Origin of the sequence: Halobellus inordinatus (genome assembly GCF_024498335.1) — an archaeon.
Lineage (GTDB): Archaea > Halobacteriota > Halobacteria > Halobacteriales > Haloferacaceae > Haloquadratum > Haloquadratum inordinatus.
Genome location: NZ_CP101825.1, coordinates 1231822 through 1675866, shown reverse-complemented (window position 1 = coordinate 1675866; position 444045 = coordinate 1231822). Strand labels below are relative to the sequence as shown.

General features: G+C 65.6%; 469 protein-coding genes, 5 tRNA genes, 1 other RNA gene and 4 pseudogenes (2 of these 479 cut by a window edge). 223 read left to right on the top strand and 256 right to left on the bottom strand.

From position 1 onward, the window contains the following. The 5 genes from glpK to trxA all read left to right on the top strand — a co-directional run. Positions 1 to 491, top strand: the 3' portion of a protein-coding gene (gene glpK / locus NO362_RS08670) for a glycerol kinase GlpK (RefSeq protein WP_256544912.1). The gene continues 1042 nt to the left of window position 1, outside the view; 491 of the gene's 1533 nt are visible here — the last part of the coding sequence; the start codon falls outside the window, past its left edge; the stop codon is at positions 489 to 491. Positions 492 to 497: 6 nt separating this feature from the next. Next, positions 498 to 1571 (top strand): DUF7973 family transport facilitator, encoded by a 1074-nt coding sequence (locus NO362_RS08665; RefSeq protein ID WP_256544911.1) that lies wholly within the window; start codon positions 498 to 500, stop codon positions 1569 to 1571. Positions 1572 to 1701: 130 nt separating this feature from the next. Continuing rightward, positions 1702 to 2076, top strand: coding sequence for a helix-turn-helix domain-containing protein (locus NO362_RS08660; RefSeq protein ID WP_121568394.1), 375 nt, complete (start codon positions 1702 to 1704; stop codon positions 2074 to 2076). Next, entirely contained in the window at positions 2076 to 2369 is a 294-nt protein-coding gene (locus NO362_RS08655) for a DUF7521 family protein (protein ID WP_256288386.1), read from the top strand. The genes NO362_RS08660 and NO362_RS08655 overlap by 1 nt, the downstream gene beginning before the upstream one ends. Positions 2370 to 2450: 81 nt before the next feature. Further along, a complete protein-coding gene (gene trxA / locus NO362_RS08650; protein ID WP_256288385.1) occupies positions 2451 to 2888 on the top strand; it encodes a thioredoxin in 438 nt (145 codons plus the stop codon). 171 nt (positions 2889 to 3059) lie between these two features. Here trxA and NO362_RS08645 read toward each other — a convergent pair whose 3' ends face one another. Next, positions 3060 to 3242: a hypothetical protein gene (locus tag NO362_RS08645; RefSeq protein ID WP_256544910.1), complete on the bottom strand. Its 183-nt coding sequence runs from the start codon at positions 3240 to 3242 to the stop codon at positions 3060 to 3062. On the opposite strand from NO362_RS08645, the gene NO362_RS08640 reads away from it, so the two are divergent. Further along, the gene (locus tag NO362_RS08640; RefSeq protein WP_256544909.1) at positions 3227 to 4195 is read left to right on the top strand and encodes a ribose 1,5-bisphosphate isomerase; all 969 of its coding nucleotides are present in this window, start codon (positions 3227 to 3229) and stop codon (positions 4193 to 4195) included. The two genes, NO362_RS08645 and NO362_RS08640, sit on opposite strands and share 16 nt — an antisense overlap. Before the next feature lie 61 nt (positions 4196 to 4256). After that, entirely contained in the window at positions 4257 to 4850 is a 594-nt protein-coding gene (locus NO362_RS08635; RefSeq protein ID WP_256544908.1) for a DUF2238 domain-containing protein, read from the top strand. A gap of 28 nt (positions 4851 to 4878) precedes the next feature. On the opposite strand, the gene rbcL is transcribed toward NO362_RS08635, so the two are convergent. From rbcL to ribH, 4 genes are all read right to left on the bottom strand, one after another. Continuing rightward, positions 4879 to 6138 carry a type III ribulose-bisphosphate carboxylase gene (rbcL, locus tag NO362_RS08630; RefSeq protein ID WP_256544907.1) on the bottom strand — a complete coding sequence of 420 codons (1260 nt, stop codon included), beginning with the start codon at positions 6136 to 6138 and terminating at the stop codon, positions 4879 to 4881. A 120-nt stretch (positions 6139 to 6258) separates the two neighbouring features. Beyond that, a complete protein-coding gene (locus NO362_RS08625) occupies positions 6259 to 8301 on the bottom strand; it encodes a DEAD/DEAH box helicase (RefSeq protein WP_256544905.1) in 2043 nt (680 codons plus the stop codon). Between the two features lie 103 nt (positions 8302 to 8404). Then, entirely contained in the window at positions 8405 to 9553 is a 1149-nt protein-coding gene (locus tag NO362_RS08620; RefSeq protein ID WP_256544904.1) for a pyridoxal phosphate-dependent aminotransferase, read from the bottom strand. Next, positions 9550 to 9954 (bottom strand): 6,7-dimethyl-8-ribityllumazine synthase, encoded by a 405-nt coding sequence (ribH, locus tag NO362_RS08615; RefSeq protein ID WP_256544903.1) that lies wholly within the window; start codon positions 9952 to 9954, stop codon positions 9550 to 9552. The genes NO362_RS08620 and ribH overlap by 4 nt, the downstream gene beginning before the upstream one ends. A 113-nt stretch (positions 9955 to 10067) precedes the next feature. Between ribH and NO362_RS08610 the strand changes: the two genes are divergently transcribed. The 16 genes from NO362_RS08610 to NO362_RS08535 all read left to right on the top strand — a co-directional run bounded on the left by NO362_RS08610 (position 10068) and on the right by NO362_RS08535 (position 26835). Beyond that, entirely contained in the window at positions 10068 to 11957 is a 1890-nt protein-coding gene (locus NO362_RS08610) for a flippase activity-associated protein Agl23 (protein ID WP_256544902.1), read from the top strand. 68 nt (positions 11958 to 12025) lie between these two features. Beyond that, complete coding sequence (locus NO362_RS08605) at positions 12026 to 13195, top strand: 5-(carboxyamino)imidazole ribonucleotide synthase (RefSeq protein WP_256544901.1); 1170 nt, start codon at positions 12026 to 12028, stop codon at positions 13193 to 13195. A gap of 30 nt (positions 13196 to 13225) precedes the next feature. Further along, positions 13226 to 13876 (top strand): 5-(carboxyamino)imidazole ribonucleotide mutase, encoded by a 651-nt coding sequence (gene purE / locus NO362_RS08600; RefSeq protein ID WP_256544900.1) that lies wholly within the window; start codon positions 13226 to 13228, stop codon positions 13874 to 13876. A 164-nt stretch (positions 13877 to 14040) separates the two neighbouring features. Beyond that, positions 14041 to 14454 carry an NADH-quinone oxidoreductase subunit A gene (locus NO362_RS08595; protein WP_256544899.1) on the top strand — a complete coding sequence of 138 codons (414 nt, stop codon included), beginning with the start codon at positions 14041 to 14043 and terminating at the stop codon, positions 14452 to 14454. After that, positions 14451 to 15161 (top strand): NADH-quinone oxidoreductase subunit B, encoded by a 711-nt coding sequence (locus tag NO362_RS08590; RefSeq protein WP_121568381.1) that lies wholly within the window; start codon positions 14451 to 14453, stop codon positions 15159 to 15161. The genes NO362_RS08595 and NO362_RS08590 overlap by 4 nt, the downstream gene beginning before the upstream one ends. Further along, positions 15158 to 16828 (top strand): NADH-quinone oxidoreductase subunit D, encoded by a 1671-nt coding sequence (locus tag NO362_RS08585; RefSeq protein WP_256544898.1) that lies wholly within the window; start codon positions 15158 to 15160, stop codon positions 16826 to 16828. The genes NO362_RS08590 and NO362_RS08585 overlap by 4 nt, the downstream gene beginning before the upstream one ends. Next, a complete protein-coding gene (locus NO362_RS08580; protein WP_256288374.1) occupies positions 16828 to 17886 on the top strand; it encodes a complex I subunit 1/NuoH family protein in 1059 nt (352 codons plus the stop codon). The genes NO362_RS08585 and NO362_RS08580 overlap by 1 nt, the downstream gene beginning before the upstream one ends. Beyond that, positions 17883 to 18344: a NuoI/complex I 23 kDa subunit family protein gene (locus tag NO362_RS08575; protein ID WP_121568378.1), complete on the top strand. Its 462-nt coding sequence runs from the start codon at positions 17883 to 17885 to the stop codon at positions 18342 to 18344. The genes NO362_RS08580 and NO362_RS08575 overlap by 4 nt, the downstream gene beginning before the upstream one ends. Before the next feature lie 113 nt (positions 18345 to 18457). Then, entirely contained in the window at positions 18458 to 18718 is a 261-nt protein-coding gene (locus NO362_RS08570) for an NADH-quinone oxidoreductase subunit J (RefSeq protein ID WP_089768442.1), read from the top strand. Continuing rightward, complete coding sequence (locus tag NO362_RS08565) at positions 18715 to 19074, top strand: proton-conducting membrane transporter (protein ID WP_256544897.1); 360 nt, start codon at positions 18715 to 18717, stop codon at positions 19072 to 19074. Before NO362_RS08570 ends, NO362_RS08565 begins: the two co-directional genes overlap by 4 nt. Beyond that, positions 19074 to 19376, top strand: coding sequence for an NADH-quinone oxidoreductase subunit NuoK (gene nuoK, locus NO362_RS08560; RefSeq protein WP_121568376.1), 303 nt, complete (start codon positions 19074 to 19076; stop codon positions 19374 to 19376). Before NO362_RS08565 ends, nuoK begins: the two co-directional genes overlap by 1 nt. 1 nt (position 19377) lies before the next feature. Then, positions 19378 to 21396, top strand: a complete 2019-nt coding sequence (gene nuoL, locus NO362_RS08555) for an NADH-quinone oxidoreductase subunit L (protein ID WP_256288372.1) — start codon at positions 19378 to 19380, stop codon at positions 21394 to 21396. Continuing rightward, on the top strand, positions 21393 to 22919 hold the full coding sequence (locus NO362_RS08550; RefSeq protein WP_121568374.1) for a complex I subunit 4 family protein: 1527 nt from the start codon (positions 21393 to 21395) through the stop codon (positions 22917 to 22919). The genes nuoL and NO362_RS08550 overlap by 4 nt, the downstream gene beginning before the upstream one ends. Next, on the top strand, positions 22919 to 24430 hold the full coding sequence (locus tag NO362_RS08545) for an NADH-quinone oxidoreductase subunit N (RefSeq protein ID WP_256544896.1): 1512 nt from the start codon (positions 22919 to 22921) through the stop codon (positions 24428 to 24430). The genes NO362_RS08550 and NO362_RS08545 overlap by 1 nt, the downstream gene beginning before the upstream one ends. Positions 24431 to 24532: 102 nt before the next feature. Further along, on the top strand, positions 24533 to 26008 hold the full coding sequence (locus NO362_RS08540) for a DHH family phosphoesterase (RefSeq protein WP_256544895.1): 1476 nt from the start codon (positions 24533 to 24535) through the stop codon (positions 26006 to 26008). Positions 26009 to 26049: 41 nt separating this feature from the next. Continuing rightward, on the top strand, positions 26050 to 26835 hold the full coding sequence (locus NO362_RS08535) for a CBS domain-containing protein (RefSeq protein ID WP_256544894.1): 786 nt from the start codon (positions 26050 to 26052) through the stop codon (positions 26833 to 26835). 24 nt (positions 26836 to 26859) lie between these two features. On the opposite strand, the gene NO362_RS08530 is transcribed toward NO362_RS08535, so the two are convergent. Continuing rightward, positions 26860 to 27093, bottom strand: coding sequence for a DUF7543 family protein (locus tag NO362_RS08530; protein WP_256544893.1), 234 nt, complete (start codon positions 27091 to 27093; stop codon positions 26860 to 26862). Between the two features lie 62 nt (positions 27094 to 27155). Beyond that, the gene (locus tag NO362_RS08525; protein ID WP_199722988.1) at positions 27156 to 27332 is read right to left on the bottom strand and encodes a hypothetical protein; all 177 of its coding nucleotides are present in this window, start codon (positions 27330 to 27332) and stop codon (positions 27156 to 27158) included. Between the two features lie 128 nt (positions 27333 to 27460). Between NO362_RS08525 and NO362_RS08520 the strand changes: the two genes are divergently transcribed. Continuing rightward, positions 27461 to 28570, top strand: a complete 1110-nt coding sequence (locus NO362_RS08520) for a M24 family metallopeptidase (protein ID WP_256544892.1) — start codon at positions 27461 to 27463, stop codon at positions 28568 to 28570. A 38-nt stretch (positions 28571 to 28608) separates the two neighbouring features. On the opposite strand, the gene NO362_RS08515 is transcribed toward NO362_RS08520, so the two are convergent. From NO362_RS08515 to NO362_RS08505, 3 genes are all read right to left on the bottom strand, one after another. Continuing rightward, positions 28609 to 29769, bottom strand: a complete 1161-nt coding sequence (locus NO362_RS08515) for a phosphotransacetylase family protein (protein ID WP_256544891.1) — start codon at positions 29767 to 29769, stop codon at positions 28609 to 28611. Between the two features lie 12 nt (positions 29770 to 29781). Continuing rightward, positions 29782 to 31875, bottom strand: coding sequence for an acetate--CoA ligase family protein (locus NO362_RS08510; protein ID WP_256544890.1), 2094 nt, complete (start codon positions 31873 to 31875; stop codon positions 29782 to 29784). Between the two features lie 118 nt (positions 31876 to 31993). Then, on the bottom strand, positions 31994 to 32314 hold the full coding sequence (locus tag NO362_RS08505; RefSeq protein ID WP_256544889.1) for a DUF7967 family protein: 321 nt from the start codon (positions 32312 to 32314) through the stop codon (positions 31994 to 31996). Between the two features lie 226 nt (positions 32315 to 32540). On the opposite strand from NO362_RS08505, the gene NO362_RS08500 reads away from it, so the two are divergent. Continuing rightward, a complete protein-coding gene (locus NO362_RS08500; protein WP_256544888.1) occupies positions 32541 to 33569 on the top strand; it encodes a sensor histidine kinase in 1029 nt (342 codons plus the stop codon). 15 nt (positions 33570 to 33584) lie between these two features. Here NO362_RS08500 and NO362_RS08495 read toward each other — a convergent pair whose 3' ends face one another. Beyond that, on the bottom strand, positions 33585 to 34049 hold the full coding sequence (locus NO362_RS08495; RefSeq protein ID WP_256544887.1) for a YbaK/EbsC family protein: 465 nt from the start codon (positions 34047 to 34049) through the stop codon (positions 33585 to 33587). A gap of 98 nt (positions 34050 to 34147) precedes the next feature. Then, entirely contained in the window at positions 34148 to 34456 is a 309-nt protein-coding gene (locus tag NO362_RS08490) for a MazG-like family protein (RefSeq protein ID WP_256544886.1), read from the bottom strand. A gap of 154 nt (positions 34457 to 34610) precedes the next feature. Between NO362_RS08490 and NO362_RS08485 the strand changes: the two genes are divergently transcribed. After that, the gene (locus NO362_RS08485) at positions 34611 to 35456 is read left to right on the top strand and encodes a ZIP family metal transporter (RefSeq protein ID WP_121568363.1); all 846 of its coding nucleotides are present in this window, start codon (positions 34611 to 34613) and stop codon (positions 35454 to 35456) included. A gap of 38 nt (positions 35457 to 35494) precedes the next feature. Here NO362_RS08485 and NO362_RS08480 read toward each other — a convergent pair whose 3' ends face one another. The 4 genes from NO362_RS08480 to NO362_RS08465 form a co-directional block, all read right to left on the bottom strand. Beyond that, positions 35495 to 35779: a DUF7545 family protein gene (locus tag NO362_RS08480; protein WP_121568362.1), complete on the bottom strand. Its 285-nt coding sequence runs from the start codon at positions 35777 to 35779 to the stop codon at positions 35495 to 35497. Positions 35780 to 35934: 155 nt separating this feature from the next. Then, positions 35935 to 37539, bottom strand: a complete 1605-nt coding sequence (locus NO362_RS08475; RefSeq protein ID WP_256288359.1) for a BCCT family transporter — start codon at positions 37537 to 37539, stop codon at positions 35935 to 35937. Between the two features lie 139 nt (positions 37540 to 37678). Further along, positions 37679 to 39103 (bottom strand): MATE family efflux transporter, encoded by a 1425-nt coding sequence (locus NO362_RS08470; RefSeq protein WP_256544885.1) that lies wholly within the window; start codon positions 39101 to 39103, stop codon positions 37679 to 37681. Between the two features lie 210 nt (positions 39104 to 39313). Continuing rightward, the gene (locus NO362_RS08465) at positions 39314 to 40381 is read right to left on the bottom strand and encodes an NAD(P)/FAD-dependent oxidoreductase (protein ID WP_256288357.1); all 1068 of its coding nucleotides are present in this window, start codon (positions 40379 to 40381) and stop codon (positions 39314 to 39316) included. Between the two features lie 130 nt (positions 40382 to 40511). On the opposite strand from NO362_RS08465, the gene NO362_RS08460 reads away from it, so the two are divergent. Next, on the top strand, positions 40512 to 40799 hold the full coding sequence (locus tag NO362_RS08460; RefSeq protein ID WP_256544884.1) for a DUF357 domain-containing protein: 288 nt from the start codon (positions 40512 to 40514) through the stop codon (positions 40797 to 40799). A 45-nt stretch (positions 40800 to 40844) separates the two neighbouring features. Here the strand turns inward: NO362_RS08460 and cysS are convergent, their stop codons facing one another. Then, on the bottom strand, positions 40845 to 42335 hold the full coding sequence (cysS, locus tag NO362_RS08455; protein ID WP_256544883.1) for a cysteine--tRNA ligase: 1491 nt from the start codon (positions 42333 to 42335) through the stop codon (positions 40845 to 40847). Between the two features lie 52 nt (positions 42336 to 42387). Next, positions 42388 to 42918: a DUF7523 family protein gene (locus NO362_RS08450; protein WP_256544882.1), complete on the bottom strand. Its 531-nt coding sequence runs from the start codon at positions 42916 to 42918 to the stop codon at positions 42388 to 42390. Positions 42919 to 43102: 184 nt separating this feature from the next. Between NO362_RS08450 and NO362_RS08445 the strand changes: the two genes are divergently transcribed. Both NO362_RS08445 and NO362_RS08440 read left to right on the top strand, forming a co-directional pair. Continuing rightward, positions 43103 to 43978, top strand: a complete 876-nt coding sequence (locus NO362_RS08445; RefSeq protein ID WP_256544881.1) for a CbiX/SirB N-terminal domain-containing protein — start codon at positions 43103 to 43105, stop codon at positions 43976 to 43978. After that, on the top strand, positions 43971 to 45137 hold the full coding sequence (locus tag NO362_RS08440; RefSeq protein WP_256544880.1) for a DR2241 family protein: 1167 nt from the start codon (positions 43971 to 43973) through the stop codon (positions 45135 to 45137). The genes NO362_RS08445 and NO362_RS08440 overlap by 8 nt, the downstream gene beginning before the upstream one ends. A 36-nt stretch (positions 45138 to 45173) precedes the next feature. Here NO362_RS08440 and NO362_RS08435 read toward each other — a convergent pair whose 3' ends face one another. The 3 genes from NO362_RS08435 to NO362_RS08425 form a co-directional block, all read right to left on the bottom strand. Continuing rightward, positions 45174 to 45404, bottom strand: a complete 231-nt coding sequence (locus tag NO362_RS08435) for a DUF7508 domain-containing protein (RefSeq protein ID WP_256288351.1) — start codon at positions 45402 to 45404, stop codon at positions 45174 to 45176. A 5-nt stretch (positions 45405 to 45409) separates the two neighbouring features. Next, on the bottom strand, positions 45410 to 45904 hold the full coding sequence (locus NO362_RS08430; RefSeq protein ID WP_256544879.1) for a DUF5796 family protein: 495 nt from the start codon (positions 45902 to 45904) through the stop codon (positions 45410 to 45412). Between the two features lie 108 nt (positions 45905 to 46012). Then, the gene (locus NO362_RS08425; protein ID WP_256544878.1) at positions 46013 to 47434 is read right to left on the bottom strand and encodes an outer membrane protein assembly factor BamB family protein; all 1422 of its coding nucleotides are present in this window, start codon (positions 47432 to 47434) and stop codon (positions 46013 to 46015) included. Positions 47435 to 47545: 111 nt separating this feature from the next. On the opposite strand from NO362_RS08425, the gene NO362_RS08420 reads away from it, so the two are divergent. The 6 genes from NO362_RS08420 to NO362_RS08395 all read left to right on the top strand — a co-directional run bounded on the left by NO362_RS08420 (position 47546) and on the right by NO362_RS08395 (position 50777). Then, positions 47546 to 48112 (top strand): MaoC/PaaZ C-terminal domain-containing protein, encoded by a 567-nt coding sequence (locus NO362_RS08420; RefSeq protein ID WP_256544877.1) that lies wholly within the window; start codon positions 47546 to 47548, stop codon positions 48110 to 48112. 49 nt (positions 48113 to 48161) lie between these two features. After that, entirely contained in the window at positions 48162 to 49013 is an 852-nt protein-coding gene (locus NO362_RS08415) for a shikimate kinase (protein ID WP_256544876.1), read from the top strand. Next, positions 49010 to 49309 (top strand): chorismate mutase, encoded by a 300-nt coding sequence (locus NO362_RS08410; RefSeq protein ID WP_256288346.1) that lies wholly within the window; start codon positions 49010 to 49012, stop codon positions 49307 to 49309. The genes NO362_RS08415 and NO362_RS08410 overlap by 4 nt, the downstream gene beginning before the upstream one ends. 177 nt (positions 49310 to 49486) lie before the next feature. Continuing rightward, positions 49487 to 49807: a hypothetical protein gene (locus NO362_RS08405; RefSeq protein WP_256544875.1), complete on the top strand. Its 321-nt coding sequence runs from the start codon at positions 49487 to 49489 to the stop codon at positions 49805 to 49807. Beyond that, on the top strand, positions 49808 to 50347 hold the full coding sequence (locus NO362_RS08400; RefSeq protein ID WP_256544874.1) for a PIN domain-containing protein: 540 nt from the start codon (positions 49808 to 49810) through the stop codon (positions 50345 to 50347). 355 nt (positions 50348 to 50702) lie between these two features. After that, a tRNA-Arg gene (locus NO362_RS08395) sits at positions 50703 to 50777 on the top strand. A gap of 81 nt (positions 50778 to 50858) precedes the next feature. On the opposite strand, the pseudogene NO362_RS14655 reads toward NO362_RS08395, so the two are convergent. Further along, positions 50859 to 51005, bottom strand: a pseudogene (locus NO362_RS14655) (hypothetical protein); the annotation flags it as partial. Between the two features lie 304 nt (positions 51006 to 51309). Here NO362_RS14655 and NO362_RS08390 point away from each other — a divergent pair. From NO362_RS08390 to NO362_RS08375, 4 genes are all read left to right on the top strand, one after another. Then, positions 51310 to 51966, top strand: coding sequence for a hypothetical protein (locus tag NO362_RS08390; protein ID WP_256544873.1), 657 nt, complete (start codon positions 51310 to 51312; stop codon positions 51964 to 51966). A 118-nt stretch (positions 51967 to 52084) separates the two neighbouring features. Next, entirely contained in the window at positions 52085 to 52549 is a 465-nt protein-coding gene (locus NO362_RS08385; RefSeq protein WP_256288272.1) for a hypothetical protein, read from the top strand. After that, the gene (locus NO362_RS08380) at positions 52546 to 53949 is read left to right on the top strand and encodes a GumC domain-containing protein (protein ID WP_256544872.1); all 1404 of its coding nucleotides are present in this window, start codon (positions 52546 to 52548) and stop codon (positions 53947 to 53949) included. Before NO362_RS08385 ends, NO362_RS08380 begins: the two co-directional genes overlap by 4 nt. A 59-nt stretch (positions 53950 to 54008) precedes the next feature. Continuing rightward, positions 54009 to 54566, top strand: a complete 558-nt coding sequence (locus NO362_RS08375) for a DUF7344 domain-containing protein (RefSeq protein WP_256544871.1) — start codon at positions 54009 to 54011, stop codon at positions 54564 to 54566. Positions 54567 to 54980: 414 nt separating this feature from the next. Here NO362_RS08375 and NO362_RS08365 read toward each other — a convergent pair whose 3' ends face one another. Then, the gene (locus tag NO362_RS08365; RefSeq protein WP_256288271.1) at positions 54981 to 55451 is read right to left on the bottom strand and encodes a Zn-ribbon domain-containing OB-fold protein; all 471 of its coding nucleotides are present in this window, start codon (positions 55449 to 55451) and stop codon (positions 54981 to 54983) included. 20 nt (positions 55452 to 55471) lie between these two features. Continuing rightward, complete coding sequence (locus NO362_RS08360) at positions 55472 to 56638, bottom strand: thiolase C-terminal domain-containing protein (RefSeq protein ID WP_256544870.1); 1167 nt, start codon at positions 56636 to 56638, stop codon at positions 55472 to 55474. A gap of 157 nt (positions 56639 to 56795) precedes the next feature. On the opposite strand from NO362_RS08360, the gene NO362_RS08355 reads away from it, so the two are divergent. Then, positions 56796 to 58364, top strand: a complete 1569-nt coding sequence (locus tag NO362_RS08355; protein WP_256544869.1) for a long-chain-fatty-acid--CoA ligase — start codon at positions 56796 to 56798, stop codon at positions 58362 to 58364. Between the two features lie 81 nt (positions 58365 to 58445). Here the strand turns inward: NO362_RS08355 and NO362_RS08350 are convergent, their stop codons facing one another. The 4 genes from NO362_RS08350 to NO362_RS08335 form a co-directional block, all read right to left on the bottom strand. Beyond that, on the bottom strand, positions 58446 to 58667 hold the full coding sequence (locus NO362_RS08350) for a DUF2202 domain-containing protein (RefSeq protein ID WP_256544868.1): 222 nt from the start codon (positions 58665 to 58667) through the stop codon (positions 58446 to 58448). A 76-nt stretch (positions 58668 to 58743) separates the two neighbouring features. Beyond that, positions 58744 to 59034 (bottom strand): amphi-Trp domain-containing protein, encoded by a 291-nt coding sequence (locus NO362_RS08345; protein ID WP_256544867.1) that lies wholly within the window; start codon positions 59032 to 59034, stop codon positions 58744 to 58746. 158 nt (positions 59035 to 59192) lie between these two features. Beyond that, positions 59193 to 59618 carry a DUF2267 domain-containing protein gene (locus NO362_RS08340; RefSeq protein ID WP_256544866.1) on the bottom strand — a complete coding sequence of 142 codons (426 nt, stop codon included), beginning with the start codon at positions 59616 to 59618 and terminating at the stop codon, positions 59193 to 59195. A 149-nt stretch (positions 59619 to 59767) separates the two neighbouring features. Then, positions 59768 to 60109 carry a DsrE family protein gene (locus NO362_RS08335; RefSeq protein WP_121568339.1) on the bottom strand — a complete coding sequence of 114 codons (342 nt, stop codon included), beginning with the start codon at positions 60107 to 60109 and terminating at the stop codon, positions 59768 to 59770. A 116-nt stretch (positions 60110 to 60225) separates the two neighbouring features. Between NO362_RS08335 and NO362_RS08330 the strand changes: the two genes are divergently transcribed. The 4 genes from NO362_RS08330 (at position 60226) to NO362_RS08315 (ending at position 65565) form a co-directional block, all read left to right on the top strand. Further along, positions 60226 to 60813, top strand: coding sequence for a thymidine kinase (locus tag NO362_RS08330; RefSeq protein ID WP_256544865.1), 588 nt, complete (start codon positions 60226 to 60228; stop codon positions 60811 to 60813). An 18-nt stretch (positions 60814 to 60831) separates the two neighbouring features. Then, entirely contained in the window at positions 60832 to 61434 is a 603-nt protein-coding gene (locus NO362_RS08325) for a YIP1 family protein (protein WP_256544864.1), read from the top strand. Positions 61435 to 61623: 189 nt separating this feature from the next. Further along, entirely contained in the window at positions 61624 to 63750 is a 2127-nt protein-coding gene (locus tag NO362_RS08320) for an OB-fold nucleic acid binding domain-containing protein (RefSeq protein ID WP_256544863.1), read from the top strand. 147 nt (positions 63751 to 63897) lie between these two features. Next, positions 63898 to 65565, top strand: a complete 1668-nt coding sequence (locus tag NO362_RS08315; protein ID WP_256544862.1) for a tRNA uridine(34) 5-carboxymethylaminomethyl modification radical SAM/GNAT enzyme Elp3 — start codon at positions 63898 to 63900, stop codon at positions 65563 to 65565. Between the two features lie 243 nt (positions 65566 to 65808). Here the strand turns inward: NO362_RS08315 and NO362_RS08310 are convergent, their stop codons facing one another. The 3 genes from NO362_RS08310 to sod all read right to left on the bottom strand — a co-directional run bounded on the left by NO362_RS08310 (position 65809) and on the right by sod (position 67487). Next, on the bottom strand, positions 65809 to 66378 hold the full coding sequence (locus NO362_RS08310; RefSeq protein ID WP_256544861.1) for a GNAT family N-acetyltransferase: 570 nt from the start codon (positions 66376 to 66378) through the stop codon (positions 65809 to 65811). A gap of 176 nt (positions 66379 to 66554) precedes the next feature. Beyond that, a complete protein-coding gene (locus NO362_RS08305; RefSeq protein WP_049984818.1) occupies positions 66555 to 66749 on the bottom strand; it encodes a cold-shock protein in 195 nt (64 codons plus the stop codon). Between the two features lie 138 nt (positions 66750 to 66887). Next, positions 66888 to 67487 (bottom strand): superoxide dismutase [Mn], encoded by a 600-nt coding sequence (gene sod / locus NO362_RS08300; RefSeq protein WP_256288258.1) that lies wholly within the window; start codon positions 67485 to 67487, stop codon positions 66888 to 66890. Positions 67488 to 67880: 393 nt separating this feature from the next. On the opposite strand from sod, the gene tsaA reads away from it, so the two are divergent. Then, entirely contained in the window at positions 67881 to 68312 is a 432-nt protein-coding gene (gene tsaA / locus NO362_RS08295; protein ID WP_256544860.1) for a tRNA (N6-threonylcarbamoyladenosine(37)-N6)-methyltransferase TrmO, read from the top strand. 131 nt (positions 68313 to 68443) lie between these two features. Here the strand turns inward: tsaA and NO362_RS08290 are convergent, their stop codons facing one another. The 3 genes from NO362_RS08290 to folP all read right to left on the bottom strand — a co-directional run bounded on the left by NO362_RS08290 (position 68444) and on the right by folP (position 72059). Then, the gene (locus NO362_RS08290) at positions 68444 to 69871 is read right to left on the bottom strand and encodes a cryptochrome/photolyase family protein (protein ID WP_256544859.1); all 1428 of its coding nucleotides are present in this window, start codon (positions 69869 to 69871) and stop codon (positions 68444 to 68446) included. 72 nt (positions 69872 to 69943) lie between these two features. After that, the gene (locus tag NO362_RS08285; protein WP_256544858.1) at positions 69944 to 70627 is read right to left on the bottom strand and encodes a 6-hydroxymethylpterin diphosphokinase MptE-like protein; all 684 of its coding nucleotides are present in this window, start codon (positions 70625 to 70627) and stop codon (positions 69944 to 69946) included. Between the two features lie 202 nt (positions 70628 to 70829). Then, positions 70830 to 72059 carry a dihydropteroate synthase gene (gene folP / locus NO362_RS08280; protein WP_256544857.1) on the bottom strand — a complete coding sequence of 410 codons (1230 nt, stop codon included), beginning with the start codon at positions 72057 to 72059 and terminating at the stop codon, positions 70830 to 70832. An 86-nt stretch (positions 72060 to 72145) separates the two neighbouring features. On the opposite strand from folP, the gene NO362_RS08275 reads away from it, so the two are divergent. After that, a complete protein-coding gene (locus NO362_RS08275; protein ID WP_256544856.1) occupies positions 72146 to 72451 on the top strand; it encodes a DUF5827 family protein in 306 nt (101 codons plus the stop codon). A 39-nt stretch (positions 72452 to 72490) separates the two neighbouring features. On the opposite strand, the gene NO362_RS08270 is transcribed toward NO362_RS08275, so the two are convergent. Continuing rightward, the gene (locus NO362_RS08270; protein ID WP_256544855.1) at positions 72491 to 73066 is read right to left on the bottom strand and encodes an MBL fold metallo-hydrolase; all 576 of its coding nucleotides are present in this window, start codon (positions 73064 to 73066) and stop codon (positions 72491 to 72493) included. Positions 73067 to 73204: 138 nt separating this feature from the next. On the opposite strand from NO362_RS08270, the pseudogene NO362_RS08265 reads away from it, so the two are divergent. Both NO362_RS08265 and NO362_RS08260 read left to right on the top strand, forming a co-directional pair. Continuing rightward, positions 73205 to 73718: pseudogene (locus NO362_RS08265) on the top strand (metal-dependent hydrolase). 104 nt (positions 73719 to 73822) lie between these two features. Continuing rightward, complete coding sequence (locus tag NO362_RS08260) at positions 73823 to 74017, top strand: cold-shock protein (RefSeq protein WP_121558331.1); 195 nt, start codon at positions 73823 to 73825, stop codon at positions 74015 to 74017. A gap of 102 nt (positions 74018 to 74119) precedes the next feature. Here the strand turns inward: NO362_RS08260 and NO362_RS08255 are convergent, their stop codons facing one another. After that, on the bottom strand, positions 74120 to 75625 hold the full coding sequence (locus NO362_RS08255) for a cryptochrome/photolyase family protein (protein ID WP_256544854.1): 1506 nt from the start codon (positions 75623 to 75625) through the stop codon (positions 74120 to 74122). 220 nt (positions 75626 to 75845) lie between these two features. Between NO362_RS08255 and NO362_RS08250 the strand changes: the two genes are divergently transcribed. Beyond that, positions 75846 to 76478: a response regulator transcription factor gene (locus NO362_RS08250; RefSeq protein ID WP_121568325.1), complete on the top strand. Its 633-nt coding sequence runs from the start codon at positions 75846 to 75848 to the stop codon at positions 76476 to 76478. Positions 76479 to 76592: 114 nt separating this feature from the next. On the opposite strand, the gene NO362_RS08245 is transcribed toward NO362_RS08250, so the two are convergent. Next, positions 76593 to 77396 (bottom strand): creatininase family protein, encoded by an 804-nt coding sequence (locus tag NO362_RS08245; protein WP_256544853.1) that lies wholly within the window; start codon positions 77394 to 77396, stop codon positions 76593 to 76595. A 116-nt stretch (positions 77397 to 77512) separates the two neighbouring features. Continuing rightward, the gene (locus tag NO362_RS08240; RefSeq protein WP_256544852.1) at positions 77513 to 78646 is read right to left on the bottom strand and encodes a bactofilin family protein; all 1134 of its coding nucleotides are present in this window, start codon (positions 78644 to 78646) and stop codon (positions 77513 to 77515) included. 137 nt (positions 78647 to 78783) lie between these two features. On the opposite strand from NO362_RS08240, the gene NO362_RS08235 reads away from it, so the two are divergent. Further along, positions 78784 to 79761, top strand: coding sequence for an aldo/keto reductase (locus tag NO362_RS08235; RefSeq protein ID WP_256544851.1), 978 nt, complete (start codon positions 78784 to 78786; stop codon positions 79759 to 79761). Between the two features lies 1 nt (position 79762). Here the strand turns inward: NO362_RS08235 and NO362_RS08230 are convergent, their stop codons facing one another. Further along, complete coding sequence (locus NO362_RS08230) at positions 79763 to 80977, bottom strand: MFS transporter (protein ID WP_256544850.1); 1215 nt, start codon at positions 80975 to 80977, stop codon at positions 79763 to 79765. 132 nt (positions 80978 to 81109) lie between these two features. On the opposite strand from NO362_RS08230, the gene NO362_RS08225 reads away from it, so the two are divergent. Beyond that, positions 81110 to 82411 carry a DUF7405 family protein gene (locus NO362_RS08225; RefSeq protein WP_256544849.1) on the top strand — a complete coding sequence of 434 codons (1302 nt, stop codon included), beginning with the start codon at positions 81110 to 81112 and terminating at the stop codon, positions 82409 to 82411. A 26-nt stretch (positions 82412 to 82437) separates the two neighbouring features. Here the strand turns inward: NO362_RS08225 and NO362_RS08220 are convergent, their stop codons facing one another. Next, entirely contained in the window at positions 82438 to 83097 is a 660-nt protein-coding gene (locus tag NO362_RS08220) for a DsbA family protein (RefSeq protein WP_256288244.1), read from the bottom strand. 128 nt (positions 83098 to 83225) lie between these two features. Between NO362_RS08220 and NO362_RS08215 the strand changes: the two genes are divergently transcribed. Both NO362_RS08215 and NO362_RS08210 read left to right on the top strand, forming a co-directional pair. Continuing rightward, a complete protein-coding gene (locus NO362_RS08215; protein ID WP_121568318.1) occupies positions 83226 to 83417 on the top strand; it encodes a DUF1918 domain-containing protein in 192 nt (63 codons plus the stop codon). A 37-nt stretch (positions 83418 to 83454) separates the two neighbouring features. Further along, positions 83455 to 83892 carry an RNA-binding protein gene (locus NO362_RS08210; protein WP_256544848.1) on the top strand — a complete coding sequence of 146 codons (438 nt, stop codon included), beginning with the start codon at positions 83455 to 83457 and terminating at the stop codon, positions 83890 to 83892. Between the two features lie 162 nt (positions 83893 to 84054). Here the strand turns inward: NO362_RS08210 and NO362_RS08205 are convergent, their stop codons facing one another. The 9 genes from NO362_RS08205 to NO362_RS08165 all read right to left on the bottom strand — a co-directional run bounded on the left by NO362_RS08205 (position 84055) and on the right by NO362_RS08165 (position 94164). Then, positions 84055 to 84618 (bottom strand): thioredoxin family protein, encoded by a 564-nt coding sequence (locus NO362_RS08205; protein WP_256544847.1) that lies wholly within the window; start codon positions 84616 to 84618, stop codon positions 84055 to 84057. Positions 84619 to 84696: 78 nt separating this feature from the next. Next, positions 84697 to 85122, bottom strand: coding sequence for an EamA family transporter (locus NO362_RS08200; RefSeq protein WP_256544846.1), 426 nt, complete (start codon positions 85120 to 85122; stop codon positions 84697 to 84699). Positions 85123 to 85266: 144 nt separating this feature from the next. After that, positions 85267 to 86520, bottom strand: a complete 1254-nt coding sequence (locus NO362_RS08195; protein WP_256544845.1) for an MFS transporter — start codon at positions 86518 to 86520, stop codon at positions 85267 to 85269. Positions 86521 to 86630: 110 nt separating this feature from the next. Beyond that, positions 86631 to 87524: a DUF58 domain-containing protein gene (locus NO362_RS08190; RefSeq protein ID WP_256544844.1), complete on the bottom strand. Its 894-nt coding sequence runs from the start codon at positions 87522 to 87524 to the stop codon at positions 86631 to 86633. Positions 87525 to 87526: 2 nt separating this feature from the next. Next, positions 87527 to 88468 carry an AAA family ATPase gene (locus NO362_RS08185; RefSeq protein WP_256544843.1) on the bottom strand — a complete coding sequence of 314 codons (942 nt, stop codon included), beginning with the start codon at positions 88466 to 88468 and terminating at the stop codon, positions 87527 to 87529. A gap of 15 nt (positions 88469 to 88483) precedes the next feature. Then, entirely contained in the window at positions 88484 to 89584 is a 1101-nt protein-coding gene (locus tag NO362_RS08180; RefSeq protein WP_256544842.1) for a DUF7502 family protein, read from the bottom strand. After that, positions 89577 to 89933, bottom strand: coding sequence for a coiled-coil domain-containing protein (locus NO362_RS08175; RefSeq protein WP_256544841.1), 357 nt, complete (start codon positions 89931 to 89933; stop codon positions 89577 to 89579). The genes NO362_RS08180 and NO362_RS08175 overlap by 8 nt, the downstream gene beginning before the upstream one ends. Then, positions 89930 to 92353 carry a VWA domain-containing protein gene (locus tag NO362_RS08170; RefSeq protein ID WP_256544840.1) on the bottom strand — a complete coding sequence of 808 codons (2424 nt, stop codon included), beginning with the start codon at positions 92351 to 92353 and terminating at the stop codon, positions 89930 to 89932. Before NO362_RS08170 ends, NO362_RS08175 begins: the two co-directional genes overlap by 4 nt. After that, positions 92353 to 94164 (bottom strand): vWA domain-containing protein, encoded by a 1812-nt coding sequence (locus NO362_RS08165; RefSeq protein WP_256544839.1) that lies wholly within the window; start codon positions 94162 to 94164, stop codon positions 92353 to 92355. Before NO362_RS08165 ends, NO362_RS08170 begins: the two co-directional genes overlap by 1 nt. A gap of 156 nt (positions 94165 to 94320) precedes the next feature. Here NO362_RS08165 and NO362_RS08160 point away from each other — a divergent pair, with 156 nt between their 5' ends. The 4 genes from NO362_RS08160 (at position 94321) to NO362_RS08145 (ending at position 99212) form a co-directional block, all read left to right on the top strand. Next, complete coding sequence (locus NO362_RS08160; RefSeq protein WP_121568308.1) at positions 94321 to 94809, top strand: Lrp/AsnC family transcriptional regulator; 489 nt, start codon at positions 94321 to 94323, stop codon at positions 94807 to 94809. Further along, on the top strand, positions 94806 to 95972 hold the full coding sequence (locus NO362_RS08155; RefSeq protein WP_256544838.1) for a pyridoxal phosphate-dependent aminotransferase: 1167 nt from the start codon (positions 94806 to 94808) through the stop codon (positions 95970 to 95972). Before NO362_RS08160 ends, NO362_RS08155 begins: the two co-directional genes overlap by 4 nt. A 140-nt stretch (positions 95973 to 96112) precedes the next feature. After that, positions 96113 to 96934: a DUF7504 family protein gene (locus tag NO362_RS08150; RefSeq protein WP_256544837.1), complete on the top strand. Its 822-nt coding sequence runs from the start codon at positions 96113 to 96115 to the stop codon at positions 96932 to 96934. An 85-nt stretch (positions 96935 to 97019) separates the two neighbouring features. Then, positions 97020 to 99212, top strand: a complete 2193-nt coding sequence (locus NO362_RS08145; RefSeq protein ID WP_256544836.1) for a hypothetical protein — start codon at positions 97020 to 97022, stop codon at positions 99210 to 99212. Here the strand turns inward: NO362_RS08145 and NO362_RS08140 are convergent, their stop codons facing one another. From NO362_RS08140 to guaB, 3 genes are all read right to left on the bottom strand, one after another. After that, the gene (locus tag NO362_RS08140; RefSeq protein ID WP_256288231.1) at positions 99213 to 99359 is read right to left on the bottom strand and encodes a DUF7503 family protein; all 147 of its coding nucleotides are present in this window, start codon (positions 99357 to 99359) and stop codon (positions 99213 to 99215) included. A 185-nt stretch (positions 99360 to 99544) separates the two neighbouring features. After that, positions 99545 to 100159 carry a response regulator transcription factor gene (locus NO362_RS08135; RefSeq protein ID WP_256288230.1) on the bottom strand — a complete coding sequence of 205 codons (615 nt, stop codon included), beginning with the start codon at positions 100157 to 100159 and terminating at the stop codon, positions 99545 to 99547. A gap of 159 nt (positions 100160 to 100318) precedes the next feature. Then, positions 100319 to 101818: an IMP dehydrogenase gene (gene guaB / locus NO362_RS08130; RefSeq protein WP_256288229.1), complete on the bottom strand. Its 1500-nt coding sequence runs from the start codon at positions 101816 to 101818 to the stop codon at positions 100319 to 100321. 295 nt (positions 101819 to 102113) lie between these two features. On the opposite strand from guaB, the gene NO362_RS14690 reads away from it, so the two are divergent. The 4 genes from NO362_RS14690 (at position 102114) to NO362_RS08115 (ending at position 103946) form a co-directional block, all read left to right on the top strand. Next, positions 102114 to 102401, top strand: coding sequence for a DUF8099 family protein (locus tag NO362_RS14690; protein WP_500683702.1), 288 nt, complete (start codon positions 102114 to 102116; stop codon positions 102399 to 102401). Between the two features lie 6 nt (positions 102402 to 102407). Beyond that, a complete protein-coding gene (locus tag NO362_RS08125; protein ID WP_256544835.1) occupies positions 102408 to 103379 on the top strand; it encodes a DUF5794 domain-containing protein in 972 nt (323 codons plus the stop codon). 83 nt (positions 103380 to 103462) lie between these two features. Next, positions 103463 to 103684, top strand: coding sequence for a DUF5795 family protein (locus tag NO362_RS08120; RefSeq protein ID WP_121568301.1), 222 nt, complete (start codon positions 103463 to 103465; stop codon positions 103682 to 103684). Between the two features lie 82 nt (positions 103685 to 103766). Next, positions 103767 to 103946, top strand: a tRNA-Trp gene (locus NO362_RS08115). A 438-nt stretch (positions 103947 to 104384) separates the two neighbouring features. Here NO362_RS08115 and NO362_RS08110 read toward each other — a convergent pair. Together NO362_RS08110 and NO362_RS08105 are read right to left on the bottom strand one after the other, a co-directional pair. Further along, a complete protein-coding gene (locus NO362_RS08110) occupies positions 104385 to 105215 on the bottom strand; it encodes an IS5 family transposase (RefSeq protein ID WP_256544834.1) in 831 nt (276 codons plus the stop codon). A gap of 66 nt (positions 105216 to 105281) precedes the next feature. Then, positions 105282 to 105884: an FkbM family methyltransferase gene (locus NO362_RS08105; protein ID WP_256544833.1), complete on the bottom strand. Its 603-nt coding sequence runs from the start codon at positions 105882 to 105884 to the stop codon at positions 105282 to 105284. Between the two features lie 355 nt (positions 105885 to 106239). Between NO362_RS08105 and NO362_RS08100 the strand changes: the two genes are divergently transcribed. After that, on the top strand, positions 106240 to 107157 hold the full coding sequence (locus tag NO362_RS08100) for a DMT family transporter (protein ID WP_256544832.1): 918 nt from the start codon (positions 106240 to 106242) through the stop codon (positions 107155 to 107157). Positions 107158 to 107269: 112 nt separating this feature from the next. Here the strand turns inward: NO362_RS08100 and NO362_RS08095 are convergent, their stop codons facing one another. From NO362_RS08095 to NO362_RS08085, 3 genes are all read right to left on the bottom strand, one after another. Beyond that, a complete protein-coding gene (locus NO362_RS08095) occupies positions 107270 to 107701 on the bottom strand; it encodes a pyridoxamine 5'-phosphate oxidase family protein (protein ID WP_256546619.1) in 432 nt (143 codons plus the stop codon). Between the two features lie 121 nt (positions 107702 to 107822). After that, positions 107823 to 107978 carry a rubrerythrin-like domain-containing protein gene (locus tag NO362_RS08090; RefSeq protein ID WP_256288216.1) on the bottom strand — a complete coding sequence of 52 codons (156 nt, stop codon included), beginning with the start codon at positions 107976 to 107978 and terminating at the stop codon, positions 107823 to 107825. Positions 107979 to 108764: 786 nt separating this feature from the next. Continuing rightward, entirely contained in the window at positions 108765 to 109157 is a 393-nt protein-coding gene (locus tag NO362_RS08085; RefSeq protein WP_256544831.1) for a hypothetical protein, read from the bottom strand. 186 nt (positions 109158 to 109343) lie between these two features. Here NO362_RS08085 and NO362_RS08080 point away from each other — a divergent pair, with 186 nt between their 5' ends. Together NO362_RS08080 and NO362_RS08075 are read left to right on the top strand one after the other, a co-directional pair. Continuing rightward, a complete protein-coding gene (locus NO362_RS08080; protein ID WP_256544830.1) occupies positions 109344 to 109742 on the top strand; it encodes an HNH endonuclease in 399 nt (132 codons plus the stop codon). Beyond that, positions 109739 to 110014, top strand: a complete 276-nt coding sequence (locus NO362_RS08075; RefSeq protein ID WP_256544829.1) for a C2H2-type zinc finger protein — start codon at positions 109739 to 109741, stop codon at positions 110012 to 110014. Before NO362_RS08080 ends, NO362_RS08075 begins: the two co-directional genes overlap by 4 nt. A gap of 50 nt (positions 110015 to 110064) precedes the next feature. On the opposite strand, the gene NO362_RS14600 is transcribed toward NO362_RS08075, so the two are convergent. Then, positions 110065 to 110397, bottom strand: coding sequence for an AN1-type zinc finger domain-containing protein (locus NO362_RS14600; RefSeq protein WP_369335083.1), 333 nt, complete (start codon positions 110395 to 110397; stop codon positions 110065 to 110067). A gap of 58 nt (positions 110398 to 110455) precedes the next feature. On the opposite strand from NO362_RS14600, the gene NO362_RS08070 reads away from it, so the two are divergent. Continuing rightward, positions 110456 to 111100 carry a M48 family metalloprotease gene (locus NO362_RS08070; RefSeq protein ID WP_256544828.1) on the top strand — a complete coding sequence of 215 codons (645 nt, stop codon included), beginning with the start codon at positions 110456 to 110458 and terminating at the stop codon, positions 111098 to 111100. Between the two features lie 1094 nt (positions 111101 to 112194). On the opposite strand, the gene NO362_RS08065 is transcribed toward NO362_RS08070, so the two are convergent. The 10 genes from NO362_RS08065 to thyA form a co-directional block, all read right to left on the bottom strand. Continuing rightward, positions 112195 to 112710 (bottom strand): hypothetical protein, encoded by a 516-nt coding sequence (locus NO362_RS08065; protein WP_256544827.1) that lies wholly within the window; start codon positions 112708 to 112710, stop codon positions 112195 to 112197. 68 nt (positions 112711 to 112778) lie between these two features. Continuing rightward, positions 112779 to 113420 (bottom strand): hypothetical protein, encoded by a 642-nt coding sequence (locus tag NO362_RS08060; protein WP_256544826.1) that lies wholly within the window; start codon positions 113418 to 113420, stop codon positions 112779 to 112781. A gap of 218 nt (positions 113421 to 113638) precedes the next feature. Then, positions 113639 to 114448, bottom strand: a complete 810-nt coding sequence (locus NO362_RS08055; RefSeq protein ID WP_256544825.1) for a hypothetical protein — start codon at positions 114446 to 114448, stop codon at positions 113639 to 113641. A 299-nt stretch (positions 114449 to 114747) separates the two neighbouring features. Beyond that, on the bottom strand, positions 114748 to 115335 hold the full coding sequence (locus NO362_RS08050; protein WP_256544824.1) for a hypothetical protein: 588 nt from the start codon (positions 115333 to 115335) through the stop codon (positions 114748 to 114750). 496 nt (positions 115336 to 115831) lie between these two features. Next, positions 115832 to 116962, bottom strand: a complete 1131-nt coding sequence (locus NO362_RS08045) for a tyrosine-type recombinase/integrase (protein ID WP_256544823.1) — start codon at positions 116960 to 116962, stop codon at positions 115832 to 115834. A 163-nt stretch (positions 116963 to 117125) separates the two neighbouring features. Beyond that, a tRNA-Glu gene (locus NO362_RS08040) sits at positions 117126 to 117200 on the bottom strand. Positions 117201 to 117312: 112 nt separating this feature from the next. Beyond that, positions 117313 to 118071: an archaeal proteasome endopeptidase complex subunit alpha gene (gene psmA, locus NO362_RS08035; RefSeq protein WP_256288212.1), complete on the bottom strand. Its 759-nt coding sequence runs from the start codon at positions 118069 to 118071 to the stop codon at positions 117313 to 117315. 111 nt (positions 118072 to 118182) lie between these two features. Further along, a complete protein-coding gene (locus NO362_RS08030) occupies positions 118183 to 118365 on the bottom strand; it encodes an HVO_2922 family protein (RefSeq protein WP_121568286.1) in 183 nt (60 codons plus the stop codon). A gap of 103 nt (positions 118366 to 118468) precedes the next feature. After that, positions 118469 to 118975: a dihydrofolate reductase gene (locus tag NO362_RS08025; RefSeq protein ID WP_256544822.1), complete on the bottom strand. Its 507-nt coding sequence runs from the start codon at positions 118973 to 118975 to the stop codon at positions 118469 to 118471. Further along, complete coding sequence (gene thyA / locus NO362_RS08020) at positions 118975 to 119973, bottom strand: thymidylate synthase (protein WP_256544821.1); 999 nt, start codon at positions 119971 to 119973, stop codon at positions 118975 to 118977. The genes NO362_RS08025 and thyA overlap by 1 nt, the downstream gene beginning before the upstream one ends. A gap of 160 nt (positions 119974 to 120133) precedes the next feature. On the opposite strand from thyA, the gene NO362_RS08015 reads away from it, so the two are divergent. After that, entirely contained in the window at positions 120134 to 121477 is a 1344-nt protein-coding gene (locus NO362_RS08015; RefSeq protein ID WP_256544820.1) for an MFS transporter, read from the top strand. Positions 121478 to 121498: 21 nt separating this feature from the next. Here the strand turns inward: NO362_RS08015 and NO362_RS08010 are convergent, their stop codons facing one another. Further along, positions 121499 to 121984, bottom strand: coding sequence for a chemotaxis protein CheW (locus tag NO362_RS08010; protein WP_256288207.1), 486 nt, complete (start codon positions 121982 to 121984; stop codon positions 121499 to 121501). 309 nt (positions 121985 to 122293) lie between these two features. On the opposite strand from NO362_RS08010, the gene cheB reads away from it, so the two are divergent. From cheB to NO362_RS07990, 4 genes are read left to right on the top strand one after another with little or no spacing between them, the layout of a single operon-like run. Then, positions 122294 to 123580 (top strand): chemotaxis-specific protein-glutamate methyltransferase CheB, encoded by a 1287-nt coding sequence (gene cheB, locus NO362_RS08005; RefSeq protein ID WP_256544819.1) that lies wholly within the window; start codon positions 122294 to 122296, stop codon positions 123578 to 123580. Between the two features lie 3 nt (positions 123581 to 123583). Continuing rightward, positions 123584 to 126205: a chemotaxis protein CheA gene (locus NO362_RS08000; protein ID WP_256544818.1), complete on the top strand. Its 2622-nt coding sequence runs from the start codon at positions 123584 to 123586 to the stop codon at positions 126203 to 126205. Next, the gene (locus tag NO362_RS07995; protein WP_256544817.1) at positions 126205 to 127074 is read left to right on the top strand and encodes a CheR family methyltransferase; all 870 of its coding nucleotides are present in this window, start codon (positions 126205 to 126207) and stop codon (positions 127072 to 127074) included. The genes NO362_RS08000 and NO362_RS07995 overlap by 1 nt, the downstream gene beginning before the upstream one ends. Before the next feature lie 6 nt (positions 127075 to 127080). Beyond that, on the top strand, positions 127081 to 127965 hold the full coding sequence (locus tag NO362_RS07990; protein ID WP_256544816.1) for a CheF family chemotaxis protein: 885 nt from the start codon (positions 127081 to 127083) through the stop codon (positions 127963 to 127965). Between the two features lie 45 nt (positions 127966 to 128010). On the opposite strand, the gene NO362_RS07985 is transcribed toward NO362_RS07990, so the two are convergent. From NO362_RS07985 to NO362_RS14650, 3 genes are all read right to left on the bottom strand, one after another. Next, complete coding sequence (locus tag NO362_RS07985) at positions 128011 to 128388, bottom strand: hypothetical protein (protein WP_256544815.1); 378 nt, start codon at positions 128386 to 128388, stop codon at positions 128011 to 128013. Positions 128389 to 128438: 50 nt separating this feature from the next. Further along, positions 128439 to 130199: a MutS-related protein gene (locus NO362_RS07980; protein ID WP_256544814.1), complete on the bottom strand. Its 1761-nt coding sequence runs from the start codon at positions 130197 to 130199 to the stop codon at positions 128439 to 128441. Positions 130200 to 130434: 235 nt separating this feature from the next. Then, positions 130435 to 130602, bottom strand: a complete 168-nt coding sequence (locus NO362_RS14650; RefSeq protein ID WP_425492334.1) for a DUF7563 family protein — start codon at positions 130600 to 130602, stop codon at positions 130435 to 130437. A gap of 158 nt (positions 130603 to 130760) precedes the next feature. Here NO362_RS14650 and NO362_RS07975 point away from each other — a divergent pair, with 158 nt between their 5' ends. Further along, entirely contained in the window at positions 130761 to 132647 is a 1887-nt protein-coding gene (locus NO362_RS07975) for a bacterio-opsin activator domain-containing protein (protein ID WP_256544813.1), read from the top strand. A gap of 297 nt (positions 132648 to 132944) precedes the next feature. On the opposite strand, the gene NO362_RS07970 is transcribed toward NO362_RS07975, so the two are convergent. From NO362_RS07970 to NO362_RS07950, 5 genes are all read right to left on the bottom strand, one after another. Further along, positions 132945 to 133145: a DUF7835 family putative zinc beta-ribbon protein gene (locus NO362_RS07970; protein WP_121568275.1), complete on the bottom strand. Its 201-nt coding sequence runs from the start codon at positions 133143 to 133145 to the stop codon at positions 132945 to 132947. A gap of 185 nt (positions 133146 to 133330) precedes the next feature. Further along, positions 133331 to 134482 carry an acyl-CoA dehydrogenase family protein gene (locus tag NO362_RS07965; protein ID WP_121568274.1) on the bottom strand — a complete coding sequence of 384 codons (1152 nt, stop codon included), beginning with the start codon at positions 134480 to 134482 and terminating at the stop codon, positions 133331 to 133333. 76 nt (positions 134483 to 134558) lie between these two features. Next, entirely contained in the window at positions 134559 to 136292 is a 1734-nt protein-coding gene (locus tag NO362_RS07960) for a class I adenylate-forming enzyme family protein (protein ID WP_256544812.1), read from the bottom strand. A gap of 61 nt (positions 136293 to 136353) precedes the next feature. Next, positions 136354 to 136749 (bottom strand): methylmalonyl-CoA epimerase, encoded by a 396-nt coding sequence (mce, locus tag NO362_RS07955; RefSeq protein WP_256546618.1) that lies wholly within the window; start codon positions 136747 to 136749, stop codon positions 136354 to 136356. A 47-nt stretch (positions 136750 to 136796) separates the two neighbouring features. Further along, positions 136797 to 138473: an acyl-CoA mutase large subunit family protein gene (locus tag NO362_RS07950; protein ID WP_256544811.1), complete on the bottom strand. Its 1677-nt coding sequence runs from the start codon at positions 138471 to 138473 to the stop codon at positions 136797 to 136799. A gap of 110 nt (positions 138474 to 138583) precedes the next feature. Between NO362_RS07950 and NO362_RS07945 the strand changes: the two genes are divergently transcribed. The 3 genes from NO362_RS07945 (at position 138584) to NO362_RS07935 (ending at position 140277) form a co-directional block, all read left to right on the top strand. After that, complete coding sequence (locus tag NO362_RS07945) at positions 138584 to 139063, top strand: pyridoxamine 5'-phosphate oxidase family protein (protein WP_256544810.1); 480 nt, start codon at positions 138584 to 138586, stop codon at positions 139061 to 139063. Positions 139064 to 139162: 99 nt separating this feature from the next. Next, the gene (locus NO362_RS07940; RefSeq protein ID WP_121568268.1) at positions 139163 to 139546 is read left to right on the top strand and encodes a nascent polypeptide-associated complex protein; all 384 of its coding nucleotides are present in this window, start codon (positions 139163 to 139165) and stop codon (positions 139544 to 139546) included. Next, the gene (locus NO362_RS07935; protein ID WP_256544809.1) at positions 139543 to 140277 is read left to right on the top strand and encodes a tRNA (adenine-N1)-methyltransferase; all 735 of its coding nucleotides are present in this window, start codon (positions 139543 to 139545) and stop codon (positions 140275 to 140277) included. Before NO362_RS07940 ends, NO362_RS07935 begins: the two co-directional genes overlap by 4 nt. Before the next feature lie 24 nt (positions 140278 to 140301). On the opposite strand, the gene NO362_RS07930 is transcribed toward NO362_RS07935, so the two are convergent. Further along, positions 140302 to 140862, bottom strand: a complete 561-nt coding sequence (locus NO362_RS07930; protein WP_256544808.1) for a DUF6517 family protein — start codon at positions 140860 to 140862, stop codon at positions 140302 to 140304. A gap of 223 nt (positions 140863 to 141085) precedes the next feature. Further along, positions 141086 to 141409, bottom strand: coding sequence for a transcription factor S (locus NO362_RS07925; protein WP_121568266.1), 324 nt, complete (start codon positions 141407 to 141409; stop codon positions 141086 to 141088). A gap of 102 nt (positions 141410 to 141511) precedes the next feature. Here NO362_RS07925 and NO362_RS07920 point away from each other — a divergent pair, with 102 nt between their 5' ends. Further along, positions 141512 to 142033 (top strand): DUF5797 family protein, encoded by a 522-nt coding sequence (locus tag NO362_RS07920; RefSeq protein ID WP_256544807.1) that lies wholly within the window; start codon positions 141512 to 141514, stop codon positions 142031 to 142033. Between the two features lie 69 nt (positions 142034 to 142102). On the opposite strand, the gene NO362_RS07915 is transcribed toward NO362_RS07920, so the two are convergent. Then, complete coding sequence (locus NO362_RS07915) at positions 142103 to 143137, bottom strand: DUF5787 family protein (RefSeq protein ID WP_256544805.1); 1035 nt, start codon at positions 143135 to 143137, stop codon at positions 142103 to 142105. Positions 143138 to 143155: 18 nt separating this feature from the next. Beyond that, the gene (locus NO362_RS07910; protein ID WP_256544804.1) at positions 143156 to 143617 is read right to left on the bottom strand and encodes a bis(5'-nucleosyl)-tetraphosphatase; all 462 of its coding nucleotides are present in this window, start codon (positions 143615 to 143617) and stop codon (positions 143156 to 143158) included. Between the two features lie 186 nt (positions 143618 to 143803). Between NO362_RS07910 and NO362_RS07905 the strand changes: the two genes are divergently transcribed. Next, positions 143804 to 144136 carry an uS10/mL48 family ribosomal protein gene (locus tag NO362_RS07905; RefSeq protein ID WP_121568262.1) on the top strand — a complete coding sequence of 111 codons (333 nt, stop codon included), beginning with the start codon at positions 143804 to 143806 and terminating at the stop codon, positions 144134 to 144136. An 18-nt stretch (positions 144137 to 144154) separates the two neighbouring features. Here the strand turns inward: NO362_RS07905 and NO362_RS07900 are convergent, their stop codons facing one another. Beyond that, a complete protein-coding gene (locus tag NO362_RS07900) occupies positions 144155 to 144418 on the bottom strand; it encodes a DUF7513 family protein (protein ID WP_256288192.1) in 264 nt (87 codons plus the stop codon). Further along, the gene (locus NO362_RS07895; RefSeq protein ID WP_256544803.1) at positions 144415 to 145935 is read right to left on the bottom strand and encodes a Na+/H+ antiporter NhaC family protein; all 1521 of its coding nucleotides are present in this window, start codon (positions 145933 to 145935) and stop codon (positions 144415 to 144417) included. The genes NO362_RS07900 and NO362_RS07895 overlap by 4 nt, the downstream gene beginning before the upstream one ends. 113 nt (positions 145936 to 146048) lie before the next feature. On the opposite strand from NO362_RS07895, the gene NO362_RS07890 reads away from it, so the two are divergent. After that, positions 146049 to 147317 carry an amidohydrolase gene (locus NO362_RS07890; protein ID WP_256544802.1) on the top strand — a complete coding sequence of 423 codons (1269 nt, stop codon included), beginning with the start codon at positions 146049 to 146051 and terminating at the stop codon, positions 147315 to 147317. Between the two features lie 39 nt (positions 147318 to 147356). On the opposite strand, the gene NO362_RS07885 is transcribed toward NO362_RS07890, so the two are convergent. Then, positions 147357 to 149003 (bottom strand): potassium channel family protein, encoded by a 1647-nt coding sequence (locus NO362_RS07885; protein WP_256544801.1) that lies wholly within the window; start codon positions 149001 to 149003, stop codon positions 147357 to 147359. 205 nt (positions 149004 to 149208) lie between these two features. Here NO362_RS07885 and NO362_RS07880 point away from each other — a divergent pair, with 205 nt between their 5' ends. Further along, positions 149209 to 151545, top strand: coding sequence for a DUF7527 domain-containing protein (locus NO362_RS07880; protein ID WP_256544799.1), 2337 nt, complete (start codon positions 149209 to 149211; stop codon positions 151543 to 151545). A 44-nt stretch (positions 151546 to 151589) separates the two neighbouring features. Here the strand turns inward: NO362_RS07880 and NO362_RS07875 are convergent, their stop codons facing one another. Next, positions 151590 to 151895 carry a hypothetical protein gene (locus NO362_RS07875; RefSeq protein ID WP_049985358.1) on the bottom strand — a complete coding sequence of 102 codons (306 nt, stop codon included), beginning with the start codon at positions 151893 to 151895 and terminating at the stop codon, positions 151590 to 151592. Positions 151896 to 152191: 296 nt separating this feature from the next. On the opposite strand from NO362_RS07875, the gene NO362_RS07870 reads away from it, so the two are divergent. Then, entirely contained in the window at positions 152192 to 153517 is a 1326-nt protein-coding gene (locus NO362_RS07870) for an adenylosuccinate synthase (protein WP_256544798.1), read from the top strand. 78 nt (positions 153518 to 153595) lie between these two features. Further along, entirely contained in the window at positions 153596 to 153784 is a 189-nt protein-coding gene (locus NO362_RS07865) for a methytransferase partner Trm112 (RefSeq protein WP_199722983.1), read from the top strand. A 39-nt stretch (positions 153785 to 153823) separates the two neighbouring features. Here NO362_RS07865 and NO362_RS07860 read toward each other — a convergent pair whose 3' ends face one another. From NO362_RS07860 to NO362_RS07850, 3 genes are all read right to left on the bottom strand, one after another. Beyond that, positions 153824 to 155437: a COG1361 S-layer family protein gene (locus NO362_RS07860; RefSeq protein ID WP_256544797.1), complete on the bottom strand. Its 1614-nt coding sequence runs from the start codon at positions 155435 to 155437 to the stop codon at positions 153824 to 153826. A 142-nt stretch (positions 155438 to 155579) separates the two neighbouring features. After that, positions 155580 to 156371, bottom strand: coding sequence for an ABC transporter permease (locus tag NO362_RS07855; RefSeq protein ID WP_256544796.1), 792 nt, complete (start codon positions 156369 to 156371; stop codon positions 155580 to 155582). Then, positions 156361 to 157269 carry an ABC transporter ATP-binding protein gene (locus NO362_RS07850; protein WP_256544795.1) on the bottom strand — a complete coding sequence of 303 codons (909 nt, stop codon included), beginning with the start codon at positions 157267 to 157269 and terminating at the stop codon, positions 156361 to 156363. The genes NO362_RS07855 and NO362_RS07850 overlap by 11 nt, the downstream gene beginning before the upstream one ends. 137 nt (positions 157270 to 157406) lie before the next feature. Here NO362_RS07850 and NO362_RS07845 point away from each other — a divergent pair, with 137 nt between their 5' ends. Further along, positions 157407 to 158312, top strand: coding sequence for a DUF7524 family protein (locus tag NO362_RS07845; protein WP_256544794.1), 906 nt, complete (start codon positions 157407 to 157409; stop codon positions 158310 to 158312). A gap of 76 nt (positions 158313 to 158388) precedes the next feature. Here NO362_RS07845 and NO362_RS07840 read toward each other — a convergent pair whose 3' ends face one another. Further along, positions 158389 to 158523 carry a DUF7128 family protein gene (locus NO362_RS07840; RefSeq protein WP_255410140.1) on the bottom strand — a complete coding sequence of 45 codons (135 nt, stop codon included), beginning with the start codon at positions 158521 to 158523 and terminating at the stop codon, positions 158389 to 158391. A 94-nt stretch (positions 158524 to 158617) separates the two neighbouring features. Between NO362_RS07840 and NO362_RS07835 the strand changes: the two genes are divergently transcribed. Further along, entirely contained in the window at positions 158618 to 160816 is a 2199-nt protein-coding gene (locus NO362_RS07835) for an AAA family ATPase (protein ID WP_256544793.1), read from the top strand. A gap of 40 nt (positions 160817 to 160856) precedes the next feature. Here NO362_RS07835 and NO362_RS07830 read toward each other — a convergent pair whose 3' ends face one another. Together NO362_RS07830 and NO362_RS07825 are read right to left on the bottom strand one after the other, a co-directional pair. Then, positions 160857 to 163715, bottom strand: coding sequence for a DEAD/DEAH box helicase (locus NO362_RS07830; protein ID WP_256544792.1), 2859 nt, complete (start codon positions 163713 to 163715; stop codon positions 160857 to 160859). 232 nt (positions 163716 to 163947) lie between these two features. Continuing rightward, on the bottom strand, positions 163948 to 164073 hold the full coding sequence (locus tag NO362_RS07825) for a hypothetical protein (RefSeq protein WP_256544791.1): 126 nt from the start codon (positions 164071 to 164073) through the stop codon (positions 163948 to 163950). Between the two features lie 126 nt (positions 164074 to 164199). Between NO362_RS07825 and NO362_RS07820 the strand changes: the two genes are divergently transcribed. Beyond that, positions 164200 to 164460: a hypothetical protein gene (locus NO362_RS07820; RefSeq protein ID WP_256544790.1), complete on the top strand. Its 261-nt coding sequence runs from the start codon at positions 164200 to 164202 to the stop codon at positions 164458 to 164460. Between the two features lie 32 nt (positions 164461 to 164492). Here the strand turns inward: NO362_RS07820 and NO362_RS07815 are convergent, their stop codons facing one another. From NO362_RS07815 to NO362_RS07785, 7 genes are all read right to left on the bottom strand, one after another. Next, positions 164493 to 165254 carry a metallophosphoesterase gene (locus NO362_RS07815; protein WP_256546617.1) on the bottom strand — a complete coding sequence of 254 codons (762 nt, stop codon included), beginning with the start codon at positions 165252 to 165254 and terminating at the stop codon, positions 164493 to 164495. A 156-nt stretch (positions 165255 to 165410) separates the two neighbouring features. Further along, on the bottom strand, positions 165411 to 167294 hold the full coding sequence (locus NO362_RS07810; protein ID WP_256544789.1) for a hypothetical protein: 1884 nt from the start codon (positions 167292 to 167294) through the stop codon (positions 165411 to 165413). After that, positions 167291 to 168562, bottom strand: a complete 1272-nt coding sequence (locus tag NO362_RS07805) for a Single-stranded DNA binding protein (RefSeq protein WP_256544788.1) — start codon at positions 168560 to 168562, stop codon at positions 167291 to 167293. The genes NO362_RS07810 and NO362_RS07805 overlap by 4 nt, the downstream gene beginning before the upstream one ends. Positions 168563 to 168655: 93 nt before the next feature. Further along, complete coding sequence (locus NO362_RS07800) at positions 168656 to 168946, bottom strand: DUF7520 family protein (protein ID WP_256546616.1); 291 nt, start codon at positions 168944 to 168946, stop codon at positions 168656 to 168658. 336 nt (positions 168947 to 169282) lie between these two features. Then, the gene (locus tag NO362_RS07795; RefSeq protein WP_256546615.1) at positions 169283 to 171034 is read right to left on the bottom strand and encodes a cbb3-type cytochrome c oxidase subunit I; all 1752 of its coding nucleotides are present in this window, start codon (positions 171032 to 171034) and stop codon (positions 169283 to 169285) included. 162 nt (positions 171035 to 171196) lie between these two features. Further along, positions 171197 to 171580, bottom strand: a complete 384-nt coding sequence (locus tag NO362_RS07790; RefSeq protein WP_115821743.1) for a DUF6684 family protein — start codon at positions 171578 to 171580, stop codon at positions 171197 to 171199. 113 nt (positions 171581 to 171693) lie between these two features. Continuing rightward, positions 171694 to 172062 carry a DUF7541 family protein gene (locus NO362_RS07785; protein ID WP_256288176.1) on the bottom strand — a complete coding sequence of 123 codons (369 nt, stop codon included), beginning with the start codon at positions 172060 to 172062 and terminating at the stop codon, positions 171694 to 171696. A gap of 118 nt (positions 172063 to 172180) precedes the next feature. Here NO362_RS07785 and NO362_RS07780 point away from each other — a divergent pair, with 118 nt between their 5' ends. The 5 genes and pseudogenes from NO362_RS07780 to artA all read left to right on the top strand — a co-directional run bounded on the left by NO362_RS07780 (position 172181) and on the right by artA (position 176476). Further along, positions 172181 to 173293 carry an OBG GTPase family GTP-binding protein gene (locus NO362_RS07780; RefSeq protein ID WP_256288175.1) on the top strand — a complete coding sequence of 371 codons (1113 nt, stop codon included), beginning with the start codon at positions 172181 to 172183 and terminating at the stop codon, positions 173291 to 173293. Between the two features lie 32 nt (positions 173294 to 173325). Then, a complete protein-coding gene (locus tag NO362_RS07775; protein WP_256544787.1) occupies positions 173326 to 174114 on the top strand; it encodes a hypothetical protein in 789 nt (262 codons plus the stop codon). Between the two features lie 45 nt (positions 174115 to 174159). Continuing rightward, a pseudogene (locus tag NO362_RS07770) lies at positions 174160 to 174621 on the top strand (TIGR04206 family protein); the annotation flags it as partial. 89 nt (positions 174622 to 174710) lie between these two features. After that, positions 174711 to 175478 (top strand): VOC family protein, encoded by a 768-nt coding sequence (locus NO362_RS07765; protein WP_256544786.1) that lies wholly within the window; start codon positions 174711 to 174713, stop codon positions 175476 to 175478. Positions 175479 to 175552: 74 nt separating this feature from the next. Next, positions 175553 to 176476, top strand: a complete 924-nt coding sequence (gene artA / locus NO362_RS07760) for an archaeosortase A (RefSeq protein WP_256544785.1) — start codon at positions 175553 to 175555, stop codon at positions 176474 to 176476. 31 nt (positions 176477 to 176507) lie between these two features. Here artA and dph5 read toward each other — a convergent pair whose 3' ends face one another. The 7 genes from dph5 to NO362_RS07725 form a co-directional block, all read right to left on the bottom strand. Beyond that, complete coding sequence (dph5, locus tag NO362_RS07755) at positions 176508 to 177287, bottom strand: diphthine synthase (protein ID WP_256288170.1); 780 nt, start codon at positions 177285 to 177287, stop codon at positions 176508 to 176510. A 239-nt stretch (positions 177288 to 177526) separates the two neighbouring features. Beyond that, positions 177527 to 177742 carry a DUF8149 family protein gene (locus tag NO362_RS07750; protein WP_121568240.1) on the bottom strand — a complete coding sequence of 72 codons (216 nt, stop codon included), beginning with the start codon at positions 177740 to 177742 and terminating at the stop codon, positions 177527 to 177529. Between the two features lie 63 nt (positions 177743 to 177805). Beyond that, positions 177806 to 178375 (bottom strand): DUF998 domain-containing protein, encoded by a 570-nt coding sequence (locus NO362_RS07745; protein ID WP_256544784.1) that lies wholly within the window; start codon positions 178373 to 178375, stop codon positions 177806 to 177808. An 87-nt stretch (positions 178376 to 178462) separates the two neighbouring features. Continuing rightward, positions 178463 to 179323, bottom strand: coding sequence for a cytochrome c oxidase subunit 3 (locus NO362_RS07740; RefSeq protein WP_121568238.1), 861 nt, complete (start codon positions 179321 to 179323; stop codon positions 178463 to 178465). A 162-nt stretch (positions 179324 to 179485) separates the two neighbouring features. Next, complete coding sequence (locus NO362_RS07735; RefSeq protein ID WP_256544783.1) at positions 179486 to 180562, bottom strand: phytoene/squalene synthase family protein; 1077 nt, start codon at positions 180560 to 180562, stop codon at positions 179486 to 179488. 207 nt (positions 180563 to 180769) lie between these two features. Next, positions 180770 to 182305 carry an ATPase domain-containing protein gene (locus NO362_RS07730; RefSeq protein WP_256544782.1) on the bottom strand — a complete coding sequence of 512 codons (1536 nt, stop codon included), beginning with the start codon at positions 182303 to 182305 and terminating at the stop codon, positions 180770 to 180772. A 33-nt stretch (positions 182306 to 182338) separates the two neighbouring features. After that, positions 182339 to 182653 (bottom strand): PadR family transcriptional regulator, encoded by a 315-nt coding sequence (locus NO362_RS07725; protein ID WP_256288165.1) that lies wholly within the window; start codon positions 182651 to 182653, stop codon positions 182339 to 182341. 152 nt (positions 182654 to 182805) lie between these two features. Between NO362_RS07725 and NO362_RS07720 the strand changes: the two genes are divergently transcribed. Then, entirely contained in the window at positions 182806 to 183081 is a 276-nt protein-coding gene (locus NO362_RS07720; protein ID WP_121568234.1) for a DUF7111 family protein, read from the top strand. Between the two features lie 34 nt (positions 183082 to 183115). Here NO362_RS07720 and NO362_RS07715 read toward each other — a convergent pair whose 3' ends face one another. Continuing rightward, a complete protein-coding gene (locus tag NO362_RS07715) occupies positions 183116 to 183817 on the bottom strand; it encodes a protein sorting system archaetidylserine synthase (RefSeq protein WP_121568233.1) in 702 nt (233 codons plus the stop codon). 142 nt (positions 183818 to 183959) lie between these two features. On the opposite strand from NO362_RS07715, the gene NO362_RS07710 reads away from it, so the two are divergent. Then, on the top strand, positions 183960 to 184403 hold the full coding sequence (locus NO362_RS07710; RefSeq protein ID WP_256288163.1) for a cupredoxin domain-containing protein: 444 nt from the start codon (positions 183960 to 183962) through the stop codon (positions 184401 to 184403). Between the two features lie 90 nt (positions 184404 to 184493). On the opposite strand, the gene NO362_RS07705 is transcribed toward NO362_RS07710, so the two are convergent. From NO362_RS07705 to NO362_RS07690, 4 genes are read right to left on the bottom strand one after another with little or no spacing between them, the layout of a single operon-like run. Further along, complete coding sequence (locus tag NO362_RS07705; RefSeq protein ID WP_121568231.1) at positions 184494 to 185135, bottom strand: 30S ribosomal protein S3ae; 642 nt, start codon at positions 185133 to 185135, stop codon at positions 184494 to 184496. Beyond that, entirely contained in the window at positions 185128 to 185397 is a 270-nt protein-coding gene (locus NO362_RS07700; protein WP_256288162.1) for a KEOPS complex subunit Pcc1, read from the bottom strand. Before NO362_RS07700 ends, NO362_RS07705 begins: the two co-directional genes overlap by 8 nt. A gap of 37 nt (positions 185398 to 185434) precedes the next feature. Then, a complete protein-coding gene (locus NO362_RS07695) occupies positions 185435 to 186661 on the bottom strand; it encodes a hypothetical protein (protein ID WP_256544781.1) in 1227 nt (408 codons plus the stop codon). An 18-nt stretch (positions 186662 to 186679) separates the two neighbouring features. Next, the gene (locus tag NO362_RS07690) at positions 186680 to 187147 is read right to left on the bottom strand and encodes a 30S ribosomal protein S15 (RefSeq protein ID WP_121568228.1); all 468 of its coding nucleotides are present in this window, start codon (positions 187145 to 187147) and stop codon (positions 186680 to 186682) included. Positions 187148 to 187385: 238 nt separating this feature from the next. Between NO362_RS07690 and NO362_RS07685 the strand changes: the two genes are divergently transcribed. The 4 genes from NO362_RS07685 to NO362_RS07670 all read left to right on the top strand — a co-directional run bounded on the left by NO362_RS07685 (position 187386) and on the right by NO362_RS07670 (position 189713). Beyond that, positions 187386 to 187457 (top strand) — tRNA-Ala (locus NO362_RS07685). 127 nt (positions 187458 to 187584) lie between these two features. Continuing rightward, a complete protein-coding gene (locus NO362_RS07680) occupies positions 187585 to 188634 on the top strand; it encodes a hypothetical protein (protein WP_256544780.1) in 1050 nt (349 codons plus the stop codon). Between the two features lie 98 nt (positions 188635 to 188732). After that, entirely contained in the window at positions 188733 to 189221 is a 489-nt protein-coding gene (locus tag NO362_RS07675) for a hypothetical protein (protein ID WP_256544779.1), read from the top strand. 168 nt (positions 189222 to 189389) lie between these two features. Then, positions 189390 to 189713, top strand: a complete 324-nt coding sequence (locus tag NO362_RS07670) for a HalOD1 output domain-containing protein (RefSeq protein WP_256544778.1) — start codon at positions 189390 to 189392, stop codon at positions 189711 to 189713. 73 nt (positions 189714 to 189786) lie between these two features. Here the strand turns inward: NO362_RS07670 and NO362_RS07665 are convergent, their stop codons facing one another. After that, positions 189787 to 189993 carry a hypothetical protein gene (locus tag NO362_RS07665; RefSeq protein WP_121568224.1) on the bottom strand — a complete coding sequence of 69 codons (207 nt, stop codon included), beginning with the start codon at positions 189991 to 189993 and terminating at the stop codon, positions 189787 to 189789. Between the two features lie 158 nt (positions 189994 to 190151). Between NO362_RS07665 and NO362_RS07660 the strand changes: the two genes are divergently transcribed. Continuing rightward, entirely contained in the window at positions 190152 to 191093 is a 942-nt protein-coding gene (locus tag NO362_RS07660) for a calcium/sodium antiporter (RefSeq protein WP_256544777.1), read from the top strand. A gap of 35 nt (positions 191094 to 191128) precedes the next feature. Here the strand turns inward: NO362_RS07660 and NO362_RS07655 are convergent, their stop codons facing one another. From NO362_RS07655 to NO362_RS07645, 3 genes are all read right to left on the bottom strand, one after another. After that, positions 191129 to 191308 (bottom strand): hypothetical protein, encoded by a 180-nt coding sequence (locus tag NO362_RS07655; protein ID WP_256288156.1) that lies wholly within the window; start codon positions 191306 to 191308, stop codon positions 191129 to 191131. Between the two features lie 81 nt (positions 191309 to 191389). Further along, the gene (locus tag NO362_RS07650; RefSeq protein ID WP_256544776.1) at positions 191390 to 192526 is read right to left on the bottom strand and encodes a cobalamin-independent methionine synthase II family protein; all 1137 of its coding nucleotides are present in this window, start codon (positions 192524 to 192526) and stop codon (positions 191390 to 191392) included. 91 nt (positions 192527 to 192617) lie between these two features. Continuing rightward, positions 192618 to 192800, bottom strand: coding sequence for a hypothetical protein (locus NO362_RS07645; protein ID WP_121568221.1), 183 nt, complete (start codon positions 192798 to 192800; stop codon positions 192618 to 192620). A gap of 146 nt (positions 192801 to 192946) precedes the next feature. Between NO362_RS07645 and trpB (NO362_RS07640) the strand changes: the two genes are divergently transcribed. The 3 genes from trpB (NO362_RS07640) to NO362_RS07630 all read left to right on the top strand — a co-directional run bounded on the left by trpB (NO362_RS07640) (position 192947) and on the right by NO362_RS07630 (position 194795). Then, complete coding sequence (trpB, locus tag NO362_RS07640; RefSeq protein ID WP_256544775.1) at positions 192947 to 194098, top strand: tryptophan synthase subunit beta; 1152 nt, start codon at positions 192947 to 192949, stop codon at positions 194096 to 194098. Positions 194099 to 194210: 112 nt separating this feature from the next. Beyond that, complete coding sequence (locus tag NO362_RS07635; RefSeq protein WP_256544774.1) at positions 194211 to 194498, top strand: hypothetical protein; 288 nt, start codon at positions 194211 to 194213, stop codon at positions 194496 to 194498. A 138-nt stretch (positions 194499 to 194636) separates the two neighbouring features. Next, positions 194637 to 194795 (top strand): AbrB/MazE/SpoVT family DNA-binding domain-containing protein, encoded by a 159-nt coding sequence (locus NO362_RS07630; RefSeq protein WP_121568218.1) that lies wholly within the window; start codon positions 194637 to 194639, stop codon positions 194793 to 194795. A 19-nt stretch (positions 194796 to 194814) separates the two neighbouring features. Here NO362_RS07630 and NO362_RS07625 read toward each other — a convergent pair whose 3' ends face one another. Together NO362_RS07625 and NO362_RS07620 are read right to left on the bottom strand one after the other, a co-directional pair. Continuing rightward, the gene (locus NO362_RS07625) at positions 194815 to 195546 is read right to left on the bottom strand and encodes a nucleotidyltransferase family protein (protein ID WP_256544773.1); all 732 of its coding nucleotides are present in this window, start codon (positions 195544 to 195546) and stop codon (positions 194815 to 194817) included. Next, positions 195546 to 196772: a molybdopterin molybdotransferase MoeA gene (locus NO362_RS07620; protein WP_256544772.1), complete on the bottom strand. Its 1227-nt coding sequence runs from the start codon at positions 196770 to 196772 to the stop codon at positions 195546 to 195548. Before NO362_RS07620 ends, NO362_RS07625 begins: the two co-directional genes overlap by 1 nt. Positions 196773 to 196947: 175 nt before the next feature. Here NO362_RS07620 and NO362_RS07615 point away from each other — a divergent pair, with 175 nt between their 5' ends. From NO362_RS07615 to NO362_RS07575, 9 genes are read left to right on the top strand one after another with little or no spacing between them, the layout of a single operon-like run. Beyond that, a complete protein-coding gene (locus NO362_RS07615; protein WP_256544771.1) occupies positions 196948 to 197544 on the top strand; it encodes an SRPBCC family protein in 597 nt (198 codons plus the stop codon). Continuing rightward, positions 197541 to 198428 (top strand): FAD binding domain-containing protein, encoded by an 888-nt coding sequence (locus NO362_RS07610; protein ID WP_256544770.1) that lies wholly within the window; start codon positions 197541 to 197543, stop codon positions 198426 to 198428. The genes NO362_RS07615 and NO362_RS07610 overlap by 4 nt, the downstream gene beginning before the upstream one ends. Then, positions 198425 to 199078, top strand: a complete 654-nt coding sequence (locus NO362_RS07605) for a (2Fe-2S)-binding protein (protein ID WP_305881657.1) — start codon at positions 198425 to 198427, stop codon at positions 199076 to 199078. The genes NO362_RS07610 and NO362_RS07605 overlap by 4 nt, the downstream gene beginning before the upstream one ends. Then, the gene (locus NO362_RS07600; protein WP_256544769.1) at positions 199075 to 201576 is read left to right on the top strand and encodes an aerobic carbon-monoxide dehydrogenase large subunit; all 2502 of its coding nucleotides are present in this window, start codon (positions 199075 to 199077) and stop codon (positions 201574 to 201576) included. Before NO362_RS07605 ends, NO362_RS07600 begins: the two co-directional genes overlap by 4 nt. Positions 201577 to 201636: 60 nt before the next feature. Beyond that, the gene (locus NO362_RS07595; RefSeq protein WP_256544768.1) at positions 201637 to 202749 is read left to right on the top strand and encodes an XdhC family protein; all 1113 of its coding nucleotides are present in this window, start codon (positions 201637 to 201639) and stop codon (positions 202747 to 202749) included. Then, positions 202746 to 203693, top strand: a complete 948-nt coding sequence (locus tag NO362_RS07590) for an AAA family ATPase (RefSeq protein ID WP_256544767.1) — start codon at positions 202746 to 202748, stop codon at positions 203691 to 203693. The genes NO362_RS07595 and NO362_RS07590 overlap by 4 nt, the downstream gene beginning before the upstream one ends. 5 nt (positions 203694 to 203698) lie before the next feature. Next, complete coding sequence (locus NO362_RS07585; protein ID WP_256544766.1) at positions 203699 to 205093, top strand: VWA domain-containing protein; 1395 nt, start codon at positions 203699 to 203701, stop codon at positions 205091 to 205093. Beyond that, positions 205090 to 205908, top strand: a complete 819-nt coding sequence (locus NO362_RS07580; protein WP_256544765.1) for a Rossmann-like domain-containing protein — start codon at positions 205090 to 205092, stop codon at positions 205906 to 205908. Before NO362_RS07585 ends, NO362_RS07580 begins: the two co-directional genes overlap by 4 nt. Next, on the top strand, positions 205905 to 207077 hold the full coding sequence (locus NO362_RS07575) for an XdhC family protein (RefSeq protein ID WP_256544764.1): 1173 nt from the start codon (positions 205905 to 205907) through the stop codon (positions 207075 to 207077). The genes NO362_RS07580 and NO362_RS07575 overlap by 4 nt, the downstream gene beginning before the upstream one ends. Before the next feature lie 6 nt (positions 207078 to 207083). Here the strand turns inward: NO362_RS07575 and NO362_RS07570 are convergent, their stop codons facing one another. Beyond that, positions 207084 to 208055 (bottom strand): phosphoadenosine phosphosulfate reductase family protein, encoded by a 972-nt coding sequence (locus NO362_RS07570; protein ID WP_256544763.1) that lies wholly within the window; start codon positions 208053 to 208055, stop codon positions 207084 to 207086. A gap of 203 nt (positions 208056 to 208258) precedes the next feature. Between NO362_RS07570 and NO362_RS07565 the strand changes: the two genes are divergently transcribed. Continuing rightward, positions 208259 to 209269 (top strand): 2-hydroxyacid dehydrogenase, encoded by a 1011-nt coding sequence (locus NO362_RS07565; RefSeq protein WP_256544762.1) that lies wholly within the window; start codon positions 208259 to 208261, stop codon positions 209267 to 209269. A gap of 30 nt (positions 209270 to 209299) precedes the next feature. Here the strand turns inward: NO362_RS07565 and NO362_RS07560 are convergent, their stop codons facing one another. Continuing rightward, entirely contained in the window at positions 209300 to 210631 is a 1332-nt protein-coding gene (locus NO362_RS07560; RefSeq protein ID WP_256544761.1) for a glycerate kinase type-2 family protein, read from the bottom strand. Between the two features lie 124 nt (positions 210632 to 210755). On the opposite strand from NO362_RS07560, the gene NO362_RS07555 reads away from it, so the two are divergent. Continuing rightward, positions 210756 to 211499: a type I 3-dehydroquinate dehydratase gene (locus NO362_RS07555; RefSeq protein WP_121568203.1), complete on the top strand. Its 744-nt coding sequence runs from the start codon at positions 210756 to 210758 to the stop codon at positions 211497 to 211499. A 141-nt stretch (positions 211500 to 211640) separates the two neighbouring features. Here NO362_RS07555 and NO362_RS07550 read toward each other — a convergent pair whose 3' ends face one another. After that, positions 211641 to 212174, bottom strand: a complete 534-nt coding sequence (locus NO362_RS07550) for an amino acid-binding protein (RefSeq protein WP_121568202.1) — start codon at positions 212172 to 212174, stop codon at positions 211641 to 211643. A 197-nt stretch (positions 212175 to 212371) separates the two neighbouring features. On the opposite strand from NO362_RS07550, the gene NO362_RS07545 reads away from it, so the two are divergent. After that, positions 212372 to 213709 carry a hypothetical protein gene (locus NO362_RS07545; RefSeq protein ID WP_256544760.1) on the top strand — a complete coding sequence of 446 codons (1338 nt, stop codon included), beginning with the start codon at positions 212372 to 212374 and terminating at the stop codon, positions 213707 to 213709. A gap of 105 nt (positions 213710 to 213814) precedes the next feature. Here the strand turns inward: NO362_RS07545 and NO362_RS07540 are convergent, their stop codons facing one another. From NO362_RS07540 to purB, 5 genes are all read right to left on the bottom strand, one after another. Continuing rightward, positions 213815 to 214381 carry a DUF7110 family protein gene (locus NO362_RS07540; protein ID WP_121568200.1) on the bottom strand — a complete coding sequence of 189 codons (567 nt, stop codon included), beginning with the start codon at positions 214379 to 214381 and terminating at the stop codon, positions 213815 to 213817. A gap of 233 nt (positions 214382 to 214614) precedes the next feature. Beyond that, positions 214615 to 214956, bottom strand: coding sequence for a glutaredoxin family protein (locus NO362_RS07535; RefSeq protein WP_121568199.1), 342 nt, complete (start codon positions 214954 to 214956; stop codon positions 214615 to 214617). Positions 214957 to 215091: 135 nt separating this feature from the next. Beyond that, entirely contained in the window at positions 215092 to 215736 is a 645-nt protein-coding gene (gfcR, locus tag NO362_RS07530) for a transcriptional regulator GfcR (RefSeq protein WP_121568198.1), read from the bottom strand. After that, positions 215720 to 216799, bottom strand: a complete 1080-nt coding sequence (locus NO362_RS07525; RefSeq protein ID WP_256544759.1) for a glucose 1-dehydrogenase — start codon at positions 216797 to 216799, stop codon at positions 215720 to 215722. Before NO362_RS07525 ends, gfcR begins: the two co-directional genes overlap by 17 nt. A gap of 48 nt (positions 216800 to 216847) precedes the next feature. Then, on the bottom strand, positions 216848 to 218257 hold the full coding sequence (gene purB / locus NO362_RS07520) for an adenylosuccinate lyase (RefSeq protein WP_256544758.1): 1410 nt from the start codon (positions 218255 to 218257) through the stop codon (positions 216848 to 216850). Positions 218258 to 218424: 167 nt separating this feature from the next. On the opposite strand from purB, the gene purH reads away from it, so the two are divergent. Next, on the top strand, positions 218425 to 220014 hold the full coding sequence (gene purH, locus NO362_RS07515; RefSeq protein WP_256544757.1) for a bifunctional phosphoribosylaminoimidazolecarboxamide formyltransferase/IMP cyclohydrolase: 1590 nt from the start codon (positions 218425 to 218427) through the stop codon (positions 220012 to 220014). A gap of 199 nt (positions 220015 to 220213) precedes the next feature. On the opposite strand, the gene NO362_RS07510 is transcribed toward purH, so the two are convergent. Continuing rightward, positions 220214 to 220651 (bottom strand): universal stress protein, encoded by a 438-nt coding sequence (locus NO362_RS07510; RefSeq protein ID WP_256544756.1) that lies wholly within the window; start codon positions 220649 to 220651, stop codon positions 220214 to 220216. A 137-nt stretch (positions 220652 to 220788) separates the two neighbouring features. Between NO362_RS07510 and NO362_RS07505 the strand changes: the two genes are divergently transcribed. Then, positions 220789 to 221550, top strand: a complete 762-nt coding sequence (locus tag NO362_RS07505) for an NRDE family protein (protein ID WP_256544755.1) — start codon at positions 220789 to 220791, stop codon at positions 221548 to 221550. Between the two features lie 25 nt (positions 221551 to 221575). After that, positions 221576 to 221926: a helix-turn-helix transcriptional regulator gene (locus NO362_RS07500; RefSeq protein WP_121568192.1), complete on the top strand. Its 351-nt coding sequence runs from the start codon at positions 221576 to 221578 to the stop codon at positions 221924 to 221926. A 192-nt stretch (positions 221927 to 222118) separates the two neighbouring features. Here NO362_RS07500 and psmA (NO362_RS07495) read toward each other — a convergent pair whose 3' ends face one another. From psmA (NO362_RS07495) to dapA, 11 genes are all read right to left on the bottom strand, one after another. Beyond that, complete coding sequence (gene psmA / locus NO362_RS07495; RefSeq protein ID WP_256544754.1) at positions 222119 to 222883, bottom strand: archaeal proteasome endopeptidase complex subunit alpha; 765 nt, start codon at positions 222881 to 222883, stop codon at positions 222119 to 222121. Positions 222884 to 222887: 4 nt separating this feature from the next. Beyond that, entirely contained in the window at positions 222888 to 223367 is a 480-nt protein-coding gene (locus NO362_RS07490; protein ID WP_121568190.1) for an Rpp14/Pop5 family protein, read from the bottom strand. A 7-nt stretch (positions 223368 to 223374) separates the two neighbouring features. After that, positions 223375 to 224040 carry a class I SAM-dependent methyltransferase gene (locus NO362_RS07485; protein ID WP_256544753.1) on the bottom strand — a complete coding sequence of 222 codons (666 nt, stop codon included), beginning with the start codon at positions 224038 to 224040 and terminating at the stop codon, positions 223375 to 223377. Beyond that, positions 224024 to 224734 (bottom strand): RNase P subunit p30 family protein, encoded by a 711-nt coding sequence (locus NO362_RS07480; protein ID WP_256544752.1) that lies wholly within the window; start codon positions 224732 to 224734, stop codon positions 224024 to 224026. The genes NO362_RS07485 and NO362_RS07480 overlap by 17 nt, the downstream gene beginning before the upstream one ends. A 71-nt stretch (positions 224735 to 224805) precedes the next feature. Further along, positions 224806 to 225360 (bottom strand): BGTF surface domain-containing protein, encoded by a 555-nt coding sequence (locus NO362_RS07475; RefSeq protein ID WP_256544751.1) that lies wholly within the window; start codon positions 225358 to 225360, stop codon positions 224806 to 224808. 112 nt (positions 225361 to 225472) lie between these two features. Further along, positions 225473 to 226585 (bottom strand): M20 family metallopeptidase, encoded by a 1113-nt coding sequence (locus tag NO362_RS07470; protein WP_256544750.1) that lies wholly within the window; start codon positions 226583 to 226585, stop codon positions 225473 to 225475. After that, the gene (gene dapF / locus NO362_RS07465) at positions 226586 to 227467 is read right to left on the bottom strand and encodes a diaminopimelate epimerase (protein WP_256544749.1); all 882 of its coding nucleotides are present in this window, start codon (positions 227465 to 227467) and stop codon (positions 226586 to 226588) included. It lies immediately after the preceding gene. Next, the gene (gene lysA / locus NO362_RS07460; RefSeq protein ID WP_256544748.1) at positions 227464 to 228711 is read right to left on the bottom strand and encodes a diaminopimelate decarboxylase; all 1248 of its coding nucleotides are present in this window, start codon (positions 228709 to 228711) and stop codon (positions 227464 to 227466) included. Before lysA ends, dapF begins: the two co-directional genes overlap by 4 nt. Then, complete coding sequence (locus NO362_RS07455) at positions 228708 to 229553, bottom strand: 2,3,4,5-tetrahydropyridine-2,6-dicarboxylate N-succinyltransferase (RefSeq protein WP_256288125.1); 846 nt, start codon at positions 229551 to 229553, stop codon at positions 228708 to 228710. The genes lysA and NO362_RS07455 overlap by 4 nt, the downstream gene beginning before the upstream one ends. Positions 229554 to 229555: 2 nt before the next feature. Beyond that, positions 229556 to 230374 carry a 4-hydroxy-tetrahydrodipicolinate reductase gene (gene dapB / locus NO362_RS07450; protein WP_256544747.1) on the bottom strand — a complete coding sequence of 273 codons (819 nt, stop codon included), beginning with the start codon at positions 230372 to 230374 and terminating at the stop codon, positions 229556 to 229558. Next, the gene (dapA, locus tag NO362_RS07445) at positions 230375 to 231292 is read right to left on the bottom strand and encodes a 4-hydroxy-tetrahydrodipicolinate synthase (protein WP_256544746.1); all 918 of its coding nucleotides are present in this window, start codon (positions 231290 to 231292) and stop codon (positions 230375 to 230377) included. A 327-nt stretch (positions 231293 to 231619) separates the two neighbouring features. Here dapA and NO362_RS07440 point away from each other — a divergent pair, with 327 nt between their 5' ends. Beyond that, positions 231620 to 232117 carry a LabA-like NYN domain-containing protein gene (locus NO362_RS07440; protein WP_121568180.1) on the top strand — a complete coding sequence of 166 codons (498 nt, stop codon included), beginning with the start codon at positions 231620 to 231622 and terminating at the stop codon, positions 232115 to 232117. Positions 232118 to 232159: 42 nt separating this feature from the next. Here the strand turns inward: NO362_RS07440 and NO362_RS07435 are convergent, their stop codons facing one another. Beyond that, on the bottom strand, positions 232160 to 232336 hold the full coding sequence (locus NO362_RS07435) for a hypothetical protein (RefSeq protein ID WP_256544745.1): 177 nt from the start codon (positions 232334 to 232336) through the stop codon (positions 232160 to 232162). A 314-nt stretch (positions 232337 to 232650) separates the two neighbouring features. On the opposite strand from NO362_RS07435, the gene NO362_RS07430 reads away from it, so the two are divergent. After that, a complete protein-coding gene (locus NO362_RS07430) occupies positions 232651 to 233151 on the top strand; it encodes a PUA domain-containing protein (protein ID WP_256288121.1) in 501 nt (166 codons plus the stop codon). A 20-nt stretch (positions 233152 to 233171) separates the two neighbouring features. On the opposite strand, the gene NO362_RS07425 is transcribed toward NO362_RS07430, so the two are convergent. The 3 genes from NO362_RS07425 to srp19 all read right to left on the bottom strand — a co-directional run bounded on the left by NO362_RS07425 (position 233172) and on the right by srp19 (position 234817). Next, positions 233172 to 234236 carry a presenilin family intramembrane aspartyl protease PSH gene (locus NO362_RS07425; RefSeq protein ID WP_256544744.1) on the bottom strand — a complete coding sequence of 355 codons (1065 nt, stop codon included), beginning with the start codon at positions 234234 to 234236 and terminating at the stop codon, positions 233172 to 233174. Between the two features lie 70 nt (positions 234237 to 234306). Beyond that, positions 234307 to 234534, bottom strand: a complete 228-nt coding sequence (locus tag NO362_RS07420; RefSeq protein ID WP_256544743.1) for an H/ACA ribonucleoprotein complex subunit GAR1 — start codon at positions 234532 to 234534, stop codon at positions 234307 to 234309. Between the two features lies 1 nt (position 234535). Then, positions 234536 to 234817 carry a signal recognition particle subunit SRP19 gene (gene srp19, locus NO362_RS07415; protein WP_256544742.1) on the bottom strand — a complete coding sequence of 94 codons (282 nt, stop codon included), beginning with the start codon at positions 234815 to 234817 and terminating at the stop codon, positions 234536 to 234538. A gap of 147 nt (positions 234818 to 234964) precedes the next feature. On the opposite strand from srp19, the gene NO362_RS07410 reads away from it, so the two are divergent. After that, positions 234965 to 236176, top strand: a complete 1212-nt coding sequence (locus tag NO362_RS07410) for a M24 family metallopeptidase (RefSeq protein ID WP_256544741.1) — start codon at positions 234965 to 234967, stop codon at positions 236174 to 236176. Between the two features lie 34 nt (positions 236177 to 236210). On the opposite strand, the gene NO362_RS07405 is transcribed toward NO362_RS07410, so the two are convergent. Beyond that, positions 236211 to 236714: a hypothetical protein gene (locus NO362_RS07405; RefSeq protein WP_121568174.1), complete on the bottom strand. Its 504-nt coding sequence runs from the start codon at positions 236712 to 236714 to the stop codon at positions 236211 to 236213. Between the two features lie 297 nt (positions 236715 to 237011). Between NO362_RS07405 and NO362_RS07400 the strand changes: the two genes are divergently transcribed. The 3 genes from NO362_RS07400 to surE all read left to right on the top strand — a co-directional run bounded on the left by NO362_RS07400 (position 237012) and on the right by surE (position 240201). Next, positions 237012 to 237794 carry a prephenate dehydrogenase/arogenate dehydrogenase family protein gene (locus NO362_RS07400; RefSeq protein WP_256544740.1) on the top strand — a complete coding sequence of 261 codons (783 nt, stop codon included), beginning with the start codon at positions 237012 to 237014 and terminating at the stop codon, positions 237792 to 237794. After that, positions 237791 to 239287, top strand: a complete 1497-nt coding sequence (locus NO362_RS07395; protein WP_256544739.1) for a small ribosomal subunit Rsm22 family protein — start codon at positions 237791 to 237793, stop codon at positions 239285 to 239287. The genes NO362_RS07400 and NO362_RS07395 overlap by 4 nt, the downstream gene beginning before the upstream one ends. Positions 239288 to 239397: 110 nt before the next feature. After that, positions 239398 to 240201 (top strand): 5'/3'-nucleotidase SurE, encoded by an 804-nt coding sequence (surE, locus tag NO362_RS07390; RefSeq protein WP_256544738.1) that lies wholly within the window; start codon positions 239398 to 239400, stop codon positions 240199 to 240201. Positions 240202 to 240241: 40 nt separating this feature from the next. Here surE and NO362_RS07385 read toward each other — a convergent pair whose 3' ends face one another. Beyond that, entirely contained in the window at positions 240242 to 241081 is an 840-nt protein-coding gene (locus NO362_RS07385) for a class I SAM-dependent methyltransferase (protein WP_256544737.1), read from the bottom strand. Positions 241082 to 241178: 97 nt separating this feature from the next. On the opposite strand from NO362_RS07385, the gene NO362_RS07380 reads away from it, so the two are divergent. Further along, positions 241179 to 242495 (top strand): HEAT repeat domain-containing protein, encoded by a 1317-nt coding sequence (locus tag NO362_RS07380; protein ID WP_256544736.1) that lies wholly within the window; start codon positions 241179 to 241181, stop codon positions 242493 to 242495. Between the two features lie 69 nt (positions 242496 to 242564). Next, on the top strand, positions 242565 to 244313 hold the full coding sequence (locus NO362_RS07375; protein ID WP_256544735.1) for a phospholipase D-like domain-containing protein: 1749 nt from the start codon (positions 242565 to 242567) through the stop codon (positions 244311 to 244313). Between the two features lie 36 nt (positions 244314 to 244349). On the opposite strand, the gene han is transcribed toward NO362_RS07375, so the two are convergent. Continuing rightward, complete coding sequence (gene han, locus NO362_RS07370) at positions 244350 to 246275, bottom strand: Hef-associated nuclease (RefSeq protein ID WP_256544734.1); 1926 nt, start codon at positions 246273 to 246275, stop codon at positions 244350 to 244352. A 150-nt stretch (positions 246276 to 246425) separates the two neighbouring features. Between han and NO362_RS07365 the strand changes: the two genes are divergently transcribed. Together NO362_RS07365 and NO362_RS07360 are read left to right on the top strand one after the other, a co-directional pair. Further along, complete coding sequence (locus tag NO362_RS07365) at positions 246426 to 246950, top strand: Mov34/MPN/PAD-1 family protein (protein WP_256288110.1); 525 nt, start codon at positions 246426 to 246428, stop codon at positions 246948 to 246950. Further along, the gene (locus tag NO362_RS07360) at positions 246947 to 247432 is read left to right on the top strand and encodes an FAD synthase family protein (protein WP_256544733.1); all 486 of its coding nucleotides are present in this window, start codon (positions 246947 to 246949) and stop codon (positions 247430 to 247432) included. Before NO362_RS07365 ends, NO362_RS07360 begins: the two co-directional genes overlap by 4 nt. A gap of 111 nt (positions 247433 to 247543) precedes the next feature. Here the strand turns inward: NO362_RS07360 and coxB (NO362_RS07355) are convergent, their stop codons facing one another. Then, on the bottom strand, positions 247544 to 248254 hold the full coding sequence (coxB, locus tag NO362_RS07355; protein ID WP_256544732.1) for a cytochrome c oxidase subunit II: 711 nt from the start codon (positions 248252 to 248254) through the stop codon (positions 247544 to 247546). A 220-nt stretch (positions 248255 to 248474) separates the two neighbouring features. On the opposite strand from coxB (NO362_RS07355), the gene cyoE reads away from it, so the two are divergent. Both cyoE and NO362_RS07345 read left to right on the top strand, forming a co-directional pair. Then, positions 248475 to 249881, top strand: a complete 1407-nt coding sequence (cyoE, locus tag NO362_RS07350; protein ID WP_256544731.1) for a heme o synthase — start codon at positions 248475 to 248477, stop codon at positions 249879 to 249881. After that, a complete protein-coding gene (locus NO362_RS07345) occupies positions 249881 to 250549 on the top strand; it encodes a DUF7546 family protein (RefSeq protein WP_256544730.1) in 669 nt (222 codons plus the stop codon). The genes cyoE and NO362_RS07345 overlap by 1 nt, the downstream gene beginning before the upstream one ends. Before the next feature lie 76 nt (positions 250550 to 250625). On the opposite strand, the gene NO362_RS07340 is transcribed toward NO362_RS07345, so the two are convergent. Further along, on the bottom strand, positions 250626 to 250799 hold the full coding sequence (locus tag NO362_RS07340; protein ID WP_256544729.1) for a hypothetical protein: 174 nt from the start codon (positions 250797 to 250799) through the stop codon (positions 250626 to 250628). A 103-nt stretch (positions 250800 to 250902) separates the two neighbouring features. Between NO362_RS07340 and NO362_RS07335 the strand changes: the two genes are divergently transcribed. Beyond that, positions 250903 to 251133: a SelT/SelW/SelH family protein gene (locus tag NO362_RS07335; RefSeq protein WP_256288106.1), complete on the top strand. Its 231-nt coding sequence runs from the start codon at positions 250903 to 250905 to the stop codon at positions 251131 to 251133. 1 nt (position 251134) lies between these two features. Here NO362_RS07335 and NO362_RS07330 read toward each other — a convergent pair whose 3' ends face one another. Both NO362_RS07330 and NO362_RS07325 read right to left on the bottom strand, forming a co-directional pair. Continuing rightward, positions 251135 to 251530, bottom strand: coding sequence for an OB-fold domain-containing protein (locus tag NO362_RS07330; RefSeq protein WP_256544728.1), 396 nt, complete (start codon positions 251528 to 251530; stop codon positions 251135 to 251137). Beyond that, the gene (locus tag NO362_RS07325) at positions 251527 to 252681 is read right to left on the bottom strand and encodes a thiolase family protein (protein ID WP_256544727.1); all 1155 of its coding nucleotides are present in this window, start codon (positions 252679 to 252681) and stop codon (positions 251527 to 251529) included. Before NO362_RS07325 ends, NO362_RS07330 begins: the two co-directional genes overlap by 4 nt. A 124-nt stretch (positions 252682 to 252805) precedes the next feature. On the opposite strand from NO362_RS07325, the gene NO362_RS07320 reads away from it, so the two are divergent. The 3 genes from NO362_RS07320 (at position 252806) to NO362_RS07310 (ending at position 255087) form a co-directional block, all read left to right on the top strand. Then, on the top strand, positions 252806 to 253222 hold the full coding sequence (locus NO362_RS07320; protein WP_256544726.1) for a DUF7548 family protein: 417 nt from the start codon (positions 252806 to 252808) through the stop codon (positions 253220 to 253222). A 101-nt stretch (positions 253223 to 253323) separates the two neighbouring features. Further along, positions 253324 to 253634, top strand: an RNA gene (gene ffs, locus NO362_RS07315) — signal recognition particle sRNA. Between the two features lie 157 nt (positions 253635 to 253791). Continuing rightward, entirely contained in the window at positions 253792 to 255087 is a 1296-nt protein-coding gene (locus tag NO362_RS07310) for an MFS transporter (protein WP_256544725.1), read from the top strand. A 158-nt stretch (positions 255088 to 255245) separates the two neighbouring features. On the opposite strand, the gene NO362_RS07305 is transcribed toward NO362_RS07310, so the two are convergent. The 3 genes from NO362_RS07305 to NO362_RS07295 all read right to left on the bottom strand — a co-directional run bounded on the left by NO362_RS07305 (position 255246) and on the right by NO362_RS07295 (position 258383). Next, on the bottom strand, positions 255246 to 256439 hold the full coding sequence (locus NO362_RS07305; RefSeq protein ID WP_256544724.1) for a DUF4382 domain-containing protein: 1194 nt from the start codon (positions 256437 to 256439) through the stop codon (positions 255246 to 255248). A 132-nt stretch (positions 256440 to 256571) separates the two neighbouring features. After that, positions 256572 to 257348, bottom strand: a complete 777-nt coding sequence (locus NO362_RS07300; RefSeq protein WP_256544723.1) for a DUF2797 domain-containing protein — start codon at positions 257346 to 257348, stop codon at positions 256572 to 256574. 90 nt (positions 257349 to 257438) lie between these two features. Next, positions 257439 to 258383: an NAD-dependent epimerase/dehydratase family protein gene (locus tag NO362_RS07295; RefSeq protein WP_256544722.1), complete on the bottom strand. Its 945-nt coding sequence runs from the start codon at positions 258381 to 258383 to the stop codon at positions 257439 to 257441. Positions 258384 to 258513: 130 nt separating this feature from the next. Here NO362_RS07295 and NO362_RS07290 point away from each other — a divergent pair, with 130 nt between their 5' ends. The 10 genes from NO362_RS07290 to NO362_RS07245 all read left to right on the top strand — a co-directional run bounded on the left by NO362_RS07290 (position 258514) and on the right by NO362_RS07245 (position 266007). After that, complete coding sequence (locus tag NO362_RS07290) at positions 258514 to 259068, top strand: tRNA (cytidine(56)-2'-O)-methyltransferase (protein WP_256544721.1); 555 nt, start codon at positions 258514 to 258516, stop codon at positions 259066 to 259068. A gap of 581 nt (positions 259069 to 259649) precedes the next feature. Further along, positions 259650 to 260180, top strand: coding sequence for a transcription factor (locus NO362_RS07285; RefSeq protein WP_121568152.1), 531 nt, complete (start codon positions 259650 to 259652; stop codon positions 260178 to 260180). Further along, positions 260180 to 260857 (top strand): DUF2110 family protein, encoded by a 678-nt coding sequence (locus tag NO362_RS07280; RefSeq protein WP_256544720.1) that lies wholly within the window; start codon positions 260180 to 260182, stop codon positions 260855 to 260857. The genes NO362_RS07285 and NO362_RS07280 overlap by 1 nt, the downstream gene beginning before the upstream one ends. 42 nt (positions 260858 to 260899) lie before the next feature. Next, positions 260900 to 261700: a DUF5803 family protein gene (locus NO362_RS07275; protein ID WP_256544719.1), complete on the top strand. Its 801-nt coding sequence runs from the start codon at positions 260900 to 260902 to the stop codon at positions 261698 to 261700. 53 nt (positions 261701 to 261753) lie between these two features. Continuing rightward, a complete protein-coding gene (locus NO362_RS07270; protein ID WP_256544718.1) occupies positions 261754 to 262467 on the top strand; it encodes a competence/damage-inducible protein A in 714 nt (237 codons plus the stop codon). A gap of 241 nt (positions 262468 to 262708) precedes the next feature. Further along, entirely contained in the window at positions 262709 to 263779 is a 1071-nt protein-coding gene (locus NO362_RS07265; RefSeq protein WP_256544717.1) for an ATP-NAD kinase family protein, read from the top strand. 122 nt (positions 263780 to 263901) lie between these two features. Then, a complete protein-coding gene (locus tag NO362_RS07260) occupies positions 263902 to 264933 on the top strand; it encodes a phosphate signaling complex PhoU family protein (protein ID WP_121568147.1) in 1032 nt (343 codons plus the stop codon). Between the two features lie 76 nt (positions 264934 to 265009). After that, complete coding sequence (locus tag NO362_RS07255) at positions 265010 to 265201, top strand: DUF7525 family protein (RefSeq protein WP_121568146.1); 192 nt, start codon at positions 265010 to 265012, stop codon at positions 265199 to 265201. Positions 265202 to 265269: 68 nt separating this feature from the next. Continuing rightward, positions 265270 to 265494: a DUF7123 family protein gene (locus tag NO362_RS07250; RefSeq protein WP_121568145.1), complete on the top strand. Its 225-nt coding sequence runs from the start codon at positions 265270 to 265272 to the stop codon at positions 265492 to 265494. 81 nt (positions 265495 to 265575) lie between these two features. Further along, on the top strand, positions 265576 to 266007 hold the full coding sequence (locus tag NO362_RS07245) for an SRPBCC family protein (protein ID WP_256544716.1): 432 nt from the start codon (positions 265576 to 265578) through the stop codon (positions 266005 to 266007). Positions 266008 to 266400: 393 nt separating this feature from the next. Here NO362_RS07245 and NO362_RS07240 read toward each other — a convergent pair whose 3' ends face one another. The 8 genes from NO362_RS07240 to NO362_RS07205 all read right to left on the bottom strand — a co-directional run bounded on the left by NO362_RS07240 (position 266401) and on the right by NO362_RS07205 (position 273329). Then, positions 266401 to 267204, bottom strand: coding sequence for an RIO1 family regulatory kinase/ATPase domain-containing protein (locus NO362_RS07240; protein ID WP_256544715.1), 804 nt, complete (start codon positions 267202 to 267204; stop codon positions 266401 to 266403). A 205-nt stretch (positions 267205 to 267409) separates the two neighbouring features. Next, the gene (locus tag NO362_RS07235) at positions 267410 to 267871 is read right to left on the bottom strand and encodes a universal stress protein (RefSeq protein WP_256544714.1); all 462 of its coding nucleotides are present in this window, start codon (positions 267869 to 267871) and stop codon (positions 267410 to 267412) included. A gap of 87 nt (positions 267872 to 267958) precedes the next feature. After that, positions 267959 to 269023, bottom strand: coding sequence for an actin-like salactin (locus tag NO362_RS07230; RefSeq protein ID WP_256544713.1), 1065 nt, complete (start codon positions 269021 to 269023; stop codon positions 267959 to 267961). 74 nt (positions 269024 to 269097) lie between these two features. Further along, positions 269098 to 269637: a FlaD/FlaE family flagellar protein gene (locus NO362_RS07225; protein ID WP_256546614.1), complete on the bottom strand. Its 540-nt coding sequence runs from the start codon at positions 269635 to 269637 to the stop codon at positions 269098 to 269100. Between the two features lie 795 nt (positions 269638 to 270432). Then, on the bottom strand, positions 270433 to 270999 hold the full coding sequence (locus tag NO362_RS07220) for a chemotaxis protein CheD (protein WP_256544712.1): 567 nt from the start codon (positions 270997 to 270999) through the stop codon (positions 270433 to 270435). 100 nt (positions 271000 to 271099) lie between these two features. Then, positions 271100 to 272341, bottom strand: coding sequence for a chemotaxis protein CheC (locus tag NO362_RS07215; RefSeq protein WP_256544711.1), 1242 nt, complete (start codon positions 272339 to 272341; stop codon positions 271100 to 271102). Further along, a complete protein-coding gene (cheY, locus tag NO362_RS07210) occupies positions 272338 to 272706 on the bottom strand; it encodes a chemotaxis protein CheY (protein ID WP_121568137.1) in 369 nt (122 codons plus the stop codon). Before cheY ends, NO362_RS07215 begins: the two co-directional genes overlap by 4 nt. Before the next feature lie 71 nt (positions 272707 to 272777). Next, entirely contained in the window at positions 272778 to 273329 is a 552-nt protein-coding gene (locus NO362_RS07205; RefSeq protein ID WP_256288087.1) for a DUF7500 family protein, read from the bottom strand. Positions 273330 to 273487: 158 nt separating this feature from the next. Between NO362_RS07205 and NO362_RS07200 the strand changes: the two genes are divergently transcribed. From NO362_RS07200 to NO362_RS07190, 3 genes are all read left to right on the top strand, one after another. Beyond that, positions 273488 to 273826, top strand: coding sequence for an ArsR/SmtB family transcription factor (locus NO362_RS07200; RefSeq protein WP_121568135.1), 339 nt, complete (start codon positions 273488 to 273490; stop codon positions 273824 to 273826). A gap of 338 nt (positions 273827 to 274164) precedes the next feature. Next, positions 274165 to 274800, top strand: a complete 636-nt coding sequence (locus tag NO362_RS07195) for a flagellin (RefSeq protein WP_256544710.1) — start codon at positions 274165 to 274167, stop codon at positions 274798 to 274800. Positions 274801 to 274811: 11 nt separating this feature from the next. Then, a complete protein-coding gene (locus NO362_RS07190; RefSeq protein ID WP_256544709.1) occupies positions 274812 to 275420 on the top strand; it encodes a flagellin in 609 nt (202 codons plus the stop codon). A gap of 134 nt (positions 275421 to 275554) precedes the next feature. Here the strand turns inward: NO362_RS07190 and NO362_RS07185 are convergent, their stop codons facing one another. Beyond that, positions 275555 to 276304: an RAD55 family ATPase gene (locus tag NO362_RS07185; protein ID WP_256544708.1), complete on the bottom strand. Its 750-nt coding sequence runs from the start codon at positions 276302 to 276304 to the stop codon at positions 275555 to 275557. 332 nt (positions 276305 to 276636) lie between these two features. On the opposite strand from NO362_RS07185, the gene NO362_RS07180 reads away from it, so the two are divergent. The 7 genes from NO362_RS07180 (at position 276637) to NO362_RS07150 (ending at position 284268) form a co-directional block, all read left to right on the top strand. Continuing rightward, positions 276637 to 278046 (top strand): flagella accessory protein C, encoded by a 1410-nt coding sequence (locus NO362_RS07180; RefSeq protein WP_256546613.1) that lies wholly within the window; start codon positions 276637 to 276639, stop codon positions 278044 to 278046. Continuing rightward, complete coding sequence (arlF, locus tag NO362_RS07175) at positions 278030 to 278482, top strand: archaellum stator protein ArlF (RefSeq protein ID WP_256544707.1); 453 nt, start codon at positions 278030 to 278032, stop codon at positions 278480 to 278482. The genes NO362_RS07180 and arlF overlap by 17 nt, the downstream gene beginning before the upstream one ends. Continuing rightward, the gene (gene arlG, locus NO362_RS07170) at positions 278483 to 278941 is read left to right on the top strand and encodes an archaellum stator protein ArlG (RefSeq protein ID WP_256544706.1); all 459 of its coding nucleotides are present in this window, start codon (positions 278483 to 278485) and stop codon (positions 278939 to 278941) included. A 2-nt stretch (positions 278942 to 278943) separates the two neighbouring features. Further along, positions 278944 to 279696, top strand: a complete 753-nt coding sequence (gene arlH, locus NO362_RS07165; RefSeq protein ID WP_256288081.1) for an archaellum protein ArlH — start codon at positions 278944 to 278946, stop codon at positions 279694 to 279696. Next, entirely contained in the window at positions 279696 to 281363 is a 1668-nt protein-coding gene (gene flaI, locus NO362_RS07160; RefSeq protein ID WP_256544705.1) for an archaellum flagellar ATPase motor FlaI, read from the top strand. Before arlH ends, flaI begins: the two co-directional genes overlap by 1 nt. 62 nt (positions 281364 to 281425) lie before the next feature. Continuing rightward, positions 281426 to 283183, top strand: a complete 1758-nt coding sequence (gene arlJ, locus NO362_RS07155) for an archaellar assembly protein ArlJ/FlaJ (RefSeq protein WP_256544704.1) — start codon at positions 281426 to 281428, stop codon at positions 283181 to 283183. Further along, positions 283180 to 284268 carry a CheF family chemotaxis protein gene (locus NO362_RS07150; protein ID WP_256544703.1) on the top strand — a complete coding sequence of 363 codons (1089 nt, stop codon included), beginning with the start codon at positions 283180 to 283182 and terminating at the stop codon, positions 284266 to 284268. The genes arlJ and NO362_RS07150 overlap by 4 nt, the downstream gene beginning before the upstream one ends. Before the next feature lie 85 nt (positions 284269 to 284353). Here NO362_RS07150 and NO362_RS07145 read toward each other — a convergent pair whose 3' ends face one another. Next, positions 284354 to 284581: a DUF7511 domain-containing protein gene (locus NO362_RS07145; protein WP_121568125.1), complete on the bottom strand. Its 228-nt coding sequence runs from the start codon at positions 284579 to 284581 to the stop codon at positions 284354 to 284356. Positions 284582 to 284694: 113 nt separating this feature from the next. On the opposite strand from NO362_RS07145, the gene NO362_RS07140 reads away from it, so the two are divergent. Continuing rightward, positions 284695 to 284877, top strand: a complete 183-nt coding sequence (locus NO362_RS07140) for a DUF7576 family protein (RefSeq protein WP_256546612.1) — start codon at positions 284695 to 284697, stop codon at positions 284875 to 284877. A gap of 19 nt (positions 284878 to 284896) precedes the next feature. Here the strand turns inward: NO362_RS07140 and NO362_RS07135 are convergent, their stop codons facing one another. Together NO362_RS07135 and NO362_RS07130 are read right to left on the bottom strand one after the other, a co-directional pair. Further along, a complete protein-coding gene (locus tag NO362_RS07135; protein ID WP_256544702.1) occupies positions 284897 to 287293 on the bottom strand; it encodes an ATP-dependent DNA helicase in 2397 nt (798 codons plus the stop codon). A gap of 94 nt (positions 287294 to 287387) precedes the next feature. Then, positions 287388 to 287759 (bottom strand): ArsR/SmtB family transcription factor, encoded by a 372-nt coding sequence (locus tag NO362_RS07130; protein ID WP_256544701.1) that lies wholly within the window; start codon positions 287757 to 287759, stop codon positions 287388 to 287390. Between the two features lie 171 nt (positions 287760 to 287930). Here NO362_RS07130 and NO362_RS07125 point away from each other — a divergent pair, with 171 nt between their 5' ends. Together NO362_RS07125 and moaC are read left to right on the top strand one after the other, a co-directional pair. Next, positions 287931 to 289373, top strand: coding sequence for an NAD(P)H-hydrate dehydratase (locus tag NO362_RS07125; protein WP_256544700.1), 1443 nt, complete (start codon positions 287931 to 287933; stop codon positions 289371 to 289373). After that, positions 289370 to 289915, top strand: coding sequence for a cyclic pyranopterin monophosphate synthase MoaC (gene moaC / locus NO362_RS07120; RefSeq protein WP_256544699.1), 546 nt, complete (start codon positions 289370 to 289372; stop codon positions 289913 to 289915). Before NO362_RS07125 ends, moaC begins: the two co-directional genes overlap by 4 nt. 48 nt (positions 289916 to 289963) lie before the next feature. Here moaC and hflX read toward each other — a convergent pair whose 3' ends face one another. After that, positions 289964 to 291319 carry a GTPase HflX gene (hflX, locus tag NO362_RS07115; protein ID WP_256288074.1) on the bottom strand — a complete coding sequence of 452 codons (1356 nt, stop codon included), beginning with the start codon at positions 291317 to 291319 and terminating at the stop codon, positions 289964 to 289966. 327 nt (positions 291320 to 291646) lie between these two features. Between hflX and NO362_RS07110 the strand changes: the two genes are divergently transcribed. After that, positions 291647 to 292720, top strand: coding sequence for a DMT family transporter (locus tag NO362_RS07110; RefSeq protein WP_343218078.1), 1074 nt, complete (start codon positions 291647 to 291649; stop codon positions 292718 to 292720). A 93-nt stretch (positions 292721 to 292813) separates the two neighbouring features. Here the strand turns inward: NO362_RS07110 and thrS are convergent, their stop codons facing one another. The 7 genes from thrS to NO362_RS07075 form a co-directional block, all read right to left on the bottom strand. Then, a complete protein-coding gene (gene thrS, locus NO362_RS07105) occupies positions 292814 to 294739 on the bottom strand; it encodes a threonine--tRNA ligase (protein ID WP_256544698.1) in 1926 nt (641 codons plus the stop codon). A gap of 101 nt (positions 294740 to 294840) precedes the next feature. After that, positions 294841 to 295296 (bottom strand): hypothetical protein, encoded by a 456-nt coding sequence (locus NO362_RS07100; protein WP_256544697.1) that lies wholly within the window; start codon positions 295294 to 295296, stop codon positions 294841 to 294843. A gap of 110 nt (positions 295297 to 295406) precedes the next feature. Further along, on the bottom strand, positions 295407 to 296189 hold the full coding sequence (locus NO362_RS07095; protein WP_256544696.1) for an endonuclease V: 783 nt from the start codon (positions 296187 to 296189) through the stop codon (positions 295407 to 295409). A 4-nt stretch (positions 296190 to 296193) separates the two neighbouring features. Continuing rightward, positions 296194 to 297141, bottom strand: coding sequence for a rhomboid family intramembrane serine protease (locus NO362_RS07090; protein ID WP_256544695.1), 948 nt, complete (start codon positions 297139 to 297141; stop codon positions 296194 to 296196). A gap of 182 nt (positions 297142 to 297323) precedes the next feature. After that, positions 297324 to 297608, bottom strand: coding sequence for a YgaP family membrane protein (locus NO362_RS07085; protein ID WP_256288069.1), 285 nt, complete (start codon positions 297606 to 297608; stop codon positions 297324 to 297326). 119 nt (positions 297609 to 297727) lie between these two features. Continuing rightward, complete coding sequence (locus NO362_RS07080; protein WP_256288068.1) at positions 297728 to 297862, bottom strand: hypothetical protein; 135 nt, start codon at positions 297860 to 297862, stop codon at positions 297728 to 297730. 151 nt (positions 297863 to 298013) lie between these two features. Further along, complete coding sequence (locus tag NO362_RS07075; protein ID WP_256544694.1) at positions 298014 to 298547, bottom strand: inorganic diphosphatase; 534 nt, start codon at positions 298545 to 298547, stop codon at positions 298014 to 298016. A gap of 293 nt (positions 298548 to 298840) precedes the next feature. Here NO362_RS07075 and NO362_RS07070 point away from each other — a divergent pair, with 293 nt between their 5' ends. Further along, the gene (locus NO362_RS07070) at positions 298841 to 299200 is read left to right on the top strand and encodes a PadR family transcriptional regulator (protein ID WP_256288066.1); all 360 of its coding nucleotides are present in this window, start codon (positions 298841 to 298843) and stop codon (positions 299198 to 299200) included. Positions 299201 to 299291: 91 nt separating this feature from the next. Here the strand turns inward: NO362_RS07070 and NO362_RS07065 are convergent, their stop codons facing one another. Continuing rightward, complete coding sequence (locus tag NO362_RS07065; RefSeq protein WP_256544693.1) at positions 299292 to 299948, bottom strand: DUF7108 domain-containing protein; 657 nt, start codon at positions 299946 to 299948, stop codon at positions 299292 to 299294. Then, positions 299941 to 300537, bottom strand: coding sequence for a ribonuclease HI (rnhA, locus tag NO362_RS07060; RefSeq protein ID WP_256544692.1), 597 nt, complete (start codon positions 300535 to 300537; stop codon positions 299941 to 299943). Before rnhA ends, NO362_RS07065 begins: the two co-directional genes overlap by 8 nt. Positions 300538 to 300828: 291 nt before the next feature. Between rnhA and NO362_RS07055 the strand changes: the two genes are divergently transcribed. Next, a complete protein-coding gene (locus NO362_RS07055) occupies positions 300829 to 301704 on the top strand; it encodes a transcription initiation factor IIB (RefSeq protein ID WP_394337702.1) in 876 nt (291 codons plus the stop codon). Here the strand turns inward: NO362_RS07055 and NO362_RS07050 are convergent. Next, entirely contained in the window at positions 301701 to 301826 is a 126-nt protein-coding gene (locus tag NO362_RS07050) for a hypothetical protein (RefSeq protein WP_256544691.1), read from the bottom strand. The genes NO362_RS07055 and NO362_RS07050 overlap by 4 nt on opposite strands. 347 nt (positions 301827 to 302173) lie before the next feature. On the opposite strand from NO362_RS07050, the gene nreA reads away from it, so the two are divergent. Together nreA and NO362_RS07040 are read left to right on the top strand one after the other, a co-directional pair. Further along, entirely contained in the window at positions 302174 to 303436 is a 1263-nt protein-coding gene (gene nreA, locus NO362_RS07045; RefSeq protein WP_256288063.1) for a DNA repair protein NreA, read from the top strand. A 106-nt stretch (positions 303437 to 303542) separates the two neighbouring features. Continuing rightward, on the top strand, positions 303543 to 303941 hold the full coding sequence (locus tag NO362_RS07040) for a TRAM domain-containing protein (RefSeq protein ID WP_121568106.1): 399 nt from the start codon (positions 303543 to 303545) through the stop codon (positions 303939 to 303941). 8 nt (positions 303942 to 303949) lie between these two features. Here the strand turns inward: NO362_RS07040 and NO362_RS07035 are convergent, their stop codons facing one another. Beyond that, positions 303950 to 305683, bottom strand: coding sequence for a radical SAM protein (locus NO362_RS07035; protein WP_256544690.1), 1734 nt, complete (start codon positions 305681 to 305683; stop codon positions 303950 to 303952). Positions 305684 to 305806: 123 nt separating this feature from the next. On the opposite strand from NO362_RS07035, the gene NO362_RS07030 reads away from it, so the two are divergent. Both NO362_RS07030 and NO362_RS07025 read left to right on the top strand, forming a co-directional pair. Further along, positions 305807 to 306463, top strand: coding sequence for a GNAT family N-acetyltransferase (locus tag NO362_RS07030; RefSeq protein ID WP_256544689.1), 657 nt, complete (start codon positions 305807 to 305809; stop codon positions 306461 to 306463). A gap of 81 nt (positions 306464 to 306544) precedes the next feature. Further along, entirely contained in the window at positions 306545 to 307741 is a 1197-nt protein-coding gene (locus tag NO362_RS07025) for a 3-dehydroquinate synthase II (protein WP_256544688.1), read from the top strand. Between the two features lie 99 nt (positions 307742 to 307840). On the opposite strand, the gene NO362_RS07020 is transcribed toward NO362_RS07025, so the two are convergent. Then, entirely contained in the window at positions 307841 to 308293 is a 453-nt protein-coding gene (locus tag NO362_RS07020) for a zinc ribbon domain-containing protein (protein ID WP_256288059.1), read from the bottom strand. A gap of 173 nt (positions 308294 to 308466) precedes the next feature. Next, positions 308467 to 309519, bottom strand: coding sequence for a transcription initiation factor IIB (locus NO362_RS07015; RefSeq protein WP_199722982.1), 1053 nt, complete (start codon positions 309517 to 309519; stop codon positions 308467 to 308469). Between the two features lie 255 nt (positions 309520 to 309774). Here NO362_RS07015 and NO362_RS07010 point away from each other — a divergent pair, with 255 nt between their 5' ends. Next, positions 309775 to 310578, top strand: coding sequence for a cobalamin-binding protein (locus NO362_RS07010; RefSeq protein ID WP_256544687.1), 804 nt, complete (start codon positions 309775 to 309777; stop codon positions 310576 to 310578). Between the two features lie 59 nt (positions 310579 to 310637). Beyond that, positions 310638 to 311216, top strand: a complete 579-nt coding sequence (locus NO362_RS07005) for a DUF84 family protein (RefSeq protein ID WP_256544686.1) — start codon at positions 310638 to 310640, stop codon at positions 311214 to 311216. A gap of 5 nt (positions 311217 to 311221) precedes the next feature. Here the strand turns inward: NO362_RS07005 and NO362_RS07000 are convergent, their stop codons facing one another. After that, entirely contained in the window at positions 311222 to 313090 is a 1869-nt protein-coding gene (locus NO362_RS07000; protein ID WP_256544685.1) for a flippase-like domain-containing protein, read from the bottom strand. A gap of 193 nt (positions 313091 to 313283) precedes the next feature. Here NO362_RS07000 and NO362_RS06995 point away from each other — a divergent pair, with 193 nt between their 5' ends. Continuing rightward, positions 313284 to 313529, top strand: coding sequence for a DUF7123 family protein (locus tag NO362_RS06995; RefSeq protein ID WP_121568098.1), 246 nt, complete (start codon positions 313284 to 313286; stop codon positions 313527 to 313529). Between the two features lie 48 nt (positions 313530 to 313577). Here NO362_RS06995 and NO362_RS06990 read toward each other — a convergent pair whose 3' ends face one another. The 11 genes from NO362_RS06990 to ppsA all read right to left on the bottom strand — a co-directional run bounded on the left by NO362_RS06990 (position 313578) and on the right by ppsA (position 328071). After that, on the bottom strand, positions 313578 to 314219 hold the full coding sequence (locus NO362_RS06990) for a winged helix-turn-helix transcriptional regulator (protein WP_256544684.1): 642 nt from the start codon (positions 314217 to 314219) through the stop codon (positions 313578 to 313580). A 117-nt stretch (positions 314220 to 314336) separates the two neighbouring features. Beyond that, positions 314337 to 315572, bottom strand: a complete 1236-nt coding sequence (locus NO362_RS06985) for an SPFH domain-containing protein (RefSeq protein WP_256544683.1) — start codon at positions 315570 to 315572, stop codon at positions 314337 to 314339. A 183-nt stretch (positions 315573 to 315755) separates the two neighbouring features. Further along, positions 315756 to 316361 carry an NfeD family protein gene (locus NO362_RS06980; RefSeq protein ID WP_256544682.1) on the bottom strand — a complete coding sequence of 202 codons (606 nt, stop codon included), beginning with the start codon at positions 316359 to 316361 and terminating at the stop codon, positions 315756 to 315758. A gap of 158 nt (positions 316362 to 316519) precedes the next feature. Beyond that, the gene (locus NO362_RS06975) at positions 316520 to 317683 is read right to left on the bottom strand and encodes a restriction endonuclease (protein WP_256544681.1); all 1164 of its coding nucleotides are present in this window, start codon (positions 317681 to 317683) and stop codon (positions 316520 to 316522) included. Further along, the gene (locus NO362_RS06970) at positions 317680 to 319503 is read right to left on the bottom strand and encodes a DUF7282 domain-containing protein (RefSeq protein ID WP_256544680.1); all 1824 of its coding nucleotides are present in this window, start codon (positions 319501 to 319503) and stop codon (positions 317680 to 317682) included. Before NO362_RS06970 ends, NO362_RS06975 begins: the two co-directional genes overlap by 4 nt. A 119-nt stretch (positions 319504 to 319622) precedes the next feature. Then, a complete protein-coding gene (locus NO362_RS06965; RefSeq protein ID WP_256544679.1) occupies positions 319623 to 319856 on the bottom strand; it encodes a DUF7312 domain-containing protein in 234 nt (77 codons plus the stop codon). A gap of 47 nt (positions 319857 to 319903) precedes the next feature. Next, positions 319904 to 321670 (bottom strand): pyruvate kinase, encoded by a 1767-nt coding sequence (gene pyk, locus NO362_RS06960; RefSeq protein WP_256544678.1) that lies wholly within the window; start codon positions 321668 to 321670, stop codon positions 319904 to 319906. A 64-nt stretch (positions 321671 to 321734) separates the two neighbouring features. Further along, positions 321735 to 323837, bottom strand: coding sequence for a methionine--tRNA ligase (metG, locus tag NO362_RS06955; protein WP_256544677.1), 2103 nt, complete (start codon positions 323835 to 323837; stop codon positions 321735 to 321737). Positions 323838 to 323922: 85 nt separating this feature from the next. Beyond that, complete coding sequence (locus NO362_RS06950) at positions 323923 to 324444, bottom strand: YqaA family protein (protein WP_256546611.1); 522 nt, start codon at positions 324442 to 324444, stop codon at positions 323923 to 323925. A 158-nt stretch (positions 324445 to 324602) separates the two neighbouring features. Beyond that, the gene (gene mfnA / locus NO362_RS06945; RefSeq protein WP_256288047.1) at positions 324603 to 325715 is read right to left on the bottom strand and encodes a tyrosine decarboxylase MfnA; all 1113 of its coding nucleotides are present in this window, start codon (positions 325713 to 325715) and stop codon (positions 324603 to 324605) included. A gap of 67 nt (positions 325716 to 325782) precedes the next feature. Then, positions 325783 to 328071 carry a phosphoenolpyruvate synthase gene (ppsA, locus tag NO362_RS06940; RefSeq protein WP_256544676.1) on the bottom strand — a complete coding sequence of 763 codons (2289 nt, stop codon included), beginning with the start codon at positions 328069 to 328071 and terminating at the stop codon, positions 325783 to 325785. A 184-nt stretch (positions 328072 to 328255) separates the two neighbouring features. Between ppsA and NO362_RS06935 the strand changes: the two genes are divergently transcribed. Then, entirely contained in the window at positions 328256 to 328861 is a 606-nt protein-coding gene (locus tag NO362_RS06935; RefSeq protein ID WP_256544675.1) for a J domain-containing protein, read from the top strand. A 205-nt stretch (positions 328862 to 329066) separates the two neighbouring features. On the opposite strand, the gene NO362_RS06930 is transcribed toward NO362_RS06935, so the two are convergent. Continuing rightward, on the bottom strand, positions 329067 to 329930 hold the full coding sequence (locus NO362_RS06930; protein ID WP_256544674.1) for a DUF7839 domain-containing protein: 864 nt from the start codon (positions 329928 to 329930) through the stop codon (positions 329067 to 329069). 179 nt (positions 329931 to 330109) lie between these two features. On the opposite strand from NO362_RS06930, the gene NO362_RS06925 reads away from it, so the two are divergent. Next, complete coding sequence (locus NO362_RS06925; RefSeq protein ID WP_256544673.1) at positions 330110 to 330805, top strand: metallophosphoesterase; 696 nt, start codon at positions 330110 to 330112, stop codon at positions 330803 to 330805. Between the two features lie 30 nt (positions 330806 to 330835). On the opposite strand, the gene NO362_RS06920 is transcribed toward NO362_RS06925, so the two are convergent. Beyond that, on the bottom strand, positions 330836 to 332110 hold the full coding sequence (locus NO362_RS06920) for an NAD(P)/FAD-dependent oxidoreductase (protein ID WP_256544672.1): 1275 nt from the start codon (positions 332108 to 332110) through the stop codon (positions 330836 to 330838). 93 nt (positions 332111 to 332203) lie between these two features. Here NO362_RS06920 and NO362_RS06915 point away from each other — a divergent pair, with 93 nt between their 5' ends. The 9 genes from NO362_RS06915 to NO362_RS06875 all read left to right on the top strand — a co-directional run bounded on the left by NO362_RS06915 (position 332204) and on the right by NO362_RS06875 (position 339330). Further along, entirely contained in the window at positions 332204 to 333376 is a 1173-nt protein-coding gene (locus tag NO362_RS06915; RefSeq protein ID WP_256544671.1) for a pyridoxal-phosphate dependent enzyme, read from the top strand. Between the two features lie 67 nt (positions 333377 to 333443). After that, a complete protein-coding gene (locus NO362_RS06910; protein ID WP_256544670.1) occupies positions 333444 to 334148 on the top strand; it encodes a metal-dependent transcriptional regulator in 705 nt (234 codons plus the stop codon). Next, entirely contained in the window at positions 334145 to 334855 is a 711-nt protein-coding gene (locus tag NO362_RS06905) for a TMEM165/GDT1 family protein (RefSeq protein WP_256544669.1), read from the top strand. The genes NO362_RS06910 and NO362_RS06905 overlap by 4 nt, the downstream gene beginning before the upstream one ends. A gap of 109 nt (positions 334856 to 334964) precedes the next feature. Then, positions 334965 to 335660 carry a LysE family translocator gene (locus tag NO362_RS06900; protein WP_256544668.1) on the top strand — a complete coding sequence of 232 codons (696 nt, stop codon included), beginning with the start codon at positions 334965 to 334967 and terminating at the stop codon, positions 335658 to 335660. 110 nt (positions 335661 to 335770) lie between these two features. Then, positions 335771 to 335986, top strand: coding sequence for a hypothetical protein (locus NO362_RS06895; RefSeq protein WP_256288037.1), 216 nt, complete (start codon positions 335771 to 335773; stop codon positions 335984 to 335986). Then, the gene (locus NO362_RS06890) at positions 335979 to 336356 is read left to right on the top strand and encodes a hypothetical protein (RefSeq protein WP_256544667.1); all 378 of its coding nucleotides are present in this window, start codon (positions 335979 to 335981) and stop codon (positions 336354 to 336356) included. Before NO362_RS06895 ends, NO362_RS06890 begins: the two co-directional genes overlap by 8 nt. 55 nt (positions 336357 to 336411) lie before the next feature. Next, positions 336412 to 337458, top strand: coding sequence for an NAD(P)-dependent glycerol-1-phosphate dehydrogenase (locus tag NO362_RS06885; RefSeq protein WP_256544666.1), 1047 nt, complete (start codon positions 336412 to 336414; stop codon positions 337456 to 337458). Positions 337459 to 337550: 92 nt separating this feature from the next. Beyond that, positions 337551 to 338171: a DUF420 domain-containing protein gene (locus NO362_RS06880; protein ID WP_256544665.1), complete on the top strand. Its 621-nt coding sequence runs from the start codon at positions 337551 to 337553 to the stop codon at positions 338169 to 338171. Between the two features lie 100 nt (positions 338172 to 338271). Continuing rightward, the gene (locus NO362_RS06875; RefSeq protein WP_256544664.1) at positions 338272 to 339330 is read left to right on the top strand and encodes a glycosyltransferase family 4 protein; all 1059 of its coding nucleotides are present in this window, start codon (positions 338272 to 338274) and stop codon (positions 339328 to 339330) included. A gap of 142 nt (positions 339331 to 339472) precedes the next feature. Here the strand turns inward: NO362_RS06875 and NO362_RS06870 are convergent, their stop codons facing one another. Together NO362_RS06870 and NO362_RS14595 are read right to left on the bottom strand one after the other, a co-directional pair. Continuing rightward, entirely contained in the window at positions 339473 to 340027 is a 555-nt protein-coding gene (locus NO362_RS06870) for a plastocyanin/azurin family copper-binding protein (RefSeq protein ID WP_256288032.1), read from the bottom strand. A gap of 179 nt (positions 340028 to 340206) precedes the next feature. Next, positions 340207 to 340548 (bottom strand): pyridoxamine 5'-phosphate oxidase family protein, encoded by a 342-nt coding sequence (locus NO362_RS14595; RefSeq protein WP_369335100.1) that lies wholly within the window; start codon positions 340546 to 340548, stop codon positions 340207 to 340209. On the opposite strand from NO362_RS14595, the gene NO362_RS06860 reads away from it, so the two are divergent. The 9 genes from NO362_RS06860 (at position 340492) to NO362_RS06820 (ending at position 349114) form a co-directional block, all read left to right on the top strand. Further along, positions 340492 to 340647, top strand: a complete 156-nt coding sequence (locus tag NO362_RS06860) for a hypothetical protein (RefSeq protein WP_256544662.1) — start codon at positions 340492 to 340494, stop codon at positions 340645 to 340647. The genes NO362_RS14595 and NO362_RS06860 overlap by 57 nt on opposite strands. A 125-nt stretch (positions 340648 to 340772) precedes the next feature. Beyond that, on the top strand, positions 340773 to 341030 hold the full coding sequence (locus NO362_RS06855) for an MTH865 family protein (RefSeq protein WP_121568072.1): 258 nt from the start codon (positions 340773 to 340775) through the stop codon (positions 341028 to 341030). An 18-nt stretch (positions 341031 to 341048) separates the two neighbouring features. Continuing rightward, a complete protein-coding gene (locus NO362_RS06850) occupies positions 341049 to 341465 on the top strand; it encodes a hypothetical protein (RefSeq protein WP_256544661.1) in 417 nt (138 codons plus the stop codon). A gap of 416 nt (positions 341466 to 341881) precedes the next feature. After that, positions 341882 to 343687, top strand: coding sequence for a S9 family peptidase (locus NO362_RS06845; protein WP_256544660.1), 1806 nt, complete (start codon positions 341882 to 341884; stop codon positions 343685 to 343687). A 257-nt stretch (positions 343688 to 343944) separates the two neighbouring features. Continuing rightward, positions 343945 to 345372: a GAF domain-containing protein gene (locus NO362_RS06840; protein ID WP_256544659.1), complete on the top strand. Its 1428-nt coding sequence runs from the start codon at positions 343945 to 343947 to the stop codon at positions 345370 to 345372. Between the two features lie 171 nt (positions 345373 to 345543). Continuing rightward, positions 345544 to 345975: a cobalamin B12-binding domain-containing protein gene (locus NO362_RS06835; protein ID WP_121568069.1), complete on the top strand. Its 432-nt coding sequence runs from the start codon at positions 345544 to 345546 to the stop codon at positions 345973 to 345975. After that, entirely contained in the window at positions 345975 to 347210 is a 1236-nt protein-coding gene (gene meaB / locus NO362_RS06830; protein WP_256544658.1) for a methylmalonyl Co-A mutase-associated GTPase MeaB, read from the top strand. The genes NO362_RS06835 and meaB overlap by 1 nt, the downstream gene beginning before the upstream one ends. Positions 347211 to 347283: 73 nt before the next feature. After that, on the top strand, positions 347284 to 348207 hold the full coding sequence (locus NO362_RS06825) for an alpha/beta fold hydrolase (RefSeq protein ID WP_256544657.1): 924 nt from the start codon (positions 347284 to 347286) through the stop codon (positions 348205 to 348207). 163 nt (positions 348208 to 348370) lie between these two features. Then, a complete protein-coding gene (locus NO362_RS06820; RefSeq protein WP_256544656.1) occupies positions 348371 to 349114 on the top strand; it encodes an NAD(+)/NADH kinase in 744 nt (247 codons plus the stop codon). 105 nt (positions 349115 to 349219) lie between these two features. Here NO362_RS06820 and NO362_RS06815 read toward each other — a convergent pair whose 3' ends face one another. The 8 genes from NO362_RS06815 to NO362_RS06780 all read right to left on the bottom strand — a co-directional run bounded on the left by NO362_RS06815 (position 349220) and on the right by NO362_RS06780 (position 354328). Next, on the bottom strand, positions 349220 to 349669 hold the full coding sequence (locus NO362_RS06815; protein ID WP_256544655.1) for a DUF7313 family protein: 450 nt from the start codon (positions 349667 to 349669) through the stop codon (positions 349220 to 349222). 144 nt (positions 349670 to 349813) lie between these two features. Further along, positions 349814 to 350089, bottom strand: coding sequence for a DUF7314 family protein (locus tag NO362_RS06810; protein WP_121568064.1), 276 nt, complete (start codon positions 350087 to 350089; stop codon positions 349814 to 349816). After that, positions 350082 to 350495 (bottom strand): DUF7315 family membrane protein, encoded by a 414-nt coding sequence (locus NO362_RS06805; protein WP_425492333.1) that lies wholly within the window; start codon positions 350493 to 350495, stop codon positions 350082 to 350084. Before NO362_RS06805 ends, NO362_RS06810 begins: the two co-directional genes overlap by 8 nt. A 134-nt stretch (positions 350496 to 350629) precedes the next feature. Continuing rightward, positions 350630 to 351394, bottom strand: a complete 765-nt coding sequence (locus NO362_RS06800; RefSeq protein ID WP_256288024.1) for a cytochrome b family protein — start codon at positions 351392 to 351394, stop codon at positions 350630 to 350632. 4 nt (positions 351395 to 351398) lie between these two features. After that, a complete protein-coding gene (locus tag NO362_RS06795; RefSeq protein WP_121568061.1) occupies positions 351399 to 352205 on the bottom strand; it encodes a cytochrome b in 807 nt (268 codons plus the stop codon). Positions 352206 to 352207: 2 nt separating this feature from the next. Further along, a complete protein-coding gene (locus NO362_RS06790) occupies positions 352208 to 352594 on the bottom strand; it encodes a DUF7318 family protein (protein WP_121568060.1) in 387 nt (128 codons plus the stop codon). Between the two features lie 2 nt (positions 352595 to 352596). Next, positions 352597 to 353262 carry a plastocyanin/azurin family copper-binding protein gene (locus NO362_RS06785; protein ID WP_256544654.1) on the bottom strand — a complete coding sequence of 222 codons (666 nt, stop codon included), beginning with the start codon at positions 353260 to 353262 and terminating at the stop codon, positions 352597 to 352599. A 61-nt stretch (positions 353263 to 353323) separates the two neighbouring features. Further along, positions 353324 to 354328: a DUF7319 domain-containing protein gene (locus NO362_RS06780; RefSeq protein ID WP_256544653.1), complete on the bottom strand. Its 1005-nt coding sequence runs from the start codon at positions 354326 to 354328 to the stop codon at positions 353324 to 353326. Between the two features lie 135 nt (positions 354329 to 354463). Between NO362_RS06780 and NO362_RS06775 the strand changes: the two genes are divergently transcribed. Next, on the top strand, positions 354464 to 354946 hold the full coding sequence (locus NO362_RS06775) for a DUF7321 family protein (RefSeq protein WP_256544652.1): 483 nt from the start codon (positions 354464 to 354466) through the stop codon (positions 354944 to 354946). A 15-nt stretch (positions 354947 to 354961) separates the two neighbouring features. Here the strand turns inward: NO362_RS06775 and nth are convergent, their stop codons facing one another. The 5 genes from nth to NO362_RS06750 all read right to left on the bottom strand — a co-directional run bounded on the left by nth (position 354962) and on the right by NO362_RS06750 (position 360803). Further along, positions 354962 to 355648, bottom strand: a complete 687-nt coding sequence (nth, locus tag NO362_RS06770; protein WP_256544651.1) for an endonuclease III — start codon at positions 355646 to 355648, stop codon at positions 354962 to 354964. Positions 355649 to 355771: 123 nt separating this feature from the next. Then, entirely contained in the window at positions 355772 to 358471 is a 2700-nt protein-coding gene (rad50, locus tag NO362_RS06765; protein WP_256544650.1) for a DNA double-strand break repair ATPase Rad50, read from the bottom strand. Beyond that, complete coding sequence (gene mre11 / locus NO362_RS06760) at positions 358472 to 359929, bottom strand: DNA double-strand break repair protein Mre11 (RefSeq protein ID WP_256544649.1); 1458 nt, start codon at positions 359927 to 359929, stop codon at positions 358472 to 358474. Next, a complete protein-coding gene (locus NO362_RS06755; RefSeq protein ID WP_256544648.1) occupies positions 359926 to 360414 on the bottom strand; it encodes a DUF7966 family protein in 489 nt (162 codons plus the stop codon). The genes mre11 and NO362_RS06755 overlap by 4 nt, the downstream gene beginning before the upstream one ends. 125 nt (positions 360415 to 360539) lie before the next feature. Further along, the gene (locus tag NO362_RS06750) at positions 360540 to 360803 is read right to left on the bottom strand and encodes a helix-turn-helix domain-containing protein (protein WP_256288016.1); all 264 of its coding nucleotides are present in this window, start codon (positions 360801 to 360803) and stop codon (positions 360540 to 360542) included. Between the two features lie 277 nt (positions 360804 to 361080). Between NO362_RS06750 and pan1 the strand changes: the two genes are divergently transcribed. Next, entirely contained in the window at positions 361081 to 362298 is a 1218-nt protein-coding gene (pan1, locus tag NO362_RS06745; RefSeq protein ID WP_256288015.1) for a proteasome-activating nucleotidase Pan1, read from the top strand. 95 nt (positions 362299 to 362393) lie between these two features. On the opposite strand, the gene NO362_RS06740 is transcribed toward pan1, so the two are convergent. From NO362_RS06740 to NO362_RS06730, 3 genes are all read right to left on the bottom strand, one after another. Beyond that, entirely contained in the window at positions 362394 to 362837 is a 444-nt protein-coding gene (locus NO362_RS06740; RefSeq protein ID WP_256288014.1) for a DUF7346 family protein, read from the bottom strand. Positions 362838 to 362887: 50 nt separating this feature from the next. Beyond that, positions 362888 to 363361 carry a DUF7322 domain-containing protein gene (locus NO362_RS06735; RefSeq protein ID WP_256544647.1) on the bottom strand — a complete coding sequence of 158 codons (474 nt, stop codon included), beginning with the start codon at positions 363359 to 363361 and terminating at the stop codon, positions 362888 to 362890. Positions 363362 to 363425: 64 nt separating this feature from the next. Next, positions 363426 to 363614, bottom strand: coding sequence for a DUF7331 family protein (locus NO362_RS06730; protein ID WP_256288012.1), 189 nt, complete (start codon positions 363612 to 363614; stop codon positions 363426 to 363428). Positions 363615 to 363915: 301 nt separating this feature from the next. On the opposite strand from NO362_RS06730, the gene NO362_RS06725 reads away from it, so the two are divergent. The 4 genes from NO362_RS06725 (at position 363916) to sufD (ending at position 370410) form a co-directional block, all read left to right on the top strand. Further along, positions 363916 to 366660: a DNA-directed DNA polymerase gene (locus NO362_RS06725; protein ID WP_256544646.1), complete on the top strand. Its 2745-nt coding sequence runs from the start codon at positions 363916 to 363918 to the stop codon at positions 366658 to 366660. 158 nt (positions 366661 to 366818) lie between these two features. Then, a complete protein-coding gene (locus NO362_RS06720; protein ID WP_256544645.1) occupies positions 366819 to 367733 on the top strand; it encodes an ABC transporter ATP-binding protein in 915 nt (304 codons plus the stop codon). Positions 367734 to 367766: 33 nt separating this feature from the next. After that, a complete protein-coding gene (gene sufB, locus NO362_RS06715; RefSeq protein WP_121568047.1) occupies positions 367767 to 369197 on the top strand; it encodes a Fe-S cluster assembly protein SufB in 1431 nt (476 codons plus the stop codon). Position 369198: 1 nt separating this feature from the next. Then, on the top strand, positions 369199 to 370410 hold the full coding sequence (gene sufD / locus NO362_RS06710) for a Fe-S cluster assembly protein SufD (RefSeq protein ID WP_256546593.1): 1212 nt from the start codon (positions 369199 to 369201) through the stop codon (positions 370408 to 370410). A gap of 47 nt (positions 370411 to 370457) precedes the next feature. Here sufD and NO362_RS06705 read toward each other — a convergent pair whose 3' ends face one another. From NO362_RS06705 to NO362_RS06670, 8 genes are all read right to left on the bottom strand, one after another. After that, positions 370458 to 373514: a DUF7286 family protein gene (locus NO362_RS06705; RefSeq protein WP_256546592.1), complete on the bottom strand. Its 3057-nt coding sequence runs from the start codon at positions 373512 to 373514 to the stop codon at positions 370458 to 370460. After that, positions 373514 to 374419, bottom strand: a complete 906-nt coding sequence (locus NO362_RS06700) for a DUF7284 family protein (RefSeq protein WP_256546591.1) — start codon at positions 374417 to 374419, stop codon at positions 373514 to 373516. The genes NO362_RS06705 and NO362_RS06700 overlap by 1 nt, the downstream gene beginning before the upstream one ends. Continuing rightward, entirely contained in the window at positions 374416 to 374826 is a 411-nt protein-coding gene (locus NO362_RS06695; RefSeq protein ID WP_256546590.1) for a DUF7285 family protein, read from the bottom strand. Before NO362_RS06695 ends, NO362_RS06700 begins: the two co-directional genes overlap by 4 nt. Further along, positions 374819 to 375298, bottom strand: coding sequence for a DUF7283 family protein (locus NO362_RS06690; RefSeq protein ID WP_256546589.1), 480 nt, complete (start codon positions 375296 to 375298; stop codon positions 374819 to 374821). Before NO362_RS06690 ends, NO362_RS06695 begins: the two co-directional genes overlap by 8 nt. An 81-nt stretch (positions 375299 to 375379) precedes the next feature. Next, positions 375380 to 377164, bottom strand: coding sequence for a type II secretion system protein (locus NO362_RS06685; RefSeq protein WP_256546588.1), 1785 nt, complete (start codon positions 377162 to 377164; stop codon positions 375380 to 375382). Then, positions 377164 to 379263 carry an ATPase, T2SS/T4P/T4SS family gene (locus tag NO362_RS06680; RefSeq protein WP_256546587.1) on the bottom strand — a complete coding sequence of 700 codons (2100 nt, stop codon included), beginning with the start codon at positions 379261 to 379263 and terminating at the stop codon, positions 377164 to 377166. The genes NO362_RS06685 and NO362_RS06680 overlap by 1 nt, the downstream gene beginning before the upstream one ends. A 45-nt stretch (positions 379264 to 379308) precedes the next feature. Beyond that, complete coding sequence (locus NO362_RS06675; RefSeq protein WP_256546586.1) at positions 379309 to 379800, bottom strand: DUF7311 family protein; 492 nt, start codon at positions 379798 to 379800, stop codon at positions 379309 to 379311. After that, positions 379797 to 380486 carry a DUF7310 family coiled-coil domain-containing protein gene (locus NO362_RS06670; RefSeq protein WP_256546585.1) on the bottom strand — a complete coding sequence of 230 codons (690 nt, stop codon included), beginning with the start codon at positions 380484 to 380486 and terminating at the stop codon, positions 379797 to 379799. The genes NO362_RS06675 and NO362_RS06670 overlap by 4 nt, the downstream gene beginning before the upstream one ends. Before the next feature lie 106 nt (positions 380487 to 380592). Between NO362_RS06670 and NO362_RS06665 the strand changes: the two genes are divergently transcribed. Beyond that, positions 380593 to 381684, top strand: a complete 1092-nt coding sequence (locus NO362_RS06665) for a tubulin/FtsZ family protein (protein WP_256546584.1) — start codon at positions 380593 to 380595, stop codon at positions 381682 to 381684. A 102-nt stretch (positions 381685 to 381786) separates the two neighbouring features. Here NO362_RS06665 and NO362_RS06660 read toward each other — a convergent pair whose 3' ends face one another. Then, complete coding sequence (locus tag NO362_RS06660) at positions 381787 to 383136, bottom strand: alkaline phosphatase family protein (RefSeq protein WP_256546583.1); 1350 nt, start codon at positions 383134 to 383136, stop codon at positions 381787 to 381789. 115 nt (positions 383137 to 383251) lie between these two features. Here NO362_RS06660 and NO362_RS06655 point away from each other — a divergent pair, with 115 nt between their 5' ends. The 3 genes from NO362_RS06655 to NO362_RS06645 are packed head-to-tail and all read left to right on the top strand — an operon-like array spanning position 383252 to position 385946. Further along, positions 383252 to 383695, top strand: a complete 444-nt coding sequence (locus NO362_RS06655) for a DUF5788 family protein (protein ID WP_256546582.1) — start codon at positions 383252 to 383254, stop codon at positions 383693 to 383695. Beyond that, positions 383692 to 385446, top strand: a complete 1755-nt coding sequence (gene polX, locus NO362_RS06650; RefSeq protein ID WP_256546581.1) for a DNA polymerase/3'-5' exonuclease PolX — start codon at positions 383692 to 383694, stop codon at positions 385444 to 385446. The genes NO362_RS06655 and polX overlap by 4 nt, the downstream gene beginning before the upstream one ends. An 8-nt stretch (positions 385447 to 385454) precedes the next feature. Next, positions 385455 to 385946 (top strand): Mut7-C RNAse domain-containing protein, encoded by a 492-nt coding sequence (locus NO362_RS06645; protein ID WP_256546580.1) that lies wholly within the window; start codon positions 385455 to 385457, stop codon positions 385944 to 385946. Between the two features lie 9 nt (positions 385947 to 385955). Here the strand turns inward: NO362_RS06645 and NO362_RS06640 are convergent, their stop codons facing one another. Further along, the gene (locus tag NO362_RS06640) at positions 385956 to 386948 is read right to left on the bottom strand and encodes a cell division protein CdpA domain-containing protein (RefSeq protein ID WP_256546579.1); all 993 of its coding nucleotides are present in this window, start codon (positions 386946 to 386948) and stop codon (positions 385956 to 385958) included. A gap of 330 nt (positions 386949 to 387278) precedes the next feature. Between NO362_RS06640 and NO362_RS06635 the strand changes: the two genes are divergently transcribed. The 4 genes from NO362_RS06635 to NO362_RS06620 all read left to right on the top strand — a co-directional run bounded on the left by NO362_RS06635 (position 387279) and on the right by NO362_RS06620 (position 390081). Then, positions 387279 to 387560 carry a DUF5789 family protein gene (locus tag NO362_RS06635; RefSeq protein ID WP_256287993.1) on the top strand — a complete coding sequence of 94 codons (282 nt, stop codon included), beginning with the start codon at positions 387279 to 387281 and terminating at the stop codon, positions 387558 to 387560. A gap of 33 nt (positions 387561 to 387593) precedes the next feature. Beyond that, positions 387594 to 388265: a CPBP family glutamic-type intramembrane protease gene (locus tag NO362_RS06630; protein ID WP_425492340.1), complete on the top strand. Its 672-nt coding sequence runs from the start codon at positions 387594 to 387596 to the stop codon at positions 388263 to 388265. Between the two features lie 84 nt (positions 388266 to 388349). Then, positions 388350 to 388799 carry a DUF302 domain-containing protein gene (locus NO362_RS06625; protein ID WP_256287992.1) on the top strand — a complete coding sequence of 150 codons (450 nt, stop codon included), beginning with the start codon at positions 388350 to 388352 and terminating at the stop codon, positions 388797 to 388799. 448 nt (positions 388800 to 389247) lie between these two features. Next, on the top strand, positions 389248 to 390081 hold the full coding sequence (locus tag NO362_RS06620; RefSeq protein WP_256546578.1) for an MBL fold metallo-hydrolase: 834 nt from the start codon (positions 389248 to 389250) through the stop codon (positions 390079 to 390081). A 235-nt stretch (positions 390082 to 390316) separates the two neighbouring features. Here NO362_RS06620 and NO362_RS06615 read toward each other — a convergent pair. The 4 genes from NO362_RS06615 to NO362_RS06600 all read right to left on the bottom strand — a co-directional run bounded on the left by NO362_RS06615 (position 390317) and on the right by NO362_RS06600 (position 392356). After that, positions 390317 to 390390, bottom strand: a tRNA-Arg gene (locus tag NO362_RS06615). Positions 390391 to 390420: 30 nt separating this feature from the next. Then, entirely contained in the window at positions 390421 to 391710 is a 1290-nt protein-coding gene (locus NO362_RS06610; RefSeq protein ID WP_256546577.1) for an RNA-guided endonuclease InsQ/TnpB family protein, read from the bottom strand. Beyond that, positions 391711 to 391836 (bottom strand): hypothetical protein, encoded by a 126-nt coding sequence (locus NO362_RS06605; protein WP_256287989.1) that lies wholly within the window; start codon positions 391834 to 391836, stop codon positions 391711 to 391713. A 268-nt stretch (positions 391837 to 392104) separates the two neighbouring features. Continuing rightward, positions 392105 to 392356, bottom strand: a complete 252-nt coding sequence (locus NO362_RS06600; protein WP_256287988.1) for a Sec-independent protein translocase subunit TatA/TatB — start codon at positions 392354 to 392356, stop codon at positions 392105 to 392107. 427 nt (positions 392357 to 392783) lie between these two features. On the opposite strand from NO362_RS06600, the gene NO362_RS06595 reads away from it, so the two are divergent. Beyond that, on the top strand, positions 392784 to 392984 hold the full coding sequence (locus NO362_RS06595; RefSeq protein ID WP_256546576.1) for a hypothetical protein: 201 nt from the start codon (positions 392784 to 392786) through the stop codon (positions 392982 to 392984). Between the two features lie 91 nt (positions 392985 to 393075). Here NO362_RS06595 and NO362_RS06590 read toward each other — a convergent pair whose 3' ends face one another. After that, a complete protein-coding gene (locus tag NO362_RS06590) occupies positions 393076 to 394170 on the bottom strand; it encodes a PGF-pre-PGF domain-containing protein (protein ID WP_256546575.1) in 1095 nt (364 codons plus the stop codon). A gap of 51 nt (positions 394171 to 394221) precedes the next feature. Further along, positions 394222 to 398019, bottom strand: a complete 3798-nt coding sequence (locus NO362_RS06585; RefSeq protein ID WP_256546574.1) for a beta strand repeat-containing protein — start codon at positions 398017 to 398019, stop codon at positions 394222 to 394224. Positions 398020 to 398335: 316 nt separating this feature from the next. Between NO362_RS06585 and NO362_RS06580 the strand changes: the two genes are divergently transcribed. After that, on the top strand, positions 398336 to 398593 hold the full coding sequence (locus NO362_RS06580; RefSeq protein ID WP_256546573.1) for a hypothetical protein: 258 nt from the start codon (positions 398336 to 398338) through the stop codon (positions 398591 to 398593). 272 nt (positions 398594 to 398865) lie between these two features. Here the strand turns inward: NO362_RS06580 and NO362_RS14590 are convergent. The 3 genes and pseudogenes from NO362_RS14590 to NO362_RS06570 form a co-directional block, all read right to left on the bottom strand. Then, positions 398866 to 398961, bottom strand: a pseudogene (locus NO362_RS14590) (surface glycoprotein); the annotation flags it as partial. Positions 398962 to 399048: 87 nt separating this feature from the next. Next, positions 399049 to 399210, bottom strand: coding sequence for a hypothetical protein (locus tag NO362_RS06575; RefSeq protein ID WP_256287984.1), 162 nt, complete (start codon positions 399208 to 399210; stop codon positions 399049 to 399051). A gap of 333 nt (positions 399211 to 399543) precedes the next feature. After that, positions 399544 to 399837 (bottom strand): ArsR family transcriptional regulator, encoded by a 294-nt coding sequence (locus tag NO362_RS06570; protein WP_256546572.1) that lies wholly within the window; start codon positions 399835 to 399837, stop codon positions 399544 to 399546. A 171-nt stretch (positions 399838 to 400008) separates the two neighbouring features. Between NO362_RS06570 and NO362_RS06565 the strand changes: the two genes are divergently transcribed. Together NO362_RS06565 and NO362_RS06560 are read left to right on the top strand one after the other, a co-directional pair. Next, the gene (locus NO362_RS06565; RefSeq protein WP_121568028.1) at positions 400009 to 400488 is read left to right on the top strand and encodes a redoxin domain-containing protein; all 480 of its coding nucleotides are present in this window, start codon (positions 400009 to 400011) and stop codon (positions 400486 to 400488) included. Between the two features lie 167 nt (positions 400489 to 400655). Continuing rightward, entirely contained in the window at positions 400656 to 401468 is an 813-nt protein-coding gene (locus NO362_RS06560; protein ID WP_256546571.1) for an HD domain-containing protein, read from the top strand. A 43-nt stretch (positions 401469 to 401511) separates the two neighbouring features. Here the strand turns inward: NO362_RS06560 and NO362_RS06555 are convergent, their stop codons facing one another. From NO362_RS06555 to NO362_RS06545, 3 genes are all read right to left on the bottom strand, one after another. Beyond that, positions 401512 to 402426, bottom strand: a complete 915-nt coding sequence (locus NO362_RS06555; protein WP_256546570.1) for a mechanosensitive ion channel family protein — start codon at positions 402424 to 402426, stop codon at positions 401512 to 401514. Then, entirely contained in the window at positions 402423 to 402671 is a 249-nt protein-coding gene (locus tag NO362_RS06550) for a YhbY family RNA-binding protein (RefSeq protein WP_115821811.1), read from the bottom strand. Before NO362_RS06550 ends, NO362_RS06555 begins: the two co-directional genes overlap by 4 nt. A gap of 261 nt (positions 402672 to 402932) precedes the next feature. Continuing rightward, positions 402933 to 403217 (bottom strand): ribonuclease P protein component 4, encoded by a 285-nt coding sequence (locus NO362_RS06545; protein WP_256287979.1) that lies wholly within the window; start codon positions 403215 to 403217, stop codon positions 402933 to 402935. Positions 403218 to 403344: 127 nt separating this feature from the next. On the opposite strand from NO362_RS06545, the gene NO362_RS06540 reads away from it, so the two are divergent. The 3 genes from NO362_RS06540 to NO362_RS06530 all read left to right on the top strand — a co-directional run bounded on the left by NO362_RS06540 (position 403345) and on the right by NO362_RS06530 (position 406593). Beyond that, positions 403345 to 404187 carry a universal stress protein gene (locus NO362_RS06540; protein WP_256546569.1) on the top strand — a complete coding sequence of 281 codons (843 nt, stop codon included), beginning with the start codon at positions 403345 to 403347 and terminating at the stop codon, positions 404185 to 404187. Positions 404188 to 404317: 130 nt separating this feature from the next. Continuing rightward, complete coding sequence (locus NO362_RS06535) at positions 404318 to 405412, top strand: glycosyltransferase family 4 protein (protein WP_256546568.1); 1095 nt, start codon at positions 404318 to 404320, stop codon at positions 405410 to 405412. A 59-nt stretch (positions 405413 to 405471) separates the two neighbouring features. Beyond that, positions 405472 to 406593, top strand: a complete 1122-nt coding sequence (locus NO362_RS06530; protein WP_256546567.1) for a glycosyltransferase — start codon at positions 405472 to 405474, stop codon at positions 406591 to 406593. A gap of 34 nt (positions 406594 to 406627) precedes the next feature. Here NO362_RS06530 and NO362_RS06525 read toward each other — a convergent pair whose 3' ends face one another. The 7 genes from NO362_RS06525 to cyaB all read right to left on the bottom strand — a co-directional run bounded on the left by NO362_RS06525 (position 406628) and on the right by cyaB (position 412112). After that, on the bottom strand, positions 406628 to 407056 hold the full coding sequence (locus NO362_RS06525; protein ID WP_121568021.1) for a hypothetical protein: 429 nt from the start codon (positions 407054 to 407056) through the stop codon (positions 406628 to 406630). Positions 407057 to 407217: 161 nt separating this feature from the next. After that, positions 407218 to 407532 carry a PRC-barrel domain-containing protein gene (locus NO362_RS06520; RefSeq protein ID WP_121568020.1) on the bottom strand — a complete coding sequence of 105 codons (315 nt, stop codon included), beginning with the start codon at positions 407530 to 407532 and terminating at the stop codon, positions 407218 to 407220. A gap of 134 nt (positions 407533 to 407666) precedes the next feature. After that, positions 407667 to 408125 (bottom strand): DUF5804 family protein, encoded by a 459-nt coding sequence (locus NO362_RS06515; RefSeq protein ID WP_256287974.1) that lies wholly within the window; start codon positions 408123 to 408125, stop codon positions 407667 to 407669. Between the two features lie 443 nt (positions 408126 to 408568). Next, complete coding sequence (locus NO362_RS06510) at positions 408569 to 408838, bottom strand: hypothetical protein (protein ID WP_256287973.1); 270 nt, start codon at positions 408836 to 408838, stop codon at positions 408569 to 408571. Between the two features lie 126 nt (positions 408839 to 408964). Beyond that, positions 408965 to 410158 (bottom strand): tRNA sulfurtransferase, encoded by a 1194-nt coding sequence (locus NO362_RS06505; RefSeq protein WP_256546566.1) that lies wholly within the window; start codon positions 410156 to 410158, stop codon positions 408965 to 408967. A 65-nt stretch (positions 410159 to 410223) separates the two neighbouring features. Next, positions 410224 to 411429, bottom strand: coding sequence for a methionine adenosyltransferase (locus tag NO362_RS06500; RefSeq protein WP_256287971.1), 1206 nt, complete (start codon positions 411427 to 411429; stop codon positions 410224 to 410226). 74 nt (positions 411430 to 411503) lie between these two features. Next, positions 411504 to 412112, bottom strand: coding sequence for a class IV adenylate cyclase (cyaB, locus tag NO362_RS06495; protein ID WP_256546565.1), 609 nt, complete (start codon positions 412110 to 412112; stop codon positions 411504 to 411506). A gap of 117 nt (positions 412113 to 412229) precedes the next feature. Between cyaB and NO362_RS06490 the strand changes: the two genes are divergently transcribed. The 6 genes from NO362_RS06490 (at position 412230) to NO362_RS06465 (ending at position 416924) form a co-directional block, all read left to right on the top strand. Continuing rightward, positions 412230 to 412748 carry a DUF6789 family protein gene (locus NO362_RS06490; protein WP_256546564.1) on the top strand — a complete coding sequence of 173 codons (519 nt, stop codon included), beginning with the start codon at positions 412230 to 412232 and terminating at the stop codon, positions 412746 to 412748. A 71-nt stretch (positions 412749 to 412819) separates the two neighbouring features. Beyond that, positions 412820 to 413518: a cytochrome c oxidase subunit II gene (gene coxB / locus NO362_RS06485; protein ID WP_256546610.1), complete on the top strand. Its 699-nt coding sequence runs from the start codon at positions 412820 to 412822 to the stop codon at positions 413516 to 413518. Beyond that, positions 413518 to 416067, top strand: coding sequence for a cbb3-type cytochrome c oxidase subunit I (locus tag NO362_RS06480; protein ID WP_256546563.1), 2550 nt, complete (start codon positions 413518 to 413520; stop codon positions 416065 to 416067). Before coxB (NO362_RS06485) ends, NO362_RS06480 begins: the two co-directional genes overlap by 1 nt. A gap of 8 nt (positions 416068 to 416075) precedes the next feature. Continuing rightward, the gene (locus NO362_RS06475) at positions 416076 to 416336 is read left to right on the top strand and encodes a cytochrome C oxidase subunit IV family protein (RefSeq protein ID WP_256546562.1); all 261 of its coding nucleotides are present in this window, start codon (positions 416076 to 416078) and stop codon (positions 416334 to 416336) included. Next, entirely contained in the window at positions 416333 to 416575 is a 243-nt protein-coding gene (locus tag NO362_RS06470) for a hypothetical protein (protein ID WP_439331167.1), read from the top strand. Before NO362_RS06475 ends, NO362_RS06470 begins: the two co-directional genes overlap by 4 nt. Positions 416576 to 416720: 145 nt before the next feature. Beyond that, the gene (locus NO362_RS06465) at positions 416721 to 416924 is read left to right on the top strand and encodes a hypothetical protein (RefSeq protein ID WP_256546561.1); all 204 of its coding nucleotides are present in this window, start codon (positions 416721 to 416723) and stop codon (positions 416922 to 416924) included. A gap of 64 nt (positions 416925 to 416988) precedes the next feature. On the opposite strand, the gene NO362_RS06460 is transcribed toward NO362_RS06465, so the two are convergent. Genes NO362_RS06460 through NO362_RS06450 form a run of 3 tightly spaced genes read right to left on the bottom strand, consistent with a single transcriptional unit; the run spans position 416989 to position 419102 of the window. After that, entirely contained in the window at positions 416989 to 417273 is a 285-nt protein-coding gene (locus NO362_RS06460) for a DUF7410 domain-containing protein (protein ID WP_256546560.1), read from the bottom strand. A gap of 2 nt (positions 417274 to 417275) precedes the next feature. After that, positions 417276 to 418664, bottom strand: coding sequence for a hypothetical protein (locus NO362_RS06455; protein WP_256546559.1), 1389 nt, complete (start codon positions 418662 to 418664; stop codon positions 417276 to 417278). A 3-nt stretch (positions 418665 to 418667) separates the two neighbouring features. Further along, positions 418668 to 419102 carry a hypothetical protein gene (locus NO362_RS06450; RefSeq protein ID WP_256546558.1) on the bottom strand — a complete coding sequence of 145 codons (435 nt, stop codon included), beginning with the start codon at positions 419100 to 419102 and terminating at the stop codon, positions 418668 to 418670. Between the two features lie 169 nt (positions 419103 to 419271). Here NO362_RS06450 and NO362_RS06445 point away from each other — a divergent pair, with 169 nt between their 5' ends. Continuing rightward, positions 419272 to 420228: an FKBP-type peptidyl-prolyl cis-trans isomerase gene (locus tag NO362_RS06445; protein WP_121568014.1), complete on the top strand. Its 957-nt coding sequence runs from the start codon at positions 419272 to 419274 to the stop codon at positions 420226 to 420228. An 81-nt stretch (positions 420229 to 420309) separates the two neighbouring features. Then, positions 420310 to 420600 (top strand): DUF8049 family protein, encoded by a 291-nt coding sequence (locus tag NO362_RS06440; protein ID WP_256546557.1) that lies wholly within the window; start codon positions 420310 to 420312, stop codon positions 420598 to 420600. Positions 420601 to 420667: 67 nt separating this feature from the next. Here the strand turns inward: NO362_RS06440 and NO362_RS06435 are convergent, their stop codons facing one another. From NO362_RS06435 to NO362_RS06425, 3 genes are all read right to left on the bottom strand, one after another. After that, positions 420668 to 421294, bottom strand: coding sequence for an RAD55 family ATPase (locus NO362_RS06435; RefSeq protein ID WP_256546556.1), 627 nt, complete (start codon positions 421292 to 421294; stop codon positions 420668 to 420670). A 25-nt stretch (positions 421295 to 421319) separates the two neighbouring features. Beyond that, positions 421320 to 421928: a MinD/ParA family ATP-binding protein gene (locus NO362_RS06430; protein ID WP_256546555.1), complete on the bottom strand. Its 609-nt coding sequence runs from the start codon at positions 421926 to 421928 to the stop codon at positions 421320 to 421322. Between the two features lie 77 nt (positions 421929 to 422005). Then, positions 422006 to 422380 (bottom strand): YlbF/YmcA family competence regulator, encoded by a 375-nt coding sequence (locus NO362_RS06425; protein WP_256287964.1) that lies wholly within the window; start codon positions 422378 to 422380, stop codon positions 422006 to 422008. Between the two features lie 149 nt (positions 422381 to 422529). On the opposite strand from NO362_RS06425, the gene dph2 reads away from it, so the two are divergent. Next, on the top strand, positions 422530 to 423564 hold the full coding sequence (gene dph2 / locus NO362_RS06420) for a diphthamide biosynthesis enzyme Dph2 (protein WP_256287963.1): 1035 nt from the start codon (positions 422530 to 422532) through the stop codon (positions 423562 to 423564). Positions 423565 to 423665: 101 nt separating this feature from the next. Here the strand turns inward: dph2 and NO362_RS06415 are convergent, their stop codons facing one another. The 5 genes from NO362_RS06415 to NO362_RS06395 form a co-directional block, all read right to left on the bottom strand. Further along, entirely contained in the window at positions 423666 to 424139 is a 474-nt protein-coding gene (locus NO362_RS06415) for a TIGR00725 family protein (protein ID WP_256546554.1), read from the bottom strand. 37 nt (positions 424140 to 424176) lie between these two features. Then, positions 424177 to 424566 (bottom strand): hypothetical protein, encoded by a 390-nt coding sequence (locus NO362_RS06410; RefSeq protein WP_256546553.1) that lies wholly within the window; start codon positions 424564 to 424566, stop codon positions 424177 to 424179. Positions 424567 to 424622: 56 nt separating this feature from the next. After that, entirely contained in the window at positions 424623 to 425432 is an 810-nt protein-coding gene (locus NO362_RS06405) for a YkgJ family cysteine cluster protein (protein ID WP_256546552.1), read from the bottom strand. Positions 425433 to 425498: 66 nt separating this feature from the next. Further along, positions 425499 to 426302, bottom strand: coding sequence for an MBL fold metallo-hydrolase (locus NO362_RS06400; RefSeq protein ID WP_256546551.1), 804 nt, complete (start codon positions 426300 to 426302; stop codon positions 425499 to 425501). A gap of 110 nt (positions 426303 to 426412) precedes the next feature. Next, a complete protein-coding gene (locus tag NO362_RS06395) occupies positions 426413 to 426685 on the bottom strand; it encodes a MarR family transcriptional regulator (RefSeq protein WP_256546550.1) in 273 nt (90 codons plus the stop codon). A gap of 201 nt (positions 426686 to 426886) precedes the next feature. On the opposite strand from NO362_RS06395, the gene NO362_RS06390 reads away from it, so the two are divergent. Next, a complete protein-coding gene (locus NO362_RS06390; RefSeq protein WP_256546549.1) occupies positions 426887 to 427609 on the top strand; it encodes a class I SAM-dependent methyltransferase in 723 nt (240 codons plus the stop codon). A gap of 123 nt (positions 427610 to 427732) precedes the next feature. Next, positions 427733 to 428635 carry a glycosyltransferase family 2 protein gene (locus NO362_RS06385; protein WP_256546548.1) on the top strand — a complete coding sequence of 301 codons (903 nt, stop codon included), beginning with the start codon at positions 427733 to 427735 and terminating at the stop codon, positions 428633 to 428635. Between the two features lie 102 nt (positions 428636 to 428737). On the opposite strand, the gene NO362_RS06380 is transcribed toward NO362_RS06385, so the two are convergent. Further along, complete coding sequence (locus NO362_RS06380) at positions 428738 to 429568, bottom strand: amidohydrolase family protein (RefSeq protein ID WP_256546547.1); 831 nt, start codon at positions 429566 to 429568, stop codon at positions 428738 to 428740. Between the two features lie 248 nt (positions 429569 to 429816). On the opposite strand from NO362_RS06380, the gene thsA reads away from it, so the two are divergent. Beyond that, positions 429817 to 431385 carry a thermosome subunit alpha gene (thsA, locus tag NO362_RS06375; RefSeq protein ID WP_256546546.1) on the top strand — a complete coding sequence of 523 codons (1569 nt, stop codon included), beginning with the start codon at positions 429817 to 429819 and terminating at the stop codon, positions 431383 to 431385. A 46-nt stretch (positions 431386 to 431431) separates the two neighbouring features. Here thsA and NO362_RS06370 read toward each other — a convergent pair whose 3' ends face one another. Continuing rightward, entirely contained in the window at positions 431432 to 432238 is an 807-nt protein-coding gene (locus NO362_RS06370) for an SAM hydrolase/SAM-dependent halogenase family protein (RefSeq protein ID WP_256546545.1), read from the bottom strand. A gap of 7 nt (positions 432239 to 432245) precedes the next feature. Continuing rightward, positions 432246 to 432779 carry a nicotinamide-nucleotide adenylyltransferase gene (locus NO362_RS06365; RefSeq protein ID WP_256546544.1) on the bottom strand — a complete coding sequence of 178 codons (534 nt, stop codon included), beginning with the start codon at positions 432777 to 432779 and terminating at the stop codon, positions 432246 to 432248. Positions 432780 to 432945: 166 nt separating this feature from the next. On the opposite strand from NO362_RS06365, the gene lonB reads away from it, so the two are divergent. After that, complete coding sequence (gene lonB / locus NO362_RS06360) at positions 432946 to 435105, top strand: ATP-dependent protease LonB (RefSeq protein ID WP_256546543.1); 2160 nt, start codon at positions 432946 to 432948, stop codon at positions 435103 to 435105. Between the two features lie 5 nt (positions 435106 to 435110). Then, positions 435111 to 436085, top strand: coding sequence for a CPBP family intramembrane glutamic endopeptidase (locus tag NO362_RS06355; RefSeq protein ID WP_256546542.1), 975 nt, complete (start codon positions 435111 to 435113; stop codon positions 436083 to 436085). Between the two features lie 34 nt (positions 436086 to 436119). Here the strand turns inward: NO362_RS06355 and NO362_RS06350 are convergent, their stop codons facing one another. After that, complete coding sequence (locus NO362_RS06350) at positions 436120 to 436572, bottom strand: MGMT family protein (RefSeq protein ID WP_256546541.1); 453 nt, start codon at positions 436570 to 436572, stop codon at positions 436120 to 436122. A 131-nt stretch (positions 436573 to 436703) separates the two neighbouring features. Between NO362_RS06350 and trpC the strand changes: the two genes are divergently transcribed. The 6 genes from trpC (at position 436704) to NO362_RS06320 (ending at position 441231) form a co-directional block, all read left to right on the top strand. After that, entirely contained in the window at positions 436704 to 437582 is an 879-nt protein-coding gene (gene trpC, locus NO362_RS06345) for an indole-3-glycerol phosphate synthase (RefSeq protein ID WP_256546540.1), read from the top strand. Beyond that, positions 437579 to 438826, top strand: coding sequence for a tryptophan synthase subunit beta (gene trpB, locus NO362_RS06340; RefSeq protein WP_256546539.1), 1248 nt, complete (start codon positions 437579 to 437581; stop codon positions 438824 to 438826). The genes trpC and trpB (NO362_RS06340) overlap by 4 nt, the downstream gene beginning before the upstream one ends. Position 438827: 1 nt before the next feature. Beyond that, positions 438828 to 439667 (top strand): tryptophan synthase subunit alpha, encoded by an 840-nt coding sequence (trpA, locus tag NO362_RS06335; RefSeq protein ID WP_256546538.1) that lies wholly within the window; start codon positions 438828 to 438830, stop codon positions 439665 to 439667. Positions 439668 to 439694: 27 nt separating this feature from the next. Continuing rightward, positions 439695 to 440489: a 2-amino-3,7-dideoxy-D-threo-hept-6-ulosonate synthase gene (locus tag NO362_RS06330; RefSeq protein WP_256546537.1), complete on the top strand. Its 795-nt coding sequence runs from the start codon at positions 439695 to 439697 to the stop codon at positions 440487 to 440489. A 161-nt stretch (positions 440490 to 440650) separates the two neighbouring features. Further along, complete coding sequence (locus tag NO362_RS06325) at positions 440651 to 440809, top strand: DUF7559 family protein (protein WP_199722980.1); 159 nt, start codon at positions 440651 to 440653, stop codon at positions 440807 to 440809. Then, on the top strand, positions 440806 to 441231 hold the full coding sequence (locus NO362_RS06320) for an Hsp20/alpha crystallin family protein (RefSeq protein ID WP_256546536.1): 426 nt from the start codon (positions 440806 to 440808) through the stop codon (positions 441229 to 441231). Before NO362_RS06325 ends, NO362_RS06320 begins: the two co-directional genes overlap by 4 nt. Before the next feature lie 34 nt (positions 441232 to 441265). Here the strand turns inward: NO362_RS06320 and NO362_RS06315 are convergent, their stop codons facing one another. The 4 genes from NO362_RS06315 to NO362_RS06300 form a co-directional block, all read right to left on the bottom strand. After that, positions 441266 to 441865, bottom strand: coding sequence for an NUDIX hydrolase (locus NO362_RS06315; RefSeq protein ID WP_256546535.1), 600 nt, complete (start codon positions 441863 to 441865; stop codon positions 441266 to 441268). Between the two features lie 62 nt (positions 441866 to 441927). Beyond that, positions 441928 to 442425: a DUF7109 family protein gene (locus NO362_RS06310; RefSeq protein ID WP_256546534.1), complete on the bottom strand. Its 498-nt coding sequence runs from the start codon at positions 442423 to 442425 to the stop codon at positions 441928 to 441930. Continuing rightward, positions 442422 to 443564 carry a glycosyltransferase family protein gene (locus NO362_RS06305; protein WP_256546533.1) on the bottom strand — a complete coding sequence of 381 codons (1143 nt, stop codon included), beginning with the start codon at positions 443562 to 443564 and terminating at the stop codon, positions 442422 to 442424. Before NO362_RS06305 ends, NO362_RS06310 begins: the two co-directional genes overlap by 4 nt. Before the next feature lie 72 nt (positions 443565 to 443636). After that, positions 443637 to 444045: the final stretch of an MFS transporter gene (locus NO362_RS06300; RefSeq protein WP_256546608.1), read on the bottom strand. Its footprint extends 719 nt past the window's final position; only the last 409 of its 1128 coding nucleotides appear in the window; the start codon falls outside the window, past its right edge — the gene reads right to left on this strand; it ends in the stop codon at positions 443637 to 443639.

Genomic DNA, 444045 nt, shown 5'->3' with positions numbered 1-444045 from the left:
CGACGGACGGCGTGTACCTCGTGCCGGCGTTCACAGGTCTCGGGGCTCCACACTGGGACGGCCGAGCCCGCGGGACCATCGTCGGAATGACGCGGGGGACGCGTCGGGAGCACCTCGTCCGTGCGACGCTGGAATCGATCACGTACCAGACCCGTGACGTCGCCGAAGCGATGGAGGCCGACTCGGGCATCGAGACCAAATCGCTCCGGGTCGACGGCGGCGCGGTGAAGAACACGTTCCTCTGTCAGTTGCAGTCGGACGTCCTCCAGACCGAAATCGTCCGCCCCGAAGTCGACGAGACGACTGCGCTGGGTTCGGCGTACGCTGCCGGGCTTGCGGTCGGCTACTGGGACACCAAAGAAGAACTCAGAGCGAACTGGCAGATCGACCGCGAGTTCACACCGCAAGAGGACCCCGAGACGATCGACCAGCGGTACGAGCGCTGGGGCGAGGCCGTGCAGCGCTCACTGGACTGGGCCCGGGACGAGTGAGGAGCGATGACGGATTTCCTCCTTCAGATACCGGTCTTGGGGCTGGAGTTCGACCGGCTCGTGGTGTTACTGATCGCGGCCTTCGCGGGGGGCGCGTTCGGTGCGGCGATCGGTGCCCTGCCGGCGTTCATCTTCACTGGCTTCGTCGTCTTCCTCGGGGAGGGACTCGCCATCCTGCAGCGCGAAGTCTCGGGGCTGGACCTCGTCCCCCAGGGTGAGCTGGCGACGGGCGTGACCGGCGTCATCGGGTTCGGAGCGGTGACTGGTCCGCACATCAGCTTCGCGGGTGGCGTCGCTGCGGCGGCGTATGCGGCAAAGCGGTATCCCGAGATGGAACCGGACGGCTGGGCCTATCACTTCGGAAAGAACATCGGATTCGCGCTCGGCCCGAAATCGGACATCTTGGCTGTCGGGGGCCTCTTCGGTGTCCTCGGGCTCTTGGTGACGCGACTCGTGGGTGGCCTCGGTCTCCCGACGGACGGAATTGCGGTATCGGTCTTCGTGACGGCCATCGTCGCGCGCGTCGCCTTCGGGTACTCGATCCTCGGCCAGGTCGGCGGCACGGGTCTGTTCGATATGTCGCCCTTCGAACGGGAAGAACCACGTGTTGCACCCGACGGGGGGACGATCGAGAGCCGTTTGGCGACGGAGCCGTGGCTTCCACACCAGTACGAGTGGAGCGGCGTTGCTGCACTCGGCGTGGTCGCCGGGGTCCTCAGCGGGTACATCTGGCTCGAAACCGGGAGCGTGTTTATGGGCTATGCGATCTCCGCGATCAGCCTGCTGTTCCTCAACCTCGGCGTCGATCGGATTCCCGTCACGCACCATATGACGCTTCTTGGGTCCGTCGGGGCGATTCTCGTGATGCCCGCACTCGGGAGCGAACCGGCGGCGTTGCTCGCTGCGGGCGCGCTCGGTGGGATCACCGGAGTCGTCGCGGAAGTGAGCCAGCGGGTGTTCTACTCCCACGGCGAAACGCACGTCGACCCGCCGGCGATTTCGATCGCCGTCGTGATGCTGGCCGTGGGCGTCCTGTATCTCCTCGGGCTGCTTCCCAACGCCGGCTACCTCGGCCTGTAGCTACTATCGAAACCGTCGGTTTCGGCGCTGCTTTTTCACGTTTGCGGCCGAAGCCGCGCCCGCCGTCGTGCGTGTTGCCGCCGTCGCGGATCCCAGGGCATTAATAACGTCGCTTGCCGAGGGTTCGATAATGGCGCGCGAGCCGTCCGCAGAGGAGCCAGCGGACCTTCAGTCAGTACTCGATGCGCTCGACGACGTTGACGCCAGAGCCATCATCAAGGCGCTGGACGAACCGCGGACGGCGAGTGAACTCTCCGAGGACTGTGACATTCCGCTGTCGACGACGTATCGAAAGCTCGACTTACTGACGGAGGCGGAACTCCTCGAAGAGGGCACCGAGATACGGTCGGACGGACACCACACGACCACGTACGCCGTCGCGTTCGACGAGGTCCGCATCGCTCTCACGGAGTCACGAGAACTCGACGTCCAGATCGCCTACTCCGAGCAGGGCCCCGAAGAACGACTCGCGGATATCTGGACCGCAGTACGGGAGGAAACATAATGGCACACACGACCGCATCGACAAGCATCGCAACGGGAATCGTCGTCGTGAAGACGGGCATCCTCATCCTCGGCGGGCTCATCACGTACTTTTCGCTGAAGGCCTACCGAAAGACGGGCGCGCGACCGCTCCGCGCGTTCTCGCTCGGATTCGGAGTCATCACCCTCGGTTCGCTGCTGGGTGGGACCTTCGACTTCATCCTCGGCGTCGACCTCGCGACCGGCATCCTCATCGACGCGACGTTGACGTTCGTCGGCTTTGCCGTCATCACGTATTCGTTGTACGCCGACTGACCGTCGGACGCTGAGTGACGCGGTGTGTATTGTCTTTCGCTTGCAAAACTGTTTTATTTTAGGCCTCCCTACGGAAGGTCGATGAGCGAGTCACAAGGAACAGACGACGAACTCGACGAGATCCGCGCCCAGAAGCGCGAAGAACTGGCCTCGAAAGTAAACGACGACGAGCCGGCTGAAGACGACGAGAGCGCGACGGTCCCGTCCGAGCCGGTCCACGTACACGGGTCCTCGGAGCTTCAGGACGCTGTCTCGAAGTACGACGTCGTCCTCGTCGACTTCTACGCGGACTGGTGCGGACCGTGCAAGATGCTCGAACCGACGGTCAAATCGCTGGCACAGTCCACAGACGCCGCTGTCGCGAAGGTCGACATCGACCAGAACCAACAGCTCGCACAGCAGTATCAGGTCCGAGGCGTCCCCACGCTGATGCTGTTCAGCGACGGCGAGGCCGTCGAACAGGTCGTCGGCGTCCGCGACGAGTCGACGCTCCGGTCGCTGATCGAGCAGTACCAGTAAGGACTAGTCGCGCCCGGTAGCGCTCCCCTAACCCCCGATCCCCGACCCCTAACTCCCGATCCCCAACCACCGTAGTCTCCCCCCGTCATTTCCGCTCGCCCCGAACGACGCTGCGGCGAGGCCCACGTCGCCGACGTTGCCGGCCCTGGCACCCCGCCGGTGAGTCGACGGTCAGGCGCTCCCACCCCCCGTTCCCAGGCCCCACCGCAACGCGAGTACGCCGTTGTCAGAGCAGGCTCGCACGCGATCGGCGACGCCGTCGACACCGGCCATCGCGTCGTCGGTGAGAGTGCTGGGGTCGGGAGCGCGCTTTTCACGCGCCCCTGCGAAGAGCCTGTATGAGCGATCCCGCACCAGATGTCGAGGTCGCGGAGGCGGTCCACCGGACGGCCGAGGACATCGGCTCGATGGAGATCCGCGGTGCGGCCACGATCGCTGCCGCCGCCGCCGAAGCACTCGGCGCGCAGGCAGACGCGAGCGACGCGGACTCGCCGGCAGCGTTCCGCGCCGAACTCCGCGCGGCCGCTCGAATCCTCTACGACACCCGGCCGACGGCGGTGAGCCTCCCGAACGCCCTCCGGTACGTCTTTCGCGACGTGGACGGGCGAACGGTCGAGGATCTCCGCGAGAGCGTTCACACGAGCGTCGCCGAGTTCTGCGACCGCCTGGACACGGCCCAGAGCGACCTCGGTCGAATGGGGGCGAACCGCCTCCGCGACGGCGACACGGTTATGACGCACTGTCACTCCACGGACGTCCTCGCCTGTGTCGAGACCGCGGTCGAACAGGGCAAGTCGCTGTCGGCGTACGTCAAGGAGACGCGGCCGCGGAACCAGGGCCACATCACGGCGGAGGCACTCTCCGAGATGGGCGTCGACGTGACGCTCATCGTCGACTCCGCGGCACGCCGCTACCTCAACGACGTCGATCACGTCCTCGTCGGCGCAGACAGCATCGCGGCCGACGGCTCCGTCATCAACAAGATCGGGACGAGCGGGCTCGCCGTCAACGCCCGCGACCGGGGAACACCAATCGTCTGTGCGGCTCAGACGATCAAACTGCACCCCGACACGCTCACCGGCCACACCGTCGACATCGAGATGCGGGCCGAAGAGGAAGTCGTCGACGAGGAGACGGCCGCCGACATCGGCGATCCGACGGTGCTGAATCCGGCCTTCGACGTGACGCCGCCGCGGTACGTCGACGCGATCGTGACCGAGCGCGGGCAGTACCCACCCGAGAGCATCGTCACGCTGATGCGCGACCTGTTCGGCGAGAGCACTAGCGACCCCTGGGCGGAACCGTAACGCTACCGCACCGCCACCAACCACAGAAGAGTTTTACCGGCGCACCGGCCATCTCGCGTCGATGGCGACTCCCCCGCATCTCTCTCCAAAGCTCGTCGTCGGAGTCGGTTCCGTGGCCCTCGCGCTCGTCGCGGCGTGGGCGACGATGGCGACGTCGGGCTACCCCACGAATCACGCCCTCCGATCGTGGCCGGCCGTCCTGGTCGGACGCCTGCGACGAGAACTCCCCCGCGGCGATCACCTGACCGCCGCGTGGGCTGCGATCGCGATCTGGTCGGTCCTCGTTTCGGGGCTGCACTTCGGCGGCATCTATTACAACGTCTACACGGTACTGCCGTGGTGGGACCTGCTCACGCACGCGATGGGTGGACTCGGCGTCGCCGCGCTGCTCGGCGCCACCTTCCGCGGACCGACGCTCCGCTCGCCGTTCTGGGTCGTCCCCGCCGTCCTCGCGATCGGAGCCGGATTCGAGGTCTACGAGTTCGTCTTCAAGACGTTCTGGCACCACTGGACGCTCGGCTTCTACGTGGTCGATACGATCATCGACCTCGTCGTAAACACGAGCGGCGCCGGTCTGTTCGCGGTCGCCGCGACGCTGTATCGTCGTCGCAGCGCGGTCGACGAGCGCGGATCGGTCGGCGCGCGGTCGGATTGAACGCGTTTCTCGGCTCGGACGCGGGTGACTATCGCGGCGTCTCGGTGCCCCACTTGTCGATCGCCGTCCGGAGCGCGGGGCTCTCGTCGGCTTTCGACTCCAGCGAGCGGTCCTCGGCGTAGGCGTCGACGGCCGCGCGGAGCGCCTTCGCGCCCTCGTGGGTGCCGTCGGGATGACCGTGGATGCCGCCGCCGGCCTGCACGCAGACGTTCGTCCCCGTCGCGTCCAGCAGATCCGGGACCAGTCCGGGGTGGAGGCCGCCCGAGGCGACCGGCAACACGTCGTTGAGGCCGTAGAGATCGTCGCGGAGCCACGCGTTGATGCCGACGGTGTCCTCGTTCGCGAGTTTCCCGAGGCCGGCGGTGCCGGTGTGGAGCTGGTCGACGCCGACGAGGCGAGCGATCTGTGCGAGGACGCGCATCGAGACGCCGTGGTTCGGCAGGCGGTCGAACGCGGCGTGCATCGCCCGGTGGGCGTGGATCGCGAGTCCGAGTTCCTCACAGCGCTCGCGCACTGACTGGACGGCCGCCCAGCCGGTGGTGATCACGTCGACCATCACGTACTCACAGCCCTCCGCGGCGACCTGGTCGACGCGTTCGAGCATCTCGTTGGTGTCGGCGGTGACGTTGATGAGGTAGGACTTCTTCTCGCCGGTTTCGTCTTCGGCGCGGTCCCGCTGGGCGAGACTCTCGACGAGGCGGTCGTGGAAGGGATTGAACGCCTGGTCGGTGAGGTTCTCGTCGTCTTTCAGGAGGTCGACGCCGCCCGTCCACGCCTCGTAGCCGACCTCGGCGTGCTTCTCCGTCGAGAGCCCGACCTTCGGCTTGGGGACCGTCGCGAGGATCGGCCGGTCGTCGACGCCGAAGATATCCTGGCGCACTGACGAGCCGAACTGCGGTCCCGCAAACGACGTCGCGAGGCCTTCGGGCCACTCGCAGTCGAGGAGGCGGATCGTCTCGACCGCCTTCATCCCCATAATGTTGCCCGCGATGCACGAGAGGATCTGCGGCATACTCCCGGGCTCGAAGAGCCCCTCGGGGTAGGCCACTTTGATCTCGGCGTCGCCGTCGCCAGTCTCGATGTCGAACGCGGTCGCGCCCATATCGGTGAAGCCCTCGCCCGTCGGGAGCGCGGCCCACGTTCCGTTGGAGGACTCCGAGGCGACGCGGGAGGCGGCGTCTTCGACGGACATCCCCTCGGCGGGGTCGATCCGGAACGTACAGACCAGATCCGCGTCGGCGGGGTCGTACGACAGGTCGATGAAATCCTCGTAGGTGATTCCAGCCATAGGGGACCGATTCACGCCCTGGACTGATAAATTTCGTCGCCGAATCGCGTACGGGCAGGCGAATCCAGCGGACTGCGTGGGGTTCACTGTCTGGACTCCGAGCCGACCACCCGGCCCTCGTTACGGTCGGCTTCGGTCGGGGTTCTCGGCGTCGTCTCCGGACTCTCCGAGCTCGTGTCGCACGCGCTCGAAGACGTCGACATCCGCTTCGAGCGTCCGCGCCACGGCGTCGGCGGCCCCGAGGAGCCACGTCGCGCGTTCGACGTGGGACTCGACGTCGCCCGGTCCGATCCGGTACCGCTCGACGAGCGTCTCGATCGTCGCGCCTTCGCTCCACTCCAAGAGGATACGCGCCAGTTTGACCGCACAGAGCCACGCCTCGAAGTCGTCGGCCTCGTCGGGCGCGGTCGTGAACTCCGCGGCGTGCCGCGTCGCGTACCGATAGATGTCGGCGCGTTCGCGGTTCCCGAGGTACGTCCCGCGCATATCCGGCGTCGCGCAGACGGCCCCGAGCGCGGTTTTGGCGGTAACGTCGGCGGCGGCCATCGACTCGATCGCCCGCACGGCCGCGACGAGTCGCGCGCCGGTCTCGGGGCGGACGTACTGGCGCGACACCGTCGCACCGAGGTCGGTCGCAGCGAGGGCGTCGCCGTCGCGCTCGCTGGGTGGGCTGGCATCCGCGGCGCCGACGTCGAGTAGGTCCATCGCGGCCAACTCGTCGGCGACGTCGTCGAGAAGGCCGGAGAGGTCGACGTCGGGCGACTGGTGCGCGAAGAACGTCGCATCGAGTAAGTCGAGCACGCCGGGCTTCGAGTCGGCGAACCCCGAGGCGACCACCGAGAGGACGTGGGTGCGGAGCGCCTCGCGCGCGGTCAGTTGGGACTCGACCGCTTCGGGGCCGGCGTCGACGTAGCGGTCCCAGAGCCGGTCCGCCGTGCGCTCGTCGCCGACGAGGACCGCTTCACCGTACGGATCCAGGTGCGGGCGGCCGGCGCGGCCGCACATCTGGTGGACTTCGAGGACCGGCAGCGGACTCATCTCCTCGCCGGTGTAGCGTTCGAGGTCGCGGACGACGACGCGGCGCGCGGGGACGTTCACGCCCGCCGCCAGCGTCGGCGTCGCACAGATCACGCCGAGCGTCCGATCTCGGAACGCGGACTCGACAAGCGCGCGGTGCTCGCTCACGAGCCCCGCGTGGTGGAATCCCACGCCGGATTCGACCGCCGCAGCCAGTCGCCGGCCCGTCTCGGTGGCGCCGCTGTCGCGGATGTCGTCCGCGAGGTCCGCTGCCGACGTAGCTCCCGACGCGGCACCGTCCAACGTCGTCTGGGCTGATCCGGGCGCGACGAGGTCTTCCTGCGCCAATCGCGTCGCGAGCGCCTCCGCTTCCCGGCGTGAGCGAACGAACGCGAGACACTGGCCGCCGTCGTCGATCGCGTCGGCGACGAGTGCCGCCGTCACTTCGGTGTCGTGATCGTCGCGTTCGTCGTCGGCGTCGACGTCGACCGCGAGCGTGCTGTCGTCGTCGAAGGCGACCGAGCCGTCGGCGTAGACGCCCGTGCGGAGGGAGACGGGCCGCCACGTCGACTCGACGAGTTCGGCGTCGAGCCAGTCCGCCACGTCGTCGGGGTTGTCGATGGTCGCCGAGAGCGCGACGATCTGGACGCCCGGCGCGCGCCGCTGCAGCGTCGCGAGCGTCACTTCGAGCGTCGGGCCGCGGCGCGGGCGACCCAGGAGGTGGACCTCGTCGACGACGACGCAGGCGAGGTCTTCGACCCACGACGCGCCGTTGCGGATCGCGGAGTCGACCTTCTCGGCGGTCGCGACGACGATGTCCTCGTCGCCGAGTTCCTCGGCCGGCGAGTCGAAGTCGCCCGTGGAGATACCGACGCTGACGCCGGGGAGTTCCGCGAACGACTCGTACTTCTCGCGGGCGAGCGCGCGCAGCGGGACGACGTACAGCGCCGGACCGTCGGCGGTCAGCATCGCCAACTCCGCGATCAGCGTCTTTCCCGACGCCGTCGGAATCGCGGCGACCACGTTCGCGCCCTCGGTGATGCCGGCGTCGACAGCGGCGGCTTGCGGCGGGTACAGTTCGTCGATCCCCGAGTCGCGGTAGTGCCCGCGGACGGCCGCGGAGACGGGGAGATCCCGGACGTGCACGTCTACGAGTGGCGTCGGTATCGTATAAAAATTCGCGGGCGGAGCGAAGCGGCTACCCGCTCACAATACGCGTCGTGGTGGGCAGATTGCCAGCGTTCGCCGCTCAGATGTAGTCGTGCTCGGCGAGTCGCTCGACGGCCTCGCGGAGTCGCTCCTCGCTTGCGGCGTAGGAGATCCGGGCGTAGCCGGGCGAGCCGAACGCCGAGCCGGGGACGGTCGCCACGTGGGCGTCCTCGATCGCGCCGGCGCACCACTCTTGGTCGTCGTCGTCGACGGGCAGCATCATATAGAACGCGCCGTCGCCGATCGGGACGTCGACGCCGTGCTCCTCGAAGAGGCCGGCGAGCATATCACGACGCTCGCGGAAGGCGTCGCGCATCTCCACGACGGCCTCGTCGGTGTTCTCGATGGCTTCCAGTCCGGCGTGCTGGACGAAGTTGACCGCACACGACACCGAGTGCGAGTGCAGTTTCGCCGCCTGCGAGATGAGCGATTCGGGCGCGTGAACGTAGCCGAGCCGCCAGCCGGTCATCGAGTACGCCTTCGAGAAGCCGTTGATAGTAACCGTCCGGTCGCTCATTCCGTCGAGCGAGCCGAGGCTCGTGGGCTCGACACCGTAGGTGATCTCCTGGTAGATCTCGTCGGAGATGACGGTGACGTCGTGCTCGACCGCGAGGTCGCGGACGCCTTCGAGCGCCGCGTCGGAGTAGACCGCGCCGGTCGGGTTCGACGGGGAGTTGACGACGAGCAGTTCGGTGTCGTCGGAAACCGCTTCCGAGAGGTCGTCGAGCGCGGGTTCGAGCTGGAAGTCGTAGGGCGCGAGGTCGACGCGGCTGAGCGAGCCGCCCGAGAGCTTCGCCATCGCCTCGTAGGAGACCCACGCGGGGTCGAGGAGGACGACCTCGTCTCCGTCGTCGATGAGAGTCTGGAACGTCTCATAGAGCGCTTGCTTGCCGCCGGGCGTGACGATTACCTCCTCCGATACGGCGTCGATGCCGTCGTTCCGGAGTTTTTCGGCAATCGCCGCACGGAGGTCCGGGATGCCGTTCGAGGGCGTGTATCCGGTGTGTCCGGCGTCCATCGCGTCCTTGCCGGCCTCCACGATGTTCTCCGGCGTGGGGAAATCGGGTTCGCCGACCGAGAGGTCGACGACGTCGACGCCGTCTGCTTCCAGTTCGCTCGCCTTGTTGCTGATTGCCAGCGTCGCGCTCGGTTCGACCCGTTCGACGCGGGCTGCGAAGTCGAAACTCATACCAACGTCTCCACCATATCGACCGCGGCGTTTACCGCTTCCGCACCTTTGTCGACGCGCTCCCGCGCTTCGGCCCCGCTTTGGCCCGGACCAGAGACGCCGAACGTGACCGGCACGTCCCGATCGAGACTGACGTCAGTCAGCGACTGGGCTGCCGCGTCGGCGATCACCTGATCGTGGTCCGTGTCTCCCGTGACGATCGCGCCGACGACGGCCACCGCGTCGATGTCGTCACGCCGCGCGAGCCGATCGGCTGCCAGCGGCGAGTCGTACACTCCGGGAATCTGGAGCGTCTCCGCGATCGTCGCGTCCCGTTCGTCGGCCGCCTCGCGCGCGGCCGCCGCCATCTGTTCGGTGACCGAGGAGTTGAACTCGGTCACCACCAATCCCAGCGTTGTCATACTCTTTCGGATCCACGGTGGCGTCAAAGAGGTATCGGCACGGTCGCGCGCGGCGGTCCTCCAGAAAGCGGCAAACACAAGAGTTGTAACCGCGTGGGAATCAGGAAGTGACAATGAGTCCCGACGAGGTGTCGGGCGGGACCGCCGACGCGACGATCGGTGGAGAGCCGACGGGCGAGGCTCCCACGGACGTCTCCTCGCAGTCCCGCGCGGACCATCAGTTCGATCGCCGCCGCGCCCTCCTCGGTGTCGTCGGATTCACCGCCGTCGCGCTCGTCCTCCGTCTGGTCGCTCTCGGCGGCCGGATCTTCCACTGGGACGAGGGCCGCGTCGGCTACTGGATCCTCCGGTACCACGAGACGGGCGTCCACACGTACCGTCCCATCGTTCACGGCCCGTTCCTCCCGGTCGTCAACGACTGGCTGTTCGCCCTGCTGCCGGTCTCGGACTTCCTCGCGCGGTTTCCCGTCGCCGTCGTCGGCGGTCTGCTCCCGCTGGCCGCGTGGCTGTTCCGCGAGCGACTCCGGAACGTCGAACTCGTCGCGTTCGCCGCGCTGCTCGCGCTGAATCCGCTCGCCGTCTACTACTCGCGGTTTATGCGCAACGACGTCCTCGTGGCGGCGTTCGCCGTCTTCGCGCTCGGGTTCGTCGTCCGCGGGTTCGACACCGGGCGACTCCGCTATGCGTTCCCGGCGGCCGCGTCGCTCGGCCTCGCGTTCACGACGAAGGAGAACGCTATCCTCTACGTCCTCTGTTTCCTCGGAGCGGGGGCGCTGCTGGCGGATCACCGACTGCTCGCGGCGCGCGCACGAGAGGAATCCACCCGAGCGGTCTTCGCCCGCTGGCGAGCGGCGACGGTCGATCGGCTCCTCGCGCACGGACCGAACTCCCGAGCGTCGCTCGCCCGCGTTCTCGGTACGGCGGTCGTCGCCCTCGTCATCTTCTTCGGAGTCGTGCTGTTCTTCTACGCGCCGCGCCCGGATCTGTGGCAGGCGTTCGGGGATCCGGCGCGGATTCCGAGCGTCGCCGACGCCGGCACGGTCGGCGCGGCCGAGAAGTTCGTCGACACGTGGGCTTCGGGGAGCCACCAGGATCACGCGTACCTGCCGTTCCTCTACGATCTGGTCGAGACGCTCGTCTACGGGGCGCCGGCGCTGCTCGCGTTCGGCCTCCTCGGAATCGTCGTCGATCGGTACGGAATTCGTGGTGAGGGCCCACGCGAGTTCGTCACGTTCGCGACGTACTGGGCCGCCGCGTCGCTGTTCGGCTACCCGATCGCGACCGACATCCAGGCCCCGTGGGCGGCGATCCACGTCCTCGTCCCGCTCGCCGTCCCCGCTGCCGTCGGACTCGGATTCATCGTCGACTCCGCACGCGAGGCGCTCGCCGCTCGCGACGCCGTGAGTGTCGGCCTCGCAGCGCTCGTCGTGCTCGCGGCCTTCAGCGGTGCCGCCGCGGCCAACGCCGAGTACTTCAACTCCGCCTCCGAGGAGGACAAGAAAGTCCTCCAGTGGGCACAGCCCGAGAACTCGCTGAAGCCCACAATGGAGATCGTCGACGACGTTTCGGCCGCGAACGACGGCACTGACGTCCTGTTCGTCGGATCGCGACCGCCGGGTAACGACGGCGAGGTGTTCTACGTCCGCAACGAGTCCTCGCTCGCGACGGCGCCGCCGGGCGGCCCCGCGTGGCACGATCGCCTGCCGCTGCCGTGGTATCTGGAACGGTACGGCGCGAACGTCACGAGTTCGCCGCCCGACGCAGACGTCGCGACGACGCTCTCGGACGCCCCGCCGGTCGTCATCGCGAAGGGGTACGACCGCGACGAGGTCGCCACAGAACTACCCGGCTACACCGCCTTCGAGCACAAATTCCGACTCTGGAACGACGACGTCGTCGTGTTCATCGAAGACGAGTCGCTCCAGCGTGTCGCCCCGGAGCGCATCGAGGAGACGAGTGGGGACGGCGCGGACAACGCGGACAGCGTGGGCAGCGGCGAATAACCACGTCCGTGCACATATCGTCGTGAGATTCGGCAAGGTTTATTCAGTATCCTCCAGTACCGTCGCCCGTGAACGTCACCGTACCCGGCCCCACGCTCGGCGTCGTCGGCGGCGGCCAACTCGGACGGATGCTCGCCGAGGCGGCCGCCCCGCTCGGCGTCGATGTGATCGTCCTCGACCCGACGCCGGACTGCCCCGCAGCGCCGGTCGCCCGCGAACAGATCGTCGGTGACTTCGACGACCCCGAAGCGTTCCGCGAACTCGCCTCGCGCGTCGACGCGCTGACGTTCGAGATCGAACTCGCCGACGCGGCGTTACTCGACCGCGTCGCCGACGAGTTCGACCTCTCGGTTCACCCCGCACCGGAGACGCTGGAGACGATCGAGGACAAACTCGTCCAAAAGCGCGCGCTCGAAGACGCCGGCGTCCCGGTCCCGCCGTTCCGGCAGATCGACGACGCCGAGGACCTTCGCGCGGCGCTCGATGAGTTCGGCGCGGTGATGCTGAAAGCCCGCACCGGCGGCTACGACGGCCGCGGCAACGTCCCCGTCACCGACCCAGCAGACGCAGAAGAAGCGATGGACGCCGTCGGCGGCCCCGCGATGGCCGAGACGTTCGTCGACTTCGCGCGCGAACTCTCGGTCATCGCCGTCCAGGGCGACGACGAGGTCCGCACGTTCCCCGCGGGCGAGAACGTCCACGAGGAGGAGATCCTCCGGGAGACGATCCTCCCAGCCAGGACGACCGACGAGGTGCTCGAACGTGCCGAGGCAGTCGCCCGCGACGTCCTCGACACGCTCTCGGGGCGCGGCGTCTTCGGCATCGAACTGTTCGAGACCGAGGACGGAGAGATCCTCGTCAACGAGATCGCCCCGCGGCCGCACAACTCCGGGCACTGGACGATCGAGGGCGCGCGAACCTCCCAGTTCGAACAGCACGTCCGCGCCGTCCTGGGCTGGCCGCTCGGTTCGACCCGCCTGCGATGCCCGACCGTGATGGCGAACGTCCTCGGCACCGTCGAGGAGCCCCAGCCAGCGCGGCTCGGCAACGTCGAAGCCGTCCTGGGCGACGCCGACGCGTCGCTGCACTGGTACGGGAAAGACGAGGTGCGCCCGCTGCGGAAGATGGGCCACGTCACGCTGACCGGCGGGAGCGAACTCGATGCGGCCGCAGAATCGGACACTGACGAGCTCCTCGCGCACGCGAGAGACGTACGCGACGCGCTGACGTTCGAGTGACGAACTGACCACCGCAGAACCCGATCGACAATGACCGACTACACGCCCGACGACGACTCCGACGTGACCGTACAGGACCTGATCGACCGCCTTCACGAGGAGGCCGACGCCGACGCCGATCCCGCCACGACGCCCGACGTGGGGATCATTATGGGGTCGGATTCGGATCTCGACACGATGCGCGGCGCGCACGAGGCGCTCTCGGAACTCGGGTTCGCCGAGCAGACCGACTTCGGCGACGCGCCCGACGCGCGCTTCACCTACGAGACGTACGTCGTCTCCGCACACCGGACGCCCGAACTGATGTACGCCTACGGGGAGACGGCCGCCGACCGCGGTCTCGACGTCATCATCGCGGGCGCGGGCGGGAAGTCCGCCGACCTGCCGAATATGACCGCGTCCATCGCGTATCCGATCCCCGTCGTCGGCGTCCCCGTCCAAGAGAAGTCCGTCGACTCCGTCATCGGGATGCCGACCGGGGCGCCCATCGTCGCAGTCGACGCGGGCAAGTCCTTCAACGCCGCGCTGTCGGCCGCACAGATTCTCGCGCGCGAGCACGACGAACTCGTATCCCGGCTGGTCGAGTACCACGAGGGGCTCGTCGGGGCGGTCGCCCGCGACTCGCGGGACCTGCACGACCTCGGGGTCGAAGGCTACGTGGCGAGCCGCGACGAGTCCTAACGAAAGCCGATTTCCGAGCCGTTCTGCGATTCCGTCTGTCCAGCCCGATGTAACGTTCGTCGGGTCCGCAGCCAGCGAAGTTCAGTAGTAGCACCTCAGTCGAGGTATAAATCAACGCTTATGGGGGGGGCCTGCTAACTGCCGGATGTTAGGGAGACTACGGAATGAGTGAATGGATCGCAATCGGTGCCCTTGGGCTCGTCGCCGTCGGCATCCCACTCGGGATGATGGCTGTGTCGGCGATACTCCGCCCATCGGTGCCAGAACAAGGTAAACGCGCCACCTACGAGAGCGGTGAAGTACCGACAGGAACGGCACGCGTCCAGATCAACATCCAGTACTACATGGTCGCACTGCTGTTTCTCGTATTCGACGTCGAAACCGTTCTCATCTTCCCGTGGGCCGTCATCTACCGGTCCGCGCTGGAGCAGGGCGCAGACCTCACGGCGGTGTTGCTGCCGATGCTGATTTTCATCGGTGTGCTCGTCGTCGGGCTGGTCTGGGCGTGGCGCAACGGCGCCGTCGAGTGGGTCAAAAGCCCGCTGGCGAACCGCCAAAAGACGGAGAGAAACGCATGAGTAGCGAACGAGACAAACCATTCGTCACGGACGACACGCAGGTACAGACCGCGACGCGAGACGCCCGGATGACGGGCTCGGGCGCGGACAACCGGTTCAACTCGAAACTTCGGGAGGCGTTCGGCTCCTCGCCGTTCATCCTCACGAAGTTCGACCAGTTCATGAACTGGGTCCGCGGCTCGTCGATGTTTATGCTGCAGTTCGGGATCGCCTGCTGCAGCATCGAGATGATGCACACCTACTCGGTGAAGCACGACCTCGACCGATTCGCGGCCGGGGTCCCGCGTGCGTCGCCGCGACAGGCGGACGTCATCATCGTCCCGGGGACGATCGTCTCGAAGTTCGCCCCGCGGATGAAGCGCGTCTACGATCAGATGCCCGAGCCGAAGTTCGTCGTCGGGATGGGTTCCTGTACGATCTCGGGCGGCCCCTTCCAGGAGGGCTACAACGTCATCAAGGGCGCAGAGGAGGTCATCCCCGTGGACATCCACGTCCCCGGATGCCCCCCGCGTCCCGAGGCGCTCATCTACGGCGTCGCGAAACTCCAGCAGCGCATCGCCGAGGGCGAGTCGAGTCCGGTGACGGTGAAACCGTACGAACTCGAACAGTTCGACGACCTCGAACGCGACGAAGTCGTCGACAAACTCGCCGAACAGATCGACGAAGAGGACCTGGTTATGCGGTACAACTGGGCTGATTCGCCATGAGCTTAGAAGAACCCGAACCCGAAGACGGAGCCGTCGAAGTGCTCCCGACCGCGGGCGACGAGATCGCCGAGCTGCTCGGTGACCTGGTCGTCGATCGCGAAGAACACGTCAACGCACCCGGCTTCGTGATTCGCCCGGACGCGGTACAGGAGACCCTGACGCGACTCCGCGACGAGGCCGGCTTCGATCACCTCTCGTGTGTCACCGCCGAAGAACGCGAGGATCGGTACGAGTCCATCTACCACCTCACGAGCTTCGACGACCGGCAGCGGGAGGTCAGCGTCGTCGTGCCCGCACCGAAGGACAACCCCGTCAGCGAGTCCGCCGAGCCGGTCTTCCGGACGGCCGACTGGCACGAGCGGGAGGCCTACGACCTGATCGGCGTCGAGTACGACGACCATCCGGACCTGCGTCGCATTCTCTTGCCCGACACGTGGCAGGGACACCCGCTCTCGGAGAACTACGACCAGGACCGACCGCAGATCGTCACCCTCTCGGAGTGGGAGAACCCGCTCGCCGAGGACCACCGCGAGGAGGAGGGCGACACGATGTACGTCAACATCGGGCCGCACCACCCCGCCACACACGGCGTCCTGCACGTGAAGACGGTACTAGACGGCGAGCAGGTCGCAGACGTCGATCCCGACATCGGCTACCTCCACCGCTGTGAGGAGCAGATGTGTCAGACGAAGACCTACCGCCACCAGATTATGCCCTACCCCGACCGCTGGGACTACGCGTCCTCGGGGCTCTTGAACGAGTGGGCGTACGCGCGCGCGGCGGAGGACCTCAACGACATCGACGTGCCGGAGTACGCACAGATCATCCGGACGATGGGCGCGGAGTTCTGCCGCATCGCCTCGCATATGCTCGCAGTGGGGACGTTCGCGCTGGACGTCTACGGCGACTTCACAGCGATCTTTATGTACGCGATGCGGGACCGCGAGAAGGTCCAGAAGGTCCTCGAAGACCTCACCGGCCAGCGGATGATGTTCAACTACTTCCGCTTGGGCGGCGTCGTCTGGGACCTTCCGGAACCGCGCGAGGAGTTCTTCGAGACGATTCGGGACTTCCTCGACGACCTCCCGGAGGCGCTCGAGGAGTACCACGACCTCATCACCTCCAACGAGATCCTGCAGGCCCGGACGATCGACACGGGCGTGCTGCCGCCGGAGGTCGCGAAGTCCTACGGCGCGACGGGGCCCGTCGCACGCGGGTCCGGAATCGACTACGACCTGCGCCGCGACGACCCCTACGGCTACTACGACGAACTCGAGTGGGACGTCATCACCGAGGACGGCTGTGACAACTTCAGCCGGCTGCTCGTCCGCCTTCGCGAGGTCGAAGAGTCCGCGAAGATCATCGAGCAGTGCGTCGACCTCCTCGAAGACTGGCCCGAAGAAGAGCGGACGATCCAGTCTAACGTTCCCCGGACCCTGCGCCCGGAGGACGACACGGAGATCTACCGCGCCGTCGAAGCCGCGAAGGGCGAACTCGGGATCTACATCCGCGCCGACGGGACCGAGAAGCCGGGGCGGTTCAAGATCCGCAGTCCGTGCTTCTCGAACCTCCAGACGCTGCCGGAGATGTCCGCCGGCGAGTACATCCCTGATATGGTCGCATCGCTCGGTAGCCTCGACATCGTGCTGGGCGAGGTGGACCGCTGATGGTACCGCTGCAGTCACAGGTGCTCCTCCCCGAGCGGATCGCCGGTCTGCTGGGGCTCTCCGGCACGGTCGGACAGATCGTCGGCGGACTCCTCGGCGCCTTCCTCATCGCCAACTTGCTGTTGGTGCAGACGGCCATCGCCGGCCCGTGGGCAAAGCGGAAAATCACCGCCGCGTTCACCGACCGGATCGCCGTCAACCGGATCGGACCGTTCGGACTGCTCACCATCGTCACCGACGCCGTCCGACTGCTCTCGAAGGAACTCATCATTCCCGAAGACGTCGACCGGCCGTCGTACGACCTCGGCCCGCTTCTGGTGCCGTTCTCCGCGCTCCTCGGGTTCGCCGTGATCCCGATGGGCAACGGCATCCACCTCGCGGACCCCGAGACGGGGCTGGTCTTCGCGTTTGCCGCGTCCTCGATCGCCTCGCTCGGGATTGTGATGATGGGCTACGGATCGAACAACAAGTATTCGCTGCTCGGTGGACTGCGCGCGATCGCCTCGAACATCGCCTACGAGATTCCGCTCGTCGTCACCGCGGCGTCGGTGGTCGTCTTCACCGGGACGCTGCAGATGAGCGAAGTCGTCGCACAGCAGGCCGAACCGCTTCTCACCGTCGCCGGCGTCACGATCCCGCAGTGGTTCGCGTTCGTCAATCCGTTCGCGTTCGTGCTGTTCGTGATCGCGAACCTCGCGGAAGTCGGCCGGAACCCCTTCGACGTGCCGGAGGCGCCGACCGAGATCGTCGCCGGGTTCCAGACGGAGTACTCCTCTGTGTACTTCGTCCTCATCTACCTCGGTGAGTTCATCCACATCTTCCTCGGCGGCGCGCTCGCCGCGACGCTGTTCCTGGGTGGACCGGCCGGACCGATCCTGCCGGGCTTCATCTGGTTCACGATCAAGATCTGGGCGTTCTACCTGTTCACCCAGTGGGCGCGCTCGGCGATTCCCCGCCTCCGCGTCGATCAGTTCCTCGACGTCGGCTGGAAGGGGATGCTCGTGCTCTCGTTCGCGAACCTGGCACTCACGGCCATCATCGTGGGAGTGATAGCATGATTGGCGTACTCAAATCGATGGCAACGACGATGAAACACGCACTGGACGGGCAGACGTTCACGGTCGAGTACCCCGACGTCGCGCCCGAAGTGAGCCCCCGATTCCGCGGGGTCCACAAGTTCAGCCAGGAGCGCTGCATCTGGTGTCGACAGTGCGAGAACGTCTGTCCGAACGACACCATCCAGATCGTGCAGGACGACCAGCGCAACGGCGAACAGTACAACCTCCACATCGGGCAGTGCATCTACTGCCGGCTGTGTGAGGAGGTCTGTCCCGTCGACGCCATCCTGCTCACGCAGAACTTCGAGTTCACTGCCGACACGAAGGACGACTTCGTGTACAACAAAGAGCAGTTGAAGAACGTCCCGTGGTACAAGGATATCGACCCGCTCAACTCCCGGGAACCCGACCGCGACGCGTGGATCGGCGAGGGCGAGGGCGAGGTGGATTACCAGTGAGTTGAGACGTTCCACAGCGGGACAGATCGCCGATCAAAGTCCGTCTGAGGCGGTATGCGCCGCCCGCGGACTTCTCGAAATGTTCAAAGGGATACCTCAAGGAGACAAACACAATGGTTTATGAAACCATCGCGTTCGCGCTGTTCGCCCTCGTGACCGTGGGCTGCAGCCTGGGCGTCGTCCTCGTGCGGGACATCTGGCACTCCGCACTCCTGCTCGGGGGCGCGCTCTTGAGCGTCGCGGTGCACTACGTGATGTTACAGGCGGAGTTCCTCGCCGCGATGCAGATCCTCGTCTACGTCGGCGGGGTTCTCATTCTCATCACGTTCGCCGTGATGCTGACGCGTACACAACCGGAGGTGAGTAGCACATGACCACGAAACCGGAACTGAATCTGGGTTCGCATCTCGTTCCCGGCCTCGCTGCTGTCGCACTGTTCGTCGTGATGGCCGCGACGATACTCTCGGCGTCGTTCCCCGATCCGCAAGGATTCGCGGGCGATGCGAGCATCGTCGCGAGCATCGGCTACGCGATGTTCAACCTCGACTTCGGGGATATCGCCGGTGAGAGCTTCCTCGCCGCACTCATCATAATCGCCATCACGCTCGACGTTGCGCTCGACGGGTCGATCCACCTCGCACGCCGCGAGGGCGACCAGGGCGGATCGTCACTGCTGGCCGATGGTGGACGGGAACTCAAGCAAAGCCTGTTCGAGGAGGACGACGACTGATGGTCCCCCCACAGTACTATCTGCTCCTCTCGGCCGCGCTGTTCTGTATCGGGCTGTTCGGCATCCTGACGCGGCGCAACGCGCTGCTGTTCCTGATGTCGGTCGAGCTAATGTTGAACGCCGCGAACATCAACCTCGTCGCGTTCTCCAACGTCTGGGGGAACGTGACGGGACAGACGTTCGGGCTGTTTATGATGGCGCTCGCCGCCGCCGAGGTCGCGATCGGGATCGGGATCATCCTGGTGCTGTATCGCAACTTCGACGACGTCGACGTCACCAAGGCGACAACGATGAGGTGGTAAGATGGTAGGGATATTCGACTTCGCACCCGCGATCGTGCTGTTGCCGTTCGTTTCGTTCCTCGTCGCGCTCGCGGTGGGCGACCGCTTGCCGAAAGGCGGTGCGCTGGCCGGGATCGCCGCGACGGCGGGATCACTGCTTTTGGCGGCCGCGACGTTCCTCACCGTCGCCGGTGGGCGGACGTACGACGCGACGATCTACACCTGGGCCGAAGGGATCGAAGCGGTCGATCTGACGTTCGGCATCCTGATCGATCCACTGTCGGCGATGATGCTGCTCATCGTGACGCTCATCGCCTTCCTCGTCCACGTCTTCAGTCTCGGATATATGAACGACGAGGGCGAGGTCGGCCTGCCGCGCTACTACGCCGGACTCGGACTGTTCACCGCGTCGATGCTCGGATTCGTCGTGGCGGACAACCTCCTGATGGCGTTTATGTTCTTCGAGCTGGTCGGGCTCTGCTCGTATCTGCTCATCGGCTTTTGGTTCCGCGAACCAGGTCCGCCGAGCGCGGCCAAGAAGGCGTTCCTCGTCACCCGCTTCGGGGACTACTTCTTCCTCGTCGGCGTCGTCGCCGTCTTCGCGACGTTCGGCACGGCGGCGTTCTCCGGATCGGAATCGTTCCCCGTACTCGCGGAGGCCGCACTCCACGGTGAGGCGACCGTGAACACGTTCGGCTTCGCGCCGCAGACGTGGTTCACGATCGTCGGTCTCCTCGTGCTCGGCGGCGTCGTCGGCAAGTCCGCGCAGTTCCCGCTGCACACGTGGCTGCCCGACGCGATGGAAGGTCCGACGCCCGTCTCCGCGCTCATCCACGCAGCGACGATGGTCGCGGCCGGCGTCTACCTCGTCGCGCGGATGTACGGCTTCTACGCGCTCTCGCCGGACGCGCTCGCGATCATCGCCCTGATCGGCGGTTTCACCGCGCTGTTCGCGGCGACGATGGGCGTCGTCAAGCGCGAGATCAAGCAGGTGCTCGCGTACTCGACGATCTCGCAGTACGGCTATATGATGCTCGCTCTCGGCGGTGGCGGCTACGTCGCCGCGACCTTCCACCTGATGACGCACGCCTTCTTCAAGGCGCTGCTGTTCCTCGGGGCCGGGTCGGTCATCATCGCGATGCACCACAACGAAGATATGTGGGATATGGGCGGGCTGAAAGAGAAGATGCCCGTCACCTACTACGCCTTCCTCTCTGGCTCGCTCGCGCTTGCGGGCATCTTCCCGTTCTCTGGCTTCTGGTCGAAAGACGAAGTGCTGTACGAGACGCTCATCCACGGCCTCGGCGGGAGCCCCGTGCTCCTCGCCGCGTACGCGATGGGTCTCCTCGCCGTCTTCTTCACCGGGTTCTACACCTTCCGGATGGTGTTCCTCACCTTCCACGGTGAACCCCGCACCCAGACCGCGAGCGATCCGCACAGCGTTCGCTGGAACGTGAAGGGTCCGCTCGCCGTCCTCGGCGTTCTCGCGGCGACGACGGGTCTCGTGAATATGGTGCCGGTCGAGAAACTGCTGGGAATCGGCGGTATCGACTTCCTGCACCAGTGGCTCGATATGAGTACGGAGTCGCTGAACGCCCACCACTACGGCGAACTCATCCCGTACAGTTCCGCGTACATCGGCGGTGAGGCGACGACAGTGGCCATCGGTGCCGGCGTCTCGCTGGGCCTCGCGCTTGCGGGCGCGGGCCTCGCGCACCTGCTGTACAACGTCCCCGAACCGGTCGAACACACCGACCGTCTCGGCGGTATCAAGACACTGCTGTACAACAACTACTACCAGGACGAGTACCAGGTTTGGCTGGCGAACGGCGTCACGCGCCCGGTCGCACGCGTCGCGAACAAGTTCGATCAGGGCGTCGTCGACGGCGTCGTCAACGGCGTCTCCAGCGTCAGTCTGTTCTCCGGCAGCCGCGTTCGCCGGATCCAGACCGGCGTGGTGAGTAACTACGCGGTGCTGCTGACGCTCGGCCTGACGGCGTTGCTTCTGGCCTTCGGTCTTCTCGGAGGGTGGTTCGTATGATAATTGAAGCGCTCATCGGAGTCACGTTCCTCGCCGCGCTGGTCGTGTTCGTCGCTCCCGACGAGTACGCCGGCAAACTCGCGGCGGCACTCAGCGCGCTCCCGGTTCTCGGGAGCCTCTGGATGTGGGCACAGTACGACGCGAGCGGGAACGCCCTGCTGGGCGGGTCGATCGCGTTCGAGACAGACGTCGTCTGGCTGACGCTCGGCGGCCTCGACCTGCACTGGTTCGTCGGCGTCGACGGCATCAGCCTGCCGCTTGTCGTCCTCACGACGATCCTCACGACGCTCGCGATCGTCAGCGCGTGGACGCCGATCTCGAATCGAGAATCGCAGTTCTACGGGCTGATGCTCTTCATGGAGGCGAACCTGCTCGGCGTCTTCACGGCGCTCGACTTCTTCGCGTGGTTCGTCTTCTGGGAGGCCGTCCTCGTCCCGATGTACTTCCTTATCGGCGTCTGGGGCGGTCCGAACCGCCGCTACGCGGCGATCAAGTTCTTCGTGTACACGAACGTCGCGTCGCTCGTGATGTTCATCGGCTTCATCGCGCTCGTGTTCGGCCTCGGCGACTCGGTGTCGTCGATGCGGCTCCCCGAGATCGCACAGGCGCTCCGCGCCGGTGCACTCGGCGGCTTCGCCGGTCTCGACGCCGCGACGCTGAAGACGGTCGCCTTCGTGGCGACGTTCCTCGGCTTCGCGGTGAAGGTGCCGGTCGCACCGCTGCACACGTGGCTGCCGGACGCTCACGTCGAAGCCCCGACGCCAGTGTCGGTGATGCTGGCCGGCGTCCTCCTGAAGATGGGGACCTACGCGCTGCTGCGGTTCAACTTCACGATGATGCCCGACGTGGCGACGGCGCTCGTCGTCCCAATCGCTGGCATCGCCGTCATCAGCGTCATCTACGGCGCGATGCTGGCGCTCGCACAGCAGGACCTCAAGCGCATCGTCGCGTACTCGTCGGTCTCCTCGATGGGCTACGTCATCCTCGGCCTCGTCGCGTACACGACCTACGGGGTCGGCGGCGCGACGTTCCAGATGATCGCCCACGGGCTGATCTCCGGACTGATGTTCATGGCGGTCGGCGTCATCTACAACACGACCCACACGCGGATGGTGGGCGATATGTCCGGCATCGCAGACCGGATGCCCCTCACCGCCGGCATCTTCGTCGCCGGCGCGTTCGGGTATATGGGTCTGCCGCTGATGGCCGGCTTCGCGGGCGAGTTCTTCATCTTCAAGGGCTCGTTCGCCTCCACCGTCCACTCGGCAATGCCGCTTTTCACGGCGGCCGCGATGTTCGGCATCGTCATCGTCGCCGGCTACCTGCTGTTCGCGATGCAGCGGACGCTGTTCGGTCCCTTCAGCTTCGATGGCGAGTACGAAATCACGAACGCACCGACGCACGACGTCGCACCGCTGGCGGTGCTGTTGCTGTTGGTGATCGTGCTCGGCGTCGCGCCTGACCTGTTCTTCGGAATGATCCAAGACGCTGTGAATCCGATCCTCTCGGGAGGTGGGCTGTGATGTTCGACCTCGCACTGCAGGCAGAACCGGCAGCGACGTGGACGGCACTCGCCCCAGCGATCCTGCTCGGCCTGACCGGCCTGGTGCTGCTCGGGATCGATACGATTCGCACGGACGAAGCGAGCAACGCGCTCTTGGCTAGCGTGTCGGCCGGCGGGTCGCTCCTCGCCTTCGGTACCGCGGCGTGGTTCCTCGTCGCCGGCACCGGACAGGAGCGAACCGGCGGCGCGATCACGCTGTACGGCGACGCGCTCGTCGTCGACGGGATGAGCCTCTTTTTCACGCTCATCTTCACGATCGTCACCGCGATGGTGCTGGTCGCCTCCTACGACTACCTGCGCGATCACGAGCATCGCGCGGTGTTCTACTCGCTCGTGCTGTTCGCGGCGACGGGGATGACGCTCCTGTCGATGGCGAACTCGCTGGCGACGGTCTTCGTCAGCCTCGAACTCGCGTCGCTGCCCTCCTACGCGCTCGTCGCGTTCCTCAAGAACGACAAGGGGAGCGTCGAAGCGGGGCTGAAGTACTTCCTCATCGGCGCTGTCTCCTCTGCGGTGTTCGCGTTCGGCATCAGCCTCGTGTACGCCGTCACGGGATCGCTCGTGCTCGGTGACGTCGCCGCCGCGGTCAACGCGCCGGAGATGGCCGGCGTCCTCGGCATCGGCGTGCTGATGATGATTGGTGGGTTCGCGTTCAAGACCGCCTCCGTGCCGTTCCACTTCTGGGCGCCGGAGGCCTACGAGGGCGCGCCTGCACCGATCTCGGCGTTCCTCTCGTCGGCGTCGAAGGCAGCCGGTTTCGCGGTCGCGTTCCGCGTCTTCGTCGAGGCGTTCCCGCTGGGCGCACTGCCTGCGGGCGTCGACTGGGTGATCGCGTTCCAGGTGCTCGCCGTCGTCACGATGACGCTCGGTAACTTCGCGGCAGCGACCCAAGAGAAGGTCAAGCGGATGCTCGCGTACTCCTCTATCGGGCACGCGGGTTACGCGCTCATCGGCCTCGCCGCGCTGACCGCCGGCGGACCCAACGGGGACGTCCTCGGGGCGTCGATGGCGCACCTGCTCGTCTACGGCTTCATGAACACCGGCGCGTTCCTGTTCATCGCCTTAGTCGAACACTGGGGCGTCGGACGGACGTTCGAGGACTACAACGGCCTCGCGTCGACGGCACCGATCGCCGCCGTCGCGATGACCGTGTTCATGTTCAGCCTCGCGGGACTGCCGCCGTTCGGCGGCTTCCTCTCGAAGTACGCCCTGTTCTACTCGGCGATCGAAGCCGGGTTCTGGTGGCTCGCCGCCGTCGGCGCGATCAACAGCGCGCTGTCGCTGTTCTACTACAGCCGCGTCGTCAAGGCGATGTGGATCGAGTCGCCCAGCGGTGACTTCGAGATCCAGAGCCGCCCGGTCGGGCTGTACGCCGCCGTCATCTTCGCCGGCCTCGGGACGCTGCTGTTGCTCCCGGCGTTCGGCCCGGTCATCGAGACCGCACAGACCGTCGCGGCGACGCTGTTCTGATCGGCGTCTCCGGACGTTCTTGTTTTATTTCTAACTGGTCTACCGAACTTCGGCCGACCAGATGACGGTAGGGTTTTGGCCGGCGCGTTCGGATGCCCGCGTATGCAACGGCGGTTGGTTCTTGGGTGCGGTTCGGCCGTGCGCGGAACCATCGAGCGCCTCGCCGAGTGGCCCGGCGAATTAGTCATCCTCTCACAGCGCGGCGACGTCGTCGACGCTATCGGCGCCGACGGAGTCACGACGAAGCGGCGCGCCCCGGCAGACGTCGAAGCGTTCCCGGACCGGGCAGAACTGGTGTTCGTCGCGAGCGACGACGCCGCGGCGAACGCCGAGGCGGCCGCTGAAGCCCGCGAGCAGTTTCCGGACGCACAGCTCGTAGTGTATCTGAGTGCTGGAGCGACCGCACAGGTGCGCGAACGAATACTAGAGACCGCAGATCGCGTTATCGACGGCGAGCAGATCCTCCTCGACCGCGTCCGAGAGTTGACGACCGCTCCCGGCGCGGAACGGATCCATCGACTCTTCGCGACGCTCCGTCGCATCGACGGGCGGCTGGCCGTGGTGATGCACGACAACCCCGACCCGGACGCGATCGCGAGCGCGCTCGCACTCGCCCGAATCGCCGCATCCGTCGACGTCCCCGCGGACGCGTGCTACTTCGGCGACATCTCTCACCAGGAGAACCGCGCCTTAGTGAACCTGCTCGACCTGGCGCTCGTCGAACTCGACGACGGCACAGACCTCGCGGAGTACGACGGCGTCGCTCTCGTCGACCACTCCCGCCCGGGCGTCAACGACGGGTTACCCGGCGACACCGAGATCGACATCGTCGTCGATCACCACCCGCCGCGCGCGCCGGTCGAGGCGCACTTCGTCGACCTCCGGCGCGACATTGGCGCCACCAGTACGCTCTTGGCGGAGTATCTTCGCCGGGCGGGAATCGAGCCCGAGGAGTCGCTTGCGACGTCGCTGCTCTTCGGGATCCGCGTCGACACGAACGACTTCGCTCGGGAAGTCTCTCCCGCCGACTTCGAGGCGGCGGCGTGGCTGCTCACCTACGCGGACCTCTCGATGCTCGATCGGGTCGAATCGCCCAGTATGACGTCGGCGGTGTTGGAAACGCTGGGGCGAGCGATCCGCAACCGCGACGTCCGCGGCGACGCCTTGGCCTCGAACGTCGGAGCGATCAGCGACCGCGACGCCCTCGCGCAGGCAGCCGATCGGCTGCTGAATATGGAAGGGATCCGCATCGTGATCGTCTACGGGTTCCGCGACGGGACCGTCTACGTCTCCGGGCGCGCACGCGGTACCGACGTAGATCTCGGGGAGACACTCCGCGACGCGCTCGGCGCGATCGGCAGCGCCGGCGGGCACGCGGATATGGCCGGCGCGCAGGTGCCGCTCGGGATCCTCGCCGACGCCGACGACGAATCGATCGAGGAACTATCCAAGATCGTCACCGAAGTCATCGCCAGTCGGGTCTTCGAGACGCTCGAAGACGCGACCACGCTCCTCGACGTCGGCGCAGACGACACCGAGTGGGCCTTCGAGTTCCCGTTCGAGGTGGACGAAGAGTGACGAGAGGCACCCTTTTCCACGGGGACCGCGTAGACTCGACGATGAGCGGGAGACCGAAGGTCAAAGAGTATATGACGCGTGAGGTGCAGACCGTCTCGCCGACCGACACCGTCGCCGACGTCGCACGCCGGATCAAAGAGAGCGAAGGACACAACGGATTTCCCGTCTCCGACGGCCGAAAGGTCGAGGGGTTCGTCACGGCCAGCGATCTGCTCTTAGTCGACGACGAGGACCCGATCTTCACCGTGATGACCGAGGACATCATCGTCGCCCAACCCGAGATGGACGTGATCGACGCCGCGCGCGTGATCCTCCGGTCAGGCATCCAAAAGCTCCCGGTCGTCGACGACGCCGACAACCTCGTCGGCATCATCTCGAATACGGACGTCGTCCGCTCACAGATCGAGCGGGCGACGCCGGAGAAGGTGGGCAAACTGATGCGCACGCTCGAACAGATCCACGACGTCAGTCTCCACGAGGAATCTCGCGTCGTCGAGTTGGACAATCTCACGCCGACGCAGGCGCGTGTCTACGCCGACGAACTCGAGGGGCGGCAGTACGAACTCGAACGCGGACTCGCCGAACCGCTCGTGGTCATCGATAACGGCGGCGAACTCCTGCTGGCGGACGGCCACCACCGCGTGATGGCGGCGTTCCAACTCGGAATCGAGGAGATGGACGCCACGGTGATCGTCTTAGACGAACGCGTCGATCTGGGAATGCAACGAACGGCCGAAAAGGAGGGGCTCTCGTCGATCGAAGACATCGAAATCGCCGACTACGGCCGGCACCCGCTGATCGAAGCGACCCAGCGGTTACAGGAGTAGTCCCCGCCCGACTGCGGCCGCTCTCTATTCTTCCCGGGAGGCCGCGTCCGCTTTCCACTCTTCGATCAAGGCCTTCGCTGCCTCGACGTCGGCGACGCGCTCTCGACGGTAGTCTCTGCCACCGGGCGCTTGATGCAGGCGGTCGAGTCTGACGATCCACTCGCCGTCGGATCGGCGGCGACGACGTAGCGTGACGTACCCGTCCTCGCGCGTCCACTCGACGAGGCGTTCCTCCTCACGAGTCCGTGTCCACTCCATACCGATGGCTCGCACGTCGCGAGCCTGTATCTTCCGAATAGGGTCGCACGACCGCGTCGCGATCAGTCGGCGAGGCCTTTGGACGCGGACTCGACGGCTTCGAGGCTGGCGAGCGGTCCGGTGCGCGCGCCGCATTCGGGGCACTCGGGATAGCCCAGATCGTCGTACCGGACTGCATCCGCGGGTAGTTCGGCTCCGCAGGCGGCACACTCGAAGTACGTGGGCCAGTCGAAGTCCATACTCCAAGTGTCACGGGGATATGTAATAGTTAATGAGTGGTTACGGCCGGTCTCTGGCCGGATTTCCGCCTGCCGGGACCCCACAACGCGACCGTACCTTCTTGTGCGATTGCGCGGAAGCCTCCGGTGTGACGCCTCTCGAACGACGAACCGACGCGGCACAGACGACGCTCGCCAACGTGGGCGCGGACGCGCTCGTCTGTGTCCCCGGACGGAACCTCCAGTATCTCACCGGCCTCGTCGAACCCCAGCGCGAGCGACACTTCCTCTTCGTCGTGCCCGCCGAGGGCGAACCGACGTTCTTCGTCCCGGCGCTTGCGGCCTCGCAGGTCCGATCAGAGTCGTGGGTGCCCGACGTGCGGGCGTGGGACGACGAGGCGGATCCCGTGAGGGCGCTCTCGGAACTGTTCGACGACCTCGGGATCCCGGCGGCGTCGCACCTTCTCGTCGACGACACGATGTGGGCGACGTTCACTCAAGACGTGCGCGAGATTCGTCCGGACGCCACGCTCGGCCTCGCCAGCGAGGTGCTCGCAGACCTGCGAATCAGAAAGGACGATGCCGAACTCGACGCGCTTCGGCGTGCCGCAGGGGCCGCAGACGACGCGATGGAGCGCGTTCGCGGCCTCGGCAGCGACGCCGTCGGGCTGACAGAATCCGAACTCGCAGCCCGGATCGAGTCGTTTCTCGCCGACGCCGGCGGCGACGGCGTCTCCTTCGAGACGATCGTCGGCTCCGGACCCAACGGCGCGATGCCGCATCACACCCACGGCGAGCGAACGATCGAGGCCGGCGACCCGGTCGTCGTGGACTTCGGAACGCGCGTCGACGGCTACCCCAGCGACCAGACTCGAACCGTCGTCTTCGACGGCACCCCTGGCGAGCGCTTTCGCGAGGTCCACGAGGTGGTCAGACGCGCGCAGGAGGCGGCCGTCGACGCAGTCGAACCAGGGGTGGCTGCCGGCGCGGTCGACGCTGCCGCGCGCTCGGTCATCGAGGACGCTGGCTACGGCGAGCGGTTCATTCACCGGACGGGCCACGGCGTCGGTCTCGACGTCCACGAAGAGCCCTACATCGTCGCCGACAGTACGCGAGAACTGGAGCCGGGGATGGTCTTCAGCGTCGAGCCCGGTGTCTACCTCGACGGCGCGTTCGGCGTCCGCATCGAGGACCTCGTCGTCGTCACCGACGACGGCTGTGAACGCTTGAACACGACGGATCGCGGGTGGCGGTGTTGAGGAGCGCCAGCAGTAGTCGCACCTGACGGATACGAGGATTACGCCTCGTCAGCGTCCGTTGGGTTGTCGGAGTTGCCAGCGTCCTCCGGACCCGCCGAGTCCTCCGCTGCGTCCGCTGCGTCCACACTGTCGTCCTCCGGACCGAGCAGCGCGTCCACGTCGGCGTGATCGTAGAGGAGTTCGCTCATCCGGGAGATCGTCTCCTCGTCGCGGGCGCGGCCGGTGTTGACGACCGCCTCCGCGCGGTCGACGACTGAGAGGGTATCGCCGGTGACGAGCAGGACAGGCACGCCTTTCTGTTCGGCCTTGCCGAGCACGGCCGGCGACGGGCGGTGTCCGCCGGTGAGGATGATGGCGTTGACGCCCGGGGCCTCCAACGCTGCGGTGATGATCTCCGCGCGGTCGCCGCCGGTGATGACTGCGGCGTTCTTGGTGCGGCGGAAGTACCGGAGAGCGGCGTCTCCGCCCATCGCGCCGACGAGGAAGCGCTCCACGTAGGCCCCGCTGTCGCCGTCGACGGCGACGGAGGCGCCGAGTTCGGCGGCGAGGTCCTCGACGGTCACGCCCGCGAGGTCGCGCTCGCGCGGGACGACGCCGAGAACGGGGATCCCGCGTCCTTCGAGGAACGGCACGCCCTGCTGTTCGAGGTCGTCGAAGGCGGCGTCGTTCACGCCGTTGAACAACACGCCCACGAGGCGGTCGCCGAAGGCCTCCGCGGCGGCGACGACGTCGTCGAGGTCGCCCGGGTTCTCGTAGTTGGCCACGAGGAGCACGTCGGCGTCGAGTCGCGACGCGATGTCCACGTCGGTCAGATCGACGATCCCACCGGTGGTCCAGGAGCCGCCGCCCTCGACGAGCATCAGCCCGCAGTTGGCCGCGAGCTGTTCGAAGTACTCCTCGATGAGGGCGCCGAGTTCTTCGGGGTCCTCCTGCCCGCGGATCGCGCCGTCGACGAACGTCGGCGAGTAGACGATCGGCTCCATCTGGTGCATCTCACAGTCCAAATCGAGGAGTTCACGCGCCAACATCGGATCCTCGTCAAGCGTCTTGCCGACGTTCGACTGGAGCCGCGTGCCTTTGGGCTTCATATAGCCGACGTCGAGGCCGCGCTCCTGTGCGAGTCGGCCGAGCGCGAGGGTGACTGCCGTCTTGCCGGTGCTTTCCTGGATCGAAGCGACGAGTAGGGTGTTCGTGTGCATCTGTGGGGCTCCTCAGAGTTGATCGGGGTCGACGGTGAGTCGCACGTCGACGGCTTCGACGCCATCGGGGGTGGCGACGAGCGGGTTGATGTCCAATTCGAGAATCGCCGGGAAGTCGGTCACGAGCTGTGAGAGGCGCTGGATCGTCTCGACGACGCCCGCGACGTCTGCGGGCTCGCGTCCGCGCGCCCCGCGCAACAACGGCGCGGCGTCGATCTCCCGGGTCATCGCCTCGGCCTCCGGTTCAGAGACCGGCGCGACGCGGAATGTCGTGTCTTCGAGCGTCTCGACGAAGATTCCGCCGAGGCCGAAGAGCAAGAGCGGGCCGAACTGCGGATCGCGGTTCATCCCGACGATCGTCTCCACACCGTCGTCGAGGTCGACCATCTCTTGGACCTGCACGCCGATGATCGTCGCATCGGGCTGGTAGTTGCGCGCGCGCGAGATCAGGTCTTCGTAGGCGTCGTAGACCTCCTCGTTCGGGACGCCGACCTTGACGCCCCCGATATCAGATTTGTGCAGGATATCCGGGCTGACGATCTTCATCACCACGTCGCCGTCGATGGACTCTGCGACTTCGAGCGCGTCCGCGGGTGCGTCGACGATGTCGCCGGCGGGCGTCTCGATCCCGTAGGCGTCTAAGAGACCCATCGCTTCGACGCCCAACCGCGTGTCTGCGCGCCCCTCGACCGACGTGAGGATCTCGCGGGCGCGCTCGCGGTCGACGTCGAACGTCGTCGGCGCCTGGTACTCCCGTTCGGTGATGTCGCGGAAGCGCGAGAGCGCGTCGAGGCCCTGCACCGCCCGGGCCGGATCGAAGTAGTTCGGGATCCCGGCGTCTGCGAGCGTCTCTGCGGCGGGTTCGACCCGCGCGCCGCCCATAAAGCAGGCGGCGACGGGCTTGTCGTGTTTCGCCTGTAGCTCGACGGTATCGGTGGCCAATTGCTGGTAGTCGAGGACAGCCGTCGGACACGAGAGGACGATGACGCTACCGACGTTTGCGTCACCGAGCGCGACGTCCAGCGCGTCGCGGAAGCGCTCGTTGTCGGCGTCGCCGACGATGTCGACCGGGTTGTAGATGTTACCTTCCGCCGGCAACGCCTCCGAGAAGGCATCGAGCGTCGAGTCGGTGAACGACGCCATCGAGAGCCGCGAGTCGCCGATCGCGTCGGTGCTCATCACGCCCGGCCCGCCGGCGTTCGTGATGACAGCGACGCCGTCACTTTCGGGAAGGGGTTGACTCTCCAGGACGCGCGCGGCGTCGAACAGTTCCTGGACGGACGCCGCGCGGATGACGCCCGCCTGTTCGAGGCCGGCCTCGTAGGCCTGATCCGAGCCGGCGATCGTCCCCGTGTGACTGGAGGCGGCCTGTGCGCCGGCGTCGGTGCGACCGGACTTCACGAGGACGACCGGCGTCTCTGCGGTCACCTCGCGCGCCGTCTCGATGAACGCCTGGCCGTCGTCGATGCCCTCCAGATAGCCGATTATCACGTCGGTGTCGTCGTCGTCGCCCCACTCTCTGACGAAGTCGGATTCGTCGAGGACGGCCTTGTTACCGAGCGAGACGACGTCTTTGAAGCCGATTCCCTGGTCGTTCGCCCAGTCTAAGACGGCCGTGATGAACGCCCCCGACTGGCTCATAAACGACATCCGCCCCTCGGTGGCGTTCTCGGGGCCGAACGTCGCGTTCATTCCAACCGGCGTCGACATAATCCCGAGGCTGTTGGGGCCGACCAGGTCGATGTCGTACGTTTGGGCGACCTCGATCAGGTCCTGCTCACGGGCGGCGCCCTCACTGCCGGTCTCGCCGAAGCCGGCGGTGATGACCACGACGTTTCGGACGCCCGCCTCGCCGGCCTCGCGAACGACGTCGACGGCGATCTGCGGTGGCACGACGACGACGGCGAGGTCGGCGTCGGCGGCGGCGACGTCGTCTAGCGTCGGGATGCCGAAGACCTCCTCGTGGCTCGGATTCACGGGGACGACCTCGCCCGCGAACGAATCGAGGAGGTTCTCCATAATCGCCCGGCCGACGGAGCCCGCACGCTCTGTCGCGCCCACGACGGCGATTCGTTCGGGCGAGAACAACGCGGATAACTCTCCCATCGGGGGAACGTACTCGGGGTCGGCGCTTAAATCCGTGCGGTCTGGTACTCGATTCCGAGTAGCTGTCTTCGAAGACACCAGGCTGATCGGCGTCCGTCTGCGATCACGTGAAACGGGATCAGACGACGTCGTCGGGGGCGTACTGCTCACGAGTCCGTTTCGCTTCCCGGGCGTATCGCCTGCGCTTGTCGGGGTCGGTCACGGTGCCGAGACTCGACTCGCGAGCGAGCAGCCCCGCAGTCGTGTCGCGTGCGTCGTCGAAACTGGTGAGGGCGCGCTCTTTGCGGAGATACTGCGATCCGTCGGGGGTCGCATACACCAGGATGACGATGTTCTGCTCGTCGTCGGAGTACGTCCGTTCGACGAGCCAGACGCGCTGGCGTTCGGCGTCTCCCTCGCGCTCTGCTGTGGCGTCCACCGGCGGTGATTGATCGGCCATAACTCCATCTACGATGCCGAGATACATAATCGCCAGTCCCCCAGTACTGAGCCGCGGGACTGATACTGTCGGACAGCAGTTCGTGAACTATGTTGGCACCCACGGGTGTCGATACGCTTCACACAGTTCTGTCCGACAGTATGAGGGCCAGTTCCGGACACGAATGTACAATTCCGAGCACGACAGCACACCTACATTTTAAATTACTCTCACCTGTAGCGACCGTATGGATCGCGATGGCGAGGCGATCGACGTCGAGACCGTCTCCCGAAATCAGATGGAGCCGGTGTTCGCTATCGACGCCGATGGCACCATCGCGTTCGCGAACGATCGGTTCTACGCGATCTCCGGCCTCTCCCCTGAGGCGGTGATCGGGGCCGACTACGACCGCTTCGGCCGGATCGTCGAAGACGGCCTCGACTCGCTACGGACGGCCGTCGAATCGGTGCTGGCCGACGAATCAGCCGAAGAACGGGTCGAGTTGGAGATGGGCCACCCCGAGGACGCGCCCGTCCCCCGCCACCTGCCGGCAGAGGCGCGGGTCACGACGCTGCGATCGGGCGGAGAGCCCATCGGGGCGCTTGTTTCGCTCCGACGGATCGGGACGCGGAAAGCGTACGAGCGCCAACTGGAACGACAGAACGAGCGACTAGAGGAGTTTGCGAGCGTCGTCGCCCACGACCTCCGGAACCCGCTGAACGTCGCCGAGGGACATCTCGAAATCGCGAGCGAGGAGTGCGAGTCAGCGCACCTAGCGTCTGTCGACGACGCTCTCGACCGGATGTGGGACATCATCGAAGACACGCTCACGCTCGCGAAGCAGGGCCATCACGTCGGGGAGAAAGAGCGCGTGACACTTTCGGAGTTAGTCAGACAGTGCTGGGGCACCGTCAGCACGTCCGGAGCCACCCTCGAAGTCGAAGACGAGATGACGATCAGAGCCGACGTCGACCGGCTTCGGAACCTCTTCGAGAACCTGTTTCGGAACGCCGTCGAGCACGCCGGAGACGGGGTGACGATCCGCGTCGGTGCGATAGAAGACGGATTTTTCCTCGAAGACGACGGCCCGGGTATCCCGTCGGAGGACCGACAGCGCGTGTTCGATCTGGGATACTCGACCGCGGCGGACGGCACGGGGTACGGTCTCGCGATCGTCAAGTGGATCGCCGAGGCACACGGCTGGGAGGTCGCTGTGGCCGACAGCGACGGTGGTGCCCGATTCGAATTCACCGATGTCGACGTCGTCCGCGAGTGAGGGATCGGATCGGCCCTACACCTCGATCGGCGTCGCGTCGGCGACGTCTCGGAGGGTCTGGGGGTCGATCGAGAAGACCCCTGTCGGCGCGCCGGCGGCCGCCCAGACGGTCTCGTAGCCGAGCAGTGATTCGTCGATGTAGACCGGCAAGTCGGCATCGTGACAGAACGGGGGGACGCCGCCGATACTCCAGCCCACGACGCTCCGAATCTCGTCGGGATCTGCCATCGCGACGTCCTCGGCGTCGAGGTGCGATTCGAGCCGTGATTCGCTGACGCGGTTCGCGCCGCTCGTCACGACGACGACGAGATCGCCATCGGCGTCGAAGACGAGGCTACTCGCGATCTGCCCGACTTCACAGCCGACTGCGTCAGCGGCGTCGGCGGCCGTCTCGGTGCCTTCCGGGAACGATTCGACGGTGAGATCGAGATCGTGGCGTTCCCGTGCCAGTTCGGTGAACTCGCGTGCGCGGCGGTGCATACGCCCTCTTGTGACGGCCGTTCCGAAGAGCGCTTCGACCGGTCGCCGGACAGCGGGCAGACGGCGCGCTCCGCGACGGCGCCGATCGCCGAGCGGGATTACTCGCCGGATCCCGGCGTCCCGTCGTCTTCGATACGGGACTCGTATTTCGTCAACGACTCCTCCAGTGCGGCCTCGGCGTCGACGTCGAGTTCCTCGGCGAGCGCGAGTAGTGCGAAGAGCGCGTCGCCAAGTTCGTCGCGTTTCACCGATAGCGCCTCTGGCTCGTCGCCGTAGGCGGTCGACTTCGTCGCGTCCGCGGCCAACTCGCCGACCTCCGCTGTCAGATCCAGGAGTCGATACGCCGGGTGGGTGTACAACTCGGCTTCCTCGAGGAAATCCGCCACGCGTCGCTGACTGTTGCGCATCAGACAGGTCCGCGAACGCCGGCGTAGAAAATGTTTTGTTTCCGAAATTATAGAACGTTGATGTCCTTCCGCGTTCGTTTGCGCGACGGTTTTAGGCCCACCAAAACAATCAGTAATATGAAATGTTATACCGATTCAGTGGTTACACGCGAGTATGGTCGAGCTGTGGTCTTTCGCATTCGTCTTCATCGCGGGCCTGATAACGGCGCTCGCGACGGGGTTAGGGGCAGTCCCGTTCTTCTTCGTCTCCGACGTGAGCGACCGCTGGAACGTCGCTCTGTGGGGCATTGCGTCCGGGATTATGCTGTCCGCATCGGTTTTCGGGCTCGTGTTAGAGGCGCTCGGCGAGTACGTCCACGTGGCGCTCGGTGGGGTCTCCATCGACCCGATCCCACAGCGTGAACTGCTCCTCCTCGGTGCCGGACTCTTCGCCGGCATCCTTCTCGTCTACGTCGCCCACGACCTCATCGAAGCCGCCGAGGTCGACCCGCGGCAGTACGAGGAAGCGGACTTCAAGAAGTTGGTACTCATCCTCGGCGTCTTGACCGTCCACTCCTTCCCGGAGGGCGTCGCCGTCGGCGTCTCGTTCGCAGACCTCGGGCTGCAGGGCGGAACGCAGCTCTTTGGGTTCGTAGTTCCCCTGCTGGCGATCTTTATGACGATCGCGATCTCGATCCACAACATCCCCGAGGGCGTCGCCATCTCGATCCCGTTGCGTTCGATGGGCGTCGCGAACTGGAAGCTCGTCTGGTGGTCAGTGTTCTCGAGCCTCCCGCAGCCGATCGGCGCGGTTCTGGCGTTCTACTTCGTCCGCGCCGCTCGGGAGTTCCTCCCCGCGGGCTTCGGCTTCGCGGCCGGTGCGATGATCTTTCTCGTCCTCACGGAGTTCATTCCGGAGGCACTCGCCGTCGGGCGCAGTCTGCCCGGCGGCGGTCGTCGTGAACTGGCTGCGGGCGTCGCAGCCGGCTTCCTCGCGATGGTTCCGCTGCTGTTCGTCTGAAAGGTGAAAAGAGATCGTGCCGCGATCGCCTCGTGCGTTCAGTGACTGTGGCCCATCGCCTCGTCGAGCGAGACGCCGAAGCGCTCCTCGAAGAGTTCCTCCATCTTCTCGTTCAGTTCTTCCAGGTCGGCGGGCGTCTCGCCCTGTCCGTGGTGGACGACGGCGTGAGCCTGCTGGGCGAACGACTGGATCAGGAGGTCGCCGACGACGGCCGTCGTCGACTCGCCCTGTTCGGTGAACACGTCGGCGAGGCCCTCGGGGAGTTCGATCTCCTCGACGTCGCCGTTCGGCGCTTCGATCGTGTAGGTCTCGGTGTCGACCATACGTCCTCTCCGGCGCCTCGACATAAGGGTCTGTGGGAATCGGCCGCTCGAACGACGACGCGGCGTCGCTCGCTCATACTATCGGCCAGCAGTTTGTGAATTGCGCTGGCACCCACGGGGTGCTGATACGCCGCACAGAGTGCTGTCAGACAGTATCAGTCGTCGTCGGAACTCATCGACACCGCCGGGGAGTTCGCTCCCGTCGTGACCACGGAATCGTCCTCACCCGACAGCAGCGGGTGGACCGACTGGTACTCCCAGACCATTCCGACGATTGCGACGACGGACATAAGCGCGAACGGGAAGCCCGTGATGATCGCCGACGACCGGAGAGCGTCGATGCCGCCGCCGACGATGAGCAGCGAGGCGAGACCGCCCATCAGACCGCTCCAGATGATCCGATTGACCGTCGAGGGGTGTTGCTTGCCGCCGGTCGTGAGCATCCCGAGCGCGAGCGTCGAGGAGTCAGCCGAGGTGACGAAGAACGTCACCACCAGTAGCATAAACACGCCCGCCAGCACGTCGCCGAAGGGGAGACTGGCGAAAAGCGGGAAGCCCGAGACGGAGACGCCGTACTGGTCGACCATCTCGAGCATCGGTGCGATGTTGTTGCGCTCGAAGAAGATGGCGCTGCCGCCCATCGTGAGGAACCACGGGATCGTCGAGGCCGTCGCACCGATGAGCGCGGTCGCGACCACCTGTCGGATCGTCCGGCCCTTCGAGATGCGTGCGACGAACAGGCCGCCGAAGGGGGCCCACGAGAACACCCACGCCCAGTAGAAGACCGTCCAGTTACCGACCCACTCGCCGGTGCCGGTGGCGTTCGTGTAGAGACTCATCGAGACGAACTCGCTGAAGTAGCCGCCGACCGCCTGCAGGCCGGTGTTCATAATGTAGTTGGTCGGTCCCAGCAAGAACGTCACGACCGCCAGCGCGGCGAAGACGCCCATATTGAACAGCGACACGCGGGCGATTCCCTTTTTGACGCCGAGCGTGACAGAAACGGTGAACGCGACTGTCAGGCCCGTGATCACCAAGACCGTCCCGCCGTCACCGAGTGAAACCCCCGCTGTGTACTCCAGACCGGTGAGGAACTGTCGCCCGACGAAACCGAGCGTCGTCGCGATGCCGCCGATCGTCGCGAACACCGCCAGCACGTCGATGGTTTTCGCCCAGAAGCCGTCGAGGTTCTCGACGCCGACGAACGGCGCGATGAGCGTCGAGACGCGCATCGGCGCGTCCTTCCGGAAGGCGTAGTACGCGATCGGAATCGCGACGATCAGGTACGGGACCCAGTAGGAGATGCCCCAGTGAAACAGCGTGTACTGGATCGCGCCGACGGCCGCCGCGGACGTGCCGGCTTCAGCGCCGACGAGCGGCGGAACGCTCGCGTAGTGGTTCAGCGCCTCTGCCGGTCCCCAGAAGACGATGCCGGCCGCGATCCCCGCCGAGAACATCATCGAGAAGAACGACAGGAGACTGAACTCCGGATCGTCCCCGGGCTTGCCGAGTTTGATGTCGCCCCACCGGCCGAACATCAGCCAGAGGCTGAAGACGACCATCAGGAACATCGTCCCGATGTAGACCCACATAAACTCGGTCCAGAGGTACTCGTTGATCTGTCCCATCCGCTCCGCTGAGACGTCTGGATTCAGGAAGAAAACCAGAATCGCCAGCAACGAAACGGAGAACCCGACACCGAAGACAACGGTGTCGAGTTCGTCGACGAATTGTCGCAAACTCGTGCGTATCGTACGCATACATCCTGGTCTCCACGTGATGGATTGTCAAACATAAGACGGCATATGACACCCGTTGAAGTGAGCTATTGCATCACTCCAGTGCGGTGACAAAATGCAGCCTAAATACTAGATAATTGGTATGAGGTGCCCGGTACGTTCAATCACTCGGGTCCGGGCGGTAGCCCCGGCTCACGACTTTCCAGCGGTTCGAGCGGAACCGCCAGAGGTTCACCACCATCGGCACGGCAGTCTCGGCGAGCAGCGCGAGGAGCAGTCCACCGGTCCCGAGCGCCGGGACGACGGTGCCGAGCCACGCCAGCGGGACCGCCGCGAGATACAGCCCCGCCAGCGCCGAGACGAACGGGATCCGGGTGTCGCCTGCGCCCCGCAGCGCGCCCGTGATCGAGCCGTCGACGCCGAGTGCGACGACGCTGACCGCGGCGACGCGGACGAACTGGGCCGAGAGCGCGCGGTTCGCGGGTTCGTTCACGAAGATGCCCGCGATGGGGTTCGCGAAGACGACGACGACGGCGGCAGCGACGAGGTAGACGAGTACCGAGAGTCGGACGATCCCCCAGCCGTACGCCTCGGCTTCGCTTTCCTCGCTCGCGCCGAGTTCCTGGCCGACGAGCGTCGAAGCGGCGATCGAAAAGCCCCACGAGAAGCTCCCGAGTAGCGATCGGACCTGTCGGCCGACGCCGACCGCCGCGACGGCGACGGGACCGAAGGTCGCCGCGATGGCGAGCAGCGGAAACACCACGAGCCCTTGAGCTGCCCGACGGGCGACGAGCGGGGCCGAGACCTGTCCGATCTGCCGGAGTAAGTCGCGGTCGAGTAGCGGCCCCGAGAACGTGAGCGGAACTGGACTCGCCCCCCGACCCCGAACGTAGTTCCGGCCCGTCATCCCCCACGCGAACACGACGGTCACGAGCGCCGTCGCCAGCGTGGTGCCGAGCGCCGCGCCCGCGACGCCCATATCCAGACCGAGGACGAACGCCGCCGACAGCGCGATGTTGGCGACCGCGCCGCCTGCCCGAACCGCCATCGGCGTGAGGGTGTCGCTGACGCCCGCGTAGGTTCGACTGGCGATCAGATTCAAAAACTCGAAGAGCAGTCCGGGGGCGACGACCGCGAGGTACGTCGCGCCGTATCCGACGCTTTCGGAATCCTGTCCGAGCAAGTCGACGAGTGGCTCGGCAGCGAGGCCGAAGAACGCCACTGTCGGGATGCCGAGCGCGACCGCCAGAAGGACGCTCAACCGGACGACCGACGCCGCGCGTTCCGTGTCGCCGCCGCCGTAGTTCTGCGAGACGAGCGCCACCGTCCCGCCGGCGAGGCCGATCGCGAGGAACTTCGCGACCATCCAAAAGGCGTTCGCCAGCGTCAGCCCCGCGACGGCGGTCGGCCCGATGACGAGGCCGACGAGCGCGAGATCCACCGTTCGCTTCGACATAATGGCGAACCCGGTGACGATCCGGGGCCACGCTAAGTCGACCGTCGCGCGGAGGCGCGTCTCCTCGATGACGCCCGCATCCGCCAGTATCCGGGCGAGCGCCGTGCCGGTTCGCCTGAGTCGTGACACGGCTAACAGAAGCAGTGCCCGCGGCTAAGGGATTCCGTTCGGCGGCCAAGGCTGCCGGAAGTGGATCGAAGACACGTCGCAACCGTAGCATCACCGCGCTCCCTGTGGCTGCCACCGCGAGCGGAGCGAGCGGTTTTTTCGTCCAGATTTTTTGGCCGGGGTCGAGCGCCGTCGAAGGCGGCGCGAGGCACCGGTGAAAAAGGTGGGTGCTTAGTCGTCGCTCTCGACGGCCGCGACCTCGCTACCCGCTTCGGCCTTCTGCTCGCGTTCGAGATCTTCGAGGTAGTCGTCGGCGTCGAGGGCGGCCTTCACGCCCATCCCGCCGGCCGTCGCGGCCTGCTGGTAGTGGTAGTCGACGACGTCGCCTGCGCCGAAGATGCCGGGGACGTCCGTGGCGGTCTGGTTGCCTCCCGTGCCGCCCTGGGTCTTGAGGTAGCCGTCGTCGTCGAGTTCGACGCCCGTGCCTTCGAGGTAGCCCGCGTTCGGCGTGTGGCCGATAGCGTAGAAGACCGCGCCGACGTCGAAGTCGAACTCCTCGGTGTCGGGGTCGTCGAGTTTGTCGGTGGGGTGGCCCTCGGGGTGGCTGACGAGCGTGACGTGGTCGACCCCCTCCTCTTGGCTGCCGTGGAGTTCCGTGACTTCGGTGTTCCGCATAATCTCGATTTCGCCCTCGTCGACCTTCTCCATCACGCGGTCGATCCAGTAGTCCTCCGCGCGGAACTCCTCGCGGCGGTGGACGAGATAGACCGTCGAAGCGAACTTGGTGAGGAAGTTCGCCTCTTCCATCGCGGCGTCGCCGCCACCGACGACGAGGATCTTCTCGTCGCGGAAGAACGCGCCGTCACAGGTCGCACACGTCGAGAGGCCGTAGCCCATCAGTTCGTCCTCGCCCGGGATGCCGAGCGTCCGCGCGGATGCCCCCGATGCGGAGATGATCGCGTCGGCCGTGTAGACGTCGCCGTTCTTCAGGCGGACCGTGAAGGGGCGTTCGTCGGCCTCGACGGACTCGATGATGCCGTTTTTGATCTCCGCGCCGAAGCGCTCGGCCTGCTCTTTCATGTTCTGGACGAGTTCGGGCCCGGAGATGCCTTCGGGAAAGCCCGGATAGTTGTCGACTTCCGTCGTCAATGTGAGCTGTCCGCCGGGTTCGTCGCCCTCGAATACGAGGGGCTCGTTGTTCGAACGTCCGGCATAAATTGCTGCAGAGAGCCCCGCGATACCGGAGCCAGCGACGATGAGCGGGCGATGTTCGACGACCTCGTCAGCGGTATCTGTCATACACACTGTTTCGGTAGACACGGCCTTTTAGATTCCGCTGTCGTGCGCACGTCCCGTCAGACTGTATTGTGTTACCGTCACAAGATCGAATTTGGCCGGATATATACGCCCAGCGCGGCGACTGTCGGGTATGGCCGCGGATCTGATCGAGAAGACGGACCGATACGAGCGGATGTTCGCCGACGCGCTCGCGGAGGCCGACGTCGTCGTGCCGGCGTCGACGCCGCTGGGCGAGGCGGCCGCCGAAATTCGGGAGATGTCGCTGTCGTACCTCGAAGACGGGCGGCACTTCCGCGAGAACGACGATCCTGTGGACGCACTCGCTGCCTTCTCGTACGGCTACGGGTGGCTCGACGCCGGCGTCCGGATAGGGCTCTTCGAGATTCCCGAGGAGACGCACCTGTTCACGATGGAGTGACGAGTCGCGTCTGCGGGAGACGCACTCGGCGAGGAACGCGGAGCGCTACCCGAATCGATACGTCGGGCCGTCGTCGCTGTCCTGGATTTCGATCCCGAGGGCTTCGAGATCGTCGCGGAGGTCGTCCGCGCGCTCGTAGTTGCCCGCGTCGCGCTCGGCTTCACGAACGTCGAGGACGAGTTCTACGAGTTCCTCGGCGAGCGTCACCGTTCCGTCCTCGTCCATCGCCGCGCCGAACGAGAGGCCGAAGACGTCGCCGCCGAGTTCCTCGAAGGCCTCGACGCTCTCACGCAGCGCCCAGTAGTCGTACGCGTCGTGGTCGTCGACGTGGCGATTCACCGCCGTCGCCAGTTCGAGCAGCGCCGCCATCGCCTCCCGGACGTTGAAGTCGTCGTTCATCGCCTCCCGGAACTGGGTTCGGGTCTCCGCGAGCGCCCCGCGGAAGGTTTCGTCTTCGACTTTCGCGTACGCGTCGGTGCTGTCGCAGGCGTCGACGGCGGTCTCGTAGGCGCGGTCGAGTCGCTCCCAGCGTTCCTCGGCCTCGCGCATCTCTTTCTCGCCGAACGTCTGCTCGCTGCGGTACGCGGTCGAGAGATAGAACGTCCGGACGACGTCGACGCCGTACTGATCGAGGGCGTCGTCGACGGTGAGGAAGTTCCCGAGGCTGGATGACATCTTGTCGCCGGCGGTCTGGAGGAGGCCGACGTGGAGCCAGTAGCGAGCGAACTGCTGGCCCGTCGCGGCCTCGCTCTGTGCGATCTCGTTTTCGTGGTGCGGGAAGACGAGGTCGCGGCCGCCGACGTGGATGTCGAGCGTGTCGTCGAGGTGCGTCATCGACATCGCAGAGCACTCGACGTGCCAGCCGGGTCGGCCCTCACCCCACGGCGACTCCCAGGTCTGGCCGCAGGGGTCTTCGACGGCCGGGAGATCCGCGTGGCGGTGTTCGGCGACGTCCTCGGGCGCGACTGCGCCGGCCTTCCAGAGTGCGAAGTCCGCGGGATGGCGCTTCTCGGAGCGCTCGTCTTCGGGCCCCTGGGTCTCGATCTCGTCGAGGCGCTGATTCGAGAGTTTGCCGTAGTCCTCGAAGGCGGTGACGTCGAAGTACACCGAGCCGTTGGACTCGTAGGCGTAGCCCCGTTCGACGAGCGTCTCGACGAGGTCGATGATGTCGGGGACGTGTTCCGACACTCGGGGGTAGACTTCGGCGCGCTTCAGGTTCAACCCGCGCATATCCCGGATCACGTGGGAGGTGAAGTGTTCGGCCACCTCGGATTCGTCGCCGCCGAAGTCGTCCTCGCCGATGCGGGCGACGATCTTCTCGTTGACGTCGGTGAAGTTCTCGACGTGGCGGACGTCGTAGCCTTCGTGTTCCAGCCAGCGGTGCATCACGTCCGCGTGCGCCCACAGGCGCGCGTGCCCGAGGTGTGCGTCGTCCGAGACCGTCAGCCCACAGACGTACAGCAGGACTTCGTCGTCGTTCCGCGGCTCGAACTCCTCGCGTTCGCCCGTCAGGGTGTTGGTCACGGACAGCGTCATCGACGGTGGATACTCGCGTCCCGGTTGTTAAATCGTCGGAAGCGAGCGCGGCTCAGAGCTCCGAAACCGACGCCAGCGCATCTTCGACGGTCCGGAGAGCGCTCGCGCCGTCGCTCCGCGGGACGACCACGACGAGTTCGTCGCCCGCGACGCCGGCGGCGTCGACGAGGACGTTCTCGGCCCGGAGTCGGCCCATGACGGCCGTGAGTGCGCTCGCGTCGACCTCGCCGTCGACGACGATGGCGGTGAGGCTCCCGTCGGCGGTGACGACGGCTTCCTCACCGACCGACAGCAGTGCTTCGGCGCCCGCGTCGAGATCCAGCGATTCCGAATCGTCGGCAGCGACGTCGACACCCGCGAGTCCAACCCCGCTGCGCATTCGAACGACGACGTCGCGCTCCGCTGTTTCGGCGGGTTCGAGGTCGTCTGCGAAGCGCCGCAGCGCCGTCGCGATCGAGTCGGTGTCGCCGTCGACGTCCAGCGACTCCGCGGCGGCCGCGTAGTTCACTACGCCCGCCCGGAGCGCCTGCAAGAGCCAGGGACGGGCCCGAACGGCGGCCCGCGTCTCGGCGGCCAGTGACATACCGGACCCCTCGGACGACGGGGAGAAAAGTCCGCGGATCTCTGTGGTCGGGGCGATAGAGACGGGACGCAGATGTGCATCGTCTTCCACCGACCCGACAACCATCCAATTTCGGCTTCCGAAATCTGAAAAATCGTTCGCGGAACCCGAAGTCCCTAAGGGCGCTCCGTCCTCAGAGCCGGGTATGCAAGCGCTGGTAATCGTGGCGCACGGGTCGCACCTCAACCCCGATTCGTCGACGCCGACGCACCGCCACGCGGACACGATCCGCGCGACGGGCGCGTTCGACGAAGTGAAGACGGGCTTTTGGAAGGAGGAACCCTCGCTCAGAGAGGTCCTCCGCACTGTCGAATCCGACGAGGTGTACGTGGTCCCGCTGTTCATCAGCGAGGGGTACTTCACCGAGCAGGTGATTCCGCGGGAACTCCGCCTGTCCGGCTGGGACGTCTCCGAGTGGGACTCCGACGGCCTGAGCGCCGACACGGCGACGCTGGTCGCCGAGGACACGGGCCAGACGGTCCACTACTGCGGGCCGGTCGGCACCCACGAGGCGATGACCGACGTGTTGGTCCGCCGCGCCGAGACCGTCACCGGCGACCCGAACGTCGGCGAGGGATTCGGCTTCGCCGTCGTCGGCCACGGGACCGAGCGCAACGAGAACTCCGCGAAGGCCATCGAGTACCACGCCGACCGCGTTCGCGAGATGGATCGCTTCGACGAGGTGCAGGCGCTCTATATGGACGAAGAGCCCGAAGTCGACGACGTCACTGACTACTTCGAGGCCGAAGACGTCGTTGTCGTCCCGCTTTTCATCGCGGACGGCTTCCACACCCAAGAGGACATCCCGGAGGACATGGGCCTGACCGACGACTACCGGACGGGCTACGACATCCCCGCCGACGTCGACGGCCACCGCATCTGGTACGCCGGCGCCGTCGGGACCGAGGGCCTGATGGCCGACGTGATCCTCGAACGCGCCGCCGACGCCGGCGCGGAGATCGAAGCCGCCATCGAGACTGTGCGCGAGGAGACCCGCGAGACGCCGGCGGCGGGTGACTGACGTGCACGACGAGCAACTCGACGCCTTACTGGCCCGCCTCGAATCAGATTCGGACCCGGTGGAATTCGACGGACTCTTCGCGGACGTGGACACGAACGCCGACGCGAGCGACGACGGCGGCAGCTACACGCTCGACGTCGCGTCTTCCGACGAACGCCACGAGAACCTCTCGGAATCGGCGTTCCGATCGGTCGCCAGCGGCGACCCCGTCGCCCCGTACGTCACGAACTGGTACTACTGGGAGGAAGTCGTCGGGGACCGCGGCCGCCACCGACGCGCCTTCCTCCGGCACGCCGAGGCCGCGTCCGAGCATTCAGTTCCCGACCGCTACGCGGCGCTCCGCTCGGGGATGCACACCGAGTGGGGCGAGGTGCTCGTCACAGCGACGCTCGGCGAAGACGGGCAGCGGCGCTACGAGATCCGGCACACCGAGGACCGCGACGCCGAGGCCGACGACCTCGACACCTACCACGACCCGCTCGGCGCTCGCGACATCGCCACCTACGACGACCGCGGTCGGTACCGACCGCTGAAGACCGCTCCCTCGCTCGTTTCGGGGTGGGTCTTCCCGGACCTCGACGGCCGCGACGCGGTCGAGACGCTCGACGTGCTCTATCCCGCGTCAGTCGCCAACTGGAACCTCGAACGCGAGGGCGACCTCGACGTGACGCACTGGCACGAGACCGCCGAGCGCCAGACCGGGATCTACGGCGTCGTCGAGGACCTGCCGGCCGAGGCCGTCGATTGGATGGCCGAAGCCTGCTGCGTCGATTCGCAGTGTCTCAAGCGCCGCGAGTGGGAGTACGACGAGGGACACGAACTCGACGCCGACGGCGGTACGGGGGCGTTCCCCTGCCGAGAACCCTGTTCGCTCGTCGTCGCGGCCGCGCGCAAGTGGACCAAACTCGAAGAAGAGGAGACGCACAGCTACGAGTTCGAACTCACGCCCTCCGAGAAGGAACAGGTCGAAGAGATCGTCGACGCCGTCGCCGACGGCCGCACCGAGGAGATCCGCGAGGCCGACGTCTACGAGGGCGCGAACCGGTATCGAGCGCGGTTCCTCCGTGCGAAGCGCTTCGACGAGGACGGGAACCTCTCAGGTACGCCGACGCACCCCGAAGATCACGAGGCGGACGCGGAACACGACGACGGGCACTGAACCGGAGTCCCGGCGCAGGCCGTCCCGTGAACCCTGCTACCGTTCGTCGAGCAGTTTCTCGGCGTGGTCGAGCGACTGCGCGCGCTGCCACCGCACTTGCGCAGCGTCGCCGTAGGCCAGTTCTTCCCGAAGCTCGTCCGGCAGAAAGCCCGCGACGGCCTCGACGACGTCGCCGTCTTCGTCACCGAATTCGACGAGTCCGTACGCGTCGGGAGCGCTTCCGACAGTCTCTCGCGTCAACGGCTGCCATCGTTTTCTGAGTGCCATCGGAGTCAGGCGTCGCCGCTGTCTGCGGGGGTGGTGGCGTCGTTATCTGTGTCCTCGCCGTCGGCGTCGGCGCCCTCGGTCACGAACTCGTAGGACTGTTCGCTCCAGTCGTCTTCGACGAAGACGAACACGCGCCCGCGAGCCACCTCGGGGTCGGCCTCGACTTCGGTCCGCATCCCGCCGGGACGACGCACCGTGACGCCGGGAAAGACTTCCTCCTCCTCGCCATCATCGAGGATGACCCGTCCGACGCCCGTCGATTCGAGGACGTCGTCGTGCGTCTTCAGGTCGTTGACGTACATCATCACGCCCTCGGTCTCAGTCGGATCCGTCACGAGGACGTGGGTCTCCTTCTTCGGCGGCGTGGTGAGCGTGTCGGTGACGGGCTCGGGGACGCCCCGATACAGCGTCGTCCGGCCGTCGGTGTACTCGACCTCGACGCCGTGATCGAGGAGTTCGACGCCGACAGTGCTCGGTGGGACGTCGTTGCGCGCGCTCATATCTCGGTGTTCGCGTGGCCCGCTCAAAAGGGACGCGATGGCATCTCCAGCGCCGTAGTGGAGTGTCGGAAGCGTCCGAGCCGTGGTGAAGTGTAGCGCCCGAGTGAGTCAGTCGAGGGTGACGACGCGGCCCGATTCGGCCGTCCGACCCCCGTAGCTCGCGTCGTCAGTACCGACGAGTATCCGAGAGCCGACCGGGACGACCGCCGAGACCGAGCCGCCGATCGGTTGGCGCCACTGCACGTCGCCGTCGAGCGACAGCGCGGTCACGCGGCCCGGCGGCGGGGTCTCCACATCGGCGTTCGACCTCTCAGCGTTGGTCTCTTCGACGGCTGAGTCGAGGTCTGGCGTGACAGAATCCCACCGCGTTCCGACGAGGACGCGGTCGCCGGCGACGACGACCGAGCGCACCCAGTTCTTAAACTCGATGCGCCAGCGCTCTGCCCCCGTCGTGGCGTCGCGGCAGAAGACGGCGCGCCGGCGGCCGTCGTCGCGTCCGGTCCGGAGCGCGTGGAACAACCGCTCGCCGCGCGCCGCGAGTTCCTTGACGGCTATTGGCTCCGACAGCGGCGTGGCATCGACGGTCGCCCAGCGCCGCGTGCCCTCGCCGACTTCGTGCGCCCGGAGCGACGGCGAGTCGCCGCCGACCGAAGACACCGAGAGTCGCCCCGTCGCGACGAGGTCGGCGGCGTCCGCGCGTGTCACGACCGTCGGATCCAGCGTGTAGTTCGGCGGGTCCCGTTCCCAGACTGTGTCGGGCGGCTGTTCGAAGACCGCCTCGCTCCACCGTCGGGCGCCGAATCGCGTCAGGCGGCCGCCGGCGAGGAAGAGTGCGTCGTCGGCGAGAAGCGGCGTCACGGGGATTCCCCACGTCGACGTTCGAAACAGCCGACGGCCCCGGTTGCGGCCGAATGCAGTCACCCCGCCGTGGTAGCCGACGTAGACCGCCCGCTCGCCCACGATCAGTCGCTCGCCGTAATCACGGACCTCGCGTTGCCACTGCGTCTCTCCCGTCGTGGCGTCGAGCCGCGTGACGGTTCCCGACCGCCCGCTCTCGTCCCGTTCGGACCTCGGTGCCGACTCGCCGGTCGCGTACACGGCCCGGGCGACGAAGGCGAGCCGCTGTGCAGGCACCTGTCGCGTCCACCGGACGGTGCCGTCGGCGCGATCCAGCGCCGCGGCGGCGGGTGCGGTGCCCGCGGTCCGGGCGCTCCCGACGTACACGCGCTCGGGGCCGACGACCAGCGCGTCGACTGACGGCACGGGCTGCTTCCGCCACGCGATTTCGGGCTCTGCGGGCGGAGTCGCTTCCGGGGCCGAATCGGTCCGCTGCGCGTCGCGGTCGGTGAACGGCCAGGTCCCCTCGGGAACTTTGGGTGCAGCAGGCGGATCGGTCCGCAACTGCGTGAGCGCGCCAGCGCCGACGCCGAGACCGCCGGCGACGAGGAGTCGACGCCGCGTGATCGCGCGTTCGGCCCGCTCGCGGAGGGAGGGGTCAGCAGGTACATCGCCGGCCACGTCGGAGACCATACTACACGGCCCGTGTCGGCGTGTAAGTGTCTTTGGCACGACTGCGAGAACTCGCGGCGGTTCTGCATCGAGAGCGCAGCGGCTTTGATGGCTGGCGTCGAGTGCTCTCGTATGACCGATCACGACCCGGGGGTTTCTGCCTCGACTGCGACGGACGAGCACGTCACGCCGCTCGACTCCGACGGCGCACGCGACGGTGGGACGGCGGCGGACCGGCTGACGTACGAGGAACTCGCCGTCGGCGACCGGTTCGTGGCCGATCAGACGGTCACGTTCACGCGCGATTCGATCGTCGACTTCGCCGGGAAGTACGACCCGCAGCCGTTCCACGTCGGCGACGACGCCGACGCAGCGTCGCCGTTCGAGGGCCTCGTCGCCAGCGGCCTCCACAGCTTCTGCGCCTGCAATCGCCTCGCGACTGAGGCCTTCTTCGGGCGCGTCGCGTTTCTCGGCGGCCGTGGCGTCGACGACCTGCGGTGGCACCGGCCCGTCCGCCCCGACGATACCCTGTCCGTCGACGTGGAAGTCGTCGACAAGCGAGTCTCCGAATCGGACTCCCGACGGGGATACGTCGACGTCGACGTGACCGGGCGAACCCCGGCGGGCGACCCGGTCGTCACCTGGCGCGTGCTGGGGATGATCCGGCGGGGTGGCGCTGTGTCGCCCGGCGAGACCTGATCCGACAAGCAACCGCTACACCTTTTACGGCGGTCGATAGCTATCCTGTATGTACGGCCGAGCAGTCGCACTGGGCGCGGGGACGGTGCTGAACGCCCTCTCGACGGGCGTCGGGTCGGCGTTCGCGATCGACGCCGAAACGACTGCGACCGTCGAACTCGACGACTCCGCGACAGTGACGGGAACGATCGCCGAAGACGCCGACGCCGACACCCGGCTGATCGAACGCTGCGTCGAACTCGCGATCGAGACGTACGGCGACGGCGAGGACTACGGTGGTACCGTCCGGACCGAGAGCGACGTCCCGATGGCCGCCGGACTGAAAAGTTCGAGCGCCGCCGCTAACGCGACCGTCCTCGCCACTGCCGCCGCGCTCGACGCAGCGCCGGATCGCCTGGAAGCCTGCAAGCTCGGCGTCCAGGCCGCCCGCGACGCCGGCGTCACCGTCACCGGCGCGTTCGACGACGCTTCGGCGTCGATGCTCGGCGGCGTCACCGTCACCGACAACGACGACGACGAACTGCTCGCCCGCGACGAAGTCGAGTGGGACGTCTTGGTCTGGACGCCAGCAGAGCGCGCCTACAGCGCCGACGCGGACGTCGATCGCTGTGCGAACGTCGCTCCGATGGCCGAGTTGGTGGCCGACCTCGCGCTCGACGGCCGCTACGCCGAGGCGATGACGGTGAACGGACTGGCCTTCTCGGCGGCGCTCGGCTTCTCTGCGGACCCCGCTGTCGAAGCGATGCCCCACGTCGACGGCGTCTCTCTCTCCGGCACTGGTCCGAGCGTCGTTGCCGTCGGTCAGGACGACGGACTCGACCGCGTACAGGACCTGTGGGACGAACGCGGCGGTCACACGTGGCGCACGACGACGCGAACTGATGGAGGACGAACCCTATGACACAGAACGAACCTACAGCCCCCGAGGACGCTTCCTTAGACGAACTGCGTGCAGAAATCGAAGACATCGACCGCGAGATCGTCGAGTTGATCGCGCGGCGGACCTACGTCGCCGACTCGGTCGCACAGGTGAAGGACGAACGCGATCTGCCGACGACCGATGAAGGCCAAGAAGACCGCGTGATGGAGCGTGCCGGGCGAAACGCCGAGCACTTCGACGTAGACTCGAATCTCGTTAAAGCCGTGTTCCGCCTGTTGATCGAACTGAACAAGGTCGAACAGCGCGAGAGCCGATAGCTCGATTTTCGACGATACAATCCGTATGGAGCCCGTTTAGTCCTCGAAAATTCTTCCGATAGCTGCTCTTTCGAGTCAGCCCCGATGAAAAACACTATGTCCGGTTTCGGTGGCTCCGAAGGATGTGGTAGTGGAAAGAGAGCAAATGTTTTGCCCCTGCACTCACAATGTACACATATGAATTCCGAATCCAAAAAGAAGCGCGTCCAGTTCCGTGCACCGAGGGGACTAGTAAACCGGGCCGACGCGCTCGCTGCGGTGTTCGAGACGGATCGGACGGACATCCTCATCTCCGCGCTTCGGGACTACCTGCGGGACGCCGCGCACTCCGACGAGGTGAAACAGGAGATCGCAGAGGCCTTCTACGACGACGATATTACGTTCGAGGAACTGAAAGACCTCGTCGGCCACGAGGAGGCCGCCAACTTCCAACTGCTGAAAGGGCAACTGACCGACGAATTCGTGGACGGGGTCGCGGAGGAGCTGGCCGACTCGTAGATGGTTCTGATAGTCGCCGACACGTCGGCTCTCGTAAGCCTCGGGACGGTGGCGGGCACCTCACCGAATCCACTCGACATTCTCCTCGATTCGCACACCGTGGTCGTCCCAGAGCAGGTCGTCGACGAACTCACCGAGACGGCGTCCTACGACGATGCATCCGGTGAGGCGGCACAGGCGGTTCTCGACCGTCGCTCTGCGTTGGAGACTCGTTCCATCGGACTGGACGAGACGTTCCCGCTGGACGACGGCGAGAACGCGGCAGTTACGCTGGCGAACGATATCGACGCCGTGCAACTGCTCTGTGACGAGTTCAATCGACTTGCGCTCGTCCACGCCTCGCTGGCCGAGACTCGCCTTGTCACAACGCCCATCCTCCTCACCGCACTGGTTCGCAACGACGCGATCTTGCCGGACGCTGCCGACGAGTTTTTGGCCGAGATGAGTGACGCTCGCAGTTGGTCGTCAAACTCTTACGTCGAGCGGGCGCAGTCCACGCTTCGACAGCAACGCGATAACGAGCAACCCGATCCGAAGTGATCGACTCGTTAGACACGCGCTAGCCGATCAGAACGACTCTCCGTAGAGCAAGGGCACCTCATTTAAATACGCCACCCATACACGCCCTTTGTGTCCTGAATTCTGTCGTATTGGACGTGTTGTTGGACACTATTCCAGAGAATCCATTATGGATTTTAACGACTTGAACAAAGTCGAACAGCGCGAAAATCGCTGACGGCGGATCTCGAAGTTCTCCTCGCTGCATTCGAGAGTACGATCCGCCGGAAGGCGGGCGTACACAGCCACTCGACCACGGTTTTCGAGCGAACAGGGGAGAGTAGGGCCGAATCGAATCCGTGGGTTTAAACCGTCCGACCTCGGTATCCAGCAATGAGGGCGCTTAGCTCAGTTTGGACAGAGTGCTTGGCTTCGGACCAAGTTGTCGCGGGTTCAAATCCTGCAGCGCCCATCCTCTCGCAACGCTCTTCGAAACCAAGAGAGGCGAGTACGTCACTTGGAGTACTCAACAAGCACTACGAAGAACACACCCCGTCGTCTTCGTGTGAGCCGGAGCCGTATAGACGCTGACGCTGTCGTGGTACGGGAGGCGGGGCTCCTCGTCTCGCATCCCGTGGTACTTGACGACCCTCTTGATGGGTGGCCTTCGCTGCCATTTTGTGCTCGTCTCTCCCCCGATGAGGGAAAATTAAACGTCCTGTACCCGTCGCGCCGTTGCCGCGCGCACTCCGCCGTGACGGCACGGTGCCGAGCGGGTATTCGCGTCATCTCCAGACGGAGTATGTGGGAGTTATACACACGGTAATGGCGGGTGAATAACTGATTAACTATTCTTTTACCCCGACGCAGTCGTTCGTTTTTCTATAATTACCCGTGTGAAAATCGGGACATTTCCCGTGGCGGTGGAAGCGGTCGTCCTGGTCTGTAACTTCCGTCCTAAGCCGGTTAATTATCTAATACTTATCGTTTCTTGACCCAGGTGTATGCCAGAAAAGACAAACAGAAACGAGATTACCACATCCGGTGGGTTCGAGTGGCGGTCCGTCCCGGACTCGAACAGTGGCTCGGAGCGCAGCCACCTGGCGTTGGTTGCGTTCGTGGCCGTCACGGTGGTGTTCGGCAGTGTGGGGATGTTATTTATGTCGGCCCCAGCGAGCGCGAGCACCTCATTCACCGCGAACGATGTGTCGGCTACCACGGCCAACGGTAAGCTGAATGAACTGACGGTGGCACCGAATGGGACCGTGAGCTACTCCGGGCTCGAACAGGAACCCTCGGGGGTCACGGTAACCGTCGAGGTCAAGGGGGGTTCGGCATCCGACTGGAAAGAGATCAGCTCGAAGACCCACAGCGCGACCGGACTCAGTGGCGAAGTCAGCTACGACTTCAGCGAGGCGAGACTGCTGCAAGAGACCTCGATGAAGCCGAGCGATTTCAGGGCGACTGACGGCAACTCGGGGTCGACCGACGTGCAGATCCGCGTGACTGCAGTTGTCGAAGAGGCAGGACCGAACGGTGACGACGTAACGACGACGAGCACGAATTCGTTCGCCGTCACGGTTGAGAACAAAAAGGCCGGCGCAGGCGTCGGCGGCAAGGCCAACACGGGTGCGAACGGACCGGGGGGAGGACAACAATGATTTCGACACCCACTCGGCGAGCGGACGTGCTGCGTTCGACACTCGCTGAGCGCGCGGACGTGCTGCGTTCAACACCCATTCGACCGGCCGACGCTCGCCAACGCGGGAGGTCACAGCGATGAGCGAATCCGGGAAGCCGATGACAGACGTGACGCTCCCGGGTATGGGGGGAAGTACGGTGAGCGTGTATCGTCTCTGCGACGACGAGTCGTCGTCCCTACTGGCGTTTCCACCCACTTCGGTCGGCGTCAACGAGCTTGACCCGACGCACCCGCTCTGGAACCTGACGTGGTTCCAGTTCACCGCGAGTGTGAACGTGTACGTCGTCGTCGATCACGGGAAGGCGTCGATCCATACCGGTCCCGATCAGTTGGCCGGCGTAGTCCCGCATCTGACCGACGCCGAGCAGGACCTCGCCGCAGCGTGTGGCATCGCAGACAGAGGCGAGCGAGAGACGACGTGGGTCTGCCTCGTGGACCAGACCGGGACGGTACAGTCGAGGTGGGCCACAGACACGGAGGGCTTCGACCTCGACGCCGTTCACGAAACGATTCGCGAAACCATAACGGAGAATCCCCAATGAGTATCAAAATGACCGATCTGCAGACCGAAGAGCAACGAGTGGAGAAGACAGTCAACGGCGTGACCGTTCGGAAAGAACTCAGAGAGACCGAGAGCGGCATCACGGTGGTCGTGTTCACGCTGATGAACGGGCGCGACGACGAGGTGGCAGTCGATCTCGACGAGCCACTCCCGGAGGATTTCTCAGTTGAGAAGGTCGGTCTCCATCCGGAATACAACTCCGACAGGTGGACAGTCACCAAGGAGCGGCTCATCTTCGAGGCGATTATCGACGGCGGCGAGGGACTCGTCACGCTGTACGGGGTCGACGTCGAGTCCGCCGAGAAGGCGAGACCGTTCCTCACGGACCCGCAGGTGGATACGAGCATCCCCCTCGAAGATCCACTCGAGGACGACGGATCGACCGAGGACACCAGCGGCAGCATCAACCACGACGAACTCGCGGACCACTTCTCAGAACTGGACGAGGTGACCGGCGAGGGCTCCGCGGCCCTAAGCACGTCGGCGGACGGAGGCACGGACGTCGTCGAGGACGACACATCCCACGCCCGCCCCGCCGGCGTTGATGAAGAAGAAGAAGCCGAGGCGGCCGACGAGGCGAAGAACGGCGAGAATGACGAGACCGGGGATGCTGCGTCGGAGGTGGCCGAAGAGGTGCGCCCGGCCGACGACGAGGTCGATCTGGACGAGGCAGGCAGCACCAACGGGACGACCGACGCGACCGGTGCCACAGAGGAGGTCGACGGCGAACAGGCAGAGAAAGAACCGGTTGATGAGGGGGATGCTGCGGCGACCGAAGAGGAGAGCGGATCGAATGACGTGCCGGCCGACGCGTTGACGCGCGACGACCTGCTCTCCTGTCTGGTGGAGGAACTCGAGGACCGAACCCTGACCTCCCGCGAGCGGTCGGTGCTGGTCGAGTCCCTCGGCGTCGGCAAGGTCAACACCCTCGACGCCCGACTCCGCCGCACGCAGCGGACCGTAGAGGACCTCTCTGCGTACGAGGACGCGCTCGCGGAGTTCATCGAGCACAACGGCGGCGCCGCCCAGGTCATCGACGAGCTCCGAACTGAGATCGACGAGCTGCGCGGCGACGTGGCAGCCATCGAGGACGAACTGGGGGAGACTCACGAGAAGGTGACCGCGCTACAGTCCGATATGGACGCGACGTCCGACGCCGTCGAATCGGTCCGAGGCTCGGTCGAAGAGCTGGAGGTCGACCACGAGGACGCCGTCACCGGGCTCGAGACCGAGCTCGACGAACTCGAGGACACCGTCGAAGATCTTTCGACGTCTCACGAGTCCGCCATCAACTCGTTGGAGTCGGACGTCGAGTCCTTCCGCGACTGGCAGCGCTCCCTCAGTGAGGCAATCGAGTTCACGTTCACCGACGAGGAGTAGTGTCTGACGAGACATTTATGTTTCTTGGATCACATATGCCAGAACGGTTACGGAGCATAGTGGGGGTAGACCGTATCTTAAGCGGACAGCACGCCGGCGGCCACAAAAAGCAGCTACCTGACCCTGCAGAGGAGGTCGGCCAGTCGGAACTCCATCGGATACTATCCAACGAGCGGCGACGCAGGCTCATCAGAGAGATCGTCGAAAACGAGGACGAGGAACTGACCGTCAGCGAACTCTCCGAGCGACTCGCGGCACAAGAGTCTGGCACCGAACCTGCCCCGCGGAAGGTGCGTCACAGTGTCTACGTAACCCTGCGGCAGAACCACGTCCCGAAGCTCGACGACCACGATGTAGTCGATTTCGACGGCGAGTCGAAATGCATCGAACCGAACGAGCGGACGCCGGTCTTCTACCGACTCATCGACGAGACAGACAGGACGGAGTGGCCCTCCGAACGCCACGTACTACTCGCGCTGCTCCTCGGGACGGCACTGGGCCTCGTGGGCATCCTGGACGCCTTGCCACTTGGGCTCTTCACCGAGCCACAGGTCGCCGGGGCGTTCGCCCTCTGGCAACTGGGACTCATCATCGTCCTCAAACGGTACTCCACTTGAGTGTGGACGACCCACGAATAGTCCCGCAACCCGTTCTCGAATCGTGTCGCGCTGTCTTGGTTCTTCTCGTGGTGACGTTCCGTGTGGTCTGTCCCCCCGACGTGGAGACGCAGGGGCGATCGTGTGCTGGCGACCATCGAGCGGGCACTGTCGCGATCGCCATCGAGAGGTCAGTCGAAAACCTCACTAGACGAAAGAGTGATTCGAATCGACGCGACAAACAGCAGATCGCGCGGGCCACGGTCCTCGTCGATGGCGCACACCTCCTCAAAGCGGCACGCCAACGAGTTGGACTCCGGTTCCAGGAGATTCTCAAATCCGTTCAGCAACGTAGAGCCACCGACAGCAGAATCGCGGCTCCAGGCCTTCGGCGTCTGGTGGAAATGCCAAACTTGACACGAAGGTTCTGTCTATTCAGATCAGCTCGAAGACGTGGATCGGCCACTCCTCCTCGTAGGACAGACCGAAGTCCGGATCGATATCGACCGTCTCGGGATCACGGACTTGGAGTTCGACGCGGTCTCCGATGGTGACGTCCTCGAGCGAAGCGTCGACACGACCTGTCAGCCGAGCCGAAGAGTCGAGTTCGACCACCGCGACGGTGATCGGCGCCAAGTGGTCAAACGCTGACGGAGGTCGGTTGACCGACGTGTACGAGATTACCTCGCCGGTCCGGGGCTGTTCCGAGAGCGTAACTGCCCGGCTGCCACAGCCGTAACAGGCGGGACGAGGCGGCAGCAGGTGTGTATCACACTCCGTACAGCGGGCAGCCACCAACCGGCCCTCAGCCAACGCGGCGAAGAAGCCGGGGAGCGTGAACGGCGAGTCGGCGGTGATGTCTTCCGGTACGAGCGGTCCTGTCGTCGTGGAGTCGGTGTCTGTCATCGGTAAATCACTCTCTTCGGTCATTGTGCAGTCAGAACGTGAGCCACAGTATGGGCGTCTGCGACGCCACCTTCGTTGATGAGCAGCGCGGTGTCGGCGTCGGCCACTTGCCGCTCTCCGGCCCGTCCGGTGAGCTGTTCGTAGGCTTCGACCGCCTGCAACAGCCCGGTCGCCCCAATCGGGTGCCCACGGGCCTTCAGTCCGCCACTGGTGTTGATCTGGACGTCGGTCCAGCCCGCCGATCGGTCCTCGGGATCCTCGACGGTCTCGATTCCGCGACCCTTGGGTGCGAACTCGGCGGCCTCGGCCAGCAGTGCCTCGCAGACGGTGAAGGCGTCGTGTACCTCCGCGACGTCGATATCCGCGGCGTCCACGCCGGCGTCCTCGTAGGCGGTCGAGGCAGCGACGTTCGCCCCCTCGACGAACGTCAGGTCGCGCTCGGCGACGGCGAGGTTGTTGGCCGCCGAGCCAACGCCGGCTACGCGAACCGTGTCGGGGCGGCTCTGCAGGTCGGCCGCCACCTCGTCGTTCGCGACGACGACGGCTGCGGCACCGTCGGTAACGGGCGCACAGTCGTACAGTTTCAGCGGGGGAGCGACGTCGGGAGCGTCCATCGCAGTCTCGATATCGACTGCCTGTTGGAACATCGCCCGTGGGTTGGCCACCGCGTTCTGGTGGTTCTTCACGGCGATCTTAGCCAGGTCTCGTTCCGTCGCGTCGATTTCGTGGAGGTATCGCCGCGCGAGCAGGGCGTACGTCGCGGGCGCGGTGATCCCGGACCGCTGTTCTAAGGCACGCTCGAAGGCGGCCCCGAGCGCGTTCGTGGCCCCTTCGGTCCCGCCGGCGGTCATTTTCTCGACGCCACAGGCCAACACTGCGTCGTGGACCCCCGCCCGAACATCCCGGACTGCGTTCTTGAGCGCGAGCGCACCTGCGGCCGCACACGCTTCGACGCGCTCTGCGGGGACGTTCCGCAGGCCGGCCCATTCGGCCATCAGTGTTCCCTGCATAATCTGGTTCTCGTACCGCTCGGACTGGGCGCCGACGTACAGCCCGTCGACGACATCGGCCGGATCGGGCAATCCTTCGAACGCCTCGGCCAGTGCTTTCGAGAACAGGTCGCGGCCGGGCAGATCTGTCTTGCCCAGCGGAGACGAACCGACCGCGATGAGATGAGCTGTGGACATCTCCTATGGTTCCTCCACTATTGATATTAATAGTTTGGCCGCAAAGCCGTCTGGCTTCGGCTCTGGTCGTCGCAATCGAGCGGTCGCATACTCGACTCCGCCTGGAGAAAGAACTTTACGTCCCTCTGTCACTCGTTGGCATACTGTGAATCGACCGATGACGACGCTCGACTTCCTCGACAGGGGGGTCGACATCTATGGCGACGTCGTTGGCGTGATCGCCCACGACGGCACCGAGTACACCTACGCAGAGTTCGGCGAACGCGTCGACCGCGCAGCGGCGGCGCTCGCAGATCTCGGCATCGAGAAGGGCGACCGCGTGGCGCTGCTCTCGCCAAACACACACTGGTTTCTGGAGACGCTGTTCGCAATCAACGTCCTCGGGGCTATCTCGGTCCCGCTCAACTACCGGCTCATCGCCGAGGATTACGAGTACATCCTCAACGACTGCGGCGCTCGGGCGATCATCGCTGATCACGAGTACGCCGAGAAGGTCGAAGCGATCCGCGGCCAGGTCCCCGCCACGGCGTTCGTCGCCAATCCGGCCGACCGCGTCGACGGCGACTGGCGCGACTACGAGTCACTTCTGGAGAGCGCCGACCCCGACGCAGTCGAGCGCCCCGACATCTCCGAGGACGACCCCGCGACGATCAACTACACGAGCGGGACGACCGGCGACCCAAAGGGCGTGGTCCGGACGCACCGCACCGAACACTGGCACGCGCTGATCACCACCCACCACACCGAGGTCAGCGACGACGACGCTTACCTCTGGACACTCCCGATGTTCCACGTCAACGGCTGGGGCTATCCCTACGTCGTCACCGGTGTCGGCGGTACACACGTCTGCCAGCGCCACTTCGACAGCGAGGACGCCTTCGAGCGCATCCACGCCCACGACGTGACCTACCTCTGTGGCGCGCCGACGGTCCTCGACCAGATGGTCGACCACTATCAGACCCACGACATCGCGGCGACCGGTGACAAGCCAGTCAGGATCGCGACAGCGGCCAGCCCGCCGCCGGAGGCCACAATCCGGACCGTCGAGGACGAACTCGGCTGGAACATCTTGCACGTCTACGGGCTGACCGAAACCGGCCCGCTGATCACGACGAGCAACTCGCCGCGCCGGATCGAGAGCGAGGGTCGCTTCGCGATCAAGACCCGCCAGGGCCACGCTATGCTCGGGACCGAACTGCGCGTCGTCGACGAGGCCGGCGAGGACGTTCCGACCGACGACGAGACGATGGGCGAGATTATCGTCCGCGGCAACCAGGTTATGGATCGCTACTGGAACAAGCCCGAGCGGACCCGCGAGGCCTTCTCTGGCCGGGTCGACGGGTGGTTCCACACCGGCGACTTCGCCACTGTCGACGAACGCGAGATGATCTCGATCAAGGATCGCAAGAAGGACGTCATCATCAGCGGCGGCGAGAACATCTCCAGCGTCGAGGTTGAGGACGCCCTCTACGACCATCCCGACATCGAACGCGTCGCCGTGATCGGCGTCCCCCACGAGAAGTGGGGCGAGACGCCCAAAGCAATCGTCGTCCTCGCCGACGGTGCCGGCCTCACCGAGGAGGAGGTCATCGAGTTCGCCCGCGACAACCTCGCACACTTCAAGTGCCCGACCGTCGTCGGGTTCGTCGACGAACTCCCCGAGACCTCCACGGGAAAGGTCCGTAAAGTCGAACTTCGGGAGTCCCACGGCGACCCTGTCGAGTGACCCGTCTGTTCCGGTTCTTGTCGGCGGCTCTCACGAGGGCTACGTCGCGATAATCTGCTTGTAGGTGGCCTGATTGAGGACTTACGGGTCGTACGTCACACTACGGGAGTCGAGAACGTCGACGAACGCGCGAAGGTGGTTCTTCGAGCCCCCGTGAAGATTCCAGTAGACTCGCTCGATGTCCTCGTTGTCTGCCGCGTCGGTCTCCTCTCGAATGTCGATAGCATCGATTTCTTCGATCAACCCGCCAACGCGCAGCGCTTCGAGTTCTGACTCGCGACCACGGGAAATGAGTTGATTCACGACTTATACCATCAACTTCTTTATAATTAGAGTTTCACTCGGCACCGACAACGTCGCCGCTGCCGAGCGTCACCCCTCAGCTCTCGGAGCCACTCGCTTCCTGCTGAGTGTCTGCGTCGTCGGACTGAGTTTCGCGCCACCAGACCAACTCGAATTCGATGCTCTCTTTCGATTCTGTGCCGCTTTCTGCGGGGTCGGATTCGCCTTCCAGTTTGAACGTCACCGGATCAGTCGGATCCACCTGCCTCTGTCGACCACCCAGTTCGAGCGTGAACTCGCCGCCCCCTTCGAGTTGATCTGCCAGGTCTCGGAGGTACGCCGCGACTTCAGCGCGTGTCTTCTCGGATTCGGTTTCGATTTCGGACATAGCTGTATAGACGGGTGACACGACGATGAATGATGGGAGTTTTCCCAGGCCGTAAGAACGCTCGGCGTACCGAATCACCGCTCGAACGCCAGAGAACGAACGCTTTGCGCGCCGGTGTACTTACGAGGATCGATCACAGCAGACGCCACCGCTCGGGATCAAGCCTCCTGCTCCTGCCAGCCCCCGGCGTCGAGGACCGCGAACAGTTTTCGCCAGTTCTCGTCGTCCTCGGCCTCGGGCAGTTGATTCCGGAGTTGTTGTACGTCCGAGTCTGGCACGAGCGTGCTCACGAGGTCGATGATGACCTGGGCGTGGTACGCGGCGTCGGAGCGGTCGATCCCCTCGATCTCGCTGACCCGGCCGACGAACTCCGTCCAGTCGAACCGCTGGCCGTGCTCGTGGACTGCGCCCGTCAAGTACCACTTGATCTCCATCGGGAGCGAGGCGGCGAGGTCCTCGGCGTTCCCTTCGGGAATCCGCTGTCCGAGCGTCGTCAACGTCGCCCGGATCGCCCGCACTGCTTCGCCCGTCCCGGGGAGTTCGAGTCGGTGCTGCACCTCGCCGGTGAATTCGTCGAAGTTCATAGGAATCGCCCGCCTCAGAGTACGTGAGACCGACTCATAATTGCTCGCGTAGTTACCATTCGCTTGTGAACGCTGCGGGTGTCGTCGACCTCTCTCGGTGGCGTCGACAGCGAGGGTCGAACCGGACGTCGCACTGTCCGATACGGCAGTCAGGGGACTTTCAGATACGCGTAGCCGTCGCTCTGGAGACGTGTGAGTTCGCCGACCCCCGACGGCACGAGTTCGACGTTCGAGAGGAGATCGGACTTGGCGATGTCGTGGCCACGAACGGAGTTCCGACAGCCGACACACCGGACGCCCGTGCTTCCCAGTCCGCGAATCTTCTCCGAGAGCGGCGCACCGGCCTCGAACAGCCAGATCGCTCCGCCGTTCGCGAGCAAGACCGCGTCGTCGACGTCTGCAGTCTCGTCTTCGAGGAGGTTGCGGACGTTCTGAACCGCGTGTTTCCAGTCGTCGACGTCGCCGCTGGAGACGTGGAATACGACCTGCATACAGGTGCGTACACCGGACACCGTTTAGAAGATTGGTGTCTGCCGACGCCATCGCGACCCCCCGGGACGCCCCGAATGAACAACCGTTTTGCCACTCGACCGCGCTCGAACGTGGTATGCACGCCATCACGAACAGCGGGTGGATCGAGGTCGTCACGGGCTCGATGTTCTCGGGAAAGACCGAGGAGGTCCTCCGTCGACTCCGCCGCGCGGAGATCGCGGGCCAGGAGATCGCGGTGTTCAAGCCCGCCGTCGACGACCGCTACGGCGAGACGACCGTCGGCTCACACGTCGGTCGCCAGTGGGAAGCCTCGGTCGTGCCCAGCGAGGGCGACGGGATCTGGGAGATCCGAGACCAACTGAACGGGGAAGACGTCGTCGCGGTCGACGAGGCCAACTTCTTCGGTCCGGAACTCGTCGCGGTCTGTCAGCGCCTCGCCGACGACGGCCGGCGCGTGCTCGTCTCCGGCATCGACCAGACGTACCGCGGCGAGCCCTTCGAACCGCTCCCGCAGTTGATGGCCGTCGCCGAGTACGTCGACAAGCTGCAGGCGATCTGTTCGCAGTGCGGCGAACCAGCGACCCGCAATCAGCGGCTCGTCGGCGGCGAACCGGCACACGTCGACGACCCGACGATCGTCGTCGGGGCCGAAGAGTCCTACGAGGCGCGGTGCCGGAACTGTCATACCCTCCGCCGCGACTAATAGAACGTAGAGACGACCGTGACGACCTGGGTAGAGAATCCGAGTGGTGGGCGCGAGCGCGGGCCGCGCGGGGTCGCGCGGGCGTGGATCGAAGTACTCGTTCGACCGCAGCAGTTCTTCCGAAACGGCGTCGCACCCGGCGATCAAGCGCCCGGACTCGTCTTCGGCGTCGTAGTCGCCGTGGCGTATACGATCGGCCTCTTCTCGTTTGCGCCCGAACGAATCCCAGCGCTCGCCGGCGGACCGGCGGTCTCGGCGCTCATCGCGCTGACGGCCGTCGCGCTCGTGATCGCGCCCGCGACCCTCCACCTGACGGCGGCGCTCCAGACGATCATCCTGATGATCGCCGTGCGTGACCGCGGCGGGGTCAGCGAGACGGTACAGGTGATCGCCTACGCCGCAGCGCCCTGCATTTTCGTCGGGATCCCGTCTGCCCCGCTCCGGCTGGTCTGCACGCTCTATGCGGCCGCGTTGCTCGTCGTGGGGCTCCGAGAGGTCCACGGGACGACCACGGGACGTGCCGTGATCGCGGGCGCCGTTCCGGCGACGCTGCTCTTCGGGTCCGCGTTCGGCGGCGTCGACGCCGCGATGGCCGTCCTCCGGTTCGCGGGGATCATCTGAGAGGGAGCGTCGTCCCCGTTCAGAGGTTCGCTCCGCACCGTCCGACGAGAATCGGTGCAGATGCACGTTACACCCCTTGAGGAGGCGCGTTCTGGCCGCCTGTGATTCTCGCCAGACGCGATTCGCCAGCCGAAACGTCACGAGTGGGATTCGACAATCGTTTTAGGCCCGGACCATTTGATTCGCTCAATGGATTGGATTACGCACGACGAGGACGTTTGGTTCGATTTCAGGGGAGATTCCCCAGAGCAGCTCACGCCGGGACGGTATTACAAGGGTACCGTCGATGGATTCGCGGACTTCGGCGTCTTCGTCGATCTCGCGCCCGGGGTGACCGGGCTTCTGCACCGCAGCGAACTGGACCGCCGGCTGGAGAGTCTCGAGTGGGACGCCGGAGACACCGTCTTCGTTCAGGTGAAGAACGTTCGAAGCAACGGTAACATCGACCTCGGCTGGTCGATCCGACAGTCCGAATCGGAGTTCCGTGGAGCGCGTATTCACGATCCCGACGGCGAGCACGACAACGAGCCGATCGAAGCCGCGGACGACGACTCGGGGTCGGCGCCGGTGAAGAAGACGCCGAAGGGCGTCTCCACGAAGTCGCGGGCCGCGAACGGACAGACGTCGGCCGAGACGGCCGACGGGGCGGCCGACGAAAACGAGAGTACAGCGACCGAGGAGACGACAGAGGCCGATTCGGCCGAAGCGACGAGCGAAGACGCTGAGGAAACGGAGACCGAGGAGGCTTCCGAGACGACCGCGGACGCTGACGCAACCGCGGGCGAAGGTGCAGCGGCCGAAGCATCCGAAGACGAGGCCGAACCCGAGCGCGTCACCGTCGAATCGCTCGGCGACCGCGTCGGCGACGTGGTCCGCATCGAGGGCGAAGTCGTCGGCGCGCGACAGACCGGCGGCCCGACGATCTTCGAGGTCCGCGACGAGACGGCCGTCGTCGACTGCGCGGCGTTCGTCGAGGCGGGCGTTCGCGCCTACCCCGACGTCGGCGAGGGCGACGTGATTCGCCTCGACGGGGAGGTCGAACTGCGCCGCGGCGAACTGCAGATCGAGACCGAGGAACTGACTTCGCTCTCCGGCGAGGACGCCGACGCCGTCGAACAGCGACTCGCGGACGCGCTCTCGGAGAAGGCTCGCCCCGAATCGGTCGAGCCGCTGGCGGCACACGAGGCCGTCGACGCCGTCACCGACCAGCTCGCCGACGCCGCCGAAGCGATCCGCGGCGCGGTGCTGCAATCGCGCCCCATCGTCGTCCGCCACGCTGCGACGGCCGACGGCTACGTCGCCGGCGCGGCCATCGAGCGCGCCGTGCTCCCGCTGATCCGTGAGGAGCACGCCCGCGCGGACGCCGAGTACCACTTCTTCACGCGCCGTCCGCTCGACGACCCGGTCTACGGAATGGACGCCGCGACGAACGATGTGACGCGGATGCTCCAGGACAACGAGCGTCACGACGAGAAACTGCCGCTCGTCGTCCTCGTCGGCGTCGGAGGCACTACCGACTCTCTCGACGGCCTCGGCCTGCTCGGCGTCTACGGCGCGTCTCGCGTCGTCGTCGACGCCGAGACGGTCGACACCGAAATCGTCGACGAGGCGAGCGTCCTCGTCTCGCCGAGCCTCACCGACGTCGCCGCCGAGGACCTCTCGACCGGCGCGCTCGGGGCCAACCTCGCCGCCGCCGTCAACGCCGATATGACCGACGATCTGTCCCATCTCCCCGCAGTGAGCTACTGGGAGGACGCACCGTCGGTGTACGCCGACCTCGCCGCAGACGCCGGCTACGACGCCGACCGGACGCGGAAGCTCCGCGAGGCCGTCGCGCTCGAAGCCTACTACCAGTCCTATCAGGACAAGCGCGAACTCATCACCGACCTCCTGTTCGACGACGACGGCGGCCTCGCCGACCACGTCTCAGAGCAGTTCCGCATCAAACTGGACGACGAGGTCGAGACCGCCGAAGCCAACCTCGAGACGCGCGACGTCGACGGCGTCTCCGTCGCCGTCCTCGACGCTGACTCCTACAGTCACCGCTTCGACTTCCCGCCGACGGCACTGCTCGCCGACGCGCTCCACCGGGGCGCCGACGAGGAGCGAGCAGCGACCGTCGTCTACTCCACGGACGAACTGTTCGTGCGCGCGGCCGACGTCGACGTCCGCGCTGCCGCCGACGCCGCCAGCGAAGCCGTCCCCGAAGGCGGAATCACGGCGGTCGGCATCCGACAGAATCGCATCGAGTTCCTCTCGGGCGCGCGTGAGGACGTCGTCGACGCCGTCGTCGATGCCGTCGCCGATCAGCTCTAAGCCGTAAGCTGGCTTCGCACACGACTCCGCACACTTTTCCCGTTCTCTCTCGCCTCGACTCCTCGGAGCGACACGCTTAACCCCGAAACGCGACGAGAAACGCCCAATGAAACACCGCTCGCGACGACTCTCGGAGGTGACTCGCTAGTGAGCACGGACGCCGACCCCGAGCCGACAGAGACGGACGCGTTCCGCCGCACTTGCGAGGATCTCGTCGAGCGCATACTCGACGGCGAGGTCGGCCGCGACGACCTCGAATCGGCGAAACTCGACGCCTGTTCGACGCACTCCTCGCCGAAGGTGCCCAAGAACGCGGAGATCCTACAACACGCGCCGGAGAGTCGCCGCGAGGAGGTGAAAGACGTCGTCCGACGCAAACCCGTTCGGACCGCCTCGGGCGTCTCGCCGGTCGCGATTATGACCTCGCCGCATATGTGCCCGCACGGCAAGTGTCTCTACTGTCCTGGCGGCCCGGCCTCGGAGTTCGACTCCTCGCAGTCGTATACGGGTCACGAACCCGCGGCCGCACGCGGCGAGCAGAACGACTACGACCCGTACGGACAGGTGACGCTCCGACTCGAACAGCTCCGGCACATCGGCCACCCGGTCGACAAGGTCGAACTGATCCTGATGGGCGGGACGATGACCGCCCGCAGCCACGACTACCAGGAGTGGTTCGTCAAGCGCGCCCTGGAGGCGTTGAACGACTACGACCTCGATTCCGAACCCCAGCCGGCCGAAGACCAGTCGTTCAAGCCGGACCCCGAGGAAACCGAGTTCAGCTACGTCGAGGACGTCATCGCCGAGAACGAGACCGCAGACATCCGAAACATCGGGACGACGTTCGAGACGAAGCCCGACTGGTGTGACCCCGAACAGATCGATCGGATGCTCGATCTGGGCGCGACGAAGGTCGAGGTGGGCGTCCAGACGACCTACGAGCGGATCAACAGAGAGATGCACCGCGGCCACGGCGTCCAGGCGTCGATCGACGCCAATCGCCGACTGCGCGACGCCGGGTTCAAGGTCGGCTTCCATATGATGCCGGGGCAACCCGGGATGACGAAGGAGATGATCCTAGAGGACTTCCGGCAACTGTTCGAGCGCGAGGAGTACCGCCCGGACTACCTCAAGATCTACCCGACGCTCGTCGTCCGGGGGACCCGCGTGTACGATCAGTGGCGGCGCGATGAGTTCGAGCCGCTCGGAAACGAGGAGGCCGCAGAGATCGTCAGCGAAGTGATGGGGATGATCCCCGAGTACACGCGCCTCCAGCGCGTCCAACGAGACATTCCCGCCGACTTCATCGATGCGGGGGTCTGGAAGTCGAACCTCCGGCAACTGGCCGCCCAGCGCGCCGAGGAGAAAGGGATCGAGCAGCGCGACATCCGGGCGCGCGAAGCCGGGATGAACGAGGCCGACCCGGACCCAGAGCGGGTCGAACTGAACGCGAAGACCTACCAGGTCGCCGGCGGCACCGAACACTTCCTCGCCTTCGAGGATCCGGTCGAAGACCTACTCGTCGGGTTCTGCCGACTCCGTTTCCCGAACGACCCGGTTCGCCGCGAACTGGAGAACGCGGCGATCGTCCGCGAACTCCACGTCTACGGGAGCGAAGCGGGCATCGGTAGCGGCGAGGGCGAGTGGCAGCACAAAGGCTACGGTCGACGGCTCGTCCGTCGGGCAGAGGAACTCGCCGCCGACGCCGGCTACGACAAACTCGCGATCATCTCGGGTATCGGCGCCCGTGAGTACTACCGGCAGAAGCTCGGCTATCACCAGGACGGACCGTACGTCTCGAAGCGGCTGTCCTGATTGGCCCTCCGGCTGACGCGCCGTGTGGCGAACAGTCGGCACCCGCGTCGACGACGTCCCCGGCGCGCCGCCGTCCGCTTCCACGCCGACGTGCCGAGCGACCGCGACCCGACGTGGGTGAGTATCAGCGCACGGCGTGGCTGCTCCCGCCATCGGATATAAACATCCGGTCGCGACGGATCGTGGCGACTCGTCCGTCTACGGCAGGCTGCTATCCTCTGGAGCCGGCAAACGAGCCGACTCTCACTCCCGCGTGGAGTCGCCGTCGTCGTCGAGTGGCTTCGTCATCGACACGTGCGGGATCCCGGCCTCGTAAAACACGTCACCGTGTGCGACGTAGCCGAGCCGATCGTAAAAGTCGCGGACGCGGGTCTGTGCGTGGAGCGTGAGCCGTCCGAAACCCTCCTCGCGGGCTCGTTCTTCGACGGCGTCCATTAGCCGAACTCCCCATCCCTCGCCGCGCCGGTCGGCGGCGACGGCGACCCGCTCGACCTTGCCGGTCGGCGCGGCGGCCTCGGCTGTGCTGGCCCCTGCGGAGTCTATGTCTACGGACGGGACGCGAAAGCGGGCCGCGCCGATGGGTTCGCCGTCGTCGTAGGCGACGAAGTGCGTCGCCGCCGCGTCGGGTTCGTCGTGTTCGTCCCACTCGATCTCCTCGTCGACGCCCTGTTCGTCGACGAACACCGCTCGGCGGACTGCGAAGGCGTCCTGCCGTTCGGCAGAGGACGTAGCGACGAAGACGCCGGTTCGACCGGCGTCGGTCTGTTCGCCGTCGGAAGCGCTGTCCTCGGCTGTGTCGCTCTCGGAGGTCACAGGAACACGAACGGAAGCCGAACGACTGAGCGTTTCGGATCAGTCCGGACGTTGGGTCGCCGCATCCCAAACTCAGAAAGTGAGCGTCACGCTCACGAGCGTAGCAATTCGCCCGAGCGAACCCGGGCAGAATGATGTGCCGTCGTGTTAGTCGCCGAGGCGACTACAAGCCGGTATTAGTTACGAACGAGGTTCGTCGCGCGCGGGCCCTTCGGCGAGGACTCGATTTCGAAGTCGACGTCCTGACCCTCTTCGAGGTCCGGGCCGCCGACATCCTCCATGTGGAAGAACACGTCGTCGTCAGAGTCGTCAGTCGAGATGAAACCGTAGCCGCCAGTGTCGTTGAAGAAGTCAACCTTACCGTTTGCCATTGCAAACAATCGTACACCCCACTCACGGATAACACTTGTGAGGGTCGCGGTACCACGACGGTCACGAGCCGAACGGTACAGTAGCGACTGACGGGATCGGTCGGTGCTAAAGAAATGTCGGGGTGTACGAGTCGTCGCTTACTCGAAGAGTTCGACAGCCTGCTCGTAGCGGGCGCTGGGTTCTTCCCAGTCGACTACCTCGAAGAAGTTCTCGACGAAGTCGCCGCGGGCCGGACCGTAGTCGTGGTAGTACGAGTGCTCCCAGACGTCCAGCGCGAGCACCGGATGGCTGCCCCAGAGCGCGCCCTGGTCGTGCTTGTCGACGACCACGTTGCGCAGCTGGTTCGAGAACGAGTCGTAGACGAGAAGCGCCCAACCGCTCGCGGCGGACGCCGCTGCCTCGAACTCGCCCTTCCAGGCTTCATAAGAGCCGAAGTCCTCCTCGATTCGGTCCGCGAGCGCTCCGGACGGCCCGTCGCCGCCCTCCGGCGACATACTCTGCCAGAACAGGTCGTGGAGGATGTGACCGCTGCCGTTGTGGGTCACGTTGCGGATCGCACCGGCAGACGAGGAGAAGTCGCCCGCCTCACGGTTCTCTTCGAGCGTCTCCTCAGCCGCGTTCCAGCCGTTTACGTAGCCCTGGTGGTGGGTGTCGTGATGCCACGTCAGGACCTGTTCGGAGATGTGCGGCTCGAGCGCGTCGTAATCGTACGGAAGGGGATCGAGTTCGTAGCTCATAATTGGACCTCCGTTCCTTACCACGGACGGATTCCTGTTAAACGTTAAGAGAGGTATGTTAACACGAATTTCCTACTGGCCTGACCGGTCTGTTTCGCGACCGATTCGGGTGCGCTTCCCGTTCTGCGATACGGTTGAGTGAGATACGCATTACTACAGGAGAGGCTCCACGCATCGTTTCAGACGAAGCGCTCACGAGCGCGATACTCCGGAACCAAAGCAATAATAACTCAAAGTTACAAAATAATAATTGAGTGGTGGAGACAATATAATGCACCAAAGAACGACCCGTTGCGACTTCGCCGACGCGGGAACTGTAATGAAATCGGATCTGCGACTCGGCTCGTCTCACGCGGGCGCTCGCCCGTTCGCGGTCACAGGGGCGGGTGTGCGATGACGGCGTTCACGCCGATCGGCCGGGTCGACTCGCCGTTCGAGCGCCCCGCCGACGTCGATCACGACCTCGTCGACGAAACGGAGGGGACGATCGTCGTCGACGAGGAGTACGCCGCGGGCCTCGACGGCCTCGAGGACTTCTCGCACATCGTGATCCTCGCACACTTAGATCAGATCGACGACTATCACTTCCGCGCCCGGCCACCGCACGTCGAGGGCGTCGAAGTCGGCGTGTTCGCGACGCGGAGTCCGCACCGGCCGAACCCGATCGCACAGACCGTCGTCGAACTGCTGGAGCGGGACGGAAACCGTCTCCACGTCCGCGGACTGGACCTCGCCGACGGGACGCCCGTCCTCGACATCAAGCCGTACGTGCCTACGGTGTCCGAAGACGAGGGCCTCGCGCTCGGCTGGCTCGACGAGCGGTAGCGCGCTCGCCGTCCTGGTGGCCGTTCGCTTTCCCCGAGCTGTCTCTCCTCATAATGATTACTCTCGTCTCTTACCGCCGACCATCGCCTCCGGGAGTGGCGCTCGGCGGTACACAGTGAGAGTAATCACTATCAGTCCTCGCCGCGCGCGGCCTCGAACATCGCCAGTGCAGCCTCGCGGCGCTCGCTGTGGTCGACGATCGGTTCGGGGTACTCGACGTCGATGCCGGCCGGCTGCGTCGGTGAGAGTTCGTGCCACTCGTGGATCAACTCGGCGTCGACGTCGCGGAGTTCCGGCACGTACTCCTTGATGTACTCGGCGTCGGGGTCGTAGCGTTCGCCCTGCGTCATCGGATTGAAGATCCGGAAGTACGGCTGAGCGTCGGTTCCCGTCGACGCCGCCCACTGCCAGCCACCGTTATCGTTTGCGGTGTCGTGGTCCGCGAGATACTCCCGGAAGTGATCGTAACCCTCTCGCCAGTCGATCTGCAGATCCTTCGTGAGGAACGACGCGACGATCATACGGACGCGGTTGTGCATATACGCCTCCGATTTGAGCTGTCGCATCCCGGCGTCGACGATCGGATAGCCAGTCTCGCCGTCCTTCCACGCCTGCAACTCGTCGGGGTCGTTTCGCCACTCGATGTCGTGTTCGTACGCTCGGAAATTCTCGGTCACGACCTCAGGATTGAAAAAGAGGACGTGCGCGTAGAACTCCCGCCAGGCGAGTTGGGACTGGAACTCCTCGACCGATTCGACCTGGTCGTCGGTGCCGCGCTCTCGCGCCTCGGTCGTCGCCTCGTACACCTCGCGGATGCCGATCGTGCCGAACTTCAAGTCCGCCGAGAGGTGTGAGACCGCTTCGCGGGTCGGGTAGTCTCGATCCTCCTCGTAGCGGTAGATGCCGTCCCCACAGAACTCAGAGAGGCGGTCGCGGGCGGCTGCAGTTCCGGCAGACTGGACGTCCGCGCCCGGTTCCTCGAAGCCGAGTTCTTCGATCGTCGGGAGCGCCTCGCCGGTGACGTCCGCGAGTTCGTCGGCCCCGGGTGCGGCGATCGGTTCGGGCTTCTCGCGGTCGCGCCACTTCTTCCAGAAGTAGGTGTAGACGGAGTAGGGATCGCCGTCGTTGGTCGTGATCGACCCGGGTTTGTGGAAGATAGCGTCGTGAAACGACTCCCGGGCGACGTCGCGCTCGTTCAGCGCGCGCCGGACGCGGGCGTCGCGCTCGCGGGCGAGTCCGGAGTAGTCGTTGTTCCAGACGACGCGGTCGGCGTCGTACTCCGCGGCGAGGTCTGAAAGCACCGCCGCGGGGTCGCCGTGGGCGACGACGAGATCCGAGTCGCGCTCGCGGTACCACGCCCGCAACGCGGCCAGTGCGTCGAGCAGATAACGGACGCGGGCGTCGCCGGCGTGATCGAGGACCGCGTCGTCGAAGACGAACACGGGAACGACACCCGAATCGGGGTCGTCGCGGGCGGCGTCCCCCACGGCGTCGGCGGCCGCCGTGAGCGCACGGTTGTCTACCGCGCGGAGGTCCCGTCGGTGCCAATGAAGCTGCATACCGACACGTCGAACGCCCCCGTCGTCAACGTATCGGCAGTCCTGCCAGGTCTGCTGGCGAAGCGCGAACGCCTACGAGAGCGCGAGCGGATCGATGTCGTCGCGGCGGCCGTCGAGAACCGCGAAGCGCTCGTCCCGTCGGCGTTCGAGCAGGTGGAGCAGCCGCTCGGCCCAGCGGAGTTTCTTCGCCTTCGACGGTGAGACGGTCGGGTCGTCGAAGTCCCACCCGACGAAGCGGAGTTCCGCCGCGCCGAATTCGTCCGCGATGAACGCCGCGCGGTCGCCGTCGGTGAAGCCGCCGAAGTTGTAGACGGCGTCGGTCGGAGCCGCCTGCGTCGTCGCGACGACGTGCTCGTGTGCTAACTGCGGCGCCCACTCCTCTACGAGCGGGACGTTGTCGCCGTGGGCGTGTGCGGCGACGGGTGTCCCCGCCTTGGTCAGCTCACGGGCTGTTTCAGGGTTCTTGTCGAGGTCCGTGACGAAGAGGTCGACGTCGTAGCCGGCGTCGCGGACGACGTCTGCGGCCGTCGAGGCGGCGACGACCCTGTCGGCGTCGGCGACGCGGTCGACTTCCTCTCGCAGTGACGGCGCGGCACCGACGACGGCGACGACCTCGCCGGCGTAGTCCAGTCGGTCGAAATCGAACGGCGTCGCGTACGCGGCGAGCACGTCGCGGGCGCGCTCGTCGCCGTCGCGTGGATACCCGAAGTCGGTCAGGATCGATTCGTAGATCGGCTCCCAGGTTTCGAAGCGCATAGCTATCGCTCCCGAGCGTTACGGTACGAGCCGGAATGGCACCAAGTACCCCTACCCGCGTGCCCTTCCGGCTTCCAGTGGACCGGTTTCAATCGGTCCGTCATAAGCTTTCCCGTGTTCTGACGCGTCTGACGGGAGGACACACGGCGTCTGACGCGCGTCTGCCGTCGGTTCGGTCAGCCCACACGGGACGTTGTCTCATTTATGCTATGTGTTCGGCGATCGTTTCGAGCGCCCCGGTGAGTCCGTCCGTGCCGCCCGTGAGCGCGCCGGCTAGTCCCGCAAGCGCGCCGACCGTGCCGAAGAGGAGGACAGTCCGCCCCGTCTCCCCGTCGCGGTCAGTGGCGCCGGGGGCCCCGTTCCCGTCGGCGAGCACGGACTGACCGTCATCGACCGCCGCGCCCGAAACCACAGTCGCGCCCCGCTCGGCGGCCGCCGTCGAGAGCGCCCCCACGTCGGCGTCGGAGAGGCTGTCGAGTTCGAACACCCGAACGACGGAATCGGTCGACACTGCTTCGGCGTCGGCGACGCCCACCCGGTCGAGGTGGCGTTCGGCCTCGCGGGGCGTCGTCACGTCGAGCTCCTCGATCGAAACGTCGCCGGCGTCGCGTTCGCGGACCCGGTCGCGGGCGAACTCGTGCCCGATCAGCGCGGCGTCGCGCGTCTCCGCGACGTCGTGCGTTCGGATCACGTGCGCGCCGCGCTCGACGGCCATCGACGTCGCCGCCAGCGAGACAGGGAGAGCTTCCTCGGTCGAGCGGCCCGCAATCGAGCGGAGGAAGTTCTTGCGGTTGATCGAGACGAGAATCGGGTAGCCGAGCCCGCGGAACTCCCGGAGCCGGCGGAACGTCTCGCGGTCGTCTGCGAGCGTCTTCTCCTCGGACCAGCCGCCGAAGGCCGGGTCGACGAGCGTCTTGTCGGTGAAGCCGTTCAGCGAGAGCGCGTCGTAGATGTCGTCGACCTCCTCGATCGCGCCCGGACGCTCTAGGTCCGGCGGCGACGCCATCTTCGCGACCGCGACGTCGTAGTCCGCACAGACCCGTGGCATCTCCGGGTCGGCGAAGCCGCAGATGTCGTTGACCATATCGAAACCGCGCGAGAGTGCTGCGTCGGCGACCTCGTGATAGCGCGTCTCGATCGAGAAGACGGCGTCGCCGGAGACGCTTTCGAGCGTCTCGACGGCGGTGTCGAGCCGTTCGAGTTCCTGCTCGGCGGAGAGCACCTCGAAGCGCTTGTTCGCGGATTCGAGGCCGACGTCGACGATGTCTGCGCCCTGATCGATGAGTTCCTCGTCGACGTAGGCGGCGGCTTCACCCGGGTCGTCGAAGACGCTCGGGTCGTAGGGCGACTCCTTCGAGACGTTCAGGACTCCCATAATCCGCGGCGGGTGCTCGTCCCCGATCGGCAGACCGGCGGCGTCCACAGTTCGCATACTCTGAGGAGGGGCGGGAGACACATATACTGTCTGGCAGCGGCTTCTCGGCGGGACTTTTGACGCGGCAGCGAGAACGGGGTCGTATGCCCAAGCCGAAGGACGATTTCGACACGCTGTATCCGTACCGCCTCTACGAACCGACTGAGGTTCTCGACTCCGAGTTGATGTACACGGTCCCGGAGATCGCACGACTGTTGCAGGGGCTCGATCCGGACGTCGAACTCGACGCCGACACCGAAGACCGCGTCGTCGCGTGGACGATCCCGTGGCTGATGACGCACGCCGACGAGTTGGTGATCAACGATCCCGTCGGCGACGAACCCGGCTACTTCGGCGTCGCCAGCGAGGACCGATCTGTAGAAGAGATTCCCGACGACGCCGACGTGTAGCGGGCGGTGGGCGTCGAGCGAAGGGACTCCACCGCTTTCTCACATCCGTGCGGCCCGCGCGGCGAGTTCGACGTCGTCGATCGGACGCTCCGTGATGCTGGGGCCGTGGCCGACGTGAAGCGCCGCGAGGTCGTCGTCGAGGACATCGAGGAGCGCGTCGATGCTCCGGATCAGCGTCTCGCGATCGCCACCCTCGAGGTCGGTTCGGCCGAACCCGCCGTTCTCGAAGACGAGGTCGCCGGCGAAGCAGATGCCGGCATCACGAGCGTACAAGCAGAGGTGGTCCGGCTTGTGTCCGGGCGTGTGCAGCGCCACGTAGTCGTCGTCGCCGATCTGGACCGTCTCGCCGTCGGCGATGGCGTTGTCGACGTACTCGTTTTCGGGATCGTACCCCCACGTCTCGACGTCGAACGCTTCGCGGATCGCCGGGAGGTTCTTGACGTGGTCGGGGTGCGTGTGCGTGAGGTAGACGCGGTCGAGTTCGTCCACCTGCGCTTCGATGCGCGCGACGACGTCGAAGTTCGCGCCCGCGTCGACGAGCGCCGTCGTCTCGCCGGTGACGAGAAAGACGTTCGAGGTGAACGCTCGGACGCCGCTCGCGAGATTCTGAATCATAGCCCCGGCTAGGCGGTGGGCCGACTTGCCTCTTTCCGATCGGACGGGACGGCTGGCCGCCGCCTCTCCAGTGGATTCGTTCGAGCCAATCACGGGACGGGTCCGGGAACTTTTGTGTCCGCACGCCCAGCCGTGGGTATGTACCGGAAGGGGCACTACGGGGTCTCGCTGGTCGTCTTCGCGCCGCTGGCGTTCGTTCTCGTCACGCTCGGCCGCGCGGATCTCGCGGTCGTCACCGGGGGCATAATGCTGTGGCTGACGATGTTGCCCGACGTCGATCACCGCCTTCCGGGGGGTTCCGCACCGCGGGCCGACGCACTCGCTCGTCTTCGCCGCGCTCGTCGGCGCCGTCTTCGGTGGCGTGGGTGTCGCGCTGACGACGGTCGCGACCGGTAGTACGCCGTCGTTCGCGACCGTCGCCAGTGGAGCCTCGCTCGCGGCGGTCGGATTCGCGACTGGGGTGCTCACCGTCGTCGCGCACCTGGTCGGCGACGCGCTCACGCCGGCGGGCGTCAACTTCTTCTGGCCGTTCTCCGATCGCACGTACACGCTCGGACTCTGGCGCGCGGACAACACGATCGCAAATTACGGGCTGTTTGCGGTCGGGATTTTCGCGACGGGAGCGGCCGCCTACCTCGCTCTCGCGGTCTGAAGCGGGTTGCCGTCCCATACGGATGCTTCGCGAGCCGATCTCGGCTTCCGTCTCAGGATTGCGGCACAAGGCTTATTTATCACCTTCGCGTTTTTGGGATTGCAATGGCGAAAGGAACGGTTGCGTTCTTTAACGACACAGGCGGTTACGGTTTCATCGAGAGCGAGGATTCTGACGAGGACGTCTTCTTCCACATGGAAGACGTCGGCGGTCCGGACCTCGAAGAAGGACAGGAAGTGGAGTTCGACATCGAGCAGGCCGACAAGGGCCCGCGCGCGACGAACCTCCAGCGCCTGTAAGGACGCACCACGATAGCGGTACTGCGGTCGGCGATCCCGTCGATTCTCACCACGATTCTGCATTTCTCACCCGGCGAGCGGCAGCGCCGACGGACTGTGGGGTTACAGCGACCCGTCAGCGGCTCGCTCACGCACCTCGTCGGCTCGCTCGCGGATCGCCTCCAACTCGGCGTCGTCTTTGCGGTCGACGTGAGAGTACATCAGCCCCATTCGTCCCGTGCCCCGGAGCGTCTCCTCGTTGCGCTTCAGGAAGTCCCAGTAGAGCGCGTTGAACGGACAGGCGTTCTCGCCCGTGGTTTTGGTCTTCGCGTACGGGCACGCCGAGCAGTGGTCGCTCATCTTGTCGACGTAGTTGGCTGACGCGGCGTAGGGCTTCGAGGAGAGCACGTCGGTGCCGAACGACCCCATTCCGACGACGTTCGGCGTCGTCACCCAGTGGTAGGCGTCGACGAAGCCGAGGTGGAACCACTCGTTGAGTTCCGCGGGGTCGACGCCGTACAGCAGCGCGAAGTTCGAGAGCAGCATCAGGCGTTCGATGTGGTGGGCGTACCCGTGGTCGTGGACGTGGGTGACGGCCTCCGAGAGACACTGCATCTCCGTCTCGCCGTCCCAGTACAGCGGCGGCAGCGACGCCGTCTGACCGAGTTGGTTCGCCGACCCGAGGTTCGGCATCGCGCGCCGGTAGACGTGGCGCATAAACTCCCGCCAGCCGATCACTTGCCGGACGAACCCTTCGACGCTGTTGAGCGGGGCGTCGCCCGATTCGTAGGCCGCGACGACCGGCTCGACCACCTCGCGCGCCCGGAGCAGGCCAAGATTGAGCGCGGCCGAGAGCAACGAGTGACACAGCGCCCACTCGCCGTCGCGCATCGCGTCCTGGTACGTGCCGAACTCGGGGAGCCGGACCGAGACGAAGTGTTCGAGCGCCCGCGTTGCCGCCTCGCGCGTGACGGGCCAGACGAACTCGTCCATCGCGCCCCAGTGACCGCCGTAGCGGTCGGCGACGAACTGCTGTACCTCGCGCGTCGTCGCGTCCGGTTCGAATCGCGGCACGTCCGGCGGCGTCCACTCGGGCGGCGGCGTTTCCCTGTTGTCCTCGTCGTAGTTCCACGCGCCCCCGACCGGCTCGTCGCCGTCCATCAGGATGCCCGTCTCCCGGCGGACGTGGCGGTACCAGCCTTCCTGTCGGAACGTCTCGTTCTCGTCGCGCTCGCCCGCCCAGTCGTCGAACTGTTCGCGGGAGGTCAGAAACAGGTCGTTCTCGACGAGCGTGAGCGTGCCACCGCGTTCAGAGACTAACTCCCGCCGGCGGTCGTCGGCCCCGTGGCTCGGCGACCGGAGTCCGAGGAGGTCGTCGCCGGGGTTCACCTCGAAGTAGCGATCGAGTGCGTCGCCGAACGTCTCCGCTTGGAGGTACGTGACGTCGTAGCCGCGGTCCCGAAGGTCGTCGCGGAAGTGCCGCATCGCACTGAAGACGAGCGTGAGCTTCTGGGGGTGGTACGGACGCCGCTCGGCGAACGCGTGCGCTTCGATGAGCAGGACGTGATCCGCGGACCCGAGCGGGGCGGCGTCGGGGTGTAATTGATCGCCGAGGAGCCAAACCGTCATCGAACGGAAATTCGATGCCCGACGACAAAGTCGACACGGCCGCTCCGTCCGATTACAAACTTCGAAAATTGCGACGCGGGCGTCGGTGCTGGCACAGGCTCTGAAGAACGGCGGGAAACGGTTCCTCGTCTCTCTTTAGCCGCTCTCGGTCTATCTCAGGGACCGGAGGGGGGAGGGCAAGAATTTAGACGACGGGCGACGACGTGCGACGTGGATCGCTATGGACGGCGCTACACCCCAAATCCTCGTCGTCGAAGACGAGCCAGACTTGGCGGAACTCTATGCCATCTACCTCTCGGACGTGTACGAGGTTCAGACGGCCACTAACGGCGAGACCGCGCTCGAACTCGTAGACGACGGGATCGACGTCGTCCTCCTCGATCGCCGGATGCCGGATATGACCGGCGACGAGGTTCTCGACGAGATTCGAACCCGTGGCATCAACTCGCAGGTCGCGATGATCACGGCCGTCGAACCCGACACGGACATCCTCGAGATGCCGTTCGACGACTATCTCGTCAAGCCTGTCACGCAGGAGGATCTGCACGGGCTCGTCGAGGTACTGCTCCGCCGCGCCGACTACGACGACCGCTCACAGGAGTTCTTCCGGCTCGCCTCGAAGAAAGCCGCATTGGAGTCCGCCCCCGACGTGTCGGTCGGAGAGGTCGACGAATACAAGGAACTGACACAGCGGATGGAAGAGATCAGAGCCGAACTCGACGACACGCTCTCAGATCTGAGCGAGGACGACTTTCGGGACGCCTTCGCGTCGTTCCCGGACATCGACGTCGACGACTCCGCCACGTTCGGGAACGGGGACGTCGACGGCCCGGACTCGTCGCCGTCCTTCTGATAGGGATTATCGTAACTGTTCGGAGAGTCTCGCCGTACTGTCCGGCGAGAAATCTATGCGGACTTACGATAAACCCTATGAGATTGTAGGCCGCTCTGCGCCGCTCTCTTCGAATCAGTCCGCTCTGCGGCTCCCCGGCTGGGGATCGACGTGCGCCGGCGTCATCAGATCTTCGTAGCGCTGCTCGTCGAGCCACTCTAAGAGCTCTACCAACTGCTCCGTCGCCGCCTCGAACAGCCGCGCGCCGATTTCGGCCGTCGCGTCGGTCTGGTCGCCGAACACGCCGTTCTCGGAGTTCTCGACGGCGTCGTAGAACGTTCGCGCGCCGTTCTGCCGGAGATGTTCTGCACTTTCGATGTCGCGAACGCCGCCGTCGCGGGCGGCTTCGAGTTGGTCGTCGCGGACGAGTTCGGGCGCGAGATGCTGAATCATCGCCGTCTCCTTCGGGCCGCCGTGGGGGCCGTTCTGCTCGAACACTTCGTCTACGAGTTCCGGGATCGACTCGTTCCACATCCACTCGACGGCGTAGAGCGTGCCGTCGTCGCGGAGGCGACGCCCGACTTCGCGCAGATGCTCGACGTTGCCGCCGTGGGCGTTGACGTACACGACGCGGTCGATCCCGTGGTACGCGAGGTTTCGCGTCATCGACTCGACGTAGTCGCGGAACTGCGGTGCGTCGACCCACATCGTGCCGTGGAACTGCCGGTGATGCGGGCTGACGCCGACGTTCACCGTCGGCGTGCAGAGAAAGCCCGTCCGGTCGGCGGCCTCGCGAGCCAGCCCCTCCGCGATGAGATGGTCGGTCGCGAGCGGGAGATGGGGACCGTGCTGTTCGGTCGATCCGAGCGGCACGATCGCCACCGACTCCTCGGCGACGTAGTCCCCGAGTTCGGGCCACGTCTGGTCTGCGACGTACATACCGGCCGGACGCGGCGAGGCATCAAGAAAGGTACGGCACGACGACGGACAGCGGCGGGACGGTTGCGTCCGACAGTGTTACTCGCTCGCCGTAGCGGTGCTCTCCGAGTCGCTCCTCACTGGTCTGCCGACGGAGTGCCGATGGCCGCGCCGGCGTCCTCGTCGGGACCCTCCTCGGATCCACGGAGCACGACGACGAACGCTCCCAGGCCGACGAGCAGCACGGCGAACTGGACGAGGCCGCCGAGGATCGGGACGGCACCCAACAGAGCCACGGCGACGACGCCCACGAGGAGTGCGACCCACCGGTTCTCGTAGTCGACGAGCGACAGCAGCCACGTGCCGACCACGATAGCCCCGTAGACCGACGTCACCCACAGGAGCAGCCCGAAGACGACGAGCCCGGCCAACGAGAGCGGAATACCGACGATCGTGATGAGCAAGAGCAGTAGCACGATCGGGACGCCGATCAGCGTCAGGAGCCCGATGCCGCCGCTGCGGAGCGTCTGAGTCCGGCCCGCATCGACGAGCCGTCGGGCGAAGTTCGGTGCGACTACGAGGAGTACCGCGCCGAGCACGAGGTTGACCAGCGTGGAGTAGACCGACCCGACCCAGGCGGGGACCGCCGGGAGGCCAGCGCCCCCACCGGAGCCGAACACGTCGGGACCGGTGACAGAGAGCGACTCGTCGCGGGTGACCTCACCGGAGACGCTCGCACCATCGGCGAGCGTGAAGTTGGCGGCGTCGTAGGTGAGAGACCCGCCGATCGCTGCAGTCGATCCCACAGCGAGTGTGTCCGCGCCGACCCGCGCGTCGCCGTCGATCGCCCCGTCGAGGCGGACGTCGGCTGCGCCGGCTTCGAGCGACCCGCCGACCTGCGAGCCCTCACGGAGCGCTAGCGCCGCCGAACCGACGGTGACGTCGCCGTCGACAGTGCCTTCGATCACGACGCTCCCGGCGGCGGCGTCGAGCGACCCCGTCACGCGACCCGTCTCGGTGACGAGCACCGATCCGGCCGCGGTTTCGACGTCGCCGTCGACCGTGCCAGCGATGACGATCGACCCGCCGGCCGCTTCGAGATCGCCGTCGTACGTTTCGCCGGCGTCGACGCGGACGACGCCGCCGACCGATCCGTCTGAGCCCGGCCCGCTCGGACCGAACTGCTGTGCGCTCGCGACCATCGGTAGTCCGCCGAAGACGACGATGGCCGTGAGGAGGAGTACGAGTGTTACACGTGGAGACTGTGACATTCTGCTCACGAGAGGGGACCTCTCACCGAAACGATACGATGGCATCGGCCTTAATTATATTCGAGTGAGATTATTCGGGATTCACCGGTCCCACCTCGCCGCGTGGCTTTTTGCCGGTCCGGTGTGTGCGCTCCGCTATGGAGTACACGACGCTCGGTAATACGGGAACGACCGTCTCGAAGATCTGTCTCGGCTGTATGAGTTTCGGCGACAGCGACTGGCGCGAGTGGGTGCTCGACGAGGAGGACGGGAAGGAACTCGTCGATCGCGCCATCGAACTGGGCGTGAACTTCTTCGACACCGCGAATATGTACTCCCGCGGTGAGTCCGAGCGCGTCCTCGGCGAGGCGCTCTCGGAGTACGACCGCGACGAGTTCGTCGTCGCCTCGAAGGTGTACTTCCAGATGGACGACGACGATCCGAACTCCGGCGGCCTCTCGCGAAAGGCGATCGAGCAGGAACTCGACAACTCCCTCGCGCGACTGGGGATGGACACGCTCGATCTCCTGCAGATCCACCGCTGGGACTACGACACCCCGATCGAACAGACGATGCGGACGCTCGACGACGCCGTCCGGCGGGGCAAGACCAGATACCTGGGCGCGTCGTCGATGTGGGCCCACCAGTTCGCCGAAGCACAGCACACCGCCGACCGACTCGGTTTGACGCCGTTCTCGACGATGCAGAACCACTACAATCTCCTGTACCGGGAGGAAGAGCGCGAGATGCTACCGCTCTGTGAGAAACAGGGCGTCGGCGTCATCCCGTGGTCGCCGCTCGCGCGCGGCCGACTGGCGCGGCCATACGAGGACTCGCGCGCGACTACCCGCGGGGAGACTGACGACTACGCGCACCAGCATCCGTATCTCGACAGCGGCGGTCGCACAGTCAACGAGCGCGTACAGGAACTCGCCGACGAGAAGGGCGTGAAGATGGCCCAAATCGGGCTCGCGTGGCTGTTCGCCGACGACCGGGTCGACGCGCCGATCGTCGGGACGACGAGCGTCGAACACCTCGAAGACGCCGTCGAGGCGCTGTCGATCGACCTCTCGGATTCGGACATCGAGTACCTCGAAGAGCCCTACGAGCCCGTCCGCGTCTCCGGGCACGAGTAACTCACTCGGACGCATCGCTCACGATCGTCCGTCCCCCGCCCCCGGCGTCGTCCGACCCGGCGATTCGCCACACCGCCCGCCCGGCGACGAGTGCGATCGCGACCTCCGAAGACCCGACGAGGAGGAACGACGCCAGGAACCCCGCTGTCGACGTCGTCAGCCCACCGAGGAGGAATCCGGCGAGAAATCCCAGACTTCCGAACACGTTGAATCCGCCGAGCGCCGCGCCCCGCGTCTCCGGCGCGGCGACGTCCGTCACGAGCGCCATCGTCGCCGGCGCGACCAGCGCGCCGAGGGCGCCGACGGCGACCATCGCGAGGACAGCCAGTTCGACGCCGGGCGCGATACCGACGGCGACGATCCCGAGCCCATAACAGATCGACCCGACGGTCACTGGAATCGCCCGTCCGACGCGGTCCGAGAGGATGCCCGCGGGGTACTGCAGGAGCGCGAACGGGACGAAGAAGGCCGCGAGCGCGAGGCCGGCGCCGGCGGCGTCGAGACCGAACGATTCCCGAAAGTAATAGACGCCCACGAGCGCGAAGAAGCCGGCCGTCATCCGGTCGATGAAGCCGAAGGTGTAGGGAACGGCCAGTACCGGGCGGTCCTTGAGCCGTTTGAGCGCGTCGCCGACGCGGATCCGACCCGCTCCCGGCAGTTCCTCGGAGATTGTTATGAACAGGATCGCAACCGCGACGAGCGTCGCCGCCGCGGCGTACAGCGGGTACAGCGGGTCGGCGTCGGCGAGACGGCCACCGAAGACGGAGCCGAGCGCCGCGCCGAGACCGATCGCGATGCCGGCCGCGCCCATATTCCGACCGTTGCCGCCGGAGAGGTCCGCCAGGGCGGTGATCGCGAGCGAGAACGCGCCGATCGTCGCCGCGCCGCCGACGAGACGAACGAGGAGGACACCCGCGAACGGGATTCCCAGCGTCGGTGCGGCCGCGAGAAGCAGGTAGCCGGCCGCGCCGCCGAGTGCGCCGGCCGCGGCCAGCGGCATCCGTCGCCCGAGGGCGTCGCTCGCGGCCCCCCAGACGCTGGCGAAGGTGACGAACGCGGCGAACTCCGCGACGAGGAACCACATCCCGGCGCGGATTTCTCCCCCGCCACCGAGTGCGGTGACGATGTCCTCGACGCCGGGGTACAGAAACACCTGCGAGACAAGCACCCCCCAGACTCCGATGGCGAGCCGAATTCGTGTCTCGCGACGAGTCACGGGACCCTTTTTGCTGTCCCGGTAAATATCCGCGTCGCTTTCGGAACCACAGCAGGTAGCCGACGCTGCCGCTGGTCGCACACACTGTGCGCCATCAGAACCCACTTTGCCGTCAGGGATCTACTGACTCGTATGGTAGACGGGCGGGGCGATCGGACGCGTCGCGACGTGCTGAAAGCAGCCGTCGCCGTCGGCGGCGCGGCGGCGCTGTCGGCGTGTCTCGAACGCACAGCGGAACCGGTGCCAGCCGGCACCGACCAGTTTTCGTCGCTGCCGGAGCGACAGCACGCGTGGAACGACCGCGTCCGGACTGACGAACACGGAAACACGCTGCTTCCCAGGCATCAACTGTTGCTGTATCTGACCCTTCCGGGCGAGGGGCCGCCGGAGGAGGCCGACAGAGCGACCGTCGAGACAGCCCTACAGACGCTCGATCGGGCGTACGAACGGAGCAGCGAGGGACTGCTGTACTCGATCGCGTACTCACCGCGGTACTTCGATCGGTTCGAAGACGGCCTCCCCGACTCGATCGACCTCCCCGACCCCCGAGCCCTCTCGTCGTTCGAGACGCCGACGCTGGACCGCCAGGACGCGCTGCTTCACCTCGCCTCAGACCGTGCGGACGTCGTCCTGGCCGCCGAGGAAGCGCTGACAGGCAACGAAGACACCGCGAACGACGTCCCCGTCGAGGCGACTCTCACGGACGTCTTCGAGGTTTCAGACCGCCGGTCCGGATTCGTCGGTGCAGGGATGCCCGCGGACCGACAGGACGGGCTGGCGGGCATCCCGTCGTCGAATCCGGTCCCGAAGGAGTCACCGCTTTTTATGGGCTTCATCGCGGGGTTCGAGCAGAACCAGGCGACCGAAGACTACGTCACGCTTTCGCAGGGTTCCTTCGCGGGTGGGACCACGAAACACGTCTCGAACCTCCGGATGCGGCTCGACGACTGGTACGAGGAGCAGTCCTTCGAACAGCGCGTGGCGGAGATGTTCTCGCCGGTGCACGCCGAGCGCGACCTAGTCGAGGGAGTCGGCGCGAACCTCGGCGACGACAGCGGCGTCACGGCGGAGATGATCGACGACATCGAAGACCACGCCCGACAGTTCGCCCGCGTCGGCCACGCCCAGAAAGCCGCGCGTGCGAACCGCGAAGCGGACGGGACGCCGCGAACGCTCAGACGACACTTCGAGTCGACCGACGACGACGAGGCGGGGCTACACTTCCCCAGTCTGCAACGAGAGATATCGACGTTCGAGGAGGTTCGCAGGGCGATGAACGGGACGGACCTCACCGAGATTCCGACGATCAGACAGCGCGTGAACAACGGGATTCTCGAATACGTGTTCGTGAAGCGCCGCGGTAACTTCCTGGTGCCACCGCGGCCGCTTCGCGCGCTTCCGACGCCGAGCGGCACGACACCTGGTCTCGACTGAGTCCAGTTTCCAGAGAGGCGGCCCGATCAGCCGAGTTGGCTGTCGATGGCGCCGCTGACGCGCTCCCAGCCGTAGTTGTCGAGGAGTTGCCCGTTCACGTAGACGGCCGGCGTTCCGGGGACGCCTCGTTCGGATCCGGTCTCTCGGTCCGCTTCGACGACCGGACGGTAGGACTCCTGGTCTGCGGCCGCGGCGACCGTACAGCCGTCGACACCGAGGTCGGATGCGATGTCGTGAACGACCTGGTAGCCGTCGTCGCTGAGGCGACCCTGATTCTCGTAGACGCGCTCGGTGAAGGTGAAGAACGTCTCGGCGTCACTCCGATCCTGCACCGCGCGCGCAGCAGAGGCCGCGAGCCACGACCAGTTGCTCACCGGGATCGGGTAGTCGAAAAATCGGAACTGGACGTCGCCGGCGTCGACGTAGTTCGACTTGATCTTCGGAGCGACAGACAGCGTAAACTCCTGACAGTGCGGGCAGGTGAAGTCCTCGAAGACGTCGACGGTGACGGGGGCGTCTTCGGGGCCGAGTGCGGGGCGCGGCAGCGACGAGACTGTGTCGAGGTTGCCGACGTCACACCCTTCTGGAAGCGCACTCCCACCGGAGCCGCCGAGACAGCCGGCTGTCGCGCCGAGCGTCGTCACTCCACCGACCGCAGCGAGATAGGACCGCCGTGTCGTTCGCATACCGGATCGCACGGCTCGCCGACATATATATAGTACCGTTTGCGGAAGGCGCGGTTCCGGTGAGCGCGGCTCGGCGACTCCGCGTTCGGAACCAGTCGATTTTTCACCCGCGCGCGCGGCTCTCCGGTATGGAGTTCGAAGAGGACGACAGCGTGGTACTGCGCGACAAGCACAGCGAATTCGACGGCGAGGTCGGCACGATCACGCAGGTCGTCGAGACGATGTTCGGCGACGCGACCTACACCGTCAGCTTCGAAGACGGTCAGGAAGTCGGCATCTCCGCCGACCAGCTCGAAGCCGCGGACGAAGACGAAGAGTAACGGGAGTTTTTCCCCGCCGCAGCGCGAAGCGTCGCTAATGCCCCGAATTCCGTTTCACTACGTCGATCTGCGGACTTTCTGCTACGAGACCGAAGACGACAAGCGAGTCGAGAGCGCGCTCCGGACCTTCCTCCCCGAGGAGTTCGAGGTGACCCGCACCGAGAGCACCGGTCACCACGGCGACCGAATCATCGTCTTCTCGGCTCGCGTGGAGAACGCCGACGACGTCCGCCACGTCCTCGCGAAGTTGTCCGAACTGCCGGACTTCGACGCGCTACTCGAGGAACTCGACGAGCGCGTCACCGAGAACACCGAGCTATTCTTACGATTGGACAAACAGGCGGCGTTCCGCGGCGACGTCCGGCGCGGCAACGGGATCACGCTGCGGGCGAAGGTAGAAGCCTACCCCGCCACGAAGGAAGCAGCCGTCGAGAACGCCCGGGAAGCGCTCTCTGAGGCCGAAAGCCTGTCGTAGCGGTGCTATCGGAGAAGCGAACAGGTAGCACTGGACGACTCACAGGGCGGTGTGCTACGCATCCGCGGCGCGCCCTGTGATAGGGGTCAACGCACGCGGTGCGTGGTCTCGTCTTCGTATATAAGTGCAATCAAGGAGAGAATGCAGATAGCCGTCGCCGACTCAATTGTCCGTCCACTTGATCGAGCAGCCCTGCGAGGGGGTCTCTGCGAGCGGAACGTCCTCACCCGCGAGAAGTGCTTCGACGGCCTCGCGCATCTCGTGACGGCTCGGCTCTTCGTCGGAGCTCATCGCGTCGTCGATGCGTGAGTGGAAGGCGAGTCGGAACGTATCGCCGTCGCGCTCGAAGAGGAATGGATCGGGCGTGCAGACGGCGCCGTACGCGTGCGCGACCTCCTGTGACTCGTCGCGGAGGTACGCGGTGTATTCGATTTCGCCCGCGTCGACACGTTCTTGCATCCGTTCGAAGGAGTCGTCGGGATACTCCGCGGCGTCGTTCGGGTTGATTCCGACGACGGCGAGGTCGTCGTACGCGCTCGCGAGGTGATTCAGCTCGTCGACCTTCGCCTCGGCGTACGGGCAGTGATTGCAGGTGAAGACGACGAGCAGCGCCTCGTAGTCGTCGAAATCCGAGAGCGTGTACGTTTCCCCGTCGGCACCGGGGAGTTCGAACGCCGGTGCCTCCTCGCCGTGCGACAGTTCCGAATCGGATTCGACTAGAACCATATAGCCGAGGTAGAGGGCTGTCGACAAAAGACGTTGTCCGTTGCGGCAGGTCGGTGTGCAGCCTCGCGGCCGGCCGGTTCACTCGACGCTGACCAGATACACCGCCACGAGCGCGAGGCCGATCCCGAGCAGTTTCCGCCCCGTCAGCGATTCGTTCAGGAACACGATGCCGAGCGCCGAGCTGAGAACGAGGAACATCCCGAAGATCGGCGAGACGACGCTCACGGGACCGAGCGACAGCGCCCGGTAGTACGCGAGGATCCCGACCATCAGGCAGACGCCGGCGACGAAGACGTACTTGGATTTGGGGTGAGAAACGTACGAGAGCGCGTCCGACCCGTTGTAGACGACGACGAGGACCGTGCCAGCGACGAGAATCGCGTTTCCCAAGAGCGCCGCGACGTTGCTGGGGATCTTCACCGAACCGGTCGTCGCGACGCTCATAAGCGGGGCGACGAGCGAGTACGCGACGAGGGCCAGAATAGCCCACGGGAGGTAGTTCATACTCGGCGTGGGTACAGCGACGGATTCACCGTTTCGATCGCAGATCTATTAGGGATTATCGTAAGTGCTTATAGATTTCTCGCCGGACGGTGCGGCGAGAATCTCCGAACAGTTACGATAATCCCTATATGGACTGGAACGGGCTCAATCGCCATCGGCGCCGGCGGCCGAACCGGGAACCGCGAACGGCGCGTCGCGGACGATGCGGAGCCCGAGAGCGAGCGAGAGGACGCCGAGAGCGGAGACGAGCCCGAATGAGACTGTGAGACCGGCCACGTCGACGAGATAGCCGAAGACGGGCGGGGCGACGACGCCGCCCAGCGAGATACCGATCGTGACGAGCGCGAAGTTCTTCCCCAGGTCCGCGCGCCGCGAGAGCCGATCAGCGAGCGTCGAGCGCGCCGGGCGGGAGAAGCTGATGCTCCCGCTCAAGAGTAGCACGATGCCGACCGCTGCCAACGGGAGCGAGAGCGTCGCCAGCAGCGCGGCGACGACGACGAGCGCGGCGTATCCGCCGACGACGATCGGCCCGGCACCGACGCGGTCGGTGAGGCCGCCACCGGCGAGGATCAGCCCCGCGCCGACGACGAGCATCGCCGACGTGAGCGCGCTCGCGGTCCCCTCAGGGAGGCCGTAGCCGCGCACGAGCAGGCTTGGCGTGTAGGTCCGGATCGCCCACGCGGCCGCAGAGGTGAGAAACGCGAGCACCGTGAGCCCCAAGATCCCGCCCGAGGAGGCGAGCGTCCGGAACAGCGCGCGAATCCGACCCGGAACGGAGCGCAGCGTGGGACGTTCGTCGGGGCGCTCCGCCAGCCCCGGCCGGGTGATCTCGTCGTCGACGCCGCGGAAGCGAAGCAGGCAGTAGCCGGCGAAGGCCGCGCCGACGACGGCGACGACTCCGATCGCGACGCGCCAGGACAGATCCAGCGCCGTCGTCCCGGCGACGACGGCGTATGGGGCGGCGAGCCCGACCGACCCGCCGAAGGCGTGGGCGCTGTAGGCTCGTCCGCGGTTCTCGTCGGTCGAGACAGCCGCGAGCAGCGGATAGTGAGCGGGGTGGTGGCCGGCGACCCCGACTCCGAGCACGAGCTGGGCGGCGAGCAGCCACGCGTAGGACGTGGCGAGCGCTGTGAGGGCCGCGCCGAGGGTGCCCACGACGAGCGAGATTCCAAGCACGAGCGTCCGGCTGTAGGCGTCGGAGACGTATCCCATCGGAAGCTGGAGGACGAGCACGACCGCGTTCTGCACCCCGATCGCGAGCCCGATGGCGGCGATGCTCACGTCGAAGCGGGCGGCGAGCACGCCGACGAGCGGCGCGAGCATCACCAGATAGGAGTGGTTCACGAAATGCGAGCCAGTGACGAGAGCGACGACCCGGCGGTCCTGTGCGTCGGTCACACCGGGACGTCACCACCCGAGCGAAATATAGCCGCCGGAAGCGGCCCGTCGCGGCCGGTTCGTACATCGGCACGTTACCGCTGTCGTCGCTGCTTCGTGCGCCGCCACCCTCACCGCCGTCTGCGCTGCCGCTCGCGGCGGTCCTGCTGCCGCCAAACCTCGGCGAAGGACTCGAAGAAGTCCGCGCCAGTGTCGACGACGACGTGATCGGCGCGGAGCGTTCGGGCTCGCGCGGCGACGTCGTCGACGTGTTCTGAGAGCCGGTCGCGGTACGCCTCGGCGGTCGAGCCGGCGAAGTACGCGCGCTGGGTCGTCCCCGTCTCGGGGTCCTCGAAGACGGTGTCGCCGGCGACGTCGGGGTCACGTTCCTCGGGTGCGACCACGTGGACGAGGAAGACGTCGTTGTGTCCGAGCGCGGCGATCCCGTCTTCGATCGCCTCGGGATCGTCGAGAAAGTCGCTCACGACCACGACGAGCGAGCGCGAGTGGATCGTCCGCCCGTACGCCTCCAGCGCGTCGGTGAAGTCGGTCCGGCCGTCGGGTTCGATCGCGTTCACGGCGTCGAGCAGGCGGAGGAGTTCGCCACGCGTAGACCGGCCGCGGTCGAGGCGGTCGACGCCCGTGCCGAGCGCCGAGAACCGGAACGAATCGTGCTGTGTGGCCGCGAAGTACGCGAAAGCGAGGCCAAATCGGGCCGCGAACTCGAATTTGTTGGCCGCGCCCTCGCCGAAGTCCATCGAGGCCGAGGTGTCGAGGAGAACGTGGACCGTGAGGTTGCGTTCGGCCTCGTACTGCTTGATGAAGTACTCGTCCGTTCGGGCGTAGACGCGCCAGTCCACGAGCCGAACGTCGTCGCCGGGCGTGTACCGGCGATAGTCGCTGAACGTCAGCCCCTCACCGACGTTCGACGAGCGTTGTGTGCCCTGTTGTCGGGCGTCGGTCTCGCGCCGCAGCGCCCCCTCCAGACGGGCCAGTTCGTCGAGGAACGCGGGCTCGATAGGCATCGTTACAACAGGTCTGCGACGACGTCGTCGGCGCCCACGCCCTCGCGCTCGGCCCGGAAGTCGACGATGAGGCGGTGTCGGAGCACCGGATGCGCCATCGCCTCGACGTCCTCCCAGGAGACGTGCGAGCGGCCGTCGAGGAACGCGCGCGCCTTCGCGGCGAGGACGAGACCCATACTGGCCCGGGGGCTCGCGCCGAACTCGACGTCTTCAGCGGTCCGCGTCGAGCGCACGAGGTCGATCACGTCGTCGCGGATGTCGTCGGCGATGGGGACCTGTCGGGTCAACTGCTGGGCCCGCTGGAGTTGGTCGCGAGAGAGGACGCGCTCTACCGTCGGATCGGGTGCGCCCGTGGTGTACCGGTCGACGATCTCGCGCTCCTCGTCGCGGCTCGGGTAGTCGACGAGGATCTTGAGCAGGAAGCGGTCGGTCTGCGCCTCCGGAAGCGGATAGGTCCCCTCCTGGTCGATGGGATTCTGCGTGGCGAGCACGAAGAACGGACGCGGCAGTTCGCGCGTCTCGCCGGCGGTCGTCACCTGCTTCTCCTGCATCGCCTCTAAGAGCGCCGCCTGCGTCTTCGGCGTCGCGCGGTTGATCTCGTCGGCGAGGACGATGTTCGCGAAGACCGGCCCGCGCTCGAAGACGAACTCCCGCTCGCCGTTGACTTCCCGGATGATTTCGGTCCCGGTGATGTCGGCCGGCATCAGATCCGGCGTGTTCTGGATGCGCGAGAACGACAGGTCGGTCGCCTCGGCGATCGTCCGAACGAGCGTCGTCTTCCCGAGGCCGGGGTTGCTCTCGATCAGGCTGTTCCCGTCGCAGAGCAGACAGACGAGCAGTTGCTCGACGACGTCGGACTGCCCGACGATTCGCTTTGCGACCTCCTCGCGGAGGGCGGCGAGTCTGCGCTGAATCTGTTCGATCTCCTCGTTTGTTCCGTTCATCGTAGTAGGTTCAGATTAGGTCTGGGCGGCCGCGCCCTCGTCTTCCTCGTCGAACTCCCTGATCCGCAGATTGTACTCCCGGACGAGTTCGGCATCCTCGATCTGCTCGGCGCCGGTGAAGCCGGCCTGCTGGCTGTCGAACTCGCCGCTCCCGCCCCCGCCGACGTAGCCGCCCGACGGCCCCGTCGGACCGTCGCCGGTGCCGTCGCCGGTTCCGGGAACGGTGATGTTCTCCAGTTCGTCGCCGGCCTGAACGTCCTCGGGGTCGCCGAGGATCTGATCGCCGTCCTGCAGGTCGTCGTCGTCGGGCGGCGTGAGCTGTCCGTTACCGTCGCCACCCGGACCGAGAAGGCCGCCGAGGTCGGGGTCCACGATGGCGACCTGCACGCTCGCGAGGCTCACGAGGACGATCAAGAGCGCGGTAACGGCGACACGGCGGGTCGCGACGAGTTCGAAGCTCGACGTCTCGCCGAGCGTCTCGATCACGTCGTCGTAGAGGCGACGCGCCATCGCGGTGTCGGCGTCATCGCCGACAGCGTCGCGGGCGGTCCGCAGTGCCTCCCGAACCTGGGGGTTGGCCGTCTCGAACTGTTCGACGAGCGGGCGACGGAGTCGCAGCGCCGACTCCACGGCGAAGGCGACGACGCCGACCACGACGGCGAGAAGCGAGGCAGCGTGAATAGATCGCGGGGCGACGTCGCCGAGCAACGGGAGGGCGCGGAGCGCTTCGACGACGACCGTCGGGAGACCGAACGCGGTCGCGAGCCACGACGGTTCGAAGAGTGCGAAGGCGAGATTCGCAAGAACCGCGAGGAGTGCGGCGTCGACGGCGGCCTGGAGGAGTGCCGCCTTCTGCACTTCGCGTCTGACTTCGTCGAGCGCTTCCCGTACGCGATCCGTCGCGGCGGCGGTTCCGGTTTCGGCGGCAGGTTCCGCGTCCCCGTCACGCCCGTCTGCGTCCGCTGTTCGAGCGCCGAAGCCCGGATCGGCGTCGAACGTCAGGTCGTCGGCGTCGCCGTCGCCCCGCGCATCGTCGCCGTCGTCGGGCCACTCGCCGTTTCGTTCCTCGGCCGAACCGAGCCACTCCTCGACGGGGTCGTCGTCGCCGCTAGACATTTTCACACTCCTGTGGGACTGTCTCGTTCGCCTGCTGCCACTGCTGGCAGACTGCGCGTAGATCCTCCCGATACGCGTCGCGCTCGTCGCGAGCCGTCGACAGTTGGCTCTGTAGCTCCTCGACGCGATTCTCCAACTCCGACACCCGCGACTGCAACGACTGAATCCGGTCGCGGGCCGAGCGCAGATCCTCGCGGAGCTGTTCGTTCTGCGCTCGGAGTTGGTCGTTCTGTGCCGCCACCTCGGAGACGCCGGACTGATAGAGCGCCGTCACTCCGACGGTCCCGGCGGCGAGGACGAGGAGGGCGGCGACGAGCACGAGGTTCAGGCGACGGCCGACGAAACTCACGGGAGGCCTCCGTCCGACGTGGTATCGCGGCGACGAACTTGAAGCCGCCGGTAGCTCACTTCGGCCGTGAAGACGAGTAGGCCGAGGAGTAACGGGAGCCACGTCCAGTCGGTCCGAACGGGCCGGATGCCACGGGCGCGCTCGGTGGCGAAGCGAGCGATCTGTTCGCCCTGCCCCGCAGTGAACTCCCGGCCGCCGGTGTCCTCGGCGAGCGATTCCAGGGCCGGGTCGGGACCGAAGGCAGCGTACTCGCGGGCGTAGTCGGCGGCGTAGGTCGCATCGAGTATCTGGAAGTAGCCCGTGCTGTCGGGCGTCACCGTCGCCTGGAACGTCTCTTCGCCGACGCGCCGGAACGCGATGCCGTCAACCGCGGGGCGGTCGGCGCCGCGATAGGTCACGGTCGTCGGCTCGCCGACGCGCGTGTCGGGGATACCCGTGACGCCGGTCGCCTTCCGCTCGGGATCGCCGATAGCGTAGTTCGTCGTTCGGGTCACGAGCAGGGAGTCGGGTTCGCGGAGCAGACCGCCGAGCGTGCCGTCGTCGTCGTGCGCGGTGATCGTGGCCACGCGGCCCAGCCCGTAGCGCCACGTCGCGAGCGCGGGCTGGCCGGTGTCGCCGGCGACGAGGAAGTCCGCGCCGCGGCGGACGGACACGTCGTTGAACGCGTCGGGATCGGCTGTCAGCGTGACGCCGGAGGTGATGAACGTTCCACGGTCGATGACGATGAGTCCGGAGCCGCCGGGCGCGCCCGTACCGCCGAAGAGGATGCCGAGCCGAGTCGTCTCGGTCGCCCGGAAGTAGCTTCCTCCACCGGCGCCGGCGATGGTCCGCAGCGTGCGCTCGTTGATAGTTTCGCCCGCGCCGACGGTGACGACCTGGATCCCGCGTTCGGAGAGTTGTCGGGCGACGCCCGCGGCCTCGTCGGGGTTGTCGTGGCCGTCGCTGATGAGGATGACCGTCCCGACGCGGTCGCCGAGGAGTTCGCCGCCGCCATCGACCCCGGCGGCGATGTCGGTCGCCCCCCCGGCGCGAAGCCGCCGGATCTTGTCCTGAAGCTCCTGGCGGTTCTGCGACAGCGGTTCGACCTCGGAGACGCGATACGCCTGGTAGTTGAAGCCGACGAGCCCGACTTCGTTCTCGTCGCCGAGTTGGTCGAGCACCGAGAGCGCGGTCGCCTTCTGGATCCGCATTCCCTCCTGGGCGCTCCCCGAAACGTCGACCGAGAGGACGATGTTGGTCGATCGGGGTTCGCCCTCGCCGACCGAGACGGGAAGCATCGACGCGAGATTCGACCCCTGGTAGCCGCCGCTCTCGAAGGAGTTGGTACCGCCGACGACGAGCAGGCCGCCGCCGTCGATGACGAACTCCTGGAGGCGGTCGACGTTCCCGATCTCGTCGGCGGGGGTGTCCTGCACGACCACCGCGTAGTACGGAGAGAGGTCCTCCGGCACGCGCTCGGCCGTCTCGACGTCGTACAGGCGGTCGAGATAGTCGCGGAAGGGGTACTCGCCCGGCGAGACGTAGAGGATCTCCGGGCGCTCGACCACGCGAACCGTCTTCCGGCTGACGTCGTTCTCGACGAACCGATCGGTGACGTCGATCTCTGCGGTCACGGTGTGGCTGCCGGTGGACTCGAAGGTGTGGTTGAACACCACTGGCGCGGGCACGTCGTTCACTGCCCGTTCGAGCACCTGTTCGCCGTCGACCGAGACTGTGAGGGTCGCGGTGGTGTTCCCGCCGACGCCATCGACCCGGGCGACGAATCGGTTCTGGACGCCGAGGCTGGCTTTCTCGGGCCCCTCGACCGTCACGTACCGTTCTCGCGTTCGGGGTTCCATCGAGACGGTCGAGACCGTCGCGTTGGCCGAGCGCGCGAGTTCGGCCGCCTGCTGGAGCGACTGCCCGCTCGTCACCCGCCCGTCGCTGAGGAGGACGAGACTCCCGTTCTCGCGGATGTTTGCCGCGACGGCGTCGCCGACGGGTGAGGAGTCGGCCGCGCCGACTGGGACCTGTCTGACCGAGACACCCGCGGATTCGATCGACTCCGCGAGCCGGTTTTCGACGTTCGGCGTGACGGCCATACTGTCTGACTGGTCGACGAGCATCGTCACCCGCGGCTCGCCGGTCGTCAGTTTCGATTGGGTCGTGTAGGGACCGGCCGCCGAGAGCACGACGAGCGCGACGACGGCGAGCCGTGCGGCGAGGAACCACCGTCGCGAGTCCTCCGAAGCCGTCCCAGACGCGTCGCGGAAGACGAGCGCCCAGAGCGCGAGCGCCGCAATCGGGAACGCGAGGAGGTACGCTGGGCGCGCGAGGCCGACGGAGAGTCCCTCGATCAGTTCGACCGACAGTTCGAGCAGTGTGGCCGTGGCGGGATCGAGCAGGATGGCCGTCGGCACGAGTGCCCCGAGCGCGACCATCAGAGATCACCCCGCCGGCGGAGGAACGCCACCTCGCCGATCGCGACGGCGACGATGCCGAGTGCGACGAGTTCCGTCAGCGGGTCGGGAGCCGTCCGTTCCTCCTCCCGCGTGGTCGGCCCGCCGCCCGCCGTTGCGTTGACAGTCGCCGCCGACACGTCGGACTCGGCGGGATCGAGCAGTGAGGCGCTGTATCGGACTCCGTCGGCGGTGTAGAACCCCGCGTCGGTCGCCTCGACGCTCGACGCGGTCACCTCGCCGCGCGGCGTCTGGACCGTCGTCTCGTTGCCGAACCTGATCCGCTCGCCCGTCTCCCGGTTGAGTTCCGAGAGCGATTCTCGGCCGGCGAGCGCGTAGACGCTCCGCTTCCAGAAGATCGGATACTCGAAGTCGTATTTGAACGCCGAGGCGGCTTCGACGTAGCCGTAGTAGAGCACGCGCCCGCCGCCCTGGCTGTCGCGGGCGATGATCGGCGTTCCTTCCGTGGTCGAGACCAGCGCACGCCCCGCGCGGAGGTCACCCTGGACGTACCGCTCCGGCGGCGGGAACGTGATGTCACGGGTAAGTTCGTCGTCCGCAGGCGTCCTCAGCGTCGGATTCGATCCCACGCCGCTGGGCGAGACGAGCAGCAGATCGCCGTACGATTCGACCGGCATCGACTCCTGTGCCTGGATACCGACGCCACCGCCTGCGGCGAGCGCGTCGCGGCCAGCGGCGACGTGCGAATCGCGGAGTTGCCCGCCGGCGACGTTGCTGTAGAGCACCACGTCGTAGGCGTCCGTGGGCGGCGACGGAACTGACGACGGCGGTTCGACCACCGTCAGCTCGACGGGATCGACGAGCGAGAGCGCGGTCGTGAGATAGCGATTCCGGTCGTTCGTCACGAGCAGCACGTCGACGGTGGCGTCCGAGGGCGCGGCGACGTACGCGACGTCGTCGGTCGGGAACGAATCGCCGGGCGAAAGCCGTATCTCACCGCCGCCCGCCGGGACCGGAAACGTGAGGCTGCGGACGTCACCGGGGGCCAGCGAGACCTGTGTCGTCTCCCCGCCGAGCGATACCTGTCGAGTCGCGTTCGCTGTCCCGAAGTTCTGCACGGAAACGGTCACCTGCTCGCCCGAGAAGCGCCGGTCGACGATGCCGACGTTGTTCGTTCCGCCCGCCGCGAACTGCCGCAAGTCGACCGTCAGGCCGCGAGCGCGCGCCGCCTGCACGGCCGTCTCCCAGTCGGTGTCGCCGGCGAAGTCGCTGACGACGACGACGCGAGCGTTCTCCCCGGCGACACTCGTCGCCCGCGAGATCGCGGTTCGGAGGTCGCCTGGCGCGCCCGTCGGACGGAGTGAGGAGAGGACTCCCTCGGCGTCGGCGGCGCTGCCGCTGCGTAACGCGATCGAGGCGTCGCCGCCAGCGACGACGATGGACGTGGTCGAGGTGGTGGCGTCGCGGGCGCTGTCGATCGCTCGGTCGAATCGTGTCACTCCATCCGACTGGACGTTCATACTCGCACTGGCGTCGACGACAAGCACCGTCTCCTCGACCGTCTCCGACTGCGACGTCGAGACGTACGGCGTCGCGAGCGCCGTCGCAAACAGGAGTATCGCCGAGAGTTGCAACAGCAAGAGCGCACTCCGCTTCAGTCGTTCGAAGAGGGGCGTCGACGACGACGTCCCCGCCGAGTCGGTCAGGAACCGGACCGTCGGCAGCGTCACTCGGCGCGGGTCCGGGCGTACCAGATACAGGAGGATCACGGGGACGGCCGCGAGGAGGGCGGCGAGTCCGAGCGGGGAGAGAAAGACGTCCGAGAGGGCCATCGTCACAGAGGCGGTCCGCCGGGGTATTGGGCCTTTCCCACCCGACGTGCTCGACCCGTGTCACGACCCCGAGGTGCGTGTGAGACTTTGACTCGCGGCATTTGGTACCATATAAGGAGAGCAAACCCTTTCAACGGGGACCGCATCGAACCGTCTATGGAAGCGAAGCGGGAACTGCTCGACCTGTTGCTGAGTGACGCTCGCCAGAGCACGGACGACATCGCGCGACAACTCGGTGTGGACGCAGCAACGGTCGAAGCACTGGTCGACGAACTGGAGTCCGAGGGGGCGATTCGCGGCTACCAGGCGGTCGTCGACTGGGACAGCGTGGGCGAAGAACACGTCCGCGCAGAGGTCGAGTTGAACGTCGAACTCGACCGCGAAACCGGCTACGAGGAGATCGCCCGGCGCATCGCGAAGTTCCCGGAAGTGTCGTCGTTGCGGCTCATCTCCGGCAGTTACGACTTTGCAGTCGACGTCGAGGGCGAGTCGATGCACGACGTCTCGAACTTCGTCTCCGAACAGATCGCGCCGATCCCCGAAGTCACCCAGACGGTGACGCACTTCGTGATGACGACGTACAAAGAACGCGGCGTCTACTTCGGCGACGGCGACGACGACGATCGACTCTCGATCTCGCCATGACCGAGGGGACACACAGCCCGCTCTCGAAGCGGGCCCGAGAGACGCCGCCGTCGGGAATCCGCCGGTTCTTCGAACTCGCCGAGGAGATGGACGACATCGTCTCCCTCGGCGTCGGCGAACCCGACTTCTCAGCGCCGTGGGCTGCCCGCTCCGCCGCGATCGATTCGCTGGAGCGCGGTCGCACCTCTTACACGGCCAACCGGGGCCGTAAGGACCTCCGCGAGCGGATCGCAGAGCACGTGACGCGCTACGACCTCTCCTACGAGCCCGACGAGGAGATCCTCGTCACGGCGGGCGCGAGCGAGGCGGTCGACCTCGCGATGCGTGCGCTCGTCGATCCCGGCGACACGGTGGCTGTCCCACAGCCGTCGTACATCTCGTACGGCCCGACGGTGACGTTCGCCGGCGGCGAGGCGCTCCCCGTGCAGACACGCGCGGAGAACGACTTCGTCCTCACCTACGAGGACCTCGAACGCGCCGGGGCCGCAGACGCGGAGACGCTCGTCCTCTGTTACCCGAACAATCCGACGGGCGCGGTGATGACGCGCGAGGAACTCACAGAGGTCGCCGAGTTCGCCCGCGAGCACGATCTGGTCGTGCTGTCCGATGAAATCTACGCGGCGCTCCGTTACGAGGACGAGCACGTCTCGATCGCGACGCTCCCCGGGATGCGCGAGCGGACGGTCGTGTTCAACGGCTTCTCGAAGGCCTACGCGATGACTGGGATGCGCTTGGGGTACGCCCTCGGCCCAGCGGAGATCATCGACGCGATGAACCGCATCCACCAGTACACGATGTTATCCGCGCCGACGACGGCGCAGTTCGCCGCGATCGAGGCGCTCGAGTCCTGCGACGACGCCGTCGAGGAGATGCGCCAGGAGTTCGACCGTCGGCGCAAGTTCGTCATCTCCCGCTTCAACGAACTCGGGATGGACTGCTTCGAGGCGAAAGGCGCGTTCTACGTCTTCCCGAAGTGTCCGCCGGGCTGGGAGGACGACGAGGCGTTCGCGGAGGCGCTCATCCGAGAGAAGCGCGTCGCGCTCGTCCCGGGACGTGTCTTCGGCGAGGGCGGGAACGGACATCTCCGCGTCTCGTATGCGTCAGGGATGAGCGAACTGAAGGAAGCGCTGAACCGGATCGAGTCGTTCGTCGAGTCGAACTAATAGGGAATATCGTAACTGTTCGGAGAATCTCGCCGTATCGTCCGGCGAGAAACCTATCGAGACGCACGATAATCCCTATAACCTGACAGACGTTTCATATCACAAAGTATTACTTTAGTGGCGGTTTTGTGTGCAGACGAATGCACACAGGAGGCGGCCCCGACGGGACAGACGTCGGTGCCACTGTGGGCGTCGCGACCGCACTCGACGATCTGAAGTCAAACGGTAGCGCGCTTTTGATCGTCGGGTCTGTGCCCGATGCAGTCTACGCTCGTCTGTCCGGGTGTATGCTCGGCGACGAGGACGCGGCGGACCGGCGTCGCGTCGTCGTCGAACGGGGGGCGAGCCCAGACGCCCGATTCGAAGACGTCGAGCGCTGGACGCCGGAGTGGACGCGAATCCTCCGATGGGACGTCGCCGCGCGACGCTCGACGACAGCCAACGGACAGAGAGCCACGCATCCGGGTGCGCGGGCCGGTCCGTCCTCGAATTCCCGCGACGAACCGGCGCCGATGGGCCACCTGCCGGACGTCGACTCGACGCCCGGGATCTACGTCGGCGAACGTGGGTACGCGGGCGCCTCTGTGACGGCCGAAGGATCGATCGCCGAACTCGGAGTCGCCATCGGCGAGGCGATCGAACAGCTCGATTCGGTCGCCGGCGGTCTCGACCCCGCCGAGTTGCGCGTCGCGTTCGACTGCGTGGCCCCCCTACTGTCCGAGTACGACGAACAGACGGTGTTCCGTTTCCTGCACATCCTCGCGAACGACGTCCGGACGGTCGACGGGATGGCACACGTTCGGCTGCCGGAACCTCTCGAATCCGAGACGACCCGACTCCTTGCGCCCCTGTTCGACGCCGTCGTCGAGTTGCGGCTCGACGGCACGACGCCACAGCAGCGCTGGCACTTCCGGGACGCCAACGTCTCCTCGGAGTGGCTGCCGATCGATCCACAGTCGTAGCCGTCTCTGCCCAGCGGGACAGAGAACCCACACGGGCCGTCGATCACCAGTACGCTTTTTGCTTCGTGCGTGATGTATTGTCACAATGGAAGGGTTTGGGCGCCGTAGGGGGCCGGAGTCGGACGCTGTCGCTCCGGTTGGGGACGACCACCTCCAGATCGAGTTCGATTCACCGGCCGATCAGACGGGCGTCGTCGTCTCCGATCCGATCGAACGGAGCCGGTTCGTGCTCTCGACGCCGGAGGAGGTTCAACTACGGACGGCCGACCCCGACGCGTTTCAGTTCCCCGCCGACGAAGCAGTAACCGTTCGGACTGACGGACTCGAGTTAGAGACCGTCGTCTCGGTCTGTGTCCGGGACGGATCCGGCGAGATGTTGGGACAGATCGAACACTTCGCGGAACAGACGTTCCCGGCGGGAACCTACAGCGTCGAGTTGTTCGCGCCAATTAAACTGTATTTACGAGTCGATGCACCGCTTCGGGTCGTCTCCGATGCAACTCGGACACGGCTCGAATTCGAGTCGGAGACCGACGTGCTCGTCGGCGCACGATCGCATCACAAGCGTCCCGCGGCGACGATTCGGACGACGGATCACCCCCGAGACGCGATGCGTGCGGTCTCGCTTCTCGGGTCGGCGCTGAAGACGACGACCGTGGAGCGCTCCTATCCCACGCTCCGCGGGCATCCGCCCCTCATCGAACGCGGCACTCAGTTCGAGGCCCCGGACGGTCTCGAACCACCTGAGACGGGCGTTCGGCTGGAACTCCCCGAGACGCACCGGCACGTCTACGTCGCCGCGCCGCTGGCGTACTATCTCGGCGCGGAGGTTGTGCCGGGGACGTCGCCGCGAATCGTGACCGAGGGCGGGTTCGCGTACGACCTCGACGGTCTCGACGGGTTCGAGAAGTCCGTCGAGCGGGTCCTCAAACAGACCTTCTTCCTCGACTGTCTCACGCGTACCGAGGGTTACTACCAGGTCGATCTCCACGAGCGACGGACGCTCGAATCGACGCTGGATCTGGACTTCGCCGATCTGTACGACCGTTCGATCGGCGAGCAGCTCGAAGCGTACCTGCGTATTCCCTACGAGACGATCGAACCGCACCTCCCGGAGTGGAAACTCACCGCCCACGTCACGCCGAACGCCCCGAACGTCGAACTCCTGCCGTTCGTCGCGAACGACCTGGCGGTAGTGACGACGCCGGCGACCCAGCCGACCAGCGGATCGTCCGTTCAGGCGAACGCCGTCGACGACTTCCTCCGCAGAACCGCGACGCCGCCGTCGCCGAGCACTGCACCAGCAGCCGGCGAATTCACGCGAAGTGCGGGCACGCGGAGTCAGCAAGTCGGCCCCGACGAGAGCAAACAAACGTACGTACAACCTCCGGAGACGGACTCGCTCGAACAGGCGTGGCTCGGGCCGGGGATTCCGATCGGTGCGAGTAAGGCGTCGCTGCAGGCGTATCGCAATCGGTTGTCCCGCGACCCAATCGAGGGCGACATCGGAATCACCGTCGTCTGCAACGATCCGAAGATGGCCGAAGAGCGGGACGCGGTCGAATCGGTCTACGGTTCGCGCGACGAACTCCCCTTCGAGGTGCGGACGCACTACGAACTCTCTGTGGAAGAACTCAGATCCGTGCTCGCCGAAGAGACGGAGTTCTTGCACTACATCGGACACATCGACGAAGACGGATTCCAGTGCCCAGACGGCGCGCTCGACGTCACGACGATCGATTCGCTCGGCGTCGACTCGTTCCTTCTCAACGCGTGTCAATCGTACGAACAGGGAATGGAACTCATCGAACGTGGGGCGATCGCCGGGATCGTCACGCTGAACGACGTGGTCAACAGCGGCGCCGTCGACATCGGTCGAAGCCTGGCGCGACTGTTGAACTACGGCTTCCCGATCCGGATCTCCTTGGAGATCGCTCGCAAGGACAGTTACATCGGCAGCGACTACATCGTGGTCGGAGACGGGAGTTTCTCTGTAACTCAAGTTCAGGGAGCACTCCCGAATATGTGCAAAATAACGCGTTCAGACTCGGGCTTTATCGTCGATTATCGAACGTACCCGTCCGCGGAGTACGAACTCGGTAGTATGGTCGTTCCGTACATCCCTGATAACGAGACCTACTATCTATCGTCAGGAACTGCGGATACGTTCGAGCTAACAGAGATGGAACTCGATGACTTTCTTTCGCTCGAGAATATTCCGACGCTAATTGACGGGTCGTTGCGGTGGAGCGAGAACTTGTCGACTGATTCGTTCTAATTACGGACCGGAAATTGCCCCGTGGTTTGCGCCCGCTGCGACCGCGCCAGCCTGCGAGAGCAGGAGCACGGCGGTGAACAGGACGCCCATCGCGCGGGGGTGGTCAGCTAGGTACTGTGCGACAGCGTTGGTGTCATCGTCGGACATGACGATTAGTCCATCAGCGCGGTTTAAAATAAAATTTTCTGACACTTTCTGATATGATATTATCTTATTTTAGTTGGATTTGTATATACAAAAAGGCAGACAACGACGAGAGAACCTCTCGACCCCGTCGCACCGCTCGAAGCGGAAAAGAGTAGAAAAGAAACGGAATCGCAGCTGACCTGTCGTTACTCGGACTGTTCGACGTCGGCGTCGGCGGGCTCGACGTCGAAGTCGTCGCCGAGGTCGCGGTACATCGCCGTCATATCGTGCTCGTCGTCGAATTCGACGAGCGCCTGATCGAGCTGCGAGCGGAGTTCGTCGACGCGGTCCGAGAGTTTCTGGTATTCCTCGTGCTCTTCGAGCGTCGCGGCGTCTTTCTCGGACTCCAGGATGGCTTTCTTAGAGGCCAGCGAGAACAGTTCCTGGATGCCGTCGTCGTAGGTGTTGCGAAGCAGGAGATTCTCGACCGTCTCTTTGAGCGACTCACGCGAGACGGGCTTGACGAGGTAGTCGTCGAATCCCATCTTGACGATGTCGAAGTCGGGTTCGACGGCGGTGACCATCGCGACCCGGCATTCGACCCCCCGGTCCCGGATCGCCTCTAGTGCTTCGTCACCCGAGAGATCCGGCATCCGGCGGTCGAGGAGGACGACGTCGACTTCGTCGTCGAGTTCGTCGAGGGCCTCACGTCCCCCGTAGGCGACGCGGACGCGATAGTCGTCTCTCAGCCACGTTGCGTACAGGTCGGCGAGATCTGGCTCGTCTTCGACGACGAGCACTAGCGGCAGGTCAGCGCTCATTGGTAAGTTCGCGGTGTTCCGATGACACCGATATGAAGGATTGTTTTCCGGGGGCATATCAAGATACCCCTTGTGAACCCTACGTCAGGCGTGACGCCGACGTCGCGACGGGAACAGTCGGCTCACGAAGGTGGTCGAGAGGATCCGCGGTTCGCGGCTCTAGTTACTGTCGGGGCTGTAGTTCGGCGCTTCGTCGGTGATCATCACGTCGTGGGGGTGGCCCTCGGTCTGGCCGGCACTGGAGACGCGGACGAACTCCGCGCGCTCTTTGAACGCCGGGATCGTCTCGGCGCCGACGTAGCCCATCCCCGAGCGCATCCCGCCGACGAGCTGGTGCAGTTCGGAGGCGAGCGTGCCCTTGTACGGCGTCGCAGCCTCGACGCCCTCCGGGACGAACTCCTCGTCTTCTTCGGTGTCTTTGAGGTAGCGCTCGCTGCCGCCGGATTTCATCGCGCCGACTGAGCCCATTCCTCGATATTGCTTGTACTTTTTCCCGTTCATCGTGATGACGCGACCGGGCGCTTCCTCGGTGCCGGCGAAGTACGAGCCGAGCATCACGGCGTCTGCGCCCGCGGCGATCGCCTTGATCGCGTCGCCGGAGTAGCGGATGCCGCCGTCCGCGATGACGGGGACGCCTTCGGGTGCGGCGACATCTGCGACCTCCGCAACCGCGGTGATCTGTGGCATCCCGGCACCGGAGACGACCCGGGTCGTACAGATCGAACCGGGGCCGATGCCGACCTTCAGCCCGTCGGCGAAGTCGACGGCGGCCTCGGCCGCTTCCTGAGTGCCGACGTTGCCGACGACGACGTCGGCGTCGACGGCGCTCTTGATCTCGCGTGCGCTGTCGAGGACGTTGAGGTTGTGCGCGTGCGCGCAGTCGATGAAAATCACGTCGGCGTCGGCCTCGTCGGCCGCCTGGGCGCGGTCGGCGTCGAAGGGACCGACAGCGACGCCGACGCGGAGGCGTCCGTCTTCGTCGCGGGCGGCGTTCTCGTGTTCGCGACGCTGGAGGATGCCCTGCATCGTGACGAGACCGACGAGGCGGTCGTCGTCGTCGACGATCGGAACGCGCTCGATCTTGTGGTCGTACATCAGTTCGAGCGCGTCGCGGGCCTCGACGTCGCGCGGGGCCGTGACGACCTCGTCGGTCATCGCCTCCCGAACCTCGTCGGTGTCGCCGACTTCGAGGTAGGGACGGATGTCGGTGCCGGAGATGATCCCAAGCACGACGTCGTCGTCGTCGACGACCGGCGCGCCCGAGACGCCTTCCCGCTCCATCATCGCGTCGACCTCGCGGACCGTCTGGCTCGGGTTCGCCGTGACCACGTCCTCCCGGCGGATCACAAGTTCGTCAGCGCGCTTTACGTGTTCGATCTCTGCGACCATCCGTTCTGTGTCCATATTCTGGTGGAGGACGCCGAGACCGCCTTCACGAGCCATCCCGATCGCCATCCCGGCTTCGGTGACCGTGTCCATCGCGGCCGAGAGGATCGGAATGTTCAGTTCGACGTTCTTCGAGACGTGTGTCGAGACGTCCGCCGCGTCGGGTTCGACGCGGCTCTCCATCGGTCGAAGGAGCACGTCGTCGAACGTCAGCGCTTCCGGTACTCGAAGTTTCTCGGAGAATGGGCCGTTGTCAGAAACGTCGTTCGCCATATAAACGGTCCACAGTGAATCGACAAAAGCGTTGCGAGACACCACGCCTGTGAAGATCGTTGGCACGTATCGGCGCTCGATACACATACTTGTGTACACATTTGACGGTAGGACATCTGTCCCAGGCCGCGTTAGCACAGTCGTGCGTCGCTTTCTGATACGTTAATTATTGCCGCGAGATGTGGGCGCTGCGCAGTCGGACGCGACGCAACTATCGCCGCATCCAACCCTCGATTCCGACAGTTCGTAGAGTTATTTGACCGGATTATGGAACATCGGAAATTAGCGTGGTTGGATGATGAAAGAGCCCCGGAACCGTGAGCACACGTCCCACACAACGTTTAATATCCCATTCCCGTATATTTTAGATATGGACTCCGAGTGTCCCACTGCATCGCGCATCGCAGGTCAGCCGACCACCGAATTCGATGCGAACTTTACATTTACAGCGATGCAGTCCTTCAAACGCGGGAATCAGACGCTCCCCGCGCTCGACTCTCTCGGAGTGCTCGGCCAGGCCCACGGCGCTTCGCCGTCGGGCTTGCGCCCGTATCGCCGTTTGGCCGATGGTGACGGCCGTTAGTCCCGAATGAGCGTCTCTCAGCACCCTGTTGCACTTCAGCTTGAGCAGCAGGTCGGTGGTGCGACCAGGCTTCTCGCGACGGTGATGGCCCTCCCGCTCGTCGACGGGATCTTCCCGGCACTCATCATCGCCGGGACGCTCAGCACTCCGCTCGGGATCATCGAGACGGGGCTGCTGATCTTCGGCGGTTCGGCGACGGTCGCAGTCATCCTCGCGGAGATGGACGGGACCCGACGCGAACAGGTCACCTCCGTGCTCGTGCTCGGCGCGCTCTTGCTGCCGGTCGCGGGTGTCGAAGCGCTCTTTGCGGAGACCCTGAAGACGGTCCTGAACTTCGAGGTCTTCCACCGCTTCGCCGGCCTCGTGATCCTCGCGGTCGCCGCGAAGACGGCATCCGCGAAGATCGGCGAGTTCCTACCGTCGCCGAGCGTCATCATCGGCCTCGGACTGATCGCGAGCCTCGACCTCAGCAACGCGACGCTGGTGGTCGACCCGAACCTCGTGACGGTCGGACGGGCCGTCGCCGCAGCGGGCACGGGTGTCGGATTCGCGCTCGCCGTGGCGCTCTTCGCCCCGCGGCTTCGCGGCGCGGTCGATATCGACCTCTTCCGCTTCGGGAGCTCGGTCGCGCTGGGAATGCTCGCGATCGACGTCCTGGGGCTCCTGCCGACGCAGGCCCCCGTCGCACTGGGCGTGCTGGGCGTCACCGCGTTGTTCTCCTACGACCCCGCGTCGGACGCGGAGGACACCGCGGTCGACGATGCCGACGACGAATCCGAACCCGAAATCGAGGTCGACGTCGACGACGATACTAGCGTTCCGTCGTCGCTCTCAAGTTCGACCGTCGCCGACGGTGGTGACTGGGACGACGCCGAGAGCGACGAGGACTCGCGATCGGAACGCGACCGCGGCGACAGCGGCGGGGACGTCGGGTACGGATACCCCGACACCGACGGTTCCCGGGCCCCGTGGCTCTGAGGCCGCGGTTCACTTCTGCAGCGCCGCTCCGCTGTCGATTCCCCACGCGACGGATTTACCACCTTCCACCCCGTGCCCGACGTATGAGCAATCGCGTCGTCGAAGGGCGAATGGTCACGCCGAAGCGACTCGCAGAACTCGTCGAGGGCGAAGCACCGATGGATGCCGAACCGATCGAGGACGCCGAGATGGACTGCCCCGAATGCGGCGGCAACGTCATCTCCGTGGGCTATATGCCGAGTGTGACCGAGTTCGTGACGGCCTACAAGTGCCAAGACTGTTCGTGGTCGGACACGGATCGCTGATCGCCGACGGTTCGAGGTGGCGTAGCGCCGACCGATCGTAATCCCTTTATGTAGAATCAGCATACGAGCGGATGCACGCAGAGGGGCCGTGGCCAAGCCCGGCATGGCGACTGACTCCAGAGGCTTGGCGCCCGGTGACGACACTCCAGACTGATATACCGAGCGGCCGACTGATCATCGGTTCGCGACGACGACCCTCTGGAGTACCGAGGCGCGTACCGGAGATATCAGTCGATCGGGGGTTCAAATCCCTCCGGCCCCATTCCAAAAAATAAAACTTTCTGAACCTCAGGTAAACACAGAACCAAAAATCTGCGAATTCTGTGGCCTGTGGATTGATGAACGGTAAATAGCAGTCTCTGGCACTCTCAGAGGAGAATGGACACTGAGGAACCAATTATAGTAGCATTTGCAACTGATTGCTCATCCAATCGCACGACAGCGTACGATCCGATGAGTGAAGACTTGCAAATGCTACTATAGTTCCCTATTTTTCACCACGAACGAACGTCTGGTACCCCTCTATCGAGCAGTCTTCGACAGAGAAGCCGTGTGATTCGAGGAGGTCGTACACGTCCGAAACCGAGTGGCCCCGAGAATTGAGACGGTCCTCGTGGAGTTCACAGTACACGAGTCGACACTCGGGACGTGCCAAAGTCGATTCGAACGGCTGTGTTGAATCGCCATACGGCGATGGAATTCACTGTTTTACAGCTCGCTTGATGTTATAGACGACACACATCAGAGCGATTTCTCGGAACTCACGGAACCACGAACGCGCTCGCACGGCGAAGCCGAGCGAGCGCTTGACAGCCGAGTTCACGGTCTCGGACATAGAGCGCTGATTGTAGCGCTGTTCGTCGATTCTGGCGTTGTGCGCGTGATCATAGGGTGCGAAGATGCGATGTTTGATGAGCGGGCGAATCCCGAGGTCACGAAGGGATTCGCGGAGCGATTTCTTGTCGTATCCCTTGTCGGCGGCAAGAGACCGCAGATCGCCCGCATTTCGGCGGGCGATCTGCTCGGCGAGATCCGCGTCGCTACCTTCACGGTTCGTTGAGCAGTGAACGTCAAGGATGGCTTGAGAGTCTGTATCGACGAGTTTCGTGATCTTAAGCTTCTGCACGCGGTAACTCGTTCGCTGGCAATAGTGGCGGCTCGCAGCCGAGCGTTCGTAGAATGTAGCATCGATTGCACCGTGTTTCGAGGGGTCGTGCAGCTGCGCCGACTGGCGCAGCAGCACTCGGCAGACACTCATACTGATCCGGTCGAACGCTTTACACAACGTGGATGGCGAGGGGAGATCGGCCGCGCTGAGGCCGATCTCCCCAGTTATTTGCGGCATCTCCTTCAGCAGGTCAATCGTCATTCGGTAGGACGTGTTGAGGTAAATCCGCAGACAATGGAGGGAAACGAGGGCATAATCGGCGAATCCGCCGCCACCTTCCGGGGCGGCGGATTCGTCTCCATCACCGGTAACAACTTGAGCAATCGGCACAATCTCACCAGTGAAGCGGGAGATTTGTGTCATAGACAACCGAATCTCTCCGCTTCAACTCCTTTGATTTAGTGACCCATCCCGACGCCGTCTAGTGATTCAACACAGCCATTCGAACCCTTCTAGGACTTCCATTTCGGATCCCTCGGTGTCGATTTTTAGTACCGTCGGAGGCTGTACGTCCTCGTTGGCGACGAACTCGTCACCACGCCGTTTTTCGACCTGAATCGTCTCGGACGCCTCGTCGTAATAATCCGTGAGTAGTGTATGTCCAGCAGAGCCGGCCACGTCGGCGTCGAATCCGGGAGCGAGTTGCATCCGGGCCGTTCCCGACGACGACGCGAGGGCGACCCGCTGAATGGATACGTCGGCATCGTTCAGAGCGACGTTCTGCGCCAGTTTGTCGGCGTTTGCCGGGTGGGGTTCGAACGCCACGACCGTCGGTGCAACGACGCTGGCGACGAAACAGGAATACACCCCGAGGTTCGCGCCGAGGTCGTAAAACACGTCATCGGGCTGGAGATCCGAGAGCAACTCCTCCAGGATGGGTCGCTCGGGCAGTTTGACGAAATCCAGATATTCACGTCTCGTCGGTATAGCGAACGCCGCCTGTGCCTCCTGTGCCGTCACTCGATAGGTACCGCTACGGAGCCGATGCTGTTTGTATCGCACATCCCACGCCGTCTCGTAGAGCCTCCGCATCAGCCAGTAAAGACGTGCAGCGACGGGTCGAACCCCCAACCTCGTCGCCCACCGGTTCACCTTGGTGAGTTTATCGGCCATCACAGCGAGATATCCGGAGAAGAAACATAGTTAACGGGTAGTTTTCGGGGAATTACGCTCTCGGTACTCAAATAGCTGCGTCTCGGAACCGCGGCCGCGGCAGTCTGTGGACGCGCACGGGGCGGCTGTGCGGATCCGTTCGCTATCGTACCGGTTGCAACTGCTGCGCAACAGATCGAACGCTGCAGTACGATCAGGTGCGTGCAGGCGTACGACTGCGACTATCGGGACAACGAAAGAACACGTTCATATCCGGGCCGCTCGGAGACCGGCTATGGTCCTCGGTTCCGACGTGATGGTGTACCTCCTTGCGCTCCTCCCGGCAGTCATCTGGGGATTCACACCAGTGCTAGACAAGCGGGGGATGTCGCTCGACGGCACCGCCCTGCAGGCGGCGCTGGTCGTGGTCGTCGTCGATCTCTCGCTGTTTCTCGTGGCCCTACTCGCGCTCCGTGGGAGCGACGTTCTCGCCGGCCTCGACCCGGCGACGGCGGGGCTGTTCCTGTTCGCCGGCGCGACGGGGACGGCTCTCGGCCGCCTGGCCATCTTCGTCGGTGTCGACCGCGTCGGCGCGAGCATCAACAGTGCGGTCGTGAGCGCACGCCCGCTGTTCGCGACCGTCTTCGCTTTCGGCCTACTTGGAGAACCGATCTCGCTCAGTACGGCGGTCGGAATCGTCGTTCTCGTCGCGGGCTTGGTCGTCCTCAGCCTCGCAAAAGGCGGCGACCTCGCCGGCTGGGAGTCGCGTGATCTGTTCTACCCGCTGGCGTCTGGGGCACTGTTCGCGTTCGGGAACGTCCTCCGACGGTTCGGGCTCGGGACGGGCGGGGCGGACGTCCTCCAAGCTGTCGCGCTCAACGAGGCAGGTGCGCTGGTCGTCTTCCTCACCTACGCTGCGATCCGCGGGACGCGTGGCTTCCAGTCCGCCGATCGCCGATCGTACGGCTACTTCGCCGCCAGCGGCGCGCTCACTGCTGTCGCCCTGCTATCGCTGTTCGGGGCGCTCGCACTGCCAGCGGGTCGCGTCGCGATCGTCGAATCGCTGGCGTCGACGGCACCGCTTTTCACGACCGTCTTCGCGTACTTCCTCCTGCGGGATCTCGAACGAGTCACGCGCGGTGTCGTCGCCGGGGCCGTACTGGTGGCCGTCGGGGTGGCGCTGGTGACGCTGGGGCCGGGAGTCGCAGCCTGAGGCGGGGACCTGCAAGACGAGTCGCTACGGTGCGTTCGTGAGCCTCCGTCTGGCCCAATGAGGTACTGTCGTAGTGACGAGCGAGAAGGCCGAGAGAACGGTCGGAAGTCGGTTACTTCGGCACGCGGTCGTTGAATTTTCGGCCCGAGAGCTCTTCTGGGATCAACTGGAAGAACGCCATCGAGAGGTCGTCGGGGCCAGTGTTCGGAAACACGTTCAGCGTCGGAATGTTGGCGTTCTCGGCGATTGCGGTCGCGGCTCGCGTCTGTGCGGTCTCCGGGACGCGTTCGAGGGCGCCACGCACGAGCACGCTCTCGGCGGGCTCTTCGGTAAAGACCGTAAAGGAGGCGATCTCCGTCGACTCCATTAGCTGCATCTTCTCGCTATCGCCGTCGTAGACCAACTGAAAGTAGAGCAGTTCGCCATCGTAACCGAACGACTCGGGGATCCCGTAGGTTTCGGTCCCGTCTGTCAGCGACAACACGCCCGCGCCGCGCGCCTGCAGCAGATCGTCGATCTCGGCGCGTCCCATCTCTCTCGTCATCACTGCGGTATGGCGGAGGGACGTGGATATGTGTGTTGACTCGCGAACGGTATGTCGCGGCCGCCAGCTCAGTCGCTGGGGACGGGCACGGTGACGAGAGGCGACGAACGACGCGGGCGTATCATTCGAGCGACTTCGCTCGGTTCTGGAACTCGCCGCCGCACTCCGAACAGACGCCGGGATGCGTCTCCGAGTGGACGATGCTGCCGCACTGGAGACATTCGTACTCCGAGATGACCCCGCCGGTGTCGCCCTCGGTATCTTGATTGTGTGGCATACTCTAACATTGTCGTTCGCGGCTGAAAAGTCTTGGTCGAGAGATGATATATCGAGCGTCTTCGTCGACCCGAGGGAATCGGCCACAACCCCGTATAATGAGACCGCTGATACGTCTATAGCAGCATTTGCAACTGATTACTCACTGGATCGGACGACAGTGTCTGATCATGAGTGAAGACTTGCAAATGCTACTATAGCCGCTCGACGCGTCTTTCCGAGCGCGGGAGAGAATGGCGTGCAGTACGGCACCTTCGGTGGCGGTGTTTGATACGTCTAGCGAGACCTCGGGGCTCATTGCGCCGACGAGGAGACCGAGAATCCGGAGAAGTGCTCCGTCAGGGATTCGAACCCTGGTCCTTGCCGTGAGAGGGCAAGATGATTGTCTCCGCACCGCACCGCTCCGCACAGCAGATGTGGTCGAGGATGCAGCCCTCACAGCCTGTTTTCGCTGGTGTCGAGTGAATCAACCGAATACAGAGTCATAAAGGTGGTGGGGTGTTGGCCTGTTGCCAAGTGGGACTGAACTAACAGAGGAAACGTGTTGGGAGAGAAAGAGGTATCAAGCGGTCGGTGGGCGGTGGCTTGTCGTCGTCGCTGGCGCGAACGACGACGGCGCACCGCACCACCCGACACGCTTTCTGTAGTTCCGCCCTCGGTGAGGGACGGGTAGGAGGGTAGAATGAAATGGATGGATTGCTGTTGGTCGAGGTTTGTTAGCGTAGGATTAAAATGCGGACCAGAGACGGCGTTGCATCGTGTACAATCGCAGCTGCCTGTGTGAGAATCACTCTGACCTTCGCAGGGGGTCAAACCGTGCAAGGTACTTGACCACAGTCTCGCGTTGTATCTCCATCATTTCGGCTATGTGTTCCGTCGTATATTCGTGGACACCGCATAGATACGTGGCAATTGCTGGCTTACCTTCTATTGCCAAGTCTTGGGGTATCATACCGTCCTCGGCATAGGCAACGTATTGGTAATCCAAATTTAAGATGGTCGCCAGACTACGTGCTTGGTGCCACTCTTGGCGCACAAAGTCGATTTCTTCAGTGAAATATTCTGGCGAAGTCAACACGAGATAATCCCAAGGGTATCCGCGTCGGCCATATATTCGCTTTTGGATCCTGACTTGTCCATATTCTCTTGTGAAATCTATCTCATATCCCCCAGTGTCCATCAGATCACAGGATGATTGCTGGCCACTTATAAACACTCACAAAATGTCTGCTCGATATGTTTTTACTGTTTCCACAGTGAATAAGATATGTCGTCGCAGGCGAAACAAGTGACTCAGCCCGTTTGGGTGCTCTGAGCTACAATATCAGCCAGAGGAATCACTATCGCTCGCGGCGGCGGTGGTTAGATGAATCAGGAAACACGGGAGACCGTCCACGAACGGGACCGAGGTCAGTGTGTCAACTGTCGTGCCTCGGATCCCGACGTAACGCTCGACGTGCATCACATCGTACCACGTGGCCAAGGAGGGTCCGATAGGCTGTCCAACCTCGCCCTCCTCTGCCACCAGTGTCACGATGCTGCACACGGCGAGGGGACGGCTCCCACTATTCAGTTCAGCAGTACAGGCAATATGAATACCGACTCCTTTGAGACGTTTTTGCAGTTCTTCACGGTGCTTCCAACGGCTCGGTTCGACCCCAAGGCCAAGGCGTGGCAGATTCCGAAAGCAGACTTTGAGCAGGTCGTCGCAACAGTGAGTGACCCTGAGAAGTCTGCCCCATTAGCTGACGGAGGTGGACGATGAGCCAGCAGACGCTCAGAGCCTTTGCTGATGTGACTCAGTGCCCCACCTGTGGGCGAGAGGACTTCGAGGACAAACGGGCAATGAGAATCCACCACAAACACGCCCACGGTAAGTCCTTGGCGGAACGGGAGGATCGGTACCGCTGTCCCGAGTGCGGCAAAGAAGTCCCCACAAAGCGAGGCCTCAGCAACCACCTTGCAAAAGTCCACAAAGATCGGTGGGAGGATCTACAGGACGAGGGCTTGGTGCTGACACTCGCAGACAAGGACTGATCTACTAGAACTCACCGTTGCCTGTGTCGGGGAGATCAGTCTAAAAATACTCACCACGGAATCAGACGTTTCCACCACGACGGGGATTCGCTTTCGTCTTTCTCAGATTCTTCACCGACCACTGATCCATCAAGGGCTACGTCTGGACTCGACTGGCCTGTATCGGTCGGTGTCGTTCCTACTGTCTGATCGTTGCTCAGTCGCATTGGCTTGGCTTCCCGACCTTTTGCGGACTCATCATCGGGTAGCTGACTCCCAGTACAGCCGTGATTTTCTGGCAGTCGGTGCTCACTACAGACGGGTTCTCCACAGTACGCGCACCGATACGCCATTCCATTGACTGCTGTCTCTGAGCCACAGACAAGACAGAGCGATTCGGTCATAGACTACGTGCATATGTTTCAGCGAAAGATTTTATTCTTGTCACGTCGTGGTTTCGATATGCGTTCATTAGAAGACTTAGCAGAACGCTTGAGAGACGGTTATACGAGGCTATTCGCTCGGCTGACTGGGACGCCTATCGAAGAACGGGGATCAGTTGAGCTTAGCAGCGGTGAAGAGATGGAGGTATACTGGTTCTCGGATGATTCGGCGAAGTTCGGTCAGAATGTCCTGTTTGCGGACGCAATCATCATAAATCGGAGACTGTTTGATGAGTTGCCACCTGAATCGAAACAGGTAGTTATTGAACACGAGCGAAGCCACCAACAGCGGGAGCCGCTCATCCGTGGTGCTTGGTTGGGTCTTGTCCTTTCAGGGTTCTCAGTTGGCCTTGTGTCGCTGTTCTACGCAGGACTCGGGGCTGCCCTCGGTGCCCAAACATCGGCTGTGGCTGAGGCTGCTTATTTCGGATCCACGTTGACGTTCGTCGCGTGGGGATTAAATCGAGCCGAAGAAACCGTTGCTGACCTGGATGCTATCCACGCAGTGGGTGAAGACAGATTCATTCGTGGATACGAAGCAATCAAGTCGGCTAGCGATAGTGGAGTTATCGCAGCAATCCAGCGACGACTATTCTACAACAGTCCTGAAGCCACGAAGAGATTATATCACAGTCTTCATAATCTCGGTTTTTACACCGACTAAGGATACACTTTCTAAATTCAGTTGGGACGGAGTCGCCAGCGGTTGTCACCGAGGTGGGAACACACCCCCGACGTAGGTCACTCCGACGACGGTAGGTTAGGTTTAACCAACTGTTGGACAGTTCCACGTACCAACGTTGGTTAAGATGAGGGTATCGTAGAAGACTTCCCACGCCTACACACGAATCGCTCACTACAGGTAAACAATCAATCATTCAGTGTCGAAAATAGATTACTACTCGCAGGCAAGACACTGTCTATGGGACTTACTGAAGCAGTCGTGTGTCCCCACTGTGAATCGACCCTCGAATGCTGGGAAGTAGACTGGCACACAACTGATGAAGAAGCGGATGATCCATTTTTGAATGGCGTAGTCGCTTGTGGGAAGTGTCAGAAGGTCTTGGGGGTTACTGAAGGGTCGTAATATATGCAAGCAGAGTCTCACGGCTGATTCGGCTGTGGGATCGTGAAATAAGCACCGTGTCAACTCTTCTATGACATCCTGTAAGATGGACACTCACCAACGAAAGAGGGGGACATTCTACGACCTCGTATGGAAAACTCAGGGGGGTTGTAGGGTTTCACCCAGTTCCGAGGGCCATCGTCCCCCTCGAAAAAAATGGTTCTACGACCTACTATGCGTCTGTACCGATTCCAGTTGTGGTGTTTGGTATTCTTCGGGGAGACGGTCTTCGATAGCCAAAATCTCTTTGACGAGGGTGAGAAGTGAGCTGTCTACCTGTTCTGCCCTTCGTAATGTTTCGACTCTGACTTCTGGTTCGTCAGTCATAGCTGAGCATCACATTTACACCAATGAACAGTTAAAGTTAATTTAATTTATATTTTTGGTGTGTCGGTACAAGAATCTTGGATTAGAAACCCTCAGGAACCCCCGTATCACAATTAGTGTTCGTATTGAACATATCAGAACACGGGGAGGGGCTCCCCGTGGCGCGATTGACTCCAAACCTTACAGGCATTAGAATGAGAAGATGGATCGGACGGGTGGCACCCTCTTCCTGGTATTAAACCGTCTACGAATATTATTGAATTGGGCAGACTTCGGGCGTGCGTTACTCTAATTATTCGGTAAGTTTAGAGGGATTGTAGGAGATCTAGTAGTACAGTGGATGCATAAGGTGGCAGTTCTTGAAGAAAGTAGCCAAGAAGGACGAGAGCGAACCCAACACTACGAATTTTCGTGTTTCCCTTCCGAATCGTACGTTCTATTTGGTAACGGAGTTTGTCGAATGACGGCTCTTCAACTTGCATCTGTTCCTCACCATCCTCATAGGTGCGTACTGTGAATATCGCACCCCCACCACCAACGTGGACTGTACCAGCGATAATCTTAAGAGTGGAAACAGACTTGTCAATCTGGTACTCGTCAGCAACGTGACAATTGATTTCTGACCTCAAACTGTTAAAACCACACTGGTCATCGGTGATTTGGCCTGTTTCTAGTTCTTCGAGTCCTCGTCTCAATTTCCCTGGCGGTAAGATTGGCTCAAGATAGATGATGCCAGGAAGAACGATCACCAGCGACCCCAGCACGTACACGACCATCCCAACGGTATCCAGCGAGAGGGAGATTCCGAAAATACCGCACATACTACTCCTACTATGTGTTCCGCTTATAATTCTTGACAGTATGGGTAGTCAAATAGATATTCAGGGAGTTATTCACTCTCCTGAATCCAGTAGTATATTTTCGGTGCGAAGACGAGAATCCCTGCTGTAACAATTGGGTTCACCGCACCATCAGCAATATTATTCGCCAGTACCTCGCCTCGTACGAACCCGCCGCTAATCAAGATTTGAATGCTGACTGCGATGAGGAACAGGACTAGTGTGATGTTCGTATTGACGCTGGAGAATGCCTTTGCTCGATAGTTTGCAGGCATACCGTCTTCGTCAGCCAAGCCTTCAAGTTCGGCTACCATCATTGATGGTGAGCGGAGTGAAGACACGAACCCGTTGACTGTGGCGAGCGCGATGAAGAGAATGCTGTAGACCGACGGATTGAGTGTGTGAAGAAAGTCGAAGGAACCAATGAGGATTCCCCCCCAAACGAGTATCTTGAATTTAGGCTCCTGCTTGTAGGCTTGGCAGAGGGCAATCTCGGCGAGGATTTTCGGGCGGTCGTTGATATTGTAGCGTGACTCGGTCCTGTGGCCGCGCTCCAATATCGGGAGAATATACTCTATCACTAACTCTCCGAACCACGAAATATCGAACTGGTCGTAGAGTTCTTTCCGTATTCCCTCCTCAGAGGACTCTTCCGAGTCTGTCTGAGCTGGGACTTCTACGTCCTTCGACACATAAATGACTACCTCTGTAATGTAATAAAACTATTACTGACATACCCCTATGTCGTCTACTATGTAAGCGGATTCCTGCTGTTGATTCAGTTGTAGAATTGTGAATCAAATTGCTGCGGTAGGATTTCTATGATACTCTCGACTTTCCCAAAATACCCCATAGTAGTCTTCGCTCGCTCAAACGGTCCTCTCGAAGGACTATCTTATGACAACGTCAGTCAGTCGGAGTGGTTGTCATCGGAGAACCCACGTGAGGATGAATAGTTCTTCCACGGAAGCGCCCACGCAATCGCTCCACCGTCTACTTGGATAGAATCTTTGTGAATGTCGCTCTCGCCGTCGTAGACATTCTTGAGAACCCAGTGAGGTTGCTGGTTAGCCATATAGTAGAGTGGCACAGACGGTAAACTGAACGGCTCTTTGTCCCGCCTTTTGAACACCTCTAATAGCGTCTCATCAGGAACGTCGTCGGCCTTTGGAACGTCGTGGAACACCATACCAGCGTCACTTTCCCTGGGGTTCACAGGGTGATCTTCTGCTTCCGCACCCACCGTATTCCGCACGTGGGAGTCAATCGCAGATTCTGCTATGTCTACAGTAATCTCGTTGTCGGGATCTTCGACGTAGACCAGTGCGTGCTTGTGGGGTGAAGCTGCCGACGTTGTCATCGACGTGATCGCAGCGTACTCGGAGTTGTACTCTTTCAACTGGTATGTTAGTACGTCGCGTACACGTCCCCAACTGTCGGAAAGTCGGCCACCGAGTCGGACAGGTTCGATCCATCGTCGATGTCCATTCTGTCGTTCGGTAGGCGACAGGCGAAGCGAGAGGAATATCAACGTCGGCTCATCCATCTCCGAGAGGATCTGTCGTTCCGCACCCAACATTTTTCCGTGACGGATTCTCGTTTCTTCGAGTTTGCTTCGGTGCTTGGGGTGGTTTTCAGCCGCCTTTTGGTATCTGAGGTAAATTTCAGCCGCCCTCTCAACCGTTACGGCTCGTGGACTATCGCACACCTCTGCGGCCATCAGGTGCTTTCTGAACGCATTTGTATCGTCGGCTAACGGATCTACAGAGTCCGAGCATTGTCCGCATCCACACTCCACCAATGGAACGGGCAGTCGATCTGTATCAAAGTCGGGTGGTGCGAGCCGAGTGTTCCGACGTTTTCTGTGGTCAATATTCGGAGGGTCCGCTGGTTCTAACTCAGCAGTGAATCTACTGTGGCGGGGTCGGTGGTGCTTTTCCCTGATTACCCCATAGTCATCTCCGTTTGATCTACCACAGGCCCGCCCCTTCGCTTCTCTTGCATCAGCAAGACTGAGGCTCATTCGTTACCTCCGCTGTGGGAGTTCGCTGATCCACCAATCATCGGCTCGAAGTCATCGCGCATTAGATCAAGAATTGTCCGAGGGTCGTCAGTCGCTGTCCCTTCTGCGTGGCGTTTGATATGTTCTCGTGCATCGAGGACAGTCAGATTTTCAGGCACATCAACAGCAGCAGGTGCACCCATTAGATGATGGATGTGCGTGTCTGGGTGAAACACATCCTCTGGGTCGTATTCCAGTAGAGCGACGAGTTGGTGCCTATAGACAAGATGACCAAGTTCGTTATTCCGTTCGAGATATTGCACCTTCTCATCGCCATCGACTATTCGATACACGTCCTTGGGTTCACGATCACCCATCGGAGGACGAGTTTCGATGTCGTGTTTGTTCATCCAGTGTGTGATAGTGGTTCGGTGGACATCGAACCGATCCGCAATCTCACTCTGTGAGAGTCCTTCGTCGTGATACAGATCACGAAGGATCTCGGGGTCTTGGTACGGACGTGCTCGCGTTAGCTCGTAATCGGATTCAGAGCCGCCACAATTACCAGCAACATTACTATCGTGGGGGAGATTCGCGTTTTCCATAGGGTAGCCTCCACGACTGTCGGGGCTACCACCCCCGTCCTTCACCCCGTGAAAAGAGCAAAGGCTTTTTATTTTGAGCCTGTAAGAAGCAAGTAGACACGCTCCCAAGTGTCCACCCACCCAAGTTACCAACAAGCCGTCACCAGCGGCTTATTGGATGGCCCATTTTTGCGTTGATGCAGGCGTAGACAGCCGCTAGGTGTATTTACGTACCCTCGCGTAAAAATCTGTCGGCTCTCTATAATTTCAAGATAGAACTAGATGGATCGTATATTTCTGCCTGATTTTTCTGAAAATAAAACGTCTCCCACGACCCCGTCTACGAGTGGTATACTACTAGAACTGTAGAATTAATGTGGTGACGACGCCCTCTGTCACCGAGGGTTCCACGTGGAGCATTCCGCTTACGGTCCCTTCGTGACCGTTCGGCTTCTCTCACGTCCGTGTAAATAGGTATAGAACTAGAGAATAAAAAGAGTGTTGCTGTAGCAGTGGGTTAGCCCATTCTGTCGAGTGCGTCCCGACGATCCTCGGTCGAGACAGCGTCGTATTTCATAGTCGTTCGTCGCGACTGGTGACGGAGTTGCACCCGTGCAGCTTCTAGATCCCGTTCGTCGGTAAGATGAGTCCCGACCGAGTGACGAATCGAGTAAAAGGTCAGGTCACGGTGTTTCGTGTCGATGCCCGCCTCCACACACAACTTCTCCAAGAGTCGATTCAAGGCCGTCGTTCCATATGGGTTCCCCTCTCTGGTCAACCAAAGGGTATCCGTCTCGTCGTACTTCTCGTAGCAATCTCGTTCGTGTAGCCACCTCTGTAGGGCTTCTGTCGTCTGCGGACGGATTGCGACAGTCCAAGCGTCGTTACTCTTTGTTGCATCCTCTGGGGGGATACGGAGAACATCATTGTCGGTATCGACCCACTGTACCCTCGCCCGCTCGACTTCTTTCGGACGGAGGCCCGCATCTAATGCCGTCTGTATCAACGACGGAATCTTCCATCCGTTCGCTCGCTCAAAGGTATCGGCTCCGATGTCGTCAAGGGGAATCCCGAATCGTTGGGCTAAATGCCGTTTCCATCGTCTCCGTCCATCGGGATCAAGGCTGTTGTAATGAGGAACAGAACCATATTCTAACGCAGCTTCTCGTAGGGCTGTTCGTTCCTCCCGCTCGAAGTAATCGCGTGGCTGTCGAGAGGGAGAGGCACCCGTTAACTGTATGTCTGGATCCCATTTGTCAGCACCTCGTTCGTGTTCATACCATTTGAACAGCGACTTCAACGCTTTCTGTGCTCCCGCTCTGTGGGAGTCTGAACAGTCTCGGGAGAGTAGCTCTCGACAGTATGCATCCGCGTGTTGGTGGGTTACAGCCGTCGTGTATCCGTCCTCTTGTTCTTTCCATACCCACCGATAGAAACCGTCGATACGGTACGCTCTGTTGTATACAGTCCCGTCAGCATATCCTTCTCCTTTCGTCGGATCTTTTCCGAGGTCACGGAGCCACGTGAGAAGTTTTCGTCTATGCTCTCGATAGTCGGTAATCTGTCGTTCGTTTAGATGTGAACGAGATGGCTCGGTCAGGAGAGGCGCGTCACAGATGTATTCTCTCTCTGTGTCCGTTTTTGCCATCGTCACCACCACCCTCCCGAATACGCGCACATCCAATGTGGTCGGGGTGAAACAGTTGCCGATAGTCTTGCCTCAAAACGGTACGTCAAACAGTCTTGGCCTCGGTGAGACATCTGTTGATTCTCCCGACACCATCGAAAACAAGGCGTAGAAGGGAAAGGAGTGCTCCGTCAGGGATTCGAACCCTGGTCCTTGCCGTGAGAGGGCAAGATGATTGGCCGGACTACACCAACGGAGCGCTGCTACACTTTTCCGTATCTCCGGGATGTGTAAAACGGTTCCGTTTTGCCCGCGCCGTGCCGTGGTGTCTCGTACCCAAATATGGCGACTGCAGACGGATAGCGGCGGAGTTACTGTCTCTCGCCGGCTTCGTCGTCGTCGCTCTCGGGGGCGTGTTCGGCGATGATCTCTGCGACGTCGCTCTCTGCGACTGCTTCGTATCCATCGGGCGTAATCGTCGCAACGCTCACGCTCTCGGCGGCGAGTTCGCCGTCTGATTCTAAGAGTGCGCGAACGGCGATCGAGACGCCGTCGTCGAGAGAGAGCTCCTCCGACCAGTGCTCTTCGAGGAACTCCTGGATGTCGTCGCGCCCGGAACCGATCGCGACGGCGCGCCACTCCTGGGGTGCACCCGACGGATCGGTCTGGAAGAGTCGCGGGCGGGCATCCGGACGCTCTCCGTCCATCCCGGCGACCAAGAGCGCGGCACCGAACGGGCGCGTACCGCCGTACTGGGTGGTCTCCTGAATCTCGTCCGACAGCGTCTTCGTGAGCGTCTCCACGCCGAGCGGTTCGCCGTACCGCAGTCGGTTGCGCTGGGCGGCCGTCCGCGCGTCGTCGATCAATCGGCGGGCGTCGGCGACGTGGCCGGCCGAGGCCGCGCCGAGATAGTCGTCGAGTTTGTGCAGTTTCTCGATGCTCTCGCCCTCCATCAGCGACGAACTGGTCCGACGCTGCGCAGCGAGGACGACCCCGTCCGTGGTGCGGATGCCGAGACTCGGCGCACCGCGTTTGACCGCTTCGCGCGCGTACTCGACCTGATAGATGCGTCCGTCCGGGGAGAAGAGCGACGTCCCCCGATCGTACGCCTGCTGGTCGTTTCGGTTCATATACCCCTACTCCGACCCGGGGACGGATAAAGCCACCACCGGCACACGATATTACCGGAACCGACGGTCCGAGAAGGGCCGCGCTACCAGCGCCGCGGCGGCGCGTCGCCGCTACTCGGCTTCGACGACGTCGGCGTCGGGAGCGTTCTGTTTGACGCTCTCGATGCCCTGCTTTGCCTTCTGCTTCGTCGCGTATCCCTCACCGCTGTCGGCGATGATGTTCCCGTTGGAGTGAACGAGCCGCCAGCGGTACTGTCCGGCCTGATCCTCGTACACCTCGAAGGTGGCAGTCATACGACCGCCGTGTTGAACTGCTCGCGACAAAAATCCCGGGGCAGTTTGCGTTCGGCGCGTCGCCGGGCCAAGAGGGCGACGTGGTGGCGACGTGGCGGCGGCGTCACTCCCGTCGCCGCTCGTAGGTCACGAAATCGAACTGGTCGCGGTCGTCGCGGTCGACTTCGACCCACTCGTCGTCGTCCCACGCCGGGAAGGCCGTGTCGCCCTCGTAGGCGTCGTGAATCTCGGTGAGCACCATCCGAGACGCGTGCGGGAGGAACTGCTCGTAGACGCGGCCGCCGCCGGCGACGTACGCCGTCTCGACCCCTCGCTCGGCTGCGTCGGCGCAGGCCAGGTCGATCGCCTCCTCGACGGAGTTGGCGACGACGGCACCCGCCGGCAGCTCGAGCGACTGCGAGGTGAGCACGACGCTCGTCCGGCCAGGGAACGGTTCGCCGAGGGCGTCGACGACCGTCTCGTAGGTCTTGCGACCGACGATCACCGGGTGTCCCGTCGTCGTCTGTTTGAAGTGCGCCAGGTCCTCGCTGAAGTGCCACGGCATCCCGCCGTCACGACCGATGGTGCCGTTCTCCGCGACGGCGGCGACGAGGACGATTTCGACGTCCATCACTCGGCCACCGCGAAGCGGATCCCCGGCGCGGGATCGTACTCCGAGAGTTCGACGTCCTCGAACGTGAGGTCGTCGAGCGGCACGTCGGCGACGTCGATCGTCGGCCGCGCTCTCGGTTCCCGGGCGCACTGTTCGAGGAGTCCGGGGACGTGGTCGTACCGCTCCTCACCCTCGGCCTCCGGGGGAGCAGTCGCTTCGAGCCACTCGCGCACGTCGCGATACCCGGTTCGGTCCTCGACGTCCCCGAGACGCGACTGCAACTCTCCGAGGTGGTCGGCGTACCACGCGCCGCGGTCGCCCGCGCCACAGTACACGTGGGCGTCGACGACGGAATGGGCGAATTTCCCGGGCTCGAAGCCGGTCCGCTGGGCAAGTGCCGTCGCGAGCAGCGAGTACGCGGCGATGTTGAACGGGATGCCGAGTGCGACGTCGCCTGAACGCTGCGTCAGGTGGACGTTGAGGCGGTCGCCCTGCACGTTGCAGACGAAGGTATAGTGACACGGCGGCAACGTCGAGACGGCGGCGTTCGCCGGGTGCCAGGCGTTGACGACGAGGCGGCGTGAGTTAGGATTCTCTTTGAGTTGATCGAGGACGTACTGGATCTGGTCGAACGTGCCCTCGTCGTTCATCCAGCGGTGGCCGTCGTCGGGCCAGGACTCGCCCGGAAGCCCCTCATCGGGGACCGGAAAGCGACGCCAGAAGCGCCCATACGCGGTGTCGAGGCGGCCGTCGTCGTCGGCCCAGGCGTCCCAGATACCAGTCTCCTCGCGGAGCGTGCGGATGTGCTCCTCGCCGGAGAGATACCAGACGAACTCGTGAATCAGGGAGTTCCACCGCGCGCCCGAGAGGTCCTTCGTCGTGAGTAACGGAAAGCCCTCTGCGAGGTCGACTTCGTAGTGGCGGCTGAACGCCGAGATGGTGTCTACGCCCGTTCGATTCGGCTTGTGGCCCCCGGATTCGAGGACGTCGGTGACGAGGTCGAGATACTGACGCATAGTAGACCGAATTGTCCTACGATGTTGCGCCTGCAATCTTGATTGTTTGTGTTCGCCGCGATGCTCGCACCGCCGGGGACCACTAATCGTGCCTCCGTGCCGGTGCGGGCGACGTGGCAGCCCGGCAACAACTATACGATAGTCCGCCGTCGCGACAGACGTGAGCGACGCCGATCAGACGCAGACGACAGACACGTGGCTGTACGGCTGGGCACTCGGCTACGCTGCCGTGGGCGCGGCTTCGCTGCTCGTTCCTCTCTACGCTATCGACCTCGGCGCTGGCGCGTTCCTGGTCAGCCTCATCGCCGCCACGGCTGCCTTCGCCGGCGTGCCAGGCGCGATCCTCTGGGGGCGGTTAGTGGCGCGGACGCGACGACGCCGACCGTTCATCCTCGTCGCACTGGGCGCGAGTGCCGGCGTCTTCCTCGTCTTGCCGTTTCTGGCCTCGCCGTGGACGGTCCTCGCCGCCAACGCCGCGCTGTGGTTCGTCGTCGCGGCCGCCGCGCCCGTACTGAACGTCGTCGTCGTGGAGGGCTACGATCCGTCGCTGTGGACGCAGCGATTCGGCCTGCTGAACCACTACCAGGGCTACGGCTGGCTGGCCGGTCTCGTCGCCGGCGGCGTCTGGTCTGCGGTCGCCGGGTCCCACGTCGGCCTGCCGGCGCTCGCAGCCAAGCGACTCTTCTTCGTCGGCGGCGCGACCGCCACGCTAGCCGGTGTCTTCGTCGTCTTCCTCCGCTATCCGGAAGCGGCGACGATGTCCGAACAGCGCTTCCGACGGCTCTCACGTCGCTTCCGCGCGGGGAACGGGGGCGCCGAGCGGGCCACCCGCGCCGTGCCGTTCGGCCCTGCCCGAATCTACTGGGCGCTCCGCGAGATCAGACTCGGTCGGGGCTCCCTCACGCGCCTCCGCGGGCGGTTCTCGGCGCGGTTGCTCCGGTACCTCCTCGCAGCGACCGTGTTTTTCGCCGGGTTCTCGGCGTTCTTCGGACCGTTACCCGCGTATCTGGTCGACGCGGGCTACGCCACCGACGAGGTGTTCGTCCTGTTCATCCTGAGTTCGGCGGCGTCGGCCGCGGCGTACGCCCGGGCCGGGACGGCGGCCGCGGCGTTTGACCCGTTCCGACTGCAGGTCGGGGCACTGCTCTTTCGCGCCGGGGCGTTCCCGATCGTCGCCGTCACCGGGGCGGCGATTGCGCCCCCGACCGGTCTGCTCGTCGTCGGCGCGCTGTTTCTCGCGCTCGGGGCCTCCTGGGCGGTCATCGCCGTGACCGCGACCGGCCTCGTCTCCGAACTCGCGTCGGAGACGGTCCGCGCGGAGGCGCTCGGGATCTACACGGCTATCGGGAGCCTCGGCGGCGGCATCGGCAGCGTGCTGGGCGGTGCGATCGCCGACGCCGTCGGCTATCTCCCGGCGTTCGGCGTCGCAGGCGGGTGTGTCGTCGCCGGCATTCTCGTCGCTGGTCGAGCGGAGATGGCGGCACACGAACCCATCCAGGGCTGAGAGCGGCAGCGAAAGTGACAGCTACTTGTCGACCGTCTTCGTCGGGGAGATCCAGACGACGAGGTCCTCCTCCTGTCGCACGATCCCCTCGATGAAGTCGCCGCGATCCATCGGCGGGTCCTCGACGTCGTCCATCGAGACACGGACGACCTGGTCGACCTCGTCGACGAGCCAGCCGACCGCGGCGTCGTCCTCGAAACTGGTCGCGTCGAAGATGACGATACGACTCGCCTCACCGGTGTTCTCGACGTTCAGGAGCGTCTTCGGGTTGACGATCGAGGTGGTCCGTCCGCGGAGGTCCATCACGCCTTCGACGAAGTCGGGCGCGTTCGGGACCGCGGTGAGCGAGCCACGGTCGACGATCTCGGAGACGTAGTCGATGTCGACACAGTAGGTCTCGCCCCCCAGCTCGAACTCGAGGACCTGCATCTGGCGGGCGGTGGCGTCGGTGTCGTCTGTGGCGGTGGGGTCTGAAGCGCCCGCCGCCGCACGTTGTTCCTGCGACATAGCCGTGTCGCCGACGGCTGTAGGGCCGCCGGTTGTTACCTGATTTTGGCGCACACGTCGGCAATAAATGTACGCACGCTATTATCACGGCTGATTTTCGCCGGCGAGCGCTTAAGTCCCCCAGTTGGGAAGTTTTCCAGTAGAGATGAGCGGGTACGAGCACGGCGTGGACCGGCCGGACGCGCCTACGGGACGGAGGCGGCGTCACGGCCCGAGACACGAGTGCGTCTCGCGGCTGCGAACCGAGACCCGTCGTCGTTCGAGGACGGCGCAGGCGGAGATAGACGACGGACACGGGGGAGACGAGCGATGAGTACCGCCTCCGAGCCGGGCGGCAGCGACGAGTCGACGCGGGCAGTCATCGTCGACGACTCACGGTTTATGCGGACGCTCATTCGAAGCCTGCTCGAAGAGGGCGGCATCGAGGTCGTCGGCGAAGCCGAAGACGGCTCGAAAGCGCTCGATGCGGTGACCGAACACGACCCGGATGTCGTGACAATGGACATCGAGATGCCCTCGATGAACGGTCTCGAGGCCGTCGACGCCATTATGGCGGACCACCCGACTCCGGTGTTGATGCTGTCCGCACACGCCGAGGAGGACGCCGACGTGACTTTCGAGGCGCTCGACCGCGGCGCGGTCGACTTCGTGACCAAGCCCGGCGGCGAGGTCACCTCGTCGATGCCGCGGGTGAAGCGCGAACTGGTCGAGAAAGTCGAGTCCGCGGCCCGAGTCGACCTCTCGGCGAACGCACGCCTGTCCTCGGAGGACCGCGGCAGTTCGACTGGGGAGAGCCGGTCCTCGTCGCGAACGGCCGGCTCTACCGCGTCGACAGACACGAGCGCAGCCGATGGAGCGACCGCGTCCGGAACGGCGACGGGAACAGACGCGCCCCGACAGCAACGGACGGCCCGAACGGGGTCCACTGCGGGACAGACGGACGCCACCGACACGGGGTCGTCGACGGCATCGACAGCAGGGAGTTCGCCGGCAGCGACGCAGACCACGACGTACCCGGAGGCCGGAACGCTCGTCGTCGGCGCCTCGACCGGGGGACCGAACGTCGTCGAGCGCGTCCTCGGAGCGTTACCGCGCGAGGCGAACCTCAGGGTCCTCGTGGTACAGCATATGCCCGAAGGCTTCACCTCGCGGTTCGCGACGCGACTCGACGGCCGGTCGGGGTACGATGTCACGGAGGCAGAGTCGGGCGAGCGGATTCAGGCGGGCGAGGCGCGTGTCGCACCCGGCGGCCACCACCTGCTCGTCACCAGCGATCGGAACGGGCGTCTCAAGCTCGAACTGACGGAGACAGAACCGATTCACGGCGTCCGGCCCGCCATCGACATCACGATGGCCTCGGCCGTCGAGAGTGTGGAGGGACCGCTGTGTGCGACCCTCCTCACCGGGATGGGCCGCGACGGCGTCGACGGGATGCAGCGGATCCACCAAAGCGGCGGACACACGATCGCACAGGACGAGGAGACGTCCGCGATCTTCGGGATGCCGCGGCGCGCCATCGAGACGGGGAGCGTCGACGTGGTCGCGCCGGCCGAACAGATCGCCGAGAACGTACTGCAGTACTTCGCGGAGGAGTGACCGATGGACGACGAACTCTACCAGGAATTCATCACCGAGTCCGAAGAGAGCATCACGCAGTTGAACAACTCACTTTTGGATCTCGAATCGAACCCCGACGACGAGGAAGCGATCGACGACATCTTCCGACAAGCCCATACCTTGAAGGGGAACTTCGGGGCGATGGGCTTCGACAACGCCGCGACCGTGGCGCACGCCGTCGAAGACTTACTCGACGAGGTCCGAAACGGCCGCATCGAGGTCACCCACGAGCGGATGGACCTGGTCTTCGACGGGATGGACGAGATCCTCGACATCCTCCACGAGATCGAAAAGCACGGCGAGTCCCAGCGCGATCCGAGCGATCTCGTCGAGGAGATCCGCGCCGCTGCAGAGCCCGAGTCCGACGCGGACGCCGGGGAGGAAGCCGCCGCGGACGCCGAACCCGCCTCCGCAGACGCCGAGTCAGGCGACACAGACGGAACGGAAGACGCGGTGGAGCCGGAATCCCCGGACGCTGACAGCTCAGCGGAGTCGGGAGAAGCCCTCGCGGCAGCTTCGGACGCGCTCGATCTGGACGAGCCCGACGTCGCCGACGCCGACAGCCTGTATCACGCCGAGATTTCGCTCGACGTCGGAGATATGAAAAGCGTCGACGGCGGCTTGTTCGTCGGCGGCCTCCCGGAGGACCTCGCGGTTGTCGGTGCGGACCCGGACCTCGATCGCATCGAGGACGGCGACTTCGGAGACGACTTCGCCGTCTTCGTCGCCGACGAGGACCGCGACGAACTCGAAGCGACCCTCTGGGACCTCTGGAAGGTCGAGTCAGTCACGCTCACCGACGTGAGTGCGGTGCTCGACGGAGAGACCGGAGATATGGCGGCCCCCTCCTCAGACGGTGCGACAGCCAGCGCGGACGCAGACGGATCCGACGCGGACACCACAGCAGACGGATCCGAGGCGACCCCCGGAACGCCGGCGGCGAACGGGTCCGCGGGCGACGCCGGGAGCGCGCCGACGTCGACCCCGAACGAGGACGTCGACGCCGAGTCTGCGGCCGCCGCGGTCGACGCTGTCGTCGACGCGTACACCTCGGACGGAGCGGCCGCCGGCGACGCGGCGGACGGGACTGGTGACGCTGCTGCAAGCGACGACGCAGCAGACGAACACGACGACGCCGCGGACGCGGCGGCCGAGGATACAGCGCCCGCAGACACCGACGAGACCGAGGCAGACGCAGACCCCGGCAGCAACTCCCCAGGCGTCGCGGAGGCCGATGGCGCTGCTGACTCCGGCGACGATGTCGAGGAGTCCGACGAGAACGACGCGGACAGCGACGACAGTGGCGGGACGGCGCGAAAGCGTGGAGACAGCGGCCGGGGCGGCGACGAGGACGATAAAGACGAAGACGACGAGGAGTCACGCTCGATTTCGGCGGTGAAGTCCGTCCGGGTCGACGTCGATCAGCTCGACGAGCTGCACAGCCTCGTCGAGCAATTAGTCACGAGCCGGATCAAGCTCCGCCAGGCGCTCGGCGAAGACGACTCGACCGGCCGCGACAACCTCGATGAACTGGATAAAATCTCCTCGAATCTCCAGGACACCGTGATGGATATGCGGCTCATCCCGCTGAAGAAGGTGTTCGACAAGTTCCCCCGACTCGTGCGTGACCTCGCGCGCGAGGAGGACAAGCGGGTGAGCTTCAACATCGAGGGCGAGGGTATCGAACTCGACCGGACGATTCTCGACGAGATTTCAGATCCGCTGATGCACGTGCTCCGGAACGCGGTGGATCACGGCATCGAACCACCGGAAGAGCGGGAAGCCGCCGGGAAGTCCGCGACCGGCACAGTCGAGTTGCGAGCCGAGCGCGAACACGACACCGTCGTCATCACGGTCGAAGATGACGGGGCGGGCATCGACGCCGACGTGCTCCGCGATAAGGCGGCCGAGAAGGGCATCCGACCGCGCGAGGAGTTGGTCGAAATGCCCGACGAGGAGGTCTACGACCTCATCTTCCACCCGGGCTTCTCGACGAACGAGGAGATCACCGACGTCAGCGGCCGCGGGGTCGGAATGGACGTCGTCAAGACGACCGTCGAGTCGCTCGACGGATCGGTCAACGTCGACAGCACGCTCGGCGAGGGGACGACCATCTCGATCCGGCTGCCGGTATCGGTCGCGATCATCAAAGTGCTCTTCGTGCAGGTCGGCGACCGAGAGTTCGGCGTCCCGATCAAGTACATCGACGAGATCTCGCGGCAGACGCGCGTCCAGAGCGTCGACGGGGCCGAGGTGATCGTCCACGAGGATCGTATCTTCCCGCTGATTCGACTCCGCGGCGCACTCGCTCTCAGCGACGAACGGCGCGATAGCGGGATGATCGTTCGCATCCGACCCGCCGACCGGCAGGTCGCGCTCCGCTGTGACGACGTCGCGCGCCAGGAGGAAGTCGTCGTGACGCCGCTGCAGGGGCCCCTCAAAGGCACGGAGGGACTCTCCGGAACGGCCGTCGTCGGCGACGGGAAGGTCGTGCCGATCCTCGACGTGAACTCACTGTCGATTCCCGACGAGGGCAAGCAGGCGCGCCGTCAGTGGGTCCCACCGGAAGACGACAGCGCGGAAGCCGAGGGGGCGGCCGACTGATGGGCCTCGACATCGACACCGGATCCGACGACGCCGAGGACGCAGACGAGCGGGCGTTCGACGACTTACTCGAGTACGTCGAGTCGTCGCTGTCGTTCGCGACGAGTTCGTACAACCGCTCGTACCTCGACCGACGGGTCTCCGCCCGGATGCGACGCCGACACGTCGACGACTACGACGAGTATCAAGAACTGCTCGAAGACGACGAGGACGAACAGGAAGCGCTCCTGAACGCACTCAGCGTCAACGTCACCAGTTTCTTCCGCAACCCCGACGTCTGGGAGGCGTTACGCGAGATCATCGCGGAGTTGAGCGACGACGGCCGGACCCGGATCTGGAGCGCCGCTTGCTCGGACGGCCGCGAAGCGTACTCGGCGGCGATGCTCGCGCTCGACGACGACCGAATCGACGCCGATCGCGTCGAGATCCTCGGTACCGACATCAAGCCCGAGATTCTTCGGGCCGCACGCCGTGGCGAGTATCACGCCTCGGAGACGAACGATCTCAAAGAGCAACTCGAACCGCTGGAGAACAGCGACCGGTACATAGAGCGTGAGGGAGACACCTACCGCGTCAGCGACGAGGTGCAGGAACTCGTCTCCTTCCGCCGACACGACCTCGTACAGGAGGATCCCCCGAAGACGTTCGACCTCGTCATCTGCCGAAATCTGTTCATTTACATCAACAGAGAAGCAAAAGAAGCCATCTTCGAGACGCTCGGATCCGCCGTCGAACCCGGAGGATACCTGACGATCGGGATGACCGAAACCGTCCCGGCGTCCTGTCGCGACCGGTTCGATCCGGTCGAAAAGCGACTCAGGATCTACCGCGACACGGCGGGTGAGGAGACGTCTCGAACACGGAGGTAGGTGCGTGTGAAACCAGGTGAAACGAAACTCGCGGACACGCGCGGACGGTTCCTGCAAGCGCTCCGTAACGGTCGCGAACGGAGCGACGCCGGCTGGACGAACGGCCGCATCCTGCTCTCGAACAAACGGATCGTGCTCGCGGGGACGAGCGGCAAGCGCACCTTCCCGCTCTCGAAGATCGAACAGGTGGGCGGCCGATTCGACGTGAACCAGCGCGTCGCGACCGTCGCCGACTACATCGCGCTGCAGTTCGACGACGGCGAGGACGTGATCCTCGTCGCGCCCGCGGAGTTCGAGGAGTTCGAGATGGACCTCTACGACGCGCTGCTGTCCTCGACGAAGTTCCTCGTTCGACACCCGGCCGTCGAGGGCGGCGTCGTGCAGAACACCGAGTGGGAGCGCGCCAAGATGCAAGTCGAGACGGAAGCCGTCAACATCGCGACCGTCGCCGGCACGTTCGTCGGCGTCCAACTCGACGACATCGGTGACATCGAGATGGGGCGCCGAACCGTCCGCGAGGAGCGACGAGAGGTCATCGAGGTCGAACACTCAGACGACAACGGGACGAGCGTCCAGACGTACATCTCGGGACCCGAACGGGCCGTCGGCATCCTGAAGTCGCTTCTGCGGATCGGCGAGGAACAGACCGAGACGGCGCTCGATCTCTCGAGACAGGACAAACAGGTGTTGATGGCGCTGTACTCCGGCGTCTCCCCGTTCGACATCCCCGCGTTTCTCGGGATCGACGTCGACGAGGTCGAAGAACTCTTTGTACGGCTCATCGACCACGACGTCCTAGACGAGGTCCGGATCCGACACGAGGTGGAACTCAACGCCCGCGGGCGGTCGATCGCGGCCGACGCGATCGACGAACAGGGCGCGGAGATGTGACGACGACGAGCACCTCGAAAGAGCAGACCCCGCCGAGTCCCGCGCTCACCCGCTAGCGTGCGCCAGAATCTCTGTGCGGGCCTCCGAAGCGCACTCCCGACCACCCCGGCCGAAGTGAAGGGTGTTCGCGTTGACCGGGTCGCTGAGGAGGCCCCCCGAGTCGACGGGGACGTCGACCTGTTCGATCTGGAGGTAGCCGATAGTGATCCCCTTCGCGAGGTCGACGCCGATTATCTCGTCGGCTGGGATCGTCTTGTCGTCGAACCGTGAGCGGTTCACGCGATAGATTTCGACGCGGTCCTCGTAGACGACCAGCGTACCGTCCTGGAACGTGCAGACGACGAGCGCGTTCGGATACTCGTCGACGCCGTCCTCGGAGTCCTCATCCGCGTCACCGCTCCGTCCCCACGGGAGATCGACCATCGAGAACTGGTACCACGGGACACCGCAAAAGCGTTCGGCCGGGCCGGGGTTCAGTCACCCGACCACGCCGCATCCGAGAGCGTGCGCTGGACCGCCTCCTCGCCAACCGCGGCCGCGAGCGCCTCGAAGCCACGTCGCTCCGCGCGGTCGCGGGCGTTCGCGACGAGTCGGGAGACGATGAACTCCGGCGTCGACTTGCCGACCGTGCCGAACCGTGGCTGGTAGTCGACGCGGAGCGCGAGATCGTCGGTCAGCCCCTCCGCGAAGATGCCGTCGATGCGCGCCTCCGGGGGGAGGGGACTGAGGTCGTCGGCGAGGTGGGTCACGTAGACGCCGAGCGCGTCCTGATCGACCGTCAGATCGACCAGGCCGTTCAGCAGGTCGGCGGCACGGCCGGGTTCGGTGATCGCCTCGAACTCGTCGACGAGCATCAGCGTGCGGTCGCCGGTCGACAGCGGCGGGACGATCGATTTCAGCGTCGACTCCAGGACGCCGGCGTTGAAACTGGCGTGTCGGCGGTGGAAGACCACCGTATCGAACTGACCGACCTCGGCCCGCGCTGCGGGCACGGGCAGCCCCATCGAGGCGAGCAGGACGACCTGTGCGAGCGTCTCTAAGAGCGTCGTCTTCCCGCCTGAGTTCGCCCCGGTGAGGACGGCGACGCGGTCGCCGGATGGCGGCTTCGGCGCGTCGTCGCCGAGGTCGGCCGAGCCTATGCCGTGTGACCCGACGGCGTACGTGACGGGCTGAACCTCACCGGACAGCGAGAGGTTCCGCGCGCCGACGACGGCGAGTCCGTCCTCGACGAGTCGCGGGCGGGTCAGATCGTACGCGGCGGCGAAGCGGCCGAGCGAGAGGTCGAACGCGATCTCGGAGACGGCGCCGACGGCGGTCTCGACGTCCTCGCGCGCGGTCTCGATCGACTCCCGCAGATCGGCTGCCACTGTGCGTTCGCGTTCCTCGACGTCGGCGTCGAGTTCGGCGACGAGCGCCCGGAGGGACGTCCCCGCGAAGTCCGCCTCGTCGTGGGCGTCCTCGGCGACCGCGGCCTCGACGCGCCCGCGGCGAACGTCGGTCTCGCTCGCGACGTACTCGACGAACGCCGCGCGGAACTCCTCGAAACTTCGGACGCCGCGCTCGCGCACGGACTCTAGCACGTCGAGCGCGCTCGACTCCAGTTGCGCGGCGGCGTCCCGCTTCTCGCGCAGGCGATCGAGTTCGTCGTCGGTACCGGGTGCGACCGATCCATCTTCGTCGACGGTGCCGAGCGCGGCCGCGGCCGCTTCGAGCGCGTCGTCGTCGAGGTCGTCCAACGCGGCGAAGGTCCCGCCGCGCAGGCCCGCCTCGCGGAGCGCGAGCGCCGTCTCGACCGCGATTCGGTCGGTGCCGCCGGCCTCGTCGTAGGCGTCGAACGCCGAACGGACGGCCGCGCGATCCTCGTCGTTCAGTTCGACCCAGGCGTCGCGTGCGGCGAGCACGCGGTCGAGTCGCGACTCCCGTTCGTCGACGTCCGAAAGCGGCGTCAACACGCGAATCCGGTCAGCGGCGTGCGCGGTCAGCGCGTGTTCGCTCGCCAGCGTCAGCAGTTCGTCGTAGACGTCGCGGGCGTCCCGCGTCCCGAGCGTTTCGATGCCCGCCGCACCGTTGGCTCTGCGGAGGATTCTGACCGCACGCCCCCGCGGGATCCCGGCGTCAGCCAGCGCGCGGATGTCGGCGTTCTCGATGGCCGCGACGGCGCGCTCTGTGCCCGTCGCCTCTCGGAGTTTCTCGCTCGTCTTCGGACCGACCCCCCAGTAGTCCTCCAGTCGCATAGCCTCACCTCCAACGGGAGCATCTTGTAGGTTTGCGGTTCGACTGGTCGGGGCGTGGGAGCGCCGTCACGGAGGTGACGGCAGGAGGAATGGGGAAACGAAGGGACCGCCGTATGAGGCGGTCCGGAGGGGACGCCCGACAGCGTGGTTGGGGGAGTGGTGGACGCTGTCGGAACGGGGGGTCGGCGTCGGGGTCGGGAGGCGGTGGAGCGTCGTGTCGGGAGCACCGACTGCGTCAGGGGGACGACGAGACGCGCCGGGCACGGGCGTCTCGGACTTCTGCTCCCTCCCGGATTGCGTCCTCACAGTTGGGACAGACGCGGGCGTCTGTGAACCCTTCCGGGGCGAAGACCCGGACGTAGTCCCGCGAGACGAATGAGCCACAGTTCTGACACTCAGGCATTGCACGCCACCTCTGCGACGGATCGGTCGAACATATCCACTTGGGGAGAGGGGGTGTAGTACCCTAACACGGACCCCTACGTCCTTAGGTCCCGAGCGGAAATTGGGGGTCTGAGGGGCAGCTATTTATCCGTGGACTCGTTTCGTCCGGGTATTAGGATGACATCGGACGGTTCGTCGAACGGCTCTCAGTCGGGGCCAGACGACACGTCGGCTGCGACAGGTTCGCCCCCCGGCGGGACGGTGGAGAACCCTGCGACGCCGACAGACGGACCGCGAGCCGAGACCGATGCGTCAGACGACGGGCCGGTCGTCCTCGTCGTCGACGACGACAGAGACCTCGCCGACACCTGCGAGTACTGGCTCCGCGAGGACTTCGACGTTCGCGTCGCCTACGGCGGAGAGGACGCGCTCGAACAGATGGACGACGAGGTCGACGTCGTCCTCCTCGACCGCCGGATGCCGGACCTCTCGGGCGACGAGGTGCTCGCGGAGATCGACGAACGGGGGTACGACTGCCGCGTCGCGATGATGACGGCCGTCGAACCCGACACCGACATCGTCGAGATGCCGTTCGACGAGTACCTCGTCAAGCCGGTCGACGAGGATAGCGTCACCGGAACCGTCGAAGAACTGCTCGTCCGCTCGGAGTTCGACGAGCGTGTCCGCGAGTACTTCGCGCTGGAGTCGACGGAAGCAGTCCTCGAAGAGCGCGATCTCCGCGACCTCGGCGATCCGACCGCCCTCGACGACCTAACTGCCAGAGTCCGTGAACTCCGCGAGGAGCGCGAATCGGAGATCCGCGAGCGCGAACGCCAACTGGACCGCGTGCGCCGGATCAACGGCTTCCTCCGCGACGTGGACCAGGCGCTCGTCGACGCGAGCACCCGCGAGGGCATCGCGGAGACGGTGTGTGCCTCCTTCGAGTCCTCGCCCTACGACGGAGCGTGGATCGCGCGGTACAACGAAGCAGTCGACACCGTCGAGTGCGCGGCCGCTGCCGAGTCGGTCACGTCCCCGTTCGCCGAGGGCAGTTCGGCGGATCCGGCGGCGCTCGTCCGCGAGGCGATCGACACGCGATCTGTCGTGACCGACGCCGTCTCGCCGGCCCACGCCGCGGCAGCCCTGCGAAACGCCGACGCCGTCGCTGGGGAACTGACCCTCGTCGCCATCCCGGTCACCTACCGGGAGACGGTCTACGGCGCGCTCGTCGTCTACGTGCGCGGATCGATCTCCGAGGAGGAGCGGTCGATGCTCGGCGGCGTCGGCGAGACGGTCGGACACGGCATCAACGCCGCCGAGTCAAAGCAGTTGCTTCACGGCGACAGCGCGGTCGAACTGGAGTTCGAGCACACCGACACCCGAGACGTGCTCGTCGACCTCTCCTTGGAGTTCGACACGACCGTGACGCTCGAAGGCGCCTCACTCGCAAACGAGGGCGTCGTCTCCTGCTACGTCTCGATCGAGGACGTGGATCCGTCGACGGTGCTCTCGGCCGTCGCACCGCTCGACGCGCTTACGAACGGGCGGGTCATCTCCGACGAAGACGACGAAGCGCTGTTCGAGTTCCGGCTAGCCGACGCCTCGGTGGTCGTGACGCTCGTCGAACTGGGCGCGTCGGTGGAGTCGTTTAGCGCGACCGGCGGCGAGGGCGAACTCGTCGTCAGAGTGCCCGCCCGGTCCGACCTCAGAGCGCTCACGAACGCCGTGCAATCGTCGTACCCGGACGTGTCGGTGCTCGCGAAACGAGAGGTCGAAGACGCAGTGCAGTCGACGTCTTCGTTCCGTCGACAGCTCGAAGAGAAACTGACCGACAGACAGCGCGACGTGATGGAGACGGCGCTGGCCTCGGGCTACTTCGACTGGCCGCGCGGCAGCACCGCCGAGGAGGTCGCAGCCTCGCTCGGCATCGCCGCGCCGACGTTCCACGAGCACCTCCGATCCGGCGAGCGAAAGCTCATCGAATCGTTCTTCGCGGAGACGTCGACCGACCGTCGGACGAGGAATCCAGCCGACGACACCGGCGACGCGGCTGGCGACGACTGATAGTGATTACTCTCACTGTGTACCGCCGAGCGCCACTCCCGGTGGCGATGGTCGGCGGTAAGAGACGAGAGTAATCATTATCATACGGTCGGACGTACTTGGCCTGAGTGTCTGATACTGTCGGACAGAACGATGTGAAGACCATTGGCACTCCGTGAGTGCCAGCGTGATTCACGAACTGCTGTCTGACAGTGTGAGCGACGGGAGAGTCGGCGTCGGAAACTGCAGGCGATCGGGGGCCGCCCGCGTGCGCAGAAATCTACGGAGAGTGTATGCCCGAGAGGGCTGTGGATCGGATCAGGCGTCGTTCATCCGCTGGGCGCGTTCGTCGCCGCAGGCTCGGCACTTCGTCACTCGGTAGGGCTCTCTGGAGAACGCCCGGTTCGTCTGCTTCTTGCTCTCGGTCTTGAGTTCGATCGAAACCTCGTGGGGAGTCCGCGCGCCGCATTCGTCGCAGTACTCGGTCAGTTCGGTGTGGGAAGATTGGCTCTTGGACATCGTCGTTCGGTACCAGAGTAGATGGCCGAATCCACATTGACTCCCGACCCTACACCCTTAGGGTCGGACGGATCGGCGGACTGCGGTGGGATCTGTGAGCGAAAAAGCGTCGGCGGGACCGCACAGTGATTGAGACGGCACCCCAGTTGGAGATTCGAATACGTCCCGACGCCTGCGCAAGCGCGTCAGATACTGCCCTGTCGGTAGATGAGGTTGCGCTGGATCTCGTTTGCCCCCTCGTAGATGACGGGAATGCGTACGTCGCGGTACACCCGCGAGATCGGGTACTCTTCGAGGACCGAGCGGCCGCCGTGGAGTTGCATCCCGCGCTCGGCACACTGCATCGCTACCTCTGTCGATTTGGTCTTCGTCGCCGCCGCCCAGAAGCCGGCGTCCTCGTTGGTTTCGACCTTGTGCGCCGCACGCCAGTTGAGCGTCCGCGCCGCCTCGAACTCCATCCGCATATCGGCGATGATGTGCTGGGTGGACTGGAACTCGGAGATGTTTCGCCCGAACGCCTCTCTGTCGTGGACGAACTTCCACGTCTCCTCGATGGCGCGTGCTGCGAGACCGATGCCGTGACCGCCGACGACGACGCGGCCGTGATTGAAGAAGTCCGCGAGGACGTAGAAGCCGCCGCCTTCGGTGCCGACGAGGTTCTCCTCGGGGATCTCGCAGTCGTCGAAGACGATGTGGCCCTGCTTGGAGGCGCGCATCCCCATCTTCTCGGGGATGTGCTCGGCCTCGTACCCGGGGGTGTCGGTCTCGACGATGAACATCGAGTAGTCCGAGTAGCGGTCGTCGCTGTCGTCCGTCTTCGCGTAGACGGTCAGCCAGTCGGCCTCCACGGCGTTCCCCACCCAGTACTTCTCGCCGTTCAGGACCCAGCCGTCGTCGGTTCGCTCGGCAGTGGTCGTCATCCCGGCCATATCCGATCCGGTCTGTGGCTCCGAGACGGCGAGTCCCGAGATCTGCTCGTTCGCTGCGACCGGCCTGAGGTACTCGTCTTTCTGTTCCTCGGACCCGTACTTCTCGACGATCTCACAGCCGAACGACGCGAGCATCAGCGTCAGCGCGATACCGGCGTCGGCCGCGTAGAACTCCTCGTTGATCGCGAGAATCTGTTCGAGGTCGAGACCACGGCCACCGTACTCCTCGCCGATGTCTTGGGCGACGAGACCGGCGTCCATTGCCGCTTCGAGGATCTCCCAGGGGTACTCCGCAGATCGGAAGTACTCCTCGGCGTTCGGACGGATGTACTCGTCGGCGAACTCACGCGCCTCCTGTTTTACTTCGCGGGCGTGCTCGGGCACGACCGACTCGTCGAGAAGGTCCATAGGGGCCACTCGAATGCCACGAGCAAATAACTCTCGGAACTTCGAAAAACTTTAGATTCGTTTATAGTTCTCTGATTCAGTCGTCGGTGCCGGCGTCCGAGTCTGTGCGATCATCTTTCGGCCTCGTCCCGGAGAGCCGCTCCCGGACGGCTTCTCGGTCCACCGTCCCCGAGACGGTCCGCGGAATCGCTTCGGTGACCACGATCACTTTCGGGAGTTTGAAGCCGGCCAGTCGGTCGCGAGCGAACCCGAGCAACTCGTCCCGGTCGATCGAGTCGCCTTCGGGGACGACCAGCGCCGAGACGCGTTCGCCCCACTCGGCGTCCGGCACGCCGACGACGGCCGCCTCACGCACGCTCGGGTGTGCGAGGAGAGCGTCGACGACTTCGCCGGGGTCGACGTTCTCGCCGCCGGTGACGATCCGGTCGTCGACGCGGTTCAGAACGGTGAGCGTCCCATACTCGTCGGCGACGCCGACATCGCCGGTGTGGAACCCGAACTCCCCGAACGCTGCCTCGGTGGCGTCGCTGTCGCCGTAGTAGCCAGGTGTCACCGTCGGCCCGTCGACGACGATTTCGCCGGGCTCTCCGGGTGGGACCGGCGATCCCGCCTCGTCGACGACGGTGACGTCGGTCATAAAGAGCGGGCGACCGACGCTCTCGGGATTCTCGTACGCCGCGTTCGGGCGGGCCGTCGCGATCTGGGAGGCGGTTTCGGTCATTCCGTACGTCGGGTACACCGGGACGGAGTAGTCGCGGCAACGCTCGATCAGTTCCGGCGACGCGGGTGCGCCACCGAGGAGTACGACGCGGAGCGACTCCGTGAGCGTCCCCCGGCGGTCCAGCATCCGGCGGAGCATCGTCGGGACCAGCGAGACGGCGGTCGCATCGTATCGGTCCAGATCGTCTGCTGCCGCCCCGGCATCGAAGCCCGCTCGGAAGACGACCGTCATCCCGTACAGCGGCATTCTGAGAATCGGCGCGATCCCACCCATATGGTGCAACGAGAGCGTCACGAGCCACCGGTCGTCCGGGTCGAATCCCAGACGGAACGCCGATGCGACCGCGCTGGCTAGGAGATTCCCCGTCGTCAGCCGGACGGCCTTCGGATCGCCAGTAGTGCCGGACGTGAACAGGATGAGTTGGGTGTCCTCGAGCGACCATTCCGCGGGGGTCACAGACTCGGGCGTCACCGACGAGAGGGAGGTCACGGCGTCCGTGTTCGGTTCGTCGACGGTGACGACCGAGGCGGTGCGGTCACAGCCGGCACCGTCCTCGCCACCGGGTACGTCGTCGAAGTCGGCCTCGCCGCTGCTTCCAGACTCGTCCTCACTACCGGTCTCGTCGTCGGAGTCGGTCTCGTCGTCGGAGTCGGTCTCGTCGTCGGAGTCGGTCTCCTCGCCAGAATCGGTGGCTTCGCCATTACCCCCGTCAGTGTCGGCCGCTTCGCCAGCCACGCGCGAGAGAGCGTGTACAACCGTCGTTTCGGTCGCGTCGCCGCAGACGATTGTCGACACGTCCGCCGTTTCGATCTGCCCGGCGAGTTCGCGGGCGGTCAGTTCGTCACCCATCGGAACGAGCGTGACGCCGAGTCGCATCGCGGCGTGGACGAGACAGACGTATTCGAGTCGAGGGTCCAGCACGACGCCGACGTGTGCGCCGCGTTCGACGCCCGTCGCGGCGAGTCGGCCGGCGAGGTCGTCGACGAGCGCATCGAGGTTCGCGAACGTGTAGACGTCGCCCGTCGCTGCAGTCACGAGAGCGTCGCCCTCCGGTTCGATCCGAACCCGGTGAGAGAGCCAATCGCGCATCCTACGCGTGTGGACGTGACGGGCCGCCTAATACTGTCGGCTCCTCCGGCGCCCCCGACCGCTACGCCCCGTCGCCGTGCTCGACGTACTCAACGAGGACGCCCCCGGTCGACTTCGGGTGCAGGAACGCTACTTCGTGGCCCCACGCGCCCGGTCGCGGCTCCTCGTCGACGAGGTCGACGCCGGCGTCGCGGGCGCGTGCGAGCGCCGCGCCGATGTCTTCGGTCCGGAGTGCGACGTGGTGAATGCCCGGACCGTGGCTGTCGAGGTAGCGCGCGACCGTGCCGTCTTCGAGCGGTTCGAGCAACTCGAAGTAGCCGCCGTCGAGTTCGAGAAACCGGGCGATCATCCCGTCGAACGTCTCCTCGTGGACGAGCGAGGCCTCGAAGAGCGTCTCGAAGGTCGCTGCCAGTTCTTCCCCGTCGGTCGTCGCCACGCCCAGGTGGTCGAAAGCCATCGGCATAGGGGGACGGTAGCGCGACGCGGAGATAAAATCCGCTGCCGCTATCGCGCGGGACGGTACTCGCCGAACTCCTCGCGGAGCGCGTTCGATATCTCGCCGACCGTCGCGTAGGCTTTCACGGCGTCGACGATGGGCGGCACGAGGTTTGCGTCGCCCGCGGCGGCCTCCCGAACAGTCGCGAGCGCCGCTTCGACGGCTTCCTCGTCTCGCTCGTCTTTCACTGCCTCCAATCGTTCTCGTTGCCGCGTTTCGTCCGCCTCGTCGACGTCTTCGACGTCGACCTCCGGTTCTTCGTCGACCTGGTACTCGTTGACCCCGACGACGATCCGCTCGCCCGATTCGATCTCCTGCTGGCGTTCGAAGGCGATGTCTTGGATCTGTCGCTGTACCCACCCGGACTTCACCGCCTCGAGCATCCCGCCGCGGCTGTCGACCTCCTCGAGGATCTCGAACGCCTCGGCTTCGATCTCGTCGGTGAGCGACTCGATCGCGTAGCTCCCGCCGAGCGGATCGATCGTGTCCGCGACGCCCGACTCGTGCGCGAGGATCTGCTGCGTCCGAAGCGCCGTCCGCACGGACTGCTCGGTCGGCAGCGACAGCGCCTCGTCTTTCCCGTTCGTGTGGAGGCTCTGGGCGCCGCCGAGGACGGCCGCCATCGCCTGATAGGCGACGCGGACCACGTTGTTCTCGACCTGCTGGGCGGTGAGGGTCGACCCACCGGTCTGGGCGTGGAACTTCAACTGCTTCGATTTGGGGTCGTCCGCGTCGAATCGCTCGTCCATTATTTTCGCCCACATTCGCCGGGCAGCCCGGAACTTCGCGACCTCTTCGAGGACGTTGTTGTGGGCGTTGAAGAAGAACGAAAGCTGTGGGGCGAACTCGTCGACGTCGAGTCCGGCGTCGATGGCCGCTTCGACGTACTCGATGCCGTCGCCGAGCGTGAACGCGATCTCTTGTGCCGCCGTCGACCCCGCCTCCCGGATGTGGTACCCCGAGATCGAGATAGTGTTGAAGTTCGGCACCTCGCTCGCGCAGAACTCGAAAAGGTCGGTGATGAGCCGCATCGACGGCTCCGGCGGGTAGATGTAGAGATTGCGCGCGATGTACTCTTTGAGAATGTCGTTCTGTATCGTGCCACGGAGTTTATCTCGGGGGACGCCCTGTTGATCGCCGATCGCGACGTACATCGCGAGCAACACCGCTGCGGGGGCGTTAATCGTCATCGACGTCGAGACTTCGTCCAGCGGGATGTCGTCGAAGACGACTTCCATATCCCGGAGGCTGTCGATCGCGACGCCCGCCTTACCGACTTCGCCCGCCGCCATCCCGGCGTCAGAGTCGTAGCCCTTCTGCGTCGGGAGGTCGAACGCCATCGACAGCCCGGAGGAACCCTGGTCGATGAGGTAACGGAAACGCTCGTTGGTCTCCGCGGCGGTTCCCATCCCGGCGTACTGCCGCATCGTCCAGAGCCGGCCGCGGTGCATCGTCGGGTAGACCCCGCGCGTGTAGGGCTCCTCGCCCGGGAATCCGAGGTCGGCGTCGTGGTCGAAGTCAGTCACGTCCTCGGGGGTGTAGAGCCGTTCGACCGTCTGCCCGCCGGTGTCAGTGGTGAACGTCTCCCGTCGCTCCCCGAAGCGTTCCAGCGTCGGTGAGAGCGTCTCGGCCTCCCACTCGCGTTTTGCCTCCCGGATCGTCGCGAGGTCGTCGGGGTCGAACATACTCCAGTGTGGGGTTCCGACCGGTATTGAAACTGTCCGACGGTCGGGGTCGTGGGGATTGTCGCTCCAAAGGGAACAAGGCCATTACGGACGCCGACAAACGGCGTGCTATGAGCGACGAGGTTGCCGACGACGTGACCCCCGGACGGGTACGTGGCGGGCAGATGACCGACGCGGAGATCGACGCCTACCTCGAAACACAGGGGACAGGCGTCCTCTCTTTGGCCGACGGGAACCGAGCCTACGCGGTCCCCATCTCCTTCGGCTACGAGTCCGGGCGCGCCGTCTTCGCCTACTGGCAGTTCCGTCCCGACAGCACCAAACTCGCGTTCACCGAGACGACAGAGCGCGCGTGCCTGGCAGTGTACGATTTCAACGCACAGACCGACTGGCGGAGCGTGCTCGCGTTCGGCCCGCTGCGGGAACTCGGAACCGACGAGTGGGCCGAGATCGGCGAGCTGATGGACGAAAACGCCTGGTCACCGGATTTGACCGGCGTCGGACGCCGACAGCTCTCCATCGTCGGCTTCGAGATGCCGATCGAGGAAGTGACCGGGCTCAAGCGCGAACCCGACGCGGCGAGCGAGTGAGCGTTCGCCGTCCGGTCGAATCGACAGGGCGACGGAGACCCACCTGAACGGCACGGTTCGCCACGCTTTTGCTACCGGCCGCCTACGCTTCGACCAACTATGTTCGGCGGAGGCGGTATGAACCCACGGAAGATGCAGCAGATGATGGAACAGATGGGCATCGACGTCACCGAACTCGATGCCGAGGAGGTCGTCATCAAGACGGCCGACGAGGAACTCGTCTTCTCGGACGCGCAGGTCACCCGGATGGACGCGCAGGGCCAGCAGACCTACCAGATCGTCGGCGAGCCCGAATCCCGGGAGCGCGGGGCCGACGAGAGCGAGACCGCAGAACTCGAAGGCGGCGACGCCGAGTCCGGCGGCATCCCCGACGAGGACGTCGCACTCGTCGCAGAGCGCGCCGGCGTCGACGCAGACACGGCGCGTGAGACGCTCGAAGCGACCGACGGCGACCTCGCGGCCGCCATCGCCCAGCTGGAGTGAGTTTCCTCCTCGTCCACGACGACCGCGAGTACCTCCGCGCCCCGGGCGACGAACTCCAGACGGACCTCGGCGTGCTCGACGTCCCCGAAGACGTCGAACCCGGCGACGTCCTGGAGACGCATCTCGGCGAGGAGTTCGTGGTCCGTCGACTGCGCGGGCCGGACCTGTTCAATCACTTCGAGCGCACGGGCGCGCCGATGCTCCCGCGCGACATCGGCCTCGTGGTCGGTCACACGGGCGTCGCGGCCGGCGACCGCGTGCTGGACGCCGGAACGGGAACGGGCGTACTGTCGGCGTATCTGGGCCGGCTGCACGCGGACGTCGTGACCTACGAGGTCGACGCCGAGTTCGCCGACGTCGCGCGCGAGAATATGCGACTCGCCGGCGTCGACGACCGCGTCGACGTCCGCACGGGAGACCTCACGGAACACCTCGACGCCGTCGCCGAGGACGGCCCCTTCGACGTGATCACGCTCGACACCGGCGACGCGCCCGCGGTCGTCGAGCGTGCGCCCGACCTCCTCGCGGACGGCGGTCACGTCGCCGTCTACTCGCCGTTCGTCGAGAACAGTCGCGAGACCGTCCAGGCGGCCCGCGAAGTGGGGCTCCGCGACGTCGACACCTTCGAGACGATCCAACGCGAGATGGACTTCGGCGATCGTGGCTCGCGACCCTCGACGGCGGGCGTCGGCCACACCGGCTATCTGACGTTCGCGCGAAACGAGCGCTGAGCAGGGTCGGCACGGCCAACGCGCTCACTCGATCGAACGCAACATTCCGAACAGTTCTTCGCGAGCGCGCTCGGGATCGAACGTCTCCGGCTCCGGAACCGTAAGCGGGTACGCGCCACCGCCGAGGAGGTACTCCTCGCCGGCCGGCCACGCGGCGAAGTACGCCTCCACGGGGCGGTTGCGGCCGTCGACGCGAACCTGCGCGCGGAACCGCGTCGCCTCTACTTCCGTGTGGTCCACGTCGATCCGGTGCGTGTCGGCGCGGTCGACGCCGGAGAAGCCACGTTCTTCGAGCACCTCGACGAACTTCGACGTCGCACGGTCCCTGACGAGGCGCGTGAGCGACTTCGACGGCGAGGTGGTGGGCGAGATGCGGAGCCGACTGGCAAAGACGAACCGCCACGTCGTCCCACGATCGACACCTGTCGCCGGTTCCAGCCGCTCTCGCAACTCGACGTCCTCGTAGATCTGAGTGTGGGCCTCGATTCGGACCACGCGCACGTCGAACGGCGCCGTCACCTCTTCGGAGACCAGCCGCCAGCCATCGGGGACGTCGATGCTCGGCGGCGCGATCTCGTCAGTCACGGACACTCGTTCGGGCGCCACCGACTTAATTCGCAGCGACGGGCGGGGTCGAGAGGTCACAGCGAAGACGGCATATCCACTCGGTGGGGCACGCGTCACCGGCAAAACCGCCGTAGTATGCGAACGATGCGACAGCGACGGCTCATACTGTCGGATAGAACGATGTGAAAATCATCGGCACCCCGTGGTGCCAACATCATTCACGAACTGCTGTCCGACAGTATCAGTGGTCGTCTTCGCGCCACTTGTGGCCGCACTCGGTACAGGTGAAGAACCGGGTCTCGGATTCGTCGGCCGAACGGATCTGCTTCATCTCATAGCGCGCGCGGTCGTTTCCACACTCCGGACAGATGACCGTCGTCGTCGGTCCGATCTCCGCGTCGTCGACGTCGGACATATCGACCACCTCGCTCTCCTCGCGGGCGGCCGTCGAGGTCATATGCTCTTCGTCGGCCGTATCGCGGGGTTTCTCGTACCCGCAGTTTCCGCAGACCCAGACGTCGTCCTCGGTCTTCATCATCGAGCCGCATTCGTCGCAGAACTCCATCTTACCCCGACTCAGACGCTTCGGAGACTTAAGCGGCCGGGATCGGTGCGACCGCGTGTCGGATGTTGAAACGTCTTAATACCACAGTGCGAAAAGCCGTGTGTGACAGATAATCGAGCCCTCTCCGAGCAGGCGAAAGAACGGCTCGCCGACGTCGTCCGCCTGCAGCCGACGAAAAACAAAGAACTCCAAGACCAGTGGGGGATGGAATCCGGCAGCGAGGTCCACCAGTACCTCGAAGGCGAACTGAAGGACTACTACTACCGGGACGACAACAGCCTCATTCGCGCGACGGCCGAGGCCGCGGAGTTAGTCGACGTCGAGCCCGGCGTCGAGGGCGACGGCGACGACGAGGGCGGCGTCCCCTCCGTGATTCGCGTCCCGGCGCTCGAGTCGCAGGTATTCCAGGTCGTCGCCGGCCCCGACGAGCGCTCCGAGAGCGTCGTGAGCGTGTTGAACAAAGTCCGCGACGACTTCGACGTCGACCCGCCGGTCGAGGACGTCCGCCGGGCGCTCCAGAGCCTCCGTCGGAAGGGCGTCGTCGAAGTGATCTATCGGACGGTGCCGACGTTCAGGCTGGCCGCGCCACGCGACGACATCGACGTCGAAGTAGCCGATTCGTAGTCCGAGTATCGGGCGTGCTCACTCCGCCGGGGTTCTCGTTTCTGACGGAGGCGCACTCCGGCGGTTTTCTCATTCGCGGTCGTGTTCTCGCGCGCGGATCCACGCGCGCCGGTCGTCGAGGAGCCGTTTGATCCCCTTTCCGGGACCGCCCTCGATGGGCCACCCGCGAGTGCGCCACGTCGGCGGTTCGGGCTCGAACTCCGGGCACGACCCCGCACACTCCGCGGCGGTCTGTGAGCGCTCCTTCGCAGCGCAGTGCGGCACGAGCGCGCGGTCGAACCGGCGGAGTTCGAAGTGGCGGCAGTCGGGCCGCATCGTCTCGTGATACGACCGCCAGCCGCGGCCGTACGCGCGCTCGGCGAGTTCGAGCCGCCGTCGCTGCCGCTCGTCGTCGCCGTCGGCGGTGTCGGGAGTCACCTCGCTCGGATACCACTCGACGTTCGCAGCGGTGCGCCGACTGGCGTCTGCGGACTGTCCCGCGGCTTCGCTGTCGTCGTCGCCGTCGAACGAGACCGCCAAAATCCCCACGTCGACCGGAAGGTTTTCGAGCAGCGCCGGTTCGATGCGGCTGTCTGTCGCCTCGGTCGCGACCCAGACCTCGTCGGCGAGCGCTGTCTCGACGTCGTGTTCGAGTTGCGCAGAGAGCGCGCGGGCCGCCGAGGCGTCGAGGTCGGGCTTGTTCTCGACGGCGACGATCCGGCGGAGCCAATCGGGGTACGGCGCGATCCGTCGGATCTCGATTCGGTTGCTCCGGCGGCGCGTCTCGACGACGCCGCGGTCGGCCGCGCGGTGCACCGCTGCGCGGACGTAGCGCCAGGGGTAGCCCGGGTCCGGCAAGGCGTCGCGGTACCACGTCCACTCGGCCGGGGCGTTGCGGACGACGTGCAGGAGATCCGAGTCGAGTTCGCGCTCGCCGAACTGCGCGCGGGCGGCCAATCCGTCCGGATCGCACTCTAAGACGACGGTGTCCCAGCGGCGCTCCCGCGTGCCGAGCTGTCGGGCGACGACGACGGCGTCCTCGCGTCGCTCCTCGGGCGGCCAGGCGGTCTCTGCCCAGCGGCAGACGAGCAACTCGAAGCCGAACTCGGCGGTGCCGGGGTACACGCGTCAGGCTCCGATCGCCTACGCGAGGTACTTGCCTTCGCCGGTCTCGCCGTTTTCGGCGGCGAGTTGGTCGAGGTACTCGTGTGCCTGCTCGAAGATCTCGCGGGGGCCGTCCTGTGTGATCGTGTTGGTCGCCTGCTCGTAGTCGCGCCACTGCAGGTCGCGGTGTTCGTTCGAGAGCTCCGCGCTCGCCTCGAACGAGCGGGCGATGAACAGGTGGACGGTCTTGTGGATCGTCTTCCCGTTCGCCTCGAAGACGTAGTCGTACTCCTCGCGGAATCCGTCGATAAGACGGAAATCTTCGATTCCGGCCTCCTCTTTCACTTCTCTGATGGCTGTCTGCTGGAGCTCCTCTTCCCCTTCGACCCCGCCTTTGGGGAACTCCCAGTCCCCCGGACGGCTCTTCAGGAGCAAATACTCCCGTTCGCCGCGGGTGTCGCGGAAGAGGATCGCTCCAGCGCTAACCGCTTCCACAGTCATTAGATGGATAAACCGGGTAGGGAGTTAAGAGGCTATCGGACGTTTGGACGGGTCCGCGCTCTCAGAGGGCCGACTCTGTCGGGGTCTTCGAGTCGCAGCGAAGGCTCGTTGGCGTTACTTCCGTCCTATGGATGTGTTTTTAGGGCTCGGTGACGACGTATCTTCTATCCCAGCGAGACCCCAGCTATGACCTTCGTCACAAAACTACACTTCCAGTCGGGGAACCGATACGAACTGGAATCGGAAGTTTCAGAACTCAAATCGATGCTCGAACGCAAAGGCGCGGAGTGTAAAGGCCCACACGCGGATCCGCCGGAAACCGTCGCCGTCCCGCAGTATCGATCGCTCCAACCGGGCGACGAGTTCTCCTCGTGGAGCTACACCGTCTACTCCCGAAAACTCGAGATCCACGGGAACGATCACATCGCCCGCGAGGTCGGCCACATGGACTTTCCCGAGAGCCTCCACGTCGAGATCGAAGTCGAACAGAAGAAGCCGCTCGGACACCTGCGGGACTGACTCCCTCCGTTCGCGACGTTACTCGCCGTCCTGGAGCACGTCGACGACGCGGGCGGTCCCGCGGTGTTGCCCCTCGTCGAACGATTCGATTTTGATCGTGACTTTCGCGTCCAAGAGCGCGGGGTCCGCGTCGGGCAGTACCAAGACGGTGTCGCCGACGCGGACGAGCAGTCCCGACTCGCTTTGGCCGGTGACGAACGCCGGGACTTCGTCGCCGACCTCGAAGGACGGCGTGGCAGTACGGAAGGTGAGGCCAGCGAGCACTTTCTCGAAGCGGCTCATACGCGACTCACCTCCTCGCTGGCGCGGTCGGAAACGTACTCACGGCCGTAGCCGGTCCACGCCGCGAGCAGGAAGACGGCGACGAGGAACCAGCCGTGGAAGACGAACGGCCAGACCGACGCGGGATTGACAACCATCGCCTGCGTGAACCACTCGTACTGCTCGGGGAGTCGCTGCATCGCCGAGTAGCCTGCGAGCAGACCGCCACCCCACGGGAAGATGTAGCCGAGCGCCGACGTGTTGGCGTCGAGGATGTTCGCGCGGCGGTAGCCGTTGATGTTGAAGCGACGCCCGAGCGTCTTGATGTACGGGGCGATCGCGATCTCGGCCGCGGTGTTGATCGTAATCATCGCGTTGACAAGCGCCGTGCCGAGCACCATCGTCGTCTCCGCGCGGCGGACCGTCGTCGCGACCCGTTCGAGGAGGAACTCCTGGATCGCCTCGAAGCCGCCGCCGCGCTGCATCACCTGCGCGGCCGCGACGATCAAGAGGACGAGCACGATGAGCGGGAAAAAGCCCGCTGCGCCCGTGTAGAGGCTGCCCGCGACGGCCGCGTCGCCGGGAGCCACGGGGACGACGAACGCCCCGATGAGGGGGAGCGCGTCGATCGACTGCACCAGCGCGGATTCTTGAGAGGCCTCGAAGGCGAGCATCGCAGACACCTCAGCGAGGCCGAACGCGAGGTTGAGAAACACCGAGAGGACGATACCCCACGAGATGGCCTCGACGATGTGACGGCCGCGGATCGCCGTCACGATCACGACGCCGATCGACGCGAGGTGGACGAGGCCGAGCGCGGTCCCGGCGCCACCCGCGCCAGCGACGTCGACGGGCGTCCCTTGCATCGTCTGGCCCGCCGCGAGGTACGCCGCGAACGCGAACACCGCGGCGACGATGGCGTACTTCAGCCGCGAAGCGACGACGCCGCCGATGTCGGCGTTCTGCGTCACGGCCGAGACGATCGTGGTGTCGCTCACGGGCGCGAGATTGTCGCCGAAGACGGCTCCCGAGAGGATCGCGCCGAACAGCAGCACCGGGTCGGCGCCGACCGCGACGCCCGCCGGGAAGACCAGCGCCGTGAACGCGATCGCCGTCCCGTAGCCGGTGCCGATCCCCGTCGCCAACAGCGCGGCGAGGAGGAACGTCAGCGCCGGGAACAGACCCGAACCGACTTGGACGGCGTCGGCCGCCCAGACGAGGCCGTCGACGAACCCGCCGACCTGGATGGTCTCGGCGAACATTCCGGCCCACAGCCACGCTACGATCGCTGTGGCGGCGACCCGTTGCGTCATTCCGTCGAAGAGGACGTCGGCGTAGGTCTTCCACGGACCCTTGACGAAGAACATTCCGACGACGAGCCCCACGAGGATTCCGACGATGAGACCGGTCGTATCGCCGATTCCGAGCAGTCCGCTCTGGAAGACGGCCCAGGCGATGAAAAACGCGATCGGGATCGCGCTTGCGGCCCGGCCGCCGTAGAAGCTCAACGTTCTGGATGCGTCGCTACTATCGCTCATCGACAGACCGGTTGCAGTCGTCCCCGATAAACGAACCGATCCGGACGGTACCAGAGAGACAGCAGGTGCTCGCCTCCGACGCGACTTTACCACCCGACGACGCAGAGACGAGTATGACTGCTGCCGACCTCGTGGAACTCCGGCGCGACCTGCATCGCCATCCAGAACCCGCCTGGCGGGAGTTCTACACCACCGCGCGGATCGTCGACGAACTCGAGACGCGCGGTCTGGACGCGATCTACGTCGGACCGGAGGTCCTCGCAGATGACCGCGTCGGCGTCCCGGACAGCGACGAACTCGACGCGTGGCACGAGCGTGCGCGCGAGGCGGGCGCTCGCGACGACATCCTCGACCGACTCGCCGGCGGCAACACGGGTGCGCTAGCAGTCGCAGAGCGGGGTGACGGACCGACGGTCGCGCTCCGCGTCGATATCGACGCGCTGCCGATCACCGAATCTCGGGGCGACGAGCACGCGCCCGCAGCGATCGGGTTCCGATCGACGAACGAGGGGTACATGCACGCTTGCGGCCACGACGCCCACGCGACGATCGGCATCGGTGTCCTCGATGCCGTCCTCGACAGTGACTTCCAGGGCACGCTGAAGGTGTTCTTCCAGCCCGGCGAAGAGCGGATCGTCGGCGGCGAGCCGATGGCGAACTCGGGGCACCTCGACGACGTCGACTACTTGCTCGCCGTGCACGTCGGCCTCGGTCACCCCTCCGGCGAGATCGTCGCGGGCATCGACGGCTTCCTCGCGGTCTCACAGTTCGAAGCGGAGTTCGAGGGAGCGCCGGCCCATGCCGGTATCGCGCCCGAGACGGGTCGGAACGCGATGCAAGCGGCCGCGACGGCGATCCAGAATCTCTACGGCATTCCACGGCACGCCGACGGCGCGACCCGCGTCAACGTCGGCGTCATCGAGGGCGGGACGGCGACGAACATCGTCCCCGAGCGCGTCGCCATCGAGGGCGAGGTGCGCGGCGACACCACCGAACTGATGGAGTATATGGACGAGAACGCTCGGCGCGTGCTCCGCTCGGCCGCAGAGATGCACGACTGCGAGGTCGACGTGACCACTGCGGGGCGCGCTCCGTCGACGGCGAGCGATCGGGGACTCGCCGCCGTCGTCGGCGACGTCGCCCGAACCACCGACGGAGTGACGTCTGTTCTCGACTCGGACCACCTGGGCGGCAGTGAGGACGCGACGTATCTGATGCAGTACGTACAGGAACGCGGCGGAAAGGCGGCGTACGTCGGGGTCGGCACGGACCATCCGAGCGGTCACCACACCGATACCTTCGACGTCGACGAGGCGAGCATCGGCGTCGGGATCGACGTCCTCGCGAACGCGATCGTCGAGGTCGGCAAGCGGCGGCCCTGAGCGGGCGCTGGGTGCCCGGTGAACCGCCGCTCGGTCGAATTAGCCGAACGTCTCGTTGAAGCGATTGACGGCGTCGTCGGTCCCGGCGACGACGACCGTATCGCCCGACTGAACGGTGAATTCCGGGCCGACGTCGGTCCGGAGGTCGTCGCCGCGTTCGACCGCCAGCACGGTACTCCCGGTCCGGGCGCGGACGTCCGCGTCGGCGAGCGACATACCGGCCAGACCGGGCGCGTCGACCCGAACGATCTCGACTTGTGACTGCGGCGCGATGACCTCCTCGTCGGTGAGGTTCGACGCCAGCATCCGCCCGCTGACCGTCGAGAGCGCGAGGACGTACTCCGCGCCCGCCCGGTAGATCTTCGGGACGCTGGCGGCGTCGTTGGCCCGGACGATGATCTCCGCGTCGGGAGCCAGGCGTTCGACGACGAGCGTCGCGAAGATGGCGGTCGTGTCGTCGTCGAGCGCGATGAGGACGCTCTCGGCGTCGGTGATCCCCGCTCGACGAAGCGTCTCCGGGTCGGTAACGTCGCCGACGACGTCGACGCCGGACTCGTCTCGCTGATCGATGACGACGTGCGGGACGTTCGCGTCGGTCAGTGCCTCGGCGGCCGTCGCGCCGACTTCGCCGTGACCGGCGACGACGACCCGCCCCTGCCGGTGCCGTCGCGCCTCCGAGCGAGCCAGCTCTCTGAGTCGCGAGAGCTGTTCCTCCCGACCGGTGACGAGAAGCGTGGTGCGACCATCGAGGACCGTGTGCGGGGAAGGCGGCGTGACGAACTCGCCGCGCGACCAGAGTCCGATGATGTTCGCGCCGGTCCGCCGACCGACCTCGCATTCGGCGATCGTCCGGCCTTCGAGTTTGCTGTCGGGATGGATCAACACCTCCGCGATCTCGAAGCCGTCGCCGAGCGGGATCGCGTCGTCGCTTGGAACGATTGGCGAGGCGGCCTTGCGCGCGAGGCTTTCGCCGAGCAACTGTCGCGGGAGGACGACGTCGTCGGCGCCGGCGTATCGGTGGTAGTCCGCGACGTCCGGGTCCTCGACCAGGCTGACGATCCGTACGTCTGAATCCAGTTGTTCGGCTGTCAGCACCACGCTGGCGTTCGTCTGGTCATCGCTGTCGGCGACGAGGGCGACTGCGGTATCGGCGTTCGCCGCGCGGAGATCCGACACCGACTCGGGGTCGCCGTGGACGACTTCGTACTCGCCGTGGAGTTCGCGAGCGCGCTCGCGATCCGGTTCGAGCACGAGATACGCGATTCCCTTCGACTCGAGTTCGCTGATGAGGATCTCGCCGTGGGCGGTGAGCGGTGTGACGATCACGTGCCCGGTCAGCGACGTCTCCCGCGGCGGGTTGCGTTCGAGCGCCCGCTCCACGAGCGGGACGACGAAAAGCGGCAGCGTCGTGAAGATGAGCGCGACGCCGGTGAACTGCATCGCCATCGAGAGCAGGTACGTCGGGGTCGCACTCCAGAGGCTCGCGTCCTCCCCGTAGCCCGTCGTCGTGAACGTCTCCACGACGATGTGCGCCGATTCGACCCAGCCCACGGTGACGCCCTCGAAGGCCGCCATCGTCCATCGGTAGAGCACGGTGTAGAACACGATGGCACCGACCGCGATGCCGACGTAGAGACCGAGCCGTCGCTGGGCCTCCGAGGGCGACCAGGTCGAACCGTCTGCCATACCAGTGGCTTACGGTCCGAGAGGAAAAGTTCGCCGAAGCAGCCGTCGCAGATCCGTTCGAAGCCGGAGAGTGCCCGGGGCGTCCGACGATCGTCTGACGCCGGTTCGCGAGATCGGGAGCCTGCGCCCGTGTACCTGGCACCTGCCGGTCGAGGGCCTAGCTCTCCGGAAAGTATTTGATCTGGATTCTGTGATACACACAGGGATGAACAGTCGAACTATCGATGTGGTGACCGACTGGGAGACGGTCGCCACACCGGACGGATACGAGGGGCTCCACGAGCTCGCGGACGCGGAGTTCAGCGGAGCCGTCTCTGCCGGGATGGCGTGGGCGTTCTTCCTGAACGGCCGCGCCGTCGGCGTTTTCGAGGGGGAAATCGGGGACTTCGAGGACGCTGAGCTGACCGCGTACCGCGCGGCAGACCCGAGCCTCCCGCTGCTCTTTTCGATGCAGGAACGCGGGGGAGAGACACAGGCGAGGTACTACACGAACAAGACACCGCTTTCGGACGCCGACCAGACGCTCTCGAACGGCGGATTCACCGGCTACATCGAGCTCTCGGAAAACGTTCTCTCGGGGGATTACTACGTCGTCTACCACGGGGGCAAGTCGATGAGCGCCGCCTTCGTCGGGAGCTCCGAACGGCTCGTCACGGGCGATGAGGCCTTCGAGACGGCCGCCGACGAGGTCGGGATCTACGAGGTCGTCGACGTCGACGTCGAGATCGTCGACATCCCGGAACTGGCGACCGACGAGGCGGAGACGGATGAAGACGACGCGTCGGGTACGGAGAGCGGAGCCAGCGAGGAGAGCGAGGACGCGACAGAGACCGCCGACGACGCGACGGCAGCGGCCGACGACGAGGAGCCGACCGCGACAGCGGATCCTGATGCGGCGGCAGCTCCCGGCTCTGCAGCCGACGCGACAGCAGACGACCCGACAGCAGAGGGCGAGGCGTCGACAGCAGATACCCCGACAGCGGACGACGCCCCGACGGACGACGGTTCCGACGGGGGACCGGCGACGGCGGACGCGGAAGCCAGCGAGCCATCGGACGCTCCCCGGGGTGGCGACCCTGCGAGCACTGACTCACCCGGCGCTACCGCTCCCGAGGGCCGGACTGCGGACAGCACCGAGGCGGAAGGAGAGACGGGTGCCGCAGACGGACACGCGACTGACACCGGCTCTAGAGCCACACGGCCGGACGACCGCCAGCCGTCGGAGCCATCCTCCGAGACGGCGTCGGGTGCGGGCGACACGGGCGATGCCACCGTCGCGGGACCGACGCAGAAAGGTGCCGCCGCAGACGGGGTCTTCTCCGACGAGGAACGCTGGCGGGAGGCGAAGACGATCCCGTCGCTCGACCCCAGCGAGTCGAGTTCGAACGGGACGACAGCGCAGGCCGCGAGCGCCGAGCAGGATCGCCGATCGGCGAGCGAACGCGCCGCGCAGATGCAGCGAAAGCGGACCGCACAGAAAGCCGCCCAGGATCGATCGAGCGCCTCCAAAACGGCGGACTCGGGATCGACCACACAGGCGAGCGCGCGCTCAGCAGCGGGGGGCGAACAGCCGAACGTCGAACGGCTCGAAAAGCGCCTGTCGAAAGCGAAAGAGCGCGTTCAGTCCCTTGAATCCGAGCGCGACGAACTCGCCGAGGCGCGAACGAAACAGCGCGAGCGGATCGACGAACTGGAAGCCGAACGCGAGGAGTACCGCGAGCGCGTCGAGGAACTCGAAGCCGAACGTGAGACGCTCGAAGCAGAAGTCGAGCGCCTGGAGAGCGAACTCGAACGGCTGGGCGGCGACACCGGCGGCGCTCCCTCACAATCGATGTCTGTCGACCAGGCGCTCTCGGGGACGAACCTCTTCGTCCGCTACGACCGGAAAGGCGAGGCGACGCTGGAGCACGCCCACGACGGCGCGGCGTCGCGGGCCGACGTCAGCGACAACCTCCGGCTCGAACACCACACCACCTTCGAGACCGGGGGGCTCGCCGTCGACGGGCAGCCATACGAGGCGTTCCTCCACGACAGCACCGAGTACGCCTTCGCACAGTGGGTCGTGACGGATCTCCTCTATGAGATCGGCGAGACCGGCAATCAGTCTGGGCTCGCGGGCGTCTTCGACGCGATCCCGGAGATCGACCGCGTCGAGTTGTCGGGGACCGTCGGCGTCGACACCCCCGACGGCGTCGAGCAGCGTGACTTCGACGTCATCTTCCGGGACAAGATGGGCGATCCGCTGTTCGTCGCGGACATCAACGCCTCGCGGAACGCGACCACCGAGGCGATGGTCGGCTCGCTGGTCGAGAACACGGGCACGATCGCCTCGAACGACGAGTCGCTCGCGGCCGGCTTCTACGTCACCGAGTCGTTCTACGAACCCGGGGCCTTAGAGACGGTTTCCGAGGAGACGGGCGGCGGCCTGCTCTCGCGGTCGAAGAAGCTATCGCACGTAAAACTCTCGCGAAAGCGCGGCTACCACCTCTGTCTGGTCGAGGCGCGAAACGGGGAGTTCCACCTGAACGTCCCGGATCTGTAAGCAAAACGAGACAGAGACGAGACGTGGGCGGGACGGTTACGGTTTCAGCTTTCGACTTCGACGGCCTCTTCGATCTTCATCTCGTCGAGCTTGTCGACGATCTGATCGAGTTTCTCGTCGAGTTCGTCGACGAATTCGGCGGTCCGCTCGGTCGTGATCGCACCCTGGCTGGACGGTTCGATGAGGTTCTCCTCTTCGAGGACGCGCAGCGAGTAGCGGACTTTGTGGTGTGGGTAGCCAGTCTCGTTCGACATCTTCACGATCCCGATCGGTTCGCTCTCGATGACCATTTTCAGGACCTGCAAATGCCGTTCAAGCATATCCACTTCCTTTTCGAGTCGGTCTATCATGTCATCTGTTAACTTGTCTGGGCAGGATTTAAATGTTACCCTCTGCCCCGACAAAACGCGGCACAGTGGGTATCACACCGTACGAATGGGAGCGTAATTAACGATTCGGGTCGGGAGCCGCTGGCGGCGGCACAGGCCCAGAAAACGGACGGTGCGTCTCTCACGACTCGTGGGTCGCCCTGTTCTACACGGAAGTGGGCAGGTGCGTCGATACTCCCGCAGTGGTATCCACTTTCGTGACCATCTCGCGGCGGCGGACCGTAATGGGTTTCACGGGGCGCGCAGAACCGCCGTGTATGACCGTCACGATCGTCGGCTCCCAACTGGGCGACGAGGGCAAGGGCGCTCTCGTCGACCTGTGGGGAGGCGACGCCGACGTGGTCGCCCGGTATCAGGGCGGCGACAACGCCGGCCACACCGTCGTCGAAGACGGCGACGAATACAAGCTTTCGCTGGTTCCGAGCGGCGCCGTCCGCGACAAGGTCGGCGTGCTCGGCAACGGATGCGTCGTCAACCCGAACACGCTGTTCGACGAGATCGACGAACTCCGCGAGCGCGGCCTCGACCCCGACGTCCGCGTGGCGCGACGCGCACACGTCATTATGCCGTATCACCGCGTGCTCGACGGCATCGAGGAGGAGGCCAAATCCGACTCCGACCTCGACGCCGGCACGACCGGCCGCGGCATCGGCCCCACCTACGAGGACAAGGCGGGCCGACGCGGGATTCGCGTCGGCGACCTGCTCGATGCGGAGGTCCTCCGCGAGCGTCTCGAATACGTCGTCCCCCAGAAGCGCGCCCTCGCCGAGGACGTCTTCGGCGTCGAGGCCGGCGAGGCGTTCGACGTCGACGCCGTCTTCGAGGAGTACAAGGCGATCGGCGAGCGCCTGCAAGAGGAGTCGATGACCGTCAACGCCGGGGAGTTCCTCGGCTCGCACGTCGATAACGGCGAGAACGTCTTATTCGAGGGCGCACAGGGCACCTCGATCGACATCGACCACGGGATCTACCCGTACGTCACCTCCTCGAACCCGACCGCGGGCGGCGCGGCGACCGGCACGGGCGTCGGCCCCACGGTCGTCGGCCGCGGGGAAGTCGTCGGCATCGTCAAGGCGTACCTCTCGCGCGTCGGCACCGGACCGCTCCCGACCGAACTGACCGGCGACGACGAGGACCTCGCCGATTACATCCGCGAGAAGGGCGGCGAGTTCGGCACCGTCACCGGCCGGCCGCGCCGGATCGGCTGGCTCGACGTGCCGATGCTCCGCCACGCCGCTCGCGCGAACGGCTTCACCGGTCTCGCCGTGAACCACATCGACGTCCTCGCGGGCCTCGAAGAGGTGAAGGTGGGCCACTCCTACGACCTCGACGGCGAGGAGTTGCTCACGATGCCCGCGACGACCGAGCGCTGGGGCGAGTGTGAACCGAACCTCCGCGAGTTCGAGCCGTGGCCGGAGGTCGACTGGTCGGCCGTCGCCGACGAGGGCTACGATGCGATCCCGGAGAACGCACAGACGTACCTCGACTATCTCTCCGAGGAGGTCGGCGCACCGATCTACGCCGTCGGCGTCGGTCCCGACCGCGCACAGACGATCGAACTGGAGAACCCCTTCCAGCAGTAGCCCGATAGTGATCGGCGCACGCCGAGTACTGTCGGCGAACCCGTAGCCTTTTCACCGCCGCTTTCCTCTCGTAGCGTGATGAAAGAGTCACTGATGGACATCCTCTGTGACCCCCTCGACAAGAGCGACCTCGAACTCGAAGTCGACGAACGCGACGGCGAGGAGATCATCGAGGGTCGACTCGTCGGCACTGTCACGGGCGAGGTCTACCCCATCGAGGACGGCATCCCGAATCTGCTGCCGCCGGATATGCGCGACGAAGAGTAACCGAGTTCCGCTCTCGTCGATCCCCGTTTCTGCCGCCGCCTAGCGCCTGTTGAGCCACCACCAGCCGGCGCCGAGGACGAGTACGACGACGAGCACGCCGGCCGCGAGAAGCGTCGTATCGCTCGCGCTCGTCTCCTCGACGACGGTCACCGGAACCACGTAGGAGTCGAGGACGATCTCTTTTCCGTCGGGCCGCTCGGCCGTGACGTTCACCGAGACCGACGAGCGCGTCGGCACCGCGTCTTCGGAGACCGTGACCGCGAACGCGAGCGTCTCTGTGTCGCCGGGGTCGAGCCGCTGGACGTACGCCGTCCGCGCCTCCGAGGAGAACGGCGGTTCGGTTTCGAGTCGGGCACGAACGTCGGAGAGGGTCATATTTTCCCTGTTGCGGACGCGGACCGTCAGCCGATTGTCCGTGTCGATGCCGAACGTGGCGTTTTGTGGCGTGACCGCCAGCCAGTCGCGCTCGGGCAGCACCGGCACCGTCGGTTCGAGTTCGTCGCTCACCTGGCGGTTGTTCTGCGCGTCGCGATACCGCACGGAGAGATTCAACTGCCGGTCGGTCGCGGTCGCGTCCGCCGCGACGTCGACCTCGAACGTGAAGTCGCTCCGTTCGCCCGGTTCGAGGCGGCCCAGCGCGGATTCCGTATCGACCGGTACGACGTTCGGGTTCGACGAGCGATAGACGAGCACGGCGTTGTCGACGGGGGCCGGACCGGTGTTCCTGACTGACCCGCTGATCGTCCCGGGCTCACCGACGTACAGCGTGCTCGTGAGGTTCTCCACGGCGAAGGTGACTTCCTCGCGCGGCGTGACGCCCGCCGTCAACGGCGGCGACGTGCGCTGGATGCCATCGGGGTCGGTGTAGGAGACGGAGGCCCTGAGCGGGTACTCGCGCTGCTGGGCGTCGGGGGCGAACCGCGCCCGGAACTGGAACGTCCGGTTCTCGCCGGGCCCCCACACCCCGGAGTACGCTTCGGACTTCGCAGCGCCGGTGCCGAACGTGACCTCGTCGTCCGGCGAACTGAGCTGAAGGGTGGCGTCGCGGGCGGCTTCAGTACCCGTGTTCCGGACAGTCATCGAGAGCGGGCCGTAGCTGCCGACCCGGGCCGTCGAGGACACGTTGACGACCTGGAACTGCGGACGGTCCTCGACGACGACGGAGAGCGAGAGCGTCCGCGCGAGGTCGACGTATCGGTACTCGGGGCCGTCAGTCCCGGACCCGTACTCGACCTTCGGCGCGTAGCTGTAACGGACGCGTACCGGGAGCCGATACGTACCTGGCGGCGTGTCCTCCGGAACCGTAATCGAGACCGGAATCGGCCCGGTCGTCCCCTCGGGGACGTTGCCGACCGGATATCGGGCCGTGTTCACTTCGATCGGGGTGTCTCCGCTCCGCACCTGCAGCGTCAGCGCTCTGGCAGTCGTCACGCGCGCGACGTACTCGGCCGGGCCGGACGACTGCAGGCTCCCTTCGTTCGAGACGTAGACCGGAAGCGACGCCTCCTGACCCGGGACAAACTCGTTGTCCGGGCTCTGGACGGACACGTCCGGCGAACCCGTGACGTTCTCGATGGCGGTGATCGGAACCGGAACCGCCGCCACCACGACGAGCAGGAGGACCAATCCGAGGGGGACTCGAAACGTTGTCAACGTACAGACAGACCACGCGGTTCCATTTAAAATGTATCGTCAGGGCGCACAGATCAGACGACGAGTTATAGGAGTTATCGTAAGTCCGCATAGCTTCTCGCCGGACGAGACGGTGAAGAAGCTACGAACGGTTTTACCCCTCTCAGATGTCGCGGTCGTGGAAGCGAACGACGCTGAGAAACAGCAGGAGGAGCGTGACAGCGAAAAGCAGGAGCGAGTCACCGACGTAGATGTTCTCGTGGAGTAGGATCTCCGTCGGGTCGATGTACCGCGTCGGGCTGACGTCGCCGAGCCACTCGAGGTCGGTGCCGACAGTGACCGAATCGAGGAGAAAGAGCAGGAAGACCGTCGCGATGCCGCCCAACTGCGCGGTGTTGCCGCGACTGAACGTGACCGAGAGCAGTTGGCCGATGCCGAGACAGACGAGGTGGTACGGAATCGAGAGCACGTGCACCGCGAGCAGGTAGACCGGGTCCAGCGGGTAGTCGATCGCGACGGTGCTGGCGAAGACGACGAGGGGGATCACGAGATTGAGGACCAAAAGCGGCGTCAAGAGCGCGATCGTCTTCTCGAGGACGACCCGCGTTCGCGACACCGGCGTCGCGAGGACGAGATAGAGCCGTTTCGACTCGATGTCACCGGCGAACGTGCCGCCCGCGGCGTACGCCATATAGAGGCCGAGCAGGAGAATCCAGATGAACTGATACAGTTCCGCGGCGATGAAGCCCTCGATGGTCGAGTAGGCTTCGACGCCGAGTCCCTCCTGAAACGACTCGGGGAACGCCTCGATCAGCGCGTCGATGTCGGCGCCCGCCTCGGCGATCGAGGGGTAGAGATAGACGATAAGGATCGAGAACGCGCCGAGCAGCGCTGCCAGCGCGAGCGACCCCCGGACGCGCTGTCTGGCCTCGTAGCGGGCCGTGTCAAGCCGCATCGTTGCGCTCCTCCGTTCGCTGCGGCCCGCCGTAGTAGTGCATAAACACCTCTTCGATCGGCGGTTCGTCGATCTCGACGTCGACGATCCGATGCTGCGAGAGCGCCTCGAACAGTTCGTCGTAGTCGCCGGTGAAAGTGAACTGCGCCTGTCGACCCTCGGCCTCGAAGTCGACGACGCCGTCCAGGCCGAGGTCGGCTTTCGTCAGCGGCGGATCGGTGTGCACGCGGACCCGTTTGCCCCCGCGCTGGAGGAGGTCGTCGACGGTCTCGACAGTGACGAGGCGACCCTCTCGAATGATTCCGACCCGATCGCAGACGCGACGGACCTCACCGAGGACGTGCGAGGAGAAGAAGACCGTCAGTCCGTCATCGCGCTCCCGACGAAGAAAGCGGTTGAACGCCTCCTGTTTGAGCGGGTCCAACCCCGACGTGGGCTCGTCCATTATCACCAGATCGGGATCGTGCATAAACGCCTGGACGAGCCCTAGCATCTGTTTGTTCCCCGTCGAGTACTCGCGGATCTTCCGCTCCAGCGGCGGCGTGAACAGTTCGAGCAGTTCCGCGCGCCGTGAGTCACCCTTCAGTCGCGCCTGGTAGTCGAGGAACACTTCGCCCGTGACTGAGCCGTTGAACGCCGGCTCACCGGGGAGAAAGCCGATTCGGGACTTCACCTCGCGCAGCGCGTCCTGATCCCGAATGTCGGCGCCGAACAGGGTCGCGGTGCCAGCGGTCGGCGATTGGAATCCCATCAGTTGCCGGATCGTCGTCGACTTCCCGGAACCGTTGGGACCGAGATAGCCGAATATCTCCCCGCGCTCGATCGAAAATTCGAGGTCGTCGTTCGCCAGGGTGTCGCCGTAGGCCTTCGTCAATCCCTGGACCTCGATCGTCGCCATCGTCTTCTCATTCCTGTCACTGGGCAATAAAACTCTGTCAGAGCGGCGGCCTCCTCACACCGGACGATGACCGGGACCGTTCCCTCCGACCCCAAGTCACCTGAACGCTTTTACACGCTCGCGACGACGTTGTCGACGTGTCAGAGTCGCTCCAGGTGGAACTGAACGGGGAGACAGTCCACGCGATCGACGCACCGGACGCACACACCGTCAGCGGACCGTTTCACATCTATCTCCGGAACGCCGGTGGCCCCGTGCACGTCCACATCCACCTCGACGACGCCCTCTCGGAGGTCGCGCGGATCGACGCCGTGAACCACTACGTCGAGGGTGAGGAGACGATCCGGATCCCGGTCGGCGTCGCCGCGGACCGAGAGCAGGTCAGCGGGCGACTCAAGATCGTCTCGGGCTACGGCGCCGAGATGGAGTACGTGAACGTCGTCGTCGAAGCCAACTCGTCTGGGGGTTCGAGCGGCCGGCGTTCTCCGAGCAGCCAGCGTTCCCCGAGCAGTGACGACAGCGCACGTCGGAGCGTCGAGAGCGCGGAGGCGCGGACGCCGCAGGACCCGGAAGCGTCGGCGGCTTCGAGCGGGGCGGATGATGCAGCATCGACGACCGGCGCAGCGTCGACGGCCGACACAGGCACGGCCGAAAGGCGCACAGACGGGGTGTCTGGAGGGTCGACGACCGACGCGAGGGCGTCGCAGTCGACGACGAATACGACGACCGACACCGGAAACGGCGCGTCAGGCGGCGGTGGGAACCGGAAGGCGACTAAACCCGCCACCAGTGGGGGGCGTCGCCAACCCGCCCGCTCGGAGTGGAAACAGCGAGCGCGCGCGGCCGCCGACGAGGTCCAGCGTCTCGTATCGGAAGCCGACGTCGCGCCCCGAGAGGGCCTGGCGTTCGGCGCGCTCACGATTGTCGCGCTCGTCGTCGGCCTCGGTGTGATCACGACGGTCGGCGAGGCCCTCCTGACGCTCGTCATCCTCGTGATCCTCGCGGCCGTCGTGGCGACCGCCGGCTGGCTGTTGTTTCAGTGATCGAGGTTACGACGCGGCGCGTGCGCTCGGGCCGCACCGCTCGGCGGAGTCGCTCACCGTCTCCAGCACTCCCCGCTTACTGCAGATACGACGGTTCCTCCGCGTCGCAGTTCTCCTCGTGAGCCTTCGCGTCTGTCTCGTCGTCGAGCAACAGTCCGCACTCGTCGCACTGGTACCACGTCTGCCCGTCCCGCTCGACGGTCGACACCATATCGTGCGAGAGGATGCCACGATTCAAAACCCTTCCCCCGCGGCGTCCGGCGACCCCGGGCAAGACAAAAGACCGGGCGCGCCGAAGCAGAGGTATGAACGCGGACGAGGGCCTCGAACTGACCGTTCGCGGGGCCGAAAAGCGAGACGCCGGCCGAGGCATCGCTCGGCTGCCGGAACCGGCGCGGCGGCGACTGGGCGTCCTCAGCGGCGACACTGTCGTGGTCGCAGGCGAGCGAGAAACGGTGGCGAAAGTGTGGCCGGCCGGCGGGGACGTGCCCGACCACGTCGTCCTCGTCGACGCCGACACCCGAGCGAACGCCGGGGCGAAGATCGACGAGACCGTTCGCGTCCGGAAAGTCGACGTCGAGGGCGCCGTCTCGGTGACGCTGTCGATGCCGGGCGACGTCGCCTTCGAGGACGACGAGCGCGCGGTCGAACTGATAAAGCGGGCGATCCGCGACCGGCCGATCAAACCCGGCGGCCAGATCCACTTCGAGTCGCTGAGCGACGACCCGTTCGTCGTGAGCGAGACGACCCCCGACGGGATGGTCCGCGTCACGGACGCGACGAAACTCCGATTGACGCGCGAAGGCAGGCTGAGTCGCGTCGTCTCCTCGATCTCGGGGAGCGATTCGGCCAGCGGCACACCGACTTCCGCCGGCGACGACCAGCGCGGTCGCACGAGCGGGTCGGGGTCGACGCCGACAGTCACCTACGAGGACATCGGCGGCCTCGACGAGGAACTCGACCTCGTCAGAGAGATGATCGAACTCCCCCTCTCGGAACCGGAGGTGTTCGCACATCTGGGGATCGACCCGCCGAAAGGCGTGCTGTTGCACGGCCCGCCCGGGACCGGCAAGACGCTCATCGCGAAGGCGGTCGCAAGCGAGGTCGACGCGACGTTCATCGACGTCTCCGGCCCGGAGATTATGTCGAAGTACAAGGGCGAATCCGAGGAGAAACTCCGCGAGAAGTTCGCGCAGGCCCGCGAGAACGCGCCGGCGATCGTCTTCTTCGACGAGATCGACTCGATCGCGGGTAAGCGCGACGACGGCGGCGACGTCGAGAACCGCGTCGTCGGACAACTGCTCTCGCTGATGGACGGACTCGACGCCCGCGGCGACGTCGTCGTGATCGGCGCGACGAACCGCGTGGACACGCTCGATCCCGCGCTGCGGCGCGGCGGGCGCTTCGACCGCGAGATCGAGATCGGCGTCCCCAACGAACAGGGGCGCCGCGAGATCCTCGAAGTCCACACCCGACGGATGCCACTGGCCGACGACGTCGACGTCGACCGCCTCGCCGCCCGGACGCACGGCTTCGTCGGCGCCGATCTCGAATCGTTGACGACGGAGGCCGCGATGATCGCGCTGCGTCGCGGTCGCCGCGAGGACGTGAACGCACCCATCGCGGATCTCCAGGTGACTCGCGCCGACGTCGAGGCCGCGATGGCGGCGGTCGAACCCTCGGCGATGCGAGAGTACGTCGCGGAGTCGCCGACGACGACGTTCGCGGACGTCGGTGGGCTCGACGATGCGAAGCGGACGCTCGAACGCGCCGTGACGTGGCCGCTGACGTACGGCCCGCTGTTCGACGCCGCAAAGGCGGACCCGCCGACGGGCGTACTACTACACGGCCCCCCTGGAACTGGAAAGACCCTCCTTGCGCGGGCAATCGCAGGCGAGAGCGGTGTGAACTTCGTCCAAGTGGCCGGCCCGGAACTCCTGGATCGCTACGTCGGCGAGTCCGAGAAAGCGGTTCGCGAGGTGTTCGAGCGCGCCAGGCAGGCCGCGCCCTCGATCGTCTTCTTCGACGAGATCGACGCCGTCGCGACGAACCGCGACGCGGCGGGCGGCGACTCCGGCGTCGGCGAGCGCGTCGTCTCCCAACTGCTCACCGAACTCGACCGACTCGCCGATCAGCCGAACCTCGTCGTACTCGCGGCGACGAACCGGAAGGGCGCGCTCGATCCCGCACTGCTCCGACCCGGTCGCTTGGAATCGCACGTGCACGTCCCCGCCCCGGACGAGGCGGCCCGCCGTGAGATCCTCGACGTCCACCTCGACGGAAAACCGCTCGCGGACGACATCGATCGCGACGAGCTGGCGGCGATGACGGACGGCTACTCCGGCGCTGACGTTGCCGCCGTCGTCCGCGAGGCGTCGATGCGGGCGATCGAGCGCGTCGCCGACGCCTACGAGGGCGAGCTCGCGAACGAACACGCCGACGAGGTGCGCCTGACGCGCGAGGACTTCGAGGGAGCGCTCGACGCCGTCGAGCCGTCGGCGTGAGAGGTCGCGGGCGACCGCGTTCGACCGCTTTCCACCGAGATCAGTCCCAGAAGGACTGCGTCCGGGCGTACTGGCGCTCCTGCTCGAGGATGTCGCGGTAGAAGTCGGCCTCGTCTTCCCGTAGCTTCCCGATGATTCTGGCGGCGGTCTGTGGCCCCACGCCGCGGGCCGCGAGCGCGATGACGGCCTGTTTGCCGTGGCTCTGAACGAGGCTCGCCGACCGATACGCGCGCTGAACGAGACGCTCGGACTCGTCGTCGCGGTCGTCGGCGTCCGCGCGGACCGCGGTGACGGTCTCCTCGTCCCAGGGGTTCAGACACGCGATGCGGGTCGCCCCGCACTCCGGGCACTCTGGCTGGTCGCGGACGCGACGCACCTTCGTCTCCCGCTCCCAGTCCGCACAGTGCAGACAGAGCAGGCGCACGCGGTCGTTCCGGATCCGTTCTTTCACGGCCTCGATCACGCTCGCGTCGGCGTTCTCCGGAACGAGGAGTTCGCGCCCGCTGGACCGGCCACCGGTCCCGATCGGGGTACGCTCGCGGGCCGTCTCCAATCGAGCGTCCGCCTCGTCACCGCGGAGCCGATCGAGCAGCTCCGCAGTTTCGTCGACCGCGAGGTCGACGTGGAAGACCTCCCTGACGGCCTCGTCGTAGACCGGCGTGTCTTCCAACGCGGCCAGCAGCCGATCCGCGCCGAAGCGCTCGCGGCCCTGATAGCGCTTGAGCGCGCCGAACTTCGCGGCGACCTGCGCCAGCGTGAACTTCAGCGCGTCGGAGTTCTTCAGCGCGAGTTCGAGGACGGCTTCGACGTGGTTCGGATCGGTCGTCTCTAACACCTCGGTGACGTCGCGGAGGGACGCACGCGTCGGCACTTCGAGTTCGATCCGATACGGGCTGACCTCCATCCCGACGGACGAGCCGGTGCGCTGGCCGACGAGCGCCGCGAGCAGCCGCCCGAGCGTCTCGTTCACCCGGTGCCCGTAGCAACTGTTCACGACGACGGTCCGGGCTTGGCCTTCGACGACGAGCCGGTCGGCGGTCGGGATCGGATGGCCCGTCTCGACCTGCCGCTCGATCGGGTCGAGCGCGGCCGCGAGCGTGTCGACGTCGGTCGGGTACCGAGCGCTCAGATCGCGGGCGACCGCCTCTCTCGACGCGCCGCGCTCGAACTGCCCGGCTGCAACGTCGCGGATCTCGCCCACCTCGTTCGCGACGCGGGCTGGGACCGGAATCTCGGAGCCGGTCCAGGAGGGCACCTCGCCGCTGGGATCTTCGATCGGCGTGACGTTCACTCGCGCCTCGTCGTCGTCGATGTCGTTGATGCGCCACATCTCGCCGCGCTGGACGAACGCGGCCCCCGGCTCGGCGAAGTTGACGACGAAACGCTCGTCGAGCGTACCGATCTGCCCGCGCGAGGAGATGTCGTGGACCTCGTAGGTCTCCTCGTCGGGGATCATCGAGAGGTTGGCGTAGAAGTACTGCCAGGTTCCGCCGGATTTCTCCAGGCGGTCGGCGTCCTCCTCGAGCCAGAGCAGTCGGTTCTTCGAGAGTTCGCGCACGACCTCTCGGAAGGTCTCCTCGTCGAGGTCCGAGAACGGATACGCGGCAGTCACGAGCTCGTAGGCGCGGCGGGCCGAAACCTCGCCCTCGTCCATCACGACGCCGACGATCTGGTTCGCGACGGTGTCGAGGCTGGCGTGGTGGATCCGCGCGGGTTCGACCTCGCCGGCCTCCGCGCGCCGGGCGATCGCGAGTGCTTCGAGCGTGTCGTCCGGTTCGGAGGTGACGAGCGTGCCGCGGGAGACCTCGTCGCGGCGGTGGCCGGCGCGCCCGACGCGCTGGAGGAGCCGCGAGACTTCTCTCGGGCTCCCGTACTGGACGACGTGATCGACGCGCCCGACGTCGATACCGAGTTCCATCGACGACGTGCAGACGAGCGCGTCGAGGTCGCCGGCCTTGAAGCGGTCTTCGACGTCGATTCGGACGTCTTTCGAGAGGGAGCCGTGGTGGACCTCGATCGGTTCGTCGAGCTTCTTGAACCGCGAGCCGAGCGCCTCCGCCGTCTGCCGCGTGTTGACGAACACCAGCGTCGATTCGTTGTCGCGGACGATGTCGCGAATCACGCGGACGTGGCTCGCGATCTCGGCGTCGGTCGCGAGCTGGCCCGCCAACTGCTCGTCCTCGGGCGTCACCTCGGGGTGCGTGACGGTAAAGGAGACATCGCTGCCGACGTCGACCTCGACGATCTCGAAGCCCCGGTCGCCGGTGAGGAACTTCCCCACCTCCGCGGGCGACCCGACGGTCGCCGAGAGGCCGATCCGCTGGAACGGCCCCGAAAGCTCTCGTAGGCGTTCGAGACCGACGGTCAACTGCGCGCCCCGCTTCGCGGAGGCGAGTTCGTGGACCTCGTCGACGACGACGTGACGAACGTCCGAGAGCGCCCGGCGGAGCTTCTTGCCCGTCAGCATCGCCTGGAGCGTCTCGGGCGTCGTGACGAGGACGTCCGGCGGATCATCGGCCTGCTTCTGCCGCTGATACTGCGTCGTATCGCCGTGTCGGACGTCGATCTCTACATCCAGGGTCTCGCCCCACCACTCCAACCGTTGGCGCATATCCCGGTTGAGCGCCCGCAACGGAGTGATATACAGCGCGGAGAGCCCCTCACGGTCTTCGGAATCGGAGCGAACGATCGCGTCGAAGACGGGCAGCATCGCCGTCTCTGTCTTTCCAGTCCCGGTTGGGGCGATCACGAGCGCGTTCTCCCCCGAGGCCAGCGGCGGGATCGCGCGGCGCTGTGGCTCTGTCGGCGTCGTGAATCCGCGCTCGGAGAGCGCCCTTCGAACCGACTCGCCGAGCGCCGTGAACGCGTCCATCCCCTGCGCTGACGTGCCGTCAGCCATCGCGTTCACTACCGGCGCGACCGGATTAAGGGCAGCGTTCGGACGCCGAGCCGCCCAGGTGAGAACTGCTTATAGGGATTATCGTAACTGTTCGGAGATTCTCGCCGTACTGTCCGGCGAGAGATCTATGAGGACTTACGATAATCCCTATTATACTGTCGGACAGCAGTTCGTGAATGATGTTGGCACCCACGGGGTGCCAATGATTTTCACATCGTTCTGTCCGACAGTATTACTCGCCGAGCAATCGAAGGCCTCCACCGAGCGCGACGACGAGGCCGCCGAGGAGGAACGTTCCGGGAAGCGGAATCACGAACACCAATACGCCGGCGAGCAGCACCCTGCTTGACATTCGCATACATATTATTGCCGCCGAAGACGGAAAAACGAGGCGCCGACCAGCCTGGACCGAGGTGCCACACCAGCAGCCGGAGTCAGCGTTCGACCCACGACGGTTTTTGTCCGCGAAGCGGACAGTTGTCGTATGGGTCCCCGACGAACGTTCTGGCTCGCCCTCCTCACGTACGGCCTGCTCTCGATAGCGACGTTCGCACCGACGGCCAGCGCGTCACAACCGGGATCGGTCGCCGGAACCGTCGGCAGCGCGGTCCTCGTTGCTGGCGCCGGCTACGCGCTCGTCGAGCCCGAGCGAGCTGGCGGCCCCGAGGGGTGGAACCTCGTCGTCGTGGCGGCCGTCACGGGAGCGGCCCTCTTCGCGCTGGGTGTACTCGTGGGCGCAGTGTAGGGCGCGGCGCGTCCGGCCCAGCCTGCCGACACCTACACCGATCGGTACGGCCCCAACCGTGTGCCGTCGAGGAGATACGCGTCGGTGTCGGCGTCGACGAGCGCCTCGGGGAGGAACGGCGCGAGAAAGCCCTGTCCGTCGACGTTCACCCACGTCCCGCCCGACCGGTCATTGAACGCGGGCACGATCACGAGTTCGGGGTCGTGCCAGTCGAGGTCTTCGACAGCGAGATGCAACTGCTCGGCGAACGGCTCGGGCCGGAGCGGTCCACGAAGCCACGCGCGCTCTTTGCGCCCGCCGCCGACGGTGTCTTCGAGCCGGACAGCGGGGTGTTCGTGGCCCATACAGACCACGTCGCTCTCGACGACCTCGCGGGACGGCCAGGTGTGGCCGTGGACGAAGCCGACGCGACCGAGACGAACGCCGCCGCTTTCGCTGACGGTGAGTCGGTTGCGGTAGTCGTCGGCCGCGTCGCCCGCGCCGTCGTCCGAGCCGAACCGCTCTGCGACGCCGCCGTCGTGGTTCCCGCGGACGAGCGTCACGGGCACGCGGTCGAGAACCGCCGCCAGCAGGTCGTCGAGTTCGTCGGCCTCCTCGCCCTCGGGATTCCCGATCTGGTGACCCAGATCACCGAGGACGACGAGTCGGTCCGGATCGACCCGGTCGAGGAGGCCGAGCAGGCGCACGCGCCGGACGGCCGCGTTGCTGTCGAGTTCGACGCCGCGCTCGTATCGGAGGCCGGCCTCGATGCCTGCGTGGTAGTCGGCGACGACGAGCGCCGCTTCGTCACCCAGGCGGGCGACAGCGGCCGGGGCTCCCGGGACGGGCTCGACGAGCGGCCGCTGCGCTGTGCCGCCGGTGGCGGAGCCGTCCGCAGAAGTCCCTGTCGGGGCGAGTGAGCCGGCGGCCGCGTCGGCGTCGTCGGACGCCCCGGAATCACGCGGCACGGCTCAGATCGCCTTCAGGCTCCCTTCGGCGGGCTCGTAGCACTGGCCGCTCATCAGCGCCTCCTGGATGGCGTCCTCGACGTCGTCTGGGTCGGCGCCGTACTCCTCGACGACCGTCGCGACGACGGCCTCGCGGTCGGCCCCGTCGCCGTCGTCGAGATCGGCCATCACGGACACCGCGGCGTCTTCGAGGTCGACGTCAGCGGCCGATTCCTGTGCCGTGTCGTCGGCATCAGCCGCGGGAGCCGCGTCCGGTTCGGCGGACGGCTGCTCCGGCGCGGAGTCAGGGGCGGACTCCGCAGCGGGCTCTGCAGGGGCTGTGTCGTCCGCATCTGCCGTGAGCGAATCGCCTGCGTCCGATGCGGTGTCGTCGGCCGTGGCTGCCGTCTCCTCGGCCGGACTGCCTTCCGATTCCAGCTCGTCGACGTCCGGCACGTCGATGTCCGCTTCGCCGGGCTCGTCGACCTCGTTGCCGGTCGAGAACTCGGTGCCGAACTCGGCTTCGATCTCTGCGCGCTCGTCCTCGTCGAGTTCGTACATCTCGCCCTCGTCGAGGCCGGCGTCGGTGCCGGCGGCGGCGCTGGCGTCCGCCTCAGTATCCGAACCGAACTCCGAATCGGTCTCGAAGTCGGACGCGGACTCGCTCTCGCTCGTCGCTTCGTCAGCGAGATCAGCATCTCCGGCGTCGGCGCCGAAGTCGCCGAGATCGTCCGTTCCGCCCAAGTCGTCCGTTCCGCCCAAGTCGTCCGTTCCGCCCAGATCGTCTGTTTCGGTCGACCCTGTGTCTGGTGTCGCCTGCGTGTCGGCAGACGTGCCGTCGACGTCAGCGTCTGCGGTTCCGGCGTCCCTGTCGACCGCGTCAGCTGCGTCGGTCGCCTGGCCAGCGTCCGCCGCACCCGTCGAGGTCGTTGTCTCCGAGGCGTCTGTCGCGGTTCCGGTGGTCTCTGTATCGGCCGTAGAGGTCTCCGCGTTGGGGGCGGCGCCCGTGTCGGTGGCTTCGGCGCCTTCCTCCGATGCTGTGTCCGCCGGCGTCGCGTCCGCGGATTCTGGCGCGGACGACTCGGTCGCGTCGGAAGCAACGGAGTCGGCTGCGGCCTCAGTATCGGTCGATGCAGCCGACTCCGCCGTGACCGACGCAGCAGTGTCTCCCGGTGCGGCCGACGCGGCCGCGACGGTCGGCAGCGGGCCGAGTTCGTCCGGTCCGGCTTCGTCGGGGGCGACCGACGGCGTCTCGACGGAGTCGCGTTCGTCGGCGACCAGTTCGAGCGCCTGCACGGCCATCGTCCGCACGGCTTCGAGGTAGTGTTCGGTCGGTTCGTAGTGATCGACCGCGAGCGCGACACCCTGGGCGAGCGCGGCGTCGACGCCACGCGATTCGAGCGCCGCGCGCAGGTCCTCGCCGCGGACGTCCATCGTCAGCGCGGCCGCGGTCGTCGCGACGCGTTCGAGCGTCGCCTCCGCGGCGGCGACGACCCAGCGGTCGCGCGTGTCCGCGTCGACCTCGTTGAGGCTCTCGGGGCGGACTGAGGTGAAGATTCGATCGGAGTCGTCGGGCTGGTACGTCCGCGCTTTCCCGGTGAGCGAGACGAAGCACGGCGGTGCGGCGCGGTCGAGAAAGCCCATCGCGTCCGGCTGATACTGGCCCGCGTAGGTGACGAACACGCCCGTCGGATCGGCGATCCGACCGCGGACGATGTCGTCGTTGACCTGTTCGACTTCGGTGAGTGCGCCGACGGCGAACAGGCGGTTGATCCGCGCGCCGGTGGGCGTCACGACGTAGTTGGGCGCGCGCTCCTCCTCGCCCTCAGAGTACGAGAGCGTCGCGTCGTCGAACTCCGCGGCGAAGAGGCGTCGAGCCACCTCACGGCGGTTCTCGGCGTCGCTCACGGCCGCACCTCCGTCAACAGCGCAGTCGCACGCGCGGCCGGATCCTCCGTCGAGCGCTCGAACTCGCTCGCCTCGACGCTCGCGCCGTAATCGTCGACCGAGAGGTTCCCCCGGACGCGGAACTCGTGGCCGACGACGGTCTCTCTGATCTCGTCGGCGACGACTTCCTTGTCCATCGCGTCGCGGGCGGCCGCCATCGCGTCTTCCATCGTGCCGCCGTAGAGGTCCTCGGTAAGTTCGCGATCGAGGATCACCGTCACCGTCCCGGTGCCGTCGTCGACGATCGCTTTCACGCGCATATCGTCTTCCCCGTCGACGTCGCCGTGGACCCGGCACTGGCCGTTCTGGAGCACGCGGCCGCAGTCCGGACAGCGCTCGATGAGTCCCGAGCCGTCGCGGACCTCGAGGACGTTGCCGACGAGTTCGACGTCGAACAGGCCGCCGGAGGCGACCGCCTCGGCGACGTGCATCCGCGGCGCGTCGTCGTCGACTTCGACCTCGCGCGCGAGCGGGGTGATTGTCGTGAACTCAGAGAGGTTCACCTGCGGGACGCCGCGGAACTCCCGAACGTACACGTCCTCGAAGCGGAAGGCGTGACCCTCGCGGAGTTCCGAGCGGGCCTGCCAGTCGGTGAAGGGGAGTCGCCCGGTCTCGTCGGCGACGACGCCCGAGCGGATGGTCGTCTCCCCGCTCCGTCCGTCGATGACGCGCTCCTCGGATTCGAGCACGCGAACCTCGACGTTGCGGCCGCGGTCGCCCGATCGGAGGTCGACGAGAGCGGTGTCGCCGCCGATCTCGTAGGGTACTTCGACCGGTGTCGTCTCGACCGCGACGGTCGACGATTGGCCGATGTTCAGTTCCGGTTCGCCGTCCCACTCGCGGACTCCCGCGTTGCCGACGGTGATCGAATCGCCGGGCTCGAAGCCGAAGTCCTCCCAGGCCGTATAGGAGAGTTTCCCCGTCGCATCCGCAAACTCTCCCTCGCGGATGACTTGCTCTTCGCCCTGATACTGGATCGAGCGCCGACCAACCGAGAGCACGCGGACCGTCACGGTGACGTTGCCGTCCTCGGTCGTGACGTCGGCGACGTCTTTCGTCGTCGGGGTCGCACCGCCGCCGTCGTCGCCGCCGTGTTTCCGGCGGATGCTCTGTTTGGCTTCCTCAATCGGGACGCTGTACGATACGAGATTCTCCAGGTCGGATTTGACCTCCGCTTTGTCAACCCCGAGGGCGGAGGCGAGCTCCTCGGCGTGTTCGTCTACGTCCATCGTCGGTGGGACTACAGCCGCCTGGGATAAAAAGGGTCGCGGGGTCGGAAGCTCCCAGCGCGTCGCTGGCAACGAGCGCGGACAGCGCCCTGATTAGCCCTCGCTGTCGATCTCGCGGGAGACGTAGATGACGAGCGCGAGGGGGACACCGAGGACGAGCGCGAGGGTCAGTCCGCCGAAGGCCGCGAAGCCGAGCGGCGTCGCCGGAAACGGGACGACGAAGAGAAACATCGGCTGTTGAAGCCCCTCGACGAACGTCGCGGTCAGAAATCCGACCGCGGCCCCCACGGCGACGAGCGCGGCGTACAGTCCGAGGACGAATCGACTCCCGCTGCGCCCACCGGCGTCGCCTTCGCGGCTGTCGTCGCCAGGCTGGTTCGAGATGTCGGTCTCGCTCACGCGTTGCCCTCGGCGACGCGGGCGGTTAAGCCACCCGTTCACGATCGTTGCCAGCCAACCGACGCACCTTTGACCGCGCGCACCGAAGAGGTGATATGAGCGATAGGGACCTCCTCGGAGTCGTCCTCGGTGCAATCGCCGTACTGATGTTCGCGACCGGACTCTTCCTCGCCGTCTAACAGACCGCCGGTCGAGTCTCCTTTCTTGGACTGCGAGCCCACAGGCAGAGTCGTACGTAGCGCGCTGGCTGCGACACCTGAAGACCGACCGACAGCGCGGCCGCTAGTCGAAGGTAAAAACGTGAAGAAGTAATCGAGCGGTTCAGGCGTCGTCGCGGTCGTCCGCGTCGCCTTCGGGCTGACCGCCGTCGGTCAGCGCCGTCTCGTCGCTCTCTTCTCCACCGTCAGCGATCGCCGTCTGCTGTTTCTTGTCGTACCAGTCCCACTCGGCCGTGTAGAGGCCGGATTCCCGAAGGTTCCACGGGTCACCGTCCTCGACTTTCGGCCCTTCGAGCCACGACTGGACGAAGTTCCAGACGAAGATGACCTGTCCGGCCAGCAGCAGCAGCGCACCGACAGTCGCGAGCTGGTGCATCGTCGCGAACTGCGGGAGGTACGTCGCATAGCGGCGCGGCATCCCGCCGTAACCGAGCAGGATCATCGCGAAGAACGTCAGGTTCGTCCCGACCATCGTGAGCCAGAAGTGCGCCTTGCCGAGCGTCTTCTGGTACATCCGATCGGTGTACAGCGGGAACCAGTAGTACAGTCCCGAGAACACCGCAAAGCCGATCGCACCCATAATGACGTAGTGGAAGTGCCCCACGACGTAGTAGGTGTCGTGGAGGACTAAGTCGACCGGGATGGACGCCAGGAAGACGCCCGTGACGCCGCCGATGATGAAGTTAGCGACGAAGCCGACCGAGAACAGCATCGGCGTCGTCAGGCGGATCCGGCCGTTCCACATCGTCGTGATCCAGTTGAACGTCTTCACCGCGCTCGGAATCGCGATGGCCAACGAGACGGCCATAAACGAGGCCCGAAGTCGCGGGTCGATGCCCGTCGCGAACATGTGGTGCGCCCAGACACCGAAGGAGAGCACCCCGATCGCGAGCGTGGAGTACACGACGAACTTGAACCCGAAGAGGCGGCGTCCCGAGAACCGCGGGATCACGTAGCTCACGATCCCCATCGGCGGGAGCACCAGGATGTAGACCTCCGGGTGTCCGAAGAACCAGAACAGGTGCTGCCAGAGGATCGCGCCGCCCTCACCGGAGAAGAACGTCGTGCCGAAGTTCCGGTCGAAAAGCAGCATCACGAGCGCGCTGCCGAGAAGCGGGAACGCGAACAGGATGAGCCCCGACTGCGTGAGGATCGTCCACGAGAAGATGTCGAGGTTCGCCCACGAGACCTCGTCGCCGCGCTCGGTGAAGATGGTCGCGATGAAGTTGATCGCACCCATCGTCGCCGAGACGCCCGAGAGGTGCAGGCCGAGCAGCATCAGATCGACGCCGGCGTTCGCTTGATTACCGGCTCCGACACCCGCCGACAGCGGCGTGTACATCGTCCAGGCAGTCTGTGCCGGGAGCACGTCCGGAAGCGGGAAGAAGCCCGCCCAGATGAGCAGTGCCGCCGGCGGCAGCAGCCAGAACGCGATGGCGTTGATCCGCGGGAACGCCATATCGTCTGCGCCGATCAGAAGCGGCACCAGATAGTTCGAGAACGCCGCCAGAATGGGCGTCCCGAACAGGAACAGCATCGTGATGCCGTGACTCGTCAGCAGCGAGTTGTAGAACGTGTTCGAGATGAGCGACATCCCGGGGTCGAAGAGTTCGACCCGCATCAGAACGACCATCAGGCCGCCCACGGTGAACGCCGTGAGCCCGTACGCACCGTACAGGATTCCGATGTCCTTGTGATCGACTGTCGTTAACCAGCGAATGATACCAGACGGTTTCTCTTCGGAAACGTAGCTATCCTGCTGCCCGTACCCGCCGCCCCCAGCGATCGGGCTGTACGAGCGCCAGTTTTCGACCCGCGCGATCCACGCGGCGACGGCAACGAGGAGGATCCCCATTAGAACCGTCAGTGCTAACTGTCCGTTAACCTCCATAGGGGTGTCTGAGTAACGGAAGGTAATGAAAGGTTCGGGACGCCGTGACGGCCCCTCCGAATCAACTCACATCGCAGGCGCTGATCGAGCGGTCCAGCAAAGAGGAAGAAGTCGATTCGAAGCGCGTTAGGCTTCGTCTTCGCTCGCAGCGTCGTCGGTGTCGGCCTCGCCTTCGACGGCCGCTTCGGGCTCTTCGTCTTCGTCGAATTGATTCATCAGTTCGCCGTCTTCGCCGAGCGGTTTGGCACCCTCGACGCCTGCCTGGCCGGGCAGGTAGAGTTCGCCCGTCATTTCGCTTCCGGCGACGGCACGCCCGGCAAAGTACGTCAGAATCGCTAGCAGTACGAACGGAACGGCTACTAGTCCGAACTGAAGCGATGACGCGAGCGGGTCGACCCCGAACGGTGTGACCACGGCGAAAGCGACGATGAAGAACGCCATGATGAACAGCGGGACCATATTGACCGTCAGGTCGAGCAGGGTATCCCGATCGAAGATCTTGTTCGCCATAGGTGGTTCTTCCGGTGGAGAATAAAATAGGTTATTGATTCCGTGCGATTCGAGCCCACCTCAGCGCCGGGGTCTCGCCGCGCCCGGTCACAGCGGTTCGGCGCGTCGGCCGACTAGTACGTCGGTTCCTCAGTGTCCTGTGCGAAGAGCGACCCCGCGAGACCGCCAGCGACGAGGATCACGGCAGCGGCGATGATCGCGAACCCGCGGTCGGGGAGGTTGATGCTGGTGTAGATGAATCCCAACCCCAGCGCCGCGAGCGGGATCGCGACGACGACCATCGCGCGCCACGGCGTCCGCGCGTAACTCGATTCTGTTGCCATCCCAGCCACGCTCCCGCCGAACAGGAGCAACCCCCCGACAGAGAGCGGAAACAGCCCGAAGAGGATTCCGAGTTCCGCAATCGGAACCCCGAGCGCGATGAACAGCGGCCACGGGCTCGCCATCCGATACTGCTCCGAAAGTCCCGGTTCAGCGTCCATTATCGGCGCTACGTCCCGAGAGGTACAAAGGGCTTCGATTTGTGCCAGGAAGTCGACGGGACCGAGCCGTAATCCGGAAAGAACACCTTTTTCGACGCAGATCGTAGATTCATAACCGATGGGACTGGAGGAAGAGATCGACGAACTCCGCGAGGAGATCGCGAACACGCCCTACAACAAAGCCACCGAGGAGCACATCGGCCGGCTGAAGGCGAAACTCGCGGAGAAGAAAGAAAAACTCGAAAATCGATCCTCCAGCGGCGGCGGTCACGGCTACGCGGTCGAGAAGACCGGCGACGCGACCGTCGCGCTCGTCGGCTTTCCGAGCGTCGGCAAGTCCACGCTGATCAACGCGCTCACGAACGCCGACAGCGAGGTCGGCGAGTACGAGTTCACGACGCTCGACGTCAACCCCGGGATGCTGAAGCACAACGGCGCGAACATCCAGATCCTCGACGTACCGGGCCTCATCGAGGGGGCCGCCGGCGGGCGCGGCGGGGGGAAGGAAGTGCTCTCTGTCGTCCGCACCGCCGACCTCGTGGTCTTTATGCTCTCGGTGTTCGAGATCGAGCGCTACGAGCGCCTACAGCGGGAACTTTACGACAACAAGATCCGCTTGGACACGTCGAAGCCGAACATCACGATCTCCAAGCGCGGGAAGGGCGGCATTCAGGTGACGACTTCCGACGACGTCTCGCTCGACGACGACACGATCGCGAGCGTCCTTCGCGAGCACGGCTACGTCAACGCCGACGTGACCGTCCGCGGCGACATCACGATCGACGAACTCATCGACGGCATCATGGACAACCGCGTCTACCTGCCCTCGATCGTCGCCGTCAACAAGGCGGACCTCATCGACCGCGACTACCTGCCGACGGTCGAGGAGAACCTCCGCGACGTCGGCGTCGATCCCGAGGAAGCGATCTTCATCAGCGCCGAGGCCGAGAAGGGGCTCGACGCCCTCAAAGAGAAGGTCTGGGAGGCGCTCGGCCTGATCAGAGTGTATATGGACAAGCCCGGTCGCGGCGTCGACTACGACGAACCGCTCGTCCTGATGGAAGGCGAGAACACCGTCGACGACGCACTCAGAAAGCTCGGCGGGACGCTCGACGAGCGGTTCCGCTTCGCCCGCGTCACCGGCCCGAGCGCCAAGCACGACGAACAACAGGTCGGCCGTGACCACGAACTGCAGGACGAGGACATCCTGCGCGTCGTCGCCCGGAAGTAACGCTTTTTTCGTCCGCTGGGAGACTGCTTGGCGTGCCCTCCACGAAGCAGTCACTGGCTATCCTCGGGATCGTCACCGCGCTCCTCGGTGGGGCGTACGTCGCTGGCATATTCGACTCTCGACCACCCAGCGATCCGACAGCCGAACGGTTGGCCCATCAGGCGGCGAACGCGACGGCGGAGGTACCCGCCTACTCGTTTACCGTCGGTGGGAGCGTCACCGTCGAAGGCGGCGGCGACGAGAAGCAAGCGAGCTACTGGGGCCACGGCGGATTCAATCGCTCCGAGCGCAGGTATCGGATCGAGATCGGACTCGCAGACGACCGTGAGACACGATTTCTGCAGGGACGGACGCGCTACACGCCGTGTCCGTACTCGCGGTACGTCAACGTCGCGAACGTCTCCTATGCGACGGAACTCCCACAGAACCGGTCGTGGACGACTTACACGATCCTCGGCGGTCAGCGGCAACTGTTCGAGTTCGCTCGCGTTTACGATCGGGGTACGAGCACCGTCGGCGGAGAAGCAGTGCGCGTCGTCGAGGTCGTGCCCGACCAGTCGAAACTCGCCTCGGTTTCGCTCTCGGTCTCCGGCGAGGGGGACGTCGAGCAGTTGAACCGGAACGCGGACGAACTCCGCGCGATGCTGTATCTCTCACCGGAGACGCACCTGCCGCGCCGCGTCGTCGTCCACCGCGAGCGTGGTGGATTCGGGCGGCCATCGATCGAGGAGCGCATCGTCTACGACTTCACGTACGGTTCGAACTCCGTCGAGCGTCCGCCTCGAACAGTCGACAACGAGAGTGCCTGTCCGACCCCGTAGGCGGACGCTGACCGTGTCCTTCTTGCGGATACGGCACGGAGTGGAGCCGTGTCTCGCACCACCGCACGAACCGTCGCCGTCCTCCTCGCGCTCCTCGTCGTCCCGTGGTCGGTGCAGGTCTTCAGCGGCCGCGACGCCACGTTCCTCTTCGCGTGGGGGCTGTTCAACACGAACCCCCTCTCGGTGACGACGCTCTCGGACTTCCTGTTCGTGTACACGCAAGGACTGCCAGAGTACATCCTCGCGTGGCCGCTGTCGGTCGTGTTGTACGCGCTCGCGCTCGTGAGCGCCGTGATCGGCTGGCGGACCGGTCGCGAGGACCCGCGGGTCACGGCGGGCCTCCTCGTCGTGGCCGCGATCGCGCAACTCCGACTCGCGTGGGGGTTCTCCGTCCAGCCGGCGCGAACCGCGTGGCCGACCGGCACGGCGGCGTTCCTCGTCGTCGTGTGGTGGTGTTACTGGCCGCGGGTCCAGGCGCGGTTTCGACGCCAGTTCGACGCCTCGTGAGCGGGCCGGCCCTGTCGAATCGGCGTCCCCGAGCCCGCCGGGGGGCCGCTTCAGCACCCTTTTTGCCCGCGGCGTCCGTCCGTTCGCGTATGTCTGGAGTACTCGACCACGTGATGATGCGCGTCGAAGACCTCGAGGAGTCTCTCGATTGGTACACGACGCACCTGAACTACGAGGAGAAGGGCCGCTGGGAGGCCGACACCTTCACCAACGTCTACCTCGGCCCCGAGGAGATGCACGAGGAAGGTGCGATGCTCGAGCTCACCTACAACCACGACGACCGGACCTACGAGATGGGCGACGCCTGGGGCCACATCGCCGTTCGCGTCCCCGAGGGCGAACTCGAAGCCCACTACGAACAGCTGATGGAGGAAGGCGTCGAGGACTACCGCGACCCCGAGTCCTGTGGTGGCAGCTACGCGTTCGTGAAGGACCCCGACGGCCACGAAGTCGAAATCGTCCAGCGCGATCCCGATCAGGGCGCGAAGTGGAGTCTCGACCACACGATGATCCGCGTCGAGGACGCCGACGAGGCGCTCGGCTTCTGGACGCGGAAGTTCGAGTACGAGCACACCAGTCGCTGGGAGTCGGATACCTTCGCGAACTACTTTATGAAGCCCGAGGGCGCCGCCGACGCCGCGATGTCGGTCGAACTCACGTACAACTACGACGGTCGCTCGTACACGATGGGCGACGCCTGGGGCCACCTCTGCGTGCGCGCGGACGACCTCCACGACTACTGGGACACGCTGATGGAGCGCGAGGCCGAGGACTACCGCGATCCCGCCTCCTGTGAGGACCGCTACGCGTTCACGACAGACCAGGACGGCCACGAGATCGAGATTCTCGAACCCTAAGCCGAAGCGTCGGTCGGACGCAATCGCCACACGGAACGACAAGGGATTTATTCGTCAGATCCGTTCAACTGCATATGCCCGGGTTGCTCTCCGACGCGCTCGCGTGGGTCGTGATCCTGACGTTCGCCGTCGGAGTGCTCTCGGAAGACCGAAATCAGCGGCTCGCGCGCTATGCGACCGTCGCCGCGTGGGTCGGCTTCGCCGTCTTCTGGCTCCAGTTAGTGCCGCACTTCGCGTTCGTCCACAAGAGCTACGTCGAGGGCGTTCTCGCGGTCGCGGCCGTCCCGGCGTCGCTGTACACCGGCTACCTGCTGTGGAACGGCCGCGACTCGCTGTACGTGCTCTCGCGGGCGGTCGCAGTGATGGGGCTGATCTACCTGCCCTTCGAGACGATCCCGGCGTTCTCGCTGCTCGGTGTCGCCGTCCCGGCCCCGCGCGGCGTCCTGATGGAGACCGTCGCCGCACAGACCGGCTTTCTCGTGAATGCGCTCGGCTACCACCCCGAGATGATCGTCGGCGAACAGGGCTATCTGAACACGTTCCTGTTCTTCGACGGCTCTCATCGGCTGACCGTGGCGGTCGTCCTCGCGTGTACGGGGCTCGGGAGCATCGCCATCTTCGCCGGCCTGATCGCTGCGGTGAAGGCCCCGTTGCGCCGAAAGCTTCGCGCGATGGCCATCGCCGTGCCGATCATCTACGCGCTGAACCTCCTGCGGACGACGTTCATCACGATCGCCTTCGGCAAGCAGTATATGCAGTGGTTCGTCGACGAGATTATGTTCCTGTTCGGTTCGTCGGACCCGTATATGGTCTCGTTTTTCATCTCCGATCGGATCATCAGCCAGATCCTCGCGGTCGTCGTCCTCGTCGGAATCACCTATCTGGTCGTCCGCGAACTCCCGGAACTCCTGACGGTCATCGAGGACATCCTGTTTATGCTGACCGGCGACGAGTACGACCTCGAATCCGAACTCGGACTGGAGCGGTCAGGGGCCTGATCGACGAGCGAACCCAGAAGAATCGGGTCCGCTACACTTCGTTTGCTTCGAGCACGTCGGCCGGCGCCCCGCCGAGCGTCGCGAGCGCGTCGGACTCGACGTGGTGGAGGTCGCCGGGGATCACGAGCAGGTGAAGCGGGTCGCCGAAATCCGCCGTGGCCAGCTCCGAGAGTCGGTCGGCGACGACTGTCGGCTCTGGGCTCCCGGCGCGAGCGACGACGACGCCGAGCACGTCCTGCCAGTCCGCAGCGAGCATCTCCGCGGCGACGTCGGCGCTCATATACTCCTCGCGCTCGGCCTTGATATCGAGATAGACCACGGTGTGGAGGCCGCGCTCGCGGTTCGCCTCGATCGAGTCGACGACGCTCTGGGGGACGCCGTCGGCGCCGTGCGCGTACGGGAACGGCAGCGTGACGGCCTTTCCGAAGCGGTAGTTCTGGAGCCCTGTGAGTCCGCTTGCGGCCGTCTGTGCGGTGACGCCGTGGATCACGCGGGTGTCGATGCCGCGCTCGATCGCGCGGAGCCGCAGGTCGACGTGCGTCGTCGAGATCATCGTGTCGCCGGCGGTGAGGAACGCGACGTGTTCGTCTTCGGCAGCGTCGAGAACGTCTTCGGGATGTTGCTCGACGCCCGCGCGGTCCCGGACGTCGATGTCGATATCGTGGTACGCCGACAGTTCGTCGACAGTCGCCCCCACGAGGTGGCTCGTGTAGAACTCGGCGACCGCCCGGTCGGCGTCGGCGAGCGCCTCTCGGCCCTCGACGGTGATCGAGCGCTCGTCGTACAGTCCGAGGCCGATGAAGGTGAGCATACCTCGTCTGGGCGGGCGGTGCCTATAAACCGCGTGAATGTCCGTCCAGGCGGGGGAATGCGGTCGGTTCGGCGGTACTCTTTTTATCGATGCTGCTGAATCACCATCTGGCGCTGTCAGCGCCTTGGTTTGTTCGAACGACGATCCGGCGGTCGACTGGTCATCGGCCTGCTCGGAACGTCGTCGTTCCATCCGTCCTGAGCCGCGTCGCTCGACGGTCATCGAGCCCCGACGCTCGCTTACTCCTCGTCCAGCAACCCGAGGTCGTCAGCGACGGCGTTGGCCAGTTCGTCGGCGATCACCGGATCGACCTGCGCGATCTCCTCGCCGTCGTGCCGGTGCTCGTTGTGTTTCTCTAGGGACGTTCGGAGTTGCGAGAGCGCCACCCGCGACGTCGTTCCGCACTCCTCACAGACGATCGGGACCGTCGGTTCGTCCGTCTCCTCCTCGGTCATACCCGACACTCGATCGACAGGTGTGAAAACTGATCCGGTTTCGGGGTCGGCAGTGGGGTACCGCTAGCCTCCCCTTCGGACGGGCGGGGCGAGAAAGACGACCCAGCCGCCGAACATCACGACGCCGCCCAGTTCTGGGAGCGCCAGGCCCGGACCCGGCCGGATGCCGAGAAGCCAGACGAGCCAGCCGAGCAGGTGGCCCACAGCGAGCGCGAGGCCGAGTCGGCCGGCCGTGGTCGCCCGTCGCAACCACCCATCCACGGACACCGTCGCCGTCGCGAGCAGGAAGAATGCGACCGCGACAGGGAAGTGCAGCGGCGTTCCGGCCGGGAAGACACCGACCAAAACCATCGAGACGATCGACAGCACGTAGCTACTCGCGACCGCGATCGAGGAGCGCCGGAGCGCGAGTGCGTACGCGATACCGACGGCGCCGCCGGCGACGAGGCCGCCGTTGAACAGCAGTGCTGTCCCGGACGCGGTTCCGAGATCCGAGAGCGCACTTCCCGCCCAAGAGAACGTCGCGGACCGCCACGTGGCCGCGAGGATCGCAGTAATCGCGACGAGCGCGCCCGCTGGTCCGGCGTGTGCGGCGTAGCGCATCAGTGTGTCGGCGACGCGACTGTTCGTCACGGCTGTACGTCAGTGCATCGCCGCAAAAAGTGTCGGGCTCATCCGAGCCCGAGACGGAGCGTCCGACGCGTCCGGACGACCGTTCGATCAGACGCCGACTTCCGCGCCGACGTACAGGACGACGACGAGGAAGATCCAGACGACGTCGACGAAGTGCCAATACATCGAGGCCGTACTGACCGACACGTGGCGTTCAGCGGAGTACTGACCCATCAGCGCGCGGACGAAGACGATCCCGAGGAGGACCGCGCCGAGGCTGACGTGGAGTCCGTGGAGTCCGGTGAGGCCGAAGAAGGCCGACGCGAAGAACCCGGACGTGAGGGTGAAGTCCGCGTGGACGATGAACTCGTAGTACTCGTAGATCTGGCCGCCGATGAAGATCACGCCCAAGAGGAGCGTCATCGCGAGGCCGATGAGGAAGTTCTGCCGGTCGCCGTTCCGGATCGCGACGTGTGCGTAGTGCAGCGTGATCGACGACACGACCAGGATCGTCGTGTTGATCAGGATGAGCGATCCTGTCAGGTTTGGGACGCCCGTGAAGATCGACGCCCAGTCGCCGGCGCGGATGTAGAAGTAGTATCCGAACAGCGCGCCGAACGTCGCCAGTTCGGAGCCGAGGAACGCGAGCATTCCCCAGCGGAGTTTGTTCGCGCTCTGTGAACTCGCTTCGCGTGACCAGAACTTCACCACGAACGCGTGATACACCCAGCCGTACAGTCCAACGAGGAACACGCCGACCGTCGCGACGAGCGCCATCGGGCCGGCGAGCGGGCTGACGATCGCGCCGTCGCCGCGACCGAGGATGTACAGCGCGGCCGCGACGTAGACGCCTGCTCCTCCGACCGCAGTGACGAACGGCCACCAGCTCGCTTCACCAAACCCACGGGGCCAGTCCTCGACCGCAGGGAGGTGGTGTCCGTGGTCGTCGTGTGCTTCTTCGGTACCCATAGGCGTGGGTTTCGATCCGACGACTAAAAACCCTCCCAAAACATACGACGATATTTGCCTCAGCCGGCGCCGGCCGCGCTCGAAACCCCGCGGTCTTCGCCGGTTGCGACGCGTGATCGTGACCGCGGCGAGCAGGCGACTGTATCTGACGGGGTCGCTCAGTCAGTCGGCGCTCGACGGCGTGCGGTGGTACGGACCCGCCGAGATGTCCTCTCGAAGTTCGCCGAGTGCCTCGCGGTCCCCGCCACTGCTCATCTCGGTGACGACGGCGAGAACCTCCTGTCTGGAGATCTTCACGCCGGTCGCCGAGAGCGCGTCTTCGGGACGCGCGAGGAGTTCTCTGAGGGTGCCGACGGCGAGCAAGAACGGAATGGCCCACGCTTCGAGAGTGTTGCCGTCGCGGAGCGGCACCGTTTCGAGGTACGTCTGAGCGTCGTCGAGGAACGAACCCGCGAACTCGGCGGTTCGGCGGACGACTGACGCCGCGCTCGCCTCGTGCTCGTCGTTTAAGACCTCCTCCTGGGGGACGCCGGCGTCCTGGAGCCACTCCGCCGGGAGGTAGACGTTGTCCTCGGCCGTGTAGTCGTCGTAGACGTCTTTCGAGATGTTGACGAGCTGGAGGAGCAGACCGAACTCCTCGGCGGTGTCGTACAGCCGACGGCGGCGGTCGGCGGCGACGTCGTGCCGCGTCACGAGGTTCGTGATGAGGTTCCCGACCGTGCCGGCGGCGTAGTAACAGTACTCTTCGAGTTCGCTGCGAGTCTGGATGCGGAGGCCGCCGTCGTCCTCGTAGCGTTCGACGAACTCGGCCATCCCCTGGACGAGTTCTCTCGCCGGCGGGACGATCGCCCGCTGGACATCTTCGGGGAGGCTCTGGAACGTGCGGAGGACGCGGGGGGAATCGCGAACGACTGCCCAGTCGTCGGTCATCGCGTCCTCGTCGGGGAGGTGGGGCTCGACGGAATCGACGAACGACTCCGCCGTCGTCTCGTCCTCGGGATCGAGGACGGAGTCGTACGTGCGGAGCAGCGTCGCCTGTTCGGCCGGTGGGATGTGCGAGGCGTCTTCGACGGTGTCTGCGATCCGGCAGACGAGGTACCCGAGACAGATGTACGAGGACATCGGTTCATCGAGCACGTCCACCGTGAGCGCGAAGGTGCGAGAAACCCCTTGGACCGACTCGTGACACCACTGGAGGTCGGCTTGGTCGACTCGGGGGCGTTCATCCTGCTGAGACATTCGGAGTGTCAACTCCTACGGAGGGCGGCATAAAAAGCTTCGTGGGGTAGATCGGAGTATTGTGCGATACGAGAGAAACAGAGGACCCTGTGGACGAGTCACATACGAGCAGGCTGTTCGACCCTCTTACGAGCTAATGTCATCGTATCGATCACTATTCGATGGGCGGTGAGAGTAGATTCGGATTTGCCGAACGGTATGCCGCTGTTACTCCATCCGGTCGTCACCGGCAGCGTACGGATTCGCCTCGGCGTAGGGGTTCTCGCGCCTCTGCGGCGGGTGTTGCACACGGACGTACGGTGGCTCCTCGACGTACTCGACGAGCGACGTGGTGCCGACGAAGCCGCACGGTGACTTCCGGAGCGCGATGTACTGCAGGCCAGCGTCGCCGACCCACGTATCCAGTGTCTGTTCCGCGGAGTCGCGGTAGAAGGCGGCGATGCGGTCCTCGACGGTGTTCGGATTCAGTACGTGACACAGCGCGCTGTCGGGATCGAGGAGTTCGGACTCCTCGAAGTAGCGGACCCGTCGCGCGTCCGCCGGGCCGAGAGTGTGGACCATCGCGTCGGCGTTCACGAGCGAGTAGATCGTTCCCTCGACGTCGTCGTAGAGTCGGGCGAGGAGGTTCATCACCGTCTCGTGGTCGTGTTCGGGCGTGAAGACGTTCGGCTGGTCGTCGTTCCACGTCCCGACGAGGTCGACGACTGCGAGCCGTCCCGTCTCGAGTACGTTCTCGATGTCGTAGCCCTGCCCGTCGAGCAACTGGGCGGTCCGGTTCTCCCGGAGTTCGATCGTCGGTACGAGGACGACTCGGTCGTCGGTTTCGAGGCCGTGCTTCAGGAGCACGCTGAAGAGCGCCGTCAGGTTCGCACGCCCGTCGTGTTCGAGCAGGACGCCGGTCCCGCGGACGAGGCCGCCGCCGGCGAGTGCGTCGAGGCCGTCGATGCCGATCGGGCGGTGCCTGTGATCTTTCAGTTCGGGGGGTTGCGACCGGCGCTTCGGCGCGATCCGGAGACCCGCCGACCCGAACTCGACTTCCATCTCCCGACGGTCGTAGTCGACGCCGCGCATCTTCGCGATGCGGAGGAAGTGATGCGGGTCGTCCTCGACGTTCCGCTGGGTGAGTTCGACGACGCCGTGGGTGGTGAACCGGAGTGCGCTCGTCGCCTCGTTATCGCCGGTGCGCTCGGCGGTGAACAGGCTCGTCGCCTGGAACTCGTCGGAGAAAAAGCGGATCAGATCCAGCACGGAGCGCCGGAAGCGCTGGGGGCTGTCGGTGATGACCGAGAGCCCGGAGACGCTGTCGAGGACGACGCGGTCGACCGGCGCGAACCGTTCGAGATACTGCCGGATGTACTCGCCGGTGAACGGTGGATTGAACCCCTGTGAGAGGATCTCGCCGTCCTCGTCTTCGGTCAGCGTCTGCAGCGTCAGATCGTCTTCTCCGCCCTCGATCGTCCGGCCCGCGCCGGCGTGAATCGACGTGATCGAGAGGTTCTCGTGGTGGAGATCGAACTCGAAGTCCGCGAAGGACTGGCGCAGTTCGCCGATGGTCTGCTCGGTACTGATGAAGAGACAGTCCTCGCCGGCGTCGAGGCCAGCCTGGAGAAACTGCATCGAGAGCGTCGATTTGCCGCTTCCGGGACCACCAGTGAGAAGCGTCGACCGATTCGTCGGGTATCCCCCACCGAGCATTCCGTCGAGAACCTGAGAGCCGCTGGAGACTGAACTATCGCCGGACATCTGATAGCTACTCGGACGACGGCTGTCATAAAATCACTCCCCAGAGCCACAGTTGCGAGCCGTGTCCGAATGCCCGTCGACCCGGGCCGAGAGCCAGGCGAAGTGCGATTCGACGCCCTCGACGCCGGCGTCGGTGAGACGATAGACGTCGTGAATTCCCTGCGTTTCGCGCTCGATGAGCCCTCGGTCGACGAGGGCGTCGAGCGTCCCGTAGAACGACTGTGGATCGAGCCGCACGTCGTAGTGTCGTTCGAGCGCCGTCTTCAGTTTCTGTCCGCGGAGCGTCCCCGCTTCGTAGAGCAGCGCACACAGGTCTCGCCGCCGCCCGCTCTGGAGCCACCTCGACATCGTCGGCAGATCGGTTCGCGCGGACACGACACTTTCGTTTCCGGGCTGCCGGATTCGACTCTCATCGAGACACTTCTGACCCGTCTGGATCGCTCGCCCACGGGGCGGACCCGAACCGGTAGGTTCGACTTCCCCGCCTCCCAAGGGCGGGTATGTCGACTACGGAGGCGACGGCGAACGGAATCACCGCGCGCTATCGAGAGACCGAGACCGAGCGAGTGCTGACGTTCGAATCCGGTGGCAAGACGGCTGCTATCGCACAGAACATCGAGGGCTACGCGATGCTGAAGGTCCGCCCCAGCGCGGACGGCGACGAACTCGAACGCTACTACGGGTTCGATATGGCGCTCGATCACGCCGCAGAGCTACTCGGCGTCTCGCCGCACGACCTTCCGGTTCCCGACGACGCCGACGATATGGGGATGTGAGCCGGCTCGAACCGAGTCTCCGACTGTCGCGGAGTCAGTCACGTCGCCAGTAGAACCGTGGCCCGAGCACCAGATAGGCGAGCGAGAGGAACAGTAATCCATAGGCGAACCCCTCGCCGAGGGACCCGACGAATCGCCGCCCCGTCGGTCCACAGAGCAGGATCGCCGCCGCCTGCACGACGCCCATCACGAGCGCATCCTGCGCGTGCAGGTCGGGATACGTGATCGGCGCGAGCATCAGCGCCGCGAGCAGATAGACCATCGGCACGAGCACGATCGGACTCGTGAACCCGGCGAGGACGGTCGCTCCAAGGATCGTCGCCGCGAGCGTCGTCTGGACGCCTTCGGTCTCGGCTGCGTCGCTGTCGTAGGCGGTGTAGAGTCCCAGCCGCGTCACCGCGGCCGCGACGAAGAGCGCCGTTCCGACGAGCGCGAGGAGGCCCCTGGGCTCGCCGAGCCCCCACGACCCCGCCACCGTCATCGCGACCAAGAGCGCGGGCGCGACGCCGAAGGACGCGACGTCTGCCAGCGAATCGAGATACGGGCCGACTGCCGTCCCGCCACGGCGACGGGCGACGACGCCGTCCAGTGCGTCGGCGATGGCCGCGAGCAGGAGAATCCGGGCCGCGAGTTCGACGTCGACTGTCGTCGCGACGGCGGCGACGAACCCGAGCGCGGCGTTCGAGACCGTCACCGCGTCGGCGAGGCCCAACCGACCGACGAACCGCGGCTTCATACCTCGGCCGACTCGGAGGATCGGTTTACCTCTTTACATCCGGATTCGGTCGTATACGTTCGGAGACAGGAACGTCCGCGCGGTTGCGGCCACATCCGTCCGGACCGGGCCACATTTAGCGCTCGCTCCCTGAAACCGGAGTATGAGAGGAACGAGAGCGCCGGGGGACGAGGGCGTCTCCCGTCGTCGCGTGCTCGCCGGACTCGGCGCGGCAGCGGCGACGAGCCTCGCGGGATGTTCTGCGGGCGCAGCGGGCGAGTACGACATCGGAATGACCGCGGTCGCGTTCGACCCGCCGACGTTCACCATCTCGCCCGGCGACACCGTCGTCTGGCAGAACACGAGTTCGCGCGGGCACACGGTCACCGCCTACGACGACCGGATTCCCGAGGACGCAGAGTTCTTCGCCAGCGGGGACTACGAGACGACGAAGGCGGCCGAGAAAGGGTTCCGCGAGGAGTTCGGCGGCGTCATCGACAGCGGCGAGGCGTGGTCCCACACGTTCGAGGTGCCCGGCGAGTACCTGTACTTCTGCATCCCACACGAGCAGGCGGGGATGGTCGGGACCATTACCGTCGAAGAGTAGGCGTCTGGGAGTTTTTCCGGGGCCGTGACCGACGCGCGAGCCGTCGGCTCGCGGGCGAAAAAGAAACGGAAAGTCGCCTGAAAAACCGCGTTACTCGTCGACTGCGACGTCTTCTTCGTCGACGTCGACGGCGGCTTCTTCCTCGGCGGCGACCTCTTCGGGTCGCGCTTCGAGGGTTAGCTTCTGGACCTCGACCCGGCGGAGCGGGTAGATGGTCTTCGCGTCGCCGTAGATCGCAGAGGACAGCCGTCCTTCGATGACGCTGTCGATGAGTTCGGCGAAGGTCCGTTCGGAGGCGGCTTCCTCGACGAGGTCGATCATCACGCGCCGAATCGCCTTCTCCTGGCTGCGGTCGGCCTTCTTCGTCGTGAAGGCGACGGGCTGGAGCTGGACGCGGTAGTCGTCCGTCGTCAGCACCGTGATCGCGACGTCGACCTTCGAGGCGCCGCGGCGAACGAGGCTGCGAACGTAGTCGCGTGCGAGTTCGTGCTTGATGAACTCGGTGTAGGCCGCGTCGCTTGAGACGTCGTTCACCTTGAAGGTGAGCTTCGTGTTGTTTTCACCCTGATCGCCGGTGATGTCGCCGAGGGTCACCTCGACGGTCCGTCCGTAGACCTTCTCGGGCTCGTCCGCGAAGGTCGAGCCGAGTTCGGTGCGGTCGAACTGCTCCGGCGCGATGAGGGTGTACCATCGCTTTCCGCGCTTCTGCTTCGAAACTGATCGTTCACTCATAGTATGTCTGGGTCGTGTCGACGATGGCGTCTGCCACCGTCAGGTTGACCACGGTGTCGTCCACCGTGGACTGCAGCCCGCCGGTCGTCTCGCGGGTGATCGTCGTCACGAGCGTCTCGCCCTCGACGACCATCTCCATCGAGTCGGTGTTGTCCGGACGGATCGCCGCCGCCACCGTCTCGGCGTCGGCGTGCGTCGTCCGCAGGCGGGCCGTCCGCGACGCACACTCGCGCGTCGCGTCCGAATCGTTTGCGTTCGTCATCTCGGTGCCTCCCCCGTGGAGCGGTCCACGTCGCTACTCATCGCACTGCCTCCCTGATCGCGGCAATGACGTCTGCGTCTGCCGCGTCCGCGTCGAAACGAGCGGTCGCGCGCGTTGCGTCGCCGGTCCACGCCGCGTCCGCCGAGGTGAACTCCGAAGCGAGCGCCGCGGCAGCGTCCGCGGCACCCGTCTCACGAGCCGACAGCGCGGCCATCCCGTCGTCGAGCGCGACGACGAGCGGTTCCGGCGATCGGAAGTCGCGAACGAGTCGCGCGACCGTCGCCAGTCGCCCCGGCGTCGTGCTGTCGTCGCGGGCGTCGGGATTGCCGCCGACGTCGCCGCGGACGACGAACACGCCGTCGTAGCGGCCGGTGTGACCGTCGTCGATCGCTCGGTGAACGGCTGTGCCGTGCGTGCGCCACGCGTCGAGCGCGGCCTCGCGGCCGCCGTGTCCGAGCGAGATCGCGACGCCGGTGCCGGGGCGCTCGACGGCGACGGCGTGTAACACGTCGGCGAAGCCGCCGAGCGTCGCCATCGGGCCGTCGGGCGTCGCGTACGGGCGAAGCGCCCGTTCGACTGCTGTCGCGGCTCGCGGCGTCGCGGCGTCGTCGCCCGCGACTGTAAATGCGACGAGCGAGGCGATCGATCGCCGCGTCTCCGCATCGGACGCTGTCGGGTCTGCCAGCGAGGCAAGCGCCGACTCGACGGCGTCCACGTCGCCGGAGAACGGCGCGCGGAGCAGCGTCGAGTGGGTCAGGCCGTCGACAACGTCGTCGACGGGGATCGCCACGCCGGGGCGGCGCTCGATCGCACCCATTCCGTCGGCAGCCTCGACGAGCGATCCGGCGACCGAGCCGGGATGTGCTCCGGCGGCGGCGACGCCGGCAAGCGCCAGCGTCACGTCGGATGCGACCACGTCGTCGCGGGCGCCGTCGTCACGACCGAGCGCGATCGCGACGTCGTACGCGCGGCGGCTGACGGGACCATCGGTGGACCTGATCGTCACGTCCGCGTCGGGGTGTTCCGTCCCGACAGCGACGAAGACGCCGTCGTCCGCTGCCGGCGCGGCGGCGTCGAGCGACGCCACGCGCACCTGGAACGGCACGTCGGCGCTTCGGAGGCCGCGAGCGAGGAGGCCAGCGGCCGCGAGCGCGTCGCCGTCGGCGTGACAGACGACGCGGACGAACGCCGCCGCCGACAGCGCAGACGCCACGCTCTCGGTGGGGGCGTCCGCGGACGTGCCGGCGTCGGATCGGGAGGCCATCGGTACGATGTGTGGGGGTTACTCTTCGAGGAGTTCGACGGCGACGTCGAAGGTGTACGTGAAGTCCTCGTCGAGCGCGTCGCCACGGTAGTAGTCGACGAGCCGACGGATCTTGGACTCGGTGTTCTGCAGGGCACGCTTGTTCTGCATGTCCTGCTGGTTCTCGTTGACGTGGCGACGGAGGCGCACGGCGCGCTCCATCAGGTTCCGAAGGTCCTCGGGGAGCTCCGGGGCCGCGTCGTTCTCGTCGAGGATCGTAGTGACCTTCTTGCCGGTCGCGAGCTTGACGTCGGGGATCGGAACGCCCTTGACGCCTTCGTCGCGGAGCTTGAGACCGATCTGGCTGGGTTCGTGACCCTGCTCTGCAAGTTCGACGACGCGCGCTTCGACGTCTTCGGCGTCGACGTCACTCCACTCCGGGGGTTCGTCTGCCACCGGCTTGTCCGAACCGGACGAGCCACGGCGGCGGGTGTGCATTCGTGCCATTGTTTTCTGGTTGGAACGGCACAGACCGCAGAATACGCGATGTGACGTGCCGACGGCGTCGGCAGCGTCGCACTTCCGCAATCCCAAGCCGCGACGAGCGCGGCGAGTCAGATTTGCGGCCGTGCTGTTCCCGTCTGAACTCATCCGTGTCGGCGACAAAAGGATTGCGACCCGGCGTCGATGCCCCGCAAGTCGAAGCCCTTAAGAACGAAAGCGGAATACGGAAAGATGCGTTCGAGGGCTCGTAGATCAGGGGTAGATCACTCCCTTGGCATGGGAGAGGCCCCGGGTTCAAATCCCGGCGAGTCCATTCGTATTCCTCCGTCGTGACCAGGGACCGCGAGTGCCCGGTCCGTTGTCTTACCACTGCGTAGCGCCCCGTCGTGACTGTGAGCTGACCGAAGAAAGCTTATTCCAGTTCTCCGACGAGCACCGGTGTGCCCCGATCACGACGCACCCTCCTCAACACCCTCGGAGTAGCACTCGGTAGCGGGACGCTCGCGTCGGCTGCCGGATGTCTCGGCGGACAGTCAACACCCACGGAAACGGGTCCTGACAAGACCTCGGCCAGTACGTCGACCACGGCAGCGACGCAGTCCGGTGAGGCTCCGGAGGAGTACAGGCAGTGGCTGCCGGACCCGACGACGACTCCGCTGCCGGATGGGTACGGCGTGCGATACTTCGACGTGGCAGCGATCCGTTCGTATCGGGACGTCATCCATCCGAACGCTTACGATCGACTCGAAAATCAGATGCTGCGGCCCGTCTCCGGCGAGTTCGTCGACGCCGACCACGTCGCGGCGACGGTACAGATCGACCACGTGATGGAGTTGGCCCTCGGATCGTTCGATCCGGAGGCCGTCGGCGAGCAGATTACCAGTGACGACTCGTCGGCGACTCCAGCGACGACGCGCACACCGACGACGGCGACGCCGACGCCCTGGCCGGAACCGGAGCGCTACAAGGGATTCGACCTCTACGGCACGGACTACGGCTACGCCGTCTCGCCGGACGCGTTTATGTCGGTGTCGCCAATGCGGGAGGGCGACGGCATCGACTACGCAAAAGCGATTATCGACGCGACGACGTCGGAGACGAGCCAGTACGCCGACGGCAACGAGTACGTCGCCTCGATGTTCAGCACCGTCGACGCGCCCCACGCGCTGTGGTGCTACCCGGAGGCGACAGACGGGTCGACGATGCGTGGTTTCCGAGCGGACGAGATAACCGGCCAGCTCAAAGCGTGGCGGTTCGGCCAGGAGACGACCCACCTGACGTTCTCGAACACCTACGTCGACGCCGCAACCGCCGAAAGCGGCGAACTGGCCGCGTTCGTCGACGCCGAGTCCGAGCGCTTCGGCGCGTACGACGGACTCGACGTCGAGACGGAGGATCGGCTGGCCTGGACGGACGGAACGATTCCGACTGGTGAGTTCGACCATTTGTCTGCCGGCGGACCCGAGGAGGGAGTGACGACGCCCAACTAGTGATTGTGAGCAGGCCCGAGAGTGTGATCCGTTCACGCTCCCACGTCGCCCGTGGGACTTCGCCACGGTTATCCGAATCTCCGCAAATATCTAGGGGAATGGAATTCGACACTGGCCGCCGCCGATTCCTCGAAATCGCAGGAACCGGTGCCGCGCTCTCTCTGGCAGGGTGTAACGCGCAGCAGACAGACGGCGAGACGACCGGGACCACCGGGTCGGACGGTGCGACGGTTACCGTCGCGGTCCAGCCCGACCAAGAGCAAATGCAGCAGCGGGAAGACGAGATCCGATCGCAACTCGAATCGGGCAACATCTCTCAGACGGAGGCACAAGAGCAGTTCCGCACGGCCCAGTCGGAACTCCGCTCGGCGGCGGTGAGTTCCTTCGAAGAGCAGGCCGCTGAATCGGGACTGACGATCGAAGACTCGATCGAGCAGTTCAGCGTCCTCCTAGTCTCCGGCCCCGCAACGGCGCTCATCGACGCGCTCTCGTTCGAGATGGTGAACGGCCTGCTGCCGGCAGAGACGTTCCAGCAAGCCAAAGATCAGGCGACGACGCAGACGGCCACCGACACGCCGTCGAACTGACAAAAACGGGATACGCCACACGCGAAATCCGCGGTGGAACTTCGAGAGATACACAAACAATTATGTGCAATACTGTTGTTGATCGGGTAGTGACGGGCTACAGTGGGGGTCAGACGACGTTTTTCGGGACTGTTCGGGATCGTATCGTAGCAAGGACTCGTGTTTCTGATGGTCAGTAACGATTCACGGCCACCCGACTCGTCGATCGCGGAGGACGAGACAGTCCACTTCGAGTGGGACCAGAACGGACGACCGAGTGCGTCGATCGTCGACGCCGTCGCAACGGTGACTGACTCCGAGATATCCGAGATGCCGCCGCTGCACGAGGTCGTCGATCCCGACGCGTTGAACCGCATTCTCGACCCGAGCGTGGACAGCGCAGATAGAGACGACACTCGCGCACACGTGTCGTTCCAATACCACGGCGTGCAGGTCCGTGCGGACCCCGACGGGATCGACGTTCGGCCACTCGACGACGCCGACGTGCAGTAAGCGGCGTGTGGCGGTTCGGCCCGCGACGTGCAGTACGCGGCGTGTGGTATTCTCGGCTTGGGATTTGCGGCGTTTACTCCTCGGCGTAGAACAGCGTCCGGCGACACTGGGGGCAGACGTACGGAACCGGCGTGAGGATCTCGTCCGACCGGATGCTGCTGAGGAACCCCTCTGTCGGCTCCTGTGAGACGATCGTCGGCGTTCCCACCGCGTTGGAACCTTGCAGTTTCATCTGCGTGAGCGGTTCCTCACAGTCCGGACAGCGCTTTTCGTCTGACATACGGCGAATGGTCCACTCCCGAATCAAATAAGCGTCCTGCAGTCTGTGCTGCTGCGCGTCTGCGACAGGTCAGATGAGCGATCACACGCCGTCGGATGACGATCACGGGGCGCATCGAGACCTACGGATATTTCCCTCCGTCCGACGACCTCCCGGTGATGGCTCTCGCATCGGCTGCAACGAACGCCGTCCTCGTCGCGGTCGCCGTCGTCGGATTAGCCGTCAGTGCAGGTCAGTTCGTCGCGGGCGCGGGCGGCGTGGCTCGCCGCCTGGGCCTTTCGGGCCTGCTGGTGGGACTGACCGTCGTCGCGTTCGGGACCTCGGCACCCGAGTTCGCCGTCACGCTCGACGCGGCGCTCACGGCGAAGTCGAACATCTCCGTCGGCAACGTCGTCGGGTCGAACATCTTCAACCTCGGATTCATCCTCGGCGGGGTCGCGCTCATCCGCGCCCTGCCGGTCTCGACGGCGCTCGTTCGTCGGGACGGCCTCTCGTTGATCGGGGCGACGGGGATCGCTTTGGTGTTCCTCAGCGACCTTCGGCTCTCGCAACTCGAAGGTGTGCTTCTCGTGATCCTTCTCGGGGGGTACCTCGCAGTGCTCGTACGCACCGGAAGCGAGCAGCTGAAACAGAGCACTGCGAGCGACGCGAGCGGGTCCTGGTGGCTCGATCCCCTCCGTGCGGTCGCCGGCCTCGCCGGCATCGTCCTCTCGGCGCACGTTCTCGTCTCTTCGGCCGCCGCGTTGGCGCGGTTCGCCGGCGTCTCCGAGTGGGTGATCGGCGTGACGATCGTCGCCGCCGGCACGTCGGCCCCCGAGTTCGCGACGTCGGTCGCGGCGGCACGGCGCGGACAGGCCGGCCTCTCGGCCGGCAACCTCGTCGGCAGTTCCATCTTCAACCTCCTCGGGGTGCTCGGTATAGCAGCGATCGTCCGCCCGCTATCGGTCGTCGGAACGGCCGTCGACACGACGCTGTGGCTGCTCGGGCTCACAGTCGTTGCGACCGCGTTCTTCTGGTCGAACGAGGTCCTCTCGCGTCTGGAAGGCGGGGCGTTAGTCGTGATTAGCGCCGCGAACTGGGTGATTGACTTCTTGGGGTGACCGAGCGGTTCGCGCTCTCGCGTCTCGATTCCACCCTACGCGGTCTGCGCCCGCTTCAGGATCTGCGGCACGACCAGAATTTCGAGCACGGCGAGGCCGAGGACGAGTAACTGCGTCGTCCCATCGAGAAACGTAACAGCGACGAACGTAAGGACGGCGGCGCTACTGAATCCCATTCCGTACCGGACGATGGGGCGTTCGAGTGGAGGGCTCATACTGAAACCGCATTCAGGGAACAATATATTCGTTCTCATACTATTCGTTGTCACACCGCCCCTGTCGTCGGGCCACCGAAGTCAGGCCAACCGCTCGGACGCCAGTTCCGCGCCGTCGACGAGCGCTTCGAGTTTCTTCCAGGCGATAGAGGGGTGGACCGCGTTCGCGCCCTCGACGACCGTCTCGAAGCCGCAGTCAGCGCCCGCGACGATCCGTTCGGGGTCGCCGACCGCGTCGGCGAACTGTTCGAGGCGGTCGGCGACGGCTTCGGGATGTTCGACGACGTTCGTCTTCACGTCGATCACGCCCGGGATCAGCCGCCAGCCGTCGGGGAGCGGATGCTCCTCGAACGTCCGGTACTCGTGTTGGTGTCGCGGGTTCGCGCCCTCAACGACCAATCCCCCGATGTCGGCTTCGTAGAAGACGTCGATCACGTCTTCGAGCGCGACGTCGTGGTGATGTGGCCCCGGGTAGTTCCCCCAGCAGGCGTGCAGTCGGATCTGCTCGTCGGGGACGTTGGAGACGGCCTCGTTGAGCGCTTCGACGTGCGTTCGCGCCCGTTCGCGGAAGTCGGCGACCGAGTCGTCCTTGTACGTCAGCGTGAACCCGGCGAGGAGGTCCGGGGCGTCGATCTGGAGAATCGCCCCCGTCTCGGCGATCAGTTCGTACTCGGTTTGGAGTGCCCCCGCGAGATCGAACACGTACTCCGAGAGGGAGTCGTGATGCTCGGTTTTAGTGAATCGGAGGACTGCACCGGGTGACGGCGCGGTGTGGAACCGCGCGGGGAATGCTACGCCCTCGGCGTCGACCGCCTCGTCGAATCGCGCGAGATCCCGCCGGAGTGCCTCCTCGCCCACGTACTCCATCGGTCCCGTGGCGACCGGCCCGCCGATGTTCTCCGTGTCGCCGAGGAGTTCTTCGGCGTACGCCGGGAAGTCGTCGAGGTCGGCGGGCCACGCGCGCTCGACGGTCCCCTCGCCGAAGCCCGAGAGTCGGTTCGTGACGTCCACCGAGTAGGCGATGCGGCTCTGTTCGCCGTCGTTTCCGACGTCGATTCCGACCTCGGCCTGCCGGCGCACCACCTCGCGAATCGACTCGGCGACGGCCGCCTCGAATGCCTGCTCGTCGCGGTCCCCGGACTCAGTCAGGAGAGCGCGGAGTCGATCGGATCGCGGGAGACTCCCGACGTGGGTCGTTCGGATTGTGGGCGCTGCCATCGCTCGCTTCCTGTCGGGCGAGCCACAAAGAGATTCGGGGCCGCAGCGATTCGGGCGCGGCCGCTGCGGACGCACTGACCGATGCGGCCCGTCACCAGTACAGCCACACCAGCAGGGCGAACCCGATGGCGAGACCGCTGGGGACGAGCATCAGCAGGACCTCGGGTGACCCCAGGGTGCTGACAGAGACCAGGTTTGCGAGGTCGAGGAGCGCCCAGAGGCTCGCCACAAAGAGGGCGACGCCGACGACCGCGGCAAGTGCTCGGTTTTTCATACTCGGTTCGGGATCGTATCCGCAGTTCTAGAGTTCCGCAGATGATGTAAGGGTTTGGCCCGACCGACACCTGCGCCCAGCGCCGCCGGCGGCCCGCACCCGGCCAGAGTACCGTTTATATCCCGGGAAGGAATTGGTGAAATCGTATGTCAGAAGGTGATTTCGAGGGCTACGGCGGACGGCACGTCCCCGAGCCACTGGAGGAACCGCTCGAACAGTTGGCGAACGCGTACGACGAGATCAAAGACACCGACGCGTTCCAAGCAGAACTCGACAAACTGCTCAGAGACTACGCCGGACGGCCGACGTCGCTGTATCACGCCGAAGGGCTCAGCGAGCGCTACGGCGCTGAGATCTACTTCAAGCGCGAGGACCTGCTGCACGGCGGCGCACACAAGATCAACAACGCGCTCGGCCAGGCCCTGCTCGCGAAGCAGGCGGGGAAGTCGCGGCTCATCGCCGAGACCGGCGCGGGCCAGCACGGGACGGCGACCGCGATGGTCGGCGCGCTGCTCGACCTCGACACGGAGATCTATATGGGCGAGAAAGACGTCGAGCGCCAGCAGATGAACGTCTTCCGGATGCGCCTGATGGGCGCGGAAGTCAACGAAGTCACGCGCGGCGGTGCGGGCCTCTCGGACGCCGTCGACGCCGCGCTCGAAGACTTCGCGAAGAACATCGGCGACACGCACTATCTCGTCGGGTCGGTCGTCGGCCCCGACCCCTTCCCGCGGATGGTCCGGGACTTCCAGGCCGTCATCGGCGAGGAAGCCCGCGAGCAGTTCCGAGAGCGCACGGGCGAGCTTCCGGACGCGGCGGTCGCCTGTGTCGGCGGCGGCAGCAACGCGATGGGTCTCTTCCACGCGTTCCGCAACGACGACGAGGTCGCATTCTACGGCGCGGAGGGCGGCGGCGAGGGCGCGGGCTCGAAACGCCACGCTGCGCCGCTGGCCGAGGGCGAAGACGACGTCATCCACGGGATGAAGACCCGCGTCATCCACGACGACACCGAAGTTCACTCGGTGTCCGCCGGACTCGACTACCCGGGCGTCGGTCCCGAGCACGCGATGTTCCGCGAAGTCGGGCGCTGTGACTACCGCGCGGTCGACGACGAGTCCGCGAAGGCGGCATTCAGAGAACTCTCCGAGGAGGAAGGCATCATCCCGGCGCTGGAATCGAGCCACGCCGTCGCGCTCGCAAAGGAGATCGCAGACGACCACGACACGATCCTGGTCAATCTGAGCGGGCGCGGGGACAAGGATATGGAACAGGCCGCAGCGTTGTTCGATCTGGCCTGAGTGTCGAGCGGAGACGACCGATCACCATTAGTGTCGGCGTCGGTGGGGCGACAGCGCACGTGATGTCACCTCCGCAAACTCTAATTCGGTTGGAGCGGTACCGGCTATCGGAATGTGTCGAGAGTTGAAACGGGAACCGACCTGGGTGGCGGCGATCCGTCTCGCGGTACTCGAAGGGCAGGTCGACACGGAGTCCGTCATCGAGGAGGCGAACCTCGTCGCCGGTCGGGAACGGACCGTCGGCGACGTCCTCTCGACGATGGACGAACGCGGCGTCCTGAACAAGATCGACGACGATCTCTATCTCCCCGGTGAGGTCCTCCTGAACTCCGATCGGTACGATCTCGATTTCGAGAAGGCCTCCGACGGCGGCGCCCACCGCTGGAAGTCCTCGGTCTGATAGGGAGTATCGTAACTGTTCGGAGAGTCTCGCCGTACCGTCCGGCGAGACATCTATCGAGACGTACGATACTCCCTATGAGTCGATCCGGACGCCGCCTAGCGTAATCTATGTAAATACCACGAGTGAACGTAGCCTATGGGCGCGCTATCGAACACGAAGGTGTCGCAGAAGAACCTGACTACAGTCCCCAAGCCGGTCCGAAACTTCCTCGACGTCGGCGCGGGCGACCGCGTCGAGTGGCACGTCGAAGACGGACGGATCATCGTCGAAAAGCACGACCCCGACGGCGAGTAACCGCGGTCGACTTCGAAACTCAGGAGAGATCCGACGGTTCGTCCACGTCACGACGGACCCCGCTGTCCGGAACCGCCACCCGCGCGCTGTCGTCGCTGTCGAGGAGGATCTCACGCCCGCCGACGTCGCCCGCGACGTCGACCAAGTCGTCGAAGAACCGCCGGTCGAAAAGCACCGGATTCCCCCGGGTGCCCTCGTAGGCTGCCGCGAGGGCGTCGCCGACGCCCGACTCGTAGGCCTCACAGAGCGTCTCGATCGTCGCGACGTCGACGAAAGGCATATCTCCCAGCGCGACGACGGCCGCATCGACCTGCTCCGGCCGGTCGCGGAGTGCTCGGATGCCGGCCCGCACCGACGAGGCCTGGCCGTTCGCATACCTCGGATTGTGCACGATCTCCACGTCGAGGCCGTCGAGCGCGTCGACCACGCGCTCGGATTCGTAGCCGACGACGACCACGACCGGATCGACGGTAGAATCCACAAGCGTCGCCGCCGCGTGTCTGACGAGCGGGGCGCCGTCGTGCGACGCCAGCAGTTTGTTGCGCTCGCCGAAGCGGTCGCTTGTCCCCGCAGCGAGGAGGACGCCGGCGATCCGCGCGCTGCCGCGGGCGGGCCGTTCGGGCTGGTCGGCTCCGCCAGTGGACTGGTGGGTCTGTCCAGAAGACTGGTCGGTCTGTTCAGATCGGCCGGAGACGGTGTCGTCGCCCGTCTCGAACGGCGGTTCGACGAGCGGCGGCTCTCTCGGCGGCATCACTCGACGACCGAGTAGGGGACGACGTCCACGCGGTCGTCGCGGGCGACGGCGGACTCCGTGAGAACGAAGCCGTCCGCGCGGGTCGCTCGGGTGCTCGACGAGAGCACGCTCGGGTCGAAGGCGTCCTCGTAGACGGCGAGCGGCGAGTCGGCGTGGCCGAGCGGCATCGCGACGCCGTCTTCGAGCGTGACCGGAATCGCGTACGCGAACCCGGGCGCGGCGATGTCGACGTCGCGGGCCATCCGCGCAGCGACCGTCGGGAGCGACATCTCCCCGGTGAAGAACGGCCGCGCGACCAGCGTCGTCACCGCGTGGGCGCCGACGGGCTTGCCGGGGATTGCGAACGCGACCGCGTCGTGGTCGGGCAACTCGGCGACGGCGATGGGCTTCCCGGGGCGGAGTCGAACGCGATGGAACAGCACGTCACCGAGGGCGTCGAGCGCCCGGATCACGTAGTCTTTGTCGCCGACGCTGGTCCCGCCGGTCGTCACGACGACGTCGTGGTCGCGCGCGAGCGCCGCGATCTCGGCTTCGACGCGGTCGTAGTCGTCCGGCACGCTGCCCTCGTAGGTCGCGTCGTGGCCCCACGAGCGCACGAGGCCGGCGAGCATCGGCGAGTCGAGGTCGCGATGCTTGCCCTCGTGGATCTCCGTGCCCGTCGCGAGCAAGCCGACGGAGAGCGGTTCGCGAACCGCGACGGATTCGACGCCCAGGTCGCCTAAGAGCAGCGCGTCCTTCGGACCGAGTCGCTCGCCGGCCTCGAAGAGACGCTCGCCCTCGGCGACGTTGCTGCCGCGCTGGTAGACGTACGTCCCCGGTTCGAGGTCGGTGCCGGTCAGCCGACCGTCTTCGACCGTCGCTTCCTCGCGTTTGAGCACCGCGTTCGCCGCGGGTGGGAGCGGTGCGCCGGTCGCGATCCGGACGGCCTGCCCGGCCTCTAAGGTCGGCGGCTCGTCCTCCGGAAACACGTCGGCGTCGACGACGTCGAGCGGATACTCGTCGGTCGCGTCGAATGCGAAGCCGTCCATCGTCGCGTGGCTCTGTGCGGGTACGTCGACCGGTGCGTCGAGCGGTTCGGCGAGCGTCCGGCCGCCGATCCGGTCGATCGAGACGGGTTCGACTCCGGCGGCACCGAGCCAGACGTCCCGAAGCGCCCGGACCCGCTCGGCCCCCTCGTCCCACCCGATCATATCGTCGTGGTCGTGCTCGGATCGGCTACTCATAGGCGTCGGCTCGGGAGTTGCTTCCGTACTCGGCTGCTCGTCGAATTAACACAAACATTTATTGGAGTGCTGTTTGATTGCATAAACCGTGATAATAGTGTGCACATAGCGAGGGTACTTAAAAGGTGGCGGCGCGCAGCAGTAGACCGACCAGACACAACGAGACCGCAGGAATATGGAATTTGATGGAGAATTCGAGTTAGACGGCGTACCACCCGAGAAAGCCTGGATCGTCCTGTCCGATCCGATGGCCGTCCGCGATTCGCTGAAGGGGTGTCAGTATATCACCCCGATGGACGACGACTTCAACTTCGACGAGTACGAGGCCGAAGAAGACGTCGAGATGCTTCCGGAAGCGGATCCGGAGGTCGTCGCCGACCGGGCGTTCGTCGCCGGCCAGAAGTACGCGGCGCTGATGCAGGTCGGCGTCGGGAGCGTGAAACCTCGATTCGAGACGACAGTCACGATCGACGAACGTGACGACGAGGAGTTCGAGATGATCGCCTCCGGCGGTGGCGACGCGTCTGGCAGTAGTTTCAGTATGAACTCGGGGATGAAGATCCACGAACTCGAAGACGGAGAGGGGTCCCGGATCGAGTGGTGGACGGAAGCCGACATCTCGGGGCGGATCGCCCAACTCGGATCGCGCGTCATCAACCCAGTCGCCAACAAGATCGTGAACAACTTCTTCGGAAGCATCGAGCAGCAGATGACAGACGTCGACGAGGAGACCGACACCGGCGTCACCGACAGACTCCGTAATATGCTATGAAAGCTGCACCGTTCGAACACCACGAGCCGACGTCACTCAGCAAGGCGGTGAGCCTGCTGGAGAGTCTCGACAATCCGACGATCCTCGCAGGCGGGCAGAGCCTGGTCCCGATGCTTCGGTTCCGACTCGCCCGACCGGACACCGTCGTCGACATCAACGGTATCGACGAACTGGACTATCTCGACGAATCCGACGGCTACCTCAAGATCGGCGCGCTCGCGCGCCACGCCGACATCGAGGAGTCAGACGTCGTCACAGAGGACTACGGGAGCTTCGCCGACGCGGCACCGCTCGTCGCCGACCCACAGATCAGAAACCGCGGGACGATCGTCGGGTCCATCGCGCAGGCCGACCCGAAGGGCGATTGGGGGTCGGTCCTCATCGCCCACGACGGCGAGGTCGTCGCCGAAGGCCCCGAGGGAGAACGCGTCATCCCGGTCGACGAACTGTTCTTGCTCCCCTACGACACCTCGCTCGACGAGAACGAACTCATCACAGAGGCGCGCGTGCCGACCCCACCCGAGCGAGAGGGGAGCGCCTATCACAAACTGAAACGCAAGACCGGCGACTACGCGATGGCCGGCGTCGCGGCCCGGTTGCGCTTCGACGACGACGGCACCATCGCGGACGCCGGGATCGGTATGACGGCCGTCGACATCACGAACGCACGCGCAGCAGACGCCGAAGCGCATCTGGAGGGCGAGCGCCCGAGCGCCGAACTGTTCCAGAAAGCGGGCGAGCTCGCCGCCGAACAGTCGAACCCCGAGTCCGACGAGCACGGCGACGCGTCGTACAAAGAGCGGATGGTAAACGTACTGGCCCAGCGGGCGCTCGGTGACGCCGCCGAGCGTGCGGGGGTCGTCAAACGGAGGGCAACACCGTGACAGACCAACGAGAGATCACACTGACGGTCAACGGCACCGAACGAACCATCGAGGTCGAACCGCGGCGACTGCTCGTCCACGCGATCCGCGAGGATCTGGATATGACGGGCACCCACATCGGCTGCGACACCGGCAACTGTGGGGCCTGCACTGTTCTGCGAGACGGCGAGCCGATCAAGTCCTGTATGATGTTCGCCACGCAGGCCGACGGCAGCGAGATTATGACCGTCGAAGGGATGGAGGACCTCCCCGCGGCGGGCGAGGATCTCCACCCGCTGCAGGAGGGCTTCCACAAGGAGCACGGCCTGCAGTGTGGCTACTGTACGCCCGGAATGTTGATGTCGGGGAAAGCGCTCCTCGACGAGAACCCCGACCCCGACGAGGCGGAAATCCGCGACGCGATCAGCGGTAACCTCTGTCGGTGCACCGGCTATCAGAACATCGTCAGTTCGATCGAGTACGCCGCCGAGAAACTCGACGAACAGGCGGCCGCCGACGGCGGGGTCGTCGCCGAGGACGGCGACAGCGACGGATTCGACTGCGGCGTCGAGAACTGCTGTGGCGGCCCGTCGGCGGAGACGCCGACGCCCCACGTCGAGGGCGCTGATCCGCAGTTCGACGACGTCACCGAGGGGAGTGAGAGCGAATGAGCAGTGACTCGGATTTCACGACCGAACCGAAGGAGTACCAGCACGACGACGACGGCGGCCCCCAACCGGAGAAACACTGCGGCCACGGGCGCGGCGGGATGGGCGAAGAAGTCGCCCGCAAAGAGGACAAGCGGTTCATCACCGGCCGCGGCAACTACGTCGACGACATCAAGAAGCCGGGGATGCTCCACTGTGAGATCGTTCGGAGCCCCCACGCCCACGCCCGCGTCGAGAACATCGACAGCTCCCGGGCGATGGACCTCGACGGCGTCGTTGCCGTCCTGACGGCCGACGACCTGCTCGAACACGACCTGGCGACGATGCCGACGCTGATGGACGACACCCAGGACGTGCTCGTCAACGAGAAGGTGAAGTTCCAGTCCCAGGAGGTCGCCGCCGTCATCGCCGAGGACCGCTACACGGCGAAGGACGGGGCCGAGAAGGTCAAAGTCGACTACGAGGTGCTCGACCCCGTCGTCGACGCCGCAGAGGCACTCGAAGACGACGCTCCGCTCATCCGCGAGGAACTCGACGACCAGGAAGACAACCACATCTTCGACTGGGACACCGGCGACAAGGAGGCGACCGAGGAGGCCTTCGCGGAGGCCGACGTCACCGTCACAGAGCAGATGGAGTACCAGCGGCTCCACCCGGCCCCGATCGAGACCTGCGGGGCCGTCGCCGACTGGGATCCCGGCAACGACAAGATGACGGTTCATATGACGTCGCAGGCGCCGCACGCCCACCGAACCCTGTTCTCGCAGGTGTCGGGCATCCCCGAACACAAGGTCCGCATCGTGAGCCCGGACGTCGGCGGTGGCTTCGGGAACAAGGTGCCGATCTACCCGGGCTACGTCGTCGCGGCCGCCGCGTCCTACGTCCTCGAACGGCCCGTGAAGTGGATCGAAGAGCGCTCTGAGAACATCCAGACGACGGGGTTCGCCCGCGACTACGATATGACGGGCGAGATCGCCGCCACCGAGGACGGCGTGATCCAGGGCGTGAAGGTCGACGTGCTCGCGAACCACGGCGCGTACAACGCGGCCGCCCAGCCCTCGAAGTTCCCGGCTGGCTTCTTCAACATCTTCACCGGCTCCTACGACATCGAGGCGGCCTACGGGTCGCTGACCGGCGTGTTCACGAACACCGCACCGGGCGGCGTCGCCTACCGGTGTTCGTTCCGCGTCACCGAGGCCGTCTACCTGATCGAGCGAATGGTGAAAGTGCTCGCGGACGAACTCGGCGTCGACCCCGCCGAGATCCGCCGACGCAACTTCATTCCGTCCGACGCGTTCCCCTACGAGAGCGCGACCGGTTGGAACTACGACTCCGGGGACTACGAGAAGGCTCTCGACAAGGCCCTCGAGATGGCCGACTACGAGTCCTACCGCGAGGAACAAAAGCGCCGGATCGAGGAGGACGCCGACAAACTGCTGGGGATCGGCATCTCCTCGTTCACCGAAATCGTCGGTGCAGGGCCGGGCAAGCAGTGCGACATCGCCGGCATCGAGATGTTCGACTCCGCGGACCTCCGCGTGAACCCGACCGGCAACGCCGTCTTGCGGGTCGGCGTCCAGACCCAGGGCCAGGGTCACGAGACGACCTTCGCACAGATCGTCGCCGAGGAACTCGGGATGGACGTCGACAACATCGTCGTCGAACACGGCGACACCGACACCGAACCGTACGGGCTCGGGACCTACGGCTCTCGCTCGACGCCCGTTGCAGGCGCCGCGGCCGCCGTGGCCGCCCGGAAGGTCCGGGACAAAGCGAAGTCGATCGCCGCCAACGAACTCGAAGCAGCCGAGGAAGACATCCAGTGGGACCGCCAGTCCGGCGAGTTCCACGTCGCCGGCGCACCCGACCGCTCGATCACCATCACGGAGATCGCCGCGGGGGCGTATATGAACCATCCCGGCAGCGAAGAACCCGGGCTCGAAGCGACGAACTACTACGACCCGCCGGAGATGACGTACCCGTTCGGATCGTACATCGTCGTCGTCGAGGTCGACCGCGAGACCGGCGAAGTCGACTTCGAGAAGTTCGTCGCCGTCGACGACTGCGGCAACCGCATCAACCCGATGATCATCGAGGGCCAGATCCACGGCGGCCTCGCGCAGGGCATCGGGACGGCGATGCTGGAACACGTCACCTACGACGACAACGGGAACGTCACCGGCGGGGACTTCATGAACTACCTGCTGCCGACGGCCAACGAGATCCCCAACTTCGAGACGGGACACACCGTCACGCCGTCGCCGCACCACCCGATCGGCGCGAAAGGCGTCGGCGAGTCGCCCACGGTCGGGTCGCCGCCGGCGATCGTCAACGCGGTAGTCGACGCGATGTCGCACGCGGGCGTCACGCACGTCGAGATGCCGATGACGCCGGACCGAGTATGGGAGTCGCTGAACGAGGCCGGCTTGGCCCTCGACCCGAGCCAGAACGTCAGTTTCGACTTCGAGGGCGGACAGAGTGAAGAACCAGCCGACGACTGAGACGGGTTGTCCGCGCGGCGGGCCGCTGCGGGGCCGTCGCCGCGAATCGCACACCGACAGATGACACGGAACGAAAACGACCAGACAGGAGCGAACGACGAGGGCGCGCGCCCGGTCGACGTCACCGACGGCGACGTCGCCGAACTGGAAGCACAACTCACAGCGCGCGGGGAGACGTACGCTCGCGTGACGATCGTTCGCCGCGAGCCGCCGGTGTCGGCGAACGTCGGCGACCGCGCGGTCGTGACAGCCGACGGCGAACTCCACGGCTGGATCGGCGGCGCGGCCTGCGCGCAGACGACGGCGATCAGCGAGTCGGCGGCCGCGATCGAGGACGGCGAGCCACGGCTGGTCGGCATCGCGCCCGACCCCGAGGAGATCGCCCGCCCGGGGCTCGAGGCCTTCCCGATGCACTGTCACAGCGAAGGCGTCCTCGAACTGTTCATCGAGCCGGTGAACACGACGCCCGACCTCCTCATCGTCGGCGACTCGCCCGTCGCCCGGTCGCTCGCTCGACTCGCGGCCGAGCTCGCGGTCGACGTGACGGTCGTCGCTCCGGACGGAAGCGACGACGTCGGCGACGCGGCCGTCGTGACGGAGACCGACCCCGAGGCGATCGTCGACGCCGTCGGCCACGCGCCGCTCGTCGTGGTCGCGTCGATGGGGAAGTACGACGCCCGCGGCGTCGCGGCCGGCGTCCGCGCGGACGCACCGTACATCGGACTCGTCGCGAGCGACACGCGGAGTTCGGAGGTCGTCGAACGGGCCGCCGGCGTGCTCGACGTAGACCCCGAAGCGGTCCGAGAAGCGGTGACCAACCCTGCGGGCGTCGACATCGCGGCCTACACGCCGGCCGAGATCGCGGCGAGCATCCTGGCCCAGGTGGTCGACGCGCGATCGACGGCGGGCGGATCCGGCGGTCGCAGCAGCGGAGTGTCCACGACGGCCGATACGGCCGAGACAGCGGCCAGTGACGACGAGATGACGACAGAGGGCTCGGCGTCGCCCGACGAACTCGCGACGGACCCAGTGTGCGGAATGACGGTCGAGCCAGCGTCCGCACCCGCGGTCGAACACGACGGGACGACGTACTACTTCTGCTGTGAGGGCTGCGCCGACTCGTTCCAGAACGACCCCGCGTCGTATCTCGACGCCGCCGAGGGGTCAGTATGACCCGCGAAGCGTTCGCGTCGCTGTCGGAGTCGGACCTTCGAGAGCGGTTCGAGACCGCGGAGTACGTCGCCGACGACCGGACGGTCACGACGGTCCACCTCGCACTCACGCTCGGCCGTCCGTTGCTCGTCGAGGGGCCGCCCGGCAGCGGGAAGACCGAACTCGGGAAAGTGCTCGCGAGCGCGTTCGACACCGAACTCATCCGACTGCAGTGCTACGAGGGACTGACCGCCGAGAACGCGCTGTACGAGTGGAACTACACGAAGCAGTTGCTTGCGGTGCAGGCCAACGAGGGCACTGTCGCCGGCAGGTCCGGTACGGGACACGACCACGAACAGTCCGTCTTCGACGAGGAGTACCTCCTCGAACGGCCGCTCCTGCGGGCGCTGACCGCGGAGGGTGAGACGCCGCCGGTGCTCTTGGTCGACGAGATCGACCGGGCCGACGAGGAGTTCGAGGCGTTCTTACTCGAACTGCTCTCGGACTTCCAGGTGTCGATCCCCGAGTTCGGCACCGTCAGCGCGGAGCAGCCGCCGGTCGTGGTGCTCACGTCAAACCGCACCCGGGGACTCTCGGACGCGCTGAAGCGCCGCTGTCTGTACCTCCACGTCGAACCGCCGTCGTTCGAGGCCGAGTACGAGATCGTGCGCCGGAAAGTGCCCGAACTCGACGGGGCCGTCGCGGCCGAAGTCTGCGCCGTCGTCGACCGCCTGCGCGAGGAGGCATTCCTCAAACAACCGGGCGTCGCCGAGACGCTCGATTGGGCGCGCGCCGTAGCGCAACTGCGACACGACGACGCGGACGCGCCGCTCTCGACCGACGAGATCGAGCGCACCCTCGGCTGTCTCATCAAAGAAGTCGAAGACCTCGATCGGATCGACTCCGAACTGCTGGAACAGTTGCAGACGGCCGCAGCGAGGGCTGAAGACCGTCTCGAAGCGTGAGCGATATGCACGGTGACAGTGACCCGACGGCGGGCGGCGCGGGCAGGGGCGTCGACACTGCCGCGAACCACGACCGCGAGGACGTCCCGGACTTCCGTATGGCGCGGCGACACGTCCTGATCGAACTCCTTCGATTCGCCGCCCAACTCCGGAACGACGGCGTCACCGTCCCGACGAGTGCGACGCTCCACGCGGCGCAGGCCCTGTCGGTCGTCGGGCTCGACGATCGATCGCACGTGGCCGACGCGTTGCGGGCGACGTTGCTCTCGGAACCGGCCGAGCGCGACGCCTTCGAGTCGGCGTTTCCGACCTTCTGGCACCGGCTCCGATCTGGCCTGAGTGCCGTCGCGACGGATCACGACGGGCCGACCGCCGGCGGCGACGACGAGCGCGAGGACGGACCGACCCACGCCGACAGTCCCGTCGCCGAGGACCCCGGTGTACTCGAAGACGCAGAACCCCCGGATATCGACGATTCGGGCGACGGGGACGTCGAGGTCCGCATCCCAACCGAGCGCCGTCACGTGACGGGGGACCGTCCGGCCGAAACTGGTGAGAGCGACGCCCGGCGCTACAGCGCCGTCGGCGGGCGACAGCGAGTCGACATCGACACCGCGCAGTTGACCGAGCCCGAACTCACAGCTATCGACCGCTTCGTCGACGCGCTGTCGACGGTCCCGGGGCGTCGCCGCCGGCAGTCGACCGCCGGCGACCGGGTGGAAGCCAGACGGGCGCTCCGGGCGAGTCTCTCGACCGGCGGCGCGCCGATCGACCTCCCCGAATCACGGCCGACGCCGAGTGAACTCCGGTGCTGTCTCCTCGTCGACGTGAGCGGTTCCGTCCTCGACACCGTCGACCGGAGCGTGCTGCTGGCGTTCGCCGATCGGCTGTACGACAGCGCGCGCGAGACCGACGTGTTCCTCTTCGACACCGAGCTCGTCGACGTCACCGAACAGTTCGCTCGCGGCGGCGGCGATCCGGCGGCGGCGCTCCGCGAGGCCGAAGTCCAGTGGGGCGGCGGCACGCAGATCGGCGAGGCGTTCACGACGCTCCGCGCGCGACACCCCTACGCGGTCGACCGGCGAACGGTCGTCGTTGTCGTCAGCGACGGCCTCGACGTCGGCGACCCTGATATGCTGGCCGACGGGATCACGTGGCTGGCCCAGCGGGCCGGCGCGCTCGTCTGGCTCAATCCGCTGGCCGTCTCACCGGCGTTCGAACCGCAGTCGCGCGGAATGTCGACGAGCGTCCCCTACCTCGACGCCCTGTTCGGGTTCGCCGAACCCGCAGACCTCGCCGAGGCGGCGCGACAGATCGAACAGCGCGGACTGCACGGCCAAGTTGGCTACGAGTACGACCGTCGCCTCGTCGGAGCCGACTCTGGGGGTGGGTCGGCGTGACCGACCTCCTGGAAGCGGTCACCGCACGGCTTCGTCCGCACCTCGCGACCCCGACAGTGGAGCGCGTCACGGTAGGAGACGCGGCGATTCTCGTGGAAGTGCGGAACGGGGGCGTCGAAAGCGCGGGCGTCGCGCATCGGCCGGCCGGCGAGCCACCGATGACCGACGACCCGGACGTGGAATCGCTGCTGGCGGCGGCGACGGAGCACCGAAACGCGAGCACGAACGGGCACAGTGCACGGGCAGTCGGGATCGCGGCGATGAACGCACTCTCCGCACCGCTCGTCGACTGGTGCACCGGCGATCCGATGGCGCTCCTGGCGGACGACGTCGAACGCATCACGACCGTCGGGCTGTTCGCGCCGGCGTTCCGCAAGTTCGACGACGTGGCGGTTCGCGTGATCGAGCGCGATCCAGTCGACGATGTGGCCACCCCACCGGGCGTCACCGTCCGCACGTTCACGCCGCCGGAGACGGACGCCGCGATGAGCGGCGCCGAGGTCGTCTTCGTGACCGGGTCGGCGTTCATCTACGGTGGCGTCGAACGGTACCTCGATGCGGCCCCCCCGGACGCCACCGTCGTCGTGATCGGTGCCACCGCGTCGTTCCTCCCGGAACCGCTGTTCGATGCGGGCGTCGACGTCGTCGCCGGCGCGTTAGTGAGCGACCGCGACGCGGTTCGCGCGGCGATCCAGCGCGGAGACTGCGGGACGGACCTCCACGACGCCGGCCTGCAGAAGGTGTATGCGGCCGTCGACCGGCCCGCGGGTGTCCGACTCGACGAGACAAACGGTTCAGAAACAACGAATCTATGACACAGAACGACTGGAGTGTTCCCGAAACGGAGGTAGTACAGCAGATCCGTGACCGACTCGACGCCGAGCGAACCGACGTGTTGGCGACGATCGTCGACGTAGAGGGGAACGCCTACCGACGACCCGGCGCGAAGATGCTGCTCGACGAGGGCGGCACGGGCGTCGGCAGCATCACTGCCGGCTGTCTCGAAGACGAACTCGTTACGGTAGGTGCGGAAGTCCGTGAGACTGGCCGCCCGGAACTCGTGACCTACGATCTGATGGAGGACGACGAAGACGACGTGTGGGGGCTGGGCGTCGGTTGCAACGGCGTCATCGAAGTACTGGTAGAACCGCTGACGGAGACGTATCGACCGGCCGTCGAGTCGTTCTTCGCCGGCCGGGACGTCGGCGTCGTGACCGTACTCGACGCCGATGGACCGTTCGATCGCGGCGACCGCGCCTACTACCACCCCGAGACGGGGGCGCTACAGTTGCCTACGGGAGCGGAAGCGACAGAGTGGCCGATCGACGCGCTCGCCGGTCCCGCCGACGAACTGGCGACGCGGGGGAAGGCCGACACCGTCACGTTCGAGACCGACGCGGGCGAACTGACGGTGTTCATCGACGGCCTCGCGGCACCTTCGGAACTGGTCGTCTTCGGGACGGGCCACGACGTGGGGCCGGTGACGGAGTTCGCAGCGAAGAACGACTTCCGCGTCACCGTCGTCGGCTTCCGGGGGGCGGTCGACCTCGAAGATCGGTTCCCAGCAGCCGACCGCGCCGTGACGACCTCGCCGGCCACCATCGCGGACGACCTCGCTCTCGACGACCGCACGTACGCGGTCGTGATGACGCACAACTTCGTCGACGATCGGCTGGCGATCGAAGCGCTGCTCGACGCCGGCGTCGCGTACGTCGGGGTGATGGGTCCCCGCGAACGGTTCGAGGAGATGCTGGACGCCTTCGCGGACGACGGCCGGGAGTTCGCAGAAGACGAGCTCTCGTCGCTGTACACGCCGGTCGGTCTCGATCTAGGCGGCGGCTCGCCGTATCAGATCGCACACAGCATCGTGGCAGAAGTGCTGGCCGTCTCGAACGGCCGGACGCCACGACACCTCAAATCGCGCGAGGAGCCGATTCACGAGCGCGTCGACGTCGGCACCGATGTCGACGCGCCGGCACAGTAACCGGGCTTACATGTAGCCGAGGTCGCGGAGTCGCTCCATCAGGTCCTCTTTGTCCTGGGCGCGACCCGCGCGCTCGGTCGTGTTCTCCATATCCTGGAGCCACGCCGGTTCCTCGGTCGTCTTGTCCGTCGAGACCTCGCTGCCGAGCGAACGGAAGCCGGCGAAGTACTTCGGCGAGACCGGGATGTCGTCCATCGTGAGCCCGTTCGGCAGGTCGTCTGCGCTCTGGGGCACGTAGCCCTCGTCGGGGTAGCCCTCGACGGTGTCCGGAACCACGAAGTTCCAGAACGCCTCCCAGACGGACGCCTCGTCGAACTGGAGGATGGGCTGAATACGGTCGTGCGGCGGGTAGATGTCCGGGTCGTGGCGCGGGGAGAAGAACGTCTCGTCGGCACGCGCCTCCTGTTCGTCCCAGCGGACGCCGGAGATGACGCCGTCGACGTCGTACTCTTCGAGCGCGTCGTTGAGCGCGACAGTCTTCAGCAGGTGGTTGCCGACGTAGGTGTCGAGCAGGAAGGGGAAGGTGTCCTCCTCGTATTCGAGCAGGTCGCGGACGTGGTGTTGGTTGTGTTCAGAGAGCTCCGAGATCTCGATGTCGTCGCCGGGTTCGAGGCCGTGTTCCTCGACGTACGCGCCGACGTCCTCGTTGCGAGCGTAGACCACGTCGAGGTCCCACTCCTCAGCCCAGTGGTCCACGAAGTCGTGGATCTCGTCGAAGTGCTGGAAGTGGTCGATGAAGACCGCCGGCGGCGTCTCCAGGTCGTACTTCTCGGCGACCTCCTTGATGAAGTACAGCGTGAGCGTCGAGTCCTTGCCGCCGGTCCACATCACGGCCGGCGTCTCGTACTGTTCGAGGCCCTGCTTCGTGACCTCGATTGCCTTCTCGATTTTGTCCTGAATCGTCGGATAGTCCGCGGGCGTCTCACCTTCGCCGTCGGTGTAGTCGACGTCGAGGTAGTCGGGGAACGCGTCTGACATCGTGTAATTACATATAATTAGTACCGCTAAATGCTTTTTGACATCGGAACTCCCTGATCGAAGGAGGCGGAACCAAACCGGTCGAAGTCGGCACGCCGCAGTTCGGGGGGATCTGATACTGTCGGACAGAATGTGTGAAGCGTGGAACCGCGCGCCGCGTCGACTCCAAAGAACTTTGCCCTCACGTCGGAGAGACGGCGACGATGAGCACCACACCGACGGTCTACGTGACGCGGGAGATTCCCGGTTCCGGGGTCGAACGACTCCGTGAGCAGTACGAGGTCGTCGTCTGGGACGGAACGCTCCCCCCAGAGAAGACACACATCGAATCGAAGCTCCGCGAACTCGACGCCGAAGGGCTCGTCTGTATGGTTTCCGACGAGATCGACGCCGAGGTACTGGACGCCTCCCCCGACCTCGCCGTCGTCAGCGCGTTCTCGGTCGGGTACGACCACATCGACGTGGGGGCGGCCGCCGAGCGCGACATCGCCGTCGGGCATACCCCGGGCGTGCTGACCGAGACGACAGCCGATCTCGCCTGGACGCTCCTGATGGCTGCGGCCAGACGGACTGTCGAGGCCCACGAGTACGTGGCGGCGGACGAGTGGGAGGCCTGGGATCCGACACTGCTGATGGGTGCGGACGTTCACGACGCCACGCTCGGAATCGTCGGCCTCGGGAGCATCGGGTTCGCCACGGCCCGCCGCGCGGCCGGATTCGGGATGGACGTCCTGTACACGGGGCGAAATCCCAAGCCCGAGCGCGAGGACGAACTCGCCGAGATCGGCGTCGACGCCACGTACGTCGAACTCGACGCACTGCTCGCCGACAGCGACTTCGTCTCGCTGCACGTCCCGCTCCTCGACGAGACGGAGGGTCTTATCGGCGAAGCGGAACTCCGACAGATGTCCGACGACGCGGTCCTCGTCAACACGGCTCGCGGCGAGATCGTCGACACCGACGCGCTCGACACCGCACTCGAAGAGGGGTGGATCGGCCGCGCGGGGCTCGACGTGACTGACCCGGAGCCGCTTCCGGCGGACCACGATCTGATGCGACACGCGCCGGAAAAGCTGGTCGTGACACCGCACATCGGGAGTTCGAGTATCGATACCCGCAGTCGGGTCGCCGAGATGGCGGCCGCGAACGTCGAAGCCGGCATCGACGGCGAGGAACTCCCGAACTCCGCGCTTCGCGACGCTGGACTGGAATAGCCAGTACGGGAACCTCGCTCTGCCGCGCGCTCACGCCGGAACGAGGAGCACGCGGAGGTCGTTGACGTTGGTGCCGGTCTGTCCGGTCCGCACGAGCGCCCCGCGCTCGTCGAGGTAGTCGTGGACGTCGTTTGCGGCCAGCAGTGAGCGCGCACGTTGGACATCGCCGACGGTATTTGCGTCGACGACGGCGCCAGCCGCGTCGGTCGGGCCGTCGATCCCGTCGGTGTCGACGGCGGCCAGTACCGCCTCGGCGCCGTCGGCGCTTGCGAGTTCGATCGCGGCGCTGAGTGCGAACTCCTGATTCGGACCGCCGGAGCCGTCGCCCGCGACCGTGACGGTCGTCTCCCCGCCGGAGAGGATCGCCGCCGGCGACGTCGCGGGATTGCCGCTTCGCCGGACCTCCTCGGCGATCGCGACGTGCGTCTTCGCGGCCTCGCGGGCCTCGCCGCGAACGGACGAAGAGAGCACGATCGTCTCGAACCCCGCCTCGCGGCAGACGTCACGTGCGGCCGCGAGCGCGGTGAAGTTGTCCGCAACGACGTGGATCGACGTGTGCTCGAACGCGGGGTCGTCAGCCCCTGGCGTTTCCGGAATGTCGCCCTCGACGCCGCGCTGGAGGTGGCGACTGACGGACGCCGGGGCGTCGACGCCGTACTCCGAGAGCGTGGCGAGCGCGTCGGCATAGGTGGTTTGATCCGGCGAGAGCGGCCCGCTCCCGACGACAGAGGGGTCGCCGGAGGTGACGTCGCTGAAGACGAGGCCGACGGTCGTTGCCGGCGCGAGGGCGCGAGCCAACTGGCCTCCTTTCAGCACCGAGACGTGCTTCCGAACGCTGTTGATCCGATCGATCGGCGCACCCGACTGGAGAAGTTCCTCGGTGAGCGTCTGGAGGTCTGCGAGCGGGACGTCGTCGGCCGGTGCCGAGAGGAGGGCGCTGCCGCCGCCAGTCACGGCGACGAGTGCGAGCGTCTCCGCACCGGCCTCGCGCGCCCGTTCGAGAACGCGGCGCGCACCCTCGACGTTGGCGTCGCTCGGGACGGGGTGGGTGCCGACGACGATCTCGATCGGATCGGCGGGCGCCGGATCGTCCGTAACGACGACACCATCGGTGAGATACCCGTCGAGGCGGTCTGCGAGGTGGCTCGCGACCGTGCCAGCGGCGTTGCCGCCGCCGAGGACGATCACGTCGTCGTACGCCGTGAGATCGTACGTTCGATCGTCGATCCGGAGTCGGTCTCCGTCGACAGTGACTGTCTCTCGGAGGACCCTCTCCGGGTGGGCCGCACCGATTCCGGCACGCACGGCTTCGAGCGCTGTGTCGGCAGTCGTCGGCGAATTGCGATCGGCGGAGTCGGTCATACCTGTATTCGAGATGAGAGGCACATAAGATCGGTTGCCACTCCGTGGGGTCTCCCAACGTGACCGACGACGACCACTTCGGTTGATGAGCAAACTTATAACGAGTAGGGTGCTACTCCGTGACATGAAGATCGACGACTTCGCCCTTGCAGCTACGACAAACGACCTCACACGGGAGACAGAGGCTCGGGGGGCTGCGGACATCGTCGAATTCCGGATCGACAAGGCCGAAAAGCCGATCGAACAGTTAGAGGCATACGACGGCGAACTACCGATCATCGCGACGAACCGAAACCAGTGGTTCGGCGGCAAAGCCGAGGACACCGGACGCTTGGACACGCTCTTTGCTGCATCCCGATTCGACTCGGTCGCGTACGTCGACATCGAACTGGAGACGGCTCGCGCGAAAGAGTGGATCTTAGAGGAGTTCCGCCAGAACGACGTCCGTCTCATTATCTCGCATCACGACTTCGAGACGACGCCGGACGGGGACGTCCTGACCGCGATCTTCGATCAGTGTGCTGGCTACGGTGACATCGCGAAGGTCGCAACGTATCCGAAGGACCTCTCGGATACGCTCACGCTACTTTCGGCGCTGCACGAGGCCACCGAATCCGGTCTCGACGCCGCCGGGATCGCGATGGGCGAGATCGGAAGCCACACCCGCGTCGTCGGTCACATTTACGGCTCGAAGTTGGGCTACGCGCCGCTGCTGTCGGACGACAGCGAGTACGCACCGGGCCAGATTCCGCTGGGCAAACTCGCCGCCCTTATCGAGGCGACGAGGATCGACGGGACGAAGCTAGAACGCATCGAGGCCATAGAGGACGACGTGACCGTCCCGTCCGAGCTCACGCTCCCGAACTGACCGACGCGCTTCCGGTTCTGAGGATTTAAACGGCTGTTTTGCTCCGGTCGATCGCGACACTCATAGGGATTATCGTAACTGTTCGGAGATTCTCGCCGTCCCGTCCGGCGAGAAATCTATGAGGACTTACGATAGTCCCTATCAGACGCTCGCACTCGTCGGGAGCGGCTCGACCAGCCGTAGCTCCTTCTCCTCGGCGATGGAGCGGAGCTTTTCGAGGACCTCCTCGGTCGCCCCCCGTTCGGTAGCGATGTCGATGCGCGCGCTGGAGACGTCGGCCGTGCCCTCCGGTGCCGCAAGCGAGAGATCCGTCACCGTCGCGTTCGTCGCCTCCTGAATCCGCGAGAGGGTATCCGAGAGGCCGGTGTCGATGAGGTGTCCCGACAGCACGACAGTAAGTCCCTCACTGTATCGCTCGGTCCCCGCCTGGACCACGTTGATGCCAGCGTCACGGAGGCCGTCGATGATCTTCTCGAAGCGATCCGGTGTCGCTTCGATGTCGACCTCGACGGGAATGTGTCCACGTGGGGTGACGTTGCCCCGCTCGTGGAAGATCGACAGCAGATTCCCGCCGTTCTCGGCGATCGGGCCGAGCGAGCGGAGGAGTTCGCCCGGTTCGTCGACCAACTCCAGACGGAGCGTGTACGCACGGATGTCCGTCTGTGCGTCACTCATCGTTCGACCACCGTCCGTTCGTTGCGTGCATTACCTGAAATCCAGCCCCGGAGCGGAAATAAGTATACTGCCGAATGCAGTCGCCGGACGCGGTCAGTTCTCGGACCGGTCAGCGACCTCGAAAACCCGATTTGAACTCACCAGTCGAACCTCACAAACGATTATGAGGATATGTACCAATGCACGTACTGACATCTATGTCAGATCGTACCCTAGAAGACGCACTCCGAGCAGCCGACAGCCCGGTCGACCTCCTCCGTGACCTCGGTCTCGGACAGTTCACGAAACTCCCGGACGAGTTCACGCACTGGATCGAAGAACAGCGCGCGTGGCAGGAGAGCTGTGCGTTTGCCGACCAGTCATATCATATGACAGATCTACGGATCCAGGGCACGGAGGCGATCGAACTGTACGCCGACTACGCCGTCAACGACTTCGAGACGTTCGACGTCGGTCAGGCAAAACAGCTCGTCGTCGCCAACCCGGACGGCTACCTGATCGGCGATGCCATCCTGTTCCGTGAGGGCGAGGCGAACTTCCTCAGCGTTGGCGCGGCAGCGGCGCATCACTGGCTGCTGTATCAGGCTGAGACCGGCGAATACGACGTCGACGCGGAGATGCAGGGCCGCCCGGTCGCGACGGGACGGGACCCCGAGAACTTCCGTTATCAGGTGCAGGGGCCGGACGCCGTCGACGTGATGCGGGCGGCCATCGACGGGCCGCTCCCCGACCTGGGATTCTTCAGGTTCGAGGAGGTCACGATCGACGGCAACGAGGCGTTTCTCCTCCGGCACGGGATGGCCGGTGAAGCGGGGTTCGAGTTCTGGGGCGGCTACGCGAACGCTGACGCCGTGAGAGAGGCCGTTCTCGACGCTGGCGAGGAGCACGGCATCCGGCGGCTCGGCTCGAAGAGCTATCAGAGCGCCAACGTCGTGCTCGGGTGGCTTCCGCTTCCGGTGCCGGCGATCTACTCGGGTGAGGAGATGCAGGGGTTCAGAGAGTGGCTCGACCTTCGCCAGGGCCTCATCTCGATCGGCGGGAGCTACGACGCCGCCGACATCGAGGACTACTACGTCACGCCCATCGAAGTCGGGTACGGCCACATCGTCGATTTCGATCACGACTTCGTGGGGAAGGCGGCTCTCGAAGCGGAGATCGACGACCCCGACCGCGAGAAGGTGACGCTCGTCTGGAACGACGGGGACGTCGTCGACGTCTTCCACTCGCTGTTCCGCGACGGCGAGACGAGGAAATTTATGGATCTCCCGGTCCCGCGCTCCTCGGCGTGCCACTACGACGAGGTGCGGAAAGACGGCGAGACCGTCGGCGTCTCGAAGTGGATGAGCTACATCAACAACCACCGCGAGATGCTCTCGTTGGCGCTCGTCGACACTGAGCACAGCGATCCCGGGACCGAGGTGACGCTCACCTGGGGCGAGGCAGACGGAAGTGAAAACAGAGCCGTCGAACGCCACAAGACGGCGGAGATCCGGGCGACCGTCGCACCGGCACCGTACAAGCAAGACCGTCGCTGATACGGGAACGAAGCCCGAAGCCGGCGCTCGCGGAGTTCAGCATCGGACGATCGGGAGTCGGTGAGAATCCGGCGGTGACCAGTCGCTGCGGACCGGTGGTGGATTTCAGTCGGAGATGAACTTGTTGTCGCGCCAGTTCACGCCGTTAGAACCGTTCTCGCTCTTCGAGGGGTTCTCGACGACCTCGATGCTCGCCGGGCGCTCTTCGCCTTCGACGATGCGGTGGGCCGTGAGTTCGCCATCGAGTTCGGTGATCGCGGTGAGCGTGCCCTTCTCGGCGAGCAGCGCGATCTCGCGCAGCACGAGGAACATCGGATACTGCAGCGCCGTGTTCTGAAGGACGGTTTCGCGGTCGCCCTTGAAACAGGCGAACTCGACGAGTTCGGAAGGGATCTCCTCTTCTTCTTCCTCCCAGCGCGGTGCGCCCGCGCGCGGCGGCTCTTCCTCGTAGACGCGGTTCTCTGTGATGCTGGCTTTCAACTGTGCCGTCGGGGTGTACTTGCTCAGATTGTCCTCGGCTGCGACGGCTTTGAGGATGAGCGTGTTGTTCCGACGGGTCACCTCGACGTCGTCGACCTCGGGCGGCAGTTCCGGGTCACCGTTCAGGTACTCTTCGACCTCTTCGAGGGGCAGTTCCAGTGTCGAGTGAAGTCGGTATACGCGGCCTGACATAGTTACTTTGGGTGGTACCCGTACGAACGGACGCGACGCGACGTCGGTACCTGTGTAGTGGTAGGTGCCGGGGCCTTATAGGGTCTACCCTTTGATTCGCGGCGGCGTCCGCGAGCAGACGCGAAACCCACAGGGTAGTTGATGGCTCGAACTCCGGACAAACGAATCACTGCGTCTCGGAACCCATATTCGTGCGGGTGGGAAATCTCGGACGACAGCGATGCCTCCGTCACTTACGCGTCGAGCGTCGCTTCGAGTTCGCCCCGCTCGTCGAGCTCTGCGAGGATGTCGCTGCCGCCGACGAACTCGCCGGCGACGAACGTTTGGGGAATCGTCTCCCAGCCGCTGTGATCTTCGAGCGCACTCCGATACTGGTCGAGGGCGGGGAGCACGTCGATCGTCTCGAACTCGTCGACGTACTGGGAGATGAGATTGACCGCGCGCTGGGAGTAGCCGCACTGGGGCATCAGCCGGTTCCCCTTCATAAACAGGACGACGTCGTTCGACTCGATGGCGTCGTCGACGCGCGCTCGTACTTCGTCGTCGCTCATATCCGCACCGGGCTGGAACGTCATAGAGCGACGTATGCGTCCAGTCCTGAAATGGATTGCGTCGCCCGAAGTTCGGGCCGTCCCGCTCGACGGTCCGAGCGGGAGTCGGCGACCGTTAAACACTCGCGGATACGGTGCGAGCGCGGCCCTGGCCCGCTCTTACTCGTTGCCGACGCGAACGACGTCGATGAGCGAGTAGACCGGCACGCCCTCGATGTCCTCGACGCCCTGTTTGTCGACGATGACGACGCAGGCGACGGGGTTGCCACCCTCCTCGCGGATCGACTCGACGGTCTCTCGCATCGTCGTTCCCGAAGTGATGGTGTCGTCGACGACGTAGCAGTCGCGGTCGCGGATCTGCGCGAAGTTCCGCGAGAACGACCCGCCGAGGTCTTCGATGTCGCCTTCCTCCCACTGGTGTTTCGCCGGGGCGTACGAACCGAGGTCAGTGTCGAGTTCCGTCGAGACGACCGTCGCGAGCGGCGCGCCGGCTTTCTCGATCCCGATCGTCAGATCGACTTCCTCGCCCTCTTTCACCAGGAGGTCGGCCATCGCTCGGCCGATGTGTGTGAGCCGCTGGGAGTCGCGGCCGATCGCGCTCCAGTCGACGTGGATGTCGTGGGGGCCGCCGCCGTTGTCCTCGGGCTGTACCGGTTCAGGCTCGTAGTTGTTCGAGCCGCTGCGTTCGACCAGCCAACTGGCCGTCTCCCGGGAGACGTTCAGCTCGTCGGCGATCTCGCCTTTCGACAGACCGCGTTCGGCGAGTTCGGCCGCACTCGAGATGAGATCATCGACGTTCTTCATACGCGCTGAATTGGACGGCGGTTTTTATAGTGGTGTCGTCGTCGCCGAAGGCCGCCTCGAACTCGGTTAGATCGTATACACCAGTGACGACCGCGTCACGGAACCACGCCGGGAGCGTCGCGAGCGTCTCCGTCGCGGACTCGAAGTGTCGGACGTTCGAGTTGACGCTCCCGACGAGCGCTTTGTTGTGCATCACGAGTTCTCTGTGCAGTTTCCCGCCGTCGATCTCGAACTCCCACGAGCCCGGGACTCCTAACAGCGCGCCGACGCCGTTGGGCGCGAGCGCATCGATCGTCTCGAAGGCGTGCTTCGCGTAGCCCGTCGCCTCGAAGACGAGGTCCATCGGCTCGTGCGCGGCCGGGACTTCCGCGAGCGGTGTCTCCCGGGAGTCGACGTAGGTCGCGCCGAGCGCCTCGATGATGTCGATCGTCGGATCGGGGCGGTCCCGGCGGCCGAGACAGTAGAGCCGGTCGAAGTCGAACTGGTCGCGGAGCATCGCGAGCGTGAGCAGGCCCAGGCTCCCGTTGCCGAGGACGAGCGCCGACTCCGGTTCCCAGGTGAACGACGAGCGCGACGCGTACGCGAGTTCGACCGCCTTCTCGGCCACAGAAAGCGGTTCGACGAGGAAGCCGACGTCGACGATCGACGCCGGAACCTCGACCAGATACGCCTCGGGGCTGGTGAAGTACGTCGACATAAATCCGTGCGCCCCAGAAATTCCGCGCTCGTGGTAGGCGCCTTCGGGAGCCATATCCGGTTCGCCGCGCGCGAAGTACGGGTTCGACCCGTTCGGCGGTCGGCGAACCGTGGGGACGACCACGTCGCCCCGAGAAAATCGCGTGTCGCCGGCGTCTTCGACGACGCCGACCGCCTCGTGGCCCAATACGAGGTGATCCTCGCCCGTCGGGAAGTCGCCGTGGCCCCCGGCGATGACCTCGTGGTCCGTCCCGTCGACGCCGACCCGGAGCGTCCGGACCAGCGCCTCGCCGACGCCGGGCACCGGCCGCTCGGTTTCGACGACGACCGGACGGTTCGCCCCGCGCTCGACTGCGATCGCGTGCATACCTCAAGCTAACGCGTGGTGCAGATAAAAGATTTATTCCACTATGAGTTAATATTGTGCTCCGGTGTCGTCGTCCAGATCGTCGACGAGGGCGTCGCCGACGCCGACGTACTCGGCCGGCGAGAGCGCGCGCAGTTCCGCGCGGACGTCGTCGTCGACGTCGAGGTCGTCGAAGAGGTCGCGGAAGTCTTCGAGCGTCACGTCGCGGCCGCGCGTGAGTTCCTTGACACGCTCGTAGGCTTCCGTGTCGCCCTCGCGCCGGAGGATCGTCTGAACGGCCTCACCGATCAGTTCGGGATGGGCGTCGAGTTCCTCGCGCATCACCGTCTCGTTGGGCACGACTTTTCCGAGTCCCGCCTCGGTCTTCCCGTAGCCGATCAGACAGTGCGCGAACGCCGCGCCGATGTTGCGTTTCACCGTCGAGTCCGAGAGGTCGCGCTGGAGGCGTGAGGTCGTGACGTAGTCGGCGAGGAACGTCAGGTCAGCGTTGGCCTTCGAGAGGTTCCCCTCGGAGTTCTCGAAGTCGATCGGGTTCACCTTGTGCGGCATCGTCGACGACCCCGTCTCGCCTTCGGCGGCCTCCTGTCCGAGGTAGCGGTCCGAGACGTAGAGCCAGATGTCGCGGTCGAGGTCACAGAGGACGTTGTTCACGCCCCGAAGCGCATCGAAGACGGACGCGAGGTCGTCGCAGGGGTTCACCTGCGTCGTGAGCGCGGTGTGGTCGAGACCGAGACCGGTGACGAACGAGCGGGAGAACGCGCGCCAGTCGACGTCGGGGTAGGCGGCGACGTGCGCCGCGTACGTGCCGGAGGCGCCGGCGAGTTTGCCCGAGAGGTCGTCCGCGGCGTCGACGACGCGCCCCATCGTCGTCCCCAGGCGCGCGGCGTAGACGGCCATCTCCTTGCCGAAGGTGGTCGGCGTCGCGGGCTGTCCGTGCGTTCGCGCGAGCATCGGCGTGTCCCGGTACTCGTGGGCGAGGTCGACCAGTTCGTCGCGGACGGCCGTCAGCGCCGGCAGCAACACGTCTTCGACGGCGGGCTTGACGAGCAGTCGCTGCGCGAGATTGTTCACGTCCTCGGAAGTGAGCCCGAAGTGGATCCACGGGTGGACGCGCTCGTCCGTCTTCGTGCGCAGGAAGTACTCGACGGCCTTCACGTCGTGGTTGGTCGCGCTGAACCCCTCGGCGCCTTCGGTCTCCAGGCGCTTGATGAGGTCCGCGTCGTCGGCGCCGAAGTCGTCGACGACGGCGCGGAGGTCGGCGCGCTCCTCGTCGGTCAGCGAGAGCGACGTAGCGTCCAGATCCGCCAGCGCGAGGAGGTACTCCACCTCGACGCGGAGCCGCGCTCGCATCAGCGCCGCTTCGCTGGCGTAGGGCACGAGCGGCGCGGTTCGGCCGGCGTATCGCCCGTCGAGCGGCGAGACTGCCGCGAGCGGGTCGGAACGGGAGAGGTCGTCCATACGCTGAGTCTCCGCAGTGCGCTAAAAAAGCGTGTCGATGAATATCCCACTCCTGTGCATATTTCTCGGGGTTACAGACCGATTTTCGGACGCACCTATCCGCAATTGTGTATATCGGCGCCGGCGAGACCGCAACTGACTTACTATCTGCGCGAGGCCCCACGAGTATGACCAAGATTGCCGGCCTGGCGAGCAATCGCGGACGAAACCTCCTGCACATCGACGATCGACGCCCCGGCGGCGCGGAACTCGCCGTCGTCGTGGCGAACCACGAGGGCGCGCCCGTCCTCGACGCCGCCTCCGAGCGCGGCATCCCCACGGAAGTCGTCGAGCGCGACGACGACGAATCCCGCGAGACACACGAGGAGCGCGTCCTCGACGCGCTGTCGAGTTACGACTTCGACCTCGTCTGTCTGGACGGCTATATGCGCGTCCTCACCGAGACGTTCCTCGACGCCGCGCCGACGACGCTCAACGTCCACCCGTCGCTGCTCCCGTCGTTCCCCGGAATGGACGCCCACGAACAGGTGCTCGACGCTGGCGTCAGCGTGACCGGCTGTACCGTCCACGTCGTCACCGACGAGGTCGACGCCGGGCCGGTCGTCACCCAAGAGTCGGTGCCGGTCTACGCCGACGACGACACCGACTCGCTGAAGACGCGCGTCCTCCACGACGCGGAGTTCACGGCGTACCCGCGCGCCGTCCGCTGGTTCGCGGAGGATCGCCTCCACGTCGAGAGCGAGGGCGACGAACTGTCCGTGACCGTCGACGGCGACGACGGCGGCGAGTTCCCCGAGCGCCGCGTCGTCTCCGACGACCGCGTCGCCGAACTGCGCTACGGCGAGAACCCCCACCAGGACGCCGCGGTCTACGCCGACGCCGCCGTCGACGAGGCGAGCGTCGTCGACGCCCCGCAGTTGAACGAGGGCGCGAAGGGCCTGTCGTACAACAACTACAACGACGCCGACGCCGCGCTGAACCTGATCAAGGAGTTCGACGAACCCGCGGCCGCGGTGATCAAGCACACGAATCCCGCAGGCTGTGCGACCGCGGACACCCTCGCAGACGCCTACGCCGACGCGCTCGCGACGGACCCGATGAGCGCCTTCGGCGGCATCGTCGCGCTCAACCGCGAATGCGACGCCGCGACCGCCGAAGAGATCGTCGACTCGTTCAAGGAAGTCGTGGTCGCGCCGAGTTACACCGACGCCGCACTCGACGTCCTCACCGAGAAGGAGAACCTCCGCGTCCTCGACGTCGGCCCGCTCGGCGACCGGACCGACAGCCTCACCGAAAAGCCGCTCGTCGGCGGCCGCCTCGTCCAGGAGCGCGACCTGTGGGCGCCCGATCGCGAGGACATCGAAGTCGTCACCGAGACCGAACCGACCGAGGAACAACTGGAGACGATGCTGTTCGCCTGGAAGGTGCTGAAGCACGTCAAATCGAACGGCATCGTCTTCGCGGACGGCACCGAGACCGTCGGCGTCGGGATGGGTCAGGTCTCCCGCGTCGACGCCGTCCGACTGGCCGCGATGAAGGCCGACGAGCACGCCGAGGGCAAGAACGCCGACGGCGCCGTGATGGCGTCTGACGCCTTCTTCCCGTTCCCCGACGGCGTCGAGGAGGCCGCCGACGCGGGCGTGTCCGCCGTCATCCAGCCCGGCGGCTCTGTCAACGACGAGGACGTCATCGAGGCCTGCGACGAGCGCGGGATTCCGATGGTCTTCACCGGGCGGCGGTGCTTTCGACACGACTGAGCGAAGCGAAAGAGTGTCGAAAGTCAGTGCGACGAGCGGAGCGAGTCTCACGCGACTTCCGGCACGCTGACCAAGCGAAGGAGTGTCGAAAGTCAGTGAGACGAGCGGAGCGAGTCTCACGCGACTTCCGGCACGCTGACCAAGCGAAGTAAAATCGGTCTGAAACGACCGGCTGCGGAGATCGGCTCGGAGCGACTCCCTACTCCGAATCCATCCGGACGACGAGGATCGGCACGTCGGTGTTCTCGACGACGCGCTCGGTGACGCTGCCGAGATTCGCGAGTTTGTCTCGCCCGGAGCGGCCGTGCGTCCCCATCACGATCAGGTCGACGTCGCTCTCGGCGGCGTAATCCAGAATCGCGCGGTACGGAATACCGTCGCGGACGGTCGTCGTACACTCGACGCCAGCCTCCGCCGCGGCCTCGGCGACTTCTTCGACCGCCTCGTGGGCGTCTTCCTCCATCGTCGCCTTCAGGTCGGGCTTCTGTTCCTCGCCGGCGGCCAGATAGAGCCGCCGATCGACCACCGAGAGCGCGTGGATTTTCGCCTCTCGCGTCGCTGCGATGTCGAGTGCGTGGTCGAGCGCTTGTGCGGTCCCGTCGCTGCCGTCGGTGGGAACGAGAATGTGATCGTACATCGCGTCTCGCCGTTCGGACGGCACCCTCTTGAACGGTCCCCCGGTTGTCGCCGTGCGGGAGCGGTGGGCCGGTGCCTGCGATACGCTAAGGGCGCGCCGGCAGAGAGTATATCTCTCCCTCGTTCCAAGAGGCGGGCGTGTGTACACTGACGCTCGCCTGGCGCGCATTCGAGGACGCGCCCGTCGTCGTCGCGGCGAACCGTGACGAACTGCTGGATCGAGAGTCCGAACCGCCGGCCGTCGTCGACGGCGACCCGTCGTTCGTCGCGCCGCGGGACGCGGTCGCCGGCGGGACGTGGATCGGCTACAACGAACACGGCGTCTTCGTCGGCCTCACGAACCGCTGGGTCGACGTGCCCGACGGTGGAGAGCGCTCCCGCGGACTGCTCGTTCGCGACGCGCTGCGCGCCGAGAGCGCCGTCGATGCGCGCGAGACGATCGAAGACGCCGTCGCCGCGGACACTTACGACGGGTTTCATCTCGTCGTAGCCGAGCGCGGGGGCGACGATCCCCGAGCCTACTTCTTCGAGTGGGACGGTTCGCTGAACGTTCGAAGACTGACGCCCGGCGTCCACGTCGTCGTCAACGTCGGCATCGACGGCGAGTTCGTCGAACCCGAGTGGCGGCCCGAGGTGGGGGCGATCCAGGCTCACAACGCCCAGCAGGTCCGGACGGAGTTGGACTCGCGGAAGTGGGACTCCGCGTCCGCCTGGCTCGACCGCGCGAAGGAGGTTCTCGGAACCCACGAGTACGGCGTGTGCGTCCACGAGTCGGACCGGGACTTCGGGACGCGGTCCTCGTCGCTGATCACGCTCTCGGCCGACGGCGACGCCGAGTTCCAGTTCGCCGACGGGGCCCCCTGCGACACCGCCTTCGACCGGGTCGAAGGTCAAATTTAAACGAGTCGCGGGCGTCGGTCGGGGTATGAGCGCAGCCGCCGAAGCCGATCTCTCGGACGACGAACGCGAAGCGCTGGAACTCATCCGAGAGACGGGTGGGATCCACCAGAGCGACTTCTGGAAGGAACTCGACATCTCCTCGCGGAAGGGCAGCCGGATCGCCGAACGACTCGCGTCGCTCGGCCTGATCGAACGCGAGGAGACGGTCTATGAGGGACACAACACCTACCATCTGGAACCGGCCGCGCGGGACCTCGACTTTTCGCTCCTGATGGCAGGCGATATGCTCTCGCCGTTCATCGGCGAGGAGGAGGTCAACCACAACAGCGACGCCTTCTCGCAGTGGCTGATGAATCTCGCGTACGAAGAGTACTAAACGCGGCTCGTTTCTGCATTCCATCGTCGCTCGTTCGCGCGCTCGGTAGCCGCGTGTGTCCCGAACCCGCGTGTCCCGAATAGCTGCAAAACGGTCCGGCTGGCGGGATTTTCGAACGGGTACAGTCGTTGACTGGAACGACGCTACTATAGACAGGTCGCGAAAGCGGAGAAGTACCGCGGTCCGACGCCGTTATTCGTCGGCTTCGTCGTCTTCGTCTTCTTCGGCCGGTTCGAGGTCGTTCTCGACGATGTACGGTTCGATTTCGTCGTTTTCGAGTTCGACGAACGCCTCGGACTCGGCGGAGACGGTCGCGACGTCGACGCCCGCGGCCGTGAGTTCGTCGTCGTTCGCGGAGGCGATCGCGCGAAGCGCCAGGCCGACGCCCTCGTCGAGCGTCATCTCGTCCTCGTAGTTCTCTTCGAGGTGCTCCTGGATGTCCCCGCGGTCCGCACCGATCGAGACGGCCTTCCACTCGTAGGGCGTCCCGGAGGGGTCCGTCTCGTAGAGGCGCGGCGAGCCGTTCTCGATGCCGCCGATGAGCAGCGCGACGCCGAACGGACGGGCGCCGCCGACCTGCGTGTACTGCTGGATGTGGTCGGTGACGTTCTTCGTCAGCGTCTCGATGCCGACGGCTTCGCCGTAGCGGAGGCGGTTGACCTGCGCCTGACGGCGCGCGAAGTCGATGAGCTGTCGCGCGTCCGCGACGTGGCCCGCCGAGGCGATGCCGGCGTGGTCGTCGGCCTTGTGGATCTTCTCGACGCTCGTCGGCTCCATCAGCGGAGAGCGAGAACGCTTGTCGGCCGCGAGGACGACTCCCTCGGGCGTCCGGACCCCGACGCTCGCGGTCCCTCGCTTGACTGCTTCCCGCGCGTACTCCACCTGATAGAGACGACCGTCGGGCGAGAAAATCGTGATCCCACGATCGTATGCCTGCTGTTGGGCTTGTCCCTGCATAGTATCACTCGAAATCGAGCCGCGTCGCGCCCGCGAACCCGTCGGTGCCCTCGACGTCGACGCGCGTCCCGCGGACGACGGCAGGGTGGGGTTCGTTCTCGAACACGACGTCTCTCTGTTTTCCACGTCCGGTCCGGCCGTTCAAATACCTTTCCTCACAGGCACGAACAGTGCCCGAAATTCCGCGAACACGGAGGCCGACGGGGGTGCCGTCGACCGCGTCGACGGTCGCGAGCGCTGCCCGGGCGCGGTCTTCCGTGCCCCGATACGCCCGCACGATCGTCTCGCCGTCGCCGCCATCGAGGTCGAACGAGAGCACCGTCAGATCCGTCTCCGCGCTCCCGACGTCGCCGTAGAGGTTCTGTGCCGCGTACCAGAGGTCCCGCTGGAATGCCCCGCGGTCGAACTCCGCGTCGGGCCAGGTCTCGATCTCGACGGCCAGATACCGCCAGCGCGGCTGGAGGTGTTTCGGAAGGTGCTTCACGGGCGGTTCACTCCGCGCCGTCTGTGGTAGCGTCCGCGTCCGCGACGCTGACGCGTTCGCTCGCGTCGCCGAACCGTTCGGCGACGAGGACGCCGACCTGCTCGTGGACGCGCTCGACGGCCGTGAGGACGAACCCCTCGTCAGTCAGCGCGTCGACGAGCGTCCCGACGGTCGCGGGGTCGTCGACCTCGGGGCTGTAGAAGGGCTCGTCGGGGTCGGGCGCTCCGGAGAACATCAGGTCGCCGAGCACGAAGCGCCGCGGATTCAGGTCGGCGATGGCGGCGATCGCCTCCCGTTTCTCCGCGTCGGAGAGGTGATGCATCGCGAAGTTCGAGGTGACGACGTCCACCGGACCGTCGTAGTTGGGGTCGCGGAAGCGGCCCTCGCCGAACTCGACGTTTTCCAGGCCCGCGTCGCCGGCCTTCGCGCGCGCCTCAGCCAGCATCCCCTCGCTGATGTCGCGGCCGATCACGCGCTTCGCGTTCGGTGCCAGCGCGAGCGCGATCGCCCCGGTTCCCGTCCCGAGGTCGAGGACCACGTCGTCGGGACCGGGAGCGGCGTGTTCAACGACTAAATCCGCACACGCGAGGTACTCTGCAGAGTCCGACTCGTCGTCGTACGAGTCGGCGACCGCCGAGAAGCGCGCGGCGTGTTCGTCAATCGTCTTCTTCATATCGGCCACGTTCGACGCCCGGGGCAATGAACGACTCGGAGAGTCGCTCACGGTTCCGGGCGATCAGCCGTCCCCACGCGTCGAGCCCCTCGCGTGTCCACTCTTCTCCGAGGCCGATCTCCGCACCGAGCGCGGCGAGCTCCCGGGGCGCGCGGAGCTGCAGGTGCGATTGCGGATTCGCGCTGACGACGTAGGGGGCGTCGTAGTGGTCGACGAGCCGCTTCAGCCGACGGAGTTTCTCGAGGTGCTGAACGCGGTGGCCGCCTCGATTTCTGAGGACAGGCGCGAGGTTCACTTCGATCCAGACGCTGTGCTCGCTGGCGGCCTTCGCGAGCACGTGGTTGAAGTCGCCGTCACCGCTCCCGTTTGCCCCCTCGAACGGCCGCGTGAGCACGTCGACGCGGTCCTGCTCGACAGCGAAGCGATTCAGCGCGTTCGTCCCGCCGCAGACGAACACGAGCGTGTGCTTTGTGCGCGCGTTCCCGACCGCGCCGCTGGCGTGTTGTGGGTCGGCAGCGACGATCTCGGCGGCGTCGACGACGTCGGCCGCGAGGTCCTCACGGAGACGTTCGTAGTCGGGGTCGGCGTCGTCAGCGCGGACGATCACGCCCTCGTACCCGTAGCGCTCGGCCGTCGTCGCGAAGCGTGCGGCCGTGCTCTGTCCGTCCGGGTGGGCGTGAACCGCCTCGTACATAGTCCGAAGAACAGGCCGGGCGAGTATGGCAGTTACGATCGGTCGAAGTAGCGCGCGAATCGAGGATACGGTCAGCGACCGCGACGCCGCCTGAGCACGGCCGCACTGCCGAGAACGCCGGCGACGGCGCCGGCGACGCCGAATCCGGGCGTCGACGTACCCGAGCCAGATTCGGTCGGCATCGACTGATCGTTCCGGATCGGGACGTCGAAGTCAGCAGTCTGGTTCCCGTCCGGCCCTGCCACAGTAATTGTGATCGAGTCGTGCGTCTCGACCGCCGAGAGGTCGAAAGTCGCGTTCCAAGACCCATCCTCACCGACGGTCGCCGCTTGCGTCTTGAGGAACTGCGGGTCAGTCTCGCCCGCGGACTGGACGCGAATCTGCAGTTCGGTACCCGGATCGAGCGTCGTCGTTCCGGCGATCGTCACCTCCGCCGTCGACGAGACCAACTCCGTATCGAGTTGAAACGGCTCCTCGTCCGCCTGTGCGGTCGCGGGAACGGCGGCCGCCGAGAGTACGAGCGTGGCGACGAGTGCGAGCGAGACGAACGAACGTGCCGCTGGTACGCTGTGCTCGATCTCGCTTGCGATCTGTGCGATACGATCTGTTGGAGGGCTATCGATCATACCCACTCGGGGAGACGAGTGTGGCGACCAAGTAGGCGGGGAATGCTTAAATCGTCGCTTGAGCGCCGACGGAGCGGCTCGTTCCGCCCCACTAGACCGGCCGCTCGGCCGATCAGCCGACGAGTTGCCGCGTCGCGTCGGTGAGCGCAGCGGCCGCGCGCTCGACGTCGTCGACGTCGACGTACTCGCGCTCGGCGTGGGCGACGGCCCCCTCGTCGTCGGCGAGAACGCCCGGACCGAAGACGACCACGGGGGCGGGCGAGAAGTACGACGCCTCGGTCGCGGCCGTGAACGGGCGGACGGTCCCGGATCCGCCGGCCCGCTCCGACGCGGCCGCGAGTGTCTGCACGAGGGCGTGCTCTTCGTCGGTCGCGAACGCTTCCAGAAACGGCGTCGGGCGGTCCGTGAGCGAGAAGTCGACGCCGACGTCGTCGGCGACGGCGGCGCGAACGGCCGTTTCGAGTCCCGTTCGGAACTCTTCGGCCGTCTCCGGCGGGACGCTCCGGCGGTCGAGAACGAGTTCACAGTGCGCCGGGATCTGGTTCGTCGCGTCGCCGCCCGTCACGGTCGTCGGCGTCAGCGTCGCCGCGCCGAGTTGCGGATGCGGGTCACGCCCGTCGTCGAACTGTCGAATCACCGTGAGTGCGGCTTCCAGTCCGGCGATGGCGTTCACGCCCGACGTCGGTTCGGCGGCGTGCGCGGCCGAGCCGGTGAGCGTGAGCGTTCCCTGGAAACGCCCCTTCGCGGCGGTGCAGACGTCCAGATCGGTCGGTTCGCCGACGACGTAGCAGTCGGCCTCGAGATCCAGCGCGGCCGCGCCCGTCGAGAGTTTCTCCTCGTCGGGCGTTACTGCGAGCGTCACGCGGGCGTCCTCGCGTGGGTCGACAGCGAAGAACGCGGCGAGAATAGCTGCGAGCGGCCCCTTCGCGTCGCAGGAGCCGCGGCCGTGGATGCGGGTCGTCTCGCTGTCCGCCTCCTCGCGCTCGAACGGCACGTGTGGCGAGACGGTGTCGATGTGGGTGTTGAAGACGAGATGCGTGTCCGCGTCGGATTCGGTGGCGCCCTTCGCAGCGAGCGTGTTGCCCGCGTCGTCGACGCGGGCGTCGAGGCCGTGGGCTTCGAGCGTCTCGACGAGGAGCGCGCGCATCTCCTCGACGCTCTCGTTGGAGGCTATCGGAACGGCGTCTTCGAGGAACGCGACGGGATCGAAGTCGTCGTCGGCCATCTACGCCGAGCGCACGACGACGTCGAGTTCGCTCGCGAACTCCCGCTCGGCGGGGCCGGCGAGCGTTGCCGGTCCGTCGTCCGGCACGGTGATCTCCAGGTCGCCGCCCGGCGGGCTGACGGTCACGGGTGCGCTGCCGTCGACGAGGCCGAGGCGCTTTGCGACCGCAGCGACAGCGACGGCACCGGTCCCGCAGGACTGGGTCTCGCCCTCGACGCCGCGCTCGTAGGTCCGCTGTCGGAAGTGGGGGTTGCCCTCGTCGTCCTCGACGCGGGAGGCGAGCGTGACGTTGGCTCCCTCCGGGAAGACGTCCGCGTGGCGGACGTCCGGTGCGACGGCTTCGAGGTCCACGTCGTCGACGTCGTCGACGACCGCGACCGCGTGGGGGACGCCGGTGTTCACCGCGGTGACGGTGAGGCCTTCGACGTCTTCTTCGACGAGTTCGGCGTCGCGATCCAGCGGCACGTCACGAGGGGCGAAGGTGGGTTCGCCCATCTCGATGGTGACGTGGTCACCGTCGACATCCGCGCGGCGGGTTCCGGCGGGCGTGTCGATCATCAGCACGTCCGAGCCGGTCTGTTCGGCGCCCCAGGCGGCGGCAACGCGGGCACCGTTGCCACACATCGCGGCGACGGAGCCGTCCGGTTGGACGAGCGTCATCACGATGCGCGGCGGCGAGTACCGGTCTTCGAGTGCGAGAAAGAGAACGCCGTCCGCGCCGGTGCGCGGCGAGTCGTCGTGTGTCACGCCGGTCTCGCGGTCGCAGTGGGTCGTGGCGAACGCCGGGCGGTCGGGAATCGATTCGACGGCGTCGACGACGATGAAGTCGTTGCCGGTGCCGTGGTACTTCTCTACTGGTACGTGGTCGTGCAGTACGCTCATTGTTCTAGTTCGGTGAGGTCAGTCAGGGTTTCCCGTCGCCGGGCGAGTCGGACCGTCGTCTCAGAGAGGGCGACTTCCGCCGGCCGGGGTCGAGAGTTGTAGGTGCTCGACATCTCGTATCCGTACGCGCCCGCGTTACCCACGGCGAGGAGGTGGCCCCGTCTGGGCCGCGAGAGCGGTCTGTGCTCGCACAGTACGTCCGCCGACTCACAAATAGGTCCCGCTACGGTGACGGGCATCGATTCGGCGTCGGCAGATGCAGAGAGATTGCGGATTTCGTGGTACGCGTCGTACATCGCCGGCCGGAGCAGCGTCGTCATCCCGGCGTCGACGCCGGCGACGGTAGCGTCGCGAGCCTCCTTGACCGTGTTGACCCGCGTGAGGAGCACGCCGGCGTCGGCGACGACGTAGCGTCCGGGTTCGACTGCGAGCGTCGCGTCGACCTCGCCGAGCGCCTCACGCGTCGCGTCGGCGACGGCGTCGAGATCCAGCGGCGGTTCGTCGTCGCGGTACGGCACGCCGAAACCGCCGCCGACGTCGACGAACTCCAGGGAACCGACGCGGGATTCGACGTCGCGGGTGAGATCTCCCATCCGGCGGACCAACTCGCGGTGCTCCGAGAGGTCCTCGCCGGAGATGCCGCTGCCCGCGTGGGCGTGGACGCCGACGAGGTCGAACTCGGCGGCCCACGGTTCCGCGAGGTCGGGAACGCGTTCGATCGGAATGCCGAACTTCGCGTTCGCACCGGTCTGAACCTTCTCGTGGTGGCCCGCGCCGACGCCCGGATTCGCGCGGATGCAGAGGCGGCCGTCGAAGCCGCGGTCGCGGAGGCGATCGACGGTGTCGGCCGCGCCGACGGTGATCGTCAGCCCGGGATGTTCGCGCCAGCGCTCGACGACCAGATCGAGGTCGCGAGCGGGCGGATTGACCGCCGTGTACTGGATTCGATCGCCAGTGAATCCGGCCTCGAAAGCGCGTTCGACCTCGCCGGCGGACGCGCACTCGACGTCGAGGCCGGCCTCGCGGACGGTTCGAAGCACGGACTGGCCGGTGTGGGCCTTCGCGGCGTACCGGACGTCGGCGCCGGGGAACGCGTCCAGAAGTCGGGTGCAGTTCGCTTCGACTCTACGGAGGTCGACGACGTAGAGCGGGGTCTCGTACTCCTCGGCGAACGCGACGAGCGTCTCCTCGTCCCACTCGTCGAGGCGGCGAACCGCCGGCCCGCCGTCGCCGCCCTCGCTCATTCCCGAAGCGCCTCCTCGCGGCGGGTCTTATCGAGCGTGTCGTCTTCGATGTCGAGCGCGACGACCGCCGGCTTGTACGCGCCGGACTCGAAGAGGTCGTGATCGCCGAGCGAGGACTCGACGTAGCGCGTGAACGCGCGGCGGTTCGACGGCAGGTGGCCGTAGATGACTTCCTCCTCGACGAGGTCGTAGACCGGAATCCGGGGGCTGAGAAGCGTGTTCTCGCCGACGACCGTGTTCTCGCCGACGTGGAATCCAGAGGTGACGCGACAGCCTGCACCCAGCGAGACGCCGTCCTCGATGATCACGGGCGCGTCCTCGACCGGTTCGAGCACGCCGCCGATGAGCGTGTTCGCGCCGAGTTTGACGTTCTCGCCCAGTTGGGCGCAGGAACCGACGGTGTCGCAGGAGTCGACGAGCGTCCCGTCGCCGACGTACGCGCCGATGTTGACGAACGACGGCGACATCATAATGCAGTCCGAGCCGAGGTACGCACCGCGGCGGATCGCCGTCCCGTCGGGCGTGTTGCGGGTGCCGCGCCCGCCGAGGTCGGTGGTCGAACGCAGCGGCAGGACGTCGTAGTACGTGACGTCGCCGTACTCGCGGGGGAGCGTCTCCCGCAGGCCGAAGTTCAGGAGAATGCCCTGCTTGACCCACTCGTTGACGACCCAGCCGTCGGGGCCGCTCTCGCCCACCTGCTCGGCCGCCCGTACGTCACCCGTTTCGAGGGCTTCGAGGAAGGCGTTGAGCGTCGACTCGATCGCAGAGCCAGCGGTGTCGGCGGAGAGTTCGTCGTCCTGGTAGCGCTGCCACAGGTCCGTCACGTCGGATTCGAGTCCCATTGTCAGTGTGCTCCTGTGTCACTCTCGTCACTGTCGGCATCTAAGACTTCGTCGAAATCGTAGCGGCCGGCGTCGCGTCCGGCGAGCCAGGCTGCCGCGTCGAGCGCGCCGGCGGCGAAGATGCCGCGCGAGCCGGCCCGATGAGTCAGTTCGAGTACCTCGTCGTTGCCGGCCAGAAGGATCTCGTGCTCGCCCGTGACATCGCCCGCGCGGCGGGCGTGGACGCCGATCTCCTCGCCCTCTCGCGGCTGTTCGCCGACGCGGCCGTTGACGCGCTCGGCCTCGGTGTCGCGGACCTCGTCGACGTCGTCGAGGATCGACAGCGCCGTGCCGGAGGGCGCGTCGCGCTTGCCGTTGTGGTGGGTCTCCGTCAGTTCGATGTCGTAGCCGGGGAGCGCCGCGACGGCCTCCCTGACGGACCGCCGGAGCGCCGCCACGCCGCGAGAGAAGTTCGAGGCCTTCAGGAAGGGGACGGCTTCGGCGACCTCGCCGAGTTCGGTCCGCTGGAGTTCGCTGTAGCCGGTCGTCCCGACGACGACCGCGACGTCGTTCGCCGCGGCCGTGCGGAGGTATTCGACGCTCGCGCCCGGCACGGTGAAGTCGACGAGGACGTCGACGTCGTGTTCGGCAAGCGCCCCATCGAGTTCAGTATCGTCGACGACCGTGTCGGCAGCCGGGACGTCACCGCTGGGGAATGCCCCGGGCGATTGAGTCGCCGCGAGGACGAACTCGACGTCGTCGCGGTCGGCAGCGGCGGCGAGTAGTTCACCGCCCATCCGGCCGCTCGCGCCCGTGATCGCGACGCGGAGACCGCCGCTCATCTATACTGCCTCCGTCTGCTCGCGCTGCTCCGCGTCGGCTTCGAGATCCGCGAGGATTTCTTCGAGCTCCGCGCGCGGCTCCGCGGAGAGGTCCGTGAGCGGCGAGCGGAGCTTCCCGGGAGCGTAGCCGCGAATCTCCATCGCGGCCTTGACCGGGATGGGGTTCGTCTCGACGAAGAGCTGTCGGAACAGCGGCGAGAGCTCGAAGTGACGTTCGCGGGCGCGGTCCATCTCGTCTTCGAGCGCGGCGTCGACGAGGTCGACCATCCGCTCGGGTTCGACGTTGCCGGCGACGGAGATGACGCCGCGGCCACCAAGCGAACAGATCGGCAGCGTCAGCGCGTCGTCGCCCGCGAGCACCGACAGGTCTTCGTCGCGTGTGTACTCGATGACCTCGGAAATCTGACTGATGTCGCCGCTCGCGGCCTTGTACGCCGTGATGTTCTCGTGTGAAGCCAGCGCAGCGACCGTCTCGGGTTCGATGTTCTGGCCCGTGCGGCTCGGCACGTTGTAGACGATCTGTGGGAGATCGACCGCGTCGGCGATCGCGAGGAAGTGCTCGCGGAGGCCTGCCTGTTCGGGCTTGTTGTAGTACGGCGAGATGAGGAGCAGTCCGTCAGCGCCGGCGTCGGCAGCGCGCTGTGAGAGGTCGAGCGCCTCGTGGGTCGAGTTCGAGCCGGAACCGGCGATGACGGGGACGTCGTCGACGGCTTCGACGACCGTCTCGACGACCTCGATGTGTTCGTCGTGCGTCAGCGTCGCGCTCTCGCCGGTCGATCCGGCGGGCACGAGGCCGGCGACGCCGGCGGCTTCGAGGCGCTGGGCGTCGGCGGCGAGCGTTTCGTGGTCGATCCGTCCGTCGTCGGTGAACGGCGTGGTCATCGCGGGGAACACGCCGGTGAAGTCGATCTGTGTCATCGTTGGTAGGGGGTACTGCGAGTCGCAGTCGGTAGGGTGTATCGGTTGGTCGTCGGCCGACCGTCGATGCGCGCCCGGTCGTGGGGTCGCCAAAGACGGGGATGCCACTCCCGCCTAGAGCGTTAAGGCGCGCGTTTTTTACCGATGAAAAGAAGGCCACGTACCGCTGGCGAACGGGGCGAATCCGTCGCAGGCGTCGTGGCGCGCGTCACAGTTCACAGACATCCCTCCCGCATAATATACGTTTCGCCGTCGGGCGCAGATCCGCCGCACTACCGGGACCGACGGGACCGGACATTCATGTAGTGTGGCCTCCCCAGAGACTGTATGACCGAAATTCACCCGAGTCAGCGGGTGGCGATGCTCGCAGACGCCCAGAACCTCTATCACACGGCCCAGAGCCTCTACTCGCGGAACATCGATTACTCCGCGCTGTTGGAGAAGGGCGTCGCCGGACGCGACCTCACCCGCGCGATCGCGTACGTCATCCGCGCGGACGCGCCCGAAGAGGAGAGCTTCTTCGACGCGCTCGTCGACATCGGCTTCGAGCCGAAGATCAAGGAGATCAAGACGTTCGGCGACGGCTCGAAGAAGGCCGACTGGGACGTCGGGATGAGTCTCGACGCCGTCACGCTCGCGAACCACGTCGACACGGTCGTCCTCTGTACGGGCGACGGCGACTTCTCCAGGCTATGTTCGCACCTGCGTCACGAGGGCGTCCGCGTCGAGGTGATGGCCTTCGAGGAGTCGACGGCCGAAGAACTGATCGAGGCTGCGGACACGTTCCTCGACCTCTCGGAGCGAAAAGAGACGTTCCTGCTGTAAGCGCGGTATCGGAGGCGACGTCTGTCGGGTGGCGGCGTCGTTTCAGGCGGCGCGAGCGTCGCCCGTACCCGCACGGAGGAGCGCGAGCGCCGAGCCAGCGACTGCGATCGCGGCGACGGCGGCAGCGAGGAGGTTGCTGACGCCCGTCTCGAAGAGGAGGCCACTGCTCGCGACGAGGAGCAGTGCCCCGACCGCGACCAGTCGCACGTTGACAGCCATACCACAATCCCAGTTCCCACCGGTATATATACGTTTTCGAGTCGCAGTGAGTGTGCGAGAGTCACGCACAGGTGTGAGGAACGGCACACAGGAGCGAAAAGCGGCAGATCGTTCCGTGTGCGAAGAACCGCACTCATACTGTTGGACAGCAGTTCGTGAATCATTCTGGCACCCACGGGGTGCCGATACTTTTCACATCGTTCTGTCCGACAGTATCAGGCCCCGGGCGGCCACTCGCCGGAACCAGAACCCGGACGTCTTCTCCTCGGACGTGGACCGCGAGTGTCTTGACGGTCGGCCCGGAACGACCGGGTATGACTGACGCGAACCGCGAGAAGACGCTCGCGGAACTGCGGACGATCGCCGACTACCAGTTCGGTGCGGGCGCGGGCCGGGCGCTGTTTCCGGACGACGGCAGCGAGTCGTTGACGATTCGCCGGTCGACGAGCGGCCGGCCGCGACAGATCGTCTCGGCGGACGGCCGCGTCGTCTCCTACGGAACCGACGGCCGGTTCACTCTCGGCGTCGCCGGCGGGCGACGACTCGTCGACGCGCTCGACCGGCCGACCGCCCGCGTCGTGGTCGGCGAGGAGAGCGAGCCGTTCGTCCGCGACGGCAAGAACGCCTTCGCGAAGTTCGTCCGCGACGTCGATCCGGCGGTCCGACCGGGCGACGAGGTCGCTGTCGTCCTCGACGACGACACCGTCATCGCGGTCGGCCGCGCGGAACTCTCCGCCGACGCGATGGCGGACTTCCAGACAGGGATGGCGGTGCACGTACGCGAAGGAGCAGAAGCGGAAGCCGACGGCGACTGAGTCGTGAGGCGACGCGAGTTTTAGAGCCCGAGCGCCGTCAGGAGCGGGACGCCAGTAGCGAGCGCACCGACGAGATAGCCGCCGATAGCTCCGCCGTTCAGCAGCGGGAGTCCGGCGTGGGCGCGACCTTTCAGCACCATCCCCAGCAGCGTGAACAGGCCGGCGAACGTCCCGACCATCGCCGTCAGTGCCGGGAGATTGAGCGCCGGCAGTCCGGGGACGCCGAGCGACGGTGCGAGCGACGCCGGGAGGAAGAACGCCGCGCTGGCGATGATCACCGTGGGCATCACGGCGTCCCCGAGGCCGATGAAGAAAGCATCGCGGACGTCGTCTTCATCTGCCGGGACCACGTCTTCATCCGCAGGAGTCTCCTCGGCAGCCATCGGTGCTTCGTCGGACTCGTCGCTCTCGGCCTCGGTATCGCCTTCGGACGCCGTCTCAGCAGTCTCCGCGCCCGCACCGTCGGTGTACGTCGCCGACTGTTCGTCACCGTCGTCGGCCGCCGTTTTCGCGTCTAAAAGCGAGTACGAGAGCGTCGTGGGGACGACCAGGACGACCGGGAGGTTCAGATCCATCACGCCCTCCGCCAAATCGAGCATATGTTCGGTGCCGTAGACGCTGATGGCGTCGTAGACGGCGAGGATCGAGAGCAAGACGATAGCCGGCAAGAGTCCGAAACTGATCCCGAACAGGCCCGCAGCGCCCGCCCCCATCAGGACGCCCGCGGCGTCGATGACGTACCACTCGGGGTGGACGACCAGAAGCGCCGCGAGGACGAGCGACGCGCCGATCGCGGCCAGCGGCGAGAGGAACACCGAGAAGACGTACCACGCCAGCGACGCGGCGGCGAGGACGACGAACCCCTGGACGAGCCAGTCGAGGTCGAATTTGAACGCCGCGAGCATCGCCGCCGTCGCGACGAGAATCGCGCCGATGTAGAGCAGGCTGTTCGTCGGATCGGAGGGGTCCTCGACGGTCTGATACCCCTGTTCGTAGAAGGTCGGCACGAGCGCCAGCGCGCCGAGTTGCACGAGCAAGAACAGCAGGGCGGCGAACCCGACGCCGGCGGCGACGCGTCTTCGCATACGCTCTGATTTGCGGCCGACGCACTATGGGAATTGTGTTTCGGGCTTCGGCGGTGCAGCGCGACCGCGCTCAGCGCGCGTACAGCCGCTTGCCGACGATCGACGCCGGAGACACGTCGCTCGCGGGCGTGACGGCGACGTAGGGCCGAGTGACCGGGCCGAAGACGTCGACGACGCGGCCGACCGTCGAGAGCGACTCGTCGACGGCCTCCGCGCCGATGTCGGGGTGGTCGGCGTCGTCGCAGCGGACGATGAGGAGGTTCTGTGCCATTCGAGAGACGGTGCCGAGGCGCTGCATCTCAGCCCCGGAGGATCCCGGCGTAGGCGGCGACCGCCTGCACGAGGTCGTTCTTCGTCGAATCCTCGGCGCCTTTCACGAGCACGCGCCCCCGGGCGTCCCACTCGCGGGGGTGCGTTACGTCGCGTTCGATGACGGCGTCGTAGCCGATCTGCTGGACGGCCTGCGCGATCTCGTCGACCGTCGGATCCTCGACGGCGTCGTCGAGCGGAACCCGTCGCCCGTCCTCACGAGAGACGGACGCGTCGAGGTAGCGCGGCCAGATGACGTTCTCGACAGCCATAGTCGAACGACCGCGGCGCGCCCGTAATACGGTTGTGGTCCGAATCCGGCGCGCGAGGGCGATCAGGGAGGGCGGTCGAGAATCGAGTCGGCGCCGAAAGACGTCTGAAGCGTGGTTCTTTATCCGACCGCGTCCCACCGAACGGCTATGGACCCCGATCTCTCGCAACTCGACGCCTATCTCGACGCCGACGGACACGACGGCTACCTCGTCGACGCCGACAGTTCGGACTCGACGCAGCGCTACCTCTCAGGATTCGATGCACCCGACCCGTTCGTGACCGTCTACACGCCCGAGAGGACGGCGCTGCTCGTCTCTGCGCTGGAGTACGGTCGCGCCAAGAAAGAGAGCCGAGCCGACGACGTGTCGCGCCTCGCCGACTACGACTACCGCGCGCTCGCCGCCGAGCACGGTGCAGGCGAAGCGAAGGCGCGCGTCGTCGCCGCGTGGCTCGACGACCTCGGCGTCGACAGCGTCGCCACCCCTGAGCGGTTCCCACTCGGACCCGCCGACCATCTCCGCGAACGCGGCGTCGCGGTCGCGCCCGAAACCGAGGACGTCGTGACGGATATCCGCGCGCGAAAGACGCCCGAGGAGATCGAACACATCCGCACGGCCCAGCAGGCCAACGAAGCGGCGATGCGGGCGGCAGCAGATCTGCTCGAAGACGCCTCGATCGTCCAGTCGGACGAGGTAGACGCCGACACGACCGACGGCGACCACCAGATCCTCCGCTACAACGGTGCGGTCCTGACCAGCGAGCGTGTCAAAGAGGAGATCGAGGTCACGCTGCTCCGCCACGGCTGCGCGCTCGACGAGACCATCGTCGCCTGCGGCGTGGACGCTGCAGACCCGCACGATCGCGGGAGCGGTCCGCTGCGGCCGAACGAGCCGATCATCGTCGACATCTTCCCCCGCTCGAAGGCGACGAAGTACCACGCCGATATGACGCGGACGTTCGTGAAGGGCGAACCGACCGAGACCGTCCGCGAGTGGTTCGAGTTGACTCACGAGGCGCTCGACGCCGCTCTCGACGCCGTCGAGGCGGGCGTGACCGGTGCAGCCGTCCACGACGCCGCCTGCGACGTCTACGAGGACGCGGGCCTGCCGACGCTCCGTTCGGACCCGACGACCGAAACGGGCTTCATCCACTCGACGGGACACGGCGTCGGCCTCGACGTACACGAGCTGCCGCGGATCTCGCCCGACGGCGGCGAACTGCGGCCGGGCCACGTCATCACGATCGAGCCGGGGCTGTACGACCCAGCAGTCGGCGGCGTTCGGATCGAAGATCTCGTCGTCGTCACCGAGGACGGCTACGAGAACCTGACCGAACACCCGATCGAACTACAACTCTGACGGAGCGCGCCCGTCAGCCCGAAAAACAATACGATCAGCTCGACGACTCGCCGGCGCTCTCGGATCCGTTCGGCTGGCGGTGCTTCTCGTCGCGGTACGACTGGAGAAGCGACTCCAGCGCCTCGCCGGTCTTCGGCGTGAGTACGCCGGCGGCCTGGCGAACCACGTCGTCGTCTTCGAGCAGAAACGCGTAGATCGTCTGTTCGCCGAGGATCCCGAGGCGGCGTCGGAACGCCTGCTTGTCGACCGAGAGGAAGACCGTATTGTCGTGTGTGCGCTGGCGGGCGCTGGCGGGCGACATTCCGCCCATCGATTGTGGCGGGAGCATTCCGCCCTTGCCGCAGACGGTAAGCTCGTAATACCCGAAGTGGTCGAACCGCTCGCACAGTTCGGAAGCGAACTGTCGCCACGAGTTGACGAGCGACCGTTGTCGTTGATGAAAGCTAACGACGACGAGCGTCTGTTCGCCGTGCAAGTCGTCGGGAAGCGTCAGTCGACGCCCCTGTGTGTCTCTCCCGGAGACCGTAGGAAACTTCATCGGTGGTTACTTTCTCTATTCCCCTATTGTTATAGAGCGATTACGCGCGTGTTCATCCCCATACTGTGCGGCGATAGCAGTCGCTGTGCCGTCAGCATACGCTGTCGGTCTGGCCGACCGGCCAGTTTTGCGACGGTACAGACTCCTTTCCCCCACCTAGACACGGGTAACCACTCGGTTAAACGTATTCCTCTGAATATCAGCGCTGATTCCGGAAGTAGCTCACAACTCGCCCGGAGTCGGTCCCGAAACCGTCACCGAACCCCTTTTGATTGGGGCGGCGCGTAGTCGGCGGCGATGGAGGTACTCGTCGTCGGAGCCGGCGCGATGGGTCGCTGGGCCGGCGAGACGCTCGCGGCGGAGTTCGACGTGGCGTTCGCCGACCGGGACTGGGCTGTCGCGAGCGCCGCTGCGGACGTAGTGGAGGGTCGTGCCGTCGCGCTCGATACGACGGAAACGTTCGACGTGGTCTGTCTCGCCGTGCCGATCAGTGCGGTCCGGGACGCGGTTGCGGCCCACGCCGAGCGTGCCGGGCGCGCGATGCTCGACGTTACCGGCGTGATGGCCGACCCCGTGGAAGCGATGCGGGAACACCTGCCGGACCGCGAGCGCGTCAGTCTGCACCCGCTTTTCGCCCCGGAAAACGCCCCAGGGAACGTCGCGGCCGTCGTCGACGCCGCCGGTCCCCTCACGGACGCCGCGCTCGACGCCATCGCCGACGCCGACAACCACGTCTTCGAGACGGACCCCGCCGAACACGATTCGGCGATGGAGACCGTGCAAGCGGGGGCGCACACGGCGGTCCTCGCGTACGCGCTGGCGGCCGAGGACGTCCGCGAGGAGTTTGCGACGCCGATCTCAAGCGTCCTGTCGGACCTCGTCGACACCGTGACCGGGGGGACCCCGCGTGTCTACCGGGAGATTCAGGAGTCGTTCGAGGGTGCCGACGCCGTCGCGGAGGCCGCACGCCGCGTCGCCGACGCCGAGGGCGACGCCTTCGAGCAGTTGTACGAAGAGGCCAGACAGCGACAGCGGAAGCACGCCGATAGGACCGAAGACGGTCGCGGGGACACAGAATGATCGACCGCGAGGCCGTGCGCGCGAACGCGAAGTACCTGCGAAACGTCCGCCCGATCGATCCCGAAGAGATCCACGAGTACATCGACGGGACGCCGCACCCGGCCGTCGTCCGCGAAACACTCCGCGAGGAGGCGTACGACCTCGGCCTCAGAGAGCGCGAAGACGGCACGTTCGTTCCGGTGAGCGAGGACCCCGCGCCGCAACCGGGATGGGAACCCGACACGTTTCCCGAACCGTACGCGTTCGCGCTGGAAGACCTGCTCGTCGAGCGCTACGGGGCGAACTGGCATCGCGGCGAGACCGGCGACCAGTTACGGGAGACGATCCGCCGACTCAAAGAGGACTACTACCGGCAGAACCCCGTCGAATACGACGCGGTGGCGGCGCTCGGGTACGCGATATATCATCTCTCTGACTACTACGCGGCGATCGGCTACGTGCTCGACGACCTCGCAGAGCGCGAGCACCTCCCCCGAACGCTTCGCGTCCTCGACGTCGGCGCGGGAACCGGCGGGCCGGCGCTCGGGCTGCACGACTATCTTCCGGCGGACGCCGTCGTCGACTACCACGCCGTCGAACCGTCCGCGTCGGCCGACGTGCTCGAACGGCTGCTGAAAGAGACGGGACGGAACTTCCGGACGACGATCCACCGCGAGACCGCCGAGGCGTTCGAGCCCGAGAGCGAGTTCGATCTCGTCGTCTTCGCGAACGTGCTGAGCGAACTCGACGACGCCGAAGCCGTCGCGTCTCGGTATCTCGACGCCGTCGCAGACGACGGCTCGTTCGTCGCCATCGCACCCGCCGACCGCAACACCAGCACCGGGCTCCGCGACGTCGAGCGCGCGCTCGCGCCGCCGGCGTCTGCGGTGTCGGTGTACGCGCCGACGCTCCGACTGTGGCCGGGCGAGGCCCCCTCCGATCGCGGCTGGTCGTTCGATCGCCGCCGCGACGTCGCTGCACCGCCGTTCCAGCACCGCCTCGACGAGGCCGGGACGGCCGACGCTGGCGTGGAGTCCACGGCCGAGACAGGAACCGGGGCTGCGGCCGACTCGGAGTCAGAGACAGTCCCCGAGTCCAGCGGGCGCACGCCCGGGGACGGCACGTTCAGAAACGAGACGGTCCAGTTCTCCTACGCGATTCTGCGGCCTGACGGAGCGCGCCGCGCGGACGTCCTTGCCGACCCGGATCGGCACGCGAAGATGGCCGAGATGGAGCGACACGTCACGAACCGAATCGATCTCCTCGCGGTGAAGTTGAGCCGCGACCTGACCGACAGCGACGACGCCAATCCCCTGTTCAAGATCAGCGACGGCAGCGAGTCGGTCGAACACTACGCGGTCTCGACCACGCGCGACCCGCTGAACGAGGCGCTTCTCACGGCCGACTACGGCGACGTGCTGGCGTTCGAGAACGTCCTCTGTCTGTGGAACGGCGACGAGGGCGCGTACAACCTCGTCGTCGACGACGAGACGTTCGTCGAGGGCGTCGCGTGAGCCGGATCGTCCCACGCTGATCCGTCCCCTTGACCGATCCCATCTGGGAAACCGCCTCTGAAGACCGCCACGGGCGGTACACCTTTCCGCCGTCCCGCGAAGATACCGATATGAGCGATTCGCTCTCTGTACTCTTGACGAACGACGACGGCATCGACGCCGTCGGATTCCAGGCGCTGTACGAGGAGCTCTCGGCGTTCACAGACGTGACTGCTGTCGCGCCCGCAAACGACCAGAGCGCCGTCGGACGCCAACTCTCGAACGACGTCGCCGTCCGCGAGCACGACCTGGGGTACGCGATCGACGGCACCCCCGCCGACTGCGTCGTCGCCGGCCTCGAATCGCTGTGTCCGGAGGTCGACGTCGTCGTCGCCGGCTGTAACAAGGGCGCGAATCTCGGGGCGTACGTCCTCGGTCGGTCGGGAACCGTCAGCGCGGCCGTCGAATCGGCGTTCTTCGACGTCCCGGCGATCGCTGTCTCGCTGTACGTCCCCGGCGACGGCGACACGCCGTGGCGCGAGCAGGCCACCGACCCCGCAGACTTCGCGAACGCGACGCGCGCGACGACGTACCTGCTCGAACACGCGCTCGGCGCGGGCGTGTTCGAACAGGCGGAGTATCTGAACATCAACGCGCCCATCGTCGACCCGGAGAGCGGCCCCGCACCGCTCGAGATCACGCGCCCGTCGACCCTGTACGAGATGACGGCCGAGCACGACGGTAACGGTCGGATCACACTCCACGACGGCATATGGGAGATGATGCGCGCGGGCGACATCCCGGATCCGGAAGGCACCGACCGCCGCGCAGTCGTCGAGGGCAAGGTGTCGGTCTCGCCGCTGACCGCGCCGCACACGACCGAGCATCACGAAGCGCTGGACGGACTCGCCGAGACGTATCTCGACGCGATCTAACGACGAGATCGGGAGAACGCCAGCACGCGCACGCCGTGGCTCATTCGAGGACGGCGACGAACCGCAATCGCCGGTAGTCGGCGGTCCACGTCCCGTCGTCGTAGAGATCCTCTCGGAGTCGGTCTTCGACCGCCGAGACGACGGCACCGCGTTCTGATTCCGGCACCGGGCCGAGAAGCCGGTCACCAAACATCTCGATCCACGCCGCCAGGCCGTTTTCGCCCTCCTCGAGTTCGGTCGGGCGATCGAACAGGCGCGCGTAGCGGACCTCGAATCCGTGATCTTCGAGGCGTGTGGCGTGTTCGCCGACGGTCGGGAAGTACCAGGGCTCCGTCGGCGGTTCGTACCCGCGCGCGTCCAGTTCGGCCTGAATCGCGCCGACGATGCTGCCGACGTTCCCCGTACCGCCCAGTTCGGCGACGAACCGCCCGCCGGGTTCGAGCGCCTCCGCCACCGCGTCGATGACGTCGTCCTGCTCGTGGATCCAGTGGAGGGCGGCGTTCGAGAACACGGCGTCGAACGGTTCCTCGGCGTCGAAGTCGCGGGCGTCGGCCCGGACGAACTGCCGGTCTGGGTGGGCCTCGCGTGCGGTCTCGATCATCTCGGCCGACTGATCGATGCCGACGACCTCCGCGCAAGCATCCGCGATACGGTCGGTCAGATGTCCCGTGCCGCAGCCGAGATCGAGGATCCGCTCGTCCGGTTGCGGGTCGAGTAGTTCGACGACGTCGGAGCCGTACTCGTAGACGAACGAGTGCGACCCGTCGTAGGCCGTCGTGTCCCAGTCGTTCGTGTCTTCGGAGCCATCGGCGTCTGTAGTGTCGTCCGTGTCTGTAGTGTCGTTCACGTCACCGGCCGTGTCCTCGCTCGGAGCGGTCATTGGCCCCAGTTGCACCTGCGAGCCTATAAAGAGCGTTCGGGACGCCGCGGCGACAGAAGGGAAACGCTCTTTTCGGGTACGGACGGATATCGAGCATATGAGCGACGGGGACGACGAGACGGCTGCCGATGCGGAGGAGACGGCGGCGTCGGACGAGTCGACAGACGCGACGCCCGAAACCCTGAACGAACGCCTCGACGACGTCGAATCCGCCCTCGAGGGCGCGGAGACGGAGGCAGACTTAGACGACGTCGAGTCCGACCTCGACGGGATCGAGTCCGACCTCGAAGACGCGGATCTGCCCGAACCCGACGAGGACGACGAAGACGCCGAGGATCCGCGCGCGGAGCTCGAATCGCGCGTCTCCGACCTCCGCGACGACCTGGAGTCCCAGCGCGGCCCGTACGCGAGCGACGTCGTCGACGAGATCGAGGCCGCGCAGTCGAAGGTGACCGACACCAAGTGGACCGAACAGGGCGAATCCGAGATCGTCGACGTCGTCTCGGCCTTCGCCGACGCCGTCGCCGGTGAATTGGACGCCGACGTCGCGCTCGACGGTGACGACGAGGACGCCCTCGTGGCGGCACTCGACGACGCGATCGCGGCCGTCGAAGCCGCGGACCTCGACGCCGACGAGGACGCCGAGACGATCGCGTCGCTCCTGGAGGCGACCGACGACCTCGAAGCCGGTCTCGAAGACGCCCAAGAGTGGGACGACCTGGAGACGAACGAGCAACTGATGGCGCAAGGCTTCTACGACGTCCTGGGTCACTACAAGGACTACCCACCGGAGCTGTCGGCGCTCAAAGAGTGGGAGAAGCGCGGCCGCGTCGATATGGTGCTGCTCGCGAAGGATAGCCTCCAGTCGGAGTTTATGCAGGAGCACTGTATGGACGCGCTCGTCCGGATGGCGAACCCCGAAGCCTTCGAAGAGATGCACCAACTCGCCCAGCGCCGTGACAAGGCGGCGATCAAGGCGCTCGGCCGGATGGGTGATGGAGCAGCGGAGGCCGTCGAGACGCTCGTCGAGTACGTCGACGCAGACTCCGATCCGGCGCTCCAGAAGGTGACGCTCCGCGCGCTCGGCGAGATCGGGTCGACGGAGGCGACGCAGGCGATCGCGGACAAACTGGAGATGGACAACGACAACGTTCGGCCGTACGCCGCACGCGCGCTCGGTCTCATTGGCGACACGCGCGCGGTCGCGCCCCTCGCGGACACGCTGGCCGACGACGAGAGCGACACCGTCCGCGCCGCCGCGGCGTGGGCGCTCCGGCAGATCGGCACCGAGGAAGCCCTCGAAACCGTCGCCGAGTACACCGACGAACGCTCCTTCCTCGTCCAGCACGAGGCCGACCTCGCGACCGACGCACTCGGGGATGACGACGCCGACGCGGAAGCGCCGACTGCGTAACTGGACGGCGACCGCGTGACTGGACGGCGACTGCGTACGTTCAAATAGGATCGCCGGGCCAGACGCGCCGTGGTATCACGAGCGCGTCGTACGGGGATCGCGGGCCGCTATGTCGCAGCGAATCGTACGACTGTCCAGCGACCCGCCTCTCGTGAAGCGTATCGGCTCGTCTGCGTGCTCCTCCTCGTTGCTGCCGGGATCGCTGGAGCTGTCGCGCCCGTTGCGGCCGCGTCTTCGGGAGCCGGTCCCAGCTCGCCCGCGACCAACACCACCGATGGACAACCCGCAGGGCCGCACATCGTCGCCACGTTTCCGGATCCGGTCGCAGACGGCGACGTCGGCGAATTTGTCGTCGTCGACGCCGCGAGTGCGTCGAACCTGACGCTCTCGGACGGCGAGTCGAATATCAGCGTCCCCTCGACCGGCACCGTCGCGTTGTCCGCGGCGCCGAACGCGACGCGAGCGCTCGTCGACGTGCCGGTCGTCCGAGCCTCGCTCTCGCTTGCGAACGCCGGTGAACGACTCGTCCTTCGTCGAGACGGCGTCGCCGTCGATCGCGTCATCTACGACCGCGCTCGCGAAGGCGAGCGGTTGAACGCGACGACCGGCCAGTGGACGCCGCGTGGGTTATCTCCACGGCCGGTCGTCGCGACGGGGCCGGCGACCGCGACGGCTTTCGTCCTCCCAGATTCGCCCGACGTGCCGCTCGAAACGCTCCAGCGAGCCGAGACGCGGGTCCTGCTCGCCGGCTACACGTTCGCCTCGCCCCGCGTCGCCGACGCACTCCTCGCCGCGGCCGACCGCGGCGTCCGCGTGCGCGTGCTCCTGGAAGGCGGCCCAGTCGGCGGGACGACGACTAATCAGCGCGAACAACTCGACCGCCTCGTCGCGGGCGGCGTCGACGTCCGCGTGATCGACGGCCCGCACGCGCGCTTTTCGTATCACCACCCCAAGTACGCCGTCAGCGACGACGACGCGCTCGTGTTGACGGAGAACTGGAAGCCGGCGGGGACCGGAGGTCGAGACAGCCGGGGGTGGGGAGTCCGCGTTCGCTCCGAGCGGACGGCCGACGAACTCGCCGCTGTCTTCGCTCACGACGCCGACGGCATCGACGCCGTGCCGTGGCGCGAACACCGCCGGAACGCCTCGTTCGTCGAAGAGGAGCCGGCTTCGGGGTCGTACGATACTGGATTCGCCCCCGAAACGGTCACTATCGAACACGTGCGAGTGCTGACGGCCCCCGGAAACGCGGGGACCGCCGTCAGGAGCGAAATCGCCGGCGCAGAGGCCCGCATCGCAGTCCTGTCACCACGGCTCGACCCGGACGGCCCCTACTTCGCGTCGCTCGTCGCCGCCGCCGAGCGCGGCGTCGACGTCCGCATCCTCCTCTCGAACGCGTGGTACGACGAGGAGTCGAACCAGGCGGTCGTCGAGCGGACGATGCGCCTCCGCGAGCGTGGCCTCCCGATCGAGGCGCGGATCGCTCGCCCGGCCGGACGGTTCGGGAAAGTCCACGCGAAAGGCGCGGTGATCGACGGGGAGACGGTCATCGTCGGCAGTCTCAACTGGAACGAACACGCGGCGACCGAGAACAGGGAAGTCACCCTCGCGCTCGACGGCGAGGCGGCGGCGACGTACTACGGACGGGTCTTCACAGCGGATTGGGACGCCGCCGGAGCCGGCGGGTCGAGCGGCGAACGAACGAGTAGTCGAGAGGGGATGCAGAACGGAAAGCGGACGCTCACGATGGCACTGGGTGCGCTTTCGGCGGCGTCGCTCGCCGGCTTCGTCCTTCGCCGAACGGTGGACTTCGAGTGAGAAGTGCGGCCCGCGTCTGCGTTGTCGGCGGCGCCCTTAGGCCTCGGTGTCGACGACGGCCTGCGAGGAGAGTTCCTCGTCGAGTTCGGCGTCGGCCATCTTGTCGACGAGGCTCTCGATGACCTCGGTGCGCATCCCCTTGACGAACTTGATCGACCCGACGACGAGGTGGCCGCCACCGGAGACGCCGCCGCCGACGACTTCCTCGTTCAGTTCTGCGACCATCCGCGGGATGTCGAGGCGGACTCCGTCGGACCGAAGGACGGCGAAGTCGGGGCCGTAGCCGATCGTGATGACCGGCTCGCCGTGTTCGCGGACCTTTCGGTCGTGGAGCTTTCCGGTGGTCTTCCCCGGCGCGGGGTAGGTGAAGCGGTGGGCCCACTCGTCGAGGTCGACAGTGTAGAGGTGGGCGTCGGACTCCAGCCGCTCGTGTTCGAGGTGAGAAGCGGCGGCGTCCATCTGCCGTTCGACGTCGCGCTCGGCGCGGCTCGCGAGGAAGTCGACGAGTTCCTGGTGTCGGTCCTCGTCGTCGCAGCCGACGTTCAGCACGTCGTTGACGAGCGACTGGCCGTCGTTGTATCGCAGCCAGTGGGCCGCGTAGTCGAGCGCCTCACCGACTTCGAGCAGGCGCTCGCGGTCGTAGCCCTCAGACTCGGCGAGCGAGACGAAGTCTTCCATCGCCTCGGCCTTCGAGCGGTCGGCCAGGCCCGCGACGGCCGGGACGTGGCGGAGTTCCTCGGTCACGTCGGGGTCGATCATCCGCGCGAGTTCGACGCACATCATCCCCGTCGTGATGCGGTAGTCCTCGTCGTAGAGGTAGGGGTTGACGTGGGCGTCGAGGAGGTCGTCGACCGCCTCCGGGTCGGGGTGGTGGTGATCGACGACCGCGATCGGCACGTCGTAGTGTGCGAGGTTCTCGTAGGCGGGGACGTCCTCCTCGGTGGAGCCGTTGTCGAGCATCAGGAGGAGCGGGAGCCGCTGGCCGTGCCGCGCACGGCCTTCGAGCGCGAAATTCAGGTCGCGCGTGACGTCCTCCATCTCGTAGAACGGCGCTTTCGAGGGAAGTCGCTTGACGAGGTGCCGCGAGGCGTCGTCGTCGTCGTGGACGGCCTCGATGAAGTTCTCCAGCGCCAGCTGAACCGGCACGGAGGCGCACATCCCGTCGCCGTCGGCGTGGTGTCGAACGCGGATCGGACGCCCTTCCAGCACCGTCCGTCGCAGCAGGCGAGCGACCTCGCGCAGGTCGTCGCGGAGTTTCTCGAACGCCGGCCACTCGACGAGTGACTCGACGTCCTCGGGCGCTGCGCGTTCCTCGAACGCGGCGTCGAGGCGTTCGCGGGCCTCGGCCATCGCCTCGCCGTCGAGTCGAGTCATCGAGTCGACTTCGAGCTGGAGCGAGCCGTCGTGGGACTCGACGCTGCCGCCGATCCGGACGACGTCGTCGAGGTCGACGGCCGGGAAGGCGCGAACGCCCGCCTCGCGGAACGCCGCCGCAGAGACGATTCCCGTCTCGTCGGCGATGCGGAAGACGGTCGGGCCGCCGGTCTGTTTGATCTGGGCGACCTGTCCTTCGATGTGGACTTCGTCGCCGGCGCTCAATCCTGCGATCGGCGCGATGTCGGGTTCGTGATCGACGACGACGGTCTGGTACGTCGACTCGGTGAAGACGTCGAACGCGAGGTCGCCGTTCTCTTTGATCTCTTCGAGCGTGACGGTCAGGCGGTCGCCGACCTCGTAGGAGCGATCGAGGTTCGACTCGTGGACGAGTCCGGACACCTCGTCGGAGATGTCGACGAAGATGCCGTATTCGACGACGCCGTTGACGACGGCGTGGTACCGTTCGCCTTCTTCGACGTCTTCGAGCGTGCAGTTCGGTGCGAGATCGTAGACGATAGGTCGCGAGTCCGTCTCCGAATCCGGAGCGGACGCGCCGCCGGAATCCCCGGCGTTATCGGCGGTCATACTGGCGAGAAGTGGTGCGTCGCGGTTAAGACTTTACAATCCGCGCGCACGGGGCGGGTGCCGCCGACGCCGTCTCCCGACGGTGCGGTCGGCTGGTCTCGCCTGAATCCGACCGGAACGCTTAGAAGGCGACGAACCGGAGAATCGAATATGCGACTCTTCCGGTCGAGTGAGGTGATCGGCATCGCCGCCGACGCGCTCGACTTCGCACGGGAGGCATCCCGCGAGACACATCCGAACGAGTATATGGGCTTTCTCCGCGGCGAAGACGCCAGCCACTTCGATCTCGATCGCTCGGGCACCGTCATCACGGAGGTGTTGATCGTCCCGGGGACGCGATCGGATCCGACGAGCGCCACCGTCGACAGCAATATGATCCCGAACGACCGCCACGCGGTGGGGTCGATCCACTCTCACCCGAACGGCGTCCTCCGACCGAGCGACGCCGATCTGGACACCTTCGGCCAAGGCCAGGTCCACATCATCCTCGGTCATCCGTACGGCCCGACTGACTGGCAGGCGTTCGACCAGAGCGGGGAGGTTCGCGACCTGCCCGTCCTCGACGTCGACCTGCCCGACCCCGAGGACTTCTTCGACTTCACCGAGGACGACCTCGACCTCGACTACGGCAACCTCGGCGGGAGCTATCGGGAGTCCGGAGGGTCTTACCGGTGACCCGCCGGATCGTCGCGCAGGGGACGTTCGATCTCATTCATCCCGGCCACATCCACTACTTCTCGGAAGCGGCTGCGATGGGCGACGAACTACACGTCATCGTCGCCCGACGGGAGAACGTCACACACAAGGAACGTCCTGTGTTGCCCGATCGACAGCGACGGGATGTCGTCGGCGCGCTCGAGATGGTGACCGATGCGCACCTCGGGCACCGCGAAGACATCTTCGTCCCCATCGAGCGGATCGATCCCGACGTCATCGTTCTCGGGCACGATCAGCACCACGACGCAGACGCGCTCCGCGACGCGCTCGCAGGACGTGGGATCGACTGTGAGGTCGATCGCGCGTCAGCTCGGGAACCACGGTACGACGATGAATTGCTCTCGACCGGACGGATCATCGACCGGATTCTCGAAGAGCGTGGACCGGACCACGAGGCGCCGGCAGAAGAAGCAGTCTCGGACGCAGATCGGAACGCGTAGCCGCTTTTTTCCGATATCGCCGGCACTCGCCGACCAGCTGGACAGGAGAAGTAGAAAGCAGCGCGTAGCGGCTGCTCACGGACCGAAGAAACCCGAAAAGCGGGTGCGCGATTACTCGCTACTCTGCTGTTCGTCGAGCCACTGCTGGTACTCGTCCTGGGAGACGACCTCGACGGTGAAGTACATCTGCGAGTGAGCGACGCCACAGTACTCAGTACAGTAGCCCTGGTACGTCCCTTCCTCGTAGGCGACCGTCTTGATCGTGTTCACCTGTCCAGGCATCGCGTCCGTCTTGAGCGCTAACTTCGGAACGTGGAATCCATGGATCACGTCCCGTGATGTCACCTGGATTTGGACCGGACGGTCCTTCGGGACTACGATCTCGGTGCCGGTCGAGAAGTTACCCGATTCGGGGTACGACATCTCCCAGCCCCACTGGTACGCCTCGGCGTGGACGACGACGGGTTCGCCCTGGGTACTCTCGATCTCGGGGCCCGTAGCGACGTTCTCGTTCGCGAGAACGCCGTAGGAGGCCACACCGACGAAGAGGAGGATGATCGCCGTCGCGATCGTCCACGTGATCTCCAGGCGACGGTTCTCCTGGGTCGGTGACGGATCGTCGTTGTTCCTGAACTTCACCACCGTGTAGAGGAGGATTACCTCTACCAGGATGGTGATCGGGACAGCGATGTACAGAAGCTTCCCGTTCAACCCATTGATGAGTTCTGCGCTGGCGGACGCTTGTGCGGCGACCGGATCCGCGACGAGGCCCGCCACCACCACCGCGAGCAGTGAAACGAGTGCCAAACGCGTCTTTCGCATCGGTGCGGAGTTAGGAAGTACCACGTAAATAGTTGCTGACTTCGGTCACTCTATCGTACCGTCTGCAACAGACTGCTCGTCGCGATCGGTCGACTGCGACCGGGTGGTGTGTGGAGTAGTCCACATATTGTCCGATACTTTGCTGTCTCACGGACCGACTGCGGTCAGGAAAGCGGGGACCCTAAGTACGGTGATTCCTAACGGCGTATAGGTGACTTTCGTGGCGTCGACTGCAACACACAATCGGTTCCACAATCTGCTCGCAGCGACCGCCATCGGCGTCTATCTCCTCTTGCTCGTCGGTGCAACCACGGCTCTCACAGACGCGGCCGCGTCGTGTACGGCCTGGCCGATCTGTGGTGACGGCTGGACGTCGCCGACGTCGGCCGCGGGGTGGCTCGCAGTCGGACATCGGCTGCTGGCCGTCGCCGTCGGTGCCCTCGGCGTCGTAACTGTCGTCTCGGCCGTGCGCGCTGGTGCGGGGCGACGCGTCCTCGGTGCGACGCTCCTGGCAGGACTCCTCTATCCCGTCCAGGCCGCCCTCGGCGCGTTCGTCGCCGTCGGTGGTGCCGACGCAACGCTCTCGGCGGCGCACTTGACCGTCGGGATGGGAATCTTCGTTTCGCTGGTGGCCGCGCTCGCGTGGAGCCTCGAACGGGAGACGGGTGACCCCTCCGAAGAGCCCGTCGATAGCATCGATCTCGACCCGCCGGTCGAGAATTCCTATGAACCGGACATTCCGACCGACCGCCGGGAACGGCTGGTCGCGACCGCGAAGGCGTACGTCCGGCTGACGAAGCCTCGGCTGATGTGGCTGCTCTGTCTCGTCGCGGCCGCCGGGATGGCGCTGGCGGCGACGACGAACGGCGGCCTGACGATCGGCGTCGTGCTCGCGACGCTCGGTGGCGGCGTCCTGTCGATCGGCGCGTCCGGGACGTTCAACCACGTCTTCGAGCGCGACATCGACCGTCGGATGCAGCGGACGAGCGACCGGCCCCTTGCGACCGACCTCGTTCCCGTCCGCAACGCCCTCGCGTTCGGCGTCCTCCTGGCCGTGGGGTCGATTGCGCTGTTCGCGTGGGTGAACGTGCTCGCGGCCGTGCTCGGCGTCGCAGCGATCCTGTTTTACAGCGTCGTCTACACGCTCTTGCTGAAGCCGAACACCGTCCAGAATACCGTCATCGGTGGCGCGGCGGGCGCGCTCCCGGCGCTGATCGGCTGGGTCGCCGTCGACGGGCAGATCGGTCTCGGCGGGATCGCACTCGCGACGATCATCTTCCTGTGGACGCCGGCGCACTTCTACAACCTCGCGCTTGCGTACAAGGACGACTACGAGCGCGGCGGCTTCCCGATGATGCCGGTCGTCCGCGGTGAGACGACGACCCGCAAACACATCCTCTGGTATCTGGCAGCGACGCTCGTCGCCGCGGGTGCGATGGCTTCGATGCAGGCGCTCGGGCTGGCGTACGCGCTCACGACCGTCGTCTTCGGTGCGATCTTCCTCTACTTCGCGATCCGCCTGCACTACGAACAGACCGAAGCCGCGGCGTTCCGGTCGTTCCACGCGTCGAACGCGTATCTCGGGGCGCTGCTGCTCGCCGTCGTCGTCGACGCGTTGGCGGTATAATGTCCGTCGCACGCGCGGTCAGCGTCGACACGCGCGATCTTCTCTACGCCGCGCTGATCGGTAACTCCCTCGCGGTGCTCTCGGTCGCGTACGTCCTCCTGTCCGGAATTACGATCACGCAGCCACGCTATGCGGTCTACGGCCTCGCGTGGATCTTCGTCGGCATCTTTGCCATCTGGAAGACCGACCCGGCACCGGCCGACGAGCGGACGCGACGCCGGGCGGCCGCGATCGCGGTCCTCTATTTCGTCGCGTTGGCGGCCGCAGGCGGCGTTCTCGTCACGGCGATGCGCCCCGGGGCTGGTGAGTTTGGCGTCCGGCTGGCGACGCTCGCTCCTGGGTGGGGGCCAGCGCCGGTCGTCTCGACGCCGTGGGCGGCGCTCGTGTTGATGCCTGCCCGCATCGTCGGCTACGTCGCCTTGGCGTATCTGGTGTACGCGACAGTGATCGACGCCGCCGGCGCAGCGGTCTCGGGGATCGTCGGCTTGCTCTCGTGTGTCTCCTGTTCGTGGCCGATTCTGGCGTCGATCCTCTCGGGGGTGCTCGGCGGCAGTTCCGCCGTCGTTGCAGCGACGTTCGATTTCTCCTACGACGTGTCGACGGTCGTCTTCTTACTGACGGTCGCGCTGCTGTACTGGCGGCCGCTGCTCGGGAATCGGCTCGGGTGAACGTCGACGTGGTCGGTCGCTGCGACGACCGGACCGACCACGCCGTTCGGGGTCGAAATAGTGCGGTTCCGGGTGCTCAGGCGAACCCGACTGGCTGTGGCTTGGTTCGTTTCTCGGGGCTGTGCTCCTCGGTGACGCCGTCCTCGACATCGTCGGTGCGGATTTGGTCCTCCGTCTCCTCTTCACGCCGTGCGGCTTGCGCTCGTCGCTCCTCCGCTAGCGCCTTCAGTTGGTATGTATGGTAACACATACCAATGTACGAGTACGGCGTCAGCGGACAAAAGTCTGACTCCGAGACCGAACGTCGGTCACGACGCGCTTAACACGGCACAGAGCCAACGCTCCGAGGACAGATGTCCGCTATCGAAATCGAATACTGCGTTCCCTGTGGCTTCCTCGAACGCGCCGAGAAGATCCAGCACGCGCTACTCGAACAGTTCGGCGACCGGCTCGATCGCGTGGCTCTGGTGACCGGAGACCACGGCGTTCTTACTGTTGCGGTCGACGACGAGATCGTCTGGGATAAAGCCGAAGACGACTACGACGTCGACGAGATCACCCGTCGCGTCCGCGACGCGATATAAGTTACTCTGTGGGCTCGAACCGAAATCCGTCCCACTCCTGGCTCGCCGGTTCGCGGATGCCCTTCTCGGGATCGCGGAGTTCCGCGCAGTAGACCGGACGGACCTCGTCGCCGATCTCGACCTCCTCGGTCGTCACCTGACCGATGGCACGAACGGGCTCGCCGTCGACGTCGAACTCGACGATCGCGAGCGTGTTCGGCTGTCGAACGCCGGGTGGCGTCGCCGTCGACGTCGTCCACGTGACGACCTCGGCGACGTACTCGCTCAGGTCGACCGTTCCGGTCGGTTCCTCGCCGCCGGGCCCGAACGGGTGTCCGGGGTACGTGATGCTCCCATCGGGGTAGCGGTACGCTTCCATCGTCTGTTCGTCGTCGCCGGTGTCTCGCTCGTCGCTCATAGCTGTCCCTCCAGGATCGTCGTCGTCACGCAGTTTCCGAACCCACCGACGTTGCAGGCGAGGGCGGTCTCGGCGTCGACCTGCCGGGCGCCGGCGTTACCGGTGACTTGCTGATAGATCTCGTACACCTGTGCCACCCCGGACGCGCCGAGGGGATGGCCCTTCGACTTCAGTCCGCCCGAGGTGTTGATCGGGAGCTCGCCGTCGCGGTCGGTGACGCCCTCTTCGACGGCCTTCCACCCTTCGCCCTTCTCGAAGAAGCCGAGGTCCTCCGACTGGAGGAACTCCAGGATGGTGAACATGTCGTGGAGTTCCGCGACGTCGACGTCGTCGGGGTCGGCGTCGGCCATCTCGTAGGCCTGTTCTGCGGAGTTGACGACGCCGCCCATCGTCGTCGGGTCCGCGCGCTCGTGAACGACGTGGGTATCCGTCGCGCCCCCGATCCCGGAGACGACCGCGTACTCGTCGGCGTACTCGCGGGCGACCGACTCGGGGCAGAACAGCAATCCCGCAGACCCATCAGTGATCGGACAGAAGTCGTAGAGCCGAAGCGGGTCGGCGACGATCGGCGACTCCAAGACGGTGTCGAGGTCGACTTCCTTCTGGAACTGCGCGTGGGGGTTGTCGACGCCGTTCTTGTGGTTCTTCACTGCGACCTTGCCGAGCGACTCCCGCGGCGCGTCGTACTTGTCGAGGTAGTGGCGTGCCGTCAGTCCCGCAAATGAGGGGAGCGTGACGCCGTGTTTGTACTCGACGGGGTGCGTCAGCGACGCGATGACGTCCGTCGCCTCCGCGGTCGATCGATGCGTCATCTTCTCGCCGCCGACGAGAAGCGTCATCTCCGAGGCGCCGGAGGCGACCGACTGCCAGGCCGCGTACACGCCCGCGCCGCCGGACGACGACGTCTGATCGATCCGGGCGGTGTAGGCGGGGACCGCCGAGAGGTCGTGTGCGAGGGCATTCGGGACGCCAGTCTGCCCTTCGAGCTCTCCGCTCGCCATATTCGAGACGTACAGGTGATCGACGGCGTCCGCCGAGACGCCAGCGTCCTCGAGGCAGGCGCTGCCCGCCTCGGCGAGCAGCCCGCGGATCCACTCCTCGCGCTGCCCGAACTGGGTCATCGACGCGCCGATGATCGCTACGCGCTCCATAGTCGAGAACGAGGGGGTGGTGGCTTACCGGTTTCCCTTCCGGGAGACGGGCGGGCCGGGGAGTCTCGACTTCCGATAGGTCTCGAAGCGCTTACACGCGAGCCAATCGACACGTGAGACGAGTATGAATCTCAGATCCGTCGCCCCGACGATCGGTGCAGTCGTGTGTATTCTCCTCGCGGGCGTCGTCTTCGCGCCCGCCCTGTTGATCACAGCACCTGACGTGGGCGTCGCCGAGTACTACGCCGCCGGCCCCCTCGGCGTCTCGATCGTCGGCGTCCTCGCGCTCCTCAACATCGTCGTCTTTCTGGCCGGCGCACAGGAGCGCTCGGACCCGCAGACGCTCGCCGGCGTCGCGCTCGTCTCCGCCCTGGCGATGGTGCTGTTCTCGTTGCTGTGGGCGCTGTCGATCGATTCGACGCTGCTCTTCAGTTTCCCTGCGGAGTACGCCTGGATCGAGAACCACCGGTGGGTCGTCGTCACGGGAGCCTCCGTCGTCGCCGTCACTGCGGGAAGCTACGCCCGAGCGGTGCTCCGCTGAACGGACACGGCAGCGCGGCGGGCCCCGGATCCCCCCGACGGCGTCCGGCGATCGGCGACTCTGTGAGTCGAAAGCCCCTTATGTGGCCCCGGTCTACGTGCTGATGGACTAGGTCGGGCAGCTAGGCCCTGCTCTCCACCCGCAACTTTGGCCTTTAGCGGGGACCGAACCCGGGGGCGTCCGGTCAGACCGACACGGGCCCCGGAAGCCAACGTAGAAACCTCGTCCTTCGGGGACGGCGGTTCGTGAACGCCGGCCGCAGGGTCGGTCTGCCACGATTCGTCGCTGGCACCCCGTCAGGCGCGGAAGCGAGCAGCGAACCAGTGAACGTTCGTCGCTCGGAGGATCGCGGGGTGGAGGAGGCAACCGGGATTCCCCGTGCCGGAACGCCGGGCAATCTCGCTGTCCACCATTCATACCGTTTTCACGTTCGCGAGCGACGGCGCTGTGTCCGGTGAGTAGACGACGCGCGACCCCCTCCGCCTCGACTACGTCACCCGGCAACACACCCCTGTGGCTCCCCGAATAGTGCCGTTTAATTCCGTCGACGGCGGCGATTCGAACACGCAATGACAGGACACGCCAGCGGAGCGCTCGGACTCCTGCGCGACCGGGAGTTCGCCGCGCTGTCCGGGGTCGCCTTCGCCCGGAGTCAGGCCTACTCGACGATCCTGATCGCGCTGGCGCTCTACGCCGACCAGTTCGGGACGACCGGCGTCGTCGAGGGGCTGTTCGGCACGGCCTTCGCTATCGCGCAGTTGCTCGTCGTCCTCCCGCTTGGCCGGAAAGTCGACACGGGCAACGCCAAGCACTTCCTGCTCGCCGGCCTGGCGATCAACGTCGCCGTCTTCGTCGGCTTCGCGCTAGTCGAGAACTCGGTGCACGTGATCCTGATCCGAATCCTCCAGGGGCTCGGCGCCAGCCTGCTTTGGATCACCGGCTCGGCCGTCGTCGGCGAGATCAGCCCCGAGGACGGCAGCGGTCGCTGGCTCGGCGCGTACAATCAGGTCGGCGCCTTCTCCAGTCTCGCCGGCGACGTCATCGGCGGCTATCTGCTCTACACCTACGACTTCGTCTGGGCGTACGCCGCGCTGACGGCGATCACGTTCCTCGCGCTCGTCCTCGTGTGGCGCTACCTCCGCGACAACCCTGGCGGACAGAAAGACCCCGACGAGGCGACCGGAATGGAGACGTTCCGATCCCTGCTGAGCCGGCCGATGATCCGCGCGCTCGTGATTTTCCGGGTCGGCTTCTCGGTCGGCAAGATGGCCGTCATCATCTTCCTGCCGATCTTCGCGCGAACCGAGTTCGGGATCAACGCCTTCGCGATCGGGTGGATCCTCGCCGGCGGGAAGCTAACGAAGTCGATCTTCCAGGGGTATATGGGCGATCTGACCGACCGGATCGGCCGGCGATACTGGTTCGTCGCCGTCGGCGCGCTCCTGTACGGACTCGGGACGGCACTCATCCCGTTCGCACTCGTGTTCGAGGGGGCGATCCAGCCGGTTCGCTTCGACGCGTTCGGCCGGACGCAGGTGCTCGGTGGGGCGTTCTTCGCGCTCTTCGCTGCCTACGGAATTCTCGGTATCGCCGACAGTGTCCGGCTACCTGCGAGTATGGCGCTGTTCGTCGAAGAGGGTGAGACGCTCGATTCGGTGGCGTCGAGTATGTCGCTCCGGTCGATCGCCTGGAAGGTCGGCCAGGTCACGGGGCCGGTCCTCGTCGGCGGGATCAAAGACGCCGTCTCGACGACTGCGGCGTTTCTCACCGCCGCGGCGTTCATCGGCGTCGCGACGGGCATCTTCGTCATTACCTACCTGCGGACGCGGGAGACGCCGGTCGCGACGCCCGCGGCTGGGGACTGATAGGGAGTGTCGTAACTGTTTGGAGATTCTCGCCGTACCGTCCGGCGAGAAACCTATGGAGACGTACGTTGATCCCTATGAGCACGAGAAAATTGGTGTGAAGAAGCAGAACGCGGGAGATGCCGCTGTGTGGGTGCCGCTCTGTGATCGTCGCGGCGTTAGCTCGTCGCGGTCGACGTTCCGCCGTCGCTACTCGATTGCGTCGTCGACTGCGTCTCTCGGGACGATTCCGTCTCGAACTCGACTGTCAGTTCGGTTTCGGCGTCGCCGCGGGTGATCGTCACTTCGAGTTCCTCGGCATCGCCGGGAACCGAAACCGTGGCCGTACCGTCGGCGTCAGTCTCCCCGACTCGGTCGTCGCCGACGGCGACCGTCGCGTTCGCGACGGCGGAGCCGTTCTGCGTGACGCTGATCGTCGCGTTCTCTCCCTGCGTGACGTTGCCGACGAAACTAGCGTTCAACGCGGCAGTCGCTTCCGCGGACTGCTCGCTCGCGTCGTCTCGTTCGTCGTCAGCGTCGTTCTCGCCCTTCTCGCCGTCCTCGTCGTCTTTATCCTCATCGACCGGTTCGATCTCGACGTCCGTCCCGGACTCGGAGATGACCGGCTTGAGGATGTACTTCCCGCTCTGGCCGGCCTTCACTGCCGTGATGTCGAAGACGAAGTCGACCGACTCGCCGTTACCGACGGTGAACTCCGAGTTCAACTGAAGCTTCCCGCTCGGGAGTTTCACGCGCTGGTCGCTGCCGTCTTTCAGCGTCCCGTTCACTTCGGAGACGTAGACGAAGACCTTCTCGTAGGTGCCGTTCTGGACGTCGAACGACGAGAGCTTCGTCGCGTTTGCGCCCTGCAGGCGCGTCAGGTCGACGGTCCGGCTGTCGACCTCGTATTCGACCCACTCGCCCTCGCCGTCCTCGGCGTCACTCTCGACGTCGTCGTCCGATTCGGTCTCCGTCTCGGGCGATTCGGTCTGAGGTTCGGTCGTCGTCTCAGTGACGTTCTCGGCGCCGGTCGCGGTGTCGTCGCTCTCGTTCGTCTCGTCACCGCTCTCCTTGGTGTCGTCCGAATCCTCATCGTCAGCATCGTCAGTATCGTCGCCATCGTCGTCGGCCGGGTTCAGGCCGACTCTGGTGATCGTGACGTTGAGGTGTTCGAAGTCACTGATCGCGTTCTGTTCGTCGCTGACGTAGAGATTCAGCGTGCCGCTGTCTGTCGCGCCGGTCGTCGACTGTGCCGCGGTCGTCGTCGATCCGTCGGTCGCAGTCCCCTCTTGCGAGCCGGTGATCCCGCCGGAACAGCCGGCGAGGAGCACCAGCGCCGCGACGAGGACGCTCGCGAATGTGGTTCGGTTCATTGCACCCGGTTCGAGACCCCGAACGACCATTTATACTGCAGGTACTGATCCCGGATTCACCCGAATTTGGTCCGTTTAATTCGGGTACGGCGTCGGGGGGATTCCGAACCGAATCGGCCGGGTAGCACAGAGTCACCCCCACGCGCCGAGACTCGCTTGGACATCGCGCGTCGTCGCCTCCGCCGTCGCCTCGTAGCCGACGAGGTCGCGGAGGTCGACGGCGTACGTGCTCCCGGCGTGATCGAGCACGAGGAGGCGGCCCTGAACGCCGCGGACGGTGCCGGTGGCGATGGTCTCGGCGACGGGGCGATCGCGAAGGTCGAGTCCGTACGCGAAATCGAAGCGGTCGGCGTCGCCGACGTCGTACGCCGTAAGCAGTGCGTCCCAGGCGTCGCCGTCGACGTCGCGGTGGAGTCCCGCGCGCTTCGTCGGCACGCGGACCCGATCCGGGATTTCGGCGGCGATCTCGGCCTCGCGCTCTCGCGCGATCCGACCGTCCGGGACCGTCTGGAGGAGCGCGCCGCGATCCGCGCCCTGCTCGCGGAGTCGCGTCTCCAGTCGCCACGCCTTCGTCACGCCGACCTTGAACACGTCCGGCGCGAAGGCCGCGAGGTAGATCGCGTGTTCCTCGACGCAGTCCATCTCGTCTTTCAGGCACGTCCCGGTGCACTTCGCACAGACCCACGTCGAGCGGTGCTGCGGGCAGTACGGCGCCGTCGGATTCGAACAGGAGATGTGACCCTCGTCGGTGACGGTGCCAGCGCAGTGACGCTCGCCGAGGGTGTACGCGAGTTCGGTGCCGGGATCGAGCGAGACGAATTCGACGTCGTATGGAGCGTCGGCGTCCGTGCCGGTCGCGTGGCTCACGAAGAGTCCTGGCTGGTCCGTGTCGTAGCCGACGAACTGCACGGGGCGACGTAATCGATGCGAGGTGAAAGCGGTGCCGTTCCAGGTTGGGGGCGCTGTGAGTCGCCGGGTCGCCGCTCTCCTGTGCGCTCGCTACGCCTCGGATTCGGCGCGCAGCTCCTCGTAGAGTTCTTCGGCGGCGCGGCGGACGGCGTCGTCGCTGGAGGCGTCGGCTTCCCAGCCGAGCCCCGAGAGCTTCTCGACGGAGAGCCGCATCCGCGGGACGTCGCCCTCCCAACCGCGGTCGCCGCCGGTGTACGCGTAGTCGGGGTCGAGATCCATCACGTCGGCGACGATGTCGGCGATGCGGTTCACGGAGGTCGTGGTTCGCGTCCCCAGATTGTAGGTGTTCATCGCGGCGTCGGCGTGCTCGACGACGTGGCAGATGGCGTCGACGCACTCGGTGACGTGGAGGTAGGACTTCTCCTGGCGGCCGTCCCCGAGGATTTCGAGCGTGTCGGGGTCCGCAAGCAGTTTCTCGATGAAGTCCGGGACGACGTTGCCGCGCTGGTGCGGCCCGACGATGTTCGCGAAGCGGAAGCACCACACGGTGAAGTCTTTCGCGTGAGCGTACGTCGAGAGCAGCCCCTCGTCGGCGAGTTTCGACGCGCCGTAGACGCTGATCGGTTCGAGGGGTGCGAAGTCCTCGGGCGTCGGTCGCGGGGCCTCACCGTACACGGTCGACGAGGAGGTAAAGGCAATGTCCGAGACGCCGACCTCCGCCATCCGTTCGAGGACGTTGTAGGTCATCTCGGTGTTCTCCTCGAAGAGCTTCCGCGGGTCGGCGAAGTTCGTGTCCGTGTAGGCTGCCAGGTGGAAGACGAGGTCGACGTCGGCGGTGATGACGTCCGCGACGTCGTCTGGGGACGTCATATCCGCCTCGACGAACTCGACGCCCGCAGGGACGCGGTCTCGCGTGCCTTTCGAGAGGTCGTCGGCGACGACGACGTCGTTGTCCTCGCGGAGTCGGCGCGCGAGGTGCGAGCCGACGAGGCCTGCGCCGCCGGTGACGACGATTCGCTTCTCGGAGAGGTCCATACTCGTGATGCAGGAGACAGCGGTAAGTGCGTTCTCCTTTCCGGGGTCGCGGGCACCGGCGATCCTATCGCGTCGACGAGCGCGTACGCCATCCGAAGCGCCTTAGCGCCCGCACCGTCTCGATTCGGCTATGCAAGACGAATCCGAAGTGGCCGTGCTCCGCTACGGCCACCGGCCCGGTCGAGACGACCGGATGACGACGCACGTCGGCCTCACGGCGCGAGCGCTCGGCGCGGACCGAGTGATCTTCCCCGGCAACGCCGGCCAATCGGAGGAGACCGTCCAGGACATCACCGGACGGTTCGGCGGCCCCTTCGACGTCGAACTGACGGATCAGCTGGACGCGACGATCCGCGGGTGGGACGGGCACGTCGTCCACCTCACGATGTACGGCGAGCGCGTCCAGGACGTCGAAGGCGACATCCGAGAGGCGCACCGGGAAGCGCCACTCCTGATCGTCGTCGGTGGCGAGAAGGTCCCCTTCGAGGTGTACGAACACGCCGACTGGAACGTCGGCGTCACCAACCAACCGCACTCGGAAGTCGCGGGACTGGCCGTCTTCCTCGACCGACTCTTCGAGGGTCGCGAACTCGAACAGGAGTGGCCCGACGCAGACCGGCGGGTGCTCCCACAGGAGCGCGGCAAGCGCGTCGTCGACGCCGAGGAACTCGAAGAGGGGTCGTGAACGGTCAGCGGTCGGCGACGACTCGCTGAGCGGGATACAACGGCGTCGAAGAGAAATGCGCGAGAACGGCGGTGTAGACCCGGACGGGAGACGTTTTCCCCGACCCACACGGCCATCTAGCTTCGACACGCCGACTTTATCCGGAATCTCACCGGCGCTTGCCGAAGCGTTAGCCGGGTTCCCACCGGCATTGTCGACGTGCCGTCGCCGAATTTCACGAAGTCCGCTTGCGCGTACTCCGATAGTTGGCCTTGTCCCTCGGCCGCCCGGGCGGTCGAGCGTTCGGGACGGTGCGGTCCTCCTTCGGAACCGAAACCTCGTCGCCTTGTAACGGACTCTTCGGTTGTGGCTCCTAGCTCGTTTCGTCTCACCAGCGTCCAGGCGATCTGAAACGAGTCGTCCAGTGTGTCCCCGCCTTCTCGCGGGAATTATACCTACGAGTTACGCAATAATAAATCATTTTGAATAGTTTGTGAGGTGTTATCATAATTCTAAGTAGTGGCTGTATGGAAACATACCGGAGCAGACGAGCGTCCCGGCTTCCGCAACTTTAAAACGACTGAGCGGCGCAACTGTGTACAATGGCTTTTGAGGAGCTGCTGAACGACCCTGTCATCCAGAAATACCTCCACGAACTGGTGGGACCGACGGGGATGCCGGTGGCCGCGGCCCCGCCTGACGGCGAGGTAACCGACGAGGAACTCGCCGAGGAACTGGGCCTCGAGCTCAACGACGTTCGACGGGCGCTCTTCATCCTCTATGAGAACGATCTGGCGTCCTATCGCCGGGTCCGCGACGAGGACTCCGGGTGGCTCACCTATCTCTGGACGTTCCACTACGAGAACATCCCGGAAAACCTCCAAGAGGAGATGCACCGCCTTCTCGACGCGCTCGAAGAACGCCTGGAGTACGAACGGACCCACGAGTTCTACCTCTCGGAACCGGCGGGGATCCGCTTCGAGTTCTCCGAGGCGATGGAGCAGGGCTTTCAGTGCCCCGAGACCGGCGCACCGCTGGAACCGATGGAGAACGACGAGATGGTCGACTCGATGGAGCGACGGATCGAGGAGCTTCGCGACGAACTCAACGTCGACGTAGGTCGAGACGACTGATGGTCGCGCTCGCAACCAAATGCTACGTCGATGGCGACGCCCGCGAGCGAGCCCTCGACAGTTTCAATTCGCTCGTCGGCAACGAGATCGGCGAGCTATCGGTCGAGTGGACGGTCGACGTGCGCGAAGACGACTTCCTCGACGTCGACCTCGACGGCGAGGACGCGACTGTCGCCGCCAACCTCCTCGCCGAGTCGTGGGGCGAGATCGCTCCCGACCACGAGGACGGCGAGACCTACGTCGGAACGCTCGAATCGTGGGACGAAGACGGCTGGGTGCTCGACGTCGGCAACGGAAACAGCGTCCGGATTCCGGCCGAGGAACTCGGCCTTGGAACCGGGTCGCCTTCGCAGATCCGGGATCGCTTCGGCGTCGTCCAGCACACGCCGCTGCGGTTCGTCTACGGCGAGACGCCACGGCTCGCGGACGCCGAGCGCGACCGGCTGTACGACTGGACTCGCGAGGACGGCAGCGGGCGAGTGAACGTCAACAGCGCGACGCGCGGCGAAGTCCGCGCGACGGTCAACCGCGCCGGCCACGCGGCCGACATCGTTACTGTCGAGCGCCTCGGACTCCTCGAACAGAGCATCGTCTGCCCCGAGAGCACCGACCCGCCAGGGCTGCTCGCCAGCATCGGCTCGTACCTCCCGTCGGAGCTGAAGTGCGTTCTGACGTGAGGTCGACTCCTCTCCGAACGCTATGACCCACTTCCGCACCATATGAACCGTCGACTCCTCCTCGCGGCCGGCAGTCTCGCCTTGCTCGCAGTGATGAGCGGCTGTCTCGGCTTCGGAACCGGACCAGTGCCCGCCGAACGACTCGACAGCGAACCGGCCGCCGCCTACGAGTGGGAGACGAACCGGACAGTGCACGTCACGGTGCAGGCAAACACCCAGTTCCGGGCCGTGATGGAGACGAACAGTTCGACTATCGAACTGTTCAGACGCGACGGCTTCGGCGGAACGAATCCGCTATCCGTCCAGTCGGTACGCTATCGCTATCCGAACGGGACCGTCGTGAACGGCACAGAGATCCGCGAAAACGGCGGGGAGATCCGCCGCACGCGGGACGAAATGATCGTCTCACTGCCGGAAAATGCACCGGCTAGCGGCGGTAAGCTCGCGTACACCAGCAGCGGAACGCCGAAGCGGTTCACGCTGCCTACCTACGTGGACGGCACCTACGAGGTGGTGTTGCCGCCGGACCGCCGGATCGACTTCCCCGTCTTCGGGAAGGTCTCGCCCGGCAATTACGACGCGACCATCGACGACAGCAGCCGCGTCCACATCGTCTGGCAGGAAGCGGTGACGGTCGAGACCATCTCGGTGCAGTACTACCTCCAGCGTGACTTGTACGTCTTCGGCGGGATCGTCGCCTTGGTCGGTGCCATCGGCATCGGCGGGCTGCTCTACTACCGACGACAGATCGAGCGCTTGCGACGCCGACGGATGGAGATGGGCGTCGACGTCGAGACCGACGACGACGAGTTCGACGACGGGCCGCCGCCGGGAATGCGCTGAGACCGACGGCCCGCTGCCGAGTCGCTTTTGTCCATCTCAGGCATATCACGGGTATGCGAGTCGCAATCGTCACCGTCGGAGACGAGATCCTCTCCGGTGACACGGTAAACACGAACGCCGCGTGGCTGTGCGAACAGTTGAACGACCGCGGTGTCGACGTCGGGCGTATCACGACCGTTCCGGACGTCGTCGCCGACATCGCCCGCGTCGTCAACGAGTACCGCGCCGAGTACGACGCCGTCATCGTCACCGGCGGCCTCGGTCCCACGCACGACGACGTGACAGTCGACGGCGTCGCCGCCGCGGTCGGACGCCGCGTCGAACCGCACGACGCCGCCCACGAGTGGTTGACCGAGCACGGCGGGTACGCCGCGGAGGACCTCGTCGACGGGACCACCGACCTGCCCGCGGGAGCGCGAATGCTGCCGAACGAGGCGGGCGTCGCGCCCGGCGCGGTCGTCGAGGGCATCTACGTCTTCCCGGGCGTGCCCACCGAGATGAAATCGATGTTCGAGGCCGTCGCCGACGAGTTCTCCGGCGAGGCCACCTACACGACGGTCGTCGACGTCGACGAACCCGAGAGTGAACTGATCGACCGATTCGAGGCGATCCGAGAACGCTTCGACGTCACTGTCGGGAGTTACCCTGGCGACTCGGTCCGTGTGAAACTCACCGCGACGGACGAAGCCGTCGCCGACGAAGCGCGCCACTGGCTCAGCGAGCGCGTCGAACTCGTCGACGGAGCAGTGGACCGAGAACAGGCGTAGGCGTCGGCGCGAACGCTACCGGTAGAGGTAGTAGAGCCAGCCGACAACCATCGCGACACTCAACAGGAGAATGACCGCGCCGGTCTCCGCGATCGGGAAGGGTTCGCCAGTGACTTCGAGTGGGAGCATACGCCTCAGTTCCGAGGCGCACTTCTTAAACGTTCAGTAATCCGGCTCGTCCCCTCGCCAGCCACGTCCGAGCACCGGCGGACTTTTGCTCGCAACGCCGTTCGGTTCGCGTATGCGTCTCGGTTTCGTCGTCAACCCCATCGCGGGAATGGGCGGTCGCGTCGGTCTCAAGGGTACCGACGGCAAAGTCGAAGAAGCGCGCCAGTTGGGGGCCGAGCCTCGCGCTCCCGACCGCGCCCGTCGGGCGCTCGTCGCGCTCCACGAGCAGGGGGGCGACGACGTCGAACTGCTCACGTGGGGCGGGGAAATGGGGGCCGACGTCGCCCGTGCGGCCGGCTTCGAGCCGGAAGTCCTGGGCTCTCCTGCGGACACGGAAACCGGCGCCGACGACACGGCTCGGGCCGTGGCGGCGTTCCTCGACGCTGACGTGGCTCTCGTCCTCTTCGTCGGCGGTGACGGGACCGCCGCGGACGTCGCCGACGCCGTCGAAGGGACTGCCACGCCGATTCTGGGCGTGCCCGCCGGCGTGAAGGTGTACTCCTCTGTGTTCGCCGTCTCGCCCGAAGACGCCGCACACGTCGTGCGGACGTTCGAGCGGACCGAGCGCCGCGAGGTTATGGACATCGACGAAGACGAGTACCGCGAGGGCGAGGTGCATCCCGAACTCCGCGCGGTGCCGTACGTCCCCGTCGCCGAGGAACTCCAGTCGTCGAAACAGCTCGGTGGCGGCAACGTCGAAGCGCTCGTGGCAGGGATCGTCGACGACATCGAGGCGAGCGAGAAGACGTTCGTGCTGGGACCGGGGAGCACCGTCGGCGCGATCAAAGAGGCACTCGGCTTCGATGGGTCGCCGCTGGGCGTCGACGTCTGGCGGGACGGCGAAGTGCTCGCCCTCGACGCGACCGAATCGGAGATCCTGGCTGCGCTCGATCCCGACGGCGAAAACGTCGTCGTCGTCTCGCCGATCGGCGGCCAAGGGTTCGTCTTCGGCCGGGGCAACCCACAGCTCTCACCCGATGTGATCCGACAGTGCGACGTCGAGGTCGTGGCCTCGCGCGCGAAACTGGATACCATCGGCGAGCTCCGCGTCGACACCGACGATCCGGAACTCGACGAGGAACTCCGCGGGTGGACGAAGGTCCGGGTCGGACGTGTCGAACGGCGGATGATGCGGATCGCCTAGAGCGGGTCTGTCCGTACAACCCTGGTGGTGGGGAGCCACCCATTTCAACACATCCTAACAAATACATATCTGTATAAGTGGCATATAGTGAAGATTAAGGCCGCTGGAGACCAGGGTATGGTATGGAGACGCGTAAGGTTCAGCGGCTCGGTCCCTCCACGCTGGCAATGACGTTACCGGCGGAGTGGGCGAAAGAACACAACGTCGACAAGGGTGATGAGGTTTCTCTACGGATGGGTGGGAAAGGAACGCTGACGGTACTGCCGGAGTCTGCGAGTCAGGAAGATTCCTCGGCGACGATTCGCGCGGACAATCTCGACGCCGACTCGCTCGAACGGGCAATCGTCGCGCAGTACGTGCTCGGACGGCGCGTGATCCACATCGAAAAGAGCGACGGCGCACTCGACTCCGAACACATCAACGCCGTCTACAAGGCGGAGACGCAGCTGATGGGTCTAGGCGTCATCGAGGAGACGCCGGACCGCATCGCGATCCGCTGTTCGGTCGATCCCGAGGACTTCACGCTCGACAATCTGCTCGAACGCCTCGAAAACACCGGCAGCACGATGCGCGGTGAGGCGGTCAAAGCGCTGGCACACGGCAACACGGACCTCGCCCAGCGCGCGTTAAACCGCGAGCGACAGGCGAACAAGATCTTCGTCCTCCTGCTACGTCTCATCTTCACGGCCTACCAGAACCCGAACCTCGCGCGGGCCGTCGGACTGGAGTCGGGCTTCCCCCTGATCGGTTATCGCTCGGTGGCGAAGAACCTCGAACTGACTGCGGACAACGCCGAGGACATCGCCAACATCGCGATGGACGCCGAGGGTCACACGCTCGACGTCGACTCGAAGACGATGCGGCGGATCCGCGAGTTCACCGACCAGGTCGACGAACTCACGCGGACGGCAGTGCAGTCAGTCGTCGAGCGCGACTACGACAAGACCGTCGAGTGCCGCACCCTGTTCCGTCAGCTTCGAGACCGCGAACAGGAGATCCTCGACGACCTCCCCGAGATGGACAACGAGGAACTACTCCAGATCCGGGAGGTCCTCGTCAGCCTCCAGCAGACCGCGCAGTACGCGATGCGGAATGCGGAGATCTCAGCGAACCTCGCGCTGAACGAGGAGTCCGAACACGTGACGATTGGGTAGTCGAAGCCGACCGGTGAGTATGCGACGCCGCCTCCCAATTCGTATGAACTAAGTCGAGACCGGGAAACGTTCGGGTATGGAGACCGCATCCGCCAGTTCTGACAAGGGAATCGGCCTGACCGTCCTCTTTTCGATCGTCGCGATTCTCGGAGTCGTCGGGATGTTCGCCGCGGGACTGACCGGGGACCAGCTCGTCGCCGCCGTGGGCTTCGCCGTCGCCACGATCGCCGCCTCGCTCGCGGTGTCTGCGACGCACCTGTTCGGGTGACTTCCGGACGCTACGATAGCCCGCTGACGAGAAACCGTTAAGACCGAACCGTCCGTACACGGAGTCAAATGAGTGACTTCACCGAGGAGGAAAAACGGATCGTCTCGTACCTCCGCGAGAGCGTGTCCGCCGGCGAGCGGTACTTCCGGGCGAAGAACATCGCCGACGCCATCGGGCTCTCGGCCAAGCAGGTCGGGGTTCGACTGCCGCGGCTCGCGGAGAAGTCCGACGACGTCGAGATCGAAAAGTGGGGTCGGGCCCGCTCGACGACCTGGCGCGTCACCCGTAGCTGAACACTGCCCGGCACAGCCCGTCGCCGTCCGCGCGAACGCGCATTTCAGGGCCTTTTTTGTCTCTCCACCCTACGTGACGGTATGACGGTTCGTGTCCGGCGGGTGTTCGAGTTCGACGCCACGCCCGAGGCCGTGTGGGACTTCATCGCTGACCCCTCCAAGCGAGCCGACGCGATCAGCGTCGTCGAGCGCTACGAGGTCGACGAGGGGACCGGCGCAGCGACGTGGCACGTTCGGCTGCCGATTCCGCTCGTGAAGTCGACCGCCCGCGTCGAGACCGAAGACGTCGAGCGCGACCCGCCGCGATACGTCAAGTTCGTCGGAAAGTCCTCGGTGCTGCGCGTCACGGGCGAACACACCGTCGAGTCCACGGACGGCCACACGCGGCTCGTGAACGAGTTCGTCGTCGACGGCCGCGTGCCGGGCGTCGAACGGTTCTTCAAGCGGAACCTCGACGAGGAGTTAGAGAACCTCGAACGCGCGCTCAGCCGCGCCGTCGAATCCGAATCCTGAAATCGACAGACTACAGGAGAGTCGCCCCGGAGCCGGTGGGTTTATTCACGTCCCGCTGCTACGCTCTTTCGCCGACGAACGACGCTTTTCTCGTCGCAGTCGGCACAGATCCGCCGCACGCCGCCGCAGTGTTCGGGGTCCGCTGCGGCCCACCGCGTCCAGCGCTCCCTCTTCCCGGAGAGGGGGTAGCTGTTCGCTCCACTCCCGCCTCCGCCTTCGCATCCACTCACCTCTCGCTCTCACCCACCGTTCCACTTCCCACCGCTTCACTTCCTACCGTTCCACTTCCTGTCGCCCTACTGCCCCATCCTGTCGGTCGAGTCTCGACGCTCCTGAGCCGTGACCTCGCTCGGAGCACCACCTCCCGTAGGAGCACCGCCTCCCGTAGCCTCGCTACGGCGAGGAGGCGCGCTTTTCGATCTCGCCTTTCAGCACCGCGGCGTCGAAGTCGTGATCCGGACGGATGTTGACGAAGTCGAGAAAGCGCGCGGCGTCGAGTAGTTCGTCCGTCGAAAACGCTTCGAGCGCGGCGTCGACCGCGCGTTTCGCCCCGATCAGCGGTTCGAGCGCGCCGAGCGCGCAGGCGACGTCGTAGGCCTTCGCGTCCCGCGCGCCCTCCTCGCTGACGTTCGTCGCGTCGATGAAGTAGATCTCACCGTCGCGGATGAGGACGTTCTCCGCGCGGAGGTCGCCGTGGAGGAGTTCGTGTTCGTGCATCGCGTGCAACGCCTCGAACAGCGTCGGGGCGAGGTCGGCCTCTGCTTCCTCGTCCAACTCGTCGAGCGTCCGGAAGTCGGGGAGGTACTCCAAGACGAGCACGCCGAGGCCGTCGACCTCGAAGGCCTCGACCGGTTCGGGCGCGTTGAGGCCGATGTCGCGCATCCGCCGCGTCGCTTCGAGTTCGTGTTGTGCCATCTCGACCGGCGTCGCGAAGTGCTCGAAGAACCCTTCGGTACCCGACGAGAAGGCACCCAGGTTTCGCCCGGTCGTAAAGAGCGCGTGGACGATCGAGTTCTGTCGCGAGATGACCTTCACGAACCACTGATCGTCGACGACCATCGGCGTCGAGAGCCAGTTGTCGGCGTCTAGAAACCGCACGTGGACCTCCTCACGATCGTAGCGATCGCGGATTTCGCGGGCGACGGCCTCCAGTCGAGACCACTCGATACGCCCGCGAAGGAGGCGGCGGAGTTCCATATGCTTCCAGTCGGTCTCCGGGCGTATATAAAGTCGCCTTCGCGTCACGCGGCGGATACCCCGCCGGATATATCGTGAGCGGACGGCGGCCCAGTCGGGCGTATCATAAGCGGACAGTGGTCTGCTGGACGTGGTCACGCGTCGGGAGCGCGGCGTGGTCGGAGCCGGCGCGGTCGGAGGCGACGCGCGGGTAGTTTGCTCTCCGTTATTCCTCTTCCTCTTCCTCTTCTTCCTCGTGTGATCGGACGGTCAACACGGGGACGTCGGAGCGACGAACGGTCCGCTCGGTCACGCTGCCGAGCAGGTAGCGTTCGAGGCCGGTGCGGCCGTGCGTCCCCATCACGATGAGGTCGCAGTCGTTTTCGGACGCGTAGTCGACGACGACGTCGTCGGGTACGCCGGGTTCGATTGCGGTGACGACATCGGCGACGCCGGCGTCCTTCGCACGGTCGGCGACGTCGGAGACCACTGATTCCGCTCGCTCGCGGAGCGTCTGTTCCACCTGTTGCGGACTGATGGCCGGCGCGCTGTGGCTTACGTCTCTGGCATCGACGACCGAGAGGACGTGCAGCTCGGCGTCGTACTGGTCGGCGAGGTTGATCGCGTGCTCGACTGCGAGGTCGGCACAGTCGCTGCCGTCGGTCGGGACAAGAATACGGTCGTACATACGTTGTCGTACTCGGAGTGACAATTAGACGTTTTGGATGGCTGCCACCGCGTGAGAATGTGTGGGAGCGTCCGGACGGCGACGCCGTTACTCGATCAATCGCTCGGCGATCCGGCGCGCGCCTTCGGCCGGGGCGAGGTCGGGTCGGTCGGCGGAGATACATTCGACGTCGCGGTCGAGTTCAGCCGAGAGGCGCTCCTCGAAGACGTCGACGATGCCGGGGATGCAGGCCATCCCACCAGTGAGAACGATCGGCTTCGAGAGCGCGAGCTGGTACGGCTTCATATGGTCGTTCGCTAACTGCGCGAGGAAGTTGTTCGCGACCTCATCGACGGCGTTGTCGACGTAGTCGTCCAGCGGCTCCATCACCGAGCGCTCGATGGTAAACTCGTGGGCGCCACCACCGGGCTGCTGGATGACATCCGTGAACGGCTCGAACTCCTCGAAGTCACCGTGCTCCTCTTTGTACTCGCGGGCGGTCGTCAGATCGACGTTGACGCGACCTTGGGTCTCCTCCTCGACGGCGTTGGCGATCCGCCGGTCGACCTCGTTACCGGTGACGGCCCCGGAGACGAACGGCGAGAGCTGTTCGCCGTGGCGGTACGCGGAGGCTTCGAGGTTCGTCGAGCCCATATTCACGGCGACGAACACCTCGTCGATAGCGCGGAGGTCCTCGCCGAAGGCCGGAATCGCTCCGCAGAGCGACTCGGGGAAACTTCGGACCAAGGCGTCGCCGACGGGGCTCTCCTCGATGACGCTGTTGAGGTTCGCCAGCCCCGGTTCGTTGTCGATCGTCGGAATCGCGTAGACGACGGCGCTGTCGGCGTCGAGTCCTTCGGATGCGACGACTTCGGCGAAGAACTTCGAGGCGAGTTCCGCGCGGTCCTCGTCTTCTGGAAGCCCCGAGCGGAGCATATACTGCACCTCGTCGGGGTACTCCTGTGCGGCCTGTTCGCCGAAGAGCACGCGCTCCTCACCGGTGAGCGCGTCCTCGTACGTCGCGAGACACGTCAACGTCCGGATCGTCTCCACTTCGTCGTCGCGGACGTACTGGAGGACGGTCCGCGTGCTTCCGAGTTTGACGCCGACCGGCGTCGGTCCCGATTCGGCTGCCCCAGCCTCGTCGAAGGAGGCGTCTTCACTGTCTGCCATAGGCGAGTGGAAACAGAACGAGCAGAAAGTACTGTTGGTATATGGGTTGGCACGAGCCGCGACAGAATACGGCGCTACGTCATCGACGCCAGTCGTGCGATGTAGACCAGGCTCAGATGATGGTCGTCGACGTCGTATTCGGTCGTGTTGGTGACCTCACCGGAGAACCCGACCAGGTAGTCTTGCAATTCGGATTCGACGTCTTCGGTCAGCCACTCCACGGTGTGGTAGTACCGGAGCGCGTCCATCGTCCGCTTGAAGCCGCCTTTGAGGACGAGGAACTCGAGCCAGTCGAAGACGAGTCGCTCCGCGGCGTACGCGTCGGGGAGCGAGCCGAGATAGGGCTTCGAGAGCCCTTCTGCCGCGGCGGTCTCGTGGACGAGCAGTTGTTCGAGTTGGTTCTGTCGGAGGGCCTCGCCAGCCCGCCCCCGGGGCCGTTCGCGGATCTCGGTGTCGAACTGGAACCGTCCGACGTCGTCGGCACCGAACTCGGGTTCCGCGGCGACTCGTGAGCGCGAGTCCGAGTGCCGTCGGTCGTCGCGGCGACGGTCGGGGTCGCGCCCGCGACGCGAACGGTCCTGCGCGCCGACACCGAAGCCGAGGTCGCGAGCGATCTGATCCGCGAGGACGACCTCGTCGTGGCCCTCCGCGTGATCCGAGTCGCCACGTCGCGGCGGCGTGACGTCCTCGCGCGGACGCACAGAGACCTCGCCGCGCTCGTCGTCCGCATCTCGGTCGTCCGTCTGCTCGGTGGCGTCGCGCCGTCGAGCACCCTCGCGGTCACGACTGCCAGCGTTCCGTTCCTCGTCGCGCCGGCGGATGTCGTTTTCCCGTGCCTCGCGACGGTCGGTATCGCGGTCTCGGCGGCTCTCAGTTCGACCGTTCAGTCGTCGCTCGTCGGTACGCTCACGCGCTGCGCGGTCGGAGATGCGTTCGCTCTGCCGCCGGTCGTCGCGATTCGCCCGATTGTCGCGACTCGACCGGTCGTCACTCCGGCGCTTCCCCGACCGACGCCGGTCCGTGCGACTGCGGCGGCGTCGCTCCGACGGCAGTCGGTCGTCGTCGTGGTCCGATTCATCGCCGGGCTGTTCGTCCTCCGAACGGCGCGCGCCCCGCCGTTCGTCCGCGATTCGTCTGAGTTCTCGGAGGTCGTAATCGTCGGGATCGATGGTCATTGCCTGTCTCTCGTCCCGCGGCGAAATCGCCGCGTCGGTCGTACCTCGACGGTCTGCAGGCGCGTGCATAAACGTGCCCCCGAAATTATCAGCGAAGATACTGCGACTATGTGTGACGAACCAGTACGTACTGGGAGACTGCAACCCGCCGAGTCATAGGGATTATCGTCACTGTTCGGAGAGTCTCGCCGTACCGTCCGGCGAGAGATCAATGAGGACTTACGATAATCTCTATCAGATGACGTGATTTTCGCCGTGTGCCCGCCGGATGGAGAGTTCGCCAGTCGTGGCATCGAACGACAGCGAACGGCCGTAGTCGCCACCCACATCTGTCGCGACGAGGGGAACGTCGTACGTTTCGAGCGTTGTCTTCGCGGCGACGACGTTGCGCTCACCGACGCCGCCGTCTCCGGAACTGAACTCGAACATCGCACTCCCCCCGGCGAGACGTGCTTCGATACGTGAGCGGTCAGCACCCGTCTCCTCCATCGAATGCAGGAGCCCCGGAATAGCGGTGTTGACGTACTTGGCCCCGGCTGGCCGGTCGTCTGTGGGCTCGTCTCCGGTCGCATCGCCTGCCCCGCCATCGCCGTCCTGCTCGTCGCTAGCATATGGTAACATCGCGTGCGCGAGGCCAGCGACGCCGGCGTCGACGTCAGCCAGCGCGATCCCGACACAGGAGCCGAGTCCGCTCGTCACGAGCGTCGATCCGGCCTCGGCGACGGCGTAGTCGGCGACGCCGACTTTGATTCGCTTGGACGACGATTGGTCGGTCGATCGGTCAGTCGTGTATACTTTCATTGGTTCGTTCGGGGCGTGACGAAGCGGCGCCGAAGGCACGTTCGTCAGCTGAGGTGGTCATTTCGGCGCACGTGGTCGTGACACGGTCATTCGCCGGCTGTCAGTTCGCTTCGGGCGCGAGCTGGTCGAAGGCTGCGCGCAGTTCTCGTTCGTCGGGGAGCGCGTAGATGTCGCAGGTGAACGTCTCGTCCGGCGTGGCGATCGCCGAATCGATGAGGAACGCATAATCTTGCGTCCGCGCGAGCTCTGTCACCAGCGGGTCCACGATCGCCGAGGCGATGTCGTCGACGTAGGTCGGCGGGGAGATTTCGATCGTCGTCTCCAAGGAGTTGGCCCAGCCGTCGAGGAATCCGGACGTGACGATGTTGCCGATCTCTTGCAGCGCGCTCTTTCGCATCTCTGGGTCCGCGTCCATCCCAGGCATCAGCGCGTCGGCGACGCTTTCGGCCGATTCCGGGTCGAACAGAATCGCGATGTATCCCGATGGCGTGCCCGAGAACTCGAGGACGACGCCTCGTCTGGCCTCGTCTGTGAGTTCCATCGGCACCCCCTCGACCGGAACGAAGCTCAGTCGACTCACGTCGACGTTGGTGTCGATCCCGGTCATCGCCGTCAGGTCCTCCGAGGCTTGTCCCGCGCCTTCGGAGATCATCTGGGAGAACGACGTGAACGTCTCGACGGGGATCGCGTCGTCGGCGTCGCCCGCGACGTCGACGATCGTCTCGACAGAGTCCTGCGTCGGCAGCATATAGATGTAAAAGCCCGCCTCCTCGTCGACCGTTTCGAGGTGGTTCCGGAACGCGAGCACGTGATTGGAGTCGATGTCGGCACCGAAATCGACGTCTTCGTGGACTTCCGCGCCGAATTGGCCGTCGGTGTCGAACTCGGAGTCGTCGACGACGTCCTGCAGCGACTGGCCGGCGTCCAACTCGACGTACGTCGGCGTCGTGATGTCGATGCCGTCGCCGAGGAAGTCCGCCCAGCCGTCGATGAACCCCCCGAGCATAATATTCCCGAGTTCCTTCAGGCCGCTCGTCGCCAGGTCACTGTCCGGGTCGTCAGAAGCACCAGGAACGAGTGCGTCGACGAGCGAGATGGCACGGTCGCGGTCGAACGCGAGAACTGTCTGGCCCTCGATCGCCCCCGAAAACCCGATGTGGACGGTGACGAGGTCGCGCTCCCGAAACTCGCGTTCGACGTCCGCTCGCGTCGCCATTTCAACTTTTGTGACGGCCACGCGGGCGTCGAAGCCAGTCAGCGTCGTGAGCGATCCGGCCGCTTCTTCCGCCCCCGAGTGGGCGAGACGACTGAACGTCCGAAGCGACTGGACGTCGAGGTTCATGCTTCGACGCCCACCACGTCGTCGATAGCCTGGAGCACGTTCGGCTTCTGGAAGGGCTTCGTAATGTAACCGTCCGCGCCGGCTTCGACGGCTTCACGCATTTTCTCCTCCTGTCCGACGGACGTGCACATAATCACCGACGAGTCGGGGTCGATCGATTTGATCTCCGACGTCGCCTCGATGCCGTTTCGGATCGGCATCACGACGTCCATCGTGACCACGTCGGGATCGAGTTCACGGTACAGCTCGACCGCTTCAACCCCGTTTTCGGCTTCGCCGACGACCTCGTGATCGTCCTCGAGCAACTGCTTCAGCAGATTCCGCATAAACGCCGAATCGTCCACAACCAGTACGGTGCGTGCCATATCTTCACTTCCGAGAAACGCTGTATAAACGCATCGTCCCCATTATCAGCGCTGATACGGCTCTTGCACGCTCACTCTTCGTCCGGCGGGATCTGAAGGCCATCGTCGGGGAGTGAACCGACGAGGTCTCCGATCGAGTCATCGAGCGTGAGGTCGTGCTCTTTCAGGAGCGACGCGAGCGCCTTCTTCGGATACGAGACGCGCGTCTCGGAGGCGAGAAGGAGAATGCCGAGGGCTCGCTTTTCGGAGGCTGTGGTGTCGATCTGTTCGACGTACCACGACGCTAGCTCGCCGAAGGCGTCGACGACGTCGTCCGAGAAGTGCTCGTGGTGGTCGACCTCGCCTTCGAATGCCGCGGTGAGCGCGAACCCGTACTCCGAATCCTGCTCGGAGAGGTACCGGGCCATCTGCTGGCGGGCGAGCGCTCCGAGGTCCGCAGACGCGTCCTCACCGTCGTTCTCGTCCACTGACGGCGAATTGTCGTTGTCGGTCGCGACCACGTATCGACCGTCTGAGATCTCTGCGACCCGTTCGGAGGCGGTGTAGTCGAGTTCGTCGGGTCTGACGACGCCCTCCTCGTCGCGCACGGGTCGCCGCGCGTCATTCGGAGGGTCGGGAGCCATACCTCGTGGTGCCGTCGGCGCGATAATAAGCCCATCGCAGGCGAAAGTCAGTCGACAGCCACGAGACGGGCGGTCCTCAAATCCGATATTCAGTATCGAATTCGAAATCGCGCGGACCGTCACATTCAGGTAAGTCCGGTTAGAACGTGGCGCTATCTATGGAGTCCGACAGGACGCTCGCAGCGCTCGGAAACGAGTACAACCCGGACATCTTACGTGCTGCCGACGAAGCTCACTCCGCACAGGAATTCAGTGAAATGCTCGACATCCCGATCGCGACGTGTTATCGCCGCATCGAGGAGCTCACGGGTGCCGGGCTGCTCGAACTACACGACCGCGTCCTCTCGGACGAACACCGCCGGACCAACGTCTATCGCCGCGACGTCGACGAGATCGTCATCAGTTTCGACGAGAACGAACTCAACGTGCAGGTGACCGAGCGCCCCGAAGTGAAGAACAAACTCGACGACGTCTGGCGGAAGATTTCTCAGGAGTAAGCTGGCTGGCGGCGTGTAGCGAGTCGGGGCCAGCGTAGGCCCCAACGCTCACAACCGGAGCCCGAAGTCCGAATCGCAGACACAATTTTTCTAGTTCGCCGACTCGTTATTGGGGGTCGCTGTCGGACTCGGAGGTAGGGATTCTCACTCTTTATTTTTCCAATCGTGAGACAGAAGTTTTCGTATGCGGCCTGAAACTACCGAAATTCGGCTTCAAAATCCAATATCATCTCTGATATCTGGGTCCATACCATTATGTGCAGACCGCTGATTGCTTGATTTGACGGTCCTCACCTCCGGCGGGGAGGCGAGGGGGCCAGACTGGAGACAACATACATATGTTCGAACAAGACGACGCCGACCGTGGTCAGGTCGGTATCGGTACGCTCATCGTGTTCATCGCGATGGTGCTGGTCGCAGCGATTGCGGCGGGCGTCCTCGTGAACACGGCCGGCTTCCTCCAAGCGACCGCGGAGGATGCGGGCCAAGAGAGCGTCGACAAGGTGACGAATAGGCTCGACGTGGTGAGTACGCACGGAATGGTCAACGACAGTGACCCGAAGACCATCGACAACCTGAACCTCACCGTCCGAATGGCGGCGGGTTCGGGGAGTGTTAATCTCAATACGACGACAATCAAGTACCTCAGCGGAACGACGGCGGAAACGCTCACGTTGAATCATACTGCAAGTAGTGCCGGAGGCGCGAGCTTCGACAACACCACAGATGACGAGTTCATAGCGACCTCGCTCGACGGCACCGACAATTCGTTCCCGGTACTCGACGAGCAGTCCGATCGATACGAGATTCGGATCAACACTTCGATAGTTGAGGGAACCACTGCCAACGGGACGCAGACGGGCGATACGGTTAAGCTGGACATAACTACGCAGAGTGGCGGAACCTCACAGGTCATCCTAACGATGCCCCAACAGCTCGCGGGCAACGAGGACGGCGACCCGGTCCCTCTCTAAAGTGATTACTAATGTTTGAAATATTCAACAAAGACGAACGCGGTCAGGTTGGTATCGGTACGCTCATCGTGTTCATCGCGATGGTGCTAGTCGCAGCGATCGCGGCGGGCGTCCTCGTGAACACGGCTGGCTTCCTCCAAGCGACCGCGGAGGATGCGGGTCAAGAGAGCGTCAACAAGGTGACGAACCGTGTGGAAGTTGTGAACACGCACGGCGTCGTCCTGGATGACGAAATTTCGCGAATCAATATGACGGTTCGTCTGGCTGCTGGATCAGGTGCCGTCGATATGAACGAAACGTCGATAAAGTACTTGAGCGATGAAAGCGTCCAGACGTTGACAAATGGTACTGCAATTGGTAGGGACGGTACTAGCTCTACCGAATACGGCTTGGACGAAATCACTGACGACGACGGGTCGTTCGGTGTCCTCAATAGTAACACCGACCGGTACACAGTGACCATTAATACGACCGAAGTCGAGACGGATGGTAACGGTCTCAGCACCGGTGAATCGCTCAATCTCGAAATCACCAGTCGGACTGGCGGTACGACGCAGGTTATCCTGACGATGCCGCAGCAGCTCGCAGGCAAAAACAACGGCGACCCAGTCGAGCTCTAAGTCCCGCGTATACCCTCGACTGTAGCTGATTTCTTTACTATTTGGGATTGACTGCGGAAAGATAGACTATTCAGCGATAGCTATCAGATGTAGAGTAAACCCAAAGAAGACAGAATAAGGTAGCGACCGGCAGTCTATTCCAAATTCCCCTCTTCCTCACCGAACCACGGCGGCGAATCGCCGACCATTGAGAAGCCAGCCGCCTGCTCGTAGATTTTGATCCCACCCTCGTCGATCTCCAGCGGGAACATCGAATTTTTGATCGCCTGCTTACGCATCTTCGCGACCCAGATATACCGATTCGACGTCGAACCGGCGGGCGATTGGATCAGATAGATATTCCCATCCGTCAAGAAATTCTCGAGGCCGATTTCGGTATCCGGGAACACCGCCGACTGCTCCATCGTCAGAATCGACGTCAATCCACTGTCTTTCAGAATGTCGATGAACTTGAGCAGATACTGGCGCTTCTCTTGTTCGCTCTCGAAGAAGAGCTGGAACATCGTCAGCGAGTCGAGGACGAGCCGGTCGTACTGTGTGTCCTGCAGATCGTCGAGAATGGTATCGAGCGTCGAAGAGAAGTCGCCACTACGAAGGAGTGTTCGTTTGTCGTAGATTTTGATTCGGCCGGCGTCGACGAACTCGTCCCACTTCTCGAAGCCGATCGATTCTGCCGCCTGGCTGATGTCGTCTGCAGATTCCTCGAATGTGAGGTAGATCCCGCCTTCATCGTACATATCAACGCCGTTGTAGAGGTACTGGAGGCCGAGAATGCTCTTGCCAGTCCCAGGGTTGCCACTGACAAGTACCGCCGCGTTCTTGACGATTCCCCCATTGAGTATGGAGTCAAGTCCCTCAATCCCGGTTTTGACGAATTCTGGCATACGTGTGGTCACGTCCTTGAAAGGTAGCTATAGAATCCGTCCCGGATGCGGATAATTCTTCGCACCCCGAACGAGTCCTTCGGATCGTAGTACAGGTCGATTATCTGCCGCTACAAACGTATTCCGGTTCTATCACGAGCGATAATTTGGAGCGAACCTTCTTGTACCGATGACTGGACATTTGTACCAATGTTACCTGTTCCACCGAGACCGGACGACCGGACCGGTCGGACCACCCGTTCGGTACGGTTCGTGGGGCGCAGTGGTGCGCCACAGCGGTCGAGCCGGGTGACGGCCGGTCGTTGCGGTCGTTTCCACAGGAGGCGGTGCGGATGGGCGTGATGGACTGGATGGACGGTGACGAGGGCGAAGATTCCGATACCGTCGCCACGGATGGGCTCGGGTTCGACGAGGACTTCGACGACCTCGACGGCGAGGTGGACGATCTCGACGGGGGCGGAATGGGTGACCTCGACGACGAGATGGACGACTTCGGTGACGATATGGGCGGGTTCGACGACGGTGACGACCTCGGAGGACCCGACATCGACGCCGACACCATCGCGGAGATGGAAGACCGAATCTCCGAGTTGGAAAACGAGGTCAGTTCGGTCTCGTCGAGTATGAACACCGTTCGCGAGGAGAACAAACAGATCGGCGAGACCGTCGAAGAACTCGACGAAACCATCCGAAAGCTGCTGGACATCTACGAGATGGTGACACGGGGAATCAACCCGTTCGTCGACGACGCTCGCGAGATGGGCGGGCTGGAAGGCGACGGTGCGTTCGGCCTCTTCGATATGGAAGAAGAGGAAGAGGAGAATCTCGATTCGGATGTCGCGAACGCGGACGCCGAGGACTTCTTCGACGAGGACTTCGGCGACCTCGACGCCGAACAGGACGAAGCCGAACTCGCAGCAGAGGACGAACTCGCCGAGGAAGAGCGCGAGGACCCCAGTGAGGCACTCGACGATGATGGGGACGAGGAAGCCGGCGACGAAGCGGCTGGCGGATCCAGCTTCGACGACCTGAAAGCCGAATACGAGGAGAATGACGGCTGGGACGACGTCGAGGACGACACGGAAGACGAATCCGAGTCCGACGACCTCGACGACGAGACGGCCGCCGCACAGGATGCGCTCGACGAGGCGCTCGATGGAGACCACTTCGAGGAAGCGACGGAGGATATTGGCGACGAGGAATCACTCGACCAGGCTGAAGAGGTCGAACCCGACGAGACGCTTTTCGAGGCCGACGAAACGTCTGAACCGGCGAACGATGCTGCCGACCCAGCCGAGAGTGGCTCCAAGGAGACGTCACCAGAGCCAGCCGCCAGCCCGGACCCAGCCACGACCACTGCGCAGTCGCCAACGACGGATTCCGAACCGACCCACGATCCCGACGTGTATCTCGCCGAACTTCCGGCCCGGTACACGGCCGAATCCGTCGTCCTAGAATGGACGCGCTTCCTCGTCGACGTCGGCGGGGCGATCGGTGCCGCGCGAGCGCTCCGACAGTACCGCTCGCAGGGCTGGATCACCCGCGACGTCGAGCGGACGATGAGCGAACACGTTCGCAACGCCGCCACCGCAGGGACGACGGAGCAGCCGCGGGACCTGCGCGTGGAACACCACCGCGAGAGCCTGACGTACATCAGTCGGCTCGCCGGCGACGTCGACGAGGCGCGGCTCCTCGAAGAACTATCGGCGCTCGGAGGGGGTTCCCGTGGGATTCGGCGTTAGCGGCTCGACAGCAGTCATCTTTCTCGGCGTCCTGATCGCCTCCGGGACGCTCTACACCGCAGCAGCGGGTAGCGCAGAGCAGATCTCCGAAGCGCGTGACGACGATCAGGAAGACCTACTCGAACGCCGGAATACGGCGATCGACGTGACGCGGGTCGTGTATAACAGTACCGGAAATGACAACCTGGAGGTTACGGTGCAAAACACCGGAACGACGACGCTGTCGGTCAATGGAACGAGTCTACTCGTCGATAACGAGCACATTGGTCTGGGACACACACAAACGAGTGTCGAGGGTGACGATACGACGGACGTATGGGCAGCCGACCAGACACTCGTACTAACGACGACGATGGATCAGGAACCCGACCACGTCAAAGTCGTCGCCGAAAACGGCATCGCGGCGAGTAACACGACGGTCGAGGTGGTGAACTGAATGGCCGACGTCTCCGTTCCGAGTCTGATCCTGTTCATCGCGAGCATCGTCATCGCAGCAGGAGTCGCGGGTGTCCTCATCGACACGGTCACCGGAATCAGCGGGGCGCTCGACGACCGGGGCGCAGACGTCGCAGAGAACATCCGGACCGACATCGAAATTATCAGCAGTTCCGACAGTAACGTTTACGACGACAGCTCAAACAGCATAAGTCTGTACGTCAAGAACACGGGACAACGAACGTTACCAGCGACGGGTCAAACGTTTGACGTCATCGTCGACGCGCAATATCGAGCGGACGTCGATGTCAATGTCGTCGACGGCAACAGCGGGGAGTGGACGCCCCACGGTGTCGTCAACGTCACGATACAGAACATCGACCTGACCGAAGGTAGCGGCGATCACGACGTCACGCTGACCGTCGACGGCGACGAAGAGAACTTCCGCTTCAACTACTAACTATGGGATCGAATCAGTTCTCGCTTGGACTCAAAGACCACGACCGCCTCGAGAAGGAACTCGGCGGCGGTATTCCGAAGGGCTCGATCGTCCTCATCGAAGGCGATTACGGGGCCGGAAAGAGCGTCCTCTCCCAGCGACTCACCTACGGGTTTACGCAGGAAGACATTGTGACGACGCTCGTCTCGACAGAACTAGGTGTCCGAGGCTTTCTCGACCAGATGCACTCGCTGACGTACGACGTCGTCAAGCCCCTGCTCGACGAGGAGATTCTCTTCATCCCCGCCGAGATCGACGCGTCGGGGACGCTGACCGGCAGCGGCGGGGACGACGAGCGGAAGCAACTCCTCAAGCGAATGATGGAGGCGGACACGATGTGGGACGCCGACGTCATCATCGTCGATACGTTCGACGCCATTCTCCGGAACGATCCCAAGTTCGAGGCGCTCGTCCGGCAAAATGAGGAGCGGCAGGCGGCGCTGGAAATCATCTCGTTCTTCCGTGACCTGACCACGAAGGGCAAGACGATCGTTCTCACGGTCGACCCCTCGACGGTCGACGACGAGGCGATCGGTCCCTTCCGATCGATCGCTGACGTCTACCTCGAATTAGAGATGGTCGAGGTCGGGAACGACGTCCGGCGAAACATCTTCGTGAAGCGATTCGCCGGGATGGGCCAGCAGGTCGGCGACCGCGTCGGCTTCTCGGTCCGCTCGGGGATCGGGATCGTCATCGAGTCGAGGAGTGTCGCATAATGGCTACCGAACACGGCTCAGCGAAGATCGACAACGAACTGCGGCGGCACGCCCAGCGGTGGGGCCATCTCCGCGAGCACCTCAAGCGGTTTCGGCAGATCACCGGCGAGTTCCCGATGCTCGTCGAGGAGCCAGACGGATACGAGTCGCGGCGGCCGAACATCATCTACCACGTGGGCGGTCCGATCTACTGTCAGGTGTACGGGAACTTCGGGGAGACGACGAAGTACTACACGATCGAGCCGGAACTGGACGACGACGAACGCGAGCTCTTCGGGCAGGTGAAAGACAAACTCCTCGAACGGTCGGTGACGAAGCCGGCACCTGCCGAGGAGACCGAGTACGAAGATCGGATTCGAGAACTGCTCGAAGAGATCGTCGTCCTCAAAGACGAACGCAACGGGCGGTTGGCGGAAATCATCCAGCGACTCGAACTCGGGGCGCTGGAAGTGTCCGAAGAGACGTACGAGAAGGTCCAGTACCGACTCGTCCGCGACATCGTCGGTCTCGGACCGCTGGAGCCGATCATGCGCGACCCGGCCAACGAGGACATTCACGTCATTGGGCCACGCCAGGTCGACGTCGATCACGGCGAGTTCGGACTGCTGGAGACGACCGTCGAATTCGACTCCGAAGAGCAGTACGACAACTGGCTCCGGAATATGGGTGAACGGATCGGCGATCCGGTGTCGGACGCGCACCCGATCGTGGACTCGACGCTCCCGGACGGATCGCGTATCAACATCATCTACTCCGACGACGTCTCGCTGAAGGGTTCCTCACTCACGATCCGTCAGGGCGATGACGTCCCACTGTCGGTGTTTCAGATCGCAAAGTGGGGAACGCTGTCGCCGGAACTGGCCGCGTATCTCTGGATCGCCTTGGAGAACGAGCGGACGGTGTTCGTCGTCGGCGAGACGGCGTCCGGGAAGACCACGACGCTCAACGCTGTCACGTCGTTCATCCCGCGAGACTCGAAGATCTACACCGCAGAGGACACCGCCGAGGTGCTCCCGCCGCACGACACGTGGCAGCAGCTCCTCACCCGCGAGGGACGCGGCGCGGATTCTGAGGTCGATATGTTCGACCTCGTCGCGGCCGCACTGCGTTCCCGTCCCGACTACATCATCGTCGGGGAGGTTCGTGGCGAGGAGGGGCGAATGGCGTTCCAGGCCGCCCAGACCGGTCACCCGGTGATGCTGACGTTCCACGCGTCCGACATCGTCTCGATGATCCAGCGGTTCACCGGGGACCCGATCAACGTCCCCGAGACGTTCATGTCGAACTGTGACATCGCGCTGTTCCAGAACCGCGTCAAGCGGGGCAACGACACGCTCCGTCGTGTCACGTCGGTGCAGGAGATCGAGGGATACTCGAAAGAGATGGGCGGTGTCGTCACCCGGGAGGCGTTCTACTGGGACCCCGTCGAAGACGAGATCGTGTTCCAGGGCCGGAACAACTCCTTCATTATGGAAGAGAAGATCGCGACGCTGCTCGGGTACGACGACACCCGAAAGATCTACGAGGACATCGAGTTCCGCTCGGAACTCATCCGACGGGCAATCCAAGAGAACATCGTCGGCTATCACGAGGTGAACGAGTTCATCGAGGACTTCCAGCGGGACGGTACGGAAGGCATCCCGTTCGATATGACGAGGGTCGACTGATGAGTGAAACTGACCGACGGCCGAACCGGAGTGCCTCCGATGACCGACAGGGAGGATAATCGATGAGTGAGACGAATCCCGACGTCGATCCAGGGTGGAGTGCACAGCGGAAGCAACTCCAGGAGTTCGCGTCGTCGATCCTCGACTCCTACGAGCGGATGCCGATGGAAAATCGGAAGTACGCGCTCACGGTCCTGGCGCCGACGGTACTCCTGTTCGTCCTCGGCGTCGCCGGGGCCGTCTTCCTCCCGCTGCCGGTCCTGGTCCGGATCCCGATCTTCCTCCTCGGCGCGCTGATGCTGGTGGCGGGCGCTCTCTATCCCCGCCTGCTCGTCGAACAGCAGCGACGCGGCCTGGAGAACCAACTGCACCTCGTCATCACGCACCTGACGGTGCTTTCGACGACGAATATCGACCGTGTTGCGGTCTTCCGGCAGCTTGGGAAAGAAGAAGAGTACGGCGAGCTCGCGGTCGAAATGCGGCGGATCACGGAGCTGGTCGACACGTGGAATCAGTCGCTCGATGACGCGCTGCGTCGGCGTGCACGTGCCGTTCCCTCGAAGGAACTCGGTGATTTCCTCGACCGACTGGCGTACTCGCTGAACGCCGGCCAAAGCCTCGATGACTTCCTGCTCGGCGAACAGCAGACGATGATCGAAAAGTACGTCACGGTCTACGAGGGGGCGCTCGGCAACCTAGAAGTGATGAAGGACCTCTATCTCTCGATGATTCTCTCGATGACGTTCGCCATCATCAACGCGATCGTGTTGCCGATTCTCACCGGCACCGACGCGACGATGACCATCGCGGCCGTTATCGTGCTGTTCGTCTTCGTCCAGTTGGGGTTCTACTTCGTCATCAGGACGATATCGCCGCACGACCCACTGTGGTATCAGCAGGACGAGTACCGGACGAAGATGGACCGGCAAATCGACATCGCACTTTACGGATCGGTCGCGCTAAGTCTCGTGTTCATTGGCATTCTGGGACTCGGCGTCGCCGGGTGGACGTCGATCGGACAATCGATCCAGTACGTGATGCTCGATATTCCGATTCCAGTGATGATGGCGGCACCCTTGACGCCGCTCGCGATTCCGGGGCTCGTTGCTCGGCACCACGAGAACAGCGTCAAGGAACGCGACAACGAATTCCCGGGATTCATCCGGGCGCTCGGCGCCTCCGAGAGCGCGAAGCAATCGACCACGCGCGCGGTGTTGGAAACGCTCCGCGAGAAGGACTTCGGCGTGCTCTCCCGAGAGATCGATCGGCTCTACACTCGATTGAATATGCGCGTCGCACCGGATCGCTCGTGGTTCTTCTTCACCGCGGAGACAAGTTCGTACCTCATCCAGAAGTTCTCGGAGATGTACCTCGTCGGGCGACAGATGGGTGGGACACCGAAACAGCTCGGCGAACTCATCTCACAGAATATGAACGAAGTGATCAAGCTCCGTCAGCAGCGCGACCAGGCGACCGTGACGCTCATCGGCGTTCTCTACGGAATCACCGCCTCCGCGGCGTTCGCGTTCTTCATCGGCCTGGAAGTCGTCGAGATCCTCGCGACGTTCTCCTCGGATCTGAACCTCGCGCAGTTCGAGTTCGGGAAGATCATCTACGCGGGCGTCTACGACATCCCGGTGATCGAGTACCTGCTGTCGCTCATTATCCTGTTCAACGGCGTCCTCTCGGCGCTGATGATCCGGATGGTCGACGGCGGGCACAAGGTGAACGCCTACCTCCACTTCGTCGTTCTCGTTTGGATCGGCAGTGGCAGCGCGGTGCTGACCTCGTGGCTCGCCGGGGGGCTGATCAGCGTATGACGGCCGCAGATTCCGACCGTGATGGCGGCGATCGCGACGCCTCCGAGTCACACTCTGAACACGGCGAAGCAGCCGACCAACGCTCGGAACTCCTCGAAGCGTATCGGGAGGAATCCGGCAGCGGCTCAGACTCGAAGTCGAAGTCGGGCTCGAAGTCGAAGTCGGGCTCGAAGTCGAAATCTCGTAAGGCACAGAGCGGCGAGTCGATCATCGTCGACTTCGTCGCGAACTTCGTCGCCGGCGGCGACGCCGCGTTCGATCCGGTGAAAGGTCGCGTGCTGATGAGCGAGCGACGGCTCGTCCTCGCGACCTCGGAAACGAAGACGATGATTCCGATCACCTCGATCTTCGACATCGCAGTCGGGCAGGTGCCGCCCGAAGTCGAGGAGTTCTTCGATTACACCGTGATGGTCGGGTACGTCGACGGCGACTATCGACGGACGACCGTCATCGGTGGCGACCGAGAGACGATCGAGAAGTTCTCGCTCTTGCTCTTCCGGGCGACGCTCAACGGATCGACGGCGCTCGTGAAGCATCCGGCGAAGATCGGCGGGCGCGTGATGGATACCCCGAAGCGGAAGACTGGGCTCAATCTCGATTACGAGTCGGTGTCGTTCCCCGGCAGCGACGTCCAATCCGAGGAAGACGGGCCGTTCTCGATCGACCTGGCGTCGGTCGTCTTCTTCGAGGTGATAGAGCGGACGGCCGACGACGGCGATTCCATCCTCGTCCTCTCAGTGCAACACGTCGAGAACGGTCAGACGGTCACCTCCGAGATTTCGATGCGGTCGAGACGGAAGATGAACATCCTCGGCCGCTACCTGCGGCTGATCTACCACTGGATCAAGAGCGACGTCCGCGACGTCGAGGTGGCCGAGACAGAACTGGAAGTGCTCGTTGGGCTGTACTCGACCGCCGAAGACATCGATCTCGCATCGCTACTCGACATCGGCGACGCCGAACTCGAAGCCCGACTGGAGTCACTCCACGAAAACGACCTCATCACTGACGAGGAGCCACCGGTCGATCTCACGCCACAGGGTCGGTTTATCGTCAACGAGGAGTTCGAAGACATCAACGTGTGAGCGCGCGAGGCAGGCCAGCCGTTCGAGACCGGCAAGCGCGGCGGGAGACGCCAACCGGGAAAGTGACGGACGCCCTGCGGCGCCACTACCGCATTTCTTCTAGGGGGACGAACGCGTCCGCGTCGGCGGATAGCCAGGCGTCGACGTGTTCACAGCAACTCTCCCGACGCGGGTAGATCGTACAGCGGTCCGGCCGTTCCTCGTAGCGGACGACGACGCTTCGGAGTTCGAACAGTCGATGCGACGCATCGTCGGTGCGTTCGGCTCTCGGCTCTGGAGCGCGGTTTTCGGGATCGCCGGGCAAGTCGGACATCTCAGTCCACACTCGGACTATCGCTACGGACGTACTAAACCACTACTGTTGGCAGGCAAGTTCCGCCGGGTAACACGGAGTCAAGTGTGCCCGAGTGCCAAGCACTCGAAGAGATGGTAGACCCGACCTCCGATCTCGGAGAGGATATCGACGAATCTAACGCACCCGCGTGTGCGACCTGCGGAGAGAAGATCGTGCAGTCGCCGACCCACCGCGTCGTTACGTGGATCGAGGACAGCCAGGTGCAAGATCGACACTTCTGTTCTGACGAGTGTAAGGCCGCCTACGACGAATAGCGACTTCTCTCTCTCTCTCTCAGTCCGCTTCGAGCGACGACCAGAACCGATCGACGCCGTAGCCGAGCATATCCGGACTGACCGGATCGAACTCCTCGCGTTCGGTCTCGGGGAGGTATTCCCGGACGCTGTCCCAGGACTCGCGAGCGTAGCGGGCGTCCACGAGTGCACGGATCCCGACCTCGTCGGGCCCGCGAATGACGCGCCCGATCGCCTGCCGCGCTTTTCGCACGGCCGGCACGGTGAGCGCCGTCTCGAATCCGCTCCGACTCCCTTTGCCCTCGGAACCGAACCGGCGATCGTACGCCGTCTTCACCGCCCGCGTCCGCGGACTCGACGTGTCGATGATCGGCACGCCGCAGACGACCGCCGCGGCGAGGCGGTCGCCCCGGTAGTCGACGCCCTCGGTGAGCGTCCCGCGGAGGCTCGTGACGAGGACTTTCGACTCCCCGCCGAAGAACTCCGTCTTCAGGGCCTCGGTCGCGTCGTCGTCGGACGCTTCGTCGAGGAGCACCGGGCGGTCGAGTCGCTCCGAGAGGGCCTCGGCCATCCACGCGGCCTCTGCGTAGTTCGGCATCCCGACGAGGACGTTCCCCGGCGAGCGCGCGATCTCACAGACGGCATCGACGTGGGCGCGTCGGGTCGGATTCAGTTCGCCCCGCTGGCCGCGGTTCTCGTGGGTGAACTTCGGCACGTCGACGGCGAAGGACGCGCGGTTCGTCGCGGGGAACGAGAGCCCGTAGGTCCGCTCCTCGATCGGCCGGCCGTCGTCCGCGAGCGCGTCCAGCCCTGTTACTTCCCGAAAGACAGCCATCGGTTCGAGCGTCGCCGACATCAGGACGCCGCCGCCGAACTCGCCGAGCCGCTCTGCAATCGCCTCGCCGGGGACGCAGTTGTGCAGCGAGATGCGGGCGTTGTAGGCGCGTCGCCAGGAGTTCTGGCGGGCGGTCTCGTCCCAGGTGCGTTCGAGTTCGAGTTCTCTGAAGTACGCGACGTGGCCGGTCCGAACCCAGTTCGCGAGCGTTCGCCCGACGGCGGGGGCGGCCCGCCGGACGTCGTCGTCTTCGGCCTCGTTCAGGATGCGAGCGACGACGGCGCCGACTGACTCCGCACGAAGCCACGTCGCTTCGTCGTAGCCGGCGTCGTCGGCCCACGCCGTGAGTTCGTCGACGCCGGGATCTTCGGGGTCGCGGAGCGGGATCTCGTCGTCGTCGAGGCGCGTGAGGTCCGCGCGCCAGTCCGGCAGTGTCCGGTCCAGGTGAGCGTTCACGCGGCGGTCGATCTCCGATCGGAGATCCGAGACGAACTCGCGGATCTCGCGCACTTCGCGGAGAGTCACGTCCGCGTCGGCGAGTTCGCCGCGGACGAGGTCGGCGTCGGCGCTTCCGGCGTCGCCATCCGCACTTGATTTCCCCGCGTCCTCGAACTCGATCGGCTGGATCACTCGCGTCAGTTCGTTCTCGGCGTCGCGAAGCGTCGATTCGGCGACGCCGTCGCTCACCAGATCGCGAACGCGCGGTTCGAGCATATGCGCCTCGTCGCAGACGACGAAGGTTTCCTCGTCGACGAGCGCACCCGTGAACGAGCCAACCGTCGTGGGGTCGAACGCGTGGTAGTAGTTTCCGAGGACGACCTCCGCGTGCGGGAGGACTGCGCCCATCACCGAGTGGGGGCAGGTGCCGTAGCCGGCGCTCAAGCGAACGAGTTCCTCGGTGTCGATGTGGCCGCGGTCGGTCAGATCGAACGGGACCGCCTCGATCGGGTCGCCGTCCTCGGGGACGTCGTCGAGGAACGTCGCGTAGAACGGACAGTACTCCGTGTCGCCGTACTCGGCGGTCTCGGGGAGATACGGCGTCGGTTCGCCGGCGGTGGAGAGGTACTCGGGCCCCTGTGTTGAGCCCGAGTCGAGCAGCCCGGTCTGCGTCTGGCGGGCCTCCGAAACGAGTGTCCCCGTCGAGGTCTCGCCGCCGTCACCGACGAGGTTTCGCGTTCGTTCGCGGAGGCCCTCACACCGATCGTAGACCGTCTCGTCGTCGACGCCGGCGACGCCTTCGCGGCTGTAGGGGCAGACGTCGGCCTTCCCGACGAGCGTCAGTCCCGACACGGGCGACCACTCGTCCGGAAGGTTCGCGTTGATCGTTTCGAGGTCGGCCTCGAACTGGCGCAGTTGCTGCTTGACGCTCGTCAGGACGAGCACGCGCTCGTAGTCCGACTCGGGGTCGCGGACGCGGTCGATGCCCGCCGTAAGCGCGAGCATCGTCTTTCCTGTTCCGCACGCCCCTTCGACGACGAGAAAACCGTTCTCCTCGGCGACTTCGACGGCGGCGTCGATGCCGTCGGCTTGCTCGGAATACGGGTCGTCGTGGCCGAAGACCGCCTGCCAACTCACGTGCTGCAGTGGCTGCGCCGCGCTCATATTGGTGTCGGTGAGTGGCCGCGGCTCAGTATTTGAACGCTCGGCCGAGACGAAACGGCGAGAGACGGCGACTCCTGTCGACCGCCCCCCGTAGCTATTCGAACGTGTGATCGATGTCGGCCGAGTCGCCGACGCAGACGACCAACGAGTCGCGGGCCGGCGCGTACACCTTCATCTCGCGTCCTTTCACGGAGTAGCGGGTGTCGACGACGCGGACGAGCTCTGCGTCGCGGAGGTTGTCGAGGTGGTGCCGAACGTTCTGCAGCGAGGTTTCGACGTCGTCTGCGAGTTCGGAGGCGGTGGCAGGGTTCTCTTGGAGAGCCGCAAGTGTCGAGCGGGCAGTGTCGGAGGCGAGACAGTTTATGAGCTGGGCGGCGTCATCGTCGTCGAGCGGAAGCACGCGGAGGGTGCCATCGTCCCCATCTGGAGGACGAGTCTCTGTCTCTGACGGCAGGAGCCCCGACATACCACCGTATTCCACGTACGTCTGCCTAAACGTTTCGGATATCCGACACACACCACGTCACGCGTGACCGGAGCGGTCACGCTTTGCCGGGGACGGCCAGTGCCGAGGCCAGCGTCGGGCGCGCTACAGTATCCCTCGCATTTTAGGATAGGTCGGACCGAACTGAGGAGTATGATAACGAGCGAGCGAATGGCCGCGGTGGATCGCAACGCCGAGGCGCTCGGCGTCCCGCGGAAGCAGTTGATGGAGTCGAGCGGCAACGCCGTCGCCCGTACGGTACGCCGCCTGGCTGACCCCGAAGACGCGGTCGCGATCGTGGCCGGCCGCGGGAACAACGGCGGCGACGCACTCGTCGCCGCCCGCTTTCTCGACGCCTACGACGTCACCGTCCACCTCCTCGGTCGGCCGGAGACGATCACGACCGATCTGGCCCGGGAAAACTGGGAGGCCCTGCGTGCCGCAGAGTACGACGCGCGGACAGTCACAGATTCCGTCGATCTCGATTTCGACCTCGGCGACCCGGACGTGATCGTCGATGCGATGCTCGGCACGGGCGTGACGGGGGCGCTGCGCGAACCGGCGGCGACGGCCGCCCGGCAGGTCAACCGCCTGGGCGCGACGGTTCTCTCGGTCGACGTCCCCTCCGGAGTCGACGCCGACACCGGCGAAGCCGCGGGCGTCGCCGTCGACGCCGACCACGTGGTGACGTTCCACGACGAAAAACCGGGACTGGCGTCGCTCGACGCCGACGTCACCGTCGAAGACATCGGGATCCCGTCGGCAGCGGAACTGTTCACCGGACCGGGCGACCTCCAGCAACTCGGACGTCCAGCCCAGAGCCACAAGGGCGACTTCGGCGAGGTACTGGTCGTCGGCGGCGGCCCGTACACCGGCGCGCCCGCACTCGCCGCACAGGCGGCACTCCGAGCCGGCGCGGACCTCGTCCGCGTCGCCTGCCCCGCGTCGGTCGCGCGCGAGATCCAGGGCTACAGCGAGAACCTCATTCTCCATCCCTACGACGGCGACCATCTGGATCCGGCACACGTGGGCGAAATTCTGACGCTCGCGGCCGAGCACGACGTCGCCGTCTTCGGTCCCGGCCTCGGGAGCCACGAGGAGACCCTCGCGGCCGTTCGCGACCTTCTCGAACGCTACGACGGCACCGCCGTCGTCGACGCCGACGCACTCCAAGTCGTCCCGACGGTCGACACCGACGCGACCTTGATCTGCACGCCCCACCAGGGCGAGTTGCAGGCGATGGGCGGCGAGACCGACACCGAGTGGCGGGCGCGCGCGGAACTGGTCACGGAGTTCGCCGAGAACGTCGGTCACGTGCTGCTCGTGAAGGGAGCCTACGACGTGATCACCGACGGCGACGAGACGCGCGTCAACCGCACCGGGAACCCGGGGATGACCGTCGGCGGTACCGGCGACGTTCTCGCGGGCGCGACCGGCGCGCTTGCGTGCGTCCTCACACCGCTGGAGGCGGCCGCCGTCGCCGCCTACGGAAACGGACGCGCCGGCGACGCAGCCGTCGACGAGAACGGGTACGGTCTCCTGGCAACGGATCTGATCGATCGGCTGCCCGCGGCGCTTCGGGAGGGTGACGAATGACCGACGCAGAGCGCGACGCCGACCGGAGGGACGACGGTGACGCTCGATCTGACAGGAGCGACGCGGAACTCACACACGTCGACGAGACGGGCGACGTCCAGATGGTCGACGTCGGCGCGAAGCCCGATACACAACGGAGAGCCGTCGCGGCCGGAACGATTCAGCTCACCGAGTCGACGATCGGCGCGATCCGCGACGACGAGATCGGCAAGGGCGACGTGCTCGCGACCGCGCGCATCGGCGCGGTCCAGGCGGTGAAACACACCTGGGAGACGATCCCGATGTGCCATCAGATCCCGATCACGAACGTCGACACCGACTTCGACGTCCGGGACGACCACGTGACGCTCACCGTGACCGTCGAGACGACCGGGAAGACCGGCTGTGAGATGGAAGCTCTCGAAGGCGTCACGACCGGGCTGAACGTCGTCTGGGATATGGTCAAAGCCGCCGAGAAGACGGCCGACGGGCAGTATCCCGACACGCGAATCACCGACGTCGAAGTCCTGACAAAAGAGAAGCAGCGGGTCGACGACGCCTAGTCGGGCCGCGTCGTCGATTCGGACATCGAGCCCAGTGGTCCCCAGATCCTACCGCCCGTCGACGCTCGCTTCGGACTCGGCGGATTCGGGTTCCGCGTTGGAGGCTGGAACGCGGACGTCTGCCGCTTTCGATCGCGCTTTCTCGACGATGGCGGGGCGCGCGGAGAACTCGACGAGGACCTCCTCGCCGGTGTACTCCTCGCGCTCGACGTGGCCGTGGTCGTAGAGCCACGAGACGAGGCTCATCGCATCGTCCGACATCGGCAAGAGCAGTCGCTCCTCACGCCACTCGGGGAGCTCGGCTTCGATGCGGTCGGTCAGTTCGTCGATGTTCTCACCGGTGAGTCCCGAGACGACGACCGGGTTCGGCGCGAGGGCGTCGAGCGCCGCGCGCTTCTCTGCGAGCTCGTCTTCGTCGACGCGGTCGATCTTGTTGAGGACCGTGACGATGGGCGCTTCGTTCCGCTCGTAGAGCGTGTCGTGACTGGTGATGAGCTTCTCGCGCATCTCCTCGATCGACTCGGAGGCGTCGACGACGAGCAACACGAGATCGGCGCGGTAGACCGAATCCAGCGTCGACTCGAAGGACTCGACGAGCCAGTGCGGAAGATTGGAGATGAACCCGACGGTGTCGGTCAAGAGAACGTCTCTCGTCCCCGTGTCGGCTCGGCGCGTCGTCGTGCCGAGCGTCGTGAACAGGCGGTCTTCCGACTCCGCGGTCGGGTCGAGATCCGGGTGGAGCCCCTCGTTCTCGCCCACGTCGAGGTCGTCTGCGAGCCGGCGCATCAGCGTCGACTTGCCGGCGTTCGTGTAGCCAGCGAGCGCGACGAGATCGAAGCCGGACTCCCGGCGCTGCTCGCGACGCGTCTCCTCTTTGTCGGCGATGGCGTCGAGTTCCTGCTTGATACGGGAGATCTGCGCTTTGATGTCCTGCTCGCGGCTCTCGTCGTACTCGCCGAGGCCCATAAACCCGGGGCGCTCGTCGCGCTTTGCCAGCGACGCTTTCGCCTCCGCGCGCGGGAGTTCGTAGCGCAGTTCCGCGAGTTCGACTTGCAACTGCGCCTTGCGGGTGTTGGCCCGCTGGCCGAAAATCTCGAGGATGAGCGTGAAGCGGTCGATCACTTCGACGCCCTCCGGAAGTTTCCCGCCGATGTTGTACGTCTGGTACGGCCCCAGGCGGTTGTCGACGATGACCGCCTGGGCGTTCGTCTCGCGGACGAGCGCGGCTAGTTCCTCGACTTTCCCCTCGCCGAAGTGGTAGGCCGCGTCCTCCTCGCGCGACTGCGAGAGTTGGCCGACGACGTCGTAGCCGGCCGCGCGGGCCAGGTCCATAATCTCGCTCAAGTCGGCAGTATCGCCGCCGTCGACCCGTTTCGCGACGACGACGGGGCTGTCTTCGCTCATCGTTTCACCGCAGCAGCGGCGGTCTCGGGGTGATTCACCTGCACTGTCTAGGCGGAGGTAGGCGGTCGAAGCACTTGAACGCTACCCGAATTCGAGCGCCGATCCGATCGTGTCGTTCCCGAGAGAGGCCCCCGACATCACTTGTGACTCGCCGTGATTCGAAGTAGCACGGTCCCGTTGCGTAATATCTCCCTATATTCCTAATATTATAGAATCTAAAACGATTGTATTGCTCTATTTTGTAGATAAGTATAAACAGCTCTAGCTCTGAGTGAAGATATCTCTATGAGATATGGAATTCGTTCCCGGTTTCTACCACCTGAGGTGGTGCTGTTCGTCACACTTGCGACCGTCTGGGGGCTCTCTTTCGTCGCCATCGAGGCCGGACTCGCCCACGTCCCGCCGCTGTTCTTCGCGGCCGTCCGCTACGCGCTGGCTGGCGTCCTCGTCCTCGGCTACGCCGCGGTCACGACGGACCGCCTCCGACCGCGCGGTCGCACCGAGTGGCTGAACGTCGCCGTCGTCGGCACCTTCCTCGTCGGTGGCTACCACGCACTGCTCTACGTCGGACAACTGTCCGTCCCCGGCCCGGTTGCCGCCGTCGTCGTCAGTCTCTCACCGGTCCTGACGGCGGTCTTCGCTGCGATGCTCCTCGACGACTCGCTCGACGCGGTCTCCGCCGGCGGCTTCGCCGTGGGGCTCCTCGGCGTCGCCATCGTCGCCGACCTCGATCCGTCGAACCTGTTCGCGTCGGACCTCCTCGGAGTCGGTCTCTTGCTCGCCGGTGCCGCGACGTTCGCGCTCGGCTCTGTGCTCTCGACCCCGCTTCGGACGACGCTCGCAGACGTCTCGATGCAGGGCTGGGCGATGCTTCTCGGGGCCGGCGTGCTCTTCGCCGGATCGCTCGCGCGCGGCGAAGCCGTCGCGACCGTCGAGTGGACGACGACCGCGCTCGCGTCACTCGCGTATCTGACCGTTGCCTCCGGTGTGATCGGCTTTCTCGTCTACTTCGCGCTCCACGAACGGGTCGGCCCCGCCGAGAGCAACCTCGTCGGCTACTTCCAGCCGATCGTCGCCGCGCTCGGCGGCTGGCTCCTGCTCGGGCAGACGGTGAGCCAGACGACCGTCCTCGGCTTCCTCGGCATCTTCACTGGGTTCGTCCTCGTCCAGCACGAACTCGTCCGCGAGCAGTTCGGCGGCGTGCTGGTCCCCCGACAGCGGGTCGCCCGAAGCCGGGTGTTCCCGCGGCGGCAGGTCGTCCACTGGTCGAGTCTGGAGTACCGAATCTATCGGCACCTTCGGCGGGCGCGTACCCGCGTGTGTGACCTCTCTCCGGGTCGAGCCCAGATCTGCGAGAAGCAGTCCTCGCCCGCGACGGGATACGGTCACGACGCCGACTGACGAGACGACCGACTCGTCTCTCTATCGAAGTACTCGCAAAAATACGCCGCCCGTCCGCGCGTCCGCAGGATGTGAGAGATCTCAGAGACCGCGTTACTCCTCGATGAAGTCCGGCTCGATCCGCTTTTCGTCGTACTCGGATTCGAGGTGCGCGCGGAACGTCTCGACGTCGACGTCCTGTCGCTCCTGCTCCTTCCGGTCGCGCACCGAAATCGTCCCGTTCTCCTCCTCGTCGTCGCCGACGACGATCATATACGGCACGCGGTCCTCCTGTGCTTCGCGGATCTTGCGGCCGAGCGTCCACGAGCGGTCCTCGACCGAGGTCCGAAAGTCGCCCAGTTCGTTCTTCACGCGGTGGGCGTACCCGAGCTGGTCGTCGCTGATCGGGAGGATGCGGACCTGCTCGGGCGCGAGCCAGAACGGGAACTTGCCGTCGAAGTGCTCGATGAGCACCATAAAGAAGCGCTCGTAGGAGCCATACAGCGCGCGGTGGATCATCACCGGACGGTGCTCCTCGTTGTCTTCGCCCGTGTAGGAGAGCTCGAAGCGCTCGGGCATATTGAAGTCGAGTTGGACGGTCGGACCGTCCCACTTCCGACCGAGCGCGTCCTCGAAGGCGAAGTCGATTTTTGGACCATAGAAGGCGCCGTCGCCGGGTTCGAGGTCGTAGTCGATGCCCTGGTTTTCGAGCACCGAACGGAGCTGTGACTCCGCTTGCTCCCAGATCTCGTCGCCGCCGACGGACTTCTCCGGGCGGGTCGCGAGCGCGACGTGGGCGTCGAGGTCGAAGGTGTCGAGCACCTCGTAGATGGCGTCCATCACCTGATTGACCTCTCCTTCGATCTGCTCGGGACGGCAGAACAGGTGGCCGTCGTCGATGGTGAACGACCAGACGCGCGAGAGGCCCGAGAGCTCCCCGCGCTGCTCTTTCCGGTAGACTTTGCCGTCCTCGAAGTAGCGAACTGGCAGGTCGCGGTAGGACCAGGATTTCTGATCGAAGATGGTCGCGTGGCCCGGGCAGTTCATCGGCTTCAGGCCGTATTCCTCGTCGTTGACGTCCATCAGGAACATATCGTCGACGTAGTTGTCGTAGTGTCCCGACTTCTTCCACAGTTCCGTCCGGAACAGATGGGGCGTCTCGACGGGGTCGTAGCCGGCGTCGAGGTTGAGCGAGCGGGCGTAGTCGGCGAGTTCGTCGAGGATCTTCTTCCCGTTGGGGTGATACAGCGGCAGGCCGGGACCCGTGACCTCCGGTATGGAGAACAGATCGAGTTCCTGTCCGAGCTTTCGGTGGTCGCGCTCTTGGGCCTCTTCGCGAAGGGTGAGGTAGTCTTCGAGGTCGGATTCGGACTCGAAGGCCGTCCCGTAGACGCGCGTCAGCGTGTCGTTGTCCTCGTCGCCACGCCAGTACGCCGAGGAGATGTTGAGAAGCGTCACTGCACCGATCTCGCCCGTGGACTCGACGTGGGGACCCTTACAGAGATCCTCGAAGTCGCCCTGGACGTAGAAGGAGATGGGATCCTCGCCGGCAGCCTCGTCCTGGAGAATCTCCTGTTTGTATGGGTTGTCGTCGTAGGTGTCGAGTGCCTCCTCGCGCGGCCGGAGTTCACGCTCGATGGGGAGGTCCTCTTCGATGATGGCCTCCATCTCGTCTTCGATCGCTTCGAGGTCGTCCTGATCGAGGTCGACGTTCGCGACGTCGTAGTAGAAGCCCTCGTCGGTCGGCGGCCCGATGGCGAGTTTCGCTTCGGGGTGGAGCCGCTGGAGCGCCTGGGCGAAGACGTGCGCGGCCGAGTGGCGCAGCACGCGGAGATACTCGTCGCTCTGGTCGGTGACGATGACGATCTCGGCACCGTCGTGAACGGGTGCCGCCTTGTCGACGAGTTCCCCGTCGACGACGCCCGCGACGGTGTCGCGGCCGAGTCCGGGTCCGATCTCGTAGGCGACGTCCTCGACCGTCGCGTCCTCCGAAACAGAGAGTTCAGAGCCGTCGGGGAGGCTGACAACGATTTCGCTCATACGCGTTGGGAGTGCGAGCGTACGAATAAGTGTTTTCGAGTCGCCGAACGGGCTGGTACGTCAGCGCTGGGTGCACGCTCGGTACCGACACCGATCCACGGTCAGCAGATGGCGTAGTAGGAATAGAGTCCCCCCTCGTCTGTGATCTCCACGTAGGCGTTCCCGTAGCACGCGCTCGTCTCGATCGTGACGCTCTCTGTCGTGTTGCGGGCGGTCGCCACGACGCGGAACGGTTCGATCCCCGCCGGGTCAGCCGCCGAGAGGTTGTAGACGTCGCGTTCTGCACCCGGTTCGAGAGTGTAGGTCGCCTCGTGAACCGTCTCGTTCGTCGTCTCGCGGACGACGCGCACGTGGATCTCGACGCTCCGGTTCCAGGCGTTCTCCAGTCGCACCTCCTTGTTCGGATCCGGCTGGTCCGACGCGTGAGCCGTTCCGGCCGGCGTCGACGCCGTCGGCGACGCCGAGGTCGAGGGAGCGTCGCCGTTCGGGACGCCGAGACAGCCGGCGGAGAGCAGTAAGACGGCGAGCACCACGGAGGCGGCTCGTGTGAGGTCCATCACGTGGGAACACGGCAGTGGGCAGAAAGGGCCTTGTGGAGGATCAAAGGAGTGTTTGAGAGATCTGAGAGAGTACAGCGGCGTCGCCGCGATACCCGACGCGACACTCGTTATGCGTACTCCGCCTTCACCTCGTCGGCGTAGGCGTCCGCCAGCCGGGTCGGCTCGGGGAGTTTGTAGCCGTCGCAGAGCCGCTCGACGAGGTCGGTCGCGGTCCCGACGCCCACGCGATGTCCCGGACTGACGTACAGCGGGGTGACGATCGGCCGCGACTCGTACTGCCGGGACTGGAACGCGTGGCCGATCTGTTCGCCGGGTGCAGCGTTCTCGACGTCCGCGTCGGCCCGGATCGGCGTCCGCCACCCCTCCGGGCGGCCGTCGACGTCGTCGTCGGGAGTGCCACAGAGCAGGCCCTTCGCGACGCCGACGCTCGGGAGGTCGAGCAACACGCCGAGGTGCGTCGCCAGTCCCGCCTGCCGGTAGTGGATGCGGCCGCTGCCGTCGAAGACGACGAGGTCGGGCTCACACGCCAGTTCCGCGAACGCGGCGAGAATCGGCCCACCCTCCCGGAAGGCGAGCAGTCCAGGAATGTAGGGAATCTCCAGGTCGGTCACGGCGTGCGCGCGCTCGACGACAGTCTCCCCGCGGCGGACGACCACGACGCTCACGGCGCGGTCGTCGAGGAACGCCTGATCGACCCCGGCGACGAGCGGACGGTCGTCGGAATCGGTCGCTGCATCGAGGGTGTGGTCGGCCCGCAGCGACAGAGCTGTTGGATCGAAATCGAACGCGTCTTCCCACGTCGCCGCCGCGGCGACGTCGAGTTGCAGCGACTCCATCTCCGCGCGCGTCAGCGCGGGGTCGGGGACGAACTCGGGACGAACCGGCCGCATCGGTTCAGGGGCGTCGGCCCGGACCGCCGGGGCCGCCCGGACCACCGCCCATTCCGCCGCCGCCGCGACCGAACTGCAGGGAGTTCGGGACGCCCACGCGGTCCTTCACGCGGACGCCGTAGGCGAGTCCGACGAGCAGACCGGCGAGGTGTGCGAGGTGGGCGACGTTACCGCCGACGAGGCCGCTGCCTGCGGCGCCGAAGCCGGCGACGATGCTGAACGCGGCGAAGCCGAACGTGAGCACCCACAGCGGCATCGGGATGATGAAGTAGAGATACACCTTCAGGTTCGGGTTCAGGACGGTGAGCACGCCGAGCACCCCCATAATCGCCCCGGACGCGCCGACGACGCCCGCGCCGAAGGGGCCGACCGTCAGCAGCGTCGAGAAGACCTGCGCGAGTCCGGCGATGATGCCGGCCCCGAAGAAGAGCGCGGCGAAGCGCTTCGTGGAGAGATAGCGCTCGACCACCGGGCCGAAGAAGTACAGCGCGATGCTGTTGAAGGCGATGTGCGTGAAGCCGCCGTGGGCGAAGATCGAGGTGAGCCACGTCCAGACGTACTCGATGTGCCCGGGCGAGAGCACGAACGCGGCCTGCCAGAGCGAACTCCGCGGCGACGCGCCGAGCAGGAAGGGGAAGATGAAGTACTGCAGCGCGAACGTGATCCACATCACGCCGAGGAAGACGTAGCTCATATTTCCACGGAAGTACCCGAGCGGGCCGCCAGTGCCGAGCAGTCGGTCGGCGAAGCCACTCGAACGCGACGTACTGCCGCGGTTCTGGACTGTGTCGTCGAACCCGCTGTCGAAGACGCCCGAGGGGTCGTTCCAGTCGCTGAGGCCCGGGCAGTCGTGGTTCTCCGGGAGTCGGTGTTCAGCACAGAACGTGTTCCCGCACCGTCGGCACTGGTACGGCAGGTTCTCGTGCTTCCCGCACTCGTCGCAGGTAGCCATCACTCACCGTAGTCGCGGCGCAAGTAAAAGCGGTTCCCCTCGGTGGAGTCGCCTGCGGTGCGAGGCTGGCGAACGGGCCGGCCGCGTCCACCGGCGTCTTGCGACGATTGCGCGGGCACCGTTCGGCGAGGGGCCGCTCGCCGATCCGGGAACGTCTCGGACGACCAGAACTCGGGCGGGACTCAGGCGGCCTCGACGTCGATCTCTACGGCCTCGTCGGTGTGATCCGATCCGTCCGGACGACCCCCACCCGATCCGTCCGGGCTGGCGTCGTTCTCGCGGGTGTCGACGCCGGCGACGTCGTAGGCCGGACAGTACCCCGTCGCACCCGTTGCGAGCATCGTCCCGCCAGCGCCGAGCGCGGCCGCCCGCCGGACCGGGCCGCGCGTCGTGAGGGCCGCACCGAGTAGCGTCGCTCCTGCAGCGATGCGTGCGCGTCGATCCATTCGGCCGACGTTTTGTTCCATACTGATACCACGAACTGAGCAGTCTTGTATTTTTCACCCAAGACGTTCGGCGTTTCGCGGTTACGGCCGCTCGTCGGCACAGCGGTCTGGGCGTCGAACGTGGCTCGAAGAAGACGTCGTTACGCCGCGTTCTCGGTCGTCTCTTCCGATCCGCTCTCGCTGGTCGGAGCCTCGTCTGCGTCGCGCTCCTGTCGGTGGTTGGTGGGAACGACCGTCGGGTGGGCGACGCCGAGGCGCGGGTTCTTGGCAGCCATCACAGATAGTACTTCAGCCCCTACGGGCAAAAGATTACCCATACGCATAACGCATCGGGGCGCACAGCGACCATTACTGGGAGGTATCCAGGTGACGTAAACCGCTGCTAATCAGGGTGATACGGCGCGAAAAAGCGGAACGCGGGGTCGCTTACGCGAAGTTCTCTTCGTAGAGATCCATCGCGTGCTCGATGGCGTCCTTCGCGGCGGCGGCGTCTTCCCAGCCGAGCGTCTCCGTCTGTTTGCCCTCTTCGAGGTTCTTGTAGGTCTCGAAGAACTCGGCAATCTCGGCCTTCTGCTGGTCGGTGAGGTCGTCGGCGTCTTGGACGCCGTCGTAGCGCGGGTCCTCGTCGGGGACGGCGATCACCTTGTCGTCTTTCTCGCCATCGTCGTCCATCCGCATCAGCGCGACCGGGCGGGCCTCGATGATGCACCCGGGGAACGTCTGATCCTCGACGAGCACGAGGATGTCGAAGGGGTCCTCGTCGTCGTAGTACGTCTGCGGGAGGAACCCGTAGTCCGAGGGGTAGTGAACGTTCGAGTGGAGCACGCGGTCGAGGACGACGCCGGGAACGTCCTTGTCGTACTCGTATTTGTTCCGTTCGCCCTTTAGACACTCGACGACGGCGTAGACGACGTCCGGCGCGTCCGGGCCGGTCTCGATGTCTTCCCAGAGGTTCGTCATACCTGTGCTGTCTCCGAACGAGCAAAAAGTCCTTTCGCATCGTCGGTACGCAACCGGTAACATCACACGTGTCAGCGTGTAACGCGGTATATGCGACCGATTTGATGATCGGGTAATATTCGTCCAAGAATACCCAGACGGGCCCATCACTAGACATTTCCGGGCCGATATCCGTGGGGGAAGAAACACGGATCGCCCGATTGCGACCGCCAAGAACCGGCTAGAGGCCGATTTGGTTTTAATGTGAAGATTAGTTGAGAAGCGTTAAATATCCCGGACCCATTTCAACTGGTATGTCAGAGGCACAAACAGTTACTGACACGGAAGGTGTGGTACGCGACCTTACGGCATTCCAGCAGAATATCCTCGTCATCCTCGCCGAGGAGCCGATGTACGGCCTCGCGATCAAACGCGAACTCGAGACGTACTACGGCACCGAAGTGAACCACGGCCGACTCTACCCCAACCTCGACGACCTCGTCGAGATGGGACTCGTCGAAAAGAGCGAACTCGACAAGCGGACGAACCAGTACGAGCTTACCGAACAGGGCCACGACGCGCTCCTCGATCAGTTCGATTGGATGTTCGCGAAGTTCGTCACCGGCGACGAACGCGCCGCAGAACTCACCGACCTCGTCGAAGCGTACCGATAGACCGGATATCGTAGCATTTGCAACCGATTGCGCACCAGATCACACGCTGTCGTGCGGTCGGTGCGTGAAGACTCGCGAATGCTACTGTAGTTCAGGTTCCGGGCACTCCGTCGTCGACCACCTCGGCAACGAGCTCGACGCTATCGACGACGATGGATTCCTGTTCTTTCGATGGCCACGCGTTGCGCGGGTAGTACTCCGCGAGGAACTCCTCGCGCTCCTCGGGCGTGGCGTCCGCGACCGTCTTGAGGTAGTGGTTTCCCATAAAGTCCGCAAACGCGCGGACGTTGCCGGCGTGGGCGGGACCGTACTCTTTCTCGATCGCGTCGACGATCGCCTGGTTCTCGTCTTCGACGTGTTCCCACTCCGCGCCGTGGTCTGGACCCGACAGCGATACCTCCACCGCGCGGTCGGTATCCTCGATGCGATCGAACTGGACCGTACCGTCTTCGACCCACTCCTCGGGGTAGAGAACGAGCGTGTCGTCCTCGTCGCGGACGCGTGCGGTGAAGTCGTGCTCGTCGACGAGTTCGTCGCGACGCTCCTGGTACGCCTCCGCGGCGTCGTCGACGGCGGCCTCGCTTTCCAGTCGCGTCAGCCGCTCCGCTTCGTCTATCACGTCTTCGGGTATCTCGGGATCGTCGGCCGCATCGTCACTTCCGGTCGGCCGGCGTCCGTCGGCCGGCTCTGGGACGTCTGCCGCCTCGCGCTCCCGTCGATCGAACGTCTCACTGTGGTCTTCAGCCATCGTCGAGCGCCTCGTTCGCTAGTGAGTCGGCGCGTCCGTTTACCGCTCTCGGTACGTGTTCGAGCGACCACCGATCGAACGCATCGAGCAGTTCGAGCACGCGGACCCGTCGCTCCCGCAGTTCCGGGTTGTTCGTGTCGTACTCGCCTTTCACCTGGCGGACGATCAACTGGGAGTCGCCGCGAACGTCGACCTCGTCGAACCCGTAGTCGCGGGCGACTTCCAGTGCGCGTGCGAGCGCCTCGTACTCCGCGCGGTTGTTCGTCGTCTCGCCGATGCGTTTGCTCCCCTCGTCGACGATCCCGTCGCTCGTGACGATGACCCAGCCGATCGCCGCGGGGCCGGGGTTGCCGCGGCTCGCGCCGTCGAAGTACACGTGCGCGCGTCCGCCACCGTCAGACCGGAGGACCGCAAGCAGATCTGTCGGCTGCGATCCCTGCACGACCACCTTGTCGTCGTAGGCGACGGCAGTCGCCCCGCCGCGTTCGGCACGCCACCGCTCGTAGTCGGTGTTACCCGCCCGAACCTCGACGCCCGCGGCTTCGAGTCGGTCGCGGGCGACGTCGGGATCGCACTCCACACTCGGCATACCGGAGAGAGTCAGAGCGCGGGAAAGAACCGTTCGGTCTCTCCTCGCTCTCCGAGGGCGTCGTCAGCCCGCGGATCGAATCCGCACACGTCGTCGCCGCCGCCGACCGTACGACTCGTGCGACGGAGCACCCCGAACCAGCCGAGGGTTTAACTGTATCGAGATAGCGAATATAAAAATGCGATGACACGGCCCACCCGCCAGCGGGAACAGGACGTCGAGAGGACGCGATGGCAGGGCGAGCGTGAAGACGAGGCGGACGGAGCGGAAGACGACATCGACTTCGAGGATATGGACGAGGAAGACCTCGTCCGTACGGGTGACGGAGAACTCATCCACGAACCGACGGGTATCGTCGTCGAGGAGGAGCAGATCGATCCCGGACCGGAGTGGCGGGCGTTCAACCACTCCGAGCGCCAGGAGAAGTCCCGCGTGGGCGCCCCCACGACACAGACGATGCACGACAAGGGGCTGACGACGACGATCGACTGGAAGGACAAAGACGCCTACGGGCGCTCGATCTCCTCGCGCAAGCGCTCACAGATGCACCGATTGCGCAAGTGGCAAGAGCGCATCCGGACGAAGGACGCAGGCGAGCGCAACCTCCAGTTCGCGCTCTCGGAAATCGACCGGATGGCGTCGGCGCTGGGCGTCCCACGATCGGTACGGGAGGTCGCGTCGGTCATCTATCGCCGCGCGCTCAACGAGGACCTCATCCGCGGCCGGTCAATCGAAGGCGTCGCCACTTCTGCCCTCTATGCGGCGTGCCGCAAGGAGGGGATCCCCCGGTCCTTAGAGGAGATCTCTGAGGTCTCCCGCGTCGATCGAAAGGAGATCGGCCGGACGTATCGTTACATCTCCCAGGAGCTCGGCCTGGAGATGAAGCCGGTCGATCCGAAGAAGTACGTCCCACGGTTCTGTTCGGAACTCGATCTCTCGAAGGAGGTCCAATCGAAGGCCGACGAGATCATCGAGACGACCGCAGAGAAGGGACTGCTCTCCGGGAAGTCGCCGACGGGGTTCGCGGCCGCGGCGATCTATGCGGCGTCACTGCTCTGCAACGAGAAGAAGACCCAGCGCGAGGTCGCCGACGTCGCACAGGTGACGGAAGTCACCATCCGGAATCGCTACCAAGAGCAGATCGAAGCGATGGGCATCCACAGTTAGAGCCACGCCGGCGTCGGTCGCGAGTCTCGGAAGGCACCGAAATCCCCATTCGCCGCTTCGTACTGTCGCTCGACGGTCGGGCCGCCTCCGTCGCGAGCGCGGGCGACTCGGCCGTCCCACATTCGAACGTACCTCCTCCAGCCACAGGGAGACGATCGTCCCGGAGAGAAACGTCGACCTCGCGTCGCGGCACATCCGGTAGACGCTCTCGCGTCGCGGCACATCCGGTAGCGCCCTCCCCACGGAGCGCCACGTCCGATGTGCCGTGTCGCCAGAAGCGGTGCGATAGCGAACAGTCGGCACGCCACAGTCCCGCACCGACGTGCCGAACAACCGCTGCCCGGCGCGGGATAGACATCACGTCACACGATCGCTGGCCGCTCGTTCGTAGATAAACTCACGCACCGAGCCGCGGGTCGATCGACGAGACGCCGAAGGTTCATATCCGTCCCCGCCGCACACCCACACGATGAATCTGGACGAGTACGTCGACGTCGAGCGGAACGAGCGCGCGGAGCGTCGGCGACTCGCCGAGGAGAAGTCCTACGACATCCTCGATCACCTGGAGACGTTTCAGGATCGCTTCGAGGAGACCATCCAGGGCGACTCCCTGTACGGCGGCGTCTCGCCGTCGATCTTCGTCGGCACCTCCAACTACCCGCGCGTCTCGACGGGCCTTCTCTCGCCTGTTGGCCACGACGAAAACGCCGAGCAGTTCGAGACCTCCGGAGCGTGGTACGACGAAGGCGTCTCGATCTCCGACGTCTTCGCGCGGCGCACGTCGCTTCTCAACTCCAATCGCTCACAGAAGGTGACGAACGTCGCGGACTCGTGGAACGGCTTTCTCGGCACCCAGCGCGAAGTGGCGATCGCCGACCGTCCCGTGACGGTCGAGATCGGCCTCGACGAACGCCCGGACGTCGACTTAGACGTCGGCGTCGAAGACGTCGCCACGCCGGTCGGGCCGCGCGCTCGTGCCCGCTCTGCGGAGTTAGCGGAGAACCCCCACGTGCCGCGTCCCGTCGAGAAGACGCTCGAAGACGACGACTGGAACGCCGAGGGCGCGATGAACTACCTCTATCGCCGCGGCTTCGACGTCTACGACATCAACACGATTCTCTCTGCGGGCGCGCTCGGACAGACCGACCAGCGGCGACTCGTGCCCACGCGCTGGTCGATCACCGCCGTCGACGACACCGTCGGCCAGTACCTCAGAGGGCGGATCCGGACGAATCCTGGGATCGACGCCGTCGAAGTCCACCGCAACGAGTTCCTCGGAAACGCCTTCTGGGTGATCCTCGCACCGGGCAAGTGGGAGTACGAACTCGTCGAGTTGAAAGCACCCGGGAGCGTCTGGAATCCCGACCCCGAAGCCGGGATGTACCTCGCCGCGGACAGCGAGGGCTCGGAGGGTCGCACAGGCTACGTCGACGAGACCGCCGGCGCGTACCACGCCGCACGGCTGGCCGTCCTCGAACACCTCGAAGACCGTGGCCGGCAGGCGAAAGCGCTCGTCCTCCGGCACGTCTCCGACGACTACTGGGGGCCGGTCGGCGTCTGGCAGGTGCGCGAGACCGTCCGGGACGCGTTCGAGGACGAACACGGCACCGCTGAAACGTTCGGCGACGCAGTCCGTGGCGTCACGAAGCACCTCCCCGTGTCGCTGTCGACGCTCCGGCGAAAATCGACGATGGCGGCCGGACTCCAGCGGACGCTCGGGGACTTCGGATGAGCGCGGAGAAAACCCAGCAATCGTGGGGAAATCGACCCGCCGCGGTGGCGTGACCGGCGGTACTACTTTAACGATTCGCCGAGAGGTACCACCGGAGGTCTACACGGTGGAAATCTCAGATAAACTCCTGTGTCTGTTCAACGCGGACGTTCGCGCCGAAGAGGATCGCTACGTCGTCGAAGTACCGAAGCGCGAGGTCGAAACCGGGTCGATAGAACCCGGCGAGGCCTACCGCGTCGCTCTCATCTCTCGTGCCGTCGAGTCTTCCTCGGAACCGTCCGAGTCCGAACGGCCGTCCTCGGAGCCACAGCCGCCGGTCGAACCCGGCGAACTGCGCTACGTCGAGATCGAGGACATCGGCAAGCAAGGCGACGGCATCGCCCGCGTCGAACGCGGCTACGTGATCATCGTCCCCGACACGGAGGTGGGCGACCGAGTGAAGATCGAGGTCACCGAAGTGAAATCGAACTTCGCCGTCGGCGAAGTGATCGAAGAAGAGATCTAATCCTATCGTCAGTCCGCGCTCGGTCGTTCGTCAGTCGGGTAGCTCCCGGTGAACGTCGAGAAGTCGATTTCTGGACTCGGCACGGCCGCCGCAGAGTCGTACGGGCGGTTGATGACGATATCGCCGGCCGTCCGGTCGGCGATGCCAGGAATCGCCGTGAGTTCGTCCATCGTCGCCGCGTTGGGGTCCAGCGGGTACGGAACGCCGGTCACCGACCGATAGCCGTGGTCGACGACCGCGACGTCGATCGTCGCCCCGAGGTCGCGCTCGCCCGGGATGCCGACCAAGAGTGGATACGTCCCGAGCTGCCGGCCGAACGTCCGACCGTCCTGGTGATATTCGAGGTGGACGTCCGGCAGCACGGTTCCGATCGGTGCGAGCCGTCGCAGCATCGGCCGGTCGATCTCCTCGCGGATGTCGCGTTTGTACTGTTTGAACCGCTTTTTGTGTTCCTTCGCGATGTCGGCTCCTTCGTCGGCCATCTCGGTGCCCTCGAAGGCCATCACCTGCCGGATGTTGATCCGCCGGACCATCAGCCCCGCGTCGTAGACGCGCTGGAGGAACTGTTTGTTGTGCTCGAAGGTCTCCGCGCGCTCACCTTTCAGCCCGTGCAGGAGGTTGATCCCGGGCAGGAGTTTCGGGAGGCGGTTCGCGGCGCCGTCGCCGTGCGTCGGCGCGTCGGCGGGGTCGTCGCCGGGACGCCAGCCCGCCTCCTCGTTGACGATCTCGATCGCTCGGAAGCACTCGTCGGCGGTGACGTTCAGCTGATTTTGCTCCTGTACCACGGGATCTGCCGATTCGAGTCCGAACGCCGCGGTGTCGCCGGGCGTGTTGTGTTCGGCGATGATCCGAATGCCCTCTCTGGCTTTCTCGGGCCACTTCACCACCGTTATCGGGTTCATATTGTCGAGGTGAAGCGTCCCGAGGTCGGGCGCGACCTCCCGGATCCCGCCGTAGAGTCGGCGCAGGGCGTCCGGGTTGGGCGCTTCGCCGTCGCCGCCGTACGCGAGGATGTCGGCCTGTCGACCGAGCCGGAGGTGTCGAACGCCCCGCTCGTAGAGGTTCTCGACCTCGCGGACGACCGACTCGGGCGTCCGGAACGCGGGGTTGCCGTACATCGGCTCCGTACAGAACGAACATCGGTAGGCGCACCCGCGCGAGGTCTCCAGTTCGGCGATGAGGTACTCGGGGTGGTTCGGGTGCTGTTCGACGACGAACGCGCCCTGCGCCGCCCAGCGGTCCAGTTCGTCGTTGTCGCGGTAGCGGTTCTCGAAGCCCTCCAGTCCGCTGTCGACGAGGTCGTACGCCGCGGCCTCGACGTCGCCCATCGCGAGGAAGTCGTAGTCGAGGTCCTGCCGCTGCATCTCCTGTGCGCCGGCGTTCTCCTCGCCGACGCCGAAGCGGATCGGCCCGCCCATCACGGAGACGCCCTCTGCGGCCCAGGCGAGTTCGCGCACTTCGTCGGGTTCGGCGGGCGTCCCGCCGACGTACTTGCCGGGGACGGTCATCCCGCCGAGGTAGACGAACAGGTCGGCGTCGGCGACGTCGGCCCACTTCGCCCGGTCCTCGCGGAGTTCGTCGATCGTGTGGTACGTGACGTTCGCCTCGGGGACGCCGGCGTCGACGATCGCACCGGCCGTGAACCGCGGATACGTCGAGATGTACGGCGGCACGCCGAAGTGCGCCGGCTCGTCGACGTAGCCGTCGACGAGCGTCACGGAGAGGTCGGCCGGGTCAGTCATACGAGTGCAAAGACGGCCGAGCGGTAAAACGCTCACCTTCTCAGACGAACTCGAGGCTCGGCCGCGATGCGCTGGCGCGCCGCAACCGCAAGAGAGGTTAGCTCGCGGGTCGGTTCGAGATGTATGAGCGAGGACGCCGGACCGAACCCGCACGCCGACGGAACGAGCAGTCGTGCGGACTCGTCAGACACCTCGGACGCTGTCGTGACGCTCCGTCCCGCCCGCCCGGAAGACGCCGCTGCCATCCGCAACATCTACGCGCCGTTCGTCCGCGACTCCCCGGCGACGTTCCGAACCGACGTGCCGACAACGGCCGAACTCGCCGAGAAGATCCGCGCGAAGCGCGCGGTCGACGAGTATCCGTGGTACGTCGCCGTCAGCGATGCGGGGGGGCGCGACCAGAAGGTCGTCGGCTACGCCTACGCCAGCCGGCTCCGCGACCGGGCGGCGTACCGCTGGACCGTCGAGACGTCCATCTACGTCGATCCCGCGACACATCGGTCCGGCGTGGGGACGCGGCTGTACGACCGCCTGCTCGGCACGCTCCGCCGGCAGGGGTACTGCTCGGCGTACGCCGCACTGGGAATGCCGAACCCCGAGAGCGAGCGCTTTCACGAACGACACGGCTTCGAGCGCGTCGGACAGTTCCCGGCTGCCGGTTTCAAACTGGGAGAGTGGCACGACGTCGTCTGGTATCACCGTCGACTCCGGGATCCGGACGGCGACCCGGACGAACCGCGCCCGGTCTCGGCCGTCGAGCAGTCGACTGACGAATGCTGACGCTTGAGCGGAGACGGCACCGCGGCAATCCTCCGCAGAGTCGCCACGTTCAAGCGCACCGACCGAGTTGAGCCGACAACGATGACACGAAGCGTCTGGCTCAAGGCCGACGACAGCGTCGGCGACTGGGAGACACGCAAACGACGGATCACGGCAGGGCTCGAAGCCGGGGTCGACTGGGTACTCGTCGACGAGGACGACGTCGAGCGCGTTCGCTCGCTCGGCGACGTCTCCGTGGCGGCGTTCCGGACGGACTCAGATACGACGCTCATCGACGACGTCGAGGAGGGTGACGAGGACGCCGCGAGCATCGACGCCGCGAGCGAGGCCGACGCGTACATCGTCGGCAAGGACGGCGAGGGCGACGGCACCGTCGACCTTCCCGGCGACTTCTCCGGGTCGGCCGATCTCACGACGCTCCGCCGCGAGGACAACCGAGCGCAGGGCTCCTACGTCCGGATTCTCTCGAAGGACTACGAGAGCTTCGCCGAGGAGGCAGCCAAAGACGCTGACTACACCATCGTCGTCGGCGAGGACTGGACGATCATCCCGCTGGAGAACCTCATCGCGCGGATCGGCGAGGAGACTGACCTGATCGCCGGCGTCACGACCGCCGAAGAGGCCAAGACGGCCTTCGAGACGCTCGAACTCGGGGCCGACGGCGTACTTCTCGACTCCGACGATCCCGACGAGATTCGCCAGACGGTCGAGGTGCGCGACGAGGCCGAGCGCGAGACGCTCGACCTCCAGTGGGCCACCGTCACGGCCGTCGAACGGACCGGGATGGCCGACCGCGTCTGCGTCGATACGGGCAATCTGATGGAACACGACGAGGGGATGCTCGTCGGCAGTATGGGCCGCGGACTGTTCTTCGTCCACGCCGAGACCGCCGAATCGCCGTACGTCGCCTCCCGGCCGTTCCGAGTCAACGCCGGCGCGGTCCACGCCTACGTCCGGACGCCAGACGGCGGCACGAAGTACCTCTCGGAACTCAAGAGCGGCGACGAGGTGCAAGTCGTCGACGCCGACGGCAAGACGCGCGAGGCCGTCGTCGGCCGCGTGAAGATCGAAAAGCGCCCGATGTTCCGCATCGAGGCCGAGATCGACGGCGACCGCGTGGAGACGCTGCTGCAGAACGCCGAGACGATCAAGGTTCACACGCGCGAGGGACGCACGGCCGTCACGGACCTGGAAGCCGGAGACGACGTCCTGCTGTTCTACGAGCAGACCGCGCGACACTTCGGCGAGGCCGTCGAAGAGAGTATCATCGAGAAGTAGGCGTCTGTAGTAGCGTTTGCAACTGATTACAGAGGCGATCGCACGACTGGTGTGATTGGGTGAGTGGAGACTCGCAAACGCTCTATAGCGCGGCGGCGTTCAGTTTTCCGTTCGTCGATCTCCGACTTCTCCGTCCTCGACCGGGTAGTTCTCGAACTCGACCGTACACCACGGACAGAACGAGATTTCCGGGTCGATCTCGCCGCCGCAGTTCGGACACTGCGGTGCGTCCGTCGACGTCGGTCCACGGGTCGCGAGACGGTAGGCGTCGAGCGCGCTGAGCAGCAGGAGCGCAAACAGCGGCGCGGTGACGATCGTCGGCAGCGACGACGGCTGCATCGCCGCGACGGACGCGGGATCGGTGAGACTGACTGTCGTCGGATCGACGAACACCGAGAGAAGCACGAGTGCCGCCCCGATGACAAACGAGAACCACGCTGCGCCCCGTCGCCACTCGCGGAGGTAGAGATGTCCGGCCCCGGCGACGCCGACGCTGGCACCGAGGACGGCGACGAGCGTCGCGATCATCGCACGGCGTCGCGTTCGAGTCATATCCGTGGCCGACGCCGTGGGCGTTCTTAAACTCACGGGAATGTCTCTCGCTGTCACGCAGGGGACGTACGACTGTCTCGCGGGGTGCCGACGACTGTCTCGCGGGGAGAGGTGGCCAGAAAATGAGGAGTGTCGACGAAATCGCCGCGCCGACGGCGATACCGAGACCCGGCTTACGCGAGGCCGATGCTCTCTTCGGCTTCGAGCAGTTCGTGATATCGGTTGCGGATCGTGACTTCGGAGATGTCCGCAACGTCGCTCACGGCGGCCTGCGTCGTCTTCTCGTTGGTGAGCAGGGCGGCGGCGTAGACGGCGGCGGCCGCGAGGCCGACCGGCGACTTTCCGGAGTGGACGCCCTTCTCTTTGGCGTTCTTCAGCAGCTGGCGCGCGCGAAGTTTTGCCTCGTCGGAGAGGCCCAGCTCCGAGGCGAATCGGGGGACGTACTGCTCGGGGTCGGCGGGCTTGACTTCTAGCGACAGTTCGCGGGCGATGTAGCGGTAGGTTCGCGCGACCTCGCTCTTGGGGACGCGGGAGACCTCCGCGATCTCGTCGAGCGAGCGGGGAACGCCCGCCATCCGCGCCGCAGCGTAGACACACGAGGTGGCGACGCCTTCGATGGAGCGGCCGGGGAGCAGATCCTCGTCGAGCGCGCGGCGGTAAATGACAGAGGCGGTCTCTCGGACGTTCTCGGGGAGACCGAGCGCCGAGGCCATCCGGTCGATCTCGCCGAGCGCCTGTTTGAGGTTGCGCTCTTTCGAGTCGCGCGTCCGGAAGCGCTCGTTCCACTTGCGGAGGCGCTGCATCTTCTGGCGCTGGTTCGACGACAGCGAGTTGCCGTAGGCGTCGCGGTCGCGCCAGTCGATGTTCGTCGAGAGCCCCTTGTCGTGCATCGTGTTCGTCGTCGGCGCGCCGACGCGGGACTTCTGGTCTTTCTCCTTGGCGTCGAACGCGCGCCACTCGGGGCCGCGGTCGACCGAGTCCTCGGTGATGACCAGCCCACAGTCGTCACAGACGGTCTCGCCGTGTTCGTCGTCGACGACGACGTTGCCGCCACACTCCGGACAGGAGAGCTCTTCCTCGGTGGATTCTTCTTCGGTCTCTTCTTCTTCTTCCTGGCCGGGTCGTACCCACCGCTGGCCGGCCGAGTCGCCGTCTCGGCCGTCGTTCGTTCGCGATTCGTCTCTCGTTCTCGCGTTCACGCGAGTGTACGTACTCTTCTCGCTCATCGGTATAGCGACGAATGCTCCGTGCCACAGACACGGGGTAAGAGAGGCCCGGAGCGGTCCGTACCCATTCCACCGACGGAGAATATAAAAGCGGTTCGGAATCGCTCGCCCGAACCCAGTGCACAGCCCCGAATCGCGTTGTCTGTCGAAATAGACCGTTATGATTTATATAGTCGGTATCGGCGGCACGACCCGCCCAAATCGTGGGGCAGTCCCGTCCACAACGCACTTGATCGTTCCCCGTCGACGACGACTATGTACTCTTCTCGCGACGACGCAGCCGGGGGGGCCGGCTCGGCCAGCGACGTCGAGCGCGTCGTCTCGCTCGCGCCGAGCGCCACGGCGACGGTGGCGGCGATGGGTGGCGAGGACCTCCTCGTCGGCGTGACGACGCACTGCCCGCTGGACCGCACGGTCGTCGGCGGGTGGCTGAATCCCGACTACGATCGGCTGGCCGACCTCGATCCCGATCTGGTCTGCACCGCCGACGCGTTGCAAGCGGACGTCCGCGACGAGCTCGCAGCGCGCGGCTACGACGTCTGTCACGTCGAGCCCGACCGACTGGACGCCGTCGTCGACTCCTTCGCGACGCTCGGCCGTGCCGTCGGTCGTCCCGAGGCAGGCGAACGGCTGTCCGACGAGGCCCGCCGCCGGATCGATGCGGTTCGGGACCGCGTTCCCGGGCGAAGCGACGGCGAGCAAGGCGGCGACGGCGCACGACCGGTCGTCTACTGTGAGGAGTGGGGTGACCCGCCGATGGCCGCCGGTAACTGGGTCCCAGAAGTCGTCGCGGCGGCCGGGGGCCGCTACCCCTTCTGTGACCCCGGCGAGCGCTCCCGCGAGGTGACACGCGAGCAGGTCGAAGCGGCGGATCCGACGCACGTGATCGTCCATCACTGCGGCCACGGCGACCGGGCCGACCCCGACATCCTCGCCGACCGCGGGTGGGACCTCGACGCGTCCGTCCACGTTCTCGACGACGACCTGCTGAATCAACCGAGTCCGCGGCTCCTCGACGGTGTCGAGACGCTCGCTGCACTCTTTCACGGGGATCACTGAGGTAGACCGAACCGCACAGAAGCGACACACGTATCGCCGGCGGTCGTTCACTCAGGGGTATGTACGTCGCAGTCGGCAGCGGCAACCCGGTGAAGCGCGACGCGACGGCCCGCGTGTTCCCCGGCGCGACCGTCGTCGCCGAAGCAGTCCCATCGGGCGTCTCCGAGCAACCGATCGGGCACGACGAGACGCGAGCGGGAGCGCAGAACAGAGCCGAAGCGGTGCTCGAAACGGTTCGAGACGAAGCAGACGACTCCGGGGAGACCCGTCTCGGCGTCGGGATCGAAGGCGGCGTCGCGTCCTTCGGTGACGGCCGCGTTGTCGACGACGCCAACGGAGCCGCCGACGCCGAGGCACCCGCGACCGACACGTACCTCGTGATGTGGGCGGCCGCCACCGACGGCGACCGCTGGGGCGTCGGCTCCGGCCCGAGCCTCCGTCTCCCGGAGTCGATCGCGACTCGCATCCACGACGGCGAGGAGTTGGGACCGGTGATGGACGACGTGCTCGGTGAGTCGAACGTCGCGAAGAACCAGGGCGCAGCGGGCGCGTTCACCGCCGGACAACTGACGCGCACCGACGCGCTGGAAGATGCCGTCGCGGCTGCCGCCGCGCCGTTCCTGAGCGGCCTCTACTAGGAATCTCAGTCCAGCTCCGGCGCTTCCTCGCGCGCTTCGCGCACGTCGCGCGTCTCCTCGACCGCGGTCGTCAGCGAGACGTTGAGACCGAGCATCGAGGCGTAGCCGCCGATCACGGTGACGATGTTCTTGACGGCGTGATCCAGCACGGCCGCGCCCAGCGCGAGCTCGGCTCCGAGCGGCGTCAGGCCGACGACGAGCAGCGTGAACGCGCCCTCGTAGAGACCGACACCGCCGGGGGACAGCGGAAGCACCTTCGCGAGGTTCCCGACGCTGACCGCGAAGAAACTCACCGCGATCAGTTCTACGACCGGCAGCCCGGGAGAGAACGCCGCGAGGACCAAAAGTGCCGTGACGACGTCGAGCGTCCAGACGAGGACGCTCGTCGCGCCGACGCGGGCGAATCCGCGCCGCGTGCCGGCGACGGTCTGGAGGTCGCCGACGAACCGCCCGATGACGCCGGCGACGAAGTCGGCGTACGAGTCCGTGCTCACGCGGTAGACGAGCGCGGTGACGACGTCGCGGTCGCTCCGGGCCGACAGCGCGATGCCGATCACGGCGGCGATGGCGACGAGTCCGACGCCCATCGCGACGACGACGGCCACGCGGCCCGCGCCCTCCGCGCCGACGACGGTTCGGGCTAACTCCGCTGTCTGCCCCGTCGCCGTGTAGCCGAGCAGGACGACGCCCGCCATCGACGCGATGGTGAGTAGATCGAAGACCCGCTCGGCCGCCAGCGACGCGAAGCCCGAAGGGTACGGAATGCCGCGACGGGCCTTGACGACGTACGCGCGGATCAGGTCCCCGGCACGTGCGGGGAAGACCAGGTTCCCGGTCTGGCTGATGAACACCGCGCCCGTCAAGAAGCTCAACTGCTCGCGATAGCCCAACTCGGTGAGAATATCCTGGTAGCGGAACCCACGGAGCGGCCACGAGAGGACGTAGACGAGCGCGGCCGCGCCGACCAGCGCGGGATCGGCGTCGCGCATTTCCGTGAGTACCGTCCCGAAGTCGAGATACTGCGTCATCAACACGAGTGCGAGGACGGCCAGTACCGCACCGGCCGCGAGCCCGACCCGCTGGGAGAGTCGCGGACGAACCGACAACTGCCACCACGTCCGCAGAATCTGACTGCCCATCCCGAGGACATCGCGGACGAGGTCGACTTTCGTGTCGCCCTTCGGCGTCCAGTCGACGGGGAACTCAGTCACCTCGTAGCCGGCCCGCTGTGCCCGGACGAGCATCTCTGTGTCCCAGAACCAGTGGTCGTCTTCGACCTCGTCTGCGAGCGTCTCGAACGCCTCGCGGCTGAACGCCTTGAACCCGCACTGGTGGTCCCGGAGGTCAGAGCGGAGGAACGTACGCACCAGGCCGTTGTACACGCGGCTGGGGACGCCGCGCTTTGCCGGTCTGTCAGCGACGTTCTCGGGCATCCAGCGCGAACCGGTCGCGACGTCGGCCTCGCCGGAGCGTACGCGCTCTACGAGCTCTTCGAGGTGGCGCATATCGGTCGCTAGATCGGTGTCGAAGTAGACCAGCACATCGCCGTGTGCGGCCTCGAAGGCGTGTTCGAGCGCCCCACCACGCCCGAGCCGCTCGTCGCTGTGGAAGTGCCTGACGCGGTCGTCAGCGGCCGCCAGGCGGTCTGCGATCTCGGGCGTCCTGTCGTCGCAGCCGTCCTCGGCGACGATGACCTCGAAGGTCCCCGATTCGAGGAAGGCATCGAGCGTCCCGATCGTCGTCTCCACGGTCGACTCGATGGTGCTGGCTTCGTTGTACGCGGGGAGCACGACGCTCACAGCGATGGAGGGGGCCGCGCCGTCGCTGGCGCGGTCGGCGGGCGGGCCGCGGGCGGCACCGTCGGAGGGACCCATTGGTGCTTTCTGGCCGGGCGGCGCGTATGAACTTTCTGCCTCGGCGCGGGTGGTCTGCTCCGTTAGGCGACCGTACCCCGAAGCCGAGAATAGCACGTGGAAACGCGGCCCCAATCGCGAAAGACCGCATCACAGCGGCGTGTTAACCGCGCGTACCAAACCCCTCATAGGGAGATACACCGTGTGTAGGAGTATGAGCGCGACCGCCTCCACGACGACCGCACCGAACCTCAGCGACAAACAGCGACAGATCCTCCAGTACCTCCGCGCGAACGCCGACACGCAGACGTACTTCAAGTCGCGGCTGATCGCGGAGGATCTCGGTCTCTCGGCGAAGGAAGTCGGAGCCAATATGCGTGCCATCCTCGACGGCGACGTCGGCCTCACAATCGAGAAGTGGGGCTACTCCTCGGGGACGACCTGGAAAGTGACCCAGTAGCCTGCCACAGGTGCGTCGCGAAGAACGGGATCAATCGGAGCTACGGAGTCAGTCGTCTGCGCCGTCCCGCGGCTCGTATCGGATCAGCGAGTCGGCCTCGTCGGCCAGGGCAGCGGCCTCTGGTCCGAGCGAGTCGGCGTATCTGACGACGAGCGTGAGGAGCGTCTCCGGCCGTTCGACGGCGTACGCCCCGTCGCGCGAGAGCAGCCCGGCGTCGTCGAGTTTGCGGGCATACCCGCTCACGGTCGCTCGCGACACGTCGAGGTGTTCTGCGATCGCTGCGCCGCTCGTGCCCGGGTCGCGGAGGAGGGCAACGAGCATTCCGCGCGGCGTGCGACGACGGAGGTACCCGAGCGCGACCTGTTCGAACTCGGAGAACCGGTCTGCGGGGAAGAACCGCTTGTAATCGCCGTCGCGGCGGAACACGAGTACGCCGTCGTCGACGAGTTGTCGGAGGTGGTGCTGGGTCTCGCCCGTCCCCAGGCTGAGATCGTCGCGTATCTTCGAGAAGTGCGCACCCGGCGTCGACGCCACGTAGCCGACGATGGCGTCGCGGGCGTCGCTCGTCGAGTCGGACGTGGCTTCGGCCTCGCCACTGGCACCGAGTCCAGCGAGCGGCGACGCCGCCCCCAGCGCGGCGAAACGTCGGAGCGTCGCCCGCTTCTCCTCGTCGATGTCGCGGTTCGGCATTCGAATCTACCACTAGTACGACTCGACACGGAGAAAAGCGCTTCGCTCGTCTCAGCGAAGTCAGACGAAAAAACGTGAACGCGGGTAACGTCGCCGGAACGCGTCGGTAACGCGGTCCTACTCCCGCTCTTTCTCGACGGCGCGGTCGTCGTCATCCGCGGCTTCGTCGCTCTGTTCTGCCGGGGCTTCCGTGTCGGTCGCGGCTTGTGCGTCGGCGACGACGTCTTCGGGATCTTTGATCGCGGCCTCGTCTGCGGCGTCGGCCTGGTCGATGACCGCGTCCGCGCTCCGGATGTCCGTGCCCGCGCCGCGCTTGATCGCTTCGGCCTCCTGTTCGAGTTCTTCGACGTCCATCTCGGTGGCCTGATCGATCTGCCCGAGGATCTCCTCGATGTCGTCGAGGCCGAGGAGTTCGCGCGTCTCCGCGTCGAAGTCGAGACTGTCGAGGCCGGCCTGCTCTTGGACGTCGGAGTCGGTCAACTGCCGGCCGTAGCGCCCGAGGAGGCTCGTGAGTTCCTGCGGGAGGACGAACGTCGTCGACTCGCCCTGCCCGATCGTCTCTAAGCTCTCCATACCCTTCTCGATGATCGCGCGTTCGCCCATCGACTCGGCGGACTTCGCGCGGAGGACCGTCGAGATGGCGTCACCCTGTGCTTCCAGGATCTGACTCTGCTTTTCACCCTGGGCGCGGATGATGTTCGACTGCTTCTCACCCTCGGCCTGCTCGACCGCAGAGCGGCGTTCACCCTGCGCTTCCAGGATCATCGCACGGCGACGGCGCTCGGCGGACGTCTGCTGCTCCATCGCCTGCTGGACGTCCTGGGAGGGATTGACCTCGCGGACCTCGACGCTCTCGACGCGCACGCCCCACTCGTCGGTCGGCTCGTCGAGTTCGCGGCGGATCCGACCGTTGATCTCCTGACGCTTGTTGAGCGTGTCGTCGAGTTCCATATCGCCGATGACGGCCCGCAGCGTCGTCTGTGCGAGGTTCGAGACGGCGCGCTTGTAGTCGTCGACCTCCAGGAACGCCTTCTTCGCGTCCATCACCTTGATGTAGACGACGGCGTCGGCGGTCACCGGCGAGTTGTCGCGGGTGATCGCCTCCTGTCGAGGCACGTCGAGCGTTTGCGTCCGCATATCGAACGGATACGTCCGCGAGACGAACGGCGGGATGAAGTTGATGCCGGGCTGGAGGAGCTTCCTGTACTCACCGAACACCGTCAGCGCCTTCTTCTCGTAGGCGTCGACGATCTCGACCATCTGGTAGACGATGACGATCGCGAGGAGGAGTACGAGTATCCCGATCGTCGGGATACCGAGACCTGTCTGTAATGGAACGGGACCAAGTACCATACGCGGACTTAGTGTGTGGGTCTGATAAGCGTTGGCCCAGTCGAACTGAGAAATTCGGCGACGCGAGTGCGCACAGAATCGCGGTACGTCGGTGAGACCGGTTCGGCCGCCGTCTCCGTGTCGTCGTGTCTCAGTATCGTTACGTCTCGATGTCGTCGCGTCTGAGCGTCGTCGCAGCTACGATCAGGCGCGCTCGGTTTCCATCTCGGTGTCGTCCTCGCTGTCTGCTCTCTCGACGTCGTCCGACCGCGACGCTCGACCCTGATCGAGTTGGCGGTCGATCTCGTCGTAGCCGGACGAGAGCGACTCGACGGTGACGACGTTCCCGCCGCCGGGGTCGACGACGACAACTTCCGTCCCGACGGGGAGTTCGCCGTCCACCGATCGCGCGGCGTAGAAGGGGTTGAAACCGCCGTCGTCGAGTTTGACCTCGCCGTCGGTCGGGGTCACGCGTTCCGTGACGCGACCGGTCCGGCCGCGGAGACTCGCCGAATCGCTCGTCTGTTCGGTGCCTTTGCCGCCGTAGATGTCGAACTCGCGGTAGCCGTAGAGCGCAAGCGACCCGAAGACGAGGACGAGGACGCCGAGGACGATCGGTGAGGCCAGCGGCCCGAGGACCAGCCCGACGAGTCCGGCCGCGAGGAGGGCGATTCCGAGGACGATGAAGTGCGCGCCCGGCGCGAAGGCTTCGAGGAAGCTGACGCCGAGTCCGGCGGTGACCAGCAACAGCGGCAGCGTCTCCGGCGGGATCGAGAGCTGCAGGGCGACCGAAAGCGCTGGTTCGAGCATACGAGCGATAAGTCTGGCGCACGATTAAGCGTTGTCACGAGAGATCGATGCACACGTTGGGAAACCGAGCGACGTGAGTGTGCGATATCGGTCGATCGACCAGCTGCGTGGCGTGACCGAGCGTGCGACACCGACCGACGGGAAGGCCGTCGGACCCGCTATTCGCGCTCCGGGACGGTCGCCTCGGGCGTGATCGTGGTATCGCGGGTGAAGCGAACGTTCAGTTCGCCGGTCATCAAGAGCGTCGCGCTCTCTCCGTCGGCGGGAACGCTGAAGACCATCCACACCTCCCGCGACTCCCCAGGTTCGAACAGTCCGGCGGAGGGGAAGCCGGTCACGCCGTCGAGCGGTTGATGCGCGTAGCGCTCGCCCGCGACCTCGACGGCCAACTTCGACTGTGCGAACTGCGTCGGAGTGTCGGCCCGGTTGGTCACGTTCATCCGAACTAGGAGGAACGTCTGTTCTTCGGGGGCGTCGTAGGTGGTCCCGTTCACCGTGAGCGCCTGCGTCGTCTTCGAATTCCAGCGCACGTCCGCCGTCGCGTTCGCGCTCGCCGTCGAGACCGCCGAGACGTCGAGGCCGTCGTCGCCGCCGGAGGCGAAGGGACCCCCGAGGCCGAGCGCCGGCCCCAGCGCAGCCCCGAGCACGAACGCGACGACGAGGACGATCGGGATGACAGTCGCCGGTAGCGAGCGCGAGGAGAGCGCGCGGATCCGGTCCGTGACTCCGGCGTCGGCCCCGGGGTCGCCGCTCGAATCGGGATCAGAATCGGACTGCGCCCCCGACGCATCCGCGTCGTCGCTGTCGTCCCCGTCGCCGCGGTCGAGTTTCGCGCGGATCGCCGCGAGCGACTCACCGAAGTCGGGGACGCGGTCGACGACGGACACGGGGACCGGCACCCCAAGCTCCTGGAGCCGTTCGACGGCTGCTTCGAGGCCGCTCGTCTCGGTGTACTGCTTCAGGACGTCCTCGAAGCCGCCCTCCTCGACTGTCTCGGCGAGCGTCGCGCGGTCGAGGAGGTGGACGCTTCGCTGGGCGGCCACCTTCTTGGCGCCGTCCGCGAACGCGCCCTGCGTCGCGACGACGGCCACGTCGATGCTGCGTTTCCGACAGAAGGCGACGAACTGCTTGAGGTGCCGTTCGGTGACCGTCGCCGTCGTCGTCGGGAAGGCGTAAATGACGCCGCGCTTGCCGTCGCCCCGCTCGCCGATCACGAACCGCGTCTCGTCGGCGCGCTCTTTGACGGAGATCTCCCAGCCCCGCTCGCGCCAGAGGTCCGCGAGGAACGCGACGAAATCCTCGGGCTCCAGTTCGGGGATCACGACGACCCACCTCGGCGTGCGAGCAGTGCACCGGCGCCGAGCAGCGCGGCGACCGCGACGCCCGGCGACAGCGGGAGACTCGACTGCGAGGCACCAGCGGGAGCCAGCGGCGTCCGCGTGACGACGGGGTACGGCGTCGCCGTGGACGTCGCCGTCGCCGTCGCGGTCCGCGTCGGTGTGCTCGTCTCGGTCGGTGCCGGTGGGAACTCGATCCGCGCCGTGTCGTTGACGACGGCGTCGTTCGCGGTGTAGGCCGCCGCGTCGGGGTCGTAGGACTGCTCCTCGCCGGCGTGGACCAGTTCGGCGCGGATCTGTTGGGCCTCGAAGAGCGGCGTCCCCAACTCCGCTGTTACGTTCGTATGTTCACCGGGCGCGAGGTAGTCGCTCCGTCCGACCGACGACCCGTCGGCGTCTTCCAAGCGAACGAAACCGCCCGCGGGGACTTCGGCGCTCGCGATCCGTAGCGTCGTTCCGTTCGCCGTTTGGTCTTCGATACGGACGCTCGGGTCCGGTGCGACCAAGTAGACGTCCTGTGCGGTCTGCAAGAAGTGATTGCGAACCCAAAGCGTCGCGTTCGTCCCCCGAGAGACCGACGAGAGGTCGAACGACGCCTCGAAGTCCCCGTCGGGGCCGACTGTGGCATCGCGCAGCTGCAGGAACGCGTTCGGATCCGAGGACCGGAGGCGGACTTCCAGCGTCGTGTTCGGCGCGCGGTTCGTCGTCCCGGAGACGGCGAACGAACTGTTCTCCCAGGGGTAATGCACCGAGTCGTTGTCCGGCGACAGCGACACCGACTGCGAACTGAGATGGAACGGCGTCGACGCGATCGTCGTCGGCGAGTCGGCGAGGCCGCTCTCGTCGGTCAGCGTCAGGGCCGCGCGGTAGCGATTGCGCTTCTCCAGATTCCCGATCGGAACCTCGCTGGTGTCCCAGAGCACGTAGATCTCGTCGTTCGCGAGACTCGGCAGCACGGAGACGTTCGCCGAGGCCGTCGCGACGTACTCCCGCGGCTCCTGGTTCGGCCCGGGCGTCGTCTGCGTGAAGTTCACTTTGAGCCCGTTAGCCGCCGCGGCACCGGTGAGGTCGCTCGTGTTCAGCGCCGACTCCAGGCCGCTCTCCTCGAAGCGGACGACGGCGTAATCGCCGCGTGCGAGGTCGGTTCCGGCGCTCATCGTCGTCTCCAGGGGTCCGACGTTGGCGTCGCCGTCTTCGCCGCCGTCGACGTACTCCGAGGGCTCGAACGCCCCCGGCGCGCGGTATGATTCCGCTGTCGTCTCGCCTCGTGGGTCGACGGTGAGCGTCCCGATGTCGCGCTCGACGCCGTCGATAGAGACGCGGAGAAGGTAGTCTTCGGGCTCGATGGGCTCATCGAGCGGTTCGGAGTGTAGCGTCGCGGATCCGCCTTCGACGAAGACGGCTGGATCGGTGGCAGTCGTCTGGCGTGTGTCGAGAGTTATTTCGGACGTGCCGCTGCCGCCGAGCGCGACGGTGAGGTGAAAGCCGTACTCCGGGCCGCCCATCGTCACGTTCGCGGGGTCGGAGTGTGAGACCGAGAACGTCACCTCGTCGCCGCGGGTGACGGTCACGTTACCGCCAGGGAACGACGCCGAGGCGTCGTCGGTCTGTTGCGGCGCGCTATCGGCGACTGTGAGGGCGTGCGGAGACCCGCTGTGGCTGTCCTCGCCGATCGTCTCGGTCCCGGCGCTGTGGGCCACTCCCGGCGCCGTCGACGCAGGGGCGAACCCCGAAACGGGCGTCGCACCGCCGACGAGGAGGGAGAGGGCGATAGCGAGAGCGAGGTAGGGATGGGCGTGAGACATCGGCGATACGGTCGTCTCCCTACGCTACCGACCAACTCGCATAAAACGCTGCGGTCACAGGATCAGAACTGATAACGGACGTGCAGCACGGAGGCCGAAATCGAGTGGCGGCGAGCCGCTCAGAGTACGCCCGGGACGATCGCTGACGCGAGGAGCGCGACCGTACCGAGCGCGCCAGCCACCACGAACAGGGCGTTCTCCGCGTCGGGATCGCCGGGTTCGATCGGCGCGCGGAACGAGAGCCGTCCGTCGCCGAGTCCGTCGGCATCGACGTCGGTCGCAGGCGGCGCAGCGTCTCGGTCGGTTCGGGCCTCGTCGAACTCCCGGTCGGGACCAGTGTCCGGATTACTCATTACGAATAGTACGACTGCCACAGGAAAAGACTTGCCGCCTCGGACGCCTATCGGATCTCGGCGTCTCGCGTGCGATGTCTGATGACGTCGCCCTCGTAGACGATGCCACGTTCGGCGTGCAGCGTCAAAGTCGTCCCGGGCGACAGCGACGTCGGCAGCGGCGCGCCCGAGATCATCGGGATGTCGAGTTCGCGGGCGACGAGCGCCGGATAGCCAGTCATTCCGGGGCGCGCGTCGACGATACCGCCGAGTTTGGCGGCCTCGCCGTCGAACTCGCCGTCGAAGGTCGCCGGCAGTGCCAAGATCGCTCCGTCGGGGACCGACGAGAGGTCGCCGTCCTCGGTGACGGCGAGCGGCCCGGCGACGCGGCCTCCGACGACCTTCCGGCCCGTCGCGACGGCCTCGGCGGCGACGTGGAGTTTCAGCATATTCGTCGTGTTCGTGCCCTCGAGTTCGGTCATCATCCCCGAGAGGACGACGAGCGTGTCGCCGGATTTCGCGACGCCGGCGTCGAGCGCGGCGTCGACGGCGTCTTCCATCATCGCGTCGATGCCGTCGCGGTACGCCGAGTAGACCGGGATGACGCCCCACGAGAGGGCGAGTTGCCGGCGGACGCGGTCCGTCGGAGTCGTCGCGACCACCGGGACTGCCGGCCGGAACTTCGCCGTCTTCCGCGCGGTGTAGCCGGACTCGGAAGCGGCGACGATTGCACTCGCACCGACGTCGCGGGCGAGATACCGCGCCGAGCGGGCGAGCGCCTCGGTGCGGGAGTCCTCGTCCGGCGTCGGAATCCGCTGTTCGCGGCTCTCGGCGTACTCGTCGCTGGCTTCGACCTGTCGGATGATCCGGTCCATCGTCTCGACGACGCGTACCGGGTCGTCGCCGATCGCGGTCTCGCCCGAGAGCATCACCGCGTCGGTGCCGTCGAGGACCGCGTTCGCGACGTCGGAGGCTTCCGCCCGAGTAGGTCGGCGGGCGTGCACCATCGAATCGAGCATCTCGGTCGCCGTGATGACGGGCGTCCCGGCGGCGTGGCACTTTCGGATGATCCGCTTTTGGATGATCGGGACGTCTTCGAGCGGCATCTCGACGCCGAGGTCGCCGCGGGCGACCATCACGCCGTAGGCGGCGTCGATGATCTCGTCGAGGTTCTCGACCGCCCCCGCGCGCTCGATCTTTGCGACGACGGGGATGTCCGCGCCGAGTTCGTCGAGCGCGTCGCTGATGGTGTAGACGTCTTCCGCAGAGCGGACGAACGAGGCGGCGACGAAGTCGGCCTCGGTCTCGGCGGCGACAGCCAGTTCCGCGCGGTCGCCTTCGGTGATGAGGTCGATGTCGAGGTCGACGCCCGGGAGGTTGACGCCCTTTCGCCCCCCGAGTTCGCCGCCGGAGTCGATGCGCGCGACGACGCCGTCGTCGTCGACGCGGACGACCGTGGCCTCGATCCGACCGTCGTCGAGGAGCACCGTATCGCCCGGCTCGGCGGCCGTGATCGAGTACGAGAGCCCGATCGTTTCGGGCGTCGCCTCCTCGCCCGCGACGAACCGGACCTCCGTGTCAGTCGCCAGCGTGATTGGGTCTTCGAGCGGCGCCGTCCTGACCTCGGGGCCCTGGAGGTCGACCATCGCGGCCAGGGGGCTGTCGGTCACGTCGTCTACGGACCGAATGCGCTCGATGACCTTCCGGCGGTGGTCCGGGGTCCCGTGGCTCGCGTTGAGGCGGGCGACGCTCATCCCGGCGTCGACGAGGCCCCGAATCGTGGATTCGTCGTCCGACGCCGGGCCGAGCGTGCAGACGATTTTCGCCTTTCTCATAGGACTCCCTACTCGGGAGTGAGTTAAAAAGACCGACGATGAGCCGGCCGGCGTAACGAGGGGTCTACTGGACCTTCGTTCCGGGGACGGCGTCGCCGTGGGTGGTCAGGAGGTCGGCCTGATCGCCCGCCGCGAGCAGCATCCCGTTGGACTCGACGCCGAACAGTTCGGCTTTCTCCAAGTTGGCGACGACGACGATCTTCGTGCCAGGGAGCGAATCCAGGTCGTGGAGCTGTTTGATCCCGGCGACGATCTGGCGCTCTTCGACGCCGATGTCGACCGTCAGCTTCGCGAGTTTGTCGGCGCCTTCGACGCCCTCGGCGGCGACGATCTCGCCCACGCGGATGTCGAGGTCCTGGAAGTCCTCGAAGCTGATCCGCTCGTCGGCGATCGGTTCGACGTCGGCCACTGCTTCCTCGGTCGGCTCGTCGCCGTCGCCGGCGCCAGTACCTGCGTCGGCCTCGTCGTCCGCGTCGGCCTCGGCCTCGCCGTCTTCGGTCGCGGCGTCGACTCGCGCTTCGAGTTTCTCGTTCAGTTCCTCGACGCGCTCCTCGGGGATCTTCTCGAACAGTTCCGTCGGTTCGTCGAACGCCGCGGCCGGGGCGTCGAGTGCGGCGTCGATGCCGACGGCGTGGACGTCGCCGTCCTCGTTGAGGTCGTCCCAGAGGTTCTCGGCCGCTTCGGGCGTGACCGGCTCGAAGAGCACGGCGACGGCCTTCGCGATCTGGACGCAGTCACGGATGACCTGCGCCTTCTCGGGATCGTCGTCGTCGAGCTTCCAGGGTTCGTTCCGCTGGATGTACTCGTTGCCGAACTGCGCGAGACGGACGGCGGCGTCGCCGACCTCGCGGACCGAGTACTCGTTGACGCCGGCCTCGAACTCGGCCATCGCCGTCTCGATGCGCTCACGGACCGACTCCGAGAGGTCGACGTCGGGCGTGCCGCCGAACTCGCGGGCGGCGAAGAGCAGCGAGCGGTACGCGAAGTTGCCGACCGTGCCGACGAGTTCGTTGTTCACGCGCTCGCGGAAGCGCGCCCACGAGAAGTCGACGTCCTGCTGGAAGCCGCCGTTGGTCGCGAGGTAGTAGCGCAGGAGGTCGGGACGGAAGCCCTCCTCGAGGTACTCGTCGGCCCAGACCGCGCGGTTTCGCGAGGTCGAGAAGCCCTTGCCCTCCAGCGTGATGAATCCGGAGGCCATCACAGCGCGGGGTTCGACATAGCCCGAGGCGTGGAGCATCGCCGGCCAGAACACCGTGTGGTGCTGGATGATGTCGCGGCCGATGATGTGGACGATGTCGCCGTCCTCGCGCCAGGCCGTCTCCCAGTCGAAGACGTCGGGGCCGACGCGTTCGGTGTACTGCTTCGTCGAGGAGATGTACTCGATCGGCGCGTCGACCCAGACGTAGAGGACGAGGTCCTCCTCGCCGGGGTAGTCGACGCCCCACTCCATATCGCGGGTGATACACCAGTCCTGGAGATCGCCCTCGATCCACTCGCGGGGCTGATTCTGCGCGTTCGAGGTGCCTTCCAGGCGGTCGATGAACTCGCCGAGGTACTCCTGCAGGTCGGAGACGGCGAAGAACTTGTGCTCTCGGTTTCGGTACTCCGCTGAGTTGCCCGTGATCGTCGAGACGGGATCTTCGATCTCGCCGGGTTCGAGGTGGCGACCGCAGCCCTCGTCGCACTCGTCGCCGCGGGCGTGCTCGCCGCAGTAGGGGCAGGTTCCCTCGACGAAGCGGTCGGGGAGCCACTGGTCGGCGTCGGGGTCGTAGGCGACCGGGATCTCCTTCTCGTAGACGTAGCCCTCCGCTTCGAGAGTCCGGACGATCTCCTGGGTCGTCTCCGTGTTCGTCGCGTCGTCCGTGTGCCCGTAGTTGTCGAACTCGACGTCGAACTTCGGGAAGGTCTCCTCGTATTGTTCGTGGTGTCGGAGCGCGAACTCCTCGGGCGTGACGCCCTCCTGGGCGGCGTTGACGGCGACCGGGGTGCCGTGCATATCCGACCCGCAGACGAACGCGGTCTGCTGGCCGAGTCGCTTCAGCGCGCGACTGTAGATGTCGCCGCCGACGTACGTTCGGAGGTGGCCGATGTGCAGGTCGCCGTTGGCGTACGGCAGCCCGCAGGTCACCACCGCCGGGTTCTCGGTGGGAAAGTCCTCGTGGCTCATAGGGGGTACTCTCAGCGGCGGCACCAAAATCCCGCTGATTCGGAGTCGCCGGCGGCCCGCCTCTCAGTGACGAAGTCGACCCCAACTAGACGATCGACAGCACGGTACCGACGCCGACGACGGTTACGACGAGGCGGCCGACGCTCCCGACGAACGTCGCGGCCGCGAACTTCACGTAATCCTCTTCGAGCACGGCGAACGCGTAGATCGAGAGGGTGTCCGGGAAGAACGGGATCGAGAGCGCGACCGCGAGGCCGGCGTAGCCCCACTTCTGTGCGATATCGACGGTGCGGCGCTCGGACCACTCGATCACGTCGAACCGCGACCGCCGCAGGAACCGGATGACCGGTCCCGCCTCCTTGACCTCCTGGCCGATGTGGAACGCGAAGACGCTGCCCGCGGCCTTTCCGACGCCGGTCACGAGCGTGATGACCGCGAGTCGTCCCGTCTCCGAGAGGCCGAGATTCAGCGGCGCGAGCAGAACGATCTCGCTCACCCCGGGCAGCGCGAACGCGATGAGGAACGAGTAGACGAAGATGATGCCCAGCCCGGGCCATCCCGTCGCCGTCTCGACCGCCGCCGAGAGCCAACCGAAGTCGGGCAACAGGTCACTCGCGAGCGCGAGACCGACAGTGCTGGCCGTGTCGACGACGGGCTCGAGCGGTACTGCCGTGACAGGGAGGGACACGTTACCGGAGAGTGAGTCGCACGGGGTCGTAAGTCTTGAGTTTCCGGGCGAAATCGGCGCCGTAGACGCGAGCGCGGCTACCGGATCTCGTCGAGATCCGACAGGAAGGCGTGGAGCACGTCCCGGGTGACGTGTGGCATCACGACGATCCGAGCCAACCCCGAACCGGTGCGGGAGAGTCGCCAGCCCCGGTCACGGATCCGCTCGAACGTCGGGGCGTCGACGTCGGCGACGACGATCGGGAGTGCCACGTCGGCGACGTCGTAGCCGCGCTCCCGGAGTTCGGTCGCCAGCCACCGCGCGAGACGGTCGGCGCGCTCGTACTCGCGGCGGTAGCCGTCAGGCCACAGTGCGTCCATCGCGGCGACGGCGCCCGCGACACCGGCCCCGCTCCGCGTCCCCGTCAGCGACGCCTGCGAGGTCGACTCCAGATACGGAGTATCGACCGCGAGCGCGTCTACGCCTGCGCGTTCGCGGAACAGGAGGCCGCCGGCGGGGATGACCGCCCGCCCGCACTTGTGAGGGTCGATCGTCAGCGAGTCGATCGGCGCGTGCGCGAAGCTCCACTCGTAGTCGGTGAAGGGGAGCAGAAAGCCACCCCACGCAGCGTCGACGTGACAGTACGCGCCGGCGTCGTGAGCGATTCTGGTGAGTTCCGGAATCGGGTCGACACGGCCGTACTCGGTGGTTCCGGCGACGCCGAGCACTAACACCGTCTGGTCGTCGACGGCGGCCCGCACGCCGTCGAGGTCGACGCGGTGGGCGTCGTCGGTCGGAACCGAACGTAACTCCACGTCGAGGATGTCGGCAGCCTTGGGAAACGAAAAGTGCGCGCTCTCGGGGACGACGACGTTCGGGTGCTCGACGTCCCGACGGTTCCGAGCGGAGCGGAGCGCCTGGATGTTCGCCTCGGTCCCGCCGCTCGTGATGTATCCATACGGGGCGTCGGCCGCTGGTCGACCGGCGCCCGCTCGTGACGACGAAGGGGCTGTAGCTGCGTCGTCGAGGCCGGCGAGCCGCCCGAGTCCGGCCACCGCGCGCGATTCGAGGTCGGCGACTTCGGCGTACGTCGCCGGATCCCCCGGGTTCGTCGCGAGAAATCGCTCCGCCGCGTCCCGCGCGGCGGGATGTGGCTCCGTGCACATCGACGAAAGAACCCGGTCGAACTCTTGCGGGGCCGCCCGCTGCATAGCGCCGTTTAGTTCCCGTCCGCGTTTAGTGGTTCCGTTTAGTGATCAGACCAGGGAGTACCGGAGATCAGCGAACGGAATCGAGCAGGAGGCGCTGTTCGACCCGCTTGACCTCGTGCTGGACATCGCGAACGGCGTCGATGTTCGCCGAAACCGACGAGACGCCCTTCTCGACGAGGAACTGGACCATCTGCGGTTTCGAGCCTGCCTGCCCGCAGATACTCGTGCGGACGTCGAGGTCCCGGCACGTCTCGATGGTGTCGCCGATGAGCTTCAGAACTGCCGGGTGTAGCTCGTCGAAGCGGTCGGCGACGCGCTCGTTGTTGCGGTCGACCGCGAGCGTGTACTGCGTGAGGTCGTTCGTCCCGAAGGAGACGAAGTCGATGCCGGTTTCAGCCATCGACTCGACTTCGAGCGCGGCCGCCGGCGTCTCGATCATCACGCCCCACTCGCGCTTCGTGGGGTCGATGCCGGCCTGTTCCATCAGATTCCGTGCACGGAAGACGTCCTCGGCGTCGTTGACGAGCGGGAACATCACCTCGACGTTGTCGTAGCCCATCTCGAAGATCCGCCGGAACGCCTCCAGCTCGTGCTCGAACAGATCCGGGTTGTCGAGCGAGCGGCGGATGCCGCGGTATCCGAGCATCGGGTTGTGCTCGTGTGGCTCGTCGTCGCCGCCCTCCAACTGGCGGAACTCGTCGGTCGGCGCGTCGAGCGTGCGGACGCGGACGGGACGCGGGTAGAACGCCTCGGCGGCGGTTCGGATGCCGTCGACGAGTTCGTCGACGTACGCCCGCTCGCCGTTCTCGGCAATGTACTTCGTTGGCGTCTTGCCGAGCGAGAGCACCATATGCTCGATGCGGAGGAGTCCAACCCCGTCGGCGCCCGTCGCGGCGGCGCGCTCTGCGGCTTCGGGGATCGAAACGTTGACCTTCACTTCGGTCGCCGTCATCGGTTTCACGGGCGTCTTCGGTCGCGCCTCCTCGATGGGTTCGGGCGCCTCTTTCTCGGGCTCTGCACCCTCGCGAACCGTTCCCTTGTCACCGTCGATCGTGATCGGCTGGCCGTCTTCCAGTTGCCGGGTGGCCGAGCCGGCGCCGACGACCGCCGGAACGCCGAGCTCGCGCGAGACGATCGCGGCGTGGGAAGTCATCCCGCCCTCGTCGGTGACGATGCCCGACGCGCGCTTCATCGCGGGCACCATATCAGGCATCGTCATCTCAGTCACGATGATGTCGCCCTCGCCGACCTGGTCGAGGTGGTCGAGTTTCGTGACGATCCGGGCCTCACCGGAGGCGATCCCGGGACTCGATCCGAGCCCGCGGAAGAGGACGTCGCCGGACTGGGAGGAGTCGCCGGACTGGACCTGTCCGCCGTTCGCCCCGGCGGCCGCCTCGGCGGACTCCTCGTCGTCGGAGATCGTCGTGATCGGCCGCGACTGGAGCATATACACCTCGCCCTCGTGGATCGCCCACTCGACGTCCTGCGGCGTTCCGTAGTGGTCTTCGACGCGCTCACCGAGCGCGACGAGTTCTTCGATCTCCTCGTCGGAGAGCACGCGTGCGCTCCGCTTTTCGTCGGGGACCTCCGTCTCGATGGTCTCGCCGGTCTCCTCGTCTTTGACCATCATCATCTTCTTGTCGGCGACCGTGATGGTCTCGACTTCGGCAGTGTCTCGGTCGATGACGTAGTTGTCCGGGGAGACAGACCCGGAGACGACCGCTTCGCCGAGTCCCCACGCGGCTTCGATGATGATCTGCGGCTCGCCCGTCGAGGGGTGCGAGGTGAACAGCACGCCGGACTTCTCGGCGTCGACCATCTCCTGTACGACGACGGCGATGTCGACCTGGTCGTGCGGGAAGCCCTGTCGGTTCCGGTAGTAGATCGCTCGCTGGGAGAACAGCGACGCCCAGCACTCCTTGACACGCTCGACCAGTGCGTCCTCCTGGACGTTCAGGAAGGTCTCCTGTTGGCCGGCGAAAGACGCGTCCGGCAGGTCCTCGGCGGTTGCAGACGAACGGACGGCGACGAAGCGTTCGCCGTCGCCGAGGTCTTGGTACGCAGCGAGGATTCCCTCCCGAACGTCGTCGGGGACGGGAGTGTTCATAATAAGTTCGTGAGCACGTTCGTGAGCCTCACGAAGAGCCTCGGTGTCTTCGTGATCGACGTCGACAGCCGAAAACAGCTCCTCGTCGATGCCTGCGTCCTCGATGAATTCACGGTATGTCCCGGCGGTCACGACGAACCCCGAGGGAACAGGCAGCCCTGCCCCGGTGAGTTCGCCCAGCGAAGCCGCCTTTCCGCCGACGCTCTCGATGTCGGCGGACCGCACGTCGTCCAGCCAAGCTACAGCCATTAGCGTGTGCAAGTCCGCAGATATCACTAAAGTACTTTCCGAAGCGTGAGACGCCGAATAAAACGTACTCGGAAGCGAATTTTTAATATATAATAGGTGAGGATGCGTGGCGCGCTCGCTCTTCGGCTCTGGAGTACGACCCCCGGGCGAGAAATTCTTTAGGGACGGCGCCCTGTGTCTATACGTGCTTCCGGAGTGGGTCTCGTTGTTGCCGCCGTGGCTCGTCTTCGGCCTCCTCGGGGGCGGTATCGCCTCCGTCGTCGCCGCGGGCGTGTTCGTCGTAGGCGGACGCCTCTTTCCGGACGAGCCGACGCCCGCCGGCCACCGAATCGATGGCTCGACGCGCCGACGCGCGGAGATTCGCGAGTATCTCCGCGAGATTTCCGAGCCGTTCGCCGAGGACCACGTCGTCCGCGGCGAGACGATCGAATTCTACTTGCCGCGCCGGGACGTCGCGATCACCTTCGACGCGCAGGCGTACTTCAGACTCGAACGCGCAGGGACCTACACCGTCCTCTGTGAGCACGAGATGCCGGTCCACGCCCTCGGCCGTCGACTCCCGTTCGACGTCCCCACCTTCACCCACGGTCCCCGCTCGAACGCCAGAGCGGATCCGGTCTCGGAGGCGTTCGACTACCTGGATCTCTCGCGGGGTGCCAGTCCCGAGGCCGTCAGGACCGCCTACCGCGACCGCGTGAAGTCCGTCCATCCGGATCACGGCGGCTCACAGGCGGAGTTCAAGCAGCTCCAAGAAGCGTACGCAACGGCACGAGAACACGCGAGCGAGTAAACTACTGTCTCACTAAGAGACAGCCCCAGTGCCGCAGAAGCCCCGGTCTGCGCGAGGTTTTATATACGGAGCCGCGGCCAGACCGCGCGTAATGTAGCCCTCGCCACGGCGCGTCTCGCGGTTGCGTGGTACACCGCGCCGTGTGATTCGGAGACGGGCAGTCCCGTACCACCTGTTCGCCCGCATCGAGAGGCGTCGCTCGGTGTCAGTCCGCCCCGTCGCTGTCGCCCGCCTCGTCGCTGTCGCCCGCCTCGTTCGGATCGCCGGCCGCCGGCGTCGCCCCGTCACGTCCGGCTTCGGTTACCTCGTACAGGACGTCGCTGTCACGGAGTGCGTCCGTCACGCGCCCCACGTTGTCCGCCGTGGCCACGACGACGCTGTCGACACCGCGTGCGGCCGCCGCTGCGGCGACTTCGCCGGCAGCGAACGACGTTTCGACGTCGACCTCGGCTGCTCGAAGCGCGACGACCGCTTCGACTCCCGCCGCAACGACGACAGCCGCATCGGCACAGATCCCCGCCAACTCGTCCGGCGAAACCGCTCGGCTGCCGCCGGAGCGCGCCGACGGAACCTGAACGACGGTGACTTCGCCCGGCTCGATCTCGATGACGCCCTCGAAGCCAGTGACGCTCACGTCCTCGCCGGGGTCGGCGCTCGTCGTCGCGACGCCGGTCGCGGGACCGGAACCGCCCGGCGAGGCGTGCAGCAGTCCGTCGCGGAGCGACAACGTCACCGTGTCACCAGTCTCGATCGTCGCCGTCGCGATGGCGGCATCCTCCTGGACGCTTTCGAGCACGTCGTCGGTGACGTGCTCGGCGAATCGCTGGAGCCCTTTGGCCTCCTGGAACAGCCAGTCGACGCCCTCTTTCGTCACGCGGTACCGCGACCGCGCTTCCTTCTCGACGTAGCCGTCGTCGACGAGTTCTCGGATGTACTCGCTGACGGCCTGGCTCGTCACGCCGACGGCCTCGGCGATCTCGCCCTGGCTCACCGCCGGTTGCCGGTCCGCGATTTCGACGAGGATGCGAAACCGCGTCGCAGTCCGCTTGTCTTCGAGGGCTCCGCTCATACTGGCGTCCTTGCAGGCCGCCGAGAAAAATCCCACCGGAACCCGACGAGCGGGGCGCCCAAGCCGCAGAGCACAGCTTCGTAGTCACGCTATCGTCATCGACGCGTGCTGTCACTGCCATCGTCGGTGCGTGCTCCCGCTGCCGTCACCGATATGACCGCCCCATCCGTACGTCGACCGTGGACGGCTTCCAGTTTCTCCCGCGGAGCGTCTTCCTGCCGACCGCGGACGCGCTCGTCGTCGCCGACCTCCACGTCGGGCAGAACGAAGCGTCAGACGTCGCGTTTCCGCTCGGTGAGCGTCGCGACCTGCTCGACCGACTCGGCGCGCTGCTCACCCGCGCAAAGCCGACAACCGTGGTCTTCGCCGGCGACGTGCTCCACCGGTTCGGGACGGTCTCGGAGCGGAGTCGTGAGACGGTCGCCGAACTCGCAGCGGCGTGCCGCGAGGCTGGAAGCGATCCCGTGTTCGTTCGCGGGAATCACGACCCGATGTTGGATGCCGTCCGCGACGACGCCCGTAACGCCTACGTCGTCGCAGCGGACCCACGAACCGTAGTCTGTCACGGTCACGAGGAGCCGTCGCTCGACGCCGAGCAGTACGTGATCGGACACGACCACCCGGCGATCGACATCGAAGGGCAGCGTCGACCGTGTTTTCTCGACGCACCGGCCGCCTACGAGGGCGCGGACGTGCTGATGCTGCCCGCGTTCTCGCGACTGGCTGCGGGCGTCGAGGTCAACGACGCGCGCGGATCCGACCTCCAGTCACCACTCGTCCGCGACCTCGACGACGTCCGACCGACCATCTACGACGACGGGAGCGAGGAAGCCCTCACGTTTCCGCCGCTTGCGTCGTTTCGACGTTTGCTCTAAGTCAGTACGACGCCCCTCACGGATCGGGAGTCAGAAGTCCCACTCGACCGCTCTGGCCACCTCGCGACCGCTTCGCATCGCGCCCTGAATGGAGGACCACGCGGTGTAGTCACCGGCCAGATACGTCCGACCGCCCGGCGCGCGGTGATCCGGGAGCGTGTCGTGTACGCCTGGCGGTTGATCGAACTGCGCGAACTCGATCCGCTGGGTGCGGACGGGGTCGAGGTCCGCGAAGTCGCGGTCGGGGTACCACGACTCCAGGGTCAGGCGCGTCTCGTCGGCGAGGGCTCCAGCGTCGCGGTCGAGTGCGGCGTCGCCGAGGAACGTGGCGTTGAGTAGCGCCTCGCCGTCGGGTGCGTACTCCGGCGCGACCTCGGACATCGGCACGACCGTATTCGGCGACGGATCGCCGGCATTGAGCAGGAGCTTGCGCCGCGTCGTCGGCGCGACGTCGTCCGGAAGCCGGTAGTGCTGAGTCACGCACCCGCGAGCGTCAGTCGGGATCTCCGCGACGTCCGTGAGGCGTTTCGCCTCCTTGGGGTCGGTCGCGACGACGAGTGCGTCGGCGTCGATCGTCTCGGCGTCAGTCTCGACGGTGACGCCGTCGCCGTGGTCGGTCACCGATTCGACGCGTTCAGAGAGACGGATCGACGCGCCCGTGCTTCGCGCTCGCGCTGCCAACTGCTCCGGAATCGCGGCCATTCCGGCGGCCGGAACGGCGATGCGGCCATCCGAGAGCGCCTTGAACGTGTACTCGAAGACGCGTTTCGAGGTCGATAGCGACCGATCGAGCGTAATTCCGCCGTAGAAGGGGGCGACGAAGTTGTCGACGTAGTCGTCCGAAAAGCCCCACTCGCGGAGATACGAGCGGATCGATCGATCGGCGCTCCTGAAGATCTCGGATTCCGTCCGCGTGTCGACGTGCTGCCGAAGGAACAGCGTCCGGACCTTGTCGGTGAACGTCACCTCGTCGTTGCGGACCGACGCCGGCGCGGATCGAAGGTCGCGCAGCGGGTCCGAGAGGACGGAGCGTGATCCGGGCCGGGCGATGACTGCGCCGGGCGTGAAGTACCGGAGGTCGAGCGCCGCCAGATCTAGTTCCCGTCGGACGGCCGGATACGCGGTGAAAAGCACCTGAAATCCGCGGTCGAGAGTGAATCCGTCTCTCGTCTCCGTCCGGACGCGGCCACCGACGGTCGATCGGCGCTCCAGCACTGTCACATCTGCGCCTGCGGCGGCGAGTCGACGGGCGGCGACGAGCCCGGCCAGCCCTGCGCCGGCGACGACGACGGAAGCTCCGTTCATACGCGTCGTTTCGATCGCGGGACACAAAGAGACTGCGAGTGGGTCCCGGAGAGAAGTGAATAGGGATTTGTTCGTCGGATCGTAACTCCAGGTATGCAAACGAGCGAGGCGTTCTGCGGCCTAGTCTGTACGGCGACCGACGAGCGCTACGACGCGACTGCGACGGGCGAGAGCGACGCCGGCGCACGGCTCGAAGCCGCGTACGACTACGACGCCGTCGAGTGGTCCGACGAGGCGCTCGCGGACGCACCGCGGTCGATGTGGCGCTACAGCGACCTGCTCGCGTTCGAATCGCCGGTCACGGCCGACGAGGGCGGCACGCCGCTCGTCGCCGCGCCGACGCTGGCCGAGGAAGTCGGTCTCGGCGAACTCTCGATCAAAGACGAGAGCCGCAACCCGACCGGAACGGTTCTCGACCGGGGGCTGGCGCCGGCGGTGACGGCGGCGCGCGAAGCCGACGCGGACCTCGTCGCGCTCGCGACGCCGGGGAACGCGGGGCAGTCGGCGGCGTCCTACGCCGGGATGGCCGACATCCGCTCGTACGCGTTCGTCCCCTCCCGCGCGCCGTTCTCGAACAAGGCGATGGTGAACGTCCACGGCGGGGAGATGCGAGTCGCGGGCGGGCGCTACCCCGACGCGGAGGCCGCACTCCACGAACAGTTGCAGTCGGAGTGGTACACGCTGCAGGAGTTCGACAACCCGCACCGACACGACGGTATCAAGACGGTCGCCTTCGAGATCGCGGAGTCTGTCGATTGGGCGCTCCCGGACGCCGTCGTCCTTCCGGCGGGGACGGGTGAGGCCGTCGCGGGCGTCGTGAAGGGCTTCCGCGAACTCCGCGAGGTCGGGATGACCGACGACGTGCCGCCGGTGTATGCGGCCCAGCCCGCCGGCTGTGCGCCGCTCGTCGCCGCGCACGATCGCGGTGCCGACACGATCGAACCCTGGGAGTCGCCGGACACCATCGTCGGCGAACTGGAGATTCCCGAGCCGAACGGTGCGGAGCCGGCGCTCGACGCCGTCGCGGAGACCGGCGGCGGATTCGTGGCCGTCGACGACGAGAACAGCCTCGAAAGCGCTGTCGTGGCCGCTCAGAAGGCAGGATTAGAGGTTGGCGCCGCCGGCGGAGTCGCGGTCGCGGCGGCCGGCGAACTCGCTGCCGACGGCGTGTTCGGCCCCGACGATCACGTCGTCGTCGTCAACACGGAATCCGGAACCAAGACCGCAGACGTGCTCCGGAGCCATTTGATGGGAAAAGGGATCTGAGTTAGAACACTCACGCAGTATCCTTTTAACCGACAGATTATTAATTTTGACTAGTCTAAATCGTCGTATGTTGAGCGACGTGATGGAGGACTATCTCAAAACGATCTACCAGATTCAGGCTCGATCCGGGCCGCCCGTCTCCACCTCTGCGGTCGCAGACGCCCTCGAGAAGACCCCGCCGACGGTGACGAGTATGCTCGGGAATCTCGAAGACCGCGGGCTCGTGACGCGCGAGAAGTACAAAGGAGCCGAACTCACCCCCGAAGGAGAGACGGTCGCACTGGAGATTCTCCGCCATCACCGCCTCCTCGAAGCGTACCTCGCAGAGCATCTTGATTACTCCTGGAGCGAGGTCCACGACGAGGCCGACGCGCTGGAACACCACATCAGCGAAGAGTTCGAGCGTCGCGTCGCGGAGGCGCTCGACGATCCGATCGTCGACCCGCACGGCGATCCGATTCCGTCCGCTGATCTCGCCCCGCTCGAAGACGACGAGGCGACGCCCCTGACGGCCCACGAGGTCGACGACCGCGTCGTCGTCTCGCGCGTCAGCGACCGCGACCGCGACGAACTCGAATATCTTGCTGACGCGGGGATCACACCCGGGACGACGCTCGAAGTTGTCGGCGTCGCCCCCTTCGGAATGGTCACGGTGCGAACCGGATCAGACGCCGAACAGAGTCTCCCAGAATCTGTGGCCGAAGCGATCTACGTTCGTCCTGCGACCGATGCGGCGCCAGCCGGCGGTTCGACTGAGGTGAGCGACGCGTGAGTACCTACCTCGAAATCCTGATCGTCGCGTTCGTCGCTCAGTTGGCCGTCCTCCCCGGAGAGAAGGTGCAGTTCATCATCGCGGGGCTCTCGACCCGGTACGACCCGCGGATCGTCGTGGCCGCCGCAGGGTCGGCGTTCGCCGGCTGGACCGCAATCGAGATCCTCTTCGGGCGGGCACTTCAGTCAGCCTTGCCGCCGGTCGTCCTCGATGCAGTGACGGCGGCGCTGTTTTTGACGTTCGCGGTCCTCCTGTACCGTTCGGCTCCGAAGGCCGCCGGTGGCTCCGAACTCGACGGGACGAGCGTTACCGATGGGGGCTTCGCAGAGTTGGCAGACCTCGATCTCCCGCGCCCGCTCGATCGGTACGCCGGTTCCTTCGGCGGATTCCTCCCCATTTTCGTAATGATGGTCACCGGCGAGTTCGGCGACAAGACGCAGTTGGTAACGATCGGGCTGGCCGTCCAGTACGGCGCGACCTCGGCGATCTGGGCCGGCGAGATGCTCGCGATCATTCCGATCAGCCTCGCGAACGCGTATCTGTTCCACACCTTCGCACACAAGTTCAATATGCGCAAGGCCCACTTCGGCTCCGCGATCCTGTTCGCCTTCTTCGGGCTGGATACGGTCCTCTCGATCGTCACCGGCTTCTCCGTCTGGGAGACGTTCATCGGGACGGTGACCGCCGCCGCGACCGGGCTCGTGTAACTGGGCGGACCCGTGCGACTGGCCGGTCGCACTCGATGCACTGCGGTCCGACGTAGTGCCTGCCGCGCCTTCGGATCTTTTTTCTCGATACCACTCGTGAGATGGGACGATGACGAGTCTCGTTGCAACCCTCTCGGCCGGTATCGTCTTCGGGGTTGCCCTCGCTGCGCCGCCCGGACCGATGAACGCAATTATCGCCGAGGAGAGCGTCGTACGCGGCTGGCTCGCCGGGTTCAAGGCGGGTCTCGGCGCGATGAGCGCCGACGCGATCTTCTTCGTCCTCGCGGCGCTCGGCGTCGTCGCGTTCGTCGAGCGGTTCCCGCTCCTGCGGGCGGGGATGGTCGGCGTCGGCGGCGTCCTGATGCTGTACTTCGCCTACGGCGCAGCCAGCGACATCCAATCGTCGTTCCGGGCCGGCGGCGGCGCCACGGACGACTCCGACCCGCGCATCGGGACCGGATTCCGCAAGGCGTTCGTCCTCGCCCTCACCAACCCCTATCAGATCCTCTTTTGGCTCACGATCGGGGTCGGGCTGCTCCAGCCAGGCACGCTCGACGTGCTCGCACAGACGCCGTACGTCGGCTCCTCGCTCGCCGGCATTCTGGTCGTCAACACCGGATCGCCGGCCCTAGTCGCGGGCTTCTTCGGCGGAATCGTCGTGTGGGTCACCGGCTTCCCGGCCGCGCTCGTCAGCGCAGAGCGCCGCGTCGAGGCCTTCGCCCCGATCGTCGCCGGCGTCAGCGCCGTCGTCCTCGCCGGGTTCGGCGTTCTGTTCCTAGCGCAGAGCATCGCCGCGCTGTCGTGAACGAGCGCGAGGCGCGTGCAGTCGGATGAGGGAAGACGTGCAACCGCCACTATCGCATTCGGTCCAGATTGGGCACAAGGTATGTATACTCAGGAACATAACTATCTAGTATGTCACAACCGCCCGAAGAGCGCGTTGACGAAACGACGACGTGGCCCGAACTCGCGATCGGCCTCTACGATCGCCTAACTGGACGAGGCGCCGAGATCACGTACGAATTCGAGGATATGTCGGTCGAAGTGCCCAGCGGGACGGGGCCGGACGCGGAGCACGCCACGTGGCTCGTCGACGGCACCGTCCGGATCACGACCAGAGAGCGTGAGTGATTCCCACGTAGACGAGCGGTTCACGCCGCTTTCGGTGGACGCAGACCTGACGATCGAGGTCGCTGGGACGCAGGCGGACGTGCGATCGATCGGCGAACGAGTGTTCGTGATGTTCCCCTCATTACTCGGCGCCGTTCAGGCGTTCCGAAGACTCCCCGGCGGGTCTGAGAAGCGGCTCAGCGAACTGCTTTCTCGGACTGACCTCACCGTCGAGTTCCGTGTCCGCGACCGGACCGTGGCGGTTTCTGGCGCCGGAGCCCGACCGGGGCTACTCTCCGAACTGCTCGGTGTCGAGACGGTCGAGATCCGAGTGAGCGGGATCGCCGGAGCAGTCAGGCGCGGTGTCGCCGCCGCAATAGAAGCGATATAAACACAACTGCTCTACGAACCAGTATATTCTAACGGCCCCATCGGGTACGGTACGTATGTTCGAGAAGACGACGTGGATCAAACTTCCGCGAAACGTCCTCGTCGGTCACGGCGTCCTCGACGGCCTCTCAGACGCGCTGGCGGAGCTCTATCTCTCGGGCCGCCCGCTGGTCGTGACGAGTTCGACGCCGGACAGCCTGGTCGGCGACCGCGTCCGCGCCCAGTTCGACGATCCGGCGACCGTCACAGTCGATACAGCCAGCTTCGAGGCCGTCGAGCACGTCATCGACGCTGCCGAGGCGGCCAACGCGGGCTATCTCGTCGGCCTCGGCGGCGGCAAACCGATCGACACCGCGAAGATGGCGTCCGATCGGCTCGACTGCGGATTCGTCTCCGTTCCGACTGCGGCGAGCCACGACGGGATCGTCTCCGGGCGCTCGTCAATCCCGGAAGGTGACACCCGGCACTCGGTCGCGGCCGACCCGCCGCTCGCCGTCGTCGCCGACACGGAAATCCTCGCGGAAGCGCCCTGGGAACTCACGACGGCTGGCTGTGCGGATATCGTCTCGAATTACACGGCGGTGAAAGACTGGAAGCTCGCGCACCGGCTGAAGAACGTCGAGTACAGCGAGTACGCGGGCGCGCTCTCGCAGATGACCGCGGAGATGCTCGTCGAATCCTCCGACGCGATCAAACCCGGGTTCGAGGAGTCGGCGTGGCTGGTCGCGAAGGCGCTCGTCTCCTCGGGCGTGGCGATGTCGATCGCTGGATCCTCCCGGCCCGCCTCGGGCGCAGAGCACCTCATCTCACACCAACTCGACCGACTCGTCCCCGGTCGTGCGCTCCACGGCCACCAGGTTGGCGTCGCCGCCGTCGTCACCGAGTACCTCCACTCGGGCGAACGCGGCGAGTGGGCCGACATCCGCGACGCTCTCGACGATGTGGGCGCGCCGACCACCGCCGGCGAACTCGGCATCGACGACGCGACGTTCTTGGAAGCGGTGACGACTGCGCACACGATCCGCGACCGCTACACGATCCTCGGCGACGGCGTCAGCGAGGCGGCCGCGCGCGAAGCCGCGACATTCACCGGCGTCATCTGAGCGTCTCCCACCATCGCGCACATCCCACGCACGGCGTCCACGATCGGTCCTCGATCCGAAGACGGAATACGGCAGAGTCCTCACCCCACGGTATGGCAACTTCGAGCGCCGACAACGCGGCGAAGCGGCACCCGTTGGCCGTCACTGCCGTGCTCTCGGTCGTCGGATACGCTGCCGTCGTCGGCACCTTTCTCGGACTCGTTCCGGGGAGCGTCTTCCCCGAACTATCGCTGCGTGCGGTGAACCGGCTCTCGGACGCGATCGCTCTCGTGAACGCGATTAACGTCGTCGTGATCGCCGCCGGCTGGCGGTGGATCCGCCGCGACGAGGTGAAAAAGCACGCGACTGCGATGGTGACCTCGTTCGTCCTGATCCTCGTGTTCCTCGTGATGTATCTCACGAAAATCGGCGGCGGGGGCACGAAGGAGTTCGTCGGGCCGGCGTTCGCGTACTACCCCTACCTGGCGATGCTCGCGATCCACATCATCCTCTCCATCATTTCGGTGCCGGTAGTGCTGTACGCGCTCGTGCTCGGTCTGACCCACTCGCCGACGGAACTTCGGACCGAGACGCCGCACCGTCGCGTCGGCCGGATCGCCGCGGGCGCGTGGCTGCTCTCGCTCGCGCTCGGCGTCGTCACCTACCTGTTGCTGAACCACGTCTACAGTTGGGAGTACATCGAAGCCGCCGCTGCGGCTCTGATCTTCGTCTGATTGGATTCGGCTCGTCGTCTGTCGGGCCGTCGACTCGTCGGGTCCCGGCCCCGACCGCCGAATGTCGAGGATTTTTATCGCCCCGACGAAATCCACGGGTATGCGCGTCGCGTTCGTCTCGTTGTATCCCGAACAGCGCCGGTCCGACGGCGCGACGAGGCGAACGCGACGAGTCGCCGAACACCTCGCGGCGCGCGGTCACGACGTCGTCTTCCTCTGTTCCCAGTGGTGGGACGGCGAGTTAGACGCCTTCGAGCAGGACGACGTCGAGTACGTCGCCGTCAGCGAGACGCCTTCGGCACGCACCTTCGCCTCGAAACTTCCCTTTGCGCTTCGGCGGGCCGATCCGGACGTGATCCACGCGACGAACAGCCCCCCCTCGCAGGTCGTCGCCGCGAAGACCGCTGCGCGCGTTCTCCGGGTCCCGGTCGTCGTCGACTGGTGGGCCGCCCGCGGAGACGACTCGGCCCGGATGCTCGGCAAGGCAGCGACGAGCGCGAACCGGGTTCTGACGCCGTCGCGGATGGTCAAGACGGACGTTCGCGAGCACGGCGCGCCCGAGGACGCGGTCTCGGTCGTTCCCGAATCCATCGACGTCGACCTGGTGCGTGAGTCAGACGTCGACAACCGAGCGGACCTCGTGTACGCCCGCCACTTGGACGAACACGCGAACGTCGAGTCGTTCCTCCTCGCGCTCGCGGAACTCCGCGACCGCGACTGGCGTGCGGCCATTATCGGCGACGGGCCCGAACGCGACGCGGCAGAGCAGACTGCCGCGGAACTCCGGATCGACGACCGCGTGGAGTTCCTCGGTGACCTCCCGCCCGCCGAGTTCGTCCCGATTCTGAAGGGTGCACACGTGTTCGCCCAGACGGCGACCGTCGAGCCGTTCCCGCGCGGACTGCTCTGGGCGCTCGCCGCCGGCTGTGTCGGCATCGTGGAGTATCAGGCCCGATCGAGCGCCCACGAACTAGTCGAAAACTGCGAGCGCGGCGTCCGTGTGACCAACCCGCAGGAACTGGCCGACGAGGTCGTCGCCGCCGCGGGCCACGAGCGGGCGTCGATCAACGAGGCGTTCGCCGACTTCGATCACGCCGACGTATTGCAGTCCTACGAGCAGATCTACGAGACCGAGCGCGACGACTACGGGTTCTTTTGAAGCGCGCGATAGCGGAGAGAGCGGGCAGGTAGAGAGCCACGCGGAAAGCGGTAGTGCGGCGGTTCGGGTTGGAGACGAGCAAATAGCTATCAGGCCAGAGAAACGATCGCGCGCCGCGACGGTCTGTGGCCGCCGAAGACGATTACTCGTCTTCGATCTCGTAGTCGCCGCCGTACTTCAGGAAGAAGAAGGCGAGACCGAGTGTCGCGACCATCGCGAACGTCGTCGCGACGCCGAGCGTCTTCGCGGAGTCCGGAACCGTCGGGACGTTCGAGGGTGCAGGCGTCGAGATAGACTCGACGACTTCGATGGTCCCGACCATTCCCGCGCTCTGGTGCGGCGCGCAGTAGTACTCGTAGGTGCCGAGCGTCTCGAACGTGTGCGAGTAGGTGAATCCCGTGTTCTCGATCGGCTCGTGGCCCTCCCAGTTCGCGCCCTCGGGCTGGCTGTCGACGACGATGTTGTGGTTGTCGGAGTCCCAGACGAACTCGACAGTCGTTCCGGGCGTGATCTGGAGCGGTTCGTTCGTCCCGGGCTCGAACACCAGCGAGCCGCCGGGGCCGACCATAACCGTCTTCGTGCCGCCACCGCCGCCTTCCTGTGCTGCGGCGGTTCCGGCAGCACCGGCGGCCGCGGCGGTACCGGCCGCGGTCGTGAGGAAGGCGCGACGGGACATCTCCGCGTTGCCGTCAGTCATACCCGGGCGTTAGAAGTCGGCTGTAGTGAATACTTTGGTTTGTCTCGTCGAGAGAGCGGGCCGGTGTGTCGAAACGGGGCCGATGTTCCCTCGATCGAGGCGGGTGAGGCCCTGATGCTGGCGGGGCCCAACCGAAACCGGCGGGATCTCGACCGCACCGACGCCGTCGACGCGACCGATCACTCCAGCGGCGGCGGGTGTCGACCGTTCATCTCGTCGATTTCGAGTTCGTACCACTCGGGGTCGAGTGCGGGCGCCTCCTGCTCGAACACGGTCAGCCCCGCGACCGACGCGTACTCGGCGAAGATCTCCGACGCCTCGATCGCTTCCGGTGTGTCCCCGTCGATCGCGTGGAGCGTTCCCGTGATTACGACGCTGCGCCAGTCGCTGGGATCTGTCCACTCGTAGGTGACGAGTGAGACGGTCGGCGACTCCTCGAGTCGGGCTTGCTTTTCGCTCTCCTCGTGGAAGACGGGCTGGAAGATACACCGGTTCTCGATGACGTCGTAGCCGAAGGAGATCGGGAGGCCGTAGGGAACGTCGCCGCCGAAAGAGAGAACGCCGTGTCGAGCCGGGTGAGAAACGTCGCAATCTCGCTGTCAGTCATCTCGACGCCGTAGTCACCGGTCGACATTGTCCGGCAGTTTCCGACCAGAGGGCAAGAAGCTACGGGCCGTGGGTAAACTCTCAACCGATTTGTGGTGGTTCCGGAACGCTTTTGCGGATTGTGTGGCACGTCTCGGCTATGGCAGACGTTGAGGCGGAACTCCGAAAGCAGTTTATGGACGCGTTCAGTGGCGCCGACTACCCGATCACCAGTCAGATGGACCTCGTCCCCGCGCTCCCGGATGGACCGGGAACGAAGTTCGAGGCCGGCGACGTCACGCTCACCGCGATGGAGATGGCAGCGAAGCTCGGCTCGCACCAGGACTTCCCCTACGACGACGCCGAGTCGCTCGTCGACGACGTCATCGAGGGGCTGAAAGCCGAAGGGATGATCTAAGCGGCGGCCGGTCGGTTCGTGCGCGAGACCAAACGGACGCTCTGGGAGTCGTGGCTCGACCGCTACGTCGACAGCGACGACCCCACACCGCTCTTTGCGACGACCGACGACGCGGGCCTGGCGGTCGAGCTAACCGAGTACGGCCGACGACAGCGTCGCCCCGTGCTCCGGCGGGGTGAGGCGATGAACGCCCAGCTTAAGCAGGCCGTCGAAACCGTCGTCGAAGACCACGAGACGCGCCGCGGCAAGTACGACGGTCTCGTGTACCTGATGTACACTATCGAGGAGTCGCAGGTGATCCCGTACTACATTGGGAAGACAGGGATGTACCGCCGCTCCGACGACGGACTGAGCGCGAACCTCCGGAACGTCTCCGAGACGGGCGGGAAGTTCGCGCGCTGGGGTACGGGAACGCGTACCACATCGGTGATCTGAGCGCGGCCGTTCTCGACGCCTGTGAGGACGTCGACGCCGCGAACCACGACGCTCCGACGGAGAAGTATCGGACGTGGGCACGGCGGCTCTTCGAGGCGGGGACGCATCGCCTCCGTCGCCCAGTCTACTTCTGGGGCCGCGCGTGGGACCGCAGCGAAGGCCCGTATCCGGACACGTACCCGTATCTCGCCGAACTGGAGTACCAGCTCGTCGGTATCGCCTACGAGCTGTTCCCGGAGACGCTTTTGAACACCGAGGGCGTCCCGAACAACCCGACTGCCTACGCGAAGGCGCGGGGCTGGATCGCAGACGAGCGGACCAGTCTCGACGACTTCGCAGACGTGGATCGGTAGCCCGCTCGGGGCACGGGGGGCACCACCCGAACGCTTTCGTCTTCTGCAGCGGAATCGAAACGTATGCCCCACGACATCGAGCGCTATCTCAACGTTCGGAGCGCCTACGGCGCGTCGGTCGCCCCCGACGACGAGCACGTCGCGTTCCTGATGGACACGACCGGCGTCCCGCAGGTGTGGACAGTCGCAGCGCCCGGCGGCTGGCCCGAGCAGCGGACCTTCTTCGACGAACGGGTGACGTTCGCGTCGTTCTCGCCCGAGCGCGAGGAGTTCGTCTTCGGGATGGACGAGGGCGGCAACGAGCGCCAGCAGTTGTTCCGGTACGATCTCCCCACGGGCGAGATCACGAACCTGACGGCCCACCCCGACGCGAAGCACCGCTGGGGCGGGTGGAGCCACGACGGCGAGCGGTTCGCGTTCGCCTCGAACCGACGCGACGAGTCGGTGTTCGACGTCTACGTGCAGGACCGCGACGCCGGCGGAGACGAGGCCGAACTCGTCGCCGAGGGCGACGGCTGGCTGACGGTCGGCGGATGGTCCCCGGACGACGCACGGCTCATCGTCTCGGAGGCGTACTCGAACTTCGATCAGGACGTCTCCGTGCTCGACGTCGAAACCGGCGAGTTGACCCACCTGACCCCTCACGACGGGACCGTCCGGTTCCAGAGCGCCGAGTGGGGACCCGACGGCGAACGCGTCTATCTCGTCTCCGACCGCGACAGCGACACGCTCGATCTGTGGTGTGTCGACGTCGACAGCGGCGCCTTCTCGCACGTCGCCGCCGACGCCGACTGGGAGATCGACGGGGTCGCGATTGACGACGAGTCGGGGCGCATCGTCTACTCGACGAACGTCGACGGCTACACCGAACTGACAGTCGGCGAGTTCGCGGGGCCGACGACGATTGCCGACCCGACGACGCCGGATCTCCCGCAGGGCGTCGCGGGCGGCATCGCGTTCGATTCGATCGGCGAGCGGTTCGCGATCACCGTCACGCGGCGCAGCGACCCCGCGAACGTCTACGTCGTCGACGCCGAGACCGGAGCGACCGAACGCTGGACGCGCGCGGCGACTGCCGGCATCCCGCGGGACTCCTTCGTCGAACCCGAACTGGTGCACTACCCGACGTTCGACGGCCGGGAGATCCCGGCGTTCTTCACGCTGCCGGAGACCGACACCGGCGCGGGCGAGACACCGGTGATCGTCGACATCCACGGTGGCCCCGAGTCCCAGCGCCGACCCTCCTTCAGCGCGGTCACGCAGTACTTCCTCGCGAACGGCTATGCGGTCTTCGAGCCGAACGTCCGCGGGTCGGCGGGCTACGGGAAGGCCTACGGTCACCTCGACGACGTCGAAAACCGGATGGACTCGGTGGCCGACGTCGAAGCCGCCGTGGAGTGGCTCCACGATCACCCCGCAGTCGATCCCGATCGAATCGTCGCGATGGGCGGGTCCTACGGCGGATTTATGGTCCTCGCCGCGATGACGGAGTATCCCGACCTGTGGGCCGCCGGCGTCGACATCGTCGGCATCGCGAACTTCGTCACGTTCCTCGAAAACACCGGTGAGTGGCGGCGCAAACTCCGCGAAGCCGAGTACGGATCTCTCGAGGACGACCGGGAGTTCCTCGAATCCATCTCGCCGCTCAACACTATCGAGGACATCCGCGCGCCACTGTTCGTGCTGCACGGCGAGAACGACCCGCGAGTGCCCGTCTCGGAGGCCCACCAACTCGTCGAGGCGGCCAGCGACCACGTCCGGGTCCGCGAACTCGTCTTCGAGGACGAGGGCCACGGGATCACGAAACTGGAGAACCGGATCGACGCGTACGGCGCAATCGTCGAATTCCTGAACGAGCACGTACACTGATAGAGAGTATCGAAAGTCCGAATCGATGCTCGCCGAACGGTCTGGCGTGATCGCTGCACCGTTACGATAATCACGATGAGAAACTCAGCGACCAGTGTACACGCTTGAATACGAATACTGATCGGGTTCTCCATCCGATTCAAAATCGTGTTAGATGAGTCGAAGTCACCTTTGTGTGTCTTAGACCCGGTCGATTGATCCGAGAAAATAGTCAACAGACCGAACGTCTTAATGGGCTGACGGGCGAGTCCCGCAGTATGACGAGAGAACATGCTGGGGGGCGCGTTCTCGTCGTCGTTTCTTCCGCCGTCAGTGAGGACGACCGAGAGGCGGACGGCGGATCAGACACCGATCGTCGCCCCGGTGCTGACAGGTCGGACGACGAAGATACGTTCTATCGAGGAGGGGGAAATACGAAGTCGGAAACGGGTAACCCGGTTGGCTCTGGTGGCAGAACGGACGCCACCGGACCGTCCACGGGTCGCCCTGACTCGACGGGATCCCCCAATGCGGACGGTGGCGGAGAGGACGGTTACGACGCCGACTGCGACTGTAACCCTGAGGAAGTAATCGCAGAGCTGGATCGGCGGCTTCCAGCGGACGTCGTGTCACGGTGTTCAGCGACCGCTGTCGAGTACGTCGAGGAACTCGGACCGACACTCGACTGTGTGGTCATTCTCGGGGCGGACCCACCGCTAATTCGGGAACTCGCCGCGGACAAATCGATTCCCACAGTCGTCTACGATCCACCAGTCGTCAGCGTCGTCGACGGCGCTCTTACTGACGAAAATCACGGGGAGCTAATCGAACGCGTGCGCGGCGAGGTCTGGTCGGACCGGTCCAAAAGCGAACTTCGCGAGTCGAACGCACGACTGACGGCGCTGAGCCTCTACGCCGAAGACATCACCGCGTGTGAGACCATCGAGGCGGTCCTCGACCGAACGATCGAAGCCGCGGTCGAGGCGCTGGCGTTCGATCACTCGATCGTCTTTCTCACCGAGGGAGACCGGCTGGTCCCGCGCGCCTCGGTACTTCCAGAACCCGAAGCGAGTCCGAGCAATATCGAGGACGGCATCGCGGGGCGAACGCTGGCCGCGGGCGAATCCGAAATCGTCGACGATATGCAGACTGACCCCGACGCCATTCCGGAACACGACGGGTTGCACGCCGTACTGAGCGTGCCGATCGGGACACAGGGAGTCATCCAGATGGCGTCGAAAGAGTGTGGGGCGTTCGACGAGAGAGACAAAGAGTTCGTCGAGATCCTCGCGGGCTACACGCGGGAGGCGCTTGAACGGATCGAGCGCGAAGTGACGCTTCGGACGGAACGGGATCGACTCCACGCATTCTTCGGCGACCTCCCGGTGCCGGCGATCTACGTCAAGTGTCACGACGGCGTCGTCCAAATCGAAGAAGTGAACTGCGCGTACGCCAGCCAGTTCGGCGAACCAGAAACGGGCAAGTCGCTCTTGAATGCCGTCCAGAGCGATACGGAGTTCGAGCAGTATCAGACGGCTCTCAGGACCGGAGACGTCACCACGGACACCGTCGAGCGATCGGTCGAGGACGGGGCACCCCAGACGTTTTCACTCAGCGTCATTCCCGTGTCTCCGCCGGGGGTAAACGAGTGTTCCTACGGGATCTACGTCGGTGCCGACGGCGAGATACCGATGTTGGGTCCATAGTGACGGCTCATAGTGGGTATCGTAACGGTGCAGCGATCACGCCAGGCCGTTCGGCGAGACTCGGAGCGGACTTCCGATAACCACTGTCAGCAGACGGGGGTGCGACTCGACGGCGTCAGTTGATGTTCGACCGGCGGTAGAACCAAACGGTCGGCCTTCGAAGGGTCGAGTATGAGCGCCGACGCGGAGCGAGGACAAACACAGCAGCCGATCCGGTGTCTCATCGCGAAGGTGGGACTCGACGGCCACGATCGGGGCGCACACGTCATCGCCCGTGCGTTCAGAGACGCCGGCTTCGAGGTCGTCTACTCGGGGCTCCATCGTGCTCCCGAGGAGATCGTCCAAGCGGCCGTCCAGGAGGACGTCGACGTCCTCGGGATCTCGATACTCTCTGGTGCACACAACACGCTCGTCCCGAAAGTGATCGAGGGCCTCGAAGAGTACAACGCCTTCGCGGACACGCTCTTGATCGTCGGAGGAATCATCCCCGAAGAAGACCGCGAGGGCCTTCGAGAGATGGGCGTCGCGGCGATTTTCGGCCCGGGGACACCGATGCAAGAGACGATCGACTTCGTCCGGGAGCACGCTCCCCAACGCGACTGATGGAGGGACCGGACGCCGACCGACGCGACACGGCCACCCGACCTGAGGACGTCGACCCGGAGACGGCCGCACGCAACGAGCGCCTCGTCGAGTCGCTCCTCGCGGGCGAACACCGCGCGCTAGCGCGCGTCATTACCCGGATCGAGAACCAGGCCCCGGGCCACCGTGACCTCGTCGCTCGGTTGCACCCACACACCGGCGAGGCCGCCATCGTCGGGATTACCGGGAGCCCGGGCGCGGGGAAGTCGACGCTCGTGGATAAACTGGCGGAGGCCTATCGGAGACGCGGCGACACCGTCGGCGTCGTCGCCGTCGACCCCTCCTCGCCGTACTCCGGGGGCTCGGTCCTCGGGGACCGCATCCGGATGGCGTCGACTGTCGGCGATATGGACGTGTTCTTCCGCTCGATGAGCGCTCGCGGGCGGCTTGGCGGCCTCGCGACCGCGACGACGGACGCGGTGAAGGCGCTCGACGCCTTCGGGAAGGACGTCGTCGTCGTCGAAACCGTCGGCGCCGGACAGAGTGAGGTCGACATCGTCCGAACGGCCGACACCGTCGCCGTGCTCGTGCAACCGGGCAGCGGCGACGACGTCCAGATGCTGAAGGCCGGGATTCTCGAAATCGGCGACGTCTTCGTGGTCAACAAGGCGGATATGGACGGCGTCGAGCGGACTGTCGCGGAGCTAAAAGAGATGATTCACCGGCGAGACGCCGCGGGCGACGCGACCGAACGACGGCCACCGTCTGAGGTCGGACACCACGGAGTCGCCGGATCCGCTGGAGCCGATGCGGACGCGGGGGCCGCAGACGGACACGCGGACACAGCCACGGACGAACGGGCAGACACGGCCGCCGACGCCACAAATGACGCGTCCGACGACGCCACCGACGGCGTGTGGGAACCGCCGGTCGTCGAGACCGTCGCGACGACGGGCGACGGCATCGACGAACTCATCGACGCGTTCGACGCGCACGCCGACCATCTCTGTGACTCCGGCAAACGAGAGACGAAAGCCCGCGCCCGGTACGCGGACGAGATCCGTCGGCTGATGCGGAGCGACGCGAACGAACTTCTCGACGAGGAACTCCGCCGTCACGGCGGCGTCGACGCGCTCGCAAAGCGCGTCTACGAACGCGAGACAGATCCCTACGCCGTCGCGGCGTCGATCGTCGGGCCGCTTCGCGACTGCGTCGAAGCGAGACGCGAGCGCGACGAACCGAGAACGTCGGAGTGAACAGCACAGCGAGCAAAGCGGACCGGGGAGCTGCCCCAGCAGCCTGATTACCCTCGCGGTCGTGCGTTGTGGTATGAAGCTCAGATCGGTCGCCGGCGCACTCGTCGCCGGGACGGGAGCAGTCGCCCTCGCAAACGCCGCACTGAGACAGCGCGCCCCGCCGCTGGAGCCAGCACTCGGCGGTGACCACCGCACCTTCGAGTGGAACGGAATCGACGTCCGGTACGCGGAGGCGGGCGACACGGACGATCCGGACCTCGTCTTACTGCACGGCGTCAACGCCGCCGGATCGAACGGCGAGTTCCGCGAGATATTCGACGAACTCGCAGCGGACTACCACGTGATCGCCCCCGATCTGCCCGGGTTCGGAACCTCAGAGCGCCCGCCGCTTCGATACTCCGCGACGTTATACGAGGAGTTCGTCCGCGACTTCGTCGCCGCCTTCGAGAACCCGGCGGTCGTCGCCTCCTCGTTGACGGGGGCGTATCTCACGGCTGTCGCAGACGATCTAGATCTCGCCTCGGTCGTCCTCATCTGCCCCACCGAACGCGGCGGCCCCGACCGCAACCTCCCCGCGCGGGAACTCCTCCGCGCGCCGGTCGTCGGTGAGGCGCTGTTCAATCTTCTCACGTCGAAGCCCTCGATCCGGTATTTCAACGCGGATCACGGCTACTACGATATGGATCGCGTGAGCGATGCGTGGATGGACTACGAGTGGCGGACGGCCCACCAGCCGAACGCCCGCTACGCGCCCGCGTCGTTCGTCAGTGGCTTTCTCAACGCCGAGTTCGATCTCGAAGAGACGCTCGCGGGCGTCGACGCCCCCGTGACGCTCCTGTGGGGGCGCGAGGCGGACATCACTCCGCTGAAGCGCGGCCGGGAGTTGGCGACAGCGACCGACACGCGACTCGTCGTCGTCGACGACGCGAAACTCCTCCCGCACGTCGAGTTCCCCGAGGAGTCCCTCGACGCCATTCGCGACGCAATCGGCGAGTGATGCTTCCACCGAGCGGCGACGCGACGCCCGACCCCCGCTCCGGAGCGCCGCGACGTCGCTCGCCGCAGCGAACCGCTGGGTCTTTTTTCCCCAGCGGTTTACCGGCGCGTATGCTTGGAGTCGAGCCGGAGTCGACGAAACCAGACCGGACGGGGGCGGGTCCGTGAGCGAGACGGCCGTCGTCGTGAGCGAACCCGGCTCGACCGGTGACGCGGTCGTCGAGGCACTCGCCGGCACCGAGGGGATTCTAACCGAGCGCGCGGACCCGACCGCAGGAGACTGCCGGATCGGCGACGACGCGGATTCGGTGTTCGCCGTCGGCGAGACAGCCCTTCTCGCGCTCGCCGACTGTCCGCTCGACTGTCCCGTCTTCCCGATCGGCGTCGGCGCGGATCGGTACGACGTTCCGGTCCGAAACGTCGACGTCGCCGCGGAGGCCTTCCTGCGCGGGACATACGAGACTGTATCACATCCGATTCTGGACGTTGCGGTCGACGGCGAGGCGGCGGGGACGGCCATCACCGACGTGACGCTTCTAACCTCGGAACCGGCCCGCATCTCCGAGTACGCCGTGGGATCGCCCGACGGCTGGCTGGATACGGTCCGCTCCGACGGCGTCGTGATCGCCACGCCGCTCGGCAGCGCGGGCTACGCCCGCGACGCCGGTGGATCCCTGCTCGCGCCCGAAACGGGACTGATCACCGTTCCGATCTCACCGTACGCGATGCACGCCGACTCGTGGGTGCTTCGCCCACCGGTATCGCTCTCGGTCGAACGAGACGAGGCGGCCGTCTCGCTGCTTCTCGACGACGAATCCGTGCGTTCGGTTCCGGCCGACACGCCGATCGACGTCAGCATCGGCCGGGAGATATCGCTCGTTCGTCCGCAAACGCTCGGTGACGGGTAGGACGGCGGGGAAGCGAACTGCACAGCGAAAAAAAGCACGTCAGTGCCGTCTACGAGAGCGGTTTTTCTGGGCGGTCGTCGACGACGTCGAAACGGACGACCCGACTCAGATGATCGAGTTCCAGAGCGGTTCGATGAGGTAGAAAAAGCCCTGATAGCTCGCGTACAGCAGCGCGAACACCGCAGAGCCGATGGCCGTCGTGGGACGTCCGAGTTCCTTGCTCTTCGAGCGCGCCTCTACCCGGCGGGCCTCGTACTCGAAGAAGTCCGAGACGAACACCGAGAGTGCGAGCGCGGACATCACCATCCCACCGTGTGGCTCGACGATCATAAAGAGGAACGAGACCAGCACCAGCGCCAGCGTGGTTGCGGTGTGCGGCAGCCACCGGCTGATCTCCGCGTCGCCGTCGCCCGAGTCAGCCTGCGTGTGGTGCTTGCGATGCTGAACCGCGCGGGTGAGGAAATTCAGGAGCACCAGGCCGACGAGGACGACTGGGAGGATGGGTGCGACCCCCTCCAGCGCGTCGATCGGGACGAGGAACTGTAGCGGTTGCATACCCGACCTTGGGTACAGGACTCATTAGAGTTTTTCCAATCCGACGCGAGGATAGCGTGACCTATCGTGGAATAGTAGTCTGTCGTCGAGACGATCGTGACCGAAAACGTCGGCGCTCGCTCGCCGGATCGCAGCGCGACTGGTTTACTGGACGCGCTCTTCGAGCGCTTCGCGGGCCTGTCGGACGGCCGGAATGCCCACCCAGAAGGTGAGGGCGCCGATGATTGCGAACCAGAAGAACACGTCCATTAGCAGCACGCCGAGGGTGTCGAACATCGTCGCGGAGTCGCTGAGCGACACCGGTTCCACCAGTTGCTGACTGCTCTCGAAGCTCGAGGTTCGGTACCATCCCGCGAGGACCATCCACGCGAGCCCTGCGCCGGTGAAGATTCCCAGCCCCTTGATGAACTCGTCAGCCATTGTTGTTCGAATCTTCGCCGGAGTCCTCTTGATACTTTCCCATTCCGCGGGCGCGGAACCGCGTCCCGATGATGTACACTCCCGCGCCAAACGCGATGATCGCGAGGCCGACGGCGGCGAAGACCGTGCTCAGGATGCCGTCGGCGATCTGAAGCCCGACGAACGCGAGGACGCTCCGGACGAAGTTCCCCAGAAAACTCACGTTCAGCGTCGCCGCGTCGAGGAGCATAAATCCGAACACGACGCTCACGACGGCGATGAGCGTCGAGAACACAGTCACGACCTTGTAAAGCGGCATCGGGACGACGACGTCGCGTCCGCGCCCGCCCTCACGGTTGCCGCTCCCGGTCGACGCCGCGTCCGATCCCTCGGCCGCGCTCGCCCCGGTCGCGTCTCCATCAGTCATTACCGGGCCTACGGCGGGAAGCGAAATGTGCCTTTCCGTGTGCGGTCGTCGCGACGCTCAGAGACGAGTGGGCCGCCAGAAAAACGAAACAAGAGTCGGAACGGTGAGCGCCGATAGGCGGCGCGCAGAGCCCGCTATTTCGGGGGGCGAAGCCGGTAGTAGCGGCGGTTGAGGTCGTACATATACCCCTCGCGCATCGTCTTCAGCACCGCCCACGTGACGAACCCGCCGACGATCGGCAGGAGGAACGTCAGGTCGAACAGCAGGTCGACGTTCATCGGAATCAGGTTCTTCGCGGAGTAGACGCTGATGGTGAACGCGAAGATGACGCCGCCGACGCCGACGGCGGCCCAGAAGGGCTGCTCGACGGGGCGGCGCGCGCTCCCCTTGTTGAGGAAGGGGACGATGGCGACGATGCCGACGACGACCAGGTTCGCGAGGACGCCGTACGTCCGGTCGGCCATCAGTTTCTGTCCACCCAAGATCGAGAGCTCGGGGTTCAGGGGACCGAGCTTGAGGAGGCCGAACGACCAGTAGAGATACCAGTCCGGCAGGATGATCGCGGGCGTACTGGACGGATTCGCCGGCGCGCCGATGTGCGGCGGCAGCGTCGCAGACAGGAACAGCAGCATTCCCACGAAGAAGCTCGCGATCGCGAGGTTCCGGATGATCTCGTGGGGCCACGTCGGGAACGCGAGCACGTCGCGCTCGACGTAGTCGGACTCCTGTCGCAGGTCTTGGTCTTCGCGGCGGGCGCGCTCGAAGTACTCGTAAGTGAGTCGCGAGAGGCCCTCCGTGCGCTCTTTGCGCTCGCGCCACGTCGGCGTCTCGTCGTCCGGCGCGACGATGCCGCTGCCGTCGGTGCGAACGTCGTCGGTGTTGGTGTCTTCGTCGGTCATTGGTTTAGTGGGGTTCGGCGATGCCCTGCACCCAGACGATACCGATGTGGATGGCGATGAGCGTCGTCACCACGAACGGGAGCAGGAACACGTGGAGGATGTACATCCGCTGTAGCGTCGCTTGGCTCAACGAGAAGCCGCCGAAGAGGAGCTGTGCGGCCCACTCGCCGACGAGCGGGATTGACAGCGCCATCTCGACGCCGATCTGTCCCGCCCAGTAGGCGAGCTGGTCCCACGGGAGCAGGTAGCCGGTGTACCCGAAGACCATCGTCAGGCTGATCAGCACGATGCCGATGAGCCAGTTCAGCTCACGGGGCTCCTTGTACGCGCCGGTGAAGTACACGCGGAGCATGTGCAGGAACACCGCTGCGACCATCACCTGCGCCGCCCACCGGTGGATCGAGCGGAGCATAAAGCCGAACTGGAGATCGCGCATAATGAACGCGATACTCTCGTAGGCGACGGTCCCGGCGGCCTCGGTCCCGGCGGCCGCGGAGGGGCTGTAGTAGAACCCCAAGAGCGCGCCGGAGATGGCCGCGACGACGTATGCTAACGTCGAGAACAGCCCCAGCGTGTACAGCGGGTACCAGTACCAGAACTTGTTGTCGAGGTTGTACTGTTCGGTGTGACTCTTCGGCATCTGGAGGTTGACCCGGTAATAGAGGGTCTCTAAGAGCTCCAGGTAGTCGACGATGCGGAGCCGCTTGTCAAGCCAGATGAGCGTCGTGAGGAAGGTCGACTCGATCGGAGTCAGATCCTTCTCTTTCATCCAGCCTTTGTGGTCGTAGTCGTCTTTCTTTTCGAGACTCATTGTTATCGCTTGTAGTACGGGTAAACCGCGCGTTTGACGTGATCCCACGCGCCGTCAGCGAACGGCGTGCCATCGACGTCTTCCTCGCGGATGTAGAGATCCTCCCACTTGCGACGTCGTTTCTTGACGATCACGACGTCCGGCAGGAACTCCTTGCGATACATCGCAAGTATGAACGCCAGGTCGATGAAGATGACGGCCAACACGGCGCCGAGATACATATTCCCGGTGTCGGTCAGCCCCCATCCGGAGATGAGGCCGTACGTGAACAGGAACACGAACACGACCTCGATGATCGTGAGCAGGACGATGGCGATCGCCGCTGCGGTGCTCTCACGGGCCGGCTCGTACCGGTGGATGTCGCCGTAGGTGCTCCCACTGGATGACATCGTCAGTTCCTCCCGGTGCCCGTGTGGGCTGATTCACCGTATTTCAGGATGTAGAACGTGAAGATCACCGTCACGAGGATCCCGAGTATCGTGGCGGCGCCGACCCAGTGCGCGTGGATCGGGACGCCGAGCTCGTGCAGTTCCTTCTCGCCGCCACCACCGCCGCCCGCGTTGGGGTTCTCGACGACTTCGATCGTGGCGACCATCCCGGCCGTTCGGTGCGGTTCACAGTAGTACTCGTACGTGCCGAGCGTGTCGAACGTGTGCGTGTAGGTGAAGCCAGTGTTTTCGAGTGGCTCGTGTCCTTGCCAGTTCGCGCCGTCGGGCTGATTCTCGACGATGATGTTGTGGTTGTCGGAGTCCCAGACGAACTCGACGGTCGTCCCGGGTGCGATCTGGAGCGGTTCGCTCGTCCCGGGCTCGAACACCAGCGAGCCGCCGGGGCCGACAGTTACCGTTACGGTCTCGCCGCTTCCGCCGCCTCCACCTGAGCCGCTCGCAGTCCCCGTGGCCGTCCCAGTTCCAGTACTGGTCCCGGTTGCTGTGCCGGTCGCTGTTCCGCCCGACGTCTCCGTCGTCTCCTGGGCGGCACCGAGGCCGGCGGTAGCAGAGGCCGTCGTGGCAGCAGCAGGGACGCTCGCTGCTCGCAGAAAGTCCCGCCTCTTCATACAAGCCGAAGGTGAGGATGGAATGCGCTTAAACCCACCGACTCCCCCCTCAGTGCAGACGCTACGATTCGCGAGCCTCGTCGGCTGTACCGGCGTCTACGGACTGCTGATCTCCCCGAGTATCGGCCGTGGGACCGCCGTCTTCGCGATCGTCTGAATCCGCCGAGCCGGCGAAATCCCGGGCTTTCTCCCCGTCATTATCGCCGGTTTCGTCCGCCCCGGCTCCGTCTTCGTCGGTACTGCGCGCCCGCTCTGGCTCCTCGTCGTGCAACAGTTCCTCCAGTCGCTCGTCGCCGGCGGCGTCGAGCGCGCGGAGTCGATTGCGGAACTCCTCCGTTCGGAAGCGATCCGAGAGCCGGGCGTTCGCGACCACCAGAAAGAGGAAGAATCCGATCACGAGAAAGCCGATGGCGGCGATGGGGGCGACGACCGTCGAGAGCGACGGCAGCGCGAGCCACGCGACGAGGAGTCCGAACCCGACTAGCATCTGCGCGCCCGCGACGATCTGTAGCATCAGGTTGCCGAACTCGCCGCTCCCTTCGACGACGTCCGTGGGCTCTGGGAGCGACGCGTCCTCGGGCGCCTCCATCAGCTCGTAGTCCTCCATCGAGCAGAGCGCGACGGTCGGTTTGACGTCGCGGAGGACGGTGCCTTCGCCCTCGACGCTCCCGTCGGCGTAGACGATGGCGTAGCCCTCGTCGGAGTAGGCGACGACGCGGTCCTCGACGCGTTCGACGATGGCGAAGATCTCACGGATCGCGACGCGGGCTTTCAGTTCCTGTTCGACCCGGTCGAGCAGTTCCTCGCCGACGATCCACGTGTCGGGGTCGAACGCCGCTTCCCACTCTTCGAGGCTCATCTCGGCCATCTCCGCGGGGCCGAAGTTGTCGAAGTCGTAGGTCTCTTCGACCTCCTTTCGGAGCGCCTCGAGGTCGTCGGACTCGGTGCTCGACTGGCCGGCCGCGTCGGCTTCCGTCGCAGGGTCCGGCGCGGCCGACGAGTCTTCGGCGGCGGCCGAGCCCGAACGGCTGTCTGCCGCGTACGACTCCTCGGAAGACTCCGTCATTTCCTGTCTGTAGGAGCGGCAGACTCCTTAGGGTAACGGTTCTCGCAGACAGAGCGGTCCGAGACACGACCATCGCTCGGCGTGCGCCGCCGACGAGTCGGACACTTTACCCACGGGGAGTCCATACTCGGACCGATGGTATCCGATTCGACCATCGCGACAGCCGCCGCGCTGATGGTCACCTCGAGCCTCCCGTTCTACCTCTACGGTGCGTGGATTATGATCGACGCCGAGGTCGTGAGCTGGGACGTACTCGTCTATCACCTGAAGTTCATTTTCCCCGGGCTCGTCCTCAACACGATCCCCGTCGTCACGTGGATGCTGCCGCGACTCCTCGACCAACTGGGTGGCGTGACCGTGCTCCACGCGATTTTGGGCCTCCAGGCGTACGCGCTCCTGGCGTTCGCGTTGACCGGAATCGTTCGCATCCTCCAGGTGAAGCGAGACGCCGACCTATATGACGACCCGACCCAGGACGTCGACCTGAACGAGCTCCACCCGAATATGAGCGCGTGGCGGGGGCGCCTCCGCGTCGGCGTCTTCGGCTACGTGCTCTTCTGGTTTCTCGCGTGGCTCTTGGGGCTATATCAGTACGTCGGCCGCTACATCCTCGGGTGAAATGCTGCCCGGCGCCTAGGCCCAGGATTCGCCCGACGCGAGGTCGATGTCGCCGTCGAGTTTCGAGGACGGACAGATGTCTTCGAGCACACAGTCGTCACAGTCGGGGTTCCGCGCCGTACAGACCGCACGACCGTGGCTGATGAACAGGTGCGTGAACTGCTGCCAGTCGGATTCGGGGACCAGTTCCATCAGTTCCTGTTCGATCTTCGTCGGCGACTCCTCCTCGGCGATTCCGAGCCGTCGGGAAATACGCTGGACGTGGGTGTCGACGACGATGCCTTCGACGACGTCGTGACCGTGCTGGAGGACCACATTCGCCGTCTTGCGGCCGACGCCGGAGAGTTCTGTGAGTTCGGCCATCGTGTCGGGCACCTCGCCGCCGTGCTCGTCGCGAAGCGCCTCGCCGATGGATTTCAGATAGCCCGCCTTGTTGTTGTGGAACGTGATGCCGTAGATGTCCTCGGCGAGCTGTTCCTCGTCGGCCTCGGCGTAGTCCTCGGGCGTCTGGTACGTCTCGAACAGTTCCTCGGTGACGTCGTTGACGCGTTCGTCGGTACACTGCGCCGAGAGGACGACGGCGACGAGTAGTTCCAGCCGATTCGAGTAGTTCAGCGAGATCGTAGAGTCGGGGTACTCCTCGTAGAGACGGTCGAGAACCTCCGAGGCCTGTTCTTCGCGGTCGGAAAGCGGCGTGCCCATACGCGAGCGTCGTCGCCGCGGGTGTTGAGTGATTCGGCTTCCCACGACGCTCGCGCGGAGATGACTCCGAGCAGTGCAGTCGAGCGCCGGCGGTGCAGTCGAACGCCGAAGCCGAAGCACCGATCAGTCGTCCGCGCTCGACGTGACCGCCGCAAGCGACGCGTCCTCGACGCGGTCGACCGACGAGCGGTTGCTCGTCGGATCTTTCTCGACGGTCACCAGATCGTCGGCGGCCGCGACGAGTTCGTCGTCGTGGCTCACGATCAAGATCTGCTTCACGCCGAGGTTCCGCATCTCCTCGACGAGATCGACCAGCCGGGAGACGTGCCCGGAGTCGAGAAACACCGTCGGCTCGTCGAGGATGAGCGGCGGCATCGGGGCCGACCCCTCGATCCCCTCCGCGAGCAGCCGGTAGATCGCACACCGCAGCGAGAGGTTGAACAGCGCGCGCTCGCCCCCGGAGAGCTGTTCGGGTTCGAGCGCGGTGCCGTCCTTCTGGAAGACCGTCAGTTCGTACTCGTCGTCGAGCCGGATGCGCGAGTAGGCGTCGTTGCCGTAGACGAGATCGAACGTCTCGTTGAGCATTCGTTCGAGCGTCTCGACGTTCCGCCGCCGAAGTTCCGCGCGGAGGTCGCTGTAGGTCGATTCGAGCGTCGAGATCTCCTCGTGGAGCGACTCCAGATCGTCGACCCGCGCGGCGATCTGTTCGCGGTCCTCCCGGAGCGATTCGAGTTGCGACAGTTCGCCTTTCACGCTCCCGATGCTGTTCTGCAGTTCGTCGCGGCGCTCGCGCAGTTCCGTCAGTTTCACCTCGACATCGGACAGGTACTCCTCGGCGTCGGCCTTGTTCGTCCGTGCCTCCTCGATTCGTGACTCGTCGACCGCGTCGGCGAGCTCCTCGCGTCGGTCCCGCTTCTCCTGGAGATACGCCCGTCGCTCGTCGTTTCGGTCCGCGATCGACTCCCGCTTCTCGCGGCGGCGGTCGATCTGGCCTTCGATCTCGTCGATCTGTGCGCGCAACTCTTCGACGCGGTCGAGTCGCTCGCGCGCCGCCTCGATCGCATCGAGGTCGCCCTCCAGCGCCGAGACGCGCTCGGCGGCGTCGGCTGCCGCGTCGGCCTGGCCCTCGGCCGCTTCGCGTTTTTCGGCCGCCTGCGATTCGAGTTCGGCGGCCTCCTCGCGGAGCGACTCCGCCTCCGCTCGGCGGTCCTCGGCCGTCGTTTCGGCGTCCGCGATGCTGTCTTCGATCAACGAGCGCTTCTCGCGCAGATTCTCCAATCGCGCTTCGGCGTCCGCGAGCGACTCGGCCGTATCGAGTTTCGCGTCGAGGGCTTCGCGTCGCTCCTGCAACGTTTCGACGTCGGCTTCGAGCGTCTGGATCTGCGCTTCGTACTCTCCGATGGCGTCGACGTGGGGCGACCCCTCGACGGGCTGACCGCACTCCGGACACTTCCCCGCCGCCTGGAGTTCCGTCGCCTCCTCGAGGCGATCGCGGACGGAGTCCAGTTCCGCTCGGGCGTCTGCGAGGTCGTCGCGGACTGCTTGCTGGTCCTCCTGCAGCGATTCGCGGTGGGCCGCCGCCTCGCCCACATCGATCGGTGCCTCCGCGAAACGGGCCTGGAGTGACTCGATCTCGTCGTCGACTGTCGAGAGTTCCGCAGCGCGGTCCTCCGCGCGTTCTGCGGCCTCCTCGGCGGTCGATTCCGCGTCTGTAGCACGCTCGCGCACTTCCCCTGCGCGCGTTTCGAGTTCGTCGGCGCGCTCTCGCAACTTCTCGGCCTGATTCGACAGCATCGTCTGGCGCTGGCGCGCTGCCTGCAGTTCCTCGCGGACGTCCGCTTCCTCGTCGTCGAGCGTCTCGCGGCGCGCGTCGATGGCGTCCGCATCGACGTGCCCGGAACTAGCCGCGTCGAGGTCCGTCTCTGTGAGTGCCGCATCGAGGTCGTCTTCGAGCGCGTCGATCCGCTCGCGCGCGTCGACGATTTCGTCTCGCAACTCCTCGCGCGTCGCCTCGTCGTCCTGAATCGTCCCGCGCAGTTCCTCGATGTCGGCGTCGAGGCTGTCGAGTTTCTGCTTCGTCTCCTCGTACGCCGAGAGCACCTCTGTCGCCTCCTCGTAGGTGTCTTCGGCGCGCGATTTGTTCTCCTCGAAGCGTTCGATCTCCGAATCGACGTCCGAGAGTTCGGTTTCGAGGCTGTTCAAACGTTCGTGCAGTCCGGCGTCCTCTTTGGCCTCGATCTGGGAGTCGAGTTTCGAGAGCGCGCCGCGCTTCTCCGAGAGGACGTCTTCGACCCCGAGGCGTGCCTGGCCGGCGCGCTCGCGGTACTCCTCCAGTTTGCCGAGTTGCAGCAGGTCGTCGATAGTGTCCTGTCGCTGACTCGGCGTCGCGTTGATGAGTTTGTTCACCTCGCCCTGGCGGACGTACGCGCAGTTGACGAACGCCTCGGCGTCCATCCGGAGGAGGTCGGTGACGAACGCCCGGACGTCGGTGGCCCCGTCGACGGCGACGTCGGGGCCTTCGAGCGTACACGTCGCCGTCTGCATCCGCTCGCCGGAGCGGCGCAGGCGACGTTCGATCCGGTAGGTGTCTCCCTCGTGGACGAACTGGAGTGTGACCTCGGCCTCGTCCTCGCCCGTGGTCACGATGTCGTCGAGCGTCTCGTCGAGGGCGCGCGCGCCGTAGAGCGCGAAGAAACACGCCTCGAGCAGCGAGGACTTGCCGCTGCCGTTCAGGCCGTGAATCACCGTCACGCCGTCGCGGAGGTCGAGGTCGGCGTCGGCGTAGGGCTTGAAGTTCTGGAGTCTGATCCGTTCGAAGCGCATCTAGAAATCCTCCATCGTTACTTGAGTGTCACTCGGCGTCGCAGTCTCCTCCGAGTCGTCGTCTGTCGCCTCCTCGTCGGTCTCGTCGCTAGAGGTTTCGTCGCTAGAATCGTCGAGCGCGGGCGGAGCGGCCTCGTCGGCGGCGTCGCCAGTCGCGGATCCGGCGGCGTCCGCGGCGGCGACGTCGGAAACACCGTCCGTCGCGTCGGTGACGTCGGCAGCGCCGTCTGTTGGACCGGTAACATCGGCGTCATCCGTCTCGGAACCGCCGTCTGCACCGGACTCGGTCGTCCCAGCTCCGTCCCCTCCGGAGCTCTCTGCACCAGATTCGTCGTCCCCTCGCGGAGCGGCAGCGAACGCGGCGTCCGCTCCGTCCTCCAGGAGGTCGGTGACGCGAGATTTCACCGCGTCGCGGACGTTCGAGTCCGGCGTCTTACTCGCGCGGATCGTCTCGTCGACGTCGAGCGCGGCCGTCGAGAGTCCCAGGTCGCGAACGCGCTCGTCGACGGCGGCGTCGGGGTCGGCGAAGGAGACGTCGATCTCCGCGTCGGTCCCGTGCTCGCGGCGGTCCGTGACGCGCGCGATGAGCGCGCCGCGCTCCGTGAGAGACTCCTCGATCGCCGCGGGCGTCACGGGCTCGCCGTCGCCGGTCACCTCCACGACGACGACCGCGTCTGCGACCTCGCGCTGACGGAGTTGCTCGCGAACGCGCCCCGGTCCCTCGCCCGCGGCCAACTCCACGCTGACGAAGACGAACGGGCGGGTGTCGAGCGTGCGTCGCCGGATGTCGACCGCGTCGTCGAACGTCACGAGGTTGTACCCGCGCGCGTCCTCCTCGGCGGCGCTCGCGCGCTCGGTCGATCCGCAGTAGGTGACCCACGTGTCGTCGACGGTCTCGGTCCCCGGCGCGTGGTTGTCGCCGAGGAGGACCACGTCGAAGTCGACGTTCGAGCGATCGAGGACCATCTCGGTGTCCCAGTTGGCGTGGGCAAAGGGCGTGAACAGCCCGTGGCTCACGAGCGCGGCGGAGGCGGCGTCGTGTGGCTCGAAGTCGTAATCGAGTTCCTCCCGTCGCGACTCGGGCACGTGGTCGAGACCGTAGAAGGCGGTGTCCTCGACGACTCGCGGGGCCGCTCCGAGTCGCTCCGCCAGGCCCAGGTTCTCGAAGAGGTCGAGCCACTGGCCGCCGCGCGTGGACTCGTGATTCCCGACGACCGCGAGAAACGGAATCTCGGCGTCGTCGAGTCGCCTGAGAATGCGAATCGTCCCGAGGAGGTCCCGGAGTTCCGGGCGGCGGTCGTGGAACAGATCGCCGGCGTGGACGACGGCGTCGACGCCCATCTCGACGGCGTCGTCGATCACCTGCCCGAACGCGTCGAGGAAGTCCTTGCGCCGCGCCGAGGAGTGGTACTGCTGGTACCCGAGGTGGGTGTCGCCGGTGTGGATCACCCGTGTCATCTGCCCGGGTCTTGACCGCTGCGTCCTAAAACGGTTCCGCGAGCGGAGTGAAAGTGGTCGCTGTCGGACGACAGCGGACAGTCGGCGTCGGAGGCGACGCCGGCGGATCGAGGACTGTCATCGTGGCCTCTCAGGGCGGTCTCGAATCGTCGCAGCGTCGCGCTCGCGGTTCGTCCGCGGCGTGCTAATTCGGCTGTGCCACACCGCGTCGCCGTCCGGACCGCGGCGTCGAGCGCCGACAGCCGACCGGCAGCGACGAATCTCGCGCTCGCGCACGCACACGAGACTGCACTCTCTGCGTCGGAGATTACGTCCTCGGCGTCTTCGGTGTCGGCGACCACGGCTTCCGCACCGACAAGTCCGGTTTCGGGACCTTCGGCGTCACAACCAGGGTCGGGCGCAGTGGGCGTCAGTCGGGCGGGCGCGGACCCCTCTGTGAGCGCACGGAGCGAACGTCGGACGGACTCGGGCGACGGTTCTGACACGGCCTCGATGGCGCCGCGTTGCTACTTGAACTTCCGGAGACTCCTCGTAGGGATGATCGTAAGTCCGCATAGATTTCTCGCCGGACGGTACGGCGGGAATCTCCGAACAGTTACGATAACCCCTATCAGAGGTTCAGCGTGTACAGCCGCTTGCGGGCGTCGGTGAACGAGAAGCGCGAGTCGACGACGCCGGCGTCTTCGAGTCGCGAGAGCGCGTAGCGAACGGTCCGCGGCGGGAGAAGCGTCTCCTCGGCGAGTTGGCTCTGGGTCAGCGTGTCGTTGTAATCGAGGACCTTGGCGACGAGTTTCGCACTCGGCGGCATCTCGCGGACCGGGTCCCAGCGGTCGGTCGACTCCTCTTCGGGGGCGAGTGCCTCGGTGGTGCTCATTCGTATCTCTCACTGGGGAATGTAAACTGATAATATTTACTGTATCAAAATATGCATCTTGTTAATTATTCTGTCCGAGGGACACAGCTCGTTCTGCCCCGATTCGACGCATCATTGCCACCGTTACCGGCGAATGAACGAATAACGGGTCTCCTTGCTCGTTCGGGTACGTTCGGAGGCCGCCGGAGAGACAGCGCTCCCACGGCGCGGCGGATCCGACTATGGTACGGATTCGCTCACCCGAAGTCTCTTATGAAGCCACATCCTACGGAGGGTGATGACTGACACTGTGGACGACGTCGAGCTCCCCTACGACGAGGAGGCGGCGTCGCAGCAGGAGAAGATCCAGGCGCTCAGAGAGCGCCTCGATATTCTCGAGTCCCAAAACGAGGAGATGCGGGACAAGCTGCTGGACGCGAACGCCGAGAACAACAAGTACCAGCAGAAGCTCGAGCGGCTCACGCACGAGAACAAGAAGCTCAAGCAGTCGCCGCTTTTCGTCGCCACCGTCCAAGAGATCACCGACGACGGCGTCGTGATCAAACAGCACGGCAACAACCAGGAGGCGCTCACCGAGGTGACAGACGAGATGCGCGAGGACCTCGAACCCGACGCGCGCGTCGCCGTCAACAACTCGCTCTCGGTCGTCAAGCGTCTCGACAACGAGACCGACGTCCGCGCCCGGGTGATGCAGGTCGACCACAGCCCGGACGTCACCTACCAGGACATCGGTGGCCTCGAAGAGCAGATGCAGGAGGTGCGCGAGACCGTCGAAATGCCGCTGGAATCGCCCGAGATGTTCGAGAAGGTCGGCATCCAGCCGCCCTCGGGCGTCCTGCTGTACGGCCCGCCGGGCACCGGCAAGACGATGCTCGCGAAGGCCGTCGCCAACCAGACGGACGCGACGTTCATCAAGATGGCCGGCTCCGAGCTCGTCCACAAGTTCATCGGCGAGGGCGCAAAGCTCGTTCGCGACCTCTTCGAGGTGGCCCGCGAGAACGAGCCGGCGGTCCTCTTCATCGACGAGATCGACGCGATCGCCTCCAAGCGGACGGACTCGAAGACCTCCGGCGACGCCGAGGTCCAGCGCACGATGATGCAACTGCTCTCTGAGATGGACGGCTTCGACGAGCGCGGTGACATCCGCATCATCGCGGCGACGAACCGCTTCGATATGCTCGACGAGGCGATCCTCCGCCCCGGCCGCTTCGACCGCCTCATCGAAGTCCCCAAGCCCGGCCAGGAGGGTCGCGCGATCATCTTCCAGATCCACACGCGCGATATGAACGTCGCCGACGACGTCGACTTCGACCGGCTGGCCGAACTGACCGGCGAGGCCTCGGGTGCCGACATCAAAGCGATCTGCACGGAGGCCGGGATGTTCGCCATCCGCGACGACCGGACGGAGATCACGATGGCCGACTTCGTCGAAGCCTGGGAGAAGATCCAGGCCGACGCGAGCGCCGACGGCGACGCGAGCCGCGCGTTCGCCTGATTCGGCGGCGTCTCTCCGGGCTTCTTTCTGCTGTTCAGAATCGACGGGGCGGAGCTGTGCTTCGATTATCGCCGACCACTGTCGGCTACTGTCGATTACTCGCTGTTACCGTCGTCTTCGGCGCCTCGAAGCATCGCGACCGCACGGCGCGTCGTCTCGGTGGCGTCGTAGCCGCGCTCGCCGTAGACAGTCGTCTCGGTGAGGAGCCCTGCCGCGCGGAACTCACCGAGGAGGCCGTGAAGATCCGACTCACAGAGGTCGTAGGAATCGAGGAGTTCGACCACCGAGAGCGGGCCGCGATCGGCGAGTTCGACGAGCAGTCCAAGCGAGCGGTCGTCGTGTGCGGCCGTGGCGACGCGTCGGACTGCCTCGGGGACGGCGCGAGCGGCGACCGAAAGTGGCGCGTCGTCCTCAACGGTCAACGCGTCGTTGGGGAGGTACCGTTCCTCGCCGGTCTCCGGATCGCGCACGCGACTCGATTCGGCCGAGCGCTTGACCAAGAGATACCGATCACCGGCGTCGTCGCGGACGGTCTGCATAGTCGTGACCTGGCCCGAGCGGCGCTTATCAGTTGCGCTGGCGGACGCGGTCACTGATGTTCGTCCGGACCGGCGCCCGCGGTATCGGCGTCCGCGTTTGCCGCACCGGCAGAATCTCCGTCTTTCGCACCGTCAGAGTCTGTATCTACCGCCCCGTCAGCATCTGCGTCGGGCGTGCTCTCGTCGCTGTCTGCGACGTGCTCTTGGTACGTCCGATAGAGGTCGTACGTCCGGTAGAGTGCGAAGAGGCCGACGACGACGGCCCCGCCGCCCCAAGTCCACTGACCACGGAACGCGATGAGCAACAGGCCGAGGCTGACGCCTGCGAGCGCGACGTTGGCGTAGATGACTGTGGCCCAGAAGAACTTCGCGAGGTCGCCGTCGACGTCGATGCCGGCGGCATCTTCGTCCCCCGACGTCTCGACCGACGGGATAGAAACGAGGTCGTTCTCGGGGTCTCCCCACTGGTCTTCGGGGTTGGGCTCGTTCGGTTCTTCGAGCCACTCGTCGAAATCCGTCGGCACGGTCGACTCGAGGGGCGGGCGCCGCAAAAACAGTTCGTTCCGCCGAAAGAGAGCGACGAGCGGGCTAACAGTACTCGGCGAGCGTCACCGTCCGGGCCGCTTCGACCCACGCGAGCGGATTCTGCGGATCGTAAAACACGATCCCGCCGTCGACCTCGTAGGACTCGACGTCGTCGAGTCCGTTCGCTTCGCCCAGGCGCGCTGGCGCGGCTGGCGACCGATCCGTCCGCTCGGAGTCTGCAGGGTCGACCATCGTAGCCTGTGGTATGACATAACACACTATAGGTCTTGCGTCCGATCCGGAACCCATCGCGGAGAAACCGACGATCCGCCGAGACGATCGGCGGAAGGATGATCATAGAGACTATCGTAAGTCCGCATAGATTTCTCGCCGGACGGTACGGCGAGAATCTCCGAACAGTTACGATAATCCCTATCAGTCGAGGGGCGGTCGGCAAGAAGACGAGGCGTCAGCGAACGTGAGTGGCGGAATCCGGGTGCACGCGACGGACACAATGCCGAAGCTTTTACTCGGGAATGCCGAAAGCGCCCCTATGGAACAGGCAGGGCTTACGGACGACTGGGGGGGCGGTGGCGACGACACCGCCGACGACGCCCGGCCGGACGCGGAAGCGGTGGCCGTCGCCGGCAACGGCACACAGCACGTCTCGGAAGTCGTCGACGCCGAGGACATCCGCTTTCCCGACGCCGACGGCACGGTCGAACTGATGGTGACGCAGGTCAACTACTCCGTCGAGGGCAGCGGCCGTCGGGAGTATCCCGTTCTGCACGTCTTCGGTCGGACGCCCGACGGCGAGACCGAACACGTCCGCGTGCTCGGGTTCGAGCCGTACTTCTACGCGCCGACCGAGACGCTCGACGACGACAAACTCGACAAGGACGTCATCACGCGAACGGAGGAGGGCTACGAGAGTATCCGGGGTGAGGAACTGACGAAGATCTGCACCCGGACGCCGCGGGACGTCGGCCAGATCCGCGACGAGTTCGAACACTACGAGGCGGACATCCTCTTTCCGAACCGCCTGCTCATCGACAAGGACGTCAAGAGCGGTATCCGCGTTCCCGAGCGACGTCTCGGTGACGGCGGCGACGGTGGCGACGATAGCGACGGGAAAGCAGATGCGATCCAGATTCCGCACGACGAGATCGAACCCGTCGAGGTCGAAGCGCCGCTGCGCGTGAACACTTTCGACATCGAGGTCGACGACCGTTCGGGCTTTCCCGAGGACGGCGAAGAGCCGATCGTCTGTCTCACCAGCCACGACTCCGAACGCGACGAGTACATTGCGTGGCTCTACGACGCTCCGGAGGCCGCCGCGGGCGTCGACTCTCCTGACGACCTCGACGCGTACGAACCGCTGCGCGAGGACACCGACATCGACGTTCGATCCTTCGAGCGCGAGGATGCGATGCTCGACGCGTTCCTCACCTACATCGAGGGAACGGACCCGGACGTGCTGACCGGTTGGAACTTCGAGGACTTCGATATGCCGTACCTCCTCGATCGAATGGAGGTCATCGATCCGACCTCGGAGTACGACCTCGACCCCGCGCGGTTCTCCCGCATCGGCGAGGTCTGGCGCAGCGGCTGGGGCGGCCCGAACGTGAAAGGCCGCGTCGTCTTCGACCTCCTGTACGCCTACAAGCGCACGCAGTTCACGGAACTGGAGTCCTACCGGCTCGACGCCGTGGGCGAACTCGAACTCGACGTGGGGAAAGAGCGGTACGCGGGCGACATCGGCGACCTCTGGGAGCAAGAGCCCGAACGTCTGCTGGAGTACAACGTTCGCGACGTCGAACTCTGCGTCGAGATCGACCGCAAACAGGACGTCATCGCCTTCTGGGACGAGGTGCGGACGTTCGTCGGTTGTAAGCTCGAAGACGCGACGACGCCGGGCGACACCGTCGACATCTACATTCTCCACGAGGCGCACGGCCGCTTCGCCCTCCCGTCGAAGGGCCAGGCCGACGCCGAGGACTACGAGGGCGGGGCCGTCTTCGATCCGATCACCGGCGTCAAAGAGAACGTCACCGTGCTCGACCTGAAGAGCCTCTATCCGATGTGTATGGTGACGATCAACGCGTCGCCGGAGACGAAGGTCGACCCCGAAAGCTACGACGGCGACACGTTCCAGGCACCCAACGGGACGTACTTCCGGCGCGAACCGGACGGGATCATCCGCGAGATGATCGACGACCTCCTCGCAGAGCGCGAGGAGAAGAAGGCCCTGCGGAACGAGAACGATCCCGATACGCCGGCCTACGAGCAGTACGACCGCCAGCAGGCGGCTGTCAAGGTCATTATGAACTCGCTGTACGGCGTCCTGGGCTGGGATCGGTTCCGCCTCTACGACAAGGAGATGGGTGCTGCCGTCACTGCGACGGGTCGTGACGTGATCGAACACACGGCCGAGGCCGCGAACGAACTCGGCAAGGAAGTCATCTATGGCGACACCGACTCGGTGATGCTGGAACTCGGCGGTGACGTCAGTAAGGAGGAAGCCATAGAGCAGTCCTTCGAGTTGGAGGAGTACATCAACGACTCCTACGACGAGTTCGCAGCGCGGGAACTCGACGCCGAGGAACACCGCTTCCAGATCGAGTTCGAGAAGCTCTATCGGCGGTTCTTCCAAGCAGGAAAGAAAAAGCGCTACGCGGGCCACATCGTCTGGAAGGAAGGGAAAGACGTCGACGACATCGACATCACGGGCTTCGAGTACAAGCGCTCGGACATCGCGCCGATCACCAAAGAGGTGCAAAAGCGCGTCATCGAGATGATTGTCCACGGGGAGGAGACCGACGAGATCGCCGACTACCTCCACGAGATCATCAGCGACTTCGAGTCGGGCGAGATCCCCGTCGACGAGATCGGCATCCCCGGCGGGATCGGCAAGCGCCTGGACGCCTACGACACCGCGACCGCGCAGGTCCGCGGCGCGAAGTACGCGAACGAGTTCCTGGGGACGAACTTCGGGCGCGGGTCGAAACCGAAGCGGATCTACCTGGAGAAAGTCCATCCCTCGTGGTTCCGGCGGATGGAAGGCGAGGAGGGATTCGATCCGCAGCGCGATGTCCTCTACGGTGAGTTCAAACGCGATCCCGACGTCATCTGTATCGAGTACGACGACCAACTCCCCGAAGAGTTCGAGGTCGACTGGGACGTGATGCTCGAAAAGACGCTGAAGGGACCGATCGCGCGGATCATCGAAGCGCTCGGAATGTCGTGGGACGAGGTGAAATCCGGGCAGGAGCAGACCGGACTCGGCAGTTTCGTCTGACGCACGTCAGCAAACGCGACCGACAGGAACCTCACGTACCCACATTCGGTTTCGCAAAACGCAAATATATTTTCCCCACAATAAACTGTGTACTGGGGAATGCGTAACCATTATGGGTGCCAGACCCCACTTTAGGGACACGAGGCAACGAAACAACGATGGCTACACTCGAAATCAAGAACCTCCACGCGAACGTGGCGGAGGAAGGCGGCGAACAGATTCTTCGTGGCGTTGACCTGGAGGTCAAATCCGGCGAGATCCACGCGATGATGGGTCCAAACGGGTCCGGGAAGTCGACGACGGCGAAGGTCATCGCCGGACATCCCGCCTACGAGGTCACCGACGGCGAGATCCTCCTCCATCTCGACGAGAACGACGTCGACGCGGACGTCCCCGAGGACAAACTGACGTGGGATCTTCTCGAGCTGGAGCCGAACGAGCGCGCGGCGCTCGGTATCTTCCTCGGCTTCCAGTACCCCGCAGAGATCGAGGGCGTCACGATGACGAACTTCCTCCGGACCGCACTGAACGCCAAACTCGAGGAACGCGAGGAGCTCTTCGAGGACGAAGGCGAAGCCGAAGAAGCAGCGGGCGAAGAAGAAGACGCCGGCTACGAGACCTCCCCGATGGAAGGTCCCGCCGACGAGGGCGAGGTCGGCGTCGCCGAGTTCCAACAGCTCCTCAAAGAGAAGATGGAGCTGCTGGATATGGACGAGAAGTTTATGCAGCGCTATCTCAACGCCGGCTTCTCCGGCGGTGAGAAGAAACAGAACGAGGTGCTGCAGGCCGCGATCCTCGAACCGTCGATCGCCGTCCTTGACGAGATCGACTCCGGGCTGGACATCGACCGCCTGCAGGACGTCTCGGCGGGAATCAACGCCCTCCGCGACGAGCAGGGCACGGGCGTGCTCCAGATCACGCACTACCAGCGCATCCTCGAGTACGTCGAGCCCGACCACGTCCACATTATGCTGGACGGGAAGGTCGTCAAGAGCGGCGACGCGTCGCTTGCCGAAGAACTCGAAGACAAGGGGTACGACTGGGTTCGCGACGAGGTATACGGGACAGCCTGATACGGACAGAGATCTAAGCAACCAAACACAATTATGAGCTCCGAACAAGATCACCTCAAAGAGACGGACACCGAGGCTCGCTTCGACTTCAAGAAGGAGGAGTCCTCGGCGTTCCAGACCGAGAAGGGCCTGACCGAAGAGACGGTCCGCGTCATCTCCGAGGACAAAGACGAACCCGAGTGGATGCTGAACCGGCGCCTCCGCGCGCTGAAGCAGTTCCAGAAGATGCCGATGCCGACCGACTGGCCCGGCCAGCCGGACCTCTCGGAAGTCGACATCGCAGAGATCGTACCTTACATCCGGCCCGACGTCGACGTCCGCGCGGGCGTCGACGACTGGACGGAACTCCCAGACGAGATCAAAGACACCTTCGACAAACTCGGCATCCCCGAGGCCGAGAAGAACGCGCTCTCGGGCGTCGGCGCCCAGTACGAGTCCGAGGTCGTCTACCAGAATATGCAGGAGCGCTGGGAGGAGAAGGGCGTCATCTTCATGAATATGGACAAGGCGGTGCAGGAGCACCCCGACATCGTCCGCGAGTACTTCATGACGAAGTGCGTCCCCCCGAGCGACAACAAGTTCGCCGCGCTCCACGGCGCCGTCTGGTCCGGCGGCTCGTTCGTCTACGTCCCCGAGGACGTGACAGTCGAGATGCCCGTGCAGGCGTACTTCCGGATGAACTCCGAAGGGATGGGCCAGTTCGAGCACACGCTCATCGTCGCCGAGGACGGCGCGGAAGTTCACTACATCGAGGGCTGTTCGGCCCCGAAGTACTCGGCGTTCAATCTGCACTCCGGCGGCGTCGAAGTGTTCGTCGGCGAGGACGCCCACGTCCAGTACTCCACGGTGCAGAACTGGTCGAAGAACACCTACAACCTCAACACCAAGCGTGCGATCGTCGAAGCCGGCGGCCGAATGGAGTGGATCTCCGGCTCGATGGGCTCGAAGGCGACGATGCTGTACCCCTCGACCGTGCTGAAGGGTCCCGGCGCCTCCGACAACCACATCACCATCGCCTTCGCAGGCGAGGGCCAGAACATCGACACCGGCGCGAAGGTCTACCACAACGCGCCCAACACCAAGTCGACGATCGAGTCCAAGTCGATCTCGAAGGACGGCGGCCGGACGAACTACCGCGGTCTCGTCCACATCGCCGACGGCGCGTCCGATTCCTCGACCTCCGTCGAGTGTGACGCGCTGATGTTCGACAACGAGTCGACGTCGGACACGATGCCGTATATGGAGATCAACGAGTCGAAAGTCGACGTCGCCCACGAGGCCACCGTCGGCAAGATCGGCGACGAGGACGTCTTCTACCTCCAGTCGCGCGGCCTCGACGACGACGACGCAAAGCAGATGATCGTCTCGGGCTTCATCGAGCCGATCACCGAAGAACTGCCGATCGAGTACGCGGTCGAACTCAACCGCCTCGTCGAACTCGAAATGGAGGGGAGCCTCGGGTAGTATGAGCGGCGCACAACTTCCCGCGAACCTCTCTGCGGAGACGGTCCGAGAGATCTCCGAGCAGCGCGAGGAACCCGAGTGGCTACTCGAAGCGCGACTCGACGCCCTCGACGCGCTCGAAACGCTCGATCTGCCGGACGTCATCCAGACGCCCGGCCGCCGCTGGACGAACCTCGAAGCGCTCGACTTCGAGTCGCTCGTCGACCCGCTCGAACAGGTCGACGAGACCGAGCGCACCGCCGACGAGGGCGTCGAGGTGCTCACGTTCACCGAAGCACTCGACGCGCATCCCGACGTCGTCGAGTCCGCGTTCGGATCGACGATCGACCCGCAGGAGAACTACCTGACCGCGCTGTCGGCCGCGCTGTTCACGACCGGCACGGTCGTCTACGTCCCCGAAGGAGTCGACGCCGAGGACGTGACGATCCGCGCGGAGATGAACTCCCGATCGCTGTTCAGTCACACGCTCGTCGTCACCGAGGAGTCCGCGTCGGTCACGATCCTCGAGAGCATCGAGTCGGGTGCTGACGTGGAGGACGCGCGATACTTCTCGAACCTCGTCGAGATCGACGCCGGCGAGAACTCCTACGTCCAGTACGGGTCGCTGCAGAATCTGGACGAAGACACCTACAGCTACTCGCTCAAGCGAGCGGACGTCGGCACGTACGCGACGGTCAACTGGATCGAGGGCAACCTCGGATCGCGGCTGACTCGCAGCGACGTCGAGAGCGAACTCAACGGCGACGCCGCCGAGACGAAGATCGTCGGCGCGTTCTTCGGCCACGACGACCAGCACTTCGACGTCAACGCCCGCGTCTGGCACAACGCCGAACACACGACCGCAGATCTCGTCACCCGAGGCGTCCTCGACGACGAGGCGCGCTCGGTGTACGAGGGCGTCCAGGACGTCGGCCGCGACGCGTGGGACACGAACTCCTACCAGCGCGAAAACACGCTGATGCTTTCGGACGAGAGCGAGGCCGACGCGTCGCCGAAGCTGATCATTCAGAATCACGACACCGAGGCGTCGCACTCGGCGACTGTCGGACAGGTCGACCAGGAAGACCTGTTCTATATGGTCTCGCGAGCCATCCCGCCGTGGCGCGCGCGGAATATGCTCGTCGAGGGCTTCTTCGTCCCCGTCCTCGAAGAGATCGAAGTCGAGGAGTTCCGCGACGATCTCGAAGCCCTGATCGCCGCACGGCTGCAGTAACCGACGCTTTTACTTACGGTTCTTTCTCCCGCACTTTCTACGCGATCTCATTCTCTCGGACACTGCCCCGTCGGCGTCGTACAGCGAGGCCCCGGAGCCGATCCGCTCCACGCGACTGATCGCTCGTCGACGTTGCCGTCGGTGTCGCCGACGCCGAACTTTCCGGGCGGCACGGCCACGACGGCGACCGTCCGCACGCGGAAGTCGACGCGTTTGTTCTCTCCGAGTCGTTCGTCGACCCCATCGCCGTCGACGTCGAGCGCCACGGTCGTCCCGTCGCGGACGTACGTCGTCCGATCGGAGGCTGCTTCGACGGCGAACCGACCGTAAGCACCGCGGGATTCCACGATCCAGAGGTTCGTCGTGGCGACCCACGGGTTGAGCGTCGGCAGGATCGGGAGTCCGGCGGGGATCTCTCCGAGCGTCCCGTTAGTTGCGCGCGCGATGCCCTGCTGGGTCGCGTTCTCGGCGGTTTGGGTCGCCATCTCGCGGGCGACGTCGCGCGTCGTCGAGACCGTCTCGTCGACGACCGACTGGGGAACGCGGACCCGTTTCGACGTCGCTGCCCGACGCAGATCGACGCGGAGCGCCGTACGGACCCGATCTTCCGCTACCTCGCTCGAACCAGTGCCTGTCGTTTCAGCGACGGCCACTGTCGCAACCGCGCGAGCGAGGGACCCGTCGGTCGCCGCGACCGCACGCTCGCCCGGGCCGGCCCAGCGCGCGAACGCGCGGCGGACGACGGCAGTCCGCTCCGTCGGCGAGAGTGTCGTCTCGCGAGCGAGCGTTCGCTCCGTGCGTTGTCGAACGTGGCCCATCGAGCGGGCGACGTTCGACCGCAGTGCGTCGGTACGCTTTCGGAGTGTTGGATCAGCGTGCGTTTCGAGCGTCTGGTCGGCGGTGACGAGCGCCTGCCCTGCAGTGTGTAGCGAGACGCGTCCAGCGTTCCCGAAGAGCGTTCGTGTGACGAGATCCGCCGCTTCGCCGTACGGGACGGCAAATACGTTCAGATTTCGGACGGCGAGACCGACGTACTGTTCGTCGTCGTCGATACCGTCGACGAGAGTTCCCTCGACCGGTTCGGGCGCGAGATACGCCGGGTCGCCGTCGGGGACGAAGACGACCTCTCCGCGTGCGCCTGCGGCCGTCCCGACGTCCCGACGCGGCGATGGCGGCTCGGGCGTGAGGTCTGCGAGATCGTTCGCGCGTGAGGCCGCGATCCCTTTCGCGTCGAGCGCGCGACCGATGCCGGTGTTTTGCTTCCGGGTCCGGTCAGCGCGGGCGTCGAGCGCAGCGAGTAGCTGGTCGAGATACGCCGCACGAGCGGCGACGCGGGTTCGGTCCGCGACGCCGTCGTAGGTTTCAGGCGCGTCGAGGAGTACGGCACGTCGGTCGCGGACGAGCGACGCGAGGCGCGCCGCACCGTTGGCTCGCCCCGTGGCCGCAGCACTGGCGTCGACCTCGACAGAGAGGTGCCGCACACGATCGCGGAGTCGCGCGACGTCCGCGTACACCCAGTCGGCGAGTTCCGCGGGCCGGTCGCCGACCATCGCGGTCGAGGCACTCGTCCGGCCACCGGTGACTGCACGGCGAGCGATCGCGTCGGGTCCCCCGAGGTCCGACACGAGCTCACGGCTGGCTGTGCGTCCCGCTCTGAGGTTCGGTCCATCGAGCGCCCCGCCGGATTCGAAGAGCGGTCGGACGGGGCGGGCGGGCGCTCTCCCGCCACCGAGCCGGCCGGTCGCGGTCACCCGGACACGGGAGACGTCCCGCCACGACGCGGACGTCGTTTGTGGTGTCGCATTCACCTTGACCCAGGTCCGATCCACTCGCCGGTGCTCTACGACGCGTCGGGTTGCCGTGTAGAGCCGCCGCGTGCCGATCCCCGTTCGAGACACAGACCGCGACTGCCCACTTCCGGTGACGGCGACGTCAGTCGAGACGCCGGAGTAGACGAGCGTCCAGTTGGGACCAGGTGCGCGTGGGGCGGGTCGCCGGCCGTTTCGGACCGTCCACGCCTCGGCGTCGACGGAGACTCTCGCCCGGTAGCCGCCTCGCAGGACGGCGTCGAGGGTGTCGGCTCCGCGCGTCCCGCGGAGCAGTGACAGAAACGCCTCGTCGGCCGTGCCGTTCACACCCACCGAAATCGATCGGGTCGCCGGCAACGACCCAGATCTCCCGTCGGAATCCGCGCGCTCGGCGTCGTTGGGACTCGGAAGTTGACCGGTCACTGCCGACACGACACGCGGGTCCGTTCTCGGGCCGAGGAGGTCGGTCGCGCCGGTCTGCAGCGTCGCCGCGCGAACCCCAGCGGCAGCGTCCGGATCAGCTCTACCGAACGCCGCCCGCTGGGCGTCGAGGAGGCCGGCGTTCGTCGAGAGCGCGACGTGGCGGTTCGCCACGACGTTCGAGATCGGTAGCCCGCCGTACTGACCGAGGCCACGGGCCTGCGCCATCGCGGTGACGCCGATCGTCGTCCGGCGAGCGAGACCCGGTGCGTCGAGTGGGTCCGCGTCCAGGCGTGCCTGGAACGCTTCGGTTCGGTCGTGCAGCGCCAGGACGGGGACGCCGACGGTCATCGTCCGGTCGCGCTGGCTGGTCTCGACGACACGTCCGTCCCGTTCGATCGTCAGAGCGACGTCGTGGACCGTCACTCGCAGTTCCGTCCCGTCGTCGGCGCTCGCGAGCGAGACGTGACCGAGCGCGTCCGGAACGGTCTCGACGGACGCCCCGAGCGATGCCCGCGCGGCGCTCTGCCCTCGGCGGTGTTCGACTGCCGCGACAGCATCACGAGCAGCGAGGAACACGCGAAGTCGGAGGTAGCGACGGAACGTCTGCGAACCCGCGAGCGCGCGTCCGGCCTCGGTGTCTGCTGCGATGGTCACGGGGTCGCGAGCAGCCGCCCGCGCCGCATCCCGAACGGCGCCGCGGAGTGCGGCGGTCACCTCGGCGTCGACGCGATCGGCGACGACGTCAGCCGAGCGGTCGATCGGTTCGGGACCCGGTGTCGCGAGTGAGGCCGCGAACGTCGAACTGCCAACGAGGAGCAGCACGCCGACGAGGGCGAACGGGACCCGCGCGCGGTCGTCGTCTGCGAGCCGCATCAGCGAGCCTCCGCCGAGGGGTTCCAGGTACGAACGATGATCCGAACTGAAGACACGGACACCGACTCCGCGGCCGCAGCCGGCGTGTCGTATCGACTCCGTAAGTCTGCAGTCACCTGCCGGGCGAGCGCGTCAGCGACGCAGGCGTTCGCGGAATCGGTGTCTTCGGTCGCGAGCGGGGCAGACAGCGAGGTGTTCATTTCGGCTTCGAGGCGCGCGTACCGATATCGAACCAACCCAGCGGCCGGATCGTCACCGCGGAGCGTGACGTGCGCGGGGCCGGGCGGGACGAGTACCTGCACGGTCCGGTCGGCGACTGCGCGGCCGAGTGTCTCGAAATCGGTCGTTTCTGACGCAGCGAGCGGTGCGACCCCAGTCGGGACGACGAGCGTCGCCGTGTGGACGCCATCGATGGGCGGTCGAGGACCGACGCCGACAGCACCGCCGACCGGCGCGTCGGGATACGGTCGCCACACTGCGTCGATCCGAGCGGTCGCGCCGGTTCGAGCGCGGACGGCTTCCCGCACGGCCCGGCGGAAGTCCGCGCGGGTCCGCGTGAGTGGGGCTGCCTCGGGATCTGAGTCCGCCGAGTCCAGGGTGACGCCCGCAGTTCCCGTCGCGGCGCGAGCGAGCAATCCGGCGAGGCTCCCGTGCGCAGTCCGGTCAAGTTCGGGCGATTCGAGAGGCGTTTCGGCCGCGTTCCCATACCGTGGATCAGCGTCGTCGAGGGCACGAACGCCGGGGGCGAGCGAGTAGGTCACCTGTGCCGTCGTCGTCGCGAGCGCGTCGGCGACGGCGTCGGCCTGTCCAGGGTTCTGCGGTGGCGACTGCTCGACACTCACCAGACCGAAGACGGACGCGGAGACGAGGAGCAGACAAACCACTGCGTCGAGAGCGGCGTTCATCGCCACACCCAGACCCGTAGCTGACCCCACTCGACGTCGCCGTCCCCCATCGCAACGCTCACCGGCCGGGCAGCACTGTCGGCGTCGCTGCCGACATCGTGCGGCGGCCGACGGCCGTTCGTCCAGCGCGCGTTCTGTGTCGTGAGCACGACCGCGACGCGGTAGCCGTCTGGCGCAACCCTGTCTGCCCGAACGAGGCTCACGGGAGAGACGACGCCGCCACCGTGGATCTCGCCGTAGACGCGGTCGAGCGTCGGCTCTGCGAGTTCGTTCGCCGTCTCTGACGGCGTCACGGCACCGAGTGTGGTGGCGTACAGCGACAGGCCAGCACAGACCGCGAAGAGCGCGACGAGCGCCACTATCGGTGACGTCTGGGCCCGTTCGGCCCCCCTCGCCTCGTTACGCATCGACGAGCACCACGTCGACGTCGTCCCAGGTCGTCCGGCGAACGATCAGCGTTCGATCCACGACACGCCACGGCGCCTCCGTCGCGTCGGCTCTGGCGCTGACGACTGCCTGTCGGAACGCCGCCGGCGAGCGGAACGCCCGGTCGGGCGGCGTCCCGTGCAGCACCTCCCGAAGCGGCGAGTCGCCGGCGGGGACAGGAGTAACGGGGCCGAACGCCACCGTCGCGTGAGCCGTCCCCGCGTCCGAGCGGAGTCCGACGCGGCGCGTCCCGAGCCGTATCTCCTCGGCGTCGAGCGGGTGCTCGCCAGTCGCGGTGTACTCTGCGGCCGCGACGCGGTCGATCGTCGCCGCGGCGGCTCCTGCGTCCGGTGGCGGGGCAGTCGGAAGTCCGGTAGCGGCACCGACGAGTGCGACGCCCGTCAGCGACAGGCCGATCCACGCGTACCACGCGTCGAGTGTGAGGTCGAACATAGGGCGGCTGGTGCCGTCTCCGTATATAAACGCTCGCCGCCGCGGAGCAGTGCTGGTCGGTGTCCCGAAATTGTGCCCCGGTCAGAACAACATCGACGCCCCGAGAAACGCCGCGAGATACGCCACCGTCGCCGACAGCAGCGCCAGTCCGACACGGTACCCCACGAGGGTCCGATCGAGACCGCGGTCCAGTCCCGTCGCCACGACAGTGAGAATAGCCGCGAGCGCGAGAACGTACAGGCCGACCGCTGCGCCGAGCAGCGCAGGGTCGAGCGTCGTCGCCCCCGGGGCTGCCGATCCAGCAATCGACGAACGGCTTGCGGCTGACGCGCCCAGCGACTGCTGGCCCGCGCCGACGCCGGATGCGGCCATCTGTGTCGCCATCGCCACGGTCGCGCCGCCGACGAGCGGACCGAACAGCGCCGCAGTGTGTCCGAGTGTACCCGTGATCGCTGCGAGTTCGCGGCGTGCGTCGGCCTCGACGCGCCGGAGTTCGGTCAGATGATCGGCCAGCGTGACGAGTGTCGGACCGGCAGGTCGGCCCTCTCTGGCTGCGACCGCTAATAGCGATGCCGTCGCGCGGGCCCGCGGGCTCGGAACGTGTTCGAGTGCGCCGTGCGCCCCGAGGAACGCTCGGTGTACGCCGACGCGCAGACGACGTTGGACGCCCGCCGCGGCGTCGAATACCTCGCTCGTCCGTCCAGTCGTCGCGTCGGCAGCCGACTCGATCGCCGTCTCGACGGATTCCCCGGCTCCGACGCGACGTCCGATGACGGCTGTCGCGTCCGCGAGCCCCGATTCGACCGCGGTGACGTCGCGGCGGACCGCCGCCATCGGGCGGTAGTACGCGGTGAGACCGGCCCCGAGAGAGAGCCCCGCGGCACCGACTGGTGTCGCCCACGGCGCGACGAGCGACCCAACAGCGGCCCCGAGGACGAGGCCACCCGACGCCGCGGCGACCCCGCGCCACCGCCCGGACGGCACGTCCGGATGCCCGGTCGTCACGCGCGGCGGGGCGAGCGCGATCGGACGCCGAAGCAGGAGCCAGGCTCCGGCAAACACCAACCCTACCGGGAGGACGACGTCGTAGAGGCCGACGAACGCCATCGCCGGTACTGACACCCCGCCAGCACGGGCGGCCGGCAACACGCCGACGAGTGCGAGCGGCAGGAGCACGCCGAACGCGTAGATTCCGCTGGCCGGACCGCGAATGTCGCCTGCGAAGGTCGCCATCTCGGTTCGCGCCCCGTCGAGCACCGTCTCCAGTGCGCGATCGAGCGCGTGGTCACGTTCCTCCGCGGGGGCGTCGGAGGCACTCAAGAGCAGCGACGTCGACCGTTCGAGTGCTGGGAACCACGAGTGCCACTCCGCGGCGAAGCCGCCGAGTCCCGCAGCCGGGCCGGCGCGCGTCCGGTCGATGTGTGCAGCGAGGCTCCGAGCGAGTGGCCCTTCACCGGTCTGGGCCGCGAACGTGGCGGCGCGTTCGGGCGCTGCTTCGAGCCGAAGCCGAAGGGCTGCGCGGGCGACGAGTCCGGGTGCATCGCCGAGAGCCCGCGACCGTCGGAGTGTCGCGGCCGCGACGGGGAGCCGGTGGACGAGGTGAGTAACTCCGAGACCGAGGCCCGCGGCCGCCGAGGCCGCGGCCACGAACGGGAGTGACGGGACGGCGAGTGCGACCCCACACAACACGAGAATCGCAGCAAAGGGGGCGAGCACGTACCCGGCCCGGACGACCGTCTGGGCTCGGAGGTCGCTCTCGAGGAACGCCAGTGACCGGTGAAGCTCTGCTGTCGGCTCGACGTCGCTTGGATACCAACGCGCGAGTCGGCGTGCCGCACGAACGACGCGGTCGTCGGTCGCCGACATCAGCGACCTCCGCGCTGGGACGGGCGTAGATCGTCGGGGGCTGTCAACCCCGCGGTGGCGAGTCGTTCGAACCGACTCGCGCGCCGGTCGAGCAGCGAGAGCAGGTCGCCGTAGGACTCGTCCCCGTGGCAGAGCCGCTCGAACAACGCGCTGTCCCCTCTATCGAGCGAACCGGTTCGGCGGAGCGTTCCCGATTGCCGCTCGAAGAGCGAGACGAACGTGGTGTCTCCGTCGACAGCGCGGACCTCTTCGATGGCGTCGACGTAGCGCGCGTCGCCGTCGTGAGCGCAGGTGACGACGAGGTCCGTCGCACCGAACGAGGACGGTGGGACGCCGAGATCGGAGACCACGCGCTCGCGGACGGCAGCCGCGGAGTCGCCGTGGATCGTTCCGAGCACTGCGTGCCCGTGCGCGCCGACTCGCATCGCCTCGTAGAGCGCACCGGCTTCCTCACCGCGGACTTCGCCGACTGCGAGCGCCCCGTCGCCGAGCCGAAGCGCCGCGCGAAGCGCGTTCGTCGGAGAGAACGAACCGCCTATCCCGGCGCCTTCGCCCGACCCCCCTGCGTGGCCGTCGGTGTGGAGCGCTTGCACGTCCCGGCCGTGCGCACGGAGCGCTGCGACCGGGAGCTCCGGCGTGTCTTCGATGCTCACGAGCCGCGTCGTGTAGGGGAGTTCCCAGAGAAGCGCCCCGAGCAAGGTCGTCTTGCCGGCACCGCGCGTCCCGGCGACGATCGTTGCCGCCCCGCGCTCGATCGCGAGCGAGAGAAACGCCGCAGCCGCCGGTGAGAGCGACTGGGCGGCGACGAGACGCGCCAACGTCCAGGCTTCGTCGTCCCGCGCGCGAAAGGCGAATCCGACGCCGTCGCTCGCGGGTGCCGTCACGCCAGCCACCCGGATCCGGCGACCCGTCTCCGCGACGACAGACGCGTCGAGCGTCGGCGAACTGCGGGAAAACGCGCGGCCACTCTCGCGACGGAAGCGTGAGGCGAGTGACGCCGCGCCGCCGGGCGTCAGTCGGAGGTTCGTGGGGACGCGCTCGCCGTCGAGGACGACTCTGACGGGCGAGTCAGTCACCGGGGCCGAGACGACGACGTCCGAGACTCGCTCGTCGGCGAAGAGGTGCTCGAAGACGCCGAGTCCGCGAGTGTACCGGTCGAGCGCCGTCGAGAGCGTTTCGACCGGGTCGGCAGGGCTGGCGACGCGTCTAACGGCTCGGCCCGCGGCACGCGGTCCGCCGCTAACGGACCCGTTCGCGAGCACGCCGTAGGCGGCCGCCAGGGTCGACGTGGCGGCGGCGTCGAGTCCGTGTGCGACCGGACCGAGGTGGTATCGCGCTCCGTCGGCAGTGTCGTACACCCAGACGTCCGCACCGGTCGGCAGTTCGTACGTCTCTCGGGGAGAGGCGTCAGACGGCGGCTGGCGAGCCACACGCGCACGAGCGATCGTCGGCCCGACGAACGCGCTGAGGATGCCAGCGTAGTCGTTCCCGTCGCCGACAGAGTTGAAGTCGTCCGCTCCAAGGCGAGCACCCGCGCGCGCAACCCCCTCTGCGAGTCCTGATTCGGCGGCGATTCGTGCGACGGCACCCGCGCGTCCGGTCGCCCGCCGAGCGGCCGCGAGCGGGTCTCGACGGGCCCGCTCGGCCAGCGACTCGTCGTGGAAGCGAACGCGCTCGACGAACCGACCCGCTGCGAGGAGCAGCCCCACGGATTCGTCGGTGTAGGTCCGTTCGCGTCCATCGGATCGCGTCCTGACGGCGTCCACGTCGTGGTCGGTTAGTGCCGCGACGACGGTTGCGCGACACCCCGGACGTGACTCGAGAACTCCCTTGCCGGGGCACGCGGAAGCGTCGACGACGAGTTCCCGGCGGTCGGCAACACCCGTGCCAGTCGGTCGTTCGATCGACGGCTGGCACCGACAGCCCTCACCCGTCTCGCCTGGATCAACCCCACTGGCCACCGGTCCCGACGCCTCGTTAACGGAGTTCGGTTGGTCTGGGTCCGAACCGAGTCCGAGAGCAGCGACATCGGGAAGCGACGACGTGAGGCGACTGAGAGACGGCTCATCGCCGAGGACGGAACCGAGGTTGAGCGACATACGACGGGTGGCCGCGTCACGGTATATAAAGAATCGGCCGACGGCTCAGGTCGCCGCCGCCACAGATGCTCCGGGCGGACGCCGCGTGACGACGAGCGTGGGGCGCTCGGCCGCGCCCACGAGCGCGAGCGAGACGCTTCGGCGACCGGGTTCGCGCAAGACAACTGGGCCGGCGGGCGTTCGGACTGGAACCGGCAGCGAGAGTCCTCGAACCCGCGTCGGCGACTCCGCCAGGGCGAACGTGACAGCCGAGCGATTTCCCGGTCCCCTAGGCCGACCGCCGATCGCGACGAACGCCGGCTGGGCTGCTGTCAGCGACGCGCGGGGGAGTCGGATCGTGATGCGTCGCGTCGCGGCTCGCTCGCGCGTCGGCGTCGCGTCTTCCGTCGTTGCGAGGCTACGCCCGGCGCGGTCGATCCGGTCGACGGCACGTTCGATGATCGCGTCGGTCCGCGTTGCTCGGGCGTCGTCGACCGCGGGAACGACGGCCGCGAACGTCGCGACCGTGAGTGCCGCCGCAACGACGAGGCGAATCACCGGAAGGCGTCGCGGAGTCGCGACGCGAGAGACGGATCCACGTCCGATGCCGTATCCGTCGACGCCCCCTCTGAACGGCTGACGGCGTCGCGGACTGTCTGCCCGTCGCGCGCGCGATCACCGCCGCGAGTGGACTGTCGGGACTGCGACGTGGACGGTCTCGCGTCTGCGTCGTCGACCGCGTCGTTCGGGGTTCGGGTCGGCGTCTCGGCTGTGGTCGATCTCCCCACCGCGTGGCGTGTCTCGCCGCTTTTCGATTCCGCGGGCGTGTCTCCGTCACCTGTCTCTCCCGACTCCGCGAACCGCTCGCGGACGAGCGCTCCGTCCTCCCGCTCGACTTGCCGTTCGAGTGCTTCGACTTTCGCGAGTGCGATGGACGCCCGGCGCTCGACCGCCTCGTCGATGGCTTCGACGCCGTCGAGCAGCCCTCGGACTGCGTCGAGGTCGGCCTCCAGCGCGGTCAGCCGCTCGTCGAGACTCGCCACGCGCTCCTCGACGGCGTCCGTGTCGTCTCGGGGCGCGGAATCGGCGTGCGTCGTCGCCGAACCCCGGTCGAAGTCGCCGTCCGTCGCTGGGGGTAGCAGTTTCTCGTCGTCGGTCGCGGCCGATTCGGAAGCGGCGATAGCGTCGTCGACGGAATCGAGACGAGCAGTGAGCGCGTCGTGGCCAGTCTGTTCACTCGACATACCGCCCGTGGCCGCGTCATCGTTCATAAACGGTCGGCCGCAGAGAGTCCGCCGCGCACGCGACCCGGGGCGAACGTTGAAGGGCCACCTCAGAGATACACGAGATATGAAGTCCGTCCTGATCGGCGTCGGCCAGGCCGGCGGGAAACTCACCCGCGAACTGGTCGCATACGACGAACGGATGGGATTCGGCTCCATCCGTGGCGCAGTCGCGGTCAACACCGCCAAGACAGATCTGCAGGGTCTCCCCTTCGAGACAGTTTTGATCGGCCAGGACCGCGTCAAGGGCCACGGGGTCGGCGGCGACAACGAACTCGGGGCCGAAGTGATGCAATCGGACAACCGCGAGGTGCTCTCGGCGCTCGACGGCCGCATCACGGCCGGCGTCGAGTCGATCTTCGTCGTGGCCGGACTCGGCGGCGGCACCGGCAGCGGCGGCGCGCCCGTCCTCACGAAGGAACTCAAGCGTATCTACGACGTCCCCGTCTACGGACTCGGGATCCTCCCCGGCCGCGACGAGGGCTCGATGTACCAGGTGAACGCCGGTCGATCGCTGAAGACGTTCGCCCGCGAGGCCGACGCCCTCCTCCTCGTGGACAACGACGCGTTCCGGTCGGCCGGCGAGAGCATCACCGAAGGCTTCGACGCGATCAACGAGGAGATCGCACAGCGAGTCGGCCTCCTCCTCGCATCGGGCGAGGCCGTCGAGGGCGTCGCCGAGAGCGTCGTCGACTCCTCGGAGATCATCAACACGCTCCGCAGCGGCGGCATCGCCGCCCTCGGCTACGCCTCCGCCGAAGCAGCACCCGACGCCGAGGAGAACATCAACGCCGTGATGAGCACCACCCGGCGCGCCCTCCTCACCGGATCGAGCCTGCCTGACGCGACGGACGCCGACGCCGCGCTCCTGATCGTCGCGGGCGAGCAGGACGCCATTCCGCGGAAGGGCGTCGAGCGGGCCCGTCGGTGGGTCGAAGAGGAGACCGGCAGTCTCCAGGTCCGCGGCGGCGACTTCCCGCTGTCGAGCGGTCGCCTCGCGACCTTGGTCCTCCTCGGCGGCGTCGAACGCTCCGAACGGCTGGAGGCGTTTATGCAGCGCGCCAAAGACGCCCAAGAAGAGTCCGACGCGGCGGCCGAAGCGGAGGCCGAGGACGCCGCGGATATGTGGGCGAACGACGACCTCGACGATCTGCTGTAGGCGACGCAGGGCCGTTGGGGGGGATACGAAGCCGTTGGAAGCGACGCGAACCGAGCGCTGAGGCGCTGTTCGGTCGGTGCGAAAGAGGTGAGAAGTCGCTCGCTACTGCTGGAGTAGGCTCGCGCCGTCGAACTCGGTGCGGGCGTACTCGACTTCCAGCAGGTCGAGGATCGTCGGCGCGATGTCGTAGAGGTCGGCGTCCTCTATCTCGACGTCGGAGTCGTCGACGAACAGCGACGCGTTGTCGAAGCTGTGCATCCCGTTCCGGGGGCCGGTACCGAACACGTCTTCGTGGCCCTTGAACCCGGATTTGAGGTCGAAGCCGTGGTTCGGGACGACGACGAGGTCCGGCGCGATGTCGTCGTGGTCGCCGCGGAAGGCGTCTTCTTTCTCGACGACCCGCGCTGCGACCTTGCGACCGTCGGGGCCTTCGAGCGCTTCCAGTTCGGCTTTGAGTTCCGCGCGGACCGCCTCGTACTCGTCCTGTGGGACGCCTCCGCGCGGTTCGCGGTCTTCGAGGTTGATGTAGAACCGTCCGGGGATGAGCGAGTACGCGCGCGTGTCGTCGGCGATGTCGCCGAGTTCCTCGTGGTCGTCGTCCGCATACGAGAGCCAGCCCTCCTCTTCGAGCCAGGCGTTGCAGTGGACCTCGTAATCGAGGGACGTGAAGCCGTGGTCAGAGGCGACGACGAGCGTGACGTCGTCCGGGAGCGATTCGCGGATCTTGCCGACGTACTCGTCGACCTTCTCGTAGAACTCCAGGAACGCCGCTTTGTTCTCGCCGTCGTGTTCGTAGTCCTTGAATAGGAAGTGATTCACTCGATCGGTCGTCATAAAGACCCCGAAGAAGAGGTCCCAGTCGTCGCGGTCGAGGACGTTCGTGAACGCCTCGTACCGGCGGTCGAGGGTCTTGTGCGCGTTCTCGACGAACTCCGTCTTGTCCTCGTTGTGGCCGAGTTTGGCGTTGACGTCGATCCGATAGCCCATCTCGTCGAGTTCGTCGCGGAACTCGTCGGGGTGGGCGGCCTTGTCGACGCCCGGCGAGAGAAAGCCCGAGACCATCCGCTGGACGTTCCGCTGCGGCGGGAACGTCACCGGGACGTTCATCACGCTCGCCTGGCGGCCGGCGTCGGTGACGCGATCCCACAGGCGCGTCGCCTGTACGTCGCGCCCCATCGGGACGTAGGTGTCGTAGGAGCCGTTCTCGCGGTCCTGAAAGCCGTAGACGCCGGTTTCACCCGGATTGACGCCGGTCGTGAGCGACGGCCAGCAGGCCGAGGACTCCGGCGGGACGATGCTCTCGATGGGGCCGGCGCTCCCCTCCTCGGCGAGCGCGGCGAAGTGCGGAAACCGATCTGGGCTGTCGGCGAGGAGGCTGAAAGGAACGCCGTCGATACCGATGAAGGCGACGCGCGGGTGATCCGCCCCGCGAAGTCGGTCGAACAATCCCATATCCTCCGTATTTCCTGGTGAGTCATAAGAAGTTTCGTCTCCGTGCGAACGACTGCCGGCGTCTCTGACGGCGAAGGAGCGAAGTGGACGGCCGCGTAACTGCAAGGCGAGAGCCGTGAAGGAGTTCGAACGAAAACAGCTGTTGGAGCGCGTCAACCGCGAGGCCGCGACCGTCGGCGTCGACATCCCGGATCGGATCGACGTACAGGGCGAGGAGATCGACCTCCGGGAGTTCGTCTTCGAGATCAAGCGTCGCGATACGATTCCGGCCGGCGAGCGCGACCGCGTCGAGCAGGCGAAGAAGAACCTCCGCCGCGAGCGACTCCAGCGACTCCAAGAGATCGAGGCGGGCGAGATCACCTACGAGAAGGGAGAACGGCTCGCCGAGAGCATCATCGGCATCGACCGCGCGCTGAACGCGCTCGAACAGCTTCGGCCGGTCGACCTCGAACAGGAGTCGAAGGTGCAAGAGGCCGCAGACCAGAAGCGATGGATGGGCTTCCTGAAGCAAGCGCTCGGGCACGAAGACACCAGTAGCACGCGCGGAGGTCGACTGTGAGCCGCAACGCGGAGGTCGCCCACCAACTCGAGATATTCGCGGACCTCCTCGAAGCCGACGACGTGGAATACAAGCCGAACGCCTACCGTCGCGCCGCGGAGAACGTCCGCGAGTACCACGAGCCGATCGAGGACTTGGCGGACGAAGGGAAATTCGCGGTCGAGCGGATCGACGGCGTCGGCGACGCCATCGCCGCGAAAGTCATCGAGTACATCGAGACCGGCGAGATCGAGGAGCTAGCCGATCTTAAAGAGAAACTGCCCGTCGACATCGAGGCGCTCACGCGAGTCGAGGGCGTCGGTCCCAAGACGGTCGGGACGCTCTACGACGCGCTGGGCATCACCACGCTCGACGAACTCGCGGAGGCCGCCGAGGAGGGGCGCATCCAGGAAGTGAAAGGCTTCGGCGCGAAGACCGAAGCGAACATCCGCGAGAACGTCGCGTTCGCTCGCGAGGCACAGAAACGAGAGCGCCTCGGCGACGCGCGTCCGCTCGCGGACGACGTCCTCGCGTACCTCCGCGGGATCGACGAGGTCGAGCAGGCTGAAGTCGCGGGGTCGATCCGCCGCTGGCGGGACACGATCGGCGACGTCGACGTTCTCGTCGCCGCAACCGAGAGTGAGGCCGTGATCGACGCGTTCGTCGAGTTACCGGCCGCATCGGACGTGATCGAGGCGGGCGAACACAAAGCGGGCCTCCGCGTCGACGACATCCGGGTCGATCTCCGCGTCGTGGCCCCCGACGAGTTCGGCTCCGCACTCCAGTATTTCACCGGAAGCAAAGATCACAACGTCGAACTCCGGAACCTCGCGATCGATCGGGGGCTGAAGATGAACGAGTACGGCGTCTTCGACGTCACCGACGTTGACGACCCCGACGCGGGCCAGCGCGTCGGGGAACGGATCGCCGGCGAGACGGAGGAATCGATGTACGCGGCGCTCGATCTGCCGCTCATCCCGCCGGAGATCCGCGAGGGGACCGGCGAGATCGACGCCGCGCGCGAGGGTACCCTCCCCGACCTCGTCGCGGAGGGCGACGTCCGCGGCGACCTTCACACGCACACCGACTGGTCCGACGGGCGCGCGTCGGTCGCAGAGATGGCGCAGGCGGCCGCCGAACGCGGCTACGACTACTACGCCGTAACCGACCACGCGAGCGGACCGGGAATGGTCGGCGGCGTCGGACTCTCCGACGACGAAATCCGAGAACAGATGGACGCGATCGAAGATGCGCGCGAGAAGACCGATTCGGGGTTGACCCTGCTGCACGGCATCGAGACGAACATCGACGCCGACGGCGGCCTCTCCACCGCCGACGACCTCCTCGCGGACCTCGACGTCGTCGTCGCGTCACCGCACGCCGCGCTCGGCCAGGACCGCGAGACGGCGACCGACCGGCTCGTCCGAGCCGTCGAACACCCGAGCGTCGACATCCTGGGGCACCCGACCGGCCGCCTCATCAACGAGCGCGAAGGGCTGAATCTCGACATCGCCCGGATTGCCGAGGCGGCCGCAGACGCCGGAACTGCGCTCGAAATCAACGCCGACCCCGCGCGGTTGGATCTCCACGGCGAACTCGTCCGGGTCGCGATCGACGCCGGGGCGACGATCGCTGTCGACACCGACGGGCACGCCCCCGGCGCGCTCGCGTACATCAGATACGGCGTCCACACGGCTCGGCGCGGCTGGTGTGAAGCAGACGACGTGTTGAACACCCGAGAAGTCGACGAGCTTCGCGCCTTCCTGCACTGATTCGACCGATGACCGAGAACGACTCCACGGACCGGTTGCTCCTCGACGCGATGCTCGGCAAACTGACCACGTACCTGCGGATGTGTGGCTACGACGCCGCGTATATCCTCGACGAGGGCGGCGAGTGGGGGCGAGAGCCCGGAAACGACCCCAGTGACGACGAGATCCTGGCGCAAGTCGAGGCGTCGGATCGGACGCTCGTGACGCGCGATGTCGAGCTCGCGACCCGCGCGACCGACGCCGTGCTCCTGTCCACGCGCGACGTGAAAGACCAACTCAGAGAGGTCCGCGACGCCGGCTACGCCCTCACGCTCGACGATCCGCCGACCCGCTGTAGCGCGTGCAACGGCGAACTCCGTCCCGTCGACGCGGCCGAGTCGCTTCCGGCGTACGCACCCGACCCTGCCGAGACCGACTGCTGGCGCTGTCGCTCCTGCGGGCAAGTGTTCTGGAAGGGCAGCCACTGGGACGACGTGACAGCGACGCTCGAAGAGCTATAGGAGCGACAGTCAGCGCGAGCGGTCCGACCGCGACGTCCACTCTTCACAGGGGTCCATATCGTCCATCAGTTCCTCGTGTGCGCCGCAGTACGGCTGGATCCCCGAGTCAGTACGGACGTACTCGAAGTGTGCGCAGTTGCCGCAGTAGGTGTCTGCAGCGTCGGATGTGGAGCCGCGCTCGGTGCGCTCGGAGCGCCCGGTACGCTGGCTTCGCGGCGTCTGTGCGCGCTCGGTCTGCTGTCGGGACTTCGAAGCCGAATTCGCTGCTGCACCGGCGCTCTGCGTCCCGCCCGGTGCGGCGTCCATCGGCGACGAGATCGACTCGGCGTCGGTGCCGCCGTCCGACGCCGGGCCGGGCGTACTGCCGGGGGCGCTGGAACCGCCGTTGCTGGATCTGCCTGCGGTCTGCGTTTCGACTTCGCCGTCGGGTGTACCGCCAAAGAAGCCGATACCGCCGAGGCCGCCGCGCGAGCGCTCGACCGGGACGTACTTCGTTTCGCTCTTGCGCGTCACGTTCACGGTGGCCGTCCCCCCGGGATCGTTGCGCGTCTTGAAGTTCGCGACGCCGGCGAACAGACACCAGAATGTGATCATCGCGCCGAGGAAGTAGACGCCGACGGTCATCAGCGTCAAGTCGGGCTTGCCCGCGCCGCAGAGCGATCCCGACCAGCGGCAGGGGTACGCGTAGGTGAAGAGCGCGACGCCGATCACGGCGATGCCGGCTCCGACGACCGCTGCTGCCTTCGTGAGCCGCGCGGAGGGGAGCACCGCGAAGATACCGAGAAAGACCGCAGGGACGCCGACGCCGGCGAGCACGCCACCGAGTTGGCGCTTGGCCGTCAGCGCGGCCGGTTCGGTTCCGTAGAGGACGTCCGTCGTGGCGACGACGATGCCGAAGACGACGAAGAGCGCCCCGGCGAGAAACAGCACTAGCCCGAAGAGCAGTCGCCGGAGGCTCGCCCCCGTTTCTTTTCCCCTGTAAACCTCCGAGAGACTGGGCATAGGCCTAGTTCGAAGTCACCACACAAAACGATGCGTCAGACGGACGTACGACGGACACTGGGACGGGGACCAGAACCCGTCTTCCGAGCGGGCAACACATATGCGATGGGACGAGGTCGACTGGGCAGAAGGTGGCGAGCAACCGGGGGGAGGCAACGGACGATAGAGCAGTGGGCGATGGACAACAAACCAAGCTGGCAGCGGTCGATAGAGCAGTGGGCGACGGACGGTAGACATACAGGCGACGGACAGAGAGACCCGCGAGCGTCGCGTTCACGGGCTTTCGCGCGTGTCGAAGAGATTATTGTACGGGCTCGCTAACCGCCGGGTATGGCAGACGAGGAGGAATCCGAGGGCCCCGTCGTCGAATTAGGCGAGGAAACACCCGTCGAGGGCCAGCCGCTGGCGCGCGTCGCCGCGCGACTCACCTGGCCCCACGAGATGAGCCGGATCGTCGAACAGGAGGGCGACAGCGTCGTTCGGACGCCGTCCGGCCCCCAGACGCTCGCCGACGTCCTCGAAGCAGTCGACGAGACGTACTTCGACTCCCGACAGACGTTCGTCGACCGGGTCCACGACGTCATCGGCGATGGGCCCGTGCAGACCGAGTGAGTACCGGCCACGACGGTGTCCGTTCACGTACGTATTCGTAACGCCGCTTTCGAGTCGAGTTGGCTCCAGCGGTCGCTGTTCGTCGGTCTCGTCCTCTCGATACTCTGGAGTTCGTGGACGGTCCCACCGTCGGATCTCACCGCACGCGTCGTCCGCGACGCCGTCGTGTTCCTCTTCGTGCCCATCGGTCTCGCGATCACGCACGGGCGGAACCTCGGCTACCGAGTCGACCGGCGGGCGCTCCGCGACACCCTTATTCTCGCTGCATTCGTGCTTCCCTTCTACCTCGTCGGCGCGTCGCTGCCGAGCATCCGCGCGTACTACCCGATGTGGCAGACGACGACTGCGCTCGGGCAGTTCCTCCCGCACACGATCCAGCAACTGCTCGTCGTCGTCGCCGCCGAGACCTACTACCGCGGACTGCTCTGTGTCGGCGTCAGCGACGATTTCGGGTTCAAGAGCGTCTTCATCAGCCCCGTCGTCTACGCCCTTCACCACGTCGGCAAGCCGCCGATCGAACTTCTGCTGTCGGGGCCGACAGACGTTCTCTTCGGCGCAGTCGATTACCACAGCCAGTCGCTGTTGCCCTCGATCGTCGCCCACGGCCTCGGCCTGACGCTGCTCGATTGGCTCACACTGCACGACCCCGTGTTTCCGCCGCAGGACGTACTGGCGGCCTTGCGGTGGTTGCCAGTCCCGCTGTGAGGTGCTGATAGACTGCCGTGCGAGGGACAGAGACCGCTGTGAAAGGGCATAGATTTTCCTCGCGTGCCGTCGTATGACAACCCGATGACTCTACCGATAGATCCGGAAGCGATCGCTGCGTCAGATATCGGCGAAGAGCGCGCGACACTACAGATGGAACACGGAGACGCGATCGAACACGTTCGGGAGGCGTTCACCGACGCCGGCTTCGGGATCGCGACTGAATTCTCGGCCTCGGAGTTGCTCAACGAGAAGATCGACGCCGGACGCGACCCGTATCACGTTCTCGGGGCCTGCAACCCGTCGATGGCGAACCGCGCGCTCGACGCCAGCGACAACCGGATGGGTGGGCTGTTCCCGTGCAACGTCGTGGTCTGGCAGGAAGAACCGGGCGTCCAGACCGTCTATCACGTGAGTATTATGCGCATCGCTCGCCTGGTCGGGATGGCACCCGACAGCGACGAGATGGCCGACGTCATCGCCGATACGGGCGAGCTCGTCGACGAGGCGTTCGGGAACCTTGACGCGGAGTGAGAACCGACAGTAGCGTTTGCAAACCTTCACGCGCTCGCTTGCACGCGGTCGTGCCATCGAGTGCGTGACGGCGCACGGACGCCACTACTGGAGGGTGATCAGGATCGGTCAGACGCGGGGCGTGGATCCCACGATCCGAGACGCCGCATCGTCGCATCCATCTGTGAAAAGTGGGCGGTTTTCCTGTCACGATCTGACATAGCATACGAAAAGTCGGAAGTAACGCATAAGTATTTTCTGCCGCGCATATTTTGATTGATCACGGGTATATGCATCCAGTATATCTATAATCGTGGTCTTATCTGCTATATTATTGTATTTCTGTTTATTTTGGCATCAGGTGCCAATGCTGACGCGTAACGCGGACCGTCTGCTCGTCTCCAAGGGTAACTGTCCATGCGTAGCGACAACCGACAGAATTAGCCCGGGGCCAGCCCCACCGTCGGGTATGATTCACAGCGACTGGGACGATTGGCTCCCGCGCGCCGTCGAATCGGCCGACCCGGAAACTGTCGCGATCTGGTATCTCGGCTGCAACGGCTTCATTCTGAAGGGCTCGGAGGGAACGACCGTCGCGATCGACCCGTATCTCGGTACGGGCGATCCGCCGCGGACCGTCCGGATGATTCCGGTGCCGTTCGCGCCCGAGGACGTCGCCGAGATGGACGCCGTCTTCGCCACGCACGAACACACCGACCACACGCACGGCCCGAGCCAGGCGCCGATCCTCGAAACCACCGGCGCATCGTTCTACGCGCCGGACGACTCGCTCGCGGTCGCCTTCGACGACGAGGCGTGGCTCGACGAGTACGACCTCACAGAAGAGCAGTTCACCGAGGTCACCGAGGGCGACACCGTCGAGGTGGGCGAGTTCACCGTGCACGTCGAAATCTCTCACGACCCCGATTCGACGCATCCGGTCTCCTACGTGTTCGAGCACGACTCGGGGACGTTCTTCCACGGTGGCGACACCAAGCCGCACGACGACTTCGACGACGTCGGCGAGCGCTACGACATCGACCTGGGCGTGCTCGCCTTCGGCGCGATCGGGAACATCGACGACAAACAGACCGGCGAGCCGAAGCGCACGCGCTGGTACTCGACGGAGAACGAGGCCGTCGAGGCGGCCTCGACCCTCCAGTTCGAGCGGTTCCTCCCGAGCCACTGGGATATGTGGAAGGGGCTGACCGCCGATCCGAAGGTGCTCCACCACCACACGCGGAGCTACGCGTACCCCGAATCGCTGGAGATCACCGAGATCGGCGATCGGATCGACCTCTGAGTCGCGGGCGAACGCGACCCGCCACTTCGTCGTAGCAACGTCCCCTCGGTAAAAAGCGGACGTGACAGGACTCTCGTGAGCGGTTGCGAGCGGGCGGTCCTCACGGGGGTGAACGAAGTGAGCGGACGTGACGGGATTCGAACCACGGTCGGACGTGCTTGCTCCGCTGCGCGCGACCTCCCCGATTCGAATTCCTCAGCGTCGTTTTCACACCTCGCTATCGCTCGGCGGGAAACGGACGTGGCGGGATTCGAACCCGCGCTCTAGGGGTTAGGAACCCCTCGCCTTAGTCCACTGGGCCACACGTCCTACCGCAGGATAGCGTAGCCGTCGCGTGAACTACCCCTGCCTACTCGCCGCCTTCGGCGGCTCCTTGAGGCAGGGGCTTCCTGCTTCCACGACGCACTTTGCAGACACAACGGTGTCCGTAGGGAGCGCAGTCTCCACAGGCGTTAACGAATCGCTGCGCGATTCGTTCGCACACCAGAAATCTTCGATTTCTGGGGACGTTCGTTCGGAGTGAACCACTCCTACGTCTTCGAGACCGCGAGAAAGGATGTTCCACGACGCATTCGCGTCTCTATCCGCTTCAAACCCACAAGATGGGCACGAGTGTTCGCGCACCCACAGCGGTTTATCCGTCTTGACACCACAGGACGCACATTTCTTTGTCGTGTCTTTCGGGTCAACAGCGACGAAGTGCGTTCCCTCCCGCTCGCACTTGTATTCGAGCATCCGAAGGAACGTCCCCCACGCCGCACCCGCACGGTTGCGCGAGTTGCCCGGTAGTTCCACCAAACCCTTCGCGTCCAAATTCTCTACGGCCACAAGGTCGTATTCTCGGGCGTAGTAGTTCGAGAGTTTGTGGAGGAAGTCACGGCGCTTGTTCTTCAACTCGGCGTGTCGTTCGGCCACGACCCGGCGTTGTTTCTCCCAATTCGCAGAGCCGTGCTGTTTCCGCGAGAGGTTGCGCTGTGCGCGTTCCAACCGCTCGCGCTCGTCGCTGAAGTCAGGACTCTCTATAGCGTACCCGTCGGTGTCGTGAGCGTACTTCAGGATGCCTACGTCAATCCCGACGACTTTCTCGGGTGTCTCCGGTTTCTCAGGCGTTGCTTCGTCCACGTTGATACCGAATGTGGCGAACCACTCACCCGTCGGTTCCTGCTTGACCGTGACCTGTTTGATGGTCGCGTTCTCGGGAATGTCTCGGTGGAGGTGAATCGGTATTTCTCCGATTTTGCTCAACCACAGGACAGGCCGACCACTCGTATTCTTGAGTTTGAAGCCGGACTGATTGTAGGTGAGCGACCGATACTCCCGAGGCGGTTTCCACTTGAGCATTCCCACGGCGCGTCCGTTCTCCTTCTGCGCTTTGAGCGTGGAGAGATTATCGTAAACGCGCTTGACAACCATCTGCAACACCTTCGAGTGAACGTCTCCGAGGTCGTCCCACCACGATTTGAGGTCGGGGAGTGTGCCCTGTACCTTGTAGCGGGCGGGAATCTCGTCTGACTCGTTGAGTTTGTAGAGGACGTGGTTATACAGTTGCCTACAGGTATCGACGTGGTGCAGAAGCGTCTCCGCGAGAGCTTCCGGTGGGTCGAGCCGATACTTGTAGTTGTAGTGCATCTATTCTTCTCGTTCCTCGATAAGTTCGTCCAGTTTCTCTTGGACGAACGAGGAGAGATTCAGGTGGTTCTCCTGTATCCACTCCTCTTGGTCGTCTCGGATGGAGATGTTCTTGCGCGTTGCCACAACATATTATACACAAAATGCACAAATAAGAGTTGTGATTGCGTGGGCCTGTGGGCCGGGCGACGAACGTGTTTGAGAACCGTGCGGCGCTGTATCCCCTCCCTACTGCGCTACTCGGTCGCTTCGCTCCCTGCGTTGCTCCTTGACAGATACGGTTCCGAGAAAAACGCCGGGTGGGGGCAGCGCCTCATAGGGCTTATCGTAAGTCCGCATAGATTTCTCGCCGGACGGTACGGCGAGAATCTCTGAACAGTTACGATAATCCCTATCAGTTCGCGTCGGTGGACGTTTCCGTCGACTTCGTGGTCTCGGCCTCGTCCGCCTCTTCGTCGTCCATCTGACTCAGTTCATCTTCGATCTCTTCACGGCCGCGCTTGAACTCTCCCATCGCCTGCCCCGTGGAGCGGGCGAGTTTGGGGATCTTGTTCGCGCCGAACAGCAGCACCAGTATGAGCAGGACGACGAGCACTTCCGGCCCACCCGGGAGCCCCGGGAACAGTGGGGTAACACTTACGGACATTGCTACCAGCACCTAACCCAGTCGTAATTATAGGCTTTTTGCCTCCCACACCCGGGTAAAGAACGGCGTTTCACGTCCACAGATGGGCGCTCAGATAATATACTGGCCGCAGCATCATAATTGCACCTCTCATCCGCTCCGAGGGCGAGCGCCCGGTAGATCCGTACGAACCGCTCAGCGGTGACGGCGACGTCGGGCTCGAAGACGCGACGGGCTGTGGCCGTCTCATAGGAATTATCGTAACTGTTCGGAGATTCTCGCCGTATCGTCCGGCGAGAAATCTATGGAGACGTACGATAATCCCTATCAGTTGTACGGCTGACGTCGTCGCCGGAATCGAGCATCCTGATACTGTCGGACAGAAGTCCGTGAATCGTGTTGGCCCCCGCGGGGTGCCGATACGCTTCACATCGTTCTGTCCGACAGTATGACAACCGTCCTGTTGGGCGGGTTCGCGACGCTGTTACTCGGAATGGTTGTCCTGCAGGCGTTCGTGTTTGGTGGGCATCTGCACCTCTACATCGACAAGTTCGGCGAGGCACACCTCGAACTCGCGCTCTTTGCGGTCGTCTGTGGGACCGTGCCCTTTGGATTGTATGTCCTTGACGAGATGCTACGGAGTGTATGAACGACGGCAAGCGGTGTGACTCAGCGCTTGCCGTCGACCGGGCGCAAAGAATGGAGCGTGTGAAGGGGTGGTGCGAGGTGTGGGAGGCGCGCTATTCGTTCTGGGACGCGAAGTACGCGCCGGCGACGATCGCCAGGATGACGATCACGACGCCAACGATGAGCAGCGGGCCGGGCCCGCCGTCGTCACCCGGCGGCGACGTCGTCGTCGCCTGGGTCGCTGGTTCCGTCGTCTCGTCCGGCTGCGTGGTCACGTCAGCCGTCGTCGTCACCTGCGCCTGATCGTCCTTTGTCGTGACCGCGAACGGCGAGAAGCCCGTCGTCTGCGCGCTCAGGACGACTTCCTCGCCCTGGCTTTCGACGGTCGTCTCGAGCGTCTGCCACGCGCCGTCGCGGTAGTGCTGGATGACCAGCTGCTCGGCGCTCGCGCCCAACTCGTCCAGGCGCGATTGCGAGACAGTGATCGTGACTGTCGCGGTCTCGCCTTCATCCGGGTCCGGCGCGGAGATGTCGACCCCGCTGACGTACTGACCCGATGGAGCGGGTGCATCAGCCGGCGGGTCGGGCAGCTCTTGGACAGAGGTCTGGCCCGTCTTGTTCGGAACGGACACGGAGACGCTCGTTGCGCCCGTACCGCCCGAGAGGTTCACCTTCGCGGCCCCGTCCTGGTCGAGATCGACCGTTTCGGAGACTGGCTCAGGCGTGGTGTCGTCACCCGGCGTCGCGGTGTCTTCCGGTGGGGCAGCACCGCCGCCACCGCCACCGCCGCCACCGCCACCACCGGTATCGTCGTCATCGTCACCGCCGCCACCGCCGCCGGTGTCAACCTCAACGCTGAGGTCGATCCGTTCAGAGGTGGCAGACTCGAACGACGTGGTGTCGGAGGCGTCTTTGCCCTCGACCGAGACTGTGAGTGTTTCGCCCTCGGAGCCGTCCTCCGCGGGGAACTTGATTTCGTAGTAGCCGTCGGCGTCAGTCGTCGCCGTGTAGCTGTTGCCGTCTTCGTCGGTCACCGTGACGGTGAGCCCGTCGACCGCATTTCCATTCTGGTCAGTGACCGTGCCGAAGACTTCGTGCGGCGGACTTGGAACGGCGACTGCAGTCGCTGGGGCGATGAGCAGCATCGCCACCATCGCGACTGCGAGATACCGCAGGCCACGAGAGTTCCGTGATAGTTTGGTTGTCATTTTGTTGTAGTTACCCCCAAATAAATTCGGATAGGTGTGGACTGCGGTTGGTTAGCGATCCTGGTCGTACTTGGAGACCGTGTAGACTTCGCCGTTCTCGACGAAGACCCAGTAGGCCTCACCGGGCTCGAAGTGGCCACCTTCGACCGTCTCGTAGCCGAACTGACCGTCGGATGCCTGACCGTAGATGTGGGTTGCAGTGCTCACACTATCGAGTGTTGCGAGTGCACCGCCCGCCTGAGTGTCCGCATCTTGGGCATTCTCCTGCCAGTGGCCGACGAGGTTCCAGCCTTCCTGGAGTTGCTGCTCGCCAGGCGTGGCGCTCTCGGCGGTGGTTCCAGACTCTTCGTTGCGCACCGTGATGTCGACCGTCGCGTCAGCGTCGGTCTTCACGATGTAACCCTGACCGCCTTCGAGGGACTCGATGTCCTGGTTGTCGGCGGACTTCTCGGGGCTGTAGGAGAGCCACTCGCCGTTCTCGTAGGTCATCACCGTCGCATCGCTGAATTCAGAACTCGCGATGTCGAGCGAGCCGAATTCAGCGGGGACGGACACGAAGTTAACACCCTTCTTCAGGTGGTATTCGTGCGTGTCGACCGGGTCGTCCGTACCAGCAGCAGAGGTGTGGTCTCCGGCTGCTTCCTCAACCGTATCGACGCCGAATTCGATGTGCTCTGCGTCACCCGTGGCAATCACCGTGTCGAACTCAACAGTGATCTCGTTGTAGCCGGTGAGATAGGCATTTTCTGCAGGGGTGCCTGCGAACGTGATGTTCGAGACATCGAACTCACCAGCTTCTTGGATGGGTTCGTTGAACTGCACAACGACCGTCGATCCGGCGTTGTTGCGCTTGTTGTCGGAGGTGAGCTCAGCGTCGTCAGCCTCCGGATCCTCGTAGTCGACTTCAGCCGTGTCGTCAATATCGAGTCCCACATCGTCGTCCGTCGCGCCGTCAAGGGCCTCGATGCTCTGTAGGTTCAGACCGTAGATGCTGTCGCGCTGAACAGTGTAGTTCACCGTGTAGGTGTACTTGTCACCGTTCGCTTCTTCAGTTGCATCCTCGATGTGGAACGTCTCGTCAGTGTGATCGACTTCGACGAGCTGCGGACTCACGAGGTGCGCCGTGAAGTTATCCAGCTTGTCGGTAGCGTTGAACGAGATCTGGACTTCGTGGTTCGACGTGTTCGTCAGCTGGATGTCGCTGACCCAGACACTATCCGTGATCGTGACAGTCTGAGTGTTGTTGTTGTCGACAGAGTCGTTGAAGCGAGCGACCTGAATCTCGTCGTTGCCGATATCGTCCTCGACAAGCGAGGTGTTCAGGGTGACCGTCGCGGTCGTGTCGCCCGCATCGTGTTCGACACCGACAATTCGGTGGTTCACACCGCTCTCACTGTTCTGGTAGTGGATGTTACCGTCAGTGAGATTCGTGTCCGTGTCGTTGTAGACGCTCTCAGAGAACCGAAGTTCCACGGTGGTATCACCAGTTTCGGCCGTCACCAGGTCAAGCGTCGGCTTCTCGGTGTCAGTGAGCGTGACCGGCTCGCCGACCGGCGTGTTACCGACGTCGTCAGTCCCACCCGTCATCGTCAGCGAGGCGGTACTGATGTCTGCCAGGACTTCGCTTTGAGTCGTCACCGTGTAGATGTCGGCGTCTTCGCGCGTGACGTCGTGAACCGTGACGTTGTCACCGCTGAAGGTGGCGCCGTCGACCGGTTCACTGAGTTCGACCGTGATCGTGTTCGTACCCGCGTTCGTCGTCGCGCTGACGATCTCGGGCTTCACGGTGTCTTTCTCGACAGTGCTGCTCTCACTGTCGGTGTAGCCAGCCTTCGAGAGGTCCTCGACGTCGACCGTGATGCCGAGGTTCTCGGTGTCTTCGAGACTGGAGAGATCAAGCGTCGATCCGGTGAGCTGGATATCGTCACCAGGACCAACCTTCGTGTACGTCGCGTTGATGTTCGAGTCGGCCGTCGCAGAGACCGTCACGTTGACCGTCTCATCGACGTCGATCGAGACACCAGCGTAGCTGTCTGCGCTCGCGTTGGTGACGTACTCGAGGTTACTGATCGTGACCGTCGGATTGGTCGTGTCGTTGATGGCAACCGTCTCGGTACCGACCTGCGCACCGGCGGAGTCAATGAGCTGACCCGCGCGAGCGTTGACGAGGTCGGCTTCGAGGTCGGAGGCCTGCACGTCACCGTTCAGGTCAACGACGAGGACCGTGTGACCGTCCTCAAGGTAGGCATCCGTGACCGCATCGATGCCAATGGCACCACCAGCGCTGACGTCCTGGTAGGCGAAGTCGTCCACTGTGAACGTAGCGTCACCCTTCGGGTAGACGTCTTCGTTGAAGTGGACGTAGGCAGTGTTGGTACCAGCGTCAGTTTCGACCTCGGTGATCGAGGGGAGTTCCTCGTTGATGGTGAAGTTCGCCGTCTCGGTAGAGTCAGTCTCACCGAAGCGGTTCTCCGTCGAGACTTCGACAGAGAAGGAGTTACCATCGTAGCCGTCCGGAACGGTGAGTTCCTTCTGGATGTTGTTGGTAGGCACAACGTCCGAGGACGTGCCGAGCGTCGTGATAACCTCGTCATCGTCCGTGGTCGCGGTGCCCTTGTCGTCAACCAGTTCGAACGTGACGGACGTCGCGTTCGTCTGGTCTTCGTAGTCGTATTCGACAGTGATCGTGTCACCGGGGCGGACGACGCCCGTCGTCGTGGAGGCGTCGTTGACGTTAGCCGTGTTGTCGTTGATGACAACCCATTTGCTGTTCGTCTCAGCGGAGTGTGTGTTGCCAGCGCTGTCAGTGACCGTGACGTTCACCGAGTACGTGCCTTCGGGCAGGTTCTCGTCAGCATTCAGGTCCTGAGTATTTTCAGGCTGGTCAAGGTCGAGATCAAGCGACTTGCGCGTGTCGTCGTTGACGTACTGCGAGTCATCGACGTTGTACGTGTAGTCGGTCGATCCGTTCAGCGTGACCGTAACGGATTCGGTGTTGTCTTCGTAGTAGTTGTACGCGACACCGAGCGTGTCACCGGACTGCTTGATGACTTCGCTGGTGGGTTTCTCGATCTGGATGTCGCCGGGGTTGATGTCGTCGATCTCGACGACGCCCGATTCGGTATCGGACCCACTGTTACCCGCTTTGTCAACTGCAGTGACCGTGACATCGTAGGTCGCGTTGGTCAGACCGTTACCGTTGACGGTCGTAGCTTTGGAGTTATTCAGTTCGACGGAAGTCCCACTCGCGACACCCTTGTACGTGACATTGTTGCCCGAACCGTCGGCAAGGGTCACGTTCACGTAATCGGAGTGTTCCTCGGTGAGATCGTACTCAACCGTGAGATCCTGACCCGTGCGGTTGTACTGGAGCTGGGTCGGCGACGTGATGTCGACCACCGGATCGGTGTTGTCAACCGTCACCGTAGCCGTATCGTTGTCGCTGTTGCCAGCGTCGTCGGTGTCGGTCGCCTTGAGTTCGAGGCTACCGTCCTCAAACTGCGTCGTGTCGAAACTCGACTCGTTCTCAGCCGAAATCGCCTCGAATCCGTTCGAGGTGTTGTACTCGTAGGTGGTCGTGCCACCGTCGTTATCCGCGATGTCGAACTGCGTCGTGACGTCAACCGACGTGCCGCCGACGATATCTGGTGCTGACTGATTCGCCGTGACAGTCGGTGCCACTGTATCGACAGTAAGTGCGCCCGATGCTGTGTAAGCACTCATCACGTTGGGCGTCGCGTTCTGATCCTCAAGACCAGACACCGACAGATCTGCTGAGACATCCTCGCCGTTATCACCAATCGTCACCGTACCACTGAATTTGGTGTTCGTGACAAGACTTCCAGCCACATTGACAGGGCCTCCAGAGACACCCTCAATAGCAACGTCTCCTTCAGTGTAGCTCCCAGACACGTCCTCGCTGAACGTGACATTCACTTCAATCGGGACGCTCGCATTATTTTTGTTGATGAGGGTGCGGTTGAGCGTGGATGTAAGAACAGCCGGAGAAGCACCGTCAGTCGTAGTCGTGAACTCTTGTTTACTGTCGAGCGAGTTGCCAGCAACGTCACTAAGGCTATCGGCGGTTAGGTTGACGTTCGGCGTAACGCTCGTGTCATCGGCCGTAAGGCCACTGACAGTCAGGTTGACTTTAGCGTCGTCTGCTGTGCCTGAGGAGACTGAATCAACAGTTCCACCAGTGACCTCAAAGGCACTGGTATCAAGCGTGCTCTTACTGTCGTCAATACTCTCCGACAGAGTGACGTTAATCGCATCAACGGTGCCGTCGTTATTGACGTCAGCCGTGGATGCACTGGAGATTTCCGGCGGCGTGTTATCAATCTCCAGAAGACCGACAGACGTGTTATCCGCCTGGGTAGTACCATCAGTGAGAGTGGCGTTTTCAGCCGCAGAGACGGTGTAGGTCCCCTCACTGAGTCCACCAAGATTCAGATCACCGATATCAACGTTATTCTGGCCAGGGTCGTATGCTGAGGTGTTGCTGGCACTAATATCGTTGGAGTCGTACCGGCCTTCTGTTGTTCCGTTTTCGATCCAGACGAAGAGTGTAGAATTATCGCCGTCGCTTGTGTCGTCTACTTGAACGTTACTTAAGGTAGTTGAATTGTTCACCGTGACCTGAGTACCATCGCCAGAACCCAGGTCGATGCTGCCGTCTTCGGCATTCGCAGCAGCACTCCCAGCGAACGCGATGGAGCCTCCGAAGACGGAGACGACCATCAGCGCCGCGAGGAACACTGCGCGGACTTTGTCGTATTTATCGTGTGTCATTCAGTGTTGAATGTATAATCGCGGTTAGTTAGCGAGCGATACGACTGCTGGATCATCGCGTGCTCCGGCGGGCTTGCGCCCAGCGCGTCAATCGAGGTCGTAATAATCCTCGAGCACCTCCTCCAGTTTTTCAGAGACGTTCTTCCCGTCTGCAACGGCATCACTGCGGACCTGTCGCCAGACGTCCCGGCTGATCTCGATAGACGTGTGCGTCGTGTCCGAGCGACTGCCGTTATCCGATGTTGTCATCGTTGCCATGTTCCGTTCTACTACAATCGATCCAGTTCGAGTGGCCTCCACACAGGTGTGCACCACTCGGCACGTGTATTCCAGTTTACACCACTTATATCTATTGCTAGTGTCTACCGCTGGTATTCGCCAAAGGTTTTATTTGTATCTGGCAAACACGAGTGTTTCACGGTCTTTACTGCAGGTTTAGGAAATCCGGACGATCAGGTGTGGTACCAATATTCACGGACTCAGCGTGGCTCGTCAGCTACAGTCAGACCACGCACGCACGAGCGCAAAAAGAGAGTATAGTTACGAGATGCAGTTACGAGAGAAACGGGTCTGATTCCGGCGTCACTCCGTGGGAGCGCGATCGGAGATCGCCAGCGATTCGATGGTGATCTTCGCTGCAAACTCGTCGACGGCGGCGGTGCACGCCTCGCGATCGCTGTCGTAGAGGCCAGCCGTACCGGACGGGCCGACGTCGGTCAGGAACTCCTGCCCGGCGAGTTCCCGCAGTCGTGTGTTGAGGGACGTCCGCTTGCGGTCGAGCCGGACGGACAGATTCGAGGCGCCTGTACGCCGGCCATCAGCCGACACCTCGAGAATCTCGAAGTCGGTCAGCTGCACCAGGCGATAGGTGATCACATCTACGCCAGATCCTACCGGTAGATGGGTATTCGGCTCGGGAACCGTGGTGACACACGACGACTGCGTCGCCGGACAGCAGGCCCCGCGACGCTCGGTGAATTCGGGCCGAAACAGGCAATCGGAACCAGCGACAGCAACATTGAACCGGGATGCCTGCGCACTCCCGGTATGGTTTCAGTCGGCGATACTGCCCCTGACTTCACCGCACCGCTCGCAGACGGCGACATCGGCTCGTTCACCCTCTCAGAAGAACTCTCGGAGGGGCCGCTCGTGCTCGCGTTCTTCCCCGCGTCCTTCACGAGCACCTGTACGACCGAGATGTGTACGTTCCGCGACCAGATGGCCAACTTCGAGGACGTCGGCGCTGCCGTCTACGGCATCAGCATCGACACGCCGTTCACGCTCAACGAGTTCCGCCGGCAGAACGAACTGAACTTCGCGCTCCTCAGCGACACCAACCGCGAGATCATCGACGCCTACGACGTCTCGATGGACTTCGCGGACCTCGGCGTCTACAACGTCGCAAAGCGCGCGGTCTTCGTCGTCGACGAAGACGGGTCAGTCACCTACGCCTGGGTGAGCGACGACCCCGGCGCCGAACCCGACTACGACGAGGTCGCTGCCGCCGCCGAAGAAGCGAGCGCCTGAGAGGAAGTACTCTCACTGTGTACCGCCGAGCGCCACTCCCGGTGGCGGTGGTCGGCGGTAAGAGACGAGAGTAATCAGTATGAGCCGGTCGCGACACCCGAATCTGACACGTTCCCGATCGGCCTACCCGTAGGCTACTTTGCGCTCCCCGGAGAATATACAGAAGTATGGCTGAGTCTACCGAGAGCGTCGGTCACGAGTACGACCCGGACGCAGACCACAATTTCCCGGACGAGCGGCTCAACGCTGTTCTCCCGCAGATCCTCGACGACCCCGAGATTACGACGTATCTGCAGGCCCAGAACGTCAACGCGGTCACGAGAAAAGGGTACAACGATCACGGTCCCAAACACATCGAGATCGTCCGCAACCGCGCGCTCAACCTCTATGACCTCCTGAAGGGCGGCGACGTGGCGTTCAACGGCGCGGCCGACCAGGGCCTCGAGGAGGCCGACGAACCGGTGATCGTCGCGCTGGCGGCGACGCTACACGACATCGGCCACGTCGTCCACCGCGACGAGCACGCGTACTATTCGATTCCGCTCGCCTCCGACGTCCTCGACCGCATCCTCCCGCAGTTCGAGTTCTACGACACCCCTGAGGTAGTCCGGATGAAGGCCGAAGTGCTGCACGCGATTCTGTGCCATCACACCGAAGAAGATCCCCTGACGACCGAAGCGGGCGTCATTCGCGTCGCCGACGCGCTGGATATGGAGCGCGGCCGCTCGCGCATCCCCTACGAGAAGGGTGGCCGGGGGATCAACACCCTCTCCAGCCAGGCGATCGAGAGCGTCTCGCTCCGTCCCGGCGACGGCAAGGCCGTCCTCGTCGAGATCGAGATGGTCAACGCTGCCGGCGTCTATCAGGTCGACAACCTCCTGAAAGCGAAACTCAGGGATTCGGGACTCGCATCGCACATCCGCATCGTCGCGGTCAACACGAAAGCCGACGATCAGCTCGTCGAGCGGATCGAACTGTAAGGCGACCGAATAGCGAGAACAGCGTAGGCGAAGGGCGACGCGCTCAGTCGTCTGCGGGTGTGACTTCTTCGAGGCCGGCGACGGTGAGTTCGCCACCGAGCGTCCGGTTCGGGTACGGGATGTCGATACCCTCCTCGTCGAAGCGCCGTTTCACGGTCTGGACGTACTCCGCGCGAGTCTTGACGAAGTCAGCACGACTCGGGTCGTCGATCCAGATTCGAGAGGTAAGCGTCACCGAGGAGTCACCGAGTTCCGTCAGCCGCACCGTCGGCGCGGGATCGTCGAGGATGTCGTCGCGGGCGTCGGCTTCCTCGACGATGATCTCCGTCGCTCGCTCGACGTCGTCGTCGTAGCCGATTCCGAAGGGGACCTGGAGGCGGAGTTTGTTTTTCGCGACGGGGTTCTTGATGACGCCGTCGGTCAGCGCCGAGTTCGGCACCGTCAGGAGTTCGTTGTCGAACGTCCGGACGCGCGAGACGCGGAAGCTGATGTCTTCGACGATACCGGAGTTGCCGTCCCATTCGATCCAGTCGCCGATCTTGAACGGCTTGTCGGTGTAGATGAAGATGCCGGCGACGAAGTTCTTCAGGACGTCCTGCATCGCGAACCCGATCGCCAGCGTCGCCGCCGCGGCGATCGTCGCGAGCGACTGCAGGAAGTTGGGGTAGCCCGCCGCCCCGAACGCCGCGGTGATGCCGACGAACCCGACAACGACGACGAGGAGTCGTCGCAGCGGCTTCTGGGCGTGCGTTTCGAGACCGCGCGAGTCCATCATCCGGTTCGCGAGCGGGAGTACGACGCTGCGCCCGACGAGATAGACGACGGCGAACACGCCGAGGAACGCCAGCGCCTGTCCGAGCAGGCCAGCGACCGTGTCCGGCAGTCCGAATCCAGCGAGGAAGCGACCGATAGAGTCACTCAGGTCGACGCTCGTCTGGAGCGTCGCCCCGCCGGTCATCGGTAGAGAACTCCCGTGTTACCTCGTGTTTCGATTACCGTGGCATCGGTGCGTTCGGCCAACTCCGCGGCTAACTCCTCGACCGTCGTGCCGCCCTGAGCGGCTCGGAGGAACTTCACTTTGATGAGGTCCCGGTCTGCGAGTTGGTCGGATACTTCCTCGACGACGGGGTCGAGACCGCCCTTTCCGACCCAGACCGTGACGTCGAGGTCGTGTGCCTGCTTTCGCAACTCCTGTTCGTCCATACCGACTCGCTACGGCCGCACCCGGTTTGAAACTTAAGACTCACAAACAGTCCAGACGAGAGTAGCAGTTGCAACTGATTGCGCACCCGATCGCACGACAGCGTCTGATCGGGTGAGTGAAGACGTGCCAATGCTACTGTCGGCACTCACACGGGACGGGCCGCCGAAGCTGACAGACCCTTATAGGAATGATCGTAAGTCCGCATAGATGTCTCGCCGGACGGTACGGCGAGAATCTCCGAACAGTTACGATAGTCCCTATTACTCGTCACCGTACGGATACCGCTTCGTCGCGCCGCATAAGAGACACCGGACGACGACGTGTCCCGACTGAAGCCGAACGCGCGCGGTCGAACCGGGTCGGAGATACGCGTCACACTCGTCGCAGGTGAACCGACGGAACCGGCGCGGGAGGCCCGAGCGGTTCCGCTCGGCGATGCGGCGCGCGAGACGGACGTACTCGCGTGCGCGTTCGACGTCTCCCCCGGCCGTCGCCTCCCGAGCGAGGTCGTGCAACCGTTCGATCCGTTCAGCCGGGATACCCATTACCGACGCGTCGTGACGAGCGGAAAAAGACGTTCCGAGTCGGCCGCGTGGACCCGGACAGCCAGGCGTCGTCTCATATTCTTGTATCCACCGCACAATATTAGTTAGTGGGGTGCGAATAACAAGTATGCGCATCGTATTTGCTACAGACCTCTCGGACGCGAACGAGGCAGCGATCCGCTCACGGACGTGCCTGGACTGCCTGGACAACATCGGCGTCACGGAGGTACACCTCGTGACGGTCGTCCCCGACAACGTCACGAGCGGGCTACCGGGGATGGGTGCGGCCTCGGACGCCCGACAGGCGCTGCAGGCACAGCGCGACGTATTCGAGTCCGCGGGCTTCGACGTCGAGACGCACGTGGCGCGCGGAACCCCATACCGACGCATCAACGGCTTCGCCGAGCGACTCAACGCGGATATGGTCGTCATCGGGTCGCGTGGTGAGAGCCCGCTCGAGAACCGCCTCGTCGGGAGCACGACGCGAAACGTCGCCCGGACGTCCGTCCGCCCGCTGCTGGTCGAACGCATCGCCCCGCCGGAGTCCGACAAGGCGGTCGTGAAAGAGCACCTCTTCGAGCACGTCCTCTTTACGACGGACTTCTCGGAGAACGCCCAGAAGGCCTTCGAGTACCTCCCGCACCTGACGGGCGCGACGCAGGAGGTCGACCTGCTCCACGTGCAGCACGGCGACACGGAGATCAGCGACGCCCAAGAAAAGCTCGACGAGCTCGCCGCCGAAGTCGAACGCGAGATGGGTATCGAGGCCGGGACCAACATCCGCAACGGCGACCCCGTCCAGGAGATCCTCGCCGAAGAAGAGCGCGTCGGCGCGACGACGACGCTGCTGGGGACGCGGGGGCAGAGTCGCCTCCGTCGCCTCCTGCTCGGGAGCGTCTCTGAGGCCGTCGTCGCTCGCGGCAACAACAACGTCCTCTTGGTCCCGCCGGCGGCGTCCCAGCGGCGCTAAGCGAGACGTATCCCTCGCGTTCGGTCGCCGTCGACGACACGCGCTCCCGCGACAGTCGCTGTGACACCACGGCACACCACGGCTCCACAGCCGACAGTATAAATGGACTCACCGCAAACGGCCACGCGACGTGGCTCTCCGCGCGCTCAACTACCTCGAACTCGAATCTCGGCTGGCACGAAGCGGTATCGGGACCGCCGCTGACCAACAGCGCGCCGCGCTCGAACGCACCGACGTCGAGGTCGTGACCTCGCCGTGGCGCGGCGGCGACCCCCTCTCGGGGGTCCGATCGCTCGCGGCCGGCAGCGGCTTCTTCGAGGACTTCGACGTCGCCCACTGCAACCTCGTCGGTCCCGGATCACTCGCCGTCGCGCGATACGCCAAACGGAACGACGTACCGCTCGTCCTCCACACGCACGTCACGCGCGAGGACTTCGCCGAGTCGTTTCGGGGGTCGACGACGATCGCCCCCGCACTCGGTCGGTATCTGAAGTGGTTCTACTCGCAGGCGGATCTGGTCCTCTGTCCCTCCCAGTACACGAAGCGCGTGCTCGAATCGTACCCAGTCGACGCCCCGATCCGCCCGATGACGAACGGCGTCGACGTCGACGCGCTGGCGGGCTTCGAGACCCTCCGCGAGGAGTACCGCGACCGCTACGACCTCGAGGGGACGGTCGTCTTCCTCGTCGGCAACGTCTTCGAGCGGAAGGGACTGACGACGTTCTGTCGCGTCGCCGAGTCGACGCCGTACGACTTCGCGTGGTTCGGCCCCTACGACACCGGGCCCCACGCCTCGAAAGCCGTCCGACAGTGGACGACGAATCCGCCCGAGAACGTCACGTTCACCGGCTGGATCGACGACATCCGCGGCGCGTACGGCGCCGGCGACGTCTATCTGTTCCCGACGAAGAACGAGAACCAGGGCATCGCCGTCCTCGAAGCGATGGCCTGCGGGAAGGCGGTCGTGCTCCGCGACATCCCGGTCTTCGAGGAGTTCTACACCGACGGGCACGACTGCATCAAATGCGAGACCGAAGCCGAGTTCCGCGAGGCCGTCGAGCGCCTCGCCGAGGACGAACAGCTCCGGCGGCGACTCGGCGAGAACGCCCGCGAGACGGCGATGGAACACAGCCTCGACCGCGTTGGCGACCGGCTCGCCGCGACGTATCGCGAAGTCCGCGACGCGAAACGCGCGGGGCGACCGATCGACCTCGACGACGAGTAACGGGTACCGCCCGTGTCCGATTCGCAACTGATTAAGCCCGCGTCCGTGAATCGCCGCCGATGCATCCCGTTTCGGTCGCCGCCTTCACCGACACCTACCTCCCGACGGTGAACGGCGTCTCCTACACGATCCAGACGTGGCGCGATCGCTGGCGGGACCGCGGCGGGACGATGAACGTCGTCTACCCCGGAAGCGACGAGTACGACCCCGGCGACGGCGAATATCCGGTCGGGAGCCTCCCGTTTCCGATGTACGAGGGCTTCCGGTTGGGGACGCCACGGATCCCCACGGCCGCCGCGGACGTCGATGTCGTACACGCACATACACCCTTTGCGGTCGGTCTCGGCGGCGTCCGACTCGCCCGCCGCGAGGACCTTCCGCTCGTTACCTCGTACCATACGCCGACCGCGGAGTACGCGGACTATCTCACCTCTCGACCGCGCGTCGAGCGCGGCATCGAACGCATCGCCGAGCGCTACGAGCGGTGGTTCCTCTCCCGTTCGGACGCGATCGTCTGCCCCAGCGAGGACGCCAAAGAGCGTGCGGTCGGGAACGTCCCAGTCGACACGCCGGCGGTCGTACTCTCGAACGGCGTCGACGTCGAGTTCTTCTCGCCGACCGACCCCGAGTCGTTCCGCGCGCGCTACGACCTCCCGTCCGGCCCGCTCGTCGGCTACACCGGCCGTCACGGCTACGAGAAGAACCTCTCTGAGTTCCTGCGCGCCGCCGCCGGCGTGGACGCGACGGTCGTTCTCGGCGGCGACGGACCGGCACGCGACGATCTGGAAGCGCTGGCCGACGACCTCGGTCTCGACGCGCACTTTCTGGGCTTTCTCCCGCGCGAGGAACTTCCCGCGTTCTACTCCGCGCTCGACGCGTTCGTCTTCCCGAGCCCCGTGGAGACCCAGGGGCTCGTCGCGCTGGAGGCGAACGCCTGCGGGACGCCCGTCGTCGCTGTCGACGCCGGCGCGCTCTCGAACACCGTCGAAGACGGCGTCACGGGCTATCACTACGCACACGGCGACGTCGACGGCTGTCGCGACACGATCCGGCGCGTGCTCGACGAGCGCGCGACGCTCGCGGAGTCCTGTCTCGCACAGCGCGAGGAACTGAGCGTCGAGCACGCGGTCGATAAACTGGCGTCGCTCTACGAGCGCGTCATCGAGAAAAAACGGACGTAACGGGCGTCGCAGCCACCGATCGCAGCAGAGGCCTTCAGTCGTCGAGGTCTTCGACGGCCTGTGCGATCCGCTGGAGCTGTCGGGTCGCATCGCGGACTTCGTCGCGGAGCTGACGGACCTCGCGGACGAGTTCCTCGTTGCCAGCGGACTCTTCCTCGCGGCCGCCCATCCCGCCGGGGCCGCCGCCCATTCCACCGGGGCCGCCACCCATACCGCCGGGACCGCCACCGCCCATCATCCCGCTCATCATTTGTGCGAAGGGGTTGCCACCGGCGCCACCGGGACCGCCGCCGCCCATCATCTCTTCGGGCTCGGGGCGGTCGCCTTCCTCTCGCTCCTCGGCTCGTCGCTCGCGAATCTCCTCGACGCGCTCGCGGAAGGATTTCTCCTCGGAGTCAGCGTCGGCGTCCGGCGATTCGTCTGCGTCGTTCTCAGCGGCGTGATCGTCTGATTCGTCCGACATACCTGCGCGTACACCCTCGGCCCGCAAATGACTGTTGGTCGGAACCGAAGACGCGAAATCGGGGTCGGTTCAGTATCCGGCTCAAGACGACGTCTCGATCCGATAGAATGCCTGCGGCGGTAGAACGTCCGGTTCGAGATCGCTCGAAAGCGGTCGACCGATTACGCCAGCGCCGAGTCTTCCTCTTCGCCGTTCGGCTTCGACATCTGCTCGATGACGTCGTGGAGCGTCACGTCGTTGATGAGGATGACGTCGCCGACTGCGCGGACCCATCGATACGGGAGGATGACGCCTTTCTGTCCGCCGACGACGCCGGCGAATAGTTCGTCGTTCAGTTGAGTGAGCGCGAGTCCGGTGACGGCCTGCCGCTCGGTGAGGTCGATTCGGACGTCCGCGACTTCGCCGACGAAGACGCCTTCGTTCGAGTACACCTCGCGGCCGACGAGCGTCGTGATCTTCTCGGGTGTCTCGTCCATATGCCGCTGATCGGGAGCGTTCGTCTTAATTGTTCGCAGCGAGCGTCGCTCGGAGCCCTCGAGACGACGGGAGCCGGCAGACGAGCGTCAGACGCCCGGTCCGCGGAACACCCATTTGCGGTGGCCCTGGTACGTCACCCGTCCTCGAACTCGTCGTCGGTCACGCGGACGACGACCGTCTCCGAGACCGGCCGGAGGTCGTAGGACGGGAGGGTGCCGTCCGGTCGGCGGGTGACGTACATCGGTTCGACGAGACGGCCGTCCTCGACGCCGTAGATGGCCACCCGCTCGCCGGTGTCTTCGGGCCGGACGTCGCCGTCGCGGACCGCCGCCGCCAGCGACCGACTTAGCCACTCGTCGCTCGAAACACTCGGCTCACGGACGACCGCGAGGTCGACGAACCGGACGAGATACCAGTTCAGGTCGTTGCACAGCGACACCGCGGCGCCGAGGCTCACCGTATCGACGGCCAGCGAGTTCTCGAAGGGGGCGTAGCGCTCGTACGTCGAGAGCGCCTCGCGAGCCGTCTCCCGGGAGAGCAGTTCGTACTGGACGTCGACGTCCGGCGAGCCGACGAAGCAGACCCGCGTCACGGCTGTCGTGGGCGGCGACCGCCGGATCGCTTGCGGGCCGGTGCGAAGACGGAGTGCGACGACGTGTGAATCATTGGATCGGGGCCGCGCGACGGCGCGGCGTACTGTCCGGCGGTTTCGAATGTGGTCATAAATCGGTTCCGGTGCGAGGCGTCACAGGACGGAGTGATAGAGACTATCGTATGTCCGCATATAGTAGCGTTTGCAAGTCTTCACGCATCTAATCGCACGCAGTCGTGCGATGGGCTGTGTAATCAGTTGCAAACGCTACTATAGATGTCTCGCCGGACGGTACGGCGAGAATCTCCGAACAGTGACGATAATCCCTATGAAAGCGAGAAGCCGAAAAGAGCGTCAGGAGGACGTGGGAGCGTCAGGAGGACGTGGGGGGACGTGCCGTCAGCAGTCGTGCGGTGCGTTCACAGCGCGAACGACGCCGAGGTTCACCGACTCTCGACGTCGTCGAGCCACGAGGTCGCACACGACTCGTCACAGAACGAGAGCAGTCGGCGCTCACGCGTCAGTTTCGAGCCAGCGGCGGCCGCCCGCTCGCGGTCGAGTTCGACCTGGTAGTGCGGACCGCAGAGTTCGACTGGCTCACCGCAGGTCGGGCACGCTTCGGTGGTGGTGTCCCACTCGCTACGCGGGACCACCTGTCGCACGTTCCACTCGGGATCGGCGGACGACGGGGAGGGACGGCACGTCTTTGACATCGACCGTACGTACGGTCTGGAAGTATGTAAATGCATTTTAACCCGGTCTTTCACACGGAAATCTTACTGTGCGTAACTTTCACGCACAACTCAATATACGTTCGCACAATTCCGGGTGTCGCGCGTTCACAGGGGGACGATCTCCGCGTTCCGCCCCGCCTCGCGTGCGATGTCGAGAAGCCCGTCGGGTTCGGCGGCGACGACGTCCGAGCGCGTCGCGTTCGTCTCCGGACGAGAGGGAGCGATCCGGTCACAGCCGACCGGGAGCGTCGCGTCCGTGTACGTCCCGAGATCCTGCGCTTCGGCCACGATGTCCGGCTTGTCGACGGTGAGCAGCGGTCTGTGGACTGGGATCGAAACCGCCGCGTCCGTCGCTGCGAGATTCGCCCCGGTCTGACTGGATTTCTGCCCCAGCGCCTCGCCCGTCGCGATGCTGTGGGCGTCGTCGCGTTCGGCGACGGCCTCCGCGGCGGCGAGCATCGCACGCCGGAGCGACAGCATCCGAGTGTTGTCAGTGGTCTCGACGACGCGCTCGACGAACGGGCCGCCGTCGACGATCCGCGGACGGGTGTCGGCGCGCGGGGCGCGTGCGGCGAGCCTCTCGATCACTTCGAGCGCCCGCGCGCGGTGGTCGGAGCCGCCGTAGTCACCGAGGTCGACGTAGACGGGGATCGCGACGACGCCGCGACGGAGGAGCCGCCACATCGCCACCGGCGAGTCGAGACCGCCGCTGACGAGGACGACGGCGCGACCCTGGGTGCCGACCGGGAGGCCGCCGGGGCCGTCGAACCGTCGCGCCGAGACGAACGCCTCGGTCTCGCGCGCTTCGATCCGGTAAGTCCGGTCGGGATCGTCGAGGTCGACGGGGCTACCCGTTTCCTCGCCGACGACGCGTCCGGCTTCGACCTTGAGATCACGGGTCGAGAACTCGTGGGCGTCCGCTGGCCCGATTCGGTCGCCGTCGACCGCGTACGACTCCGCGGCCGTCTGTGAACTGGCCGCAGCGAGCCGTCGGGTGGCGTCGCGGATCAGGTCGAGTCGGGGAGTGACGGCGACGGCAGGGCGGGCGAACGCGACGCCGGGCAGGGTCGCAGCGACACGTGCGGCCGCCGTCGGCTGGTCGGTGCGGACGACGACGCGCGACCACGGACGTTCGACCGTCGCGTCAATTTCCGCTGCGGCGAACGCGGCCGCGAGGTCGGCGGCGACCCGCTCGGCCATCTTTGCGCGGACCGCGCTGCTCTTCGCGCCGAAGTCGCCGTGACCGACTAGCACGGCGTTGGTCGGGTCAGTCGCGTCCGTGGGGTTCGTTCCGCTCACACAGTATATTTTGCGTCAGCGGGTTTCAGAACGTCGAAACGCGTCGGTCGGAACTGTGGAAGTCCTTAGAACGTCGACAGCTCGCCGTCGATCACGCGCCGGGTAACGTCGGTGACGTTCGCCAGTCGGTCGTCGATGAGGTCACGGATCTCCGGTTCGATCTCGTCGAGTTCGACGCCCTCCTCGGTGACGATCTTCGCGTCGGCGACGTGGGGCTGGTCGATCGGGCGACCGATCTGTGAGAGGAGTCGGACCTGGAGGTCGCGGATGCCGTGGACGTCGTCGACGACGGTCTCGGCGATGTCCGTCGAGAGGAGGTTGTAGATCTTTCCGATGTGGTTGACGGGGTTCTTCCCGGAGGTCGCCTCCATACTCATCGGGCGGTTGGGCGTGATGAGGCCGTTGGCACGGTTGCCGCGGCCGACCGAGCCGTCGTCGCCCATCTCCGCGCTGGTGCCGGTGACGGTGAGGTAGATCGATCCCTCGGCGTAGTCGTCGGCGGTGTTGACGTCGACGTGGACCTCGCGGTCGGTTAGCCCGCGAGCGACCCCGCCGACGAACTCCCGGACGCGCTCGACGGCGTCGTCGTAGTCGTCGAGATCCTCGACGTGGGCGTCGACCATCGCCGCGGCGACGGTGATGTCGATGTGATCGCCCTCGCGCTTGCCCATCACCTTCACGTCGGGGCCGAGTTCGGGATGTTCGTCGGCGTACGCGCCGTTGAGTTCCCGCTCGACGGTCAGGACGATCTCCTCGGTTTCGGTGAGCGGCGCGTGGCCGACGCCGAAGGAGGTGTCGTTCGACATCGGGACTTCCGCGCCGTCCTCACCGAAGACGTCCTGAAGGTCGCCGGAGCCCTCGCCGAGTCGAGTGTCGATGACGACGTCGGTGCCGACTTCCAGTTCGGGGATGTTCTCGTTCAGGTAGTCGCGGGCCGCGGCGATCGCCGCCGCGTCGACCGGGAGCCGCTGACCGTCGTACGTCTTGGTCGCGCGGCCGACGATGAGAACGTAGATGGGTTCGACGATTTCGCCGCCGCCGTACTGGGGGGCGGACTCGCCGGCGACGAGCTGTGTCTCGTCGGTGTTGTAGTGGAGGACTTTGCCAACACGGTCCAGATAGAGTTGCGAGAGCGCACGGGAGACGCTCTCTGCAATGCCGTCGCAGATCGAATCCGGGTGGCCGATACCCTTCCGCTCGACGATTTCGACCTCCTGGTCCTCGACTGCAGTTCGGTCTGCAGCCTCGATAGCGATGTTCCGTTCGGTCATTACCCCTGGCTACTTCCCGGGCGGTTCTATAACTTGCGGAAAAGATCCGTCGGAATAATATTACTACCGGATATTTACTCGGCGTCGGCTTCGAGTAGCATACCGAGATAGGAGGTCCGGATCTGATCCGTCGGGTCGAGACCTAACGTCCGAAGGACGTCGAAGGCGCCCTCTCGGACGCTCGCGACGTCGTCGCTCGCTTCCGCTTCGGCTTCGACTTCGACGAACTCGCCGAGGCCGGCGACCTGATCGAGCGTGACGGTGTAGCCGTCGAGTTCGTAGAAGGTCCGGTGCTTTTCGACGACTGCTGCTGGCTCGAACCCGAGACCGTCGAAGATGGCTTCGGCGGTGTCGCCGTCGTCGACGCCGGTCTCGTGCTCCTCGCGGGTCTTCGAGTCGGCGTCGACGAGCGGACCTTTGTACGTCAGTTTGGTCGTCGCTGCCCCCTGGTCCGCCTGCGCGGGGTCGTCGTCCGAGCGTCCGTCCAGTTCGCCCTCGACGTCAGACTCCCGCGTCTCGCGGCGGAGACGGAGCGCCTCGTCCGTCTCGGCAAAGTCGCGATGCGGCGCGTCGTAGTAGGTGTCGACCTGCGTGACTCGCTCGACGAACACTGCGTCCGCCTCGGCGAGCGCCGGACGGATGGCGTCGTGTGAGGCGCGCAGTTTGACCTCGACCTCGAACATACCAGTCGGTCGGTCTCACCGGAGAAAAGCGGTCGGAATCGACCGTACGTAGTACCGGGGGACCGACAGTAAACATAGTTATTTATCATTATAGAAATTCTACGTTTGGACGGGACAATGAGCAGTGAAACCTCCGAGTCCCCCGCAAGTGCGGTGGACGGAAACGTAGCCGAATCGGTCAGTGTTCCGATCACCGTCCGCGTGATCCTCGGGGCAATGACGGGAGGATTAGCCGGGACGATAGCGATGTTGCCCGTGCTCGTCGGTGTGCCGGAGCTTTTGGGGCTGTTCCGGGCCGAGCCAGTGGTCCGGTTCGCCGGGTTCGCCGAGTTCTTCGGCCTCGAACCGACCGTCGCTCTCGGCATCGCCCTCTTCGCCTTCGGTGGAACGGTCGTACTGCCGCTGACGTTCGTCGTGGTCGGGGCATTTCTCCCCCCGGAATCACCCCGGTTCCTCCGCGGCGCGTCGTTCGCGACAACCTTCTGGGTCGGGTTCGTGCCCGCATTCTGGCCGGACGGTGGGCTCGTTACGATCCTCGGATTCCTGTTTTTCTCGCTCATCAGCCACTGGATCTACGGCCTCACACTCGGATACGTCCTGACGCGTATCACGCACCTCCCGCAACACGAGGTCTGAGAGTCGCTTCTTTCTCTCCGCGAACAATTTATAAGTATTGATCACGACAATTATTACGTGGGGCGGTGTCAATGGACACAGTCGTCGCTGGACCGGTCGGCGCTGCGCTCGCGCAGTTCGGGGTCGTCCCCCGCGGGACGCGAACGGCCGTCTTCAGGGATATCTTCGACGTGTTCCTCGGCCTCGGTGTCCTCGTCGGCGTCGTGGTGGTGTCGTACATGCTCTACAACGCGTACCGGTACCGCGACGGTGCCCACCGCGACGACGACTTCGACGCACCGATGCTCGGGGAACTGCCCCGGGGCAGCGGCGGGGGCCGAAAGCTGTTCACCTCCTTCGCGCTCAGCACGATCATCGTCGTCTCGCTCATCGCGTGGACCTACGGGACGCTGCTGTACGTCGAGGACCCGCCGTCGCCCGAGATGGAGGTCGGCGTCGAGGGCTACCGGTTCGGCTGGGAGTTCACCTACCCGAACGGCTATCAGAGCGACGGGGTCCTCCGCGTGCCTCGCGGCGAAGTAGTCCGGCTCCGGGTCACCTCCAGCGACGTGTTCCACACCTTCGGCGTACCCGGGTTACGCGTCAAGACTGACGCTATCCCCGGCCAGGCCACGACAACTTGGTTCGAGGCGAACCAGACGGGGAACTACACGGCACAGTGTTACGAACTCTGTGGGAGCGGCCACTCGTATATGTCGGCGACCGTCGTCGTGATGGAACCTGACGAGTACCACGAGTGGTACGCGAACACGACGGCGACGGGGTCATAATGACCGACGACAACCCAGCTGGTGGGGCAGAGGCCGATGGCGGCGTCGAAGAGACTGCTGCGGCGGGGGCAACAGCCGAGGACCGCCTCGGACGTGAGGGTCTGGCCGCGGGGACCACCACGGAGGCGTCGACGCCGTCGCGAACGTCGATCCGTCACTGGCTGACGACGACGAATCACAAGGACGTCGGCATCCTCTATCTCGCCACCTCGCTTTTCTTCCTCCTGCTCGGCGGCCTGCTCGCGTGGCTGATCCGAATACAACTGTGGGAGTCACGGGCCGTCGGCGAGGGGTTGCTCGGCGCGATCGCGTACAACCAGGCCGTCTCGGCTCACGGTCTCGTGATGGTGTTCTGGTTCCTCTCGCCGTTCGCGTTCGGCTTCGCGAACTACGTCGTACCGCTCCAACTCGGCGCGGACGACCTCGCGTTCCCGCGACTCAACGCGCTCAGTTTCTGGCTGTATCTCGCCTCCGGACTCCTCTTCGTCGTCTCGTTCTTTCAGGGCGGTACCTTCGCTGGCGGATGGACGATGTACGCCCCTCTGAACCTCCCGACGTTCACCCCCGACGTGGGCGCGACGACGGCCATCCTCGCGCTCGTGCTCTTCGTCGTCTCTGTCACGGTCTCGTCGGTGAACTTCCTGACGACGATGCACCGGATGCGCGCTGACGGCCTGACTCTCCGCCGGCTGCCGGTGTTCTCCTGGTCGATCCTGCTCACCGTCTGGATGATGCTCTTCGCCTTTGCGGCACTGCTGGCGGCGCTTCTCATCCTCTCGTCGGACCGCGTCCTCGGGACGGCCTACTTCGCCCAGGAGACGGCCGGCGGCTCGCTCCTGTGGGCGCACCTGTTCTGGTTCTTCGGCCACCCCGAGGTCTACATCGTCTTCTTCCCCGCCCTCGGGGTGATGGCCGAGGTGTTCCAGACGTTCACCGGCCGCCGCATCGTCGGCCGGAAGTGGTTCGTCGCCGCGATGATCCTGGTGGCGCTCCAGAGCTTCGTCGTCTGGATGCACCATATGTTCCTGACCGGCATCAACCTCCAGATCAAGACGCTGTTTATGGTGACGACCATCGGCATCTCGCTCCCGTTCGACCTGATGGTCTTCTCGCTGATCTACACGCTCGTGAAGGGCCGAATCCGGTTTACGACGCCGTTCCTGTTCGCGTTCGGCGGGCTGCTGCTCTTCATCCTGGGCGGCATCACGGGCGTCTTCCTCGGCGCGATCGTCCTCGATTACGAGTTCCGGGGGACCTACTGGGTGGTCGCACACTTCCACTACGTGATGGTCGGCGGCGTCACCGCGCTCGTCGGCGGCCTCTACTACTGGTTCCCGAAGATCACCGGGCGGATGTACGACGAGTTCCTCGGGAAAGCGCACTTCGCCGCGTACTTCGTGGGCTTCAACCTGCTGTACTTCCCGATGTTCGTCGCCTGGGAGACGCCGCGCCGGGTCTTCCAGTACGACCCCGCGATGACGCCCTGGCACCGACTCGCCACCGTCGGTGCGCTCGTCTTCGGCCTCTCGTTCGTGCTGATGTTCTACAACCTCACGAAGAGCGCGTTCCGCGGCGAGCGCGTCGGCAACACCCCCTGGGAGTTCTCGCGGACCGCCGAGTGGGCCATCCCGTCGCCGCCGCCGACCGAGAACTTCCCCGGGACCCCGACCTACAGCGACGGTCGCCTCTCGTTCCGCTCGCGCGGGACTGCCGACGGTGGCACGGTTGCAGGAAGCGGCGACGGCGCTCACGCGACGGCGGCGGAGCACGACGAGCACGAGGCACACGCCAGCGTCTGGCCGCTCGCCGTCAGTGTGGGTGCGTTCCTCCTCTTCTTGGGAATCTCGGGTATCCGGGAGGGGACGCTCGTGTCCGGGCTCGCAGGGACAGCTTACGCATCTACCGCCGTCGCCGGCGGGGTCGTCGTCCTCGGGTCGCTCGTCGCGTGGGCGGTCGAGCCGTTCGACGCTCCCGAGGGCGGCTTCGGCGAGGCGTGGCCGTTCGAGGGCATCGAAAACGGGAAGCTCGGGATGTGGGTCTTCCTGACGTCAGACGTCGTGCTCTTCGGCGGCTTCATCGGCGCCTACGTCTTCAGCCGCGTCGCGGCCGGGTGGGTCGGCTGGAATCCGGTCCCCGAAGATCCGGTTCCTGGCCTCCTGAACACCTACATCTTGCTCGCGAGTAGTTTCACGGTCGTCCTGGCACTCGTGGCGGCGCGGAAGCGACACCGGTGGGGGCTGATCGCGAGTCTGACCGCGACGTTCGTCCTCGGCCTCGGCTTCCTCGGCAACAAAGCCCTGGAGTGGCAGCACCTGTTCCACACGGGTGTCGATCCGACCGCCTCTGTCCGGACTTCGACGTTCTTCCTGACGACGGGACTGCACGCCGCGCACGTCGTCGCCGGCCTCGTGGGCGTCCTCTATCTCCTCGGCCGGGCGGCTGGGGGTGCGTACCTGACCGACGACCGGCCGGTGGAGTACTTCGGGCTGTACTGGCACTTCGTCGACATCGTCTGGCTGTTCCTCTTCCCGCTGTTCTACATCCTGTGAGGTGACCAATGACACGCACGAAACTGTACACGGCGATCTTCGCGGTGCTTTTCGTCTCGGCGACAGTCCAGGTGCTCGTCGAGTTCGCGGGGGTCGCCTACTGGCTCGGATTCGGGATCATCGTCGCGCTCTCGGCGCTCAAGGCGGTCCTCGTTGCGGGGTACTTCCAGCATCTCCGCTTCGAGCCCCGCTCTCTGACCTACGTCGTCCTCGTGGGGCTCACGGCGGCGCTGGCGCTGACACTCGCGGCGTCGTACTCGATCCTGTGACCGTTCCCGACCCCTCCGGGACCGACTCCGCGTCCGCGGGTCGACCGTCCCGGCGCGCCGTGATCGGGTACGCGCTCCTGTTCGCGCTCCCCGTCGGTGTCGGCGTCGCGGTGATGATGCTCCGCGTGACGGCCGCGACACCGACAGACGCGCTCGTCGTCGGACCCAGCCTCGCGCTCGCCGCCGTGGTGTTCCTCCTCGTCGTCGCGGTCAGCGTCAGCGGATCACCGGAGCCGTGAGCGGGAGGACGCGCCGGTAACGAGGGGCGAACGGGCTGATAACGGGAGGGACGCCCGTGAGAGGCGGACACCCGGCGGCGATAGCGCCGGAGCCGGATGCATACCGTGTTAACATTTACCACTTTTGGGAGCGAACCTAGCGACGATGGACGGAACGCAACTCGCGCTTGGCGGCGCCCTCGCGCTCGTCTTCACCGGACTCCTCGGCCTGCTCGGGGCGGAGGCCGTCGGCCTTTCGACGGTCGTAGTCGGTGGCTTCGGGTTGGTCGTCCTCGTCGGTGTCGGCGTGCTCACCGCCGCCATCGCACGGATCCCGGAGTCGGCTGCAGGCGACGAACACGGGGCCTGAACCCCGGGGCGGAACCAAGTGAGTGCCGGCGGTGCAACCAATTGAGTCCCCGCGGCAGAACGCATTACCCTGGGAGACTGAACGCTACGACGCCTGCAACGACGAGGGCAGCGTAGAGCAGTCCGACCGCGAAGACCACCTTCAGGTGCAGGCGAAACAGTTCGTCGCGCTCGCGCTCGCGAGCCGACTCGTAGGCCCGACGCTCCGTCGCCGTCGGGTCGTGCCGCTCGCCGACGTGCAGCGCGCGCTGTCGCTCGGTGACGAACGCCCGGGCGCAGTACGGACAGGTCGCGGCCGGGGAGTTCCCATCCGGCGAGTCGGTTCGCGGGGGCTGTGGTGGTGTGTGCATCGTCACGAGATGCCGGCGGCAGTCGGTTGCGCGACGATCCAGAGACTCGTCACCGTGTAGCAGATCGCGACCGCTGCGACGGGATACTGGCTCCGAACCGGCTGGACGCGGCCGGCGAACAGCCCGAACGCCCGGACGTGGGCGATCCAGATAGCGACGACGTGACCGACGACGACGGCGACGACCTGGACGGCACCGAACCACCCCGGCAACGAGAGCACGGTGAGCGACGCCGGCGGCCCGAGTGGGTTCGCGAAGACGGCGACGACGGTCGGCACGTACCCGACGAGGTAGCCGGCGAAGTGCGCGAAGTGGTAGCCGGCGGCGATAGGGACCAGCGCGGGCGTGAACCACCCCGCGAGATACCGCGCCGTGACGTACGTCGGGGCAGTCCGCCGCACGGCGCGCGCCGCGAGCCGGTAGCCCCCGACGAAGCACGCGAAGCCGGCGACGAGCGCCGCGAGCGTGAGGGGTCCCGCGAGGCCGCCGTTGCCGGGTGTCGCCGTCACGATCTGTTGCCACGCGCTCGTCGAGACGAGGCCGTCGAAGGTCGTCGCCCAGACGAGCGCGACGACGAAGGCGATGTCGGCCGTGTCGGCGACCTCCGCGTCCCGCGCGAGAGCAGCCCCCGGCAGGACGAGCGTGACTCCCTGATCCGAGCGCTGGACGGGGGCGAGCCGCCCGTAGAGGCGAAACGTCCGGGCGATCGGGTCGACCCGATCGAACCACGCGTCGCCGAAGACGATCGCCCCGGGGACTGTGACGAGCGAGTAGCCCGCGATCGCCACCGCGAGCAGCCGCGGATCCGCGGCGAGCGGACTCAGGACCTCCAGTGCGACGAGTCCGAGGAGCCCGACGACGCTCGGCCACGACCCCAGCCACGGGGGGAGCGATCGCCGCTCGCTCCGGCCGAGCGACGCGAGCGTCCGCCAGGGATTGAGCGCGGGCCACGTGTTCCCGAGAAGGTACGTCGTGCTCGTGTAGCCCGCCCACCACACGATCCAGACGCCGAGGGTGAGAGCGTTCGCCGAGGCGGTCGCAGGACCGACGACGCCGACGGCGACGAGTAGGACCAGCGCCGCGACGGCCGCCCACCGAACGATGGTCAGCGCGATCGGAATGAACCGGTCGAGTGGTGCGATCACTCGCAGCCTGCGTCGCCGCCGAGAGACCCCTTCGATGAGCGTACGGTCCGTCAGGAGACTCGTGAAGAGGAACGACGCGCCGACGAGGCCCGCACCGGCAGCGACCACCAGCCACGAGGGGACCGACGCCGTCCGGGAAACCGCCCCGAACGAGCCAGCGTGAGCCAGCGCCGAATCGACACACAAGGTGAGACATCCGGTGGCGACGGCGAAGAACCGACGACTGGCGTTCGCGGCGGCGCGCATCGCTCACCCTGCGCCGATGAGCGCGACGGCCACGGCGGCGAGCACCAACAGTCCGACGGCCCACGAACCGAACGCGGCTGCCTGCGCGGCGTAGAGACCGCGAGAGCGCGCTGTCAGAAATGTCCCGACGAAGACGTAGCCGCCGAGGACGACCGCGCCGATCACAGCGAGGAGTGCGGCGGACGCCGAACCGAGTCCGGACCCGGTGCCGAAACCGCCGACGACGAGCACGGTCGCCACGCCGGCCGCGACAGTCAACAGAACGAATCCGACGGACCACGCGGCGGGCGTCCGAGCTTGCCGACCCAGGGCGCTGGCGATGCCCGTCGTGTCTCTCCCAGCGGGCGCCGAGCGTCGCTGACGCGCGGGCAAGACCGCAAATCCCACGATGAGAGCCATCCCGACCAGGAAACCTGCGAGGAGCGTCGGTTGTGACATCTCCCTGTGCGTATTGTTAATTTTCATTAGTTATAAATATTCGCCGAGGCGGAGAGCGGACACAGAGGCGGGCACGGGGCGGATTCGAACGATGAGCGGCCGCTGCGTCGGTGTTCTCTCCCCGAGTCGAAACGTGATTCTTAAGGGTCGCACGGGAGATGGTCAGCGTATGAGTGACGAACAGCAGGCGGACGCCGCCGAATCGCAGGCAGACGCCGAGGACGACGTCGCCGAGGACGCTATCCAGGACGGCGACTTCGTCCGTCTCGCCTACACGCTCCGGACGACAGACGACGGTCGCGTCGTCGACACGACCGACCAGGAAACGGCCGAAGAAGCCGAAATCGACACCGACGAGTACGAGTTCGAGCCGCGCGTGATCGTCGTCGGCGCCGGACACGTCTTCGAAAGCGTCGACGAGGCGCTCATCGGCGCGGAGGTCGGTGACACCGGCACCGTCGACATCGCCGCCGCCGAGGCCTTCGGCGAGTACGACGACGACGAGGTCCGAACGGTCAGCGCCAACAAAATCGACGAGGAGAGCCGCTACCCCGGCGCACAGGTCCAGATCGACGGCGACCAGGGCCAGATCGTGACCATCGTCAGTGGCCGCGCTCGCGTCGACTTCAACCACCCGCTCGCGGGCGAGGACCTCGAGTACGACTACGAGATCCTCGACGTCGTCGACGACCGCGAGGAACAGGCCGCCAGTATGCTGGAGATGTACCTCCAGGAGGCTCCCGAGGTCTGGATCGAGACCGACACCGTCGAAGAAGAGCAGGTCGTCGAGTCCGACGAGGACGACGAAGACGCCGAGCCCGAGACGGAGACCGTCGAAGTCGAGAAGGAGACGCTGTACATCGAGGCCACGCCGCAGATGACGATGAACCAGCAGTGGCTCTTCTCGAAGCAGCAGATCGCACAGGACGTGATGGACCGACTCGATCTCGACCGCGTCATCGTCCAGGAGACCATCGACGGGATGGGCGGAATGATGGGCGGTCTCGGCGGAATGATGGGCGGCGCAGGCGGCGCGGCCCCCGAAGACATCGAGGAAGCTATCGAGGACGTCGACGTCGACGCCGACGAACTCGCCGACGAACTCGACGCCGACCTCGAAGAGTAACGCACCCGAAAGCCGGTTTCGCGACTCGAAGATCGATCGGGTGGTCGACCCCACACGACCCCCGCTACGTGATGCACACCGATGCCAGACGAATCTACGAGCACTGAGCTCTCGAACGCCGGACTCGCTACCGACGATCTGCGGGTCGCGGTCGTCGCCGCGGCCTGTACGATCGGACTGACGCTCGGGCTCAGGTACGGCCTCGGCCGCGAGATCGCGTTCGTCTGGCGGCTGCTTCCGCTCGGTCCGTACTTTCTCTCGCTGTTCACGAAGCGGCTGCAGCTCGGCGGTCTCGACACCGCGCGGAACTGGTCGCTCCTGACGGTCGCAGTCACGCTCGGCGCGTTCGTCTACTTCGGCGTCGTCGCCTGAGGCGCCCGCACGCTCGCGTCGATCGATGAGAACGAGCAGTCGAAAATACCGCCCAGCGACGGGCGGGCTATGCGATGTCGCGGCTCGTGTCGACGGTGACGCGCTCGCCCAGGCGGAGTTTGATCGTCTCCTCGGGCGGGTGTCCGCCGCGGAACTTCGGAACGGCGAGTCGGTTCTCGATCTCGGAGCCGTCGATCTTCGTGCGGAGGTCGAACACGACGTCGGACATATGCTTCGTGTAGCTCCGGTTCCGCGGTTCGGACTCCTGTTTCATCCCGTGGACGATCGCCAGCCCGCCGGTGTTGACCATATGCGTCTGGAGTTCGTTCAGGAACTGGCGGTATCGCGCCGGCTCGGTCTCCTCTAACGCGTCGACGACGTCGATGACGAGGTTCGCGCCCTCGGGGAGGTCGCGAACGAATCGGTTCGCCGTGTCCAGCGGTGCATTACCGCCGACGTCTCTGACCGTCGGGTCCCCGACGTGTCCAGGCGCGCGGTCGATCGCGTCGCGGATCGCCTGATCCGAGCGGATCGTCGTGAGATACAGCGTCGCCCGTACTGCCGTCAGTTCGTAGAGAAACAGCTCCGACTGGCTGGCGGGGTCCGCGGCGAGAAGCACGATGCTCCCCGGCGGGATCCCGCCGTCGAGTTGGCGATCGAGGACGCTGACGCCAGTCGAGAGTCTCCCTGCCACGACGGGGCGTTCGCGGGCGAGCGGTTTAGCTTTTTGGTCGGTCGCAGACTGCCTGTGCGAGGTCGTCGTACGCTCGTCTGACGGGGGGCGCAGCGAGCGGGTCGGCCGCAGGCGGGACCGTCGCGAGAACCGGACAGCCGAGCAAGTCGTCGACGCCGGGCGGCGCGAGCCGTGCCCGCGTGAGGACGCCACCGACGACCGGCGTGCCGACCGCGCGCGCCATCGCAGCCGTCTTTGCCGCGTCACGGAGCGCGGCGACGCAGGGCGTCGCGACGAGGAGGACGGCGTCGGCGACGCGCAGCGGGACGGTCGCATCCGGGCCAGCACCGGCCGGACAGTCGACGAGGACGGTGGCGTCGTCGTCGCTGTCGACGAGCCGTCGCAGCCGTCCGCCGACGCCGTCGGGTGCGTCCTGCGGAGCAGGTAGAATCCGAGTTTCAGAACTGGGCGACGCCGGGTCCGGATGGCCGAAGCCACCGGGCGAAGGGTCGCGCGGGACGCCCGCGAGCGCGTGGAGGTTCGGCAGGTCGCAGTCGGCATCCACAGCGAGCGTCGGCCCGTCGACCGCCCGCGCAAGCCCCAGCGTGGTCGTCGTCTTGCCGCTGCCTCCCTTCCCGCCGGCGATAGCGAGCATACCGTCGCTGGTCCCGTCTCGGTACTTGAACGCTCGGACCCAGGTGAAGACGGACCGAAAACAGCCGACTCGCCGAGTTAGTCGTGACAGCAGCCGCCGGCTTCGCCGCCGAAGTCGATCGCCAATGGGTCGGAGATCGCCTCGTTGATCGACTGCAGGCGCTCTTGGAGTTCCTCTTGGGCTTCCAGATAGGCGGCCATCTTCGGCATCGAGTGCAGTTCTTGCTGGGCGGACTGGACCTTCTGGAGTGCCGCTTCGCTCGCGTCCCCAGTCTGACGGGCCTGCATATACTGCTCGCGGAGTTCCTGGAACGTCGCGATCTGCTCTTGGACGTCGTCGTCGTTCTCGACGGCCGCTTTTGTTTCCTCGAACGCCTCGTACTCGGGCGTCTCCGCGATGGCTTCGCCGAGGTCGCTGCCGAGTTCTTCGAGTCGGTCTGTCTGGACGCTCATCGACGTACGTTCGGACGCGATGCGTTTCAAGGTGCCGGACCCAGAGAATCTCGGACACGCTGGCCACCCACTGAGCCGCACTCTCACGGTCGTTCGCCCGGTTCTCGGAACCGCCGACGTTATCAGCGTCGACCGGCTACGGCGTTGCAATGAGTCAGGACGGCGCCACGGAGGGTGATCTCCGAAACACCGGGATGTCGCTGAAGCACGACCGGGAGTGGGACTACGAACTCGACCGCATCGTCGAAGCCATCGAAGAACGTGACGCGACGAAAGTCGGCCTGCAGTTCCCCGAGGGGCTGAAGCGCCGCGGGCCGGCCGTCGCCGACGACCTCCGAGAACTGTGCGACGACGACGTGACGTTTATGCTGTCGGGACAGCCCTGCTACGGGGCTTGTGACCTCGACACCTACCTGATGCGGCGGACCGACGTGTTCGTGCACTTCGGCCACTCGCCGATGAAGGAATCGGAGAACATCATCTACGTGCCGCTGTTCTCGAACGTCGACCCGTTCCCGATCCTCGAAGAGGCCGTCGACGAGTTGCCCGAAGAGGAGGTCGGTCTCGTGACGACGGCGCAGCACATGAATCGCTTCGAGGAGATGGTCGAGTGGCTCGAAGAGCGCGGCTACGACGTCCACACCCGTCGCGGCGACGACCGCCTGACCTACGAGGGGCAGGTCCTCGGCTGCAACTACGCCTCGGCCGACATCGACGCCGATCAGGTGCTCTACGTCGGCGGCGGGAAGTTCCACCCGCTCGGCCTCGCGATGGAGCACCCCGAGAAGAAGGTTCTCATCGCAGATCCCGTCAACAACGTCGTCACCGTCGCGGACACGGAGAAGTTTATGAAACAGCGGTACGGCGCGGTCCACCGCGCGATGGACGCCGAGAAGTGGGGCGTGATCTTCTGTACGAAGATCGGCCAGGGTCGGATGGAGATCGCAGAGTCCATCATCGAGGACAACGACGACGCCTACCTCATCACGATGGACGAAGTGACGCCGGACAGGCTCAGGAATTTCGACATGGACGCGTTCGTCAACACGGGCTGTCCCCGCATCACGACTGACGACGGGCCGCGGTTCCACAAGCCGATGCTGACGCCCCAGGAGTACCGGATCGCCGTCGGCGACGAGCCGCTCGATTCGCTCTCGTTCGACACCTTCCACGGCACCTGGTAAGCGGCTCGACGGTACCGACCGGCGCGTGTGGCTTCCGCGGCGCGTCCCGCTCCCGCGTCGTGTTCTGCTTCCGCCACCGTACCGCGAGCGTGCTGCTCCTGTTACTCGTCGTCGCCGACAGAGTCGCCACTAGCAGCGACCGCGTTTTCGACGTACTCGACCGCTCGTTCGGCGGTCTCGACCGGTTCGACGTGATTCGCGCCGTGCGTGCCGATGCCGGCCGTCGGCCGCTCGTAGACCGCAGCGTAGCCGAGTTCCGAGAGCGTCCCCCCGCTGCCGTCGACCGCGACGACGGCGTCGCCGTTCATCACGACGAGTGCGTTGCGCGCGTGCCCGAGGCCCGTCGCGATCACCTCGTCGACGAACGAGTTGGCATCGGCGCGGTCGTCCGTCGGGAGGATCCCGATCGTGTGCCCGCCGGCCTCGTCGGCGCCGCGACAGACGGCTTCCATCACGCCGCCGAGACCGCCGCAAACGACGGTGTGGCCCCGCTGTGCGATGTGTCGGCCCAGATTCGTCGCCACTTCGGCCGTGTCGTCGTCGATCGTGCTGCCGCCGATGACGCTGATTCGCATAGCGGTCGCTCGGCGGGGATCGTGGAAGAACTTTCGTCTACGAGCGAACCTCGATGGCTTCGATGTCGGCCACCGGGGACAGCGAATCGAGGTCGTCCGCCGGGCCACACCCGCTTCGGCGCTGCATCCGGAGCGGGAGCACCCGGTCGTCGCCGACGACGGGGCTCTGGGTCTCGACGATGTACGCCTCGTGTCGAGTGTCGTGTGAGCACGGGACGAGACGCAGAACCCGTCGGTCGACGATCCCGTCGATGTCGACGTCTTTCTGCCGCGCGTCGATGGTCTCCTCGGTCACTGCGGCCACGCGGGTCACGATCGGCGACGCGAACTCCACGCTGCCGACGGTGAGTGTGTCCGTGTCGAGGGTGATCGCCACCTCGTCGCCCTCGCTCGCGCGTTCGATCTGCTCGAAGAGTTCGGCGGTCATCGGAGCCAGCTATGGAGGGAGCGCTCAAGAACCCTCCTACCGGACGCCGCGTACGGTTACTCCGCGTCGCGAATCGGCGACCCGTCCGCGCGCTTCGGTCCCTCGGAGTCGTACACGACGACGCCCTCGGTATCGACGGGGCTGTAGTTGTCGCGGACGCCGATCGCCTCCTCCAGTTCGCGGACCGCGCGCTCTTTGAGCGCCGCCGCCAACTCCTCCGCGTCCGCGCGGGAGATGTCGCGACCCAGCCCTTCGCACTCGTGGGCGCGGACCATCCCGGCCTCGTCGACGGCCTCGCCCATCGGCTGGCTCGTCCCGCCGAGCGCGACGCTGAACGGGTAGGTCCGACAGATGAGCGGGCGGTCCTCGTGGACACGACAGGCTCCGAGGCCGGCTTCCTCACCCCCGTCGTCGTTCTCTTCGTAGAACACGCAGTCGCCGCAGGCGTCCGCCTGGATCGCCCACTCGAACGTCTCGCCGTGGGGGCCGTCCTCGCCCTCGGTGATCCCGTACGGCATCGGGCGGGCGACGTCGCGCCAGTCGTAGGATTCCGCGTCGTCGTCGTCCGAAGCGTCGTCGTCGTCCGAAGCGTCGTCGTCGTCCGAAGCGTCGTCGTCGTCCGAAGCGTCGTCGCTCGGTTCGTCACCGGCCCCGCTCGCGGCCGCCTGCAGCTCCCGTACTTCGTCGGGGAACACCGTCGCAGTGTGGGGCTCTCCGGTCTCGGAATCGGCGCTCTCGTGGCCCGTACAGCACGCGCCACAGCGCGTGCACTCGAAGCCGATCGACTCGATCGCGTCCGCCAGTTCCGACACCGACAGGTCGCGAGCGCGGGCGAGTTCGGTCTCCAGCGTCGGCGCGTCGCTCACGGTTTCTCTCACAGCGGCGCGGACAAAATCTTCTCGATCAGCAACAACCGCTCCGACGCCGACCCGTCAGCGCGCTTCGACGGTCTCGGCCGTTCGGTCGAACACGACCGAGTTCTCCACGTCCAGTTTCTCGAGGTGCGCGACGACGGTCGCCCGCGCGAGATCACGGACCCCGGTGAGATCGGCGTCGTAGGCGGCGTCGAGCACCGCATCGACGCTTGTGGCACCCGATCGGACGGCATCGAGGACCCGCTGTTCGCGGTCGAGTCGGTGCCGAATCAGGCGTTCACAGGTGGCCCGCGTGTCCGCAATGGCGGGGCCGTGTCCAGGGAACAACTGCGGTGGATTCCGGGCGTAGAGCCGCCGGAGTGCGACGAGGTACGCGCGGATGTCTCCCTCGGGCGCGGCGACGGCGACGCTCCCCTCGGCGACGGCGACGTCGCCGCAGAGCGTCCCGCTCGCAGTCTCGAAGGCGACGTGGTCGGGCGCGTGCCCCGGCACGTCGATCACGGAGACGCCGTCACCGATCGGCAGTTCGCTCCCCTCGACGAACGTCCGATCGGGCCGGATCCCTGCAGCCCGCGCAAAGCGGTCTTCGCGGCCGCGACGACACCAGACGGTTGCGCCCGTCTCGGCGGCGTACGATTCGACACCACCGATATGGTCGGGGTGTGCGTGCGTGACGGCGATGTGGTCGACGGTGCCGTCGGCGACCGCGGCGTCGAGGTCGTCGGTCCGGGCGGGCGGATCGACGAGCAGTGCGGGATCGCCGCCGACGAGGTACGCGTTCGTCGAGCCGGTCGGCACGCGGCCGTCGACCGGGACGGAGATGCGGCGAACGGGGGCGTCGCGCTGGCGGGCCGAAGTCACGACCCGAGCTACTGGCCGTCGGAAGAAAACGCTACCGTCACGGCTCCCGTAGTGAGTGAGCGGCGTGTAGAAGAAAAAGGAAAGCGACGGAGGACGAGTCGCCGAAGCCGTCAGGTGTTGAGGTAGTAGACCTGCTTTCGGGCGTCTTTGAAGCTGTATCGGGAGCCGACGAGGTCGGCGTCTTCCAGACGGTTGAGCGCGTAGCGGACGGTCCGGTCCGGAAGGAGCGATTCTTCGGCGAGTTGTCCCTGCGAGAGCGGCGCGTCGCCTTCGAGAACCTTGGCGACGAGTTTCGCGCTCGGCGGCAGCTCCCGGAGCCGGTCGCGGTACTCCGATTCCGAGAGGAGATCGTCGCTGTCGATTTCTGCGGTACTGGTGCTCATAGGCACACAGAGCAACGTATTGCTGGTAAATGTTGTCTACAAGTGAGACAATATAATCCGTAGACCTTAAACACATACAAGGGCGTAAAATTCGCATCCGAATACGGGGCAAGCGGACGGATCGTCGATCCGTTCAAGCGATGGCGGACGCGACGCGCATCCAGTACGGTTTTAGTCCGCGAGCGTGGACTGGCAGATAGCGTGAAAGGAAAGGAGTGGTACCAGGCTGACGACGTCGCCCAGGAGTACGACTCGAAGCGGTTCTCACGGGGCGGGAGACTCATCGACAGCCGCGAGAAACGGGCCGTCGTCGAAGCGATCGGACCTGTCGAGGACAAAGACGTCCTCGAAATCGCCTGCGGGACGGGGCGGTTCACCGTGATGCTGGCCGAACGCGGGGCGAACATCGTCGGACTCGACATCTCCAACGCGATGTTGGCCCAAGGCCGCGAGAAGGCTCGGCAGGCCGGCGTCGACGACCACATCGAGTTCCTCCGCGGCGACGCCGCCCGGCTGCCCTTCCCCGACAACCACTTCGACGCCGTCTTCGCGATGCGGTTTTTCCACCTCGCGGAGACGCCGGCGAAGTTCATAGCCGAGATGGCTCGCGTCTCGAAAGACATCGTCTTCTTCGACACCTTCAACGAGCAGAGCACCCGCGTCGTCTACAATTGGCTGCTCCCGATGGGCTCGCATCTCTACTCCTCGGATCAGGTCGAACGGCTGCTCGACGGCGCCGGCCTGTCGATGGTCGACGCCGCACACGACTTCCTGCTCCCGTACGGCTTCTACCGCAAGATTCCGAACGGCATCGCCCAGGAGTTCCGCGACCTCGACACGTCGATCGGCGAGACGTCGGTCGGCGACGCGCTGGCGTCGGTCTCCTACTGGACTGCGACCGTCGACACCGCCAAGCACGGATAGCGCGAGCAGTTCCACGAGCGTCGTCTCGTACTCCGACCGCTCCGCCGCCGAATCGCCCGGCGAGTCCGAGTCGCGGTCGGCCCGAGGTGCGACATTTAAGTTCTCGTGTCGCAACCGACGGGTATGGAGCTCTCGGTAGTGGTCCCGACCCTGAACGAACGGGACCATCTCGCGGCCACGCTCGACGTCCTGGCCGCGCACGCCCCCGACGCCGAGGTCGTGGTGGTCAACGGCCCCTCGGCCGACGGGACGACGGGGATGATCCGTGACCGAGACGACGTCGACGTGCTCGTGGAAGTCTCCGATCGGACGCTGAACGTCTCTCGCAACGCGGGGATTCGAGCCGCGTCGGGCGACGTCGTCGCTTTTCTCCGACACGACCTCGCCATCGAAGAGGGCTGGACGACCGCCATCGAAGCAGGGCTACAGAACGCGGCAGTCGTGACGGGTCCCATCCACGAGACGCTGCCGGCCGGGATGACGACGACCGCGCCGGAGACCCGGCAGATCCGCGGGCGCGACGTGACGTACTTCAACGGCGGCAACGTCGCCTTCCGCGCCACGGTGCTCGACCGCCTCGACGGCTTCGACGAGTACCTCGAAACCGGAGGTGCACGCGACGCCGCACACCGACTTGCCGGACTCGGCTACGACGTCGCCTGGGAGTCAGAGATGTCCGTCCGCACGGAGTACGAAGCCGATGGCGGGGTCGACGAACGCGACCACAGGTGGAAGTATCGGGCGCTGACGTATCGGCTGGTGAAAAATTACGGCCTCCGCCCGACCGTCCTCCGTCGGATCGTTTCGCACGCGGGCTCGGATGCGATTGCGGCCGCCCGCGACGTCGTCGCAGGCGATGCCACACCGACGGGCTGGGTCGGCACCGGACGCGACGTGGTCGCCGGCGTCGCGACCGGCTGGTCGGACGGCCTCGTCGCTCGCGCGAGAGATCAGAGCCCGACCCGGAATCCGCACGGCTGCTCGAAGCGCGCCGACCGGGCGGTCGCGAGGTACGACTGGCGCTGACCGCGGGCCCGAACCGGGAAGTCATAGGGGTTATCGTACGTCCTCATAGATGTCTCGCCAGACGATACGGCGAGAATCTCCGAACAGTGACGATAATCCCTATCAGTCTTCGCCGGGCGCGAGTCCGGGGACGACCCGTGAGGGGTTCGTCGAGAACGCGCGCCGCATCGCGTCCTCGGAGACGTCGAGCGTCAGAATCTCCATCACGCCGACGTTCGGGTGCGTCTCGGGTGCCCCGCTCCCGAACAGCACGCGGTCGGGATGTTCCAGCAGCGCGCGTTCGAGGACGCTCCGGAAGTGGACGTGTTTCGTGTCCAGATAGAGCTGATCGTACTGATCGAGGAGTTCGATGGCCTCGAGCATCAGTTCGCGGTCGAGCGGGTAGCCGCCGAAGCCGGCGAGAACGACCGGGAAATCGCGATCCAAGAGCGTCTCGGCGACCGCCGCGGGCGGAAACTCGCGGCCGCCGTCGACGACGACCGGGAGTCCGACGTCCTCCAGTTGATCCAGCGTCGCCTCGTCGGGGAGCCCGTCTCGGTCGGGGGCGAGCGTGAAGCCGTGAAACCGGTCGTCGTAGGCGTACTGCTCGATGTCCTCGGGACTGGCGTGGTGTGACGCCCGCGAGGCGGTGAGGTTACGGAGCCGAGCAGACGCACGGGAACTCGGGTCGCGCGGGCCGTCGATGCGGGCGAACGCCAGGAACGGCCGCTCGACGCTCAGCCGCGCGACCGCGTTGTTCGCCCGGAGGTACCCCTCGTCGGCGGGGCGGCTCCCCGGCGAAACGACCGCCTTGACGACGCCCGCCTGGTGGAGTTCGCGTTCGAGCGATTCGGGCGTCGTCTCGCGGCCGCGGCTCGCGACCTCCGCCTCGTCGGTCGGATCCAACCGCGCGTGGAGGTCGACGACCCGAAACCCGTGGTTCAACTCGAGCATCGTCGGACACTGTCGCGGCGACGCAAATATACCTTGGCGAATGCGTCCGCTGCGTGCGGGCGGCTCCCGTCGTGCCCTGGCACCCCGTGAAACATACATAAAGTGTCACAAACCGTCGCTCGCTTGCTGGCACTCCGTATCGAGACACACACAATCACGCTTAGAAGACCCTTAGCGGCATTCAGACCCTGAAATCCGAAATGTACATATAGAACTGCTAACGTCTTTTCCGTCGAGGTTCCATAAATATGTCGACACGTATGCAGCCACTGTACGTTCTCTCCGGAAGCAGCGAGCGCACCCGCGGGGGTGACGCACAGGACTCGAACATCCGGGCGGGCAAGGCCGTCGCGAGCGCCGTTCGGACGACGCTCGGTCCGCGCGGGATGGACAAAATGCTCGTCGATTCGGGGGGCAACGTCGTCGTCACCAACGACGGCGCGACGATACTCGAGGAGATGGACATCGAGCACCCGGCCGCTCAGATGATCGTCGAGGTCGCACAGACCCAAGAAGAGAGCGTCGGCGACGGCACCACCACCGCATCGGTACTGACGGGCGAACTCCTCTCGCACGCAGAGCACCTCCTCGACGACGACCTCCATCCGACGGTCATCATCGAGGGCTACAACGAGGCCGCCCGACTCGCCCAGGAGGCAATCGAGAACCAGGTGCTCGACGTGACACTCGACGACGACGTGCTGGCGGCCGTCGCGGAGTCGTCGATGACCGGCAAAGGGACCGGCGACGTCACCGCCGACGTGCTCGCGCGCCACGTCGTCGACGCCGTCCGCGCGGTCCACAACGGAAGCGAACCCTTCGACGCCGACGACGTGCGCATCCTCACCCGCACGGGCGCGTCGTCGTCGGCGACCGAACTAGTCGAGGGCGTGGTCGTCGACAAGTCGCGCGCTCACGACGGAATGCCTCGATCCGTCGAGGACGCGACAGTCGCCGTCCTGACGACGAAACTCGACGTCCGCGAGGGCGAAGCCGGCACCGAATACAGCATCTCCTCGGTCGACCAACTCGAAGCCGCGATCGAGGCCGAAGACGCGGAACTCCGCGGGTACGCGACGGCACTGGCGGACGCCGGCGTCGACGTCGTCTTCTGCACGAAGTCGATCGCCGACCGCGTCGTCGACCACCTCGCGCGGCAGGGCATCCTCGCGTTCAAGAGCGTGAAGTCCGCGGATGCGCGCGCTATCGCCCGGGCGACCGGCGCGAAGCAACTCGGCGACGTGCGCGATCTCGATCCCGCCGACTTCGGCCACGCAGACCGGATCGCGACCCGGACGTTCGGCGACGACGAACTCACCTTCGTCGAGGGCGGCGACGCCGCGAAAACGGTGACGCTCCTGCTCCGCGGCGGGACCGAACACGTCGTCGACGAACTCGAACGGGCGATTTCGGACGCCGTCGACGTCACCGTCGCCGCGATCGACGCGGGCGGCGTCGTCCCCGGCGCCGGCGCGACCGAAGTCGCGGTCGCGGATCACATCCGCTCGGCAGCGAGCGGCGTGCAGGGACGCAAACAGCTCGCGGTCGAGGCCTTCGCCGACGCCGTTGAGGCGCTCCCGCGCACGCTCGCGACGAACGCCGGAATGGACCCGATCGACGCCGTCGTCGAACTCCGATCGACGTTCGACCGCGACGGCGTCGCGGGGATTCTCTCGACGGGGCGAACTGGCGAAGTTGGCGACCCGATCGAGGCGGGCGTTTTCGACCCCGCGGCCGTGAAGCGCGAAGCCGTCACCGCCGCCACTGAAGCGGCGACGATGATCATCCGCATCGACGACGTCATCGCCGCGAAGTAAGCGCGCCCCACCCCCAGTAATCGCTCCTTCCTCACAGAAGCGCGCCTCACTCCGAGAACACGACGTCGTCACCGGGGGCGAGGTCGAACGCCTCGTCCCCACGACCCCGATTCACGTCGCATTCGACGTAGCCGTGGCTCCCGACAGTCACCAGGCGTGCGCCCTCGGGAACGTCCGCGAACGCAGTCGCGACGGTCGCGGAGGTGCCGTTCACGCCGAGGTCGTCGCCCTCACGACCGTCGAGGAAGGAACCGGGGACGTTCGTGATCGCGTTGCCGAAGTCGTCGACGACGAGGACTTCGCCGCGCGCCTCGTTCGCGCTGGGGTCCAGCGTCGGTTCCGGGAACCGGCAGTCGACGACTGTTTCGGGTGCGTCAGCGGCGACGAACGTCTCCGCGTGTGTCACCGCGTCGATCGATCCGACGGCGTCGACGCCGACCTCGTGGACCGCGGCGGCCGCGGGAGCGAACACGTCCCGTCCGTGGAACGTCGACGAGGCGGGGTCGGCGTAGTCGTAGACGAAGCACTCGATGGGGACGGTCTCGTCAGTGTTCGCAGCGAGGCGACGCGCCGCCGGCAGCAACACGCCGTTGTCGGGGCCGACGAGCGCGTGCTCACCCGCGCGGACGACGAGCGCGTCGCGGTCGGTGCCGACGCCGGGGTCGACGACGACGAGGTGGACCGCGGGCGGGAAGTACGGGAGCGTCTCGCGACACCAGAACGCGGCGGCGCGGACGTCCTGGCGGGGGAGATCGTGGGCGACGTCGACGAGGCGGGCGTCGGTGTGCTGGAGGACGACGCCTTTCATCGCGGCCGGGTACGGGGAGCCGAAATCGGAGGCGAGCGTGAGCATTACTCTCTCACTCGGGGTCCGTACTGCTGTCGCCGTTAGCGTCGGTGTCGCTGACGCGCTGGATGCGCTCTATGCCGTTGATCTCCTCGACGACGTCGACGACGGGGTCCGGCACCAGACGCTGCCAGTCCTCGCCGTGGATCATCCGCGAGCGGAGTTCCGCGCCTTCGAGGACGTCCCGATTGAACATCGGCGACTGGCGGACTTCGACGCCCGCCTCCGAGAACAGTTGGATGACGAGCGGGTTGTTGGAGTAGGCGACGTCGAACGCGGGCGACATACTCTGGACGTGGCTCACCCAGACGGAGTTCCGGTCGAGGTCCTCGATCGGGACCGCGTAGGTAGTGATATCGAGGTCCGAGACGGACTTCGTCACCATCATCACGCGCTCGCCGGCCGTGAACGGATTCCGCGGGCTGTGAGAGTCACCAGCCGATCCGATCCCGAGGACGAGTTCGTCGACTTCACGTGCGATCTCCTCGACCATCCGGTGGTGCCCGTTGTGGTAGGGCTGGAACCGGCCGATATAGAACCCCCGCATACCACAACTGTGGCTGCCATCATTTATAAATACCCCGAGACGCGGCAGAGCGGTAATACAGCACATAAGCGGCCTGAAACAGTCGATATCGCGGGTGCAGCCCCGATACATTCGAGGAGAAAGTATATCAGTCGCCCGGCCTACCGTATAGGTAGCGAAGTATTCTATGAGTAACGACACGGAAGCCGACGAGAACGCCCCCGAAGAGGGGGGCGGCGTCACCGACGAGGCGCCCGACTCACCGCCGTCTGACGGCAGTGAGCGGTTCCCCGACGGGGTCGCCGACGAACCGTCCGACGGAGCCGTCGGACCCGACGAGCGAGGCGACCGTCCCGGAGACCGGAACGGTCAATCCGATGGAAGCGTCGAGGGAACCATCGAGGACCTCGGAAGCGACGTCGAAGTCGACGCCGAGGTCGCAGAGGACGTCGACGAAGACGACCTCCTCGGTGGACTGCGGATCGACTCCACGGAAGAGATCGACGTTCCGGACCGGCTCGTCGACCAGGTCATCGGGCAGGAACACGCCCGAGACGTGGTAATGAAGGCTGCAAAGCAACGGCGGCACGTGATGATGATCGGCTCGCCCGGGACGGGCAAGTCGATGCTCGCGAAGGCGATGTCGGAGCTGCTGCCGCCCGAAGAACTGCAGGACGTCCTCGTCTATCATAACCCCGACGACGGGAACAACCCCAAGGTTCGGACCGTTCCCGCCGGGAAAGGCGAGCAGATCGTCGAGGCCCACAAAGAGGAAGCGAGAAAGCGCAACCAGATGCGCTCGTTCCTCATGTGGATCATCATCGCGATCGTCATCGGCTACTCGTTCATCATCGCCGGGCAGATCCTGCTCGGCATCCTCGCAGCCGGTGTCATCTACCTCGCGTTCCGCTACGGCTCGCGCGGTGGCGACGCGATGGTGCCGAACCTCATCGTGAACAACGCCGACACGACGACCGCGCCCTTCGAGGACGCGACCGGCGCCCACGCCGGTGCACTGCTCGGCGACGTCCGCCACGACCCGTTCCAGTCCGGTGGGATGGAGACGCCGAGCCACGACCGCGTCGAACCCGGCGCGATCCACAAGGCGAACAAGGGCGTGCTGTTCATCGACGAGATCAACACGCTCGACATCCGCAGCCAGCAGCACCTGATGACGGCGATCCAGGAGGGCGAGTTCTCGATCACCGGCCAGTCCGAGCGCTCCTCGGGCGCGATGGTCCAGACCGAACCCGTCCCGACGGACTTCATCATGATCGCCGCGGGGAACCTCGACGCGATGGAGAATATGCACCCCGCCCTGCGCTCGCGGATCAAGGGCTACGGGTACGAGGTGTACATGGACGACACCATCGAGGACACCCCAGAGATGCGCCGGAAGTACGCCCGCTTCGTGGCCCAGGAAGTCAGCAAGGACGGCCGCCTGCCGGAGTATTCCGCCGAGGCGATCGAGGAGATCATCCTCGAAGCGCGGCGGCGTGCCGGCCGCAAGGGCCACCTGACGCTCAAACTGCGTAATCTGGGTGGGCTCGTCCGGGTCGCCGGCGACATCGCCCGCTCGGAGGACGCCGACGCCGTCACGCGCGATCACGTGCTGCAGGCGAAGGGTCGCAGCCGCTCGATCGAACAGCAGCTCGCGGACGACTACATCGAGCGCCGGAAGGACTACGAACTGCAGGTCTCGGAAGGCTACGAGGTCGGCCGCGTCAACGGGCTCGCCGTGATGGGCGAAGACTCGGGCATTATGCTCCCCGTGATGGCCGAAGTCACGCCGTCGCAGGGTCCCGGTGAGGTCATCGCGACCGGCCAGCTGAAGGAGATGGCCCAAGAGGCCGTCTCGAACGTCTCGGCGATCATCAAGAAGTTCTCCGACGAGAACATCTCCGAGAAGGATATCCACATCCAGTTCGTCCAGACCGGCCAGCAGGGCGTCGACGGCGACTCCGCGTCCATCACCGTCGCGACCGCAGTCATCTCCGCGCTCGAAGATATGGGCGTCGATCAGTCGCTCGCGATGACCGGCTCGCTGTCGGTCCGCGGCGACGTGCTCCCGGTCGGCGGGGTCACGCACAAGATCGAGGCCGCCGCCAAGTCCGGCTGTGACCGGGTCATCATCCCGGCCGCGAATATGCAAGACGTGATGATCGAAGAGGAGTACGAGGAGATGGTCGAGATCATCCCCGTCTCCCACATCAGCGAAGTGCTCGACATCGCGCTCGAAGGCGAGCCCGAGAAGGACTCGCTCGTCGACCGCCTCAAGAGCATCACCGGCTCGGCGCTCTCGCAGGGTGAGAACGTCTCCGGACCCTCTAGCCCGAGTCCGCAGTAACGTCTATGCCCCAGTGGGCGACGTTCGCCGGATTCGCGTTCGTCGTCACCGCGGGACTCCTCTTACTTTCGCACGCGTCACGCGGCGTGCTTTCCGAACGAGATCACACACAGAGCGACGGCGACGTCGATCAGCAGGGGCGAGCCGCGAGGCCGCGATCGACCGACGCCGATAGTGAGACCGGCGCGAACGCCGCCGCTCGCGGCTCGGAGACAGATCACGGCGAGCCCACCGAAGTCGGAGCGTTTCAGCGCGTCGACGCGACCGACGAGGCTGCGAAGGCGCGCCACGACGAGGAGACGATCGTGCTGCCGAAGTCCGGCGTCGAGTACCGGGTGACAGATGCGGGTCTGAATCAGGGCGGGTCCGCGCCCGCACGGGAACTCTCGACCGCGTCGCTACTCGCGAACGTCGCCGTCTCGCAGGGCCTCTTTGGCGTGCTCCTGCTCGCAGGTGCGTGGTACGCCGAGATCCCCGCGTGGGCGTTCGGCGTCGCTGCAGAAACTGTCAGCGTGCGCGCCCTCGCGATCGGCGTCGGCCTCGGCCTCGCGCTCTACGCCGCGAACGAGGCCGGCGCGGCCGTCGGCGCCCAGTTCGGACTCGGCGAGGGTGAGCGACTGCGGAGCGCGCTCGCACCGGACACGCTGCTCGGTTGGGCGGTCCTGTTGCTCGTCGTTTTGCCCATCATCGCGGGCTTCGAGGAACTGCTCTTTCGGGGAGCACTCGTCGGCGTCGTCGCGGCCGGCTACGACGTCTCACCGTGGGTGATGGCCGTCGTTTCCTCGGGTGCATTCGCGCTTGGACACGGCGCACAGGGTCGCCTCGGTGTGCTCGTGACCGGGACGCTGGGCTTCGTCCTCGCGGCGGCGTTCGTCGTGACTGGAAGTCTCCTCGTCGTCGTGGTCGCGCACTATCTCGTGAACGCGCTGGAGTTCGTCGTGCACGAAGGACTCGGCGTCGAGTGGGCACGCGATAACTGATAGCGTGGGCCGCGCCGACGTTCTGCAGGTCTCCTCAAACCGACTCGATCTCTCGCAACCGTTCTGTGACCGACGCGGGCGCGCCGCTGGGGGCGTCGCGGACGCGATGGTCCGGGACGAAAAGCGGCACCGGATTCTCCGCTAACGCGGCTCGCGCAGTTTCCACGTCCTCGGCTTCGTCGGGGTCGAGGTCGGCCATCCGCATCACGCGGTCCAGTGACACCGTCTCGCCGTAGGGGACGTTGCGCGTCGCTTCCAAGACGCGCCGCTGTTCGGTCGGGACCGTGAGTGCGACCTCGACGTCGTCGAAGTGGTCGGACGCGCCGTCGAGGTACGCGAAGGCGCGATCCAGCAGCGGGTGATCGGATGCTGCGTCCGCCGGCGGCGACGCCGGGAACGAGACGCTGATCACGCGGCCGCTGGCGATCCCGATCTCGATCGACCGGCCCAGCCGGTCGGATTCGCGGGCGAAGACGCCGACGTCCATACTCCCGCGTTGCGCGCCATCGTTCTTGAACGTTCGCGATACAGGACCGGCGTCGCTCCGCTGACCGCCGAGGATGGACCCGGCCGCGACGCGCAAGTCTTATGTGCAAATGCGTCCGTTAATGGACATAGATGAACGCTAGTGAGGACAAACTTGCCCCCGAGGTGCGGTCGATCCTCGCGGCGGCCCGCGAGCGGTCCGGCGGTGAGGGGACGCTCGACGTCGACGCGCGGTCGTTCCCCGAGGCGGTCGCGACGGCGGAGGCGGCCGGACGCGTCCCCGTCGTCGCCGAGGTCAAGCCGACCAGCCCGACGACCGACGGCGAACGGACCGACGATCCGGTCGCGCTCGCGCGTGAGATGGTTGCGGGCGGCGCGACGGCGCTGTCGGTGCTGACCGAGCCAGAACACTTCGGCGGGTCGACGGAGAACCTCCGGCGCATCCGCGAGGCCGTCGACGTACCGGTGCTTCGCAAGGACTTCGTCGTCCGCGAGGAGCAACTCGACGTCGTCGAATCGGATCTGGTCTTACTCATCGCGCGCTTCCTCGACGAGGACGACACGGACTCCCTCGCGGCCCTGTACGAGGCGGCCGAAGAGCGGGGGTTCCAGCCGCTCGTTGAGGTTCACACGCGCGCGGAACTCGACCGAGCGCTCGACGTCGGCGCGGAGATCATCGGCATCAACAACCGTGACCTGGGGCAGTTAGAAGTCGATCTGGGGACGTTCGAGCTGCTCGCCCCCCACGTTCCCGAGGACGTGACACTCCTCGCCGAGAGCGGCGTGGCGAGCGTCGACGACGTCCGGCGGATGCGCGCCGCGGGCGCGGACGCGCTCCTGATCGGGACGGCCATTATGGACGGCGACGTCGAGACGAACACCGAGCGACTCACCACGGCCGACGCCGAGCGTACGAACAGAGATTCGACGGCGGAGGCGGCAAGCACAGACGCGACAGCGGTGACAGACGCGAAAACGACAGACACAGCCACGGATACTGACACACGATGACACAGCAATACGCGGACGGTAAGTTCGGCAAGTACGGTGGACAGTACGTACCAGAGGCGCTGATGCCGGCGATCGAAGAGTTGACCGACGCCTACGAGCGCTACGTACTGGAGAACGAGGACGGATTTATGGACGAGTTCCGCGCGCGACTGCGGGACTTCGGCGGGCGACCGACGCCGACGCAACACGCCGAGCGCCTCTCAGAGCGCTACGGCCGCGAGGTCTACTTAAAGCGCGAGGACCTGCTCCACGGCGGCGCGCACAAACTCAACAACGCACTCGGCCAGGTCCTCCTGGCGAAGTATATGGGCAAAGAGCGGATCGTCGCCGAGACCGGCGCGGGACAGCACGGCACCGCGACGGCGATGGCGGCAGCCCACCTGGATATGCCCTGTGAGATCTACATGGGCGAGCGCGACATCAACCGCCAGCGCCCGAACGTCTTCCGGATGCGGCTCAACGGCTCGGAGGTCAATCCGGTCACGACCGGCCGCGGCACGCTGAAAGAAGCCATCTCCGAGACGATGCGCGACTGGGCGACGAACGTCGAGGACACCCACTACGTCATCGGGTCGGTCGTCGGCCCGCATCCCTTCCCGGCCATGGTTCGGGACTTCCAGGCGGTCATCTCCGAGGAGGCACGCCGCCAGCTTCGCGAACAGACGGGCGGACTCCCGGACTCGGTGCTCGCGTGCGCCGGCGGCGGGTCGAACACGATGGGGACGTTCGCGCACTTCGTCGACGACGAAGACGTCGGGCTGTACGCCGTCGAGGCCGGCGGCTCGACGCTCGAAGTCGACGAGGAAGCGGGAGTCGCGCCGAACTCCGCGTCGCTGTCGACGGGCGAGGAGGGCGTCCTTCACGGGGCGCGGACCAAGCTCCTCCAGGACAGCGACGGCCAGATTATGGAGAGCCACAGCGTCTCCTCCGGCCTCGACTACGCCGGCGTCGGCCCCGAACTCGCCCAGCTCGTCGACGAGGAGCGCGTGAACGCGGTCAACGTCGACGACGACTGCGCGCTGGAAGCGTTCCACCGGCTCTCGCAGCTCGAAGGCGTGATCCCCGCGCTGGAGACAGCCCACGCGTTCGGCTACCTGGAAGAAAATTACGAGGACCTCGGGGAGACGGTTCTGGTGAACGTCTCCGGCCGCGGCGACAAAGATCTCGAAACCGTCATCGAGGAGACCGAAAAGCGAGACATCGAGGCCGCGCCGTCGCTGGCGGAGTTCTCGGGGGGGATCTGAGATGGCCGACGACCTCGACGCCGCATTCGCCGACGGGCCGGCGTTCGTCCCGTATCTCGCCGCCGGCGACCCCGACTACGAGTCCTCGCTGAAATACGTCGAGGCGCTCGAACGCGGCGGCGCGGACGTCATCGAACTCGGCCTCCCCTTTTCGGAACCGGTCGCCGAGGGATCGACGATCCAGAACGCCGTCGTGCGGGCGCTCGAAGGGGGGATGACCCCGGATCGGTTCTTCCAGTTCGTCGACGACCTCGACGTGGACGTTCCGTTGGTCTGTATGACCTACTACAATCTCATCTTCCAGTACGGCGACGAGCCCGGGCCGCGGCCGTTCGTCGAGCGCGCCGCGGAACTCGGCCTCTCGGGGTTCGTCGTCCCCGACCTCCCTGCAGAGGAGGCCGACCCCCTGCGGGACGCGTGCGACGAGTTCGGACTCGACCTCGTCTTCATCGTCGCTCCCACGACGCGCGGCGAGCGCCTGGACCGAATTATGTCGCAGGTCTCCGGCTACGTCTACGTACAGGCGCGGCTGGGCGTCACCGGCGCGCAGGACGACGTCTCCGGACAGACCGAGGAGAGTCTCGAACGCCTCGCCGACTACGACGTGCCGAAGGCCGTCGGGTTCGGGATCAAGACCGGCGATCACGCCGAGCGGATCGTCGCCGCCGGGGCGGACGGAATCATCGTCGGGAGCGCGCTCGTCGACATCGTCGCCGAGGGTCACGAGACCGGGAAATCGGCGGACGACGTCGCCGCGCGGCTGGAAGAGAAGGCCCGCGAACTGAAGGACGGCGCCCTGCGCGGATACGAACAACGCGTGCCCCAAGCGGAAGGCAAATAACCGACGGTTGCCACAGTTTCTCACACGATGAACGCAGGACTCACAGCCCGACTCGATCGCATCTCGACAGGGGGGCGATACCTCGTCGTCCCGATGGACCACGGTATCACACTCGGCCCTGTAAAGGGCCTCGTAGACCTCGAATCGACAGTCGACTCGATCACGCGCGGCGGCGCGGACGCCGTCCTCACGCAGAAAGGCGTCGCACCGCGCGTCCACGGAAACAAGAACGGGAAAGGCTACATCGTCCACCTCAACGGCTCGACGGTCATCGGTCCCGACGAAGAGGACAAACGGCGGACGGGCTCGGTCGAAGAAGCGCTCCGCGCGGGTGCGGACGCGGTCTCCTTCCACATCAACATCGGCAGCGATCACGAGCCCGATCAGCTGACCGAACTCGGCGAGCTGACCGAAACCGCCCACCGGCTCGGCATTCCGGTCCTCGCGATGAGCTACGCGCGCGGGCCGGGCGTCGACGAACACGACGCCGAGAGCCTCGCACACGCCGTCCGCATCGCCGAGGAACTCGGTGCCGACGTCGTGAAGACCGCCTACTCCGGCGACGCTGACTCCTTCGAGCGCGTCTGTGAGGCGACGCGGCTCCCCGTCGTCATCGCCGGTGGCAGCCGCGGGACTGACCGCGAGACCGCAGAGATGGTCCGCGGCGCGATGGACGCCGGCGCGTCGGGCGTCTCGATGGGGCGTTCGATCTTCCAGCACGACGACCCCGAAGCGATCACCCGGACCGTCAGCGCGATCATCCACGACGACGCCGACGTCGACGAGGCAGTCGAGGCCGGCGGCCTCGGTCTCGAAGCGTAACCGACGCCGATTACCGCCCGACGAGCGGTTCGTATTCTCCTCTCCTCGCGCCCTGTAGCGACGATGGTGGTCTCACGTCGCCGTCCGGTAGCGGCCCGCTCCCGTCCGGCAGGGCGGGCCGAGCCCGCGCGTTTATCATCGTGGCGAGCCAAGCCGTGGATATGCCAACTACGCTCGAAGTACGGTGCACCGACGACGAGTGCGAGATGGATATGTTCGAGCTTCACTACACGTACGATATGCCCGACGACGTCGGCGTCGCCGACTTCGTCTGTCCGTACTGCCGCGGGAGCGAGCCCCTGGAGGCGATCGAGCTATGAGCGGCTTCAGAAAGCTCAGCGACCTCGGCGATCCCGAGCGGTTGCGCGAGATCGGCGAATCGGTCGCCGAGAACGCACTGGAACGCGTCGGCCGCAGCGTCGCGCGCGTGCAGGAGCGAAAGCCGCTGCCGTACGACCTCTTAGAGAGCGACGACGCCTACCTCGTCGTCTTCGACGCGCCGGGCGTCCGCGAGAAAGACGTGCAGGTGCGCTTCGAGAACGGCGAGGTACAGGTCCGCATCGACCGCTTCCGTGACTTCTATGAGGGCTTCGAGATGCGCTTTCCCGGACGCGGGCTCGCCTTAGACGGGGCGGCGCGGCTTCCCGAAGGAGCCGCCGTCGACGCCGAAAACGCCTCGGCGACCGTCACCGACGCGGGCACGCTCCGAATCAGACTCCCGAAGCGCGGCGACGACGCCTGAGCGCCGAGCGGCCCTTTCTCTCGCGTCTCGCGTCCTACACCGGAAGTTCCGCGTCTGAGTCGACGACGCGGTCCGGTTCCTCGGGGACGGTCCAGTCGGTCGTCAGTTCGAGCAGCTGCGCGAGCATCAGCCCGGTCGCCCCCCAGACGGTGTAGTCGCCGACGTGGAAGTAGTGAATGCGGCGGCAGCCGTAGCCGGAGAACTCGCGCCGTTCGGATTCGTAGTTGTCGAGGTCGGCGAGGTCAGAGACGGCGAGCGGGACGACTTCGGCGACCTCGCGTTCGTCTGGATCGTACGCGCGGTTGGGGACTGCGGCGACGAACGGCCGTACGGAGTAGTCAGTCACCGTCAGGATGTCGTCGAGACGGCCGAAGACGGCCGCCTCCTTGGACCGCAGTCCGATCTCCTCGTCGGCCTCGCGGAGCGCTGTAGTCTGGAGCGTGCCGTCTTCGGGTTCGCGTGAGCCGCCGGGGAAACTCATCTGTCCGGGGTGCTCCCCGAGGTGGTCCGCGCGCTTCGTGAACAGGACGTGCGTTTCCCCGTCTCGTACCAGCACCGGGGCGAGGACCGCCGCCTGTTGGCCCGCGCCGCCGACCGGCTCCGGTGTATACGCCGACACCCGCGAGAGATCCATACTCGGAGTGGGGTACGAGCCGAGGGGGCTTATACTGTCGGCCGGCTCTTTATGTGAGTGAGTTACGAGTCGCCGTCGAGCGCGTCGTCGAGTCGCGCGCGGATGTCGTCGACTGCGACAGTATCGGACCACACGTCGACGTCGTACGTCACTTCGAGGAGCCGACGCATTTCGGCGTCGTCCTCCTCCGCGACGGCTCGCGCGGCCGCCGTTCTGAGGCGTTCGGCGACGGCCGCGTCGGCGGTCTCGCGGTCCACCTCGCGCGTGGGCACCTCGAGAATGTGCGGCAGGTCTTCGGCGTGCTCGGGGAGCGACGGAAAGGCGGCCGGGCCGGGCGCGAGCAGCGTCTCCCCGTCGTCCTCGTAGCGGACGAGCGCGAACGCCGCGATCGCGTCGTCGACGGCCTCGGCAACGACGTCCGCGTCGACGCTTGCCTGCCGTTTGAACGCCAGTTCTTCGAGGGCATCCTCGAGTTCGCCGGGAGCGAGCGCACCGAAGAGGTCGACGACGCCGGCGAGTTCGTCCCGCTGTAAGTCACTCGCCCGGAAATCGTCCGTCACTCGCCGCCTCCCGCGTCGATCGGTGGCGCGCTCGTCGTTCCCGGTCCAATCGCGTCTTCGAGGTCGGACGTGGCTGCGTCGAACACCGCATCCGCAGTGATCGGCGCGTCCTCCCACGCCGGGAGGCGATCGTCGCTTCCCGTCGGTTCGGTGACCGCCGCCGCGTAGCGTGTCACCTGCCGCCGCTCGTGGTCCCGGTCGAAGTGGAAGTCGTTGAACGCCGCATCCATCGCGTACTGCTCGACGAGCGTCTCTGCCGTCGTCCGATAGCGCTCTGGGAGCGTCTCGAAGTCGACGTCGATGCCGTGTTCGAGGACGCCCCGCAGGAGCGTCTCGCCGACCGATCGGCTCATCTCCGAGAGCCCGGCCGAGCCGTCGACCGCGCGATGGTCGTGTTCGTACGTGCCGAGGTCGACCTGTGCCGTTCCCTCGAACCCGGCGACGTCGAACGCGTCGCCGAGGGTTCCGACTTCGAGCCCCCACTTCCGAGGCGTCCGGATCCGGCGGGCCGTCTCGGCCGTCGCAGCGAACTCGCCCGCGAGTGCGTAGCGGAAGGAATCGAGATACTGGAGATAGGGGTCGGGGCGGGCATCGACGAGCGCGCGGACGAGCGGGACGTAGAAAAGCCGAAAGAGCCGCCCGTAGAGGCGCTGGTCCTCGACGCGCGCGTAGTAGCCCTTCGAGAAGTCGTAGCCGTTCGCCAGCGGGAACAGCAGCCGACGGACGAACGACTCGTCGTAGGTCGTCGTGTCGGCGTCGTGGACGACGACGAACTCCGCTTCGGCTGCGCGGCCGAGCGCCAGCCACACGTCGCGGCCCTTTCCGCGACCGCCAGCGAGACCGGCATCGGCGAGCAACTCCGCGAGGCGTGGGCCGTCACACCACAGCAGTTCCAGCCGTAGGTCGTACGCCGAGAGCCACTCGTGGACCGACTCGACGCGCTCGGGGGCGGCGCGGAGCGGAACGACGACCCGAGCGGGTTCCAGCCGTTCGAGCGTCTGTAACACCCGGTCTGCGGCCGCGCCCTGACAGTCGCGCTCCGTCATCGGCACGACGACCGCCGCGCGCCCGGTCGGAGCGGTCGGGAGCGGATCGGCGAGACCGTGGAGCGTCGTCACCCGCGCTTGCACGTACTCCATCGAAGCATTCTCAGGGCGGAACGAGCAAAAGCGCGGGGGTTCCGGATGCCTATCGCCCGCGCGTCGTGGGCGTCACTGCGGGAGCCGCCCCGCCTGCTGGAAGACGACCAACCCGACGACGACGACGGCGAGTCCGAGCGCGAGTTGCGTGAAGATGGCGTCGTAGGCAAGTCCCAGTTCGCGGAGCGTCCCGACGGCCGACGACCCCGTCGCCTGGACGACCATCATCCCACCGGAGTACCACGCGTACGCGCTCGCTCGCGCCCCGTCCGGTAGCGTGTCCAGCAGATAGGTGTCGATCGCCGGAAAGAGGCTGTGGATCACGTAGCCGATCACCGCCGTGAGGACGAGGATCGGGACGAGTCCCGTCGTGACTGTCAGCACGAGCACGGAGACGGTGAAGGACCCGATGATCACGAGAATGTACGGGACGCGCGGGAGCCGGTCAGTGAGCCGCCCGGAAATAAAGAAGGCGGGGACG

What these genes read in the sequence shown, in the direction of transcription:
- NO362_RS06455 (WP_256546559.1), bottom strand. Translation starts at nt 418,664, where the DNA reads ATGCGCGCCGCCGCGAACGCCAGTCGTCGGTTCTTCGCCGTCGCCACC.
- NO362_RS07380 (WP_256544736.1), top strand. Translation starts at nt 241,179, where the DNA reads ATGAGCGACGGGGACGACGAGACGGCTGCCGATGCGGAGGAGACGGCG.
- trpC (WP_256546540.1), top strand. Translation starts at nt 436,704, where the DNA reads ATGAACGCTAGTGAGGACAAACTTGCCCCCGAGGTGCGGTCGATCCTC.
- NO362_RS08665 (WP_256544911.1), top strand. Translation starts at nt 498, where the DNA reads ATGACGGATTTCCTCCTTCAGATACCGGTCTTGGGGCTGGAGTTCGAC.
- NO362_RS08110 (WP_256544834.1), bottom strand. Translation starts at nt 105,215, where the DNA reads ATGACACAAATCTCCCGCTTCACTGGTGAGATTGTGCCGATTGCTCAA.
- NO362_RS06825 (WP_256544657.1), top strand. Translation starts at nt 347,284, where the DNA reads ATGAAGCTCAGATCGGTCGCCGGCGCACTCGTCGCCGGGACGGGAGCA.
- NO362_RS06450 (WP_256546558.1), bottom strand. Translation starts at nt 419,102, where the DNA reads ATGTCACAACCGACGCTCCTCGCAGGTTTCCTGGTCGGGATGGCTCTC.
- NO362_RS07235 (WP_256544714.1), bottom strand. Translation starts at nt 267,871, where the DNA reads ATGTACGACCGTATTCTTGTCCCGACCGACGGCAGCGACTGTGCCGAC.
- NO362_RS08580 (WP_256288374.1), top strand. Translation starts at nt 16,828, where the DNA reads ATGGTACCGCTGCAGTCACAGGTGCTCCTCCCCGAGCGGATCGCCGGT.
- NO362_RS08595 (WP_256544899.1), top strand. Translation starts at nt 14,041, where the DNA reads ATGAGTGAATGGATCGCAATCGGTGCCCTTGGGCTCGTCGCCGTCGGC.
- NO362_RS14690 (WP_500683702.1), top strand. Translation starts at nt 102,114, where the DNA reads ATGATGAAAGAGCCCCGGAACCGTGAGCACACGTCCCACACAACGTTT.
- NO362_RS07730 (WP_256544782.1), bottom strand. Translation starts at nt 182,305, where the DNA reads ATGTCCGGCGATAGTTCAGTCTCCAGCGGCTCTCAGGTTCTCGACGGA.
- purE (WP_256544900.1), top strand. Translation starts at nt 13,226, where the DNA reads ATGACCGACTACACGCCCGACGACGACTCCGACGTGACCGTACAGGAC.
- NO362_RS06840 (WP_256544659.1), top strand. Translation starts at nt 343,945, where the DNA reads ATGACGAGAGAACATGCTGGGGGGCGCGTTCTCGTCGTCGTTTCTTCC.
- NO362_RS14600 (WP_369335083.1), bottom strand. Translation starts at nt 110,397, where the DNA reads ATGACCGAATCGCTCTGTCTTGTCTGTGGCTCAGAGACAGCAGTCAAT.
- NO362_RS08105 (WP_256544833.1), bottom strand. Translation starts at nt 105,884, where the DNA reads ATGCGGAGGCTCTACGAGACGGCGTGGGATGTGCGATACAAACAGCAT.
- cyaB (WP_256546565.1), bottom strand. Translation starts at nt 412,112, where the DNA reads ATGTTCGAGGTCGAGGTCAAACTGCGCGCCTCACACGACGCCATCCGT.
- NO362_RS07895 (WP_256544803.1), bottom strand. Translation starts at nt 145,935, where the DNA reads ATGAGCGATAGTAGCGACGCATCCAGAACGTTGAGCTTCTACGGCGGC.
- NO362_RS06565 (WP_121568028.1), top strand. Translation starts at nt 400,009, where the DNA reads ATGGTTTCAGTCGGCGATACTGCCCCTGACTTCACCGCACCGCTCGCA.
- NO362_RS06835 (WP_121568069.1), top strand. Translation starts at nt 345,544, where the DNA reads ATGAGCGCCGACGCGGAGCGAGGACAAACACAGCAGCCGATCCGGTGT.
- NO362_RS06810 (WP_121568064.1), bottom strand. Translation starts at nt 350,089, where the DNA reads ATGGCTGACGAGTTCATCAAGGGGCTGGGAATCTTCACCGGCGCAGGG.
- NO362_RS08155 (WP_256544838.1), top strand. Translation starts at nt 94,806, where the DNA reads ATGACCGAGGGGACACACAGCCCGCTCTCGAAGCGGGCCCGAGAGACG.
- NO362_RS06365 (WP_256546544.1), bottom strand. Translation starts at nt 432,779, where the DNA reads ATGCGGGGGTTCTATATCGGCCGGTTCCAGCCCTACCACAACGGGCAC.
- NO362_RS07550 (WP_121568202.1), bottom strand. Translation starts at nt 212,174, where the DNA reads ATGAGTGACGCACAGACGGACATCCGTGCGTACACGCTCCGTCTGGAG.
- NO362_RS07735 (WP_256544783.1), bottom strand. Translation starts at nt 180,562, where the DNA reads ATGTCTCAGCAGGATGAACGCCCCCGAGTCGACCAAGCCGACCTCCAG.
- NO362_RS06370 (WP_256546545.1), bottom strand. Translation starts at nt 432,238, where the DNA reads ATGCTCACGCTCGCCTCCGATTTCGGCTCCCCGTACCCGGCCGCGATG.
- srp19 (WP_256544742.1), bottom strand. Translation starts at nt 234,817, where the DNA reads ATGGCTGTCGAGAACGTCATCTGGCCGCGCTACCTCGACGCGTCCGTC.
- arlH (WP_256288081.1), top strand. Translation starts at nt 278,944, where the DNA reads ATGGGATCGAATCAGTTCTCGCTTGGACTCAAAGACCACGACCGCCTC.
- NO362_RS07195 (WP_256544710.1), top strand. Translation starts at nt 274,165, where the DNA reads ATGTTCGAACAAGACGACGCCGACCGTGGTCAGGTCGGTATCGGTACG.
- NO362_RS07910 (WP_256544804.1), bottom strand. Translation starts at nt 143,617, where the DNA reads ATGACTGTGGAAGCGGTTAGCGCTGGAGCGATCCTCTTCCGCGACACC.
- NO362_RS06915 (WP_256544671.1), top strand. Translation starts at nt 332,204, where the DNA reads ATGCAAACGAGCGAGGCGTTCTGCGGCCTAGTCTGTACGGCGACCGAC.
- sufD (WP_256546593.1), top strand. Translation starts at nt 369,199, where the DNA reads ATGAGCGGCGCACAACTTCCCGCGAACCTCTCTGCGGAGACGGTCCGA.
- NO362_RS07140 (WP_256546612.1), top strand. Translation starts at nt 284,695, where the DNA reads ATGGTAGACCCGACCTCCGATCTCGGAGAGGATATCGACGAATCTAAC.
- folP (WP_256544857.1), bottom strand. Translation starts at nt 72,059, where the DNA reads ATGCGAACTGTGGACGCCGCCGGTCTGCCGATCGGGGACGAGCACCCG.
- NO362_RS06995 (WP_121568098.1), top strand. Translation starts at nt 313,284, where the DNA reads ATGAGCGCGACCGCCTCCACGACGACCGCACCGAACCTCAGCGACAAA.
- NO362_RS07765 (WP_256544786.1), top strand. Translation starts at nt 174,711, where the DNA reads ATGTCTGGAGTACTCGACCACGTGATGATGCGCGTCGAAGACCTCGAG.
- NO362_RS07565 (WP_256544762.1), top strand. Translation starts at nt 208,259, where the DNA reads ATGAGCACCACACCGACGGTCTACGTGACGCGGGAGATTCCCGGTTCC.
- NO362_RS07395 (WP_256544739.1), top strand. Translation starts at nt 237,791, where the DNA reads ATGATCGACCGCGAGGCCGTGCGCGCGAACGCGAAGTACCTGCGAAAC.
- NO362_RS07250 (WP_121568145.1), top strand. Translation starts at nt 265,270, where the DNA reads ATGAGTGACTTCACCGAGGAGGAAAAACGGATCGTCTCGTACCTCCGC.
- purH (WP_256544757.1), top strand. Translation starts at nt 218,425, where the DNA reads ATGACCAAGATTGCCGGCCTGGCGAGCAATCGCGGACGAAACCTCCTG.
- NO362_RS06910 (WP_256544670.1), top strand. Translation starts at nt 333,444, where the DNA reads ATGTTGAGCGACGTGATGGAGGACTATCTCAAAACGATCTACCAGATT.
- NO362_RS07005 (WP_256544686.1), top strand. Translation starts at nt 310,638, where the DNA reads ATGTACGTCGCAGTCGGCAGCGGCAACCCGGTGAAGCGCGACGCGACG.
- NO362_RS08290 (WP_256544859.1), bottom strand. Translation starts at nt 69,871, where the DNA reads ATGCAGCTTCATTGGCACCGACGGGACCTCCGCGCGGTAGACAACCGT.
- NO362_RS07470 (WP_256544750.1), bottom strand. Translation starts at nt 226,585, where the DNA reads ATGGCCGACGACGACTTCGATCCCGTCGCGTTCCTCGAAGACGCCGTT.
- NO362_RS07265 (WP_256544717.1), top strand. Translation starts at nt 262,709, where the DNA reads ATGCGTCTCGGTTTCGTCGTCAACCCCATCGCGGGAATGGGCGGTCGC.
- NO362_RS08485 (WP_121568363.1), top strand. Translation starts at nt 34,611, where the DNA reads ATGGTCGAGCTGTGGTCTTTCGCATTCGTCTTCATCGCGGGCCTGATA.
- cheY (WP_121568137.1), bottom strand. Translation starts at nt 272,706, where the DNA reads ATGGCACGCACCGTACTGGTTGTGGACGATTCGGCGTTTATGCGGAAT.
- NO362_RS08550 (WP_121568374.1), top strand. Translation starts at nt 21,393, where the DNA reads ATGATAATTGAAGCGCTCATCGGAGTCACGTTCCTCGCCGCGCTGGTC.
- NO362_RS08240 (WP_256544852.1), bottom strand. Translation starts at nt 78,646, where the DNA reads ATGTCACAGTCTCCACGTGTAACACTCGTACTCCTCCTCACGGCCATC.
- NO362_RS08270 (WP_256544855.1), bottom strand. Translation starts at nt 73,066, where the DNA reads ATGATTCAGAATCTCGCGAGCGGCGTCCGAGCGTTCACCTCGAACGTC.
- NO362_RS07035 (WP_256544690.1), bottom strand. Translation starts at nt 305,683, where the DNA reads ATGACTGACCCGGCCGACCTCTCCGTGACGCTCGTCGACGGCTACGTC.
- NO362_RS07555 (WP_121568203.1), top strand. Translation starts at nt 210,756, where the DNA reads ATGAAGATCGACGACTTCGCCCTTGCAGCTACGACAAACGACCTCACA.
- NO362_RS08255 (WP_256544854.1), bottom strand. Translation starts at nt 75,625, where the DNA reads ATGACGGTTTGGCTCCTCGGCGATCAATTACACCCCGACGCCGCCCCG.
- NO362_RS06900 (WP_256544668.1), top strand. Translation starts at nt 334,965, where the DNA reads ATGACGAGTCTCGTTGCAACCCTCTCGGCCGGTATCGTCTTCGGGGTT.
- NO362_RS08245 (WP_256544853.1), bottom strand. Translation starts at nt 77,396, where the DNA reads ATGTACGTCGCAGACCAGACGTGGCCCGAACTCGGGGACTACGTCGCC.
- NO362_RS07705 (WP_121568231.1), bottom strand. Translation starts at nt 185,135, where the DNA reads ATGAGTGAACGATCAGTTTCGAAGCAGAAGCGCGGAAAGCGATGGTAC.
- NO362_RS06465 (WP_256546561.1), top strand. Translation starts at nt 416,721, where the DNA reads ATGGACGGAACGCAACTCGCGCTTGGCGGCGCCCTCGCGCTCGTCTTC.
- gfcR (WP_121568198.1), bottom strand. Translation starts at nt 215,736, where the DNA reads ATGAAGAACGTCGATGATCTCATCTCGAGTGCGGCCGAACTCGCCGAA.
- NO362_RS07305 (WP_256544724.1), bottom strand. Translation starts at nt 256,439, where the DNA reads ATGAACCGAACCACATTCGCGAGCGTCCTCGTCGCGGCGCTGGTGCTC.
- NO362_RS07970 (WP_121568275.1), bottom strand. Translation starts at nt 133,145, where the DNA reads ATGTCCAAGAGCCAATCTTCCCACACCGAACTGACCGAGTACTGCGAC.
- NO362_RS07010 (WP_256544687.1), top strand. Translation starts at nt 309,775, where the DNA reads ATGTACTCTTCTCGCGACGACGCAGCCGGGGGGGCCGGCTCGGCCAGC.
- NO362_RS08420 (WP_256544877.1), top strand. Translation starts at nt 47,546, where the DNA reads ATGACCGATCACGACCCGGGGGTTTCTGCCTCGACTGCGACGGACGAG.
- NO362_RS07805 (WP_256544788.1), bottom strand. Translation starts at nt 168,562, where the DNA reads ATGGACGTAGACGAACACGCCGAGGAGCTCGCCTCCGCCCTCGGGGTT.
- NO362_RS07575 (WP_256544764.1), top strand. Translation starts at nt 205,905, where the DNA reads ATGACACAGAACGACTGGAGTGTTCCCGAAACGGAGGTAGTACAGCAG.
- thyA (WP_256544821.1), bottom strand. Translation starts at nt 119,973, where the DNA reads ATGCGTCAGTATCTCGACCTCGTCACCGACGTCCTCGAATCCGGGGGC.
- NO362_RS07945 (WP_256544810.1), top strand. Translation starts at nt 138,584, where the DNA reads ATGAGCGACGAGGTTGCCGACGACGTGACCCCCGGACGGGTACGTGGC.
- coxB (WP_256544732.1), bottom strand. Translation starts at nt 248,254, where the DNA reads ATGCGAAAGACGCGTTTGGCACTCGTTTCACTGCTCGCGGTGGTGGTG.
- NO362_RS07855 (WP_256544796.1), bottom strand. Translation starts at nt 156,371, where the DNA reads ATGCGGCTTGACACGGCCCGCTACGAGGCCAGACAGCGCGTCCGGGGG.
- NO362_RS08610 (WP_256544902.1), top strand. Translation starts at nt 10,068, where the DNA reads ATGAGTCCCGACGAGGTGTCGGGCGGGACCGCCGACGCGACGATCGGT.
- NO362_RS06880 (WP_256544665.1), top strand. Translation starts at nt 337,551, where the DNA reads ATGGCAACTTCGAGCGCCGACAACGCGGCGAAGCGGCACCCGTTGGCC.
- sufB (WP_121568047.1), top strand. Translation starts at nt 367,767, where the DNA reads ATGAGCTCCGAACAAGATCACCTCAAAGAGACGGACACCGAGGCTCGC.
- NO362_RS06560 (WP_256546571.1), top strand. Translation starts at nt 400,656, where the DNA reads ATGGCTGAGTCTACCGAGAGCGTCGGTCACGAGTACGACCCGGACGCA.
- NO362_RS08275 (WP_256544856.1), top strand. Translation starts at nt 72,146, where the DNA reads ATGCCCAAGCCGAAGGACGATTTCGACACGCTGTATCCGTACCGCCTC.
- NO362_RS08235 (WP_256544851.1), top strand. Translation starts at nt 78,784, where the DNA reads ATGGAGTACACGACGCTCGGTAATACGGGAACGACCGTCTCGAAGATC.
- NO362_RS07590 (WP_256544767.1), top strand. Translation starts at nt 202,746, where the DNA reads ATGACCCGCGAAGCGTTCGCGTCGCTGTCGGAGTCGGACCTTCGAGAG.
- NO362_RS07880 (WP_256544799.1), top strand. Translation starts at nt 149,209, where the DNA reads ATGAACAGTCGAACTATCGATGTGGTGACCGACTGGGAGACGGTCGCC.
- NO362_RS08525 (WP_199722988.1), bottom strand. Translation starts at nt 27,332, where the DNA reads ATGGACTTCGACTGGCCCACGTACTTCGAGTGTGCCGCCTGCGGAGCC.
- nuoL (WP_256288372.1), top strand. Translation starts at nt 19,378, where the DNA reads ATGGTAGGGATATTCGACTTCGCACCCGCGATCGTGCTGTTGCCGTTC.
- NO362_RS07840 (WP_255410140.1), bottom strand. Translation starts at nt 158,523, where the DNA reads ATGGTGTCGACCGTCGAGCGGGACGGGCAGACGTGGTACCAGTGCGAC.
- NO362_RS07330 (WP_256544728.1), bottom strand. Translation starts at nt 251,530, where the DNA reads ATGAGCGACGAGCGAGACACCGGCGACGACGAACAGACGATGGAAGCG.
- NO362_RS07075 (WP_256544694.1), bottom strand. Translation starts at nt 298,547, where the DNA reads ATGACGAACCTCTGGGAAGACATCGAGACCGGCCCGGACGCGCCGGAC.
- nth (WP_256544651.1), bottom strand. Translation starts at nt 355,648, where the DNA reads ATGGGCACGCCGCTTTCCGACCGCGAAGAACAGGCCTCGGAGGTTCTC.
- NO362_RS06385 (WP_256546548.1), top strand. Translation starts at nt 427,733, where the DNA reads ATGGAGCTCTCGGTAGTGGTCCCGACCCTGAACGAACGGGACCATCTC.
- NO362_RS08215 (WP_121568318.1), top strand. Translation starts at nt 83,226, where the DNA reads ATGGAGTTCGAAGAGGACGACAGCGTGGTACTGCGCGACAAGCACAGC.
- metG (WP_256544677.1), bottom strand. Translation starts at nt 323,837, where the DNA reads ATGAGCCACGAGGACTTTCCCACCGAGAACCCGGCGGTGGTGACCTGC.
- NO362_RS06740 (WP_256288014.1), bottom strand. Translation starts at nt 362,837, where the DNA reads ATGCAGACCGTCCGCGACGACGCCGGTGATCGGTATCTCTTGGTCAAG.
- NO362_RS08385 (WP_256288272.1), top strand. Translation starts at nt 52,085, where the DNA reads ATGAGCGAATCCGGGAAGCCGATGACAGACGTGACGCTCCCGGGTATG.
- NO362_RS07085 (WP_256288069.1), bottom strand. Translation starts at nt 297,608, where the DNA reads ATGGAACAAAACGTCGGCCGAATGGATCGACGCGCACGCATCGCTGCA.
- NO362_RS08445 (WP_256544881.1), top strand. Translation starts at nt 43,103, where the DNA reads ATGCAAGCGCTGGTAATCGTGGCGCACGGGTCGCACCTCAACCCCGAT.
- NO362_RS06380 (WP_256546547.1), bottom strand. Translation starts at nt 429,568, where the DNA reads ATGCTCGAGTTGAACCACGGGTTTCGGGTCGTCGACCTCCACGCGCGG.
- NO362_RS08500 (WP_256544888.1), top strand. Translation starts at nt 32,541, where the DNA reads ATGGATCGCGATGGCGAGGCGATCGACGTCGAGACCGTCTCCCGAAAT.
- mce (WP_256546618.1), bottom strand. Translation starts at nt 136,749, where the DNA reads ATGGCTTTCGACCACCTGGGCGTGGCGACGACCGACGGGGAAGAACTG.
- NO362_RS07865 (WP_199722983.1), top strand. Translation starts at nt 153,596, where the DNA reads ATGAAAGAGTCACTGATGGACATCCTCTGTGACCCCCTCGACAAGAGC.
- moaC (WP_256544699.1), top strand. Translation starts at nt 289,370, where the DNA reads ATGACCGACGCAGAGCGCGACGCCGACCGGAGGGACGACGGTGACGCT.
- NO362_RS07125 (WP_256544700.1), top strand. Translation starts at nt 287,931, where the DNA reads ATGATAACGAGCGAGCGAATGGCCGCGGTGGATCGCAACGCCGAGGCG.
- NO362_RS07020 (WP_256288059.1), bottom strand. Translation starts at nt 308,293, where the DNA reads ATGACTCGAACGCGACGCCGTGCGATGATCGCGACGCTCGTCGCCGTC.
- NO362_RS06680 (WP_256546587.1), bottom strand. Translation starts at nt 379,263, where the DNA reads ATGTCGCTCAACCTCGGTTCCGTCCTCGGCGATGAGCCGTCTCTCAGT.
- NO362_RS07670 (WP_256544778.1), top strand. Translation starts at nt 189,390, where the DNA reads ATGGTCAGTAACGATTCACGGCCACCCGACTCGTCGATCGCGGAGGAC.
- NO362_RS08080 (WP_256544830.1), top strand. Translation starts at nt 109,344, where the DNA reads ATGAATCAGGAAACACGGGAGACCGTCCACGAACGGGACCGAGGTCAG.
- NO362_RS07475 (WP_256544751.1), bottom strand. Translation starts at nt 225,360, where the DNA reads ATGATCGATAGCCCTCCAACAGATCGTATCGCACAGATCGCAAGCGAG.
- arlJ (WP_256544704.1), top strand. Translation starts at nt 281,426, where the DNA reads ATGAGTGAGACGAATCCCGACGTCGATCCAGGGTGGAGTGCACAGCGG.
- NO362_RS07100 (WP_256544697.1), bottom strand. Translation starts at nt 295,296, where the DNA reads ATGGACCTCACACGAGCCGCCTCCGTGGTGCTCGCCGTCTTACTGCTC.
- NO362_RS08030 (WP_121568286.1), bottom strand. Translation starts at nt 118,365, where the DNA reads ATGACTGCCACCTTCGAGGTGTACGAGGATCAGGCCGGACAGTACCGC.
- NO362_RS08545 (WP_256544896.1), top strand. Translation starts at nt 22,919, where the DNA reads ATGTTCGACCTCGCACTGCAGGCAGAACCGGCAGCGACGTGGACGGCA.
- NO362_RS08355 (WP_256544869.1), top strand. Translation starts at nt 56,796, where the DNA reads ATGACGACGCTCGACTTCCTCGACAGGGGGGTCGACATCTATGGCGAC.
- arlG (WP_256544706.1), top strand. Translation starts at nt 278,483, where the DNA reads ATGGCCGACGTCTCCGTTCCGAGTCTGATCCTGTTCATCGCGAGCATC.
- NO362_RS06355 (WP_256546542.1), top strand. Translation starts at nt 435,111, where the DNA reads ATGCCCCAGTGGGCGACGTTCGCCGGATTCGCGTTCGTCGTCACCGCG.
- NO362_RS08225 (WP_256544849.1), top strand. Translation starts at nt 81,110, where the DNA reads ATGGTAGACGGGCGGGGCGATCGGACGCGTCGCGACGTGCTGAAAGCA.
- NO362_RS07500 (WP_121568192.1), top strand. Translation starts at nt 221,576, where the DNA reads ATGAGCGCAGCCGCCGAAGCCGATCTCTCGGACGACGAACGCGAAGCG.
- NO362_RS08660 (WP_121568394.1), top strand. Translation starts at nt 1,702, where the DNA reads ATGGCGCGCGAGCCGTCCGCAGAGGAGCCAGCGGACCTTCAGTCAGTA.
- NO362_RS07595 (WP_256544768.1), top strand. Translation starts at nt 201,637, where the DNA reads ATGACACGGAACGAAAACGACCAGACAGGAGCGAACGACGAGGGCGCG.
- NO362_RS07835 (WP_256544793.1), top strand. Translation starts at nt 158,618, where the DNA reads ATGAACGCGGACGAGGGCCTCGAACTGACCGTTCGCGGGGCCGAAAAG.
- NO362_RS08460 (WP_256544884.1), top strand. Translation starts at nt 40,512, where the DNA reads ATGGCCGCGGATCTGATCGAGAAGACGGACCGATACGAGCGGATGTTC.
- NO362_RS06410 (WP_256546553.1), bottom strand. Translation starts at nt 424,566, where the DNA reads ATGACCGCCGAACTCTTCGAGCAGATCGAACGCGCGAGCGAGGGCGAC.
- NO362_RS06575 (WP_256287984.1), bottom strand. Translation starts at nt 399,210, where the DNA reads ATGACAACATCGGATAACGGCAGTCGCTCGGACACGACGCACACGTCT.
- NO362_RS06520 (WP_121568020.1), bottom strand. Translation starts at nt 407,532, where the DNA reads ATGGACGAGACACCCGAGAAGATCACGACGCTCGTCGGCCGCGAGGTG.
- ribH (WP_256544903.1), bottom strand. Translation starts at nt 9,954, where the DNA reads ATGACAACGCTGGGATTGGTGGTGACCGAGTTCAACTCCTCGGTCACC.
- NO362_RS08465 (WP_256288357.1), bottom strand. Translation starts at nt 40,381, where the DNA reads ATGACAGATACCGCTGACGAGGTCGTCGAACATCGCCCGCTCATCGTC.
- NO362_RS06330 (WP_256546537.1), top strand. Translation starts at nt 439,695, where the DNA reads ATGAACGCAGGACTCACAGCCCGACTCGATCGCATCTCGACAGGGGGG.
- NO362_RS08120 (WP_121568301.1), top strand. Translation starts at nt 103,463, where the DNA reads ATGAGCAATCGCGTCGTCGAAGGGCGAATGGTCACGCCGAAGCGACTC.
- NO362_RS07385 (WP_256544737.1), bottom strand. Translation starts at nt 241,081, where the DNA reads ATGACCGCTCCGAGCGAGGACACGGCCGGTGACGTGAACGACACTACA.
- nreA (WP_256288063.1), top strand. Translation starts at nt 302,174, where the DNA reads ATGAATCTGGACGAGTACGTCGACGTCGAGCGGAACGAGCGCGCGGAG.
- NO362_RS08570 (WP_089768442.1), top strand. Translation starts at nt 18,458, where the DNA reads ATGGTTTATGAAACCATCGCGTTCGCGCTGTTCGCCCTCGTGACCGTG.
- NO362_RS07510 (WP_256544756.1), bottom strand. Translation starts at nt 220,651, where the DNA reads ATGTACGATCACATTCTCGTTCCCACCGACGGCAGCGACGGGACCGCA.
- NO362_RS08170 (WP_256544840.1), bottom strand. Translation starts at nt 92,353, where the DNA reads ATGGTCGCGCTCGGGGCACTCGTGCCGACGGCCATCCTGCTCGATCCC.
- NO362_RS06525 (WP_121568021.1), bottom strand. Translation starts at nt 407,056, where the DNA reads ATGTCGGACGAATCAGACGATCACGCCGCTGAGAACGACGCAGACGAA.
- NO362_RS07335 (WP_256288106.1), top strand. Translation starts at nt 250,903, where the DNA reads ATGTCCGCTATCGAAATCGAATACTGCGTTCCCTGTGGCTTCCTCGAA.
- NO362_RS08635 (WP_256544908.1), top strand. Translation starts at nt 4,257, where the DNA reads ATGGCGACTCCCCCGCATCTCTCTCCAAAGCTCGTCGTCGGAGTCGGT.
- NO362_RS06965 (WP_256544679.1), bottom strand. Translation starts at nt 319,856, where the DNA reads ATGAGTAATCCGGACACTGGTCCCGACCGGGAGTTCGACGAGGCCCGA.
- NO362_RS06720 (WP_256544645.1), top strand. Translation starts at nt 366,819, where the DNA reads ATGGCTACACTCGAAATCAAGAACCTCCACGCGAACGTGGCGGAGGAA.
- NO362_RS08535 (WP_256544894.1), top strand. Translation starts at nt 26,050, where the DNA reads ATGAGCGGGAGACCGAAGGTCAAAGAGTATATGACGCGTGAGGTGCAG.
- trpB (WP_256544775.1), top strand. Translation starts at nt 192,947, where the DNA reads ATGTCAGAAGGTGATTTCGAGGGCTACGGCGGACGGCACGTCCCCGAG.
- NO362_RS07190 (WP_256544709.1), top strand. Translation starts at nt 274,812, where the DNA reads ATGTTTGAAATATTCAACAAAGACGAACGCGGTCAGGTTGGTATCGGT.
- NO362_RS06595 (WP_256546576.1), top strand. Translation starts at nt 392,784, where the DNA reads ATGACAACCGTCCTGTTGGGCGGGTTCGCGACGCTGTTACTCGGAATG.
- NO362_RS06645 (WP_256546580.1), top strand. Translation starts at nt 385,455, where the DNA reads ATGACCGAGAACGACTCCACGGACCGGTTGCTCCTCGACGCGATGCTC.
- NO362_RS06930 (WP_256544674.1), bottom strand. Translation starts at nt 329,930, where the DNA reads ATGAGCGGAGCCCTCGAAGACAAGCGGACTGCGACGCGGTTTCGCATC.
- thsA (WP_256546546.1), top strand. Translation starts at nt 429,817, where the DNA reads ATGTCGACACGTATGCAGCCACTGTACGTTCTCTCCGGAAGCAGCGAG.
- NO362_RS07695 (WP_256544781.1), bottom strand. Translation starts at nt 186,661, where the DNA reads ATGGCCTCCCGATCCGACGCCGGCACGTCCGCGGACGCCCCCACCGAG.
- NO362_RS08250 (WP_121568325.1), top strand. Translation starts at nt 75,846, where the DNA reads ATGGACGGCGCTACACCCCAAATCCTCGTCGTCGAAGACGAGCCAGAC.
- NO362_RS08200 (WP_256544846.1), bottom strand. Translation starts at nt 85,122, where the DNA reads ATGAACTACCTCCCGTGGGCTATTCTGGCCCTCGTCGCGTACTCGCTC.
- NO362_RS06790 (WP_121568060.1), bottom strand. Translation starts at nt 352,594, where the DNA reads ATGTCATCCAGTGGGAGCACCTACGGCGACATCCACCGGTACGAGCCG.
- NO362_RS06665 (WP_256546584.1), top strand. Translation starts at nt 380,593, where the DNA reads ATGAAGTCCGTCCTGATCGGCGTCGGCCAGGCCGGCGGGAAACTCACC.
- NO362_RS07675 (WP_256544779.1), top strand. Translation starts at nt 188,733, where the DNA reads ATGGAATTCGACACTGGCCGCCGCCGATTCCTCGAAATCGCAGGAACC.
- NO362_RS06845 (WP_256544660.1), top strand. Translation starts at nt 341,882, where the DNA reads ATGCCCCACGACATCGAGCGCTATCTCAACGTTCGGAGCGCCTACGGC.
- NO362_RS07485 (WP_256544753.1), bottom strand. Translation starts at nt 224,040, where the DNA reads ATGAAGAAGACGATTGACGAACACGCCGCGCGCTTCTCGGCGGTCGCC.
- NO362_RS07215 (WP_256544711.1), bottom strand. Translation starts at nt 272,341, where the DNA reads ATGAACCTCGACGTCCAGTCGCTTCGGACGTTCAGTCGTCTCGCCCAC.
- NO362_RS08320 (WP_256544863.1), top strand. Translation starts at nt 61,624, where the DNA reads ATGGATTGGATTACGCACGACGAGGACGTTTGGTTCGATTTCAGGGGA.
- NO362_RS07630 (WP_121568218.1), top strand. Translation starts at nt 194,637, where the DNA reads ATGGGCGCGCTATCGAACACGAAGGTGTCGCAGAAGAACCTGACTACA.
- NO362_RS06305 (WP_256546533.1), bottom strand. Translation starts at nt 443,564, where the DNA reads ATGGAGTACGTGCAAGCGCGGGTGACGACGCTCCACGGTCTCGCCGAT.
- NO362_RS06620 (WP_256546578.1), top strand. Translation starts at nt 389,248, where the DNA reads ATGATTCACAGCGACTGGGACGATTGGCTCCCGCGCGCCGTCGAATCG.
- lonB (WP_256546543.1), top strand. Translation starts at nt 432,946, where the DNA reads ATGAGTAACGACACGGAAGCCGACGAGAACGCCCCCGAAGAGGGGGGC.
- NO362_RS08480 (WP_121568362.1), bottom strand. Translation starts at nt 35,779, where the DNA reads ATGGTCGACACCGAGACCTACACGATCGAAGCGCCGAACGGCGACGTC.
- NO362_RS08305 (WP_049984818.1), bottom strand. Translation starts at nt 66,749, where the DNA reads ATGGCAAACGGTAAGGTTGACTTCTTCAACGACACTGGCGGCTACGGT.
- NO362_RS08435 (WP_256288351.1), bottom strand. Translation starts at nt 45,404, where the DNA reads ATGGCACTCAGAAAACGATGGCAGCCGTTGACGCGAGAGACTGTCGGA.
- NO362_RS08400 (WP_256544874.1), top strand. Translation starts at nt 49,808, where the DNA reads ATGGTTCTGATAGTCGCCGACACGTCGGCTCTCGTAAGCCTCGGGACG.
- NO362_RS08505 (WP_256544889.1), bottom strand. Translation starts at nt 32,314, where the DNA reads ATGGCCGATCAATCACCGCCGGTGGACGCCACAGCAGAGCGCGAGGGA.
- NO362_RS08075 (WP_256544829.1), top strand. Translation starts at nt 109,739, where the DNA reads ATGAGCCAGCAGACGCTCAGAGCCTTTGCTGATGTGACTCAGTGCCCC.
- NO362_RS08655 (WP_256288386.1), top strand. Translation starts at nt 2,076, where the DNA reads ATGGCACACACGACCGCATCGACAAGCATCGCAACGGGAATCGTCGTC.
- NO362_RS08150 (WP_256544837.1), top strand. Translation starts at nt 96,113, where the DNA reads ATGCACACAGGAGGCGGCCCCGACGGGACAGACGTCGGTGCCACTGTG.
- rnhA (WP_256544692.1), bottom strand. Translation starts at nt 300,537, where the DNA reads ATGCCGAGTGTGGAGTGCGATCCCGACGTCGCCCGCGACCGACTCGAA.
- NO362_RS07435 (WP_256544745.1), bottom strand. Translation starts at nt 232,336, where the DNA reads ATGGCTGTCAACGTGCGACTGGTCGCGGTCGGGGCACTGCTCCTCGTC.
- meaB (WP_256544658.1), top strand. Translation starts at nt 345,975, where the DNA reads ATGGAGGGACCGGACGCCGACCGACGCGACACGGCCACCCGACCTGAG.
- NO362_RS06685 (WP_256546588.1), bottom strand. Translation starts at nt 377,164, where the DNA reads ATGTCGGCGACCGACGACCGCGTCGTTCGTGCGGCACGCCGACTCGCG.
- han (WP_256544734.1), bottom strand. Translation starts at nt 246,275, where the DNA reads ATGACCGCCGATAACGCCGGGGATTCCGGCGGCGCGTCCGCTCCGGAT.
- NO362_RS08285 (WP_256544858.1), bottom strand. Translation starts at nt 70,627, where the DNA reads ATGCGCTTCGAAACCTGGGAGCCGATCTACGAATCGATCCTGACCGAC.
- NO362_RS07220 (WP_256544712.1), bottom strand. Translation starts at nt 270,999, where the DNA reads ATGAAAGTATACACGACTGACCGATCGACCGACCAATCGTCGTCCAAG.
- NO362_RS08565 (WP_256544897.1), top strand. Translation starts at nt 18,715, where the DNA reads ATGACCACGAAACCGGAACTGAATCTGGGTTCGCATCTCGTTCCCGGC.
- NO362_RS07950 (WP_256544811.1), bottom strand. Translation starts at nt 138,473, where the DNA reads ATGTTCGACCCCGACGACCTCGCGACGATCCGGGAGGCAAAACGCGAG.
- NO362_RS07230 (WP_256544713.1), bottom strand. Translation starts at nt 269,023, where the DNA reads ATGGCAGACAGTGAAGACGCCTCCTTCGACGAGGCTGGGGCAGCCGAA.
- NO362_RS07655 (WP_256288156.1), bottom strand. Translation starts at nt 191,308, where the DNA reads ATGAGCCCTCCACTCGAACGCCCCATCGTCCGGTACGGAATGGGATTC.
- NO362_RS07700 (WP_256288162.1), bottom strand. Translation starts at nt 185,397, where the DNA reads ATGACGAACGCAAACGATTCGGACGCGACGCGCGAGTGTGCGTCGCGG.
- NO362_RS06870 (WP_256288032.1), bottom strand. Translation starts at nt 340,027, where the DNA reads ATGACTGACGGCAACGCGGAGATGTCCCGTCGCGCCTTCCTCACGACC.
- NO362_RS07900 (WP_256288192.1), bottom strand. Translation starts at nt 144,418, where the DNA reads ATGAGCCGCTTCGAGAAAGTGCTCGCTGGCCTCACCTTCCGTACTGCC.
- dapF (WP_256544749.1), bottom strand. Translation starts at nt 227,467, where the DNA reads ATGAGCGTACTGCACGACCACGTACCAGTAGAGAAGTACCACGGCACC.
- NO362_RS08380 (WP_256544872.1), top strand. Translation starts at nt 52,546, where the DNA reads ATGAGTATCAAAATGACCGATCTGCAGACCGAAGAGCAACGAGTGGAG.
- NO362_RS07650 (WP_256544776.1), bottom strand. Translation starts at nt 192,526, where the DNA reads ATGGCAGCGCCCACAATCCGAACGACCCACGTCGGGAGTCTCCCGCGA.
- NO362_RS06920 (WP_256544672.1), bottom strand. Translation starts at nt 332,110, where the DNA reads ATGAACGGAGCTTCCGTCGTCGTCGCCGGCGCAGGGCTGGCCGGGCTC.
- NO362_RS07750 (WP_121568240.1), bottom strand. Translation starts at nt 177,742, where the DNA reads ATGACCGAGGAGGAGACGGACGAACCGACGGTCCCGATCGTCTGTGAG.
- lysA (WP_256544748.1), bottom strand. Translation starts at nt 228,711, where the DNA reads ATGAGCGAGGGCGGCGACGGCGGGCCGGCGGTTCGCCGCCTCGACGAG.
- NO362_RS06970 (WP_256544680.1), bottom strand. Translation starts at nt 319,503, where the DNA reads ATGTCTCACGCCCATCCCTACCTCGCTCTCGCTATCGCCCTCTCCCTC.
- NO362_RS08585 (WP_256544898.1), top strand. Translation starts at nt 15,158, where the DNA reads ATGAGCTTAGAAGAACCCGAACCCGAAGACGGAGCCGTCGAAGTGCTC.
- cheB (WP_256544819.1), top strand. Translation starts at nt 122,294, where the DNA reads ATGAGTACCGCCTCCGAGCCGGGCGGCAGCGACGAGTCGACGCGGGCA.
- NO362_RS07665 (WP_121568224.1), bottom strand. Translation starts at nt 189,993, where the DNA reads ATGTCAGACGAAAAGCGCTGTCCGGACTGTGAGGAACCGCTCACGCAG.
- NO362_RS06705 (WP_256546592.1), bottom strand. Translation starts at nt 373,514, where the DNA reads ATGCGGCTCGCAGACGACGACCGCGCGCGGGTCCCGTTCGCCCTCGTC.
- NO362_RS06895 (WP_256288037.1), top strand. Translation starts at nt 335,771, where the DNA reads ATGTCACAACCGCCCGAAGAGCGCGTTGACGAAACGACGACGTGGCCC.
- NO362_RS07725 (WP_256288165.1), bottom strand. Translation starts at nt 182,653, where the DNA reads ATGTCGAGGTGGCTCCAGAGCGGGCGGCGGCGAGACCTGTGTGCGCTG.
- NO362_RS06325 (WP_199722980.1), top strand. Translation starts at nt 440,651, where the DNA reads ATGCCAACTACGCTCGAAGTACGGTGCACCGACGACGAGTGCGAGATG.
- NO362_RS08330 (WP_256544865.1), top strand. Translation starts at nt 60,226, where the DNA reads ATGCACGCCATCACGAACAGCGGGTGGATCGAGGTCGTCACGGGCTCG.
- NO362_RS07585 (WP_256544766.1), top strand. Translation starts at nt 203,699, where the DNA reads ATGCACGGTGACAGTGACCCGACGGCGGGCGGCGCGGGCAGGGGCGTC.
- pan1 (WP_256288015.1), top strand. Translation starts at nt 361,081, where the DNA reads ATGACTGACACTGTGGACGACGTCGAGCTCCCCTACGACGAGGAGGCG.
- NO362_RS07560 (WP_256544761.1), bottom strand. Translation starts at nt 210,631, where the DNA reads ATGACCGACTCCGCCGATCGCAATTCGCCGACGACTGCCGACACAGCG.
- NO362_RS08345 (WP_256544867.1), bottom strand. Translation starts at nt 59,034, where the DNA reads ATGTCCGAAATCGAAACCGAATCCGAGAAGACACGCGCTGAAGTCGCG.
- NO362_RS06805 (WP_425492333.1), bottom strand. Translation starts at nt 350,495, where the DNA reads ATGACTGATGGAGACGCGACCGGGGCGAGCGCGGCCGAGGGATCGGAC.
- NO362_RS07885 (WP_256544801.1), bottom strand. Translation starts at nt 149,003, where the DNA reads ATGGCAGACGGTTCGACCTGGTCGCCCTCGGAGGCCCAGCGACGGCTC.
- NO362_RS06425 (WP_256287964.1), bottom strand. Translation starts at nt 422,380, where the DNA reads ATGAGCGTCCAGACAGACCGACTCGAAGAACTCGGCAGCGACCTCGGC.
- NO362_RS07715 (WP_121568233.1), bottom strand. Translation starts at nt 183,817, where the DNA reads ATGAAGCCGCGGTTCGTCGGTCGGTTGGGCCTCGCCGACGCGGTGACG.
- NO362_RS08575 (WP_121568378.1), top strand. Translation starts at nt 17,883, where the DNA reads ATGATTGGCGTACTCAAATCGATGGCAACGACGATGAAACACGCACTG.
- NO362_RS07940 (WP_121568268.1), top strand. Translation starts at nt 139,163, where the DNA reads ATGTTCGGCGGAGGCGGTATGAACCCACGGAAGATGCAGCAGATGATG.
- NO362_RS07135 (WP_256544702.1), bottom strand. Translation starts at nt 287,293, where the DNA reads ATGAGCGCGGCGCAGCCACTGCAGCACGTGAGTTGGCAGGCGGTCTTC.
- NO362_RS08050 (WP_256544824.1), bottom strand. Translation starts at nt 115,335, where the DNA reads ATGGAAAACGCGAATCTCCCCCACGATAGTAATGTTGCTGGTAATTGT.
- NO362_RS07410 (WP_256544741.1), top strand. Translation starts at nt 234,965, where the DNA reads ATGGACCCCGATCTCTCGCAACTCGACGCCTATCTCGACGCCGACGGA.
- psmA (WP_256288212.1), bottom strand. Translation starts at nt 118,071, where the DNA reads ATGAACCGAAACGACCAGCAGGCGTACGATCGGGGGACGTCGCTCTTC.
- psmA (WP_256544754.1), bottom strand. Translation starts at nt 222,883, where the DNA reads ATGCAGGGACAAGCCCAACAGCAGGCATACGATCGTGGGATCACGATT.
- NO362_RS08335 (WP_121568339.1), bottom strand. Translation starts at nt 60,109, where the DNA reads ATGCAGGTCGTATTCCACGTCTCCAGCGGCGACGTCGACGACTGGAAA.
- NO362_RS08025 (WP_256544822.1), bottom strand. Translation starts at nt 118,975, where the DNA reads ATGGACGTCGAAATCGTCCTCGTCGCCGCCGTCGCGGAGAACGGCACC.
- NO362_RS08515 (WP_256544891.1), bottom strand. Translation starts at nt 29,769, where the DNA reads ATGCACACGAACACCCTACTCGTCGCTTCGATCCAGGAAAGCACCGGC.
- NO362_RS06750 (WP_256288016.1), bottom strand. Translation starts at nt 360,803, where the DNA reads ATGAGCACCACCGAGGCACTCGCCCCCGAAGAGGAGTCGACCGACCGC.
- NO362_RS08365 (WP_256288271.1), bottom strand. Translation starts at nt 55,451, where the DNA reads ATGACAGACACCGACTCCACGACGACAGGACCGCTCGTACCGGAAGAC.
- NO362_RS06730 (WP_256288012.1), bottom strand. Translation starts at nt 363,614, where the DNA reads ATGGTCGACCCTGCAGACTCCGAGCGGACGGATCGGTCGCCAGCCGCG.
- NO362_RS07080 (WP_256288068.1), bottom strand. Translation starts at nt 297,862, where the DNA reads ATGGCTGCCAAGAACCCGCGCCTCGGCGTCGCCCACCCGACGGTCGTT.
- NO362_RS07310 (WP_256544725.1), top strand. Translation starts at nt 253,792, where the DNA reads ATGACAGGACACGCCAGCGGAGCGCTCGGACTCCTGCGCGACCGGGAG.
- NO362_RS08405 (WP_256544875.1), top strand. Translation starts at nt 49,487, where the DNA reads ATGAATTCCGAATCCAAAAAGAAGCGCGTCCAGTTCCGTGCACCGAGG.
- NO362_RS07820 (WP_256544790.1), top strand. Translation starts at nt 164,200, where the DNA reads ATGGGTCCCCGACGAACGTTCTGGCTCGCCCTCCTCACGTACGGCCTG.
- NO362_RS07635 (WP_256544774.1), top strand. Translation starts at nt 194,211, where the DNA reads ATGTGTCGAGAGTTGAAACGGGAACCGACCTGGGTGGCGGCGATCCGT.
- NO362_RS07625 (WP_256544773.1), bottom strand. Translation starts at nt 195,546, where the DNA reads ATGCCGCCGAGAGAGCCGCCGCTCGTCGAACCGCCGTTCGAGACGGGC.
- NO362_RS07430 (WP_256288121.1), top strand. Translation starts at nt 232,651, where the DNA reads ATGACTGACGCGAACCGCGAGAAGACGCTCGCGGAACTGCGGACGATC.
- NO362_RS07150 (WP_256544703.1), top strand. Translation starts at nt 283,180, where the DNA reads ATGACGGCCGCAGATTCCGACCGTGATGGCGGCGATCGCGACGCCTCC.
- NO362_RS08340 (WP_256544866.1), bottom strand. Translation starts at nt 59,618, where the DNA reads ATGAACTTCGACGAATTCACCGGCGAGGTGCAGCACCGACTCGAACTC.
- NO362_RS06545 (WP_256287979.1), bottom strand. Translation starts at nt 403,217, where the DNA reads ATGGGTATCCCGGCTGAACGGATCGAACGGTTGCACGACCTCGCTCGG.
- NO362_RS06540 (WP_256546569.1), top strand. Translation starts at nt 403,345, where the DNA reads ATGCGCATCGTATTTGCTACAGACCTCTCGGACGCGAACGAGGCAGCG.
- NO362_RS07455 (WP_256288125.1), bottom strand. Translation starts at nt 229,553, where the DNA reads ATGGGACTCGAATCCGACGTGACGGACCTGTGGCAGCGCTACCAGGAC.
- NO362_RS07620 (WP_256544772.1), bottom strand. Translation starts at nt 196,772, where the DNA reads ATGAGTAGCCGATCCGAGCACGACCACGACGATATGATCGGGTGGGAC.
- NO362_RS08425 (WP_256544878.1), bottom strand. Translation starts at nt 47,434, where the DNA reads ATGGTCTCCGACGTGGCCGGCGATGTACCTGCTGACCCCTCCCTCCGC.
- NO362_RS07180 (WP_256546613.1), top strand. Translation starts at nt 276,637, where the DNA reads ATGGGCGTGATGGACTGGATGGACGGTGACGAGGGCGAAGATTCCGAT.
- NO362_RS14650 (WP_425492334.1), bottom strand. Translation starts at nt 130,602, where the DNA reads ATGCCTGAGTGTCAGAACTGTGGCTCATTCGTCTCGCGGGACTACGTC.
- NO362_RS08640 (WP_256544909.1), top strand. Translation starts at nt 3,227, where the DNA reads ATGAGCGATCCCGCACCAGATGTCGAGGTCGCGGAGGCGGTCCACCGG.
- NO362_RS07240 (WP_256544715.1), bottom strand. Translation starts at nt 267,204, where the DNA reads ATGGAACTCCGCCGCCTCCTTCGCGGGCGTATCGAGTGGTCTCGACTG.
- NO362_RS06395 (WP_256546550.1), bottom strand. Translation starts at nt 426,685, where the DNA reads ATGAGCACCAGTACCGCAGAAATCGACAGCGACGATCTCCTCTCGGAA.
- NO362_RS06625 (WP_256287992.1), top strand. Translation starts at nt 388,350, where the DNA reads ATGACTCTACCGATAGATCCGGAAGCGATCGCTGCGTCAGATATCGGC.
- NO362_RS07525 (WP_256544759.1), bottom strand. Translation starts at nt 216,799, where the DNA reads ATGCACGCGATCGCAGTCGAGCGCGGGGCGAACCGTCCGGTCGTCGTC.
- NO362_RS06440 (WP_256546557.1), top strand. Translation starts at nt 420,310, where the DNA reads ATGCCAGACGAATCTACGAGCACTGAGCTCTCGAACGCCGGACTCGCT.
- NO362_RS07320 (WP_256544726.1), top strand. Translation starts at nt 252,806, where the DNA reads ATGAATCTCAGATCCGTCGCCCCGACGATCGGTGCAGTCGTGTGTATT.
- NO362_RS08360 (WP_256544870.1), bottom strand. Translation starts at nt 56,638, where the DNA reads ATGTCCACAGCTCATCTCATCGCGGTCGGTTCGTCTCCGCTGGGCAAG.
- NO362_RS08450 (WP_256544882.1), bottom strand. Translation starts at nt 42,918, where the DNA reads ATGTCACTGGCCGCCGAGACGCGGGCCGCCGTTCGGGCCCGTCCCTGG.
- NO362_RS07025 (WP_256544688.1), top strand. Translation starts at nt 306,545, where the DNA reads ATGACACGAAGCGTCTGGCTCAAGGCCGACGACAGCGTCGGCGACTGG.
- NO362_RS06800 (WP_256288024.1), bottom strand. Translation starts at nt 351,394, where the DNA reads ATGACCGACGAAGACACCAACACCGACGACGTTCGCACCGACGGCAGC.
- NO362_RS08190 (WP_256544844.1), bottom strand. Translation starts at nt 87,524, where the DNA reads ATGCCTATCGAGCCCGCGTTCCTCGACGAACTGGCCCGTCTGGAGGGG.
- NO362_RS07905 (WP_121568262.1), top strand. Translation starts at nt 143,804, where the DNA reads ATGACCTTCGTCACAAAACTACACTTCCAGTCGGGGAACCGATACGAA.
- NO362_RS06610 (WP_256546577.1), bottom strand. Translation starts at nt 391,710, where the DNA reads ATGCACTACAACTACAAGTATCGGCTCGACCCACCGGAAGCTCTCGCG.
- NO362_RS07545 (WP_256544760.1), top strand. Translation starts at nt 212,372, where the DNA reads ATGTCAGATCGTACCCTAGAAGACGCACTCCGAGCAGCCGACAGCCCG.
- NO362_RS08510 (WP_256544890.1), bottom strand. Translation starts at nt 31,875, where the DNA reads ATGGGAGAGTTATCCGCGTTGTTCTCGCCCGAACGAATCGCCGTCGTG.
- NO362_RS06785 (WP_256544654.1), bottom strand. Translation starts at nt 353,262, where the DNA reads ATGAAGAGGCGGGACTTTCTGCGAGCAGCGAGCGTCCCTGCTGCTGCC.
- NO362_RS08085 (WP_256544831.1), bottom strand. Translation starts at nt 109,157, where the DNA reads ATGGACACTGGGGGATATGAGATAGATTTCACAAGAGAATATGGACAA.
- NO362_RS07785 (WP_256288176.1), bottom strand. Translation starts at nt 172,062, where the DNA reads ATGGACGCTGAACCGGGACTTTCGGAGCAGTATCGGATGGCGAGCCCG.
- NO362_RS07205 (WP_256288087.1), bottom strand. Translation starts at nt 273,329, where the DNA reads ATGGCTCCCGACCCTCCGAATGACGCGCGGCGACCCGTGCGCGACGAG.
- NO362_RS07535 (WP_121568199.1), bottom strand. Translation starts at nt 214,956, where the DNA reads ATGACGTTCCAGCCCGGTGCGGATATGAGCGACGACGAAGTACGAGCG.
- NO362_RS06815 (WP_256544655.1), bottom strand. Translation starts at nt 349,669, where the DNA reads ATGCAACCGCTACAGTTCCTCGTCCCGATCGACGCGCTGGAGGGGGTC.
- NO362_RS06600 (WP_256287988.1), bottom strand. Translation starts at nt 392,356, where the DNA reads ATGTCCGTAAGTGTTACCCCACTGTTCCCGGGGCTCCCGGGTGGGCCG.
- NO362_RS07440 (WP_121568180.1), top strand. Translation starts at nt 231,620, where the DNA reads ATGACCGAAATTCACCCGAGTCAGCGGGTGGCGATGCTCGCAGACGCC.
- NO362_RS06415 (WP_256546554.1), bottom strand. Translation starts at nt 424,139, where the DNA reads ATGCGAATCAGCGTCATCGGCGGCAGCACGATCGACGACGACACGGCC.
- NO362_RS06855 (WP_121568072.1), top strand. Translation starts at nt 340,773, where the DNA reads ATGGCAGACGTTGAGGCGGAACTCCGAAAGCAGTTTATGGACGCGTTC.
- sod (WP_256288258.1), bottom strand. Translation starts at nt 67,487, where the DNA reads ATGAGCTACGAACTCGATCCCCTTCCGTACGATTACGACGCGCTCGAG.
- NO362_RS06640 (WP_256546579.1), bottom strand. Translation starts at nt 386,948, where the DNA reads ATGCCCAGTCTCTCGGAGGTTTACAGGGGAAAAGAAACGGGGGCGAGC.
- trpA (WP_256546538.1), top strand. Translation starts at nt 438,828, where the DNA reads ATGGCCGACGACCTCGACGCCGCATTCGCCGACGGGCCGGCGTTCGTC.
- NO362_RS07345 (WP_256544730.1), top strand. Translation starts at nt 249,881, where the DNA reads ATGTCCGTCGCACGCGCGGTCAGCGTCGACACGCGCGATCTTCTCTAC.
- dph2 (WP_256287963.1), top strand. Translation starts at nt 422,530, where the DNA reads ATGAGTCAGGACGGCGCCACGGAGGGTGATCTCCGAAACACCGGGATG.
- NO362_RS06475 (WP_256546562.1), top strand. Translation starts at nt 416,076, where the DNA reads ATGACACGCACGAAACTGTACACGGCGATCTTCGCGGTGCTTTTCGTC.
- NO362_RS07740 (WP_121568238.1), bottom strand. Translation starts at nt 179,323, where the DNA reads ATGGGTACCGAAGAAGCACACGACGACCACGGACACCACCTCCCTGCG.
- NO362_RS06670 (WP_256546585.1), bottom strand. Translation starts at nt 380,486, where the DNA reads ATGTCGAGTGAACAGACTGGCCACGACGCGCTCACTGCTCGTCTCGAT.
- NO362_RS06510 (WP_256287973.1), bottom strand. Translation starts at nt 408,838, where the DNA reads ATGTCAAAGACGTGCCGTCCCTCCCCGTCGTCCGCCGATCCCGAGTGG.
- cysS (WP_256544883.1), bottom strand. Translation starts at nt 42,335, where the DNA reads ATGACGCTGTCCGTGACCAACACCCTGACGGGCGAACGCGAGGAGTTC.
- NO362_RS07145 (WP_121568125.1), bottom strand. Translation starts at nt 284,581, where the DNA reads ATGTCCGACTTGCCCGGCGATCCCGAAAACCGCGCTCCAGAGCCGAGA.
- NO362_RS07425 (WP_256544744.1), bottom strand. Translation starts at nt 234,236, where the DNA reads ATGCGAAGACGCGTCGCCGCCGGCGTCGGGTTCGCCGCCCTGCTGTTC.
- NO362_RS07090 (WP_256544695.1), bottom strand. Translation starts at nt 297,141, where the DNA reads ATGGCTACCTGCGACGAGTGCGGGAAGCACGAGAACCTGCCGTACCAG.
- NO362_RS06315 (WP_256546535.1), bottom strand. Translation starts at nt 441,865, where the DNA reads ATGGATCTCTCGCGGGTGTCGGCGTATACACCGGAGCCGGTCGGCGGC.
- NO362_RS07825 (WP_256544791.1), bottom strand. Translation starts at nt 164,073, where the DNA reads ATGCGAATGTCAAGCAGGGTGCTGCTCGCCGGCGTATTGGTGTTCGTG.
- NO362_RS06530 (WP_256546567.1), top strand. Translation starts at nt 405,472, where the DNA reads ATGCATCCCGTTTCGGTCGCCGCCTTCACCGACACCTACCTCCCGACG.
- NO362_RS06480 (WP_256546563.1), top strand. Translation starts at nt 413,518, where the DNA reads ATGACCGACGACAACCCAGCTGGTGGGGCAGAGGCCGATGGCGGCGTC.
- trxA (WP_256288385.1), top strand. Translation starts at nt 2,451, where the DNA reads ATGAGCGAGTCACAAGGAACAGACGACGAACTCGACGAGATCCGCGCC.
- coxB (WP_256546610.1), top strand. Translation starts at nt 412,820, where the DNA reads ATGGACACAGTCGTCGCTGGACCGGTCGGCGCTGCGCTCGCGCAGTTC.
- NO362_RS07965 (WP_121568274.1), bottom strand. Translation starts at nt 134,482, where the DNA reads ATGGACCTTCTCGACGAGTCGGTCGTGCCCGAGCACGCCCGCGAAGTA.
- NO362_RS08180 (WP_256544842.1), bottom strand. Translation starts at nt 89,584, where the DNA reads ATGTCTAGCGGCGACGACGACCCCGTCGAGGAGTGGCTCGGTTCGGCC.
- NO362_RS08145 (WP_256544836.1), top strand. Translation starts at nt 97,020, where the DNA reads ATGGAAGGGTTTGGGCGCCGTAGGGGGCCGGAGTCGGACGCTGTCGCT.
- nuoK (WP_121568376.1), top strand. Translation starts at nt 19,074, where the DNA reads ATGGTCCCCCCACAGTACTATCTGCTCCTCTCGGCCGCGCTGTTCTGT.
- NO362_RS07065 (WP_256544693.1), bottom strand. Translation starts at nt 299,948, where the DNA reads ATGGCTGAAGACCACAGTGAGACGTTCGATCGACGGGAGCGCGAGGCG.
- NO362_RS07925 (WP_121568266.1), bottom strand. Translation starts at nt 141,409, where the DNA reads ATGGAGTTCTGCGACGAATGCGGCTCGATGATGAAGACCGAGGACGAC.
- NO362_RS07870 (WP_256544798.1), top strand. Translation starts at nt 152,192, where the DNA reads ATGACCGTCACGATCGTCGGCTCCCAACTGGGCGACGAGGGCAAGGGC.
- NO362_RS08055 (WP_256544825.1), bottom strand. Translation starts at nt 114,448, where the DNA reads ATGGCCGCAGAGGTGTGCGATAGTCCACGAGCCGTAACGGTTGAGAGG.
- NO362_RS06550 (WP_115821811.1), bottom strand. Translation starts at nt 402,671, where the DNA reads ATGGACGAACAGGAGTTGCGAAAGCAGGCACACGACCTCGACGTCACG.
- purB (WP_256544758.1), bottom strand. Translation starts at nt 218,257, where the DNA reads ATGGACGACCTCTCCCGTTCCGACCCGCTCGCGGCAGTCTCGCCGCTC.
- NO362_RS07540 (WP_121568200.1), bottom strand. Translation starts at nt 214,381, where the DNA reads ATGTCAGGCCGCGTATACCGACTTCACTCGACACTGGAACTGCCCCTC.
- NO362_RS07365 (WP_256288110.1), top strand. Translation starts at nt 246,426, where the DNA reads ATGCGACTCTTCCGGTCGAGTGAGGTGATCGGCATCGCCGCCGACGCG.
- mfnA (WP_256288047.1), bottom strand. Translation starts at nt 325,715, where the DNA reads ATGCAGCGGGCGGCCCCGCAAGAGTTCGACCGGGTTCTTTCGTCGATG.
- NO362_RS07980 (WP_256544814.1), bottom strand. Translation starts at nt 130,199, where the DNA reads ATGCGACTGGAGGACTACTGGGGGGTCGGTCCGAAGACGAGCGAGAAA.
- NO362_RS06590 (WP_256546575.1), bottom strand. Translation starts at nt 394,170, where the DNA reads ATGACAACCAAACTATCACGGAACTCTCGTGGCCTGCGGTATCTCGCA.
- pyk (WP_256544678.1), bottom strand. Translation starts at nt 321,670, where the DNA reads ATGAGAAAGGCGAAAATCGTCTGCACGCTCGGCCCGGCGTCGGACGAC.
- NO362_RS06460 (WP_256546560.1), bottom strand. Translation starts at nt 417,273, where the DNA reads ATGCACACACCACCACAGCCCCCGCGAACCGACTCGCCGGATGGGAAC.
- NO362_RS07275 (WP_256544719.1), top strand. Translation starts at nt 260,900, where the DNA reads ATGAACCGTCGACTCCTCCTCGCGGCCGGCAGTCTCGCCTTGCTCGCA.
- NO362_RS07795 (WP_256546615.1), bottom strand. Translation starts at nt 171,034, where the DNA reads ATGGGGATCCTCCTCGTTGCCGTCGCCGCGTGGATCGCGCGGGTCGAA.
- NO362_RS06445 (WP_121568014.1), top strand. Translation starts at nt 419,272, where the DNA reads ATGAGTGACGAACAGCAGGCGGACGCCGCCGAATCGCAGGCAGACGCC.
- NO362_RS07405 (WP_121568174.1), bottom strand. Translation starts at nt 236,714, where the DNA reads ATGAAGTTTCCTACGGTCTCCGGGAGAGACACACAGGGGCGTCGACTG.
- NO362_RS08410 (WP_256288346.1), top strand. Translation starts at nt 49,010, where the DNA reads ATGACACAGAACGAACCTACAGCCCCCGAGGACGCTTCCTTAGACGAA.
- NO362_RS08065 (WP_256544827.1), bottom strand. Translation starts at nt 112,710, where the DNA reads ATGTGCGGTATTTTCGGAATCTCCCTCTCGCTGGATACCGTTGGGATG.
- tsaA (WP_256544860.1), top strand. Translation starts at nt 67,881, where the DNA reads ATGACGGCGTTCACGCCGATCGGCCGGGTCGACTCGCCGTTCGAGCGC.
- NO362_RS06555 (WP_256546570.1), bottom strand. Translation starts at nt 402,426, where the DNA reads ATGACCGGCGGGGCGACGCTCCAGACGAGCGTCGACCTGAGTGACTCT.
- NO362_RS07995 (WP_256544817.1), top strand. Translation starts at nt 126,205, where the DNA reads ATGGGCCTCGACATCGACACCGGATCCGACGACGCCGAGGACGCAGAC.
- NO362_RS07130 (WP_256544701.1), bottom strand. Translation starts at nt 287,759, where the DNA reads ATGTCGGGGCTCCTGCCGTCAGAGACAGAGACTCGTCCTCCAGATGGG.
- NO362_RS08620 (WP_256544904.1), bottom strand. Translation starts at nt 9,553, where the DNA reads ATGAGTTTCGACTTCGCAGCCCGCGTCGAACGGGTCGAACCGAGCGCG.
- NO362_RS06500 (WP_256287971.1), bottom strand. Translation starts at nt 411,429, where the DNA reads ATGACCGAACGGAACATCGCTATCGAGGCTGCAGACCGAACTGCAGTC.
- dapA (WP_256544746.1), bottom strand. Translation starts at nt 231,292, where the DNA reads ATGACACAGATCGACTTCACCGGCGTGTTCCCCGCGATGACCACGCCG.
- NO362_RS07055 (WP_394337702.1), top strand. Translation starts at nt 300,829, where the DNA reads ATGGACGAGGAAGACCTCGTCCGTACGGGTGACGGAGAACTCATCCAC.
- NO362_RS06635 (WP_256287993.1), top strand. Translation starts at nt 387,279, where the DNA reads ATGGCAGACGAGGAGGAATCCGAGGGCCCCGTCGTCGAATTAGGCGAG.
- surE (WP_256544738.1), top strand. Translation starts at nt 239,398, where the DNA reads ATGAGCGATTCGCTCTCTGTACTCTTGACGAACGACGACGGCATCGAC.
- NO362_RS07480 (WP_256544752.1), bottom strand. Translation starts at nt 224,734, where the DNA reads ATGTACGAGGCGGTTCACGCCCACCCGGACGGACAGAGCACGGCCGCA.
- NO362_RS07830 (WP_256544792.1), bottom strand. Translation starts at nt 163,715, where the DNA reads ATGGCTGACGGCACGTCAGCGCAGGGGATGGACGCGTTCACGGCGCTC.
- NO362_RS08490 (WP_256544886.1), bottom strand. Translation starts at nt 34,456, where the DNA reads ATGCGCAACAGTCAGCGACGCGTGGCGGATTTCCTCGAGGAAGCCGAG.
- NO362_RS07420 (WP_256544743.1), bottom strand. Translation starts at nt 234,534, where the DNA reads ATGCAGCGCCTCGGCACCGTCTCTCGAATGGCACAGAACCTCCTCATC.
- NO362_RS07780 (WP_256288175.1), top strand. Translation starts at nt 172,181, where the DNA reads ATGGGACTGGAGGAAGAGATCGACGAACTCCGCGAGGAGATCGCGAAC.
- NO362_RS08540 (WP_256544895.1), top strand. Translation starts at nt 24,533, where the DNA reads ATGCAACGGCGGTTGGTTCTTGGGTGCGGTTCGGCCGTGCGCGGAACC.
- NO362_RS08070 (WP_256544828.1), top strand. Translation starts at nt 110,456, where the DNA reads ATGCGTTCATTAGAAGACTTAGCAGAACGCTTGAGAGACGGTTATACG.
- NO362_RS07255 (WP_121568146.1), top strand. Translation starts at nt 265,010, where the DNA reads ATGGAGACCGCATCCGCCAGTTCTGACAAGGGAATCGGCCTGACCGTC.
- dph5 (WP_256288170.1), bottom strand. Translation starts at nt 177,287, where the DNA reads ATGCTCACCTTCATCGGCCTCGGACTGTACGACGAGCGCTCGATCACC.
- flaI (WP_256544705.1), top strand. Translation starts at nt 279,696, where the DNA reads ATGGCTACCGAACACGGCTCAGCGAAGATCGACAACGAACTGCGGCGG.
- NO362_RS07280 (WP_256544720.1), top strand. Translation starts at nt 260,180, where the DNA reads ATGGTCGCGCTCGCAACCAAATGCTACGTCGATGGCGACGCCCGCGAG.
- NO362_RS07400 (WP_256544740.1), top strand. Translation starts at nt 237,012, where the DNA reads ATGGAGGTACTCGTCGTCGGAGCCGGCGCGATGGGTCGCTGGGCCGGC.
- NO362_RS07875 (WP_049985358.1), bottom strand. Translation starts at nt 151,895, where the DNA reads ATGATAGACCGACTCGAAAAGGAAGTGGATATGCTTGAACGGCATTTG.
- NO362_RS07260 (WP_121568147.1), top strand. Translation starts at nt 263,902, where the DNA reads ATGGAGACGCGTAAGGTTCAGCGGCTCGGTCCCTCCACGCTGGCAATG.
- NO362_RS07610 (WP_256544770.1), top strand. Translation starts at nt 197,541, where the DNA reads ATGAAAGCTGCACCGTTCGAACACCACGAGCCGACGTCACTCAGCAAG.
- NO362_RS07975 (WP_256544813.1), top strand. Translation starts at nt 130,761, where the DNA reads ATGACATCGGACGGTTCGTCGAACGGCTCTCAGTCGGGGCCAGACGAC.
- NO362_RS08260 (WP_121558331.1), top strand. Translation starts at nt 73,823, where the DNA reads ATGGCGAAAGGAACGGTTGCGTTCTTTAACGACACAGGCGGTTACGGT.
- NO362_RS08210 (WP_256544848.1), top strand. Translation starts at nt 83,455, where the DNA reads ATGCCCCGAATTCCGTTTCACTACGTCGATCTGCGGACTTTCTGCTAC.
- NO362_RS08000 (WP_256544818.1), top strand. Translation starts at nt 123,584, where the DNA reads ATGGACGACGAACTCTACCAGGAATTCATCACCGAGTCCGAAGAGAGC.
- NO362_RS07645 (WP_121568221.1), bottom strand. Translation starts at nt 192,800, where the DNA reads ATGAAAAACCGAGCACTTGCCGCGGTCGTCGGCGTCGCCCTCTTTGTG.
- NO362_RS08390 (WP_256544873.1), top strand. Translation starts at nt 51,310, where the DNA reads ATGCCAGAAAAGACAAACAGAAACGAGATTACCACATCCGGTGGGTTC.
- NO362_RS06990 (WP_256544684.1), bottom strand. Translation starts at nt 314,219, where the DNA reads ATGCCGAACCGCGACATCGACGAGGAGAAGCGGGCGACGCTCCGACGT.
- NO362_RS06430 (WP_256546555.1), bottom strand. Translation starts at nt 421,928, where the DNA reads ATGCTCGCTATCGCCGGCGGGAAGGGAGGCAGCGGCAAGACGACGACC.
- NO362_RS06350 (WP_256546541.1), bottom strand. Translation starts at nt 436,572, where the DNA reads ATGGACGTCGGCGTCTTCGCCCGCGAATCCGACCGGCTGGGCCGGTCG.
- NO362_RS06985 (WP_256544683.1), bottom strand. Translation starts at nt 315,572, where the DNA reads ATGGTACTTGGTCCCGTTCCATTACAGACAGGTCTCGGTATCCCGACG.
- NO362_RS06700 (WP_256546591.1), bottom strand. Translation starts at nt 374,419, where the DNA reads ATGAACGCCGCTCTCGACGCAGTGGTTTGTCTGCTCCTCGTCTCCGCG.
- NO362_RS07600 (WP_256544769.1), top strand. Translation starts at nt 199,075, where the DNA reads ATGAGCAGTGACTCGGATTTCACGACCGAACCGAAGGAGTACCAGCAC.
- NO362_RS08165 (WP_256544839.1), bottom strand. Translation starts at nt 94,164, where the DNA reads ATGGCCCTCTCGGACGTCTTTCTCTCCCCGCTCGGACTCGCCGCCCTC.
- ppsA (WP_256544676.1), bottom strand. Translation starts at nt 328,071, where the DNA reads ATGGCTGTAGCTTGGCTGGACGACGTGCGGTCCGCCGACATCGAGAGC.
- NO362_RS08135 (WP_256288230.1), bottom strand. Translation starts at nt 100,159, where the DNA reads ATGAGCGCTGACCTGCCGCTAGTGCTCGTCGTCGAAGACGAGCCAGAT.
- NO362_RS07720 (WP_121568234.1), top strand. Translation starts at nt 182,806, where the DNA reads ATGTCGACTACGGAGGCGACGGCGAACGGAATCACCGCGCGCTATCGA.
- NO362_RS08140 (WP_256288231.1), bottom strand. Translation starts at nt 99,359, where the DNA reads ATGTCCGACGATGACACCAACGCTGTCGCACAGTACCTAGCTGACCAC.
- NO362_RS08205 (WP_256544847.1), bottom strand. Translation starts at nt 84,618, where the DNA reads ATGGTTCTAGTCGAATCCGATTCGGAACTGTCGCACGGCGAGGAGGCA.
- NO362_RS07015 (WP_199722982.1), bottom strand. Translation starts at nt 309,519, where the DNA reads ATGAGCGAGAAGAGTACGTACACTCGCGTGAACGCGAGAACGAGAGAC.
- NO362_RS06695 (WP_256546590.1), bottom strand. Translation starts at nt 374,826, where the DNA reads ATGCGTAACGAGGCGAGGGGGGCCGAACGGGCCCAGACGTCACCGATA.
- NO362_RS06660 (WP_256546583.1), bottom strand. Translation starts at nt 383,136, where the DNA reads ATGGGATTGTTCGACCGACTTCGCGGGGCGGATCACCCGCGCGTCGCC.
- rbcL (WP_256544907.1), bottom strand. Translation starts at nt 6,138, where the DNA reads ATGGCTGGAATCACCTACGAGGATTTCATCGACCTGTCGTACGACCCC.
- NO362_RS08220 (WP_256288244.1), bottom strand. Translation starts at nt 83,097, where the DNA reads ATGCGAACGACACGGCGGTCCTATCTCGCTGCGGTCGGTGGAGTGACG.
- NO362_RS08100 (WP_256544832.1), top strand. Translation starts at nt 106,240, where the DNA reads ATGGTCCTCGGTTCCGACGTGATGGTGTACCTCCTTGCGCTCCTCCCG.
- NO362_RS06690 (WP_256546589.1), bottom strand. Translation starts at nt 375,298, where the DNA reads ATGTTCGACCTCACACTCGACGCGTGGTACGCGTGGATCGGCCTGTCG.
- NO362_RS06490 (WP_256546564.1), top strand. Translation starts at nt 412,230, where the DNA reads ATGAGCAGTGAAACCTCCGAGTCCCCCGCAAGTGCGGTGGACGGAAAC.
- artA (WP_256544785.1), top strand. Translation starts at nt 175,553, where the DNA reads ATGCCCGGGTTGCTCTCCGACGCGCTCGCGTGGGTCGTGATCCTGACG.
- NO362_RS07245 (WP_256544716.1), top strand. Translation starts at nt 265,576, where the DNA reads ATGACGGTTCGTGTCCGGCGGGTGTTCGAGTTCGACGCCACGCCCGAG.
- NO362_RS07340 (WP_256544729.1), bottom strand. Translation starts at nt 250,799, where the DNA reads ATGTGTTACCATACATACCAACTGAAGGCGCTAGCGGAGGAGCGACGA.
- trpB (WP_256546539.1), top strand. Translation starts at nt 437,579, where the DNA reads ATGACACAGCAATACGCGGACGGTAAGTTCGGCAAGTACGGTGGACAG.
- NO362_RS08430 (WP_256544879.1), bottom strand. Translation starts at nt 45,904, where the DNA reads ATGAGCGCGCGCAACGACGTCCCACCGAGCACTGTCGGCGTCGAACTC.
- NO362_RS08095 (WP_256546619.1), bottom strand. Translation starts at nt 107,701, where the DNA reads ATGACGAGAGAGATGGGACGCGCCGAGATCGACGATCTGCTGCAGGCG.
- NO362_RS07615 (WP_256544771.1), top strand. Translation starts at nt 196,948, where the DNA reads ATGGAATTTGATGGAGAATTCGAGTTAGACGGCGTACCACCCGAGAAA.
- NO362_RS07030 (WP_256544689.1), top strand. Translation starts at nt 305,807, where the DNA reads ATGAGCGAGGACGCCGGACCGAACCCGCACGCCGACGGAACGAGCAGT.
- NO362_RS07850 (WP_256544795.1), bottom strand. Translation starts at nt 157,269, where the DNA reads ATGGCGACGATCGAGGTCCAGGGATTGACGAAGGCCTACGGCGACACC.
- dapB (WP_256544747.1), bottom strand. Translation starts at nt 230,374, where the DNA reads ATGAGCGGCGGTCTCCGCGTCGCGATCACGGGCGCGAGCGGCCGGATG.
- NO362_RS08415 (WP_256544876.1), top strand. Translation starts at nt 48,162, where the DNA reads ATGTACGGCCGAGCAGTCGCACTGGGCGCGGGGACGGTGCTGAACGCC.
- NO362_RS08125 (WP_256544835.1), top strand. Translation starts at nt 102,408, where the DNA reads ATGAGCGTCTCTCAGCACCCTGTTGCACTTCAGCTTGAGCAGCAGGTC.
- guaB (WP_256288229.1), bottom strand. Translation starts at nt 101,818, where the DNA reads ATGGCGAACGACGTTTCTGACAACGGCCCATTCTCCGAGAAACTTCGA.
- NO362_RS06980 (WP_256544682.1), bottom strand. Translation starts at nt 316,361, where the DNA reads ATGCTCGAACCAGCGCTTTCGGTCGCCCTGCAGCTCTCGATCCCGCCG.
- NO362_RS07325 (WP_256544727.1), bottom strand. Translation starts at nt 252,681, where the DNA reads ATGGAGCGCGTAGCGATCATCGGCGCGTCGATGACCCAGTTCGGGCAG.
- NO362_RS06780 (WP_256544653.1), bottom strand. Translation starts at nt 354,328, where the DNA reads ATGACGGAGTCTTCCGAGGAGTCGTACGCGGCAGACAGCCGTTCGGGC.
- NO362_RS06320 (WP_256546536.1), top strand. Translation starts at nt 440,806, where the DNA reads ATGAGCGGCTTCAGAAAGCTCAGCGACCTCGGCGATCCCGAGCGGTTG.
- NO362_RS07000 (WP_256544685.1), bottom strand. Translation starts at nt 313,090, where the DNA reads ATGGGTCCCTCCGACGGTGCCGCCCGCGGCCCGCCCGCCGACCGCGCC.
- NO362_RS07690 (WP_121568228.1), bottom strand. Translation starts at nt 187,147, where the DNA reads ATGGCACGAATGCACACCCGCCGCCGTGGCTCGTCCGGTTCGGACAAG.
- NO362_RS07710 (WP_256288163.1), top strand. Translation starts at nt 183,960, where the DNA reads ATGAGAGGAACGAGAGCGCCGGGGGACGAGGGCGTCTCCCGTCGTCGC.
- NO362_RS07290 (WP_256544721.1), top strand. Translation starts at nt 258,514, where the DNA reads ATGCAAGACGAATCCGAAGTGGCCGTGCTCCGCTACGGCCACCGGCCC.
- thrS (WP_256544698.1), bottom strand. Translation starts at nt 294,739, where the DNA reads ATGAGCGAAATCGTTGTCAGCCTCCCCGACGGCTCTGAACTCTCTGTT.
- NO362_RS08045 (WP_256544823.1), bottom strand. Translation starts at nt 116,962, where the DNA reads ATGGCAAAAACGGACACAGAGAGAGAATACATCTGTGACGCGCCTCTC.
- NO362_RS08160 (WP_121568308.1), top strand. Translation starts at nt 94,321, where the DNA reads ATGGAAGCGAAGCGGGAACTGCTCGACCTGTTGCTGAGTGACGCTCGC.
- NO362_RS08090 (WP_256288216.1), bottom strand. Translation starts at nt 107,978, where the DNA reads ATGCCACACAATCAAGATACCGAGGGCGACACCGGCGGGGTCATCTCG.
- NO362_RS07660 (WP_256544777.1), top strand. Translation starts at nt 190,152, where the DNA reads ATGGCTCTCGCATCGGCTGCAACGAACGCCGTCCTCGTCGCGGTCGCC.
- hflX (WP_256288074.1), bottom strand. Translation starts at nt 291,319, where the DNA reads ATGAGCGAAGACAGCCCCGTCGTCGTCGCGAAACGGGTCGACGGCGGC.
- NO362_RS08495 (WP_256544887.1), bottom strand. Translation starts at nt 34,049, where the DNA reads ATGCACCGCCGCGCACGCGAGTTCACCGAACTGGCACGGGAACGCCAC.
- NO362_RS07985 (WP_256544815.1), bottom strand. Translation starts at nt 128,388, where the DNA reads ATGGTCGATCTCCCGTGGGGACGGAGCGGTGACGCGGATGAGGACTCC.
- NO362_RS07890 (WP_256544802.1), top strand. Translation starts at nt 146,049, where the DNA reads ATGACTGCTGCCGACCTCGTGGAACTCCGGCGCGACCTGCATCGCCAT.
- NO362_RS07790 (WP_115821743.1), bottom strand. Translation starts at nt 171,580, where the DNA reads ATGGCGAACAAGATCTTCGATCGGGATACCCTGCTCGACCTGACGGTC.
- NO362_RS07185 (WP_256544708.1), bottom strand. Translation starts at nt 276,304, where the DNA reads ATGCCAGAATTCGTCAAAACCGGGATTGAGGGACTTGACTCCATACTC.
- NO362_RS07095 (WP_256544696.1), bottom strand. Translation starts at nt 296,189, where the DNA reads ATGCGGCCGGTTCGTCCCGAGTTCGTCCCCGACCCCGCGCTGACGCGC.
- NO362_RS06885 (WP_256544666.1), top strand. Translation starts at nt 336,412, where the DNA reads ATGTTCGAGAAGACGACGTGGATCAAACTTCCGCGAAACGTCCTCGTC.
- NO362_RS06725 (WP_256544646.1), top strand. Translation starts at nt 363,916, where the DNA reads ATGGAACAGGCAGGGCTTACGGACGACTGGGGGGGCGGTGGCGACGAC.
- NO362_RS07285 (WP_121568152.1), top strand. Translation starts at nt 259,650, where the DNA reads ATGGCTTTTGAGGAGCTGCTGAACGACCCTGTCATCCAGAAATACCTC.
- mre11 (WP_256544649.1), bottom strand. Translation starts at nt 359,929, where the DNA reads ATGACACGGGTGATCCACACCGGCGACACCCACCTCGGGTACCAGCAG.
- NO362_RS07295 (WP_256544722.1), bottom strand. Translation starts at nt 258,383, where the DNA reads ATGGACCTCTCCGAGAAGCGAATCGTCGTCACCGGCGGCGCAGGCCTC.
- NO362_RS08530 (WP_256544893.1), bottom strand. Translation starts at nt 27,093, where the DNA reads ATGGAGTGGACACGGACTCGTGAGGAGGAACGCCTCGTCGAGTGGACG.
- NO362_RS07070 (WP_256288066.1), top strand. Translation starts at nt 298,841, where the DNA reads ATGTCAGAGGCACAAACAGTTACTGACACGGAAGGTGTGGTACGCGAC.
- NO362_RS06775 (WP_256544652.1), top strand. Translation starts at nt 354,464, where the DNA reads ATGGTATCCGATTCGACCATCGCGACAGCCGCCGCGCTGATGGTCACC.
- rad50 (WP_256544650.1), bottom strand. Translation starts at nt 358,471, where the DNA reads ATGCGCTTCGAACGGATCAGACTCCAGAACTTCAAGCCCTACGCCGAC.
- NO362_RS07570 (WP_256544763.1), bottom strand. Translation starts at nt 208,055, where the DNA reads ATGTCAGACGCGTTCCCCGACTACCTCGACGTCGACTACACCGACGGC.
- NO362_RS08590 (WP_121568381.1), top strand. Translation starts at nt 14,451, where the DNA reads ATGAGTAGCGAACGAGACAAACCATTCGTCACGGACGACACGCAGGTA.
- NO362_RS08475 (WP_256288359.1), bottom strand. Translation starts at nt 37,539, where the DNA reads ATGCGTACGATACGCACGAGTTTGCGACAATTCGTCGACGAACTCGAC.
- NO362_RS07270 (WP_256544718.1), top strand. Translation starts at nt 261,754, where the DNA reads ATGCGAGTCGCAATCGTCACCGTCGGAGACGAGATCCTCTCCGGTGAC.
- NO362_RS07960 (WP_256544812.1), bottom strand. Translation starts at nt 136,292, where the DNA reads ATGCGCGATTGGCTCTCTCACCGGGTTCGGATCGAACCGGAGGGCGAC.
- NO362_RS07200 (WP_121568135.1), top strand. Translation starts at nt 273,488, where the DNA reads ATGGAGTCCGACAGGACGCTCGCAGCGCTCGGAAACGAGTACAACCCG.
- NO362_RS06875 (WP_256544664.1), top strand. Translation starts at nt 338,272, where the DNA reads ATGCGCGTCGCGTTCGTCTCGTTGTATCCCGAACAGCGCCGGTCCGAC.
- NO362_RS08010 (WP_256288207.1), bottom strand. Translation starts at nt 121,984, where the DNA reads ATGTCGCAGGAACAACGTGCGGCGGCGGGCGCTTCAGACCCCACCGCC.
- NO362_RS07050 (WP_256544691.1), bottom strand. Translation starts at nt 301,826, where the DNA reads ATGTGGGACGGCCGAGTCGCCCGCGCTCGCGACGGAGGCGGCCCGACC.
- NO362_RS08185 (WP_256544843.1), bottom strand. Translation starts at nt 88,468, where the DNA reads ATGAACGGAACAAACGAGGAGATCGAACAGATTCAGCGCAGACTCGCC.
- NO362_RS06795 (WP_121568061.1), bottom strand. Translation starts at nt 352,205, where the DNA reads ATGAGTCTCGAAAAGAAAGACGACTACGACCACAAAGGCTGGATGAAA.